Below are 461373 nucleotides of genomic sequence, written 5' to 3'. Positions count from 1 at the left end.
CAATCTAACCATTCCTGCTTTAATGGTAATGGGGATGCCAGCCGACATCGCCAACGCAACCAACCGAGTTGGTGTGATCTTGCAGGGTATCGTCGGCGTAAAGGGGTTTCATAAGGCAGGAAAGGTAGAAAAAGCGGATATCGTACCTGTTTTAATGCCAACGCTTTTAGGGGGCTTACTCGGCGCTCTATTAGCATCTTATGCGCCAGAGTCCATTTTAAAACCATTACTCCTGACAACGATGATATCCATGACTGTTGTCATGCTTGTTAGACCCAGCGTCATTGCCGCACCTGAGGGCACCATTCCTTTTAAAGTGTCAGAAAAACCGAGTGCTTGGCTTGCATTGTTTGTTGCTGGCATCTATGGCGGATTTGTTCAGGCGGGGGTCGGATTTGTCTTAATCGCCGCTCTTGCAGGAACACTTAGATATGACTTAGTCAGAACCAATGCTCTAAAAATGGTATGCACGATTGGTTTTACCGCGCTCGCCTTAGCGGTATTTATATGGAATGACCAGGTTTGGTGGGTACCTGGACTCATACTAGCCTCGGGCACAATGGTTGGTTCTATCATTGCGGTTCGATTTGCCATCAAAGCAAAAGCCGAACATCTAAAATGGTTCTTATTCTTTATGACAGTCATTGGAAGTATAGCGGCGTATTTCAGCTGACACCTACTGCACGACAAACGAAAAAAGGCAGCCTTAGGGCTGCCTTCTCAGAAACGATATACTCTAAAATTATAGAGGTTTAACGTTTTGAGCTTCTGGGCCTTTTTTGCCTTGAGCTACTTGAAACTCAACTTTTTGACCTTCAGCAAGCGTTTTGAAGCCAGCAACGTCAATTGCAGAGAAGTGAACAAACACATCTGGGCCTGATTCTTGAGTAATGAAGCCAAAACCTTTAGTTTCGTTGAAAAATTTAACTGTACCAGTAACTGAGTCTGACATGATGTATTCCTGTTTGAAATAAGTTTATTAAAGCCACATTGCTGTAGCCGGTAGTGCTTAAAAAACTCGGTATTACTTATGACAAAACAGGACAAAACCGTATTCGGTCGCAAGCGACACTGTACATAAATAGCGCCAATTATTTAAACACCTCGATTGTAAGATTGTTTTATAAACTTGGTCAACGAAATACGCAGATTTTTTTGTAACAGCTTCTTCAGGTAAATTACGTCGAACTAGGTTAATAATTGAGATAAATCAATAACCTACAAATCACTTATACCATTTCCAGTAAATCAAACTATATTACTAGCTCCATACGCTCCCTAGGAGGGCCTTATGAAAGTCGCTGTTTTCTCTTGCAAACCTTACGATAAACGCACCTTAGAAGCAGCCTCCGAGACGGCTGCAGACATTGAATTAGTCTATTTTGAAAGCCGCTTAAGCCCTGAAACAGTCTCTCTCACAAAAGGCTATGACGCGGTTTCTTGCTTTGTGAATGACGACTTAAGCCGCCCTGTTCTAGAGCAACTAGCAAGCTTTGGCATTAAGGCCATCGCCATGCGCTGTGCTGGCTACAATAATGTAGATTTATACTGTGCAAAGGCTTGTGACATTTCTGTCTTTCATGTGCCTGATTATAGCCCTACATCCGTAGCAGAACACGCGCTAGCATTAATCATGGCCCTTAATAGAAAAACCCATCGCGCTTACCATCGGGTAAAAGAGGGTAACTTTGCATTAGAGGGATTAATGGGGTTCAACCTAGAAGGTAAAACGGTTGGCTGTATTGGCACAGGAAGAATCGGACAAGCATTTTGCCGCATTATGAACGGGTTCGGCTGTCGAGTATTATGCTACGACTTAGTCCCCAACGAACCATTAGTATCACAGGGTGCCGAATACGTTGACCTAGAAACGCTGTATGCCAAAAGCGACATTATCAGTCTGCACTGCCCTTTAAATGCCTCCACTCATCACTTAATAAATAAGTCTTCGATTGAAAAAATGAAAAAAGGCGTGATGATCATCAATACAAGTCGTGGCGCATTGGTTAATGCTCAAGAAGCAATTGATGGATTATACAGTGAAAAAATTGGCTATTTAGGCCTAGATGTCTATGAACAGGAAGGCAAAATCTTCTTTGAAGACATGTCTGATCACATTATTTATGACAGTGTTTTTCAGCTGTTACTGACCTTTCCAAACGTCGTCGTCACTGGGCATCAAGGTTACTTTACCGACATCGCTTTACATCATATCGCTGATACAACGCTCGCAAACCTTATCCAGTTAAAAAGCTCACCTGAAGACTACCAACGAGAACTCACCGCAATACACTAACGAAACATATAGCACTAACACTTAATCGTCAGACCCCTTTCTTGGACGCTACCGCATTGAGAAAGGGGTTGTACTTTATGAATACAAGCCTACAATTAATCACCATTGATTATTAAAAACTTGGCCTTCATAACACTAATGAATATCAATAAAATTGATCTAAACTTGCTTATCTACTTAGATGTTTTACTAAGAGAATGCAACGTGACGCGCTCGGCTAATAAGCTAAATATTACCCAGCCGGCGATGAGTAATGGCCTGAAACGCTTACGCGATTTATTAGGCGACCCTTTACTTGTTCGTACCAGTGAAGGTATGAAACCGACTGAGAAAGCCCTGCGTTTACAGCCGATTGTTCGAAAGGTGTTGCTTGAGCTAGAAGAAGCGCTGCAGCCCGAAGCCGATTTTAATGAGAAAACCTCAACTCGGGTCTTTCGTATTATGGCCAGCGATTACGCCGCCTCTACAGTCATTCCGCGCCTTCTTACAAGGCTTCGCGAAAATGCGCCAGGCATCACCATTGATATTATGACCCCTAGTGATGTCACTTTCCATGATGTTGAAGCGGGAAAAATAGATATGGCAATCAACCGCTTTGAAGAACTCCCACAGTCATTCCACGAAAAAAGTGTCTGGCTTGATACGTTTGTGTGCATGATGGCTGCAGATAATCCGATCGCTAAAAACTTCGCACTTGAAACGTATCTAGAAGCGCAACATATTTGGGTCAGCAAAACTGGGTTTGGTGTCGGTGTGGGTATGGATCCTACCGATGTTCAGAAGCTAGGCTGGGTAGACGAAGCGCTGCAAAGACAAGGCCGTAAACGCACCATTCGAGTATTCACACGCAGTTACCATACCGCTATGCACTTAGCGCTGGAGCAAGACCTAATTGCAACACTACCTCGTAAAGTGGCTTTGATTAACCGAAACAACCCAAACCTTGTCATCCTAGAACCTCCATTTGCCATTCCGCCTATTGAGCTAAAAATGATTTGGAGTCCTCTGTTACATCATGATGCCAGCCATATTTGGTTCCGAAAGCAGGTCATAGAGCTCGCTAATGAACTCAAGTCACAGAGTTACAGTTAATATCAATCCGCGACTGCGGTTATATGTTGACATAAAAAAACGCGCTTTATCAGCGCGTTTTTTTACAACACAATCACAAAAGTAAAACTTACTCTTCTTCTTGAGGCGCCGCTTCTTTGATAAGTGTTTGAAGCTCGCCATTTGTTGCCATTTCAACAACGATATCACAACCACCAACAAGCTCGCCTTTCACCCACAACTGAGGGAAAGTAGGCCAGTTTGCAAACTTGGGTAATTCAGCGCGAATATCAGGATTTTCAAGGATATTAACAAACGCAAAACGCTCGCCACATGCCATCAACGCCTGCACAGTCTGTGCTGAAAAACCACACTGAGGCATACGAGGCGTGCCTTTCATGTAAAGCAAAATTGGATTGCCGTTTATTTGCTCTTGGATTTTTTCAATTGTACTACTCACGATCGCTAACCTCACTTATCTGTCGCTATGATCTGCGACTTTGTAATTAGATGCATTTGCAGTGAAGTATGGGGATGTTTACTTTTTTTACAACCCTATTTATAGCAAAAGCTTTGATAAAAGCCCCTTTACTCCACGCGATCAGTGTATTAAATTGGCGGATTCCCTAATTATTGGTTGAATTTTGACAGGAGCAACGTCGTGTCGCCGAGACATTTTTTGACTCTAAAAGACTTGTCGTCTGAAGAGCTAAAGCAACTACTTTCACGTGCTATAGAACTTAAAAAGATGCACCATGAAGGTACGCAATACCAACCTTTGAAGAACAAGGTTCTAGCGATGATTTTTGAAAAATCATCGACGCGAACCCGAGTCTCTTTTGAAGCAGGTATGGCGCAGTTTGGCGGGCATGCTTTGTTCTTATCGCCACGAGATACCCAACTTGGTCGTGGTGAGCCAGTTGAAGACAGCGCACGCGTTATTTCAAGTATGGTTGATGCAATCATGATCCGTACTTTTGATCACGCTATGGTAGAAACTTTTGCTGCAAACTCTCGAGTCCCTGTCATCAATGCATTGACTGACGATTACCACCCCTGTCAGCTCTTAGCAGATATGCAAACTTACTTAGAGCATCGAGGCTCCATTGAAGGTAAGAAGGTTGTCTGGGTTGGCGATGGCAATAACATGTGTCATTCCTACATGAACGCAGCCGATTTGCTTGGCTTCCAGTTAGTCGTTGCGTGCCCTAAAGGCTACGAGCCAAACGAACAAATACTGACTGAAAATAAACACTGCGTCTCGGTGACGAATATCGTGCAAGATGCCGTACAAGACGCTGACTTAGTGGTAACAGACGTGTTTGCGTCAATGGGTCAAGAAGACGAACAAGAACAACGTATGCGTGATTTTGACGGCTTCCAAGTCAATCAAGAACTTATGGCCTTGGCTAAGTCAGATGCCCTGTTTATGCACTGCTTACCTGCTCATCGTGGCGAAGAAGTAACCACCGAAGTCATTGATCATCCTGACTCAGTTGTTTGGGATGAAGCGGAAAACCGCCTGCACGCTCAGAAAGCTCTACTTGAATTTTTGATCCGTAACTAAGACAATCTCGTAAGGCTCGTGGTTAGAAAGATCTGACACGAGCCTTTTTTATACGTTACAAGCTGAATAAAACTCAAAAACTCGAGATTACTATGAGCATTATTGAAGTTAGGCATCTAAAAACTCTGACAGCATTAAGAGAAACCGGAAGCCTTGTAGAAGCGGCTGAACGCGTACATCTGACACAGTCTGCCCTGTCTCACCAACTTAAAGACCTAGAAGAAAAACTAGGCTGCCCCCTATTCATCCGTAAAACCAAGCCTGTGCGATTCACTAGCGCTGGCTTACGCTTATTACAACTCGCAGATGATGTGCTGTTAGCCTTTCGATCTGCACAACGTGATATTCAACGTTTCGCCGAAGGTGAAAGTGGTCGTTTGCACATCGCAATCGAGTGTCATAGCTGCTATGAATGGCTGATGCCCACGATTGATCATTTCCGTGAACATTGGCCAGATGTTGAATTAGATCTATCTACTGCCTTTAGCTTTATGCCGCTACCCGCTTTGGCGCGCGGCGATTTAGATCTAGTTGTGACATCCGATCCTCAAGAACTGCCCAATATCGAATACATCCCATTATTTCAATACGAGTCTCAGGTGGCTTTGTCACGACACCACCCTTTGGCAAAGAAAGAGTTCTTGGTGCCAGAAGACTTTAAAAATGAAACGCTGATTACTTACCCTGTAGAATCGGAGCGTCTAGACATTTTTAAGCACTTCTTAACGCCTGCCGGAGTAGCGCCCGCAAAAATACGCCACAGCGAACTGACATTAATGATGATGCAATTGGTGGCAAGTGGTCGAGGGGTGTGCTGTTTGCCCAATTGGGCTTTAACGGAGTACACAAACAGGCAATATGCGATCACTAAGTCTCTAGGGGAAGAAGGCGTTTGGTGTAAACTGTATCTGGCGATACGCAAGGATCAGCGCGAAAATGCCTATATGGATGACTTAATAACGACCGCATCTAAAACGTGTTTCAAAAATCTTCGTGGTATTTTATCACCCGATCTATAAAGGCAAGCAACACACCCAGCCAGACCTAACTTAAACTATTTTGGTGCTGGCTGCGTGACCAAATCAGACTGAACTTAGCACCGCCTAGCGTTTCCGACTCCTCAACTAACACGGCGCCACCATGCCAGAAGGCGATACGCTGAACGATTGCTAAACCTAAGCCATAGCCACCGGATGCACGAGTACGGGAATTATCCAATCGTTGAAACGGAATAAAAACCTTATCTCGATCTTCAACAGGAATCCCAGGGCCATCGTCTTCAATATCAACCTGCCAACGTTCAGTATCTTCCGTAAAAGTAATCGCTATACTTGAATTCGCATATTTCGATGCGTTTAAGATTAAGTTTTGTAACGCTCGGTGTAAATGATGAGAATCTGCATTGACGATGTCATCGCCAATCACGTTTACATTGACATCAAGTTTTTGTAGCAATGCTTGGTTGTGATCAACAATACCTTCGAGAATTTGCTTGATACTGATCTTTTCAAAGTTCAGTGCTAACGTACCCTCTTCAAGCTTGCCATACGTTAAAACTTCATCAACCAATGTATTAAGCTCTTCTACATCAAATTCTAGCGCACTGATAGATTGCTCAAGTTGATCATCTACATCGTCCTTGAGAACCTCCAAGCCAAAGCGCAATCGCGCTATAGGCGTTCTGAGCTCATGGGAAATAGCATTAATCATCTCGCGCTGAACTTTAAGCAACCGCTGAATATGCGTTGACATAGAATCAAAAGAGTACGCCAATTCTTTAAGCGTCCCAGAACTGTCGACAACACCTTGGGGCAGCGTACCGCGCCCGCGTGCAATCTGGCGCATCACCGTTTCAAAATGGGCTCGTTTACGATCTAGATGCAAAAACTCAATCCACACTATCACCAATAAAGCCGCAATAGATGCGACAATCAGTAATAGCACGGCAAAACTTAACGGTATGGTTTCAGCTTCTTCAATGGCAATGCGCCAGCGCGTTTCACTTTCTGGAGGTTGCCATAAAACACCGAGTTCAGAACCCACTTCAAATTCAATAGATGTTGGCATCCAGACAGACTCAGAAGTTTGCTCAAGCTCAATGCCTGAAAGGCTTCTTAAAATGGTCAGTTTATCAGTCACCGAAAGCGAAGACATCGCCAGAAAGTTACGAAGAATATACAGCAATGGATACGTACGGGAGTCTTGTAAAACGCCAGTTATTAACGTGTTGTTACTACTGAAGGTGACTTGAGTTAAATCATCGTGAGTGAAAGAAATATTCAGGTTTGTGCTTACATGGGGAGACACTTCGGATTGCCATAAAAAGGCTGAGCGCTCATTAATTTGCTCAATTGTCAGTAAGCTTTGATCAAACAGTTGTGCAGATAACTCTGCGTCTAGCAGTAAGAAGTGCTCTTGCTGATGCTCATGATAACGGTGTTCAAGCCACTCAATAACGCCGTAACAAAGCAGCGATATTATGATGCCTCCGATCAAAATATGTCGATAGAGACGCCACATATCGCTTCGCATAACGCTTATACCTCTTTAACGAATAGGTAGCCTTTACTACGAATCGTTTTAATTCGACGCGGGTGAATTGGATCATCACCAATTTTCGAGCGGATACGGGAAATACGTACGTCGACAGAACGATCCTGACCATCGTACTCAATACCACGAAGCTCACTGAAAATTTCTTCACGGCTCAAAATTCGACCAGCGTTACTAGCAAGTAGCCATAACAGGTCAAACTCAGCACTCGTTAACTCTATCTCTTCGCCTTCTCGCCATGCTTCACGTCGAGAGTTATCGATCACTAGCCTACCAAATTCTAAGGTTTGCTCAACGTCAGAGCTCCCAGCTGACAAGTCAATGTCTTGCGTACTACGACGTAATAACGATTGTACTCGAGCCAGTAAAACGCGTGGCTTAGCAGGCTTTGAAACATAATCGTCTGCACCAATTTCTAAGCCAAGTATTTGATCAACATCGTCACTGCGTGCTGTCAACATTAGGATTGGACCGTGGTACTCGTTGCGAACACTACGACATACAGTAAAACCATCGGCACCTGGAAGCATCAAGTCAAGAATGACCAAAGAAGGTTGTTCATCAACGATACGAGCGATGGCATTTCGACCATCAGGCTCTACATCTACATTGAAGCCATTCTTTTGTAGATATTCTTGGGTAAGCGTAGCAAGGCGCTCATCATCTTCAACAATCAAAATTGATTGGGGTTCATTCGCGCTCATAGTCTATCCTCGTCCATTTGATATTAAATAAAGCCTTCTAGATCAATCTACTAAAAGATCTCGAATTTGTCTAACACGTTCACGATTAACATTTAGGTCATCATAACCAACGCGTGAAGCTGATCGTATGTGCATAACACTATCTGCTTCAGGAAAATACACTTCAAGGTCATCTTTGAAACCAAAGAAATCACTAGAGACCTCAAAGTGTGAATAACCAAGACGACTCTCAATCAAACGCGCACGACCATCTTCTAACAACGATTTCTCAATCGTAAGCTGGGCATCTTTGACATTTGAACGGTAAATAATTGGCTCAACAAAATGTTGAGCATCATCTACTGAGGCTTGAGAAGAAACACAATTGGGCATGTCTGGGCATGGCGCTAACAGTCCGTCATTAACCCCCAAGTTTTCGGGTACTCCATTGTTCATGTCTACATAAACAAAAAATCCGATTAGCATTGCAATGACAACGACTAAAATCCATCGCACCATGCTCATAACATCCTACCTTCTTTTATCTAAACGACCGCTGCCCTGGGCGACGCGGTTTAAATTCTGGCTGCTTTTTCTCAGAAGCTTGCCAATCAAAGCCTTTATCTCGAGCTTTGGCTTTAGCAACACTTCCCGTAACACGAGCACCACTTTGACGACGACGATCGTGTTTCTCTTGCTGACTCTTAAGACCCGTAAGCTTATGTTCTAAGCCAACGATTTCGCATAATGCGCTGACATCAGTTTCGTCCATTTCTACCCAACGACCTACTTTTGCTTTCGAGGGTAAGAAAACAGGGCCAAAGCGAACGCGTTTCAAGCGGTTTACCTTAACACCTTGCGATTCCCATAGACGGCGCACTTCACGGTTACGGCCTTCCATTAAACAAACATAGAACCAATGGTTAATACCTTCACCACCGCCATCTACGACGTCGGTAAACTGAGCTATACCATCTTCAAGCAAGACCCCCTTCTTAAGGTTGGAGATATGCTCTTCCGTTACCGTTCCCATCACTCGAACCAAATACTCGCGATCGACTTCGGTCGATGGGTGCATCAAGCGATTAGCCAATTCGCCATCGGTCGTGAACAACAACAAACCAGAGGTATTGATGTCTAGACGGCCTACGGCAATCCAACGGCTACCGCGTAACTTCGGCAACCGATCGAAAACAGTTGGGCGACCTTCAGGGTCTTTACGCGTACATACTTCACCTTCAGGCTTGTTGTAAATAATGACACGGCGATCAACATCACTTGACGCGCTGGTCTTTACTTCAAAGCCATTCAGCTCAATAGTATCAGTAGGGCGAACACGGTCACCGAGTTTTGCAACAGTGCCATTGACAGTCACTCGACCTTCGCGAATACGGTTTTCCATTTCACGACGAGATCCTGTACCTGCCCTCGCCAACACTTTCTGTAATTTTTCGTCCATTACGACCTCTTTCGGGAATGCTTCGCAGCAACCCTTTTATGTTGAATTCTTAAATGCGCCAAGGCTTTTAGTGCTTGACAAACGCTACTTGCATTATAGTCACATCAAGTCTCAGTTGATAGCATGCAAACAACTGTTTTTACTCAAATGGTGTAGGGTCACCTGCACCGACTCGAAGCACTTCAACAGCCTCGGTAATCATCGCAATGACCGTGGTTGGCTGCATACCGCAGAAGCCACCGTCGATCACTAGATCTAACTGATGCTGTAGCGTGTCACGAATATCATAAGGATCCATCATAGGATCCGTTTCACCAGGAAGAATCAAGGATGCACTCATTATCGGCTCACCCAATTCTTCCAATAAAGCCTGAACGATTTTATTGTCTGGCACACGAATGCCAATCGTTTTACGTTTAGGGTGCATTAAGCGACGAGGCACTTCTGACGTCGCGTTAAAGATAAACGTGTATGGACCAGGTGTATGGTGCTTTAGCAGTCGATATAACGAATTATCAAAACGCGCGTATGTCGATATTTCAGATAAATCTCGACAAACCAACGTGAAATTATGCTTATCGTCTAAACGGCGAATTGTACGAATTTTCTCTAATGCGGCTTTATCACCAATATGACAACCTAGGGAATAGCCGCAATCGGTTGGATAGGCAATCACACCACCGTCACGAATGACTTGCGCGGCCTGTTTAACTAAGCGCGCCTGAGGGTTTTCTGGGTGAATCTGAAAAAATTGACTCAAGATACTTTCTCCATTTCTCCTCTTGTAGAGGCTTACTCATCAAAACATGGTAAAACTTGGTAAGCCTACCACTGATACCAAAGGGGGTTTACTTCTTGCTCATGTACTTGAGTATAGCGTCCAACTTGAGTCCATGGGCCAAAAGGACCATGAAAATCACTGCCGACCGATGCTTTAAACTCAAACTCACGCGAGAGCCGCTCTAAAAAACGAACATAATCGGGGCGTTCATTACCGGATGCAATTTCAATGCTTGTGCCCCCAAAGGCTTTAAAATCTTTGATAACGGCCTTAAGCTTCGTGACCGACAAGGGGTATCGCTTGGGATGAGCAAGTACTAGCTCACACCCCGTTTCAGCTAAATCAGGAATAATGTCTTCTAGCTGGGGCCACACATCGCGAATTTGACCGAGCTTTTTATTGCCCAAATAATGGTCAAACGCTTTATTTATGTCTTTTACTAACCCTTCTCGCACCATCACTTTGGCAAAATGAGGACGGCCTAGCTGACTTTCGCCAGCCTCTTCAATCGCTTTGTCAAACAGGTCCGGTAACCCTTTTTTACGAAGCAAATCGGCGATCTGTTGACCACGTTCTAACCTGACTTTTTGATTACGCAACGTCCAAGCTGCGATGCGCTCACATTGCTCATCAAAACCAAGCGCCACCATATGCAACGGAATTTTTTTCCACGACACAGATAATTCACAGCCATTAATTAATCTCATGCCCACTGAATCTGCGACCTGTCGTGCCTCAACTAAACCATCAATGGTGTCATGATCTGTTAAAGCGAGCATTTCTACATTTTCTTGATGGGCTAAATTGACGAGCTCCGTCGGCGTCAGCTTGCCATCCGAGGCAGTAGAATGAGTATGTAAGTCTACTCGTTGATAGGCTTGATCAGACATTAAAGGGGTATTCTTTCCGGCAGTTGCTAGGTATTATCGTTCGAGCATACATAAACTGGCTTGACTATGAAATTACTATTCGACTTTTTACCGATTCTTGTATTTTTCTTGGTATACAAATCGACCGACGACATTATCCTCGCGACCGCAGTACTGATACCAGCAACGCTTATTCAAGTAGGCTTTACTTGGTTTAAGAACCGACAAGTAGAAAAGATGCACATCATTTCCTTAGCACTCGTTGTGTTATTAGGGGGTGCTACAGTGCTACTTGGCGATGGCGACTTTATTAAATGGAAGCCAACTATTGTTAACTGGCTCTTTGCAATCGCATTTTTTGGCAGCCAATTTATTGGTCAACGAAACATCATTGAGCGCATGATGGGCGATAAAATTGAGCTGCCTCATAAAACGTGGCGTACATTAAACCTAGCATGGGTTGGCTTTTTCATCCTATCTGGGTCAGTCAACTTGTACGTTGCCTTTAACTTCAGTGAAGACTTCTGGGTAGACTTCAAACTGTTCGGTCTGCTTGGAATGACTATCGTCTTTATTATTCTGCAGGGAATCTACTTGTCTTCCCATTTACAAAATAAGGAATAACCGCATGCTTTATTCTATTGTTGGACACGACGTTGATAACAGCCTTGAAAGCCGCCTCTCAGCTCGCCCCGCACATTTAGAGCGATTACAAGCGCTCCGAGATCAAGGCCGTTTAGTGCTTGCCGGGCCCAATCCAGCGATTGACTCCAATGACCCAGGTAATGCTGGCTTCTCGGGCAGTGTCGTCATTGCTCAGTTCGAGTCCTTGGAAGAAGCCAAAGCTTGGGCAAATGCTGACCCTTATGTTGCCGCAGGCGTGTACGCTAACGTTGACGTAAAACCGTTTAAGCAAGTTTTCTAGAAACGAAATTAATACCCCAAAGCGGCTTTAGCCGCTTTTTTTATATCTTCCATCGTCACAGATCTATGTCGATTTCTTCACATCCGAGTGTCCTAAATCGCGCTCAGGGTCAATCACATCACGCATGCGCTGCTTTAACACCTTAGCTTCTGGAAACCCATCTTCGGTTTTACGACACCATATCTCTTCGCCATTGACTCGCACTTTGAAAATACCGCCTTGTGTTGGAATCAAGGTCACACTTTTAATATCATCGTCAAATGTCGTCAGTAATTCTTGCGATAGCCAAGCAGCGCGTAACATCCAACGACATAACGTACAATATTCAATTTCAACCACTGCAGTTCTCATGTTTAGTCCTCTAAACTCAATTTCATCTTGGCGTACCGATACGAACCCCCTAGTATTATGGGCAAATTGCTTATAAGGAAGACTCCCATGAAAAAAAGTTTATTCGCTGGCTTACTCTTAACGACCCTAAGCCTACCTAGCTTCGCTACCGAAGTGGATATCCAAACTAATCTTGGCACCATCCGCGTCGATCTGAAAGAACAGGAAGCTCCGCAAACTGTGAAAAACTTTTTACGCTATGTCGATGAAGGCTTTTACGAAGGTCTGATTTTTCATCGCGTCATCAAAGGCTTTATGGTGCAAGGCGGAGGCTTTGATAAAGACCTAGATCGTCAAACAACACATCGTGCAATCGCCTACGAAGGTGATAACGGCCTATACAATTACCGTGGCACACTTGCTATGGCTCGTACCAATGATCCAAACAGTGCAACGTCCCAATTCTTTATTAACCTAGTTGATAATGAATTCTTAAATCATGGTGCTCAAGGCCGGGCTGGGTACGCTGTATTTGGTGACGTCATTTCTGGCTTAGACGTAGTCGATGACATTGCCAAAGTACCAACGCGTACGGTTGGACCTTATCAGAACGTTCCCACCACTCCTGTGACTATTGAGAAAATTACGCGTGTTAACTAGTTATCGACTTGAACTGCCTGCCCTAAACTTCGGCGACGATGGCGTACCTCGATCTAGCACATTTGATGATGTCTATTTCGACAAGGATGCAGGCCTTGAAGAAACACGTTACGTGTTTCTTCAGCACAACCATCTCGCCTCTCGCTGGCAACCACTACAGAAACACCAGTGTTTCACGATTGCCGAAACAGGGTTTGGTACTGGTCTTAACTTCTTGTGTGCTTGGCAACAATTTCTGGAGTCAAGCAATGAAGGGTGGCTACACTTTGTCTCGGTTGAAAAGTTTCCTTTGGATAAAGACAAACTTGCCCAATCACTGGTTATGTGGCCTAGTTTAAGTCATCTTGCTGAGCTACTTTGCGAGCGTTACCCGACGCTTTGTCATGGCCTTCATATGGTTGAGTTCCCCGAATACAGAACCACTTTAACACTTTGGTTTGGTGAGGCCAGCGCAGGCTTTCAAGCGCTTAATGGTTGCGTTGATGCTTGGTTTCTAGACGGGTTCGCCCCCAGCAAAAATCCTGAGATGTGGAGTGAAGAGCTGTTTCAAAACATCCAGCGTTTGAGTCACACAGGGACAACATTCGCAACGTTTACCGCAGCAGGCATTGTCCGCCGCGGGCTTAAATCCCATGGTTTTGACGTTCAAAAAGTCAAAGGATTTGGCCACAAACGTGAAATGATGGTCGGCACGTTCGTATCAGAACAAGAATCCTACTCCGCATTAGGCAAACCTTGGTTTAATGTCCGCCACTCAACGCCCCTTTCAAAAGTATTAGTCATCGGCTCTGGGATCGCCGGTGCCACAACCGCCTCTGCGCTTGCCCATAAAGGCATAGAAGTGGATGTCTGGGAACAAGACTGTGAGATCGCTAACGGCGGGTCAGGTAATGAACAAGGTATGCTATATCCGAAGCTAAGTGCATCGGATAAGCCTTTAAATCGTTTCTATTTAAGTGCGTATTTATTTGCTCAACGTTTTTATCAACAACAAAAAACAATCGAACCCGCTTGGCAACAGTGTGGTTTACTGCAATTGCCTAAAGACGCAACCGAACACGTCAAATTCGAAAAGATTTTAGCGGATAAACTTTATCCTGAAAGCGTGTTAGCAAACCATCCAGAAGGACTTCATTTACCATTATCTGGCTGGGTTCGCCCTAAAGTGATGTGCGAACACCTGTTAACACATCACAAGATAACCGTATCACTGAATAAACCATTGATTAAACTTGAGCGCACCCAAAATGGTTTTATAGCAAGCAGCGAAGAAGAGCAAACACACTATTCCCACGTCGTGTTTTGTACAGCGAACCATTTAGCAGGCTTATCTGATTGGCAAACTTGGCCAACCAAACCGATTCGTGGACAAGTGACGCAATTACCAACTCATGCTTTAGCAGATAATGATCGAACCAAGGCTCGGCAATTGCAGCACGTATTGTGTGCCGATGGTTATGTATCGCCAGAGCTCGATAACCATTTAAATTTTGGCGCTACCTATGATTTAGGCAGTGAGAATATTGAAGTCTCTGCGCAAAGCCATCAGGAAAATTTACAAAAATTGCAGGCACTACTATCAATTGATATACAGAACGTAACCTTAGAAGCGTGCTCTGGTCGCGTAGGAATGCGCTGTACGGTAACAGACTACACACCAATAGTTGGGCCGGTTAGCTCACATCAAAGTCTAATTGAGCGTTACGCGCCCCTTAGAAAGAATGCTAAATGGCAAACGGACGCCAAATCCGAAGCGATCACAGGTTTATATATCAATACAGGACATGGTTCACGAGGACTAGTCAGTGCACCATTGAGTGCTCAATACATCAGCAGTTTAATTTTTGATGAAATGGCACCACTTGAACAAAGTATTATTGAAGCGTTACACCCTAATCGATTTTCCATCCGACAATTAAAAAGAGGAGAAGCCTAGGCTTCTCTTCTTATGCGATTAGATTTCAAATAAATTACAAGCATTTGGAATTAAATCGTCTAAATTACGATACGTCTTTGGTCGCAAAACAATCGACCCCATTAAGGGATGAAGGTCTCGTAACTTATCACTTAACTGTCCTACGCCAGGATTAATTGGCTCATAGGGATAGATATGATCTTGGATACTCAGCTTGTGTAGTTCATCAAGCTCGTCCTGAAGCATGGATTTCATTGCGAAAAATAAATCCTTGCTGTTTATATCATTTGTTTCCCAATATGCATCAGACAAAGCGCTATTTAGTTCGTAAAATATATGTAACGCATCAGATACGGTTTTTTGACTCATAGTGTCTCCATAAAACGAGCATTCTGTTTACATTCACCCTTGTATTGGTAGATGCTACCCCCATAACCACACTCTAGCCACGAAAAAATGCAGGTAAATTGATTTTGAGTACTACAATCCAATCTGACGTGACATCTGACAACTTGTGGCCATCGTTACAAGCTGAAGCTGAAAAACTAGCACAAGATGAACCTATTTTGGCAAGTTATTTTAATACAACAATACTTCGTCATGATTCTCTTAGTTCTGCTTTAAGTTTTTTACTGGCCAGCAAGCTTGATAGTATTTCCATTCCCGCAATGGTTTTGCGAGAGGTTTTTGAAGAAGCAATGTCCGACAACCATTCAAACATTGTCGACTGTATTAAGCAGGATATCTTATCCATCAAAGAACGTGATGCAGCCTGCGACTGCTTAACGACGCCGTTGCTTTTCTTCAAAGGTTTCCATGCACTGCAAACCTACCGCGTTGCTAACTGGCTATGGAAACAAGGCCGGGAAAGTTTAGCGCTGTACCTTCAAGGACAAATGTCTATGGTGTTTGGGGTGGATATACACCCTGCTGCACGCATTGGCTGTGGCGTCATGCTCGACCACGCGTCAGGTTTAGTGGTCGGTGAAACCTGCGTGATTGAGGATAATGTCTCGATTCTACAATCTGTTACCTTAGGTGGTACCGGTAAAGAAACCGGTGACCGTCACCCGAAAATCCGCTCAGGCGTATTGATCGGTGCTGGTGCCAAGATTTTAGGCAACATCGAAGTGGGTGAAGGTGCGAAAGTAGGTGCCAACAGCGTGGTCTTAGACCAAGTAGAACCACATACGACTGTGGCAGGTGTCCCTGCGAAAGTGGTTGGTCGCAATAAAGAGAAAGAACCTTCCCGCGAAATGGATCACACCATCGGTGGCTGTATCAAAGAATAGCTTTTGGTTACAACATTAAAAAAGGGCCTAAATAGCCCTTTTTTAATGTCTGATCTTATTAACTGAGCTAATAGCGTTGCTGCACAGCCTGTTTCGGCACCAATTGTATCGTTTCGCTTTCCGTATCAAACAGTAATACCGCTTCACCACTTTTTAATGAGCGAAGCGCTTGTTCGCGTTTTTGTTCGGTTGATAAATCATATTCCCCATAATCTGTGCCATCACGGGAAACAATGTCGTTGAGCACATTATTTAGAGTGTCGGAATCTAAAGAATCAAACGGGATCAACGTATCCATTATACCGCTCCTAACGTTATCAACATTTCATGTAAGGCTTCTTCATCCATTACAGGCACCTCAAGCGACTGCGCCTTAGTCAGTTTAGAGCCAGCTTTTTCGCCAGCCACCAAACAATCAGTCTTACCCGACACAGAGCCGCTGACTTTCGCACCTAACTTAATCAGCATGTCTTTGACTTGGTCCCGCGAATAACGCGTTAAAGTTCCGGTGACAACGTAGGTTTTACCTTCTAAAGGCTGCTCGCCAACCTCATCAGCGTCTTCTGATTGCCATGTAATACCTTGCTCTAATAGCCCTTGTACTGTTGCAACGTTGTCTTCCTGATCAAAGAACATGCGAATGTGCTGAGCAACAATTGGTCCAACATCTTCCACTTCAATCAAGTCTTCTTCCGTTGCCGTCATCAGTTTTTCAAGAGTGCCGAAATACTGTGTGACGGTGCGTGCCGTTGCTTCACCTACTTCGCGAATACCAAGGGAATAGACAAAGCGATTGAACAAGGTTTGTTTTGAAGCTTCGATGGCATCAAGTAGCTTCTCAACCGACTTGTCCCCCATACGCTCCATAGCTAATAGACGCGCAGGCTTATCTTTGAGCAAATAGATATCCACGGGCGTTGCCACCAACTTTGCTTCGACCAACTGTTCAATCAGCTTATCACCCAGACCGTCTATATCCATGGCCTTACGCGATACGAAGTGCTTTAGACGCTCCTTCAACTGAGCACCACATACTAAGCCGCCGGTACAGCGCTGAACAGCTTCGCCTGTGACACGTTCAATGTCTGATTCACATACCGGGCATTGGGTTGGGAACTGAATCTCTTGCGCATCATCAGGACGACGCTCTTCAATCACTTGCACGACTTGTGGGATAACATCACCAGCACGACGAATGACCACCCAATCATTCACCTTGACACCTAGACGGTCCATCTCATCTTGATTATGCAGTGTTGCATTAGACACCGTAACACCACCCACAAAAGTAGGCTGTAAGCGCGCGACTGGCGTAATGGCGCCCGTTCGACCGACTTGAAAATCAACGCCTAAGATCTGTGTCACTTCTTCTTGAGCAGGAAATTTACGAGCAATCGCCCAACGCGGCGCCCGCGCAACAAAACCAAGCTGTTTTTGTTGCGCAATGCTGTCGACCTTATAGACAATCCCATCGATATCATAACTTAGGCCATCACGTTGCTCTGAAAGCTGAGCAAAGTAATCCAAGCAACCTTGAACCCCTTCTACGCGAGACATTAAATCGTTCACTTTAAAGCCCCACTTCGATAACTGTAGCAGCCCGTCGTAATGACTGTCTGGCTGCGACCAGCCTTCCGCATAACCAATACTGTATGCACAGAGCACCAGAGGACGCGCAGCTGTCACTTTAGGATCTAGCTGACGTAAGCTACCTGCCGCCGCATTACGCGGATTAACAAACGCCTTCTCGCCTTTTTCAGCCGCTATTTGATTGAGCTTTTCAAAACCAGCTTTTGGCATGTAAATCTCACCACGAACCTCAAGTACAGGAGGGGGTGTTTCAGTCCGCAGTTTTAAAGGTACTGAATAGATCGTTTTAATATTCGAGGTGATATCTTCGCCCGTCAACCCATCGCCACGGGTAAGGCCGCGTACCAAATGCCCATCTTCATAACGTAAACTGATGGCCAATCCGTCTAATTTAGGTTCACAGCAATAAGTAATCGATGCTTTGCCCGACAGCTTCTGAATACGCTCATCAAAGTCCACCATACTGTCATTATCAAAGGCATTGTCCAGCGAGAGCATAGGCACAGTATGAAGGACAGAAGAGAAACCATTATCAGGCTTCTCACCAACTCTCTGAGTGGGTGAATCGGGTTGTATCCATTCTGGATGTTTCGCTTCAATTTGCTGTAACTCCCGATAGCAGCGGTCATATTCTGCATCCGGTACTAATGGTTCATCCTTTACATGATAAGCGTAGCTATAGTCATTTAGTTGATTGGTCAACGCTTTTAGGTTTTCTAAGGTAAAGGCTTGATGGTCGCTCATAGTGTTCTCAAACAGGTACTGATAGAAAGAATAAAGGCCCCTATAGGGGCCTTATGAAAATAGATGGGCTAAGAGTTACGTATTTTCTTAGTCAACTGCCTGCGCTCAAAATCTTTGATACGCTGGCGACAATGAGCAATGGTTTGATCGCTCATAGGTTCGCGACGCTCGTCACGTAACTCTCCCCCTAGATTTCGCACTAGGGTTTGTGCTGTTTCCAACATAAAGTCGTAGGCTTTCATGCTGTTCTTCGGCCCAGGTAGGCCCATGAAGAAACTCACGCCAGGGCAATCGGTTTCACCCATGGTATCCAGATCAAACGTGCCAGGCTCGATGGCATTGGCCATAGAAAACTGAATTTTGCCTTTATCAAAACCTTCTTCGTGTCGATGGAAAATATCCATATCTCCGTAGCGCATACCACAGTTTAGAACCAGCTGTAGCAGTTCCATACCAGCAAACGGTTCATCTTCTGGAGAAAAGACATTAATTACGATGACTTCTTCGATTTCTGCCTCTTCATCGTCGTCTTCAGTAGGCTCAGACAACGGTGCGAGATTAGAGGATTGATCTAAATCGACACTTGAATAATCACGCTCAAAGTCTACATCAGCTTCTTCTTGCTCTGAATAAGATTCGTGACCGACATCCAGCTCATCATAGCCATCGTAAAGCACATTACCGTAGTCGTGTTCGGTATTAATATCTTGGTTGGATTGTTCGTCAAATCGGTTCGGAACTAATGAAGCTAATTCATCTAATTCAAACTGATCATTTCGATCAAGCTCTGGGCCTGCATCTACTTTATGAGGCAAATCCGTCAAAGGACTACGAGCTGTTTTACGAGCATTCTCAAAAGCATTCATTACAGGGTCAGCATGCTCCTCTTGATGGCCCACAGGACGGGCACCACCATTCGGAAGCTCACGACGTAATGACGCTTCTTTTTTACGTTCTTCAGGGTCATCATAAGGAGAATCATCAAAAGTCCTTACCGCTTGTGATTTGCGATAACGACGATACCCATCGACTAATATGCCGATGATAATGATGACACCAATTACAATTAGCCACTCACGCAAGCTAAAATCCATTATAAAAAATCCGCTTCAGATCAATACATTTGCCCGTATTATCAGCCTAAGCGAAGAGGAGTTCAATTATAAGGACACATTGACCTTAAAAATCTTGCTGCTATTGCTTGGTACGGACGATAAATAACCAACTATTTGTCCCTGAGTGAGGTCTTGAGCATCATTTCGAGAACGTTTTACAACAACATCGACTTGCTCAACCTCAGACAGTGTTTGACTTGGCATCAAATTATCAATATTTGTCAGCACTATCGGTACACTAAATTGCGTTGCTGTGATGCGTTGAATCGCAACAGGCATTGGCTGATCCGCCAATTTTGCATACACCAAGAATACATCGTCTTCTGATAAAGCACCTTTATTCAACACCAATTGTAACTGTAACCGATGAGTGATCAGCGCAGGAACTTGCTCCTCACTAATTCCGCCTTGTTTACGTGCTGCTGCAATTCCAGATAACAAATCAAACCTTTCTTGACGGTCTTGCCCCAAACGAATAGCTTTTTGCCAGACCAAAATAGCGTTTTCATACTGACCCGCATCAAAATCTACAATGCCCTGCAAACCAAGTGCTTTGACATTCTCTGGATCTGTTGCCAAGACACTTTCTACTTGATGGCGCATTTCTGAAGACACGGTATTGTTGTTAGCATAAAACATAGCTTGCGCCAGCTCTACTTGAACATTAATACGCTCTTCAGAATCTGGCTCCAATTTTTTTAGTACTTGGCGGTATGACGCAATGGCTTCTATGTAATTTTGCGCCAGCACTTGTTCACTGGCTAAGTAATACCAATCTTCTGCTCGGTCGTAGCGTGCCACTCGATAATTTAGAAATTCTGAAATGTCTTTTTCATCCGCAGTATCACTGACCATTTTTTGCGTAAATGTGACATCCGGTGCAAAGCCTAAATGATGATACAAAGCCGCCGAGCCGACTAATACGACCGCCACCGTTGCGGCCAACCAACTACGCGCTAAACCTGTCTCTTTGTGTAACGTTAGCTTACCATGATTATTTATATAATTGGCTTCACTAACAATATCGTCATGCAGTTGTTCAGCCTCACTGTCCGTTAACCGTCCAGCATTACGCTCTTCTTCTACTTCGCTTTTACGAATCGCTAGAAACGTTTGCCCTGCATCTTCATTCGAAGATGCTCCACGATGACGCAAAATGAAGCGCACGAGATACAATAAACTCACTATGGTCAGAGAGACCATCACCAACCATGCCATCATCATGACTCAATATCCTTTTTCGATTGATGCCGTTTGTTTCTGACAATCACCACAACAAAGATCAATGCACCAATGGCCACTAAAGCAAATGGCCCATACCACAATAAAGCAGTACTCGCGTTATGTACTGGACGATACAAAACAAACTCGCCGTAACGCGCTACCATGTAGTCAATAATCTGCTCATTAGACTGACCATCATTGATCATTTTGTAGACTTGTTTACGCAAATCGATGGCGATACCAGCGTTAGAATCTTCAAGGTTTTGATTCTGACATTTTGGGCAACGTAGCTCTTCTATCAATATACGATAACGTTGCTGCTGTTCAGGCGTATCAAATGCTAAAGCGTCATTTGCAATGGACGTACTACTCCAAGTGGCCAGCACTAACAGCAAGGATGCTAGGCAGCGTCCAATCATTGCATGTATTCCTTTAAGGTTTGCCAAACCTCTTCATTAACGACACCTTGATGGCGATAGAGAATTTCCCCCGTAGCGCTGACAACAAAGGTTTCAGGCGCGCCTGTAATCCCCATGTCGACGCCAAACTTACCCATTTCATCCAATAGAACCAATGAATATGGGTTGCCACGTTCGACAAGCCACTGCTTTGCTGCAGGTGTTTCATCTTTATAATCAATACCCACAATATTTACGCCTTGCTCTGCAAGCTCACCTAGATAGGCATGTTCAGCACTGCATGAAGGACACCAAGTAGCCCAAAAATTCAGTAAGTAAGGTTCATCCGGCATTGCCTCATTGGAAACCACTGAATCAGAAGCCATATCGACGAGTTTAAACTCTGGCATAGGTTGACCAACTAATGCAGAAGGCATGTACCCAGTGTCTTTGCCCAATTGCTGATAAAACACTACACCTAAAGCAATAAAGGCAATAAGAGGAATAAAGAACAATAATTTTTTCATGTTAAGCTCCTGTTTTGCGACGGTAACGCTTATCCCAAGCAGCCAATAAACCACCTGCCATCATTAAAATACCGCCCAGCCAAATCCAACGTACAAAGGATTTAATATAAATTCGAACGCCCCAAGCACCATTGTCTAGAGGCTCACCTAGAGATATGTAAAGATCGCGGGTAAAACCTGGATTCAACGCAGCCTCTGTCATCATTTGACGACGAGCTTGGTATAAGCGTTTCTGCGGTTGCATTTGCGCCACAGATTGTCCGTCTTGGTACACATTAATTACAGCGGTATCCGCTGTATAGTTGGGTCCTTCGACATGCCGCGTCCCCAAAAATTCAAATTCATAATCACCCACCATAACCCGCTCACCGGGAGCCATACGTACAACTGCTTCGGTACTGTTCAAACTCACAAAGATCACGCCAACTAAGCTCACAGCGACCCCAAGGTGTGCTAACTGCATCCCGTAATAATGTCGCGGCAACTTGCGGGCACGAGTCCAGATCGATTGACGCTTAGATAACACTTTATCCAACCAATCGCGAACACACATAAAGAATAGCCACAATGCAATCGCAAAACTTAGCCACATGTACCAGTCAAAACTATGGAACGTAAACACAAAGGCTGATAAGGACACGGCTAAAACGGCAGGAAGAGCCGATGCACGCCACAGTAACGCACCTTTCGTATTATGCCACTTAGACAATGGCGCTATTCCCATAAACACAATAAGTAGCAGGGCTATAGGACTAAACACCGCATTAAAATACGGCGCACCTACCGATATTTTACCTAAATTTAAGGCATCGAATATCAACGGGTACAAGGTGCCAAGCAACACCGTCAGTGTGAGTATTGTCAATAGAATATTATTAATCAGTAACCATGACTCTCGCCCAGTTAAGCCAAAACTAACCTGAGATTTCACCTGCGAAGCGCGCAACGCGTACAGTAATAAGCTGCTGCCAATAATAAGCACCAACAAAGCTAAAATGAATACACCACGAGTCGGATCGGCGGCAAACGCATGCACCGACGTTAGCACACCAGAACGAACCAGAAATGTACCGAGCAAAGACAAACTAAACGTAAAGATCGCCAGTAATACCGTCCAGCTTTTGAAAACCCCTCGCTTTTCCGTCACCGCTAAAGAATGGATCAACGCGGTACCCGCTAGCCAAGGCATAAGCGACGCATTTTCAACCGGATCCCAAAACCACCAACCGCCCCAACCTAATTCGTAGTATGCCCACCAGCTTCCTAAAGCAATACCAAGGGTTAAAAATGCCCAAGAAACATTGGTCCACGGTCGTGCCCAACGTGCCCATGAGGCGTTTAAATTACCCGTAATCAAAGCTGCAATAGCAAACGCAAACGCCACTGAGAAACCTACATAACCCATATACAACATGGGTGGATGAACAATTAAACCTATGTCTTGCAGCAGAGGGTTAAGGTCAACACCATCAGCCGGCGTATCAGGTAACAAACGAATAAAGGGCGAGGAAGTAAACAGAATAAACGCCAGAAACCCCGTTGCTACAATGCCTAAAACACTCAGAACCACAGGACCTGTGCTGTTTGGTAACGAGTCACTTTTATACGCTAAGGTGGCCGCCCAGATGCATAGAATTGTAATCCATAGTAACAACGACCCTTCATGCCCTCCCCAAACGGCACTGATTTTGTACCAAATTGGTAATAAGCTATTAGAATGCTGGCTGACATACAAAATAGAAAAGTCATCTTGAGCAAACGCAATGGCTAAAATAACAAAGCTGGTGCATGTCAGTGTTGCCATCAAATACGTCAAAGGCTTTGCTGTGACCAGTAAAATAGCGTTTCTCTGAAGGTAACCAACCATTGGCAGTACCGCCAATGCCAAAGCAAACATCATTGCGAGGATCAAAGCATAATGCCCGATCTCTGGAAGCATCATCATGTCAATTTCCTATTGCGCCTTGGATTGTTCTAGAGCCGCCGACACTTCTGGTGGCATGTATTCTTCATCATGCTTTGCAAGCACTTCACTGGCAATCAACACACCACGCTCATCAAGCTTACCTTGTGCCACAATGCCCTGCCCTTCTCGAAACAAATCGGGCAGGATGCCCTTATATTCAATGCGCAGTGAATGTTTGTAGTCTGTTACCAGAAACGCAACATTCAAGCTATCAGACGCGCGCTCAACACTGTTTTCTACGACCATACCACCTGCCCGCAGCGTCACGCCTTGTGGCGCTTCCCCAGCTTCAACCTGAGTCGGTGAATAAAACAGGTTTATATTTTGCGACAGTGCATACATCACCAATCCAATAGCCGTGGCTAACACAACTAGAATAACACTGATGGTCACTATGCGTTTCTTTCGAACTGGATGCATTTAACGGCTCTGCTCCCTCTGGTAACGTTTTTTTAACTGCTTTTTCAACAGCTTATTGTGATGGCGAGTTGAGAAAAATAACCCAACTAACGCCAAGGCACTAATGCCATAGGTAGACCATACGTAAAGCCCATGGGTTCCCATTTGTAAAAATGCTGAAATGGACTCAAATGCCATGTTCCAATACCTCTTTTTTCACCCAATTGGCTTTACGCTCGCGCATTAACACTTCGGTCTGCATACGCCACATCGAAACACCTGCCGCAAACAAATACAGACCTATCGCAGAAAACAACAATGGCAACCACATTTCCATCGGCATAGAGGGTTTCTCAGTCAGCTTAAACGTAGCGGGCTGATGAAGGGTATTCCACCATTCCACTGAATACTTAATAATTGGCAAATTAATCACCCCAACGAGGCTTACAACTGCCACAGCTTTATCGGCAAACACTTGATCGTCTAATGCGTTTTGAATCGCCATAACGCCCATGTAAAGTAAAAACAGTACGAGAACAGACGTAAGACGCGCATCCCATACCCACCATGTTCCCCAAGTTGGTTTGCCCCAAATTGCCCCTGACACCAATGCAATCAGCGCCATAATGGCGCCGACAGGCGCAACAGATTTGATAAACACTGGCGCCAACTTCATTTGCCACACCAATGAGACAAAGCCTGCGACGCCCATCGCTAGATAGCAGCTTTGTGCCAAAACAGCGACAGGAACATGAATATAAATAATACGAAAACTATTGCCCTGCTGGTAATCCTGCGGCGCAAAGCCTAGTCCCCAAACAACGCCAACTAACAATAATGCCAGTCCCACATAGACACATCGGCCACCCCAGTTGCTGGCCCACTGGTAAAACCATTTTGGTGAGCCAAGTTTATGAAACCATGTCCAATTCATTAATTTACACTCGCTCTAATTGAAACCGCCGCCATAATTGGCGACAAAGCCAAAGCGACTAACGATATGGCCCCTAAAATAGCTAGCTGACCGCTGTAAGCCATTTCCATTTGTGCTGCGCGTACCGCACCAGTCGCAAAAACAATCACGGGGATGTATAAAGGTAAGATCAACAACAGCATCAACACAGCGCCACGGCGAAGAGAAACTGTCAACGCGGCACCAATTGATCCAATGAAAAAGAGCGCTGGCGTGCCAAGCAGAATCGAGCACATCACCACACCCAGTGCAGAGGCAGGAAGAAACAACATCTGAGCCAATAAAGGTAACACCAACAATAGCGGTACCACGACCATGACCCACTGAGCAAATACCTTTAAAAACACCAAAATAGAAACCGATAAACCGCTCGCCAGCCATTGTTCTAAAGAGCCGTCGTTATAGTCTTCTTTGTACATTCCTTCTACCGCCATCAGAATGGCTAAAGCCGTCGCACACCAAATAATGCCGCCAGCCGCAGGTGAAAGAAATTCAGAGCTAGGGTCAACACCTAAAGGAAACAACGTAATGACCATGACAAAAAACAACAGCGCATTAAGCGTATCTTGTTTTCTACGCAATAAGGACAGCCACTCTGATTTAAAGTAGGAACGATAATTCATACCGATAACTCAATAACCTTAGGAGATAGGTGCAATAACGGTTGATGGGTAGTGATCACCACAGCCCCTCCTTCTGATAAATGCGCTGCCATTTTTTCTTCTAATACAGAAACCCCTTTAACATCGAGGGCCGTAAATGGTTCGTCCAAAAACCACAAGGATTTATCTGTTAGCCAAAGGCGAGCTAAGGCAATCCGACGCTTTTGACCTGCCGATAGTTGTGCAGCAGGGGTGTCAGAAAACGCAAGAAGTTGAACCTCTTCGAGGGCTTGTTCAAGTTGTCGATCGCTTTTATCAGGGCAGTACAACTTTAAATTTTCCAATGCCGTAAATACATTTTTTATGCCTGGCGTATGACCGAGATACAATTGATCCTGAAGCAACATATCACGATGTTGTGTGACATCTTCGCCGTTATAAATTAATTCACCGTCTTCAATTGGCACCCAACCTAAAATGGCTTTCATCAAAGAACTTTTGCCTGCGCCATTTTCACCGGCGATTCTAATCAAATCACCACTTTGCACTGAAAACGATAATTCACAGCATAAATCTCGTTCACCACGCTCGATTGACAGGTTTTTTATGTCTAATTTCACTGTTTTTCGCAAAAGAAATACTCGTACAGGCCGATAAATGAGTTAGAGCACGTCTCTAAATTAGCGCCTATTATAAAATATATTTCTAGGTTTTCAGAAAGAAAGGGTGGTGAAAGCATGATCACGGACATAAATTCGCTTGTTTCTGGGGCAGGAAAACCCGCCTCTAGCCAATCGTCCGCAACTTCGTCTATTGGAACGATCGCCAAACTAAACAGCGAATTGAAATTGATCGAAGGCATGCAATCCGTTCAAATAACTTCGGTGAAGAATGCTCAGACCTCTTCCGGTAATAGCCAACTTATCGGTGTGACACGCAACAACCAACAACAACTCACCTTAATCAACGATAAGCCTTCGCCTAATTTACACGCTGGAGATAAAGGCACCATCAATGTTACGGGCAATCAGGTTACATTGACGGTAAACATAGCAACCAAAGATTCATCAACGCACACTCAAACCCCCACTTCAAACGCGCCACATTCGACTCAAACATCAGCATCAAGTTCAACACCTACTAGCAGTAGTACACAATCAAATACAGCGCCTACACAGCAAACGTTGACAGCAAAACCCTCACCATCGGCAGCGACCTACCAAGCAGCGAACTCGCCAGCCATCCAACAAGCTAAAACCGTCGCTCAAGTGGCCATTGCGAGTCGTCCAATTACGCTCACCGTAATAAGCAGTAATGCAGAGCTCGCGCGACCTAGTGGAGCTAATAATGCTGTAACCGATAAAGCGCCCTCAATGTCGGTTCAAAGTGTGCCTACTGCCATACCAACTAGCAAAACCACGACATCAGCAAATACGATAGCGCCTCCGACACAAACAACAGCTACTTTAACGAATACAACTTCAACGCCAACACACACGGAAAAAAACACAGCGACTTCATCAATGAACTCGACTATGTCCGCAAGCTTGCAAAACGCGACGACCAATCCATCTAATAACGCTAAAAGCGCTGCCGCACCACTGCAAACGTCATCCATTACGCAAACACAAGTCAATTACTCCGCAGTAGTCAGTGATGGGGAGGAGCAGTTTACATTAACGACCAAACACCCTCTTAAACCTGGCGATACGCTCAACGTCATCGTTGATAAGCAAGGGCAATTACAGCTTTACCCCACAGAACGCACTAACACAACAGCCACAACCCTAACGGAAGGTCTTAAACAAACTCTGCCTAAACAAGTAACACCCCAAGAGTTTATCTCGCTTATCCGACAATTAAGTACCTTGTCGCAAGCTCAGAACGCCACTGCACTTCCTGAGAAGCTATCGGCTGCAATTGATCAGCTGGTTAAGCAACTACCAAATATCCAAAGTTTGACCCAATCAAGCGATAGCATAAAGCAAGCGATTCAAAATTCTGGCTTGTTTAGCGAAAACAACCTCGCTAACAAAGCGAATTTGGTCTCTGATTTGAAGCTCAACCTTTCCCGTTTAGAAGGCGTAAATAATGAATTATCGAAACAAGCGCCCGTGACAAATAACCTTTCTGCCAATAGCTCACAACAAGCGCTTAATATGGTGGCTGGAGCGATTGAGCGCATTACAACAAGCCAAGTAAGGCACTTAATAGAAAGCGCTCAACAAGACGGCTCTATCTTACCGTTAACCGTTGAAATACCGATTAAAGACGGACAATCGACCTCCATCGTCAATTTACGCATTGATAAAGATGACTCTGATAACGAAACCCAAGAACCTCATAAACGCCGCTGGCTCGTTCAATTAAAGTTCGAATTTGAAGAAACAGGAAGATTTGAAGCACGTGCCAGTGTGCAGGATAAAAAAGTGGGGGTTCTTTTTGCGGTAGAAGATGCCAGTACTGAACAAATGATTCGTGAACGATTAGATGATCTAAGGGCAAACCTAAGAGCAAGAGATGTCGAGATTGAAACTTTGGACTGTTTCAGAGCAAAGTTAAACCCTCAGCCTAATCAATACCAAGAAACATCGAACAAACGACTTATTGATGTGAGAACTTAAATGCATCCTAAAAAAGCAGTTGCTTTAAAATACGATTTTCAAAGTGCCCCAACTATTACAGCGAAAGGTAGCGGCTATTTAGCTGAGCAGATTATGCGCGTTGCAGAAGAGAACAATGTGTTACTTCACAAAAGTCCAGAGCTGGTCGAAGTCTTATCAACACTTGAATTGGGTGATGAAATACCGGAGACACTGTATCTTGCCGTCGCCGAAATTATCGCCTTTTCCCATTCGCTTAAAGGATCGGGCGACTATGGCATCAATTAATTACTAATAGGATTGGCTAGAGCTAGGCGCTTTACGAGACTCTTTTTTTAACAAACTGATGAGCTCTGCTTCTGCTCGTATCAGGCCGCATTTGGATACTAAGTCGTCCACCGAGGCGCCCATTTCAAGCAACTCCATGGCACGGTTGTAAGATACACTGCTGCCTTCTTTTGAAATCAGTTCGGACTGTCTCTCGACGGCCATATTCAAACGCTTCTCAATGGCAACAAGACGACGTCCCATGCCAATTGAGCCAGATGCCAATACCTGAACTTGCTTCTTTTGCGCTTGTTCAGCTTCTTGCGCTGAGCGTTCAAACCTCTTCAGCTTTCGAGAAAGGCGAAATGCCCACACTGCTAACGCTACAAGCAATAAAAATTGTAGCACCAGCAAAAAGTTAAAAACCCATTGAGATTCCATTAATCGCCTTTTGAAACTCTCTTCATTCTAAATAGAAGCGATTTCGCTCCACTCATCTTCAGAAAGCATTTTATCTAAATCTACAAGAATCAACAAAGTATCATTTTTATGACAGACACCTTGAATAAATTTAGACGATTCATCATTCCCCACACTTGGCGATACTTCAATTTCAGACTGTCGTAGGTAAACAACTTCGGACACGGCATCCACTAAGATACCGATCACATGGCCGCCTACCTCAAGAATCATAATACGCGTTGCGTCTGAGATTTCACCTGAGGCTAAGTCGAAACGCTGGCAGGTATCAATCACGGTAACAACGGTACCACGAAGATGGATAATACCTAACACAAAGGAAGGTGCACCTGGAACAGGCGCTATTTCTAAATAACGCAACACTTCTTTCACTTGCATTACATTGACGCCATAAGTCTCGTTTTCAAGGCGGAATGTTACCCATTGAAGCATTGGATCATCGTTTTCTTTAACTTCATTTTTTAAAGCGATACCTGTCGACATCACGACCTCCACAAGCTTAATCTTTCAAATGTTTACGAAAACCGTTATCTGGGTCTTCCAGTAACTCGATAAAACCCTGTACATCTAATATAGCGCACATATGATCAATTACCGTACCGGCTAACCATGGACGTCGACTTCGATCCGAGCGCCACTTCACTTGAGACGGTTCCAGCGAGATTGCTTCAGCAACTTTCTCACAGGCTAACCCCCAATCCGAGCGGTCTAGTTGAATCACAAATTTAAAGTGTTCTTTGAGCTCACCTTCATAGTGATTCGGCATTACCCATCGTGCTGTATCAACCGTACGAATGTTATGCTCACCCACATTGGCCATGCCCATAAACCATTTAGGCTGACCAAATATTTCTGTGAGTTTTTCATCGCTTGATTGATAGATACCACCTAACTCAACCAATGGCACAGCAATTTTTAAAGCACCAACATAAAATAATAGGCATTCAAAACGACTTTGAGACCAAGGTAGCGGCTCTGTTTTCGCTATATATTTAGAAGGCTCTGGCTCTGGCTCTGGCTCTGGCTCTGGCTCTGGCTCTGGCTCTGGCTCCTCTGGCTCTGGCTCTGGCTCTGGCTCTGGCTCTGGCTCTGGCTCTGGCTCTGGCTCTGGCTCTGGCTCTGGCTCTGGCTCAACAGTATCTTCCATTAGAGTCTCATCTAACAACTCTGTTTCAGAGGCGACATCCTCTACGAAAGCATCTTCGTCTTGAGTGACCTCAACATTTTCTAAAAGAGCTTCTTGCTCTTGCTCTACTTCTTCAAATGAATCATTAGCAAGTGCAGCAAGATCAGATTCAATATCCCAAGTTTGGATCTCGGCTTCTTGTAATAAAGGGGCTTCATATTCCGCTTGGATCGTTTGAATCGCGGTTTCAAAGTCAGCAAATGATGCATCCAACGCTTGGTAATCTAATCCCGCTGAATCGTGTGACTCGACTTCAACCCCATCGCTTTCAGGCTTATCAAAGCTTTTCTCAGAAATTTCTTCAACAGAGCTAATATCTTCAATAGTGCTTTCGGTATTTTCTAACATTGCTTCTTGTTCAGCTGGTTCAGTCTGCTCAGCAAGAAGCTCAGGCTCCGAGAACGTCGATTCCTGTAATAAGTCGTTTAAATAGCTCTGCAGCGCTTGTTGTGGGCCATTTAATGTATAGTCTTTCGTTTTAGTATCTTTCATTCTTTTTAACCAGATGGATTTAGTAAAGTATCCATCAAACTGGCGTAAGCTTTCACACCTCGAGCATTAGCATCCAATGCAGAGGGAGCTACCCCTGCTGTACTCGCATCTCGTAGTTTGGTATCTACTGGAATGACAGAATGCCATACGGCGTCTTCATATAAATCTTTCAAACTACGTAAGCTTTTATTAGATGCTTGAGTCCTACGATCAAATAGTGTTGGCACAATCGTATAAGGAACAGGTCTTTTTCTAGCTCTATTGATCATGGTCAAGGTGCGTATCATTCGCTCTAAGCCTTTAATTGCTAGAAACTCCGTTTGCACAGGAATCACCAGCTGCTGACAAGCCGCTAACGCATTGATCATCAACACCCCCAACACTGGAGGACTATCGATTAAAACATAATCGTAATCGTCCCATAGTATGGCAAGCGTTTTTGAAATAACTAACCCCATGCCACCTTGTGCTTGGGCATGTCTCTCTAAAGTCGCAAGCGCGGTTGATGCCGGAATTAAAGATAAATTAGGATGCCCTGTTTCTAGAATAACAGAACGCGGTAACTCTTCTGGGATCTTGCCACTTACTTGAAATAAATCATAACCACTGTGCTCAATGGAATCAGGATCAAAGCGAAAATAACTAGTCAATGAACCATGGGGATCAAGATCGATCATTAATACTCGATGGCCAGCATCCGCTAGTAAGCCGGATAAACTAACAACTGTTGTGGTTTTCCCCACGCCACCCTTTTGATTTGCCACCGCCCAAATGTGCACACCGACCCCTTAGATGTTATGCAAGAAATTTACGTAATTATTGCAACACAATCATATACATTAACTCGCTAGTTAAACAAGTAATCATACAAGTTATCCGCCTGACGCTTACTGATTTTTAACGTTACCCGGCGATTTTGTGCTCTAGCAAAGTCATTGCTATTACGAACCTGCGGGTTTTCACTCGAAAAGCCTATAGGTGCTAACAACTTAGGGTCCATACCGCGATACGTCAACTCATCAACAACAGAAGCTGCACGTAAACTTGAAAGGTGCCAGTTAGAAGGAATTCTAGTCGAATTTGTAGGTAAGTCATCCGTATTGCCAAGCACCAAGATTGGCGCTGGATAAGATCGTAATATACTGGAAACTACGATCATCAAAGCAACGGCTTCATTGGTTAACTCAAAGTCCCCTTGGTCAAATACAAGTGATGACTTCATATCTAAGGTAATCCAATTAGCATCTTCCGTGATAGATACTTGGCCAGATGATTGTAGAACCGGAAATTGAGAATTAATCGACTTATTGAGTGCGTCGTATAGCGGACTCTTGCCCTCAACTTCACCAGGAGGATTTTCAGCTTCAGATTGCTCGGCAGGAGCAACCTCTAATAATCGCTCACTCTCTGGCTGAGTAGCCACTGGTTGACCAATATTAATTGGCTTTATCGACTTTTGAACTGCATCAAACACACCGTTCAATGTTTCACTTAATACCTTTTCATTGCCTGCCTCTTTTAAGGAAATCGAATAAAGAGCAACAAAGAAGGCAAAAAGAAGTGTTATAAAGTCTGCATAGGAAAGGATCCAGCGGTCTTGGTGAGGAGCATCTTGTCCACGGTTACGAGACTTTCGGCGGCGACCATCACTCATAACCGCTTAATTCCAAATCAAGCCGTTGTGGATGCTTACCAATTGCTATTCCATGGATACCATCAATAAACATTTGGTTGTTTAGTAGTTCAAGATCAGCATAGCGATAAAGTTTACGACAAATAGGAAAAATCACTAGATTCGCAAACCCCTGACCATACAATGTTGAAACAAAAGCCACCGCGATACCATGCCCTAAGGCCTCGGGACTGTCTAGATTTGCCATGGCTTGTATCAAGCCTAATACAGACCCCATAATACCAAGCGTTGGTGCATAACCACCAATTGACTCGAGAAAGCTGATATAGCTACCGCGGCGGTCTCGAATACGCTCAGCTTCGTCATGTAATCGATCAGAAAGAAGCTCTGGATCTGCCCCATCAACAGCCATTTGCATCGCTCGAATTGCAAATTCATTATTTAGCGATTGAACATCGTCTTCCAAAGCGATAATAGAAAAACGTCTGGCTTTGTGAGCCAATTGATTCAGCGTACGACGATTACCACTGAGATCAAAAACAGGAGGGAATAACGACCAAGAAAGCATACGTAACGCGGCAATAGCTTCATGCAGACTACTCTGCGCTAACGCGGCGCCTAGACTTCCGACAACAACGATAATGGCCGAAGGAAGGTTCAGCAGTAAAACAACTTCCCCTCCTCCTAGCCAATTCGCTAGAAATACCGACGCAAAGGCAACAATCAACCCACCTAGCGTTAGAAAATCCACTAGCCAACCTCTTTAACAATTCGCTCGCCAATATGATCTAAATGAATCACATCGTCTGCCAAATCGGCTTTCTCGACGGCTTGAGGCATACCGTAAATAACGCAAGAGTCTTCACTCTGAATCCAAACTCGAGAACCAGAATTCTTCAACATACGAGCACCTTCACGACCATCTGCCCCCATCCCTGTCATAACAACTGACAATACTTTTCCTGGATAACACTTAGATGCCGATCCAAAAGTGACATCAACAGAAGGTTTATAGTTCAACCGCTCATCACCTTCAAGAATACGAACGCACCCACCGTTACGAGGATCCACCATCATTTGTTTTCCACCAGGAGCAAGCAGAGCCACACCAGGTTTAAGCTTATCGCCATCTTCGGCTTCTTTAACGGTAATCTGACAAATATTATTTAACCGCTCAGCAAACGCATGAGTAAAGGCTGCAGGCATATGCTGGACCAATACTAAAGGCGCAGGAAAGTCCTTAGGCAACTTTGACAGGACAGCTTGCAGTGCCATAGGGCCACCAGTAGATGTACCAATAGCAACCAAACTTACTTTCTTGCGGGCGCGTGGAATAATGACGCCTCGATCACCGCTCACAACAATCGGTCGCGGTGCAACTTTGGTTGCAGCTCTTGCAATCGGCTTAGAAATACCACCGGTCCTAGTTCTAGCAACCGTTAGAACTCGCTCCACTAAGGTATGCTTAACGACAGCCGAGTCTCGAGAAATATCCTCGAAGTTTTTCGGCATAAAGTCGACAGCCCCCGCCTCGAGTGCATCAAGTGTAACTCGAGCACCTTCATGGGTCAGCGAAGAAAACATAAGCACAGGCGTTGGCTTACTCTTCATAATTTCTGTAACAGCCGAAATGCCATCCAAAACAGGCATTTCATAATCCATCGTCACAACATCAGGAGACAGTGCTTTGACCTTATCAACAGCTTCCTTGCCATTATTGGCTGTCCCGACCACTTGCAAGCGAGGATCAGCACTAAAGATTTCTACTAGACGACGTCGGAAGAATCCCGAGTCATCAACGACCAGCACCTTCACTGGCATAATACAGCTCCTGTAACTTGTCTAGCGTGAAGCATAGCTCTTCAGCATACTTGGCACATCAAGAATGATTGCAATACGACCATCACCAGTGATAGTGGCACCCGCCATACCAGGCGTACCCTGCAGCATTCTGCCTAGTGGTTTGATAACCACCTCTTCTTGCCCCACTAATTGGTCAACCACAAAACCGACTTCGTTCATGCCAACTTGAACCACGACAACATGTGCTTCCGCCGGTTTCTCGTCGAATGCAGCGCCTTTAATCAGCCAGTTTTTCAGATGGAAGATTGGCAAGGTTTTACCGCGAATAACCACAACCTGCTGACCATCTACAATATTTGTTTTGTTAAGATTTAAATGGAAAATCTCATTAACGCTGACAAGAGGGAAGGCAAATGCCTGATCATTCAGCATAACCATCAAGGTTGGCATGATGGCTAGAGTCAATGGAACTTTGATGCTGAAACGAGAACCCTGACCTAAAACGGATTTAATCTCTAACGTACCGTTCAACTGTGAGATCTTCGTTTTCACAACGTCCATACCAACACCACGACCCGATACATCGGTGATCTCAACCTTGGTTGAGAAACCTGGCGCAAATATCAAGTTAAACGCTTCATCGTCAGAAAGTCGTTCTGCGGCATCTGTGTCCATCAAGCCTTTTTCTACCGCTTTACGACGCAATACATCCGCATCCATACCTGCACCATCATCATCAATAGACAGTAAGATATGATCGCCTTCTTGCTCAGCAGATAGAATAACGTGACCTACACGCGGTTTACCCTTGGCTTCCCGCACGTCTGGCGCTTCTACACCATGGTCTACAGAGTTTCGCACTAAGTGGACCAAAGGATCAGCTAGGGCCTCAACTAAGTTTTTATCTAAATCGGTATCTTCACCCCGAAGCTCTAAATTCACTTCTTTTTTCAGATTACGCGCCAAATCACGAACAACTCGAGGGAAGCGGCCAAACACTTTCTTGATTGGCTGCATCCGTGTTTTCATGACAGCATTTTGTAAATCGCCCGTCACTACATCTAAGTTAGCAACGGCTTTACTCATAGACTCGTCGTCACTCTGAAGACCTAAGCGAACTAGGCGGTTACGAACCAATACAAGCTCACCTACCATGTTCATAATGTCATCGAGACGTTTAGTATCAACTCGTACCGTTGTCTCTTGAACAACTGGCGCATGCTGAGATTTTTCTTTGGCTTCTACATCAGCTGTTTCGGGTTTTGCTGCAGGCGCAGCTGGCTTTTTAGGAGCAGCTTTAGGTTTCGCAGCTTTCTTCTCAGGCTCTGGCTTAGTAGCTTTCGGTTTCTCTTCCGTTTTAGGCTTAGGAGCACTTTTGTCCTCTGCTTTTGACGCTGCAGCTACATCTTCTTTAGGGCTTTGCCCCTTACCATGTAAGCTATCAAGAAGTTGCTCAAATTCGTCTTCTGTGATGAGGTCCGATTCAGAAGAACTCGCCCCAGCATCACCTTTTGGTGCATCTGAGACCGCTTCTTCAGCTGCTTTGGCTTCCCCTTCTTCCGCTATACCAGGAGCACTTCCACCATGCAGTTGATCTAACAGCGCCTCAAACTCATCTTCCGTAATTTCATCGGCATCAGAGCTGGCTGCCGTCGCAGCGGCTGGCGCTGCATCAGATTCAGTCGAATCAATGCCAGGGGCACTGCCACCATGTAACTGATCTAATAACGCGTCAAATTCGTCTTCCGTAATTTCATCTGAATCCGGTTCAGTATTATTAGCCTTCGGTGATTCAGAAGGCTTGTCTGATGAACCTAATGCACTTAGCAAAGACTCAAATTCATCATCTGAAATATCTTCATGAACAGAATCTGCTGCTGGCTCGTCGTTTGCTTCGGGCTCGTCGCTTGCTTCAGGCTCAACCTCTTCTTCAACAACGTCTTCTTCAACATCGTCTTCATCTGAATCACTATTCAATTCATCTTCAGAAGGTGGCTTAGCATAGAAACTTAAAGACTCAATGATATGAGGGTCTGCTGGTTCAGGCTCACCACCTGCACGAACAGTTTCAAACATTTCATTCACAGCATCTAGAGCTTGCAGTACCACGTCCATTAACTCTGAATCGACTTTACGTTGGTGGTTACGTAATATGTCAAAGACGTTTTCCGCATAGTGACAACAGTTAACCAGCGCAGTCAGCTGTAAAAAACCAGCGCCGCCTTTAACTGTATGGAAACCACGGAAGATTGCATTCAACAATCCAGTATCTTCCGGATTTTGTTCCAAATCCACTAATTGCTCTGAGAGCTGTTCCAGGATTTCTCCAGCTTCTACTAAAAAATCCTGTAGAATTTCTTCATCAACCTCGAAACTCATCCGCAGCAGCTCCTATTAAAAACCAAGACTCGAAAGCAAATCGTCGACTTCGTCTTGGTTATTCAGTACTTCAGGGTTATCATTCTTATTAATCGCTGGCCCGTGGCCTCGATCGTCGTCACGTTCCTTGTTCTCTGCCTCATGCTCCATACCAGAGATACTGTCAACTCTACCCGCAACAGATACAAGATGGACTAAACGTTCCTCTACGTCACGTATCAGTTCGTTAACTCGTGTAATTACTTGTCCTGTTAAGTCTTGGTAACCTTGTTCTAACAGTATGGTATTAAGGTTGTCATGCAAGGTTGTGGCACTTTCATCGGTAAGCTTCAAGAATGCATCAATTCGCTTATACAAATCGCGAAACTCTTGTGGCGTAAGATCTCGCTGTATCAATCGGCTCCAATCTTTATGTAACGCTTTAGCTTGGGTTTGCAGTTCACTTGCAACAGGTACACTACTGTCGACCATATCCATGGTTTTATTCGCAGCAGAACTGGTCATTTCGATCACGTAATTCAAGCGATCTGACGCATCCGTTATACGCGTCGGAGAATCCTTATCAGCACCCGCTGGGGCCGCACCGCTTTGCACCATCATTTCCACTGAATCGAGCTGGAAATCACGAATCGCATCGTGCAAGCTGCGTGTCAGATAACCAACCTCATTGTAAAAGCTATTATGCCGAGCCTCGCTTAACTCTTGGATAATCTTGATCGCACCACTAAAGTCACCGACTTCAATTTTGTTGAGCAAGTCTACGGCACCATCTTTTACAACAGTTTCGAACTCTCCAAGTTTTGACTCGTTTTCACTAGACATTTACAGCCCCTATTTTGCGGAATCAATACGTTCGAAAATCTTTTCAATCTTTTCCTTTAAGGCCACTGCGGTAAAAGGCTTAACAACATAGCCATTCACCCCAGCCTGAGCAGCTGCGATAATCTGATCGCGTTTCGCTTCCGCAGTTACCATTAAGACAGGAGTAGTTTTTAGTTTTTCGTCAGCACGAACAGCGCGAAGCAACTCAATACCTGTCATTCCAGGCATATTCCAGTCAGTCACAAGAAAATCAATTGTGCCTGTTTGGAGAATAGGCAGTGCAGTCGTTCCATCATCCGCTTCGACTGTATTGGTAAATCCTAAATCCCTCAGTAGATTTTTGATGATTCGTCTCATCGTTGAGAAATCATCAACAATCAGGATTTTCATATTTTTATCCAATGCAACCTCCACAACCCTTAGGTAAAGTCATTTCTATCATAGTAATTAATCCTGCCAATCCGTGAGTCGAGAGCGTAAACGCATCGCCGCTTGACTGTGTATTTGACTGACACGCGATTCACTAACGCCCAATACGGCACCAATTTCTTTTAAATTCAATTCATCATTATAGTAGAGCGAAAGAACCAATTTTTCACGCTCTGGTAATCGCTCTATCTCTTGAGCAAGATGTATTTGGAAGCCAGCTTCTTCTACTAAGTGATCAGGCTGGCTGGTATGACCATCTACTTTAATATCAAGCTCATGGCTACCTGTTTCACTATCCAACATTTCTTCATAACTAAACAACTGGGTCGACATAGACGAATGCAAAATATCATGATATTCGTCAATACTAATGTCCATGTGAGATGCAACTTCAAGGTCTGTTGCTTCACGACCACTGAACGACTCTACTTCGCGAATGGCACTCGCCACGGCTCTACTGTTTCGTCTTACCGAACGCGGTGCCCAATCACTTTTACGCACTTCATCCATCATGGAGCCACGAATACGAATGCCTGCGTAGGTTTCAAATGAAGCACCTTTAGTCGATTCAAATCGCTTGTAGGCTTCAATAAGTCCCATCATCCCAGCTTGAATCAAATCATCGATATCAACACTGCTTGGTAATCTAGCCAACAGATGATAAGCGATTTTTTTCACTAGAGAATCATATTTCAGCACAATCGCATCAATCGATAACGTCGCCTTCTTTGTGTACATGCTACATCCATCTTCGCGTCTTGATATGCTACAACTCTAAATTTATTATCCGAGAGCGTACAAACTTAAATGTACTATATAGTTCGCTGTAGTGCTCTGCCAAATAACATATTTTTACTAACTCCCATACTTCAGTGACCCATAGAGCTGTCCAAACTGCTCAGCAGTATACACCGCACGACTGACTAAGTTGTGCGCTCGTGCAGGTTCTATATCGTCGGGAATTCGCTGACCATATGCAACATACATAACCGGCAAGCCTTCTTCAATAACAACACTAATCGCTTCACCTAGGGAAGCTGATTCGTCAATTTTACTTAAAACACAACCGTCTAACTGTATCTGAGAATAGACATCTACAACAGTCTTTAACACCTGACGCTGACTTGTACAGGGTAAAACCAACAATTTCTTTAAATACCCACGCGCTCTTTTCATCATAGCAAGCTGTCGCTCAAGGTTTTGATCCCTTGGATTCATACCCGCTGTATCAACAAGCACTAGCGAGTAATCTGAATACTTATCTAACACTTCATTCAAATCAGTGTACTCATTCACGACCTCAACAGGGACATTTAAAATCCGTCCGAACGTACGAAGCTGTTCATGGGCGGCTATACGATAGGTGTCCGTAGTAATTAATACCACATTATTAGAGCCGTATTTTAAAACATACTGAGCAGCAATTTTGCCTATTGTCGTGGTTTTCCCCACCCCTGTCGGCCCCATAAATGCAATGCAACCACTGAAGGCCTCTGCTGTAGAACGTATAGGAATACTGTCGGCCAAATGAGAAAGCGCTTTTTTCCAGTCTTCCTCTCTTCCGGTCAAAGACAAATCCGACATGATTTTATCAATGACTTTCTCTGATAATCCTAACGTTGTTAATTGTTCTTGAAGCCGCTGATCGTAGGTTTGTCTTTTGGCTGCAGAAGCTTGAGCCACAACTTGCTGATTATCTTGTTGAGTCTGCTCTAATAGCCGACGAACTTGCTCGAGCTCTTTTTCCATAGCTCGAAGCTTCTCTTCGTCAGGTGACGGGCGCTCCCGAACATGACTCCTTAAAGATAGATCTTCTTGAATAGAAGGCTCAGGATCAGATTCATAGTTGTTTGATGTGGGGGCGTAATCATCAACGTAATGATTTTTCGCAGGTTTTTGTTTAGGCGGAGCGACATCATCAAAGACTTCATACACGTCCCCCTTAGGCTTTGAAGATTGCGGAGCCATACCACGTGCCTGCTCTAGACGCTCTTTGTAATGCGCACTAGGCTCTGGCGTTGTCGGCTGCTGGGGAGCTTTGCGCTGTACTGGGTCTGGTTTGTGGTTTGTACTAGGCGTCATCGAACCGTCATAATCGATTGCAATGACGATTTCAACTTCACCACTTGGCAGACGCTTATTGGACATAATGACAGCATCAGGCCCGACGGCTTCACGTATCTTACGTATCGCCTTTTGCATATCGGGAGCTCTAAACCGCCTATACTGCATTTAATACCAGTCCTTTAAGTCTATTTATGCATACAAATCCATAGCTTACCCGAAAGGTTTTCATAAATATAGCTAGAAAATCAATGCTTTTCCTTAATTCACTGGCCAATGACAGCGACCACCGTCACTCGCTTGTTATCAGGCACCTCTTGATAGGAAAGCACAGACATTCCAACGCCACCATAACGCATAAAACGAGCTAACATAGGTCTTATGGGAGCCGATACAATGAGTATGGGCGCATTTCCCATTGCTTCTTGTTGCTCTGCATGTTCACGGAAAGACTTTTGTAACTGCTCTGCCATTTGAGGCTCAAGAATAAGCGCTTCTTCATTTTTAATTCCAGATTGCTGGCTTTGCTGAACCGTTTGCATAAGCATTTTTTCAAGCTGAGGATCCAGTGTCATAACCGGCACTTCTTCGACACCTTCAGCCAATGATTGCATAATCATGCGTGACAACGCTGTACGTACGGCTGACGTTAAGATCATCGGATCTTGTGATTTTGGCTGTACACCCATAATTGCTTCGGCAATAGTACGCATATCTCTAAGCGGAACATTTTCTTGTAACAGGTTTTGCAGCACTTTTAGCAACACACTTAAAGGCACAGCATTGGGCACTAACTCTTCTGCTAATTTAGGGTTATGTTGTTTAAGCAAACCAAGCAATTGCTGAACTTCATCATGGCCGATCAACTCAAATGCATGCTTCTGCATCACTTGGTTAATATGCGTCGCCACAACCGTACTCACATCCACCACGGTATAACCATAGGTTTGCGCTTGGTCGCGCTTCTTTGTATCAATCCAGATAGCATCCAAACCAAATGATGGGTCTTTACCAGGAATACCATCTACCTTACCAAACACTTGACCTGGATCGATCGCCAATTCTTTATCGGGGTGCACTTCTGCCTCCGCAAGACTCACGCCCATTAAGGTAATTCGGTATGCATTAGGCATCAAATCTAAATTGTCTCGTATGTGCACACTAGGCACTAAAAAACCCAGTTCTTGGGACAACTTTCGACGAACACCTTTGATTCGCGAAAGCAGCTCCCCACCTTGGCTTTTGTCGACAAGAGGTATCAGACGATAGCCGACCTCTAAGCCAAGCATATCCACTGGCGCAACATCGTCCCAGCTCAAGTCTTTGCTTTCCGCGGGGGGCTGAGCCCCACTAGAATCGCCTTTGCTAGCCCCTTTGGAGGCTGTTTTTGTTTGGGCTTTTATCTTCTTGCGGTATTCAATATAGTAAGCACCACCTGCAACACACGCGGCCAATGATAGAAACGAAAAATGAGGCATGCCAGGTACGACGCCCATTATCGTTAAAATGCCCGCTGCCACATAAAGCGCTTTAGATGAGGCAAACATCTGACCAAAAATTTGCTGCCCCATATCACCCGCTTCATTAACACGAGTAACCATGATCGCAGCCGCGGTCGATAACATTAAAGAAGGCAACTGAGCAACAAGTCCATCACCAATAGTCAGAAGAGAGTAGACCTGAACAGCTTCCACAAATGACAGGCCATGCTGCGCCATACCAATGGCCAGACCACCAATAATATTAATACCTAAAATCATCAGGCCGGCGACGGCATCACCTTTCACAAACTTCGACGCACCATCCATCGAACCGTAAAATTCCGCTTCAGCCGCTATTTCATCGCGGCGCTGCTTAGCTTGATCAGAGTCAATCATGCCAGCATTCAAATCCGCATCAATCGCCATTTGCTTACCAGGCATAGCGTCCAGCGTAAATCGGGCACTTACTTCCGAGATACGCCCTGCACCTTTCGTCACCACGGCAAAGTTAATGATCATCAAGATGGCAAAAACCACAAAACCCACAACGTAGTCACCACCAATCACCACTTCGCCAAAGGCTTGAATAACCTTTCCGGCGGCATCGCCACCCTCATGGCCATTCAACAGCACAACCCGGGTCGATGCGACATTCAACGCCAGTCGCATCAAGGTTGAAATCAGCAAAATCGTTGGAAAAACAGCAAAATCTAATGGTCGCATGGAATATACAGCCACCAATAGAACCACTATCGCTAACGCAATATTAAAGGTAAATAGAACATCAAGTAGAAAAGGTGGCAGTGGCAATATCATCATGGCAAGCAGTGCCAAGAGAATAAAAGGAACACCTAAGTTACCACTTAGAATGCCTTTCATTTGCCCACCTAATCGCTGGCGATCAAATTCCACTCATACCTCGGTTCATCAAATTAGCGCTCCCCGTTCCATTGAAATTCTTCTGGTACTTCTAATTGCGGCATACGCTCAGGAGGCTTCTCTCCCGTTCGGGCCATTCTAATTTGATAGACATAAGCCAGCAACTGAGCAATCACTTGAAACAACCCCTCTGGAATTTCATCCCCAATTTCAGTATGCCTGTAAACCGCACGGGTTAATTCTGGCGATTGTATCACAGGGATATCGTAGTAATTGCCTATCTCTCGAATCTTCAAGGCAATGAAGTCATTCCCCTTCGCCAGCAGGACCGGCGCCTTACCATTTGCTTGATCGTATTTTAACGCTACAGAATAATGTGTCGGGTTAGTAATAATAACATCGGCTTGGGGTACATCTGACATCATACGGCGCATCGCAGCCTGTCGCTGTAACTGGCGTATGCGGCCTTTTACTTGAGGGTCACCCTCCGCATTTTTATACTCGTCTTTAACTTCCTGCTTGGTCATCTTCAGTTTATCTTTGTGTTGCCAAGCTTGGAAAGGCACATCAACAGCGGCGATAATAATAAGAGAGGAGGACACCAAGATAAACGCCCAAATCAATACCTCAATCGCATGATTTAATGCCGTTCCAGTTGTCTCAAAAGTCAGTCCGGTTAACGTAGGAATATAGTAACGCAACACGAAATAGGCTGCGGTCCCTACCAGTGCCACTTTCAAAATAGACTTACCAAGTTCTACCAGCGACTGGACAGAGAACATTCGTTTGATACCCGTAATAGGGTTCATTTTTGATAGTTTTGGAGTGATTGCCTCAAACGAAAAGTTAAAACCACCCAAAGCAACGCTACCAATGACCCCTGCCACCGCAACAATCACCATGAAAACAGTAATAGAGTCCATTGCAGCCATGATCGACACATACAAATGGTGAATCATCATAGCCTTATCAAATAAATCTTCACGCGCCAAAGAAAAATTAAAAGCATAAAGTCGCGTCAAATCATCCACAATCAACATTCCGATCATGTACATTGAAAATGCCGCCACAACCAATAAAACAGCACTACTTAGGTCTTTAGAGCGGGCGACATTGCCCTTTTCTCTCGCCTGTTCGAGTTTTTTGGCACTGGCGTCTTCGGTTTTTTCTGTACCGTCTTCGTTCTCAGCCATTACTGCTGATCCCCCACGTCTCTTGTAACCAAGTCGTCATTTCCTGAAAAAACAACCGGTAGATATCCAAAAAGTCTTCCAGCATAATCCAAATAAAGACAAGCGAGAACAGCATAATAATTGGGAAGCCAAGTGCGAAGACATTCAATTGAGCCGATGCTTTTGCTACAACACCAAATGAAACGTTCATAATAAGAGTCGCCACAGCAAGCGGAAGAACCATCAACAACCCTTTCTCAAATAGCCAGCTACCCAACTGCAACACATCCCAATAACGCTGGCTGTCAAAGCCACTACCAATCGGCCAATAATCAAAGCTGCTCACCAAATACTCGATCATCACAAGATGACCGTTTGTTCCCAAAAAAGCCAGCCCCGCCATCGTCATATAATATTGGCCTACTGTAGCAACAGTAATGCCGTTTGCGGGATCATTCGACATGGCAAAACCAAGCCCCGCTTTCATTGCTGCTAATTGACCTGCTAAAGAAAATATCTGAAATAAAACCGTTACAACGAAACCCAAGACAATACCAACAATAAGCTGTTCAGCAATCAGTAAGATAAAGGCAGGTGAGATTGGGTCATAGCTAGGCACTGTGACTATAGGCGTCACAATGATAGAAATAACGAAGGCAAAAAGCAGACGAACACGGATACTCACAAGTTTACTGCCAAATAATGGCAACGCCATTAAAAAAGCCCCAATTCTAAAAAAAGGCAATAAGAAGCTGACAGCTAATGCCATTAATTGATCAGGGTTTAATTCCAGCATTAGCCAATCATCATGGGAATATCAATAAACAACTGCGTAAAAAAGTCTGTCAGGCTTGTTAAAACCCACGGCCCAAGATGCATAATGGCAAAAATAGTGACGATAAAACGAGGTAAAAAAGTCAATGTCTGCTCGTTAATTTGAGTTGCCGCCTGAAAGATACTCACGATTAAGCCAACAACCAAACTAGGGACCATTAATGCCGATACAATAATGACGATCAAATAAAAGCCTTGCCCATACAAATCCAGAACAATTTGAGGATCCATGACTAAATTCCAAAACTAGCGGCTAACGTTCCCATAATCATAGACCAGCCATCTACCATTACAAACAGCATAATTTTAAAGGGTAACGAAATGATCACTGGAGAAAGCATCATCATGCCCATCGCCATCAATACACTGGCAACGACCATATCAACGATCAAAAATGGGATAAATAACATAAAACCAATTTGGAACGCCGTTTTTAACTCACTAGTGACAAAGGCGGGCATCAATATGGTGAATGGTAGCGTATCTAACGAATCAATTTGACCTTCTTTACCTGCTAACTTGACGTATAACGCCACGTCATCCTCACGGGTTTGCGCCAACATGAACTCGCGCACAGGCTTAGAAGCTGCCTCTACTGCTTGAAGGGAGGTCATTTCATTATTTAAGTAAGGCTGTAGAGCCACCGCATTAATTTCATCAAGCGTGGGTGTCATAATAAACAGCGTTAGGAATAAGGCCATACCTAACATTATTTGGTTCGACGGTGACTGCTGTAAACCTATTGCTTGACGAAGAATCGACAAGACTATAATGATACGAGTAAATGATGTCATCATAATTAACGCTGAAGGCAGCAGCGTTAATGCTGTCATGATGAACAGAATTTGCAAAGTTACCGAATATTCTTGGCTACCATCTGGATTGGTAATGACAGAGACCGCTGGCAACCCTTGATCAGCCCAAACAAAAAGAGGCAGCAAAGAAAGCGTAATCAACAACCATCTTAGCAGCATTAAAATCTTACTTCTCATTGGTTAGCTGCTCATTCATCATTTCGGCGAACTGGTTGCCAGTCGAATCAAACTCACTTAAACAGGTAATGCTATTAGCCGTCGCGCCGAGCAGCATTCGCTTACCCTGAACTTCAACCAAAATAAGCTTCTCTTTTGTACCAATTGACTGCGATGCCAGTATTTGAATTTCAGATTTCGACAGTTTAAGTTGCAGCCCTTGTAAACGCTTTAACCCCCAAATGACCAACGGGATCAGCGCTATTAAAAAAGCTAAAGCAAAAAAAAGACGCCAAATAGAGGACGTATCAGCCATTTTCATCCCTCCAGAAAAAGGCTCCGCGAGCACTCCTGTCGAGATAAAAAACGAACATAATAGAATAAGATATCGCGTCATTTAGAAGTTTATTTCAACCGTTTAATACGTTCACTAGGGCTTACAACATCGGTTAAACGGATGCCATATCTATCATTGACCACTACCACTTCACCGTGAGCAATCAAAGTGCCGTTTACGAGCACATCTAATGGCTCACCAGCAAAACGGTCTAACTCCACAACAGATCCTTGTGTTAACTGCAGCAAGTTACGAATAGCTATTTCCGTACTGCCCAGCTCCATCGACAAGGTGACGGGGATATCCATAATAAGCTCCATATCAGAGCTTAAAGCAGGCATTCCAGACGCACCACCTAATTCTTCTAATTGAACAGGTTTAACCTCCTGCTCAGACATCGCGGCTGCCCATTCATCATCAACGTCACCGCCCTCACCTTCGTCATCACCCGCTTCAGACATTGCTGCCGCCCATTCGTCGGCCAAATCAGCGTCCATTCCTTCCGCATCTGGGTTTGTTTCTTCTGCCATTTTTTTAGACCTAACTAATTCTTAGAGTTCTTACAGCTTTCAATCATTTCAACGGCGTAATATCCGTTACTCACACCAAGCTTACCTTTAAAAGTAGGTACGTTATTAGCACGAACTGTTACTAATTCCGGCATCTCGATAGGTATGACATCCCCTTTTTTAAACTTCATGACTTCACCCAGTTTAACTTTTTTGTTAACGACATTAACCTGGATACTCACATCAAGTTCTTGTACATCTTGCTCTAGCGATTTTCCCCAGCGTTCATCTTTCTCATCGACGTCACTCTGAACACCTGCATCAAGCAACTCTCGCACTGGCTCAATCATTGAATAGGGCAAGGTAATATGAAGCTCGCCACCACCACCATCCAGTTCGATATGAAAAGTCGAGACGACAACGACCTCACTCGGACTTACAATATTCGCCATCGCTGGATTCACTTCCGAGCTAATGTATTCAAGGTCAACTTTTAAAACAGGCGCCCAAGCTTCAGTCAAATCTACAAATACTTGCTCAAGCATCAACTGAACGATTCGAATCTCAGTCGGTGTAAATTCTCGACCTTCAATTTTAGCGTGACGGCCGTCACCACCAAAGAAGTTATCTACCAACTTAAACACCAGCTTAGCATCTAAAATAAATAACGCCGTGCTTCGTAGTGGTCGAAACTTAACAAGATTCAAACTGGTTGGGACATACAAAGTGTGAACGTACTCACCAAACTTCATTATTTGAAGCCCACCCGATGACACATCGGCCGTACGGCGTAGCAAGTTAAATAGGCTTATACGTGTATAGCGAGCAAAACGCTCATTGATCATTTCAAGCGTGGGCATTCGCCCACGCACAATTCGCTCTTGGCTGGTAATATCATAGGATGAGACACCGCCTGCATCGGCGTTATCATCCGCTTCAGGCTTTTCATCTGCACCATGTAAGAGTGCATCAATCTCATCTTGGGATAATAAATCTTGCGCAGCCATTTATCGTCCTTATTGCATCACAAAGTTTGTGAACAATACATCTTCAATGCCACCTAAACCCGTCTCTTGGGTCAGTATGCTGTTGATCGTTTCAACAGAAGCTTCTTTCAAAGCCTGCTTACCATCAAGGGTTTGCAGCTCTTCAAAGGATTGACTCGAGAAAAGTAATACAAGACTGTTTCTAATTAATGGCATATGCAACTTAACAGCATCGATTTGCCCTTGATCACGGGACTTAAGGGTCATATTCAATTGTAGGTAACGCTGCTTACCAGATACCATAAAATCAACGACAAACGCTTGATCAAGGTCTAAATAGATCGCAGGGCCATCCAACTGAACCATCTCTTCTGCTGAAGCCGCCTCACCATCGGCGGCTTCTTCTGTATCGTCGCCACTGAATAAAAAGAAATACGCGGCGGCACCACCACCACCACCTAGTACCAACAACGCCACAACAATAATGATGATCAGTTTTTTCTTGCCGCCTTTTTTCCCTTCTTCAGCGCCAACGTCTAATTCATCGTCTGCCATATACAACCCTTGTTCATGCAAATTAGCTAATACATTCTACGAATGTGCAAGACCACTATTCTACAAAGATTATAGTGAATCACCATGGTTTTCTACGCGTAATAATCAATCCCTTGTTCTGCAGGCGATACATAACTCACATTTTCCAAGCCATCCATATCACCTACATCGTCATTGCCAAGGTTTCCGCCCCCTTTTCCTTGTCCATTTTGACCATCAGATGCATCTGAGCCGTAAGCTTGTCCGTTATCTTGTGAGACTTCCACATCAACTGAGTCTAAGTCCATGCCTTGTTGCTGTAACATATCTCGAAGGCGCTGCATCTGCCCCTCAAGGGCTTCTTTCGCGTGTGCCGAGCTGGCAATAAAGCTCACGTGTGTATTGGAATCTTGATCGATACTGACTTTTACCGTCAAACTCCCTAACTCAGGCGGATCTAATTGTATATGTGCGGTTTTGAACCCTTCTTTAACCACCCATGACACCTTAGATGTCATCTCTGAAGACCAAGCTTGCGTATCAGGCGATGCATGCATTGTTAACTGGGCAGCAGCACCTTCAGGGCGGGCGTTAGCGGTCGCCGCTCCCATAAGGGCATTGGCTGAAGTCAGGCTATTAAGACCCTGACTGGTAGGCTGCAATGGACTGCTAAATCCAGTCACCGCTTGCTCAAGCGCTTTTTTAGCACCCATTAACTCGCTTAAGTCTTTAGGAAGTTCAATCAAGTCCTTATCCATTAGCACGGATAAATCGCCATCCTGAAGCGCAGCAGCTAAAGACTCTCCCGATAAAGCGTTTTTAGATACATTCATCGCATTGGGGGCCGTATTTAAACCGCTTGTTGCTTGCTCAGCTTTTTTCGACAGTTGCTCCATCATCCAACGTAGGTTTTCGTTAGGTCGAAGAGCGTCTAACTCAACGTCATTGTCTACGCTATTTTCGGACGAAGAAGCACTCACATTCAATGGTGCAATGTTTTCATTAGCAGCTTCGCTTTGATTTATTGCTACAGCCTCGGCATCAAGAGGAGCCGTATTACCGCTTTGCAGTACACTCTCACTTCCTGTTTGTGTTTTTCCTTGTAGATGAATGACATCATCAACAACCGCTGCTGTAGTTTCGGTTGCCACCTCTGATGGTAACCCTTCTTGAAAGGTTGCATCAGAGATAACACCGCTGTTAGAGGAAGCAACTGAGCCATCTAACTCTAATTGGTTTTCTTCAGAGACTTTCTTTTGAACATCATTGCTAGAATGGGCATTATCATTTGCTTGATTGATTGGATTACTTAACGTGTTTTCCCCATCCTCAACATTAGATGACCCCGTATCCAACCGAGAAGTCTTGCCGCCTTCCGATTCAGAGGAATCTTCAGATAGTTGAGTATTTTTTATTTCAGTGGAAGTGTCGTACTCTTGTGGAAGAGTAGATGTATCTTCGCCTTCTGACGAAGCATTCATCTCATCTACACTATTTTGGTCAGCATTGTCCTCTTGCGATAGCTGTTCGTCACTTGTTTGAGGTGACGGCTGGATAACACCTGAAGCAGTATCCAAACGTGAGCTTTGGGTGGAGTCTCCCATCACAGAGCCATCTACTGCAACGGCTTGCCCATCCGTTTGCCGCTCTTTGCCGTCCTTATCGATAGGCGAAAGCTCAGATGAATCTGCCCCGACCTTATCTTGATCAACAGATTCCCCCCCATCAGTCTTAACTGGCTGCTCAATCTCTTTTGCTTCCTTGTCTTGCGGCTTAGATTGAACGCTATGAGGTTCTGCTTCCCCAGTTTTCTGCGTACCATCTACCGCCACACTAGAATCCGTAGAGCTTTGAATTTGCTGGTTTTTATCGGACACTACTGAACTTGATTTAGATGTTCTATCAGCACTATATGGCCGATTCGTTGCATCAAGAACAGAGCCAAAGTCACTGCCAGCGTTACCTTGAGATGACGAAGACGTTTTTGCAACCTTGGGAGTCGTCGATACGACGGATAAAGATGGGCTATTAATCATGGGCAACCTCCACTATTCGCAATATTACTGCAAATAGGAGGCCAAGTTTACCAAGTATAAATAATAGAAATTTTAGTGCCATCGTCCGACAGCTCGACTTTATTACAAAGCTGATTAATCAAACTTAATCCTCTATTAAAAGGTCGATCATGATCAAAATCGTTCAATTGCAAATTAGAGGTATCAAAACCTTTACCACTGTCCGACATTGTTAAACATAAACAGCCTTCCCCTTGCTCTGCAGTCACCTTCACATCAATAACAACCTTGCCTTCTAGTAACTGCTCGAGTTTAGATTCTCTTAAGGAGTAATACTCAGCAAACCCTTCTACAGTCGATTTTAGCTTTGAATCTAGATTAAGAATGCCATGCTCCAAAGCATTAGAGTACATCTCAGAAAGGATCATAAACACCTCGCTAGAGCGTTTATTAAGCTCAGGAACGGTTGTTAATATCTGCAATAAGTAAGGCAAAGGGTCGGTATTCTTTAACGAGTCCGCATGCAGTTCATAACAAAATGCGAAACTAGCGGGGGCATTAAAACTTCGTCCTTGAGCTAAGGACTGAGATTGTGGACTATTATCCAATGCCAGAGACAAATCTATTCCGAGCACAGAAATATCATCGTGGGGATTTTCAAGAATGCCTTCATCATGCAGCATTTTTTCCAACCATTCAAAAGGACTACCTTTCACTTGGCCTTCATATAGAGGATTTAAAGCGCTATTGTAATGGATCTTATTATCTTTGCTTCTGGCCTCGTAAACCCCATCTGTAAAAGCGATAAAGTAATCCCCTGGCTCGTAGGAAAACATATCGATATTGGCTTCAAATTCATGCTCATTTAGTATTCCTAGAGGCAATGAGTCAGAGCTAATCAATTTTGGTAGGGTTTCATCTGCAGAAAAGTACAGCAAATCGGGTAAGCCTGCATTCCACACAGCAACAGTACGATTGTGCGTATTAATATCAATAAAGGCCGCTGCACAAAACATGTTTGGCGGCAATATCGTATGTAATCGCTTATTGATTTCAGGAAGGATCTGACGCATAACAAAACCTTTCTCCGTCCAGTCGAAGAAAATGTCTGCTAATGGCAAAGCGCCTATCGCGGCAGATAAGCCATGCCCAGTAAAATCCCCAAGCAATAGATGCATGCCCCCATTGGGCTTATAAGCTGCCAAAATAACATCGCCATTAAAAATATGGCTACCATGATGAAGCGTGGAAAGTGCTCTGTCAGATAAACAATTTGAATGAGTAATGCGCTCATAAACCATTTTTGCCACTTCTTGGTCATGAACCATTTGCTGGTTTAACAGTGACAATTCATCGCGCTGCTCAGACAAGGCATTTTGCAATACCAACAATCGTGCAATAGCATTTAATTTAGCGGAAACCAAAGTGGGGTTGTAAGGCTTAGATATGAAGTCAGTAGCACCAACATCTAAGCAATTTTGCAGCACAGCAGGATCAGAAATGCCCGATAAGAAGACAATTGGAACAAGTCTTTCTTGAGCTTTTTCTTGAATTTCAATGGCTGCCTCCCAACCGTCTTTACGAGGCATTTTAATGTCTAGACATACCAGTTGGATTTTATCCGGGTCAAAGCAATCGACAGCGTCTTGGCCGTCTTCAGCCGTCACAACCACATGCCCCAGCTGGCTTAGCATGGTTTCGAGTAACATTCTATCAGAGGGGTTGTCATCCGCGACAAGTATAGTTAGCTTTTGTTCCTTCATAGCCGCTCCGAAAATCATTACGCAAATGAAAACAGACGTTCAAACCTTGCCATTTTTAAAGCACTACCCACAAAGTCAGACGCGCCTTTTAATTCTATCGTTGCGCCGTCACCTCCTGCATGGTCACGCAGTAATAACAACATGCCTAAAGCAGAACTATCAATATAGCTTACATCTTTCAAATCTACGATAAAATCAGTGCCTTTCGGATGACGACTAAAGCCATCTCGAAACGCTTGCTGGCAGGCGTAGTCAAAACGTCCCTTTATGACTAAGGTCGCCGTATTTGCCTTTTCATCAAATTGACTAATAATCATACATCACGCCTCACAAACTTTGGGCCAAAAAATGATTTTAAGTTATTGATGAGAGAGGAGTTTTTTCTTACTCGCTAAATCCGAAACATAATCTAACTTTGACTGCACATCGTTTAGGCGGCGCATTAAGTCTGATTCAGTACTCTTAATATGCTCCAGCTTCAAGTCACCAGGAGCAGGCTTTGAGTCTAGGATTTCAGTTAACACAGTATCTATATCGTGGGCTAAATCAATGACGCTGTGTTCTATAACACTCGCACTTGAAGGCTCTGTATGCACTATGCTCAGCAAGTTTAAAATCGCTTCTTTAGTGTTTATTAGACCTTCATTTACCACTGCAACCCACGTATTTTGAGACGCCTGCCACCCAGCTAATTGCTGTAAATAGGCTTCGTATAACTCAAAGCGATATTCTATATGCTCTCTCACCAGCAAAAAATCTTGCTTACTTACTTCTATTTCTGAAGCGAGCATATTTTGACTTTCAAGGCTCTCATTCGTCTCGACTTCATTGCTATTGAGTTTAGCAACGAGCCACTCTGACAACTGTTGCAGTTTGGTAATCTTGGGATATTCTTTGTCACAGTTATTTACCAAGACATTAGAACGCGTAAGAAAATCGATCACTTGCTTACGATTTGCTTCCAATTTATTGGAAAAGCTAAAGTACGGCGAGGAGTCATCCAAAATTCTAACCGGGGCATCCCAAACGTCATTAGCCATTAAACTCAACGTTGCCTCCAGCACTCTAAGCTCTGCATGAGACTCAAGTTGAACCAGTTCGACTAAATAACCATACTGCTTACAGGTTGTAATTTTTGTACAGCGCACCTCATAGTTTCTCTTTCCTACTCGCTTAGGCGCTATAGTATTACTTTCAATCAAATCCTTAGAAAGCACTTCGCCTTCCAAATTGGAAAGATGGACATCGACCCCTAAAAAGTCCGATAAGGATTCAGATTCAAGCACCCACAACTCTGACATCCCCTCACTGACACTAAGAATTTCTCCACTCTCACTAACCAACAATTTAAGCGATAAAGAAGACGACATAGCCGATTGATAAAGCTGAGCAAAAGCTTTTTGGGTCAAAAAATCAGAATTAACACCGTTTAAAAAACTATCAAAATAGCGAGCAAAGTCACCAAATTCATCACTGCGCAAAACAGGCACAGAAATGGGAACTCCCGACTGCGCGCGATCAATCTGCGAGTGAAAAAAGCTTAATGCTACGCGTCTATCTAGCAGCACTCGACGCCATCCCCAAATCAGGTATATCAGCAACAAACACCACCCAGCAGAAAGAAGCATGACATAAGGGTGATGCAACAAGTCTATGTTTCCTAGTCGTGAGCTACGCTCCGCTGCAATTTGCTTAATTTGAGACAATCGACTCAATGCTAATTGGATTTGCTCTGCTACCGTAAATTGAGAAATCGTAACGGGTGCACTGGGTAAGCTAACAATCTCAGAACTGTATTCACGTAATCGCTGCCCTAGAGATCGCTCTCGCTGTAACAACTCAGGAATATAAACGGAACCTTGATCTGTGGATATTGCTCGCCACCGCGCCATCAACTCTAAGGTTTGGTAGGTAATGTCATGCAGCTCATTTGCAGAACGCTGAGATTCCTGTAAGCGTTCATTTGCAGCGAAATATGTTCCTACAAGCAAACCTGTAAATAACAGAATAAACAGCACCGCATACTGAACTATCCAGTCTGAAAAGCGCACTCGACGTTTATCAAATGCAGCATGAGTTGAAGTGGTTGCGTCCATCTTATTCAAGCATCTCTAACAGCTGTTTAAGAAAAAAGTAGGTATGGCGCTGGTCAAGCAAAAACCATCCATCCTCTCTTAGGGTGATACGAATTCGTTCTTCTTGCCAATTTAGCATAACCGCATCAGCGTCTACTAATTTATGAACCACGCTCTTATCTGCACTGCTGTATTGCCCCCTGAAGGCGAAGTTAATTCCCTTCGACTCAATAAAAATAACCAGATCATCCGCACTACACCACTTTTCATCCGGCTCAATTAAAGGCAATACATGACCGCTATGATAGACAAAACCAGGCACCAAGTGCACAACAGAGCGATACGGAGTAATTCCTATCACCATATCGCCATACAGCTCCATCCCATGAGAAGAAGATAACTGGATCATCACAGGAGAGTGGTTCTTACAGCGCCCATTCGCAGTACCACCGCGCCTTAACGTTAACGACTGATGAAATACTTCTTCTGGTAGCATAGGTTCATTATAAAAAGTCCCTCTAACGTTCCAAATATTATGCGTAGTTTTGGGTAAAAAATTGGCTCGTAAAACAACACCATAGTCTCGATCAAATGAATTTGGCTGTAGATAGTACGTGTGCCCATCTATCTCAATGGCCAACAATGGATTCCGCTCATGTAACGTTGCGACTGAGCTCCATCCGCTGTCTCCGTAATGCCAAACGTGTGTATCCAACGCAAGCGGAGGATTTTGACTCTCTCCATTGATCACTTTCACTCGAAATGCAGGCAATACAAGTGTCTGGCTTTCCCAGCGCAAACAATAAACTGGAATAACCGATTCCGACAAAGGCACTACTTGCGTCGCGCGCGACTGATCGTCCAGAAAAAAAACACGCCCTCCATAAAGATTTATCCCATGAGCAGTTTCTAGACTGGTACTCTGAGACATCACCCTTAGATTGCTCCTATTAGCAACCTGAATGACATCATCAACACTAACGGAAAACTGCTCTCGAACCTGATCATGGAGTGACTTATAAAAACTTAGAAAAGAAGGGCTTCTACGCCACACCTCACGCTCTGATGCCAATAAATGAAGCCAATCAACCCAGTAATTTTGGCTTTCTTCGGGCAACATCAAAGCTTGGCTTGAGCCTTGCTCCAACGCTTCCCAGTGCCAACTAGGCAATGTTAAGACTAATTGCTCTAAGTCTAAGCCTGTTTCCAGCACCACTTGCACGCGCACGTTGTCGAAACTATCGCTCTGAACACTAGACCGATTTTCTGCATGATCAATAACCCAATAGCCCAAGTCCGACAAACTTGAGAAGTCTTCAAACCCTTGAGTTACTTGACCTTGATATTCACCTCTATAAGAACGTACCGAATTGCGTTGAGTCTGCACTAAAGTAGTTTGCAAACCTCGCTGAATATTCTCGATCAAGCTAGTATCAACCGCCGTCGAAAAAGCCAGCTCAGCCACGTAAAGCGACCGGAACTCACTCGTCCATGCCAGCCAGCCAGCCATTTGCGAATCATTAAAAAACGCGCCATGATCAATCACTGCAGCAAAATCATTGATCAACAAATCAAGATAACTGTGAAGTTGGCTTTGTTCGGGTAGGTGGCACTTTAGATCTGCTAACAGTGACTGAATTGTCAAATAAGACTTTAGCGGTGCCAGTTGAGAATCAAAGATAGAAGACTCAATGTTAAACAGAGTCATTACAATAGAGGCTTGCGAGGCGGCTTGAACCTCGCTCATTAGGAACGCATCCGTTGAAAAAAAGCGCGGTTAGCAAATTCGTCTATCTGTTTTTGTTCCTGCTTTTCAGCCAACGCATTTTCTTCACCAACACTTTTTCCTTTTAGCCAGTCCATGCCTTTCGTTTTAGCCCGCGCATCCTGCCAACGCTTCATAACCATATTGACCTGCTGCTCCGAACGCTTCACCTGCTGTTCCTGCTGTTTCACGGCCTGATGTAAGCGCGTAACAAAGTGCTGGTAATTGGTCGTTAAATAGGGAGATAAGCCAAGTAGGTTGCGCTGCTGTTCATATTGCTCAGCATACTCTTTCAACTCTTGCAGTTTCTGTTGATCATGCTGTAGACGAGCTTGCTCTTTCGCCACAGCTTTCGCCACGTCATCTTCTTTGCGTTTCGAAATATCAACCAGTACCTGCATGCGCTCAGATTTTTTCATGCGTCTCCCTCGGAATTAGTTTGATATTAGCGGCTTAGGGTATAGGCGTCTACTGGGACGGTGTTGAAGTCATCGCAGCGACGAGCGCTTCTAGACTTTGATCAATACTAAAGCTTTCGCCGAGTGATTGACGTAAAAAGTCGTTAATAGCAGGCATCAAGGTAATTGCCTGATCCAATTCAGGATCGGAACCTTTTGTGTAAGCCCCGACAGCAATCAAGTCTCTATTCTGCTGATAGCGAGAATACAGTTGTTTTACTCGCATAGCACCTTGCATGTGAGCATCAGAAACAATATGAGGCATAGCACGGGAAATGGAAGCTTCTATATCAATCGCAGGGTAATGTCCCTCTTCCGCTAAACGACGAGACAGTACAATATGACCATCCAGAATCGCTCGAGAAGCATCTGCAATCGGATCTTGCTGATCATCCCCCTCTGTTAACACGGTATAGAAAGCCGTCACAGAGCCACCACCCTCTTTACCATTTCCAGCACGCTCCACCAGCCAGGGTAGTTTAGAAAAAACCGAAGGGGGATAACCTTTGGTTGCTGGCGGCTCACCTACTGACAAGGCTATTTCACGCTGTGCTTGCGCATAACGCGTCAAAGAATCCATCAATAATAGTACGTTTTTGCCTTGATCACGGTAATATTCCGCGATTCTCGACGTGAGAACCGCTGCGCGCAAACGCATTAAAGCGGAATCATCTGCAGGTGACGCCACCACAACAGAACGCGCTAAGCCCTCTTCACCAAGAATTTGCTCTATAAACTCTTTTACTTCTCGACCACGCTCGCCAATCAATCCAACGACGGTTATATCTGCTTCGGTAAAGCGTGTCATCATACCAAGTAGCATACTTTTACCCACACCACTGCCGGCAAATAAACCTAGACGCTGACCTTTACCCACCGTCAGTAGTGAATTAATCGCTTTAATACCAACATCTAACGGCTCACTGATTGGTTTTCTCTGCAGCGGGTTTATGATTTCCCCCTGCAAACTAATACTCTCGTCGGCAATAATGGGCCCTTTACCATCCAGCGGTCGGCCAAGACCATTGACGACACGCCCTAATAATCCTGGGCCTACCGGCATTTGGCTGTCTTCACGTAATGGACGCACACGCGCACCTGGAGAAATGCCATCGATCGCTTCCGTTGGCATCAAGTAGGTCAAATCTCCGGTAAAACCGACGACTTCAGACTCAACCCAACGATTTTTACCAATTTGGACCGCACACCGATCGCCCAAGGAAGCAGCGCATCCTACAGCCTCCATCGTCAGACCGACCATGCGTGTTACCTTACCTTCGATATCAATGGAATAATCTGGCAAAGACTGTTGCTGCAGCTTGCTTAATCGATCAAGGAGTGTCGTCATAAAAGTGCTTTATTGAGGCTTATCGAGAGAGTTTAAAACGTCTTTTAAACGAGATTCAACGGTACCGTCGACATAAAAGCTATTTGACTCAAGAACAAACCCTCCCTCAATCAGAGACGGATCTGTTTTTACTTTTATCGTGAGGCGTTGCTCCGCAGCCAGTGCTTCAATCGCTTCGACACAGCTTGGATGAACGGTTAGCGAGGCACGCCCCTCATGCTCACCTAACGTAGCCAGCACTTTACTTAATTCAGAGCGAATCATTTCCTCACTGTCTTCGCCTAACTCACGACGAACGACATGCTCGACGATACGCTTCGTGGCACTCTGTAACAGCTCTTCTAAACGTTCGCGGGTACTTTCTAGAGGTTGTTCGAATTCTTTTAGGACGTTATTGAGAAGCATTTCTAGCTCACCAACCTGCGACTGTGCAAGCTCAACACCTTGCGCTAACGCTTCCGCCTTACCTTCTTCTAGACCTTGTTCAAAACCCTGTTGATGACCTTCTTCTTGGCCTTTAGCTAAGCCTTCTTTATGACCCGCTTCTTGGCCCTCTTCTTGACCTTGCGCAAAACCTTCTTCATACGCCGCTAGGCGTATCTCTTCAAGTTGTTGTGCCGTTAATGGCTCATAGACCAGAGAGTCTTCATCAATCTCCTCTGTAATCTCAACCGCTTCTTCGTCAGACTTAATCGCAATACCTGAAGGCGTTTTACGCGGCGCTTCACCAGAACCTAAATTTGGTAATTCCCAGCGTTCATAAGCGGTCAGCTTTCTCTCGTTATCAGGCATTCACTAAACCATCTGCTCACCACCGCCACCAAGGACGATTTCACCGTTATCAGCCAAACGACGGGCAATCGCAAGAATCTCTTTCTGCGACACCTCCACTTCACTCACTCGCACAGGACCTTTGGCCTCTAAATCATCCTTAAGCATGTCCGCTGCACGAGATGACATGTTCTTGTAGACTTTTTCTTGCATGTCTGGATCCGCACCTTTTAGTGCCAAAATCAGTGTCTCAGACTCAACTTCACGTAAAATAGCTTGAATACCACGATCATCTACTTCAAGCAGATTATCAAAGACAAACATCAGATCCTGAATGCCGCTTGCTAAATCTTCATCAACATCCCGAATAGACTCCATCAATTCAGCCTCAACCGAGCTGTCAATAAAGTTCATAATATTAGCTGCTGTACGAATACCGCCAATCGAGGTGGATTTAGTAGAATTATTACCAGAGAACTGACGCTCAAGAATATTATTCAACTCCTGCAATGCCGCAGGTTGAACAGTTTCTAAAGAAGCGACTCGTAAAACGATATCCAATCGCACGCGTTCATCAAAGTTCGATAGGATGTCCGCTGCTTGATCTGGATCTAGATATGAAATAACAATGGCTTGAATTTGGGGGTGCTCATAGCGAATCACATCCGCAACAGCTCTTGATTCCATCCATTTAAGCGTATCTAACCCTGTGGTATTTCCACCTAATAGAATTCGGTCAACTAAACTGCCCGCTTTCTCTTCACCCAGAGCCTCTTTAAGCATATTTCGAATGTAGCCATCCGCGCCCAACCCAAGGCCAGTTTGATCGCCAACTAGAATCAAAAACTCATCAAGAACTGTTTCTACTTGATGTCGTTGAATATTCGCCAACTGAGCCATGGCTTGGCCAATACGCTGAACCTCTTTAGGCCCCATGTGTTTCAAGACCTGAGCCGCATCGGACTCCCCTAACGACATCAGCAAAACCGCCGCTTTATCCAGCGAGCTCATGTTCGCAGCATCTTGGTCACTCATACTAGCCTTCCATTACCCACTGTTTCACTACCTGCGCTACTCGTTCTGGCTCTTCGGCAATCAGACCGCGTATTGCGTTAAGTTGTCGCTCAATTTTCTCTGGTGATCCAGGTACGGAAACGTCTTCCGCACTGACTAGAGACACCTGATCATCAGAAATCTCATCCGTCTCATCGGCAAAAATAGCCGCCTCTGTATCTTCCGCCACCGCAATTTTGTTCTGGTCACCCAATGTTTTCAAAATTGGACGCACAACCATCAATAAAAGCAGTAAGATAAACACACCGACAAGTACGGGCTGTAATAACTCTAAGAACCAACTTTGCTTATAGAACGGAACCTCTTCCGGTGCTTCCGGCGGTTCTGGAACAGCAAACGGCGAGTTAATCACACTGACACTGTCACCGCGAGAAGGGTCGTAACCCACCGCATCACGCACTAAGAGCGTCAAACGACTCAACTCTTCATCGCTCCAAGGCGTTCTAATAACGGCAGAGGTATCTGGATCTAGCGACACAATATCATCAACAACCACCGCGACTGAAAGCCTTCGAACGGTGCCTTGTTGTCGCTTGGTGTAGCTAATACTTCGATCTAACTCAAAGTTTCGTGTTGTTTCTTCACGTGACTGACCATTTGCCCCATTTGCACCGCCGCCAATCGCAGCGCCATTTTCATCCGCGGCTTCGGGTATATTCACCGCACCGGGAGGCTGATTGGTTAACGAGCCAGGTACGCCATTATTACCACCGTTCGCAGATCGACGTTCACGTAAGGTTTGTTCACTGCGAAGTGCCAACAAGTCTGGGTTATATTGCTCGTCTGTTTGCTCTACCGCGGTAAAATCGATATCGGTAGAAACCTCTGCCTTGAACCTTCCACTTCCCACGACCGGCGACAAGATATTATTCACTCGTTGTAACATGACGTCTTCAACACGACGTGAGTATTCGAACTGCTTGCCCGCAACGGATAGTTCGGAATTAGTATCTTTCTCGGTCAACAAAGTACCGCGCTGATCCACGATCGTAACGTCTTGATCACTTAATTGGGAAATACTTGAAGCAACAAGATTTACAATGGCATCCACTTGACTACGGTCCAAACGACGACCGGGGTAAAGCTCAAGAAATACAGAAGCACTCGGCTTACGGGTATCTCGAACAAACACAGACTCTTTAGGGATAGCAAGGTGTACACGGGCAGATTTGACGCTTTGTAAACTGGTGATCGTTCGACTCAATTCACCTTCAAGTCCACGACGGTATCGCGTCGTTTCAACAAATTGCGAGGTGCCGAGGGATTGATCTTGGTCCATAATTTCAAGACCAACAATATTGTCTGACACAATGCCTGAGCCTGCCAGCTTGAGCCGTGCCTGATGATAAAACTCCGACTCAACCAATAATGCGCCAGTGTTTTCATCGAGCTTGAAAGGGATACTATTAATATTTAGGATTTCAACAATCTGATCGGCATTGTAGTCCGTAATACTACTGAGTACGGGCTTGTAATCTGGGCCAGACGTCCACAGTACAGCTGCCAGAGCGATAGCAATAGACGCAGCAAGACCGACCATCAACGAAAGCTGACGAATTACTGTCAGTTTGTTGAAGCCAGTCAATAACTCCATATAGAGCTTTTGCTCAGATCGATCTGCTGGGACATTATCCATTCAGTACTGCCGCGTCTAACCCACTGTTAAATGGGCATATTCATTATTTTCTCGTAGGCGTCTACCAGCTTGTTCCTGACCTGGGTCATCGCTTCAAAGGATACGCTCGATTTTTGCAAACCAATCATTACTTGAGGCAAGTCTACCCCTTCTTCGCCACGCTCATAGGCTTGAGCGAGTACTTTAGATTCTTTCTGTAATGAATTTACGTTATCGACAGCAGTTTTCAGCATATCGGAAAAGTCAGGACGCTCTACTCCTTGCGGGGCTTGTTGACCAACCTGCTGAATACCCGTTTGAATATTCGAGCTCGGAGATTGAATCTGACTTCGCAAGTCACGCATTTGAGAAAGCACCTGATTAATGTCAGGTCTGTCTGTCACCATTTTACTCGCACCCAAAAAATCATTAAGTCATAGTAGCTTAGCACACTGTCATTAAAAACTAGACTTTAATATCAATCAACTTCTATGCCACATTCTCGCATTTTTGCGATTTTGTAGCGCAGCGTTCGAGGGCTAATGCCCAACTTCTCCGCCACTTCTTTACGCTTGCCTTTAGCATCGACCAAGGCTTGCGCAATAATACGAAATTCGTGCTGCTGAACGCCACGCCCAAGTATCGATGCGGCTTCATTCGCATCTTCATCTTCTGGCTCTTCTACTTTTGGCGCGGAAACCATATCGAACACGATATGATCTTCGCTCACCCTGCCTTGACCACACAATATTAGAGCACGCTGAATAACATTCTCTAATTCACGTACGTTGCCAGGCCAACCATGAGATTCAAGCTTGCTTAACGCGGATGGCGCTAGAAAAGCGTCATCAATGCGCATCTTTTGTGCATGCTTTAACAATAAAGCTTCTGCCAGCGGTTGTATATCGCCTTTACGCTCGCGAATAGGAGACCATCGTAAAGGAAACACATTTAAACGGTAATATAAGTCTTCCCGAAAACCGCCTTCTCGAACATATTCAGCCAAATCACGGTTTGTTGTGGCAATAATTCTAACATCTAATTTAACCGCTTTTTTGCCCCCCAATCGCTCGACCTCGTGTTCTTGCAATACACGCAATAACTTTGCCTGCAGCCCGACATCCATTTCAGTCACTTCATCTAATAACAAAGTACCGCCATTGGCTTGTTCGAATTTACCCGCTTGAGAAGAAACAGCTCCCGTATAGGCCCCTTTCTCGTAACCAAAAAGCATGGCTTCGAGCATATTTTCAGGGATCGCAGCGCAATTAATAGCAATAAAAGGACGTCCATTGCGATCTGATACAGAATGAATGTACTGCGCTAAAACTTCTTTACCTGTGCCACTTTCACCACAAATTAAAACCGTTGAATCCGTTACCGCCACACGTTTTGCCAGCTCCAATAAAGCCACGCTGGTTGGATCTTTAGCGATCGGGGTATAGCTTTTAACTTTTGCGACACGAGACGTATGTTTAGCGATAATATCGAGCAGTTCATTTTCTTTGAAGGGTTTAAGCAAGTAGTCTACTGCGCCATTACGCATCGCCTCAACCGCATGGGCAATATCACCATAGGCGGTCATCAGCATCATCGGTAATTCAGAAAAATGCTCCATAACATGCTGAAGCAAACCGTAGCCATCCATTCCGGGCAAATTGACATCCGATACCACCATATCAAAGTTCTGACGCTTTAATGCCACAATGGCATCTTCAGAACTTTCCACCATAAAACATTTATAACCCGCCAGTAACAGCGTATCTTCTAATGCTTCAGCTAATCCTCGGTCATCTTCTACGACCAACAAACTCACTTCAGACATACTCACTCCCTAAAATTGGCAATGTGATGGTCGCCTTTGTGCCAACCTCAGGCTGACTCTCGATTGTAAAGGTACCATGATGGGCACGAATAATCGCTTTCACTACCATCAGCCCCAACCCAGTTCCATGTTGTTTTGTGGTAACAAAACCTTCTTGTACTTTATTGAGCTGTTCGTCGCTCATTCCTCGTCCGTGATCTTCAACCGTGATACGTAATACCTGCTCATGAGCCGTGACCCACAGGTCTATTTCTGCACCGCGCTCAGAAGCTTCGATACCATTGTTCACCAAATTCAGTATCGATCCAATCAATACCTCTTGATGACACTGTATTTGTCCAGTTGGCAAACCGTCAACATGAACATTAAGCACAGCATGATTCAGTTCTGTTTGTTCCTGCGCACGCTCTGATAGTTTATCAACCAATACTGTCAACGATAACTTTTCGTCTAATTTAATATCTGACTTTGAGAAAATTAGCATATCTCGAATTTGGCGCTCAATATTATTCAATCGGTCAGACAATTTTCCCGAAAAACGAACGCGCATATCCTCAGACAAAGATTCTTTCTGTAAGTGCCCAGCGTATAACATGGCGGAAGACAATGGCGTGCGTATTTGATGAGCCAACGCCGCCACCATTTTCCCCATGGTGGAAAGGCGTTCATGATGCGCCAATTGACGCTGCAGCGAATGAGTTTCGGTTAGGTCGACAAGAATAATCAATTGCCCAGGCACATCGCCCAGTGACGATGTTTCAACGCGAACACGCCGCCCAGTGACCATCGTAATTTCATGGCCGTCATCTTTTTGAGGCCGAAAGCTTTTAGGCACAATATCTGACCATACACCACCTAAAATAGTCTCACCAAATAACCGATCCACAATTGGATTAGTCATCACTACTCGACCTTCCGAGTTGAGTAGCATCACACCAACAGGCATGGACCAAAAAAGCTGCTGAAATTGCTTCAACAGCACTTTGTTTTTCGTCTCTTCTTCTTGTTTAGCGCACTCTGCCTGTTCCAGCTTTGCGGTTAACAAGCGAACTTCATTTTGCAGTTCTTCATAAGCGCTTTCTAAAGAACGTGAAGTCTCTTCAAATAGAGTGAATGCTTCTTTTAAACGGGCAATTTCTTCGTCCTTGTTCACTTAGAACTCCGACTTATCTATACGGTAACGACGCATCTTTTCAATCAATGTCGTACGTTGAATTTGCAGTAAGCTGGCCGCTTTAGAAACCACACCATTTGAAGACGTTAACGCATGACGAATCAACACCGACTCAAGATGTCGAATATAAACATTAAGATTCACAGCTTGCGTACGTGGCATGTTAGGAGACTCTGCCAAGCGATTTAAAATAGGCAAAATCTGTTCTTGGCGCCATGGGATAGGACAACACCATACAGTGCCTTCTGACACCACTTCTTCGTGTTCTTGCAGCCAAATAGAAGGTAAGGGTAAAGACAGCTTGGTCACATCAACCAAACTTCCGACGACAAAGAAATCAACAAGTTCATTCTGTTGCGGATCCATGACAATCTCAATACCGAGAAAATGTAGGATCGGCGCGACGGCTTGAGTCTCTTCTTGACTGACACCAATGATACAGGCTTTCATGATTCTCTATTAATGACTGTAATAACTCCAAACTTTAGCACAGTGTCACCAAAGAGGCATGCTGTCAGCTCAGTGAAATGACAATAATTTCTTTATAAGGCAATGGTTTAACTGCTGAGATTTTTGAACAGTAAATCAAATTCCGCCTCAGCTGTTTGTCTATCTTGATGCCAAGATAGGCTCCCCAATAACGGTGCAGATAGCATGTTATTCAACGTTGCCAGATTCTCTTCATAGCAACTCATATCTTCTTGTCCGCCATTTGCTACCCAACCTGCGATTTTCAAGCCATCACGACGAATCGCTTCCATGGTCAAGAACGCATGGTTTAAGCAACCTAATCGCATATTGACAACAACGATCACCGGCATGGCCAAACGCTTCGCTAAATCAGACAACAATTCACGATCGTTCACTGGTACACGCCAACCGCCCGCCCCTTCTACCAAGGCAAAATCATGGGGCGTTAATAAACTGCCTCGAACAAAGCCTTCTAAGCGAGTTACCGTGATGATTTTATTTTCTTTTGCGGCCGCGATATGTGGCGCAATAGCAGGTTCAAATACAACTGGGTTTACTTGTTCATAATGCAGTGACACCGAACTCGCCGCTTGAATTTTCATGGCATCATCATTTCGCAACTTACCGTCAATCATTTCCGCCCCAGCAGAAATGGGTTTTACCCCCATTGAGCGTAAATCTTGACGCGCCGCCGCCGCCAATAACCCCACACATACATGGGTTTTGCCTGCATCTGTATCGGTGCCGGTAATAAAGTACTGTTGCTTAGCCATGATCTACCTTTGTCAATTGAATAAACGCCACCTCATAAGACAATGGAATGCCAAGCTGAGTTTGCAGCTGCTTGTATTGTAATTCAAAGGCTTTCCACTTAGAGGGCGATATAACACTGGAGTCTTCCATTACAATCGAAGCTCCTACTTTTTTTAGTGAGTAAACGGCTTCTTTTACCGTAGGATAATGCACCGTCATGGTATGCTGTTGCGCTTTCTGGATAAAAAAACCAGCAGCTTTACAGTCGGCTAGAACCTTAGTCATGCTCGGGTAATGGTTATGATGCGAACGGCCGTCTACCCCCTGCCAAGCTTTACTAAGTTCAGGCATCGAGCCAGACACTAAAGTAGATACAAGAACTTGGCCTTGATCACTCAACACTCTAAACAGCTCACTAAAAAGCTGCGATGGCGTTAAACACCACTGAATTGCCAAGCTGGACATCACGCCATCAAAAACACTATTGGCAAAAGGCAAGGCTTCTGCATCTGCACACACGAATGCTGCACTGGGTACTCTTTGGCGTGCTTTGTGAATCATCGAGAAGGACAAATCCAGCCCGACCACCTGCTGACCTTTTAACACCGAAAGCGCTCGACCAGTCCCTGTGCCCAAATCAAGCCAACGTTGATCCATGACAGGGGAATACCACTCTACCAGTTGCGTAAAGACCTGCTCTTGGAACACCGCATATTGATCATAACTGTGCGCAGCTCGTGAGAAACTGCTCGCCACTTTTTGTTTGTAAACAATGTCTGAGTTAGTTATACGTGTTGTCATTAATGTACTGGGTTACCGTCGCCACAAACTGTGACGGGTCTTCTAAGAAAGGTTGATGGGCCTGATTTGGTAAAGCCAACACCGTTTGCTGGTAGTTCTTTGGCAGCCACTGAATCACTTTTTCTGTATCAACCAATGCATCTTGAGCACCAAACATATGTAAATTTGGTACATCCAGCAGTTCAATTTCGCGCCGCACATCTAATGTTTCCAGCAAAGCCAAACCACGAATTAATGCTTCTGGGTCGATCAACTCTTTAGGCTGCAGACTGGACAAGGTTTTGGTTAAACCTTTCACGTCTGAGGCCCCCTGAGTCTGTAAAGTAAGAAAGCGGCGAAAGCCTTTCTCTGGCGTTTGTTTCACTAGGTCGAAAAAGTGTGTGAACGTATCCGGCTCCATGCCAATTGGCCACTCATCGATAGCGGTAAAACACGGCGCACTTGCTACCGATATTACCCCTTTTACGCAACTAGAACGTCGCGCAGCAACATAGTTTGCAATCATCCCGCCTAACGACCATCCGATCCACCAACAAGGCTTTGGCGCAGCGCGGAGCAACTGCTCAGCAAGTGCATCGATATCGTAGTTTGGCCCGAAGCGATTACGTTTATGCCAATTTGGATCCACGGAAACACCCGGTAAATTAGCTAATACCACATAAAAATGCTTACTCAGCTTAGTCGCCGTTTCATGAAAAACTTCTTTTGGCATAGCCCATCCAGGCACCAAAAAAATTGCGGGAAGGTTAGGGTCACCAAAGGTTTCGGTTTCAATCGGAGTTCGCATTTTTAATCACTCAGACACATCGTTAAAGATGGCATCTAGGGTATCACACAAATGCACGACTTCCCCATGAGTGTGTTCAGCACTCAACGTAATACGAAGCCTAGCAGTATTTGGTGGAACGGTCGGAGGTCGAATCGCTTTACACAAAATTCCTGCCTCTGCCAACGCAGCACTGATGTGCAGTGCATCATCACTTTGACCAATTAACATAGGCTGAATAGCGCTATCCGATGGCATCATCGGATACGGCCATGCTGCTGATCGCTGTCGTAACAGCTGAATATGATTCGCTAGCTGCTCTCTACGCTGCTGACCTTCATCCGATCGAATCAGCTCTAGACTGGCTAAAACCGTTGCCGCAATCGCAGGCGACATCGCTGTAGTGTAGATGTAGGGGCGCGCAAATTGGGTTAAATAATCGGCCATATCTTGAGAGCAAGCAACAAAAGCTCCGGCAACACCAAATGCTTTACCAAACGTCCCCATTAAAAACGGTACATCTTCAGCACCTAAGCCATCTAAATCTATTGCACCTTTACCTTCATGCCCCATACAACCTAAACCATGAGCGTCATCTACCACCAACAACCATTCATGCTCGCGAGCAAGTGAGGCCAATGACGCGAGCGGCGCTCTATCACCGTCCATACTGAAAATACCATCTGTTGCCAGCACACCCGGCTGATCAAGAGATTGAAGGTGTTTTTGAGCACTGCTCACATCGTTATGTAAATAACGTTTAAAGGTTGCACCGCTGAGTCGAGCACCATCAATGAGCGACGCATGATTCAACTTATCCATCAAGACAGGGTGTCGTTTGCTCGCAAGCGCAGAAATAACCGCGAGGTTTGCCATGTAGCCGGTACTAAATAGCAACACACGCTCATACCCTAACCAACCTGATAATGCTTGCTCTAAGCGCTCATGTATATCCAAATGACCGCAGACAAGATGAGAAGCACCACTGCCGACACCATATTGGTGTGCGGCGTCGGATAAGGTTTGTTTTAAATGAGGATGATTGGCTAAACCTAGATAGTCATTTGAGCAAAACGATAAATAACGTCGATCGCCTTGCCTCATCCACGTGGTTTGCGGACTCGAAACAACTTGTGTAGAGCGAAATAAGTGCTGCTCTCGGCGCTCATCGAGCGCCTCGAGCATCCAAGCTGGTGTTTTAAACGGTGGCATCGTAGAAAAACTTGGCTTCGTTTTGTGCTTTAGCCTGAGCCGCAATCGCTTCCGTTACCGCTTCATCAGACACATCGTGACGTCGTTCAGGTTGAATGCCCAACTTCTCGAATAACATACGATCTTTGTCTGCTTCAGGGTTGCCAGTTGTCAGCAGCTTTTCGCCGTAGAAAATAGAGTTAGCGCCCGCCATAAAACACAAGGCTTGAGTTTGTTCACTCATACCTTGACGACCTGCAGATAAACGCACGTGAGACGTTGGCATAATAATACGCGCTACAGCGATGGTTCGAATAAATTCAAATTCATCTAAATCATCAACATTTTCTAGCGGCGTCCCTTCTACTTTTACCAGCATATTAATTGGCACACTTTCTGGATGCGGTGTCATCAAAGCCAATTGACGTAATAAGCCCACACGATCTTTTTGCTCTTCTCCCAACCCCATAATACCGCCACAACACAGCTTCACACCGGTATCACGAACATTAGATAACGTATCCAACCGCTCTTGATACGATCGCGTAGTGATAATACTGTCGTAAAACTCAGGAGAGGTATCTAAGTTGTGGTTATAATAATCTAGGCCTACATCAGCTAACTGCTTCGCTTGCGCTTTATTCAGCGTCCCTAGCGTCACGCACGACTCTAGGCCCAGTTGTTTAACGCCTTTGATCATCTCTAACACATAAGGGAAGTCTTTTTCTGAAGGATGCTTCCACGCCGCGCCCATACAGAAACGCGTCGCACCTTCCTTCTTTGCAAGTGTCGCTTCTTCCAACACTTTCTGCACTTCCATTAACTTTTCTTTTTCCAATTCGGTATTGTAATGGCCACTTTGCGGACAGTATTTACAGTCTTCTGGACACGCGCCGGTTTTGATGGACAATAGAGTACTGACTTGCACTTCATTGGGTGCAAAGTTTGCACGGTGAACGGTTTGCGCATGGAAGAGCAAATCCATAAAAGGCATATCAAACAATGCTTGAACTTCTTGGCTAGTCCAGTCGTATCGAGGTTGAGTCGAAATATTCACCGCTATGGCTCCATCATTTTATTGTTGCAAGGAACGCAATACTAATGAACCACCCCCATCTGTCAACTACATTGATAAATAAGGTTTACAAGAGGCTATTTTTAAATCAATGCTATGTTTGTGGCTTCAAGCAAGAAGGTTGCCTCTGCTCCAGCTGCACTACTTTTTTAAAACGAAACGACCACTGCTGTGATCGTTGCGCAAGCCCCACTCTGTCTCCTTTAGCACTATGTGGAGAATGCCAAAAAGAACCCCCCAGTTTCTCAAAAGCCATCGCGCCTTTTGAATACGAAGGTCTCTGTCGCGCTCTGATCACTAAGGCAAAATTTGAAAACCAACCCCACCTACTGCGCCCTTTAATTAGTCAGCTTGCGGATCACATATTGCAACAGAACCAGCCTATTCCTAAACTCTGGAGTCATGTACCAACCGCCACCAGTTCACTAATTGAACGTGGTTTTTGTCAAACCGAGTTTATGAGCCAACTGTTATTGAAACATTTGCGCCACTATCATCCCGATCTTAAAATCGAGCTAATAACAATAGAGCGAATAAAAGCAAACCAAGCGCAACACACACTAGCAAAACGTGAGCGTCATAAACTCACCTATAAGCACTTTTATGTGCCACAGACACCTTACGAACCTGTTTTACTGATCGACGATGTCATCACGACAGGCAGTACTGTCAAAGCTTGTGCCGAAGCTCTAACACTATCCGGAGCGCCAAATGTGACAGTCTGGGCATTAGCAAGAACGCCATAACAGTGAGCGCCATAGATATAGCGCCCCCTATAAAATTTCGATAGTATGCCGTTCAATTTGTTCACTCGTTGTATAGGCCAAACACCATGAACCAAGAAGAGCACCAGCATCTAACTGAGTTAGATAAACAACTGTTGTGGCACCCATACACCTCTATGAGCCACCCAACTCCCCATTACTTAGTAGAAAGCGCATCTGGCTGCGAATTCCATTTGGCCGATGGCCGCAGTCTAATTGACGGCATGTCTTCTTGGTGGAGCGTCATTCACGGTTACAATCATCCACAGATTAATCAAGCCTTACACCAACAAGTGGATCGGTTCTCACACGTTATGTTTGGCGGCCTTACTCACAAACCAGCGATTGAACTCGGGCAAAAGCTGGTGGCAATGACACCTGAATCATTAACACGGGTTTTCTTTTCCGATTCAGGCTCAGTCTCAGTTGAAGTCGCACTTAAAATGGCGATTCAATACTGGCACACACAAGGTCACCCCAATAAACAGCATTTTGCGACCCCTCGTTCTGGATATCATGGTGATACCTTTGCTGCTATGTCCGTCTGCGATCCAGTGAATGGTATGCACAGCATGTTCAACCAAGCACTGACGCCGCAATGTTTTGTCTCCCCGCCGCCAACGGGAATCGATACGCCACTTGATAAAAAATACTTACATGAAATTCGTGAGTTATTTGCTGAACAACAAGAGCATTTAGCGGGATTCATCATCGAACCTGTCGTTCAAAATGCCGGCGGTATGCGTTTTTACAACCCCGCCTATCTTGATGAAATCAGAGCACTGTGCGACGAGTTTAACATTTTGTTGATCTTTGATGAGATAGCGACGGGCTTTGGTCGAACAGGCAAACTGTTCGCGACAGAGCATACCAATATCGAGCCTGACATCATGTGTCTTGGCAAAGCACTCACTGGTGGCTACATCACGCTTGCAGCGACACTTACCAATGATAAAGTCGCTCTAGGAATCAGTGACCAAGATGGCGTATTTATGCACGGTCCGACCTTTATGGGGAATGCACTAGCCTGTGCGGCAGCCAATGCAAGTTTAGACCTAGTGAACAGTTATCATATCGAGGACAAAGTCCACCAAATTCAAGTATGGCTAGAAAGTGCGTTAAGCCCCTGTTTAGATTTAGAGATGGTGACCGATGTTCGATGTCTTGGCGCTATCGGTGTCGTAGAACTGTCACACCCCGTAGATCTCCACAAAATTCAGCCACTGTTTGTCGAGCAAGGCGTTTGGGTTCGTCCCTTTGGCAAACTTATCTACCTAATGCCTCCTTATGTTATTACTCAAGAGCAAGTCACTAAGCTGGGCCGCGCAATTCAGACAGTGATACAACAACATTTTTAATCCATCAGACAGACATAAAAAAACGAGCCATTGGCTCGTTTTTTTCGCATATCTAACGTTACTGCTTCATGCGCTCAGCTAAGTTACCTTGCTCGTAAGCTTCTTCTTCAATATGAGCAATATTCGAAACAATATTTTCCGCCCGCTCGATACTTTCAATGCTCAGCTGATCCACTTCCATCATTTGTTGACTGAGTGAACTGGCCACATCCGCTTGCTCTGCGGTCGCAGAATTAATCTGAGCCGTTGTCTCCACAATATGATGAATCGCTGCTTCTATGGCGTTCATACTTTCAGCAACCTCATTCACACCTTGAACACCTTCATCAGCAACCGTCGCGCCTTTCACAATAGCCTCAAGGACAGCTTGAGTATTGCGTTTTAACTCTTCCGTTGTCGAGTGGATACTTTGAGTAGCATCTTGCGTTCGAATGGCAAGTGCTCGTACCTCATCCGCTACCACAGCAAAACCACGACCCGCTTCACCAGCTCGCGCTGACTCAATGGCAGCATTCAACGCCAACAAGTTAGTTTGCTCCGCGATGTCACTGATCGACTTAACCAAACCGTTAATAAGATCGCTTTGTTTCGCTAAATCTTCTACTACATCTTTTGCAGAATTTACTTCAGCGTATACTTTCTGCATGGTTTCACCAGTATGCTTGGCCATCGCTCGGCTAGCTTTCGCTTTATCTTCCACCGACGCTGTATCTTCGGCAGCAATGCGAACATGGTCTGCAATTTGATTCACACTGGCTTGAAGTTGTGTACTCGCCGACACCACCGTTTGGAAACTTTCACGCTGCTTATTAAAGTTTATTAAGTTAGATGTGACACTCTCTTTAGCATGCTCCGCTCGCTGCTGTAGCTGTTTCGAGCCCTCAACCAAACGATGTCTAAATGTAAATGCAGCGGCATTTTTATGTAACTGAGAAAAACTGAGTGCCACATTGGGGCCAACCGCTTTAAAGTACAAATACTGACCGATTGGGTTGTGTGCTTCTGGAGGCAGCTTGGCAATCGTTGAACGCAAAGAGTGGCGCTGAGTTAGATTAAGTGACGCTCCAACAACCGCTAAAATGGGCGATAGAATTTGCCACCATAACCAGGGTGAAAACAGTCCCATGATACCGAACACAACAAAAAATATTGCGTTTAACCATGTTTGACGCCACATCCATCCTTTAAAACGAGGCATACCTGGAACAGGGTGCTTACCCGCATTGACCCGCTCATACACCATTTGTGCATGGGCTTTTTGATCGTTGGTCACTTTTTGACGAACCGACTCGTAGCCAACCACCTTACCGTTATCAATAAGCGGGCTAACGTGCGCACTTACCCAGTAGTGGTCACCACTTTTACAGCGGTTTTTTACAATCCCCATCCAGCTTCTACCGGCTTTTAAGTTTTCCCACATATCGGCAAACACAGCAGGCGGAACATCAGGATGACGAATCAGGTTGTGCGGTTGACCGACTAGCTCTTCACGCTCGTAACCAGCCACCTTACAGAAATCATCGTTTACGAAGGTAATACGACCCTTAGTATCCGTACTGGAAACTAAAGTATAGTTGGCAGGAAAATCATTTTCCCTGTTTGTAACAGACATCTTTCGCATAACTTCTCTCGATAAATATATCTAATCACTGACACAACCATAAGATTTACATACCGTTTTAGCAACTAAAAGGCATCACTTTTTGCACTATTCATCCGCAAAATCACGGTAGGCATCCGGTGCCAAATCTTCAAAACGCGTGAATTTGCCAATGAAGGCCAAGCGACAAGTACCGATTGGACCATTACGCTGCTTACCAATGATAATTTCGGCAATACCTTTATGCGGCGTGTCTTCATGATAAACCTCATCACGATAAACAAATGAGATGACGTCCGCATCCTGCTCAATCGCACCTGATTCACGCAAATCCGAGTTGACTGGGCGCTTATTTGGACGCTGCTCCAAACTTCGGTTAAGCTGCGAAAGCGCAATAACAGGACACTCCATTTCTTTCGCAATGGCTTTTAATGATCGCGAAATTTCTGAGATCTCATTGGTTCGACCCTCACTGTAGCCAGGAATTTGCATCAACTGCAGATAGTCGATCATGATCATTGCCACACCACCATGCTCGCGTGCAATACGACGCACACGTGAGCGCATTTCTGTTGGGCTAATCCCCGCGGTATCATCGATGAAGAGCTTACGATCTTTTAGCATTTTCACCGCTGACATAAGTTTATCCCAATCCTCTTGAACCAATTGTCCAGAACGCATTCGAGTTTGGTCTATTCGCCCCAAAGACGACAGCATACGCATCATCAACTGCTCAGCCGGCATCTCTAAACTAAACACAACCACTGGAATCTCACTGATCATGGTCGCATTTTCGACCAAGTTCATGGCGAATGTTGTTTTACCCATCGATGGACGGCCTGCAACGATAATCAGATCCGAAGGCTGTAACCCCGATGTCATCGCATCAAGATCAGTAAAGCCCGTACTCAAACCGGTGATCGAGCCCTCTTGATGGTACAACTCATCAATTTTATCTACGGTCTTACTGAGAATGTCGGCAACGATACGAGGGCCGCCTTTCTTATCTCCACCTTCTGCAAGCTGAAAGATTTGACGTTCGGCATCTTCCAGCACTTCCGCAGCCGTCATGCCTTCTGGCTGATAAGCTCGGCTATTGATGTCATTGGTGGTTGAAATAAGCCGACGCAATATGGAGCGCTCACGCACAATCTCAGCGTAAGAAGCAATATTAGAGGCACTAGGCGTCCCTTCTACAACCTCTATAAGATAGGTCACGCCGCCAATGTCTTCCAACTCTCCACGCTTATCAAGCCTTTCACTGATGGTAACCACATCGGCAGGTTCGGAGTCATCCGCAAGACGAGCAATCACAGCAAAAATTGCACGATGTTCTGGACGGTAAAAATCATCCGCCATCACCAGCTCAGATACTTTTTCCCAAGCTTCCGGGTCAAGCATTAAACCACCAATAACAGAGCGCTCTGCCTCTATCGAATAAGGTGGTAGTTTAATAGAGGAGACTTCTGAATCTTCAAACTGCACGTAACACTCTCTCGCAAATTGGATTGAAAAAAGGCATCAAAGCTTACCATTAAGCCTACTAAACATCAGCTAACGATCATGCTTAGGAAAGAAAAAAGACAGGCATAAAAAAAGGCATCCCACTTACGTGAAATGCCTTTCTTTGAAGCTATAATTCCGAAGGATTATAGAGCTACAACGTCTAGAGTAACTGTAGCAGTTACTTCAGAGTGTACCTGAACGTCGATCTCGTAAGAGCCTACGTTACGTAGAGCACCTTCTGGAAGACGTACTTCAGATTTAGATACTTCAGAACCCGCAGCAACAATCGCTTCAGCGATGTCACGAGTACCGATAGAACCAAATAGTTTACCTTCGTCACCAGCGTTAGCTGTGATAGTGAAAGTTTTGCCATTTAGTGTCTCAGCACGTGCTTCTGCAGAAGCTTTACGCTCAGCAGCTTGAGCTTCAAGCTCAGCACGACGCTCTTCAAAAGTAGCCAAGTTAGCTTTGTTAGCCATCACAGCTTTTTTGTTTGGAATCAAAAAGTTACGCGCGAAACCTGGTTTAACAGTAACAACGTCACCGATACCGCCTAGTTTGCCGACTTTGTCGAGTAGAATCACATTCATCTCGATCACCTCTAAAATAAAATATCTAGCTTTTAATTGACGTCAGAAGGTTTTGATTGCATTCGTCCACGAATGTCTACAAAGCTATCGACCACCGCAAGGAAGATCAAAATATTCGCAAAATAAACACTCAGTACCAAAATACCAATCAGATAAAAAACAACCAGTCCAACAATCCCAATTTTTTTCAATGCCAGAATACCGTGAACCAATGCAAGACCAGGAATCACTAATGCTGGAACAGCCGCTCGAGATAAAATCTCAAAACCGCCACCTAGGCTTTCACCAACCAACACCATTGCTCCTAATACCAGAGCAATAATAAGAGGGAGTCTAAATTCATGAAACTCCTTCTTTAGCCCACCTGGGTTGTACAAGCGCGATTGCCACCGGCGTGCTAAAAATAGCGCACCTACAGCAATATAAGCTTGAACCACTGACATGGCGATCACCGCTTGACGAACAATCATTTCCTTAGAAGGTATGTCTGTTTCGCCCTCATTGCTTAATACTTGTTGAATCAGTTCTGCAACTATATCCAACAAATTTGCCATGAGTAGTGGCTGAACCAAAGACGATATAGCGGCAAGTAAACTCGCCCCTAGCATCACCCAAGCCCAAGATACTTTTTCTCTTAGCACGAAAGCCAAAATAAAGGTATCGATCAACACCATGAGTGCTGTTGCATCACCTTGAATACCCCACAGCACAAGTGCTGGTAGGCCACCCCAAGCAATAACAGGTATTCCGTCCTTTACACCTTTTCGAAGTACTACCAGTCCAAGGACCGCAGCGCTCAGCCAAAACATCATTGGGATGATGCTACATAACGCTACCACAAGGATAGCATTCATGCGTTTTTTCATTACCCAGTTAGCTAAACCGCCCATGAGATACTTCTTATATCACCTATTAATTAAAGTGACCGTCAGTGTATGGAAGCAAAGCAATGTAGCGAGCGCGTTTGATAGCAGTCGCTAGCTGACGCTGGTAACGTGCACGTGTGCCAGTAATACGGCTAGGTACAATTTTACCAGTTTCAGTGATGTAACCTTTTAGAGTTTCTAGATCTTTGTAATCGATCTCTTTAACGCCTTCTGCAGTGAAACGGCAGAATTTACGACGACGGAAAAAACGAGCCATAATGTATCTCCTAATTAATCAATTATTCAGCAGAGTCGTCTGCAGCTTTGTCAGCAGCAGCTTCTGTTGGTTTTTGCTCTTCACGCTGTGGAGCACGACGCTCTTCACGGCTTTCAGACGCTTTGATTGGAGACACTTCAGTTACCGCATCTTTACGACGGATAACTAGGTTACGGATGATTGCATCGTTGTAACGGAATGTGTCGTTTAGCTCAGCCAAAACACCTTCAGACGCTTCAATGTTCATAAGAACATAATGCGCTTTGTGAATTTTGTTGATTGGGTATGCAAGTTGGCGACGGCCCCAGTCTTCAAGACGGTGTACTTGACCGCCATCTTCAGTGATCAAGTTAGTGTAACGCTCGATCATTGCTGGTACTTGTTCGCTCTGATCTGGATGAACCAGAAACACGATTTCATAATGACGCATGATTGCTCCTTATGGGTTCTTAGTCTCCACGCTTTCCCCGTTAAAAAGCTGTGAGACAAGGAGTAGAATGTACGGGGATGCGCATTATATACTCACCCAGCCAAGATAAAAAGGCCATGCGAGTATTTTTTAACCTTTTAAAAGCAATGCGTCGCTCGCACCCGTCCCTTTATCTGATATGAGAAAAGGGAGCGATGCTCGACAGAATGCTTTTTACTCGCTATGTTGACCGAAGCTCACTCTGATTCAACTTCTTCAAAGCAAGGATCCGCTATGCCAGCATTCGTATATTTACTGCTGCCTATTCTATTTTGGTCTGGTAATTATGTATTAGGTCGACTTACTGTATCGGGCGGTATTGACCCCTATACGATCTCTTTTTTTAGATGGGGTTTTGCGTGTTTACTCATTATGCCTTTTGCTTTGCCAAAGATCCGTAAAGACTGGCCACTTGTTATCAAACATTGGCCTATGCTGCTCTTTTTTGCCTTTCTAGGCATCTGTAATTACAACCTATTTTTGTACATTGGTTTGACGTCTACTACCGTGACTAATGCGGTGCTGCTTAATTCCATCATGCCTGTGATGATATTGATTACCGCGCGCTTACTGTTAGGCAGTAAAACTAGCCAGCTACAAAATGTAGGGATCATCATTTCAACCATCGGCGCAATCGTCATTGTCAGCCGAGGCAGCATGGATACCCTATTACATTTGACCGTTTCTAAGGGAGACCTTTGGATTATCACAGCCGCAGTGAGCTGGGCAGTCTATTCCGTATTACTCATTCGACGTCCTGGCATGCATCTCTTAAGCTTCTTTGCTGTCACCGCCATAATGGGGACCTGCATCCAATTCCCGCTCTATGTTTTATTTTCACACACCGAAATTAGCACCCTCACGACCGCTAACTGGGGAGCCATTCTATATATGGCCATCTTTGCCTCTATCGGCGCTTTTATCTGCTGGAACGTCGGCATCCAACAACTGGGTGCTGCAACCGCTGGCCACTTTGTACATTTATTACCGGTATTCAGCATTTTTCTCTCAATCATCTTTCTCGAAGAAACAATTCAGAGCTTTCACGGTATTGGTATCATGTTGATATTTTCAGGAATCGGCATTGCCACGATACTGAATCAACGTGTCAAAAAACACGCTCTTACTAAGTCTTTTGGCGATTAAGTCGCGCACTTAATAGCACACTTATAAAAATCAGAACCGTCCCAGATATGGCCAGCCAATCTGGGACATGCCCCCAAATTACCCATCCCCAAAATCCGGCAAACACAATTCCAATGTAACTTACTGGAGACACAACACTTGCCGGGGCATAGGTATAGGCCAATGTATATAAATGCATGCCAACGTACAACGTCACCGCGACCACCAATACCCATAGCCACGTATCCGCCGGCAACGCCAAACTTTCGCCTTGGACCAACGCAAGAGGCAATGACAATAAGGCAGAAAACGCAAAATACACAATCATCGTTTCTTGGCTAGACACATGGGAACTCAATACTCGTGTTGTCACCATAGAAAACGCCAAGCCAACCGCCGATAGCAAACCGATAATATGCCATGGATTAAAGTGCTCTGGGGTCGGATTAATGACCAAGGCCACACCAATAAAGCCAATAATGAGGGGCAACCAGCGCGACTTAGGAATAAAGACTCGATGCATCAGCAGCACGACAAAAGGCACACATAACGGCGCACAAGAGCGTAACAATGAGGCTTCAACTATCGGAATATGATTTAAAGCCCAGTAATAAAATAAGAACCCAAGAAAGCCACCAAGACTGCGCAGAAAGTGCGCTTTAACAATATGCAGCGGACGACGCTGCCACTTCCCCCACATTTGCGGAATCAGAATCACAATACAAAACAAGCTCTGCCAGAAAACTAAAACAGGGACGGCAATTTGCGTCTGAACCTGCTTTGCGGCCACTGCCGTTACAGACATAATCAGAGCATACGCCAAGGTGGCATAAATCCCCTTTTTAACCAAATATAGATCACTCACCGAGTGCGTCCTTAATAATGTAACGACTTATCGAAATAACTGGGTACAAACACATATAACCAAACGTTGCTGTCAGTCACTGTGCTTATAGACCAAGATACTGAGCAAAAAGCGAGCCTGACTCTGGTGCAGATAACGCTTGCACATCAACCAATGCCTGTACCTGACCATGCTCCACTAGCATAACTTGACCACCTAACGTTTTCGCATCGTTTGGAGCGTGCGTCACCATCACCGTCGTCCAGTTAAATTGATGCGTCAGTGAACGCACTAACTGCAGCATTTCATCACGTAATCGGGGATCTAATGCACTGAACGGCTCATCTAACAACAGCACTGGCTTGTCACGCACCAACACCCTTGCAATCGCTACACGCTGCGCTTGGCCACCCGACAATTGCTCAGGAAATTTTTGCGCAAAACCCAATAGCTGGGTCTGCTCTAATGCCCACTTTAGTTTACTATTTTGCTCATTTGTTAAGCGCCTTGTTGGCGACATACCAATAGCCACATTATCCCAAACATTTAACTGCGGAAACAAATTATCACTTTGAAATAACATCGAAACAGGACGCTCATAGGGAGCCAAATGATCCAGCTTTTCCCCTGAGAACTCTATTATCCCTTGCCCAGATAAGTAACCACCTAATAAAGACAACAAGGTACTCTTACCACCGCCACTGGGCCCTAAAATACTGGTAATGCCAGCAGGCAACTGAGCTTGATAATCGGCCTGAAAGTCTTGCCAATGGTATTGAATATCAAATGACAGCACGACGCCCTCCCACTAAACGGGTAATACCATAAAATAATGCAAGACACAGCAAAATTAGCACAACGGCAACACAGCCACCCTGTTCCACTCGATACGAGCCAATCAACTGGAACAAATACATAGGTAATGTCTCAAGCCCTTTTGAACCGAATAATGCCACCACACCCAGATCTCCTAAGCTTAACAGCACCGCATAAGCCAACCCCTGTGCCATAGCAGTACGTATCTGCTGCCACTCAAGTCGTAAACGCGACCAGCCAAAAACTTGCAGCTGCTCATAAAGATGACGATAACGTTTTTCTTGCTGATACAGGGTTGGCATGATGGCACGAAGTACGAACGGTAGCGCCATAACCGCATTCACCCACACAACAATCCAATAGGCATGCCGAAGACTGATACCAAGATGACGTAATAACAGAAACAACCCTGTTGCTAATACGAGCCCCGGCACCATCAACACCAAATTGCCCGATTGCTCTAACTTATCCGCTAACCAGTCCCCTCTACTACGCCAGCGTACGCTGCGCGCTAACGCAGCAATACTAAGCCCAATAACAAGCGCCAATAGCCCAGAAGGCAAAGCAATGCGCACGGAATGCCAAACCGACCACCATAAATCGTTTGCCTGCAGTGTGTGCCAGAAAAGCGGGCTCACTATGGGCGATAATATGGCAATAAAAGGCGGTAACACCCACAACAAAACGACACTGAGTGACAAGCCATCAATAACGTTAGGTAGCACACCTGAGCGTAATGGTAAACGCTGACCTTGGTACACACTCACATCTTGACGCACAGCGGGAGCAAACTTATACACAGCAAGAGCAACCGTACTGCATATAGCCACCTGCAGCAGAGACAAATAGCTCGCTTTATTCAAATTAAACTCAAAACGAAGTGCTTGGTAAATGGCCACTTCCAGCGTACTGGAGCGTGGTCCACCGCCTAGGCTTAATACCACAGCAAAACTTGAAAAACACAACATAAAGACCAGCAAAAACAACCCTGGTAGTGTCTTTTTCAAATAGCTCCACTCAATTAGATGAAACGCCTGCCAGCGTGAAAGCCCCAGCTGACTTGCCAAGCGCCATTGTGAATCCGGTATCAATCCATAAGCCTGTAAAATAACCCGCACGGCAAGAGGCATATTGAAAAACACATGTGCGAGCAGGATCCCACCCAGGCCATACAGCGGGAACGCAAAACCAAACACACTGGTAAACCAGCCATGACGACCATAGACCACAACAATGCCAAGAATCGCAACAATGGTGGGCACCACCATCGAAACAGCAAACAGGTTTAGTAAAGTTTGCCGTCCAGCAAAACGACGATGATACAGGCACGACGCTACAGGAATCGCCAACGCCATACTGAGCAAAGCACTGAGGCTCGCCTGTAAAAAGGAGAACCTTACTAATCGCCAGATATAAGGATCCTCTATAAAACGCCCCCAATCACTTGGGGACGCATAAGAGAGCAAGGCCACAAAAGCGGCCATTGCGACAATGAAATACAGCGCTACACCCAGCCAAGCTGGACGTAAATGAGAGGAAAGTATCAAAACTTAGCGAGTCGTCGCCTCAAGCCATTCATTCACCCAAGCTTGACGCTGCTTAGCCACTTGTTCTGCAGGTAACGTCAACACTTTTGTTGCCTCAGGCAACGTTGAAAAAGCTTCAGGTAATGGCTCGATATTGTTCATCACAGGATACATCCAGTTGCCCGTCGCGACGACACTCTGAAACTCTGGCGCCAAAATAAACTGCATAAACTCTTCAGCCAGTGCTTTGTTTGGTGCGCTGTTCATCATTGCAGCCACTTCAATTTGAGGGTAAAAGCCCTCACTGGCTTCGGCCGCTTTGTACTTATTCTCACCTTCGGCCACCATATGATACGCGGGTGACGTGGTGTAGCTCAGCACAACATCCGCCTCGCCTTTTAAAAATAAACTGTAACCGTCATACCAACCTTTGGTCACAGTCACCGTGTGCTCAGACAACTGCGCCCAAGCATCCGCCGCTTGCTCACCGTACACCGACTTCATCCAGAGCAACAAACCTAAACCTGGTGTACTGGTGCGTGGGTCTTGGTAAATCACTTTAAGGTCTTGATTCTCAACCACGTCTTTTAACGATGTGGGCGGTGTTTCAAGCTTCTCACTGTCATAGATAAACGCAAAATAGCCTTGATCAAACGGAACAAAATACTCATCACTCCATCCATTAGGTGTCTGTACGTCAGTCGTATCCACATTATGCTTAGCTAACAAATCGGTCTGCTTTGCCGACTGCATTAGATTAAGATCTAACCCCAATAACACATCGGCCTCAGAGGCCTCGCCCTCTAACTGGACGCGCGACAAAATACCTACCGATGAATCCAGCGCCACGAAGTTCACTTCACAGTCGCACTGCGCTTCAAAACGGGTTTTGATTTTAGGGCCTGGGCCCCATTCGGATGCAAACGAATCGTAGGTATACACATTCAGCGTATTCGCTGCTGCTATAGACGACGCCAACAGCGCTGCCGCTGTCACCGCAAAAGATTTAAAAGACATAGTCGCTCCATAAATGAGCGGCGTATAACTGGATGGGCAAGGTATGAAGGGCTTGCTATCTCAATTCCTACGCCAGCATGATCTGGTTCAGGTTCAATGGGTTAGCCGGAAAAGCTTCTCAGTGGCTACATCGCCACACCCCATGAGATAAAACGTCGCTATTCTAACAGACCCTTAAGAGATGTCTAAGTATTGTAAAACACGCTCTAAAGCACCTTGATTCGATCGAGCGTTGCTAAGGGCTTTTTGCCCCATGGCTTGTCGCTTCGTGAGGTCTTGCAGTAAAAGCAGTTGGTCCACCAATTCGCCCTCTGATCGAACTCTCACTGCGCCACCATCGTGTATCAGTGATTCAGTAATGTCGGCAAAGTTAAAGGTATGCGCACCAACGATCACTGGTTTGGATAAGATCGCCGGTTCAATCGGGTTGTGCCCTCCCCGCTCGATCATGCTTCCCGCGACAAAGACCACATCAGAGATAGCGAAGTAGCGCATCATTTCGCCCATACTATCACCGAGCAGCACGTTTGCCTGAGCCCAAGTATCCAGCGGATCATCCGAGCGTCGAACGGTCTGAAAGCCTTGCTGTTGACTGAGTTTATAAACTGCTTCAAAGCGCTCAGGGTGACGTGGCACAAGGATTAACTTAGCATCGGGGACTTGCTGTAAAAGGGCTTGATGCGCTGCTAAAAATTGTAGATCTTCCCCTTCATGGGTGCTGGCGGCAATCCAAACAAATTCATTCTTCGGTGCAATGGCTTGACGCCAAACGGGTACCTCACTGTCTTCTGTAGGGGAGATATCAAATTTGATATTGCCCACTACGGAGACATCTGTTGCACCAAGCGCTTTAAAACGTTCAGCATCGGTTGCCGCGTGGGCTAAGAAACGATCAGGCAACGCCATTAAAGGCCTAGAGAAAAATCCAAACTTCTCGTAACGCTTAGCGGAACGTTCACTGAGGCGAGCATTGATAACTTGAATCGTCATGCCCTTGGCTTTTGCCGCTTTTAATAGGTTTGGCCAAAGTTCCGTTTCTATGATTGCCAATTGCGGGCAGGTCAGTTGCTTCAAGGCGCGCTGTACGCATACCGTATGGTCTAGAGGTAAGTAGCGATGCTGGACGCGTCCAGCAAACCACTTTTGTACTTGCGCTTCACCAGTAGGCGTTACGGTTGTTACCAATAACGTTTTATTGGGGTGCTGGGTTAGCCATTGCGTAATTAAGGTTTTGGCTGCCAAGACCTCACCGACCGACGCACAATGCAACCAAAGATCGGCTTTCATTGGCCCCCATTTACCGAGCGCTTCCGCAACGCGGTAATTGTCATAGCGTTTATGGAAGCGCCAGATACGTCGTGCAATAAAAGGCGTTGCAACAACCAATAAGAAACGGTACAGCCACATACGCTTATTCTTCGTTGAACTGATTTTGATGCAATTTGGCGTACGCACCGCCTTGCTCAATCAATTCTTTGTGGGAGCCAACCTCAATAATTTGACCGTGATCCACCACCGCTATTATATCGGCGTTTTCTATGGTTGATAATCGGTGAGCAATGGCGATGGTTGTACGATTCTTCATTAAGCTATCTAAGGCTTGCTGGATAGCACGTTCGGACTCTGAATCCAATGCTGAAGTTGCTTCGTCTAAAATCAAGATTGGGGCGTTTTTCAAAATAGCTCGCGCAATGGCGATACGTTGACGTTGGCCACCCGACATCAATACACCATTCTCACCGACCATGGTGTCTAAACCGTGCTCGAAGCCCTGAATAAACTCCCACGCATTGGCGGCTTTTGCAGCGTTAATGACATCTTCATCTTGAGCATCGCGCAGATAGCCATAGGCTATATTGTCACGAATTGAACCATTAAATAACACGACATTTTGATTCACTAAAGCAATTTGGCTACGTAAACTTTTAAGGGAGTATTCACGGCTATCTTGCCCGTCTAATAACAACTCTCCGCCTTCCACATCGTACAAACGCGGCACTAAGTTCGCTAACGTTGACTTACCACCACCCGATCGCCCTACCAAGGCCAATGTTTTTCCGGCTGGCAACAGTAAATTGATATTTTCCAACGTCAAACGATCACTGCTTGGGTATTTGAAACTTAAGTTGCGCCACTCAACCGACCCTTTTGCGTTGGATAGTTCTTGCTTACCTGCGTCCACCTCTTCGGTCATATCAATGAACTCGAAAATGCTTTGCGCTGCTGCAATACCCTTTTGCAAAATACTGTTTACATCGGTTAGCTGGCGCGCCGGTTTGCTGAGCATACCGGCAGCGCCAATAAAAGCAACAAAATCACCAGCTGACATGTTCTGACTAAGACTTGGATCTAACGCTAGCCATATCAATAAGGCTAACGAAATCGCTACCAGAAATTGTACAACCGGAATATTCAGCGCTTTCGTAAGCTCCATTTTGAGCTGAGAACGCTTGTTATCACCAGCCGCTTGGCGAAAACGATCCCGCTCATACTCAAAACCGCCAAAAATTTTAACGACTTCATGCCCCTTAATTGACTCAGAAGCGACATCTGATACGCCACCCATGGCATTCTGAATGTGTTTACTAAGCTTACGAAAACGCTTTGATGCATAAGAAACCACAAAGCCTATGATGGGAATAATCAATATAAACAGTAGCGATAGACGCCAGTTGGTGTAAAGCATATAACTCAATAAACCAACGACGGTTAAGCCTTCGCGTAGCAGTGTTTTAACGGCTGAAGTCACCGCGCCAATCACCTGTTCGGTGTCATAGGTCAATTTAGACAGTAAGCGCCCTGAGGGCATTTCGCTGTAGTAGCTCGTCGGTAGCAAAACCAGTTTATCAAACATGGTGGTACGTAAGTCATAGACGACTTTGTTGGCAATTTTCGCCATGAAGTAACTACCAAAAAAGGTACCGATACCACGCAACAGGAATATCGCCAAAATAGAAGCAGGTATTATAAACCGGTTTTCCTCTATTGAGCCTGAAGAGACTACATCAACAATGTATTTTAACTGTGCAGCCAGAGCAGGTTCCATCGCGCCATAGAGCATGTAGCCCATGACACTGACTAAAAAAATGGGCCATTGAGATTTAACGTACCCCAATAGACGCAAATAGATCTTAACGCCAGACTGAGGCTCTGGAGTTTGCTGATCAGGTGACGTCATTAATTATTCGCCTTTTCAATAATCGAAGTCGTAGAATATCCGTCAACAAAAGAAAGTACTTTCACTTCTCCGCCATGTTCTAACACATGTTCGGCACCCACGATGGATTCAATCGTGTAATCACCACCTTTTACCAACACATCAGGTGTTAACGTCTGAATAATTTCTAATGGTGTATCTTCATCAAACCATGTGACCCAATCGATCGAGCCAACGCCTTCGAGCACGGCCATACGATGTGTTAAATCGTTCACAGGACGCTTCTCCCCTTTAAGACGTTTGACCGAGGCATCTGTATTTACGGCTACGACTAAACGGTCGCCTAATGCTTTAGCTTGCTTCATATAGGCCACATGGCCCGGATGCAATATATCGAAGCAACCATTGGTAAATACGATTTTCTCACCATTTAACTGAGCCAGTTTAATTTGCTCTTGCAGAGATTCAGGTGACAGCACACCAAAATTGGTCGAATGAGACCGCGCAAACATGATCGCTTCTAGCGTATCGGCATCTATTGAGGCGGTACCCAGCTTTCCTACCACATAGCCAGCTGCTTGGTTTGCGTAATCGACCGCGTCGGAAAAGCGTTTGCTCGTCGTATAAATAGCGGTTAACACCGCAACGACCGTGTCACCTGCGCCGGTGACATCAAAGACTTCTTTCGCAGCGGTTGCTAGGGAAAATGAGTTTTTGCCCTCTTCAAGCAAGACTAAGCCATCTTCACCGCGTGTCACTAACAGAGATTGCCAACCGAAGCGTTCACGAAGCTCAAGTCCCTTTTGCTCGATCTCTTTAAGATCGGCACATTTGCCAACGATTGCCTCAAACTCAACCATATTAGGCTTAACTAGCGTGGCCCCTTGGTAAATAGAGAAGTCGTCACCTTTCGGATCAACAAAACTCGGAACGCCCGCTTCGTTCGACAGACCAATCAAGGTGCTCACGTCGGCTAAACAGCCTTTGGCATAATCAGAGTAAATAACTGCGTTTGCATCAGGCAATAAAGCAGCGACTTTATCGGCTACCGCTTGGTTTTGGCTTAACGTGTCTTCACGTTCTTCAAAATCTAAGCGAATCAATTGTTGATGGCGACTGATAACACGCAGTTTGGTGATCGTCGGTAAACTGTCTGTTGTGACAAAATGACACTCAACACCAGACTGAGTCAGAGCATTCTCTAAAGCCGTCGCATTCTCATCCTGTCCCACTACACCGACTAGAGAAACGCGAACGCCTAGCTTCGCGAGACCTAATGCAACGTTTGCAGCACCACCAGGACGGTCTTCAACGCTTGAAACTTTGACAACCTGTACCGGAGCTTCAGGAGAAATACGTGAAGTGCCACCATGCCAATAGCGATCTAGCATAACGTCACCAACGACAAGGATATGTTTATTCTTAAAGTTTAAATGTGAGGATATCATGGCGCTTTTCATCGATTTTTGAGGGCAAACATCTTATCATAACCGCCTTTCAATTTGGACTCATGTGAAATTGATCAACATGGAAATGCCTAAAACCTTGCACAAACGCATACAAAGCTGTGCAGACCACGTCTTTCAAGGTCTGATCCCAAACTGGGTAAACTACGGTTTTACTCCTCAGGGTTACAGTTACGAAAGTCTAGCGCTTAACTGGGAACATAATCCAGTTGGGCGCATTCGGCTATTGACCCAATGTCGTCAACTTTACACACTCAGTCACGCATCAGAACTGGGCTACCTTAACGGTTTTGAAGCACAAATCCGATCCTTATTTACGTTTACTGTCGAGCAATACTTTATTGATGGTCGGTGGATTTTCTCTCGTGATGACGAGTTAAATACCCTCGACCAAAAAAGTGATGCCTATGCGCTCGCTTTTGTAATGCTAGCTTTCAGCCATTACTACCAGCTAACAGGCGACCAAACGGCACTGCAATACATCGAGCTAACCGAGCAGTTTTTAGAACAAAATATGCGCCACCCCAATGGCGGGTTTTACGAAGCGTATCCTATTGAAACGCATATTACTCGCCGTCAGAATCCACATATGCATTTACTGGAAGGCTTTGTTGCGGCGTATCATGCAACCAAGCAAGCAAAGTACATCACACATATAGAACAGATCTGTGAACTGGCACATCAGCATTTTGTCGAGCCACACACACACACCTTGCGAGAATTTTTTAAGGCCGATCTAACACTAGATGATGAAACGGGGCACTTGGTAGAACCAGGACACCATTTCGAATGGGCATGGCTACTGCACCAAACGCATAACATCACCAATCGCCAACAGGATTTAGATTTAGCAAATCGGCTGTGGCAATCAGCCATTCAATTTGGCCAACCAAGTAATGGCGGCATCATTAACAGTTTTGATGGCAATACTGGTGAAACAGTCGATGCCGAAAAACGCATCTGGCCAATTACCGAATATCTTAAAGCTTGCTGTGTAATACCTATGTCATCAGATGAGCGCTTTGCACGTATAGAGACAGCCTTAGCGTTTATTCAAGAACAATACTTCCTTGATAATGGTCGCTGGATTGAATATCTAGATGCTCAAAATCGCAGCAAAGGCTTTCCTCTCCCGGGTACAACGGGTTATCACATATTTCTTGGCCTAGCAGAAGTGCTAAAATGGCAGGATTCATAAGCATGACAGGATACGGACTATGTACATTGTAACTGGCGGCGCCGGCTTCATCGGCAGCAATATAATTAAAGCGTTAAACGACCGTGGCATTCGTGACATTTTGCTGGTTGATGATCTAACGGATGGCAAGAAGTGCCTTAATTTGTCCGATTTAGACATTGCAGACTACATGGACATGTACGACTTCCTAGATCTAATCAAAAAAGATGCCCTGAACATCCAAGCGACAGCGGTCTTCCATGAAGGCGCATGCTCTGCGACCACTGAATGGAATGGTAAGTATGTAATGGACGTCAATTACCAATATTCAAAAGCGGTTTTGAAATGGTGCCTGGATCATAAAGTGCCATTTTCTTATGCGTCATCGGCTTCAGTATATGGCCCAGGCCCTGTATTCCAAGAATCGCGAGAACATGAACAGCCATTAAACATGTACGCATTCTCTAAATTCCAGTTCGATCAATATGTACGTGAGATCTCTCCAAAAGCCACATCCCAAATTGTTGGCTTCCGCTATTTTAATGTCTATGGTCCGCGTGAAAACCATAAAGGCAACATGGCAAGCGTTGCCTTCCACCTAAGAAATCAAGTACTGGCTGACGAAAACCCTAAACTGTTTGGTGCCTACGATGGCTATGAAGCCGGCGGCCAAAGTCGTGACTTTATCTATGTAGAAGACTTGGTAAACACGAAACTTTGGTTCTTGGATAACCCTGAAAAATCAGGCATTTTCAACCTCGGCACGGGCAATGCAGAACCTTTCAAAACCATTGCTGAGACTGTTATTGGACATTATGGCAAAGGGGAAATTGAATTTATTCCGTTTCCTGAACACTTAAAAGGCGTTTACCAAAGCTTCACGCAAGCTGACATCACTAAGCTGCGCGAGGCTGGATACAATGGTTCGTTCCGCGGTCTTGCTCAAGGCGTGAAAGATTACATGATGTGGCTAGACCAACGTGGCTAAATATCTCATTGTAGGCCCTTCTTGGGTCGGCGACATGGTCATGGCGCAGAGCCTCTTTAAAAAAATTAAAGAGCAAGATGTGGACGCCATCATTGATGTCATCGGCCCCGCTTGGTCAAGCCCTATTCTAGAGCGTATGGAAGAGGTGCGCCAAGCGATCACCCTAAAAACAGGGCATGGCGAATGGGGTATTAGCACTCGTAGAAAATTGGGGAAATCACTTCGTAACGAGCAGTACGATGAAGCCATCGTGCTGCCCCGCTCATGGAAGTCTGCATTAGTTCCCTTCTTTGCAAAGATCCCAAAGCGGGTTGGCTATCATGGCGAGCAGCGCTTTGTCCTGCTGACTGAACGTCGCAAGTTAAATAAGAAAGTACTTAACCAGACAGTGAAGCGCTTCACTTCCCTTGGGGTCGCTAAGAAAAATGCCTACCCACCAGAGTCATTGCCAAACCCCGTGTTATCCATCAATACAAAAAACCAAGCAGCACTCTATAAAACGCTAGGATTAGACACCCAACGACCCGCCATTGCCATGATGGCAGGGGCTGAATACGGTCCCGCGAAACAATGGCCTATTGCTCACTTCCATGATCTTGCAGAAACGTTGATAAAGTCAGGCCATCAAATATGGGTGCTTGGAGGTCCGAAAGATATTGAAGATGCGCAAGCCATCATTAAAGGTCTTGGACAACACGCTCATAATCTTTGCGGCAAAACCAAGCTCGTTGACGCCATTGATTTATTGGCCGCCGCCAAAGAAGCGGTCAGCAATGATTCTGGACTGATGCACGTTGCAGCAGCGGTTGGCACTCGAGTACACGGTATTTATGGCTCCACCAGTGAGCTCTTTACACCGCCGCTCACAGACAACAAGGTAATTCACAACTTACATTTGGACTGCGCACCCTGTTTTAAACGCACTTGCCCACTTGGTCATACCAATTGCTTGAAGCAGCTGGAGCCTAAGCAAATTATCCAGTCCATTGAACAAGCCTGCTAGGACGCGTATTTATGACCAGTAATTCAAAGCGAGCAACGGTTACAGCAGCGCTCATCGTTAAAAATGAAGAGAAAAATCTAGCCAGTTGCTTAAACAGCTTAGCCGATTGGGCAGATGAAATCGTCATTTTAGATTCAGGCAGTAGTGACAAAACACAAGATATTGCACTGAGCTATACACGCCATTTTTATGTAAAAGACAACTGGGAAGGCTTTGGCAAGCAACGCCAAGCTGCACAAGAATACATTACCACTGATTATGTCTTTTGGATTGATGCGGATGAAATCGTCACGCCAGAGTTAAAACAAAGCATTTTGACAGCCCTTGAACAAGGAACCAGCAACACAGCGTATAACGTGAATCGTAAAAGCTGGGTCTTTGGACGTTTCATCACTCATTCAGGCTGGTACCCTGATCGTGTCACACGACTCTATCGCGTAGCAGAAGGCAACTACTCGGATAACTTAGTTCACGAAAAAGTCTTGCTTAAAGACGGCGTCGTAACTGAAAATCTTAAAGGGGATATGACACATTACACCTATGAAAACTTGCATCATTACCTAGTAAAGTCCGCCTCATACGCAAAGCTGTCCGCAGACCAAAAACAAAAACGAGGAAAAACGACCTCGTTAAGCTCTGCCAGTCTGCATGCTTTTGCTTGCTTCGTGAAAATGTATTTACTCAAACGCGGTTTCCTAGATGGCAAACAAGGCTTTTTGCTTGCCATTCTGTCAGCTCACTCTACTTTTGTTAAATATGCTGATCTTTGGGTGCGTTCACAGCCCAATAAACCTAAGGATCACGTTTAATCAAGCGCCTGATAGATTTTAAGCAACTTGCTAACATGTACGTCTTGATCGAAGTGTTGTTTTGCCCTATCTCTTGCAGACAGGGCAAGTGACTGCCTTTTCGAAGTGTTTTCACAGAGCTCTGTTACGGCCTTTGCTAAGGCGTCTGAGTCAAATGGATCGACCAATATCCCCGTGTTTTCTAAGATTTCTGGGATAGCGCCTGCATTTGAACCAATAATAGCTTTCCCTTGGGCCATCGATTCGATCACCGTTAAGCCAAACGCTTCCAAATGCGAAGGAATAACCACCACATCAATAGAGGGTAGTAACGTTTCAGGCTCTGGAGTAAAGCCGTAAAAAGTGATGCGTTTGTCTAGCTTATGCTCACTAACGTACTGCTTCAGCTTGTCAATATACCCATCGTCGCCACCCTGTTTAGCGTTTAAACCACCAATAATAACTAAATGAAAGCGTTCCTCTTCCAGCTTTGCCATCGCTTTGATGAGCTCTAAATGCCCTTTACCTGGCGATAAACGGCCGACAATGCCTACAACAGATACATCATCACAAAGCTTTAGTTGTGACTTTAAATCGACACCCGCTTGGATACGTTCTGGTATCGATGTGCCAAGCCAAAGCGCTTGAATCCGGGCATCAGCAATCGGCAAGGCCTTTTTATTAAACGCTAATGTAAAGTTACTGATCGACAACAGCTGATCAACATTACGATAAATAAAACGATGAAAAATGTCTTTTTTAGGCTTCTTAACACCCATGTGGTCTGTATAAATCAACTTGAAACCACACAGTTTCTTTAGTAATACAGCTAAAAATAGGTCTGACGATTTATGACAGTGCACATATTGAATATTGTGTTGCTTGATCCATTTAGCCAATGAAAAAAGATTGCGATATCCATGCCCTCGGCTGGAAATTGCCAAACAGTCATCAAACTCCCCTGACATTGCTTCATCAATGGAAGATTGAGCTAACGCAATACCATAAACCTTGTGGCCGACCTGCTTCATTTGCTTACCCACACGCAATGGATACATTTCAAGCCCACCAAAACCATAGGACAAACACATATGAAGAACATTCACGTCTACTATTTCCCTATTTGCTGTGTATACCAGTTTTGAATATCCGAGAATCGATCTTTCACAATCAACTGAGACAGGTCGTCTTGCTCTTCATTAGGCATAAAGGGCAACCAACGCCCAGCACTATTCAAGGTCTGCCATCTCAGTGGCGTAGAGGAACGTTTTTTGGGGTAAAAACCAATGGTCGGTACGTCTAAGGCACCGGCGATATGCAGTGGCCCTGTAGAGCCTGCAATGAATAAATCTGCTACCGCTATCGACCGCATAAAATCTTTTACACCGTCGTTTTTGTCATAAAGAGTAATTGAGGCCACTTTGCCGATGAGACTATCGACTAATGCCTTGGACACCTCTCCCTCACCAGGTCCTGCTGTGACTACAAAATGAAAACGGTCTATATCGTCTAAAAAACAAATAAGTGACTGCCATTCGGTTTGAGATAACGTGTTCGATGACCCGCCAGTAACTGGGTGAACAAAGCAAGTTTTTCGATCAAACTGGATGCCTATTTGCATCAATTTAGCTTTTTGTTGCTCAAGCTCAACTTGAGAGAATTCAAGTAAACGATGAGGTTCAATCACCCTAGATGAACCTTTCAGGACGTCAATAAAATAATAAGCAAGATCGAGGTTATATTGGAATTCCGCTTTTTCAGACTTTGAACGACGCTGACGTAACGTATGAGTATATAAGAATTGTACCCATTTGGTCGCAGGTGCAACACGAACAGGGATGCGAGCTTTACGTAGCAAGGTCGCGTTATAAGCATTGGAAAAAAGACAAAGTGCTGCGTCAAAATGTAACGTACTGATGGTTTGAGCAAAGTCACTTTTGGCTTCATTGTCTTTCGGATCAATAAGTACGTCATCAATCCATTCACATGCCTCAGCTATTTCTTTTGTGTAGGAAGGAACAAGCGCGGTAACAGTGGCCTGAGGAAACGCTTCCTTGATTGCTTTGAAGGCGGGCAATGCAAGTACAAAGTCCCCAATTTTATCATTCCGAACCACTAATATTTTCATCAAAAAAACCACAACCGCTAACATTGAAGACCTTGCCGTCGCCAAGACTCGCTCATATTAAAAGTGCGAAATTGATTGGGCGAACGATCAGAAATAGCTTGTAATTCTAAAGCTATTTCTGTCGCAAGTAGAGTAATTTAGCTAATTTAAACTCATCTCACACATGCTGAATTGGGAAAATTTACCCACAATGTCTAGGCGTCCACACCAAATAAGTCACGAGTAAAGACTTTATCTAATACATCATCAAGGTTATCAGTGACTCGATTGGCAATGATCACATCGGCTTCATGTTTAAAACGAGCCAAGTCATTCACGATACGCGAATTAAAAAAGCTACTCTCTTGCATCACCGGCTCATAAACAATCACCTCAATGCCTTTTGCCTTAATTCGCTTCATTACTCCCTGAATAGCTGACGCACGAAAATTATCGGAGCCAGACTTCATGACCAGACGATAGATTCCGACCACCTTTGGCTGGCGCTTGATCACTTCATTTGCAATGAAGTCTTTACGTGTGACGTTGGCATCGACAATGGCTCGAATTAAGTTATTCGGCACTTGATCGTAGTTAGCTAATAATTGTTTAGTGTCCTTAGGTAAACAGTAGCCGCCATATCCAAAGGATGGATTATTGTAATGACTGCCGATACGAGGGTCTAAACACACACCTTCAATAATCTGACGCGTATCCAAGCCGTACATAGAAGCATAAGAATCCAGTTCATTAAAATACGCTACGCGCATAGCCAGATACGTATTCGCAAAAAGCTTAATCGCTTCCGCTTCCGTCGAGCCTGTAAGAAGAATATCAATGTCTTGCTTCTCTGCACCTTGAGCCAGTAAATTTGCAAAGAATTCAGCACGCTCAGAACGCTCCCCCACAATAATACGTGATGGGTGTAAGTTATCGTACAATGCTTTTCCCTCGCGTAAAAACTCGGGAGAAAAGATTAAATTTGATGTCTTAAATCTCTCTCGAGCTTCGCGCGTAAAGCCTACCGGCGTTGTCGACTTAATCACCATAGTGGCATTAGGGTTAAAACGGACAACGTCTTTAATCACTGACTCGACGTGCTCAGTATTAAAGTAGTTTGTTTCCGGATCATAGTCCGTCGGCGTTGCAATGATAACGAACTCAGCGCCTTCATAAGCCTCTATAGGATCTAATGTCGCTCTAAAGTTTAGCGTTTCATTCGCTAAATAGCTCTCCACTTCATTATCTTGAATGGGTGAGGTGCCTTGATTTAATAATTCAACTTTTTCACGAATAACATCCAATGCAACCACTTCATTATGCTTCGCCAACAATAAAGCATTTGAGATACCTACGTACCCTGTTCCCACTACTGCAATTTTCATTTACTGTCCTCAACCAGTGAACTCTTTTGCGTAGTGTGCGGGAGAAAGATAACAACCCTGTGACGGTCTAAGCGTTTAAGGCATTTAGTTGTTTGAGCATGCGCTTAGCCCATTGGCTCCACGAACCAACATAAACATGCTTAGCTTCCAGTCCGGCATAGTTCATGGCTAAGACGTTGTGGCAAGCGGTGACACCTGAGCCGCAATAATAAACGATCGGTTGCTCAACATGCTCAAGCAGTCGAGTCCATTCCTCCAGTAACAGGCTCGGAGTTTTCATTTCGCCTTTTTCATTAAGATTACGGCTAAACGGGCGGTTCATGGCACCTGGTATATGGCCCGCTACTGGGTCCATCGTTTCATTTTCGCCTTGAAAACGATCCTCGGCACGAGCATCCAATAATTGAAAACGATCTGCTTCGAAATTAGCTGCGACATCGTCCTCTGATACCAACCATGGGTAGCTAACCTCTACACGCTGATCACTTTTAGTTGCTTCATTAACTCCTGCCTCGATCATGAAACCAGCCGCTTGCCATGCTGGCAAACCACCATCAAGAACACGCACTTCAATGCCCTGTTGCACCAACATCCACCAAGCACGAGATGCGATCGCTCCGCCCATATCATCGTAGACAATCACTTGGGTATTTGGTCCAATTCCCAGCTGAGACAACGTAGTACTAAACGTCTCAGGACTTGGTAATGGGTGTCGTCCGCTTAATGCTGTTTCCGGCCCCGCGAGTTGGTGATGCAAGTCGACAAATAGCGCACTGGGAATATGCCCGACTTCGTACAACTCACGTCCCTTATCATGATCGGTCAGGTAAAAGCGGCTATCCAGAATGACTAAATCAGGCTGATCTATCATGGCCTGTAGTTGTGTGGCTGAAATCATCGTTGGCAGAGCCATAGAACACCTCTTAAATCGGCTTTTTAAAGGAACTAAAAACAATAGCCTACTGCGATTAGCGTGCGTTTGCTATGATGCTTGCGCATGGACTTTAGAAAATATGACAATGAAACGAATTGACCAACTACTCACCGAAAAACAGCTTTGTAAATCACGTTCTCAGGCACAAACTTTTATCAGCCAAGGAAAAGTCTTGATACACGATAAAGGTCAATGGCAAACCGTTGCCAAGCCTAGCTTAAAAGTTACTGAAGACATCGATATAAAGCTGGAGCTCGACGAAGAAGACCGCTACGTATCACGTGGCGCGCTCAAGCTTGCAGGTGCACTGTCTAGCTCAAAATTAAGCTTGGATGGGTTCACTGTATTGGATGTTGGGCAATCTACGGGAGGCTTTACAGACTGTGCTCTGCAGCACGGAGCCAGTAAAGTAGTCGGCGTTGAAGTCGGTCATGACCAGTTAGATGCTCGCCTGCGCAATCGAACAGATGTGATTTGTTTGGAGGGCCTCAATGCCCGAAACCTAACGCTAACAGATTTGGGAGAGCATTTTCCTGAATCGGGGTTTGACGCCGCCGTCATGGACGTGTCGTTCATTTCGCAGACAAAAATTTTGCCACAACTGCCTGCACTAATACGCCCAGGTGGCTATTTAATCACACTGGTCAAACCGCAGTTTGAGTTAGGCAAAGACGCGATAGGCAAAGGTGGCATTGTCAAAGACCAGCACCTAGTACAGCGACTTGAAAAAGACATGAAAGTCCTAATCGAACAACTTGGTTTTGACACCCTCGGCTATGAGAAAAGTGTCATTAAAGGCGGTGATGGCAATCAAGAGTTTGTGCTATTCGCTCGACGCCACTAAGGAATTATGGGTTACTTGAATACAATGGAGTAGACGTTACTTCTGGTTTACGAAGTGCGTCTTTCTGCTCCAGTTTATTAAGATAACGGCGAGCCATAACGAAGCCGACACAACCAAAAATAACAGAGCTCATCGCCTGCCCCAGAATAATGCCCTCAGCCCCCATCAACCAGCCAAATATAATGATCAAAGGCCAAGTTCCGAGGATGGCTCGGCCAAAATTCAATAATGTGCTACTAAGTGGTCGACCTAAGTTATTAAACACGGCAATCGCGATAAAAAGCAGACTTTGGAAGAAAAAACTGAATGATCCATAGGTTGCAAAAAAACGGATAACACTAGCCGTTTCACCCGTAGCATGAAAAATATTAATCAGAAAATCTTGTGATATATAAAGTATAGAACATAATACAAGACAGTAGATAAAGGCATAAACCACGGCACTACTCACGGCATTATGCATCCGCTGAAAATAACCAGCACCATAGTTTTGCGCTAAAATAGGTCCAACTGCACCTGATAGCGCAAATAAGCCGCCAAATACCACGGGGACAATACGACCAACAATCGCAATTCCTGCCACTGCATGATCTCCGAACTGAGCAGCGTAGCCCATAACAATGGCGTTTGCTAACGGTGACGACATGTTGGTCAGCATCGCTGGCACAGCAATCTTGGCAATGGGTTTTAAGTCTTTAACACTCTCAAGTAAATCAAATTGACCCAGCATTTTATGCACAGTCACGACACCATAGTAGCTCACTGCCACCATGGAAAAACGCGCCAATAAAGAAGCGATTGCGGCGCCATCAACACCTAGGCCAAAAACAAAAATCAGAATGGGATCTAACACAGCGTTTACAACACTGCATATCAACGTAGCGTACATCGCTCGCCGGGCATCACCCAGCGCTCGCATAATACCTGAAGCGATCATGCCAACCATAACGGCAGGCATACCTAATAACAGTATCTGAAGGTAGCTGGTGGCTAAATCTAGGGTACGAAAGTTAGCCCCAAGAAATACCAATAAATCGGGAATTCTTGGCCAAAGGAACCATACGACCATACTGGAAAAAATAATGCCCATTCCGAGGACATTAGTGGCGCGACGCTTCGCTAGTTGATAGTCACCCTCACCAATCGCCTTAGCAACCAGTGCAGTCGCAGCAACGGCTATGGCAATGCTGATGGACACCGTAAAGAACATGATGGTACTGGCAAAACCTACCGCTGCCACGGCTTCACGTTCGTCAAGCATCGACAGAAACAGCATGTCGACTAAGTCCACCATAAACATCGCCATCAAACCTAACGCGCCTGTAAACGACATGATGGAGACATGTTTCAAGGTAGAGCCTTGAGTCAGTTTTGCCTGTTTCGGCATGAATACCCTCGAACAAATAAGCGCGACGCGCAGATAGAAAAAAGGCCGAACGAAGTCTCGCTCGGCCTTGCTATTGTCGCACCTTTTACAAGGTGATAGAACGTTGGAATGTGGAGTTTTTAGTGAATACCACGGTCAGACTTAGCGAAGACAATTTTTTCAACGTCGGCAAAGCGCTCAGCGAAATGCACCGTCATATTCTCTTTCACCGAATCGGGTAACTCTTCGAAATCACGACGGTTGGCTTCCGGTAGAATCACTTCGGTGATTTTGCTGCGTTTTGCCGCAATAAGTTTCTCGCGAATGCCTCCGACAGGAAGAACTTGGCCAGTAAGCGTTAACTCACCTGTCATAGCAAGCGGTCTCTGGATAGGCTCTCCTTTGGCAAGAGACATCAATGCCGTTGCCATGGTAATCCCCGCACTAGGCCCATCTTTAGGCGTCGCCCCTTCCGGTACATGTAAATGCACCATACATTTATCAAAGAATTCTGCATTCTTCTGATAGCTCTTGGTGTGGGACAATACATAAGAGTAAGCAATTTCAGCCGACTCTTTCATCACATCGCCAAGCTTACCCGTCAGTTTTAGGCCTCGGCTTAAGTCGTGCACTTTATTGGCTTCAACAGGGAGCGTCGCGCCTCCCATAGACGTCCATGCTAATCCCGTCACCACACCAACACCGCGTAATGTTTTCTCATTACGGAAATACGGCATTCCGAGGAACGTTTCTACATCTTTAACACCTACACTGATACTGTCTTTTTCACCTGTCATCAGCTGAACCACACTTTTACGTAGAATCTTTTGCAAGAGCTTATCTAACCCACGTACGCCCGCTTCACGTGCATAGGATTCAATGATGTATTTCAATGCCGCATCCGTGATGTTGAGTTGTTTCTTAAGCAGCTTATTTCGCTTCAAGAGCTTCGGCCACAGGTGCTGTTTGGCGATCGCCAGTTTCTCTTCACCAATGTAGCCAGACAAACGAATCACGTCCATTCGGTCCAACAGGGGAGCTGGAATGGTATCCAGCTGGTTTGCCGTACACACAAACAATGTTTTTGACAAATCCACGCGCATATCAAGATAGTGATCTAAGAACTCGACATTTTGTTCAGGATCAAGTGCCTCCAGCAACGCTGACGCAGGGTCACCATGGAAAGACGAACCGATTTTGTCAATCTCATCCAGCATGATGACAGGGTTTTCGACTTGAACGTCTTTCAGCGCTTGAACAAACTTACCAGGTAATGCACCGATATACGTTCGGCGATGGCCTTTAATTTCAGACTCGTCGCGCATACCACCCAAACTAAAACGGTAGAATTCACGGTTGAGTGACTCCGCAATGGATTTACCAATCGAGGTTTTACCAACACCCGGCGGACCAACGAGCAACATAATTGAGCCGCCCATTTCTTGGCGATGAGCGCCCAAGGCTAAAAACTCAATAATGCGGTCTTTTACATCGCCTAATCCGGCATGATGCTCTTCAAGTACCTCACGCGCTTTGTTTATGTCTAAATTATCCTCTGAATGTACGCCCCAAGGAATAGACGTTGCCCAATCAAGGTAGTTTCGGGTAACACCGTATTCTGGGGAGCCCGATTCCAAAATGCTCAACTTATGCAATTCTTCGTCGATTTTCTTCTTCGCCGCATCAGGAACCGTTTTATCAGCCAAGCGCTCTTCAAACATCTCCACGTCTGACGTACGATCATCCTTGGAAATACCAAGCTCTTTCTGAATCACTTTAAGCTGTTCTTTTAAGAAAAACTCACGTTGATGCTTGCTGATTTTGTCATTCACTTCAGCACTGATTTCATTTTGCAGGCGCGCAATTTCGAGTTCTTTTCGAAGTAACGTTAGTGAGGTATTTAAACGCGGCAAGATCGGTAACGTTGCCAATACATCGTACAACTCTTGCGGCTCAGCGGAAGTAATAGACGCGGCAAAGTCAGCTAGTAGCCCAGGCTCGTTAAATGAGAAACGACCTAGATACTGGCGTAGATCTTCACTGAAAAGAGGATTTAAACGAATCAATTCTTTGATCGCATCTAGAATGGCAATCGAATAAGCCTTAGATTGATCATCACGCACTTTAGAATCACTGATGTAACGCACTCTAGCGCGATAAGGTGCTTCAGTACTAAGCCACTCCACCACTTCAATACGCTTTAAACCTTGCGCTAAGAAGGTAATCTTGTCGTTCGTTTTTTCAGCACGATGCGTCTTGGCAACACAGCCTATCTCGGAAAAGGTTTCCACTTTAGGCGCGCCTTCAGCTTGACGCTCCGCATAAATTAAGCCAACGACAGCTTGTGGTTGATCTGCGATGTACTCAAGGGTTTCTTCCCAAGGTTCAGCGTCGACCATGACAGGTTGTACTTGAGCCGGAAAAAAGGGGCGGCTCGATACCGGTAAGATATATAAAATTTCAGGAAGGACATCATCTGGTAACGCGAGTGCGCGAGGATCACTGATGGACACTTCATCGTTTTCAACAAGATTACTTTCTGATGGGTCAAAATACTTTTCGTCGTCACTCATAAGTTTCTATCTCTATAGGAATTGACTCTTTCGAGTCATTCTAGGAACAATAAAACTTATGTAGTGACGTTTAGAAAAATTACAATCCAAGAATGTCAGCTACGCAATTCATCCTTTATCTTTGCAAGCGTTTTTGGACTAGCCTCGTAATGCTAAAAATGCACCCGCCCCTGCCATTAGGCCACCTGCGCCACGGTTCAAACGTTTTACAGCGTGAGCAGATTTCATCAAACGACGCGCTTGCGAGGCACCAAATGAAATCATCGTCAAACCTAACATGAGTGCTACAAATGCCAAACCTGAAGCCAGCAAAATATCTTGGCTATTAAGCAGCGTAACATCCATAAAGGTCGGTAAAAAGGCAATGTAGAACAGCACCACTTTAGGGTTAGAGGATGAGATCAAGAAACCTTGCAGCGCAGCGCCCCAACCTTGTTTACGAGAGCTTTCTTGCGTCTCCGAAGCCCCTATCTCAATTGGTGCCGTCCACATTTTCCATCCCAAAAATAGCAAATAAGCCGCACCAATATAACGAATCGCAGTAAATACAACTTCCCACTGCTGCGCGATTGCCGCCAAACCAAAACAAGCCAACACTAAATAAAGAATATCACCACAGGCCATACCTGCAGATAACGGTAACGTTTTAACAACCCCGTGAGTCAAACTCTTCGCTAGAATGGCAAATACTCCTGGGCCTGGAGTGATGCTAAAAATGAAAATCGCAATAAAAAATGTCAGTGCACTTTCAAGACTCATGTTCTTGCCTCCTCAATACCGCAACTTAACAACACCATTCGAGTGACAAACTGCTTTGCTTGCATAAAATCTTCCTCTTCAAGTGTTTCTTTCTGCAATAAGATTTTTACCTGCGCATCGAAGTCTGCATACGTTTGCGTCATGGCCCAAATATTAATAAACAGATGCTCAACAGAAACAGGCTTCATCAAACCTTGTTCAACCCATGTATTAATGGTCGACTTTTCTTTTTGCAGCTCTTCTACGAAATAACGACGTAAGTAATCAAGCACGAACGGCTCTTCGCCAATCAGGGCCATTGCAAATACTTTTGACGCATTAGGATTCAACCGTGATTGCTCTAATTTCTCGCTGATGTAGCGCGTCAAATTATGACATGGCCCTAACTCAACATTAAACTGGCTTACTGAGTCTAGCCATAGCTGCAAAATACGTTCTAAAACCGCCTCTAATAGATCTTTTTTAGATCGATAATAATAGTGAATATTCGCTTTCGGCAAACCCGCTTCATCAGCAATCATCTGGGTAGTCGTTTTAGCCAACCCTTGTCGAGCGAAAACTCGTTCGGCAGTACAGAGAATTAATTCTTGGTTTTGCGCACGAATATGGCTTTTCAGCTGATTTTTTGGGCGTTTGGAGGAATCAGACATAGTCGCCTCAATAGCATTCTAAAAGATTTAGGGGATAGGCGAATTATAGGGGCAAACGTTGGGAGTTAACATTAAAAAAGGGGAGCAAAGCTCCCCGTTCCCCTCACAACAGTCAGGTGCTAGGCGACACCCTTTGTGCTGTTGTACCACGTTGGCTCAGTTTGCAGAGTAAGCCTCGACAAGCCGATCTTGTTGCGCAAGACACAACAAAACTTGAATATTTGGTCAGAATACACAAAACCATTTGACCCTGCAATAAAAAACCTAACCGATCGTTCAGTTTTATTAGCTAGCGAGAATTACTTTATTACGGCCTTTACGTTTAGCTTGATACAACGCTTGATCTGCTCGCTTCAATACGTCATTTGGCGCTTCACCCGTATTCACAAATGCCAATCCCATACTGACCGATACAGACACCTCTTTGTGTTTAGTTTCAGTAGAAACATCCAGACGCTGTAGATGGATTTCTTCGCGAATTTGCTCAAGCACCACTTCAGCATGCTCAATTCCGCGACCTTTAAAAAGCAATGTAAACTCTTCACCACCGTAGCGATAAACCGATGCTGAGCCAGAGTATCGTTGCATCACTCTGGCAACCTGCTTCAACACATCGTCGCCTTTATCATGCCCATAGGAATCGTTAAATTTTTTAAAATGATCAACGTCCAACATGGCCAACGCATAATGCCTTGGCAAAGCGAGCATTGCCTCATTCAATGCTCTACGACTCGGTAGTTGTGTTAATTCATCACGATAAGCCATGCGATGACTCTCCGACACCACAAACCACACCCAAACTAAAATTTGCGCGCTGCGTACTGCGGCATCTTGATGGGCTGTAAAAGACATGCATTCAATCAACAGCAGTGACACCAAGCTGATCAAGACCGCCGTAGAAAAGCCATCCGCATGGCGCCACCAAAAAATAAGACTGGTCATGACCGTGAGTCCGATCATCAACCAGCAAAGCAAAGAAGACAAAGTAATGTTTACAACGGGAACAAGAACCGCTAAGAAATTAAAATTAATGACGCCCTTCTCGTAGCTCATACTCCAAGCCACCAGCATCCCTAAAAACAAAATACGATTAAAGCCATAACGATTGAAAAAACCACGTTCGCGAAGTAACAATAAAAGCCCTAATCCTATGGCTGCAATCGTCGTAAAGCTATTTGGTAAATCATGATTCGAGACGTATGGATAAAACGTTGGCAATAGCAGCAATCCGCCAGCCAACAACACTTTGCCGCGATTAAAATGCCATGCCATAAACACCATAACAACGGAAAGCACATAAGGAAGCCATGGCAACAGATCCAATGCCAAAGCAGGGAATTGTGTTGTGTAAACACTGGCAAAAAGACCCGCCAACAAAATGAAAAGAGGAATTAACAGAGAACCTGTTCTTTGAGGCATTATCGAACCTATCGAACCTATCGATCAAACTAAATCAATATCTTGCCCCGAAAGTGGGACATTTTCATTAATAATTAAACAAAACTACCAATGAGAGAATTTTATGGGTTTATTAATTGACGGAAAATGGCATGACCAATGGTACGACACCGAGGCAACACAAGGTAAATTCGTACGTTCACAATCACAATTTCGCAACTGGATCGTTGCTCCAGAAGCATTTGATGCAAACGATGACAGCCATTTTCCAGCTGAATCAGGCCGCTATCATTTATATGTGTCACTTGCGTGTCCTTGGGCACATCGTACTCTGATTTTTCGTCACCTGAAACAGCTTGAGTCTCATATCAGTGTCAGCTGTGTCCACCCGCACATGCTAGAAAATGGTTGGGAGCTCAAAAGTGAAGCTCGCTTCCAAGACTCGCTAGTTCCTGCGGGGGATCCTTTGCATGAATTCCAGTATGCTTATCAACTATACACCCACGCTAACAACGAATACTCGGGGCGTGTTACAGTCCCGATTTTATGGGATAAGAAAAACCACACGATTGTCTCAAACGAGTCCGCTGACATCATCCGTATGTTTAATACAGCATTTAACCATCTAACTGGAGATGAACAAGATTTTTACCCTGAAGCTCTTAGAAATGACATCGATCAGTTGAATGCTCGTATCTACGATACGGTCAATAACGGCGTCTACAAATCAGGCTTCGCCACCACGCAAACCGCTTACGAAGAGGCCGTTTACCCATTATTTGAATCATTAGAGTTTTTAGAAAGTCGACTTAAAAACAATCGTTACCTCACAGGAAATACGGTTACCGAAGCGGATTGGCGCCTTTTTACAACATTAATTCGCTTTGACCCCGTCTATCACGGGCACTTCAAATGTAATTTTAAACGTATCATCGACTTCCCAAACCTCAATGATTACCTTGAACGTTTGTATAAAACTCAAGAAGTATCGAAAACCGTTAATTTTGAGCATATTAAGCAACACTACTACTACAGTCACGACACGATCAACCCAACTCGCGTTGTACCCGCAGGTCCAATGCTATTGTTTCGGTCTGAACTTTAAGGACAAATTTAGGGAAACTTGAGTACTTTTTGACAATATTCAAACTACTGACTATTAAATTATTTGTTTTTTTCAGATAATGTCTTGCTCATATATTGAACGCTAGAGACGAGCAGCAGCGAAAACTGTTGCTCGTTTTTTATATTAACGCTCTAGAAAATGATGGTTGGATATGGAACGTAAGTTACTTTGGGTTATCTCGAGTATCGTGATCTTAATTCTGTGGTTCAAAATTGAACCGCAAGAAACACAGCAGTCTGATTCAAAGGCTGAGATCACGAAACAAGTCCAAACGAAAAAAGAAAAGGAAGCCGCAGAGCCGAGCAAGAGTGCTCGTGATGCCACCGTCACCAAAGAAGAGGAAGAATATTTCCAAAGCCACCCGCTTGATAGTAACAAACCAAATTTTGCTGCCATGAGCGATATTCAAGAGCGTAAAGCGGCATTCTTCGACTACTTATTACCTTTCGTTGAAGAGAAGAATACATTGCTATTGCAAGATCGAGCTCGTATTCAAGCCATTCTTGAGAACGAAGAACCGCCTACTCGTGAAGATAAAACTTGGCTAGCGGCCCTACGCAAGATACATAAGCTTAGCAAAGTAGGTGTTTATACACATCAAGATATTGCGATTATGCTGCGCTATGTCGATGTCATTCCTGCTTCGTTAGTTCTTGCTCAAGCCGCCAATGAATCGGCATGGGGAACCTCTCGTTTTGCTGTACAAGGTAATAACTATTTTGGCCAATGGTGCTTTACCCGCGGCTGTGGTTTAGTCCCTAATGCTCGAGGTGAAGACAAAGATCATGAAGTGCGTAAATTTAGCGATGCACGAGAATCTGTCTTTGCTTACATCGACAATCTAAACAGTAATTCTGCTTATAAAGAATTACGCAGCATCCGTGCTCAACTTCGCAAGAACGGCAATACTATTACCGGTCTAGCACTGGTTCATGGGTTAGAGAAATACTCTCAGCGTGGCCAAGATTATATTGACGAAATTGAAAGTCTTATTGACTACAACGAGCTATGGCGGTTTAACGTTCACACCGACTCTGCGACCTATAACAACGAGTAAATAAATGATGAAAAGAGTGATTTACACTCTTTTTCTGCTTTAAGCACAGTGTTTTACAAGAAATTTCACCTGCGCTAGGGTGGCGGTCAAACACCCCCATCCTTTACAATAGCACTCGTTAATATCCAAAATTATAAATCGAGGACATTCCTTTGGCCCGTTTACCTGTTATTGTTGGCTTTGGCGGAATCAATTCGGCTGGACGTACATCCTTCCATCAGGCGTATTGCCGAATCATTTTTGATCTACTCCCCCAAACCATTCAGCAGGAGGTTTTACTAGACCTCGCAACCATCACTAACATTGCTGAATATCAAAATGGGGCTTGGCTAACGCATGATGGTGAAGCCCTTGATGCAGAAACTCTCATCGACACATTTGGTGAAGAAATTCTGGCGCGCACGCTTATTCGTCGCATTCACCCCAGCCTATTCGACGTAGACAACGTTACTGTTCATAAAAGCTCTGCCCTCTCAGCCGTTGTTGAGGGAGAAAAGCTTAGTTTTAGTGTTAAAACTCGCTCCCTACCCGACAACATACCGGCGAACTGGCAAGTTAAAGAGCTTTCTAAAACACACAGTGAAATCACGGTTGACGGCACCTTAGAAACCTTTATCAAGGATTCTAAATCTCTATCAGTAAAAGCGGCTGGGCAATTACCCACAGGATTTGATCCGTCCAAGCTTTACCAGAGCCGAAATCACCCTCGTGGTTTACAGATGACGGTTTACGGCGCTTCCGATGCTATTTTGAGCAGCGGTTTAGACTGGGATAAAGTTCGCAACTTAGTCGCACCGGATCAAATTGCTGTTTATGCCGCAAACTCGATCGGCCAAATGGATGACTTAGGCTTTGGTGGTATGCTGAAATCCGCGCTTATGGGTAAGCGTACTACGTCCAAGCACTTGCCATTAGGTTACGCACAAATGCCGGCGGACTTTGTTAATGCCTATATTTTAGGCTCCGTTGGTAATGTCGGCACATCGATCGGTGCCTGTGCAACGTACTTCTTCAACTTAGAACGTGCCATTGAGCAAATCAAAGTCGGGAAAGTACGTATTGCTATGGTGGGTGGCAGTGATGCTCCAATCACTCCAGAAATCATCGAAGGTTTCCGTACCATGGGCGCCTTAGCAGAAGACACCGCTCTACTTGCTTTGGACCAACTAGAAAACCAGAAAGAACCAGACCATACACGCAGTTGCCGTCCATTCGCTCAAAACTGTGGCTTTACCATCGGCGAATCCAGCCAATGGACACTGCTGATGGATGACGAGCTCGCTCTAGAAATTGGCGCAACTATACATGGTGCGATTCCTGCGGTATACGCCTATGCTGACGGCTATAAAAAATCCATTTCTGCGCCGGGTGTCGGTAATTATCTCACCATGAGCAAAGCCATGGCGTATCTAAAAAACATCATTGGCTCGGAAGGTCTTACGGATCGTACTTTCATTCAAGCGCATGGTACCAGCACACCTCAAAACCGAGTGACTGAATCGCATGTTCTAAGCAAAGCCGCCACAAGCTTTGGTGCAACAGCCATGCCTGTAACCGCAATGAAAGCCTATTTAGGCCATTCTCAAGGCACAGCTGGCGGCGACCAACTTCACCTTTCGTTAGGTGTATGGCAGCACGGTATTTTACCTGGCATCGTGACATCAAATGCCGTCGCTGACGATGTTTATACTGGCGGCTTAAAATTCCAGCTGAAACATGAAGAGTATGGGAAAGAGCACTTTGATGCTGCGCTATTAAACTCTAAGGGATTCGGCGGAAATAACGCCACAGCCGTCTTACTTGCCCCCCATAAAGTGATGGAAATGCTGTCGAAGCGCTACTCTAGCGAGCAAATTGCTGCTTACCTAGAGAAAAATGCTGATATCAAAGAGGCCGCCAATGCTTATAATGACGCCATGATCCGTGGTGAAGTTGAGCCTATTTATCGCTTTGGTTTCAATGTTTTAGGCGGCGAAGAACTGGATATCACTGATAAAGAAATCAATCTACCGGGCTACCATATGCCTGTAGATTTAAACATTCCAAACGAATTTGACGACCTCGTTTAGCGTGCTTTTACTGCAATCCCTTACGTAGGGGATTGCAGTTTTTCGACTAGAAAATCAATCAACAAACGCACTTTTTTGGGTAACAGTTTACGCCCCGCAAAGACCGCATAAAACTGCCCCGAGTAGGTTTCGTACTGCGTTAACAACGGGACAAGCTGTCCACTTTCAATGTATTTATCCACTAAGAAGCCCGGTTGAATAATTATCCCGGTACCGGCCACAGCTAAACGCGTTAATGCACCACCATTATTTGCCATTATCGACCCTCTGATAGGCAAATCAAACTCTTCATGATGGTTCTTAAAATACCAGCGCCCTGAATTTGGCGCATTAGTGTACTGTAAACAATTATGCGTCTTTAAATCCGCTGGATGCTCTGGCGCGCCATTCCGCTCAATATACTCTGGCGATGCACACACATAACCACGTAACGTACACAAAGGACGTGCAATGAAATGATCTCCTCCTAAGTCCCCTCCTCGCACAGCTAAATCAATCCCCGACTCCGTTAGATCAACACGCTTATCATTGAAATCTACCTCGAGCGTTATCTCTGGATACAAAGCCGAAAATTCACTGAGTATGGGCACCATATGCGTTAACCCAAAATCCATCGGAACACTGATTCTAAGGTGCCCTTTTGGCTTATGGGATAAATCCCCCAACTCCCCTTCTGCCTCTTCGATCGCTTCTAATATGGTGACGCAGTGCTGATAATAGAGCTTACCAGCATGAGTAACACTGATGTTTCGAGTATTACGATGCAGGAGTTTTGCCCCCAAATCTTCTTCAAGAGCATTAATGTAGCGAGTCACCATTGGGCGTGAAATGTCTAGCGACTCACTCGCCAGTTTAAAACTTTCCGCCTCATACACGCGGCAATAGACTTTCATCGCTTGTAACTTATCCATTTAACTTCCTCCTATGACAAAAAGTTCCAGATGAATTATTCCGTTTTATGAAACAGTGAATTGTTTTTACATGTAATTATGTATTCCTAGAACATGATTATACTAAGAGCCATTATTAATCGCAGACCCTTTTTTTGGAGGCATCAATGAAAGCTTTACTACTTACGTCAGCAGCCGTACTTGTTTCAACTAGTGCATTGGCGACAGACTATCAAGTCGACCCAGCTCATTCTTTCGTAACATTTGAAGTAGGCCATTTAGGTGTGAGCACCACCGTTGGCCGTTTTAATGAGTTCGAAGGTACATTTACACTAGCGGATAACGGCAAATCAGGCAGCTCAGAATTCACCATTCAAGCAGCCAGTGTTGATACAAACCATGCAGCACGTGACAAACACCTACGTAGCCCTGACTTTTTGGACGTTAAGCAGTTCCCAACCATCACCTTTAAAAGTACGTCATTTGATGGTGAAGAACTTAAAGGCGATCTAACACTTCACGGTGTCACTAAACCAGTAACATTTGAAGTTGAAAAAATTGGCGAAGGTGATGACCCATGGGGTGGCTACCGTGCAGGCTTCGAAGCAAGCACAACCCTAAAACGCAGTGAATTTGGCGTATCGTATTTCATCCCAGGTGTAACAGATGAAACAGAATTAGACATCTTCATCGAAGGCATTCGTCAGTAATTAGGAGTTACTATGTACGAGGAAGCGAGTAACTCAAACCTACTCATGCTGCTCAATACTGCGGTATACCCATTTCTGGTGGCCGCAGTCATTACGTTACTTGGCAAATTCAGCAGACACCTTAGCCTTTTAGGCTTAGCTGCTGGCTTTCTCGTTGCATTAAGCCTGATTCATTCAGGCTTAAATCTCCCACCGAGTAAAGCATTGGACTTCCTAACAATCAGCGTATTATTAGGCTTATTGATTAGCTACTTTCGCCAAGCGAAGATCGGCTTCAAAGCCCGAAACAGCATCACTTTTGTTGCCTTGTTTGTCAGTTTTTACTGTTTGTTAAACCCCGTATTAAAGCATCAAGGTCAACTATTAAGCTTCGCTTGGGCCGCTATCAGCGCGCTGCTTGTGCTGTTTGTATTCGGACTGCAAAAGCACACGTCTGACGCAAAACATTCTCATGCCGCCATGACGTCTCTTGCTATCATTGCAGGCACAACGGCACCAGTTGTTTCGATTGGTGGCAGCCTATTGATTGGTCAGCTGGTAGGAGGCTTTGCGGCCAGTGTAGTGGGCTATGTACTGATTCAGAAGTTTATCGTTAAGCAGTCTAGCTTACCGGGATTACTGCTTGGCTCGTTCATTTTGTCAGGCTTATTAGCTCAAGCTCATGTCTTAGCTGACTTGCCACTGTGGACGATGTTGATTGCCTATTTTGCTTTATTAACCAACATACTCAGTAACTTACTAATAAAAGAAGACGGCTCAGTATGGTCGACTGTCCTATCTATTATTCCGCAAACTGTGATCAGCGTCGCTATTGCTGGCCTGTCACTTTGGTCAATTTGGCCTGAAAGTAGCCTATATTAGGCTACTTTTTTCACTCTATTTCTTTTCCTTTAGCCTTTAAAAATAGAACGGTTTGAACGCCAAAACGACAAAATAAAGGCTGCGATCAAGCAACTAATAAAACCAAATGACATCAGATAACCCACACTCATATGAGTGAAGTCGACAAACATCCCGACAAAAAAGACGTTAGGTAACACGATAAATAACCAGCTACTGATCGTTAAAACCAATCTCTCAAAGCTGGAACGTAGATTTGTTTTAGCCAATAACCACGCGCTAAAACAAGTATAAAAAAACAGTGCAACACAAAAACCGATCACGGTTTCTGTAGATATGCCTCCCAGCGCACTGCCCTCGATCTGCTGCGTAATATTTGCTGGTGCAGCTGAATACCATATTGCGCCCACCAACAACTGCAGAACGTACACTAACAAAATTGCCTTGAAGTTCACTATATACGCGCCCCGATCTTTCTAAACCTACTCCATCAAGCTGATGGAAAACGGTGAAGTTCTTTGATTAATGCTCTTAGCACTGGACGCCAAGAGCGCTGCTTTATACCGTAATGACCAAAAATTTTACGACACGACAATGATTGACGCTTAATATCCGTCGCCATCTCTAAAGCACTTGCCGTGTCCCCCATATTTTCAAGTGCTGAATGGGCGGTATCATCAAACTGGCTCGCGGTTGTCAGAACTGCTTCAACTAAGCCCATCCAGCTGATTTCTTCAGAACAGCAATAGTGATACACACCTGTATTCAGAGCTCCATAATGACGCTGCTTGACGACTGAAAGCAGCACTCGCGCGACATCCGACACAGGTGTTGGACAACCAATCGCAGTATCATGGAACTCGATAGGGGCACCGGAGCGTACTAAATTGATCGTATTTGCAATAAAGTCATCTTGAGCGCCGCTAAAGAGCCACCCCGTCCGTATAATGATATGACGCTCTGACGTTAACACTTTTTGTTCAGCGGCCATCAATCTCTTTGCAAAACGACTGCGCGCATCAGGCTCATCCGTTTCTAAATAAGATGACTCTTTCTCTCCCAAGAACACCTGAACGCCACTTAACATGTAAAACAAAGGGCAAGACTCATTACCAAGCAACATATCCAGCCGCTCTAAATATTCATCGTAATCGTTCTGTGATGCACTGCGTAATGAATAGGCGTCAATGATGGCGTCACAGAACTTGTCATCCAATACACTAGAAGAAGACAATCGACTGATCACCTCATGACAAGGTATCTCTAACCAATCAAAGTCGAAATCATTATCATAGTATTCACGAATCGCTCGGCCTAGCTCTGTATCGCTACCAAGCAACACCACACGCATGGGCGCATTAATATTCTCTGGAGTTGTCAATTTGTTATACCTTATGCCAATTTGGCAAAACTCGTTGTAGGTTTGCACTGGTATAGCGAGCAACATCAGCCACACTTTGCTGACGCAGATCAGCAACGACTCGCGCGATATCCACGACCCTCAGCGGTGTATTCACTTGCCCTTGATAGCCACTAACAGGCATATCTGGAGAGTCGGTCTCCAACACGAAATCTTCATCTGCTAACGCTTGCAGAACCCTCTGAGCTTTCTTAGCTCTTGGATAGGTTACTGTCCCACCAATACCCAGTACAAAACCCAGCTTTTTAAATCGCTTGGCTTGCTCTAAGCTACCATTAAAAGCATGTACAATGCCTCCTCGACTAAATCGAGCCTGGCGTATCACTTTTAATAGATCATCTTCACTTTTTCGAGCATGCAAAATAACAGGGAGATGATGCTTCTGGGCTATCTTAAGCTGAGCTAACAACACTTCTTGCTGTAACTCATAATCCGGCATTCTAGGCCATTTATCTAAACCAATTTCACCCACAGCCACCACATCATTGGTCAATAAAGCCGCTTCAAGCTGCTCTAAATGATGATGTTTAAAACTGTCTAAAAAATAAGGGTGTAAACCCAATGCCACGCTAATTTCAGAATGCTGTTTTTGTAACGCTACAACACCAGGCCATGATTCAGCCGTAGTACTCGGTACTATAAAATGAGCGACGCCGACGGATCGACTGGCCACTAACAGCGCAGACAAATCCTTAAAAACAGAAAAATCAAGGTGGCAATGTGTATCGATCAACATGCACAAAGATTACATGAACCGGTCACAAGTCTCTAGCAGGAAGAGCAGTAGGATTGTAAAAAAGCCGCGCAAATTGCGCGGCCTTTTCGTAAAGCTAAAGTAAGATGAGATTTTACAGTTTTGGACCTGCGTTAATGATCTCTTCTGATACCGTTTCAAACTTCTTAAAGTTTTCTACAAACTGAGAGATAAGGCCTTTGGCATGCTCATCATAAGCGGCTTTATCTTCCCAAGTATCACGAGGGTTCAGCAATACAGAATCAACACCTTCAACATGGGTTGGAATGTCGACGTTCAACTGATCCAGATGCACTGTTTCCACATCGGCTAAAGCACCTGACTGGATAGCTGCAATCACAGCACGAGTCGTAGGAATACTGAAACGCTTACCGCCTTTACCGTGTGCACCGCCAGTCCAACCAGTATTTACCAAGTAAACTTTACTGCCGAATTGCTCAATACGCTTCATCAAAAGGTCCGCGTAAACATCTGCGGAACGAGGGAAGAATGGCGCACCAAAACACGTCGAGAACGTTGACTTGATACCACTGCCCGCGCCCATTTCTGTTGAACCTACTAACGCTGTATAACCACTTAAAAAGTGGTAAGCCGCCGCTTGCTTGCTCAATACTGACACTGGAGGTAGTACACCCGTTAAATCACACGTTAGGAAGATCACCGCATTCGGCTCGCCTGCACGATTATGCTCAGAGCGCTTATCAACACTTGTCAGCGGGTAACCAGCACGGCCATTTTGAGTAAGTGAGGTATCCGTATAATCTGCCTCACGAGACTCATTCATCACAACGTTTTCTAGAATCGTTCCAAACTTAATCGCTTTCCAGATAACGGGTTCGTTCTTCTCAGAAAGATCGATTGTTTTCGCGTAACAACCACCTTCAATATTGAAAACCGTACCTTCGCCCCAGCCATGCTCATCATCACCAATAAGGAAACGTGATTCATCAGCAGACAATGTCGTTTTACCTGTACCAGACAAACCGAAGAACAATGTGACATCACCATCAGAGCCAACGTTCGCCGCACAATGCATTGGCAGTACGTCGTGTGCTGGCAACAGATAATTCTGTACAGAGAACATCGCTTTCTTCATTTCACCGGCGTAACGCATACCAGCAATTAGAACTTTACGCTCTTTGAAGTTAAGAATGACACAACCATCGGAATTCGTGCCATCGCGCTCTGGCTGACACTCGAACGTTGGCACGTTCAAAACTTGCCATTCACCCTTATTGGATGGATTGTAAGATTCAGGATTAATAAACAGGTTACGACCAAATAGATGCTGCCAAGCGGTTTCAGTGCGCATTTGAACAGGGATGTAATAATCATCCCCCGCTCCAACATGAACATCAGATAGGTATGATTTTTTAGCGTCTAAATACGCCTCAACGCGGTTCCACAATGGCGCAAATTTATCTTCAGGAAATGGGCGGTTAACCGGCCCCCAGTGAATAGTGCCTTTAGTCGTGTCTTCCTCTACGATGAAGCGATCCATCGGAGAACGACCGGTACGCGCACCGGTCTCTACTACTAGAGCACCGGTATCTGCCAGAACACCTTCACCATCCGCAAGCGCATTTTCAACAAGCTGTGCGGTATTCAAATTACGCAGAATTATTTGGTCGTCAGTTCTGTTGTTCATGTTGCTATAGTCCTCTGAACAAAACGGTTACATTATGTTTTAAAATTATTATTTGGGGTAAATCTATAGTAACAAATGAATCTAAAAAAAAATATTGATATAACAAAGTGTTATTTTATTTCACACTGACAAGCACTCCAACCTTACCAAGCCACTGATTAATAAGGTTTAAATCAAGAAAAATCTGAATTTCGAGTATTTTTTAAACTGTAACAATCCTATATTTATGAAAAAAAAATACACTAATGTTCTTTTATTACGAGACACTATAGCCGGAAACTATAACCCAGTAGCTCTTGCCGCTTTTTTGTACTAACCACTATTTCGTCATTATTGCTCGAAATTGCACGTATTCTCGACTAAAATGCCCGCCAGAATTATTAACTTCCACAATAATTCAACTTTTAACCTGCCCGTAAATCGGCTTGATAGCCCCAGTTCATGGTAGGATTCTTTCTAACCTTCCCCGTTCGAAACAAAGGTAGACCTAAAGCTATGCAAAACGTGAATCAGAGCTGCAACATCGGATTCGTTGGCCTAGGAGTCATGGGCAAAAACTTAGCCCTAAATCTGGCCGACCACGGTTATCGCGTTGCGGGTTTTGATCTCGACACAGATAAAGTGAAAGACGTTTTAGACACTGAAGCAAAAGAACGTCCGAGCTCCGTCGATGAAGCGAGAATCATTGGTTGTGACAACATTAAGCAAATGCTCGACATGCTGGTCAGCCCACGCGTGATCGTGGTTTTAGTCCCTGCAGGTGATCCTGTTGACGCCGTTTGTCAAAGTTTAATTGAAGCAGGTCTTAACCCTGAAGACATCGTTGTCGATTGTGGCAACAGCCAATGGACTGACACCATTCGTCGAGAAAGCGACTATAAAGACCAATTCAAATTCTTTGGCACAGCGGTATCCGGTGGGGAAGTAGGCGCTCGATTTGGCCCTTCTCTAATGCCAGGTGGCGATGCGGACTCATGGAAATACCTACAACCAATGTGGGAAGCCGTTGCAGCTAAAGTTGACGAGAACGGTAAGCCAATTGAATCACGCACACCAGGTCAGCCAGTCAAAGAAGGCGAGCCATGTACCGCTTATCTCGGCCCAAATGGTGCTGGCCACTTCGTAAAAATGGTTCACAACGGTATCGAATATGCTGATATGCAGCTTATTTGTGAAGCGTACCATTTGCTACGCTCACTTTTAGGCTATGAGCCTGCTGAAATCGGTAAACTGTTTGAGAAATGGAACCAAGGCATTCTTAATAGCTACCTTGTCGAAATTTCTGCCGATATTTTGCAACAGTATGATGACAAAACAGGCGCACCGCTTGTCGATATGATCCTAGACAGTGCCGGTCAAAAAGGTACAGGTCGCTGGACATCGATTAGCGCTACGCAAATGGGCGTTCCTGCCGGCATTATTAGCGAATCAGTGTATGCGCGAGCGTTAAGCACACTAACTGCTGAACGTGAAAAAGCAGCGGGCTTCTTAATTGCCGATGTCGAAACGTCTGAGATTGACGCTGAAGCTGTTGAAGATGCGATTGAAAATGCTCTGTACTGCGCGAAAATCTGTGCTTATGCGCAGGGTTTCCAAATCATGCGTGCAGCACAAACAGAATACGACTGGACACTCAACTTCACCGGTATCGCCAAGATCTGGCGTGGCGGCTGTATCATCCGTGCATCTTTCCTACAAAAGATTGCCGACGCGTTTGATAAGAACCACGACCTAGAAAACTTATTGCTAGATGACTATTTCGCAGATGCGATGGCAGAAAAGCAAAAAGGATTACGTGATGCCGTTGTACTGGCTGCTCAATCCGGCATTCCGACGCCTTCGTTCTACTCTGCATTAGCGTACTTTGATGGTTACCGCTCAGAAGTGTTACCAGCCAACTTACTGCAAGCACAACGCGACTACTTTGGTGCTCACACTTACGAGCGCATTGACGCCGCCCCTGGTGAGAAATTCCATACTCATTGGCAGCAAGAAGGCCGCCCAGAGACCAAAGTTAAGTAAGCAAATACACAACCTATAAACAAAAAGCCCGCTTAGTGAAAACTAAACGGGCTTTTTAGTCACTCTAAGCCAATCTTAAAAAATTATGCTATAAACGATTACTCGCTTTTAGCGCCCTGCTTTTCAACTGCGGTTAGCATGCCGCGCAGCATGCCCACTTCTTGCTGATCAAGCTGCGATCGTTGATATAAGCGTCGGAATCGTGTCATAACTTGTCGCGGGGCTTTGGGGTCTAAAAACTCGATATCCCCCAGCACTTTTTCTAAATGCGTTAGCATATGGTCTAACTGCTCTGAAGTCGCTGCTGGCACATCCCACTTGCTTTCAACGATCGGTCCACCTTGTAAGCTTAGTGCTTTCATACGAAGTTCATAGGCTATCACCTGAACCGCGGCACCTAAATTAAGAGAGCTAAATTCTTCTACCGAAGGGATATGGACATGGTAGTGACAACGCTGCAGCTCTTCATTCGTCAAGCCGCGGTCTTCTCGACCAAAAACAAACGCTGTTTTTAACGTATCGCCGTAGACCAACTCCGCCGCTTGACGAGGATCCACCAACGTTACCGGAATATGACGTTCACGAGCGCTCGTACCAATGACTAACTGACTGTCCGCTAACGCTTCTTCTAAAGTGGCAACAACCTTGGCGTTATCTAAAATATCAGACGCGCCCGACGCTCGGCTAAACGCTTCATCATGGGGAAACAACTTAGGTTCCACTAAGACTAATTCGCTGAGTCCCATATTTTTCATTGCGCGCGCCGCGCCACCAATATTACCGGGGTGAGAAGTGTTCACGAGAACAATTTTAATGTTTTGCTGCATATCTAAGTTATACCAATGGTCAGTGGAGCAATAAGGCTTTAATGGTATCAGAGAATTCACCACAACCCAGCATTTGAACAGAATTTAACCATTATTTAACTAGATTAGTGCGGGCAATTGGGCTAGAATTCGCGCCCACAGAAACGCTGCACGAACAGTATTTAGCATCGTTCACGCTCTTTAAAACTTTAACCGCAACGAACTGTCCAAAAGACAGTTGCTGCCCTATTGATTCAATCATTGGTATCCCATGCAACCACGAATTAATGTCGCTCTTAAAGCGGCTCGCGCTGCCGCAGACTTCATCATCCACGCGCAAGAAAAGCTATTGTTCGATAAAGAACAAGGCTCAAACGCGACAGAAGTGTACAGCAATGTCTGTACTGGCGCTGAAAAAACCATCATCCATCATTTAGCAAAAGCTTACCCTGAAGACACGATCAGCACACGCCTTCAAGGCACAGTGCAAGAAGGTAAAGAAGGTGAGTGGGTCATTGATGCAATTCAAGGTCAGCACTTGTTCACACGTAGCCTTTCAGGCTTTGCAATGACAGTTAGTTACCTAGTTGCGGGTAAAGTTGAGCATGCACTGCTAATCAATCCTTCTACGCGTGACGAGTTCTACGCGAGTAAAGGCCGTGGTGCTTACCTAAACAATTCTCGTATGCGTACAGGCGTTTCACGTTCCCTTGAAAACACAACGCTTGGCACTCAATTCCCTAGCACAGAAACCACTATTGCTTTTGCTGCTGGCCAATTCAAAGTACTTGAAGAAATGGCTGGCAAAGGCGCGCGTGTTGTTATGCAAGACTGCCCTGCATTAATGCTAGCAAACGTAGCGGCAGGTCGCTTAGACGCCGCTTGGGGACTTGATCTACGTGACTGGGAAGTACAAGCACCACTGTTTATCGCTAAAGAAGCAGGCTGTCTATTCGCAGGTTTTGACGGTTCTCCAAGCTATGAATCTGGTCACGTATTGTGTGCTAACCCACGCCTATTCAAATACCTACTGCCAACACTGAACAAGCAGCTAGGCTCGTAACCACCGCCGTTTGGTCACTAAAAAGCCAGCTCAATGAGCTGGCTTTTTTATAGGTAAAATAAACGCAGTTTATTTCGCTTTATAGATATTTTCGTAGCAGTAATTAGTCGCTTCCACGAAGCCATCGACACTACCACAGTCAAAACGACGACCTTTGAATTTATACGCTAAAACACAGCCTTCTTGAGCTTGGCGTAAAATCGCATCCGTTATTTGCACTTCTCCGTTTGCACCCGGTGGTGTTTCTCGAATCTTATCAAAGATATCCGGTGTTAAAATATAGCGACCAATAATCGCTAAATTCGATGGCGCTTCTTCTTTGCTTGGCTTTTCCACCATGTCTGTCACGCGAAATAAGCCTTCGCTCATCGATTCACCAGCAATCACACCATACTTGTGTACCTCGTCTTCTGGCACTTCTTGAATGGCAACGATTGAGCAACGGAACTGCTTATGCAGCTTAACCATTTGCGCCATCACGCCGTCGTATTCGCCGCCAAAACATAAGTCATCCGCCAACACGACACCAAAAGCCTCGTCACCAACTAACGACTCTCCGGTAAGGATCGCATGACCCAAGCCTTTCATCTCATGCTGACGAATAAAAGAAAAGTTTACTGTGTCGATTAAATGCCTAATCCCCGTTAAGTATTCCTCTTTTGCCGTCCCTGCAATTTGATGCTCAACCTCATAGCTGATGTCAAAATGATCGGCAATCGCACGCTTACCACGGCCTGTGACAAACGTAATGTTTTCCAATCCAGCTTCTACCGCTTCTTCTACGCCATACTGCACAAGTGGCTTATTGACGATCGGTAGCATCTCCTTTGGCATCGATTTAGTTGCTGGTAAGAAGCGTGTGCCATAGCCTGCAACTGGAAACAAACATTTACGAATCATAATTAGTCCTTATATAACAAACAGGTAGGCAGCCGAAATCAAACCACTTGGCTAACCTCATTAAAGTAATACTGTTCGAGTGACACTTTGAACAACCTTTGTTAAACGCTCTAACACAGGATTACCTAACTCATACCAATGCCAAAATAACGGCACTTCTAGTCGTTGGTTAGGAAAAAGAGAAATAAGCTGGCCACTCGAAAGCTCCTCTTTAATTTGTACACTAGGTATCAAAGCACAGACTGTGCCAGACTTCACTAACGCAACAAAACCGTGGGACGAAGGGTACCAATGACTCTTTCTCGTATCCGCTTCAATCCACAAGCATTCCTGCTGATAACGACGCCAAAGCGCGATGTCGTGCTCATCATAAATCAACGATGGCAACTTAGTCACGGCCGTTTCGTCTATTCCGTTAGGGAAGTGCTTGTTCACAAACTCTGGCGTCGCCACTAGTTCATACGTCATATTTCCCAAAGACACTGACCGTCCACCGCTCACAGGGGCGCCGACGTCACAAACACAGGCCATGACGTCTCCACGCTGCAATAGCTCTCGCGTCTTAGATTGATCCTGAGATTTCACCTGCAGAATCGTAGAATCGACATCAGAGAACTGGCTCAATACGTCAACAAACCAAGTGGCTAGCACATCATTATTTACCGCGATAGACAGAGGCTCTTCACTGCCCGATCCATGAAACAACTCTAATAACCCATCCTCAAGTAACAGTACCTTTTGAATGTGTGTTACCAAATGCTCACCAAGACTCGTCAACCGTATAGGTCGCTCACGAATCAACAGTGGCGCACCAAAAGAGTGCTCCAATCGCTTAACCTTTTGCGATACCGCGGATTGAGTCAAGGATAAAGCCTGTGCTGCCGCTTCAAAACTCTGCAATTTAGCGACTTGATAGAAGCAGTATGCTGCTTGATAATCCAACATTAAAATAATTAATCCAGATAAAGTTTAATTAACTCAACTAAACATATTATTCATCATACACTTTAATTCAATTTGATTAACAGTGAAGACATACAATGTTCATTAGCTTTACAACTGGTTTACTTACAGGTGGAAGTTTGATTATTGCGGTAGGGGCCCAAAATGCGTTCCTATTTGAACAAGCTATTAAACGACACTATGGCTGGCTAATGGCTAGCATCTTTATTATTAGCGATGCTCTGTCCATGAGTTTAGGAGCGTTTGGGTTTGGTTATTTGGTACAAAGCCAACCATGGATACTGACAGCTTCAAAATGGGCGGGAGTGGCTTTTCTGCTGTGGTACGCATACACCAAATGGCAAGCAAGCCGGCATGACGAGAGCATTATATTATCGCAATCAAGACAACTAGCGCCGCTGAAAACAGTTTTACTCATGGGGCTTGCTGTAACATGGCTTAATCCACATTTTTATCTAGACACCATGGTACTAATGGGGAGCTTGTCACTCGCATGGCAAAATTCTCAGTGGAATTTTATCGCCGGGGGGATCTGCGCTTCCATCATCTGGTTCTTCGGGCTTACATTGATCGGCCGCAGCATGACTCGCTGGGTAGGCAATATCGAGTTTTGGCGTTGGTTCAACCGTCTCAACGCCCTCATTATGATTGTCATCGCGTTTCAAATTGCGACAATCTAAAGATTTGTTTTCACTACATTAAAGCACTGATTAGTGTGTATCAATGCTACTTAAAGACCACACTCTTTGCCAAACTGTATTAGTTTATCCCCTTAATCTTAACATTCACATAATCGGCAAAGCGTAATAGCTGGATCGGCGGGTAAAGCTGCATTCTACGGGCTACAGACACATTAATAGCCATTGAGTAACCACTCAGGTCAGCAATAGGCAGACTGCCTGGCTGCGCATTATCCAACAGAATTTTATTGGCCTGATTGGCCGCTAACACCCCCACTCTATAGTACTTATTGGAAACGGAAATCAACGCTGAAGAGTTCGTCACCATCGAGTTGTAAGCACTGGCCACGGGCAAACCATAACGTATAGCCGCTTCCGTAAAGGCATCTTGATTCGCTAGGTTGTAAGAGCTGGAACCAACGTACACAACGTCAATATCTTGTGCGGCCAAAGCAGCCATTTTACGATCGAACTGATTCGGAATAGGTTTACCTTGAGCATCTAATTCATAGGTTTCTTCAACTAAAGAAAACCCCATTTCTAAGGATAGTTCACGCAGTTTTTCTGTGTTCAATACTGAGTTAAGCTCGGCAGATGAATACAGTACTCCTACTCTATAAACTGGAAAATACTCTCGCATGGCATTGATCTGCACCTTTTCACTAATGCGGTTGCGGACCCCTGTCACCGTAGGTCGTCCACTTTCTTCTTTAGACGCAATAATATCGGCACCCAATGGGTCAGAAACGAGCATAAACAGCACGGGAATATTCCCCAATTTAGTAGCGCTACCATATTCTTTATAAGTTCCAATCATGGCTTTGCTGACGCTAGTTCCCCACGTAACAACCAAGTCAGGCTCTATTCGTTTAGCTTCTGCAAGAAATTCCGGCAATTTAGACTTATCACGGTTGGCATCACGCACAATGATATTGACCGGCGTCCCCCTGTTTTCCATATAGTCTTTAAAGCCCAGACATGCTTCCTCACATCCTCGCCACACAGCCATATAAACCGTTTTCTGATCCTCAGCAGACGCATTACCAACCATCGCAAAAATAAAACTAATGCTCACACTTACAATATAGAAAACCTGTCTCACGTTTGGATACCTTCTGCACTTTCACAACAACTTTTCGGACTCGCTTAGTAAGCGCAATAAAATCAGCCAAACGGTGGTCACTAACCTTAAAAGCCCCTCAAAAAATGCCTTCATTTCTTAAGTTTCGAACAAAAATCTAACTCACCTCTTACTAAAAGAATTATATTAAACCAAACACATTAAAACCATTTTATTTACACTAAAGACAACAATGAGCACAAAAATGACACTCCTGTTTATCTAAAACTGTCTGCTAAGAAATCCCCAACTAACGGCTAAACATGATTCGGATTCTAGGCTCGGACTTTAATAGTGTAGACGTCCTAGAACTCAAGCCACCATTCCAGTACGACAAACGATTATTACTTGTATAATGAGCAGTGCAAGTTAGCTCAGCTTAAGATTTAAAAGGCAACATTGAGTGTTTAAGGACAAGCAAAATGATTCCAAATTACCAACAAATCATGCAACCACTATTGCAACAGCTTGCCTCGCAGCAAGGCCAAGACGTTCGCGTTCGAGACCTCGTCACAGCGATTGCCGATCACTTTCAGCTCTCTGATGAAGAACGCAATGCGCTTTTACCAAGTGGTAAGCAGCGAATCATAGATAACCGTGTCGGCTGGGCTCGCACTTATTTGCTCAAGGCAGGTCTAGTAGACAGCCCTAAACGTGCCCATCTCATGATTACAGAGCGCGGCCTTGAAGCCCTCGCAGCCAACTTCGAGATCAACAATGACTACTTGAAGCAGTTCGACGAATTCCAAGCATTCAAGAACAAGAGTAATGAGATTGAGAGCACGGATAGCAGAGATTGCATTTCTACAATCCAACAGAGCGACGAAGACATCACACCCGATGAAGCGTTACTCAAGGCTTACCACCGTATTAACCAAGCCCTTGAAGAAGAGCTGTTAACACGAACCAGAAACGTCTCGCCGGCGTTTTTTGAGCAACTGCTAATCGACCTTCTACTTGCAATGGGCTACGGCGGCACAGGCGAAAGCACCGCCCATGCCCTCGGTCAGACCGGTGATAACGGTGTCGATGGCGTGATCAACCAAGACCCGCTAGGCGTCGATCAGATCTACATCCAGGCCAAACGCTATGCCGCAGGCAACAACGTCGGCTCGGGTGACATACGAGACTTCTTTGGTGCGCTAAACTTAAAGAGAGCCCAGAAAGGCTTATTCATCACTACATCGGACTTCACGGCCTCCGCGATCAAAACTGCCAATGACCTTGGATCGCGCATCGTGTTAATCAACGGACAACAACTTGCGAAGCTTATGCTGCGCTACAATATCGGCAGCAGAAACGAACAAGTGCTTCATCTTAAAAAGATTGATGAAGAATTTTTTGATGGGTAAAAAATGTTTAAAACTATTATTGAGCAACTAAAACTGTGTTCTGACTTCTCGTTCAAAGTAGTCGACTTGCAGCATGCGCTCAGTGATCTCCTCGAAAATAGCCTCTTTATCCAGACTTAACACTGGCTTTTTGAAAACGGACATTGAGCCGCTTTTCTCTGGCCATTTATCTAACACACCAGATGTTTCTATCGCTTTTCTTGCTTCACTATGTTGCTCTTCAGAGACGAGATGATCGATATATGTCTGTGTAACATAGTTATTCGCACCACCAAAGAATATGACAACTTCTGTTTCTCCAACCCAATCTGCTACTTTAAAACGCAAAACAGGGGAAAGGCCCCAATGATGGAGGTTCGCACGTATCTCTCGCTCAGGGAGTGCTTCTTGCAAAACTGCCGCGCACTCACTAAAGAGTTCTTTGATAACGGTATCTTTCAGCTTTTGAGCACTCTCAATTTCTTCTAAATGGCTAAGAACATATCTATAAGTCTCTGCTGGCACTCTTGTTCCTTCTGTCATTAATTGCTCCATATGCACGATAAATTCACGTAATAAAACCACCCACTTATTCATAGGTTGTGAGATAAAATGAGCTGCCAAACCGCTTTTTAATGTACCAATCAAAGAAGTATAACTAACGCCATACCAACCGTGAGGTGCTTGCCCTGAAGGAGATAAGACAACATGTACACGCTTTTTCTCGGCAAACTTCTGTTCAGCAAACTTCTCATAATCATCAAAAGGGTTTATTTGCTCGTGAAAAATTTTATTCTCTAACACTAGAACCCAATCATCAGACTCCAGAAGCAAGTCTATGCGGTTACGGCCATCAGTTAGCACTTCTCTTTTTGGAGCATTAATTAGGCTAGCACTTAACTGATCAGAAAGACCGTCGCCTATTGAAATGAGTAGCGCTTCAAGGGCAAGTTCACCTAGGTTATGTTCTGCATTATTGTCGAGAAAGAAAGCTAAAACATCTGTTGCTGGATTCTCAAAATGACCACGAGCACCGATGCTAAAAATAGTCGCTTCGCGCTCAGGTATGCCCGAAAGCTCTGAGATTTCGGTAAGCAAACACTTTAATTCGTTTAGTTCCATTAACGATATTTCCTAATTGAAGAGTTAACACACAAGTGCATCACCCGATGTAATTGCGAATCTACAAATCGAATAGCGAATCTTTTATGTGAGACCTGCGGCATCTCTACGAGGCGATGCTAGCAGATATGACGTAAACATAAGTGTTTAGCGGTTAAATTGCACGGCTGGCAATACCAACCTAGGAAGACGTAGGCGTTCACACTGTGAGCTTAGGAATTCACGCCAGTAAGGCCAAACATGGAAACTTGCGTTTTTTAACGAGAACTCATCAACCGCTTCGGTTTCCAACAACTCAGCCATGGCATATTCTGCAATAAAATCCGCTTCTACAAAGGCTTTTATTTCAGGATCCTGACCCTCTACAGGCAGCACCCATCGTGTCCCCATGCGCACATAGACTTTTAAAATTAGCTCGTCTTCATTCGATTGAATGACTTCACTTCTACGCACAGCATGCATTTGCTGCACAAGTAATTCCGTATGCTCTGTACGCTTGGGGTCAAAACCTTCACTGCATTCTGCCTGAGACGATTTTAGATAGACATCTTGAATAGATAAGTTATCAATCGCCTTTTGCAATGTCTTGCTAATCTTAGCCATACGCTTGCATCTCCTCGATAGGATACTCACGGACAACAGTAGCTTTTTTACTTTCCACAACTTTTAACGTAAATCGAGCCCTTGATATTTCTTCCCAGCTATCAGACTGCACACCTGCTTCATACATTAGCTTCTCTAGCATCATTGGAAACGCTTCCGCCATACGCAGCAGCTTATCCATTGAATCCGATTGCATCACGTCATCGCTTTCATACTTCGAAAAAGCGACCGGACCACCACCGAAAACTTTTGCGGCTTGCTCTTGGTTTAAACCCCATGCTTTGCGTAAAACACGGACTTGTTCACCCGTTAGTAAGCCTTGCACCTCTTTCTTAAACGCGATCATAGCACGCTTATTTAAACGCGCTTCGGTCGTACCGGCTTGCTCACTGCCACACACATCACATTCCGCATAATGGCTTTTAATCTTGCCTGTGTGACCAAGGTGCTCAACATCAATCCATTCAGTCTTAGCTTGCAACTGCCCCATTTCACAAATTGGACATACCTTGCTTTTCATATCTCACCCCTACTGCGATAGATGACAGGAAACCAGTAACAACAGTTTGCCTGCTTTGTTTATCGCGAATTTCACATAATACTCATAGTGCATGTCTTTATACGCATGGTCATTCCACTCTGCACGAACTAAGCAGTAGCTATCGCATGCCGCCCATGGGCCTGTTGAATTTTGCACACACCACTCAGAGTTAACATAACGACCATTGAGTAAAGCTTGTTTCAACAAAGCCCGCACATCCTCGATGTCAAACTCTAACCGCTGAACATCTTGAATACACTTTTTCGTCCAAAGCTTTGTATGCTCATCACCCTTATCGAGTAAGGCCAGTACGGTGGAGTTATCATAAAGTGGCCCGCTGTCGATATGGACTCGACCTTCTTCCCTAGAAGTAGGTGGCGCTCCATGGTATGCACTAATATTGATTGCATTATTTACCATAATGGTAAGTTTATCCATGAAGAATATGTAAATTTACATGCAAGCATTTTGTACCTCCTTGTACATAGGCTGTCTTATAAAATCTACACCGCCTGCGCCACTAGGGCGTCGGTTAGGTTTAGCTGGGTAGTTTTGCTATCGGCGAGTTTGGCTTTTAGCTGGTCGCAGAGGCTCATTAGCTGATCGACTATAGTAATTACCCTCTTTTGCTCTTCCTTTGGCGGTAAAGGAACCACCAAACTTCTTATCTGCTCACGAGAGACATTTTTCATTGAACTACTCGTACCACCGGCAACACGCTGATAGTAGGCACGAGAAAAATAGCTGTTGTTTACCAAATTGAGAAAGTGACCGACAACTTCACTATGAAATTTGAATCTGATAATTTTGTCACTCATCATTAATTTCTCAGGAACATTTTCAGGCACAACAACCGCTTTAGCGACTAAATCCGCTGTATTAGCCCTAGAGATAAGAAAATCACCGCTTTTAACTTCATGCTCATCTCTAGCTTCTAAATGATCTGGTAAAGCTTTGTTTTCAAGTGGATTGAATACATCCCAAGTAACAGCGCTTACTTTGAGAACTCCCCAATTTTCGCCCTCCCGAGGAGTGGCTAAACATTGCGGGCTCCAACCAGCGCCAGAGGTAAGAGAAGTACAATCAAACCTACACCATTCCCATCCCTTGGGCAGCTGGAATGGTTTTTCATCATCGCTGATCGGTGGCAGTGGTTTCTGCTTTTTGATTTTCTTTTGCTTAACCAGTTCTTCTTTTTCAGCGACGATGCGTTTGAGTAGTTCGGACGCAGGTTCGTCGTTGGGGTCTTGGGGCACCAGTTTGCCCATCACGGCGAGTTGCAGGATGGTTTGTTTGAGCTGGTCGATGCTTTGCTCGGTGGTAAACAGCAGATCAAAGTGGGCGCTGAGACGTTGCCAGTTTTGCTCTGGTTCTTCAGCGTCAGCGCTTTGTAGCAGGGTATCCAGTAGGATTTGCACCAAGGTTTGGTGGGCATCAAGACTAGATTCGGTTTGCTGTTCTAACTGATCGCACAGTGCCATTAGCTCATCGACTTTAGCGACGATACGGTGTTGCTCTTCTATAGAAGCCACTGGCACCAGTAGCGACTTTAATGCTGTAGCATTTACATTAGGTTGTCCTGTGCCCGCAGAGTTCGCATAGAGCTGCTTCCAATACAACTTACTACCTAGATAAACTTTTATGAATGACGCATACATCGATTCGATTTTACGAACACGAATTAAATATGATGCGAAAACAGCATTTACATTAATATTTTCAACGAGGTAAGACTTGCCAATGGTTCCACCTGTACGAGCTAGCAAAATATCATTATTTTCAAGCAGATAACCTTCTGCTTTCTCAAGGGTTATTTCACAAGCAGGAACAGTGGACCAGTTTACTTTGTCATCTTGAATATCAGTTATTCTAAGGAGTCTGATACCATCGGAATTAGGTAACGCGGACGCTGTATAACCATAATGAATCTCGCTAGATAGGTCGCCTAATCTAGTCCACTCCCACCCTTTGGGCAATTCAAAGGGCTTTTCCTCTTGGCTGATCTCTGGCAGTTTTTTGGGCTTTTTGATTTTGCCTTGTTTGACCAGTTCCACTTTCTCAGCGGCAATACGCTCTAGCAATACTGATGCAGGCTCATCATTTGGGTCTTGGGCGACCAACTTGCCGCGTACCGCCAATTCTAAAATCAACTCACGCAGTTTTTTAATGCCGTAAAGCTCACGCTTACTGCTACCGCCACGACCGGCGCTGGATTTGTCTTTGACTGCGCCTGTCCAAAGATCAATATGTTCGGTGATAAGCTGTTGCAGCTTGTGTTGCTCTGCCATTAGCCACGCTCCTCTTCCGAGTCGTTCTGCTGGCTGTTTGCCGTGCTCATTAGGGCATCGCCTAGGATATTTTTCAGCTGTAGGCGCAGTTCGCTGATTTCGGTTTGTTGCTGTTGGTAGGTGGCCAGTAGCTCTTCTGGATCGTGCACTTCGACCGCTTCTTGGTACGGGTTTTTAATATCCAAGTTGAAGTTACGGGCAATGATGTCCTCAATGGAGACTTTCCACGCTTGGTTGGTTTCAACGCGGCTGGTAAAACCATCGGCTTCGTCGCCCCACCAGTCGATTTCCGTTTGAAACTCTTCAAACTTCATCGGTTTGGATTTGTTGTAGTTCTTCACACCTTCTGGGTACGGATGCTCGTAGAACCACACCTCTTTGGTTGGCTGGCCTTTGGTAAAGAACAGAATATTGGTCTTGATGCCGGTGTACGGGTTAAACACGCCATTGGGCAAACGCACGATGGTGTGCAGGTTACACTCTTCGGTCAGTAGCTTTTTGATCTTGGTTTTCACACCTTCGCCAAACAGTGTGCCGTCTGGCAGTACCACGCCCGCACGTCCTTTGTCTCGCAAAACTTCGATAATCAGCTGTAAGAACAAATCTGCCGTTTCACGGGTTTGCATTTCTGCTGGGAAGTTCTTTTCAATACCGTCTTCTTCTGTGCCACCAAACGGTGGGTTGGTGGCGATCACGTCAATATTGCTGTCCCAGCTTGATAGGGGTTTGTTCAGAGTATTGCCGTGGCGAATTTGTACTGGCACCTCGATACCGTGCAGCATCATATTGGTGATACAGAGCAAATGCGGCAGCTGTTTCTTCTCTACCCCATGGATTTGCTGTTGCAGGGTTTGATGGTCTTCGGTGGTTTTGACGTAGTTCTCTTTCACATGGTCAAAACTACAGGCAAGGAAGCCACCCGTACCCGCAGCGGGGTCCATAATATTATCGCCCAACTTAGGATCAAGACGGTTCACAATAAACTTTGTGACAGCGCGTGGCGTGTAGAACTCACCGGCATTACCGGCGCTTTGTAGATCACGTAAGATTTGTTCGTATATATCGCCAAATAGATGACGCTCATTGGAGTCAGTGAAGTCGATCTCATTGAGCTTGTTGATCACCTGACGCAACAAGGTGCCGTTTTTCATGTAGTTGTAGGCATCGCTAAAGGCTTCTTTCACCACAAAGCCGCGCGGGTTTAAATCTCGCGGAGCATTCAGCGCCTTCATATCAGGAAAGAGATCATCATTAACGAACTCTAAAAGCTCTTCACCGGTAATGCCCTCAGGATCGGCTGCCCAGTTACGCCACAGATAATTCTCTGGAATCGGGGCTTTGTAGTCGTCTAATTCAAATTCTAGCTCTTCTTCTTGGGCGTCAAAGACTTTCAAGAATAGCAGCCAAGACATTTGACCAAGGCGCTGGGCATCGCCGTCTACACCGGCGTCTTTGCGCATAATGTCTTGGATGGATTTGATTACGGTACTGATGGACATAAGATTCTCTATTAACTGAATTCTGAAGTGACGTAGATGTCATGTCGCCTCAACAAGCACATTAGACGTCGCTGAGGCGTTGTTGATTAGGCAATGTGCGGTTGGTATAACTCGTCTTCCAAGGCTTTTACTGCGTCGTAGTATTGTTCTTTATCATCATTAAAGCCTTTCTTGATGATCTCTCTCATACGACCTATTTGGTCAAATGGTGCGACTTTCAACACTTGAATGTTTTCGATTTCTGAGACGCCTTCGTCGGCGTATTTATCCAGTAGGCGACTGAGCACTTCTTGGGCCACTCCGTCGTACTTGGTGAAGTAATTACGCTTTTTGACGTTGTTGGCGCGCTCTTTACGCGTTAGCGGCGGCTGATCATAAACGATATGGCAAATCATATCGAACGGATCGAGCTCTTTACCGACTTCTTGCTCTAGCAGACTCCAAATAACACCCTGCTCTTCTAACTCATCGATAATGGCTTGCTTTTTATCAGCATCTTGCCATTTCTTAACAAATTCATCGAGACTGGCAAACTGTTTCGACACGGTTTTACGGGTGTAGTCTTTGAACGATTCGGTGACCAATTTGCCATCTGAGCCATAGTACTGAACACGCTTTGCGAAAATCTCAACGCTGACGCCTTGGACATGAAATTTTTGTATCTTATCTGGGTCATGGTTGTCTTCGTTGTTAAGATTAAAATCGCTGGTATGCCATGCCTCTGCGCCGTCATGTTGATAGCCTGAGTCCGGCTCTTGGATAGTATCGGGATCGATCATATCAGCGTCGGTAAACCCTGACGCCTCATCACCCTCAATGACGTTATCAAGGCTGGTGTCGTCTTCAAAGTCCAGCGCCGAGACGACTTTTACTTGTTCAGGGTCACCATCAAATCGCGGATCAGCAAACAGTTCAGTGGCTTTTTTGAAGTCCAAAATAGTAAACCACAGCTTGCCGAATTTATCGTCGATGCGTGTACCACGACCAATGATCTGCTTAAACTTGGTCATCGACTGAATGGTCTGATCTAGGACGATCAACTTACAGGTTTTGGCGTCTACACCCGTAGTCATCAACTCTGATGTAGTGGCGATCACTGGATATGGCTTTTTAGGATTGGTGAAATTGCCCAGTTGATCTTTACCTTCTTTTTCATCGCCGGTGATACGCATGATGTATTTATCGTTTTTTGCCATTTGCTCAGGGTTGAGCTTCACCAATGCGTCACGCATACGACGAGCATGATCAATGTCATTACAAAAGACGATGGTCTTTGCCATCGGGTCAGTGCGTTTTAGGTAGTTGGTGATGGTTTTCGCCACCAGTTCGGTACGCTCATCAATCACCAATGTTCGATCAAAGTCTTTCTGGTTATAAATGCGGTCTTCGATGAGGTTGCCGTGCTTATCAACTTGATTCTTCTCTGGTCGCCAACCTTGAACATCTTTATCAATATCAACACGAATCACCTTGTAAGGCGCAAGAAAACCGTCTTCGATGCCTTGTTTCAATGAGTAGGTGTAAATCGGCTCGCCAAAGTACTCAATGTTGGAAACCTCTTCGGTTTCTTTTGGCGTGGCGGTAAGACCAATCTGAGTCGCCCCGGAGAAGTGATCGAGAATTTCTCGCCAAGCGCTATTTTCATCAGCACTACCACGATGACACTCGTCGATCACGATCAAATCAAAAAAGTCTTCCGAGACATTTTTGTAGGCTTTCTGAATCTCTTCTTTGCCAGTGATTCCTTGGTATAAACCGAGATAGATCTGATAAGCAGGGTCGATTTTATGCCCTTTGATGATCGTCATATTGGTGTCAAATGGCTGAAAGTCGCCAATATGGGTCTGTTCAATAAGAGCCGTGCGATCTGCTAAAAACAAAATACGTTTCTTGGCTTTGGCTTTCCATAAACGCCAAATAATTTGAAAAGCGGTATAGGTTTTTCCGGTGCCCGTCGCCATGACTAATAATAGTCGGTTTTGTCCTTTGGAAACGGCCTCGATGGTTTGGTTAATGGCCTGCATCTGGTAATAACGCGGCGCTTTACCTTCGCCATCATTATGATAACTCTGGGTCACCAATGGCAGCTGGTGTGCTTGGTACCCTTTCCAACCAACGTATTTTTGCCAAAGCTGCTCACAGCTAGGGAAATCCTCTAGCTCTATTTGTGTTTCGATTTGATGAGGGTTGGTTTTGTCATGGAACAGAAAGCCATCACCATTGGTAGAAAATACAAACGGCACACTTAACATTTCTGCATAGCTTAGCGCTTGTTGGATGCCATGGCCTATTGGGTATTTATTGGCCTTGGCTTCAATCACCGCCAATGGCATACCGTCCTTATAGAACAGTACAATATCCGCTCGCCTCGCCTTCAGTCGCGCCGCCATTTGACCACGTACTACAACTTTACCATCCGTGATGGGGAGTTCTTGGCGAATCTGGGTCATGTCATCCCAACCAACGCTTTTTACAGCGGGCAACACAAGCTTGGTAATAATGTCAGTTTCGGTGAGATTGGCTTTGTTGATTCCGTGAGACATAGAGGCATCCATAACGATCAATATTGATCCGATAATAACGCACTTCTTGAGCCTTTCCGATACGAAATACTATGCGACCTTGGATTCCAAGAAAAAGCCCTTAGCACATGTGTGCTAAGGGCTTCAGTTTGTTTCAACTTGTGTGATGCTTAATAACGTTGGGGCTCGTTAAGAATAAGTGGATCCATCAAGACAAAGAAATACCCCTTCCCCTACAGAATTCAGTCGAATAAAGCGTCACGTTTGCTTTATTCGACTAGATACTCTTTGTCCTGATTTCACCAAAACCGTTTTGATTTCACGAATACACAACTAAGACGCTCGGCTGAAGTGTTTACCAAGCAGTGCATGATAGAACTGATGATCACCCAACACTCCGACACACTGACCATTATCTTGCAAAACGATCGGTTGCTTGGTTTGGTAGCGAATTTCAACGGCATCGCGCATGGAAATATCGACAGGTGCAACAACGATTGTATTTTCAGGCATATTCTCGATGTCCATGCTGTCATCCCATTTACTCAGCGCAATGTTCTGACCATGAGACAAGGCTTCTTTTAGGACGCCTGCTTGAATATTAAGGGATAGATGCTCACTCACTCGATACAAATCATCTAACTGCGCCACTTGATCCAGCGGCGTCATCAATGCTGTACCACGCAAGACATTAAGTGGGTTCGTGTGTGCTACAAACTTTTCTACGTATTCCGTAGCGGGGTTCAAAACAATCTGTTCTGGCACATCTTCTTGAATGATTCGAGCTGATTCCATGATGGCAATTTTAGAACCGATTTTTAATGCTTCATCCAGATCATGACTCACGAAGATGATGGTTTTCTTTAAGCGCTTTTGTAGCTCAATCAATTCATCTTGCAATTGCGAGCGAATCAATGGATCCAGTGCCGAGAATGGCTCATCCATTAGCAGGATGTCAGAATCCATAACGAACGCTCGGGCCAAGCCGACTCGCTGACGCATACCACCGGACAGTTCATCTGGCTTCTTATCGCGCCAGTCGTACAGACCTACCATCTTCAGCTGTTTGTTAGCACGCTCTTCACGCTCTTTCTTGCCCATGCCCTGCATTTCTAAGCCAAATGCCACGTTTTCAAGCACGGTCATCCAAGGCATTAAAGCGAAGCTTTGGAATACCATTGAAACTCGATTGGTACGCATATGACGCAGTGTGTTTTCATCACATTTAGCCATATCAACCATACGCTCACCGTCTTTCACCAAGCAGCGACCACGCGCCACTTTATTCAAGCCGTTTACAGCACGCAGCAGTGTCGATTTGCCCGACCCAGACAGCCCCATCAGGACACAAATTTCGCCTTCTTCTACTGAAATCGTCGCATCTTGAACCCCGACGACATCGCCCGTTCGCGCTAAAATTTCAGAGCGGCTCATTCCTTTATCAAGCAGTCGTAATGATTCAAGTTTCTGGTTACCAAAAACGATGTCTAAATTTTCAATTTGAACCATTGGCATAACTTAGCCCTCCGCTTTTGAAGATGGTGTTTTACAGATACGATCAAGCATGATGGCAACCAATACAATGGCCACACCCGCTTCAAAGCCTTGCGAAATGTTTACCGTATTCAATGCACGTATAACCGGTTTACCAAGACCGTCAGCGCCTACTAATGCTGCGATGACCACCATAGACAAAGACAGCATAATACATTGAGTGACCCCGGCCATGATGCTTGGCATCGCCGCTGGTAATTCAACTTTGTACAACAGTTTTGCTTTCGTACAACCAAAAGCTAGACCGGCTTCGCGTAGCTCGTTAGGTACTTTGCTGATACCAAGATAGGTCAGACGAATTGGCGCAGCGATGGCAAATATAATGGTTGAAATCAGACCCGGCACATAACCTAGTCCAAATAGAATCAAGGTTGGAATCAGGTAAACAAACGTCGGGATCGTCTGCATCAAGTCCAAAACCGGACGCAATACGGTGTACAACATTGGACGGTGTGCGGCAGCAATACCAATCGGTACACCGACCAAGACACTAATAGTCGTGGCTGTGATTACCAACACTAGCGTTTGTAAGGTTTCTTGCCAGTAGCCTAGATTCATAATCAACATGAACGATGCGGCAACGAATATCATGATGCCAAGACTACGATGTAACCACCAAACTAGGGCTAACACACAGGCCACGACGGCGAATGGATTCATCCATTCTAGGCCATCCACCATGCTAAAAATCAGGGTTTCTAAAGTAATGGAAATAAAATCGAAAAAGAACGAAGCAACATCAATCAACCAATTTACAAAGGTCTCCATGGTATCGCCGAGTGGAATTTTGTGCTCTGTTAGCCAATTCATATGAGGGTCTCCAAACAACTTACATCTTGCAGTAAGCGCCGCTTAATACGGCGCTTACTTGATCATTTAAAACGAAGGTTGCTTCGTTATAGACCCAGAGAGCTTTTTACAGCTGCGACGCCATTGTCACCAGACGTTGTTTGCACACCGTCTAACCAGGTATCCAAGACCGCTGGATTGGCTTTTAGCCATTTCTGAGCAGCGATTTCTGGCTTATCACCATCATCGAGAATCGCACCCATCACCTCATTCTCCATTTGTAGGGAGAAATTTAGATTGGTTAGTAGCTTACCTACATTTGGACATTCTTGAAGGTAGCCTTTACGGACGTTGGTATGTACGTTAGCGCCACCATAGTTAGGACCGAAGAAGTCATCACCACCTTCTAGATACGCCATGTCGAAGTTAGCGTTCATTGGATGTGGTTCCCAACCTAGGAAGACAATCCATTTATCACGACGAGCATTACGACTCACCTGAGACAGCATGCCAGCCTCGCTTGACTCGACAAGCTGGAAGTCGCCCATGCCGAAAGCATTTTGGTCAATCATATCTTGGATTAGGCGGTTACCATCATTGCCTGGCTCAATACCGTAAATACGGCCGCTGAACTCACGTGCGTGTTTCGCGATATCAGCAAAGCTTTTAACGCCACCATCATAAGCGGCTTGGCTCACTGCTAGCGTGTATTTCGCACCGGTTAAGTTTGGCCCTAAATCTTCAACCGTACCCGCTTTGAGGTACGGTGCGATATCCGCTTCCATCGTTGGCATCCAGTTGCCTAGGAAGATGTCGATATCGTCATTGGCAAGAGATGTGTACGTAACCGGAACAGATAGAAGCTGTGTTTTAGTTGAGTAACCTAAACCTTCTAATACCGTCGACGTGATCGCAGTCGTGGCGGTGATATCTGTCCAACCTACATCAGAGAAACGAACGGTAGAACAATCTGCAGCAGCAAATGTGGATGCACCCGCGATGCATACAGCAAGTGTAGTGTGTTTCAAATTCAACATAATCTATCTCCTATGGATACATTGTTAGAGTGCAACAAAGGCCTCTCTAAATTTAAAAATCGATTCACACCCTACCAAGCTCCCCATCCTTGGGGGCTTGCTCGTTACGGTTGTTTCAACACGAATGAAATGTATTCATTAATCATGTTTGCTGCATGCTGACTGTCTATGCCACCGGCTAGGGAGCCGCGCAACCACATACCATCAATCATCGCAGCGACCGTGAAGGCAACCTCTCGTGCACGCTCTTTCTCAAAGCGTTCACGAAACACAACCACCAAGCAGCTCAGTAAGCGACGTGAATATACATTTTGTAATCTATACAGCGCTGGCTTATGCATAGCCGATGCCCAAAACCCCATCCACGTTTTAACCACTTGTGGTCGTGTCTGAGATTGGCTAATACTGGCTCTTACAATCGCCATCGCCTTTTCGAAAATATCACCATCACGAGTTAGATATAACTCGCTGTGTAACACTTCAAAAAACTCTTTAATCAGGCTACGCATCGTTTCTTCGAGCAAACCATCTTTACCACCGAAGTAGTGATTGATGATGGCGGGTGAAACACCTGCCTTTTTGCTGATTACGCTCACCGTCGCGCCAGGAAAACCGTGTTCATCAATAGCTGATATGGTTGCTTCAATAAGTTGCGGTTTTCTGATTTCTGGCATTCCAACTTTTGGCATTTGGATCCCTTTTTGTTAAACAACCATTTAATAAAAACTATAGTAGTCACTTTGCTCAGGGATGGTCAACCCTTAATAGCTCTAAATAGTTCATGTTACGCTTGCACAATAGCTGCTAAGTCTTGAGCGACAAGGCATTGCGGCCTAAAAAAAATTTTAAAATTTTTCCTTGACCCTTATCAGGGTCAACGCAACGCTTGAACTTCAACAACATAATTTATCCAAAAGCGTCATACACAACGAATTTAGTGTTTCTACTTCTTTAGGTTGTGGCAGTATGAAAATTGACACTGGATGAACAACACAACTACCACACAAGGAGTTTATATGAGTCAGGCGCCTCAGTTCGATGAAATTATCGACAGAAGCAACCATAACAGTGACAAATGGAGCAAATATCCTTCTGATGTCATCCCTATGTGGATTGCTGATATGGACTTCGATGCACCTAGCTGTGTAAAGGATGCATTAACAGATCGAGTTCAAGAAGGTGTCTTCGGCTATACCCATACGCCAACATCACTGGTCAAAGCCATTCAAGAGCACTGCCTTAAGCACTACAACTGGCAACCAGCTACTGCCCACTTAATACACTTACCAGGCCTCGTATGCGCACTGCATTTGTGCGTTAGAGCCTTGACCGAGGAAGGTGATCGCATCATTGTGCCCAGCCCAGTGTATTATCACCTCACCAAAGCACCTGAAATGTCTGAACGATCGCTAGACAAAATACCTTTCGTACTCAAAGGAAATCGCTGGTCTGTCGATTTGGGGAGTTTGGAAGAATCATGCAAAAAAGCAGACGCAAAGATGCTGCTTTTATGTAACCCGCATAATCCTGGGGCCACGGTATACACTCAAGAAGAACTGCTTGCGATTCACTCAATCGCTCAACGCCATGATTTATTAGTCGTTTCTGACGAAATTCATTGTGATTTAATCTTATCAGATGCGAAACACATCCCGTTCGCCAGCTTGAACGAAGACGCAGCACAGCGCAGTGTTATCTTAATGGCTCCGTCAAAAACGTTTAACATTGCAGGGCTTTGCTATGCCTTCGCTGTTATTGCTAATCCCACTCTGCGTCAATGCTTCAAAAAAGCGCGTGAAGCCCTCATTCCTGCACCAAACTTGTTAGCCTTGGTTGCAGCCGAAGCCGCCTATAAGGACGGCGCAGCTTGGCACGAAGCCTTATTAAGCTATTTAAAAGGTAATCGCGACTATCTGCGAGAAAGGATTCAAGGTAGCCAAATCAAAATGGCTGATCATGATGCGACCTATTTAGCATGGCTTGACGTACGCGAATATGACCTTGAAGACCCACATAATTTCTTTTTAAAAGCTGGTGTTGGTATTTCTGATGGATCAGGCTTTGGCGCACCTGGGTTTATTCGCCTAAACTTTGGTTGTTCAAGATCACAATTAGAACAAGCCATGAACCGTATTTTGATTGCTTTGGAATCTGTGTCGTAACTTTTATTAGTAAGTCGTCAACGTACGCCATGACCTTTATCTTGTAGGAGGTTCGTATGTTGACGACCTTAAAGGAACGCGCACTAGAAAGTCTTAGCCAAACCCCGTCACTTGAAGTAAGCACGCACTTAGACACACTAAGTGAATTGATTTTTGCGATTGCACCGACCGCGACAACACTCTCAGAGAAGGGCTTTGAAGTCTTTTACCTGTTGGAAGACTGGGCTTTTGCTCTGGTTCCTCACCAACATAATCTCAGCCTTTACCATGCCAGCGACTTAGACATATCGAGCTTTTGTGAACGCTTAAAGAACGTCCACCTTGGTGATCATTGCATCTTGTTTGATGATTTAGACAGCGTAAACTTGAATGTGCTGGTGGAACTTTTAGCACTATTAAAAGTCGATATGGTGAGAAAACATCAACTAGATCAAGCACTCCATTAATAAAAGTAGTGTAGACTAGCCCTATCGACCGTTTTGACGGATAGGCATGATTGATTATCAACTGCGTATATTGTTATTTCTACTGTTTGTCTCAGCACTGCTGTGCTGGCAGTATTTTGTACCTCGTAAAGCCTTATCACTCTGGCGAATACGCTGGCGACACAACCTAGGGCTGCTGCTTATAGACGCCCTACTTGTTCGTTTTCTACAGCCATTGCTTTTAGTCGGTATTGCACTTTTACCTACTGCTTCTTTCGCCCCTCTTCAATACCTTCCTAGTAGCCTTAGTTTTATCGCATCACTTGTTCTGTTAGACCTTTTAATTTATTGGCAACATCGTTTGTTCCATTATGTACCTTGGTTATGGTGTTTGCATCGAGTGCATCACAGCGACCCTGAACTGGACACAACGTCCGCGGTTCGCTTCCATCCATTAGAAATAGCGCTTTCGTTAGTCATTAAAGCACTCGCGATTTGGATGTTGGGTATTTCTGCTGCCGCCATACTGGTGTTTGATATTCTTCTAAACAGCTTGGCGATGTTCAATCATACCAATGTTCGCCTAGGTAAAAGACTGGAACCGCTGGTAAGAAGCCTTGTTGTGACCCCTGATATGCACCGTATTCATCACTCTCGGACCCCCTTAGAAGCCAACAGCAACTTCGGTTTTTGTTTAAGTATTTGGGACCGTTTGTTTAAAAGTTATATTGCACGCAGCCAATCCGGAGACCATCACCTCAACATTGGATTACCTCAAACTGCACGCTACGCTCCTGCCAGCTTTATAGAATTGCTTAAAATGCCCTTTTCCTTAAACCTTAAAGGGAAGGACAATCCGCCATAGGAGATTGACATGTCGTATTACACATTAACCGCTAAGGAAGCTCGTATCATTGGTTGTTTGATCGAAAAATCGATTGTTACACCCGATCACTACCCCATGAGTATTAATGCGCTAACAAATGCCTGCAATCAAAAGTCCAGCCGTGACCCTGTTCTGGAATACACCGACTTTGAAGTGCAAGATGGTATTGATGAGCTCGTCGCAAGAAGCTTAGTCACAGAAATATTTCATCACGGTAGTCGCGTTGCAAAGTACCAACATCGATTCTGTAACACGGAGTTTTCTGATTTACAATTTGATGCTGGGGAAACAGCCGTCATTTGTTTGCTGTTGCTACGCGGGCCCCAAACACCTGGAGAACTTCGTTCTCGAAGTGGACGCTTACATACGTTTAAAGGTGTACCAGAAGTAGAGCACGCTTTAGCAAACCTTAAAGAGAAAACTGGTGGCCCTTTTGTTGCGCTGTTACCTCGAGAGCCTGGTAAACGAGATGCTCGCTACCAAGAGCTATTCTGCAGTGAAAGTAACATCACTGAAACTCATGCTGCAGCAAACACTTCCGAATTGAACGCGCCATCAAGTGACTTACAAGATAGAATAGATGCGTTAGAACAAACTGTCGCCGATTTATCCGAGCGACTCGCTGCGTTAGAAGCTCAGACTGGACTATAATGCACTATTACTTTTCACTTACTTATCCACTTAGGAGCCTCCCATGAATGAAGTACGCTGGGGAATTATCGGAACCGGAGTCATTGCACAGTCTTTTGCAGCAGACTTTGAGTACGCTAAAACAGGTACCCTGCGCGCCGTTGCTTCGCGCTCGAAAGAGGCCGCTGACGCGTTTTCGGAGCGCTATAACATTGAGCTGTCCATGGTGGATTACTACTCTTTGATTAATAGCCATGAAGTCGATGTTATTTACATCGGAGTGCCTAATCACCTGCATTATGAACTCACCAAAGCGTGTATCCTAGCAGGCAAACATGTTTTGTGTGAAAAGCCATTTGCTCTTAACCAAACACAAGCGGCTGAGCTGTTTGAACTGGCTAAAAAGCATGATGTCTTTGTGATGGAAGCCATGTGGACACGTTTTAACCCGACCATTGATCAAGCGCTAGAATGGGTTGAAGAAGGCGAAATTGGCCCACTACAAAGCATTCAAGCCAGCTTCTGTTTTGTTGGCTCTAAAGATCCTGAAAACCGATTGCTGAATCGTGAATTAGGCGGTGGTGCGTTATTGGATGTGGGGATTTACCCTATCTTTCTGGCGCAACTGTTCTTTGGTAAGCCTGATTTTATTCAGAACCAAGCGTTGGTTGGAGACACAGATGTGGATGTGTTTGAGCAATTATTACTCGGTTGGGATTCTGGTCAGCTAGCGTCATTAGAAGCCTCTATTATTAGTCAGCAGCCAAACCGTGCCGTGTTATCGGGAAGTAACGGCTACATTGAATTTGGCAATAACTGGTATGAAACAAAATCGCTGACGTTGGTAAAACATGAGGGTGCCGAGCGCTCTGTAGAGTTCGACTTTCCAGGGATGGGGTATCAATTTGAAATAGAAGAGGTGAACCGCTGTATTGAAGAGGGATTAAACCAAAGCCCAAATCACAGCTGGCAGGACACCCTTAATTTACTTGCGAGCATGGACGAAATTCGTGAAGACATTGGCGTCTTCTACCCAAATGAGCCAGAGCCATGTGACTGTGGCCATGATCACGACATCGAAGAGCATCATCATGAACATGGCCACCACAAACACTGATCTTCAGTGTGTTTGTTAACCCTTGCCTTAGCCCAACAAACGATGGGCTAAGGCAATACTTAATGGCACTGTTACTAATGACATGGCCGTTTGCAGAGTAATAAAGGCGGCCATTCTGTCTGCATCCCCCCCCAATTGTTTTGCTAACGCATAAGCAGACGTCGCCGTTGGCACGATGCCAAATAACAATGCGACATAGGCTGGTAAGCCGCTGATCCCAAGCCACCCACACATCACTAATACCACCCCAGGAAAGATTAAGAAACGGCCAAATGCTGACACCCAAAACGTCGCACCAACCGCTCTAATAGTCGTTAAACTAACGCCCGCTCCCACTGCCAGTAGAACTAATGGAAGTGTCGCCTGAGCCAGCATTTGCGCCATATCTGATGCAATAGGAATCGGAGTAAGCCCCATAGCATTTAAACCAAGCCCTAATACAATGGCCATAATGAGAGGGTTCTTAAGCAACTCCTTCGAAATGAGTTTAAGCAGTGACTGCTGACGTTGACCATGCATAGACACCATAGTGACAACTAAAAACACATTTACGGATGGAATCAACACGGCAGCACCTAATGCCGCGTACACTAAGCCTTCAGCACCATAGACCCTTTCTGCTAATGCTAACGTGATAAACGTATTGAAGCGCACCGACGCTTGTAGCATGGATGTCGCTGTTGGATTAGGCACGTGTAAAAATCGGGCCAATAGCATGATGATCGCCGCCGTTACCAGCAGCGCACTGACCAGCACCAGTCCGTAACGCCCCAACATAGGGTTCGAAAAATCGATAACGCTGGTTTTAGAAAACAATAAGGCCGGAAACAAACACCAATACACTAACTTATCAACACCCTGCCAAAAACCATCAAATGGAAAGCGTCGACGCTGAAGTAATACGCCCATCACTAACAATAAGAAAACAGGCAAAATTGCCTCAAATAACGCCATCACTACCTCTTAACATCTATTAAACTGATGAATATTCTCTAAATATTGCGTTTTAAATTTATTTTTTCGATAGATAAACTACCGCTATACGCTCTCATGAGCTTCAAAATTAGGAGTCTATTATGATCACTGTACGCCCTGCTAGTGAACGAGGCCAAGCAGACTTTGGTTGGCTGAACAGTTTCCACACCTTCTCTTTTGGTCACTATTATGATCCAAGCCATATGGGGTTTTCATCGTTGAGGGTCATTAACGATGATACAGTTCAACCTAATATGGGCTTTGAAAGACATGGACACAAGGATATGGAAATCATCAGTTTAGTCACTCAAGGTACGATTGCTCACAAAGACAGTACCGGCAATATTCGGGAGCTACCTGCTGGAGAGTTTCAGTTAATGTCTGCGGGATCAGGTATCTTCCACAGTGAGTTTAACGCTTCCCACACCGAAGATCTGAAATTTCTTCAAATTTGGATTCAACCCAATACGTTTGGAGGCAAGCCAAGCTATCAGCAAAAAGGCTTTGGTGAGTCAGAGGGCTTTACCGCCATTATCTCGCCAGATGGCGATCATGGTACCTTACAAATCAAGCAAGATATGTCACTGGTTCAATTGGTACTGGATACATCAGAAGAAGCACATTGGCCAACCGTCAAAGGCCGCCGATACTATATTCATGTTGTGGAAGGTCAGGCACGCATTAATAATGACCTACTGCTACATCAAGGGGACGGCGCTAAAATCGAAGAGCTTGATGAGATTCGCTTCCATAAGCACTCTGATCGGTTCAAAGCGATTATATTTGATCTTCCATAGCGCAGACTTAAGTAAACAGCCGAAACATCTTCATTGGCAAAAAAATCAAATGATACCTTCGCTCTAAAGAGTTTTGCTTGTCGTTCGAAAAATATGAGAAGATGAAAAATCGACTTTTTGAGTCTACTTTTAAGATTATCACGGGGATTTAATGACCTCTGCTCTGCCTCCTCGTTTAACATGATAAGAATAATGACACACAGACTCTAAAACATCATTGATGACTTGTTTCACATCACTTGTAATAAATGGCATAAAATATATGCTTCGACATACCATAAAAGGGAAAAGAGTCCATGCAACCAATTGATTTCAAAGACTTAGGGTGCAAAGAATGCGCTAGAGGCTGTGATTTAGGCTTTGATTTCAGCATGGCGTTACAACCTATTATTGATGTTGAATCGCGCACCATCTTCGCACAAGAAGCCCTCGCTCGAGGCCTGAATGGAGAAAGTGCAGGGGAAGTCTTTAAGCATGTCAATGAGACTAACCTTTATCGCTTTGATCAAAGTTGTCGAGTCAAAGCCATTCGTTTGGCTGCAGAACTTAATGTTGACTCCTATTTAAGTATTAACTTTTTACCTAATGCTATTTATCGTCCAGAGCTTTGTATTCGCACCACCTTGGCTGCGGCTGAAACGTATGCTTTTGATAAGACTAAAATTATTTTTGAGTTCACTGAAAATGAGCGCATTGTGGACCAAAAGCACCTAATTAATATTATCAGCCACTACGAGAAAGTTGGCTTTCAAACAGCCATCGATGACTTTGGCTCAGGCTATAACGGCTTAGCCCAACTCGCGGACTTGAAGACCCAAATAACCAAAATCGATATGGAGTTGATTCGTAATATTGATAAAGATCCTGCTCGGGAAATTATTGTGCGAAATATGGTCAAGATGCTGACAGAGTTAGGTCAAAGAGTCATTGCAGAAGGGATTGAAACAGACGCAGAATACCGTACTCTTCGCGATATGGGCATCACCTTGTATCAAGGATTTTACTTCGCTAAACCCGCTTTTGAGTCTTTGGCTGATGTCCACTGGCCAGACTAAAACGCCTGTATTCGGTTAACGAAACAGGCGCTTTTAAATTATAATAAAAAGGGACTCTATCAGCTGTTTAGTTTGTAAATGCCTTCACGCTGACACTCACCAGACAGCTGCCACATCATATGTTCATCTGTAATTTGGCGTAAGTTTTCCGACTTGCAGTTCTCAACATTTGCCTCAAATGCGTTGCCAGAATCAGGTGATAGAATAACTAAAAATGCAACCGCTAACACGCCTGCCATATATACGTACTTCATAACTCCATTCCCTTTACATACAGCGATTTATAAACAGTACACTACTTCGTTAACCAGCTAAATCGTTAACAAAACTGATTTATCATTCACTTATTTATAATCTACTCTTTCTAGATCGAAATCAATAAATGAAAACTGTTTTTATTTAAAAAGTACGTAAGCAACTTTACGTAACATTTAAAGAGACGCACACACCAAAAGGTTTCTAGGTGTCAGTGCTTTATCACAGAAGCTTTCTATGGTGACATGGTAGCCTGTCTCTTGCAGTCTAAGCGCCCTGTCTAGTACCAACCACAACTCTAATGGGCGACGAAAATACTGACTGATAGACTCCACTTTTTGCACGTGCTCACTGCGTAAATAGCCTAATGCTTCAAAGCCATCAAAGGGTATCTCTGATGCATACGTTTGCAGTGCTTTCTGTTCTGCAGCCCACAACGAAAATACCTCAAACCCTTGAGTTAATAACGATTTAGGACACGAAGGAATAGTAAGATAACCGTCATTTCCGGTGACCTTTCTTTGCCAGCTATCAAACCCTAAGCGGTAGGCCAGCTCCACTCTCTTCAGACGTTGCTCACGCTGTCCCGCAGTAGCGACTTCTTTCACGGCTAACTTTAAATTCTCTTGGCTAAGCTGTATCCGAGCCTGCTGCCCATGCTTTGATAAAGGCTGGTACAGCGCATGCTGAGTCAAGTGGTAACAACAAGGAGAAATAGCCAAATAGGAAACACCCGCATCAATCGCTTGCTCTATTAGTGTCGTGTGCAAATCGCCGCAAGCATGGAGTGCAACAGCGCTCTTGACGCTTTTAAGCGCTGTTTTCCCCTCCCCTTTTAATACGTCTACTTGAGTAAAATGCTGCGATAATTGTCGTTGTTCTGCTTCTTTCTGACCCGCTTCACAGAGTTCAGCCTGCCACTCTACACTGTGTATCGACACATCATGCTGATAAGCCAGCAACTTACCTAAATGGCCTTTTCCGGCACACCACTCCAAGACTGGAGAAATTGGCTCAATTCGGTTAGAAAAAGCGGTTATTTGTTGCCATTTACGGCCTTTAATACCAGCGCTGAAATAGTTGGGCGGCAAAGATAAATCCGCATAAGACAACGCCTCCCATTCAAATAGAAAGGGTTTAAAGCCTTTTATATGATCGAATAAAGCTTGCTCAACGGTTGATTCAGTTGGGCAAGCTTTCAACTGACTGAGCCAATCACATAGATCAGGCTCGATCGTCTGCCAAGGCCAACCTACAGAGTGGAAGCTGGATACATCCCATAGATGCTTATGTTGCAACAGCCATAAATCAAGCGCTTGAAACAGCTCGCTATAACGGGAAGGGTGAGAAAGCAATTTTGAAGTGTTCAATATTTTGTACAGTTTACCAAGCGTTCGCATTAATTAGCACATAAGTGAATTGTATTTTATCGTCAAATGGGCAGAATATGGCAATCATTTCAGTCCCTAATAACGTGAACTTTACGCAACCAGTAAGGAAAGCACCTACTATGTTTAAACACCTAAAAGCCGTTCCAGGCGACCCATTATTGGCGTTGATCGTTGCGCATCAACAAGATACAAATCCTAAAAAAGTCGATTTAGGTGTGGGCGTATACAAAGATGATGTGGGTCGAACGCCTATCTTGGAATCTGTGAAAAAAGCAGAAGCTCTAATGCTGGCTAACGAGCAAACCAAATCCTATTTAGGTGTTTATGGCGATGCAAACTTCGCGCCTCTCATTCAAACACTATTGCTTGGTAATGATAGCGATATCATCAAGCAAAAGCGCATTCAGTCTTCTCAAACACCGGGTGGTACAGGCGCGCTAAAAGTCGCAGCTGACTTCATTAGCGCAAACCTTGAAGGTGCGCGACTGTTTGTGAGCGATCCAACATGGGGCAACCATGTCTCTATCTTTAATTCTGCTGGTGTAGAGGTCATCGATTACCCGTACTACGATGCACACACCAATGACGTGCGCTTTGATGACATGATGGCATTTTTGAACGCTGAAATGAAAGAAGGCGATGTGCTGTTGCTACATGCTTGCTGTCACAACCCTACGGGCGTGGATCTTAAGATTGAGCATTGGCACGCACTCACAGACTTCGTCAATGCACGCAATGTCTTACCGCTCGTTGATGCGGCTTATCAAGGTTTCGGTGACGGCCTAGATGAAGATATGGCAGGCTTACGCCATATGGCTGAACGCGTTCCAAGTATGTTGATTGCCAACTCGTTCTCTAAAAACTTCGGTATCTATCGCGATCGCTGTGGTGGCCTAAGCGTTATTGCTGAAAATAGCGATGAAGCCAGCAATGCTTTCTCTATCATCGGTCAAGCCATTCGTGCCAACTATTCTATGCCGCCTGCGCACGGTGCGACGGTTGTTTACACGATTATGAACAACCCTGAATTGCATGCTTTATGGGAGCAAGAAGTAACGCAAATGCGCAACCGCATTAATGGCTTACGTAGCCAACTTGTTGAAAAACTAGCGGCATCGGGCGTCAGTAAAGACTTCAGCTTTATTGCCAAACAACGTGGCATGTTCTCTTACTCGGGCTTAACCCTTGAACAAGTTCGTAAACTGCGTTCAGACTACTCAATTTATATTGCTGATACTGGCCGCATGAGTGTCGCGGGTGTGAGCGATAGCAATATTGACTACCTATGCGAATCGATTGCTAAAGTCGTTGGCTAAAATTGTCCGTGCAATTCGCTATAAAAAAGGGCCCTAACATAGCGGCCCTTTTTTCGTTAATGAACGATTCGAGAGGAGCCATCGCCGGCTTGAGCGATTTGTATCTCGGGATGATTGTGTTGTGCCAATCTCATGATAGAAGGCTCTAAACTCTCGCGCCAGAAAGTTACTTCAGCATCACTCATTGCATTTAATTTTTCCCAGCCTCGGGGCGTACCGAATAAGCGCACACTCGCCAACACATCATCGAGGAAATCACGTTCGCCAGACTGATTAATGCCCGTCAAACGTGCCCCTCGTATAAATCCAGCACACCAATCATCGATGATCACCGTCACATGCCCTTGCTGATCATCATGCTCTAAATAGACAGGGCTTAGCGTGTTGTTAAACAGGCCATCAATGGCTTCTAAATGCAGTAGCATGACCAGTCCATAAAACTCGTCCTCTTCGTCTTGCTCATTCCATTTAGGTTGATCTTCTTGGGTTCCCCAGATCGCTGGAAACCAATCTGCTGGCGCCAATAGATCTTTGCTACAGCCAATGGCGGTCACAAATCCATCCAACTCAGAGACCGTGACAATCGCACGCTCCGAGCCATAATTTTGCAGGTAGTAATCTAAGCGCTCGTACATTGCCTCAACCGGCAAGGAATCATCTTGCATGGTACATCTCTATTTTTGGGGTTCAGGCCTAAGTGTAATCGTTTTTAACGGATTTCGCAGGGGAAGCGGCTATGTCAGCCGCTAGATATGCGGCTGACATAGGGAAATAAAGGTCGATTAGTTGCCTTTTGGATAGATACTGATCTCAACACGACGGTTACATTGACGGCCTTGGCTCGTCGAGTTATCACAGATTGGTGAGCTTTCGCCCATTCCCATCGTTGATAAACGATTTGAAGCAACATTTTGTCCCATCAAATAACTGCGTACTGAGTCCGCACGTTTAAGAGAAAGCGTTTGGTTGTGTTCTTCACTACCGGTACTGTCCGTGTGGCCTGTGATCATTAGCACCGTCTCAGGGTATTCAACCAATATACGCGCTACGCCATTTAAGGTGTTATAGATTGACGAATCTAACATGTAAGAATCCGTTCCGAAGCCAATACCATTCTCCATCACCAATACCAATTGATCTTTTCCAACTCGACGTACCTGTACACCGGAGTTACGCAGCTCTTCACGAAGCGCAGCTTCTTGACGGTCAAAGTAATTACCTACACCCGCGCCTACAGCACCACCCGCAACGGCACCAGCCAACGCGCGGTTACGACGCTCTTTCGCATTATCACCTGTTGCTAGACCGACCAGTACACCGGATACCGCACCAATGATGGCACCTTTAGACGTTGAATTCATTTCTGTTTCGCCAGTCGTCGCGTTCTCACGCTGAGTGGTCGTTTGACAACCCCCTAACACGGCTGCGATCGATAAAATAGCGATGGAGCTTTTAAGTTTTGACATGGTAAATCCTACCTTGTTGTTGTGAACGTCCACAGAGGTTTAAATAGTTAACCTGCTAGTATAGATTTTGCGATACAGAACAAAAGCTTTCTGATTCAGATTGACGGTTATTTTTTATATCACATAAAAATCTTTACACATTTAGCATATTTTATCAGCACAAAAGCGAGAAAATATGACAGTACAAAAAATGCAGTAAGGGGTTATACCTGACACTGTTTTTTTATGACTCAAAAAAAAGCAGCGCCTTAAGCGCTGCGTTTTAAATTAATCTACGATAGCGAGATTGCCGTAGGTTTCTAGCCAAGATTTTCGGTCGCCAGCACGCTTTTTCGACAATAACTTGTCTAACACCTCATCGGTTGACAACGGGTCTTCCATCGTCAGCTGAATTAAGCGACGAGTATCCGGTGCCATGGTCGTTTCACGCAGCTGAGAAGGGTTCATCTCACCCAAGCCTTTGAATCGCTGTACATTAGGCGTGCCACGCTTATTCTCAGCTTCAAGCTTATGAATAATGATGTCTTTTTCTTCATCGTCTAAGGCATAGTGTACTTCTTTGCCCATGTCGATACGATACAATGGAGGCATCGCTACAAACACATGACCCTGTTTGACTAAGGCTGGGAAATGCTTCACAAATAAGGCGCACAACAGCGTCGCAATATGCAAACCGTCCGAGTCGGCATCGGCTAAGATGCAAACTTTACCGTAGCGCAATCCAGATAGATCATCATCCGCTGGATCCACACCAAGCGCCACAGAGATATCGTGGATTTCCTGAGACGCTAATACTTGGCTTGAATCCACTTCCCAAGAATTCAAGATCTTACCTCGTAACGGCATAATCGCCTGAAAATCTTTATCACGAGCTTGTTTTGCAGAACCGCCCGCCGAGTCACCCTCTACTAAAAAAAGCTCACTGGTTCGACCATCTTGTCCGGCACAATCGGCCAATTTACCAGGTAAAGCAGGCCCTTGCGTGACTTTTTTACGTACTACTTTTTTGCTCGCTCGCAAACGTTTCTGCGCACTGGAAATAATCAGCTCAGCGATTTTCGTACCGTCTTCCACATGCTTATTAAGCCACAAGCTAAAGGCATCTTTTACCGTGGCAGAGATAAACGCAACGATTTGTCGCGAAGACAAGCGCTCTTTGGTTTGACCGGAAAATTGAGGCTCCTGTAATTTGGCTGACAGGACATAGCTGCAGCGGTCCCAGACATCTTCCGCCGTCAGCTTAACGCCACGCGGCAACAGACTGTGAAAATCACAAAACTCACGAATCCCTTCTAACAGCCCTGTGCGCAGACCATTTACATGAGTACCGCCTTGCGCTGTAGGAATCAAGTTCACATAGCTTTCTGTGACTAGCTCGCCACCTTCTGGCAGCCATTGAACGGCCCAATCAACCCCTTGCGTAATTTCGGTTTGTCCGCCCATGAAAGGCTCTTCTGGTAATAAATCAAAGCCAGCGTTAGCTTGCAGCAAGTAGTCGTTTAAACCGTCTTCAAAAAACCACTCTTCACGCTCTTCGCCACTGCCACTCTGATCAATAAAAATGACGTGCAAACCCGAGCACAAAACGGCTTTGGCTTTTAAAAGATGTTTAAGACGAGACAACGAATATTTACCGCTGTCGAAATATTTTGGGTCTGCAGAAAACTTAACGGTGGTACCCGAGTTTTTCTTGCCTACTGTGCCTACTTCAGCCAACTCAGAGACTTTATGCCCATCAGCAAAGCCAATATGATATTGCACACCCGCGCGTTTAACCCATACTTCGAGCGATGTCGACAGTGCGTTTACAACGCTCACACCAACGCCGTGAAGCCCCCCTGAAAACTGGTAGTTATCGCCCGAAAACTTACCACCTGCGTGAAGCTTCGTTAGGATCAACTCAACACCCGATACCCCTTCTTCAGGATGAATATCCACCGGCATACCACGGCCGTTGTCTTCGACGCTAACAGAGTTGTCTTTATGCAATGTTACGGTGATGCGGTCAGCATGACCTGCAATCGCTTCATCGACAGAGTTGTCGATGACTTCTTGAGCCAAGTGATTGGGACGTGTGGTTTCGGTATACATCCCAGGGCGCTTCTGTACAGGCTCTAGCCCGCTGAGAACTTCAATGGATCCAGCATTATATTCTTTTGCAGACATGGGTACTTCCAAGTTTCGGGGCGGCAAGCCGCCAAATAAAGCAATGTTGGGGAGAGTCTATAACGAGGGAGAAATCGAGGCAAATGCCTTAAAAAACCATACGTTAAAATTCGTTTCGAAACCCTACAAAGCGCAAGATATCATCAATAAAGCGTTCGAATCCGATAAAGCTGTGATCACCACCCGTTTCACAAGTAACTCGCTGCACATTGGCAAATCGCTCCAAAGCAGCCTTGTAGTTCAGTACTTCATCTTGCTCTTGCACCATGAGCCATACTTTTTGGGGGTCATAGTCTGAGCAAACTAGGCGTTCCAACTCTTCCATATGGACTTCTGCCAACTCATAGATCTCGTTGGTATAAGGGTTAATTTGCTCACCAAGGTAATGGCGCAGTAATACAGGGGCCTCCACGGCAGGATTGACGAGCACCGCATGAAGATCGTACTTAATACTCAGGTAGGTACTGTAAAATCCCCCTAAAGAACTTCCCACCAATGCCACCTTATGGCCCTTTTCATGGTGCTCTTCAATGATGTCTTCCAATAACTGGATCGCCTTTGCGGGCTGCCAAGGTAAGCGAGGACAGAGAAAGTATTTCTCTAGTCCTAGATGCTGCATACGCGCTTTTAATTGTTGCGATTTAAACGATAACTCGGAACTGTTAAAACCGTGTACGTAGAGTAAAGTAATCATAAAATAGCGTTAGGCAAACTGAAAATCTGGTAGGTCGTAGAAACGGTGGCCGTGCTTAAGGCACAGCTCTAGAAAATCCGCTAACTGTTGATTTAAACGAAATTTCTCATCACGGTGGTGCATATCATCGTTAGGATAAGGATAAGCGCCTTTGTAGTGTCGATGCCCATCGGTAATTTCTGCAATGCCGACATCGTGATACAAACGAACCGTCATCACAAGCTCACTGCTAAAAGGCAGTTTAATCGTAATTTCAGGAGCAAAGGTTAATGTTAACTGAGCGGTATAGCGGCTCTCTTCTACTAATTCAAGGGACAAACGGCTTTGCTGCCCAGCAGTATGAATAGTGAAGTGCCAAGCGGTATCGTCTTCATAACCACGCACCAGCTTGCCTAAGCGACGGTAATTTAACTCGCCTAGCATTTGCAGCTCTACTAAATTTGGAACGTATGGTTGTGGCATGATGTTTTCTCGAATTAACCGTTTTAGTAATTTTGCAGACCATTTTCCTTCTTAATGGGTTCTTTTTCCTGAATTTCAACATTAGACCAGTGTAGTACATCCGTCGACATGGATCGATCTTTGTCACGCCAATACTGGTTAAACCAATCGTAGAAGGCTTGCTTTTCTACCTGATCACTCATAGTTTTAAATGAATCTGGCAGTTTAACTGAACGAACCTTTACCTGTACCGCCGAAACTTGACCACACAACAAATCCCAGAATGAGTTGCGATCGTCACCATAAACGATATTCAAGTCTGTGACTTCATGAAAGCACCCCGGCATTGCTTTCAATACTCGATACATACCGCCCGCTTTAGGGCGTAATAGGTGTTTATAAGGTGAGGCTTGCTGGCGATGTTTACGAGCACTGAACCTTGTCCCTTCAGCAAAGGTCATGATCGTACTTGGCTGCAACGTTAATGGCTGACAGACCTCTTCTGTCGCACGAACATCATGTAATGCTAAATCAGGGTGCTTTGCAATTTTTGCTTTGCTGTACCGCTTCACTTGTGGAAAGCCCATTATTTTGGTCGCCGAGCCGACTAAAGGCAACCATGCCAAACTATCTTTCATAAAAATACGCGGCATCGGCATGCGCCCTTGCACCTGTATCAAAACAACAAATGCGTCCACCCAAGAACGATGATTGGCAATCACTAAATGCCAAGTATCTGGACGTTTCACAAGCTGTTGGTCCAATTGCCAATGCATCCCTAGCATACACTGGAACCACCACTCACATCCTTTCACCCAAGCTCGATAACAGCTTTCACAGGCTACTTTCGTTCGCTCTGATGGACCATTTAGGACCGTTTGCAACAGCGCAATAATATGGATGAGCACACCCCAAAGGAGAATATTCAAACATAAGAATATAAATGACAGCAGCCCAATTAAGGGCTGTGTAAACGTCCAAGGAAGTAATTTCGTTAACACGCGTCTAGTTACCGTTTAACCAAGTTTGTTTTAGCTTGTGTCCATTCAGCGCAAACCATTGAAGTCCCAAAATGGCACTCGCATTGACAATCTCTTGCTCCAGCAGAGGTAATACATCGTCCACATCAAACAAGTGCAACTTGATGTCTTCGTGCTCTTCGTCAAGCCCTTGCGTCGTTTCAAGGTCTACCTTCGATGCATCTATCTCACCTGCGTACATACGCAAATGCTCAACCAGCCCCCCAGGAGACGGCACAAAGCGCATCATATATTCTAATCGCTTGACTTCCACGCCCGCCTCTTCAAAGGATTCACGGCGCGCAACCTCTTCATCAGACTCACCCGGCTCAACCATCCCCGCAACAAGCTCCAGTAGCCACGGCGACTCATGCTCAGGCAAACAGGGTCGAAATTGCTCAATTAGCAATAACTTATCCAGTTTAGGGTCAAACAACAGCACACAGATGGCATCGGCACGCACCATCATTTCTCGGGTCATTGTCTCGGACCATTCCCCATTGAATTTACGGTGACGCAACACTCGCTTGTGCATCTTAAAAAAGCCATCGTAGACAACTTCATCTTTCTCAATGTCCACATCACTTTGTTGATACGTAGGAATATATTTCATGGCTCTTTGTCCTTGTCATACCACTCTTTTGGTGGTCGATAACGGCTGTCATCTTGTTCTTCAGGCGCTTCTGTTTGATCTAAGTCGAGCGCAGGTTCTATGTATTCATCTAATATCATGTCACGTTTAGACTCTTTGAAATAGCGAGCCTCATTAAACGTAGTCACCACATGGGGGTACAGTATGGTCGTGGCGGAAATAAACATACCATTCACAACGGCTTCGGGAAAAACAAAAATGGGTAAGTAACCTAAGTACTCTTCGGCGCTTAGTTTTAATTCAAATTCACCAAACAGCTTTAACGCTACAACCGCTACCAGTGATGATACCGTCGTACTAACAACACAGCCAAAGAACCCCGCCCCTAAGATAAACACAAATGGATTGGACGGTTTGAAACGCTCAATAAAGCAATGCATCCTCCACGTAAGCGCCACGGGGATGATTACATTGAACATAAGGTTTACGCCGTAAACTGGCCATTGGTTCAGTGCCCAAAACAAGTCGACGCTTTGCGCCACAATACCCGCGACAATGGCTAACGGCCAACCAAAAAACAAGGTTATCGTTGTCATCCCAATAAAGTGGATGATCACGCCCACGTTTAAATCAACGCTCATTTGCCACAGCAAAACTAAAGCAACGACAGACCCTAAAAAACGGTTCTGCAACCTACCATCATGAAGCAATATTGACCATGGAACCGAGACAAACGCTCGCCCTACTATTAAGATGACAAACAACCAACACACCCATTCAAAACCTTGGCTAAACAGCTGACTAGTGAAGTTCATTTGCACTCCCTCGTAATTGGTAATAAAGTCGTATCTAAATGGAAAAGGCGAATAAAATCATGGCTGAACAGCGTTGCGACTGGTGTCTGGGCTCTGCTGAATACGTAACCTATCATGATCAAGAATGGGGCAAACCTGTCTTTGATGATCAAACCTTATTTGAGTTCATTGTACTGGAAAGTGCGCAAGCGGGTTTAAGCTGGATCACGATTTTGCGAAAACGTGAAGGCTATCGGCAAGCGTTTCACGACTTCGATCCTATTAAAGTGGCAGCCATGAATGCCGATGATATAGAAAGGCTGGTACAAGACCCAAGCATTGTCAGACACCGAGGCAAAATCGCTGCGACCATTTCTAACGCTCAGTGCTTTTTAAAGATCGCCGCCGAATATGGTTCGTTTTCAGACTATTACTGGTCCTTTGTGAATCATCAGCCAATAATTAATCAGCCAACTACCCTAGCCGACGTCCCTGCAGTGACGCCGTTAGCAGAGCAGATCTCAAAAGATATGAAAAAACGCGGTTTTAAATTCTTTGGACCGACGATTTGCTATGCCTACCTACAAGCAGTGGGGGTAGTAGATGATCATTTGGTTGGGTGCGTAGCGAAGTGAGTACACTTTTAAAGTTTTAACAAATACGGTCGATGACGTTATCAAACGACTGAATAATATTGAGAATTCCTATGTTCAATAATGCAAGCATCTTAATCACTGGCGGTACCGGCTCCTTCGGTAAGAAATACGTACAGACGCTTTTAGAACGCTATCAGCCGAAGCGCTTGATTATTTACTCTCGTGATGAACTCAAACAATACGAGATGGAACAGGAATTCAATGCACCCTGTATGCGTTATTTTATCGGCGATGTACGCGATAAAGACCGCCTGACTCAAGCGATGCGCGACGTGGATTATGTGATCCATGCAGCAGCGCTAAAGCAAGTGCCAGCAGCGGAATACAATCCCATGGAATGTATTAAAACCAATATTCACGGTGCTGAAAACGTCATCGCAGCGGCCATCGCTAATAACGTCAAAAGAGTCATTGCCCTATCAACTGATAAAGCGGCTGCGCCGATCAACTTATACGGCGCCACTAAGCTAGCTTCTGACAAACTGTTTGTCGCGGCCAACAACACGGTCGGCAAAGGCGATACGCGTTTTGCGGTGGTGCGTTATGGCAATGTTGTCGGTTCACGTGGATCAGTGGTGCCATTATTTAAGAAAAAAGTCGCCGAGGGAGCGACCAGTATTCCCGTCACGCACCCTGATATGACACGCTTTTGGATTACGCTGCAAATGGGCGTCGATTTTGTCTTAAAAAACTTTGCCCGCATGCAGGGTGGAGAAATTTTTGTACCGAAAATCCCGTCGGTGCGCATCAAAGATTTAGCAGAAGCCTATGCGCCAGGCCTTCCGGTTGAAGACATCGGTATCCGCCCAGGCGAGAAGTTGCACGAAGTGATGTGTCCGACGGACGACTCGTACCACACCTATGAATTCGAGGATCACTACGTCATCTCCCCAAGCATCAAGTTTTACCATCAGACCATGAGCTTTGATAGCAATGCCATTGGTGAGAAGGGTCATTTGGTGGAGCTAGGCTTCGAGTATCAGTCTGGTAGCAACCCAGAATTTTTATCCGTTGATGAAATCTTGGCGTTTGAAAATGAGTGATGACTTTATCCCCTACGGCCGCCAGTCGATTACGGCAGCAGACGTGGAAGCGGTATGTGAGGCACTGACCTCCGACTTTTTAACACAAGGGCCTTTGGTGGGTCAGTTTGAACGCGCTATTGCTGAGCTTAGCCAGTGTAAATACGCTGTAGCGGCCAACAGCGCCACCTCGGCGCTACATGTGGCCTGCTTGGCATTAGGTGTGGGCGCAGGTGATATTGTTTGGACCACGCCCAACACGTTTATTGCCAGCGCCAACTGCGCGCTCTATTGCGGTGCTGACGTCGACTTTGTCGATATTGACCCGCAAACGTACAACCTTTGCCCCGTCCAATTGGCACAAAAACTAGACCAAGCCCAGTCGGCTGGTCGCCTCCCCAAAGTCTTGATCGCGGTGCATTTTGGCGGTCACCCTTGTGACATGCGTGCCCTCTATGAGCTCGCTAAGGCCTACGGCGTTCATATCATTGAAGACGCCTCTCACGCCATTGGTGCGAAATACAAAGGTACTCCGGTAGGCCAGCGTTATTCCGATATTTGTATTTTTAGCTTTCACCCGGTCAAAGTCATGACCAGTGCCGAAGGCGGTATGGCCGTCACGCAACATGAACATTTAGCCGAGCGAATGCACACCTTAGTTCATCAAGGGGTGACCAAAAATAAACTAGAGCTTGAAACCATCTCACCTGGGGATTGGTATTATGAGCAGCAAGTGCTGGGCTTTAATTACCGTATGACCGAGCTTCAGGCGGCATTAGGTCTCTCTCAGTTGGAACGTCTAGCGCATTTTATCGAGCGTCGTCGTTCGCTGGTTCAGCGTTACTACCAACTGTTGAGTGGCTTACCGATTCAACTCCCTGGTGAAGCCGATTATGCGTTTTCCAGCTGGCATTTATTCCCGATTGTCTTAAACGAAGTACTGACGGAACAGCGAGCGCCGATTTTCAAATACTTACGTGACCATCAAATTGGCACGCAGGTGCATTACATTCCGGTGCATACCCAACCTTTTTATCAACAACGTGGTTTTGATTGGGGGATGTTTCCAGTCGCAGAGGATTACTATAAGCGCACCTTAAGTTTGCCTTTGTACCCTGATTTAACCGAATCACAGCAACAGCGCGTGGTTGCAGTATTGAGAGAGGCACTTGATCAGGCGGTCATACTATGAATATTGCGGTCATTCCTGCCCGTGGCGGCTCTAAGCGTATTCCAAGAAAAAACATTAAACTGTTTCATAGTAAACCCATCATTGCCTATTCGATTGAATGCGCACTAGCATCCGGTTGCTTTGATCGCATCATCGTCTCAACCGACGACGCAGAAATTGCAGACATAGCGCGGCAGTACGGTGCCGAAGTGCCCTTTATGCGCCCTGCAGAGCTCGCTGATGACTACTGCGGCACGCTCGATGTAATGGCCCATGCTGTTTCGACTTTTGAGACAATGGATATGGCGACCGCACATATCTGCTGTATTTATCCGACCGCGCCATTGTTGCTGCCAGAAGATTTACAGCGCGGTGAACAGATTTTACGAAGCCATGCGCAGATTCAATATGTATTTAGCGCTGTAGCGTTTGGCTTTCCCGTACAACGTGCCATTTACTTGAATAACGAGCAAGAAGTGTCCATGTTTCAGCCAGAACACGCTAAAACCCGCTCGCAAGATTTGCTCGAGTCCTACCATGATGCGGGACAATTCTATTGGGGCAGAGGGCAGGCCTTTTTAGAGAAACAACCTTTTTTTGCGCCACACTCGCGTATTGTAGAGCTTCCCGCACTTCGGGTGAGAGATATTGATACCCCAATTGACTGGGAGATTGCGGAGTTTTTTTATGAAAGACTGCACCCCCGTCATGACTAATCCCCATGCGCCATTACATATCTTATTTCTCGGCTATGACCAAAGCCAGACACGCCTGATCGACCTGCTTATCTCACATCAATGTCGCGTGGATCATACACAAGAGCCCGTTGCTCAGCTCAAAGGGTACGATTTGGTGGTGTCATTCGGTTACCGTCATCTGCTCAGCGCAGAGGTAATCGAACAAGCTGATTGCCCTATTATCAATCTGCACATCGCTTACTTACCCTTTAATAAAGGCGCACACCCTAACTTCTGGTCTTTCTATGAAGGAACACCGTCGGGGGTCAGCATTCATTTAATTGATCAATCAATCGATACTGGACAGCTTCTATATCAGCAAAAGCTGCATTTTGACACGAGTAACGAAAGCTTTGCGTCGACTTATGAAGCCCTAAGCGATGCTATCGAGTCATTGTTTGAAACGCATATTCATGACATCTTAATGCATCGTTTTCCCGTCACAACCCAGCGGCCCTATGGTACCTTTCACAACCAAGGTGAATTACCCGAGGGGGTAAACTGGTCGCACAACATTGAACAAACAATCCAAGCATTGAAGGCGCGATCATCCAAAAAAGCGGTCTTAGTACTTTCTAATCTCATGGACGATGATGAAATCATTAACCATGAAACACAACAACGCTGCTTAGAAGCCATCCGACTCTTCCGCCAAGAGCGTTTAGACTACATGATCACCAGTGGCTGGATCTATGATGCACGGTTTTCGATCAGTTTGTCTGAAGCCACCGCACGCTTTTTGCGGGTCAACGGGGTCAAATCAAACTGCATTTTACAGAATCGAGCCTCACGAGACACTGTGGGCGATGCACTCTTTACGCGACTGCACCTTTTGGCGCGTCACAACATTCAAGAGTTAACCGTTGTCACCAGCGACTATCACCTGCATCGTACTCGCATCATCTTCCAACAATTACTACCAAGCAATGTCACACTCCATTTTATCGGCTGCACCACCCCTCATGCCGACTACCAGGCAAAAGAAAAAGCCTCTTTGAATCGTTTTTTAGAGACTTTTTCTGGCGTCGATCAAGATGACTTAGACGCATTGTTATCGTCGCTCGTGACAAAGCACGCACTTTATAAGGAAACTGCGCAATGACCCACACTCTTAGTATCGATGGCCGCATCATAGCCGCTGACGCTCCGCCCTATATCATTGCTGAGCTTTCTGCCAACCACAACGGCAGCCTTGAAAACGCGCTTAGACTGATCGAAGTGGCCAAAGAATCGGGGGCTGATGCGGTAAAATTGCAAACCTATACGCCAGACACCATTACGATTGATTGCGACAAAGAAGACTTCCAGATACGCGGCGGGCTTTGGGACGGTAGCTCACTCTATGAGCTGTATCAGCAAGCGCATACCCCATGGGAATGGCACCAAGCCTTGTTTGCCAAAGCAAAAGAATTGGAATTGACCATCTTTAGCTCTCCCTTTGATAGCACCGCCATCGAGCTACTTGAGGAGCTCGGAGCGCCAGCGTACAAAATCGCTTCGTTTGAAGCCATCGACCTTGCACTGATCGAAGCGGCTGCTCGAACGGGTAAGCCCTTAATTATCTCTACTGGCATGGCCAACGAGGAAGAAATTCAACAAGCCATCGATACGGCTCGTGCAGCTGGCTGCCAAGAATTGGCGATCTTACATTGTGTCAGTGGTTACCCAACGCCAGCCAAGCAATATAATCTTCGAACAATTAACGATATGCATACGCGCTTTGATTGCGTTGTCGGATTATCAGACCACACCCTTGATAATGTCACGGCGATCACCTCCGTAGCGATGGGTGCCGCGATCATTGAGAAGCATTTCACACTGGATCGTAACGGCGGCGGTCCTGATGATTCCTTTTCACTAGAGCCTGATGAGCTAACCGCTTTATGTCGAGATAGCAAAACAGCTTGGCAAGCGCTTGGGCATGTTAATTACAACCTCACCGAAGTAGAAAAAAGTAACCAAGTGTTTCGCCGTTCTTTATATGTGATTAAAGACATCAAAAAAGGTGACAAGCTAACTGAAGATAATGTGAGAAGTATTCGCCCTGGATTCGGACTACCTCCAAAGCATCTACCAGAGGTTTTGGGACAAATAGCCAAACAAGATATAATTCGTGGCACCGCCCTCACTTGGCATTTAATAAACCATAAAAAAGGCGCTTAAAGCGCCTTTTTTATGCATTATACTTACCATCCAGCAACCCTCTACCGGGATCAACAGCGCCTAAAGGGTTTTCAAGTAATGTCGGCATTTCCTCAACAAATTCAACAAATATATCCACCATTTCTCTAGCCCAGACTAATGTCTCATCAGGCGTTGAAAGCACTAAATCAAGTATCTCATTGGCAAAGTATGTAAATGATCCAATCATCAACTCACAATTATAAGGCTTCCCCTTAAAATACTGCTGCATCAATAAAGAATTATACTCGGATAGCATATTTAAAACTTCGGATTTTTCATTAAAACCTTTATTTAATATGCGCAAGCATTCATGAGTGAACTCTTTATACTCTTCGTATACATCACCAATAGATCTTTCGCCATAGCTATCATTTTCCTCAGCAGAAAAATTTTCAATGACATATTTTTTTAACTTGCACTTTTTATCTTTTGAGCCTTTTGAAATAAGGATATCCTCTTGAAGGATAGGCTCTGCACCCTCAATTCTTACGCCATCAGATAAATTATAACATTTAAAAATTTTATTGGATTTTTTTGCTAACCGAATAGAAAGTTCAATCTGAACTCTAGATGTATCCATTATGGATGTCGTAAATACACTTCCATGAAAATTTGCATCTCTTCGTTTCAAACCACTCTTGAATTCTGTTAACCCCGTACTTGAACCATCATTTTTATAATAACCACTAGCCTTTGAATGATGGTTATCAGGATCTTTAAAACCACAATCTACTCCAGCTAAATAAATATCAGAAAAACCCATACTTGTCATATAAGACATCGCTAGATTCGCAACAATCGGGCTAGAGTAATGCATCATTGCAAGGTTATTTCTATTGTCAGGAGAGACTAATTCATGACTTAACTTCATAATTGAAGAGATTGGTTCACTAGGCTTCAATCCAATAAAATTGATATCGAAGTAATTATAGAAATCTGGGTGCATCACATTAACAGTTAATGAAGTGATACCGGTCAAAAACTCTTCATCTATAAATTCTAGCTTTTCGGCTGTATGCCGTAAACGTTCGACATCAACATGATAGTCTGGCTTTATACCATACTTATATAATGTGTTTATTGTTGTTCCACAAGAAACAAGCACCATATCATCAATATGTTCTTTTATAAAATCTATATTATTATCTAACGAGGGACCGTTGCCGATAATTATGACAGGTAAATCAATATCTCTTGAAAAACGAACTTCTTTCTTATGTTCCGGATTAACCGCCAAATACGTCTTTTTCTTACGCGCTAGATATTGACTAATACCAATCACACCATCGTCAAAAAAACCCCAGCCCATAATTTGTCGTACATATTGATTTGAAAACTCAGTAGTAACTTTTGTAACATGCTCTAGGTTGTAGGACATATAAAAATAGGTATGCCCGGCCATATAAAGGCCATTATAACGCAAGTCCTTCATATAATTGGCCAAAAACTCTTTTTCATCAACACCAATATAGAAATGCAGCGTTGAATCACGTGCCATCATTTCTTCGACAATCCAAACCCAATCAATTGCGAACAAGGAATAGTAAAAGAAATCAACATTTTCTTCGTAAATATAGATATGCTTAGCAAAGTGATCGTCAAGAATTCGTACAAGTTGATAACCAAACTCAAAACCAAATAAAACGATCCCACCAACCATGTCTGGTAAAGTATGATACTGTTCCGTCTGAGACTTTCTATTCATTCGCACAGTACCAATTCTTTCCATATATCGTTCATGCATAGAATTAGATACGTTAGAAACACCAACACTTACAAAAGCTCGACTAGGGTTTACTCTAAATTCTTTATATCTATTATCTATATCTGAAAAGGCATTTTCAGGATAAACAGTACAACCGGTACTAGGAAAGATAAGATTCAATGAGCCATCTTTTTGCAAAAAAATATTTTTATTTTCGGGAGAATAATCTTTAATTACCTCATAAAGACCTGGGAAATTCTCCTTAATTACCTTAATATTTCTCTTATAGCGTTCAGAAAAAATATCATCATTAATTTTTAGCCTATCTCGACCAGAGCCAAGCTTTTTAATTAAATTATCAATATTATTTTCATAACTCATTATAACTTCCCAACATCAGAATATTTTTTGGATATTTTCCGCTTTTTCACTAGCTCAGTTTGAATTTCTTTAACATCCTTTTTCAAGGATTCGATCATATCTTCTGATTTCCTTATAAGCTCATAGAGCTCTTCAAATTCGGAAGAATGATTCTCTAAATACTCTAAAGAAATACCATCCGTTTTTATGACATCAGTCAGAATATCATTGATATACAGAATAGCATCTAGATTCTCTTCGGCAACCGCTTGTCGAAAAGTGGGAATGAGCTCTATTAGATCACTTGCAGTTAATTTATCGGCCATGTGTAGCCACTTACTTATGCCTGCTCTCTTGCTGCTTCTTTTTTCGAAGCATCACTTATTTGATCCCATGCACCTTTTATTTCAAGCATCAGGGCAATAACATGATCAATTTTTATAGTGTCCATTTTAAGACTTGCTTCATGAATTTGGTCGATCATGTAAAGGTATAAGCTTTCTAGGTTATCAACCAACTCCGGACTTGCATCACGGTCTAATGAATCTCGCAGTGCATTAATAATTTCGACTACTCGCGTAAGTGTTGAAGACTTGGCCTCTAGGTCCTTACGCTCAATAAAACCTTTGCTCAAAGCCAGTCGCTCAAGAGCACCTTGCATCAATAGCTGTATGACACGATGAGGATCAGCACCGGCTAAATCGGATTTTAACGATTCTTTTTTGTAAGCATTAATGCCTTTATTCGCGTACATAATAACCTCTATTTCTATTGAGAATTGGTGTTCATGGAACCCAACTGATTCAACAAGTAATTCCCATTTGATTTCATGCTTGCCAAACTAACGTCTAATTGAGTAAATCGAGCACGTAGACGCTCTTCATATTGAACCATACGATATTCATAATTTTCTAACTGTTTCTCAGTCGCTTTAACTGAACTTTGCGAAGAATCAACTAGATCTTTTAACATACCGCCAGAACCTGTATAGCTTCCTACAAATTCCTCCATAACCGAGGCAAGACCGTTATCTCCTGAAAATAGAGTCGTTAAGTCATCATAACTATTATCCATCGCATCAGAGAATTTTGTGTCATCCAACGAAAGTTTGCCGTCATTATCCATTTCGATTCCGATATCAAAAATGGTTGATAAATCACCAGCATTATCAAACGTTGTCATAAGGTCACTATTAAGTGCCCCTTCAAGGCCTCGAATCAGGCTGCTGCCATTTAAAGGTCCGCCGATTTTGGTTTGACTCTCAAACAGAGTCTGCAAATTATTATAGGACTCAATAAAACTATTCAACGTTTCTTTAACTGTTTCGGTGTCATAATTGACGGATGTCTTTGCCTTCTCTGGCACACCTGAGTCACTCACAGCTGAAATATTTAAAGCTTTAATAGTAAGACCTGATATAGCACCTTCAAAGGTGTTGGTATCGCTACGAATATCAATACCATCCACATTAATAATCGCATCTTTCGCTGCATCGTCCGCTGAAATACTAAGATCGGACGACACGCTTGCCAGAGCGGCATCACCACTAACATTTTCGACCACTAGGTCATTACCAGCTCCGCTTTTATCAGAGGTCAATGCCAAAAATACATTGCCAGTACCATCGTCTACAAGGTTGGCTGAGATACCAAAGTTATCGTCCGCACCATTGATCTGTTCACGTAACTCTTTTAACGTTGTGCCAGCGGCAACATCAATCGTGAACTCCTCATCACCGGAAGTATATTTAAGCTGTCCACCATTGGCTGATACGACGTCATCAGGGCTACTAAAGGCACCCGCAGCAGAAAGACTGCGGCTTCCTTGAGCCAGTTGACTGACCGAAATATTATAAGAACCATTTGATGAAGTTTTATCTGCTTCGACCGATATGATATCGCCCGATGTTGGCTGTGTTGTTTCCGCGGTACGTCCCGTAAACAACTTACTATCACTTAGTTTTTCAACTGACTCCTCGAAAGCCTCCAAAGTGGACTTTAATTTGCCATACGCTGAAACCTCAGATTTATAATCACTAATGCTCTCATTATAGGAAGATACACGTGCATCGCGCTGAACCTTGACCATATTCGAAACCAATGACTCAAGGTCGATTCCGGAGCCAACACCTAACGATGTAACTGACATACTATCCTCTCTTCCGGCTTTGCCCGGGATTACTTATGCTTCGCTATTAATTAAACTACCTTTGAAATCTTTAAGCTCGCCAAAAATCTCATCTAATCGCTTAGACATTTCTATGAACTCTTCCGAAGGAATTTGGCGAACCAGCTCGCCAGTATCTTGATCAATGACTTTTACAACGCTCTCTTCACCGTCTTCACTTTTTTCAAACGATAACCCAACGCTCAATTGACGCATTTTGATATTTACATCTTCAACGTTCGCTTCGTTAGTCGATTCTTGAGTTACTTCTAGTCTAGCAATATCTTTGCCATGTTCTTTCAGACTGCCCGAGCTACTATTTGTATCGACAACTGGAACAACAACTTTAGCATCATTCTGACGAGCCTGGATTGATTCTTGTTGAACAGCTTGGCTAGATGGCACTGCGATTAAAGTAGATGTAGATAAATCAGAACTAATAGACATGAGCTATCTCCCAAAATAAAAAAGCTGGAGCAATACTCCAGCTTTTTAGTATTACTCTATTAACCTAGTAAGGATAGCGCAGTTTGTGGACGTTGGTTAGCCTGAGCAAGAATTGATGAGCTCGCCTGCTGTAGAATCTGAGCACTTGTCAATTTTGCAGTTTCTTGTGCAAAATCAGCATCACGAATACGAGAGCGCGAAGCCGATACGTTTTCAGAAATGTTGCTCAAGTTGCTAATCGTTGAACTAAAACGGTTTTGTACCGCACCCAACTCCGCACGCTTCCCGTCTACTGCCGCAATCATACCATCAATAATTGAGATCATTGACTGCGCATTAGAAGCCGTTGATATGGATAATGCAGTTGCAGCTAAGCCAGCCGTATTCATGCCCGACACATTAAAGCCAGCACCAGCTTCACCAGCGCTATTAGATGAACTTAGAGAGAAGGAAATAGTTTGGTTGGCATCCGCACCCACTTGGAACTTACCATCGTAACTTCCGTTCAAAAGCTTTTGCCCACCAAATGTAGTCGTGTCGGCAATTCGGTTCATTTCTTTACCCAATTGAGCGATCTCTTGCTGAAGTGCATCACGATCTTCATCAGTATTTGAACCGTTTGCAGACTGAATCGCTAGAGTACGCATACGCTGGAGCATATTTGTAGTTTCATCTAGCGCACCTTCAGCAGTCTGTGCTAACGAAATGCCATCGTTTGCATTTCGAACTGCTTGATTCAAACCATTCACCTGAGACGTCAAACGGTTAGAAATCTGCATGCCTGCTGCATCATCTTTGGCGCTGTTAATACGCATGCCTGAAGACAAACGCTCATAAGCAGTATCCAAGGTATTACCAGATTTCATCATCTGATTCTGAGCATTCAGTGATGATGTATTAGTATTTACATATAAAGCCATAATAGCCTCCTAGTTTCGCCATTTAGGCCTGCTGCCAAGCAGAACCTTTAATCGGTGAAGTGATCGCCAAATCAACTAACACCTTAAACCTCTTGTAATCGTTAACGGCATACTCAAACATAGCTTTAGCATTTTTTTGATTTTTTTTTCCGCTTTCGGCAAAAATGGACCGCAATATCGGCAAGCCACTGATCTATTTATGTTTTTATTCTTCTTAAATTCATAAAAAAACGACTAAATTCATACATAAGCTGCACCCTCTTAAGCAAGCATCACTTGGCACAACCTTTGCTAAACATATTATGGAAGCTCGCCAAGCTTCCATAAAAAAAGCCAAGTGCGCTAACACTTGGCTTAAAATTACTTCTAGAAGATAGAATCGAAAAAAGCATCAGATACCTTCGCCAAACCTCTTGCCTCCGGTATTTGATTGCTACTTTCGCGTAAGCGAGCGGCCTGATCAGCCGCTCTTTTTTTAATTCTAATTAGCCTCCAAGCAATGACAAAGCAGACTGTGGACGTTGGTTAGCCTGCGCAAGAATCGTAGAGCTTGCTTGCTGCAATATCTGTGCGCTGGTCAATGTTGCTGTCTCTTGCGCAAAGTCTGCATCACGAATTCGTGAGCGCGACGCCGATACGTTTTCAGAAATGTTGCTCAAGTTACTAATAGTTGAACTAAAACGGTTCTGTACCGCACCCAACTCCGCACGTTTCCCATCTACTGCCGCGATCATGCTATCAATAATGGAGATCATTGACTGCGCGTTAGAAGCCGTTGATATGGATAATGCAGTCGCAGCTAAACCAGCCGTATTCATCCCCGACACATTGAAACCAGCACCAGCTGTACCAGCAGTGTTAGATGTACTAAGAGAGAAAGATATCGTTTGGTTGGCATCCGCACCCACTTGAAAAGTACCGTCGTAGCTGCCATTTAGCAACTTCTGACCACCAAATGTTGTCGTATCAGCGACACGATTAATTTCTGCTCCTAACTGTGCAATTTCTCGCTGCAGAGCAACACGGTCTTCATCCGTGTTTGAACCGTTGGCAGACTGAATCGATAGCGTACGCATGCGCTGAAGCATATTGGTCGTTTCGTCTAATGCTCCTTCCGCTGTCTGCGCCAGAGAAATACCATCATTAGCATTACGTACCGCTTGGTTCAGACCATTGATCTGCGAAGTTAAGCGGTTTGATATTTGTAAGCCCGCTGCATCATCTTTGGCGCTGTTGATACGCATACCTGAAGACAGACGCTCATAAGCAGTATCAAGCGTGTTACCAGATTTCATCATCTGGTTTTGAGCATTAATTGATGAAACGTTAGTATTTACATATAAAGCCATGATAAGTTCTCCTAGAAACGTAATTTTTCAACTGCAACCATTTGATTTAATTGGTTATTTGGCTGCATCTTGCATACTCTTGTTATCGTCACTATTGAAAAAACCTTTAACTCTTTTTTGATTTTTTTTTAGTTTTGATAAACGATTAAAATATGCGTTGCTGTCACTACATTTACGGTCAGAAAAACAAAACCTTTAGAAAAATTAGCCAATATGATCAATAAAACGCAACCCGTAAGATGAAGGAGATACTGTTCTTGCAATAAGAACATCTTCTCCCTTATCAATAGGTAAATCTGTCGGAGGAATAAATGTCTTTGAGGTCAAGCTATACACCTGCCTTATCAATGATGGCTCAAGCGCATTGTTTAGGGTTAAAACAAAAGCTAAACGCCCATTACTTAGCTCGACACAGGAGCCTACAGGCACACTTCCAAGGCTATTCACAAAGATAGACATAAGCTTTGGATCAAACGCTAAACCTGATTCGATCTGCATTTTATCCAGCGCTTCAACGGGTGTCAGTGCTTGACGATGAGACTGCTCAGATGTCAAAGAGTCGTAGGCATCAACAATAGCGCCAATTTTGCCATACACTGATATTTCATGATCGATTTTACCTTGAGGATAACCTGAGCCATCCATACGTTCATGGTGCTCCCACAGCATCTGATAAATCACTTTAGGAACATTATCATTAGAGTTTAGTAACACCTCACCAAAGTTTAAATGCCTACGAACCAGCTGAAACTCCGCTTCAGTGAGTTTGCCTGTTTTTTTGGTAATGAGTTCAGGTAGCTTGAAGCGCCCCAAATCGAACAGCAGAGCGCCTAGTGTCATCACGTGAACAAAACGTTCGTCTAGCTGCAGAGCCCTGCCCATATGGCACGCTAAAATAGCACAGGCAACGCCATGCTGAGCAATATAGTCATCTGTATCTTGTATATGTCGCACTGCAAGCAATGCATTAGGATTACGCTCATAAGAGAGATTCAGCTTATGACAGTACTTATGAAAAGCATCCAAGTCTAATTGCCGTCCTGCAAAGACAGCTTTAACTTGCTTAGTAATGAGCTCCACACCTTGCGACATCAAACCTAAGGCAGTTTGGATCTCCTTCGCAAACGTTACGGGCTCTATAACAGGCTTAGCAAGCGCTTGAGATTGCTCTACTGCATTAGTGAAAGGTAAAGGTAACGCTATCTCAGAAGGCTCAAGTGAATCCACTTTCCCTTCTTTATAACTCAACACGTAATCTCGCGTATTATCATTAAGCAGTTGTCGAAAGTATTGATAAAGGCTGTGTTTTTTTGAGAGAAGCTCGCGAGGCAACTTTGAAAATTGTGCCCCCTCCAAACGACGAACACCCACAACAGATTTTCCAAAAGCCAAAGAGAAGCACAATAAAATCAACTTGTCTTCGGCCTCATAACGGCGCTCATACTCAGTAATGGCAGTGGGATGCTCGTAAAAGGATGGATCGTGTGGGAGCATGCGATTTTCTAAGGCGCCCTTTAACTCTGAAAGCGCCACCTGACGAATAGCAATACTGACTATATGATGTTTTTCGCCATGCTTTTCAATCAAGTTACCAACACGAGCAGTACCTAGAACTTGGCCATATAGACCTAACGTATCGACCAATTCAAACGCATTAAAATAATCAAAATCGATATTTACGCCAAATAAGCTTAAAACATCGAACGTTGTCATGGTGTTTCCTCAGACCATTACAATGAGTTAAACAATGATAAGGAGCTGATGCGTTGGAACAATAACTGAGATGCTTCCAACGCCGTCTCGCTAAGCTCAAGCTCAGTCGTTGCTTTGTAAACATTTAGCCCACCAATGTTCTCTTGAGCAATTTGGTTGAAAGCCTTCTTAGACACACCGTACTCTGTTCGGTTATCAATCGTGTTGATACGCGAACCAACAGATGACGAAGCGGTGGCAATATTTGACTGCGTATTCTCAATACTCGTGAATGCATTTAAGCGCGCCTCATTCTTTTGTTGAGGCGTTAAATTTGGATCACGCAACGCATCAATAGCCGATTGAACTTGGTTTATGACGTTGTCACGTGTAGGCTGATCCAAGCTAAAATTCACCGTACTGCCGACGGCACCTGTTAACGTGAACTCCATGCCATTAAATGTAACAGGCTCACCTGATACAAAATCACCTGATGCAAGAACGTTACCGGAACTGTCTTGAAATGAAAATTGATCCGGAGCACCTGCTGTCGTAGTGAGCGTAAAGTCATTGGGAGACGGTACAACACCTAGTGACGGATTCACATACTGACTGTTGATAAAATCATCGTAGGCGCCTTGATCTTCAACTCGATAGGAAAGCGATGCCGTTCCAGCGGAGGAAGCAGCAGAAAACGTATTTCGCGTCCAAGCGTCTTGAAAGACTTTCTTACCCGAATCATTTGTCGCGACAGAAACATTATCACCAATTTGAGCGTTTTTTTGCGCCTCATTGCCAGCATATTGAAAGGCACCACTAGCGTCTTTTACAAAAGCAGGCGAATTAGCATTTGTCCCAGCAAAAATGTATTTACCATTTGAATCTTGGGAATTCATCAAATCAGCCACGGAAGCCAGCAAGTTTTCCATTTCACCCGCCAAGGTATCCAGATCAACTTGGGAATTGGCACTATTATTACTTTGGATCATTCGTTTATTGATTTCATCTAGTGTGCTATTCAAGCTTTCTAGAGCAACTGACTCGTACTCCAAAGCATTGGTAGCCGAGGTCATATTTTTTTCGTATTGCTCCAGTAACTTTGTATCAGCGCCATAGCGCAACAACTGCCCTGCACCATTAGGATCATCACTTGGGCGAACTATGTCCGATTGCGCAGCAATTTTTTCCTGAACCTTTAGGTAGCGCTCATTTGCCTTAGACATGGACAGTTCAGATTGATTAAAAATCAGGTTTGTAGTGACTCGCATAATTTACCTACCTCAGCGCACTAATAAGCGTTGAAAATGTACTTTGGGCGGCCGTCAACACCTGAGCAGAAGCCGTATAGGACTGCTGGAATCGTATTAAATTGACAGCTTCTTCATCTAAACTCACTGCTGATACTTGATCTCGTGCCGCAACCGATTGATTCATGACCACTTCACTCGAGCTGGAGTTCGTTTTTAGCGAAGCAGTTAAACTACCTACTTCTGTGACTAACGACGAAAAAGCGGCTGAATAAGATCGCGTTCCACCAACTGTCGACTCATTCTGCAAGTTGGCTAATATTAAGCCATTAAAGTTATCTGACTCGCCATCCGCATTAAAGCCGATTGAAAAGCTATCGCCTGGTTTGGGAGGACCGTCTAGATTGATATCAAATCCGGCTCCCGCTGCTAACCCTAATTCCTCTAAAATATCAGTATAGTCGGTCAATGTTTGAGGGCCAGCAAGGATGTTCGCTGGAGCATTACCGTCGTATACGGTCACATCACCGTTGGCGTCAAATGACAGTGATTGAGGCGCATAATTATATAAACCACCACTTTGAGTAAAAGCCGAAGCAGATGGATCAGTACTCGTAATAGAAGAAATACTAATCGATGCTTCGGATAAATTCTGATCACCGCGGGATACGGAAATTGGTGCCGCCAAAGCAAAATCATCGCCACTACGAGCACTTAAACGCAGTGATGACGCCGCATTTTTCGTTGGCAAAAATTGGAATCGATCATCAGACGAATAATTCGTAGGCGAATTAATTTGAATATCTACACCAAATTCCGGAACCGTAAAATAATCACCTGACGCTGCGCCAGAGATATCAATTGCGCCTGACTCTCTTGAAATACGGCCTTGATCGTCGTAGGTGACCACCTTAAATTCCGTAGGAGAATTCATTACGACTTCATAAGTGTCCGTCGTGATCTCACTCGAAGCACCTGGCGTGACTCGAGCTGCAATATTAGCCGAAGCATCATTATTATTTGGGTTGTTTACAGTGTTGATCGGGGCCGTTGAAAACAAGTTAATGCCGTATTCACCATTGAAATCTAGGCCTAACTGGTTTTGCTGATTCATTGTGTCAGTTAACACTAACGCTTGCTGACCCAACATACGTTCAGCGGTGGTAACAAATTCATTTCTAAAAGCTATTAATCCCCCCATAGAACCGCCAAGCTCATCAGTGGGAATATTGACTTCGTAACGACCAAAGCTTAACTCGATTCCTATTGGTGCATCAGGATTCTTGGGATTGCTCGTTAACGCTAGTTCATTATTACCATCTTGCAGAACCAAAGGCTGCCCAGAGGTCAAATTCACTGTCATCAGCTTATTGTCATCGTATTTTACTTTCACTTCGAGAAAGCTAGAGAGCTCTTTAACCAGCTGCTCCTGCTGATCACGTAACTCATTCGCTGAGTTTTGTGTCGTCGACTCAAGTTTAAATATTTGCTTATTTAACGATGCAATTTGCTCGGTAATATTATTGATGCTATCGACATTCGTAGAAATCTCATCGCTCGCCAACTCGCGCTGGTTAGACACATAACCTGACAATTCGTTGTACTGAGCAACCATTTCACGGAAACTAGAATATGCATGAGCTCGGGAAGCACTATCGGTTGGATCACTGTTTGCTTTCTGCAAAGAGCTAAAGGCATTGTCTAAGTAGCTACTAATCGAGACACTTTCCTCTCCCACAATGGAGTCAAATGACGACATCATTGAATGGTAGCTCTCATAATAACTATGGTTAGAAGTATCACTCCACACTTGCTGGTTAAGGTACTGATTCACAATCCGATCGGTATTTTGAACCAGCACTCCGCCACCGGAGCGACTGACCGTCGCGGTATTTTGACGACTGTATCCTTCCGTATCCACGTTTGCGGTGTTTTGACCTGTCGTCGTAATACGTGCTGTACTCGACTGCAAACCGGACAAACCAATGGAATATAGACTAGACATGCTATCAACCTCTTAGATACAAAAACGCGAGTGCGTATACTTCTATATCGACAGTTGATGCAATTACTTTACCAGAATTGAATTTAATCTAAAAATAAACCAAACGCTCTAAAATGAAACGCTCAAGCTATTGTTATAAAAGAGATTTAAACCACTTACTTGATAAGATATTGGAAATCTTATCGGCATAGTTTGGGTCTGTAGCATAACCGCCTTTCTGCAAATAAGCGGCAAACATTGCCGCATCATCCCCTGCTTGCAGGGCATTTTGGTACCGTTCACTGGTTTGTAGAAAATTGGCATAATCATCAAAACTATGCTCGAAAGAATCATAGGCACGAAACGCTGCTTTTTCTTTCTGGGCTACGCCATCGCGAAACTCAAGCGTATTTACTGTTGCTCGATCCCCCGACCAACGCTGATCTGCTTTAATCCCAAACAGGTTATAACTAGGGCTACCATCAAATTTAGCAATTGGATGTTTCCCCCAGCCTGTCTCTAACGCAGCCTGAGCCAATATTGCTTTTGGATCAACACCTAGCTTTTCACCGGCTTTCTGAGCATGAGGCCAAAGCGTCTCGACAAAGCGATCTGGCGAATCAAATGCGACATCTTTAGCGGATACTGATGATGACGAAATTGGCGTTTGAACTGCACCCGTAAAATCTTCCGCGGCTTTTTTGGCAACCGCTCGTATGCGTTCCGCATCGAGCGTAGGCAAGCTACGCAAGAAGTGAGTCTCTGAATCTGAGGCGTCATTCAGGTCAGGGCTAGAAACACCTGATCCTTGCCCCTGTAACTGTCGAATCAAAGACTCTGATATACCAATGCCTCCAGCATTCGCTAAGGACTGGGCCATCTGAGTATCCATCATCTCGGTATATTGTTTGGTTTGCGTGCTATCGAATAACCCCCCACCAATATTCTCATTGGCTTCACGCATATTCTTAAACATCATATTAATAAAGATGGCTTCGAATTCTTGAGCAACCTTTTTAAGCGCTGCATCCGGGTCTTGTTGCGCTTGACGCTTTAAACTAGCAAGAGAGTTAAAGTCCGCAAAGAATGCATTATTATCGATTCTGCTCATCATTCCCCCTAAATCACAACCAAGTCTGCGTTGAGCGCACCAGCCTGCTTTAGCCCTTCCAAAATGGCCATCACATCACCCGGTGCTGCCCCCACTTGATTAACGGCTCGAACAATATCATTTAACGAAGCACCTTGTGTGAAGACAAACATATGGCCACTTTCTTCGTCTGTCTCAATCTCTTGTCGAGGGGCCAGCTCTTGACCGGCACCAGGCAGGATACCAGGCTGCCCTATTTCAGGATTTGACTTGATTGTAACAGTGAGACTGCCGTGGGTAACCGCTGCAGGTGAAACCGTTACATCTTGCCCAATAATAATGGTGCCAGTACGTGAGTTGACGACAATTTTCGCCCGTTCACGACCAAGCTCAACCTCGAGATTTTCTAGGATAGATAAAAAAGTAACTCGCTGGGAGGGGTCACGCGGCGCGGTCACACGAACGGAGGTCGCGTCTAAAGATTGAGCGACACCAGGGCCTAGCAAACCATTGATTTTATCAGCCACTTGCTTCGCCGTTGTAAAGTCTGGGCGATTTAAATTAAACGTTAACGTATCGCCACGATTAAAACTGTTGGCGACCGCTTTCTCTACACTCGCACCATTCGGAATACGCGCCACTGTTGGCGTCGTAATTGACTGACGAGATCCATCAGCTCCGCCGGTCCCAAGACCGCCAACGACAAGATTACCTTGAGCAATCGCATAAACTTGGCCATCGGCACCTTTCAAAGCAGACAACAGTAGTGTTCCACCTCGTAATGAGCTGGCGTTACCTAAGGAAGACACCGTGACATCAATCGACTGCCCTGGCTTAGAAAATGGCGGCAAAGTCGCCGTCAATGATACCGCGGCAACATTATCAGAGTCGGTATTCGCTCCATCCGGTAGATTAATACCAAACTGATTTAACATACTAATGAAGCTTTGATTGGTAAAATCGGTATCGTCGCCCGTGCCATTCAAACCAATCACCAACCCATAGCCAAACAATTGGTTTTCGCGCACTCCTGCCACACTTGCAATGTCTTTAAGACGCTCGGCCACCGCCTCACTCGTAAAGATCATCAATATTAGTGTTAAGCAAAAGGTCTTCATGTTCACGTTCTCTTTATAATTAGAAAGGCCACCAGCTTGTATTAATCGCTCGTGTTAACCAACCCTGTTCACTACCAGATGCCAGCTCACCCGTACCAGAGTAGGCGATTCGTGCGTCGGCTAACCGAGTAGATTCTACCGTGTTGTCAGAGCTTATATCTTCCTCTCGAACAAGACCAGATAAACGAATGTATTCCTGACCACGATTCAAGGTAATCCACTTCTCACCTCTTACCGCTAGCAACCCATTTGGATACACTTCATAAACTGTTACGGTAATACTACCAGACAGACTGTTACTTTGATTGGCATTCGCGTTACCCGAGAAATCACTGTTCATACCAGGCAAGCTTGTATCTAAGCCAATCGGCAACCCTAAAATCGTAGGGTTTTGAATCGTTGCAGAAGAAGATTTTGAAACCGATGCCGCATTCGTTTTCGTAGAGCTGGTACTTTCAGACAAACTCACCGTCAGAATATCTCCTACTTGACGCGCTTTTTTGTCACCAAAAAATACGTCACCCATGCCCGCTTGGTAAATCCCACCGTCGCTGGTTTGTGTGTACTGAATGGATGGCTGAATGACAGGCGCGTAATAAGGATCATCCGAAACCGGCGCAGGTTCCACCGCCGCACATCCCACCAACACCAATGGAAATAACGCAAACAAGTAACGCATCGGATTAAACCTCTACAACTGTTGATTAACGAAACTGAGCATACCATCTGCAGCGGAAATCACTTTCGAGTTCATTTCGTAAGCACGCTGTGTGGTAATCATATTGACCAGCTCTTCAATCGAGTTCACGTTAGACGATTCAAGCATCCCTTGACTTAATGAGCCCAAACCATCCAACCCAGGCACTCCAACAATCGGCGCACCGCTTGCTGTGGTTTCACCATAAAGGTTACTGCCTAGAAAATTTAGACCCGTAGGGTTAATAAAGTTAGCGATATTAAGAGCGCCCACTTCTTCCATGTCTGTTTGCCCAGCTCTGAGCACAGATACTATCCCATCTTCGGCAATATTGATTTCAACCACATCAGAATCGATCGATATACCAGGCTCAATCAATAAACCACTTGAATCCACCAAATCACCGTTACTGTTTAATTGAAACTGGCCATCACGGGTATAAGCCATCGTGCCGTCCGGCTGAACCACTTGAAAAAAGCCTGCACCTTGTATCGCCACATCAAGCTGACGGTCCGTGATGTTGTAATCACCTTCTTCAAAGTTCTTTTGCGTTCCGGTCACACGCACACCCGCCCCCATCTGCAATCCTGATGGCAGCTCTGTGTTTTGCGAAGACAACCCACCAGGCGCTCTCAGTGTTTGATACATGAGGTTTTCAAATACCGCACGGTCCTTTTTAAACGCCGTTGTCGATACGTTAGCTAGATTGTTGGAAATCGTGGACAATTGTTTGTCCATCGCAGACAAACCGGTTTTGGCAACCCATAGTGCTGAATGCATTGTGTGCTCCTTATCTTTTTAGAATCGCTAGCTTATTAGCTACGTTCAAGAATTCGTGCCGATGCGTTTTCATTCTCACGCACAGTATTCATAACTTTGATGTTCATTTCGAAGCGGCGTGACAACTCCATGATGCTGGTCATCTCTTCAACGGCGTTAACATTACTGCCTTCTAAAAAACCGGAAATCACTTGAACGCTGTTATCCGCAAGCAGCATCTCGCCGCTTTTAGTACGCACCAAACCATCCTCACCCTTCGTTAGCATTTCAGGGTCCGCAGAAACAAGTTTCAAACGGTTTAATGCTGTCATCTGAGTACCGTCACCGCCCTGAGGAATAATCGAAATGGTGCCATCCTCACTGACAGCAATCTCGTCGAGTGGTGGTAAAAAAATAGGGCCAGCCGCTCCAACTACGGGCAACCCTGTCCCAGTGACCAACTGACCTGAAACGGTAAGCTGCAAATCTCCTGAGCGGGTATACACTTCTTGTCCTGTTGCATCCAGAGCCGCAATAAAGCCTTTTCCTTGAACAGCTACATCCATCGCCCTGCCAGTTTGTTGCATAGGCCCAGTGTCGAAATTTGTTCCAGGGTTTTCAGTCATGGCATAAACCCTTGAAGGGTGAAAATCACCATTTACCTGCATAGAGCGCGCTTGTTCAAAATCAGAACGAAAGCCAGTTGTAGAGACGTTTGCTAAGTTGTTGGCATGAATGGCTTGAGCATTCATTACTTGGGTGCCACCACTCATTGCTAAATACAGTGCTCTGTCCATATCCTAATTCACTCTTCAAACTGCGTTTAAATTCGCTTATAGGGAATGTGTAACAAATTACGTGCCAAGTTCACAAACAAAAGTGACAGACACAAAAAAGCCCAGCATAGGCTGGGCTTTCGCGTCACTAAAATTGATTAACGTAAGTTGATAATCGTCTGTGTCACGGTATTTTCGGTCTCTAACGTCTTAGAGTTCGCCTGATAGTTACGCTGCGCTTCAATCAAGGCAACCAGCTCCTCAGTGATATCTACGTTAGACTCTTCTAACGCGCCACCTTGGATACTGCCGAAGGTACCAGTCCCAGGCTTGCCAACATTTGCCGCTCCAGAGTCAGAACTTGCCACCCATGAGGTATCCCCCGCTGGCGTCAGCCCATCTACGTTATCAAAATTCGCTAACGCAATTTGACCTAATACAGCCGTTTGCTGATTGGTATAACTTGCAATCAGCATCCCATCTTCATCAAAGCTAACGCCTTGTAGTTCACCTGCTGCATAACCATCTTGTGAAAAGGTATCTGAACTAGAAAGTGCATATTGAGTAGATTTCCCCAAATCGATCTCTAGCTCGGCGTTGGCATTGGTTGGATCCCAACCCGTAATACTCAACTGCGCTGGACTTGGCACAGCATACGGAGCATAGCCAGTGTAAGCACCAATAATCTTACCTTCACTGTCAAATTGGACATTCGTATCTTCTGGCAAATAGGGAACCGTCTCGAACAGCGGATCGCCTGTAACAGGGTCTGTTTGCTGTAAGCCTGTTACAGGATCAAGAACTGGCTGCGGCACTGGATTATTCACCTCCCCATCTACTGTCACTTTCATTTCCCAAGTATTATTCTCACCTTGCTTAATAAAGTAGTAACCAATGGTATGTTCCTCACCTAAGGCATCATAAATGGTATTGGAATTGCCGTAAGTGTAAGTACTGTTATCCGCTGGATCAAAAGCCTCTCGTGCAAAATTATCAGGCGTTGATATGTCAGGCTGAGTACCATCAAAATCAAACGTCAAACCAGCCACTGCAATCCCTAACACAGCAGCAGGATCTCCTAAGTCACCCGTATTTGGTTGTGTAGTACCCGTATATATCGGCGCAAAAGGAATTGCTGTACCACCACCCGCTGCCGTGGCACTAAAAGATCCCTCAGCATCATCAAACGTAACATAGGTTTCAGATAAGTACGCCGTACCTGTAACCGGATCTATTTCTTCGCCATCTACAGTCGCATGCACTTGGTATGTATTCGGAGCCTCAGCTTTAGAGTAGTAAAGCGTTACAGCTTGAGGCGTCGCAGGAGGAGCAGGTGCTGTGTTTGCCGTTTGCGTATAGGTATATGTCTCAGGGTCACCCGGATCAAAAGAAGCCGCAATATAAGGAGGCTCATCTTCTGAGCTATTATCTAAGTTAAATTCTAAATTAACTTCTGTTGTGGCTTCAGGCGCAATTCGCTCTGTTGGCACTTGCAGATCTTCGAGCGCACCACCCACAATACCATTGTTAGCGTTATAGCCCTGCACATTGGCACCATCATTCGTCACCAAGTAGCCTTCTTCATTTAGCTTGAAGTCACCTGCACGAGTGTACGCTTGCGTACCACCTATATCCAAAACAAAGAAGCCTGTACCATCAACTGCTAGGTCTAGGTTGTTATCCGTATAAGAGATATTGCCCGATGAAAACTCTTGCGCAATATTATTTACGGCCACACCGCTACCAATTGTATTGCTGCTACCAGCACCAATCACATTGGTATTGTATAAATCACCAAACTCTACACGTGATTTTTTAAAGCCCGTTGTATCCGAGTTGGCAATATTGTTACCCGTAGTGCTGAGAAAGTCAGCGGACGCTTTGATACCTGAAAGTGCTGTATTAAAACCCATAATTAACTCCTCAGCTAACCGATAATCTCAAGTTCGGAGCTCAGTTTAAGACTGCCGACACCTTGAACATTAAGTGTAGTACCTTGTTCGCCATTAATCGTAACGCTGTTAATGCGAGCAGGTAATTCTGTATCTAACTCTGTTACTTCACCATCTGCATTGCGCGAAGTCACTTTAAAGTTGTATTCACCACTTGGCACTGCTTCTCCAGCGTCGTTCGTACCATCCCAAGCAAACTCTTCCTTGAGCAAATCAATGGTCTTTACGGTTTGCCCTGCTGAGTCAGTCACTTCCAGTTTATTTGTCAACGCATCATCCGGAAAAGAAGTGCGAATCTGAACCGCACTACCCTCTGTAATAGTAGCCGAACTTTGAGGTGCAAACACAGATTTCCCAACCAGTGTAGAAGCCGTTAACGCTTGGTTCGACATCAACGCTTCAGTCATATTGGACATTTCTGAGGCCATACTGGTTAAACGTTCTAACGAGCTAAACTCGGCCATCTGCGAGACCATATCCCCAGTTTCTTGAGGCTGGGTCGGATCTTGGTTTTTTAGCTGCTCAATGTACAGCTGCAAAAAGACATCTTGATTACCAATGCCTTCAGAGCTTTCGGTGCTCGTCGTACTGGTAATACCGTTTTTTGCTTTTGCTTCATCGGTGCCATATTTAGAAATAAGACCCGACAAAGCTGAATTTGTATTGATATCAGACATCATTCACCCCCTTAGGACTGACCTAAGGTCAACATTCTCTGCATCATGCTTTTTGCAGAGTTCATAATTTCAACGTTGGTTTGAAACGAGCGCGATGCAGACATCATATCGGCCATTTCTTCTACTGGATTCACATTTGGGTAGAACACATAACCTTCTTCGTTCGCCATTGGGCTATTAGGCTCATAACGAGGCTGAAGAGGGGCATCCGATTCCACGATTCCAGATACGTTCACCCCCATACCTGAAGCACCTTCCATCACATCATCCGAAGCATTCCAGCCACGATTTCGCATTTCTTGTGTCATCATTTGCTCGAACACAGGTTTGCGCGCACGATAGGTTTGATCAGCAGAGCTTGCCACACTATCAGCATTGGCAATATTCGACGCAACAGTATTCAGACGAATCGTTTGGGCACTCATCGCCGAACCGGAAATGGCAAAAATATTATTCAATGACATTATTATTGTCCTCCAGTCAGCGCTTTCTTCATGCCGCTGATTTTTCTATCTAAAAACATAAAGCTTGTGTCAAATTGCAACGAATTCTGAGTGAACTCTGCTTGCTCGCGCTGCATATCCACTGTGTTGCCATCTAGTGAGGGCTGACTTGGATTGCGATACAAGAGTTCGTCACTGCCGGCTAGAGAACTCTGACCAGCAATGTGCTGATCGTCACTGCCTGACAATGAAATGCGGTTTCTTTCAGTAGACAACATCGATTCAAACGACATATCACGCGCTTTGTAATTTGGCGTGTCTGAGTTTGCAATGTTGTTTGCTAGCACAGACGCACGTGCGGTACGAAACAACAACATTTGATCGTGCCCAGCAAACGCTTCTTTGAAAGAAATCGACATATAAACTCCGTAAAAGACAACTCAACATTCTTTATGCTTAAATACAAAGCAAATAAGATGCCAATAAAAAATAACCTTTATTTTCAACAAGATAAGAAACAAAAAGATCAAAGGTGGCAATAGGCGGCAAACAAAAAAACGGCAACTTAATATAAGTTGCCGTTTTCTGAAAACAGATGTAAACGAAGACTATTTCGCGCGGTAAACGATACCAGGATGACACTGAACAATTTCAAACATAGAGGACAAGCCACTTAACGCTTCAGAACCTCCTAGGAAAAGGTACCCTCCAGGATTCAGTGCCGAATGCATACGCTTTAAAATATCCAGCTTTGTATCAGCAGTGAAGTAAATAAGTACGTTACGACAAAAAATCACATCAAACTTACCTAACGACGAAAAGGAGTCAATCAAGTTAAGGTGACGAAAATCTACTCGTGAAGCAATGTTTGGCTTTACCTTCCACGTCGTATCACTCAATTTATCAAAGTAGCGCTTTTGGTTTTCAGGGCTCAAACCACGAGCAATCGCTAAACTATCGTACTCAGCCTGCTTAGCATGCTTGAGGATATTGGTACAAATATCCGTCGCCACAATACGTTCCCCAGCCTTAAGCAAACCAGGTTTGGACTGTTTAAGCTCTTCTAATATCATGCTGATAGAATACGGTTCTTGACCCGTAGAAGAAGCCGCAGACCAAATTTTTACTGGGCGCTTATCAAATTGAGGCAGAATAACGTCTTTTAAGATCTTGAAAGGATGCGCATCTCGAAACCATAACGTCTCGTTAGTGGTCATCGCATTGATCACTTCTTCCCGAAGTTTAGACGTACGACCACCTCGCGATAACGCATCGACCAACTCTTCAATTTTAGAGAATTTTTCGCGCTCCAATAGCTTACCCAAGCGACTGGCAACTAAATATTGCTTGTTATCGCTTAACGATATGCCACTCTCTTTCTCTAGGTATGTACGAAAGCGATCGTACCCTTGAGGCGAGATAGTATTCGAACTACTCAGCATTCATGCTCCTTAACAGCAAGTCACCAAATTTTACCGCTGCTTTTGTTTAAGCTTCTTCTTTTGCTGCAACGGTTTCAATGGCGATACGCGCAAGTTCATCAGGTTGGAATTTAGCCAAGAAGCCATCTGCTCCTACCTTTTTAACCATTGCTTCGTTAAACACACCACTTAATGAGGTATGCAATAGAATAAACAAGTCCTGTAGACGACTATCATTTCGAATCGCAGTCGTCAGCGTGTAACCGTCCATTTCTGGCATTTCGATATCCGAAATAACCATTGAGAAGTGATCTGTTACATCAACACCATCGCCCACTAAGTTTTTCAGGTAATCCAACGCTTCTTTACCATCACAAAGAACCGTCGTTGCAAAACCGACTTGCTCCATACAGCGCTTAATTTGCTTACGCGCTACAGAAGAGTCATCAACGATTAAGATATGATGTTCTTTGGCATTCAGTTGAACATCGTCGGTGACGATGCCGGTTGAAATATCTTGGCGCGTTGGCGCGACCTCAGAAAGGATCTGTTCGACATCAATGATCTCAACCATCTCTTTATCGACTTGACAAACAGCCGTCAGATAGTTGTCGTTAGACAGCCCTTTCGGCGGCGGCTGAATATCACTCCAATTCATGTTCACAATACGCTCAACACCACGCACCAAGAAACCTTGAATTCGACGATTGTACTCAGTAATGATCACAAAACAGTTTTCGATATTCTCAATTGGGCTGGCACCTGTTGCTAAACCTAAATCAAGGATCGGAATGGTGCCGCCACGAATATGCGCAACGCCTCTAACAACAGGACTGCTGTGCGGCATCGTTGTTAGCTTTGGACACTGTAGCACTTCCTTCACTTTAAAAACGTTAATACCGTAAATCTGCTTACCGTTCAGTCGGAAAAGCAAAAGTTCTAGACGGTTTTCTCCGACGAGTTGGGTACGCTGATTTACGCTCTCGAGAACTCCGGCCATAAAGCCTCCTAAAATATACGCTCAAATATGAAGGGAGAAACCCTATTGTTATGAAAACCCTTCATCAAATGATAGAGTGATTTTGTAATTTTTACTAACCCTTGTCGACATCCTTGGAGATTAACGATGGGTCGCGTCAAGCTTTTGACCATATTACTCTTTTTTCTATCTACTGGGAGTAGTGCGTCACAAATAGAAACTCAAATAGAACAATTCATCGCACAGGTTGAACACAAAAGGTTACAAAACACCTATCCCGATGCTCGAATTCATATTCAGGTTCAGAATAAAGTCGCATTAAATTACCTACCTGAGTGCAGTCACGATATACATATAGAGAACCAACGACCTGATGCAGTAAACCGTACGACCTATTCCATCAGTTGTGACGCTCCAACGTGGAAGTCCTATGTGCCTGTCGAGCAAAATATTCTTATAGAAGGCATCAAAGCCACGTCTCCTATTGGCCGCGGGGACCGCATTAATGAACAAAACACAGGCATCGGTGAAGTTGACTTATCATCACTTCGGGGCCACTTATATACCAGCTCTAATCCACCTTACGGATTGATTGCCTCGCGTAACATCCGTATTAATAGCTTCATAACAGATCATGTGACAGAGCGCCCAAATTTGGTAAAAAAAGGCAGTAACGTGTTAATAACGGCACAAAGCAACAGTATTGTTGTAAAAATGAATGGCGTGGCGTTAGAAGATGGCGTAAAAGGTCAGCAAATACGTGTAAAAAACACCAGTTCTGGTCGAATTATATACGGAAAAGTTGTCAGTGATGCTGAGGTTTTAGTAAACTACTGAGTAATAGCGACTTGCTATCTTCGGTTGGAAAATAGTTCAAACAAATATCTAAAGTTTGAACGCGCATGACCGATAACTGAGTTAGCGGACTAAATCTGGAGGCAAGCAACATGGCAATTAATATTTCTGGCGTAGGTACACAACCTGCCCTATCGACCAACAAAAATGAGCGTCTTCAAAAAGAAGAAGCAACCAACTCATCTCAGACTTCTAACGTAAACAGTAAAGAAGGTTTATCTGATGATACGGTTCAGCTAAGTAATGTAGCGCAATCTCTACAAGTCAAAGGCTCTGATTCAGAGGCAAATGTAGACATGGATAAGGTTGAGCAAATCAAGCAAGCCATTGCGGCCGGCGAATACAAGATCGATACAGAAAAACTAGCCAGCAACATGCTGTCTATGGATGCATTATTTAGCTCATAACGCGCTAAATTTTTATTATGATCCCGCTTGCCCCACTGCTTACCCAGATCAAAGAGAACCTCGAACAATTGTCCGAGGTTTTGTTGCGTGAACGTTCCGCGCTAGCGACCGCTACGCCAGATGATATTCTTCAACTTGCTTCCGAAAAGAAAACTTTGCTCGACAACATCGATACTGCGAATGCAAAACGTCACAGCATGTTAATCAAGTTTGGCATTCTTGATCACAAAAACCCTTCCGATGCACAGTTCCTAGTATGGCTAGATGAACAACCTAACATGAGCGATATAAAAGCCTTGGTAGAACAATGTAATACGCTACTCGACCAATGCAAACGCGAAAATAATACCAATGCTCGGATCTTAGCGACATTACAGAAACGCAATAAAACCTTGTTTGAGATGCTGCAAGGCCATAACCGCAAAAACAAAGTCTATACCTCAAACGGCAACACGCGCCCTATCAGCAGCAAGCATACAATTGGCCGAGCTTAGTAAGCGCCCGTTCCTCCTATTATTAAAATCTATATAAAACAATAAGCTAGATAGCAATATTCAGTATTGGTATATTCACATCAAATTGATATACTGCGCAGCATGTCCTCATAGGTAAACGGGATATACCTGCCGCCTCCTAAGCGGCTATTCCAGGTTCGAGTCCTGGTGAGGACACCATTCTCAGTTTTTCGTTAAGGACGCATTGCTTCGACCATCTGTACAAATTGCTCTACACCATCTTTGACTTCTTCAAGCCCTTTTGAGACATGAGCGATGCTTTCTTCACCATGCATAGCGATCCCTGATACAGAGGTTAATGCGCTATCAATACGTTGAATCAATTGATGATTGAGCTCAACAACTTTAGAAATCTCAGAAGTGGCATCAGAAGTATTACTGGCAAGCTGGCGCACTTCATCTGCTACCACGGAAAACCCTCGACCAGCCTCCCCCGCTCGAGCAGCTTCAATCGCAGCATTTAATGCTAATAAGTTAGTCTGATCTGCAATAGATCGAATCGTCACAACAATATCAGCGATGTTTTTAAACTGAGTCATTAACTGGTTGCCTACATTAGTCGCATCAGTCACTTGTGCAGCAATGTTTTGAGAGGTTTGCACAGCCTCACTTAATACTTGAACCGCATTGGTTGTAATTTGACTGGTTTGCTCTGAGGTCGCAGCAGCCATATCTACCGCGTTTAATGCAATGGACACCCGCTGAGTGATGTCTGAAGCAAATTTAATGACTTGGACAACGTTACCGTCTTCATCAAGAATCGGGTTATACGTAGCTTCCACCCATACTACGTCACCATTTTTATTAAATCTTTTAAAGCGGCCAATTTTGGACTCACCGCTCGACAGTGACTTCCAAAAGTTTGGATTATGTCGATAAAACTCATCATCGCAGAATATACGATGATGCTGCCCCTGAATCTCAAACATTGAATAGCCCATTACTTCTAAAAAGTTTTGATTCGCTTCAATAATGGTGCCATCCGGTTCAAATTTTATGACCGCTTGAGAACGATCTAACGCTTCAAGAATAGCTTCCTTGTCATCTAATTCATTTTGAGTTTCGGTCACATTATTACAGATTTTAATAACTTCTATGACCTGACCAGTTTCATTTTTAACAGGGAAATAGTTTGCTTCAAGGTATAAGGTTTTACCGTTTTTATGAAGGCGAGGGAACTTACCTGAAATGGTTTTACCTGATGCTAAATCGGACCAGAAATGTCGATACTCCTCAGAATTCACATACTTAGATGAACAAAATATTTTATGATGCTTTCCGACAATTTCCTCTAGAGAATAACCCACAGTCTCAAGAAAAATGTCATTCGCGTTGATTATATTGCCAGCTGAGTCAAAATTTATAAAAGCAGTATTCTCTCGAATCGCTTTCAACTCATTACGACAACGCTCTAGTTCCGTGCGTTGCTCTATGGCCATTTTCTCCACTGTCTTTTTTCGCTCTTTAGTAAAGAACATATTCCCCCCTTGTTTAACGCTGTTATCCCTGTTTCAGTCTGCTGATTTCCATAGAGCGAATGTCACCTATAGCTCAGTCTTTTTCATAAAAATATGCAAACTATCTGCACATTACAATGTATTTAAAAGCACTATTTGGATAAATTGCTGAAGCCGTTACCCAAAACACCAATCTATAGCCGTCACTTAACTTATCTTAAGCGACCCAGAGGGTGGCAGTTTCGGCGAAATTCGCTATTATGCCGCCTTTGATTTTTAAGATAGAGATCACTCAGTGAAGCAAGTCATCATCATTGGCGCAGGCCCAGCAGGTTTAATGGCAGCGGAAGTTATCCAAGCCGCAGGCCACCAAGTACATATTTACGATGCCATGCCCAGTGCCTGCCGTAAGTTTTTACTTGCTGGCATTGGTGGCATGAACATTACCCATTCTGAGCCTTTTGAAGATTTTATTACGCGCTACTATGAGAAATCACAGTGGCTAGAACCCTCTATCAAAGCCTTTAATGCCGACACACTACGACAATGGATTCATGACCTTGGTATTGAGACATTTGTCGGTACATCTGGGCGCGTCTTTCCTGAAAAAATGAAAGCGGCTCCACTCCTTCGCAATTGGCTAAAACGCCTAAAAGATGCAGGAGTAGAATTTCATATGCGCCATAAATTGATCGAATTAGATGGTCTCAATGCTACGTTCAATTATGAAGGCCTTGATAAGACCAAAAGTGCAGATGCGATACTATTGGCCATGGGGGGCGCCAGCTGGCCAAAGTTAGGATCTGACGGCAAATGGGCGAGCGTTTTGTCTCGTCAAGGTGTAGATATTACGCCATTAGAAAGTACTAATTGTGGTTTCTATAGCCGCTGGAGTGAGCACTTACAAACAAACTTAGCAGGCGCTCCGCTCAAAGGTGTTAGTTTTACGATGGCATTGCCAAACGGCCAAACTATGACTCAAAAGGGTGAGTGCATCGTCACACGCGATGGTATGGAAGGCAGCTTAATCTATGCGTTTTCAAAGTATCTACGTGACGCCATCAATCTACGCGGCGAAGGTCATCTGAGTATCAACTTATTGCCAGATTTGACCCATGAACAACTTGAACAAAAACTCAGCAATACCAAGCCCAAAGAGTCGCTAGCAAAATATTTGAAGCGGACGATTAAGCTCGACAGCATTAAATCGGCTCTGCTTTATGAAACCTACAAAAAAGAAGACTTCGATACCCCAGTAAAATTAGCACGTTGCTTACAAGCTATTCCGGTCTCATTTTATAAAACCAAACCCATCGATGAAGTCATTTCGACTGCCGGTGGCGTCAGCCAAACTAGCGTCAATCAATATTTCATGATCAAACGCTTACCCGGCGTATTTTGCGCCGGAGAAATGCTCGATTGGGAAGCGCCAACAGGCGGCTATCTACTGACAGCGTGCTTTGCAACAGGACGCCGTGCCGGCGAAGGGGTTTGTCGATTATTCGCTGAGTAAGCTCTAGCTTGTACTACAGCGATTGGTTGATTAACGATTGCCAAAATTGCGTCAAATTAGGGTTGTGGTTTGCACGCGCGCGATACAACCGAATCTCTAATGGCACATTCCAATTCACCGTCCCTGCCAACGCCAACGAACCGTAGTTAAGAGAGTCCGCTACCAAACGTTTTGGTAGCCAACCAATGCCAAAGCCCTCTTTCACCATCGCCTTAATACTGGCAGCATGAATGTTACTCGCCAATATCTGCAACTGCGGCACGTCATGCTGTCGCTGAAGATGATGCTGAACGGCGGGCGCTAAAAACGTCATATCATCATAAGCAATGTAAGGAATTGGCTGTTTTCGCGCTCCTGGCAATTCAAAAATAGGTCGCTTTTGCTTATCTGTCGCCACACATGGGACTAAAATCTCTCGGTCAATGGTGATGTATTCAAAGCGTTCTTCGTCCAATTCCTTTAAAAAACCAATCGCGGGATGCCAAAAGCACAGCATCACATCGCTCTCATTCGCCGTCATCGAGTTAATAAAGTCAGCACCAGCCCATGCACTCGACTTCATATTCACATCAATACTGATCCCTAAGGATTCACCTAACGGCTCTACAAATTCTCGGTAATAACCCAGAAATAACGACTGTGTAGTAACAAACCGTATTTGTGATTTTTCTTGCTCTTTGATTTCAAGACAGCGAGTTTTCGTATCCCTAAGCTGTCGAGTAATCAGTTCAGCACTTTGTAAGAATATTTCGCCTGCTGGCGTTAACGATAAAGGTAAGGTGTTACGATCCACCAATGTGACCTTCATTTCCTCTTCAAGCAACTTAATGCGACGGCTAAAGGTAGGCTGGGTAACATTCTGTTCATCTGCGGCACGGGAAAAGTGGCGCGTTCTTGCCAAGGCGATAAAGTCTTCAAGCCATCTTATTTCCATGCACGCCCCTCCTCTACCGCATGACACGCCACTTGGCTGCCATCCGTTTGTACTTGCATTAGAGGAATTTGTTCATAGCAGCGTTGGTTTACCAAAGGGCAGCGGCCACAGAAACTACAACCAGTCGGCTTTTCCAACGGTGTCGGCACTTCACCAGAAAGATGAATCGGCTCTAAGGCTAAATTATCTAAGCGCGGAATCGAAGACAACAGCGCTTGAGTGTAAGGATGCTTGGGAGAATTAAACAGCTGTTGGCGCGAGGCAACTTCACACACACGCCCTAAATACATGACCGCGACACGCGTCGCGAAATGCTCGACTACGGCTAAATCATGAGTAATAAACACATACGTCAAGCCCAGCGCTTGCTGTTTATCCATCATAAGGTTTAACACTTGCGCTTGAACGGACACATCCAACGCAGCTAAAGGCTCATCTGCAACGATCAGATCCGGCTCCACAGACAATGCACGTGCGATCGAAATACGCTGCCGCTGTCCTCCAGAAAATTCATGAGGATAGCGATCTTCTGCGTCACTGCTTAGCCCTACCGATATCAAAAGCTCTTCAATGAAAGCATCCACTTGCTGGCGATTCCAACCTGTGTGGTGCAACACAATCGCTTCGCGAAGAATTTGATACACCGTCATCCTAGGATTTAGCGAGGCATACGGGTTTTGAAACACCATTTGAATTTTTTGCCGATACGGCATGCGCTGCCGATCACTGAGATCATCAATACGTTCGCCTAAATACGCAATCTGTCCATGATCAGGACGCTCTAAGCCCATTAGCAAACGCGCTAAGGTCGACTTTCCGCAACCTGTTTCACCGACAACACACAAGGTTTCTCCCCGTTCAATGGTCAAATCAACCCCATTGATGGCAAAAACTTGATCCGATTTAACCGTTTGCGTTCGACCACTTAACCAACTCGCCCAGCGCCACCCATTGCGACTCCGAAACGCCTTTTCTACGCCTTGTATCGACATCAAAGGCTTAGTCATCAGCGTCCTCCTCACTGAGGGGTTCAAACGCTTGCAGCATGTCTTCAATCGCATAGCATGCAACCGTCGACACACCGCTAAAAATAAAGTTAGGCGGCTGTTGTCGACATTTATCCTCAGCGTACGGGCAGCGAGGATGAAAAGCACAGCCACTAGGCTGATCATTCAGCGGCGGCATATTGCCTTGTATCTGGTTTAAACGCTGACCAGGCAAAGCCATTTGCGGTAAGGCATTGAGCAACCCCTGCGTATAAGGATGCTGCGGATCATTAATAATTTCCAACGTAGGCCCTTGCTCCACAATACGGCCTGCATACATCACTAACGTGCGCTCAGCAATGCGTGACACCACACCAAAATCATGGGTAATTAAGATCAACGCAACACCATTGTCGGCACAAATCTGTTTTAACAACTGCAGGATTTCCGCTTGAATGGTCACGTCTAAAGCCGTAGTCGGTTCGTCCGCAATAATGATTTCAGGGGCAAGTAACAACGCAATCGCAATGATCACACGTTGCCGCATTCCTCCTGATAATTCATGGGGATACTGATCAAAACGCTGCGCAGGAGCCGCTATACGAACATGAGCGAGTTTTTCAATGGCCAGTTTTTTCGCATCGCTGTAGTTTATCCGCGTGTGGCTACGAATCGCTTCCACCATTTGATCACCCACGCTTAACACAGGGTTCAGGGTCACCATAGGGTCCTGAAAAATCATCGCAATTCTCTTGCCACGAATCTCTTGCCATTGCTTAGAGCTCAGTCTTGTCAGTTCTCGATCATCTAACTTAATACTGCCCTCAGCAATGAAACCAGGCTTCATAAGTAAGTTGACGATAGCGTAGCCTAAAAGGGATTTTCCCGCCCCTGACTCTCCGACAATGGCCAATCGTTCACCGCGCTCTAAACTCAAGCTGACATCATGCAACGCAACTAAGTCTTCACGACGCTGTTTGAATTTCACAGACAATCCATTGACCGATAACAAGCTCATCTCTAGCCCCTCGTGACTTGTGGGTTAAGATGATCTCGCAACCAGTCGCCTAATAAATTCATCACAAAAATCATTAGGATAAGCGTCACACTCGGAAACACTGAAATCCACCAAGCGCCCGAGAATAAGTAATTGAAACCAGATGAAATCAGCGCGCCCAAAGACGGCTGGTTAGGTGGCATCCCCAAACCAAGAAAAGACAACGCGGCTTCTGCCACAATCGCATTGGCAATCTGAATGGTTAAAATAACTAAAATCGGAGACACGGTATTCGGTAGAAGATGACGCAGCATAATGCGTGCTTTGCTTACGCCTAAAATACGCGCAGCATCGATGTACTCTTTTTCTTTTTCCGCAAACACACAGGCACGCACAGTCCGAGCAAAGATCGGCCATTCCGCCACCCCTAACACGATAATTAGCATTAGCATCGCCAATTGCTGGTACGCGGCATGACCAAACAACGTTTGAAAAACGGCCAATACAACAATCGCCACCATCATAGTAGAGAAGGACAACTGAATATCCGCTACACGCATTAGAAAAGCGTCTAAGCGCCCGCCTATATAGCCTGATAACAAACCTATTCCAACACCCAGGAAGACTTGAATCAACACCGCACATACACCAATGGTGAGCGATAAACGCGTGCCATGTAAAATGACCGACAACAAGTCTCTACCTTGCGTGTCAGTCCCCAATAAAAAGCGTGTATCCCCCGTTTGCCAAGCAGGTGCTAACTCCGCATTCTCCAAATTCATAAACTCAGTGCTGTTCACATCATAGGGGGCAAGCAACGGTGCCAATAACGCCACTAAGCAATAGAATGCAAAAATCAGTAAGGCAAACAGAGCCAACTTGTCTCCACGCATGGCAACTAAGACGTGACGCATCCGAGTAACTCGTTCACTGTTGCCTTGAACAGGAGGCCGATGTAAGACATTCATTAGCTGTACCCCGGAATACGAACACGAGGATTCACAAGACTGTATACAACATCAACCAAGGTATTGGTTACCACAAAGATTACACCTACAAAAATCAGGTACGTTGAAATAAGCGGCACATCGACTCGTGTTACTGCATCCATAAACAAAAGTCCCATCCCCGGCCATTGAAAAATACTTTCTGTCAAAATGGTGTACGCCACTAAGGTACCTAATTGAATGCCACCGACTGTGATCACGGGCAACATGGTATTTTTCAGCGCATGAATAAAATAGATCCGCGGCGCGGAAATGCCCTTAGCCCACGCATAGCGGATGTAATCACTTTGCAGAACATCCATCATTTCAGCGCGAATCAAACGAATAAAAATAGGCGTCAGTACAAACGCTAAAGACAAACTGGGTAATAGCAGATGCCGCAAACCATCACGATTGAACAGACCTGATTGCCACAGACCAAACACCGACGTGGTTTCACCACGTCCAAAACTTGGCAGTATCCCCCACTCTATGGCAAAAAAGTACATCAAAAAAACCGCAACGATGAAAATCGGCACAGAAAGACCTAACGTGCTAAACAGTAAAACCGCTCGCGATAAGAGGTTTTTGGGATGAATGGCAGCAAATACGCCTAAAGGAATCGCTAACAAAATGACCAGCACCAAGGCAGCAAAAGACAGTTCTAATGTCGCGGGTAAGCGGCTAGCAATAACATCAATGGTGGGTTCTTTATAATAATAGGAAGTCCCCAAATCCCCTTGAATCGCCCGCCCTAGAAAACGCCCATACTGGATCAACATCGGATCGTTCAGTCCCAGCTCTTGTTGCAAGGCTTCGCGCTGCTCCAATGTGACGGACTGACCAACCATCTGACGCACAGGGTCGCCCATTTTGTCTTGGATCATAAAGCTAACAAAACTAATGATCAGCAAGACAAACATGGCCTGCAATAGTCGCCGCCCGATAAAACTCAACATTCCGTAATTGCTCTCTTTTTATAACCCGCTGTCACACTACCGCCCCTAGGGCACGCTCACATGCAAATCGCCCCAATAAGGGAAGTTTAAAAAGTTTACCACGCTATCAAGATCTACATGCTGTTTTGACGCCCAAATAATCGGCTGCCAATACAGTGGAATCACCCAAGCCTGATCAACAGCTCGCATTTCAATACCACGAAGTAATGCAACGCGCTGTGCGACATCCATTTCTTGATTTGCCAACACAATGGCGTCATCAAGCTTACGATCACACACTCTTCCCGCGTTATAAGCCCCCATACCGGTGTCTGTATCACGACAGGCGAGAACGAATTCATAAATATTGTTGGAATCAAAGGTATCCGACTGCCAGCCCAGCATCATGATGTCAGCGGCTTGTTGATCAAAAAACTGAAAATATTGCGCTTTAGGGAAGGTTTTCAAATCCACTTGAATGTTGATCTTGGCTAACATTGCTGAGGCCGCCAATGCCACTCGTTCATCGCTCATATAACGATTGTTAGGCGCCATCATGGTGACACGAAAGCCGTCTTGATAGCCGGCTTCTTTCATTAATTCACGTGCCCGCTCTAAATCACTTTGAGGCACTAAATCACTGACATGCCCCAAGAATGCAGCCGAACTCAACTGACCTGCTGGCTCGCCATAGCCTCGAAGGATTTTCTCCACGATCAACGCTTGATTAACCGCCAGATTCATCGCTCGACGCACGCGAATATCTTGAAATTCTACTCGTCTCGCTTGATTCATCTGCAGCATCACAATACGTGTACCAGTGAGTGCCAGTAACTTAACGTTTGGTGTACGCTGAACACGTACGATATCAATCGGTGCCACCGGCGAAATAACATCGACGCCACCCGTCAATAACGCAGCCAGCCTAGTCGAGTCCGAACGAATCGGTAGCAGCTCAAGCTGTTCAACATTTCCCACTGACTGTGTGTCCCAATAATCAGGGTTTCGAACCAATGTTAACCGTTGCCCCACAACACGATCGCGGACAGTAAAGGGACCACTGCCAGACACATTGGTTGAAGCAAATGTTTGCCCAAACTTCACGATCTCCGAGCGCCCTTCGTAAAACGTTTTATCGACGACAAACACGTAGGCCAAAATATTCAATAACAGGGGATAAGCATGGTTTGTGTGAATATCAACGGTATAATCGTCGATTTTGTCCACATCTTGCACAACATTAAATAAAGCTTTGAAGTCTATCGAACTTTTTAAGCGCTCAATTGTGAATAAAACATCCTCTGCTGTAAGGGGATTACCGGAATGGAAACGCACGTCTTGACGTAAATGAAGACGTAACGTCCGCTCATCTTGTACTTCCCAAGACGTAGCCAGTCTAGGTTCAAAGGTACCATCTTGACGCCATCTGACAAGTGGATCAAATACCGCATGGGAGTATTGAATCCCCCCTTCTGAGAGCTGTTCATGAGGGTCTAAAGAGATGGGGTCAGCATCCAATGCAACACGTAGATCCACGGCCAAGCACATCATTGAGCTTAGCCCCAGACATAATATTATGAGTAGGCGTCGTAACATTCGTGTTCCTATCGTATGGGCGGCTTGCTAATCGTGCGTATCAGAATAGCGCTCACCTCTTATTAATCGTAAAACCTTGACCACTTGGTCATTGAAACAGTATAGGTAAGAGACCGCTCTGCGCCTAGTAAGGAATCAAGCGAAGACTTGATCAATATCGCTTGATTCCTACCGCTTTACGCTGCACCGGAGAAACTTTCTAGGCGCTCTTCCTCTACCGCATGACAGGCAATCAAATGCGCGTCGGCATGACTGCGGAGCACAGGAGTTTCTTTACGACAACGCTCATTTGCGTATTGGCAACGACCATGAAAGGCACAACCACTCGGTGGGTTCAAGGGTGAGGGTAACTCTCCTTGCAGCTTGATACGTTGACGGCGTTTATCACTAGAAAGCTGTGGCGTACTGGACAACAGCGCTTGAGTATAAGGGTGTTTAGGCTGCGTAAAGACGTCTTCACTTTTACCGTGTTCGACGACTTTACCAAGATACATCACCATCACTTCATCGGCGATGTGCTCGACGACTGACAGATCATGGGAAATAAACACATAACTCAAACCAAACTCTTGCTGTAGATCCATCATCAAATTCAGCACCTGCGCTTGCACCGACACATCCAAAGCCGAAACCGGTTCGTCTGCAACAATGATTTCTGGATCCAGCATTAAACCACGGGCAATCGCAATACGCTGACGCTGCCCGCCGGAAAACATATGAGGGTAGCGATCATAATGCTCGGTTTTCAAGCCCACTTTTGCCATCATGGCCAAGGCTTTGGCTTTGCGCTCGGCTTTATTTAATTGGGTGTTGATCACCAATGGCTCTTCTAAGATCGCCCCAATTTTCTTGCGTGGATTCAACGAGCCATACGGGTTTTGAAAGATGATTTGAATTTTCTGACGCAGCTCTTTTTGCTGTTCTTTGGAGAGTGACAGAAGATCTTCCCCAAGAAAATTCAACTGACCTTCAGTCGGTGTTTCAATCATGGTCAACATTCGTCCTAGAGTAGACTTCCCGCAGCCTGACTCCCCCACAACAGCTAGGGTTTTACCTCTGTCCAAGGTAAAGCTTACGCCATCTACTGCTTTGACCGTCGCCTCGGGCTTAAATAAGCCTTGTTTGACGTGATAATGCTGCTTCAGATTATGGGCATTCAACACTAATTCTTGGCTCATGCGGCAGGTCTCCCCAGTGTGTCTAACGGTGTATGGCATTTCACTTGACGCTCCAGCGGGCCTTGGTTGTCCGGCACCACATTTCGACAATGGTCTGTCGCGTAAGGACAACGAGGACTCAACAAACAGCCTTTTGGTCGGTCATATTGCCCAGGCACTACACCTGGTAGTGCTTCCAGACGCGCTTTGCCAGCGGCCGACTCAGGTAAAGACGCCAGCAAGGCCTGCGTATAAGGGTGCTTAGGTGTCGAAAACACCTCATTGGCGGGACCACTTTCTACAATCTGACCGGCATACATCACAATGACCCGATGAGCCACCTCAGCGACCAGTGCTAAGTCATGTGTAATCAGCACTAATCCCATCTGTTTTTGCTTTTGTAAATCAATCAACAAATCAATAATTTGCGCTTGAATGGTCACGTCTAATGCTGTGGTTGGCTCGTCGGCAATCAATAATTTAGGGTTACAACCAATGGCGATGGCAATCATTACGCGCTGACTCATACCGCCCGACAGCTGATGCGGATACGCACTGAGTCGGGACTCAGGCGCAGGAATCCCCACCAAATTGAGCAGCTCAATAGCACGCGTTTTAAGCTCTTTTTTAGTACCGCCTTGATGAGTTTTTAACGCTTCAATAATCTGGTAACCCACGGTGTAGCAAGGATTTAAACTGGTCATTGGGTCTTGGAAAATCATCGCGATATCCGAGCCGGTAATCTTACGGCGCTGGGCTTCTGGCATAGACAGTAAATCTTGGTCCATAAAGCTCAGCTCATCGGCCGACACTTTACCGGGATAATCAATCAACCCCATCAAAGACAATGAACTGACACTTTTACCAGAGCCGGATTCACCAACAATGCCCAGAACCTCACCTTCGTTCACGGTATAACTGATCTGATCCACTGCACGAAACTGACCAAACGTGACTGATAAATTTTCTAACTTAAGTAATGACATTTGAGCTCCTACTGCTTCAATTTCGGATCAAGGGCATCACGCAGGCCGTCGCCCATGAGATTAAACGCCAGCACCGTCAACAAGATCATCAGACCAGGAAAGGTCACGACCCACCAAGCACGCTGTACGAATTGCAAAGCATCCGCCAGCATACTGCCCCACTCAGGCGTCGGGGGTTGTGCACCTAAACCAAGGAAGCCTAAAGCAGCCATATCCAAAATAGCCGTCGAGAAGCCCAGTGTCGCTTGCACGATCAACGGCGCAACACAGTTAGGTAAAATACAAACAAACATTAGACGCAATGGGCTCGCGCCAATGACTCTTGATGAGGTCACATAATCGCGCGACATTTCTGCCATGGTTGCCGCACGTGTGAGGCGGACATAATGCGGTAGTGAGACAATTGAAATGGCTAACGCCGCATTGACGATACTGGGACCTAAAATCGCCACAATCGCAATCGCCAATAACAGGCTCGGCATCGCCAGCATGATGTCTACGATGCGCATGATGATGGTATCGACTACGCCCTTACAGTAGCCCGCAACCAATCCCATCAAAATCCCCATCATCAAAGACGCGGTCACGGCGACTAAACCAACCGACAGCGACAAGCGTGCGCCATGAATAATCCGAGACAGAATATCGCGCCCAACATCGTCCGTACCGAGGAAGTACGCCCAATTGCCACCGTCCATCCAAGCCGGTGGTAACAACAATGCATCACGGGCTTGGTCTGACGGAGAATGCGGCGCCACAATGTCCGCAAACAGCGCCATAAAACATACGATTAGAATAAATACGAGGCCTGTAACAGCGCCTTTATTGCCTTTAAAATAATGCCAAAACTCTTGCAGTGGTGTTCTTGGCGCAGGCGCCTGTAACGTTTCAGTCGTCATAATTGCACCCTCCTTATCGGCTGTGTCGTATACGTGGATTAACGATACCGTAGGCAACATCGACCAAGAGGTTGACCACGATAATGATGCTCGCGACGATCAAAATACCGCCTTGTACCACTGGGTAATCACGGCGTCCAATCGACTCGATTAGCCACTTACCAATGCCCGGCCAAGCAAACACGGTTTCCGTTAAGATCGCGCCTGATAACAAAATACCGACCTGTAAACCGATTACGGTAATCACTGGGATGAGCGCATTACGTAACGCATGAATGATGATCACTCGCCAAGGTGCAATGCCTTTGGCGCGCGCGGTGCGGATATAGTCCTCACTCAATACTTCCAGCATTGAAGAGCGTGTCATTCGAGCAATCACCGCCATGGGAATGGTACCCAATACAATACTTGGCAAAATCAGATGTGAAATAGCGGAAGACAAGGCTCCTTCTTCGCCCGATAAAATAGAATCGATTAACATAAAGCCAGTCACATCATCGATCCAATACACCACATCAATGCGTCCAGATACTGGCGTCCACCCTAAGTTCACCGAGAAAATCAGCATCAATAACAACGCCCACCAAAAAATGGGCATCGAATAACCGGTTAGGGAAAACGTCATGACCGAGTGATCAAACAAGGTGCCGCGTTTTACGGCGGCGATGATGCCTGCCGGTAGGCCGATAAAAATGGCAAACATAGCGGCACAAAACGCCAACTCAATGGTGGCTGGGAAGAGCGTCAAAAACTCACTAAGAACGGGCTCTTTCGTGACGAGTGAACGACCGAGGTCACCCTGTAAGACGCCGCTTACATAATTAAAATACTGCACGTAAAGTGGCTGATCAAAGCCAAGTTGTGCGCTGAGTTCAGCATGACGCTCGGCACTGACACCGCGCTCACCAGCCATGACCTCAATTGGGTCACCGGGAATCAAACGGATCAGTGTAAACGTCAGCAAGGTAATCCCGATAAACGTCGGGATGACTAAACTTAATCGTCGAAAAATAAACTGGAACATAATGACTGGCTCTTGTTAGGTCATTGAGCGATTCACACTCAGGCTGAGCCGTTTAAAGCACAGCATGCTTCCACGCATACTGTGCTTTGTGAGCCGTGCAGCTCGGTGCTCAAACGGTGTGTTGGGGCAAATTACTTCTCAAGACTCACGTTGTAGAAGTAGTGACCGCCAAGTGGGTCGATTTTGTAGCCTTTGACTTCTTCACGAATCGGTTCGTAGACCACCGAGTGGGCCACCGTCATCCATGGCGCTTCGCGTTTAAAGACCAGCTGCGCTTCTTCATAAAGCTTGGTACGCTTGCTTTTATCAGAGGTTTGCTTCGCTGCTTTCAGCAGTCCATCAAACTCTTCATTACACCATTGGGCACGGTTTGAGCCACCGACACCATCACAGCCAAGCAATACATACATGAAGTTATCTGGGTCACCGTTATCACCTGTCCAGCCGAGTAACACAGAGTCATGCTCCCCTTTGGTCGAGCGTTTTAGGTACTCACCCCATTCATACGACACAATCTCTGCATCGACACCGACCTGCTTCCAGTCTTCTTGGATAATTTCGGCCATGCGGCGGGCATTCGGGTTGTAAGGACGCTGTACTGGCATGGCCCAAATATTGGTTTTAAAGCCGTCTTCATAGCCCGCTTCTTTTAAAAGCGCTTTGGCTTTTACTGGATCATATGAGTAGTCTTTGACGTTGTCGTTGTAAGACCACATCGTCGGTGGAATCGGGTTTTTAGCTACTTTGCCTGCGCCTTGGAACACCGCATCAATGATGGCGTTTTTATTGGTGGCGTAGTTCAAGGCTTGGCGTACCTTGGTGTCATTAAACGGTGCTTTTTGCGTGTTAAACGCTAGGTAACCTACGTTTAGACCTTCTTGATGCATCAGGTTGATGTCACTGTCTGCTTCCATTTGCTCAAGGTCGGCAGGATTCGGGTACGGCATCACATGACATTCACCGGCTTTCAGTTTGGCATAACGCACCGAGGCATCTGGGGTAATCGAGAACACAAGACGATCAATCTCGGCACGGCCTTTCCAGTAATCATCAAACGCGGTGTAACGAATCAAAGAGTCTTTTTGGTATTGAACCTTCTGGAACGGCCCGGTTCCCACAGGGTTGATGTCCAATTGCTCAGGTGTCCCTTTGTCCATCAAGTAATCGGCCTGCTCTGCCGAGAAGATGGAAGCAAAGTCCATGGCTAGGTTGGCCACAAACGGCGCTTCCGGTTTGTTGAGCACAAACTTCACCGTGTAATCGTCCACTTTTACAATGTCTTTGATTAAGTCCGGCATCCCCATACCGTTGAAGTATTCGTAAGAACCACCGGAAACATTATGATAAGGGTGGCTGTCATCCCACTGACGAGCGAACGTAAAAATCACATCGTCGGCATTGAAATCACGCGTCGGTTTAAAGTCTTTAGCGCTATGGAATTTCACGCCTTTACGCAAATGGAAAGTGTATTCAAGCCCATCCTCAGATACTTCGTAGCTCTCCGCTAAGCCTGGTTCGGTTTCCGTTGTCCCCAATTTGAACTCGACCAGACGGTTGAACATATTCTTAGAGCTGGCATCAAATGTGGTCCCAGTGGTGTAAAAAGCCGGGTTAAAACCTTCTGGACTGCCTTCGGAGCAGTACACTAACGTTGAAGCGGCGTTTGCAGACGTGGCGATCGCACTGGCTGCCATGATGGCAAGAGGTAAAGCGGCTAACCGTAATTTCATTTTAACTCTCCATTTTGCGTAATTATTGTTTGCTCTGAATGAGCCACACAGCAACTGTTTCTGGCCATCTGCTGTGCCGTTCTTTTGTGATGCAAGACTGTGCGCAACGACGCGTCAAAGCCCTAAGTGTTACCCCGCTCAGACAGGGTCAAGCTGGCTCAACACTTGCTACGCGTTTCGCACACTCTGTAAGAAGTGCGTAAAAACAGCGTACTTGAAGAGTACTCAACGGTGTTTAATTGACCAATCGAAATAACGACATGCTCTATACGTATGCTGTATAGAGAAATTAAAAGAAATATAAAAACCATAATTATCAATATCTTATAATTTCAAAACTGCCTAAAAAGTGTTTTTTATTTTTTTAAAGAACGAAATTTTCAATCAGCGCCCTGACCATTAGCGCGCCAAATAGCCCGTCTATGTTCTTCTTATTAAAAAAATCAACAGGATGGATAAGCAATGAAATTAAAGCTGTTTTTTTGACCTAGAGCGGTGTTTGTCCAACTTTCGTGCTAATTTGGTTTCGACAAAAAACAGGGCTGGTTATACTGCGCCACTGAAACATCTCAACTGGCCTATTTTGGATCGAGGAAAATCATAGTGAGTTCGCTGATCAAAACTTTTAGTCGCAAACTGTTCACTCTAATGAGTATCGCTGGTGTTGCCGCGTTGATGAGTTCAACAGTGAGCGCGATCGGACAAAGCCCTGAAGACATTGCGGCTCGCGTTGCCCCTATTGGAAATGTGTGTATCTCTGGCGAAGAGTGTGAAGTGTCATCTGCCGCCGCGGTTGCCGCAAATGATGGTCCACGTTCTGGAGAAGCGATTTACAATCAATTCTGTACCGCGTGTCATTCCGTGGGCGTGGCGGGTGCACCGAAGTTTGGCAACGCTGGTGATTGGGCACCTCGTGTCGCAAAAGGCTTTGATTCAATGATGAGTAATGCCATCAATGGTATCAATGCAATGCCACCTCGAGGTACATGTACGACATGTTCGGATGATGAGATCAAAGGGGCAATTGAGTACATGGTCGACAACAGCCAATAAGTCTGCGGTTTAGTACGAAAAATGGAGGCCGCGGCCTCCATTTTTTATGTCATCGTATTATTCGTTTCTATGAATTAAGCATGGCTTTTAGTGCTGACAACGAGGCCTTACCCTGCTCTTTCTTTTGGGCGGCACTCTCATCGCCTCGACCTTCCCAGACTAAGTCTTCCTCTGGTAGCTCATCCAAAAAACGGCTAGGTAAACAATCTATTTCTTCACCATATTGACGACGTTTAGATGCCATAGTGATACACAAGGTACTTTTGGCACGCGTGATTCCCACATACGCTAAACGACGCTCTTCTTCAATATCATCGCTCTCTATGCTGTTGCGGTGTGGCAGCAGTTCCTCTTCGCAACCAATCAAAAATACGTGTGGGTACTCCAAGCCTTTAGAAGCATGCAGTGTCAGCAGCTGAACTTTGTCTTCGTCTTCTTCTTCCTCTTGACGTTCCAGCATATCAATCAGCAGTAGCTTGGAAATGGCATGATCCAGCCCGGCATCTTCGTCTTCTTCCCATGCAGATTCCATCATGCGCTGAATCGATTCAATTAAGAAACGTACGTTTTCAATACGGCGCTCTGCGGCTTTCGGCGAACCCGCTTGTTCTTGTAACCAACCAAAGTAATCCATGTCATGAATCATTTGCTCTATGACAGGGACTGGCGAGCCTTTATGCAAACTCTGACGTAAGCGTTGAATCCAAGACTCAAACTCCCTTAAGCTGCGCAGTGGATTCCCAGTCACTGTTTCATCTAGTGCTTTATCGCCCGCCGCCTCAAACAAACTCACATGCAATTGATTGGCAAGATTCCCCACTTTCTCGAGCGTGGCAGGTCCGATTTCTCGGCGTGGCAAATTGATCACACGTAAAAACGCATTGTCATCGGCAGGGTTCACCAACAAACGCAAATAGCCCATTAAATCTTTAATCTCTGCACGGGAGAAAAACGACGTGCCACCGTTCATTTTGTAAGGAATACGATACGCCTGCAGTTTGATTTCCAGAAGGCGAGCTTGATGGTTACCGCGATAGAGAATGGCAAAATCTTTGTAGGGAATATTGTGGCGTAAATGACGCGACTGTATTTCCGCGGCCACACGCTCAGATTCCGAGTCTTCATTACGCGTTACCATCACCCGAATGGGATCTCCAATCCCCAGGTCGGACCAAAGAGCCTTGTCATACACGTGGGGATTATTGGCGATCAAGGTATTGGCCGCTTTCAAGATGGTTCGGGTAGAGCGGTAGTTCTGCTCCAGCTTAACCAGTTTCAAGTTCGGATAATCGACTGATAATTGCTCTAGATTTTCTGGACGAGCACCACGCCATGCATAGATCGACTGGTCATCATCCCCTACAAGGGTAAAACAGCGCCGAAAACCCGCCAACTGACGAATCATTTCATATTGGCTGGCGTTGGTATCTTGGCACTCGTCGACCAGCAAATAGCGCACTTTCTTCTGCCATTTATCACGCAAAGGCTCGTCTGAAATCAGCAGACTGACCGGCAACAAAATCAGATCATCAAAGTCCACCGCATTGTAAGCGCGAATGTAGCGTTGGTACTGACCATACACTTGGGCCGCCAATTGAAGCTCTTCGGTGTCGGCTTGAGTAAGGGCTTCTTGCGGTGGGATCAGATCATTCTTCCAATTGGAAATCGTATGCTGACAATAGTTTGCCGCATCCATTTGACCGTTGAACTCTTTATCCAGAATTTCTTTGACCAGTGCCAAGGCATCTTGTGCATCAAACAGTGTAAAACCTTCTTTAAGTCCTGCCTTTCGATACTCCTTGCGCAGAATATTCAGACCTAAGTTATGGAACGTAGAAATGCTGAGGCCACGACTTTCTTCTTTACTCAACATACTCACAACACGCTCTTTCATTTCGCGTGCGGCTTTATTGGTAAAGGTCACGGCCACAATGCTGTTGGCTTTGAAGCCACACGTCTGAATCAAATAGGCGATTTTGGTGGTGATTACGCTGGTTTTACCTGAGCCAGCCCCGGCTAACACCAACAGTGGCCCATCAATTTGCTTAACCGCCTCGAGCTGGCGCTCATTTAAGGTTCGCATGCGTTGGCTGATTGAAGGAAGAGACTGACTCATGAGTGGACACCAGTAATTCGTAAATAGGTGGCTATTCTACACCAGTCAGTTCTTTCGCATCATACTATCTGTTAATCGATCCGGTTAATTCGTATCAAAGTGACCTGCTAGGCTACGATGACTCAAGCGAGAGCATTCGAATAATATTCGTCCCGAAGGTGAATCAAAATCTTGATTGCAGCTCAACTTTTGTTGGTGAACGAAGTCGTTCAGTTCCTCTTTTTTACCGATCAAATAAAAGTGTGATAGATCTGCTAACACCTCATTATCGGTAAGAATCTTAGCCTGCCCATGACTGTAAAATTGTCCCGAGAAAGGTCTTTCTTTCAAATAGTAAACAGGGTCTTCATCGTTGATCTGATCAAACACAATCCGATCGCTACGCGTATCGGCTTTACCCATGTTTAAAACCAACATCATAATCATCAGTAACACAGGTAAAATCATGGCTACGCCAGAAAACCACTTTGTATCACGCTTCTTAATGAACAATGCAATCAGTAGTGCCAAAGCGGGCACGCCGGGTAAAACATAAGCAGGTAAAATATTCCCCGCCATGGTGAACAGCAACAATGGCGAGAGCAACCATAACAATAAAAAGCTTAACAACCCTTTATGCTGATACTCAAAGGTGCTTATTTGCGCACGACGGCGCCACGCCAACACAGGAAGCACAATTGACCAAGGGAATGCGGCTTGCAGCCAATATAACCAAATCATCCCACGTGGACGGTCGTGCGCAGAACCGTATAGGTCCCCTTGCCAACCACTGACGACAAAGCGTTTAAAATGCTCACCAATTAGGAAATAATCTAAGAATCCTGGTGTCGCGGCTTCCGCCATCAAGTACCATGGCAAAGCGATCGCCAGCATCAATATACAGCCTGTTACAATAGGAAAGCGCTGCCAAAGTTCTTTCCAAGCACTGATCACACCATGTTGCCACATCAACCAAGGCATCACCGTCATACCCATTAAGACCAACACCAAAGGCCCCTTCGCCAGCAAACCACACGCGAGCCCGATAAAACTGACATAGCCCCACCAGCGACTGTTCGGACTGTCTTGCAACCACGCTAAATAAAAACCAATCATGGCAATCGTGAGCGATAAAGTCAGCGCCATGTCCGTCATCACAGCGCCTGCTGCAATGGAAAAAATGCCACAGGTAGCCAACACGACGGCCGCAATAAGTGCATTAATGCCTAAGCGACGAGCGACCCAAGCGATCAGCAAAATCGTTGCCACACCCGCTAACCAATGTGGGGCACGTACAGCAAACTCATTCAAGCCAAACAGTTTAATACCGTAGGCGCTCATCCAAGTGAATAACGGCGGTTTTCCCCAGAATGGCACACCGTAATCAAATTGCGGGGTTAACCAGTTGCCCGTTTCAACCATGAGCCGTGCCATTTCGCCATAGCGCGCTTCTGTTGTGTCCATTAATGGATACGTCGCAAGAGAAATCAAACGCAGCAATAATGCAAAGATCAGTAACAACCATAAATGGTTTCGACGTAGGCTCATCATGATACTTTCTCCATTAAGGAGACAGACGCGTCTTCTACAACCTTAGTCGCCGCAACAGGCTGTTTTTCATGTATGGACTGAATCAGATACAAAGGTCTTTGCTTTACCTCCACAAAGATGCGACCTACGTACTCGCCCAGTAAGCCGATCGATAAAAGCTGCACGCCAGCTAGACCAAGCATCACCACCATCATTGAGGGATAACCGCTGACCGGTTCGCCAAACATCAGTGTTTTAACGATAATCCACAGACCAAAGCCGAACGACAGCAGTGCGCAGCCGGCGCCGACAAACGTGGCAAGACGAAGGGGTCTGACTGAAAAAGAAGTCAGTCCGTCCATTGCTAATCCCAGCAGTTTAAAATAGTTCCATTTTGTTTCACCGCAAAAGCGCGCATCACGCTCAAACATCAGCGTTGTTTGCGTAAACCCTGGCCAACTGAATAACCCTTTCATGTAACGATTACGTTCAGGCAAGGCATTGATATGGCCCACAACCCGAGCGCTTAACAGTCGAAAATCTCCCACGTTTTCCGGAATGTCGAGCGCTGCTAAACGATTCAGAAGCTTATAAAACGTCGCCGCAGAAAAACGCTTAAGCCAGCTTTCACCCTGTCGCGAACTGCGCTTCATATTCACCACATCAGCGCCATCACGCCACGCCTGTAGCATATCGGGTATCAACTCTGGCGGGTCTTGTAGATCAGCGTCGATTAAAATAACGGCTTGGCCTTTGGCGTGCTCTAACCCTGCGCACATAGCAAACTCTTTACCAAAGTTACGGCTTAAAGCAATGCAACGTATAGAGCTAGTGGTTGATGGGAAACTCTGTGCCACCATCAAGCTAGTATCACTGCTGCCATCGTCCACATATAAAACTTCGCAGTGCTCAGGCAAAGCATCCAATACCTGCGTTAAACGGCGATGAAACTCGGGCAATACCTGCTGCTCATTATAAAACGGTACAATGACCGATAAAATTGGAGCAAAATGACGTATTGGGTGTGATGAACGCTCGCCTTCACTAACGTAATTCACCGTCTTTTTAATCACTGACATGGGCTTAGCCTGCTTTACTATTGGATAATGCCTGCAGTGTATGTGGGGCGCTGTGAAGAACTTGTCATTGACGTTTTTTTCACGCTTTTTCAGCGATAATGATGCAATGGCATGCGCATAAATGAGGTTACTACTGTGCAACGAGCACTACTGATCGAAGACAATCGAGACATAGCAGGTATGCTGTTTGATTTCTTTGAATGCAATAATATGGAACTCGATTACGCCGACAATGGCGAGCTGGGCCTGAAGCTTGCTTTAGAAAATACCTTTGACATCATTTTACTCGACCTAATGCTACCAAGGCTTGATGGCGTGACAGTTTGCCAAAGACTGCGTGATGCAGGTATTAGTACCCCTATTTTGATGCTAACAGCGCTCGATAGCCGCGAAGATGAACTGCGCGGGCTCGATGTCGGCGCGGATGATTATCTAACCAAACCATTCGATTTAGATATTTTGTACGCGCGCGTGCAAGCATTAATCAGACGCCATTCAGGACATGTCTCGACCAGTGTTCTTCGCTATGGCGATATCAGTATCCATTTGAAAAGCGGTAAGGCTTACCGGCAAGAGAAGCTGCTTGCACTCACCCCATCAACCTTTACCATTTTAAAAATCCTCGTGTCTCAAGCGCCAAATTTGGTGACGAAAGAAGACATTGCCTATCAATTATGGCAAGACGAAAAGCCCAATAATGATGTTTTACGCAGTCACATTTATCAACTTCGTAGCCAGCTAGATAAGCCTTTTGAAAGCAACATCTTGAAAACGCAGCCAAAAATTGGCTTCTACCTAGAGGTCAACTCTGATGACAGCACTGTTTCGTAACGCAAAAAGTATGACTTCCCGTCTGGCACTTTTTTTTACCATGGTGGCCATCATCATCGGGATTTTTTGTTTGATATTAATCAGCGCAGTATTGGCTTGGTCTGAAGATCGTGTGGGAGAGCGACGCATCATGGTTGATAAACGAGAAGCCATTCAGTTTTTCATTTCTCACCCCAATGCAACATCCATTCAATTAGACCCGCTCACTATTGCTTACAACGGTTTGCAGGCAGCGCCTAAGGCTATCCAAGCTTACCTTTCAGAACACACCTCTTTTCTCGGAGAAGTCGGATACGGTGAAGAATCAAGAATGCTGTACATGTCAAATTACATCCAAAATGGCGAGGATAAACGCTTGGTATTAGTGTCTCGCATTGACGAGATTGAGATTACTCATCAGGAATATATCAATGTCATGGCGATCGTTCTCGGCTTAGTGGCGGTACTCATTGGTTGCTTTACTGCTTTGTTAACGCGACTGTCTAAAAGCCTAATCACACCGATCAATCAGCTCTGTTCTCAACTTGAACAACATCAGGGAGATACAAAACGGGTTTTCAAGGTAACCAAAGAATCGGCGCAAGAGTTCCAAACACTGGCAGAGACATTGAATCAATATCGTTCAGATATCGATTCCCTAGTAAAGCGAGAGCAGGCCTTTGCACGCTACGCGAGCCATGAATTGCGCACGCCGTTAACTATTATGAAAGGTTCGAGCAGCTTACTTGCGCGAGAAACCAATAGCCCTTTTTCAAAACGTCAATTGACTCGTATTCAAAGTGCTACCGAAGACATGCTCACTATGGTTGATGCGTTGCTCAGCTTAGTACGCTATGAGAAAAGCGCTCAAAACACGCCCTTGAATTCTGTTTCAGAAACCGACCTACAAACCATTATTGATAAAAACAAAGCACAGGCCGAGGCCAAACAGCTGCGTTTAGAAACTGACGTGACTGGGTCCCCAGTGATTAAAGCCTCTCATGCGGTATTAGATATTGTCGTCGGCAACCTTATCCGCAACAGCATCGCTGCATCCAATACCGGCAGCATTCATATTTATATGACCGAACACTGCATCAAGGTATGCGACGAAGGAGAAGGCTTTAACCCTTTAAAAGAAAGTACCGGGCACGGTTTAGGGCTGTTGATCGTACAAGATCTATGTCGCCGCTATGATTGGCAATTCTCGATTAAAAATCAGAACAAGGTTGGCTGTGAAGCAACCGTCATATTTAATGAGCCTGCAAAATAAGCGAAATTCTCCGCCTACTTTACAGGACATTCAAAGCGATTTACTCAGTCGCCTCTTTGATCGGTTTTTTGCTCCAATAACTGGCCAATAGCGATCCTGATATATTATGCCACACACTGAATATGGAGCCAGGCAAGGCCGCCGCAGGTGTAAAGAATTTAACCGCCAGCGCTGATGCTAAGCCTGAATTTTGTAAACCGACTTCAAAAGCGATGGTTCGACAAACTTTTTTGTCAAACCCTAACCATGCAGTGACCCAATAGCCCAAAATTAGACCCGTTGCATTATGCAATATCACCGCGACAGCAACCAATGCGCCCACAGAGGCAATTTTGCCAGCACTCAACGCCACCACAATGGCAATAATAAAGACGATGGCAAACATAGAAACATACTTGAGTGCAGGTTCAATTCGACGTACTAAGCCATGGGCTAACGTATTAAGTAATACTCCAATGGCAACCGGTACCAGCACAATTTTCACAAAACTAAGCAGCATTGAACTGACCGGGACATCCACAGAGGTACCGATCATCCAAGCCACCAGTAAGGGTGTGAACACAACCCCTAGAAGGGTTGAAATAGCCGTCATGGAAATCGATAAAGCCGTATCCCCTTTCGCTAAATAACACATCACATTGGATGATGTGCCACCCGCTACACTGCCTACCAGTAGCATGCCTACCGTCAGCTCACTATCAAAACCAAACAGTGTTGCGATCAGCAAAGCCGTAATCGGCATCACCAAAAACTGTAGCAGCACGCCCACGCCCACTGCTTTAGCGTTTTTACCTACGGCTTTGAAGTCTTTTGGGCTCAGCGTTAATCCCATGGCTAACATGATGACCATCAGCAACGGCAAAATATAACCTTTAAAATCGACAAACAATGTTGGCTGCAAATAAGCCATCACCGATAACAACAGCGCCCACAATGGGAAAAGCTGAATAATCATGAATACACTCCTATGTATTTTTATTAGGTTCGTAGCGTTTTTAGGCCACTCAACATGACTCCGTGATGCGATAGAAGCATCATTTCAGTAGAGAGCCACAATGCCCAGAATGTATAGAGCCAATCTTTCAATGTCTATGCCTTAATAACCACACATTGCCCTTTTGTATGACAGCTTGCACCGGTAAGAACAGGCTTTTGACATTTTTCTACTCTGACCGATAAAAATTGAAATAAGATTGCCTTTCAAATAATTTTGATAAGCATTATCATTATCTAATACTTTATTAAAGACTCATTTACCATGCTTTTATCTGTTATTAAACGCCTAACCACCACTCTGTGTACGTTGATGTTCATGTCGTCTGCTTATGCTGTGACTGTCCAAGACAGTAAAGGCACGTTCACTCTAGACCATACCCCTCAACGTATTGTCGTTTTAGAGTTTTCTTTTGCTGATGCGCTGGCATCGGTCGGCGTGGCTCCCATCGGGATTGCCGACGATAAAGATAAAAGTCGCGTTTTACCTGCCGTTCAACAGGTCATTGGTGACTGGCAGTCGGTTGGTACTCGTTCTCAGCCCAGTCTTGAAGTCATCGCTTCTTTAAAACCTGATCTCATCATCGCCGATATTTCCCGCCATGAATCTGTTTATGACGATTTACAAAAAATCGCGCCGACACTGATTTTACCCTCTCGTCGCGAAACCTATTCTGACAATTTAAAAGCCGCCAGCATCATTGCCAAAGTCGTGGGTAAAGAGCAGGAAATGACGGATCGTTTGGTCCAACATCAGCAATTTATGGCCCACATAGCGCAGCAGTTACCCGATCATGCCATATTACAATTTGGCGTTGCACGAGCGGATGCACTGTTCCTTCATACGGACGATTCCTATACCGGTGGTGTCATTCAGGCATTAGGGATGCAAACCCCCGTCTCTGATCGCGACGACTCTGCGTATCGTCAAACCAGCTTAGAGCAGCTGGTCGCTTTAAATCCTGAATATTTAATTGTCGGACACTATGCCAACCCCAGTATTGTCGATAACTGGAGCAACGAGCCACTTTGGACCGTTCTAACGGCCGTTCAAAATGATCATGTCTATCGCGTCGATCCTAATATCTGGTCTCGCTGCCGTGGCATTTTAGCCGCCGAACACATAGCAAACGATCTACTTCAAATCTTCTCTGAGCAATAGCCCTAAACATGTCTCGCCTCTTTCGGTCAGTCAGCCTTGGCCTGTTTCTGTGTCTAGGATTGCTGCTAATCAGCTGTTGGAATCTATTTGCTTGGTCGGTTGTTCCCGTCAGTGGCGCAGATGTTTTGCATGCGTTCACAAGCTTTAATGACCAGAGCATAGCCCATCGTATTGTGCTGGATTTACGTTTACCGCGTCTGCTTACTGCGTTGTTAGTGGGCGCTTGCTTGGCCTCTGCTGGAACGATTATGCAGGGGCTCACACGTAATCCGCTGGCAGCGCCATCGGTATTAGGCGTTAACGCAGGTGCCGCGCTGGGCATGGCGCTGGTGTCGACACTGCCTTTTTTATATGGAGCACTCAGTACCTCTATTGCCGCCATGTTGGGTGGCGGCGTTGCTTGGCTGCTGGTAATGCTTCTAGGCAGTGCCTGGCGTGTCGGTGCGAATGAACACGGTCGTTTGGTGTTAGCTGGCGTAGCCATTTCAGCCTTGTGCGCCGCGTTAACAAAAGCCGTTGTTATCATGGAAGAAGATCAAGCCGCAGGAGTGATGACTTGGTTAGCAGGCAGTCTTGCCGACGCTCGCTGGCAAACGTGGCAAACGTTTTGGCCCGTCGCATCCATCAGCCTTATCGGCGCTCTAGGCCTTGCACCATCGTTGAATGTATTGCAACTCGGCGAAGATAATGCACGTAATCTCGGCATCAATTTGTTGCGCAGCAAATTGTTCGGCAGCGTACTGGTGCTGATGTTAGTCGGCGCTGCCATCAGTGCCGTCGGCAGTATCGGCTTTGTCGGATTGATCGTGCCTCATATTGCGCGATTAATGTTTGGCCAAGATTTTCGTTTGTGCCTACCTGTTGCCATGATCATCGGTGCGCTCTTAGTGACGCTGGCAGACACCTTAAGCCGTGCTGTTACTTATCCTATGGAAACCCCTGCGGGTGCCATTTTGGCATTGATTGGGGCGCCTTTCTTTATTTATCTGGTTCGAAAACGCACCCTATGACTGCGCAACGTTTTTTCCCATTCGCTCTGATTATGTTGTTTGCTTTAAGCCTCGCCAACCTTCTGTTTGGTGCCGTTTCGCTCTCTCTTCACGATATTTGGCAAGGCTTGTTTGTCGGCTCTGAACAGCATTTCACTGTGTACGAATACCGTTTACCGCGCCTCTTTTTAGCAATTTTGGTCGGAGCAGGACTGGCGCTGTCCGGCGCATTAGTACAAGGCGTGATTCGCAATCCGCTGGCTTCCCCCGATGTGCTTGGCGTCAGCCACGGCGCAGGTCTAGCGGCGGTCTTTTACATGACCTATTTCAACGGTGCATCGACTGAATGGTTACCAGAAGTGGCCTTAAGTGGCGGTCTCTGCGCGGCATTGATCTTGTGGTACTTATGCGGTGCCCACAGCAGTGCCATCAAACTTGCGATCACCGGTGTGGCACTCGCCGCTTTTTGGGCCAGCTGTATCGACTTTTTGATGCTGACAAAGCCGCTGGAAATTAACAATGCCTTGCTTTGGTTAACGGGCAGTTTATGGGGGCGCAGCTGGCCTCAACTACAAGCCTTACTCCCTTGGTTTGTACTCATGCCGTTCGCCCTAGGCCTAAGTAAGTATTTAAATGTGCTCGATCTGGGTGATGACAGCGCCAACAGTCTAGGCGTGTCGCCACAATCTGTGCGTTTGTTGTCGTTGGCGATCGCCGTCGCATTAACCGCCGCTTGTGTCTCAGTATGCGGACCAATTGGCTTTTTAGGTTTAGTAGCTCCCCATTTAACCCGCAAACTCGTGGGCGGTCGTCACCAATCATTGTTACCTGCCACTATGCTAACAGGCGCCTGCTTACTTTTAGCCGCAGACCTAGCTGCGCGTACGCTAGCCCCACCGATTGAATTACCGGCCGGCATCTTAACCGCCATTATTGGCGCTCCGTATTTCCTATGGCTATTGTTGAGGATGAAATAACGATGTCCCTAAGCGCTCACCAACTGAGTGTTGGCTATCATGGTCACACCATTGTGAAAAAGATGGACCTAACCCTACCCGATGGCCGTTTTATTGCTTTATTAGGTCCCAATGGCTGCGGCAAGTCGACCTTATTGAAGTGCTTTGCACGCATCTTACCGGCGATGTCTGGAGAAGTGCATTGGCAAGGACAAAACCTGCACCATTATCCATCTAAACAACTCGCCAAAGCGCTCGCGTTGTTGCCACAAACACAACCGATCCCCGAAGGCATTAAAGTAAAAGATCTCGTGGCGTATGGCCGCAGTCCCTATACTGGTTTTTGGGGCAAACTCAGCACTCAAGATCATCAGATTGTTGAGCAAATGATGCAGCAAACTGGAACCTACGAGCTGCGCGACCAACTGGTCAGCGAATTATCCGGCGGCCAGCGTCAACGTGTATGGCTTGCAATGGTATTGGCGCAAGACACGCCCTACCTACTGTTAGATGAACCCACGACGTATATGGACATTAACCACCAAGTGGAATTGATGCATCAGCTGCAAGCGCTCAACAATCAAGGCAAAACCATCATTACGGTGCTGCACGATATCAATCAAGCAGCACGTTATTGCGATCATCTCGTGGTGATGAAAGCCGGTGAGCTGAAATACCAAGGCTCCCCTGAGGAAGTACTCACTTCCGCCATGCTCAAAGACGTGTTTAGCCTCAGTGCGCAAATCCACCAAGATCCCGTTTCCGGCACCCCCATGTGTGTCGTGGAAGACTAATATTTCGCCCTTTAATCCCATTTTATTAAATAAAAAGGTCTTATGAACTATCCGATCATTTCCTCTAGCCTATTGTTACTCTCTTTACCGCTCATCGCCGCGCCCAATAACAGTAACAATACAAGCCAAAATCAGCCATTGGATACGCTGATTGTGACAGGGCGCGCCCTGTCACATTATAAAGAAGACGCTGTCAGCATTGGCACACGTACGGATACGGACATTGATAGAACACCACAGTCGGTACAAGTACTGACAAATACATTGATTGAGGATCAAGCGGCTCATCAAGTAACTGACCTGTATCGCTCTATTTCAGGGGTATCACAAGATAACGTCTCCACAGTGACGTTCCGTGGTTTTCACCAAGATGAGCAACTCTACGATGGCATGCGCGGTAACCCTTACAAAGGGTTCTTCACTGTTCCTCAACTCGTCAATGTCGAAGAAGTGCAAGCCATTAAAGGTCCTGCTGGTGCCTTGTACGGTGCCGGTGAACCCGGTGGCGTGATCAATTATGTCTCCAAGAAACCCACTTACGAACAAGAAAACTTTGTAAAGCTTGGCGCGGGCAACAAAGACTATCACTCAGAGCAACTGTCTAGTTCAGGCCCAATCAACGCTGATGCCAGCCAGCGTTACCGTCTCTCTTTATATCAAGATGAAAGTGGCTCTTATCGCAACAATGTCGACCAAGACAATCAAAACATCGATCTTGGTTATGCTTGGGATATTTCCGACGATTCATTGCTCACTTTGCAATACACGAATATTGATCAAACACTCCATGGTGCTCGCCTACGTGGCATCCCTACAGACGATGACGGCAACTTCTTAGCGGACGATTCATGGAATGCCAATGAACCTGGTGATCACCAAGCATTAGATGCCGAGACGTTCCAAGCTAAGCTTGAACAATATTTAACGCAGGATGTTTCTTGGGACTTGGGGCTGCGCTACTTTAAAGGTGAAGAGACTCAGAAGTACCATGAGTCACGTGGTTTAACCGATACTGATAACGACGGTGTAGACGATGCTATCCGTCGCCAATATCGTGACCAGCTGCGTACCAATGAAGGTGTCACACTATCGAGTAACCTAGTGTTTGATTTGAACGATCATACGATCTTAGTCGGAACCGATTACACTCGTAATACCTATGATTACCTGTACTACCGCACTAATGATCCGGACACTCTGAGCCTTGCAACCCCTGTTTATAACGCTGATGTGAGTCAATATGATCTGGCATTGCGCACTGATAGCCAGACGGTTTCACAACAGTTAGGGCTACTCCTTCAAGACCAATGGGCGGCTACTGATCGCTTGGACTTGGTGGCTGGGGTACGCTTAAATCATTTTGAAGAAGACTTTACCGATCATCGTAATGCATCCAACGATGCCAATTACTCAGACCAAGGTGTGGATACGCGCTTAGGTGCTACTTACCAATGGTCAGACAATATTAAGCCTTATACATCGTTCTCGACTGGCTATCAGCCGCAAAGCGCTAGTGACCAGCAAGCCTCTGTAGGCGGCCCGTTTGATCCTGAACAAAGCCAACAAATGGAAGCCGGTGTGCGCACCTACTGGCTCAACAACCGTTTAAACGTAAATCTGGCGGTTTACCATATCGAGCATGAAAACGTCCTTCAGGAAGACCCAAATGACAGCGACATGAAAATCGCATTGGGCAAAGTACGCAGCCAAGGTGCAGAAATCGATGTATTGGCGGACATTACCGATCGTTGGGTGGCGAACTTGAGCTACGCTTACAACGATACCGTCATCAAACAAGATAACGAAGACGGCATTCAATTTGCCGCAGGCGACTCGCGTCGGTTCTCAAACTCCCCGCTGCATCAGCTAGGTCTTTGGACTCGTTACGATCTTCCTAGCCTATCCTCATCTGTGTCGGTAGGCGCTGAGTACGTTAGCGAACAGTACAACCGTGATCATCAAAAAGTGAAGCCTTACACCGTTTACGATGCTACATGGCAAACTCAAATTGACGCCTGGACATTACAAGCCACCCTTAAAAATCTAACTGATGAAGTCTACGCAACCTCCGGTTTTAACCGTAATATCGGTTCGAACTTAGGTGAGCGTCGTCGTGTTTACCTAAGTGCACAGTACGATTTTTAATCTTTATCTTCATTCGCAGCGCGGGATGTAAGTCCCGTGTTGCGGTTTATTCAACTCATCCGCTTTTTAGCTTTAATAGGGACTAACTCTCTATATTTAAATAGATATACACAATATCAGCTCAGTGTTTCATCTACATCTGATTTTTTAAATTGATACGACATTACATTTACTTATTATTTCATCAACAGCAGCAATCATTAAATCTTCAGACACTAAACTTTTGTCATTGGCAACTCTAAAACCGTTAAAGAAAATTACAAACAACTCTTCATCGCTTGCGACTGACCAAAAACCAATCATACTGCGATTCTCTTTTAACTCTGCTCTCCAAAGCGATATTTTTGAAGGGTTTCCCTCCCATATTCTATTTTCAGAATGCAACAAGGTAACTTTATGAAAAAGCTCTTCCACCCACATTTTTTCATATTCGTTGTGAGAACTTTCAACTACCTCTTTCTTAGAGGTTTCTTGAGCAGAGTTTTGGAACAAAATAGAGTGATGTTCTAACCTAATAACGCCTATAGTGATCGATATTATATTTTCATCATCTATAATCTGAAAATCATATTTGATGTCATTACCATACTTGGTTTCATTAACACTGACTGTTTTATCGCTAACTGTTGATATTTCACAAAGCATAGTCGATTGTGCATGCACCAAAAGACTTGATGATAGAAGAAGAAAAATGCAGCTGAATTTTAAAATACGGTATAACACCAAATTATCCTATTAGAAGATTGATAGAAATAAACCAAAACTTAAATTATATTAATTATCGCAATAACCACTATTAATTAACACCAATTTCAATCACCCCTCCATCTACTCTATATAAAAAATCTCAATATTTAATGCTTGGAAGCATGTGAATAAATCAGCCAAGTCCTTTCGAATGCGCGAATAGAAAATCAAACGGCACATCGAATAGAAAATTGTACTTTCTCTATTTTTAGTGTTTCGTAAGACACTATATCAACCGTTATCTCTAGGAGTAATATGCGGCTTATACCGCACGCTACTCCTAATGAAATCATGCCCCACCGACGACCGTCGCCAGCATTTTTTCCATTTTGCGGTAACTTAAAGACTCCATAAGATGCTTTCGTGCAACATCAACACTCTCCAAATCCGCTAACGTCAAGGCGACTCGCAATACTCGATGATAAGCCCTTGCTGAAAGCTTTAAGCGCTCTAACGCTTGTTGCATAAACAGCTTATCCGATTCACTCAAGGCACAAATACGCTCCAGTTCGCGGCCACTTAATTGTGCATTTTGCACGCCTTGCCGCGCTCGTTGACGTGCAACGGCGGCTTCAACCCGTTGGCGTACCGCTGAGCTCGCCTCACCCATTTCACTTTGGTTCACCAAGACATCTGTTGGTAACGGCGGCACTTCGACGTGTAAATCAATGCGATCTAAAAAAGGGGCGGAGAGTTTACGCAGGTATTTCTGACTGGCACTGGATTGGTAATAGTCTTGTCCACCACTATAGGCTTCATTGCTCGCATTCATAGCGGCCACCAGCTGAAAGCGCGCGGGGCAACTGACTTGGCCACGAGCACGTGATAAGTGAATTTCACCGTTTTCTAATGGCTCACGCAGCACCTCTAACACCTTACGGTCGAATTCCGGTAGCTCGTCTAAGAACAATACACCCCGATGACTTAACGAGGCTTCTCCCGGTTTCGGAATGGACCCTCCGCCAACCAACGCCGCGGCTGAACTCGAATGGTGCGGACTGCGAAAAGGACGCTCTGACCAATGCCAATCCGTGCCCATTTTACGGCCTGAGACAGACTGTACCGCAGCGACTTCAAGCGCTTCAGGTTCCGTCATACGCGGCATAATCCCAGGCAAACGAGAAGCCAGCATGGTTTTACCCGTACCAGGTGGTCCAACGAATAACAAATTGTGCCCGCCCGCCGCCGCTACCTCTAACGCTCTTCGAGCTTGATACTGCCCTTTTACATCCGCCATGTCGCGATGGCCGATGACGTCTTCTACAAACACCTCTTCGACTTCACAGCGTTGTAGAGTGGACAGTTTCATCAGCGCCGCGGTCACTTGCGTCAGATGATGAGCAAAAAAGATCTCATGATCTACTAATCCTGCTTCATTACGGTTATCTGCAGGCACAATCATTTTTCGTTGCGCCTCTTTGGCTGCCATCGCCGAGGGCAAGACACCGGGGATACCACGTAAATCACCCGATAGAGCCAGTTCTCCGACAAACTCGGTATCACGTAGCTCTATTTCTCCGAGTTGTCCCGATGCCAATAAGATGCTGATAGCTATCGCCAAATCATAACGACCACCCTCTTTTGGCAAATCGGCAGGTGCCAAATTTATGGTAATACGGCGCAAAGGGAATTCGAATTTGCTGTTAATGATCGCACTACGCACTCGATCTTTGGCTTCTCGCACGGCGGCTTCCGGCAATCCGACGATATTTAACGATGGCAGACCATTAGAAATGTGCGTTTCTACGGTCACAAGCGGAGCCGATACACCCACACGGGCACGGCTATAGATTGTTGCTAGGCTCATAATCACTCCTTGATATGCCCAGTACATCCAACTTCTAATCTCACACGTATCTATATGAGGAGGTACTTATGACCAAAAAGTTGAACCCTAATAAATTGTTGCTCTCAAAATGGACATCCACTGTTCCAAAAAATAAAGAAAAGCATTTTATCGTTACCCGCCTCGATCGGGATGAAGACGAGGTGGTAATCGATATCGTCCTTGAGGCAGTGTACACCAAGAATACTTACCAACTACCTTGGCAAGCATTGCTTGATGATCTCTGGCAACAAGGCTGGCACTAAATTTCTGACAGACTACTTGTCCTCAGTTTGCTCTAACTCGGCGAGGCGCGCTTCCAGTTGCGCCAGTTTCTCACGATACTTTTGTAACATTGCTGCTTGTACTTCGAACTCTTCACGGGTGACTAAATCCATTTTAGTCAAAGTGTCTTTTGCTACTTGCTGAAGTTGAAGTTGAATCTCTTCAGCAGGAAGCTTACCCAGTGTACCTGCCGCTTGTTCTAGGCCAGAACCCAACTGTTTAATAAATTGATCAATCATGACGCTCTCTCTCATTTAGAGTATTTCCATTATTATAAAATGCCGCCCCCCCTTCTGTCTTTACACAATTCCGTCAATTACCAGATCTATCATTTGCGTTGTTAGGGTGCACTTGATACGGCGATCGAACAGTTTCTGTTCGCCATTTTATTAACCGTGCCCAGCATTAGGGCAGTTAAATTGGCTGACTTTCCAAGCAAAACAATCAAATAGTTCTATAAGAGCGCTAAAAAAAACCGTCCCATAAGGAATTACGCACCACCATAACGCACAGCTATGTATTTACTGTCTTGCTCACTAAGCGGTGCAAATGAGTACGTTCTTGCACGTTTCCCCTCTACCCCTTACCAGACAAGGCTTTACGAGGTTTTCTTCGCGTAATTTTAAAGCTGGCACACATATTGAATATACCCAGTTACCTGCGATACGACATCAGACTTAACTAAGGAGACTGTGGGTATGAAGCTTATCACTGCCATCATCAAGCCATTCAAACTGGATGATGTTCGCGAAGCACTTTCTGAAATCGGTGTACAAGGTATCACCGTGACAGAAGTTAAAGGTTTCGGACGTCAAAAAGGTCACACAGAACTTTACCGCGGTGCGGAATACGTTGTGGACTTTCTTCCAAAAGTAAAAATTGAGCTAGCCATTGCTAAAGACATGGCCGACCAAGTAGTAGAAGCCATCTCCAATGCTGCCAACACAGGCAAAATCGGTGACGGTAAAATCTTCATCGTTAACCTTGAGCAAGCGGTTCGTATTCGTACCGGCGAGACTGGGGAAGACGCAGTGTAATCACTGCCAGAATCTTACAAGCCTTTAGGGGGGCGAAACATGCAAGATCAAATTTTTCACTTACAATATGCCATGGACACCTTTTACTTCTTGGTGTGTGGCGCACTGGTTATGTGGATGGCAGCGGGTTTCGCGATGCTAGAAGCAGGCCTAGTCCGTTCGAAAAACACCACGGAAATCCTTACTAAGAACGTCGCGCTGTTCGCGATCTCTTGTATCATGTACTTGGTTTGCGGTTACGCGATCATGTACGGCGGCACATGGTTCTTATCGGGTATTCAAGACGTAGACGTAGCGTCTACATTGACTGACTTCGCTGGCCGTGAAGGTGGCTTTGAAGGTGGTGCTATCTACTCTGGTGCATCGGATTTCTTCTTCCAAGTCGTCTTCGTTGCAACGGCAATGTCTATTGTTTCCGGTGCTGTCGCTGAGCGCATGAAGCTATGGGCTTTCCTAACGTTCGCAGTGGTCATGACAGGTGTTATCTACCCACTGGAAGGTTCTTGGACTTGGGGCGGCGCTGATGTCTTCGGCATGTTCAACCTAGGTGACATGGGCTTCTCTGATTTTGCCGGTTCAGGCATTGTACACATGGCCGGCGCATCCGCTGCACTAGCAGGTGTTCTGGTATTGGGTGCTCGTAAAGGCAAATATGGTCCAAACGGTGAAGTGCGTGCGATTCCAGGCGCTAACCTCCCACTAGCAACATTGGGTACTTTTATCCTTTGGTTGGGCTGGTTCGGTTTTAATGGCGGTTCGGTACTGAAACTTGGCGACATCGCTAACGCTAACTCTGTTGCCATGGTGTTCCTAAACACCAATGCGGCCGCTGCCGGTGGCGCCGTTGGTGCCCTTATCCTAGCGCGTATTCTGTTCGGCAAAGCCGATCTTACGATGCTTCTAAACGGTGCGCTTGCAGGTCTGGTTGCGATTACAGCGGAACCTTCTACACCTTCCGCTTTAGGTGCAACACTGATCGGCGTTGTGGGTGGTCTGATTGTTGTGGTATCAATCCTAATGCTAGATAAGCTAAAAATTGATGATCCAGTCGGTGCTATCTCTGTTCACGGTGTGGTGGGACTTTGGGGTCTACTGGCTGTGCCACTTACCAATGACGGCGCTTCATTCGGCGGTCAAATTGCAGGTGCACTGACGATCTTCGTATGGGTATTCTCTACAAGCCTAGTGGTTTGGTTAGTCATCAAAGCCATCATGGGTATTCGTGTTACCGAAGAAGAAGAGTACGAAGGCGTTGATATCTCAGAATGCGGTATGGAAGCGTATCCAGAGTTTAAAAAATAATCCCTCACGATTATGACTTCTCCTTGGAAAACCCTCGCTTAGGCGGGGGTTTTTCATCTCTGGCATTTAACTATTCCTGCAATTTTGTTATCAAAGTCGTTATAGTCGTAGTATCGATAGAACCTATTTTGGAGACTGTATGCTAGAAGATCTACATTTGAAGATCCGCAACTTAACCTTGGACGATTACCCTCAAGTCAAAGCACTCATGGATCGTGTCTACCATGATATTGGTGGCTCATGGCCAATGCATACTATTAGTAAGCTTATCAAGGACTTACCGGATGGTCAGATTTGTCTCGTTGACCACGATAAAATTGTGGGCATGGCTCTATCCGTAAAAGTAAATTATCAGCGCTTTAGTAACCCACATACTTATGATGACTTAGTCGATCAGCGCGAGCGTATTCATCATGATAATGAAGGCGATGCGTTGTATGGCTTAGACGTTTTGATCGACCCAGACTACCGTGGATACCGATTAGGTCGCCGCTTATACGAAGCGCGTAAAGAGCTGTGCCGCCAAGAAAACTTAATTGCCATTCTTGCCGGTGGACGTATTCCGAATTATTACCAACATTCGGATGAAATGACGCCAGCGGAATATTTAGAAGCCGTGGACAAACGCAAAATCTACGACCCTATTTTGACGTTCCAACTTTCCAACGACTTCCAAGTCACACGCCTATTAACCAAATATCTTCCTGAAGACGAAAAGTCTCGCGGCTACGCCACCTTGCTTGAGTGGAAAAACATCTTCTACGAGCCAGAAAAAAACACCGTGCTGGAGTATCGCAAAACTCAGGTACGTATCGGTGCAGTACAGTGGCAAATGCGTGAAGTCGAAAGTGTCGAAGAGCTACTTAAACAGGTTGAGTATTTCATTGATGCCTTGTCGAGCTACAAAAGCGACTTTGCCCTATTCCCTGAGTTCTTCAACGCGCCATTAATGGGCTTGGCGCCAGACCAAACCAACCAAATGGAAGCCATTCGTTTCTTAGCGTCTTTCACAGAACGCTTTGTCAGCGAAATGTCTCAGTTAGCCATCAGTTATAATATCAACGTCATCACTGGCTCTATGCCATTGGTGGAAGACGATATTATGTACAACATCAGTTACTTATGCCGTCGTGACGGTACCATTGAAGAGCAACGAAAGATTCATATTACGCCGCATGAGCGCCGTGACTGGGTTATTGAAGGTGGTTACGAAGTCCGTACCTTTGACACGGATGCAGGCCGTATCGGCATCTTGATTTGCTATGATGTCGAGTTCCCAGAGTTGGCACGTCACCTTGCTTCGCAAGATATGGACATTCTGTTTGTACCGTTCTGGACAGATACCAAAAATGGCTACTTACGCGTACGTAGCTGTGCTCAAGCGCGCGCCATTGAAAACGAGTGTTATGTTGTCATCTGTGGTAGCTGTGGCAACTTGCCTCAAGTAGAAAACTTAGACGTGCAGTATTCTCAAGCCGCGGTGTTCTCGCCATCAGATTTCTCATTCCCGCACGATGCCGTGATGGCAGAGACGACGCCAAACACTGAAATGCTGATGTTCTCAGATTTGGACTTAGACAAGCTAAAACTGGTTCGCAGCGAAGGCTCAGTGAATAACTTAAAAGACCGTCGTCTAGACCTATACAACATCGAATGGAAAACCAATACACCTAGCACAGTATGATAATATGCTAGCTATTAAGTGAACTTTCAAACGGCCGTTGAAGCAATTCACGGCCGTTTTTATGGATAGGAAAACAAACATGGCCAAAGCGAAAACCGCGTTTGTCTGCAATGAATGTGGTGCGGACTATTCTAAATGGCAAGGACAATGCCAAGCCTGCGGTGCCTGGAACAGCCTGCAAGAATTCAAAGTCAGTGCCAGCAAAACCCCTGCCCGCATCGCCGCGGGTCAAGATTCTGGACGCAAAGGCTACGCCGGTGCCACAACAGGTATCCAAGACCTATCCGAAGTTGACCTTGGCGATGTGCCGCGCTTTAGCTCTGGTGCTAGTGAATTTGATCGTGTACTGGGCGGCGGTTTAGTCCCCGGTGGGGTCGTGTTAATTGGTGGTCACCCTGGTGCAGGTAAAAGTACCCTGCTACTGCAAACTATGTGTTGGTTAGCGCAACAACAAAGCGCCATGTACGTCACCGGTGAAGAATCCTTACAACAGGTAGCCATGCGCGCCCAGCGTTTAGGACTGCCCACTAAAAACCTAAAAATGCTGTCTGAAACCAACGTCGAAGGCATTCTGTCCGTCGCTGATCAAGTGAAACCAAGAGTCATGGTGATTGACTCCATTCAAGTCATGCATCTAGACGGTATCGAATCGGCCCCTGGTAGTGTTTCTCAAGTTCGTGAAAGTGCGGCGGTTTTAACCCGTTTCGCCAAACAAACGCAAACCTGTGTCTTGCTGGTGGGCCACGTTACCAAGGACGGCACTTTAGCGGGACCAAAAGTACTGGAGCATATGGTGGACTGCTCAGTGTTATTAGAGGGTACCGAAGACTCCCGCTTTCGTACATTACGCGGCATGAAGAACCGTTTTGGTGCCGTCAATGAGCTGGGGGTTTTCGCCATGTTAGAAAACGGCTTACGGGAAGTAAAAAACCCAAGTTCGATTTTCTTAAACCGCTCCAACCATCCGGCTGCTGGCAGCTTAGTGATGGTGGTTTGGGAAGGCACACGCCCCCTTCTGGTCGAATTGCAAGCCTTAGTCGATGACTCTGCATTAGGTAATCCTCGACGTGTGACAGTAGGTTTCGACCACAATCGCTTATCGATGTTGTTGGCGGTACTGCATAAACACGGTGGTTTAATGACGGCCGATCAAGATGTGTATTTAAACGTTGTTGGCGGTGTCAAAGTACTGGAGACCTCTGCCGACCTAGCGGCAATCGCCGCTGTCGTGTCCAGCTTTCGAGATCAGGTACTACCACATGATTTGGTCGTGCTTGGCGAGGTCGGATTGTCGGGAGAGATTCGTCCTGTTCCATCCGGGCAAGAGCGTATTAGCGAGGCGGCTAAGCACGGTTTTAAACGGGCCATTGTGCCTAAATCAAACTGTCCCAAAAAACCAATCGAGGGTATGACAGTTATCGGTGTGGAACGTTTGTCGGAAGCTTTAGAAGCGATTTTTGGTTAGTTCTGTGGGCTAACAGGGGTGGCGAAGAGGTCTTGTATGTCTTCGCCCTCCATGCCATAAGGCAAGTCTTTATCATTCATACTGTTTAAGCGCTCTTGCTTAGCCTTAATAATCCGCTGCCAACGACTACGACATAATTGAATAACCTGCCGCTTTTGCACATCATTGAATTCATGCCAATGAAAGCGTTCTTCACGACTGCGCAGGCACCCTTTACAGTACCCTTTAGAGCTACTTTGGCAGATTCCGCGACACGGGCTTTCGATATAAAATAGCTCTATCTGCTCCATCCTCACTCCTCTGCTAAGTTACTCAGTTTAATCGGTTAATAAACGATAATCGTAGATTTCTTCCGGTGATAAGTAGTAAATCCGCTCGGCTGGCGCGGCGTCCAGCGTAAACCAATAAAAACGTTCCGGCACACCCATTTCAAGGTAAAAGTTAACATAACTCGCATGCACCGGGTCGGATAAATCAATTTCATCGCCCCAATTCTGAGTATCACGCCACGAATGTACGCCGACACCGGCGCCCGCACCGATGGTTCGTTGTACACCGCCCAGAAATAGATCGACCCCGCCGGACAACACATAGCCAGTCTGGGCGATATGTGTATTTAACCCTAGATGACGAATGAACCTAGCGGCTTCCATCGTCGCAGCTTGATCCGTTGAGCCAGGCACATCAACCAAGACTAAATCCGTCACATTAGGGTGTTCACTTAACGCAGACTTTAGCTGGCTGGGTAATGTACCGGTCAATACCCCTGACAAATAAGCAACATCTTCTTCAACAAAGATAGACATCGCTTCTGTAGACGATGCGTTGATTCTGCTGTTCGACGTCGGTGCGGAGCTGCACCCTGCTAACGTTAGCAGCACTAACCAAACCCCATAGAAAGACCGTCTATCCACTCTTGTCATGATCGCCTCATATTTAAAACGCTATAATTTTAAGATTACTGTCTGCTGTGTATCTGTTGCTGTATCTATCTTTACACAATCGCACATAAGTCATGCCATTCTATTCAATTCTGCCACAGTGATTCTGTCAGCAAACTGCTAAGGTCTATACTTAGTTAAGTAAAGCTTAACCTTCCTTGAAAGAATGGATCTATGGCTGATTTATTTATTATTACAAAGGCATTTAAAGACTTGTACAACAACAGTCAACGGCTTGTAGATAATGAGTCTTCGACGTTACAGCTTATTAATATTAACGGTTTAATCGCTCATTTATGCTTCATTTTACTGTTTATTCTGATCGATATTAATTGGTTAGCAATACTGAATATCATTAGCGTTATAGTATGGTGCGTATCTATTGTTTGTACAATAAAAGGCCGACATCGCATAAGCGTCTTTTTAATTGCCATCGAGATCTCGACTCACGCAACAGTCACCACCTTGACCATGGGGTTAGCGGCTGGTTTCCAGTTATATCTGTGGCCTGCAGTATTGCTTATGTGTGTCTTACCTGCTGCCCATCAAAAAAGCTCATTTTGGTGTTTGAGCTTAATTATTGCCCCACTACTATTACTCAATCTATTTGCCCCTTTAGAGAAAGAAGCCTATCGGTCAATCTACAACGGGGTCTATTTATTTAATTTAGTCAGTGCCAGTTTGCCATTTATTTTAACAGCCATAATGGTTCGCATGATCTTTATGCATAACTTTCAGCATATGGAACAGCGAGCCTATAACGATGAGTTAACTGGCTTGGTGAACCGACGCAGAGGCTATGAAATACTGCATGCCGCCGTCAAAAAACATCAATACATTAGTCTTGCACTGGGAGATATTGATCACTTCAAGCGCATTAATGACTCTTTGGGTCATCTAAAAGGAGACGAAGCCTTACAGAAAATAGCCGACTACTGCAGTAAACAACTCGATGACATGGGGACTTGCTGTCGTTGGGGCGGTGAGGAGTTCTTGTTTATTTTTATCGACCAGCCCTATTCTCATGTACGATACAAAATGCAAACGCTGTGCGAGAAAATGCCATTAAAGGTTAAAATGGAGGGGTTAGACTCGCCTATTACCTGTAGCTTTGGTCTCGTAAGTCTAGACATGCATGAAACACTCGAGCAAGCCTTATCTGAAGCCGATAAGAAGCTGTACCAAGCCAAGGGCGCTGGACGTTTTAGAGTCGTTCATGAAAAACAACCAATCGTTTAGAACACAGTCAAGAAGTGCTTTCAATACTTCCACCTTCCTCCTACAAGTATAATCACATTCACTATCAGAAACACCGAGATATCACATTAAAGCATATCTACCATAGCAAACTGTAAATTTATAACTGCGCTGGTTAGATATAGAATTGAGTTATTCTTTTTTCTAATATCCATTCTCATGGAGGATTCATGGTTCATCCATTTAAGGGTTTAAAGCCACTTATCATCGCCATTGCCGCAACAGCCGTACTCTCAGGCTGTTCATCAGAAGAAGCAACTGATACGAAAGAAACCATCATTCGTCCAGTGAAACTCTTCACCGTCGATGCAACTAATATGATCAGTATTCGTCACTTCCCAGCGGAGTTGAAAGCCAGTGATGAAGCCAATCTAGCGTTTCGTGTCGGGGGGCAAGTCACCAAGTTAGATGTTAAAGAAGGCCAGCGTGTCAAGCGTGGTCAGCTGTTAGCGTCATTAGACCCAACCGATTATGAGCTTCAAGTTGAGCTATCAGAAGCCAATTACAAGCTCGCCAAAGCGCAATTTGACCGTATCAAAACCATGCTTTCGAGTAACGCGACAACTCAGGCCCAATTTGACGAAGCAAAAGCCACGCTAGATCAAACCGAAAATGCGCTTGAAAGCGCCAAAAACCAGCTAAGCTACAGCGTTCTAAAAGCGCCTTATGACGGAGTCATCGCCTCGTTAAGCATTGATAACTATGAATATGTCGGCGCTACTCAGACCATTCTACACATTCAGAATATCGAGCAAATGGATGTCGAATTCCAGATTCCTGAACGACTGGTGGCCAATATCCAAAAAGTCGCCTTACAGTATCATCCTAAGGTCACTATCGATGCGGTGCCTAGCGAAGTTTTTGAAGGTGTTTACAAAGAACACCGCACCACGCCTGATGTGACGACTAAATCCTACGATGCAACGATCTCATTGCTCGATACCGAACACACAGGCATTAACTTATTGCCAGGTATGACCGCCACGGTTGATTTAGACATCAGTCAAATCAGTGGTAAGCCAACACACATAACTGTACCCATTGAAGCGGTAATGCGCCGACTCAAAGACAATGGTGACAGTGAAAGTATTGTTTGGATTTATGACACCAAGCAAGGCACTGTCACTCCGCGCGCTGTTCAGTTGGGCAACATGACCAATAACAGTATTGAAATTACCGATGGTTTAAAACCTGGAGAGCAAGTCGTTGCGGCCGGTGTGCACGACCTAACGCCTGATCTTAAAGTTCGCCCTTGGACACGAGAGGGAGGAATCTAAATTGAATATTGCCGGCTATTTTATTGAACGAAAAGTCTCAAGTTGGCTAGTCACGCTGATTCTACTCATCGGCGGTGCCATGGCTTTCACGAATCTTGGGCAATTGGAAGATCCAGAATTCACCATTAAAGATGCCTTGGTGATTACGCAATATCCGGGCGCCAGCCCTGAACAGGTCGAAGAAGAAGTGACCTACCCGATCGAGCTGCAACTACAGAACCTATCCTATGTAGACGAGATACGTTCTACCTCAAAAGACGGCTACTCGAAGGTACAAGTGACGATCAAGGACACTTACCGTGCCCAAGAGTTAAAGCAAATCTGGGACGAGTTGCGTAAGAAAATCCGTGACATGCAGGGGCAATTCCCAGCCGGTGTTTCATCACCGATCGTAGTCGATGACTTCGGTGACGTGTATGGCATCATGCTCGCCGTTCACGGTGAAGGCTACCCTTACAAAGACCTTGAGAACTACGTTGACTATGTAAAACGTGAACTTGTATTAGTCGATGGTGTCGCCAAAGTAGAAGTTGCTGCAGAGCAGGCTGAGCAAGTGACCATTGAAATTTCTCGCTCTAAACTCGCGACTATGGGCGTCTCCCCTACTCAATTACAAAGCTTACTGACTAACCAGAATGTCGTCTCAAACGCAGGTAAAGTACAGGTAGGCTCGGATTACATCCGCATTAGTCCGACGGGCGAATTCAATGATATTTCAGAATTAGAAAACCTCACTATTGGTACCCCTGGTGACGGCAACCTAATTCGTTTAAGTGACGTGGCATCCGTCAAACGCGAATACCAAGATCCGCAAACACATTTGGTGAATTTTAACGGAGCCAGCTCCCTACTTTTGGGCATTTCATTCGCTAATAACGTCAATGTTGTGGACGTTGGTGAACGCATTGAAAATCGCTTAACAGAGATCCAGTATCAACAGCCTGTCGGCATCAACATGGATACGGTTTACTTTCAATCCAAAGAAGTCGCCAACTCTGTTACCAACTTTTTATCAAACTTAGCGGCCGCAGTCGGCATTGTTATTTTGGTATTACTGGTCTTCATGGGCGTTCGCTCAGGTATTTTGATCGGCTTGATCCTACTGTTGACAATCCTTGGCACCTTTATTGTCATGGATTACTTCGATATCAACTTGCAACGTATCTCCCTCGGGGGGTTAATCATTGCCTTAGGCATGCTGGTTGATAACGCCATCGTAGTAACGGAAGGCATATTGATTGGCCTACATCGTGGTCAAAGTAAATTCGAAGCCGCCTCTAGTGTCGTAAAACAAACCAAATGGCCATTATTGGGTGCAACCGTCATTGCCGTCACCGCCTTTGCGCCCATTGGCTTGTCTCCAGACTCTGTGGGTGAATTTGTCGGCTCTTTATTCTTTGTATTGCTGATATCCCTAATGCTTAGCTGGGTTACAGCGATTACATTGACGCCCTTCTTCTGTGACTTATTTTTTAAAGAAAGCAAACAAAGCGACAGCTCCGAAGAAGAACAAGACCCATACAAAGGCTTTCTATTTGTTTGGTACAAATGGTTACTTGATAAAGCCATGCATTTCCGTTGGATGACGGTCATCAGTTTAGTGGGCGCTTTAGTGGTGTCTGGTTGGGCTTTCCAGTTTGTGAAACAGGCGTTCTTTCCGCCGTCTACCACACCGATGTTCTACCTTGATATTAATATGCCAGAAGGCACACATATCAATGCCACCTATGACAAGGTGAATGAGATTGAACAAGAGCTGTTGGGTGATGATCGTATCGAATTTGTGACCAGCACGACCGGCCAAGGTGCACTGCGCTTTATGCTGACGTATGAAGCCAAACAAACCGATACCAGCTATGCCCAGTTTATTGTCCGAACTAAAACCAGTGACGATATTCCACCCTTGATGGAAGAAATTTATCAGATGATGTCTGAGAAATATCCAGACGTGGAATTTAAGTTGCAGCGCCTCCAATTGGGGCCATCGACCGGTGCTAAAATCGAAGCGCGCTTTAGCGGTCCCGATCCGCAAGTGTTACGCCAACTCAGCCAGAAAGTACAAGCTATCTATCGTGCTGACGGGGGCTTAGAGAACATCAAAGACGACTGGCGCCAACCCGTTAAAGTTCTACGCCCAATTTTTAACGATGCGCAAGCACGTCGCTTAGGCATCAATAAGAGTGATTTGGACGAAGTCTTGCTGACGAACTTCACAGGTTCTAAAATCGGCACCTATCGCGATGGCACAGACTTATTGCCCATCATTCAGACCGTGCCTGAGAATGAGCGCGTGTCGATTGATCAAGTTCGTGATTTACAAATCTATAGCCCAGCCAGTGGTGCATACATTTCTGTTTCAAACTTAGTCGATGGCTTTGAAACCGTTTGGGAAAACCCAATCATTGAGCGCCGAGACCGTAAACGTACGATTACCGTAAAAGCAGACCCTTTAATTTTAGGCGATGAAACGGCAATGGCGGTGTTCAGCCGTATCCGTGAAAGTGTCGAAAACATCGCACTTCCACCCGGATATAGCATGGAATGGGGGGGAGAATATGAAAGTAGTACGGATGCTCAAGCAAACATCTTTACTTCGCTTCCCATGGGCTACCTATTCATGTTTATCATTACTATATTGTTATTTAATTCTGTGCGCGTGCCATTAGTCATTTGGTTTTGCGTACCGTTAGCCCTTATCGGTGTGTCTTCTGGACTGCTGATAATGAATGCTGCATTTAGCTTCATGGCCTTGCTTGGCTTCCTAAGTTTATCCGGCATGATTGTGAAAAACGGTATCGTTTTGGCAGACCAAATCAACTACGAGCTCGCACAAGGAACGGAAACCTACGAAGCGATCTTCAAATCAGCGGTCAGTCGTGTACGCCCAGTGTGCATGGCAGCCATTACCACAATCCTTGGTATGGTGCCGCTGTTGTACGATGCATTTTTCGAAGGTATGGCAGTTGTTATTGCGTTTGGCTTAGGCTTTGCGACGATTCTGACTTTGATTGCCGTACCTGTCTTTTATGTCATTTTGCACCGTGTGAAGTATCGTAAAATGAGCGATTTTGACTCATAAATCGCGCACAAATACCTCGACCCAATTTGGGTCGAGGTAAAATGGATAGAACTATGCAAATAGATGATTTACTGAAACTCGACATCAAACTGCTGGTGTCTTTTGAAATCATATTGGAAGAATGCAGCGTTTCGCGTGCAGCGGAACGTTTAGGGGTCACTCAACCGGCCCTGAGCAAATCATTGCAGCGCCTACGTGATCTCTTTAAAGACCCACTTTTTACACGCCAAGCTTATGGCCTGAGCCCTACGTCACGTGCCTACGAATTACATGAGCAAATAACGCCGATTCTTGGCTCTATGTCGAATTTACTTCAGCCAAGCCATTTCGACCAAAGTACGTTAAAGCGCCGCTTTAGTATCAAAGCAGATGAAGAATTACTGCTGACATTTATCGAGCCTCTGCTGGCGTTGTTGCATTATCAAGCGCCTAATATTCGCCTAACCAGCAGCAGCTGGAGTGACAATGGCTACGATGACCTAATGAATGGCGTTGACCTAGGTATCGTTAACGCCGAATCTACGCCCAATAATATTCGCAGTAAAATGATCGGCAGTATGGACGCCTGCGTTATTTTAAGTGAAGCGCATCCGCTTTACTTCCAAGACGAAGTCACCCTCAAAGAACTGCTCGCTCACAAAACAGTGGTCTTCAATATCCATAATTTCCAAAGCGCGACCACCAGCGTTACGATTGAAAAGCTGGAGCAGCTCGGCTATGTGATTGAACCGAAAATTGAGACCGACAGTATTGCAGTTACCATAGAAGCGGTAAAACGTGGCATGGCTTTGATTGGCTCGGCACAACTGGGGGAATTGTTTAGCAACATCTCTTCCTGTCGACAAAATTATACGTCAATAAAAGTGTTACCTTTACCGGCTGATGCCGTGGCCGCTGACCCTTATAACGGTCGTCACCCGGTGCAGATTTGTTGGCATGAACGCTATGATAAAGATCCCGCTCATCGTTGGTTTCGTGAGCAAATTATCAATTTTATGCAGTCTTCACCGTGGGTGTACGAAAGCTAAGTTCACCATCGAATAGCTGCACATACTGTTTCATTTACCAATGCCATAGAGCAAGTAGGCTCTGTGGCATTGCTTTATGTATACCAACCTTTCAGAGAAATACGTTCATCAAGTCGACACCCCTACTTTCTCTATTTCGTAAATGCGACCAAAACTAACGAAATCAGTCCTACATATTGGCAACCAAATTGCCATCAAGGTTCGAAAAGCTAGTATAGCGCGACAAATAAGAAAAATGACATTTAAGGAAAAGGACAAGATTCATGCCTAACCAAGCTCATTCCATCGATCAAGGGGCGCAAACGAGCCGACGCAGTCTTTGGAAATTTATAGTGCCGTCTATTTTAGGCCTACTTTTATTTATGACGCCTGTCGCCTACAAAGATGGCGTCACCATCCCAATAGCTGTGCTCGCAGGGGAATTTAAAGCGCTATTAGGCAATGAAGCCCCGTTGATTGTCACAATACTGATATGCATTACTGCTGTACTGTCGTTTATAACCACGCTGTATAAACCACTACACAATAAGCCCCTTCTAACGACCCTATTTTTGACCAGCTACCCTTGGTTGTTGCTGCGTATTTTAGGTGCAGTGTTTGCCATCATGACACTGAATGCCGTTGGGCCGGCCATGATTTGGCACGAATATACTGGCGGTTTAGTACTACAAGAACTCATGCCAACACTACTGTCTGTATTTTTATTCGCTGGGTTACTGCTGCCACTTTTATTAGATTTCGGATTGTTAGAGTTAACCGGTAGTCTGATGAGTAAGATCATGCGGCCATTGTTTAATTTACCCGGACGCTCCTCTATCGACTGTACTACGTCGTGGCTCGGAGACGGCACCGTTGGCGTCATGTTGACCAGCCAACAATATGAAAAGAACCTATACACCCAACGTGAAGCGGCCGTAATTGCGACTACATTTTCAGCGGTATCAATCAGTTTTGCGCTTGTTGTGATTGCACAAGTGGAATTGGAGCATTTATTCATTCCGTTTTACTTTGCCGTTTCACTGGCAGGTTTTGTGGCAGCCCTAATTATTCCCCGTTTGCCACCTTTACGCTGGAAAACCAATCAATATCATAATGGCACCACCGCAGAGCCTTGTGAATTGTCTAGCAAGCCACTGAAAGAGTTGTTCTCTCTGGGGATCAAACAAGCCATTCAGCGAGCGGAAAGCAGCCGTGGTGCAAAAGCCGTGTTAGCGGACGGCGCGAAAAATGCTGCTGAGATGGTGTTCTGTGTATTGCCCGTAGTGATGGCCATCGGAACACTTGCTTTAGTCGTCGCTGAAAACACCAGCCTCTTCAGTATCCTTGGTCAGCCTTTTGTACCACTGCTAGAATTACTGGCCGTGCCAGAAGCCGTCAAAGCCTCAGAAACCTTAGTGGTGGGTTTTGCTGATATGTTTATTCCTTCGATCATGGCGGCCTCCATCGAAAGCGAGATGACACGCTTTATCATCGCTGCGGTGTCAATTACCCAGCTGATCTATTTGTCCGAAATCGGGGCGCTGATTCTTGGCAGTAAAATTCCAGTCAACCTTATTGAGATGTTCTTTATCTTTATTATGCGCACTGTCATCACCTTGCCAATCATTGCGGGTGTCGCCCATCTGATTTTCTAACGTTTGCTACGTGCTTATCTCATAACAAAGGGCCACATGATGTGGCCCTTTGTTATGGTCATTTCTCAATTTTAGCTCTGATCCAATCGAATCGTGGTATTGTTTCACCTTCAATTTCAACACTTTCTAAAAACATGCTTTTCGGTCGCACCCACCAACCATGATCCCCATAAAGAGCTTGATACACCACAAGCTCCTCATCTGTTTCACTGTGTCGCGCCACACGCTCTACCCAATATTCAGCCCCTTTGTAATGACGGTACACACCCGATTTGATCGTTGCTTTTTTCATGATTTACCTAAATTCGACTCGAAATGTCTCAGTTTTTGAATGCTAGGTCGCAATTACGAAACTTCGTATCTGTTACCTTTGAACACCTTTAACGATAATAAATCTATTGTCCGCTTATACAAAAGGAGCGTCTAGTGTATTTAGTTCGACCAGCAGATTTTCCAGATTTACCGGCGCTAGAACGCTTAGCCCGCGATGCAGGTATCGGTATCACCAACTTTCCTGCCAATCGCGAACGTCTCAACGATAAAATTGCAACGTCACGTCGCTCGTTTAATACTGACGTCGTTCAACCTGGCAGCGAGTTTTATCTGTTTGTTATGGAGCAACAAGACACTCATGAAATCGTAGGAACGTGTTCCATCGATGCCATGGTTGGCGTAGACGCGCCCTTCTACAGTTATCGCATTGATGAAGTCGTACATGCCTCGCCACAATTACAGATCCATAACCGCGTCCCCGCGTTACATTTATGTCACGATTACAGCGGCACGACGCGTTTAAATTCTTTAGTGCTAGACCGTAAGCATCAAACCGATGAAAACTTCGCCTTACTTTCACGTGCGCGCTTACTGTTTATTGCTCAACATCCAGATCGCTTTACCCCCAAGCTTTTCGCCGAGATTCGCGGTGAAAGCGACCACAAGGGCTACTCGCCTTTTTGGGAAGCACTGGGACGTCATTTTTTTAGTATGGATTTTAAAAAAGCCGACTACTTATCGGGCATTAGCAACAAACATTTTATCGCCGAGCTTATGCCCCGTTATCCGATCTATGTCCCTACGTTGCCCGAAGATGCGCAGGATTGTATTGGTGTCATCCATGAAGGATCTGAAAAAATCGCCAATATTCTGTTAGACGAAGGTTTTGCCTTTCGTGATTACGTCGACATATTCGATGCAGGGCCCAGCATTGAGGCCAGAGCACAAGATATTCGTACCATCGCCAATCAACGCCATGGTAAAGCGCTCTTCGATGCTCAATTAGAGCAGACTGAAGCCTACCTTATTGCCGCAGGCCATTTGGAAGATTTTCGTGTTGCCTGCGCACCAGGTCAAGCTCAAGTAGCGGGCCTGGTACTCCACAATGACCTACAAGAACGTCTAAGAATTCATTCCGGTAGTCTCATTCAGTGGTCTAAACTTTAAATGATAGAGGCGTGACAGCGCCCTGTAAGCAGTATTAAGAGGAACATCGCTTATGATGGTTATTCGAACAATTAAGCCCGACGATTTAGAAGAACTCTACCGCTTAGCCGCTCTCACGGGTGTTGGCTTCACATCGCTGGTCGCCGATGAAGACGTGCTCAAGCGTAAAATTGATCTATCAGTGCGCTCTTTTGAAAAAGAAACCATTGAGGCGCCTACCGAAGAATCGTACTTGTTTGTACTGGAAGATACCGACACTGGCACTATCGTTGGTACATCGGGGTTGTTGGCTGCGGTGGGACTAGACGAACCTTTCTACAGTTATCACTTAGGCACCATTACGCACTCCTCTCGCGAGCTGGGCATTCATAACATGCACCCAACGTTAATTTTAAATAACGACTATACTGGCTTCAGTGAGGTATGTACCTTGTTCTTGCAAGACGACTACCGCCACTCGCGTAATGGACAACTATTGTCTAAATGCCGTTTTATGTTTCTGGCACAATTTCCAGAACGCTTCACGGAAAAAATCTTTGCAGAAATGCGTGGCGTGTGCGACGAAAACGGCCGCTCTCCATTATGGGAAAGCTTGGGGCGTCAATTCTTTTCCATCGATTTTGAACGCGCAGACGAATTGACCGCACAAGGCAATAAACAATTTATCGCCGAGCTGATGCCCAACAACCCTGTTTACGTGAACTTGCTGCCACCTGATGCACGTGAAGTACTGGGACAAGTACATACCAGTACGGCACCTGCACGCCGACTGCTAGAGCAAGAAGGTTTTCGCTTTGAAAATTACGTCGATATTTTCGACGGTGGCCCAACACTAGAAGCACGTGTAGAAGACCTGCGGGCCGTACGTGATAGCCGTTTAGTCTTAGCCACCATTGGTCAGCCTAAAAATAGCGGCGAAGGCCTTCACTATTTAGTTTCCAATGCCAAGCTGGATAACTTTCGCTGCATTCTGATTCAACGCGCAACACCGCCAGGAAGCGGCTTAGTGCTTAGCCAAGAAGAAGCCGATGCACTGCTCATTTCTCACAAAGAGCCGATTCGTTTAGTCGAATTGCTGCCCCATACACGCCATTGAACGAAGGAGTTTTTATGAAACAACAACTGTATATTAATCAAGCATGGCTTGAGGGAAGCGGCCCAACGTTTCAATCCATCGACCCTGCTGATGGCAGCATTGTATGGCACGGCAACAGCGCATCGTCTGAACAAGTTGATCAGGCCATTGAAAGTGCTCGCGTAGCGTTTCCGGCATGGGCGAATCGTCCACTAGAGGAACGTTTAGCCATTATTGATCGCTTCGCAGAACTGGTAAAAGAGAATACTGAAGACATTGCCACACTGATCAGTCGTGAAACGGGTAAGCCTATTTGGGAGACTCGTACAGAAGTTGCCGCCATGATTGGCAAAGTCGGTATATCCAAACAAGCTTACAATGAACGGACAGGCACAAAGTCGAATGATATGCCCGGTGCCAAAGCCGTATTACGCCATCGACCACACGGCGTTGTCGCCGTATTCGGCCCCTATAATTTTCCAGCGCACTTACCCAACGGCCACATTGTGCCTGCCCTAATTGCAGGCAATACGCTGGTCTTTAAGCCCAGTGAACTGGCCCCTGCCGTCTCTGATTTCGTGTTTCAACTTTGGCAACAAGCAGGCATTCCTGCAGGCGTTTTAAACCTTGTCCAAGGCGAGCGTGACACCGGTGTTGCATTGGCGAATCACGATGGCATTGATGGCTTATTCTTTACTGGCAGCCCAGATGTAGGGCATGTTTTACACAAACAATTCTCAGGCCACCCAGGGAAAATATTAGCCCTAGAAATGGGCGGCAATAACCCTCTATTGGTGTCTGACAAAACTCAAGATGTTCGTGCTGTTGTCTATGAAATCATCCAATCTGCTTTCTTATCGGCGGGCCAACGTTGTACCTGTGCACGTCGCTTATTACTGCCAACCGGCGCCCATGGGGACGCTATTTTAAACGTACTAACAGAGGCTACGCTGGCGCTTAACGTCGATCGTTTTGATGCGAACCCTCAGCCATTCATGGGCCCAGTGGTATCCGCCAAAGCAGCAGACACTTTGTTTGAAAACTATCTCAAGTTGACGACGCTGGGCGCTAAACCACTGGTACCTATGACACGTGGCGACAGCCATACCGGCTTTGTCACACCAGCGATTATTGATGCTACTGAAATACTCGAACAACTGCCTGACCTTGAATACTTTGGCCCGCTGTTGACGGTCATTCGTTATGACGATTTAGAACAAGCAATGACGATTGCCAACCATACCCGTTTTGGTCTGTCAGCTGGCATTTTGTCTGACGATCGCAGCGAATATGAGTGGTTTTTACAACATTCCCGTGCTGGCATTATTAATTGGAACCGTCAAACAACAGGCGCATCCAGTGCCGCCCCCTTTGGTGGCACCGGAGCAAGCGGTAATCACAGAGCAAGCGCTTACTACGCGGCAGACTACTGCGCTTACCCTGTCGCAAGTATTGAAGTGGACGCTTTGCAGGTGCCGGAAACATTGCCTAACGGTCTCACTCTGTAATCCTATTTTCCAGTCACTCTGAGGTGTCATAATGCATTCTGCTATTGAAGCAAATTTTGATGGTCTGGTCGGCCCAACCCACAATTACAGCGGTTTATCGTTCGGCAATGTCGCATCACAAGTTAATACCGCAAAACCCTCTAATCCGAAAGCCGCGGCCAAGCAAGGCTTAGTAAAAATGAAAGCGTTGGCCGATATGGGATTTGTACAAGGCGTACTGGCTCCCCACGAGCGTCCACACATTCCGACGCTTCGCTCATTAGGTTTTAGTGGAACGGATCAGCAAGTGTTAACCGCTGCGGCAAAGCATGTCCCTAAACTGCTAGCCGCCGTTAGCTCAGCGTCTTGTATGTGGACGGCCAATGCCGCCACGGTATCGCCCAGCGCCGATACAAAAGATGGCCGAGTACATTTCACACCCGCTAACTTAGTGAACAAGTTTCACCGTTCAATCGAACACGTCACAACCGGCGAGATTTTAAAAGCAACGTTTCCTGATCAGCGTTACTTTGCACATCATCCAGCTTTGCCAAGTGTCGAGCACTTCGGCGATGAAGGTGCGGCTAACCATACTCGTTTCTGCTCAAGCTATAATGAGGCCGGTGTCGAATTATTTGTCTATGGTATGTCCGCGTTTAATACCGCCATGCCAAGGCCTCAGCAATTTCCTGCTCGACATACATTAGAAGCGTCTCAAGCGGTCGCTCGGCGTCATGGGTTATCGGAGCAAGGGGCTGTCTTTGTGCAACAAAACCCAGAGGCTATTGATGCGGGGGTGTTCCACAACGATGTGATTGCAGTGGGTAATGGCAACGTTCATTTTTACCATGAACACGCGTTTCTAGACCCGGAGCAGATGAAAGCAGATTTACAGCTTGCTTGGGGTGATCGAACGACTCCGCTCTATTTTGTAGAAGTGCCTAACAGTGCGGTATCGGTGGCAGACTGCGTACAGTCGTATTTATTTAATAGCCAACTGCTCAGCCAACCAAACGGTGATATGACCTTGGTGGTGCCGGGGGAATGCCAAGAGAACGAGAACGTTTGGGCTTATTTAACGGATTTGCTAACGCACAATACGCCCATCAAAGATGTGAAAGTATTCGATTTAAAACAGAGCATGAGTAACGGTGGCGGTCCCGCCTGCCTGCGTTTACGTGTTGCATTAAGCCAACAGGAGCTGGCCGCGGTAAACCCTGCCACGATCATGAATGATCAGCTGTTCGCAACGCTCAACACGTGGGTCGATCAGCATTATCGTGATCAACTAATCGAAGCAGATCTGGCTGACCCAAATCTATTATTAGAGTCTCGCCAAGCACTGGATGAGCTGACTCAGATCCTAAAACTCGGCAGTCTCTATGACTTTCAAAAAGCTTAACGTTGATAACGCCTAAACTTGCGCCACTAAAAAGCCCGCTGGTTTCATTGTGAAATCAGCGGGCTTTCGTTTTAAAGTATGATAAGCCGTTTAGAAATGCTCACCATTCTCGAAATAGTCACTGCCTTTAAGGTCTTGGAACAAGGTGGTGATGTCTTGTCCAGCCTCTATCAGAGGTCGCACTAGGTCATCAATGGCCTGCGCTACTTTGGCTTTCACTTCTGGGCCCCGGTCAAACCAAAGAACCTCAATAAACGGATAGGCTGGCGATGCGCCACCTACGGCCAAATACAACGTTGACTGATATTCTAGTGTGAAGTGTGAATTAGGGGTGTCCGTTAAGTCAGCCAGTGTTTCGACTAACGTATCTGAAATAGACTCTAACTCTTCAAAAGGTAAACCGCGTACGCGAATGTGAGGCATCTGAATCAACCTATCGATATGAATGAATTTTCAGAATGTTACCACTCATCCACATACTCAAACGAGCGGCTTTCAAGGACAACGCCATCTTGCACGATATCAACGCTCCACGTGCCGTCGAATCCGGGCATCAAACGTTTGCTCGACCATACTCGCCAGCGGTCACCACCAATGTCGAATGGCACCTCAGCTTGCACTTCGCCATCAAGTTTCCACAGATGAATCACTTGGCTGCCTTGCATATCACGTAAGTCGGTATAAAAGTAAACCCGCTGAATTTCACCATACTCAACGTTAATAACATCCGCCAATTCATCAATCGGCTCTCTATCCAAAACTTCAGACGCAAATTGCGCACGCGCAACCGTACCTTCAGCCAACGCAGCGGTTGAAAATAACGTAAAGCACAGCAGTAAGCTGCGGAAAAAAGTATGGTGCATAATGATTCCTACACTATCTTGGTAATAGAAACCCTTTATCGTTAGGGCAACCTTTCAAGCTCTATTAATTTAGCTCAAATTTCGCACAAACACGCACTTTTTTCTGTAGCAAATTGCAACGTATTGAACGGGGCAGCAAGTGTATACAAGCTTCCCCCTTCAACTCAAAGCAATTTACACAACTTAGCCTTTTTGACGGTCGGCCAAAGGTGTCGAAAAAGTATACTCCATGTCCCAAGGAAAACGAATCCACGTGTCTTGGCTAACTTCTGTCACAAACGTATCCACTAAAGGCTTGCCCGCTGGCTTGGCATAGACCGTAGCAAAATGAGCTTTCGGCAATAACTTACGAATTTCACGGGCCGTTTTACCGGTATCAACAAGGTCATCGATCAGAATATAACCTTCACCGTCGCCTTCAACACCTTTCAAAATTCGCAAATCACCTTGTACGTTGGCAGTGCCACCTTCATCATTTGAATCATAGCTGACCACACAAATGGTATCGATCAGGCGTATGTCCATTTCTCGACATAGAATGGCCGCAGGCACTAAGCCGCCTCGGGTAATCGCAATGATCCCTTTCCAAGGGCCTTGCTCCAGTAAGCGCCAAGACAACGCGCGCGCATCACGATGCAGTTCGTGCCAAGAGACCGGAAAGTCTTTTGAATAAGGGTTCATTTTTTGCTCCTAAGCTTGTTATTCCAGTTACATACCCCTTAAAAAGGAGATCCAGCAACCACCAGACAGTTATAAGTCGCGCATTTTAGACCAAACGGTTAAAGTTTTTCTATAAAAAGTGTCAGTTATTAACCAGAGCACTCAAACTAATTGGCTTTCAATGTCATTGGCAATCCTGCTGTCACTAACGTGACGTTATCGCATAGCTTGGCCAATTTTTGATTTAACACTCCTATTTCATCACCATAACGACGCGCCAGAGCATTCATTGGCATAATGCCTAATCCTACTTCGGCACTGACTAAAATGATGGGTAAAGGATAGCGAGCCAAGGTTTCTAAAAACTTCTCTCGCTCTTTCGTCAATTGCATTTCATCTTCTGCACACAACAAATTTGTCAGCCAAAGCGAGCAACACTCTACAATGACGGCCGCATCAGGCTGTCGCTTAGCGATATTTTCAAGTGTCGCTGCAAGCTGGATCGGCTCTTCGACGGTTAACCAATGCTGAGGCCGATAGTCACGATGCTGAGCAACACGTTGCGCCATGCCGTCATCCCACACCTGAGAAGTAGCAACATAAACTATCTGTGAACGCTGCTCAGCGATCCAGCGTTCAGCAAACTGACTTTTGCCGCTGCGTACGCCACCTAAGACTAAGTGCTTCATCCCAGCTCCTTTAATTGATGGCCTTGCAATAATCTCACCAACCCAGCGTTTAAATGCTGCATTTCATGCCCTGCTGGTAACGATATTCTGACCCAACCTTGCCCTAATCGAATGTGGATACCAACGCTATGAAGCGCCAAAAATGCTTTATCTGCCTGCGCTTCGTCTAACATCCATGTGTAGAAAAGTGGCGTGTATTGAATCGCTTGCGAATCAAACAGGGTATTAAGCTTAGGTACAATGGTTGCCATAAAGTAGTCATGACGCTCTGCTAACGATTCAAGCGCTTCTGCCTGCCAAGCCTTATCATTGAGCGCTGCGGCAACTAAATGCACCGCTGGGGTCGCGACCGGCCATGGCCCGATAAGAGAACGCGCCGCGGCTTTATATTGGGACTCGCCAAATAACAACCCCACGCGTGCTCCCGCAAGACCAAAGAACTTGCCCACTGAACGCAAGACAAAACACCCTCTAGGCAACGGCTGATTCAACCAGCTGCGCGCCGGTGTGGCATCTAAAAAGGCTTCATCCAGCACTAGGTAACGCTGCGAGTTGATTAACAACGTTTTAAGCTGTTGAGACTCATCATCGCCGAGATACTCCGCGGTCGGGTTATTCGGCTGTACCACCACCGCAATGTCCCAAGCCGTCGACAACAACTCTCCGACCGTATGGTATTCAAGCACGTCATAACCCCACTTACGCCAGCAATACGCATGCTCTTGATAACCCATTTTAGGCACCATTACGGTGCTACCAGCACGTTTTTTTTGTAACAGTGGCGGTAAAATTTCAATGAACTGCTGTGTGCCCGCACCAATAGCAAGAGGAGCCTGACCAAAGTACTCAGTCGCCGCTTCTTCAAGTACAAATTGATCCGGTAACTCATACCATAATTTGCTGCTCAGCGCTGGAATCGGCCAAGGTTCACGATTACAGGCCGACGATAAATCCAACCAATGCTGCGCACCATGTTCTAAACGTTGCCATGCTTCTAAATCCCCGCCGTGTTTGGGCGGCGTTAAATCAAAATTCATAAAATCACATCACTAATACAATCAATAAGGCCCACAACAAGACCCCCTTGTCGACTAAGCGCACCGCCTGATCCAAATCGTTTACAACAGGTTCAGGCCCCTCGCCTAAGACCGGACGCACTTGAATGGCCCCAAAATACACCGCCGAGCCACCCAGCGATACTTGCAGCGCTCCAGCACCTGCGGCCATAACAGGGCCTGCATTTGGGCTTTTCCAGCCACGGCCTTGATGCCAAGCACAATACAGCGCACATTTTACATTGCCCAGAACGGCATAGGTCAGCACCACACATCGCGCAGGTACGTAATTCAAGACGTCATCAACACGTGCTGCACACCAACCAAAATGCAACAGCTGCGGTGTTTTATAACCCCACATAGCATCTAAGGTATTGGATAAGCGATACAACAACGCACCAAACGGACCGAGCAGCACAAACCAAAAAATCGGCGCAAAAATCGCATCGCTGCCATTTTCTAACACTGATTCCATACTCGCCTTGGCTATTTGTGTTTCATTCAGTTCAGAGGTATCTCGGCTTACAATTCGTCCAACAGCTTGGCGCGCAGCGGGTAAATCTTGCTCATGTAATGGCTCTGCGATCGCGATCGCATGTTCACGCAAACTTTGCCAACCAATAGTGAAATACAGCAATACCGTGCCAGCGATCCACTCCAACCAATTAGGAAGCATCCATAAAAGTAACGTTAGTACCATTAACCACGGCAGAACGACAATACTCCACGCAAGCACGCCATGTAGGCGCTGTAACGATTTGCTGGCACCAATAGGCAACTGCCAAGCTAAGCGACAGCGATCAACCCATTGACCAAACCAAATCAGAGGGTGCCAAGATTGGGGTTCACCCAACCAGCGATCCAACAGTAATGCGGCAACCACCGCCAATGCCGTACTGGAGAACATATTTAATACAGCATTAAAAAGAAAATCCATCAGGTTATCCGCCACAGTATTCAATTAACTTTCATTCAGTAAAAGCAACGCTAATGCGTTAAAATCCCCTCCATTGTAATCAATCAAGCGGACAAACCCACATGCGTTTTTTTAATCTTATGGTGCAGGGCACTACTTCAGATGCAGGAAAAAGCACCTTAGTCACCGCCCTATGCCGACTTATGAAAGAGCGCGGCCTGAATGTGGCACCGTTTAAACCGCAAAATATGGCTCTCAACAGCGCTGTGACCGCCGATGGCAAAGAAATTGGCCGTGCACAAGCCGTACAAGCTTACGCCGCCGGCCTCGAACCAAATGTGCACATGAATCCGATTTTGCTTAAACCTAATACCGATATCGGCGCTCAGGTCATTGTGCAAGGTCATTCGGTGGGCAATATGAATGCGGTTGGTTACCATGAGTACAAAACCATCGCCATGAACGCAGCGTTGGACTCTTATCAACACTTAGCCAAGCAATACGACTGCGTCCTAATCGAAGGCGCAGGTAGCCCCGCCGAGATCAACCTACGCGCCCGCGATATTGCCAACATGGGCTTTGCCGAAAGCATCGATTGTCCAGTGATTATCATTGCCGACATCGACAAAGGCGGCGTCTTTGCTCATCTAGTCGGCACATTAGACTTGCTGTCTCAGAGCGAACAAGACCGTGTCATTGGCTTTGTCATTAACCGTTTTCGAGGCGACATTGCTTTGCTGCAATCGGGCCTTGATTGGCTCGAAGAGCGCACGGGTAAACCCGTACTGGGTGTACTACCTTATCTAATGGGGTTTCACTTAGAATCAGAAGACGCGGTTGCTACCAGTCCAGTCAAAGCAACCGCAGACACAAAGCTGAAAGTTGTGATTCCCATTTTGCCTCGCACCAGTAACCATACGGATTGGGACGCGCTACGCTTACACCCCAATGTTCAAGTCACATTAGTAGGCAAAAACATGGCGATCCCCCCAGCGGATCTCGTCATTCTTCCAGGCAGTAAAAGTGTTCAAAGCGACCTCGAGTTTTTACGGCAGCAAGGCTGGGAAGACTATCTAGCGCGACATTTACGCTATGGTGGAAAGCTGCTGGGCATCTGCGGTGGCTTCCAAATGCTGGGCGACACCTTAGAAGACCCACTCGGCATGGAAAACGCCGAACCCAGAAATACCTCAGGACTCGGCTACATTCCCATGCGCACCGAACTGAAAGAAGGCAAACAGCTAAAACAACGCACTGGCTACCTCACATTTGCCAAGAGCGCGACAGTCAAAGGCTATGAGATCCACAGTGGTATTTCGGAATTCAACCAGCCAATACAACACTTCGCTGACCTAGAAAATGGTGAGAAAGAAGGCTATCTATCAAAAGATAGCCTAATAATCGGAACGTACTTACACGGACTGTTCGATGATAAAAATGCACTCAAAGCCCTACTCGACTGGGCCGGTGCGATAGACAGCCAAGACTTCGACTATGAAGCTTACCGCGAGCAAGAAGTCGCGCGACTGGCGAAAAGCTGCGATGAGCACATGGACATAAACCAACTGATAGAACACTGCCGAGCCTTTCAACTCGCTAGCAAGTAGATTATATGTGTGTTTAGTCGCAGATTTTATCTGCGATCTCAGTGTCTAGAAGCGTTAAGCCACTTCCTCAGGATGTAACAGTTTCTTGTTGCGAAATTTCTTCAGCGTCAGGCGATAACGTGCGGTTAAAATAGCTGCCAAGATTAGCAGACCAAAACCCAGTCCTACATACAGTCCGCGGACATGCAGCGTCTCGGCCCACGGGCTATAATGAGATAGCCAATAACCTAATGGAATACTCAAACCAAACAATGAAATAGCCATGGCGATCATGCTTGAGCGGGTATCACGGAAACCGCGCAGCGCTCCTGTAAACACGGTTTGCACCATGTCGGGTAGTTGATACGAAGATGAGATTAACAAAATGCCCGCAGCCATCGCAGCCACCACTTCGTTAGAGCTAAACAGTAAAGGAATCTGTTCATGTAACGCTTGGGTCAGCGTAAAGCAAATGGCCACATAACCCGCCCCCAATGACAAAATAATACGAATGCGGCGCTGCACTTCCTCGATGCCATCCGTTGCCATGGCTTTTGCAACCACAATGGCGGTAACGGCACTCATGGCCATCAATGGGGTAAACAAAATCGTCGAGTAAGACATCACGATTTGTCCTGCGCCCAGCGCTAAGTCTCCAAACGCTGAAATCAGCCACGTTAAAGAAGAGAATAAGCCGATCTCAAACGCAAAGGCAAAACCCGCTGGCATACCAACGCCAAACAAGATGCCGAAGTGACGCACGTAATACCAATCAATGCGATTGAACAATGTATCTGGATTAACTTTAAGGTCGTAGAGTACAAATACGATCAGAGAGAGCCAAACTGAAGACGCCGAAGCAATCGCTGCACCACTAGCCCCCATTTCAGGAAAGCCAAGTTTTCCGTAAATAAGCACATAATTGAAGACGATGTTTAGGATCAAACTTAATGTTGCCACCAATAATGGCACTCTCGGCTTACCGGCCGCTTCGAATAAGTTTTTGTAAGAGGTCATCAAGGCCAACGCCATAAACGTGGGCGAAAAAAGATACAAATACTGCGCCGCAACGCGCTGGGTTTCAGGCTCGCTGGCCATCATTTTGGCCGCCATTGGCAGCACGGTAATGCTCATTATCGCGCCAATCAGTCCAAGTATGATCGACAAGCCAAATGCTTGAGACATATAAACATTGACCAGTAAACGCTGGCGCCCATGCAAGTGACGCGTGATCAACGGTGTTAAGCCAAACGTCACGCCGATCATAAAGCAGGCTACGGGACTCCAAAGGCTAGAGGCTAAGCCAACCGCCGCTAAATGCAGCGAATCATAGTGTCCTAGCATCATTGTATCCACAATACTGATGGACAATTCCAAAGTCATCGTCAGGATCATAGGAAAGAGTAAATGTAGAATTTCACTCAAGGACGGATAACGTTTAGTAAAGCGTTTAAACATGGTGTTAGCTACTGTGAAAAGTATTCAAATTTAGGTGCGGCGAATTTATCACCAAGTGGTCAAATTTGCACGGTAACAGGCTATAATTGCACCGCTTATGTGCTTTTCAGTCTCTGTATTAGCGTTTATCACCTTACGTATACATTCTCATCAAAGTCTTTAGGATCAATGGATTATGACCATTTTATCAACGCTTGGGCCACTCCTAGCCGCTCTCTTAGCCGGTTATTGGATCAACCTTCGACCTGTCACGCCTGAACGGGTTGCAAAAGGCCTTTCTCAGCTTACTTATGTGATCCTAGGCTTGATTGGTTACAGTATCGGTGCGCTGGATAATCTAGCCAGTAAAATTGTCATCGCAGGCTATCAAGCCATTGTTTTATTCATCGCTATTTCAGTGTTGCCTTTATTAGCCTTGTGGATAAGCGGCCGAGTTTTCCACGCTGGCGCAAGTAAAGTCGAACATGTGGATAAAAACTCATCAACGAAGCACGCTCTGGTGGATGCCGCCAAAACACTGGGCTGGGTTTTAGTCGGTGTGCTCGCTGGCTGGAGTTTAAAAAGCTGGATTCCAAATGTTGATGAGTTAGTCACTTGGTTGCTGTATTTACTGCTATTTTTGGTTGGTTGCCAATTACGTCAAGGTAACTTCCGCCTGCGTAAACTGTTTCTAAATACTCAAGGGGTCGCTATTGCTTTGACCACCGTAGCGGCCACTTTGATCGCAGGTTTGCTAGCAGGCTCTTTTTTAGGTTTAGAATGGAATAAAAGCTTAGCGGTTGTTTCTGGATTTGGCTGGTACAGCTTGTCAGGCATTCTGATCAGTGGCTTAGGCGATCCCGTCCTAGGTACGACGGCTTTCTTACTCGACCTTGGCCGTGAAATCGTTGCCTTGATGCTGATCCCGATGTTCGCACGACTCAATAGCCATTTATCCGTTGGCTATTCGGGCGCGACCGCCATGGATTTCACCCTGCCACTACTTGGTAAAATACATGGCGCTGAAATCGTCCCTGTGTGTATTGCCAGCGGTTTTATTATGAGTGTGTTAGTGCCGATATTGATCCCCCTATTTATGGGAATGTAGCTTGATAAATAGGCTTCCCAACGCGTTGAATATGATCAATAAGTGCATCGTTTTCGATATGAGACAATATTGAAAGGTCAATCTGATAAGGTAACATCAAGTCATCCAATTCAGTTTCTATACGATTAAATAATGTCCAATCAACGTTATCTAGAATCGTCATATCAATATCGGAGGAAGATCGAAAGTTACCTTTCACTCGCGAACCATAGACTAAGACTTGGGTAACTTCTGGGAAACGCTCAAAAACGGAACGAAGCAACTCAATATCAGAGGGTGCCAAGCCAAATTACTCAGACATTGAAACCTTCCAGTTCTTCGTCAGCTTTAGCCTGGAAGGTCACAACAAACTCGGCAAGCAAAAGCGCATAGCTCAATCGTAAGTTTTCAATAATTTGATTCGCGGTTGCTTCGTTATAAGTATGCACAGTTCTATAGCGGTCTTGCAGCATTGCAAGCCAAGTATGGCCATCAGAGATCAACTCACGCTTGAATCCTTCTCGAATAGCATCACGAGAACCGGAAATAGTTTCAGCGCCTTGCCATACAAGGTAATCACGCAACACATTCCAAGCAAGCTCATAAGTAAACTCAAACGCTTGTATCGATCCCTGCTTTTCAATGTTACTGAGTTCACGTTCAGCCATAAGCTGAAGTGCTTCTTGTAATTGAGTATACGCTTTTTTGAAATGCTCAAAGCGCTGTAACCAACGAATATCATGGGTCATAGAAAACTCACACGAAAAAAGGCATAAAAAGAGTCTATCGAATAAACCGCTTTCGTTCGAGCGTATTATGAAAGCACGATTAATACAATCTGCTCTTACGGGCGTACTGCCTGAGCGATATTAGCTTTTACTGGATCTGCTGCCATAGCGATAGAATATTCGCTTGATCGTGCTCTGATACACTTTCCGCATCTAACGTGGCCTTCAGTTCTTGCTCAAAGTAAGTATCAAATGCCGCTTCACCATCGCCTTCTACAGCACTGTGTAAGCCTAATAAGCCTAATAAATACGCGCAATAAAAAAGCTGGTCGCCGTCGTTAGCTTGATGTTCAATCTCACGTAGTTGATCACACAACGCATCAGAGCGCTCTGCATAAGTCGTCATAGTATTTACCTCTGGCTTATTATAAGAAAAGCCGAGCTCACTGACGTGAGGTCGGCTTTACTATTTTCTGTGGTTAAGATTAAGGCTTTAGCTTAAGCGTCTCAAGTGTGCGCGCACGAATGTCCAACAATAGGTCCGTATTTTCCACCAAAGATTGCCCGTATGACGGTACCATTTCTTTCAGCTTCGCTTGCCACTCTGGCGACTTGACGCGCTCATAGAAGCTGCGCTCTAGAATATTTATCATGGTGTGAACCGTTGTTGAAGCACCTGGCGAAGCCCCCAACAAAGCAGCAATGGAACCATCTTCCGATACGATTGCTTCAGTACCGAACTCCAGTTTACCTGCGCCATCAGGACCTTTCTTAATGATCTGTACGCGTTGTCCAGCGTAAGCCAACGACCAATCTTTGTCTTGCGCATCTGGGAAGAAGTTACGCAATGAATCACAACGGTCTTTATGGGACTGACGCACTTCACTGATCAGATACTTGGTCAAGTCCATGTTGTTCTTGCCGACGCTTAGCATGTTGCAAAGGTTGTCCGCACGCACACTTTTTACCAAGTCCAACACTGAGCCTTTCTTCAAAAACTTAGTCGTGAAGCCAGCAAAAGGGCCAAATAGAATGGCTTTCTTACCGTCGATAATACGAGTATCTAGATGCGGAACAGACATCGGCGGCGCACCAATTGGCGCAGCACCGTACACTTTGGCATGATGTTGTTTAACCAGTTCAGGTTTATCACATACCAACCACTGTCCACTCACAGGGAAGCCACCGTAACCTTTACCTTCTTTGATGTCAGCTTTCTGTAGTAAAGGCAATGCCCCACCACCCGCACCAAGAAAGACAAATTTCGCATGAATGTCTTGGCGATGACCTTTTTGATCGATAGACACTTTCCATGTGCCATCTGGCTGCTGAGTCAAGTCTTCAACCTCAGCGCCTAGCTCTAGGTTAAAGCCTTCTTGTTGTTCAAGAAACGTCACCATGTTGCGTGCAATAGCGCCAAAGTTCACATCCGAACCATGCTCAATACGTGTCGCGGCAAGCGGCTCGCTATCATCACGGTTTTGCATGATCAATGGCATCCATTCTGCCAAGGTTGCGCGATCTTCTGTGTATTGCATTTCACGAAAGGCGGGATGAGCACTCATGGCTTCATAACGCGCTTTAAGCATTTTAACGTTGTCCGCTCCCCACACAAAACTCTTGTGCGGAACGCGATTAATAAATTCAGTAGGCTGTGGTAACAGGCCTTGTTCAACTAGGTAAGACCAAAACTGTAAGCTCACTTCAAATGCAGCATTAATATTGACAGCTTTGTCGATATTAACCGTGCCATCGTCATTCTCTGAAGTGTAATTCAGCTCGCAGTAAGCCGCATGGCCAGTACCTGCGTTATTCCAACCATCGGTACTTTCCTGTGCCACTTTATCTAAACGCTCGACCATTGTCATTGAAAGTGAAGGGTCTAGCTGTTTTAGAATCATTCCAAGGGTGGTGCTCATGGCACCGCCACCAACGAGTAGTACGTCTACAATGTTTGAGGTCATATGAGTTCGCCGTGTCATAGCCAGTTGTAGTTTGAGAGTAATTCAGGAAAAGGGCTCTTGACCTTAAATAAGGGAAGGTGCGAATACGAATTAAAGCAGACGCATTCGGACTCTCCCTCTGCAATCTGGGTAAAGATTATAGCACTTCCTAAATACTCCCCTAAGAACGCCGTTCATCTCAAATGTAGTTTGATAGAACCAAAGCGATCGACCTTGCAAGGGTTTTGAGCAGGTGTGTCGCAGATTATACGGATTTTGACGCTAATGTCTTGATACCTTGGTATTAGTTTAGCAATCCCTAGTATGAAAATTCACAATGATTCGTCAACTAGTGTGATAATTTAAGCCTTTGTTTTTATTGACGATTACAACTAAATATTGAATCTCATGTATTACCAAAGGGATACAAACCCAATAGCTTTATAAACTTACGAAATAACCGCTATCAGTGATGGTCACGGCACAAACCCCGAGCATTCGCTCGACAAACTAAAAAGCCCTTTTTGAGAATCATCAAAAAGGGCTTTCGAGTCATGCTATTTCAGGTTACTTAAAGGTAAAAATATAACCAGACACTGCCAAGTAATCGGCTTCACGCTGTAAATTGGCAACCGTCAGGGGACGGCCATCCAACCAGCCGGGTAAAAACTCTGCATGCAACGATTTGTCTTGCGCTTTAAGCGTAAAGATCGGCATATCACCCTCTTTACGATCAATGTGAAGCAAAATAGCCAAGCGCAGTAAAATTGCCAAACGATCCAAATCTTGCTGATCACTTTTCGTAAAACGGTAGTCCAGCGCTTGCGTGAACTTACGACGGTGGCGCAGCACCAGTGAAGCCAAAGCTTTTTGCTCCTGCTGAGAAAACCCCGGCATATCGGATTCACTGATAATGTAAGCGCCATGCTTATGGTAACGACTGTGGGAGATCCCCATGCCACATTCGTGTAATAAGCTCGCCCATCGTAAAATATCTTCATTGGATAACGAGTCTAGCGTCCAGTCACTTTTAACCTGCTCAAGCATGGACAGTGAAGTATGAGTGACTAACTTCGATTGCTCCATATCAATATGATACTGATTGAGCATGTAATTGACGGTACGTTCACGGATATCTGTATCCGCGTAACGTCCCATAATGTCGTACAGGACACCTTCTCGCAATGCGCCAACTGAGAAGTCCATTTGCTTAATGCCAAAACATTCGAACACCGCTGTCAATATGGCAATCCCGGCCGCAATGGTTGTTTTGCGCTCTGGCTTTAAGCCTAATAAATCAACATTGTCCGCATGGCCGGCTTCAAACAATGCTTTCTGAATTTGTTTGAGTACCTTAGGGGTAATGCCTTTTTTGCTCCAGCCATTTTCAACAGCAATGTTGTAAGCCGCTTTAATCGTGCCGGAAGAGCCAATGGCAACGTCCCAGTTTTCTTCTAAATAATCATCTTGGATACTTAACAACTCAAGGCGCGCCGCGGTAACCGCTTTTTGGAAGTTCGATTTGGTGATGGAGCCATCGGGGAAAAAGCGTTGGCGATAACTCACACAGCCCATGTGCAAACTTTCCGTTAAAATAGGCTCTTGTTGCTTACCGATAATAAACTCCGTTGAGCCACCACCAATGTCGACCACAATACGCTTCTGCTCGCCATGATCCATGGTGCGTGCCACCCCCATATAAATCAGGCGGGCTTCTTCTCGTCCAGCGATGATTTCAACCGGATGACTGATCACATCCATCGCTTTGGAAATAAAGTCATAACGGTTTTTCGCAGCACGTAAAGCGTTAGTGCCCACAATACGTACGGATCCCAGCGGTAAGTCATCGATAACTTGTGCAAATTGCGCAATACAATCGATGCCTCGTTGCTGAGAAACGTCATCTAGTGTGTCGTCGTCTTGGAGGCCAGCGGCCAGCTGCACCTTATCACCGTACTGACCCGTAATACGCAGTTGCCCATGTGTCACCTGCGCAACAACCATGTGAAAACTGTTTGATCCCAGATCTATTGCTGCAATTTTTTCGAATGGAAAATCATGCGATTGTTGCACTAAAAGTGATTGCATCCATCAACGCCTTTTCGAGATTACAAATTGTGAGCGAAGGTTAACTCGTTTACACCCTGCTGTCATGGTCAAATTCCAAGGACTTTTTTGATCTTGTGTGAGCCTTAAAACATAAATTTTACTGTAATCGGTCAAAAAACTCACAAAAAAGGCGTTATTAAGCCTTTTTGACTATAGACCTATGGAATTACTCGCACTATAGTAAAGCTGTCTTATGAATTGTGCGGTTATCTATAACCAATTGACCAATTCTGGACTCCAATCAAGTAATACACGCTGTTCGACCTCGCCCATCGCGATATGATTGAACTCAAGCCATGGTTATGCCCGTAGCCGGTATTCTGTGTCGAAAAGCATTTTTACATTAAAACTTCCGACATTGATTTATAGCTGTATTTGTACATTACTATGGTCCCGTCATTTATTCTCTTAATGAGCTAACAACTTTATTCGTTTATGAACCTTACCGAACTAAAAAAGAAATCAGTCCCTGAACTATTAGATATCGCCGCGGAAATGGGGTTAGACAACCTTGCCCGCTCCCGAAAACAAGATGTTATCTTCGCGATTCTGAAACGCCATGCGAAAAGTGGCGAAGATATCTACGGCGATGGCATCCTTGAGATTCTGCAAGACGGCTTTGGCTTCTTACGCTCTCCTGATAGCTCATACCTAGCGGGTCCCGACGACATCTACGTATCTCCCAGTCAGATTCGTCGTTTTAACCTTCGCACAGGCGACACCGTCGCTGGCAAGATTCGTCCACCAAAAGATGGCGAGCGTTACTTTGCTCTGCTGAAAGTGAACGAAATCAACTTTGATAAGCCAGACAGTGTTCGCAACAAGATTTTGTTTGAGAACTTAACACCGCTATTCCCTGATGACCGCTTACTTATGGAAGCGGGCAACGGTTCGACCGAAGACGTCACGTCTCGTATCATCGACCTTGTTGCACCAATGGGTAAAGGTCAGCGCGCGCTTATCGTATCACCGCCGAAAGCCGGTAAAACGTTTATGTTGCAAAACATCGCAAACGCGATCACACGCAACAACCCAGAATGTCACATGATCGTACTGTTGATCGATGAACGTCCTGAGGAAGTCACTGAAATGTCGCGTACTGTTCGCGGCGAAGTGGTTGCTTCAACGTTTGACGAGCCACCAGCACGTCACGTACAAGTGGCAGAAATGGTGATTGAAAAAGCCAAGCGCCTCGTTGAACACAAGAAAGACGTCGTGATCCTATTGGACTCTATTACGCGTCTTGCGCGTGCTTATAACACAGTCGTACCTTCATCGGGTAAAGTCTTGACTGGTGGTGTTGATGCAAACGCGCTAGAACGCCCTAAGCGTTTCTTTGGTGCTGCACGTAACATCGAAGAAGGCGGCAGCTTGACGATTATCGCAACAGCGTTAGTCGATACGGGCTCTAAGATGGACGAAGTTATCTTCGAAGAGTTTAAAGGTACAGGTAACTGTGAATTACACCTTGACCGTAAGATCGCTGAGAAACGTACGTTCCCTGCGATCAATATTCGTCGTTCTGGTACCCGTCGTGAAGACTTACTGACAACGGAAGACGAACTACAACGTATGTGGATCCTGCGTAAGCTTCTAAATCCTATGGAAGATGTGTCAGCCACTGAGTTCCTAATCGATCGTCTAAAAGTCACTAAGACCAACGATGACTTCTTCGAGTCTATGAAAGGCAAGAATAAGTAACGGTTGTAGACTATCATTCTACAAAGAAGCCACTTCCTCACTTTATATGTGAAAGTGGCTTTTTTTTATGTGGAAAGCATCGATATAATGGCGCGACACGCCACGCTATTTAAGCGATATATTAAAAATAGCTGCTTCAAGCAGCAGGCACGAGAACACAACGGAGTCATCTAGGTGAAAGACGTCAACGCTAAAGTTATTCGAGTCGAATCACTTAATAGCACAGTATTTAAAGTGGATTTGGAAGTCCGTAACACGACATTCATTGCTGGCCAGTATCTAATGATCGCGTTGCCAAGCGGTGAGAAAGTGCCCTATTCTATTGGCAGTGCGCCATATGAGCTTCCAGCCTTAACGCTGTATATATTAGTGTCAGACGAAGCCTCTTTGGCTTCTAAAGTGATCGAACACATTCAGCACAGCGAATCCATCGATCTTATTCTACCAGGTGGCGATGCTCATATTGAGCAACCCCCAAGCGACCTTACCGATCCACTACTGCTGATTGCGGGTGGTACTGGGTTCGCTCAGATGAAAAGCATCTTTGATGATTTAGTCCATAAAGGCTACTCAAACCCAGTACATTTTTACTGGGGTCTGCGTACCTCTGCCGACACATTTGTGATGGATTGGATCAATAACCATCAGTCGCCAGAAAACTTCCATGTTCACGTCGTTGTTAATGAAGGCAGTAACGATTGGAATGGGCGTACTGGCTGGCTGTATGAAGCGGTTATAGAAGACCACTTAGACCTAACTAATAGCCATGCCTTCATTAGCGGTTCCGTTGGTATGGTCTACGGCACGCTGGATCAACTGGAAGCGAAAGGCATCCAAGCAGACAACTGTCATTCCGATGTGTTTGCTTATGCGCCAAGACCTAAGAGCTAATAGATACTAAACCTTACCTAAAAAGCATGCCGAGGCATGCTTTTTTATTGGTCGGATACGTTACGCGATCGATTCGCTAGTATCCGAGTACTGAACCGTTTCCACACCAATTAAAGTAGCGGCAAAGTTATCCCCGACAATATGATAGCCGTTGTTATCAACATACCGTTCAATACTTTTATAGGCTTCCGCTATGAATACCGTATCATTGCCCACACCACCATCGATCTGATCATAACCGCCTGCACCAAGGTAAATCGCATCGTCTCCGGCGCCTGAATAAATCAGATTATCAACCTCGTTGTCGATAATCACATCGTCACCCGCGCCTGCTACGACGTTTTCGATCACCACACCAAAGGCAATGCCTAGATTATTCTGATTTAAAAAAGCTTCTTCACCTAACGATACAATGAAGTCTTCAATAAAAGACACTTCATCAAACGACCCTAAACCTGCTGCGGCAGCCACTTCCAAGGCTTCCTCATAGGTCGTACGTTCGGAAACAGAAGACAACGTGTAATCGTTCAGATTTACCACACTACCAAATGAAGCATCGCTTACATCAATAGTATCCACACCACCAGCATCCCAAATTGTCAGGTAATGCTCTGAAGAGGTTTCAAAAGAACGACTCTCTTCGTTGTATACATAGACATCATCATCGCTATTCGTCGACATATCTGCGCCATAGGCATATTGCAAGGCAGCCACATCAATAATGCCTAATTCGCTACGATAATTGTCAATCGCCATTACAGAATAATCGTACTCTGAAGCTTGCGCTTCCACCTCGAGAAAACCCGTTTCCGTATAAGTCATGATACTGAAATAAGTATTGTCAAACTCAGCAGGTAACACAGAATCCCCTTCAAAGGTATGTTCGCCCCCCATAGCATGTCCCAATTCGTGTGCCATTGTACTAATGCCGTATCCGCCAAATGAATAATAATTTGGGTCATTTACCATGCCGTCAGCATTGAGAAAAATGTCGCCACCAATTCCAAAATCAGGCAGATAAGCAAATGCCTCTGCACTGAGCTGAGTTACTGCAACTACCTGAATATCTGCCTGGTAAAAATCTGAGATTTGTTCTAATTCAACTACAATGTATTGGTTCAGACGATTAGCCGTATCAATAAAGGAAGCTTTTTCAACATCGTTCAATGGCCGCCAGCCAAACGACGTTTCATAGTCTTCTTTGTGGGAATCAGGAATACTGGTAGGAAAATTATACGTCACAGTCGACCAGTCCCAATCTTCTTGTGTCAATACCGACTCAATATGAGGTGTCGTTCGGTCAGAAAAAGCTGAAACTGAGGTCTTCGTTACGCTCTTAACGTCAAGCACTGAGTTCATGTTGGGAAAGAAAGCGGTTACATCAGATTGTGGGATTGAATCTGAAGTATCGAAGCCAAGCTGACTAAAAAATTGTTTTACTTGAATCTCATTGACGTCTTGCCCATACAGTTCTGCCAACATAGAAAAACTAATATCATAGCGGCCAGCGGTATCGTAAATAACGTGAGGTGACGCAAAATTAGAGTAAACAAAAGTACGGGCCTCATTGAACGAGATTCCATACTGATCTAGTAGTGTATTAAGTTTTGTCATATACATTCCTTGTAAAAAGCCTCAGCAGCGTATTACAGCCGAAAAAGTAAAAAACGGTCATAGTATACATCCTTTATAGCTCATGACCGTAATTTGCATTAACGAGAGTTATCCGCTAAATCATTCATCAACGCACGTTGTGCTGTGCGGTACTCTCCTTTACGCGGCTTAGCCAGCTGGTAAGACCCATCGCTTTGTAACAACCAACTTTGCGTGTTGTCTTTCAAATAATATTCCAGCTCTTTTTTCACTCGACGCGACAGTTTAAAGTCTTGAATTGGGAATGCGACTTCAACACGGTTATTCAGGTTACGATCCATGCCGTCGGCACTGGATAGATACACCATGGGCACGCGATTATTATAGAAGTAGTAAACACGTGTATGTTCAAGAAAACGTCCGATAATGCTGCGTACACGAATATTAGACGATACGCCTTTAATACCCGGGCGTAGCGTACAAATACCGCGAATAATCAAATCGATCTTCACGCCTGCCTGAGAAGCTTTATAAAGTGCTTGCACTAAACGCTGCTCGGTTAAAGAGTTTACCTTAATGATAATCCGCGCTGGATCGCCATTACGCGCGTTTTCCGCTTCTTTATTGATCATATCCAGCAAGCGATCGCGCAATGTAAACGGTGCATGCAACAGCTTCTTCACTTTCAGCTCTTTACTCATGCCAGTTAGCTGCTGGAAGACTCGGTGTACATCGTCGCCAATTTCTTTATCACAGGTTAAGAAGCTGTAGTCTGTATACAAGCGCGCGTTACCCGCGTGATAGTTACCAGTACCTAGATGCACGTAACGCGTCAGATCTGGCCCCTCACGACGCACAATCAAGATCATCTTCGCGTGGGTTTTATGACGCACGACACCGTATACGACGATTGCACCAGCATCTTGCAAACGACTGGCTAACGCTAAGTTTTCCGCTTCATCGAAACGCGCACGTAACTCAATAACAACGGTTACCTCCTTACCATTGCGTGCAGCCTCCACCAACGCATTGGCAATCGGTGAACGGGCTCCAGTGCGGTAAAGAGTTTGACGAATGGCAATCACATGCGGGTCTTTAGCCGCTTCACTGAGCATATCAACGACTGGTGAGAAACTCTCAAACGGGTGCATCAACAGGTAATCTCGTTGACGTACAGCCTCGAAGATACCACCAGACTTAGCCAGTTTATTCGGTAAGCCAGGAGAAAACGGTGGATACATCAAATCAGATCGATCCACTAACTCCAACACAGCCATTAATCGGCTCAAGTTTACTGGCCCATCGATGCAATATAAATCTTGTTCCGCTAAATCAAACTGCGCTAATAGGGCATCCACAATGTGCGCAGGACAGTTATCCGCAATTTCCAAACGCACGGAGCTACCGTAATGACGACTTTGTAATTCTGTACGCAAGGCACCGGCCAAATCCAAACCAATGTCATCAGAATCCACTTCTAAATCGGCGTTACGAGTCAGGCGGAATTGGAAACAGCCTTTAACGGTCATACCAGGGAATAACTGATCAGCATGAGCGTGAATGATGGAAGATAGGAAGACCATGTTATCGCCACCTTCACAAACATCGTCAGGTAGCTTGACCAAGCGAGGTAAAGAACTTGGTGCAGGCACAATCGCCAAACCGTTTTCACGACCAAACGCATCACGGCCCTCTAACTCAACCACAAAGTTAAAGGTCTTGTTCGCCAAGCGCGGGAATGGGTGAGCAGGATCAAGCCCTACCGGACTAATGATGGGTAACACATTGTCACGAAAGTAACGCTTTACCCAAGCCGCTTGCTTTTCAGTCCACACCGAGCGTCGAATAAAGCGAATATTTTCTTCCGCCAGTTTTGGGAAAATAATGTCATTTAAGATACGGTATTGACGACGCACAAGTTTGTGAGCGTGGTCGCTAATCAACTGCAACACCTTACGTGGGTGCATGCCATCTGGGCCGTTTTTCTCGCGACCGTATTCAATCTGACTTTTTAGGCCTGCCACACGTATTTCAAAGAACTCATCCATGTTTGAGCTGAAAATACACAGGAACATCAAACGGTTCAAAACCGGATGATTTTCGTCCATAGCCTGCTCAAGTACACGTGCATTGAACTGTAGATGACTAAGCTCACGGTTAAAGAACAGCTCTGGATCCGACAAATCGATGTCTTCAGGTAAGCGCTCTTCAATGGCTAAACGGCTTGGATCAATAGGCTGCTCTGGGATCGGTTCTAGTACCAGTTCCTCAGCAATCTCTTCGATCGTCTTGGCTTCGTTCTGTGCAGTATCCTCGTTTGTATTAGCTGAGGATTGAGCCACTTCATTTTCTTTTTCAGGCTGTTCAGACATTGCGTGTCAGCTCCAATAGCGTGCCATCATTATGTTCCATGTTGACCTAACTAAGCAGTCTGGCCAACTTTAAAATTACACTAACGCAGCCCTAGGGTCACGGCTTCCTCGATGATTAATCAACATCTCAACACGAAAATAATGGAGCCGTTTTAGCCCTTTAATAAACGGGCAGCGTCTTTTGCAAAGTAAGTCAAAATACCATCCGCACCAGCGCGCTTAAATGCCAACAAAGATTCCATCATCACTTGATCTTTATCGAGCCAGCCGTTTTCAAAGGCTGCCATCTGCATCGCGTATTCACCACTCACTTGGTACGCATAGGTCGGTACACCCAATTCTGACTTTACACGACGTACAACGTCTAGATAAGGCATACCAGGTTTCACCATCACCATATCCGCCCCCTCTTCCAAATCCAGCAAGACTTCACGAATTGCTTCATCGGTATTAGCCGGGTCCATTTGATAGGTGAATTTATTGCCTTTCCCTAGATTGCCTGATGAACCTACCGCATCACGGAAAGGGCCATAATAAGCCGACGCATATTTCGCCGAATAAGCCATAATGCGAGTATTGATAAAGCCCTCTAACTCCAAAGCTTCACGAATCGCACCAATACGGCCGTCCATCATGTCAGACGGCGCAATAACCTGAGCACCCGCTTGTGCATGAGACAGAGCTTGCTTCACCAACACATCGACCGTGATGTCATTCAACACGTAGCCGTCATCATCGATGATGCCGTCTTGCCCATGAGTGGTAAACGGATCCAACGCCACATCGGTCATCACACCCAACTCAGGGAAGTTTTCTCGCAACATACGAATAGCACGTTGAGCTAGGCCGTCTGGGTTATAAGCCTCCTCAGCCATCAGTGACTTGTTGTCACTTGCCAACACCGGAAATAGCGCCACCATAGGAATGCCCAATGCAACTAGCTCGGCCGCTTCTTCTTTAAGCAAGTCTAATGTCACACGAGCGACCCCCGGCATAGAAGGTACGGCTTCACGCGTATTCTGCCCTTCGATCACAAACATAGGGTATATAAGATCGTCAGCGCTTAGACGATGCTCGCGCATTAAACGGCGAGAAAAATCATCTTTACGCATACGGCGCATACGAGCGAACGGAAAGGTCATGTACCAACTCCTTACTTTATGAGTGTAAACTATAAATAAATTGTGACAATTACATTACAGAGACGCAAATTGTCCGATAAAACAAGGGAAGCACGTTAGTAAAGACTTTCCTTTTCTACGAACAAACCCATTCTAGAACAAAACCAAAGAGTAGGTATTGATATCATTCAGCAAATTTTTAGAAAATCCTTAGACTGAAATCAATCAAGAAAACAAAGCCGCTCTTAGCTCTGTAACGTAGCAAAATCAAACGTAAGAGCGGCTATAAACATTACCAGTACCTACCGACTATCAATGGCTTGTTGACGATACACTTGAATAAGTAAAGCGTAGCTAAGACCAAACTTAACTCAAAAATCAGAGCTACTCTGAAACCTGAAGCGTAAACAGTTGGTGAAAAACCAAGCATTAATATGCTAAGAACGCCAAAAAATAAACTAAGTAAAGCTGGCCATACAGTGCTATGCTTCCTTGCCAAACCAAGCATCAAAGTAATTGCAGCAGACAACACCAGTAAGAACACTAGGTAGCCTTTATACATATTGGCACCTATAATACTATTGGATGTTACAGTGCCAGAATATTTAAAACCCATTAAACTCTCATCTGTAAATGCATATTTTTGTTGCTGTAGACAAAAAATCAAAAGATAGAAAAAAACTATCACCAAACTAATTTTTTCAAAAATTCCTTTCTCATTATTATGATATCCAACAAAAGCAAGCAGACTAAGGAAAACAAACAAAGGCCAATTATCACTCATCATAAAAGCTTGATACATCTTATCCATACCTAAGTATGCTTTTTCAACGAAACCAAAATCCGAATAATTAGAAAAATAGAGTCTAACAGATGAATTATAGCGCAATATATTCCCTGGGGCAGAGAACAAAACAACAGCATTAAACAAACTTAAAGCAACAAAAAATAGCTTATTTAAAGCAAAAACTCTATATAAAGAAACAACGGAAGCAAGAACAAAAACAATCACTACCTGCTCTTGATAGGAAAATATAAAAACCGAAACAAACGCCAAAAAAATGACTGCTTTATTACTTATTCGTTCATGAATAACATAAAAACAAAACAAACCTAAACTACAAGGCAATAAATAATTATAAAAACCAGTCACCCAGTAAAATGATTCTGATGTGATATCACTCGGTATTAAGTTAACAAGAACTGTTACAACAATGAAATATATTGGTGAAATCTTATACTTTGAAAGTTTTAAAAAGCAGTAGATAATTAAAATAATACTCAAAGGAATGGTAAGCTTCCAAAAGAAACTCCATGCAATGGTATATGCTAGAAGCAACTCAATACCAAGACGACCACTCCATTGATGGTAACGAGACCAAACCTGCTCAAAAATGCTACCTGATTCATTCAGAACCTGAAAATATTGATCGTCTCCCCAGCCATGTGTATCCATAGATAAACCTAGCAATAAAAAATATGCTATAAGCAAAAAGACTAAAGTTATACTTTTATCCTTTACAGCGGTACTGAACACTGTATGCTCTCCCATCATCATAATTACTTTCTGCTTGAATCGAGATAAGACCAGTATAATCTGAGTCAAACCCTCTATAGCTTGCTTCAAACCCACTTACTTGGTGATCTTTTAATTTTAAAATAGTTTGAATATCTTTTCTTTCTTCTGAGAATGTTTCAAGTTTTATGAAGCCACCATTAATCTTCTCAACAAAAACACTATATCTTGCGTAAGAAAAATCAGGTGTATATGCCCAACCAGATACGACAACCTTGTTTTTTAGATAACACTCATCTACATGAAAACGTTCAAACCCTGTAAATTTTTTAGCATCATATTCAAAAGGGTCATTCCAAGTAAAAAATGCACCAACCACTAAAGAAACTGAGAAAAAAACCAAAAATATAAAAACAAAACCTATTAACCTACGAGAAATCATTGTTTTTTTCCTTCAGCAGATACCTAGGTCTGTTCTTAGTCTCTATATAAGCTCGCCCGACATATTCACCAAGCACCCCAATTCCAATTAGTTGAATCCCCCCTAAAAATAGAATTGAAACTAATAAAGATGGATAGCCAGGAACATCATTCCCCCAGAAAATTTTATCTACAACTAGCCAGATACCGTACAAAAAAGCAATAAAAGCAATACTAAAGCCTATATAAGTCCAAATACGTAATGGAAAAGTGGAAAAACTAGTAATCCCATCCAAGGCAAGATTCCAAAGTTTCCAACCATTGAATTTGGTATCGCCTACTGAACGCTCAGGTCGAACGTACTCTACGATTGCAGTTTTTCCTCCAACCCAAGAAAGAATACCTTTCATAAAGAGATTATTTTCGCCTAAACGTTTCACATCCTCGATAGTTTTACGAGACATCAGCCGAAAGTCACCAACATTTTCTTCAATCTTAGTTTTGCTGATTAAATTATGTAACCGATAAAACCACGCCGCAAAATTTCGCTTTAGCAAGCTATCGGACTTACGATCAATACGTTTTGCTAACACTACATCAGCACCGGCCAGCCACTTTTCAATTAGTTGTGGAACAACTTCAATTGGGTCTTGTAAGTCAACATCTAAAGGAATAACAGCGTCACCTGAACAATGCTCTATACCAGCCATTAATGCGGCTTCTTTCCCGAAGTTTCGAGTAAAGCTCAACACCTTAATACGATCATCCTGGGATGCTAAACCCAAAGCGATGAGCTCAGTATTATCACTACTTCCATCGTCAACAAAGACAACCTCTAGATCATAGTTACTGAGCTTAGACGTAACCTCTTTATAAAATATAGAAATGGAACTTTCTTCGTTATAAACAGGCACAACAAGCGAAATTTTCAAGTTAAATCCCTCTAAGCTAAATAAAATATTATTGACATTTTAAAATAAGGCTTTCTTATATGACCAGTAGAAATTCACATTATATAGATAATTCGCTATCAATTTGAAATAAAAACGAACACATTAATTAAGAATCATAACTTTTACTACCTAACATAACCTTCTTATGAAAATTAAGCCTTTATACTCCAAAGGTTTCATATTTATAATTAGTCCTTGTTATATAATGCTAAATTTAAAGGAATTATATCATGCTAGAGAAAAGAGGTAGAGTCTCAGCCTCCCTGCTCTGTTACGGCACGATAATTACGTTATATGTCGTTTACTTAAGTCAATATCCTTTTTATAACTGGGATATTATTCCTTATGTTGGAAGTGTATTAAGCATTGATATAAACGATAAAAACACATTGCAAACAACCACTTACCAAATCCTAAGTAACAATATCCCAGCTTCATTCTTCGACCAACTCGTAACTGGGTCATATCACGAAGCCGTATATCAGTCCTCCGATGTATTTATAGAGCAACTAAATTTCTATTTAATTAAGCCTTTTTACATTGGCTTAATTTATCTGATAAGCTTTTTAGGTCTTCCTATCACTGGCGCGATCGCTTGGATTTCCTTGATAGCCACGCTCTTTTCAGGATGCTTGGTACTATATTGGCTGACTCGCCATACCAACTCTCATCTATCATTTATCCTTACTTTTCTTATTGGCTTTCAATCACGATTATTTGACTTAGGCCGCATTGCAACCCCTGATGCGTTGTCGGTTAGCGTCATGTTACTTGCATTATTTCTTTTATTTGAACGGAAGAAACTCAAAACAGCTTGCTCACTTATCACTTTTGCCGTTCTAATTCGATCAAACAACGTTATTTTTGCAACACTATTTTTAAGCTACATAACAGTCTTTTCATTTAAGATGGGGAGATTTTCAGATACCAAATTTAGTGTGGGGTTGCTGATATTAACGGTATTACTCTACTTTACAACGACTTACCTACAGCACGGCTACAGTTGGTGGACTTTGTTCTACCATTCCTTTGTGTCTAAGTTAAACTATCCAAGCCAGTTTGATACACCGTTTTCGCTAGACATATATATAAGCGTCATTCAAAAACAACTTCGAGCACTCTTGATGCCTGGAATAAGCTCACCGTCTACAATACTAATTTTCATTGCACTACTTGGCTTGTCTGGAATAATTACATTGAAGAAAGGATGTAACTCACTAGCTATGACTCCTTGCTTGGCAGTCAGCGCTATGATCATTATAAATTACGGCGCACACTTCGTCTTGTTTCCAGGCATAATTCAATGGGACCGTTTTTTTACAAGCTTCTATGTTTTCAGCACCATCATGCTGGTAGCAAAAATCAACGCCCCCAGCAGTTTCAATATATATGAGAGGGATGCGATCCAATAGGAGCAATGCTCCTATATCTTAAGCCAGCTCAGGCTCTATGTGTTTTCATTCATATTTGTTCTAAAAGTACACAACTATGAACCCACTAGCGCCTTCTTCAATTTTGCTTCGCAAGAATATTACGGTCTAGCTTGCAACTATTGACAGTTAGTCTAATTATTTTTGGATAGGTAATTAAAACCTAAACCTTAAACTGACTGGTTAGCTTACTAAGAGACTCCGCCAGTTGTGCAAGTTCTTGACTTGATTGGCTGCTTTTATTCGCTGCTTCAGCGGTTGCGTTCGCAAGATCGCTAATAGCAACCAGCCCTTCATCTACGGTATTGGAGACGATAGCCTGCTCCTCAGCGGCGGATGCTATGGTCGTATTTTGCTCATTAATTTTTGCGACTGAGGTTCGAATAGCTTCCAGCGCGTCCCCAGCGCGATGAGCAATGTCCAGAGTTTCTTTCGCTTTTTCATAACTTGTACGAATAGAACTAACAGTGCTGCCAGTGTCTTTTTGCACGGAACCAATCATGCTTTCAATTTCTATGGTCGACTCATGAGTCCGGTGAGCCAAACCACGCACCTCATCTGCTACCACAGCAAAACCACGACCACTCTCTCCCGCACGGGCAGCCTCAATTGCGGCATTCAGAGCCAATAAATTAGTTTGCTCTGCAATATCACGAATCACATCTAACACTTTACCAATATTAGAAACTTGCTGCTCTAGGGACGTAACACCTGACATTGTGCCATCAAGCTCGGACAATAAACCGTTAATCGTATCAATGGTATTTGATACTTCTTGGTTACCCACCTCTGAACGCTCATTCGCGTTTTGAGATTCTTCTGACGTCGCAACAGCATTACGAGCGACTTCATCAACAGCGGATGATAGCTGCGTCACAGATGATACAGCTTGCTCTAGCTGCACGTTCTGATCGTAAATTGCTTTAGTTGAAAGCTCCGTGACACTACTCAAATCTTCAGATGTCGAAGCGAGCTGGCGGGCTGAGGCCTGAATATCATAGATTGTCTTCCTCAGATTAGACTGCATGGCCGCTAACGCTTGTATCATCTGCGCCGCCTCGTCTTTCCATTTATCCGAAAACTCATGACGCAAGTCGCCATTGGCGATGGCCTTTGCTGCCCCAATGGCAACTCGAAGAGGTCGAACAAGACTTCGAGTAAATAGATAAGAAAACAGTGCTACCAACATCAATGCACAAGCAATGACGGAGTACATAATTACCATGGTATCCGTTTCAGCTTGATCAACTCTATGATCGCTGTCTATGATGCGCTGATTCTGAAATTTCTCTAATAATTCAATTGAGTTGACAAGCTCACTCCCCGCCACTTTTGCTTGTTCCTGCACGGGTAAACTCGCGGCGACATTGCCCGCCACTACTAAATCGAGTATGCGTTTTTGTAATGCTTGATAATCTGAAAACTGCTGCGTCACTTTTGCCACAAGCCGAACGGCCTCTTCAGCTCGCGCTACATTACGCATTTTTTCCAGTTCCGCTTTAAAGCGCTCTTCCGCGGCCGTCACACGACGTCGGCCTTGGTCAGAGGTTTCAGGCGATAGAATCGTTTTCACCACCTCAAAACGTAACTCATACAGTGCTGCAACCATATTCTTTGAATACACCAGCGCAGGCACTCGATGCTCTGTCACGACATCAAATTCATCGGACAGATTAGAAACACGATTAATAGAAAAAAGTCCTATTCCCAACACAATTAGACCCACAACCGCGAACGCAATCGTAGAACGTACTCCAATGGATACTAAGCGAATATTCACGGCTGTTATCACTCCTTAATAACAAACGATGACGATAAAAATACCATTTTAATAAAGTAAAAAAGCACCAAATAAGAATAAATACTATTATCAAAAACCAACAAATATTAAAAGTCTAAGCTGGCGAGCATTCGCCATATAAAACATATAAAAAAATTTTATATCAGGTGTGTTTTCAGCATTTATAAACGCTAAGGCTTAGAAACAATGTTGATATAAACTATTTAAGCCAGTTCAATCTCAACCTGCTCTAGTTCATCTTGAGCCTCAAACCACGCCTCTTCTGCGTCTTCTAGCGTCTTCTTCCATTGCGCTTCATCGGCTAACAGACGTTGCAGTTTGTCTTTATTGGCAATGTCGTACAGATCGTTATCAGACATAGCTTCACTGATGCTCGAAAGGTGCGCCTGGGCGGTTTGCATGGTTTTCTCATGTTTCTCGATCAACTTACGCAGAGGACGTAATTTTTCACGTTGCTCAGCGGCTTTGCGACGTTCTTCTTTACGGTCTACTTTTTCAACTTTTACGTCATTACCACCAGCTGCACGTTCTGCTTGATTAGCCTGCTGCTGTCTGGCTTGCAACCATTGATGATAAGCATGCAGATCCCCATCAAATGCTTCAATTTGATGATCAGCCACTAAGAAAAACTCATCGACAGTACTGTTTAATAAGTGACGATCATGGGATACCACAAGGATCGCTCCCTCAAACTCTTGCAAAGCCTCCGTCAATGCTTGACGCATGTCTAAGTCCAAATGGTTAGTCGGCTCATCGAGTACCAGCAAGTTCGGTTTGCGCCATGCAATCAAAGACAAAGCCAAACGGGCTTTTTCCCCGCCGGAAAAACCTTTCACCGCTCGAAGCGCATCATCACCAATAAAACCAAAACCGCCAAGATACTTACGCACATCTGCTTCCAGTGCCGTCGGAGTAATGCGCTGAATGTGTAAGACAGGCGACGCTTCTAAATCCAATGCGCTCAACTGATGCTGAGAGAAATAACCAACCTTGGTGTTTTCACCATAGACACGCTCCCCTGATAACAAATCCAATTCTTCTACCAAGGATTTAATCAGCGTCGATTTACCCGCGCCATTAGGGCCCAATAGACCAATACGCTGACCGTCACGTACAGAGAAATTCGACTCGCCCAACTGCACTCTCGGCGTGCCATCTTCCATCACATAACCCAAGTCCGCTTGAATCAAACTGACCAATTGGGGCGAGGTTTTATCCGCCATCGGTATAGAAAATTGAAATTGAGAATCAATGTGCGCAGGTCCAATACTCTCCATTTTTTCCAGCATTTTAAGTCGGCTTTGGGCTTGCTTTGCCTTTGTCGCTTTGTAGCGGAAGCGATCTACATACTCTTGTAAATGAGCACGCTTACGTTGCTGCTGTTCAAACATGGATTGCTGCTGTGCTAAATGCTCAGCGCGCTGACGCTCATAATTACTGTAGTTACCTTTATACAGATTCAGCTTCTTCTGGTAGAGATGAACGATATGGCTACAAATACCATCGAGAAAATCCCGGTCGTGAGAGATCAATAACAACGTACCCGCGTAAGAGCGCAACCAGTTTTCAAGCCACATTACCGCATCCAAATCCAAGTGGTTGGTCGGTTCGTCCAACAGCAAAATATCAGATGGACACATCAACGCCCGTGCAAGGTTTAAACGAATGCGCCAACCACCTGAGAAATCCGCCACTTTTTTACTCATGTCGGCCATTTTGAAACCTAGACCTTGGAGCAGCATTTCACCGCGCGCCTGTGCAGTATAACCCTGTACGTTTTCGTATTCGCTTAACCAGTGAGCATGGGCATGATCATCGCCACTGCTTTGCGCCACTTCAATTTTCGCTTCGATCACACGCAACTGATCGTCACCATCAAGACAATATTCCAACGCCGTACGGTCAACGTCTTCTACCTCTTGTGCCATAAACGCGATACGACGCTGGCCCGGTAGAATGACCTCTCCTGTATCCGCATGCAACAAACCACGCACTAACGCAAACAAAGACGATTTACCCGCGCCATTTGCCCCGATCAAACCCACCTTTTGACCTTCAAAAATGGTCATATCGGCCTGTTCAAGCAAAAACTGCGTACCGCGTTGCAAACTGACTTGGGAAAACTGGATCATGAATACGTCTCTGAGTGATTTAGCAAAGCACGCATTTTAGAGGATTATAAAAGACCAAGCGAGCCTCTTTGAGATTGCCCCTTTAAACCTCATTTAGCGCCCTCACATAAGGTGCAAAATCGGCCATTGCGATTTAAAATGTACGCATACTTAATTTAACGGTGATTCTTGTGAACAACATCAATGAAATCCAACGCTTCTCCTTCGATAACACCAATGTTCGAGGCGAGCGCGTACTGCTAACCGATGCTTACCAAAACATCATTTCTCGTAAAAGTTACCCGAAATCCCTTGAAAAACTTTTAGGCGAGTTTGTTGCCGCCATTGCGCTATTGCGCGACATCGTCAAAATTGACGGCGTGCTATCAATCCAGTGTAAAGGCGAAGGTCAGTTAAAAACGTTAATGGCTGAGTGTGACGAACAGCAAAACTTGCGTGCCATTGCCCAATGGGATGAAGCACAAGCGTTTCCAGAACAGGCGTCATTGAAAGAGCTGCTTGCTAACGGTTATTTGGTAATCACCATCGAGCCACGTCAAGGTAATCGCTACCAAGGCATCGTCGAGATCGTCGGTGATAGCTTGGCCCAGTGCCTAGAGCAATACTTCTTCCAATCAGAGCAGTTACCAAGCCGCGTATGGTTAGCCGCCGACGGCACACAAGCAGCCGGGCTTTTCTTACAACGCCTACCCGCAGAACAAGCAAAAGATGGCGATGAAGATGCATGGGAACGTTTCGTTCACTTAGCGACCACAGTAAAAGATGAAGAGTTGCTAACCTTAGACACAACAGAGCTATTACACCGCCTGTACCACGAAGAAGAGCTGCGCATGTACGATTCTAAAACCATGCAATTTGGTTGTTCATGCTCACGCCAACGTACATTTGATGCCATCGCGTCTATGGGGGCAGAAGAAATTCGCCAAATCATTAGCGAAGAAGGCTCAATCAAAGCTGAATGCCAGTTCTGCGCGGAAGTCTACCAGTTTAACAAAGAAGATTTAGACCACGCGTTAGGCGACCAAGCACAAACACATTAATAGCAAAGGGTGGGCATCCGTAGATAGGCGCCCATCCTACTTTAGACTTATTTCTACCGGGGCGGGCTTTCGCGCCGCCAGTGCTTTCTTCAAGGTCGTGGGCTCAGAAAACAAAAAACCTTGGAAACAGTGACAGCCCAACGTACGCAAGTAGTCCAACTGCTCCAACGTTTCAACCCCCTCCGCAACCAATTTATAATCCAGTGCTTGTGCAATGTTCACCATTGACTCGACGACGACACGCGCTTTGGGGTCATTCAGACGATTCACAAAGCTACGATCTATTTTAATCTCATCGACAGACAAACGCTGTAAATGCGCAAACGACGTATAGCCTGTACCAAAGTCGTCTAATGACACAAGACACCCCAGCGCGCGCAGCTGATCCAGCACCTCTACTTTCGCCTCATCCATGTGTACAAAAAAGGTTTCTGTCACTTCGAGGCAAATACTCGAGGCCGACACGCCGGCACTGCGTAAAGCCGCATCAATACGCTGCGCGAATTCACTGTCGAGCAGTTCTTGCGCCGAGATATTAATTGATAAAACAAAGCCTTCAGGTAACTCGTGTTGCTTGATCGCCGCCAGCGCTTTGCGCAGCACTAGCATATCGATTTCTTGAATCAGGTTAGCCTTTTCGGCTACAGGAATGTACACCTCTGGTGACAGCTGCCTTAAGCTTTCAGAATTAGAGCGCAGTAACGCCTCAGCCCCCATCACGCGGTCACGTCGGGCATCGTACAACGGCATAAATACCAGATAGAAGTCGTCTTCCGCAATACAACGACGTACAGCTTGCTCGACAGAGGCTTTACGCTGTAATGGCTCATCCAATTCCGACGTATAACGCTTCGCAAATACTGTTCTATCTTTCGGCTGGTCCAAAACGAAACGACCTTTTTCCAGCACAGCATCCAGTTTCTTGGGGATCGACGACTCCACCACCACACTTGCGATCACATCCAGTTTGAGGTGTCCAACCCCTTCCATCTCGACACCTTCCTTGAAAATCCGCTCAAGTAGCTGCTCACGCGCCAATATCCCCGTAGGACAAAACAAAGCAAACTCTGTCTCACTAAGACGAACTAAGGTCACTGACTGAGACTGAAACACGGACAACAAACGCTGTTTGGTTTTAATCAACAGCTGATTAAAAACTTTTTCACCAAAGTGACGCTCTAAAATGGCGGCATTATCAAAGCGTAAGATATATAAGGCACCATCCGCTTCTGGAGCTAAACCGCGCAGGTAATCCCTAAGACCCTGCTCATTCAACAGTTCAGTAGCATGATCATACAATGCGACACGACGCATACGTTGTAACGTGCCATGCCCGCGCCATGAGAAGTGAAGCAGACTGCCCACACCTAGCATTAGCCAAAATGTAATCAGCCAATTATTCAACGACAACGGATCCACGAGGTAGCCATCGACTTTTAATTCAGACACCGTGAATTGATACTCGCCCTCGTATTTGAGCGGTCTATCATTCAGCAATATGTACACACTCTCAACTTGGCTAAAGTCTTTCTTGGCGTCTTCAAAACTGATGTTGTAAGCATCCTGCCACCAACTGGCAACATCAAAACGATCCAGCGGGATTTCAAACGTGCCGCTGCCAATCCGTGTCGAGTGAAACTTTAAATTGGAATCGGTCAGTGCTTGATCGTCCCTGCCTTTAAACATACTCACAATATTGACTTGTAATCGACCATCAAAACGCTCAGGAGCAGTCAGCACTTGCGTCGCAATCTCCATACGATCGATTTTATCAAATGAAAATAAATTACCTTGCGCATCCTTGGGTAAATGCACCTGAACACCACAAGTAAAGGAAGACGACACTTGGGGCAAACGACAGCGCATCGACAACAAGCCATCATCCTTTTCAGACAGCAGCTCCGTAGCTTGAATAGGCTGTAGATTGATCCCCTCTAAATCAAATAAATCCACTTGATAATGATTAAACGAGGTACGCGCCCATAGAAATACTAACGCACTGATAATACCGATCGTGATAAACAACTGACGGTAAGTTGAAGTACCCTGCGATGATCCGTTTCGAGACATAATATCCTGACAGCGCTATTAGCATAATTGACTCTTCATATTAGCCTTAAAAAGCCATTTTAACTTACCCTAATCCGACAGAATCGACCGTTTTTTGACTTAGATTTCTTTAAAATAAATCCCTTTCATGATTAAAGCCACCCGACTTACAAGCCATAGCAACGCATGCTTATATAGACAAATCACAGATTTCACAAAAAGTGTCAACCATTTGTAAAGGGGCTTGTTGCCGCCAATATCGAGGCATACATTTATTTAACGCTTTGTGCTTCGCGTATCTTTTCGAGTATTAACTAGGTGTACAGGTGAAGGGGTCACTTTAGTGAAGTGTTATACATAATTGGTGCTGGACAGCCCTCTTATGTTAAAAACGAACGCTTGAATCGATTTGCGAAGCACAAAGCGTTTTATCAAATACCTGAAAAATTCTGCTCACGTGCTTGAAAATCTTATATCCACCCCAACCAAGTTCTTTATTAGAACCTTAACTAACGGAACATTTTCACATGAAAAAAACATTAGTCGCAGCGCTGGTTGTCTCTTCAGTTTCACTAGCAAACGCTGCAGACGTCGAGCTTGATAGCAAAGAACAGAAACTGGGTTACTCAATCGGTACAATGTTTGGTAGCCGCATGGCAAATGACTTCGAAGGCATGGACTTAGAAGCCTTTAAAGCGGGTTTCGACGACTCTTTCAACGATGTAGAACCGCAAATGTCGATAGAAGATGTGCAAGCAACCGTACAAGCTTTCCAGCAAGAACAAATGGAAAAAGCACAGCGTGAGCAAGCAAAAATGGCAGAAGAAGCGCAATCAAAGTCGCAAGCTTGGCTCGATGAAAAAGCGGAACAAGACGGCGTCATGACAACAGACTCCGGTCTAATGTACAAAGTCATCGAACAAGGCGACGGTGCGAAACCTGCCGAAACCGACACCGTTAAAGTGAACTACGAAGGCAAATTGGTTGATGGCACGGTATTTGATAGCTCTTACGAACGCGGCGAGCCTATTTCTTTCCCACTCAATCAAGTGATTCCAGGTTGGACAGAAGGTGTACAGCTGATGCCGGTTGGCTCTAAATACGAATTCTACATTCCTTCTGATTTAGCGTACGGCCCAGGCGGAACAGGCCCTATCCCACCGCATTCGGCACTTCAGTTCACAGTAGAACTGCTGGACATCGAAAGCGCTGAGTAAATCACGCGAACGTCGTACGACCCAATTATATCGGGGATGACTCATCCTTATCGCGAATACAATTCGCTCGTACGACCTAGTTTTACCGAAGAAAATTCATCCTCTTAGCGAATACAACTCCTTTGTACGACCCGATTGTATCGGGGCAACTCATTCTTATCGCGAACACACATACATAACGAATAATGCTAGTTAACATATCTCATTTCCTGCCAGCGTAATGCCGCCCAGAAAAAGATAATCGGAAAAACATACATCATCACACCAATATTGTGACTGAACATAGACTGGGTCAAGGCAAAGTCCATGTAGCACATAGGCACTAATGCCCCAGCAATGGCATAAGGCTTAATATCCCAGTTATCTCGGTATCGTTTAACAGACGCCATAAAGAGCCTTAATGGCACTAGATAGGCAAGCATTAGACATATCAGCCCGACCACGCCATGAAAGCCAAGCGCCGTTAGATATTCGTTGTGTAAGTGATCAAACTTAGCGGCTTGTGGATGAATCAACCCTTGATTCGCCAGCTCATTACGTATCTCACGACTGCCGTATTGCCCTTCACCAAATATTGGCGACTCGGCTGCCAAATAGAACGATGAACGCCACATATCAAAGCGCAATCCAACCGAAGTATAACTATCCCCAGATTGATATTTTTTAATATCAGTCAGCGCTGCGCCAATCCGCTGCTGAATCCCTGTTTGCGGAGTAGCAACAACACCAACTAAAAATACACTCGCACCAAGTAAACCAGCCAACATCAACTTTTTATTAAACAGATCGCGACTTTGCCATAACAAGAGCCCGCCAATCAAAGGGGCAGCTACCCAGCCACCTCGCGAGCCAGACAAAAAAGACGCCGCAATGCCCGAGAATATCGCGAGTGCACTGATCAGCGCCCAGGGCCACTGTTTTTTATGGTAGAAATACATCAACGCTGCACAGCTCATAAAGCCCAGCATCATAGCCGTATCGCCAAACATGATCGCGTTCTCACTGCCTTGAGCGCGCGACAAGCCTAAATAGAAGCGATCGTAGAGAGCAACCCCTAAGCTTGAAATTGCACCAGCAGTAACACCATAAAACAATAGCGGTAGTTTCGGAGGCATCAGCCTCAGAAACATAAACAGAACAGGTAAGCATAATAGGAATCGAGACGGCCGATCTAATTCACGCGTATGCCAACCGTCTAAATAAACGAAAAAGCACATCGCTAATGCATAGCCCGAAAAGACAACGGCTAACAGATAATCTTTTTTAGTGAGCTTCAAAGCACCTACTCTCTGCTTTAGAAAAACTAAAAAAGACATCAAAAACAACACAGCTGCAGGAATTGAGTAGCCACCAGCCACACTTAAATTAAGCGCTAAAAACCCACACGCTAAACACCAAGCCATCACGCTTATGACTAACACATCTACATCCTACTTGAACAACAATCAAAGGTGTTACTAATGGCCTTTTCTGCCTAGCACTACAACCACAGTACGTAAAATCGTTTCAAGCTCTAACCAAACACTCCAATGCTTTATATAATACAGGTCATACATGAGTTTCTGACGAGCGTCTTCTAAATTCGCACCATAGGGGTAGCACACCTGCGCCCACCCTGAGATCCCTGGACGCACAAGGTGACGTTCATGGTAGTAAGGGATTTCTTTTTCATAACCTTCTACCAAAATATCCCACTCCGTACGAGGACCAACCAAATGCATTTCACCTCGCAATACATTCCATAATTGCGGTAATTCATCAATTCGAAACTTACGCATCACATTACCAAAAGGAAAAATACGAGGGTCTTCCTTTTGAGTATAGGGGTCAAAATGTGCGTCTTCATGCATGCTGCGAAACTTAAGCGCAACAAAGTTTTTACCGCCCAGCCCAACTCGACATTGGCGAAACAAGATAGAACCTGGAGATTGTGAGCGTATTTTGAGGACGGCATAAACGATAAGTGGTGAGCATAAAAGACCTATACCTACAACGGCCAACCAATCGATTGAACGTTTGAACAGATAATTTTTGGTATTATAAGAACGAATTTTCTCCAAATAGCTCAGGTCTTCACCGTCATAAGGAATGTAACATTTACGCAAAAATGCTTCCATGAAGCGATGTAAGACAATTAAGCGAATACCTTTAAGATCAAGATGAGTAAGTTCTTTAATCAACTTCCCAGTGGCAGGGGCCTCTAAATTAAGCAATAAGTAATCGGGGGATAATTTCAGAATACTACGCTCAATATCATCACTGTCATTCAAGCTAAAATACGTTAATTCAACGCCTTGGAATTCTAACATGGCGTACTCTAGTTCATTGAATTCGTAATGCCGCCCCAACACGGCCACTTGGATTTTTGCTTGAGAGAAGCCACGAGAATAACGCTGAATCATTACTTTCGTGAACATCACAAAAAAAGGCGTAATAATAACCCAAGCCGATACAACCCAACGATCAAATTGAAGGTTTGATAGATAGAAAAACAGCAACACTAACAAAAAGAACACGTTTAAAAACCAAGTCTTAAACGTCACTTCTAGTTTCTTAGCAAACGCTCTTTCATTATAACGGCTGTAGCCTCCCTGAATACCAATGCACGTAGCGAAAAACACTCCACTTAGCGCAGCCATCCAGTGATATTCACTTTCCCAATCACCAAACCCAAACATGGCGAACAGCATCGACAGCAAAGTACCTGGCAATAACAGATCCACAAAAGCATAGGAGAATGGCACTCTACGATCTTGATAGCGTTTTACAGAACTCTTTCTCATCAACAACCTAAGCACCCACTAAAAATGATATTGCCTACTTCAATAAAACCAATTAATAAATACACAATAAAAACATGACCAGCAATGCAAAACGGTCTCTAGACCGACGCCGACACTGTAAAACATTGGTCAACCGAAACCAAAACGATTGTAATTTAGGCATCAATTCAGGCGCGACTAACCGGCTGATTAGCTCAACCTGACCTCGGTAGTATTTGCTCGCTACTTGCTTTAGCCGCTTTTTATACGCTGTAATACCTTGATTAACCCCCACCTGATTGCCTGCATGCTGTCGATAATGCATGGTGCTTTGGTCATCAATATACCAAGCAACACCTTGCTGACGACAATAGGCGTAGATCAACCAGTCGTGTAACGCGACCTTGCTCAAATACTCACGCTGCTCACACAGAAATATCTGCAATGACTGTGCCACAGATTGATCAAGCACATAAGTACAGCCGGGGCCTGCCGCTTCAAAAAAATGATCGTAGCGTCTCTGAGGATAGGATTTTTTAATCAATTGTTGATGGCCATCCGGCCAAAAAGCCGTCACATTCGAAGAATACACCTGACATAGCCCGTCACGAATGCATTCACACGCATACTCTAACTTCGTAGGGAGCCAAACATCATCTTGATCAGCAAGCGAAATAGCATCAAACGCTGAAAAATTGACGTCTTTCAGCAAGCGAAAAAAATTTGCCCCAGCACCACCAAAGCGTTCGCCATAGGGCAAAAGGTGTACATTCTTACGGATACTGGCTAAGTTCTGACACCAAGCAAGTGTGCCATCATCTACAGAATTTTCCGGGCAGGCATCGACACTGATAAAAAGCGTTACAGACACATTGCGCTGCGACAAGATGCTGTCTACCTGCTCTGCAATCCAACGAATACCTTGGTATGCAGCAAGTAACACCGCCACCTTAGGCAGCATTGCAGTCATTCTTGAGTATCTCTTTTGAGTGTTTCAAGTACTCTATCCAGCGCCACCAACCAAGGTGAACAAGACACATCTAAGTTAGTCAGTGTCGCCATATCCAATACCGAATACTCTGGACGCTTAGCTGGTGTCGGGTACTGTGCAGAACTGATCGCCGTCAACTGAGGCTTACTCTGAATTAAACCGACCTGCTCGGCTTTAGCAAAAATGGTACGAGCAAAACCGTGCCAGCTAGTCGGTAGATCACCACAGTAATGGTGCGTCCCCCATGCCAGCTCACCAGTTTGTTGATATTGATCGCAAAGCTGCAAAATTGCCTGCGCCAAATCACCGGCATAGGTCGGACAACCATATTGATCTGCCACAACACTGAGTGAATCACGCTGGTTAGCTAACCGGATCATGGTTTTAACGAAATTATTGCCGTATTCGCTAAACACCCACGCCGTTCTTAATACAATATATTGGGTGCAAATTTGCGCAAGACGCTTTTCTCCAGCTAACTTGGATGCGCCGTAAACCCCTTGTGGCGTAGTTGGATCACTAGGTTTATAAGGCTCAACACCATAACCATCAAAGACATAATCAGTCGAAACATGAATAACTGGAATACCGAGCTGTTGCGCAGCTTGAGCAAGGTTTTTAACCCCCAATTCATTGACAGCATACGCTTTGTCAGACTCATCCTCTGCCTTATCCACCGCCGTATACGCAGCCGCATTCACAATAATATCAGGCTTAACCTCTGCGACCGCAGATAACACCTGATCCGTCTGTGAAATGTCTAACTCATCCGAGCCGTAACTCATTAACTCATGCTTCGAGGGTGAACAGATGTCTTGAAAACAACGTCCTAGCTGACCATTTTTTCCAGTTAACAAAATTCGCATCAATTAACGCCCAAGCTGTTCAAGAGTCAGTCCTAGCTCATCCTTGGCGGACAAAATCGGCTCGATACCTTCCGGCCATTCGATTCCGACACTGGCATCGTTCCATATTAAGCAGCCTTCATCACTCGGGTCATAATAGTCGGTACACTTGTACTCAAAATCTGCGATGTCCGATAACACAACAAAGCCATGCGCCAGACCGGGCGGCACCCAAAACTGACGTTTATTCTCTTCACTCAACAACACGCCAGCCCATTGTCCATAGGTTGGCGAGTCAGGACGAATATCGACGGCTACATCAAATACCTCACCACGAACAACACGCACCAACTTACCTTGCGGCTTACTTTTCTGAAAATGTAAACCGCGTAAAACATTCTTACCTGAGCGGGAATGGTTATCTTGTACAAAGGGCAGATCGATACCCGCCATTTCCTGATAACGCTCGGCTTGGAAAGTTTCTAGAAAAAAACCACGTTCGTCGCCAAAGACCTTCGGCTCGATAATCACAACATCTGCGATATTTGTTTCAATGACATTCATACTTTATTGGGTCCTAGCAGAGTTTACTGATAGCCATCAGCGACTTTAAGCAGATACTGGCCGTATCCTGTTTTCTTTAACGCATTACCAGCATGAATCAAATGCGCTTGGCTAATCCAATTCTGCCGAAAAGCAATTTCTTCCAGACACGCGATTTTAAGCCCTTGGCGATGTTCAACGGTTTGCACAAACTGACCAGCCTCCAGCAAAGAATCATGCGTCCCTGTATCCAGCCACGCAAAACCACGTCCCAATAGCGAAGTATGCAAATCTCCGCGTTTTAAATACGCCAAATTCACATCGGTAATTTCCAACTCACCGCGCTCGGAAGGCTGAATGCTCTTCGCAATGCTAACCACATCATTGTCGTAAAAGTACAAGCCCGTTACTGCATAATTAGAGCGCGGATTTTCCGGCTTTTCTTCTATGCTAATGGCTTTACCGTGTTCATCAAATTCCACGACACCAAAGCGTTCAGGGTCCATCACGTGATAGCCAAACACGGTTGCACCGGATGTTTGCGCAGCCGACTGTTTTAGCTTGTCTGAGAAATGCTGACCAAAGAAAATATTGTCGCCCAATACCAGCGCCACATTGTCGTCACCGATAAACTCTTCACCAATAATAAACGCTTGAGCTAAGCCATCAGGCGATGGCTGAACAGCATAGGTCAGCTCAACACCAAAGTAGCTACCGTCACCTAATAGCTTTTGAAAACTCTCTTGATCTTCAGGTGTGGTGATAATTAAGATTTCACGAATACCCGCTAACATCAAAACCGACAGCGGGTAATAAATCATTGGTTTATCGTAAATCGGCATCAGCTGCTTTGACATGCCTAACGTCAACGGGTGCAAACGCGTACCACTGCCGCCGGCTAAAATAATACCTTTACGCTTTGCCATGCTGTCCATCCTATTTGCCTAAGCGATCAAGTTTGTAATCGCCATTCAGCACACGTTGCCACCAAGATTCGTTTGCTAAATACCACTGTACCGTTTTACGCATGCCTGATGTAAACGTTTCCTCAGGCTTCCAGCCTAATTCATCGGCAATTTTACTGGCATCAATGGCGTAGCGCACATCATGACCCGGACGGTCTTTAACATAGGTAATCAGATCACGATAAGCAGCAACGCCGTTAGGCTTGTTGGGCACTAACTCTTCTAGTAAATCACAAAGCGTATGAACGACTTCAATATTACGCTTTTCATTATGGCCACCGATGTTATAGGTTTGCCCTACTTCACCTTCCGTCACTACCTTCACCAAAGCACGTGCATGATCCTCCACATACAGCCAATCACGTATTTGTGAGCCATCACCATACACAGGTAAAGCTTTACCTGATAATGCATTCAAAATCATGTGCGGAATCAATTTTTCAGGAAAATGATAAGGACCATAATTATTAGAGCAATTTGTCACAATTGTGGGGAAACCATAGGTGCGCAGCCACGCACGAACAAGATGATCAGAACTGGCTTTACTCGCCGAATAGGGTGAACTTGGTGCGTAAGATGTTGTTTCCGTGAACATCGGCAAGTCACCGTCTACCTCATCAGGGTGAGGCAGGTCACCATACACTTCATCGGTTGAAATATGATGAAAACGAAACGCTTGCTGCTTGTCTTTGCTTAAATCCGACCAATAACGTCGAGCCACTTCAAGCAGCGTATAAGTACCAACAATATTGGTTTGGATAAAGTCACCAGGGCCATCAATAGAACGGTCAACGTGACTTTCAGCCGCCAAGTGCATCACGGCATCAGGTTGATGCTGATTAAACACTTTTGCTAATGCTGCGCCATCGCAGATATCAACTTGCTCAAACACATAACGAGTCTGAGTAAGTTCAACTGGAATCGAGTCTAGATTACCTGCATAAGTCAGTTTATCCAGGTTAACTACTTCATGATCCATCTCTTGTAGTACATGACGCACCACCGCACTGCCGATAAAGCCAGCGCCACCTGTGATTAATAGTTTCATAGATATCTCTGTAGGAATTTGCCAAAGTGATTTATGAAAAGCCGTTTTTTAGTGTAAAAACGCCGTATTACTAGGCAAATCCTCCTCAATTAGAGGCAACCATTCAGGCCAATGACAAGACCAGTCGGCATTTTTAATGGAATCCCTAAGAACGATCAAAAAATGACTGGCTTCTATAGAAGTCATGGAAAATATATAGGAGTCCGTTGAAGCTTCAGACTCCCATTTCATGCGTATGCGTTGTTTATCAAAAGATAAATTAGCTTTAGTACACACCCAAGTGACCGCATCTTTCTGTCTTAATTCCCTTTGCGTTTCAATCCTATCTAAAGCATTGTCATGACTCTGAGCGGACGCTGTTCCGGCATCAGCAGAGCCATCTACTTTTGACTTTACTGCAGAATTTTGCTGTGAACTTTTCAGCGAGGACGCCATAAAACTCTTAGTTTGAGACGTACCAAAACCCGCATCAACAAGCCATTTAGTTAAAGCAGGGAGTAATTGATGCAGCATTCTTTGCGTCAGCCAAAGCTGGTGTGTTGATTCTTCAGTCACACACTTAAGACCAACTCTATCTTCAACAGGCGAATAATTGAACGCCACATTTTTAACAATAAACTCAGTCATAACTTTCGTAATCTGCTGCTAATTATAAAATAACGGAAGAAATCGTACTTCTAAGCCCGTATCGGGCCAATCAAAATAGAAGTGAAGCTTATTCAGAAACCGATTCCGTTGCTTTGGTTTTTGCAGGTGCTCGCTTACGAGTTGGGGCTTTCTTAGGCTCGGTAGAGCTTGTTGCCGTTTTACGGGACGTCGTACTTTTCTTCGCAGGTGAAGCCTTTGTTGCCGTCGTCGTGCGCTTGCGAGTCGTTTTCTTTGGCTGTTCGACTTCTGGTTGCGGCAATTCATTAACCAGCTGGCTAACAAAACCATTACGAGCCATTTTCACCATTGTTAATTCGGCTTCTAACTGATTAATTTTGCTATCACAAAATGCTACTGAGTTCGCCATATTCTTAGCATTATCAGACAATTCGTTCATGTCGTACTGTTTACCTTCTACAGTCAAAGTCGCCATTTTTTCTCCTAAAATTTATTCAAAAGGGCACACAATTTAGCATATATTACAGCACAAAACAGGCCGTTCTCGTAACAAGAACTAACATCTGATTGTGATACAAATTTACAAGTTGGTAGAATAGCCAAAGCAAATGCAAACAGAAGTGAGTTCGGTCACACATAGCGGAACAGACTTTGATATTGTTGCTCGCCATTGTGGGGGTTGCAATCGACAAAAACGTCCACATCTATCAGGCACACGATAACTTTCGTTTCATAACCGTAAACATACATAAGACAGAATTCTTTATGAAAAACTCAAATGCAGTCGATGATCTAGGGAGTGCCCTCAAGGCGAGTAAGCGAGGCTTCATCGCCGCAGGCTTCTTCAGTCTCTTCATCAATATACTAATGCTTACCGCTCCATTCTATATGCTTCAAGTATATGATCGAGTTGTCACGTCGCGAAGCTTAGAAACCTTACTGTTTTTAACCATTATCATGGTATTCCTATTCGGTGTGCTCGGGGTTTTGGAATGGGTGCGATCTCGTATTTTAGTAAGGGTTTCTAACCAGATCGACCAATTCCTAAGCCATCGTGTATACACCGCCATGTTTAATGCGGGTGTTAAAATTCCAAATCAACGTACATCGCAACCACTAAATGACTTGACCAGCATTCGTCAGTTTCTAACCGGCAATGGTCTTTTTGCGTTTTTCGATGCCCCTTGGTTCCCTATCTACATTGCTTTGCTATTTATGTTCCACACAGCATTTGGCTGGTTCGCACTGGGTGCTGGTGCAGTTCTATTGATCATTGCTGTTTTGAACGAAAGATTCACTAAAAAGATGTTGACCGAAGCCAATGGAGAAAACATCAAAGCGCAGAACCTAGCATCTAGTAACTTACGTAACGCAGAAGTTTTACACGCTATGGGGATGTTGCCAGGAATCATGGGGCGCTGGAGTGATCAGCATAAGACATTTCTAGGAAAACAAACCATCGCAAGCGATCGCGCTGGTGTGTTTTCGAATTTGTCTAAAGTACTGCGCATGATTTTCCAGTCTTCTATTCTAGGCTTAGGTGCTTACTACGTAGTTATCAATGAAATGTCTCCAGGCATGATGATCGCAGGTTCAATCCTACTAGGCCGCGCATTGGCACCTCTAGACTTGCTCATTAACAGCTGGTCTGGCTTCAACAATGCGCGTAGCGCACGCACGCGCTTACAAGAATTGCTAACGGCTTTCCCCGAAGAAGATCGCAACATGAGCTTGCCTGAGCCGACAGGACAAGTAGATGCTATTAATCTTTTTGTGGGCCCAGCAGGCTCTCGTACTCCAACCCTTAAAGGTGTGAATTTCGAGGTCTACCCTGGTGATCTTGTTGGCATCATTGGCCCAAGCGCAGCAGGTAAATCCTCTTTAGCCAAAGCAATTCTAGGGATTTGGCCGACCCTAAACGGAACGCTTCGTATTGATGGTGCTGAAGTACAACACTATAACCGTGACGAAATCGGCCCTCATATTGGCTACTTACCCCAAGACATTGAACTGTTTAACGGGACTGTCAGTGAAAACATTGCCAGATTCGGTGAAGTAAACTCTGATCTTGTTGTTGCCGCTGCGAAAAAGGCAGGTGTTCACGAAATGATCTTGCAACTACCTGATGCCTACGATACGCGCATCGGTGTTGATTCAGGCGCACTGTCTGGTGGTCAGCGCCAGCGCGTAGGCCTTGCTCGTGCGCTATACGGTAAACCAAAAGTCGTTGTCTTAGACGAGCCAAACTCTAACCTTGATGAACTAGGTGAGAAGGCACTGAGTGAGACGATGCAAATTCTGAAACAGGAAGGTGTCACCACATTTGTCATCAGTCACCGTACATCGATTCTTAAGAGTATTGATAAGCTCATGGTACTTAAAGAAGGTCAGATGCAAATGTTCGGACCAAAAGAAGAAGTTATGCAGAAACTGATGTCGCAAAAAGCATCAGAACAGACAGCACTTAGAGCCTAACCTCTTTTATAAGCAAAGAATTTGAGACCGTAAAAATGACGAAACACACAGACAAAGATACTGAGCTAAGCCAAGAAAGTTCTGGTCAACCGCTTGCAAAAATAGAAACTGCTAAGGTACCGGCTTCTGAGGCTAAATCGGGAAGTTACGTAGAAAAATCTTCTGCACAACCAGCCAAAACAAGTGAAGACGAAGTCCCTACTGATGATCGCCGCTATGTTAGATTCGGCATCATCTTTCTAATACTAACACTTGGCCTATTCACGCTTTGGGGCACTACTGCACCGTTAAACAGTGCATTAATCGCCCCAGGTGAAGTAGTGGTCGATAGTTACCGTAAAACCATACAGCACTACGAAGGTGGCATCATCGAAAAAATCTTCGTGCGCAATGGCGACTCAGTTAAAGCTGGAGACCCTCTGATTCAGCTTGAGAATGCCCAGTTTCGAGCTCAGCTTAATAACAGCAACAAACAGCTACAAATCGCCCGAGCAGAGCTTGAGCGTCTAAACGCCGAGCAAAATTTTGAGACAACCATCCGTTTCTCTGAGTCACTTCGAGAAGCAGCCAAGCAAGATGATGACATAGCCAATGCTCTCAAACAGCAAAGCAACCTTTTGAACGCGCGTATCTCTGCTTATCAGCAAGAAGCCAACTCATTAGAAACACGCTTAGAACAAACGGATGAGCAAGTAAGTGGTATGGAGGCACAAATTGATGGTCTAAACCAACAGCTTGTTTTACTCCGTGAAGAAGAAGAAGCCTATACCACACTGTATAAAGAAGGCCTAGGTGACAACAACCGTGCGCGAGAACTGAACCGCTCTATTATCTCAACTCAAAATGAGATCAATAAGCTGAAGTCAAATATGGCGCAGCTAAAGATACAAAACACGGAAACGGAACTGCAAATTGCAACACGTAAACAAGACTACCTTAAAGACGTTGGTGATCGTTTAAAGCAAACCCAAACAATGTACTTCGACCTACAAGAAAAGTACCAAGTGGCACGAGATCGAGTTGAGCGTTCGATTGTACGTGCGCCAGAAGATGGCACCATTGTTGATATGCAAGTGCATACGATTGGCAGCGTAGCCAACTCTGGCCAAGCTTTAATGGACCTAGTACCTTATGAAGACAGTTTTGTCGTTGAAAGTCGTGTTATGACCAATGACATTAACGATATTCACATCGGCCAATTAGCCGACATTCGTTTCTCTGCCTTCAATGCAAGCATTACTCAAGTCATCCAAGGGGAAGTGATCAATGTCTCCGCTGACCGCCTGCAACAGCGGGAAGATCAAGCGCCCTATTACTTAGCACGTATCAAAGTAACGGATAAAGGTCGTGATGATATGAATGCTGATCAGATGAAGTTGATCCCTGGTATGCCAGCTGAAGTCATGATTCGTCGCGGTGAGCGAACCCTATTTAGCTATATTATCAAACCAATCAAAGACAGCTTCGCGCGAAGCTTGAAGGAGAAGTAAATGCCCATTCCATTCAAGCCCCAGCTTATAGCCTTGATAGTAAGCTCTACCCTTTCCTCAGCCGCGATAGCCGAGGAAATTCAAACAGTTAACTCAACGGTTCAGACAACAGGCTTTGTTTCCGCGTTTAAACTGGCTAAAGAGCATGACCCTCAGTTGAAATACGCTTTTTACAACTATCAAGCAGAGCAAGAGCAAGACGACATAGCGCTGTCTCAACTGCTGCCTAATGCTAAGCTAAGCGCAAGTTATGTTAAACAAAATGTTGACGATGACTACACTCGAAATAAAGCAGATGTACCAATAGATCCGAGTACCGGTGAACGGGCAAATGCGGCCCGTTATACAGCGACACAAGATTACTCCGTCTATCAACTAAATATTCAGCAAAGTCTAATAAACGTCTCAGCTTGGCAAGCTTATGGCAGTGCGAAAGATGCAGTAAAACAGTCGCAGTTCACCTATACCCGAGCTGAACAAGAGCTTATATATCGGTTAAGCCAAGCCTATTTAGAGGCCCTTACTGCAGCGCAACAAGTTTATATTTATCAAGATAAGCTTGAATCCTTACAATTGAAGCTTGATCAAACCGATCGAATGAATGAGCTAGGAGTTGGAGGTCGTCTAAACGTACTACGTGCTACCTCTAGCCGTGATGTGGCGCGTAGCGATTTACTGCAAGCAAAAAGTCGCTACGAAGACGCAAAAACCAATCTAGAAAACTTAACAGGTAGTAAGGTATCCATTCCGAAAGGCTGGGTTGAAAACGGCTACAAAGTATTCCCTCGCTTAGTAGGTGGCACCGAACAAGAATGGCTTTCTAAAGTACAAAATAACGCGGAAATTCTTGCAGAACTATCAAATGTTCGTAGCAAAGAAGGGGAAGCAAGTTCCAGTCAATCAAAGCATCTACCAACACTGGACTTGTCACTGTCTTACGCTGACCGTAACAGTCCGGATAGATATGAGTACAGCGAAAACTACACGGCCTCTATTGACCTAACGATCCCTATTTATTCTGGTGGACGTACGTCAGCGCAATCACGCCAAGCGGAAGCGGCCTATAACGCAGCGCAAGCACGTTATGAGCAAGCTATTTCTGAAAAAACTCAAGCGGTAAAACTTGCCTTTACCCAGTTAAGCTCATTCCGTGAACGCTTACAAGCACTTGAAGAATCACGTAAATCCAGCCAAGCTTTTCTTGAAGCGGCAGAACGCGAAGCCGATCTTAGTTTAGGCAGTCAAGTCGATGTTTTAGAAGCTAGAACAGAGCTTTATGATGTGCGCTTAGAGTTTGCAAACACTCTTTCTGACTATTTAATGTCGAATCTAAACATTCAACTTGAAACAGGTCAGCTGAGTGAATCGACTCTACAAGAGTTCGATACTCTTTTTGATTCGAAATCCCATCTATGAGATATCAGAATTGATAATACGCCCTACTCTGTCATTATCAGTCTTTAAGCTAAGGCAACTGCCTTAGCTTTTTTTTGTCTAAAAACCACAATACCACTTCAAACATATTAAGCCGGCGCTATAATACTGATCACTATTCGTTCTTTTTCACAGATAAAAAGGAGTTCACCATGTCTGCATCAGAATTACTGGCCCAATACGGCGTTACCTTTCAACAAGCTCGGGAGTTTATTCACAACAATCTAAACTTTCCAAGTATTATTTACAGCACTGCTGCCCAATACGGTATTACCTACGATATGCTAGGTGAACTATATGCAGACGGCGTTTCTGGCGCAGACGTAAAAAGCTTTTTCTCATCGAAAGGATATTCAACCGAAAGCAACATGCCTATCAACATGATGATCACTCCTATTGAACCTGATGATGTTGTAGTGGATGACATTGACTTAACACTAGACAGCGTGCTTAACCTTTCCGGTGAAGAGATCCAAAACTCTGACTGGGACAGTTTGATTACCGATTATCAAACAGCGCTGGCAAATATTGATTGGAGCGCGTGGAACACAACCTTAGAAAGCACGCTGGCAAACTTTGACTGGGAGGCATGGGCCGCTGAGCTGCAAGAGTACGCGAACGCCCTAGCCAGCGATGGCAGCTGGATTGCACAACTTGAGTCGTCCTTCAATAATATTGATTTTGATGACTTATTTGATGACTCTGCATGGGAAGATGTGTCCAGCAATCTTGACGATATCGACTGGAGTAGCTACACAGCCTACTTACAGCAGTTTGGTATGACAGCAGAGGAAGCCAGCAGCATTATTGAGCAATCAATGGGATCGATTGATTGGGATCAAATTGAACAGCAGTTAAACAATTTTGACTGGACGGCTTATAGTGAGCTTTTGGCTAACTTTGATTGGTCGGGCTATGCAGATCTTTTTGCTAACCTAGACTGGACGGAGTACATGCAAAGCATGGAAAACCTTTACAGCAACCTTGATTATTCTGCGCTTGCGGATATATCATCACTGATTGGCGTATCATCTAACGAAATGACTCACCAAGACACTATCGCTTAAGGCTTTCTTTATAGCCAAAAGAATAGGCCTCTTCCTTACTCAAAGGAAGAGGCCTAAAATTATCTAGCGTTTCACTTTGTGTGACTTAGTCATTAAAAAGAAAACACATCGTTACCGTCATCGCCATCAAATAACTTATCAAGATCAACTTCAGCAACTTCAGGCTTTTTAGTTTGCTGCAGATATTGAAGATAGCGTGTCTGCAGGTCTTTCACTCTTGCCATACTAAATAATTGCGCATAAGCGATACCAAGCGCTCCTGACTTAGCTAACTCACTAAGCGACTCTGGTGCTAATTCTTGTAATGCTTTTTCATTAATGCGTGACAACCCAAGTAACTTACGCACATCACTCTCTTCAGGGCCAAAACGTACATCAATCGACCACGGCTCAATGAGATTCAAATCTGCCAACTGCTTTACCAACGTATCCGTTTGAATCTTCTGAGACAAACGCTGTTGCATAAAGGTAATCAACGGTTTCATTGATTCATTCGGCTCACCATCATCGGTCAGGATTCGCTGACTGGGTGAGACGGCTTCTTCTAAGAAGAAATCAGACTCTACATCAAGTGCTAAAATATGGCCACCGGAGCCATTACTCATCATTTGAAATGGGTAACTTCTAAAGGCGGCAGGAATGTAAGGTACCATCCACTGATTCGCAGAGTTGATAAACAGATTGGTATTACTTTCTAACGAAAGCATCGCATTAAGATGGTAGCTGTCCTTACCATCGGAAACAAAAGCCAAAGGATAATAAGGCAGGACTTGCCCCAGCTCCGCCGCTAAAACAGAAGCAATACTATCTTGCTTGGCTTGCGGGTAGCCACTCGGTGCTACCCAACCTGACTTTGCGTGTTTTTCTTTGCTAAGCGCTTGCCAATTCGGCATTACAAATACTCCCAAAAACTCTACAAATGTATTAGGACGTCTTAACCTAACACAGCACTTTTGACGGCTTGTCCATAACCCATTAGAGCGGTTTCAGCGATGGCTAAATCCACATCCAAACGTTGAATATGTTTATCACACTCTTTCACAGAGCTAAAATGATTCAAGGCATCTTGCGATAAAGACGCTATTGGATAAGCACGGTTGTTGACGCGAATGACTTTGGCTTCGCTTAATTGAGCCTCATCTACCGGCTCAGGTAACAGTGCTGAGAGTCTAACGACATAGGCGTTACGAGCGGTACTAAACATGCCAATGCGGCGCTTTAGCCGACCGACTTCTTTCTCTGTATAGCGGTAAGCGACTGTTGTACTTAGATCCACTTCCGACAAATCGTCAGTATTGAAACGCTGACCTTCTAAAATAAACTCAGACATAACTGCCTCATAAAAATAAATCGCAACCCACAAAGCAAGCTGCGATTTTAAAAAAGGGTTATTATTCGCTGTCTAGAGCGCCTTTAAGCGCGACAGCGTAAGCATTGCGAGCGGTTTTGATAATCGCGACTTCAGACTGCAACTGCGTAAGTTTTTGATCTGTTAATTGCAAAGACGCAAGTTCCGCTTTCGCTTTATCAGAAAAATCTGCTATACGATATGGACGCTCATTAATAAGCACGACCCCTTCGTCAGACTCTTTTGCATCGACTGATGCTGGAAGCGCAGCTTCCAACCCTTTGCCGTAAGCATTGCGTGCTGTTTGCGTCATGGCCAAACGCGCATTCAACAAACCGATTTCTTGGTCCGCCACTTGGAGTGACGAAAGCTGAGCACGTGCGTGATCGCTCAAGTTATCCAATTCGTAATCCGTGCCATCAATTGTAATATTAGCCATGAAAAAAAATCCTATATAAAGTATTCACTGGTTTATTCGATTAAAGCCTCATCGTTTGGATGAGGTTTTAAAATTTGATAAGTACTTTATAGTTATGGATTGTTTTTTTTCAACCCAAGCGGTATCCAAAACACGCAAATATCAAACTGAAGCCTTAACCTGTTGACAATACAAAAACGAATTACACGATGGTGAAGTACGCTGACTCAGACTCTTGCACAACTTGACCGCCCACAATGCTGACTGAACTGGTTGAAGCCCCCACTGCTGATACATTTAAGCTCGAATAGGCATCCAAGCTCTCAATAACGGACGCTTGATTATTGGTGGCCTGCAAATAATCTTTAATGTCGTCACTATCAACCGAAAACACCAGCTGATCATTCATAACATCAATACTAGCCTGCACCGCATTTTGTTTTACTGCCTCAGTAATCGCCAAAGTGTGCGACTCTGACGTTAAGCTAAACACCACACTCGAATCACTCATCACACTAAAATTAAACGCCATATCTCTTTGAGCATCATTGTTAAAATCAAACAAGATCGAGTAAGTGACGGTCTCACTGACATCTAAATTAGCAATATCAAAACGCCCTTCGATCTCACCCACCTGAAAATCAATCATAGCTTGCTCAATGTACAGGTGGTCCGGCACGACTTGCAGATCGCCCACGACTATCGCATCACTGCGTTCAAAGCCATAAAAGTACATTCCATGGGACAAAGCACTCTCAGGGTCTGTTTCAAGAATGGTGCTATCGATCCCTTGGGAGCGGAAAAAATCCACGACCTGATACTTGCTGGCACCGCCATAAATATCACCCAGCATTTCATTCGTAATACCAAATGATTGTGCCGTAGAGAAAATAAAATCGGGGCGATTGAGATTGAGCAAAATAAAGTTCTTCGCCGCTGCGATGGAAACCCCATATTGAGCGAGATGCTGTTCAGTAGACATGAGACACTCCTTTCCCTTTGTAAAGATCCCCTTAATATAGCGTCAATAATGAAAACATAGTAGATATTAATACCTTTATCGCAGATGAAACCTGCTCGTACGAGCGCATTGTATGCGCGATAGGCTTTTGGCTGCTGAGTCACTTTTGATCGCAGGTGGAACCTACTCGTACGAGCGCATTATATGCGCGATGGGCCTCATTGGAGGCCTAACCGCTTGATCGCAGATGAAACCTACTCGTACGAGCGCATTATATGCACGATGGGCCTTATTGGAGGCCTAACCGCTTGATCGCAGGTGAAACCTGCTCGTACGAGCGCATTGCATGCGCGATGGGCTTTTGGCTGCTGAGTCACTTTTGATCGCAGGTAAAACCTGCTCGTACGAGCGCATTGCATCCGCGATAGGCTTTTGGCTGCTGAGTCAGTTTGATCACAGGTGGAACCTACTCGTACGAGCGCATTGTATGCGCGATAGGCTTTTGGCTGCTGAGTCAGTTTTGATCGCAGGTGAAACCTGCTCGTACGAGCGCATTGCATGCGCGATGGGCTTTTGGCTGCTGAGTCACTTTTGATCGCAGGTGGAACCTACTCGTACGAGCGCATTGTATGCGCGATGGGCCTCATTGGAGGCCTAACCGCTTGATCGCAGGTAAAACCTGCTCGTACGAGCGCATTATATGCACGATGGGCCTTATTGGAGGCCTACCGCTTGATCGCAGATGAAACCTGCTCGTACGAGCGCATTGTATGCGCGATAGGCTTTTGGCTGCTGAGTCACTTTTGATCGCAGGTAAAACCTGCTCGTACGAGCGCATTGCATGCGCGATAGGCCTCATTGGAGGCCTATCGCTTGATCGCAGATGAAACCTACTCGTACGAGCGCATTGTATGCGCGATAGGCTTTTGGCTGCTGAGTCACTTTTGATCGCAGGTAAAACCTGCTCGTACGAGCGCATTGCATGCGCGATGGCGCTTTTAGGCTTAGATTGCAAGTATCATGGATTAATATAAATACAGTCCCAATGTGGATACATCCCCACTTCTGTTACTAAAAATGCTCTTTTAGGGTTCGCTATAATATAGCGCGCTATATGGAGCAACTGCCTTTCATCTCGTATAAAGCTGTCGTAATAACCTCTGTTCCAAAACACTTTAGGGATTGAGTTTTTTGAAACATGGCGTTTAATAGAAGACACCAATTTATCAGGTGTCTTTGAAACCGATTGCGCCAACCAATGCACGTGATCAGGCATGACCACAAACGCTATAGTGGAAGACCACCCTTGCTCATCGGAATAACTCAAAGCCTTGATCACCTGCCTTGCTGATAGAAAATCCTGAAAATATGGGACGTTATTTTCTGTTGAAAACACAAGATGATAAGTGCCCCCTAGATCATATATACGACCCCGCCTTAACGATGAATACCCTTTCTCTAACCGCATCCGTTCATTCCTTGAACTATTGAATTTAAAACATAAAAGGATTAAAACAAACGATCTCAATCCATTCAACTTCATTGACTCTTTGACCTAAATAAGCACTAAATAGCAGATGAAACCTACTCGTACGAGCGCATTGCATGCGCGATTTTAGTGCTTAGTGGTAACACCAGCCCAAAGCGGGCTTTTGCAACATCGCCGCGGGTTGATAAGGCTGCTTTGCCATGCGCTTAAACACGCTGCGGTGCCACAAAGGATGCGTTTTTTGACAAGGTGTATTCCCCCGTAAAACATGGCATTTTCGCGGGGATAATGTTGCTCGAGCAAAATGGCCGAAGCGCTGTTGGTAATGCACAGTTGCGGTGACTGAGGGCGTCATTTCTAATAACTTAGACCAGTGTTCAAGACGGTAGGGGTTGTTACGAAAGAGCGGCAGTTGCTCCGCCGAATGGTAAAGCGCTTGTCGGTCGAGACGCAGGGTGCGCGTTAACCAACGCGCCATCACACCAAAACTCAGATCCGCAAGGCCATCACGACGAAACCCGCCGCCGACATCACTATGAACACCAGGCATCCAAAGCTCTGCAATACGGTCATCATGATTCATCAAGGTGGGGCGAAACGCTAAACGCTGTTCATCTAACGCCACTAAATGCAGGGCAGATTTAACACAGCGGGGTAACGTGCAGCCGTATTCAAATACGACATCGCGCGTTGGACGTTGAGTCTTATCTAAATTGGGCCAGCCAATCGATGCCACGGTATCCATGACCGCTTCGATCACAATAGGCTGTTTAACAAAGGGATTAATCAATGCCGCAAATCGTCGTGCCAGAGCCGCCCCGCGACTGAAGCCAATCAACACCACCGCTTTGATATTGGGGTGGTAGTGGCTTTGAAAGTCGAGCAACGCTTGGTTGAGAATATTGGCTACATCGGCATTTTCGAACGCAAAGCCCGTGTTTAACCAACGCTCAAGCACACTGCCATAGGTGCCAACGCCCGCATAATAAAAAGACCGATTCGACGACAACACTCCCAAGCGTCCATCGCAGGGGCTCAAACCGCCTCCCATTAACACATGAGATTTTAAAACATTCGAAATGCTCTCATCTTCATAGGACGCGGCATACGCATCGCTGGGATCATTACAGGTACCATCAAAATGAAAAAAAAGAAAAGACATAGCCACTCCCTGTTTCGCTTATCTTAGAAACAGGGAATCATAAAAGACGCTATTAAAATTTACGTTGAGACAGAGCAGCGTTTTGAATCACAAGTGCAATCTGCTCATACGAGCAGATTGCATGCGCAATTACACGGTGTAGGTTTGATCGGTGTATTCAATCGTTTCGATGCCGATGAGTTGGGCGCCGAAGTTATTTGCGGCGATATAGTAGCCGGTTTCGTCTTCGAACGTTTCCACCTCCGTCGAGGCGATAGACAAGCGTACGGTATCGTTGCCACTGCCGCCATTGACGGTATCGAACCCGCCGTTCCCGAGAATAATCAGATCATTCCCCGCGCCAGTGCTGATGCTGTTATCCACCTGATTATCCGTCACAGTGTCGTTACCTTGACCAGTAATGACGTTCTCAATAACAGCACCTTTAGCAATGCCTAAATTATGTTGATTTAAAAACGCGCCTTCCCCTTGCGACACAATAAAGTTTTCTAAAGTGTCATAAGTGTTGGCACCTAATCCTGCCGCCTGAGCCACCAAAACCGCTTCTTGAGCGGTTGTACGCTCTGAAATAGATGATAAGGTGTAGTCGGATAGATCAATCGTACTCGCAAATGCGGCATCGCTGGCATCAATAGTATCCTCACCGTCCGCGTCCCAAATCGTTAGGTAATGACTGTTTGTAGAGTCAAACGAGCGCGTGCTTTCATCATAGCGATACACAGTATTGTCTGTATTGGTAGACAGATCGGCACCGTACGCCACTTGTAACGCCGCCACATCGAAAATACCTAAATCCGTACGAAAGCCATTCACAGTATAAAAATTATACCCACCGCCACCAGTTTGTTGCGCTTCGGTCGTCCACATACCCACTTGAGTATACGTCATCACAGTGTAATTTGAATTGTCGACCGCTGTTGGCATTGCAGGGGAACCTTCAAAGGAATGATCCATTCCCATCGCGTGACCTAGCTCATGTAAGATGAGCAATACACCGTATTTGTCATTTAAAAAATAATCAGCCTCTTCAGTATTTTGACTGTTGGCGTCTAAGAAAACATCACCGCCCGCGCCACTCCCTGGGTAGTAAGCATAAGCCGCCGTATTGGCATCTTGATTCACCGCTGACACTCGCACATCTGCACTGACCCCAGAACTGGTTTTAATTAAATCTAGATTAATGTATTGGTTTTGAGTGGCTGCAACACGTTCAAATGCCAACTGCTCAAGCGAAGTAAGCGCACGCCAACCGCCGCTGTCACCACTGTTAACATGATCGCTTGGAATACTGCTCGGAAAACCGTAGGTAAGGCTGGCCTTATCCCAGAGTGACGACTCCTCTAATAAGGTATTTACATGCTGAGTCTGCGAGGTCGGTAAGCCATCGACACTGTTCACTTGGTAACTACGAGAGTGGGCAACGGTTTTCGCATTACTCACGGGCTCTTCTGGCTGCACCTCATTTTGCTCTAATGCAACGGTGTAAGTATTGTCATTAAAACCTGAATTCGCATCACTATGGTACACCTCGATAAAATACTGACCGGCTTCTTCAACCGTAAACGTATGATCAAACGACATATCTTCCACGGCTATGCTGAATATTGGCGCATCCATGACATTATTTGCCAAGTACAAATCTGCGATAATCGGCGTAGTCGATGTCACACCGTCAACAAGATCATTGATGCTATAAGTGTACTGTCCAGGATCTAGCGTCATTTTGAAAACATCAACATCCCCCGCCTCTTCGAGCACCCCACTCAATGTCATAAAGCCAAGCGCTGTGGCCGTGTCATCTTGTTGATTAGCATGATCATCAACAACAGGTTCTTCATCTATCGGCGTATCAGGCTCGTCTGTCGGAAACGCTACAAGCGTATCGCTTACAATACTGGAAATTGTTAACAGTGTATTACTACCTGTCGGTACATTCGCACTGATACTAGGATTTGAAGCCAATACGACGGACAACTGAACAGAACTGTCCGTACCCGCATCGATCGCTTGCTGAAGACGCGCAGAAAGCACTGAACGCGCGATAAGCGATAAATTGGCGCCCAAACCATTCGCCACCCCATCTAAAATTTGCTCACCCGTTGCCATAATTTAACTCCATACTGTTGAATCTATGAATTACTTTATTATTGCTAGGTTGTCTGGCATTGCCACAACTTGTTCAAGTTTTTACAAAACACAAACAAAAAGAACTGATTTAGTAACAAAGCCATGTAAAATATGGTGGTATTACCTCTTATTAACATGGATTAAAAGGAATTCGTTATGGCAAATGAGCTACACGCTACTTCAATCGTGGTTTTGGAAAACAACGCTTTGAATTATTTGGCGCCAAATGGCATTTCAGGGATGCAGCTAGTCAATGGCAGCTTGAACTTCACTGGTTCTAGCGAAGCCGTATCGGTTTTTGACTCGCTTGATTTTGGTTCAGGGCTGACCATAGACAATCCCGGCATTTTGCTAACTTCTGGTGACGCCACGCTACCACGATACAACGGTGTATCAAATTATGGACCGAGTCACTCTTTACCTGGAGACACGGATCTGGATGAAGTAGTTCAAACCGCTTTTGACAGCGTGAATGGTGGCTTTAGTACCACCACCAACGATGCCGCTGTACTTGAATTTACGCTAAACCGAACCAACGACACGGCTAAAACGCTCGCTGTTGACATCATGTTCGGTTCAGAAGAATACCCAAACTACATTGATAGCTTCGTTGATGCCGGCGGCGTATTTATAAATGGCGTAAACTACGCCTTCTTTAAAGCAGACCCAACCCTTCCATTAAGTGTCACGTCTAAAAATGTAGAGTCTGGTTCTTTTATAGACAATACCAATGATACTCACAGCATTGAGTACAATGCGATCAGTCGTACGCTAACCCTGTTCATCCCCTTAGCCGATGACCAAGACACGTTTGATATCAAACTGGCGATCGCGGACTCAGGTGATCACATTTTGGACAGTGGTTTATTTGTGTCTGACATTCGCACAACCACCAATGCCATTGATGGCTTCTATACTTCCGTCAAGCCACTTGGCACGAGCGATGACGTGGTGTCTGTTGGTGACGATACAGCGACGTACTTTACCTCTTCTGCAGGCTTACACTCGTATACTGGCAGCACCCAAGCCGATGTATTCGACTTTACCGGTGGCGGGTTTAATACCATTAAAGGCACGTTAGAACAGATAAACGGTGACCAAGTCTTTAACTTTACTAACAGCTCGCAATTGGCAGTCCAAGATAACCTCACGGCTGACATGATCACGGCGGAGCAAGGATCCGCGATCATCACCATTGATAAAGGTGACGGCAATGCCTCTACTATCACCTTTAAAGGTGATTACCAAAACCAATCCTTGTTGCTGTCAAATAACGGACAGGAATCCGTGATTACCTTGTACCAAGCAAGCGGCGCGGATATTGGTCAAGGTATGGAATTGTTAGTGGGTGCGAACTTTAATCCGCTAGTCGATAAAGTCATCGAGACACGCCTGCAAACGGCGCTGGACGCAGGTGCTAGCAGCATGCAAATCGCAACCGTCTTAGCCTACTACGAAGAAATCTCACAAAATGAGATGTTCGAAGGCGGCTTAAACCCTATCTTTGCGATTCGCGACGCGGTGCAAACCTTAATTGATAACCCCGTAATGCCAGAAGGCAGCGCCATCATCGACATTGTTGGGACATCAGTGGGCGAGTAAGCTGGAGCGGCATCGCCAGCCACTTAGTAAACGAAAAGCGCTTCTATAAACATAGAAGCGCTTACTTGAGAGCCGTCCAACAACTGTATCAAGCTATATAAGCGTGACCAGAGAAGTCCAAATCTCCCACACCAATTAACTGAGCGTCAGAGTCCGACGTAACACTTGGCGACTCAGGTACGGTAAGGCCTGCTTTTGCTGCGCTAGCTTGCATGTCGCTCACAATACTGGAAATGGACAAAATAGCATTACTGTCGGTCGGTAAAGCCGAGCTAATCATAGGGTTCGATGCCAGAACTACGGATATCTGCATTGAGCTACTCATACCAGCCTCCGCAATCTGCTGCAATCGAGCGGAAAGAAGCGTATGCACCAGCGATGATAAGCTCACACTGAACGCTTCCATCACCCCATCTATAATCTGATTCGAGTTGTCTTGGTTAGCATTGTCTTGTTGGCCTAGCGAAATAGTGGTGTCTGAAAATTCTAAATATTCGATCCCAGTAAAACGATAAGACCCTGACGAAAAAGAGAGATAAGAAATCTCATCCAAGTCATTCAGCGTGTGCGTATATTGATCACTGGCTGCGTTAAACACTAACGTGTCGTCACCAGAACCACCGATTAACAGAGCATTGGTAGTGGCGATAATGCGATCGTCCCCCGCGCCACCGTAGACAAAGTCATAGTTTGAGCTGCTGCCGTTTAGCACATCGTCCTGAGACGCCACAATGTAATCGCCGTCCTGCTGCTGCCCTGCTAAATACACACCTGTGGTGGAATAGTTTGATACTTCATCCAAAATCCGCGACCAAGCTTCCTCTTCTAAAGCATGAGCGATAGCTTGATAGTAATCCATGGCATGATTGGCATCACGATAATAGTAAAATGGTAAGTGATAATCTGGTGTATTGAGCGTTTGATCACCATAAAAACGAACCACCTGACCGGGGCGGTTGTTGTCTAGAAAAACATCCCAAGATTCGCTGACCGGATCTTTCGCAATCTCAATTTGGGTAATGCGACTATCGTCATAATAGTCTTTACGCCACACCGTACCCAAAAAGAATGAGCGATCCTCAATAAAAGGCGCGGCCGCAAACACAACCGATTCAAGATTCGCCCCAAGGCTATAATTAGAATGTTTCGACATGTATTCGAGCGCCATGGAGCCCCCCATACTGTGCCCCGTCACATAAACATTCTTTACCTCAGAGTGATCGTCCAAGTACTCATTTAAACCATTAAATAAGCGTGAAAAATAACCATAATGCTTATTCATGGTATCTGAGGAGAAGAAGTCAATCGGTTCCCAGTGATCTTTATCAGGATGGTATTTATCGCTTAGGTCATTTGGATTCTTACCCAAGCCTTTATCATCGGAGTCATTAGTACCACGAAACGACACCACTAACGAATCACCTGATCGAGCCACAAACGCCGCCGCATTGGCATGGGTGTAGTAACCATTTTCCATGGTGTTGGTTGTGGTAAAGCGGGTGCTGCTTGAGGTGTACTCAGACTGGTAAGTGGATAGATTAAAATCCACCGGCTGCCAGCCATTCTCCAGCAAGCTAGAATACGCTTCCTGCGCTCCGGGGCTAGGGTCGTTAATCGCCTTATTTTCCCAATATTGCACGGCATACGCCGCTTTTGAGAAATCCGCCAAGGTTTGAATCTTACTCGTGTCCGTATTAAACATTGTCATCCATAACATCCTGATTAGTTAAGGCGCTATTTTATACAACTATCAATCTTTACAAAATCCTTAATGTTGTAAATACCGAATTTTTGAAGATAAAACCTGATCGGCGAGCGTATTGTCTGCGCAATTAATTTATAGGTGCGAAAGGCCTTTGATCGCAGATGAAATCTGCTCGTACGAGCGCATTGTAGGTGCGAAAGGCCTTTGGTCGCAGATGAAATCTGCTCGTACGAGCGCATTGTATGCGCGATAGGACTTTGGATCGCAGATGAAATCTGCTCGTACGAGCGCATTGTATGCGCGATAGGACTTTGGATCGCAGATGAAATCTGCTCGTACGAGCGCATTGTATGCGCGAAAGGCCTTTGATCGCAGATGAAATCTGACCGTACGAGTGCATTGTATGCGCGATAGGCCTTTGATCGCAGATGAAATCTGCTCGTACGAGTGCATTGTATGCGCGAAAGGCCTTTGATCGCAGATGAAATCTGCTCGTACGAGTGCATTGTATGCGCGATAGGCCTTTGATCGCAGATGAAATCTGCTCGTACGAGCGCATTGTATGCGCGATAGGACTTTGATCGCAGATGAAATCTGACCGTACGAGTGCATTGTATGCGCGATAGGCCTTTGATCGCAGATGAAATCTGCTCGTACGAGCGCATTGTATGCGCGATAGGACTTTGGATCGCAGATGAAATCTGCTCGTACGAGTGCATTGTATGCGCGATAGGCCTTTGATCGCAGATGAAATCTGCTCGTACGAGTGCATTGTATGCGCGATAGGCCTTTGGATCGCAGATGAAATCTGCTCGTACAAGCGCATTGTATGCGCGAAAGGCCTTTGATCGCAGATAAAACCTGCTCGTACGAGTGCATTGTATGCACGATAGGCCTTTGATCGCAGATGAAATCTGCTCGTACGAGCGCATTGTATGCGCGATAGGACTTTGATCGCAGGTGAAACCTGCTCGTACGAGCGCATTGTATGCGCGAAAGGACTTTGACTTGTTGTGTACGTGGGGCTGGCATTGAAAAACCATGTTATTTCATAAAGCAATTCTTGAACAATATTTACTAAAACAAACCTTGCAAACACGTATCATTCTCTTTAGCCTCCCAAACTAATAACCATAACTCATGGATGGAGCTTATGCGCGGTATTGCCTCGTCAACATATCTACCCCAATATTCCCATCCAGACTAAACTTTTTTCAATAAACGCATCCTGCGTTGCACATAACGAAAACACATGCCATTTCAAGGAAGCAAAATGAGTATAGAAGCGACAAAACAATACCAACTATTAGATACTGGATCCTATCTCGTATTTGCATCGAAGCCAATCACCGAGCTAAGTGAAGGTGAGCAAGTTACCTTTACCATTGAAAGAACGAGCAACCTGAGTACAAGCGAGACGGTGCACTGGGAAGTCACCGAAGCAGGTGATGCACTACAGCAAATTCTGCAAATCCAAGGCACCTTAAGCGATACCTATATCAATGGCGATCGAAGCACTGCTCTACTCAGTAGTTTTGCCTCCGATATGGCGGGTGACTTGGTATTCTCAGCTGGACAGAAAAGCGCCAGCATGACCGTTGCGACACACGACGACCCAAGCATTTCAAGCAATCCTTACCGCTCCTTTCCTCTGGTGTTAACACCTGAGGATAGCGAGTCATTTTCAGTTAACTATGGGATCGCAGATCAACAAAGCCGGACCATTGAATTGATACCGAATCAAGCCGCAAAATTCATGACCGAAGGCGGTCAAGCCGTCGAAATCCAAATAGCGCTTGAAACAGATACACCCTACACTTTAACCCTGAATGAATTGCATGAGGGCGGCGATGTCACAGCAAACGAGTCCCCCTTTACATTAGAGTCGTTTGAGACATTTGCTATTTACAGCCCAACCGGCGTGCTTGTTACACCCACCTTAGCAAAAGATGCCACCACGATTACTTTTACACCGACAGAGTCAGGTCAATACCGCATCATCTTTGTCGGTGACCGTGCTACGCATGATGTGTCCATTACTGAAAAAGACAGCGATGCGCTAATCACCTATGTCAATTTCGCCAACGATGACAGCCAAGTGACCACAACGGATACGTCCTATGATCTGGAAATATTCACTGATACACTACATCGCGAGCTCTCTTTGTACTCTTCGCTAGACCCAACACACATCGAAGAAGGTGAAGAAACCATCATCACCCTAGAGCGCTCAAGCAATCTGGATGTTGATGAAACCTTTGTCTGGGCCATCAACCTTAATAGTCTATACAATTCCGACTATGGTCAAATAGATTGGGAGAGTTTGGAAAATCAATGGCCAAAGCCAGAGTTACCGGAGTATTACCTTCCATCTTATCAACAGGCCGATTGGGCCGATGTTAACTCACCATTAACGGGGCTGTTGCATTTTGCCGCAGGTGAATCACAAGCGTCGTTTGCCTTTTCAGCCACAGATGACAACGTTCTAGAGTTTAATGCGGAGGGCATTACCTTGGCGTTAAGCCCAATCTCAGAGCTGCCCAACATCGCTGGACGTACGTATACAGTGAATTATATGGAAGAAGTAAGCGAGGGTGTTTTTGAACAACGTACAAAAGTAATCACCGAAACCGTCACGCCTGACTTCGTTCTCGCCAATGACGGTATCAATACCACATTAATCATCGCTGATAATGAAAGTCCGCAACAAACCATGTCCGTCGACGATCACCTTACCTTTGTTCAGAGCGAAGCAACCCCGGTTGAAATCAGCATCGAATTCGACACACCAGGGCAATATGTCTTCGACTTAGCTTTAGTGCAAGACGGTAACTACCAAGGTGAAAACCGAGCCGAAATCACTATTTTTGACAGTCAAGGCAATCAAATTGATACCTTATACACTGACCATGAGGTACTTGTAAGCTTTAACCTCACGGCACAAGACACGGGACAGTATTCATTTGTATTCGACAGCGAAAAAGGGGCGGAGAAGTTTTCTTTAGACGTCTACAAAGATTACACAAACGACGCCTTACAGTTCTTTAACAACGATGAAGAAGCACTCGCGCAAGCCGCTGAATTAGTGTTTGATGCGGTAGCAGATAATTATATTGCAGGACTCCACCAGCACGCGCAAAACCTTGGCATAGATGCTGCCCTATTTTCAGGAATCGTAAATTCGGCAGGATTGAACGGTGTCAGCATCCACGACGTAAACCAATACTTCTTAGACGCAGGCTTAAGCCCACTTTAGTTAAACTGCACCACGCGCGATTGGCCTTTTATCGCGGGTGAAACCTGCTCGTACGAGCGCATTGCATCCGCGAAAGGCCTTTGATCGCAGATAAAATCTGCTCGTACGAGCGCATTGTATGCGCGATCAGGCCTTGGGTGGCTGAACGACTTTGGATCGCAGATGAAATCTGCTCGTACGAGCGCATTGTATGCGCGATGATCTTTTGAAGGAACCTTGCTGTACGAGGGAAACATACTCACATCCCCAGCCACTTTCCCGCGGAGATACCAGTTTTTTAAGCCTAGCTCTTCTTGCTAATTATCTAGACACATCATCACCTGCTCGATCTCTTCCGCCGTCAATAGAATACGTGCACCGAATATATCGTTCAGCCAATTATTGACAGGGTATTGATCCTCTCTCGAAGCATTTCGCTCTATTTTATCATCAATACTTTCTCGAGTTTTCACTCTATAGAAGAACTTTAATGCAATCTCTGCCGACATAAGATAATCATTAATGCACTCGTGCAGCGTTAAACGATAGGTGTAAATGTGCTGTACGGGGACTCTGGCAATCGTTCTTAAAAGGTTCACTTTCTCTATCTTGCCCGATTCAAAATAGTCATTGGAAAAATCAGAATGCAGTTGGTTAATCGCGCAGATTAGCTGCTTAACCTGATTGACTTTATCCATACCCCTCTCCGCAACCATTGATGTATTTCAGCGAGTTTAGGGACTGTTTGCCAAAATCACAGGATGAACCTAACGAAAGATAAATCGCTCTACGCCGCAAACATCTTTCGATAGCAGCCAATCCCCGCACGGCGCTTACGCTGGCGCTTTTGACAATAAACCGTTAGCACTTCTTCCCCTCCCACAGCTGAGTAAGTATGCGCTTCAAAGCCATTGGCAATCGTTAACCAACTCTCTGCCGAGATATTCAAACGCGCTAAAATGGGGGCTTGGGACAGATCTATACGGCCCCGTTTATTGGGATGCAACGCCCTACCCGTCAGATCCACTAAGGCCAGATAATCCACTAATTCAAACGGCAGGCCATCCGGCTGATCCGCCCTTGGGTTCCCCACAAACGGTTGCAAGTTAGTCGGCTGCTTACCATGTTGAGCGATACGCGCCCGTTGCTTGATACTGGTGTAATCCGACTGTTCTGGGGTATCCGCCATGCACGCTCTGACTGGGTTTAGATCCACATAGGCCATGCACGCCATCAACGCCGCCTCATCTAACAGTGCTTGAGACTTAAAACGCCCTTCCCAAAACCGACCAGTGCAGCCATCCTCTTGATTGGCACGACGGGCAATTGGCTCATTTAGCTCCCGCATAAACCAACTAATATCCAATAACCGCTCGCGATATTGTGCCACCGTTGCCTCTAACAGAGGTTGCAAATACTCCGGCACGCCACCCTCTTTGATAAACTGCTGCGTCACCATCGTGCCCTTATGTAACTGATGCCAACGCTCGATCACCTCACGATCCGACCAACTGTGCGCTTTGCTTTCATTCACATGCAATATTACATGGGTGTGATTGCTCATGATTGCATAGGCGCACACCTCTACCGCAAAAATTTGAGCAAGAAACATCAACCGTTCTTCGACCCAATATCGACGATGTTCGTAGCTTTTGCCGCTCTGTTTATCGTCACCGCACAAAAATGCGCGACGTACACAACGGGAAACACAATGGTAATACGGGGTATCAGCAAGACTGACCTGCTGCTTGCGGGCTTGGGGCATTGTTATCCTCCTTGTCGTATAACATCCTGATTACTTAACTGAACTGACTAACCTAAATCAGCATGGAAACAGAAATCGTCATATCAGGATCATGTTGGAAGAGTAACGAAACGAATACGATCAACCACTTCAGCAAACCAAACCACAGCGACCGATCACGTTTATGGGACTGGCAACTTTTTACCAAATGACACGGGCTCGCATCCGCACAGCGCTGACGACATGGTGCCAGTGACGTTTTCTTGCTCTTCTGTTTAGACATATCGACTCTACTCCATGAATATCGAAACCACTGTTTAAGCATACAGTAGATAATGGAAAAGGCGAGTAAAGCGGATTGAGGGAGATCAAATTTTGATCACTTAGAATGGGTGTCTTGATTATTTATAAAATTGGGTACTAAAGTAAACCCTTAGAATGGGTGTCTCCGCTATTTCTGCTGCTTAACCTGATTGACTTTATCCATCCCCCTCTCCGCAACCATTGATGTATTTCAGCGAATTTAGGGACTGTTTGCCAAAATCACAGGGTGAACCTAACGAAAGATAAATCGCTCTACGCCGCAAACATCTTTCGATAGCAGCCAATCCCCGTACGCCGCTTACGCTGGTGCTTTTGACAATAAACCGTTAGCACTTCTTCCCCTCCCACAGCCGAGTAAGTATGCGCTTCAAAGCCATTGGCAATCGTTAACCAATTCTCTGTCGAGATATTCAAACGGCAGGCCATCCGGCTGATCCGCCCGCGGATTACCCACAAACGCCCGTAAGTGCGTCGGCTGTTTACCATGCTGAGCGGTACGCGCTCACTGCTTGACACGGGTATCGTCTGACGAGGCACACACCTCTACCGTAAAAATTTGGGCCAGAAACATTAGCCGTTCTTCGACCCAATATCGACGATGTTCGTAGCTTTTGCCGCTCTGTTTATCGTCACCGCACAAAAAAGCACGACGAACACAGCGGGACACGCAATGGTAATACAGAGTATCAGGGGAGACTGATTATTTGTTTACGCGGGGCTGGCATTGGGTTCCTCCATCCATGAAAGATACTGTTTAAGTATACAGCTGATTGAGGAGGCGTCAACTTAGCATGGGTGTCCATACTGTCTGCTTTGTTTGAGATGGGTGTCTTAGTTAATTTTAGTTAATTTGTGGGTGTCTTAGTTAATTTTCAGGGAGATCAAATTTTGATCACTTAGAATGGGTGTCTTGATTATTGCCTGTCTTAGTTAATTGTGTTTTTAGTTATTTTTAGATTGAGGGAGATCAATTTTCGATCAGTTAGAATGGGGGTCTAAGTTAATTTTCTCTTGATTAATTACAGACATAAAAAAACCCCAACTCAATGAGCTGGGGTTTTGATGGTTTCAACCGAAACGATCTTTAGAAAGCTAAATTCTTAAAGGAATTAAGCGATTTCTAGAGTATCAGATGTAGTGTTGAACGTTGCAGTAGATAGATCTACTAGACCAGTGATCATAATAGCTAAATCTTCACCATCTGCAAAAGAGTTATTACTTACAGCACCGTCATCCATTGCAATGTAAGTGTTTCCATTGTATTGGAACCAACCTAGTTCACCAGCAGCTAGAGTTGTCATAGCTTGATCAAGGTATGCTTGAGTAGACTCTGTCGCACCTTGAGCAAGAGTAATTTGAGCTGCATTGAAATCAGTTGCCACTAAACCAGCAAAGTCAAATACATCACCAGTATTAACACCGCCATTAATTACAACATAGTTGCTCTTGTTTGTAGATACACCGTCGAAATCGAACGTATCGTTACCTGTACCACCGTTGATAGTAACAAGGTCAGCACCTGTTGAAATTACGAACGTATCATTGCCCGCACCACCGCTGAAAGTAGAGCTATCGGCAGTACCGTTGATAGTGATTGTGTCGTTACCCGCACCACCAGTAACAGTCATGTTTGCACTGTCAGCTGTGAACGTTAGACCACCAGCTGTTAGGCCAGATGCATCAACTGCTTTCAACGTAGTAGTGTTGCTTGAAGTCAGGTCGACACCAGCATTACCAGAAACGTTGATAGTAGTAACAGCATCACCGTTAGCCGTGATTACGTTTGTTGCCCCATCAGCATCCGCTGCAGACGAAGTAATGTTGAAAGTTTCAACGGCGTCAGCAGTCACTGTACCAGCATTGTTCGCAGTACCTGCTGCTTGATCGGCAACATCCACACCATTTACAACGTTTGTTTGGTTAGTAGACGCAAGAACAAAGTTCAAAGCATCTGCAGTACCAGTAGCATCAGCAAGAGCAACAGTTGTTAAGCTGTTCGCTGTAGATGTAGTACGGAAAGCAACAGTGGAATTCGCAGCTGCATTTGTTAATGCAAGAGTATCTACAGTGTTAACACCGTTATCAGAACCACTAACTGTAACGTAATCGTAAGTTAGGTTTCCAAGGTTTACTGTGTGAGTATCTGCACTACCATCAGCATTGTTTGCAAAGTTATTGATCGTCAAACGTTCAAAGTCAGTCACTTCTGCATCAAAGTCAGTGTTTGCAGATACTGCAACAGCATCAGTGTAACCCATTGACAATGTATCAGTACCAGCACCGCCTGTAACAGTAGCGTTGATAGTTGAAGCATTTGTACCAGTAGCAATTACAAGCGTGTCATCACCAGCACCTAGATCGATGTTATCACCAGAAGCGATAGCAGCAGCACCTAGAGTTAGAGAGTCATTGCCAGCACCACCAGTGAAAGCAACCGCATTTGTACCACCAAGAACAGCTGTTACACCGCCAGCGTTACCTGATGCATCAATTGTTTCAAGCGTTACAGCATTTGTTGTAGCGCCTGTTAGGTCTACAGATGCTGAACCGTTAACATCAATCAATGTTGCAGCAGTGTAAGTTGAAGCACCTGAAAGCGCTGCTTCAGCGTTGATAGTAACAGTTTCAGCTGCTGCTGCAGTGATAGCACCTGTAGATGCTGTACCTGAAGTATTGATTGTCAAGTTAGCAATGGTCGCAGCACCTGAATCTAGGCTAACTGTATGATCAACATTATCTAGGTTAACAGTCAATGTAGTCGCAGCTGTATCAAGCGTTGTCGCACCGTTGCTGTTTGTTAGACTAAGAGTCTCTAGCACATCAAAACCATTTGTAGTGCCTAGAGTAGCCGTTCCAAATGTGCTTACTGTGATGTCTTTAACACTCGCTGTAGCATTGTCGTTAAGAACAACATTACCCGCTGTCACAGTGTTAGAAGATGTATCTGCAGCTGTAGCAGCAGTACCAGATGTAGCAACAGCAGTAGGAAGCGACGTTGGATTAGCTGAAGATGCTAGGTTCAACGTTGGAGCAGCTGTACTAGAAGTGTTAGTGAAAACAACAACTGATCCATTAGCAGCGCCAGAAGTAATGTTCGCATCTACATCATTCGTATAGATACCTTGTGCAGTTGTACCATTACTTTGCGTGTCAACAGCTGTTAGATCAGCAAATGCACTTGCAACTTCCGCTGCAGTCAATGCTTTAGCTGCTGTAAACGTAAGACCTGCAACCGTAACAGATTGACCAGAAGCAAGGGCTTTGAATGTAACAGTTTGAGTACCGCCAACAAGAGACGTTGCAGCCTCTGTTTGAGCCGTAGCAGTATTGTTTTGAACAACACTGATTGACTCAGTTGCGTTACCAGCTGTAGCTGTTACTGTGCCGTTAGTGATGTCGCCATCAGCAGTTGCAGCCGCTGCAGTGCTAGTAGAATCTACCGTGATATCGATAGAAGTACCGCCCTGAACATTGATCGCGCCTGCGTTAACGTCGGCGAATGAAATGGGTACTGCTGCAGCACCTGGAGTGAGGGTTGCGGACACACCTGCCAGACTATTAGTTGTTCCACCAGCAACTGCCGTAGGCTCAATCGAATCTCCAGCAACCGTCTGATTGATGGTAATGACAGCTCCACTGGCGGAGGCATTAACAGTTGGATCGGCATCGATAAGGGCGGCGGCGGCACTTGCTACAGCGGAGGCATCAGTAAAGTCGATGTTAGCGTCATTGACTACTACTTGACCATCCAGTATTTGGTTACCGTTGGTATCGTAATTGATGGTGAGACTTTCATCTCCATCATCACTGCCATCAGCGGTAATGGTAAGAGTATGAACTTCAGGCGTCCCAGCTGTGCCGGCGATTGACGAGCCCGTGTTAGTGTTAGTCTGAGTAACCTTGATCGTGCCAGTAGGCTGATCAGTGTTATTACCAACGTTGATCGTGCCGCCAGTAACATCAGCAGTTGTCCCTGCAACTGTTGCATTTACAGTGACATCAGTACCACCTTCAACAACAATGTTACCTGTACCTTGGTTAGTATCAGTAACCGTTACTGTACCAGCACTTTCAGTTGTATCGCCAACAGAGATATTATTGTTAGCTGCTGAGTCAGTTACTACAACATCTTTACCACCGTTTACAACGATAGCGCCTGTTGCGCCTGATACAGAAATATCAGTTGTTGCCGCTGCAGTTAGAGTAGAATCAATAGATTTCGTTGAAGCTAGTGTCTCTACACCAGAGAATGTTGAACCAGACACATTAGCTACTACATCATCAGAACCTTGGATAGAGATCGTTTCAACATTTGAAACAGATGCAGCAGCTAGTGTGTATGTGTTAGTGCCGTTATCAGATGTGATGTTTAGAACATCTTCACCTGCACCGCCATCAATTGCATCCAATGTGCTTAGCGTATGAGCGCCTGCACCAGCACCTGCTTCTAGATCATAATTTGCACGGAATGTATCATTACCCGCACCACCTGTGAACTCATCAACGTTAGATGTCAACACAAATGATTGACCCGCATTCGTTGGATCTTTGATCAAGATGTTACCAGACTCTTGAGCGGCTTCGTTGTTCTCGTCAAGCAGAACCACTTTGAATGCTTCAAAGCCTTCAGTGATGCCGTCAGCTGCTGGTGTTAGAGTAAACGTACCCGTTGTCTCACCCGCTAGGATAGTGACAGTACCGTTAAGTACACCTAGGTCATCAACTGGTGTTGCTGCTGCAGCAACAGACGTTGTTACGCCTTGTACTTGGTAAGTGAACGTAGTGTCTACTTCCACTGCTTTGTTCATTGTTACCGTGAAGTCAACACCGTTGCCTTCAACAACAGAGTTTTCTGCTGCAGCAAAGCTTTCAACGGCTAGAGGCAGACCAGAGTTGTCCGCTTCAATTTCAGTTTGAACAGTTGTTACTGTAGAGCTGATAGACGTTAGAGGAGTTTCGCCAGCAGGAACTGATGCAGCGATTGTTGGGTTGCTTGCTAGAACAGCAGCTACTTGGATAGAGCTTGCTGTGCCCGCGTCAATTGCAGATTGCAGACGTGCTGCAAGGGCTGATTGTAGAGTAGCAGAAAGCGTTACGCCTAGGTCAGCTAAAACGCCGTCTAACAAATTGGTACCTGTAACAGTAGCCATATATTTATCTCCTAATACTTACGTAAGTAAGGGGCAGGCTGCATCATGCAGCCTGCTTATATTATCTAACAGTTAGATTGCTTGGCAGAGATTATACTGCTAACCAATCAGAACCGTATGCAGCGTCAACCACACCTACTTTCGCAGCGAAGTCAGCTTCAGCTTGAACGTCTGTTACTAGCTGAGCATCTTGCTCGCCTAGTGTTACAGCCCAAGCGTTAGTGAATGTTGTTACATCACCGTATACGAAGTCTAGAGACGTAGCAGAAGAGCTATCAATCACGCCTTCCGCACCCGCTGGAGCGTTTTCAACTGTGATTGTATCGTCATCGCCTAGACCGTTGATTGTCGCAAGCTTAACGCCAGCTGTTGCAAAGTCTAGTACGTAGTTGAATGCACCTGTAGACGCATCGTAAGTCTGAAGGTCAGCAACTGTTACGTCAGTTTGATCAGCAGGATCTGTTGGATCTGTTGGATCTGTTGGATCTGTTGGATCTGTTGGATCTGTTGGATCTGTTGGATCTGTTGGATCTGTAGTGAAGTCACCGTCGATCAAGTTAGCACGTAGTGCTTCGTACTCAGCTGTATCAGTGATCTGTAGGTTAACAGATGCACCGAAGTCTAGCGTACCTAGGTAGTTAGACGTAGCGAAGTCACCGTCCGTTACAGTAGTGCCATCAGCGTTTACTGTAGACGTTAGAGAGAACACTTTGTATTCACCTTCGTTTAGGTCGTTTTCAACCATAACGATGTGCTGTTGAGTGCTGCCTACTAGGTCTGCAGAAGCGTTGTTGTAGTTAGAAGCGCTTAGTAGAGCGTCGTCTAGGTTACCGTAGTCGTTTGCTAGGTCGCCGTTTAGAGCGCTACGTAGAGTCGCTGCGTCTAGGTTATCCCAAGACTCGCCAGTTTGCTCTTGGAAACGGATTACGTTTACAGAGTTCGCTACTGCTAGGTTAGAACCTGCAGCAGAGTCAGCGAATGCTTCAGCACCGTTAACGATGTTTACAGTTGTTACAACATCACGAACTGATTGGCTGTTACCGTTGTTCTGAGATGGATCTTCATCGTTCGTTAGGAAAGATGAGAAGTCTAGAGCGTGGTTGCCAACTTCAGTAGCAGAATCTACAGAGTCAGTAGAAACATCGTGGAAGTTCACAACGCTTGCTTTACCGAATGCACCAGAGATCTTAAGGATGTTAGAGCTGTTCTCGTTAGAGTGAAGCACTACAAGGTCGTTAGAACCTGTACCTAGATCGATCGTAGAGAAGTTGATGCCAACTGTGTCATCAGAAGAACCACCGTTAGAGTAATCTTGGTACAACGTAGAAGAAGCATCTAGGATGTCAACTTGGTCATCACCAGCGATTTGGCCAACTGTGTCATGGTTAACTTGATCATTTGTGTAAAGCTGATCGTCAGCTACACCGTCACGACCTACTGAACCGAACCAATCGATGTTGCTAGTTTCAGTTTCGATTTCAGAAGCTGTTTCTAGATCTTCTGATAGTAGGTTAGTTGTGTTGATCAAACCTTGACGTAGTGCAGTTAGATCGTTACCGATGTTAACTTGGCCGTCAGTTGCGTTGTTCGCTACTAGTTGTGGTTGGTAGATCGCCACTGCTAGCGTGTTGTCACCGCCGATTAGAGATTCAACGTGTAGTTGCTCTTTACCAGATGTCATTTCGTAAGAAAGTAGACGAGATAGCTCTGGGTTCGCTTCGATCGCTTCGATGATTGCATCGTTGATCAGCATTTGGTTTGCAACGAAGTTGCCTTGAGAGTTTGTTTGGATAGAAACAGTCTCTTCAAAACCAGCGAAAGACAGTGTTAGCTCTGCGCTGTAAAGAACACGCTCACCAAACTGCTGTGCACCAGTAGGCTCACCGAAGAACCACTCACCAGACGTTGCGTTGCCGTTTTCGTCCATTGAGTTGATGCGTACGTAGTCGCTGTCAGCACCAGTATCGATGTTGAAGTTACCGTATGCGTCGATTTCAACGTAGTCTTCACCGCCAGCTGTTGTGATGTCTAGGTTGTCTAGAATTTCCATTGTTTCTTGAGAAACGCCGTCTACTAGATCCATTTCAACAACAACAGAGTCGTCGCCAGCACCAGTGCTAACTGCGAAAGATTCACCGATTAGATCAACAGCGTCGCCGTGTAGATCGAATGTTAGGCTGTCTTCGCCAGCGCCAGTTGTGTAAGTGTATACACCGTTGTCTGCTACTAGGGCACCGTTTGCATCGAAAGATTCAACGATTTCAGCGTTAACAGTGATGTCGCCGCCGCCAGTTGCATTCAATGTGTTTAGGTTGTGAACTGGAGAGTCCGCACCTAGGTAAAGATCACCTTGGAAGCCAGCAGCATTGAACATGTCAAGCGTACCACCGAATGGTGCTTCATCGTCAACACCGTTGATAGACTTAAGATCTGTTGGTGCACCACGAACTGTTAGAGACGCGTAATCACCAGAATCAAGCTGTGCAGCTTCAGTCGTTAGGTTGATTGTACGTAGAGCACCGTCAGTAGAAACGATTGCACCTAGGTTAGAGTGACGTGCTTCACCACCGATCATTTCGATGTTGAATACTTCGATACCGTCACGCGTGTCAACGTTCGTGTCAGTACCGCTTAGGCTCTGCCAGTCGCTACCACCGATTACAAGGTTACCACCTTCACCGTCGTTACCCACTTTATCAAGTTCAACGTCGATAGTGATTGGGTTTAGCGTTTGCTCAGATTCTACGTTGTCGAAACGACCGTAGATGTTGAACGCGCCGGTTGCATCAGCAGGTGTGATGAAGCCAGTTGGTACGATGTCACGACCTTGAGAGTCAGTGATTGTGATCGCAGGGATCGTTACACGCTCACCCGCATCGTTGAATGTGAAGTCAGTGTTTGTTTCATCAACAGCTACTGTTAGGCCTTCAAGTTCAGTTGTGCCATTAGCAACAGCGTTGTCAAGAACAGTTTGGATCGCTGCTGCAAACGCTTCCCAAGTGTCCGCTGCTTGTGCAACAGATTGCTCAATGATTACGTCGTATGGTGTTTCATCAAGAGTGAAACGAACACCTACACGCTCGATGTTCAAAAGAGGCGCGTTTACGTAGTCTGGAGAGTCTTGGTCAAGTAACCAGTAGTTTGCTTGAGAAGTACCAGTAGACTGACCTGCTAGTAGGTAATCTTCGTCGAAGTAAACAGACATGTCTGATGCATCCATGTCCGAACCGAAGTCATCAGTCTTAACCATTTTGATAGTCAGATCTTCAGTGTTGCGATCATCACCGTTAGTCTGCTTAGTCGTTAGGTTCTCAATTACTAGGTCACCGTCAGACTCGTTAGATACGATCATGTCAACGTCAAACATGTTTTTAGCATTGATTGTTACAGTGTTAGCGCCACTGCCTAGCAATTGCTGTTCAACATAAACTTTGATGTTTTCAACGTTGTTAGTATCAGGTGTGATTTCTGTACGGTTTTCTGCGTCAGCGTCAACACCAACGTATTGTACTGTTACGCGAGCATCTAGAGTATCGATGCCGCCTTGACCGTCGATGGTATCACCTGACGCTAGAGTGTTCGCAACACCGCCAAAGTTATCATTTTGAACAACGAATGCTTTGAACACATCATCCGCAGACGTACCTACTTTGTTATCCCATCCGTGAGATAGGAATTGAACATTACCTACTGAAGTGTCGCCACCGAACAACGTACCGTCGTCAATCGATGCTTTCTTCTCAGCAACGGTTGCATCGTCCGCTGTTACGCCGTCTGTTACAGAAGACATTTCAGCCAATGTCAAGCCCGTTTTGTTGCTGTTTAGAGCAAAGTATTCAGCCACTTCAACTTTGTTGTTTAGCTCAGCAACTGCTGCGCCCCAAGTTGCATCGTCTTCAGATACAGAGCTTAGTGCCATTACAGCTTGGTAGATTGCACCACTGAAAGAGCCACCAGCGTTCACAGCATTAACAACAAATGCTTCAGCTTCCGCTGTTGTGTCTGCAGAAACGTTGTCACCTAGTAGGTTAGCAACAAAACGACCAGCAAAATCTTCTGCTGTTAGGTAAGCAGGGTACATTGCAGTGAACTCTGCAGTGTTACCTAGATTGTGTGCGTACTGTTCTAGTGTCGCGCCGTTTTCTAGGCCTGCTGCAAGATCTTGAAGTAGGTCAGATGTTGGTGCTGCATCAAACATACCAACGACAAGTGTTAGTAGTTCCGTGCGCTGTTCTTGACTAATAGCCATTTATAAAACTCCTTGATCAAAGGTTATTTACTAAACTTCACGCCTGTCACGCTTAATCCATAATGACAGAACATGAGAAAGTTTTAGTGTTTACTTGCGCTCATGCGCGAGTTTGGTTTGCCAGCTCATAAAACACTACGCAGGATAAACCTGTTGTATAAGTGTGCAATGTTTTTATGACGCTTTGGTGACAGAGCAAATTCTCCTTAGTTAGGAAGACATTTTTTGCCGTTGTTACCTAGCATGTGTTGCAGAGTAATCTAGCAACCGTCAAAAGGATGTGACGGGCATCACACGATGCAATTTTTTTAGATTATCTGGTTATTTTTTGTTTTCGCAGTCAAAAATACTCAACCAAAACAAAGAATTTTTACATAACGGCCAAGACTGACATAAAAATACAATTCAAATCAATGGTTATGGGGCCTTATTCTTTGCTTTTTTACAGTATCATGACATCAGAGCTTTGCGCGTAACCATCTAAGGGGTTTTGTGAGACGCCAAGCAAGAGAGTTCTTGATGGCGTCAAGCTCATGCGTCAGCACATTTAGGCGTGCTTGTTGTTCTGTCATTTGCTGTCGCAACTGGTTATTTTCATTTTGTTGTTGCATCAGACTTTGTTCACAGCGCTGCTGTTGCTGCTCTGCTTCACGTATTACCAAAGAGATTTGCTCGGCTTGCAGCGTTAAAAAAGCAGGCAACTTTTCTAAAGGGACACAGTGAAACGCCTCCGCCGCGCTGACCTCTAACCCCAAGGTATAGCTTCGATAGGTATTTAAACCTTGAATATGATCTGCGTAACGCTGCGTTTTCAGCTGCGATGTGAAGCACTGCATGGCTTGCCATTTGCGCGCTTGATAAGCACTGATGTCTTCCAAAGCATTTACTTTAAGCGGCACACCAATTTCATAGCAGACAACGCTTTCTAATGACGCAATGTGCGACGCAAGGCGTAACCCCATTTCTGCTGCTGCTCGATGATCACGATGCATCTCCCAAACGGACGGTATAACAAGGCACGTAGGCTGATACGTTTGCAGCTGCGTTAATAAGTCGTTTTCTATCGTTGTGTCTGACCACAGCGCGCCATCTTGACCTGTTAGAAAGATAGGCTCGGGTAAATTCAACACTGCCGCGGCGGCTATAGACTCGTTTTTGCGCTGTTGAATTTGCTTGGCGCAATCTTGCTGCGCTTCAGCACTCTCTCCAAACTCACCTTGGACGACCCCTTGCGTCAAGATAAAGGCCTGTACCTGTCTGCCCTGCTCTGCCCATTTGCAGGCACTGGCGCCACAGCCAAATATTTCGTCATCTGGGTGCGGCGCTAAAATGGCAATGCGCTGACCTGTTACAACGCTGGTGGTTTCATAGGGGGTAAAATAGCGTTCAAGCAAGACAATCATCCACTGTTAATAATGCAGCCTATTGTGACGCGCCACTATTAATAGAACAAGTGATCGCAGGTAAAACCTGCTCGTACGAGGGCATTGGATGCGCGATGGCTTTGAAACGCAGGTAAAACCTGCTCGTACGAGGGCACTGGATGCGCGATGGCTTTGAGTCGCAGGTAAAACCTGCTCGTACGAGGGCATTGGATGCGCGATGGCTTTGAGTCGCAGGTAAAACCTGCTCGTACGAGGGCACTGGATGCGCGATGGCTTTGAATCGCAGGTAAAACCTGCTCGTACGAGGGCACTGGATGCGCGATTGCTTTGAGTCGCAGGTAAAACCTGCTCGTACGAGTGGGTTGTTAACGGAAGTCGCTGTCTCCGCCCATGAGCCACCAACTGTCTTTTGAGATGGCTAGGTGGTCAGGATCGTCGAGTGCGTTGCCTGGCACAAAGACTTCCGTTGGGGTGACTGTCGCATGGGTACTTTCGTACCAAGCGTACACGTTGGCGGTTAGCCATGCTTTTACGCTGTTTCGTCCTAAGCGGCTGGCTATTTGTTGCGCAGCGGCTAAATTGGCGAGGCCGTTTTCCGGTGTGGTGATGACGTCAAGCAATTCAATATGAGCTGAGTCCGGGTAGTCTTTTAATACGATAACGCCGATGTAGTTTTGGCTCTGCTGTGTGTCTTGGACGAGGTGTATTTGGTAGTGATCCATGGGTTTTTCTAGGAAACGAAAACGCATCCAATCCTGGTCCCGTACTCCGACAAGATAGTTGTTTAAATGCGGTTTCATTTGCTGCCAAAGTTGGTCAATATTGGCGCCCAGGTCAGAATCTCCTTGCCATTCAGTTAGGCTATATTGCGCCTCTTTGGCTGGCCACTCAGCTTCTAAGATACGATCCATCGGTGCGTATAAGTTTTGTCGCTGACCTACTCGTAGATGCCGACGATTTGGAAAACCAAACCCAAATGGAAACTCTCTATCTTTGCCGATTTTTTCGGTTAGAAAACCGTATACGCTGCGATAGAATGGGCCTGTTTTGGTCAATACACCACGCTGTCGCTTGTCTACCATGACGTCACCAAGTTGAGCCAATGTCGCTGGCTCCCCTTTAACCAATCCTCGACGTGGTGCCCCACCACAGAAACCGGCAATCTCTTGCCCTTCTGAGACTAGGTAGCCTGAGCTGTCTGCAAATTTGTATTTCCAGTTCCATACATCTTCATGTAAGGGTTGCTCAAACGTATCTTGGAACAGTTGTTTTATGTGTTCAAAATCTTGGTCGGTTGCTTCGCGTACATTCCATCGGTCACTTGGCTGTCGTGTGGTGACAATCGCGTTTTCTTTGATACGTTTGCTGTTTTTTGTCTGCCAAGTATGCGGCAGCATGAATAAGCCGCGTTCTTGATTGGGTTGAGTCACATTAAGTGTGACCACTGGATCGGCTTCGTCGTGTAAAAACAGGCCTCTTTCACAGAACAACAATACACCGACGTAGTAGGTACCTTTTAATAACGGCAGTTTTGGCAGGTCAATGCTGATTGAGCCAATGTCATCCAGCCCCATTACAGGCTGGACGCCTGACGCCCACGCGCCACAACTGCTGATCAATTGACCGGCTGCATTGTGTATTGTCAATGCGACCTGTGGTATTTCATTTTGCAGGGTCGATTTAAAGAGGATGTCGAGTGTTAAATCGGTTTCACAACTGACGATGTCTAAGACGTCACCTTGTGCTTGAGGCGTTTTCGCAATCACTTTTTCAATGCGTGCAAACTGGCCTGCTTTACCTGTCACTTTAGGTGACGATGTCGAATCAGACACCACTCTTTTATGTACGTCTTCTGGGGTGGCCTCTGGGTCACTTGCCAAGCGGTCTAAGAAAGCTTGGTAGGCCGGCAGCACTTCTGCAGGTTTGCCGATTTTGACCATCTGGCCTTTTTCAAGCCAGATGGCTTGCGAACACAGCACTTCAATTTGGTACAAAGAGTGCGAGCAAAACAGTATTGTCGCACCGCGCTCTTTCATGGCCATGATACGCTCAAAAGATCGACGAGCGAAGTCACCATCGCCAACGGATAAGGCTTCGTCGATGATGAGTATGTCTGGCTCTATGGTGGTGGCGACAGAAAACGCCAAGCGCACAAACATACCACTGGAGTAAGTTGAAACGGGTTGGTCAATAAAATTACGAACGCCTGCAAAGTCTATAATGTCGTCAAGCTTTTGCTCGATTACGCTCTTTTCAACACCCATAATTGACGCCGATAAGAAGATGTTTTCGCGTCCGGTAAACTGAGGATTAAAACCCGCGCCAAGTTCTAACAGTGCAGCAATGCGGCCTTGTATATGTACATGACCGGTCGTTGGCGTTAATGTGCCACAGATCATTTGTAATAATGTGGATTTACCTGCGCCATTGCGCCCGACGATGCCCAGTACCTCTCCCTTTGGCAGAGAAAAAGACAATGCTTTGAGTGCTTGGTATTCACGATAATATTGTCTTCGACCACGAAACAAAATTTGCTTCAGTCGGTCTTTCGGAGCATCGTATAAATGGTAGGTTTTCGATACTTGTTCGACTTGCAACGCGGCGTCAAAGGACATCTGCAAACCCCTTTTTCAATTTATGAAAACCTGCTGCGCCCATCACCATAATCATTAGTGACACTAAGGTATACGCAATAATCGCCAGCCATGAAGGCCATTGACCTGTCAATACGGCTTCTCGTAGTACTTCTATTGGTAACACAAGCGGATTTAACACCATTACCTTTTGTATCAATGCTGGTAGCGCTGTAATGGGATAAAAAATCGGCGACAGAAACATTAATGGCGTTAGAATTAACGTGATGATTTGAGTTAAATCTCTAAGGTAGACCCCTAGCGCAGCCAACCCCCAACTTAATCCCAACAATAGCGGCGTACAGGCCATGCATAACGCCGCAATACTGACGAAATGAATGCTGAGCTCATGACGCATTATAAGCGCCCCCACGATCAGTACCATCAAATTGACGGCCGCGAAGAATAAAGCACAAAGCACATTGACCCAAGCCAAGATTGGCAGTGGAAAAATGACCTTCTTTACCATATTAGGTTGATCTGTGATCAAGGTTGCAGCGCGGCTGAGCACTTCCGCGAATAGTCCAAACACTAACAATCCTGAGAAAATTTGTAAGGCAAACTCAATATTATTGGCGTCTTCGTTACCAGGCCATTTGGCTTTTAGGACAGACTTAAATACGAAGGTATACACCGCCAACATAAGTATAGGTGTGATCAAGACCCATGCTGCACCAAGGATTGAGCCTTTGAAGCGCTGTTGAATTTGGCGTTTGGTCAGCTGCAATATCAGCTGGGTATGTTGTTTTGGCAATAGGTATTGCCACATCCATTGAGTGGGTAACATGTGATTAACAAAATCCTAAGGATTGCAAAATGGAGGCTAAGATACCACCAAGACCAACATCGCGCAAAATCAAGGCCCGCCAATACTAACCAGCATCTGGCAAGTTACCTTGGAAAACGATAGTATTTCTTGTTCGGTGTTAACTTTGTACCATAACAACTGTTTGGAAGTGGTTGTCTAAGAACACCTTTTATCTGGCTTTAATAGGTAGACAATGTCCCTCTCATCTACGCCCGTTAGCGTTATCATTAGAACAAAAGATCGTTCTGACTATTTAGCGTTGGCCGTACAATCTGTACTCCAGCAGACCTATCGCCCTCTAGAGTTAGTTGTTATTAATGATGGTGGCTGCGACGTACACCCTGTGCTTCATGACCTCTTAGACACAGAACAACATATTGAATTGCGGTATGTGCATCATAACTCTTCTGTGGGTCGAGCGAATGCGGCAAATTCAGGCTTACAACATGCGACCAGCCCATGGTCTATGTTCTTAGATGACGACGATTATCTTGACCCCCAGCATATTGAACTCTTAGTCACACGACGCTCAGAGCTAAATTTAGCGGTGGACGACTTAGCCGTGACACATTCGCAGGCTCGGGCGGTACACATTGAGGGCGTTAATGGCGCTGAGCAGTGTTTGTCTATTCACGGCGCGCAACTCGAACAGCACCAACTTTTTTATCAAAATCAGTTGCCTATTCTCACCGTGTTACTACCTACTCGTGTGCGCGAGATGGGCATCGCATTCGATGCTGATTTTGATTTGTTTGAAGATTGGGATTTTTGGTTACAGGTGTATACTGTCTGTCATTTTGAATTTATAGAGCAGGTCACTTGTGCTTATCGTATCCATCAACAAGGTTCTGGGGTTCGGGATCGCTCACAACAACAGTGCGCATTTCGCCAAGTGTACGAAAAATGGCTCCCGAAACTTAGTTTGCCGGCATTGTATTCGCTGTTAGCGAAAAGTCACGAGTGGCAGGATAATGCAATTGGCGCTTTGCAACAGCAAAACCAAGCATCGCTTAATCACATAGGTGCACTACATTCCCATGCTTTGCAGGTCATTGACTCTAAAGATAAAGACATCGCGCATTTGACGACTATTTACCAAAAAATGGAGCAGGACCTGCAAGCAGTACAAGCGCAAAAATTAGCGCTTGAGCATACGCTTAACGACTATCAAAAAGACCATCGGATTGTATTAAGAACCAGCCTTTTTTATCTATTAAAGAGCGCATACAAATATTCAAAGGCAATTTTACGAAAACTCGTTGCCCGATAACTTTGAGGAATACATGAACAACCTTATCGATGTCATCATACCTGTCTACCGAGGCTTACAGGATGTGATTGATTGCCTTGACAGTGTTAAGTCTTCTTTTAATCAGTCTCAATACGAATTAATTGTGATTGATGATTGCTCTCCTGATCCTGCAGTCAGTGCATTGCTTCAAGAGCGATTCAATCAGGGCGAATTCACGTTATTAGTCAATCAAGAGAATTTGGGCTTTGTTGCGACCGTTAACCGAGGTATGCAGCTCCATCCAGAGCGAGATGTCTTACTTCTTAACAGCGACACCTTGGTGGTAAATGATTGGTTGGATCGTATTGCTAACGCTGCTTATACCGCTCCTAACATCGCTACGGTAACGCCTTTTTCTAATAATGCGACCATTTGTAGTTACCCAAAATTTTGCCAAGATAATAACCTCCCTTCTAATACATCGCTTAAATCTCTCGATGCTTTATGTGCTGCGACTAATGCGGGTGATGCTGTTGATGTGCCCACCGGCGTTGGCTTCTGTATGTATATTCGTAGAGCGATCTTAGACAAGATTGGTTACTTTGATGTAGAGACGTTTGGCAAGGGCTACGGTGAGGAGAACGATTTTTGTCAACGCGCTATTCAGGCGGGTTGGGTTAATCGCTTTGCTTTAGATGTGTTTGTACAGCATACCGGAAATGTTAGCTTTGGTGACGAGCACAATGAACTAAAGCATACTGCATTGGCTAAGTTGTTAGAACATCACCCTCATTACGAGTATGAAGTACAGCAACACATCGCTCAAGACCCTGCACATCAAGCGCGCATCAAAATCTGGCTAGCGTCTTTAATACAAGGCGAGTTGCCTATCGTCGTCCATGTGACACACAACCGAGGCGGCGGCACATTACGTTTTATTAATGAGTTGAGCGAAGACATTCGTACTCAGTGCTTCCCATTAATGTTGATGCCCAGTATTAAAAAGCCTGGTCAGCTGGTTTTAACTCAGCTAACACCCAGTGAAGATGGTCTATCATCGGAAGAGTCGGACTATTCTTTGTATGTGGCTGAAGCTGAGACATTATTGGCTATTTTAAAATATATTCCTGTTGCCGGCTTTCACTTTCATCATATGTTGGACATTCCCCATTGGGTAATGTCTGTCCCTAAGCAGTTGACGCTACCTTGGTTAGTAAGCCTGCATGACTATTACTATATCTGCGATTCAATTTCTTTAACCAACGAAGCGGGCGAGTTTAGCCAAGCAGAACGATTAAACATTGATGAATCTTGGACACAGTCTTTTTCATCACTGCTTCAAGAAGCCAAAGCTTGTATTGCGCCCAGCGATTCGTGTAAAGCTTTTTATCAACAGGCTTTTCCATCAGCGAACCTAGTTACGATTTATCATGAGCAAGGCCGCTACCTTAAACATGATCAATTTAAAGTATCCGGCATAGAGCCCAAACGTAATCAACCACTGCATGTTGTCGTCATTGGCGCGCTAGGAAAAATCAAAGGTGCGGATCTATTGGAAGAGTCTGCTTTGTTATGTGCGCAGAAAAATTTGGATATCCAGTTTAATCTAATTGGTTATGCCTATCGAGATTTAGTGACGACGCCGAAAAGTACTCTGACTATGTCTGGTCGCTATTATGATCATGAATTGTTAGATCGCTTAGCGTCACTCAAACAGGCAGGTAAGGTAGATGTCATTTGGTTTACTTCCCGCTGCCCTGAAACCTATAGTTATACACTCAGTAGCGCTATTGATGCAGGACTGCCTATTATAGCGCCTAATATAGGCGCTTTTCCTGAACGATTATTTGGACGCTGCAACAGCTGGGTCATTCCATGGGATGCAGATGCGGAATTTGTGGTTAAACAATTCTTCGATCTAGCAACTTATGGCGACTCGTCGCCAGCACTTTCAAACTTCACCAGTAAAACGGTGCCCTCAAACGCTTGCAATGCCTACCAATATTCAACAGATTATTGGTCACTGTTAGAGCCAAAAGCTGGCATAAGCCAAACCACCGATATTGATAAGACTCAACTAACAGAGTGGCTAGCATTTGCCTTACCTCACACCAGTGATGCGCCTTCTGTTAATCAAGCAACGAGAAAACGTTTGCTAACGATTCTGTACTACCTTCGTGGTTTACCAGTATTGAGGCAGCTTGTGAAACGCATTCCACTGTCTTTTCAAAGACGTGTACGTAACTTTTTTACACGCTAGGAGAGGGCTTATACATGATGGTGGCAGCTGATTTTAGCCGTCACCAGTTTCGAACAACGCTCTTAAAGCGGTTTCGTCTAATATCAATAATCGCGTGGTGCCATCGCGTTTGACAATAGATTCAGATTGCAGCGTTTGAAACACTCGCGTCACAGTTTCGCGACTCAAGTTAAGCATGATACCGAGTTCTTGATGGGTAGGAGGGTTAAGAATGACCCCTTCTCGGCGGTTTATATTGTCCTGCTCCTGCAGCATCATCCAAAGCTGACCACACACTCGTGCAATGGTACTGGATAACCCTAATAACGCTCTCTGCGCAGACAATTTTCGTACACGAGCAGACATGCGCGTGAAGAGCCCTTCCACTAATTGTTGGTTGGTCAACACTGCACTGCGAAAAGCCGCCGCCGGTATTAAAATTATTTGGGATTTAGCAAGCGCAATGACACTTTCCGGCTGCCCTTCACCATCAAATAAACCCAACTCACCACAAAAGTCACCTGGCTCAATAAAATAAAGACCTACTTCTCGACCATCTAAAGTAAAGTCGACACCTTGCAGACGCCCTTCAAACAAAAAGCAAAGATTTTCAGACGCACTGCCACCATTCACAACCACCGCCCTGCGGCTGACACTTTTCAAATTAGCTTGAAGTGCAAGTTGATCTAATGATGAATCTGATAATCCAGATAACATTGGGAAGCGCTTTAATAGCTCAGTGGTTACAGCCATTGTTGCACTCGTTTGTTCAATTTAAATATGCGGATATACTCACTAGCTGCAATGTTCAATCGATGTATTACGAAAAGACGCCTATTTAACATTAATTCTTATCCACAATCCACAGGTCAGCGGCAGGTTTTTGCCCACAGGTGTAAACCAACTACCGCCTTGGGGATAACTTTATTACCCCATTCATTGTAACGGATACATAGGCTCTTATCTTGCCAGATGTGACGACAGTCACTTCTATTTATATTTTCCCGCGTATTATTTACGCTAACTTTAAACCTAATACTTTTGAAGCACGGTTCTTTTGAGTACTTCAGAGGCGGATAATTCAATGAATTTTCTACGATCAATCAAATTTTATGCCAACCTTGGTCTAACCTGTTTTGCGCTAATAGTGACGCAAGCTTTTGGTTCGCCTACGGAAGGTGCTGGAGAAGTGACTTTTGCTCTCGGCAAGGCGTATTTAAATGGCAAAGATCTGATTAAGACTGGCCAACACATTAGTGAAGGTGATGTCATCGAGACACTTGGCAATGGTCACGTACACATACGTTTTGTTGATAACGGTTTAGTCAGTGTGCGTCCTGACAGCCGCTTATCTATCGAGCATTACAGTTATGATGCCGAACACCCTAATGAGTCTATTATCAAATTCAACTTGAATGAGGGTGTGATGCGCTCTATTTCAGGGACCGGTGCTAAAGCGGCACGTGACAAGTTTCGCTTAAATACGCCTATCGCCGCCATCGGTGTTCGCGGTACAGACTTTGTTGTCAAAGCATCGAATGATTTAGTACAAGCAATTGTCAATGAAGGCGCTATTGTTGTGGCGCCTTTTTCGACTGATTGTAATGCTAGCTCTACAGGACCCTGCTCTGGCTCTATCGAGCTTAGTAGTACTGCAAAGCAATTATTGGAGCTAAGCTCATTGTATGATGCTCCCCGCTTAATACCTCTTTCGGCTGCTTTTGCGCCAAATTTAATTGATCAGAGCACTCAAGTAGAAACATCAGATAACGTAGAGAAGTCTAACAAGTATTCTGACGATACAGCCGATCAAAACGAACAGGATGAAAATAACACTGAACCTTCTGAGGCGCCAACTGAGTCATCAAGTGAAGCTGACGACATATCTTCTAAAGAAACGATCAATAAATCAGCTGAGGATGAAAACACAATTTCGAAGGATTCTGACATAGGCTCTAGTGATTCATCCGATAGTACTGATAACCAAACTTCTGAAGATAGCGCTGGCCCGCAGACCAATAGTCAGTCTCTGCCGAGCGATAAAACCTCTTCCTCTGACAAAGTAAAACGAGAAAATAGATATAATGATTTATTTTCAAATGACATGTCAGACGATGAAGTCCGATCTATCATTGCAGATATCACAGCCGAAAATAGTTTCAATGAGTCTAACCCAACTAGTAAGCTAGCATGGGGCCGATTTGGGGGGTTTACAAACGGTGTCGCTGAAAATGACGTCATTATAGATAGCTATTTTACCATTATCGAAAGCGGCCCTTATGATGCCGCGACTGTTGTACGTAAAGATATGAATGGACTCCCACTTTTCACCATACTACTCCGTGCAGACTCTGATGACCGAGCCATTCTTGATAGAAGTTTAGGTAGAGTAGATTTTGACCTAAAGGATAGCCAAGCCAATCTATATTTAAAAAATGGTGGCACGGAAAGTATGACGGTGAGTAATGACTTTCTATCTATCGATTTCACAAAAGGTAGTTTTGAAACAGGTTTGACACTAGACAGTCAATCCGCCTCTACTGTGGACTTTAAAGCTAACGGAAAAATTTCAGGTGAAGGTGAGTTACAGCTCGACGATACAAGCCCATTTTCGGGTAAATTTGGTGGCGCAACAACACTAGAAGGTGATGAAGCCGGTTATATATTTTACAAGGATGTGAATGCAGGGAAGATTGAAGGCGCCACTATCTGGCATAAGCAATAAACATCATGATAAAACGTTTCAATGTAGCCACGAGCTCACCTTACACACCATCAAGCAATAGGAGCGTGTCCTTCCTAATAGGTTTGCTCGCTCTGTCTTTTGCTTTAACGCTATTGTTCAGTTTTGTATTTTCCGATTTGAAGTACGAATATGAAGAAAAAGGCGGCTCATTATTGTGGAGCCTTTTTCCTGAACAAGCACAAGAAGAGCGTATTACCGTCGTCGCTATTGACGAAAAAAGCCTATCAGAAGTCGGTGCTTGGCCGTGGTCACGTAGCACAATGGCGGATTTATCAAATAAACTTGCTGACTACGGCGTTTCCTTACAGCTTTACGATGTCGTTTTTCCAGAGGCAAAGCTTGGTGATGCATTATTCCTTGAGGCTTTGACCAACAATAATGGCGTGCTTGCTCAGGTGCCTATTTTTAATGGTCAATCTGCACTACGTGGAGGTCAACTTAATGGTGCACTAGATAATACACGTTGCCAATACCCAGCGCCTAAGGCAACCAGTTATCTTGCAAATACCCCTACTTTAGCTGCTCAACAAGTCGGTCACATTACCCCTGTTGTAGATCGTGATGGTATGGTTCGAAAACAGCCGCCACTAGTCTGTGTAGACGGCCAAGTGTACCCTTCTTTAGCGTTACAAGGGCTACTAAGTAGTCTTAGTAAAGTATCTCCGAGCGTATCTGTACATCAAGATGAAGGTCTCTTTTCATCTAAGTGGAAAGTCTCCATAGACTCGTATTTTGGTTTATCTGTACCAATTGATAAGCAAGGTAATATGCGCCTATCTTATCGTCAGAGCCCAGATAGCTTCCAAGTCGTATCCGCAGCGGATGTTTTGAATGGCTCGGCACCGTCTTCGCTATTGGAAAATACTTGGGTTTTAGTAGGCGCTACGGCATTTGGTTTAGGTGATGTTGTGCCAACACCGCACAGCGGTACTACCCCAGGTGTAGAGCTACAAGCACGTCTATTGAGCAGTTTATTAGATGGTAGAACACCTTACACACCAGATTATGCGACGTATCTTTTAGTTCTTTTTGGTGTCCTTGTGAGTGCGATTTTAATTACTTTGGCTCGTACGCAAAATAAGATTTCAGCTTACGCACTTCCTCTTGCTGGGTTAATACTGCCTATTTCTGCATTAGTATTACACGCCTACCTACTACGCTATGATATTTGGCTAGGTTGGTTTAATGGAGCCCTATTTAGCTTTTTAGCGGGTACTTTGTTCGTCTTGGCAGATCATCAAGTAGTTAGACACCAACATCTTAGAGTTTTTAGTCACCTAAGTAGCTACCTACCGAAATCCGTAGCCCAAGGTCTGTTAACTCGTAGCCCATCTGGCGCAATTGAAGCAAGTCGTCATGATTTAGTATTAATGTGTGCTGACTTACGTAATTTCTCAGCATTTGAAGAAAGTCGTCCTCCAGAAGAGGCTGCTGCATTACTGCACTGTTTTTTTGTCAATGCGACTCAAATTATCGAGGCATTTGACGGCCAAATTGAAGAGTATAAAGGCGATTCATTATTAGCAAGCTGGCCAAGCACTCATTCTAATAGCGCAACAAATGACGCACTTAACGCAGCTGATGCGTTACAAAAAATGATCATCCGTATTTTACCTCAGCAGCCACCTAAAGGTTTAGAGCCTCTTGCATTAGGTATTTCAATTGAGCGAGGACCAACTTTAGTAGGCTCAATTGGTCCAATGCATCGTCGTCATCATACTTTACTAGGGGATACAGTAACCATTGTTTTACGTATGCAAGAGATGACGCAAGACTTGGCACAGCCCGTTCTTGTAGGGGAATGCGCTGCGCGTGACTTGCAAGGTGATGCTTTAGAGTCGCAAGGCTCTTTCTTACTTGATGGTTTAACAACTCCTCATGTATTATTCGCTCCTAAATCTCATCATATAGATCCCATAGTAGGCATCGATAGCAAAGTCCTTAGAATGGTTCGCAGCCATTAAATAAGGAACGCCTCTTAGAATGAGGGACGTATAAATGTACACAAGGACGCTGGCACAGCTAATAATACATGAATCATCACTTTACTTTTTTGGCCGCGTTAACATCGGTAATCACTCTGAGCGCAAGCCCGTCAGAGGCTTCTACGGCAGAGGTCTGCCAAATTCCCGACAATATACCTCTAAGCCCATCCCTTAATGTATGGCAGGAAACGCGCGACCTTCTATCACCTCGGTTGGAAAACTGCTTAGATAATAGCGACTACTTTGCTCTTTATGGGGCCTCTTTGCTCTATACAGGTAACATTAGTACAGCCATTGAAATGCTAGAAAGAGCCTTATTAATTAACCCTGATAATGGTTCTGCACGAATCGATTATGCTCTTGCACTTTATCAAAATGGTCAGTTACTAGGAGCACTACAAGTTAACTCTGAGCTCCTTAAAGAAGAAAACGTTCCACCTTTTTTACGAGCTTCTTTAGAACAACGGCAAAAAACATGGAGTAAAGAAAAACATCTTTGGCGTAGCCAATTTTCATACTTATACGGACACAGTAGCAACTTAAATAACGCCACATACATCGATAATTATGACATTAAGACTCGTTTTGGAATTATTAACGTAACAAATACTTCACCTCAACAGTCAGGTGATTACCATCATAGTCGGCTGATGTCGCAATATTACAGTTTGAATGATCAAGGAGTTTCCCGACTGACTATAGCGGCACAAATACGAGAAAGTAACTCTAAGAGTAACGACACTGATCAGCTCTCAATTAGTTACGAACAGGATAGTGAAAGCCTATATTTTAATCAAAGCTGGAGCGTAGGAATTAACCATATAAGGCTAGGCGATGATGGACTCTATTCTGCTTTAGAAGGAAATTATTGGATTAAACCTCGGAATTCTCTTAGCTATCTCAATATTAATACAAGCTACACCTACTTTAATGATGAAGACTTACCCGGAGAGGCAAGCTTAATGTTTGAGCCAGGTGTTCTATATACTATAGATCATCATCACTTTGGCTTTAATATTGGATTAGGGGTTAATAAAGCTCTAAATGATGAGCGTAGTAGCGGCGATCGTAGCATATATGAAGCCTCTATATTTTATGGTTTACCAATAGGCAAAGGGCATTTTACATCTCGCGCTAGCATCACCGGAACTGCAGACAATAAGGGTTATAGTCCTGCGCTAAATAATAACGAAGAACGCATCACTAAGTCATGGAGTGTATCTCTACAGTACCTATATCCGATTAACAGTAACCTCACGCTCCAATCAAGCTATTATTACAACAATCAAGACAGCAATATAGATATCTTCAAAATGAAGAGTGAAAGCATTGACCTTGGCTTTAGTTACCAGTTTTAGTATGTAATCTACTTTTCGCTTCATAAGGTCCTTTTTTAATTACTATATAGAGTTTTAATAAATAAGTTTAAAAACTCTATTTAGTCGTCCCTGAATAATGGCGTTTTTAGTCTAAAATGCCATTTCATTTTCTAGTCTTCGCGGCAATAAGGCTTGTATCAACTCCATCCCGCTATAAAAGCAACCCCAGACTAAGGCAAAATTAAGCCACTTCAGCAGCTTACGAAGGTTTTGACCACAGGCACTTAAGATCACGTTCATCGCATCGCCCAGTATTCCTTTGAGGAAGCATCGTCTGAGTTTTCCATCTGATTTGAGATGCCCGATGATGGGCTCCACGCTATTTCTTCTCCCCATCCAGTTCTTCTCTTTCTTGGGGACTCCGCGTTTTTGCCCTGCAATCAAGACTTTAATGTCTTCCACGCCTGATCCTTTATATCCTCGGTCGACAAAACAGATTTCAGGTTTTCGCCCAATCAAGGTTTCTACTTGTTGCAGTTGATCTTTCAGGGTATGTCCATCATACGGATTACCTGGATAGCTTCTTGCACCTACAATGAAGGATTCTTTAGCCGTCACGGCTATGCTGGCTTTCACTCCAAACTCATAACGTTTATGGGCTTTACCTTTGGAGATGCAGTCCACATTGGGTTCATGCAAGCTGTACAGCTTATTTTTGCTCTGGCGAGTTTGCTTCAGCAATCGATAGGCTTGGTTAAGTGTGTCTTCCTGTTTTTGGGTGAGCGCTAACCCTTGTCGTTTTACTTGCCGATCAATGTCCCGCAGCACTCTCCCTAAAAAACCTTTGACTTGTTTAATGGCTTTTCCCATGCGCTTGTATTGCTTGGCATGACCATAGCGGCCAATTTTTGGCATGAGCTCATGACAAGCTTTGTCGTAGGTTTGTCTTAACGTGATGTTTTGTTCTTTGGCGATTTGAGTGAGCTGCTGTCGAGCCTTGTTGTAGAGTTTGGCATCCGTTGGGAAGGTGATATTTTTTTCTTGTACCGTGGTGTCGACCACCACACGCTTTAGACTCGCTGGCTTGATGACTTTTAGTTTGAGTCCTGCTTCTATCGTCTGAGTTAGCAGCCATTCACAGCCTTCTTCTCCTAACCGTTTTCGCCATTTTACAAGACTGGTTGGATGACACGGAAAGTCGTGTTGGAAAAAGGTTTCGCCGCAAAAGTATTGGTAGTAAGGCGATTCAAGCCATTGCTCTAATACCATTTCGTCAGACAAATTATGCAAGTGTTGCAAATACAGCAATCCCGCCATAAGACGAGTGGGTAACGCGGCGGTACCCACCGTTGAGAAGTGACCTCCCAATTCGCTGTCTAACTGGTTCCAATCAATGACCTTAGCCAGTCGAACTAAAGGATGGTTGGGGTTAATGATGTCAACGAGCTGTGGTTGGAATAAATCCTTTTGCGGTACGGTCTTTGTCTGACGAGGCTTCATAAAACTCCCCCATTTCTGCAACTTTTTAGGCCTTATGGCGTATTTATAGCGAGATCTAGGTATTAACTATCTTATAAAAACACTTTTTATTCAATGGGTTTAGAATTATTCAGGGACGACTATTTAGTCGAAAGATAAATCCTACATATCATTTAGAAAAAGTGAAAATTATGTCCATTAATAATAAATTAACTTTTATTTTATCGAGAGATAAAATAATTTACTTTTCATTTGGATTTATAATTTCATTATATTTATTTTACTCAATTACCATTAAAAAAGAATTAGATATACCTTAAATATATTTTTCAACTATATATAAAGCCTTAGCAATCACTATTTTAGCTTCCTCTTTTTCTTATTTTATCTACTTGATCATCAAAAGAGAAAGAAGTCCTCTTAAAAAATTCTCCGTCATAGCTTTAAAGCCGCTAAAGCATTGGGAAGAAACCATAAAATTCTTAATTATCATCACTCTTATATCTCTTGTTTTCTCTATCTATACTGATATTAAAATTTCAATACCAAAAAATATGGGGTTTTATTTGGATCCAGTTTTATCAAAGTTAGATAACTATATCCACTTTGACATCCCTCCTTGGAAAATGACACATTATTTTTTTCTTCCCCTTTATCAAGCGCAATACTAAATCTTTTTTATAACCTCTGGTTTTTCATAAGCTGGATTTTTCTTATAGTTTTTACTTGCTTATACAAAAATATAGTGATGAGAGAGGCTACGCTAATTTCTTTTTTGCTTTGCTGGATAATTAATGGCAGTGTTTCAGCCACTTTGCTTGCCTCTGTTGGCCCCTGCTTTTATGATCTTCTTTATCAAGGCGGAAATCAATTTAATGACTTAATGTCGATACTAAAGCAGCAGAACACGTACCTTGAAAATGAAGGCTACTTTTTGGGTATTTGGTCTCTTAATACTCAAGATATGCTTTGGCAAAGCTACGCCTTGATATCAAGTGAATTTGCATCTGGCATTTCTGCGATGCCAAGCATGCATGTATCTATGGCTACTCTTATGGCACTTGCGACTTATTCATTGAAAAAATGGGTAGGCTTAATCTTTTGGCTATATATGGTTGTAATTATGGTTGGTTCTGTGCATCTAGGCTGGCACTATGCTCTCGATGGGTATGTTGGGGCACTCATGACAATAGCTATATGGATTATGGTTAATAAACTACTACCAAAAAAATCGAAACAATATAAATCATTATCTTTTATATACTCCCTTATTATGTATAAAACTCTAAGAAAGTTGAACCCATTAGGACTTGTTAATTTTGATTTATTTTATTAAAAAAGCACTGCAACCTATTAAGAGAGACACAGCTCTTTACATATTTGCAATCTTAGCAGTTCTTTTACATTTTTTATTGTATTTTAGCTACAAAGACATTGATATAAATATAAGCCTATATTTATAGGCTTTCGTTTTCGGAATAATCTCTAGTTTTTTTATTTTTTCAATATATTTTCCTCATCATTAAAAAATAAAAATCACCATTAAAAGAATTTTTAAGACTCTACACCTTGCCTTTTAAGCATTGGAATGAAAGCACAAACTTTATTTTTTTGTCGATAGCAATATCAGTCGTTTTTTCAGTTTATACTAGCATTAAATATGCAATACCAAATATAGTACCTTTTTATCTTGATCCATATTTAGTGGAAATCGATAAGGCCTTATCTTTTGGGATTCACCCTTGGCAAGTAACGCATTATATATTCTCTACTCCACTTACGACTGGCGTGATAAACTTTTTTTACAATATATGGTTCTTCATAATATGGATATTCTTGATATCTTTTATGTGCTACGTAAAGAATCCCAAAGCAAGAAAGCAAGCTATTCTGAGTTTTCTTTTATGCTGGATAATAAATGGAAATATTGCTGCATTGCTCCTCTCTTCAGTTGGGCCGTGCTTTTATAATGAATACTATGGAGGATCTGACCCATATTTCGAACTAATGCAACGTTTAAACTATCAAAACTCAGTGCTTATAAACCAAAGCAGCTTCTTTGAAGTTTGGGCATTGGCGCTACAAGACACGCTATGGGAAAGTTATAGTAATCGTCTGAGCGGACTTGGAATGGGAATTTCTGCTCTTCCAAGTATGCATGTATCAACGACTTCCATAATCGCTATGTCTATATACAGTTTAAATAAGAGATTTGGAGTAATTGCTTGGATCTACGTGCTTTTGATTATGATAGGCTCTGTTCATCTAGGGTGGCATTATGCAGTTGATAGTTACCTAGCGCTTTTTTTAACTTCTTTAATCTGGTTCTCAGTTAAAAAATACATAAGAAGAACAGAAACTATACATTAATCTCTAAAAATAAATATCAACGATTTTACATATTAAATTCAAATATGTAATTTGGAAGTCATTTTTAGGCTATTTTATATCCACTCGTCGGTTTAGGTATCGACCTTTTTCGGTACTATTATCAGCAACGGGGGCAGTCTCACCTTTGGAGATCTTAACTAAGTTGTACGGTGTATTAGGGTGCTGCTGCATGTAGTTCGATACAGCCACGGCTCGATTCGCACCTAAGGTAAAGTTATATTGCTTGTCGCCTAGGTTGTCTGTGTGTCCTTCCAGTACGACTTTGTTTGAGTACTGTATGCGGTCTAGTAACTGATCTAAAATGTAACGTGACTGTTCTGTGAGCTCACTGCTGTCAAAGGCAAAATGTACACGCGCCATCACACCATCAGCAGACAATGCTTGATCACCTTTGGTCATTAGAAATTCCGCACATTCAGAGCTGACACCACCAACCGAAACTAACTGCTGTTGAATAAAGTCGTAAGAAGGTTCAATCGGCATAGGATCAATGACATATGAGTAACTGCCTTGATTTAAATGAACGCGAGTCCCCTGCCCTACACTGACTGATTGCTGAAACTCTATACCATCACCGTTGCAATAGTAATTGAGTGCATTTGAGTCATTGGCGGCATGCAAACCGGAGCCAACAATGGAACTTAACGCAAGCACCATACATAACCTTGTGGATCTCATAAAATTACTCCGTCTTTGATGGCATTAACGTACTAAATTGCCAACTTCTTCCGAAATTAAGCTGAGGATTTTATTCTTAATATCTTCGGTATCTGTTGCAGAGTACACTCGATCTTGCCCTACGCAAGCAGCCATCTGTGGGTTGCTTGATACACTGTAATCAAAACCAATCGCGGCCAGCTCAGCACGGACATTCTTACCGTCAATCACATCTTCACTTAGTTTATTAACAATAGTTGAGCATAAGCCTGCTCCAATCAATTTATTCGTAACACTAACCTTTGAATCCACGCCATCTGAAAGGATTATAATTAAACGTCTCGGATTCGTGCCTGTTTTAGCAATCTGAGCCGCGCGAATTAAACCGGCATAGGAAGCCGTACCGCTGCCATCATTACCAGGTATGTCAAAACGGCTTGAGTCGTTTACAATATCTTTAACATTCTGGAAGTCGCTGCTTAACGGTATGGTCTCAAATACCGAAATATTCGTCACTACATTATTATCATCAGGTAAGTTATGCTGATGCGATGGGTGATTCAGGTTAAAGATATTAGCGACTGTTGCAGTAGCATTAATATCACTTGCGTTAAATATAGCATCCTGATAAAAATTTCCATAGTATCTACAATCACTCGTTAAATTGTAATACCCTGGATTACACACCAGATGATGAGCAAAGAAGCGTTCAGTTACATCTACCATCTGTTTCTTCCAAACGTCTTTACACTTATAACGACCTTTCCAGTCATATCCACACTCTTCAACAGGCACATATTCTTCTTTTTGATAAGTCTTATTCTCAGAAGTGTAATAATCAAAACCCACAACTGATATGGTATTAACAAATGAAGGGTTTTGGTCATTGTAATGCTTTAACTCATCAGCAATTTCATCAACGATATTGTTTAAGTTTTTAAACTTGCGCTGCCCCCCCCAATAATTATACATTGAAGCGGAATAGTCGGAGACAAGCACCACATCCACAGCTTCTGACAACCCTTTGCGCGCAACCGCTGTACGACCCATTGTAAAGTTATCACCATAACTTAAAGAGGAGCTTTGACTGCTAGGAAAGATGGTATCTCTTTCTACTGAGACAGTTAGGCTGTATTCAAAAAAGCGTTTTTCATCACTGCCCGTACCTTCTATTTTTGGTTGTTTGCTGGATGTAACAGTAACGTTTTTGGCATCACTAAAGTACTGTTTAATAAAACGCTCCGCAGTAACTGTGCGGTCACTGTTCTGATCTGATGCCTGTGCGGCAACAGCCAATACAGCTACTTCCATAGCATCGGTAAGGCGTGCATCACTTTGCAACATTCGCGCGCCATCTATTGCCCAGACAAATAAGCCAAACAGCGCTGGAAAAATCAAAATAAACATCAATCCGGCAAGTCCAGACTGTCGTTTTGCTGAATGGTAATATTTCATTCTGTAGCCTATTGGAACGCATGAGAGCGATGCGGTTAGTTAGTTTCAAATTGCCTAGATCTTAACTATACGACCTGATCGTATTTTCTACAAAAAAAGATCTCATTTACAAGCATGGTAGCTATATCACTACGGCCTGACATTAATCTTACTTATCGGCCAATCATCAGTGCAGCACTTTCAATGACACTTTGCCCTTGATCAAACCAAGTAGGCACTTTGTAGCAGGCGGTTAAGCGATACAGCGACGCTCGTCGTCCCCATGACGTCATAACCGACATGTCTCCTGTTAAAGGATCTTTAGCCGAACATGTTAAAGCACCACCAGTTGTTGTGGCTGGGCCAGAAACGGGGTCCCATGTTTCCAGTCTTAAACCATATTTGCTAGCCTCAAAATTTCCTATCATTCGATTGAGTGAGCTCTGCATGATGCTATCCAATTGATTAAATTCCGCTGCGCTAACCGTTAAGGTGTTAGGGTCAAACAACGCAGTACGCTCTTTGAGTAAACTTACGCCCGAGTAAACCAAGCGATCTAATTTGCCTTTTGTTGCAATGGTAAGGACGGCATCGCTACAGAATGCTAATGCCGCAGCAAAAAAAACTCCCACGATGGCAAATTCGACCATGAATGTACCAGTTTGCCGAGTAATCGATAATGAAGATTTACGATTATTGTGCCGCTTCACCTTTAGCATATTAGCCTCGCTGATACTCTTGAATGACGATCATTTCTCGAGCAAATATATCCGTACCACTTCCAAAGAGTCCGGAAAATATTGGCTGGTACGCATAATTAATACGATAAATTGCAATTGGAGCCCCTATCGCTGTACCACATTGGTTGCCAGACTTGGTTGTCGGGCATACGGTATTAAGCGCTGCAAGATCACTGTAATTTTGAACGAATTGAATGCTGGTTTTAAACCCTTCCGGTGTTACTAATGCACTCCACACGCTGTCTTGCTGCCCAATAATACTCTGAAAGTCTTGATTGAAGTTTTTTTGACTCTGATTACTTAGATCATTGGGGTTCAGTTTTGCATAGTGACTTGCATTGGATATCAACACATCTCCTAACGCTGACACATATGACATATAGCTCATTTCAGCCCATAGCAAACACATTGCCCAGAAAGCACCAAAACCCAATGCAAACTCTATAGCCACAACACCTCGTTTAGAGGATCGATTAAATTTGCGCTGTTTAAAATGACTGGAAATTTTAAGCAAACTCATGTTTGGCCTCTACTATTCAACGGCAATAACCGTTGCCTCTGAATCCAATGTGATATCAATTAAATTACCATGATGTCGAAACTGCGCCACGGGGATGTCCAAGCCTCGTTCGCTCTTTAAAGAGTAGCGCCCTAACTTAACAAAGTCCCATTTATTTGTATTATCAGGTATGCGCGCCTTTCCTGATTCACCTGCAGACTCGTCCATTGAACGAGCCTTAGCACTCTGAACGTCGAGTACCAATGGCTGCGAAATTTGCTGATCGGAAACTAAACCCTTAGACGAAGAATATTGTCGTTTTACCCCCACTAAATCAGCAAAATTATTTTCTTTGGTGACAACAGTAGCGTTCGTTTTCAACTCATCTTTTGGCTGTTGCCGTTTATTTTCCAATTCGGGCGCTGTGACGACTCTATTACTATCGTAACGCCTTTCTATGCCCGTTAATTCTGAAAAGTTAGTCCGCTCTGCCTCGGCATCGACAAAACCCTTTTGCGCTCCTAACGGTATTTCAGGATTACCCACCTGCTCTGATAAATACACGCTTTTGGGTATATCGAAGTCAGCACCGTTCGAAGGTTTTATTCTATGCTCTGTCGATTCGTTTATTACTGACTTCTGTATAACAGGCTTGGCATTGTAAGCCATAGTCTCAGAGGCTACCGGCTTAACTCGTTGAGAGGATTCTTTTGTTAGCGAGTGCGATTCCGCTGTAAGCACTGTTTCAAGTGGCTTAACAGCTTTTGGTTCAGTTTTTTTACTCGCGATAGCGTTTGCATTGTCGTTTACAAGGGCACTCTGTTTATGGGATGAGCTAGGTTGAACAGAATGGAGCGAGCTTACTCTGGACTCATCTCTAATTGGTTGCGTGATGGCTTTTTGAGAAGTTCGAGTTGCCGGCTCACTGGCTCTTAAACCATGAAAAATATCGAACAACTGCGCTTCGCTGTATTTACCTGAATAAAGCGATTTCAAGGTTTCAAAACTACCGAGTTTTGATACGATAATCGCAAGATTAGCTTTCACTTTAGCGTCTGCTTTAGAGGGAGTATTAACGTATATTGGCATCAATCGAGCTGCCGCTTGTTTAAAATCACCCTCGATCATATCCAGCAGCGCTAAGTTATTTTTAATCGCTACATCGTCGTACATCAGCTCACGCGCTCTGTTGAATGATCCCCGAGCATCAGATAATTGACCTAACTCGGCTTGAGTAACGCCCAACATATTAATAACACGAGCATCATCAGTGGATTTTTTAACGGCTATTTCCAATGAATGCAGCGCCTGTGGCAGCATACCAAGGTTGTACTGTGCTACACCTTGTAAATAAAAGGTTTTAGCATTTGCATGAGTGCTAGTTATAAGAGGCACAAGGGTAAATAAAGCCGATTCATTGTCACCAGTATCGACATACACTTGCGCTAATTTTAAACGCGTATCCGAGCTTTCTTTTTGTTTTAACTGAGTTTTATAGAGTTCAATTAAGCGCGGATAATTTTGCGACTGCTCTAAAAAAGTCTCATCCCACTTGGAAGCATTAAAATCAGCACTAGAATCGGATTTCGATCCTGCAGCACATCCAGCCAGTAACAGAGCACTGATACTTATTAGCCATAATTTAGCCATTATCCCATCATCCTCATAATGCCTGGCGCCGCAATTAGAATCACGACAGGAAACATAATAAATAAAATTAGAGGAACCGACATTTTGGCAGACAATTTGCCGATTTTCTCCTCTAACCCCAACATTTGGACTTCACGAATTTCTGATGATAATGTCGTCAAAACTGTGTAGATAGACGTGCCGTATTGTAGACTTTGGTTTAACGTCATCACAAAACTGCGCATTTCATTGGTTGGCACCCTTTCATATAATTCGGCTAACGCCTGTTCAATACCTATAATCTGAATTCTGTCATTTGTTCTATTGAGCATATGCCCTAAATCTTTATCGAACGACGCCATCTCTTTACTTAGATAGGCCATAGACGCTTCAATCGTCATACCTGTTTGTACACACACTGCTAATAGATCAATCATATACGGTAATTTATTAGAGATTTTAACACTCAGGCTTTTTGCTCTCGCTGCAAGATAAGCATCAGGTAAGATTAAGATACACACTAACCAAACTAAAGCGATGATAAATAAATTGGCCGTTTCCCAATCATTTTGACTGGATAGCCAATAAAAGACGCCACCACCAACTAGCAAAACCAAATATTTCAGCGGCATATAATACAAAGCAACCTGCTTATTATAAAAACCTGCTGCAGCAAACTTTTTCTGTATATCGGCTTCGGTTGCTGAAAAGGCTAGCCTTACAGAGTTTGCAACTGAACGAAGTATACGCCAGTGTTTTTTCTGCCCCAATGACTGATGATATTGCATTAGCCACTGCATCCCCTGACTTTTCTGTTTGCGGTAGCCCATGATAGACACCACCAATAAAATGTAGAAAATAAGCAGCAGAGAGACAAACACTTTGTCTGAAAACAGTTCAACGAACACTTTTCATTAACCCCCATATGATAGCTATGCCAAGTGCTTCACTGGCCAACATATAGTAGAGTAACAAGCGACCATTTGGGTCTTCCATGACGAACTCAAAATTTTCAGGACTCAAAAAACGCATCATAATTAAGAAAATAAAGGGTATGGCACCAACAATCTTAGCGGAGACACGAGCCTCTGAGGTCAGTGCATTCTTCTTTTTCTCAATCGCTCGGATATTAAACATCAAACGATTAAGACGCTGAATAATATCTTTTAGTTGTCCACCACGCTCCATGTTGGCCTGAATCGTAATAACAAAGAAATAGAAGGTAGGGTAAGGAAAGCGCACACAAGACTTGCGGAAGACTTCTTCAGGTGCTTCACCTAATTGCAGACGCTTACCCATGGTACTGAATTCCTCTGCAACTCGACCTTCTAATGCCTCGCCAACATAGCTGATTGCGTGAGTAATACTTTCACCCGCCGATACAGCGCTGGTGAGCATGTTAAGTGCCACAGGGAAAGCTTCTTCAAAGGCTTTTTTCTGTCTGGACTGCAACCATGAATAACCGACAAAACTGCCCAACAACAGAAAGATTATCGCAATATAATGAAATTTCGTTTGCACAAAATTATCATTGAAAAACTTAGCCAAAAATAACAAAACAGCAAAAAAGATGATTATTTTAAGTGAGCCGTTTTTACCCAGCAAGCTAAGTAAATTGTTCCATTTATTAATGATACGATCTACAAATGTGCGACCGGATAAACTCTTCATATCAACGAGTTGTTGACGAGCATTGGATATCTTAGGCTGTTCGGCCCGAGCATATTCATTAAGATAATCAGTAACTTTCGCTCGCTTAGCTAAGCTGCGTGAATACATGAAGCCAAACAAGCCCAGCACTACTAAAAAAGTGAAAAAGCCAAGCATTACTTTTTCTCCTTTTGCTCCAAATTTTTAAAAGCACCAATCAATCGTTCTTCTAAGCCAAAGAATCGGGCTTTTTCGTAGAGCACTGAACGTTTCATCAAACCAGTTGTTTCAAAGCTCCCCTCTAGTTTACCTTGTTCACTTTGCTGGTAACTGGGCTGAAAGCGAAAAATCTCTTCTAGAATAACGCTATTTCCTTCTAAGCCAACAACTTCAGTGATGCTCATTACTTTACGTGAGCCATCATGCAATCGACTTATTTGAATAATTAAATCTACCGCACTAACGATGGTGCGACGAATGGCTTCAAGCGGTAAGTTGCTTGTTGCCATCATTACCATAGATTCTACACGAGCAAGTGCATCACGAGGCGTATTAGCATGGAGCGTTGACATTGATCCGTCATGGCCTGTATTCATTGCTTGTAGCATTTCAAACGCCTCAGCTCCACGACACTCGCCCACGATGATACGGTCTGGACGCATCCTCAATGAGTTAATGACTAGATCCCTTTGAGATACAATACCGGTATTTTCTATGCCTGCGGTTCTTGTTTCCAGTCGAACGACATGCGGTTGCTGTAATCTTAACTCTGCTGCGTCCTCTATCGTAACAATACGTTCATTTTCAGAAATATATTGAGATAAAGCATTTAGCATGGTGGTTTTACCTGAGCCCGTACCACCTGATATAAGAATATTAAGACGACAACGAGCCGCGACCATCATTACTTGAGCCATTTCAATACTCATGGCACCAAATTCACACAGTTTTTCAAAGTCGATGCTTTGTTTTTTGAATTTACGAATAGAAATGGAAGTGCCATCAATAGCAATAGGCGGTATAACAATGTTTACTCGGCTACCATCTGCCAAGCGGGCATCACAAGTAGGCGATGATTCATCTACTCGACGACCTACACGAGAAGCAATACGCTTGGCGATTTCTAATAGCTGCCTTTCATCAATGAAGTCTACATGGGTTCTCTCGACTAGGCCGTTACGTTCGATAAATACATGTTCGTGACCATTGATCATAATGTCGCTAATGGATTCGTCTTCCATTAGAGTTTGCAATGGACCAAGACCAACAAGCTCATTGACAAGATTCCTTACGAAATCTTGGCGAATCGCTTTAGGGACAGACAAACTTTCTCGGTTAATGAGTAAATCGATCGCACCCGTGAGCTGTTTGCCTAGCTGTTCTTTGTCAAGATTGGAAATTACCTCTGGGTCAAGCGCATCAAATATTTGCTTACGCAAACCCACATATATAGCTTTTGCTCCAATCATAATGACTCCTATCTGCTACTCTGAGAACCAAATGAAAACAAAGAACGCTTGGGCTTTTTCTCTTCTTTTGTTTCACCTAATACAACAGATGTCAGCTCTTTTAAGGATTTAGCAGGCTTGAGTGTGGTCTTCGCAATACGTTTATCATCTAAAATAAAGAAAGAAAGCTGTTCACAGTAAGGAATTTCAATGTCTATTTTCTGCTTTAAAAAGGTTTCAGCATCTTCTAATGACAATGTTTGAGCTTTTTTAGGTAATGAGTTATTCATCACCAGTATTAACCGCAAAGAATCGCTCGGGTTAATTTTCTGGATTTTTTCACGCATACGCGCGGTATCGCGAACAGCTGAAACGGTCGGAGCCATCACTAAAACAATGCAATCGCATTGACTAATAAAGCGGTCAGATTCGATACTAAAGCCAACAGAGGAAGAGCAATCTTCAAGCACAAAGTTAACGTCACTTGCCAGCAAATCTACCACAGCATTGGAGTAATCTAATAAAGACGTACTATCTAAATTATCTGATGTCAGAGATAACACAGACAATAAGCTGTTTTGCCTAAATGTAAGCGACTGAGCAAACGCTTCATCCAATGATGCCAAATCCCCTTGCTGCACTCTTCGACGCTCGTAATCACGAATCCCCATCATGATATCTAAATCGCCCGTGTTGTAATTTTGATCAACCACTAGGCAAGAGGATTTTTTATGAGCACTCAATAAATACGCTAACTCTGCACAAATAAATGTGGCACCAACGCCACCTTTGGCGCCAATAACGCTAATGTACTTAGCGCGACGATTTTGCCCAGGCCCACGATTGCTGTTTCGTTTACGGTTATCATTAACGCTTCGAACAAAATCGATCAACTCTTGTTTGGTTATCGGCCAAAATAGATAGTAAAAACCCATAGCTTTCAAATTTCGTATGGTTGAAATTGCGTCTTCACTGCCTATCACGATCACTGATGCATGGTTAGGTAATAAGTGACTAATAAACTCAGCTTCTTTACTGACATCTGAGCTATTATTTAACTCGACGATCACTATTTCGATTTCTGATTTTCGAACGTATTCAGTGATATCGTCTTTCGTGTTTTTGCTCACAGTTGGTGGCGCAATTCCTTCAAAACGATACGCTTCTTCAACTAATTTTTTACACTCATCCGTCTGATAAAAAAGAACTGTACCGATCTTTTCTTGTTCGACTTGGATCTCTGACTTTTTGCTCTTTTTTAAAGAATCAACTAAATCAAACATGAAAACTCACTCCTGCAACTGCTTATGGTTTGACAGCATTCGCTCAGGTGCAATCATGCTTCTCCAGCGTGCATTCTCTGTATAACAGCCATCACCAAACGAGTCGTAACTATTGATCTTAGAAACGCCACAGTTTTCTGTGCTAACCCTGTACTGAATAACTTTCATTTCGAAATCAAAGAATGCTTCTGTGCCAAGCTCATTTGAAGTCATTATAATGTGATCGGGAGCAACACCCATGGACAAGAGTCGCTGTTCGGTAAACTTAGCTAATTTCTCACTTGCTTCATTTGTCCAGCTTAATGCAACGCTATGGGATACTAACAACGAGTCATATTCTTTTAATTTTTCTACAAGTTGCGTTTTTAAATGCTCAAATGAGTTATCTTTTGCACTAAGAGATAGAGTATGAATCACAGGAAAAACATCAATCACTGGTCCATTTCTTTGCGATTTTATAGAAGTACAAGCCATCAGAGATAAGCTTACTAATGCAATAAAAAACACTTTTAGGGCGCTCAATGAAGTCATTGCTTAAACCCTCCTGAAGCCAAAATATCTTCACTAATCTGTGTACTCTTGGGCTTGCTTGTACTTTTTAAATATTCAGGTATCACAAAGAAACGATCGGCATTCGTCGTTCTCTGAAATGAGGGAAGTTGAATATCGTCAGATGATATAGGTTTGACTAAATTAACTGTGGCTATAATCAATAATTCTGTTTTATTACGCTCGGTCTCGGTATAACGAAATAAAGACCCCAATATAGGAATATCACCGATATAAGGTATTTTACGTAGTAATTCACGTTCTTCGTTGTTGAGCAAACCACCTAATACAAAGCTTTGGCCATCCCCTAATTCAACTGTAGTGCGCGCACGTCGCGTTTTAAAGGCAGGTATATTAAAGGTCGAATCCCCATACTGAGTATCGATGGAACTTACTTCGGGCTGCAAAGAAACACGTATTTTATCGTCTCGCATCACCTTCGCCATCATCTCAAGACGAATACCAAATTCTTTATAAGTGATCTCTACTTCGTCATCATTTCTGATTGCAATAGGCAACTCCCCCCCAACAAGGAAGCTAGCTGTTTCTCCTGATATCACTGATAAATTTGGTTCAGCGAGCACTTGACCGACTTCATCATCATTTATGGCGGTGATAGCACGAATAATACTATCACTTGAAAAATTGCCTAGTGCATTGACAAACACACCAGAACTTTGTCCCCCAGAACCAAACTCTAAGCCAAAGTTTTGCATCAGACTATGAGACACTTCAGCAACCGAGATCTTTACATTAATCTGTTTAGTGCTCGCGACATCAATATTATTAACCACACCAACAAACGTTCGTTTACGCATAAAGTCCATGGTCAAGGTCTGATCATTACCTAGTTTCCACTCAACATCTTGGTTTTCAGACTCTTTGCCCAACAACTCACCAACTAGAATATAAATGCCATCTCTTTCTTCCTCAGAAGAAACCGTGCCACTGAGTACAACTTTATCACCTAGGTTATAAACCGTAACTTCCGCGTTGGGGTAGCGCATTTCAATATTTTGCTGAATATGCACCATGCTCTGATTAACAACTAATTGACGCTGGAGTAAGGTTTCGCCATCGTCATTAAACAATAGCAAAGTTGCTTTGCCCACTTCCCGCCCAAACACAATAACCTTGTGTTTATCGATTACCTGATAATCCGCAATGGCTGGATCGGTTATAAATACAGAGCCTATCTCTTGCTCTGTACTCAAAGTCGTTGCATCGCCTTCAGAAAGGTTAATTAAATTTTGCGCCCATGTGACTGAACTGATGAATAACAAAAGTGCAGTTGTAAATACTTGCCTAGTCATAATGAGGAATTCCCTATTGAACGATTTCATTACGGGCCCTAAGTTCACGAACAGACTTATAGTCAGAAAGAATATCGCCAGAATCTGCTGACAATTCAGAAGCAGCAAACTCGCCAGTGGAAAGATGCACTTCTATTTGCGCAATATTTCGCGCTATCGTTAATTTTGCTACCTGCTTACGCGTAAGTTGCAAGATCAAAGTAACGCTTTCATCGCTAGAACTTTCATCTGATGACGGTGAAATATTTTCAGCGATGCTATCGGTGTTTTTTGAATCATTTACCTGCAATACTTTCACACCAATGAAAAGTGGGGCGAGAGAAATACTGTCTAAATCCCTTATCTGGGGTCGGCCAACAAGATTTTGAGTAGAAGACGTAAGCACAAGAACGTCTACAAGCGAGCCTGAAGAAATGACTCCGCTCACACTCGACAGTTTAGGTACTGAAAGAGGAACAGGCACATAACCCGGCTCAATTAGAAAATTGAAGTAACCATCTTGATCTGGATAAATGATTTTTTCGGACAATATAGGCGAGCCAACAGGTAATTCCTCTGTTGCCACCATGCCATCAACAAAACTAATATCAATGTCTTGCTTTATGCCGTATTCAAACGCTTCAGCTTGGGGGATTTTTTCAATGCGAAGGTCATCTCTGGAGATTTGATCACCCATCGATATTTGATGCTTAGCTGTCCATATTGTGTAAAAAACTTCAGGCGGTGTTTCGCTAGTAGCATCGACAGCTGGTGATGACTGAGACGTATTCGATGAGGTCGCTTTGATGTACAGAATTCCAAGCAAACCAATACCTAATACAATAAGCGACACTATCATTAAAAATCTTGACCGCATTTTCACTCAACCTTAAGAAACAACACCAAACCAATCTATATATGAAAGAAAGATAAAAAAACCTCCAGAGATAGAGATTGGAACAGCATATGGAATGCCTTTCGCGCGAGTCCGCTGTAAATCTGTTAACAAGCCATAGCATAGGGTAAGTACAGCTAGCACACCGCCAAGAGCGATTGCACCAAACAACATCAAACTAATGTAATCCGGCATGACACCGAGAGAAATGACTGCAACTAATTTTGAATCACCAGCCCCGAGAACACCTAATACATGCAGGATAAAGCCGACGACTAAAATACAGCCAGTGTAGGGCAACACCTTATAGTTCGGACTCACAAACCAAGAACACATAAAAAGGACTATTAAGATAGTTAAATATCTATGCTTAACAGTCCTTTTCGTTATGTCGTCGAATGAAATCTTCGCCAGCAAAATTAGGATTACCAATAGAGCCGCCAAACAAACTTCATTTAACAAAATGATTATCCAGGGATAAATCCTTTAAGCTTGGTCATAGCAGCTGTAATAGATGCTTGAATACCACCATCAGTGCCGAAGGCAGCAGCAGCAATACCTGCAATAGCAACAGCAACAATTGCGTATTCGATCGCAGTTACACCCTTACGGTCTGCCATAAACATATGCGTTTGTACGAATAGTTTAGTCAACATTTTTCTTACTCCTTTATATGATTTTAGTTACAGAAGCTATCTAAGAGCCTGCCACCATAACTACAATTTATTACAACCTATCGTTTATTGGAAATAGTTAGATCAACGCTTTAAGTATTTCACATAAATCCAAGAAGCCACTTGGCTATTGACTTCCTTATCGTCAAAATTTCTAAATCCGATAACAATCAATTGAGTAGATGATACCTATATTTTAACACCCGTCAATGTACACAAAACATGCAATTTAATCTCTATTGTAAACATACGTAAACAATCAGTAATTAAACGTAACCGAGAGCACTGACACATTCAATACACACCTTACCACTTAATGACATATAGCATAGTTAGAAACAAAAAAGCCAGCTCATATACATAAGGCTGGCTTTCAGAAATCACGCAATGAGTTGCTCGCTAGTTATGACGAACGCCCAAAGCATCCAATGATTCAAAAGTAATCGCACCAACTGCTAAACCACTCTCACCCTGAAACGCTTGCAACGCATTGATGGTTTTCTCGCCCAGCATGCCATCTACAGGCCCAGGGTTATAACCATTTCTGTTAAGTTTGTCTTGCAGAGTCATAATCAGAGTCGCGTTTAAATCACCATTACAAACCGCCTGACGCATCACCATTTTTGGTTTTCCTTGGTAGGATTTCATCTGCATTTGACGAGTTTGAGCAGGGACTTGTCGAGGGTTAGCGCTGGCAGGTTTAACCACTTCATCAACAGGTACGTCTTCCAGCTTCGGTGCTAGAGAAACCTCTACGACACGAGCGGGTTGATCAATCACCCATTTGGTGACGGTTTCGTATTTTGCTGGCACCACCTCAACTTTACTTTGTTCAGGCTGGACAAGTACTTGTACGTTAACCCATTCTTCTTTTGCAGGCACTTCTTTGGCGCAAAACGCAGCGGTTCCACCGAAGGAATTACATTGCTCGATCACGGTACGCGCTTCTTCAATAACCACACGTTTTTGACGCTGCTCATAAACAGCAGGTACTTTCACAAATCGAGTGGTTTCAGGTCGAACAAGCACTTGCTCAGACACGCGCTTATAAGTCGCCGGTTGTAAGCGATACGTCACTGTCCCCTCACGCGTCACAACACGCTTGTAACCACGTTTAATCTCTGCAGGGGTTACTTCAATGGTTGTGTGAGAATCTTTTACGGTTACAGCCACTGTTTTCTCGACAGCGCGAGGTTTGATTTGACCGTAAACCCAACATTCCCCAGCGTTTACCTCTAAGTCTGTTGGCGAAGGCACTTGAATTGGCTGCTCCATAGCCAAATCAGCTTGAGCATAAGAAAATGGCATGTACAGGGCTAAAGCTGTTAGCACTGAGCCTAATAACAAGCGGTTTTTATTCGTACTCACAGGCGTTTCCTACTATTTTCAAGTGCGTGCGTCGGAAGCAATTTTTTATATCCACCTAATCACTTTTTAACGGAGTCATTGATTAATTGGTTTTAACAAATCTAAACAATACATGTAAAGAAATCATAAACTGTCGCTATTATGGACAGCCTCGTATGAGAACTCAAGATGCATTAGGCGTTTCGTAAACCTCTATCTCAACACGTCGATTAGGCGCTAGGCAATTGATCAACGCTTTATCCTTTTGCTCACCTTCACAAACAACAATGGGACGAGTTTGGCCGACCCCTTTCACTAATACATTGCCTTTTTCAATGCCTTTAAGAAGGAAGCGCTTAGCAACTTCTCTCGCTCTAAGCTTAGACAGTGACACATTCGCTTCGGCATCACCAATCACATCCGTATGCCCCGTTACAGTGATGACTGGCGAATCATAACGTGCAAGCAAGTTGTCGATAAAACGGTCTAACGCTTGAATGCCATTTGGGCTTAAATGGTATTGGTTAAAACTAAACAACACATCACTCAACAAAGTAAATACTTCCGCTTTTTGCTGGTGTGCAGAATCTAAGCCATTCGTGCTTTGTTGGTATAATAAGTCACATACGCTTTTACGCCAATCCGACGAACGAACTCTGTTCGATTCGTCGAACTCAATGCGATATTGACACCCCATAAAGGCATTCGACGATGTAGGGATGCTGACGTTGTACTCCCAACGATACCCATCATTTAGATGCTCAACACTGTAAGGTGTGCCTAATAGCGCATCGACATCTTGTTTAGAAAGACCCTGTTCAATGGTCGATAAAAACATCACGATGTCTTGCGCGCCTTGATCTTGAACCAATTGCTGATCGAACTGCGCGGCCGATGTAATCGCATCGTCATAGTCCGTAGACTCGGCCAAAGCGCTAGCTACATATGCACCAATCAACATTATAAACGGCAACACGCCAAGTTTTTTCAACATTGCATCCCTCTCACTCATAGCGCTACGCGTATAAAATATTTTGCAAGCCTACTAAACCTAATGCCTTAATGCATCAATAACTCTTTCAAAAGCATTGGTTTATTGATTTTAGCAATTCTCGCCTTAACGTTTAGTAAGAGTATTGACCGCATAAAAAAATGGGAAGCCAAGGCTTCCCATGTGGATTATTCGACCGTGACGCTCTTGGCTAAATTCCTAGGCTGATCGACATCGGTGCCTTTCACTACGGCGACATGGTACGACAACAGTTGCAACGGGATGGTGTGTACGATTGGCTCAAGCACTTCTTCCACCCAAGGAATTTCATTGTAATGAATGCCTTCGGCTTGCGCGAAGCCTGTTTCTTTGGCGCCAAATACAAACAGTTCGCCACCACGGGCACGCACTTCTTGTAGGTTCGACTTCAGTTTGTCGAGCATCTGGTTGTTCGGTGCAACGGTGATGATCGGCATGGTTTCGTCCACCAGCGCTAATGGGCCATGCTTCAATTCACCAGCGGGGTAAGCCTCGGCGTGAATGTAACTGATTTCTTTCAGTTTTAATGCCCCTTCTAGTGCAATCGGGAACATCGGGCCACGACCTAGGAACAAAGCGTTATGCTTATTGGCAAAGTGTTCAGACACCAATTTAATCGCGCTGTCTTGTTTGATCGCTGCATCGACATAGGAAGGTAACGAGCGCAGCGCATGCACTAATGCCGTGTGTTTATCATCGCTTAATTCGCCCTTCTCCGCGGCAATAGCTATTGATGTAATCAATAGCGCCGTCAACTGAGTAGTGAAGGCCTTGGTTGAAGCAACGCCGATTTCCGTACCGGCGCGTGTTAACAGTGTCAGATCTGATTCGCGTACTAATGTGGAAGACGGCACATTACAAATGGCCAACGTTGTCAGATAACCCAGTCCCTTAGCCATACGCATGGCCGCCAAAGTGTCGGCCGTTTCACCGGACTGTGACAGCGTCAGGAACAAGGATTGTTTCGGTACCGCCACTTTGCGATAACGGTACTCGCTCGCTACTTCTACCGAACAAGGAATATTGGCCAGCTCCTCAATCCAGTATTTAGCCACCATGCCGGCGTGATAACTGGTACCACAGGCGACGATATGTATATTTTCCACATCTTTCAAAAACGCCGAATCGGCACCAAAACTACTGGTTAATACGCGATCTTCGCTAATGCGACCCTCTAAACAGGCCGCAATCACTTTCGGTTGTTCGTAGATTTCTTTAAGCATGTAGTGGCGGAATTCGCCTTTGTCTGACGCATCTACGTGATGATTAAACACACTAATAGGGCGCTCTTGTACTTGATCATTGGCGTCGAAAACCGTGATTTGATCACGCGTCAGTTCCACCACATCGCCTTCTTCAAGGAAGATGAATTGGTCTGTCACATGCAACAGCGCTAGCTGGTCCGATGCGACGAAGTTTTCTTCAATACCGACACCCACCACCAGCGGGCTGCCTTTACGAGCCGCAATCAGGCGGTCATTCTCATGATTCAGAGTCACGGCAATGGCAAAGGCGCCATGCAAGTGTTTTAGCGCATTTTTAACTGCTTGCAGTAAATCCGGCTCAGTTTTCAGGGCATTGTGGATTAAGTGAACAATCACTTCAGTATCCGTTTGCGAACGAAATTCGTAGCCCAGTTCAATCAAGTTACGGCGTAGGGTCTCATGGTTTTCAATGATGCCATTGTGCACCAAGGCCAAATCGTCACCTGAAAAATGAGGATGTGCGTTCTCTTCCGTCGGTTTACCATGTGTTGCCCAACGAGTGTGAGCGATGCCCATCTTGCCGTCTAATGGCGCACTTTCAAACTTGTCTTTTAGTGCTTGCACTTTACCTACAGCACGATGCGCACGTACGCCAACTTCATTATTGATGGCCACACCAGAGGAGTCATAACCGCGATATTCTAGGCGTGACAAACCTTCTAATAAAATTTTCGCAACATTACGCTGGGCAATAGCGCCGACGATACCACACATATTATTTCTCCTGCTTAGTCGGACGCGCCCAACCATCTTTGTTTGTTTGTTTTGCTCGGGCAAAGGCCAATTGATTTTCCGCCACAGCTTTGGTGATGGTGGAACCTGCGGCAATGGTTGCACCTGCTTGAATTTCAACGGGCGCGACTAACGCTGAGTTTGAACCAACAAACACACCGTCGCCGATGATCGTTTGGAATTTGTTCACACCATCATAGTTGCAAGTAATGGTGCCTGCGCCAACATTTACATCCGTCCCCATTTGCGTGTCACCGACGTAGCTTAAATGATTAACCTTACTGCCTTCGCCGATAAACGCTTTTTTTGTTTCAACGAAGTTGCCTATTTTGGCTTTATTGGACAGCACTGTGCCTGGGCGCAAACGCGCGAATGGCCCCAGATCACAGTGTGCACCAACTTGGCTGTCTTCAATCATGGTATTGGCTTTAATGACGGTGTTGTCCGCTACTGTGCAGTTTTTCAACACACAGTTAGGGCCCACTTCTACGTTTTTACCCAATGTCACGACACCTTCAAAAACACAGTTCACATCAATAATACAGTCTTGCCCAGTGGTTAGCTTTCCACGAATATCGATACGCTGCGGGTCCATTAGGGTTGCGCCAGAACGCATCAATTGTTCCGCTTGTTGCTGTTGCCAAACACGCTCTAAGGTTGCCAATTGCACACGATCGTTAACACCACTGACTTCCGACGCTTGCTCTGGGTGAACCGTTACGATTTCAACACCTTGCTCTGCCGCCATGGCAATAATATCGGTTAAATAATACTCGCCTTGGGCGTTGTCGTTGGTCAGTGCATTCAACCAGTGCTGCAACTTCGCATTCGGCGCCAATAAAATACCGGTGTTTACTTCGTTGATTAAAAGCTGCTCTGGTGACGCGTCTTTTTGTTCGACAATGGCGGTCACAGCACCTTGTGTATTACGCACGATACGCCCGTAGCCAACGGGGTTGTCCAGCTTAATGGTCAGCAGCACCAGAGTGTTGTCGTTAGATAGAGACAACATACGCTCCAGCGTAGAACGCTGAATCAAAGGAACATCACCGTATAAGGTTAACGTGGTACCGTTTTCGCTCAGGAACGGCGCTGCTCGACGTAGCGCATCGCCGGTACCTTGAGGATTGTCTTGCCATACGATATTGGCAGAAAAATCCTGACAAGCTTGTTCAACCTGCTCACCTTGATGGCCAACCACTAAATGTAACTGGGCATTGCTTAAGCCTGTTGCCGTAGCCAGTACGCGACGCACCATCGCCTCACCACCAATTTTATGAAGCACCTTAGAATAGGCTGATTTCATTCGGCTTCCCTTGCCTGCAGCAAGGATCACAATATCCTGTGTCATAGAGCGCTTACCCACTATTTAATCGTCATCTTTAATTGAGCCGTATTAGACCTTTTGTTCAACTTTGTCGCAATTCGTTTTGTCATAAATTTTTTGACAAGTAAGCGTCATAATCTTGTCCATTGCATGTGCGCTGGATCATAGAGCCCGCTAAAAAAACTATGCTAGCATCACGTTCTTTAAACCTACTTCTTGGCATCATAAGGACAGTGTATGTACGAGATTATTCATCACGGCGCAAAAAGTGGCGTCACAGGGTCGTGTCATGAGCTGGTCTTCGACGAACATAACAGCTTGCTGGTAGATTGCGGATTATTCCAAGGAGCGGAAACGTCTGATAATGGCGCCAACGCGCATACTCTCAGTATTGAATTTGATGCATCACGTATTCAAGGACTGATCGTCACTCATGTACACATAGACCATGTTGGACGCATCCCTTATTTATTGGCGGCAGGGTTTAATGGCCCGATCTTTTGCTCCATTCCAAGCGCGAAGTTACTCCCTCTGGTGATTGAAGATGCATTAAAAGTGGGTGTCACTCGTAACCGGAGCATTATCGAGGCTTGCTTAACAAGACTCAGATCACAGGTTGTGCCGCTCGATTACGAAACTTGGCATGATGCACCGCTGCTCACTTCATTTCAGGGGCACTGTCAGCTTAAGCTATCGCCCGCTGGGCATATTTTAGGCTCAGCTTACGCCACGGTTCGCATACAGCAAGATAAACCATGGGACATCGTCTTTTCAGGGGACCTCGGCGCACCTTATGCACCTCTGTTAGACGCTCCTAAATCGCCATGCCGAGCAGACCAGCTGGTACTGGAAAGCACTTACGGTGATCGTCACCATGAAGACCGACATCACCGTCGTCAGCGGCTACAAGACTCAATGGAACGCGCACTCGCTGATGGTGGTGTGGTGTTGATTCCGGCTTTTTCCATCGGGCGTACACAAGAGTTGCTCTATGAAATAGAAAGCATCATCCATGATCATGCCGAGCAATGTGTGAGCCACACTACGACAGGAAAAGCCATACATTGGCACGAGCTAGATATTATTGTTGACTCACCATTGGCTAGCCAATTCACTGACGTCTATCGAGAATTAAAGCCCTATTGGGACCAAGAAGCTCAGCAGCGCTTACATCAAGGTAGGCACCCTCTCGATTTTGAACAGCTGACGACCATTGACGATCATGCGCTGCATGAGCAAACGGTTGCCTACTTAGCACTACAAAAGCGCCCTGCTGTTGTTATTGCCGCGTCTGGCATGTGTGCGGGTGGGCGCATTGTCAATTATCTTAAAGCTCTATTAGGCGACGCACGTAACGATGTTGTGTTCGTTGGCTATCAAGCTCAAGGCACTCCAGGAAGAGACCTATTGACGTACCATAATCGAGACGATGGATACGTCATGTTAGATGGCCAACGCTACCCGATTCGAGCAAAGGTTTGGCAAATTGGAGGTTATTCGGCCCATGCCGGGCAACAAGATTTGGTACGCTTTGCCAGTGGAATGCGTCAGCCTCCAAAAAAGATCCATTTAGTGCACGGCGAACATGATGCAAAGTTGGCACTGCAACAGGCACTGCAAGCCAAGCTTGATCATGTTGAGGTGGTACACTAAGCAAAAAGCCCCTGTATGGCAGCATACAGGAGCTTTATATCATTTATACCGATCGCGTTTGCTGGATACTAAACGGCCTCGACAATGCGCCCTTTTGCTGAAGCAAACGCTTTGTTACCTTCTTCCCCCATCGCTTGACCGCCTGCTACAAAAGCATCTCTAACATTCAAACCTAGGAAGTTAAGGAAGGTCTTAACGTACGGTAGTTGATGATCGTATGGTGTATTTTCTAGGAAGCTACCACTTGCAGAGAAGATGTATGCGTCTTTATTCACCAAGCCAACTGGGCCTTCTTCTGTGTATTTAAACGTACGGCCAGCACGGGCGATGTAATCAAAATACGATTTTAGCGTAGATGGAATGCTGAAGTTATAGATCGGAGCGCTGACGGCAACAACATCGGCCGCTTCTAACTCTTCAATTAATTCATCACCGATGGCAACGATCGCTTTCTGCTCGGCGCTGCGATCTTCTTCAGGTGTAAACAGTGCCGCCAATGTTTCACTGGTAAAATGTGGCAGTGGCTTCGCATTAACATCGCGAATGACAACTGTGCCATTAGGATTTTGCGCTTGCCACTGTGCCACAAAAGCATCCGCTAGTTGGCGTGATTTTGAGTTGTCACCGGATGCACTTGAATCAATTCGTAGTAACGTTGCCATGAGTAATCTCCTAATATATTTGCTGAAGCTTTGCTTCAAATTTGTTCGATGCGCCCATATTAGAACCAGTTTTTCTGATATAAAAGCGTAAGTTTTTGACGATTTACATCGAAAAATACGATATAAAAGAAGGTAAATACGAACTACGTGGAAGATTCTCTATGAAAGCTCCAAGAGTGACGTTAGAACAATGGCGCGTTTTACAGGCCGTTGTTGATAAAGGGGGCTTTGCTCAAGCCGCCGAAGCATTACACAAAAGCCAGTCCTCAATCAGCTACACCGTTGCTAAATTACAGGAGCAGCTAGGTTATCCGCTGCTTACGATTGATGGTCGTAAAGCCAAGTTAACCGAGCGTGGCGAAGTATTATTACGACGTTCACGTCATTTAATTAGAGAAGCCATCGATTTAGAAGAACTGGCTCACACGCTCGGGCAAGGCTGGGAACCTGAAATCGAGCTGGTAGTAGATGAGGCCTTTCCGACGCCTGCGTTACTCAGAGCCTTAAAGGCTTTTGAACCTCAGAGCCAAGGCACGTTGGTTCAGCTAAAAGAAGTCGTACTCAGTGGTGCTCTGGATACGCTTTCACAAGGCTCACCGGATTTAGTATTAAGTGGCATGGTGCCAAAAGGTTATTTGGCGGACCCTATTGTTGAAGTCGAAATGATCGCGGTAGCGGCACCTGATCACGCTTTATGTGCCGAAGAGGGCGTCATCAGTAACGAACGCCTGAAAAAAGAACTACAAGTCGTTATTCGCGATTCTGGCCAAGAAAGTTCTATTGACCAAGGATGGCTAGGTGCTGATCGCCGCTGGACGGTTTCCAGCGTGCAATCTGCTTATGAAGTCGTGGCTTCAGGCGTCGGCTTCGCTTGGTTGCCGATGGCCGATTTGCGCGACGCATTAGAATCCGGCCGTTTAAAAAAATTAGAATTAGAATCCGGTGGCGAGCGTAATTTCCACATGTACGCAATCTTTGGCAAAGGCGAGCGCACCGGCCCAGCCACACGTCTGTTTGTGGAGCTGTTACAACAGTCCTGTGCGCAATGCACGGATCTTCGCCGTTAACGGCGATCATTACATACGTGGGTAAGGCAATGCCTTACCCACCATTTCCAATTATTTTAAACGCTTTAACGCAATGCGTTTACGCTGCACATCCACTTCGATCACCTGCACTTTCAGCACTTCGCCGATTCGTACTTCGTCACGCGGATCTTTGACGAAGCGATCTGCCAATTGCGAAATATGAATCAGACCATCTTGATGAACACCTAAGTCCACAAAGGCACCAAACGCCGCAACATTAGTCACAACGCCTTCGAGACGCATCCCCTCTTGCAAATCTTCGATCTTGTTCACCGCTTCATCAAAGCTTGCGTACTGAAACTCAGGACGTGGATCGCGCCCCGGCTTGGCAAGTTCTTGCAGGATGTCTTGGAAGGTATATTGGCCTTGCTCAGCGGCGGCAGGGGCCGTCTTTAAACGCGCTATGCCCTCTGGATTACCGACCAAGGCATTAAGCTCAAGATCAATCGATCGAGCGAGACTCTTGATAACGCTATAGGACTCTGGGTGCACAGCGGAGGCATCAAGTGGCTCACTGCCGCCACGAATACGTAAAAAGCCCGCACATTGCTCAAACGCTTTTTCTCCAATGCCTTTGACCTTTTTCAACTGCATACGGCTACTAAAGCCGCCAACTTGCTCGCGAAACTCAACAATATTTTGCGCCATACGTTGTGTTAAACCCGATACATACGTGAGCAATGATACCGAGGCTAGGTTTAAATCCACCCCTACTGCGTTCACACAATCCTCCACCACGACACTTAGCGCATCGCCTAGCCGATTGGCTTTTACATCGTGTTGGTACTGACCAACGCCTATCGCTTGCGGGTCAATTTTCACCAGTTCAGCAAGCGGGTCTTGGAAGCGTCGCGCAATGGAGATTGCCCCTCGAATCGTAACATCCAATTCTGGGAATTCTTCAATGGCGACAGGCGATGCCGAATAAACGGAAGCGCCCGCTTCTGATACGATGACGCAGCGGCAGTTTAACGATCTTTGCTGAATCATGTCTTCGGCCAAGGTTTGTGTTTCCCGAGACGCCGTACCATTACCGATCACGAGCCACTCGATATTATGTGCTTGGATAACCTGCGCGAGCTTTGCTTGTGCTTCGGTTGCCTTGTTTTGAGGTGGATGCGGGTACACCACACCGTAGTCTAATAATTGGCCATATTCATCGACCGCGGCCCATTTCACACCATTACGAAACCCAGGGTCTAATGCTAACGTTCGCTTCGCTCCAGCTGGCGCAGCCATAAGCAAATCTTTTAAATTGTTTTGAAATACTTCAATCGCACCCGCTTCCGCTAACTCTTTTAGCTCTGCAAGTAAGTCCGATTCCAATTTAGGCTGTATTTTTTCAAGCCACGCTTTTTCTAACCAGGCAAGTTTTTCTTTACTCGGTGTACGTTCTTTAAGTTCTGGAAAACCCAGTGGAATCGTATTGACTGTGTTATTTAGGGGGTAAGGCAACGCTTCACCGGATTCAATTGCTAGCTTTAATATACTTTCTTTTTTCCCCCGAAATAATGCCAGCAATCGATGAGGCGGGCATTTTTTAAGCGCTTCACGATAATCAAAGTAGTCACGAAACTTTTCCCCTACTTCTTTTTTACCACGCATCACTTTACTGACTAACACACCTTCTTTTTGAAGAAATAACTTACCTTGCTGCAAGGTGTGAATATTCTGGGATAATTTCTCAACAATAATATCCGAAGCGCCTGCTTTCGCCTCCGCTAATGAAAGCGGCTGTTTAAAGCTCGCTTTGGTTTGCTCATAGTGCTGTTGCGCTAACGCTGCACCATCACGCCATAGTGCAATGGAGAACGGCAGCAAACCTAGCTCAATGGCGCTATCGGCTTTGGTTTTACGAGTCTTTTTAAACGGCGCGTAAATATCTTCTAACTCGGTTTTACTGCTCGCTTTTTCGACAGCACTAAAAACTGAAGCAGGAATATCAGGCAGCTCTTTTAATAACTCTACAATTGCTATGCGACGTTTCTCTAACTCCACTAAGTACAGCCAACGGCCATGGAACTCGCGTAATGTCTCATCCGTCATAGCACCCGTTACCTCTTTACGGTAGCGTGCAATAAACGGTACGGTCGCCCCCTCTTCAAATAATGAAAGGATGTTTTTAACCGTTTTTTCTGGGGTCGAATATTCTTTTGCTAAGGTCTTTAACAAGATATTAATCAATGTGGTCATATTATTTACTTAAAAATGAAGAGAGTTAGCATATTAAGGAATTTTTTATTAAACTAGTCGGTCAGTATTGATACGAATACTCTATTTAATGCTATTCTTAGCAAGACAAATTCTTGTAAGTTGGATTTAAGCTTACCTGTTTATAAAACCAAAGAAAAACACAGTTTTGGATGGATTTCTGTTCTGTGTTCGCGTTGATTAATGCGTTTCAGATTATTAGGGGAAACCATGAGCTTATTAGCAGAGCTAGCCGGAAACAAAGCCAAAGCACGTGCAGCGGCAAAAGAGTTAACCATTCCACAGTTAGAGAACCTAATCGAAGGGTTCAATAATGCGTTGGTTAAAATGCAAGAAGACGAGCAAGCACGTCAAGCTGAAGTCGAAGAAAAATCACGCCAAGCGGCCGATATCGCTAAGCTAATTGAAGCAAGCGGCTTAACACTTGAAGAGATCGCTGCGCTAAGCGGTGCTCGCAGCAACCCAACCAAAGGCAAAACGGTAAAACCTAAATACCGTATTGAATGGAATGGCGAAACCATCGAGTGGAGTGGCCGTGGTCGCACACCGAAGGCATTCCAAGAGTATTTGGATGCGGGCAACTCTCGCGAGTCTGCAGAGATCAAATAACGCTGCACAGTTAAATAAAAAAACCGACGCGTGCGTCGGTTTTTTTTATGTCTCACAATGACCAATTAGTCAGTGATTTTGGTATAGATCAAATCCCAGACACCATGGCCTAAACGCTCACCACGCTGCTCGAATTTCGTCAATGGACGCCATTCTGGACGTGGGTGATATTGGTTTTTACCGGCTGCGTTTTCATAGTTCTTTTGCTCTTCCATCACTTCCAGCATGTGTTCAGCGTAAGCCTCCCAATCTGTCGCCATATGGAAAGCACCACCTACTTTCAATACATTGGCCACTTGCTGTGCAAATAACGGCTGTACGATGCGGCGTTTGTTATGCTTCTTTTTGTGCCATGGATCGGGGAAGAATAACTGAAAAGTCGACGCTTGACCTTGTGGTAAGCAATCAGCCATCACTTCGATGGCATCGTGACAGTACACTCGAATGTTATTGACGCCTGCTTCGGCTGCCAACATCATCAATTTTGCCACACCTGGCGGGTGCACTTCGATACCAATAAAATCTTTTTCAGGGGCGTTTTTGGCCATTTCAACCAACGATGCGCCCATACCAAAGCCTACTTCAAGCACGACGTCGGATGTACGACCGAACACATCTTCGTAAGCGATACAACCATTGACAACGTCCAAACCATAGACTTCCCAATTGGCGTCATATGCTTTTTGCTGCCCATCTGTCATACGACCACCGCGTACAACAAAACTGCGTATTCTGCGTTGTTTTACTTCTGTATCTGTTGGGTTTTGTTCGTCTTGCATGGAGTTGCCAATCTCAAATTCTAAATTAGGCGCGTATGGTACTAAAATCGAATAAAAATGTCTGTTAATTCACCACATTCTTATGTGGCTTTAAGAAACCAATTAGCAGCACGAACCAACCGCTTAAGTACAGCACACCGCCAATCGGCGTGACGGCGCCCAGCAGACGAATATCTGTTAGCGTCATAACGAAGAGCGAGCCTGAAAACAATAGATTACCCAAGGTAAAAAGTTTCACAGACCATAGAAATCGCGCACTGACGGCCATCAACACAACAGCTAAAATACCACCTAAGCTGTGGTACATCATATATTGGCTAGCGGTTTGCCACCAAGCTAGGTTCTGCTCGGCAACGATCTGCTTTAAACCATGAGCTCCGAAAGCCCCGGCGGCAACAGAAATAAAGGCTTGAAGCGTAGCGATCGCACCCCAACGCTGCTGAACACGGGAAAGCTGCATGTTGAACCTTGTTGCTTGATCTAACAAACGTCAGAATTATTGAAATACATTCAGGTAACCGTTACTGCCAATGGCGTAGTAGGTATTACCCGCACCAAACGCCAACGCAATGACTGCGGCTCCGGTTGGACGCATTGTGTCTTTTAGATGCATATCCCAAGACTGAGCCACCTCACCTGTCATGACATTGACTAGATTTACACGACGGTTTTGTTGTCCCAGCAGTAGGTTTCGGTTGTTGTTTGAAAACACGGCTTGGCTGATGGTGACATTACGAGATTGTAGTTTGCCGGTATCGATTTGACTGACTTCTGCACCGGTCAATGTCGACCACACTTTAGCATCCCCCAATTGCGCGGCTGCGAACACATAAGCACCGTCGCCAGACAGCTTTACTGTTGCGATATTGTTATCTAATTGCCAACGCTGTTTGACTTCACCGGTTGTTAGATCCCACAAAATGACCTGGTAAAGATCATCGCCTGTAACACCATATCTGCCGTCAGGCGTCACATCAACAGAACGCACAATGGCGCCAGTACGAAGGGTTTGTCGGATGCCCCCGTTCTTAACATCAAAGTAACGAGCTGTTTGATCATCCATACCGACCAACGCGAAATCACCATTACGCGTAAGCTTGAGCGTTTTCACGTCACCCGGCGTATTCCAAAAGCCCAGCGATTGCCCTGTTACGGTACTCCATAGCACCATCGTACGTGCGCTACCCGTAGCGGCAAAATCGCCACTGGGATCAATGTCTACACTGATTAATGGCGTCGCCTCACCTGCAGCATGGTTCCAATTATATACTCGCCGAGAAGGATTGTTTTCCCAGTAGCTGCCGCCATGCTGAATGGAGCCAATCAAAGACGCACTACCGTTGTCACTCAGCGCAGCAGAATACAGACCTTGTACCGCCATCGAACTGGTTGTCACAGGGTCCTCTGCTGAACATGCCCCTAGCAGGGCTAACGTAGCACCTGCTAATACAACATGTTTAAGCGCTTTCGCTGTGCGCCTCATGCAATTCCTCAATGAGTTGATCCTCATAGGCAAATCGTTCGTCTATTAAAAGCCCTAGCGTTTGCAATGCAAAAGGTAGGTCGACTAAATGACTATTACAGTGCTCTTTGGTGTCAAACTTATCGTTAAACTCTAAAACGATAGACGTATTAGTAGACAATTCTGGCAGGATTTTATGTAAGCACTCTAATGCGGCCTCATCATGAAACTCTTTGGCTTCAAGCGCCAACTGTTCGTACACTTCAAAGTGTCCAGTTGACACATAATCCACAAGCAGCTCACAAAACGCCAACACTTTTGGCGTATCTGTTGGTGTGTACTCACCGATTTCTCTCAGGCCAACATAAGATTCAACCAAGACCTTACGACTTTTCAACCAACGATCGATGATCTCATGTACGCCACCCCATCGCTCTTGCGCAGTTTTGCAACGTTCTAACATAACTTGCCTCCCAACTACGTTCTTATTTTGATGGCTTCGACAAGCTTACTCCAAGCATGTCGTTACAATCCTTATCAACTGTGACTCATATTTCTGGTTTTAGCATATTCTGATCTCAAAGCCCCTGCAAGACACAGGCAACAGGCTTTTGTTAACAACTGCTAAGTTTGTGTAACCAACTTCGTATATGACAATTTATTTTGCTTTGATGGCAATCCATAAATTTATCAATGCCATCGTGGCAAATGCAACCAATGTCCAACCTGGAATACTCAAACCTAAGAATGTCCACACCACATCACCACACTCACCAGTACCCATGATCATGGCTTGCATGATTTCTTGCCATGGAAACACTTCGAACATATAACTTAAGCCTGGCAAACAGGCAGGCAATTCTTCCATCGGCAAACTCTGTAAGTACAGATGACGAACGGCTAAGCCAGCCCCTAGTAATGATAATACAACAATTGGCCACGCTAATTTACGCTGCCATGAGACATTTTGCCCCAACGCGGAGATCAGTGAAAACACACCAATCATAAAAAACGCTATACGTTGCAACATACATAAAGGACAGGGCTCAAGCCCCATTTGGTATTCCATATAAAATGCCACGCCTAGCAGGGAAAACGACGCCAATGCAACCAAACCGTGAAAACGACGAGCAGACAACAACGCAACCATAGAAGAAAGATCCTTTTATCGATAGATAACAATAAACATTGAAAAACTAGACAGTAAAATAGTTAGAAAGTGCAACGAACCACTGCCATCTGTTCATTTTGAAGGGTAGTATAACGAGTAATGCCGTGAATTCGAGAGAGGAACTATGAAGCACATCACGCTGTTAGGGAAAAAGCGCTTATTAATCGCTTTAACTTGCCTATTGGCCTTTTTGGCCACACCTGCGTTCGCCGAGGATGAAGAGGCTGCACCTGTTACACCAAGTTATATCGAGCTGACACCCGATTTTATTGTCAACTACAACGCCTCAGGCTCCCGTCTGCACTACATTAAAACCAAAATAAGCTTACGTACCGACAGTGCACGCGAAGGTATTATTCTAGCGAATATGCCCTTAATTCGTGATTCGTTGGTAATGTTTTTAAGCTCTCGTAACACTGAGCAAGTTACAGGCGCCATAGCCAGAGAACAGACTCGTACTGAAGCAAAAGTCGCGATCAATGAAACACTAAAAGAAGAAACGGGCACAGAGCCCGTTATGGACGTTCTATTTTTTAGTTTTGTGACACAATAAAAAAACCTCCTTTGTCGAACACAAAAAAGCCGCTGCCATTGAACTGGCCGCGGCTTTTTAAATATCTCTAACCCAAGTAAAACCTATAACTCCTGAATATCACCTGGATCAACGTACCCTTGAAGACGATCCGTTTCTTCATTATTGAAGAACTTGTCCATTTGATCTAATAAATACTTACGTGTATCAGGCTGCATCAAATTAAGATGCTTTTCATTAATGATCATGGTTTGCAATGATTGCCACTCAAGCCACGCTTGCTTAGAGACATTTTCAAGCACGTCTTGACCTTTCGCGCCGGGTAGTGGTGCACGTTCCAAGCCTTCTAATTCTTTTTGATACTTTTTACAAAAAACGGTATTCGCCATAATGGACTCTCAATCTTTATTCGCTGTGTGCCAAACTGTCTATCAGTAATAATGGCGCTAACTTTGTCACTTTCAAGTCACCTAGAATAAAGCACTGACCATGCCGCCCACAACAAAAGCACTGACCAATTGCCAAATTGCAGGTTGACGTGTTCGTAGCCACAGCAAAGCCAGTAGAACAACTGTTGCCTGCCAAACGCTTGAAACACTGCTTGGAATAATTGGGAAGATCAACGTGGCTAGCAACAACCCAACTACGGCCGCATTAATGGCTTTTACAGCCCCCTGTACCCGTGGTTTATGCGACACGAATTGCCAACACTTCTGCCCAACCAGCATCAGCATTAGACCGGGTAAAAAGACCCCCACGGTCGCCAATAACGCCCAAGCAATCATAGCGCCTTCCGGTGCTGTTACGGCGCCTAAATAACTGGCCAGAGTAAACATAGGCCCAGGTACCGCCTGCGCGGCGGCATAACCGGTCAGCAAATGCTCCGTAGAAATAAAGCCAGCCAATTGCTCCGACATCAACGGCAACACAACATGACCACCGCCGAATACCAAGCTGCCAGCTTGAAACAGCTGAGCAAACAACGCCAACCAACCGGTACCGTGAATATAACTGGTTAACACAAATAACCCGCAAAATATGGCTAGAGTTATGTAAGCAACGCGCGAGGAAATATGTGTTTTGATCTGCGTTGGCTGACTGTCTGTAAACCAATACGCCCCTATGATTCCTGCTAAAAGTACCAGCAGCAAGCTGCTTAAAGCAAAAGGCCACAATAGAATAAAAACGGCGCCAAGCAAGGCTACCAGACGAGTGCTATTCGTTTTGCAAAAGGTGTTGGCCATGCTCCAAATTGCATCGGTCACCACTACGACGGCCATCAGCTTTAGCGCGCTTAACACCCCAAGAAACACAGCGCTGTTCGCAAACTGCATCCCCAAAGCGGCAAAGGCACACATAAGCACAACAGACGGTAGCGTAAACCCCAAAAATGCAGCGATAGCGCCCACTAAGCCAGCGCGATGATAGCCAACAGCAAAACCAACTTGGCTCGATCCCGGTCCTGGCATTATTTGGCTCAATGCTACCCATTGACCGTACTCTTCTTCTGTTGCCCAGCTTAAGCGCTCAACAAACTCTTTACGAAAATAGCCAATATGCGCAGCAGGGCCACCGAAGCTAGTACACCCCAAAAGCAGAAACTTGCAAAAAATCGAGAAAAACATAAGCACTTTGCCCTTTTGAAACCGTGTTCTACCTCTCGGAGAATGACGCTATATCAGCTGGCGCATAGCTTGATGTGAGTCCAACAGAGTTCTGACCGGGGCTGGTAATCCAAGCGACAACGCGTCACTGATTGCAAACCATTGGTACTTACCACCTTCTTGTATCTCTGCCGATGACGCCACCGTCAACTCCGACGGAATAATGTCTAAATGATAGTGACTAAAGGTATGACGAAAAGGTGACAGACTTGTGACATCGTGTACGACCACTGGCAAACGCTGTTCCGCTGCCTGAGCCACATCATCGTCCAAATCTACCTCTGGCAAGCTCCATAAACCGCCCCAGATGCCCGACGCGGGACGCTTTTCTAATAACACTTGGTCGGCTTGGCGTAGCACCAACATTTGCGTACTGCGTATTGGTTTAGCGGCTTTTTTAGGCTTAGATTTAGGAAAATCCGTCGGTGAGCCTGTGGCAAGTGCATCACAATCCGCTTGTAAAGGGCATTCATTACAGCGTGGCTTTGAACGGGTGCACAAGGTCGCCCCCAGATCCATCATCGCTTGGGTATAGTCTCCACAGCGACCATTGGGAGCATAGGCTTCTGCAAGCTCCCACATAGCCACTTCGGTTTTGCGCTCCCCCGGCCATGTCGGTACGGCATGAAAACGCGCCAAGACACGTTTAACATTACCATCCAGTATGGCTAACGGTTCATTACGGGAAATTGATAAAATTGCCGCGGCGGTAGAACGCCCTATTCCAGGTAATTCGCACACGCCTTCTTGAGTCATTGGAAATTCCCCTTGCCAATGTTCTACCAGCTGTTGCGCCGCTTTGTGCATGTTACGCGCACGAGCGTAGTATCCCAACCCACTCCAATGCGCTAAGACATCGTCTTGCGGCGCGCTTGCTAGTGCGAACACATCGGGAAAAGAGGTCATGAAACGCTCGTAGTAAGGGATCACTGTGGTCACTTGCGTTTGCTGCAACATGATCTCAGAAATCCATACACGATAAGGGGTTTTGTTGTGTTGCCAAGGTAAGTGTTTGCGCCCGTGCTGGTCAAACCAAGCCAGTACACGGGGCGCAAAGTTATGTTTCGGAATCATTCATTACCGCAATTAGAATAAATCTTTAAGTTTGCTTTTCAGTTTATCTTCAAGCTCTTGTTTTGCTTCGTCCTTTTTCTCGTCTAAACGCGCTTTTTCAGCGTCTAACTTTTCCTTAGCTCGCGCTTTTTCAGCATCAAGTTTTTCTTGAGCACGGGCCTTTTCAGCGTCCAATTTCACTTTGGCCGCGGCTTTGGCTTCGGCAATTTCTTTACCAGCAATTGCTGAAATAAAGCCTTTCACATCAGGACGACATAGGCTGGCCGCATCATCCATGAAATTACCTTTACAGACAATCGGAAACTCAATATTAGCAACATCTTGGTTTACGGCACAGCTACCATCAAGCTTACTACCAACAAGCGCCACCCGCGTTTCGTAGTTCAAGCTATTCGTTGGCAGTGAAATAACACCGTCACCAGTGACGCCAAGTGTTAAGGATTGCATACGTAAGCCCGGTGTTGAGACTTCACCATTTACAATCTTGGCAGGGATGCGCATGGTTTCAAACGGTGTATCTGCTTGAAAAGCACTTTCGTTTAACGTCTCAGTGCGAGCCAAGGCGATGCCCTTACAGACCATTTTTGTGTAGTTAGTACCAAGCAGAGCACCGTCGGTTATATTGACTAATAAGTCACCGTTTAGATTCGAAATCAAATCCTCAATACGGTTACCGCGGGTACTAAGATCCCCTGCTAAGTTGGTTGTCCCACGAATTTTCTCAAGCGCCATAAAGTCTTTCAATAAAGGCAAAATTTCAACACTTTCAATACTCGGAGTCACTGTCATTTCTGGCGTTTTCCCAGTCACATCCAGCTGTGCTTTTAGTTGCGCAACGCCATCATATAGATGCACTTGAGCTGGTGAAATGCGCACTTTGCCATTGGTTTGCGTGGTATCCAGCTCAATTTTGTCCAGCTGTAGATTTTTTACTTTGACGTTGTCAAAGGCAATGCCTACATGGCCATTTAGAGAGCGAACCAATTCCACTGGGATGAGATCTTGCTCTGATGCCGCACCTTGGCTTGCAGGCATGTCTGGACCGCCTTCACTAACGGCTTCAGCTTCTTTTACCGGAGGCAAATAACGGTCCACATCTAAATTACTACCGGCAATCGCAATGTCCCAATTTAATGGAGAGAGGTTTAACAAAGCATTCGCTTCGATTGTCGTATCATCCACGTTAATCGAGATCGGTTGGGCTTTGATGCTGTCTGTTGAACCCTGCGCGGTAATGCTCATGCTGGCTTTCTCCAGCACGTTATCATCGGCCATTTCTGGCAACTCAATATTCAGCTGGCTCAACACACTTTTCGGAGAGAACTCGGCAATGTCTAGCACAGCGTCGAATTCTGGTGCACTTAATACTTGGTAAGCATTTACTTGCCCCGTAATGTCCATGCCTAACGTATTGATTTTCAGACCTTCCAGCGAAGCGTTTTCCTGAGGTAAATCAAAATCCAGCTGGGCAACATTCAACGTGGCTTTTAGTGGTGAAGCAGGAAGGCTGTCACCTGCAATACGAGTATTCAGTTCAACATTGGCAAATGACACACTTTGACGCTCTGCAAACAAAGTAAAATCGGCCGCAAAATCCATATTGGCGGTCATGGCATTGCTGCCATCTAAGTTGGACTGCGTCACAGCGGCATCCATTTTCATAGGCCATGCTTCGTCTAGACGAACATTTGTAAACGTGACATTCGAGACCACATCTGAACGCATCCCAGTTCGTTCGTCTTCATATATAACATGCGCGTTTACCAGTGCCAGTTCGTCTAAAGCGATGTCAGGAATGGTAAAACTCTTGTTAGCTGATTCCGTCGATGTGTCGTTGGCAGGTGAGGACTCTGAAGATGCATTACCAGCCGCTTCGACTTGCCAGTTTGGGTTGCCATCTTTATCGACTTTGAGGTTGGCCGTTAAGTTCTCTAATCGAACCGAGTCCACTTCGATGCGCTGTTGAAACAATGGCATCAGCTGCACACCAAACTCAGCTTTTGAAAAGCTCATAAGCTCTGGATCGTTCGCCAAAGCAATACCAAAGTTTTCCAGACTTAGGCCAATGCGTGGGTAAATCGACCAACCAATATCGCCGTCCATTCTTAGTGTTACATTGGCTTTTTCTTTTGCCAGCTTTTGCAGCTCCCCTTTGAATTGGTTGGGATCGACAAACACGACAACATAGATAACAGCGGCTATGATCAGAGCAATCAAAGCAACCAGCAATAATCCTAAACGTTTGACCCAAACCATATCGTTTACCACCTCGGTTACATGCGTTTTTAATACCTTATCAAATCATAGCATCATAATTGTCTTTTTCGATCCACCTAATAGGCGTGAAAAGCATAGAAGCAAAGCTCTGCACGTTTTATAATGGCGTTCAAATATCATTTACAGGGTTAAAAACCTGATTTCTAAAGCGGAGAGCTCCTTACATGTCTAACCGGATTGCAACCGTCGAACGCAATACGCTCGAAACGCAAATTAAAGTGACTGTTAACCTAGATGGTACAGGCAAATTTAACTGTGAAACTGGCGTCCCTTTTCTTGATCACATGCTTGACCAAGTCGCACGTCATGGGCTGATAGACCTTGATATCCATGCGGTTGGCGACCTTCACATCGATGCGCACCATACGGTTGAAGACTTAGGAATCACACTGGGCCAAGCGTTTGACCAAGCGGTCGGCGATAAGAAAGGCATTCGCCGTTACGGCCACGCTTATGTGCCTCTTGATGAAGCGCTTTCACGTGTTGTTATCGACTTCTCTGGACGTCCAGGATTAGAGATGCATGTACCTTTCACACGCGGTTCTGTAGGTGGTTTTGATGTGGACTTATTTTCAGAGTTTTTCCACGGTTTCATCAACCATGCAAAGGTAACTTTACACTTAGACAACCTGCGCGGGAAAAACACACATCACCAAGCAGAAACGATTTTCAAAGCTTTTGGCCGTGCACTGCGTATGGCATTAGAAGTAGATGAACGTATGGCGGGTCAAATGCCATCGACTAAAGGCTGCTTGTAATAGGATCGACCTAAACATGAGTACAGAAAAGAAAGCGACGGTTGCCGTCATTGATTATGGCATGGGCAACCTCCATTCGGTTGCCAAAGCACTAGAGCACGTTGCCGATGCGAATACTCAAATTGTGGTGACCAGTGATCCTGCTGTGATTGATGCGGCGGATCGTGTTTTGTTACCCGGAGTAGGCGCAATCCGCGACTGTATTGCTGAAATGAAAAAGCAGGGATTGGTGCCAGCGATTCAAAAAGCCATGGCTGAAAAGCCGTTTTTAGCGATCTGTGTTGGCATTCAATCTTTGATGGCCCACAGTGAAGAAAACGGTGGGGTGGACTGCTTGAACCATTTTGAGGGCAATGCTCTGTTTTTTGGCAACGACCATAAAGACGTGGACGGCACCAAACTTAAAGTACCACACATGGGCTGGAACCAAGTAAAACACACAATGGATCACCCTCTTTGGGAAGGTATCGAAGACGGTGCGCGTTTCTATTTTGTTCACAGCTACTATGTTGTAGCAGGTAATAAGGACGAAGTAGCGGGAACATGCCACTACGGCCACGACTTTTGCGTAGCCTTAGCGCGCGATAACGTGTTTGCGGTGCAGTTCCACCCAGAGAAGAGCCATAAAGACGGTTTGCAATTGTACAAAAACTTCATCCATTGGGATGGCAAGCCTTAGTCCACTGCATAGGAAAGTAAAATGGGATTAGCTAAACGTATTATTCCGTGCCTAGACGTGGACAATGGCCGCGTTGTAAAAGGTGTTCAGTTCGTTGATATCCGTGACGCTGGTGACCCAGTTGAAGTAGCAAAACGCTACAACGAGCAAGGCGCTGACGAAATCACCTTCTTGGACATCACAGCAAGCTCTGATGACCGCGAAACTACTGTTCATATGGTAGAAGCCATTGCTGCTGAGGTATTTATCCCTCTTACAGTAGGGGGTGGTATTCGTACCTGTGATGATATTCGTCGCATGCTGAACGCTGGTGCGGATAAAGTCGGCATTAACACCGCGGCGGTATTCAACCCTGAGTTCGTACGCGAAGCGGCTGAACGTTTTGGTTCTCAGTGTATCGTCGTGGCGATTGATGCGAAAAAAGTCAGCGCTGAAGGCGAGCCAGACAAGTGGGAAATCTTTACCCATGGTGGCCGTAAACCAACGGGGCTAGACGCTGTCGAGTGGGCCAAGAAGATGGTCGATTTGGGGGCCGGTGAAATCCTGCTGACCAGTATGGATCGCGACGGCACGAAAAACGGCTTCGATCTGGGCGTGACGCGCGCCATAAGTGAAGCGGTTCATGTTCCTGTGATCGCATCCGGTGGTGTCGGCAACCTACAGCACTTGGTAGATGGCGTTATTGAAGGCAAAGCGGACGCGGTATTGGCAGCGAGTATTTTCCACTTCGGCGAACACTCGATCCAAGAAGCCAAAGAAACCATGCAAGCTGCCGGTATTGAAATGCGTCTATAGAGTCGCAGTTACCACGGGATCTTCTCGTCCCCGATGCTTTTCGCTCGGGGACCGAGTTCTTACAAACCAAATACCTGCAATGACGCTTCTTATGTAGAACCGCGGTTTCCGCGGGATATTTTCGCTCGGGAACCGAGCTCTTACAAACCAAATGTCTACAATGGCACTTCTTCTGTAGGACCGCGGTTTCCGCGGGATATTTTCGCTCGGGAACCGAGCTCCTACAAACCAAATGTCTACAATAGCACTTCTTCTGTAGGACCGCGGTTTCCGCGGGATATCTTCGCTCGGGAACCGAGCTCTTACAAACCAAATGTCTACAATGGCACTTCTTCTGTAGGACCGCGGTTTCCTCGGGATATTTTCGCTCGGGAACCGAGCTCCTACAAAACAGAGCTACCGCGGAATCCCCTACTCTACATAAGCTGTTTCTTAATCGCTGCTGCGATCTCTTCTGATGTAGAGTCGTGATACAAATATTGCTTAATCTGGTTGTCTTTACCAATTAAGTAAACACGTGCGCTGTGGCTGACTGTATAGCTCTTTTCATCACCTTTTTCGATGCGATAAAAAGCGCCATATTGGCGAACCACTTTATCAATTTCGTCTTTTGTACCGGTTAAACCAACAAAGTTCGGATCAAAGAAGTGAACGTATTCACTTAGATGATCAGGCGTATCACGCTCTGGATCAACACTTATGAAGACAGTTTGCACTTGATTGCGCATGGCTTGCGGTAATTGTTTCAGTCCTACTTTTACATTCGCCATGGTTAACGGGCAAACATCGGGGCAGTGCGTGTAGCCGAAGAACAACAGTTTCAACTTACCGTCAAAATCACTTAATGACACAGGTCCCTCGGCACCGGACAAGGTAAAGTCTCCGCCTATTTTGCCGTTTTTTTGAGTATCGGTTGCTGCGTTTTTCTGCATCGCCAGCAAAGTGCCTGTAATAGCCAGCACGACTAACATGGCAAAGATATAAATCGGTTTTAACTTCATTGGGTTACCCTAGGGTTGAGTCATAGAAAAATGGTAAATAAGCGGTTCAACATCTGAGCCATCTGCAACGGAAATAGCCAAACGCCAATCCATGGTTTCTGTGGTGCAAACCGGAATACGTATCTCGCCAACATAGCGATTACCTTGTTGTAGCAAAGTGGCTTCGGTAATCCCCATGTACATGTCTTGCCCTGTCAACGTCGCCTTCAACTTAGAGACGGGTTGTTTCGCCCCCTCAGGTAGCGTTAACGTCAACTGCAAAGGAACATTCACTTTAATTGGCTCAGAAAAGCTGAGTGCAATCCCAGAGATGCTTTTACATAGACCCGTTTTCGCATCACATTCAGCAGCAAACGCATCATTTTCAGTGGCAAAATGGCGATAATTAAACGCAAGTAACACAGCGATGGCAAAGCCAATCACAAATAATTTTATAAATGGATGGCGCATTAGCGTTTTAGTTCCTCATTATATGCGCCACTATCATGCCATATGTAAGGAAATCTGTAATCTTTGCGCATCTGTATTGTGCTTTTCTTGCTGTCCTTCTAAATTGCCTAGTACAATCCGATTATCTCTTTTCCTGATTTAGGATGACTCTCCTTGTTGCGCAATATACATGACGCTCTGACAAAACTTGATCAGTGCATGAATCAAAGTGGCGATGTGTCCGCTATTACCTTTCATCGTGGTGTAGAACGCGAAGCGCTACGTGTTTCACGTACCGATGGAAAAATTTCTCAAGCGGCTCATCCAAGTGCCTTGGGGTCTGCATTAACTCACCCTTCAATTACCACGGATTATTCTGAATCTCTGATGGAGTTTATTACAGGAGTGCATGACTCGGTTGAAGGCGTCATCGATGAGCTGAATGATATTCACCTGTATACAAACCGTGTATTGGATAGCATGAACGAATGCCTATGGCCGGGTAGCATGCCGTGTGCCCTATCGAGCAATGAAGAAGTCCCTATTGCGTATTTTGGGGAGTCTAATTCAGGTAAGTTGAAGCGCATTTACCGTGAAGGGCTGTCAAACCGTTATGGCCGCATTATGCAATGCATTGCAGGCATGCATTATAACTTCTCATTCAGTGATGAGTTTTGGCGTTTTTTAGCCGATCTTCGTGGTGTCAATATCGATACCCCTGACGCGTTACAAGCATTTAAGTCACAGCAGTATTTCGCTCTGATTCGTAACTTCCGTCGTAAATCGTGGATGTTGTCTTTGTTATTCGGTGCCTCACCTGCAATTGATGCCAGCTTCCTAGAACAAAAGCCATCAAAACTTGCGCAATTAGACGAGCGAACGTGGGGCGGCCAGAGCGCAACGTCCCTTCGCATGAGTGATATTGGCTACCAAAACAAAGCGCAAGACGGATTGTTTGTTTGTTATAACGAAGTCGATACCTATATTAATACCATTAAAGGCGCATTACGTACGCCTTACCCTGCTTATGAGCAGATTGGCGTTAAAGTAGACGGCGACTACAAACAGCTAAGCCATAATATTCTGCAGATCGAAAATGAGTATTACAGCGATATTCGACCAAAACGTGTAACGCAATCCGGTGAACACCCAAGTGCTGCCCTGCAAAAGCGTGGCGTAGAATACATAGAAGTTCGTATTATGGATCTAGATCCAACTTCACCGATTGGTATGCAACCTGAAACACTCTACTTTTTAGATACGTTCTTGATGTGCTGTATGTTGCACGGAGACACGCCTCTTGATGCCGATGAGTGCCAACAACTACGTAAAACCCAGCAGGAAATTGCCACTCACGGACGTGAGCTTGATAGTCATTTCGATTTCGGTTTTGGCCCTGTCGCACTGCGCGACAAAGCATCCGAGCTGTTGGCTCATATGCAAGAAATCGCTCAATTTCTATCGGAACGCACCGGCAACCAAGCCTATGTTGAAAGTTTAGCAATTCAGCAAAACAAACTGACGCATTTAGAGACTCTGCCTTCTGCGCACGTCCTTCAACTGTGTGAGCAATTTGGTAGTTATCAAGCAGCGATGCTCTCAATCGGCAAAGCTCAGCAGACAGCATGGCTGGAGCAAAGTATGTCGCCGGAGCTTGAGCAGAAGTTTAAGCAATGGGCACAAGAATCGATTACGCAACAAGCAAACATTGAAGCCAGCGACGACGTTGACTTTGATACGTTCTTAAAGCATTACATGCAGCCTCAGTAAGCTCATGGTTGCGTAACAAAAACCAAAAAGGGCTTCATTGTGAAGCCCTTTTTTAGTTAACTCGCTAGACACTACAAGTTAACCGGAATTTCGCTGGTGTTTTCAAGCTGTAGCCACTGCGCTAATTTTTCACGTAGCTGATCTACACCATCACCATTCAAACCAGAGAAAGTTTGCGCGGAAGCTTCAACGCCACGCGCTTTCATCTCTTTCATGATTTTCAACATGGTCGCTTGAGCCGGTCCACGTTTTAGTTTGTCGGACTTGGTCAGCAACGCATGCACTTTAACATTGTTGTTGGCCGCCCATTCCAGCATCATCTCATCAAACTCTTTCATTGGGTGACGAATATCCATCACCAATACCACACCCACAAGGGAGCGACGGTTCATGAGGTAGTCTTGCATGTGTGCTTGCCAGTTTTCTTTCATGGCAATCGGCACTTTGGCAAAGCCATAACCCGGCAAATCGACAAGACGTCGATCTTCCACATTTAGGCCAAAACAGTTGATAAGCTGAGTTCGGCCAGGTGTCTTAGAAGTACGAGCCAGCTTGCGCTGGTTGGCGAGCGTATTCAAAGAAGTAGACTTACCAGCGTTTGAGCGTCCTGCAAAAGCCACTTCAAGGCCTTGGTCTAAAGGACACTGAGAAAGTTTTTCTGCACTTTTAATGAAGTGAGCGGATTGAAAGATCGAGTCGAAAGGCGTCATAGATTGATATCAGTCAAAGGGAAATTGTATCGCGTTATAAGTTTTTGCACAGTTGTATATAATGCAAGCCATCCTGCTTACTGGCTTAATGTGGCTGTGCCCTAATTCATACTGGTAAGCATAACAGAAAACGAAGCATCTTGATGCCAGAAAAAGATGTTGATTATCTTCGGTTCAACGCACACCAGAGGCAGCGAATGAAAAAAGTTCTTATCAGTTTGTTAGTAACAGTCGGAGCAACCTCCGTTGCCATCGCTGAAGGAAACCCTGAAGCAGGCAAAGCGCTAACAGCAGTATGTGGTGCATGTCATGGTGCAGATGGTAACAGCCTTGCACCGACATTCCCTAAACTTGCAGGCCAAAATGAGTCTTACCTGCTTAAACAAATGACAGACATCAAGTCTGGTGCACGCCCTATTGCACAAATGACCGGATTATTAGACGGTATGTCAGAGCAAAACCTTGCCGACATCTCGGCTTACTTTGCCAACCAAAACGTTGTTGTCGGCCAAGCGGACCCAGCGTTAGTTGAGGCTGGAAAAAATATTTACCGTGACGGCAACCCTGCAACCGGTGTACCCGCTTGTATGGCTTGTCATGGGCCTGCGGGGAAAGGCTTGAACTCGGCCGGTTTCCCTCAACTTAGTGGTCAACATGCTAGTTATACGGCCTCTCAACTGAAGATGTTCCAGTTTGGCGATCGTAATAACGATGCGGCGAAAATCATGCAGAACATTGCCTTTAAGATGAATGAACGCGAAATTCAAGCAGTTTCTAGCTATATCCAAGGCCTATACTAAAGTCTGAGATTTGCTTCTTCTCGATATAAAATCCTCCTTCAAGGAGGATTTTTATTGTATAGCCGATGTAAACTTGCTCGAATATACGAACTTTCTGTAAGTTTATGCATCCTAACAAGATCCACCTCACTTGGATGCTATTGAGCCAACACATTCTAGGAGCATTACATGAAAAAGCTTTTTACAGCATTGATCGTTGCCTTACTAATCCCTTTCAGCGCTTGGGCGCAGGATTACAGCGACGGCAATGGCTATACCACCATCAAAAACCCTGTTCGCACCGCTGACCCAAGTAAAATCGAAGTCGTTGAGATATTTTGGTACGGCTGCCCGCACTGTTACCAATTAGAGCCTTTGACTCAAGCGTGGAAAAAGAACCTTGCTGAAGACGTCGACTTTAAATACATGCCCGCCGTGTTTGGCCGTAATTGGCTGGCTCATGCGAAAGCATTTCATGTAGCAGACATTTTAGGTGTGGAAGATAAACTACATTCTGATATGTTTAATGCCATTCACCAAGATGGTAAACGCATGAATTCTGAAGACCAATTAGCACAGTTCTTTACAAACTATGGTATTTCAGAAGATGAGTTTCGAAAACAGTACAATTCTTTCGCGGTAAATAGTCGTTTGTCTCAAGCAGATGCTAAAATTAGAGCGTACGGCGCACGAGGTGTACCGGGGCTAATCGTCAATGGCAAATACTTGGTAACAGCCGCAACCGCAGGCGGCAACAATAATATTTACTCTGTAGTGGACTTCTTGATAGAACAAGAGCGCCAAGCGAGTAATCAATAATGAATTAAGGCGTATTCATGGATCCAACTCAGGATAAAGTCATTGAAAGCTTATTAAAAGCGGTCTCTCGTACCAGTATGCTGGCCGAGGGTTCCGATCCTGAGTTGGATGCGACATTGCAAAACATCCGCACAAACCTTAGCAAGTCACAAAGCCCCGAAGTGTTACAAAAAACACTGCAAACGCTAGAACCTCTCGTGTTGAGATATGATGAACAGCGTCTTGCTAGAGCACAAACGTTTCGCGCTCAATTACTTGAATTGATTGATTCGATTGATAACTTACCCGACACACAAATGTCGACAAAAGCCAAAAAGCAGCTTGAGGCTGATATTCGTAAGCATTGGCAATCTGTGTCAAGCTGGCCAGAACTGCTCGCACAGAGCATTCAGCTTGTTACAAATACACTCAAACAACCGCCCCGAGACACTAAAAATGCTTCTTTATTAGGCCGTTTCTTTCGGCGTAAAAGCGACCACAACCTTGCGCCGAAAAGTGATTCTGAAATTATGTCTCATGTTAGCCATACTTTGGCGGCTCTGCTTGCTAACATCACTCTACCGGACATGTATCGCGATCAATTGATGGATATTAAAAATGCCCTCACCGGCAGTAAAGACATCAACCATTTACCGGCCTTACTCGATGAAGTGATTAACCTTATCATGGTGGCCGTGGGTAAAACCCAAGAAGACCTAACGCTGTATTTGAGCCAGTTAAATGAGCAATTGGCCAGCATTAATGCGTCCATTCTTGCAAACTACAAAGCTCAGCGCTCGATGAGTTCGACGCGAAAAGATCTTGGAGAAACCTTTCAGAAACATGTCGATAGCACTCAGACAGAGGTTCGTAATGCCACCGATTTAAATGATTTAAAGTCATTAATCGACGAACGTATGCAGACGATTACTGAGGCCATGTCTCAGTTTCAGGACAAAATGCAAAACCAAGAAAAACATGCGGCGCAGTCTATTACTCAGCTTAAAAATAAGGTCAGCCGCATGGAGCAAGATGCGACTCAGTTGCGTACCAATATGCAGCAAAAAATCGCACAAGCACTTTCTGATGCTTTAACCGGCCTACCCAATCGGGCAGCCTACCAAGAAGCGATCTTTCCATTGCTTACCTCTGCGGCCCAGGTAAAACAGCCACTTTGTGTCGCTGTGTGCGACGTGGATCACTTTAAACGCATCAACGACACATGGGGGCATTTAGCGGGTGACAAAGTACTGCGAATCATTCCTCGTCAAATGCAAAATGCACTGAACAAAGAGTCACTAATTTTCCGCTATGGTGGTGAAGAATTTATTATTATTTTTCCGATGACCTCCATTGATAACGCATACCAATATTGTGAAAAAGTACGCCAAGCGGTGGAAAACACGCCATTCAATATGAATGGCGATCCGGTCTCAGTGAGCATCTCAATTGGCATCGCACAATTTGATGGCAAAGAGTCTCATGATGAGCTCTTTGGCCGAGCCGACAAAAACTTATACAAAGCAAAAGAACAAGGACGCAACAAAGTAATTCACGACAATTAACCTGCTTTATCGTGCAACAAGTCCTCGGACACGGTTACAATAGGTTCACTTAAGATTTTTATTATTCGCCTCCCTAAAGGTCGTATTAGGAACGAGATTTTATGCAAGACAAAGAGAACACAACGCATTTCGGTTTTAAAGAAATTCCTACAGACAAAAAAGTAGACGCCGTAGCGGAAGTATTTCACTCCGTGGCTGCTAAGTACGACATCATGAATGATCTGATGTCCGGCGGTATTCACCGCTTATGGAAACGCCATACCATCAGCCAATCCGGCGTTCGTGCGGGCCAAAAAGTGCTTGATATCGCAGGAGGTACAGGTGACTTAACGGCAAAGTTTTCTCGCTTAGTAGGCCAATCTGGTCAAGTCGTGTTAGCAGACATCAACGACTCCATGCTAAAAGTTGGCCGAGACAAGCTGGCAAACCTAGGTATCGTTGGCAATGTTCAATACGTACAAGCGAACGCTGAAGAGCTGCCGTTTCCAGATAACACGTTTGACTGCATTACGATTGCTTTTGGCTTGCGTAACGTTACGGATAAGTCTAAAGCCTTGGCGTCTATGCAGCGTGTATTGAAACCTGGTGGTCGCTTATTAGTTTTAGAATTTTCCAAGCCTGAAACCGAATGCGTCAGTCAAATTTACGATCAGTACTCGTTCCGCTTATTACCGTTTATGGGCAAAGTCATTGCGAACGATGCTGAAAGCTACCGTTATTTAGCGGAATCGATCCGTATGCATCCAGACCAAGAGACACTTAAAGGCATGATGCAGGAAGTCGGCTTTGAGCGTGTCACTTATCAAAATATGACGGGCGGTATTGTCGCCCTTCACAAGGGATTTAAGTTTTAATCATGTGGAACAGCGCCACTCGTTTTTTACGTATCGTACTCACCGTTTTACGGTACCGACTAGACACCTTCATTCCGATCAAGTTGTTACCTTGGTACTTAAAATACACCTTAGGTATCGTACTGACTATTGGCCGCAAAGGTGCCGAGCGCAATCGGGGTGAACGTTTACGTTTAGCACTTGAATCCTTAGGCCCAATTTTTGTTAAATTTGGTCAGATTTTATCCACCCGCCGGGACTTACTGCCCGATGACGTTGCCGATGAACTGGCGCGTTTACAAGATCGCGTACCACCTTTTTCTGGCGACTTGGCTGTGGCGATTATTGAAAAAGACCTAAACGCTAAGATCGATGATATTTTTGACGAGTTTGATCGAACCCCTTTAGCGTCTGCTTCCATCGCTCAAGTGCATACTGCTAAGTTGAAAACAGGCGAGCACGTTGTCGCTAAGGTCATTCGACCGAAGATCGAGAAAACCATTCGTCAAGATATTCAGTTACTGTACATGTTGGCTCGTTTTGTCGCTAAAACGAGCACAGATGGCCGACGTTTACGACCTGTCGAAGTGGTTCAAGATTATGAATACACGATTCTTGATGAGCTGGATTTAGCGAAAGAAGCCGCCAACACTGGATTGCTGCAACGTAATTTCACCGACTCTGATTTGCTGTATGTACCCAATATTTACTGGGACTATAGCCGACGCAACGTGATGGTAATGGAGCGTATTTCAGGCATTCCCGTTGCTGACATTCCTGCTCTACGCGAACACAATGTCAATATGAAAGTACTGGCTGAACGCGGCGTAGAGATCTTCTTTACTCAAGTGTTCTCTCATAGTTTCTTCCATGCAGACATGCATCCCGGCAATATTTTTGTTGACCCTTCCAATCCAGAGCGACCGAAATACATCGCAATCGATTGTGCCATTATGGGCAGCCTTGACGACGCCGATAAGAACTACTTAGCACGTAACCTACTGGCTTTCTTTAAACGCGATTATCGCATGGTTGCGGAGTTGCATGTAGAAAGTGGCTGGGTCCCTAAGGGCACACCAGTACATGCGTTTGAATCTGCCATTCGTAGCGTCTGTGAACCTATGTTTGCCAAGCCGCTGAAAGAGATTTCATTTGGCCAAGTATTACTCGGATTGTTCCAAACGGCACGTCGCTTCAATATGGAAGTTCAACCGCAGCTCGTGCTACTGGAAAAAACACTGTTGAATATCGAAGGCCTTGGTCGTCAGCTCTACCCAGACTTAGATCTATGGGTTACCGCTAAGCCTTTCCTAGAACGCTGGATGAGCGAACAGGTGGGACCTAGACGTTTACTGGATGAAGTGAAAAAACAAGCACCGGACTGGGCTGGACAGCTGCCACAAATTCCTAACCTTGTCTTTTCAACGCTGACCCACTTATCGCATCAAGAAGCGCGAATCGCAGAACAAACTGAAGCCTTAGAGAATATACGTAAGGAAATGCGCCGCTCACGCCGCAATCAGCCATTCAAATTACTGGGTCTGTTAGCACTGGGTGGGGCTTGGATTACTACCGACAACATTGCTCTAGGACACCTTGCGCAAGCGGATATGTTGAGCTTAGCGCTGTTTTTAGGCGGCATTTACCTGCTAGTATTAAAACCGTAACATTTGAGAGACTATAATGAATATTGATGTTTTGGCTGAATTGGCCACTACGTTAGAAGAACGTAAATCTGCTGCCGCTGACTCATCTTATGTCGCTAGCTTACATGCTAAAGGCTTAAATAAGATCCTTGAGAAAATCGGTGAAGAAAGCGTCGAAACTATCATCGCAGCCAAAGATTCGGTTATTTCTGGTGATAAAAAAGACGTGATCTATGAAACAGCAGATCTTTGGTTTCACACGCTTGTGATGCTATCTCATTTAGATCTTGCTCCGCAGGACATATTGGATGAGCTGGCACGCCGTTTTAATTTGTCTGGCTTAGAAGAAAAAGCCAACCGTAAAAAGTAGGAGTACCACAAATGGGTGGCATTAGTATTTGGCAACTGTTGATCGTCTTAGCGATTCTTATCCTAATTTTCGGCACTAAGAAGTTGAAGAACCTTGGTTCTGATTTAGGTGGCGCAGTAAAGGGCTTTAAAGAAGCTGTAGATAAAGACGAAGAGCAAAAGGATGGCGAAGGCCAAGCCAAAGCTATCCAGGAAGAAAAGAAAGACGATAAGAGCGCCTAACCTGTGTTCGATATCGGCTTCTCTGAATTACTGGTTGTTTCTGTCGTAGGACTCATTATTTTGGGTCCTGAACGTCTGCCTATGGCGGCGAAAACAGCCGGTTTATGGATTCGAAAAATTCGTCGTAGCATTCAATCTGTGCAGCGAGAAATCAACTCGCAACTCGATCAAGAAGAAATGCAACGTTCCATCAAAGAAACCAATGAACGCATCATGCGTGAGTCGGCAAACTTTGAACGGGAAATGCATACTACAAAGCCTTCTCCTAAGCCTCAGGCCGATCCAGAGCCTCAAGCTGAGTCGGTTTCAACTTCTCAAGACACACAGACGGATACTGCGCAGGCAACTGCAAACAAAGCACCTGACGAAACACAGTCTCGTGCTTAACTTTCATTGGGAACCCCCAAATGAGCCATGAAGAACCGTCTCAAGCACCGTTGGTAACGCACCTAATTGAGCTGCGTAACCGACTTCTTAAATCTGTACTCATCGTCTTACTGATATTTGCCGGCCTTTATTCATTTGCCAATGAGCTGTATCTGTTTGTTTCTGAGCCATTGCGAGCCTTACTTCCAGAAGGCAGCTCGCTGATTGCAACAGAAGTCGCCTCTCCTTTCATGGCGCCTTTAAAGCTTACTTTTGCCTTAGCGGTATTGATTGCTGTACCTTATATTCTGTACCAAGCATGGTCATTTATCGCACCCGCGTTGTATAGAGAAGAAAAAACCGTCGCGATTCCGCTGCTAATTTCGAGCGTCTTGCTATTTTACTGTGGCATATCTTTTGCCTACTTTATTGTACTGCCATTAATCTTTGGCTTCTTCACCTCGGTAGGCCCGGGTGAAGTAACCGTAATGACCGACATTAACAACTACCTAGACTTCGTACTAAAGCTGTTCTTCGCGTTTGGTGTGACGTTTGAAATCCCTGTTGCCACGTACTTGTTAATTAAGGCTGGTGTGACGACAGTGAAAAGTCTATCGAAAAAGCGCCCTTACGTATTTTTAGGCTGCTTTGTAGTAGGCATGTTGATTACTCCTCCGGATATTTTCTCGCAAACGTTACTGGCCATTCCCATGTGGCTGCTGTTTGAACTCGGCTTGCTCGCCGGCCGAACCGTCAAACAAGAGGATGAAGACGAAGAGGAAACCGAGACAAGTAAAGCTTAGAAAAAGTCTTACCATACGGCTAGAGTGGCTTTGTGGAGACTTCACTATGCGAAGGAAAGCCCTTGCGATTAAAGGCTTCCATTCCTCACCGCGCACTGTCTTTTCCCGCGAAAACCGCAGTCCTACATGACGGCAAAGTGGCTTTGTAGGACTTCGCTGTGCGAAGGAAAGCCCTTGCGATTAAAGGCTTCCATTCCTCACCGCACACTGTCTTTTCTCACGGAAATCGCGATCCTACAAACTAATAGGATTTAATCCAGCATAAAAGTAACAGGACCATCGTTGGTAAACTGTACTTTCATGTCCGCGCCAAACTGTCCTGTTTCCACTTTATCGTATTGCGCACGCACTTTCGCGACAAAGTCATTAAACAAGCGCTCGCCCTCTTCCGGCACTGCCGCACTAGAAAAACCTGGACGTAGCCCTTTTTTAGTCTCGGCTGCTAAGGTAAATTGCGAAACTAACAGTACCCCGCCACCTACCTGTTGAACATTCAAGTTCATTTTGCCGTCATCATCACCGAACATACGGTACTTTAAAAGTTTATCAGCCAAACGCTGTGTGTCCGCTTCGGTGTCCCCGCGTTCAATTCCGACCAATACCAGCTGCCCATGATCAATGGCTCCAATGGTTTCACCATCAACAATGACTTTCGCTTCAAGGGATCGCTGTACCAAGACTTTCATCTGTGCTCCTTTTGCTATCTCTAACCATCACAAATTTTAGACAAAATAAAAGCGCCCTAAGGCGCTTTCATTCCGCTCAAGACCTTGCGGTCTATTTGCTGCTGCTCTATTACTTACGGCCAGCGCGTTTACGCTCGTTTTCAGTCAATAGTTTCTTACGAATACGGATGCTTTCTGGCGTTACTTCTACCAGCTCATCGTCTTCGATAAACTCAAGTGCTTGCTCAAGAGTATGACGAATTGGTGGCGTTAGTGTTAGTGCTTCATCAGTACCTGATGCACGAACGTTTGTTAACTGCTTACCTTTAACAGGGTTAATAGTTAAGTCGTTATCACGCGAGTGAATACCAATTACCTGACCTTCGTATACTTCTACGGCATGGCCTAGGAACATGCGGCCGCGGCTTTGTAGGTTAAACAGTGCGTAAGCTGCTGTTTTACCCGTCAACATACTGATCAATACACCGTTTTGACGCCCATGAGTATCGCCGTCTTTCACTGGGCCGTAATGATCAAATACGCTGGTCATGATACCTGAACCAGATGTCAACGTCAGGAACAATCCACGGAAACCGATCAAACCGCGAGAAGGCGTCATGAATTCAAGACGAACACGGCCTTTACCATCCGGTTCCATGTTAGTCAGTTCAGCTTTACGCAAACCAAGCTCTTCCATGATCGAACCTTGATGCTGTTCTTCAACGTCAATAACGACCAATTCGAATGGTTCGTGAATTTTTCCATCAACTTCTTTCTGTACTACTTCAGGACGAGAAACCCCCATCTCAAAGCCTTCACGACGCATGTTTTCGATCAATACCGAAAGGTGAAGCTCACCACGGCCTGATACGATGAATTTATCAGGTGTTTCGCCTTGCTTCACACGCAAAGCCACGTTATGGATAAGCTCTTGGTCTAGACGGTCTTTAATGTTACGCGTCGTAATGTATTTGCCTTCTTTACCAGCAAACGGTGAGTCGTTAACCATGAAGGTCATGCTTACGGTTGGCTCGTCAACTGTCAATGCAGGCAACGCTTCAACACACTCAGGGTTACATAGCGTGTCAGAAATACTTAGGCCGTCGATACCAGTGATACATACGATATCACCAGCAGCCGCTTGTTCAGTATCAACTCGCTGTAGACCATGGTAGCCCTTAACGTTTAGGACTTTACCTTTACGCTCTTTGCCGTCAGCCGATTTAACAATCACTTGCTGATTAGGAGACAACAGACCACGCGTGATACGGCCGATACCGATTACACCAACGTAGGCATCGTAATCCAATGCAGACACCTGCATTTGGAACATACCTTCTGGATCAACATCAGGAACAGGCACGCTGTCGACGATCATTTGATACAGCGGTTCCATTGTTTCTGACATTGCTTCTGGATCAAGCCCTGCGATACCGTTGATCGCTGACGCGTAGATCACAGGGAAATCAAGCTGCTCTTCTGTCGCACCAAGAGAGTCAAATAGATCAAATACTTGGTCCATTACCCAGTCAGGACGTGCGCCTGGACGGTCGATTTTGTTGATTACAACGATCGGACGTAGGCCACGTTCAAAGGCTTTAGACGTTACGAAACGCGTTTGTGGCATCGGGCCATCTACCGCGTCAACCAATAGTAGTACAGAGTCCACCATCGATAGTACACGCTCTACTTCGCCACCGAAATCGGCGTGTCCAGGTGTGTCTACGATGTTGATGCGGTAGTCATTCCACTTAATTGAAGTGTTTTTCGCAAGAATGGTAATACCACGCTCTTTTTCTTGGTCATTCGAGTCCATAATACGCTCTGAACCCATTTCTTTACGGTCCAGTGTACCTGACTGACTTAGAAGCTGGTCTACCAGCGTTGTTTTACCATGGTCAACGTGGGCAATGATTGCAACGTTGCGTAACTTACTGATATCAATAGACATTAATATTTCTCTGTATTTAGCGACAGGGAATGAGATATAACAAGATTAAGCGGGAATCGGTACGCTTAAAAGCAATCTTGTGTTGTCATTCGGAGTAAAATTCGCGCAATTGTACCCTTATCTTTATGAACTTCCTATTAAGTTCCCGAAAAAAGACAAAAAAAGTCCATCGCGCAAACCTCACGTAAGCTTCTTGGCGTTAGCTCTTAGGTACCGTGACCTGATGCCAGAACTGTTGGGCTATGCCTTCCATCTTTTCTGATAATACAAACAGCTCATCACAGGCACCAGAATTGTCTCGGCATTTTTCAACAATTCCGGCCGTCACGGTCACTGCATTCGCAATGCGTTGGTTAATTTGCATAGCCGTTTCACTTTGCTGATTCATCGCTACTGCTGTTTGCAATGCGTTTTGATGAATTTGATCCAAACCTTCACGAACCCTAGTTACTGCGATATCAACATTAATTGACTCTTCATGAGTTCGCTCCACGGCCATCACAGCAGACTCCATTTTTGCACACGCTGCATTTGAGCCTAACTGCACTCTCTCGATGGCACTGACAATATCTTCGGTAGATTTATACGTTCGAGTGGCTAAACTACGGACTTCATCTGCAACCACAGCAAAGCCACGTCCTTGTTCGCCTGCCCGTGCAGCTTCAATCGCAGCATTAAGTGCAAGAAGATTAGTTTGTTCAGCTACTTCTTGAATGACCTCTACAACCGAACTGATGGCTTCACTATCACTGCGCAAACGAGCAAGCTCATCATTCGCTTGGCTGATATGGATACGAACAGTATCCATTGCATCACGTGCCGTAATAATCGCTTTTTGGCCATCAGACATGGTATCAAATGCAGCTTCCGTAACACGGGTACCGTCTTGCGTAGCCTGAGCAACTTCCTCTACCGCGGCTACCATTTCATCAGTCGCTCGTTCAATCGAGCTAAAATCTTTTGATAATTCATCTAACGCACGCTCACTGGACTGTACACTGGCGCATACTTGAGTCTGTTTATCGCGCAACATTAACGAGAAACTACTGATACGACCCGCCACAGCGGCAGTTTCTCCGCGCAGCTTCGTCAGAGCCAGTCGAATACTACCCGCTTCATCCGTTCGTCCTGTATATATATACGCAGCAAGCTCTGAATCACACACTTGGCGGGATTTTTTAATTGCGGTCGCTAACGGTTGGTAAACCAGCCACAATAAACCTAGCATTACTAAAAACAAGGCAGTGTTAGCCAGCCAAGCACTGCTCGTATCGAATTCTTGAGCGATCAGGTTTGACAGTAAAAAGTAACTAACCAAAATCATCAAGCAACGAACAGGAAACGACAAGAAAGGTTTTCTAGGTAATTTTTTCTCGGGATGAGAGACAGAGTTTAGACTAGAATACAGTTTTTCGGCACGTTGCTTCACCTCGACTTCCGGCGCTCGACGAACAGATTGATACTCAACTACTCGCCCATCTGCCATAACAGGACTCGCGTAAGCATCTACCCAGTAATAACTGCCATCTTTACAACGGTTTTTAACAATCCCCATCCACGATTGCTTTTGCTGTAAATGTTGCCACATGTCAGCAAATGCCGCTTTGGGCATATCAGGATGGCGAATAATATTATGATGATGGTCAAGCAAATCCTGAGAATTGAACCCGCTGATGTGTTCGAATTCTTCATTAATGTAGGTAATCGTACTATCGAGTTTTGTCAGTGACAGTATATTGGAGCTCTTATCCAATATACGCTCCTGCCCCTGTTGCGTATAAGTCATTTGTATCCCTACTAATTTAGTAAAAAATAAGGATAGGAGTATATCGCGCTAATGAATCCTCATTTTGACAAAAATCATAGTAAGCACATTTTATCTATTCACTTAACCGATCTGTCACGCACAAAATACCCATTTTCATGCGCAATACATTCAACCAATGATTACATTTAATGAAAATTAACGTACAAAAAAGCGCACCATAAAGGTGCGTTTTTAAATATCATAGGAATCACTGTTCTACGGGAGGTAAACCCCAACATTCTCGTATCCCTTAGACATAAGGTGAGAAGCATGGATTCGACTCATGACACCTTTACCACAATAAAGAAGATACGTGGTGTCTTGATCTAACGTTGGCCACTTATTTCCCAATGTAAAGAACGGAACATTTAACATTTGACGACCCGATGCTTTGATTGGGTTACGTTCAGCTTCGTCTGGATGGCGAATATCAATAATCACTTCATCACCAACCGGCATACGCACCACCGGCACATCGCCTTGATACTGTTGATCTACATCGGCCATTACATCTTGGATCGACATAACACGAGCGTTATTGACGGCACTGTCTAGTACGTCGAAATTGAACTTCGCCTCTTCGCGTTCGACACGGTGCATTTTGGCACGTGTCGTCGGCTTAACAGAAATGACGCCGCAAAACTCAGGCATACTGGCCGCAAACGGCGCTGTGCCAATGTCTTTCGCTTTATCAATGATTTCCTGTTTGTTCATCGTCACCAGCGGGCGCAGTACCAGTTCATCCGTAACATTGTCGATGACTTTTAAATTGACTAGGGTTTGACTTGATACTTGGGCAACACTTTCTCCGGTTACCAAGGCTTTTGCACTCACCCCCTCCATTACGCGAGACGCGGCACGCAGCATCATACGTTTCAAGATAACGCCCATCTCGGCATTATCAACATTATTGAGAATTTCCCCAACAACATCTTCAAACGGAATCGTAATGAATTTCACACCCAATTTTGAGCCGTATTTGTCCCATAAAAAATGAGACACTTGCTTCACCCCAATCTCATGGGCATCGCCCCCCAAATTGAAGAAACAAAAATGCGTTTTCAAGCCACGACTCATCGTCAAATAAGAGCTCACAGTGGAATCAAAACCACCAGAGATCAGAGACAGCACGGCATCTTGTGAACCCAATGGGTAGCCACCTAGACCCTCAATACGCTGCTCAATCATCCATACGCGATTATCACGGATATCAATAGGTACCAACACGTCAGGGTCTTTTAAACGAACGGCCAATGCACCGCAGCGCGCTTTTAGCGTACCGCCAATATGCCGCTCAGCATCGACAGACGAAAAGTCATGATTCCCTACACGCTTAACACGTACAGCAAACACGGCATCTTTTAATTCATCACCATAAGATTTAATGGCTTCTTCAACAATGCCGTCCAAGTCGGTAAACGGGAACTCTCGGACGTATTGAAAGTGCGCAATACCCGCAATATGTCGTAATGACTCAATAAATGCGTCACGCTGGTCATCTTGTTCTGAGAGAATTTCAATAAAATCCCAGTTTCCGGCAACCGTCACATTATCATCATGATCACGCAAAACGAGACGGATATTATGGCGGAGCTGTTTTACGAAGGCTTTTCGTACTGGGCGGCTCTTGATAGTGATTTCTGGAAAGAATTTAACAATAAATTTCATTGGGTGTGTATTTTTCGTACAGTCGAATTTGAAGGGCGCACAGTATAAAGCATACAGCGCTGAAGCCAACCCCAAATAAATGCACCAAAAGCGCTCACTGCACCATAAACGCGCACCCAATTGGTTCACAACCAATCAAGAATGGATTCAATAACGTGCAGATCGCTTTGCAAGAAAGCCAAAAAATAGCTTAACTCCTTGAAATTAAAGTTTTTTTAATGGCGCCCGAAATTCTGGCACAGGATATGCTTTACATTTTGGAAAATACGCTTCATCGTGAAGCAAAACTGAATTCCGAAAGAAATTTGATTAAACAACATTGGAGAACAAACATGTCAAACATCACTCTTGGTTTGATCGCAGAACATGACGTAAAGTGGGTTGACCTACGCTTTACAGATTTCAAAGGCAAAGAGCATCACGTGACTATTCCAGCAGCTAGCGTGGATGAAGAATTCTTCGAAAATGGTCAAATGTTTGACGGTTCTTCTATCGCTGGTTGGAAAGGCATCAACGAATCTGACATGATCATGATGCCTCAAGATGAGACAGCACTTCTTGACGTATTCACTGAAGATGCAACCATTATTCTTCGTTGTAACATTATCGAGCCAGCAACAATGCAAGGCTACGATCGTGACCCTCGCTCTGTTGCACTGCGTGCAGAAGAGTTTCTTAAGTCTACAGGCATGGGCGATACTGCATTCTTCGGTCCTGAGCCAGAATTCTTCATCTTTGACGACGTAAAATGGCATGCAGACATGTCAGGTTGTAGTGTAGAAATCAACTCAGAAGAAGCCGCTTGGTCAACGAACAAGTCTTTTGAAGGCGGCAACACGGGTCACCGTCCACGTGTTAAAGGCGGTTACTTCCCAGTACCACCTGTTGATTCTCATCACGAAATCCGTGCTGCAATGTGTCACGCGATCGAAGCAATGGGTCAAGAAGTTGAAGTACACCACCACGAAGTAGCGACGGCTGGTCAAAACGAAATCGGTGTTAAGTTCAACACACTTGTTAAGAAAGCTGACGAAGTACAAGTCATGAAGTACTGTGTACACAACGTTGCACACGCATACGGCAAAACAGCGACTTTCATGCCTAAGCCAATCGTTGGTGACAATGGTTCTGGTATGCACGTACACCAATCTTTCTGGAAAGACGGCGAAAACCAATTTGCTGGTGATCAGTACGCTGGTCTTTCTGATATGGCCCTTTACTATATCGGCGGTATCATCAAGCACGCTCGCGCTATCAACGCGTTTGCAAACGCTTCTACTAACTCATACAAGCGTCTTGTGCCAGGCTTCGAAGCACCTGTTATGCTAGCTTACTCAGCTCGTAACCGTTCCGCTTCTATCCGTATTCCTTACGTTTCAAGCCCTAAAGGCAAGCGTATCGAAGCACGTTTCGCTGATCCGACCGCTAACCCATACCTATGTTTCGCAGCCATGTTGATGGCAGGTATCGACGGTATTAAGAACAAGATTCACCCAGGCGATGCAGCAGACAAAGACCTTTACGATCTTCCACCAGAAGAAGGTAAATTGATCCCAACAGTTGCTAGCAGCCTTGAAGAAGCACTTAAGTGCCTAGACGAAGACCGTGCTTTCCTAACTGAAGGCGGCGTTTTCTCTGATGACATGATCGATGCTTACATCGCTCTTAAGTCTGAAGAAGTTACCCTTGTAAACATGACAACTCACCCAATCGAGTTTGACCTTTACTACAGCGTTTAATACCGCTTCTAGCTCTTAGAGTAATATTAAAAGCCCCGACCTGTGTTGGGGCTTTTTTTTGCCCTACAAAAATACATCAGAATAGTGGCGCACCATTTAAGTGCACAAATAAGCACTATATTATTAATAAGCCTAGAAAAATAAAGGCATCGAACTCTGCCCAATGTTGGTTCGTATTTTGCAGTAATAGACATTAATAAAGTGATCTTGCTCTAATCCAGTTCCTTTTTAGCGCATGAATGACATCACACAATAAAATATTCTATCGAGGCACTTCCGGTGTATAGCTTACTGATCGACCATTTATCCACTGCGGTACTGCAGCTAAACCGAGAACTCTGCATTGAGTATCTCAACCCTTCAGCAGAAATGATGCTAGAGGTCAGTCGACGTCGTATCTATGGTCAAGACCTAGCCGCCGCATTTAACGAAGATGATGAGAGTCGTCGCGCTTTATTGTCCGCCATTCAATCAGGCCACGCTTTTACAAAACGTGAAGCCGAGATAACGCTCACAACCGGTAAAATGATTTTATGTGACTACAATGTCACTCCTGTCATGGGCGCTCTTAATAATACCGACAGTCTACTGATTGAATTGCATCCTAGGGACCGTATGAAGCGCATCTCTCAAGAAGATGAGCTCATTGCCAACCATCAAACTAGCAAAGAACTGATTCGTGGCCTAGCGCACGAAATCAAAAACCCATTAGGTGGTATTCGCGGCGCAGCGCAGCTCATTAGTCGTGTTTTCAACGATGAAGGCTTAAAAGATTACACTCAAGTCATTATTGAAGAATCCGACCGCTTACGTGATCTGGTCGACCGTTTATTAGGGCCGCGCCAACTCCCTCAATATAAACCGCTCAATATTCACCGTGTCATTGAACGCGTTAATCAACTGATTTCTGTGGAATCAGAAGATCAGATTAAGCTCATTCGCGATTATGACCCCAGTATTCCCGACATCATTGGGGATGAAGCACAGCTTATTCAGGCGGTATTAAATGTTATGCGCAATGCGATGCAGGCGCTGATCCAGCAACCGGATAATCCGCAAAAACAAATAACCGTTTCCACACGTACCTTGCGCCAGTTCACCATCGGTGCAAAGCGACATCGTCTCGTATGTCGACTCAGCATCGTCGATAACGGCCCAGGTATACCCGAAAATATTTTAAAAACGCTGTTTTACCCTATGGTCAGCGGCCGTGCCGATGGCACTGGCTTAGGGCTGTCGATTGCTCAATCCGTGATTCACCAACACAACGGTATTATCGAATGCAACAGTCAGCCACAGCGTACCGAATTTAACATCCTAATCCCGATTGAAAACTCGGCAGTAGGCTAGGAGAAATACATGTCACAACAAGAAACCGTTTGGATCGTCGATGATGATCGCTCAATTCGTTGGGTGTTAGAGAAAACACTTGAACAAGAAGGCATTCAATGCCGTTTGTTCGAGTCCGCTGAAGCGCTGGCCAATATGATCGGCAAAGAACAACCGACTGTCATCATCAGCGATATCCGTATGCCAGGCATGGATGGTCTTACGCTGTTGAATCAGCTACAGAAAGAACACCCGTATATTCCAGTTATTATCATGACCGCGCATTCTGATTTAGAAAGTGCTGTGGCCTCTTATCAGGGTGGCGCTTTTGAATACTTACCAAAACCCTTTGATGTAGAAGAAGCCGTCAGTCTGATCAAACGCGCTATTTTGCATCACAACAAATCTAAACCAGAATCGATTGCAGCAGCCGTGGAAGCAGAGCAACTTGCCGAAAAAGAAATTATTGGTGAAGCGCCTGCTATGCAAGAAGTGTTTCGTGCGATCGGACGCTTAGCAAACTCCAACATTACGGTACTAATCAATGGAGAGTCTGGCACAGGTAAAGAACTCGTTGCGCAAGCCTTACACCGTCACAGCCCGCGTGCCTCAAGCCCATTTATCGCGCTCAACATGGCAGCAATCCCACATGACCTGATTGAATCGGAGCTGTTCGGGCATGAAAAAGGCGCCTTCACTGGAGCCAACACGCAACGTCGCGGTCGTTTTGAACAAGCCAATGGCGGTACATTGTTCCTAGATGAAATCGGTGACATGCCGGCCGAAACACAAACACGCTTACTACGTGTACTAGCCGATGGGGAATTTTACCGAGTAGGTGGCCATACACCGGTAAAAGTGGATGTGCGAATCATTGCCGCAACCCACCAAGATTTAGAAGGGCTGGTCACGAAAGGCTCTTTCCGTGAAGACTTGTTCCACCGTTTGAATGTGATCCGCGTTCACCTGCCTAAATTGGCAGAGCGTCGTGAAGACATTCCAAAACTAGCGCGCCACTTTTTAAGCCGTGCTGCAGAAGAGTTGCACGTTGAGCCGAAAGTATTAACAAAAGACACCGAAAACTACATGAGTCGTTTAGATTGGCCTGGAAACGTGCGTCAATTGGAAAACACCTGTCGCTGGTTGATTGTGATGGCATCCGGTCGAGAAGTACTGATCGAAGACCTGCCGCCAGAGCTACTCAATACGCCACCTTCAGAAAGACCTTATGGCTCTTGGGAAGACGCATTAAAAAACTGGGTGGACAGCGCATTAGCCAGCGGTCAAAAAGGCATCTTAGAACAAACCGTGCCTAAGTTTGAACGGATCATGATTGAAACGGCTTTAACCCATACCGCAGGCCGCCGCCGCGACGCTTCATTACTCTTAGGTTGGGGGCGAAACACCTTGACCCGTAAAATCAAAGAACTGGGCATTGACCACTCTGATGGCGAAGAGGAATAGCCTTTCCACTTACGCGGATAAAACGACACCTAGATCAGACTCAATCAAGGTGTCGTTTTTAGTCATTTAATCTTGGTTTTTCTTGCTTTTTTGATAACAATCCCCTTTCATAAAGAGATCAAACAAAAGCGCATTTACAAGGATTTCTTTATGTACCCAACTCTCGAATCGATGGGCGTCAACAGCTTCGAAAACATTGAAAAATACACCTTACGCTACGAAGGTGGTTTTGATGTTTTGAAAATCTATTACCGTCGTGAAAAAGGCTCTTTACTTCCAAAAAGTAAGAAGTTCAAATTTGGTCGTGCGACCCGAACCGTATTGGCAGACGGCGGCCAACAACAATACCGTGAAATCAGCGAGCCTTCTTTAGTCGTTCTGCGTGCAGTTGACGAACTAGGTCGCTTACTAGGTCAAGAATTTGAAGACAAACAAACCAAAGAAGACCTTCTCAAAGAGCTGGATCACTTAGAACGTGTTGTCGCGAATAAAATCGTCGAAATTAAAGCAAAAATCGAGAAATTGTCTTAACCTTTGCAGCAGCGGCCGTAGATTCTATGGCCGTTTTTTGGCGAAAGTTTTACACTCCGTACATTATAAAATAACGGAGAACCGCTATGCTGATTACGTCTGATGCGACACAAGTCGCAGAGATCTTACGTAACGGTGGGGTCGTTGCTTATCCAACAGAGGCAGTTTGGGGTCTAGGTTGTGACCCATTTAATCAACATGCTGTGCAACGTATCCTTACCTTGAAGTCTCGTCCAGTCGAAAAAGGTTTGATTCTAATCGCTGGCGCTGCGCAACATTTAGATCCTTGGCAAGAAATCCTCGAACACGCCATGTTTACGCGTTTAATAGAAGTCACTGATCGCCCAACCTCATGGGTTGTCCCCGACACACTCATCACGCCAGATTGGGTTCGTGGACAACATCCAGGTGTTGCCATTCGACTGAGCCAGCATGAGCCCGTTCAAAACCTGTGTTCTGCGTACCAAGGGGTACTCGTGTCTACTTCCGCAAACCCTGCTGGACTCGATCCTGCGCGTTCGAAAGAAGAGGTCATGAACTATTTTGGTGACACACTTGATGCGATTTTCGATGCACCACTCGGCAACGCAGCCCAACCCTCTCAAGTGCTTGACCTTATTACAGGTAAGCAATTTAGAGCCTAACGAAAAGAGCCAAGCATGAAGCTTGGCTCTTTGCTTTACAATTAAGCTCGTTCTAATGACCGCCTAAGTAGGCATCGCGGACCTCTGGATTCACCAGTAAGTCATCACCAGACCCGGTTAACCTGATTTCACCATTGACTAAAACATAGCCTCGGTCAGCAAGCTTTAAAGCATGATTGGCGTTTTGTTCCACTAAGAATATCGTCATTCCAGTACTCGCAACATCCGCCAAAATTTGGAAAATTTGCTTCACGATAATCGGCGCTAATCCTAAGCTAGGCTCATCCAACAACAATAGCTTTGGCCGACTCATCAACGCGCGGGCGATCGCCAGCATTTGCTGCTCTCCCCCTGACATAGTCGATGCTCGCTGATTACGCCGCTCTTTTAGCCTTGGAAATAGCTCAAACATGCGCTGCATGTCTTCATCACAATGCTCCATACCAATGGGAATGGTCCCCATCAGTAGGTTTTCCTCTACAGACATCCCAGGGAAAATTCGACGGCCTTCGGGCGATTGTGCCAAACCATTCGAGGCCACGTAGTGAGCAGACTTTTGAGAGATATCCTCACCTTGGTAAATAATTTGGCCATCACTGATACGAGGCTGACCAAAGATAGACATCAACAAGGTGGATTTACCGGCACCGTTTGAGCCGATCATGGTGACAATTTCCCCTTGATTGACTTCAAGGCAGACCTTTTTCAGTGCTTGGATCGGCCCATAATGAACGTCCACATCCTTGAATTGAAGTAATGCACTCATAGTGTAACGTCCTCCCCTTCTTCTGCACCTAAATAGGCAGCAATGACTTTCGGGTTCGACTTAATGTCTTCAGGCCCACCTTTGGCGATCACTTCACCATGATCCAACACCACAATGTAGTCGGAGATATTCATCACCATCCCCATGTCGTGCTCAATCAAAAGCACAGTTGTATTGTGCTCGTCACGCAATACACGAATCATGGAGGCTAACGCTTCAGTTTCAGAAGGGTTAAGTCCCGCTGCAGGCTCATCTAGACAGATAATTTCAGGATTCGTACACATCGCTCGCGCAATCTCTAAACGGCGCTGTTGCCCATACGACAACTCTCCCGCTAAACGATTGGCAAACTCTGTTAAATGCACCACTTCAAGCCAATAAAAAGCGCGTTGCAGTGCTTCTTCTTCCGTCTTTTTGTAACTTTCAGTGTTTAAAATACCGGCCAACATACTTCGATTAACGATCATATGCTGCGCCACGAGTAGATTTTCTACTACGGACATCTCTTTGAATAAACGAATATTCTGAAACGTCCGAGCAAGGCCTGCGCGGTTGACCAAATGAGAGCCACCAAACATTTTGTATTTAACCCGCTCAAAAAATGCGGCAGGCGACACGAGGTCAGAGCCTTTGAATTTCTCACCTAGGACTTTGATCACGCTGGTTGGCTTATCGCCAGCGTTCAACATAATGCCGCCGCCCGTCGCTTTATAGAACCCTGTTAAACAGTTAAATACGGTTGTTTTGCCTGCCCCGTTTGGCCCGATTAAAGCCGATACCGAGCCACGTTTTATATCGAAGGTCACATCATTCAGGGCTTTAATACCACCAAAATGCATCACCAAGTTTTCAATTTCTAAGATGTTTTCTTGGCTCATTTCATCACCCCTTTTCGTGTCGCAAACCCTTTACGAGTGACTCGCACCAAACCGCGAGGCTTCCAAATCATCATCACGACCATCAAGATACCGAACATCAATACACGGTAGTCGGCAAATTCTCGTAACATTTCTGGTGCAACCGTTAGAACGAAGGCCGCAATCACGACACCTAAGGTCGATCCCATGCCACCCAAGACAACAATCGCTAGGATGAGCGCGGACTCGAAGAAGGTAAATGAAGAAGGGTTAACAAACCCTTGATACGTAGCAAAAAATACCCCGGCAATCCCGCCTGTCGACGCCCCTAAGGTAAAGGCAGACAGTTTAACCAATACATGATTCAAACCTAATGAGCGACACGCAATTTCATCTTCGCGCAAGGCTTCCCAAGCTCGACCAATAGGCATCCGCGTAAGCCGATGTTTAACATATAAAACAGCTAATACGACGAGGAACAGTACTAAGTAAATAAAAATGTATTTGAACGCTGAGTCGTAAGACAAACCAAAAAACTCATGGAACGGTGTGCCATCACTGGAGCGCCGCTTAAACTCCAACCCAAACAATGTTGGCAGCGGTGCGGACACACCGTTTGGCCCATGGGTAAATTCAGTCCAGTTCGTCAATACGAGACGAATAATTTCCCCAAAACCTAATGTCACAATGGCCAAGTAATCACCATGCATCCGTAGTACAGGGAACCCTAAAATCGCTCCGGCGACCCCCGCCATGATGGCGGCAAGCGGCAACATAGACCAGAATCCAAGCCCCAAGTACTCATACCCTAATGCGAGGCCATAAGCACCAATGGCATAGAAGCCAACAAAGCCCAAGTCTAAAAGACCCGCAAGACCCACAACTATGTTCAAGCCCAAGCCTAGTAACACATAAATTAAACCGAGGATTACCACCGTTAGCACGTATTTCGAGGCGATAAAAGGCGCGATCAAACCAATCACAATTACAATCGGAATGATGTAACGCATTTTGCTTTTATAGTCTGGCGCCGTAACCGAAACGCCATCCTCTTTGATCAATTGACGATAGATAAACTTTTTGCCTGCCTCAGTTTGCACGAAAACAGAGATGGCAAAACGACCTGCCATAACAATGGCTACTATCCAAGCGACATCGTCAAAACGTGTCTCAAATCCGTAGCCATCTAACAATATGCCGACAACAGGTCCAAACACAATGAGTGCCAACAAGCCTGCAATAATAGTGTCTTTGATGCTGGAGGCTATGTTAATTCCAGTTTCTTGACTCATTAGACTTTCTCCACTTCAGGTTTACCCAGAAGACCACTTGGACGAAAAATCAAGATGATCACCAATAATGAGAAAGAGAACACATCCTTGTAATCTGAAGAGATCAAACCAGCAAACAAAGCTTCAGATAAACCAAGGATTACACCACCTAGCATGGCCCCTGGTAATGAACCGATGCCACCCAATACGGCAGCAGTAAATGCTTTGATACCGATAATGAACCCTACATAGAAATCGAAGGCACCGTAATCCAACGTTACCAACACGCCCGCAAGCGCAGCCATAGCAGCACCGATGACAAATACAGATGAAATCACGCGGTCGGTATTAATACCAAGGATCGAGGCCATTTTTCGATCTTGTTGAGTTGCACGACACATGCGGCCGAGTTTCGTTTTTTGGATGATATAAGTCAGTACGCCCATCCCCAAAAATGCAGCGAATAGAATAAACAACTTCATATAGGTGATTTGTACAAAACCATCCCCAATATCAAAGCGAATAGCGCCACTGAGCATAGTGGGAATCCCCTGTTGACGAGCACCTTGGGAAATTTGCACATAGTTTTGCAGAATCAGCGACATACCAATCGCCGAGATTAATACGGAAAGACGGCTGGAATTACGCAGTGGTCGATAAGCCACTCGTTCGATCACCCACCCATAAGCACCGGTTACAATAATAGTAAAAATAAGTGTCCCGAAAATAATAATTGGGAACGAATCCAGACCAAAAAAAGAAAATAATGCAATCGCGATGGCGGTTAAATAACTCGATACCATATAGACATCACCGTGGGCGAAGTTAATCATCCCAATAATGCCGTAAACCATGGTGTATCCGATTGCGATTAGCCCGTAAACAGAGCCAAGAGTCAGGCCGTTCACTAACTGCTGTAGAACGATATCCATCGAAGTAACCTCTAGCGAGTTGTAACAAGGAGAGTAAGAGGCGCAAGAACTGCGCCTCTAATCAACAACCACAGAGGTTAGTTGTTGAGCATGGTGTAATTACCTTTATCATCCCACTCGTACATAACGTAGTCGGATATGGTCAAGTCACCCTTATCATCAAATTTCTTAGTCCCCATTACGGTTTCAATAGAGTTCTCATGTAGCCAATCCGAAGCGGCGATAGGATCCAATTCCGTTGCATCTAATGCAGCCGCAACAACTTGCATTGCTGTGTACGAGTACATCACATAACCTTCTGGCTCAATGCCAGATGCACGGAACTCATCAACGACAACTTTACCAGCGGCGTAAGAGGTTGGATCTGCGCCAAACGTCATCAACACACCATCAACATATTCCGGCGAACCTGCTACCGAAACAAACTCATCCGATACAATGCCATCCCCTGAAATGAAGGTCGCGGTCAAACCTTGCTCACGCATTTGTCGTACTAATGGACCGGCTTCTGAATGCAAACCACCGAAATATACGACATCGGCATCGACTGAGCGGATCTTGGTGACAACCGCGTTGAAGTCTTTTTCACCACGTGTCAAACCTTCGTACAGCACTTCTTCAACACCGTATGCGTTCATCGTGTCTTTCATTGCATCCGCTAAACCTTTGCCGTAGGTATCTTTGTCATGCAGGATGGCAACGCGTTTAGCACCTAGATCACCTACGATGTAACTCGCAGCCACATCCCCTTGTTGATCATCACGACCACAAACACGGAAAACGTTCGGTAAACCGCGTTCGGTTAAAGCCGGGTTGGTCGATGCCGGCGTGACCATAAGAACACCCGCTTCTTCGTAGATGGTCGAAGCAGGGATAGAAGAGGAAGAACAAAAGTGTCCAACAACAGCAACCGCTTCATCGGAATCTACTAATCGGTTAGCGATCGACACAGCCTGCTTTGGCTCACAGGCATCGTCGGCTTTCACGAGCTTAATCATCTCACCATTGATCCCGCCTTTAGCATTGATGTCCATCGCTGCTTTTTCAGCACCTCGCCAAAGCTGTTCACCAAATGCGGCATACGCACCGGTATGAGGGCCAGCAACACCGATGACAACATCAGCTTGGGCAGTAAACGCTGCGCCAGCAACCGCCAAAGCAATAAGTGTTTTTCTTACAACTGTGTTCGACATGAAGATCTCCTACTCATTTTGGTTTTATCATTATTTTTAAAGCAAGAAGCATTCCAGAAAATTACAACCCATCAAAGCACTTACAAATGGGAAGAATAACGGAAATATTTTTTAAAATGTGCACTACCAGTGAACACAAACAATAGCGCTTGGCTAATAAATGGTCAAACAGAGTGCAGGTTTATTTTTGCAATAGCATCTAGAAAAACGACAAAATGGAGAGAAAAAACCTAATAAGTAGCGCTCACATGACATTTTCAACTGACATCAGTCCAAAAAAGCAGCTGAAAATAACAGGATCCGAAAACGAACTCCTGTTATTTTCTTTAAACGCTTTATTTAAGAAGGGTATCAATGGTCACTAATTGTGCGGACAGAGGCTGAGTGAGGCGGCGCTTTAAATAGCGTGTTGTTTCGGGGTAAGGGTGGCCAATAGCGATGGCACTCCCCTGTTTATGAGCACGCTTTAACAAGCGTTCAAACTGTTTATCTATGGCTACTTCTGAGCGCACATTGTCGAGAAAAATATCTCGCGTCACCGTACGAATACCTCTTTCGACCGCCGTTGCATGCGCCACACTCTGTGGACTGGTTAAGCTATCAATAAAAAACAATGAGCGCTCTGCCATGATATCCATGACCCAGCCCATATGCTCTGAGTGTGTCGTTAACAAACTGCCCATATGATTATTTACCCCAGTGACATACGGCGTACTGTCCAAGTCGGCATTTAAGGTTTGCTTAAACGTCTGCTCATCCATATTGACGTATAAACCGCCAGGGCCAAGCTTCAGCTCACGCTCATTCTCCATTGGCGCATGAAGGATAGTAATGCGCTCTTGCAGATGCGCTCGTTGGGCGGCTCTAGCACCGTAGGGCGTTTCAGGCAATATCGCTAACACAACAGGTAAGGGAAGCGCTAAGCTTTCTTCCATTCCGCGTCGGTTGTAGCCCACATCATCAATGACAATTGCAATTTTAGGGGGCTCAGGTAAAGCATCCATAGAAGATATGTCTGACGGTAGCTTGTTCCTAGACGTCACACTTGGCGACGACATATTCGGCTTTTTAAACAACGGAGGCCAATCAGGTTTTCGGTCTGACAGAGGCGCTAAGTAAGGAATTTGCCCCATGGTTTGCGGTGTACTTCGATCTAATACCGGAAATGGTATTGTGGCGGGGTCTGCTGCTTGATCGGCAAACACAACACTGCTAGCGCTGGCAGCGATAATACTTGCCAGCGCCCAGTTAGATAAATTTCTTCGCATTACTTAACCAAAAATTGCTGTGCACTTTGCAACATTGAAAGTGCTTGGAATAGCTGAAAATCACTCACAGCCAAATCGTTTAACTTGTTGTCCACATCCGAACTGGTCCGCTCTTTTCCGCCAGTACCATTACCCAAATGCCCCTTTAGCTCAGCTTCTTTGATAAAGAAACGGCCCTTCTCTACTTCCACTTTCGCTTGCGGAATGACCATATCAGGCATAATGCCTTGTGCTTGGATAGAGCGACCATTAGGCGTGTAATACAAGGCTGTCGTCAACTTCACTGCACCGCCGGTACTCAAAGGCACTACCGTTTGTACAGAACCTTTACCGAACGTTTCCGTTCCAAGAACAAGACCACGTCGATGATCTTGAATGGCACCCGCTAGCACTTCCGATGCGGAAGCCGAGCCTTCATTAACCAACACAACTAACGGTGCTTTGGGTAACAACGTTGCCTCTGTCGTCGCCTTGAATTCGGTTTTGGAATACTCGTGACGACCGTCGGTATAAACAATCAAGCCATCATCCACCATAGCATCGACAATGCCGACCGCACTTTGCAATACGCCACCAGGATTGTTACGAAGATCGAGGATTAAGCCCTTGATAGGCTGTTGTTTCTGTAACGCTTGTAGCTTCTCACGAAACTCTTTCGATGAATTGCCTAAAAACTGACTGATACGAATGTAAGCAATGTTATTGCCTAACCATTCACTGGAAATGCTGCTATCTTCAATTTCCGCTCGGGCAATGGAATATTGTTTAATTTGACCATCACGATCAATATCCAGCAACACTTCACTGCCCTGCTCTCCGCGCATCAGGGTAATGACTTCCTGTAAGCTCATACCTGACACGAGCTGGTCATCAATACGGATAATAACATCGCCCGCCTTCAGCCCCGCTTTAGCTGCTGGGGAGTCATCAATTGGCGAGATAATGGTCAGCTTGTTATCAACCATTTCTACTTCAATACCAATACCGGCGTAATTGCCCGATGTTTGTTCATCGAATTCCGCCATTTCATCCTTGGTTAAATACTCCGAGTGAGGGTCAAGAGAAGACACCATACCTTTCAGTGCTTTGTTAAGAATTGCCTCATCATCCAGCGCCTCAACATAACCCGCACTGATGGTTTCAAAGGTTTCGACAAATGTGCGAATTTGCGTCAGCGGTACTGCCTGAGCGGATTCGCTAGTCTCAGGCTCAGGTGCAGCCCATGCTTGGTTCAGCAATAGAGCACTGACCCCTATAACAAGGTAACGCTTGATACCAACCATATTTTATTCCTTCTCGTTAACTCTGCTGCTAACCTTTGCCAAACCAACTCACTGGTTTCACTGGCGCACCATTGTGTCGTATCGCGAAAAATAAGCCCGTTTCTGAACGCCCACCCGAACTGCCTGCCGTAGCAATGACGTCATTGGCATTGACCCATTCTCCGACATCTTTTAACAGGCTTTGGTTGTAGCCATACAAAGACATGTAGCCACCGCCGTGATCTAAGATAATCAGAAACCCAAAACCACGCATCCAGTCGGAAAACACAACTCTGCCGTGATGCACAGCATGTACTTGGTCACCCGTCTTCGCGGCGAAGGTCACGCCACCTAAATTGATTTGTGAATTATCCGGCAATTGTTTAATCACGTTAAGAGGCGGAATCAACTTTCCTTTTTGTGCGCCAAAAGGCGTATCTTGGTCAGGAATTTGTATGTCTGCCAACGCTAGCGCTTCTTCTAACTGTTTTAACAGTGCCTGCATTTGCGCTTGATTTTTTTGTATGCGTTTCGCTTTTTGATCACCGGAATTCAAATCGGTTTCAATTTTGGCTAATAACTTTTGTCGCTGGGCGTATTCGTCTTTGACTCGACTCTGTTGCTTTTCAAGATCGCTTTGTTCTTGCGCCATTTGTGCACGCTGACTTCGAATGCTTTTTTCAACTAGATTTAAGTCTTCAGCCTCAGCAGAAAAGCCATTGATAAGGGATTGGCGGGCAGTGGAAAAGTAGCGGTTATAATGAATCAAGCGCATGGATTCATCCGCTGGAATGTCTTCGAGCAGGAACTTTAAACCTTCTTCACCACCAGAACGATAAACCGCCCGAAGTTGGGCGGCGATCTGCTGGTATTGCTGCTGAATGCTTTGTTGCAAGCTTCGTTGTTGGGTCTGCAAATTCTCTAACTGCTTAGCCCCTTTTTCTAAACTCTGCTGCAACTCCAGAATACGTTTCGACAAATCCTGTATCGATTGTTCTTTACTTTGAAGCTGTTGCTCTACGCTTGAGCGCTCGCCTTTCAGATCTTTTAGCCAATTGTTTAGTTTACTAAGATCCTGCTGCAAAGCTTGGATTTGTTGGCGCGCTTCTTCTGGTGTTTGTGGCTCTGCGGCCCAGCTTATGCTGGACCACAAAACTGTGAGCATCAACAAACAGGCTTTTAAACCCATAAGGATTCCCTTTATTAAGCACGGACAAGTAAACTGTAACCAGTCATTTCTGCTGGTACATCCATGCCCATCATTTCAAGAATAGTCGGAGCAATGTCACACAAAGCGCCTTCTTTTAGCGACCAATTCGCTTGTGGCGTCACCATGACTAATGGCACTGGCTCAAGCGTATGAGACGTGAGTGGCTGAGAACCATCATCGCTCAACATTTGTTCCACGTTACCATGGTCTGCAGTAATCAAACACTGGCCTTCGTTTTTTTCCAAGGCAACCAGAATACGGCCTAAACACAGATCAACGGTTTCTACCGCTTTGACCGCCGCATCAAAGATACCACTGTGACCCACCATGTCACCGTTGGCAAAGTTACAGATAATAGTATCGTATTTGCCAGCTTCGATTACCTCAACCAATTTATCGGTCACCTCTGGGGCGCTCATTTCTGGTTTAAGGTCGTACGTTGCTACATTCGGAGAAGGAATCAACTCCCGCTCTTCGCCTTCAAAAACGGCTTCTTCACCGCCATTAAAGAAGAAAGTAACGTGAGCGTACTTTTCTGTTTCAGCAATGCGAAGTTGTTTTTTACCGGTGTTCGACAGTACTTCACCTAGAGTGTTACTCAGCGCTACAGGTGGAAAAGCAACGTCAGCTTTAATGTCAGAGGCAAACTCAGTAAAGGTCACAAATGCGGACAATTCCGGTGTTGCCTTACGTTCGAACCCAGAGAAATCAGCATCCGTAAAAGCACGTGTTAATTGACGAGCACGATCGGGTCTAAAGTTAGCGAATACAATGGCATCACCGTCTTCCACTTTGACCGATTCACCCACCACAGTTGCTTTCACAAATTCATCGTTTTCATCACGATCATAGGCCTCGTCAATGGCATCAAACGCACGGTCTGCTTGGTATTCACTTTCGCCTAGCACAATAGCATCGTACGCTTGCTGTACGCGATCCCAACGGTTATCACGGTCCATGGCATAATAGCGTCCCGTTAACGTTGCGATACGACCAACACCAAGGTCCTTCAGTTTGTTCTCGATTTGCGCAACTGGCGTATGCGCCGAACGCGGAGGTGTGTCACGTCCATCGGTGAAGCCATGCACGTAGATCGCTTTCGCGCCACGTTTTGCAGCCAATTCACACATCGACATAATTTGTTCGTGATGAGAATGAACACCACCTGCGGAAACTAAGCCCAGCACGTGTACAGCTTTGTCGGCTGCGACCGCTTTATCGACGGCGTTTACCAATGCTTGGTTTTCAAAGAAACTTCCGTCTTCGATCGCTTTACCAATGCGCGTGAAGTTTTGATAAACCACTCGGCCTGCGCCTAGGTTCATATGACCGACTTCCGAGTTACCCATCTGACCTTCCGGTAAACCAACCGCTAAACCAGATGTTTTAATCAAGCTATGAGGACGTTCGCTCCAGAGCTTATCCCAGTTTGGTGTATTCGCTGCAGCAATTGCATTGGAAGTGGACGTTTCGCTGTATCCCCATCCATCTAAAATAAACAGTGCCGTGGTTTTCTTGTTCATAAGTGCTCATCCCGATCTGTAACTAAGCAATAAATTCGATACTACCATAGCCTTAGTAAGCGGCACAGCAAGACAACCACTCGGAGCGATGAAATCTATTTCGTTACACTGGCTTTATTCAACAACCAGTCACGAAAGGTAACCACTTGTTCTAAATCGGCCTTATCGGCGGGATAAGACAACAAATACTCATGCGGTGTGTCCAGCGCTTGACTAAAAGGTGCGACCAACTCACCACTCGCAAGACTTTGCTTGGCAATAATAGACGGTAGAATCGCCACCCCCATACCATGTTTGGCGGCTTCTAACAGCATATGGAAGTGTGCGAAGGCAGGCCCCGCTAACGAATCACTTTCTAAGTTATGAGCGGCTAGCCAATCAGGCCAAGCATTGATGCGCGATGTTAAATGTAACAGCGGAAAGTCGAGCACATTACTGGGGGTCAATTCATCGCCCTTTAGAGGCTCTAAAATAGCGGGAGCACACACCGCCACAACAGACTCGCCAAGCAAATGATGACTGACCGCACGGGGCCAATGATCGCCACCATAATGCAAAATGATATCAATCGCTTCAGGATCAAACTTAGCCGCATCATCGAGCGAACGGACTTTGATTTGGAACTGGGGGTGTGTTTTAGAAAATTCGGCCAATTTTGGCATTAACCAGTAAGATGCGAAGGTCGGCAATGCCGAGATGGTCAGAGTGGTCTTTTCATCCTCACGATGCAGCATGCGTAAACTGGCATTTTCCATGCAGTCGAGCAATGGAACAATCTCTTTGTAATAAGCTGCACCAGTATTCGTCAGAACCAGTCGTTTGTTTAAACGAATGAATAAGTCCCTTGATAGGAACTCCTCCAGATTGCGAATCTGACGACTTACCGCACTTTGGGTAAGGTGTAACTCTTGTGCTGCACGCGTAAAACTTAAGTGTCGAACAGACGCTTCAAAGCACTTGAGCGCCGTAGAGGATGGAATGTATCTGCGCATCGGGCGACCGTTTTTAGAATAATGGGGGAGTGACTTTACATTAACTTTTAAAACTCGGCCATTGTGACGCGAAAGGAAGCCGTTGTCATTGCGGCTTCCTCGTTTTTTATGTCAAAAATCTCCGAACTTTCGTTCATCATTCTGCACTACTTTAAAACATGCGCACTTTGACCATAATGATAGCCGTGTGCACCGACCTCGTAGAACATACGCTTCACCTCGCGTAATGGTATGTCACGCAAAGTTGTCATCGGTACAGATAAACTGTCGCGCTGCCCAGCAAACCATTCTGCTAGCTCTTTACCTACAACCGTTCCAGGACCAATACCTCGACCACTGTAACCAGCAATACTAAATAGGCCGCGCTGAAGTTGCTGGCAGTGTGGCAAATGATCCTCGCTATAAGCAATTTTGCCGGTCCAAGAAAAATCCCACTCGACTTTTTCAAGAATCGGCCAAAGCTCTTTTACACGTTGCGATGCCCAACTTGCATGATAATGCGACTCCCCACCCATACCACCAAAGACTAAGCGCCCGTGTTGATCCATACGGAACGAACTCATGACCGTACAAGTATCCCAACAGCCTTCTTTATTAGGTAGAACGTCGTTCAATTGCTGGTCGGTTAACGGTTTCGTCGCCAGCTGACTGTAAAAAATAGGAACAAATTTACGCGCTTGGTCTTTAACACCGTATTCGCCATAAGCGTTCGTCGCGAGTATCACTCGCTCTGCTTTGAGGTGACCTTGAGCCGTTTTAACGCTCCATAAATCCCCTTCTGGTACAATATTTTCAACTGGCGAGTGATCAAATAGCTGCGCGCCTTCTTTCAATGCTGCGCGTGCTAAGCCTCGAGCATAAGCAAGCGGCTGAATCGTCCCAGCTCTAGGGTCAAACAATGCGGCATTAAATTTCTCTGAACCAATACGTTCTTGAGCCTCTGCAGCGGATAATAATTCTACTGGCGCTCCACGACGTTGCATTTGCTCACAGCGACGCTGAAGTTGTGTAAGTCCAGATTTGCCGACGCCACAATGCAATGTGCCATGCCGTGTTGCTTCGCATTCAATGCTGTACTCTTCGATAAGGCCATAGACATAATCGGGCGCAACAGCCAACGCATCATACAAAACACGTCCCGCCTCAGCGCCTAGCTGTCGATCCAACTCATCAGGCTCTAGCCACAATCCGGCATTGGCTAAGCCGACATTACGTCCAGATCCACCAAAGCCAATTTCCTCGGCCTCGACCAACGCGACATTGATACCCAATTTTGCTAAATGCAACGCCGCAGATAATCCAGTGAACCCACCGCCTACGATGGCAACATCTACCGTCAGTTCTTGATCAAGCATCGGTAACTCTGGCGCTGCTGGGGCGCTGGCACGCCATAAAGAATCACAAGGCTGCATCAACATAGGGACAAACTCCTATAACGCAAAAAGATAAAAAGACTTATACGAGAATCAAAAAAGGCGAGCAAAGGCTCGCCTTTTTACAGGGCTAGGAACGCTTCGATTATTCGAAAACAATGCCTTGAGCCAGTGGCAAATCACCACCGTAGTTGACCGTATTGGTGGTACGGCGCATGTAGTTACGCCATGCATCGGAGCCCGATTCACGACCACCACCTGTTTCTTTCTCACCGCCAAACGCGCCACCAATTTCAGCACCGGAGGTACCGATGTTGACATTGGCAATACCACAATCAGAACCATCCGGAGACATAAACATTTCAGCTTCACGCATGCTTTCGGTGAATACCGCAGAAGACAACCCTTGAGGTACTTCGTTTTGAATGTTGATCGCCTCTTCGAAAGTTTTGTACGTCAACACATACATAATAGGCGCAAAGGTTTCTTCGTGAACAATCGGCGCATCATGTGCGATACGAACAATCGCAGGCTTCACATAGAAACCGCCTGCTGGTACGCCTTCAGTCACACGCTCGCCACCGCAAATAACTTCGCCGCCCTGTGCTTTGGCCGTCTCTAATGCTTGCTGCATACGATTGTAGCTGTCTTCGTCAATCAAAGGCCCGACTAGATTCCCATCTTCTAATGGGTTACCAATGCGCAATGTTCCGTAAGATTTTGCAACTCGTTCAACTAAGCCATCTACGACAGATTCATGAGTAATCAGTCGGCGTAATGTCGTACAACGTTGACCCGCTGTGCCCGCTGCCGAAAATACGATTGCACGTAATGCAAGATCTAGATCCGCCGTATCGGATACGATCATGGCATTGTTGCCACCTAGCTCTAATAAAGAACGACCAAGACGACCGGCCACTGTTTTCGCAACTGCTACGCCCATTGCAGTAGAACCTGTTGCAGAAACAAGTGGGAACACAGGACTCGCTGAAATCGCTTCACCTAAATCACGACCACCGATCATTACACTGACCGAAGCTTTTGGAATATCTGGCATATCAGCAATCACGTTTTGCGCAATTTTATACATTGCCAATGCACATAACGGCGCTTTTTCAGAAGGTTTAAGCAGAATAGGATCGCCACACACTAGACCTAACATAGCGTTCCACGCCCATACTGCCATCGGGAAGTTAAAAGCGGTAATTACTGCGACTGGGCCAAGTGGGTGCCATTGCTCCATCATTCGGTGACCAGGACGTTCAGAGACGATAGACAAACCATGCAACATGCGTGATTGGCCAACCGCAAAGTCACATACGTCAATCCACTCTTGAACTTCTCCCAATGCCTCTGGAAGAATTTTGCCAGCTTCTAATGAGATCACCTGCGCCAGCTCTGTCTTGTATTTACGTGCCTCTTCACCAATACGACGCACTAGCTCACCGCGTCGTGGTGCTGGAATGGATCGCAATGTCTTAAAGGCTTCTTGCAGCTGAGCGTTAACGCTTTCCAGCTGCGCTGGGGTTGCATTATTAAAAGTAGACAGTGTCGCACCATCGATTGGGCTGTGCGCAGAAAAAGCACTGCCTTCACCCAAAGCAACAGCATTACCTGTTAATACGCTGTAAAACGTATCACCTTGTTTTAAGCTGTTTATACCCAGTGTGTCTAAGCATGCTAATGTCATGGTTTATCCCCATCAGTTTTCATTAAGTAAGTTTGATTCCACTGTACTCACTCTACATATTGATGAGAAATATTGATTTTATTGCTCTGGTATAGGCTTGCCCTATAGCCAGATCAAGCTATATTAAAAGCGACCCAATAAAAAGGAGGCTCATGTGGACATTCGCTCACTGCGATATTTTATAGCGGTTTTTGAAGAACGCAGTTTAAGTGCAGCAGCAAAGCGTTGTTTTGTCGCTCAGCCGTCCATTTCCACAACACTTGCGCAGCTGGAAAATGACTTAGGTACGCAGCTTTTTGTCCGTCACTCAAAAGGTGTCACACCCACCGACAGTGGCGCGCAACTCTATCCACATGCCTGTCGCATGGTGAATGACATGAACACCATGCGCAGTCTGTTCGTCGATTCCCATGCGCCTCTAGATGTCTCAATTTCCTTGACGCCGTTTTTATCCGGCGCCCTAGTTAGCCAAGTGCTCAAGCGCTTATTAGATGAAATCCCAGGGCTCACATTTAGTTTGGTCGATGCTTCAGAAGACGCAGATTTACGTTTTACCTGTAGTAGTTACATCACGGACAGCGATGTGTTCTATCAACTGTGGGAAGATAATTACGTAATTGCCATGGCGAATGATCACTGGCTCACTGAGTTCGCATCACTGTCAATTAAACAGATCGACAAACTGGCGTTTATTTCTCGCCGTCCCTGTGACATCCAAGAATCTTGGAATTATTTGGTACAAAAGCAGGGCATCAACATGGACATAAGAGCCCAAGTAAAAACCGAAGAATACGCGCTGGATCTGGTCGCTGCGGGACTGGGCATCTCATTGATCCCAGAGCATTCGCTAAGAGGAAGACAGGACGTCACCATTCGTCCCCTTAATGATGTGGCGTTAAAACGCGTTGTCGGTATTGCGCACAATAAAGGCATTAATCTACCCGCACATTTAATCAATACGATTTTGTCTGTAAAGCCACTAATGAATAACAAAAATACAACAATACCGGCTAGCTCATGAGTTTTATGCATTACCAGATGTCATTTTACCTTTTGTATTGCTGAATCAGCCCCCTTACATTGAGATCTATCATGCCGATTTCACAGGAGTAAGACATGCAAGTTGATCAATTTTTCGCGTCGCTATGGGACGTTTATACTCAAGTCGCTCCCCAAGCGCAGCGCATTCAAACACTGTTCACCCAGCAAGGTGAGCAGGTCATCAATGACCACATTGCGTTTCGCACCTTTGCCCACTCGCCTATTGCTCTTGAAAAACTGGAGCCAGTCTTAGAAAGCCTTGGTTATCATGCTTATGGGGCGTTTCGCTTTGAGGGTAAGCACTTGAAGGCACGTTGCTATAAGCATGAGAGCCAAATCGATGCCCCAAAAATATTCTTATCCGAACTGCTTACAGAGGAACTACCAGAGCCGTGCCAAGCGATCATTGGCCAACTAGTAGCGCAAATCCCAAATGATGCCGTAACTGGACCAGAAATCTTCTGGTCTAAATGTCTCTGGCAACCTATTTCAGAGCAGGATTACGTCACGCTGCTCGAGCACAGTGAATATGCTGCATGGTTAAGTACGATGGGGATGCAGGCTAACCACTTTACCGTCAGCATTAACAATCTGAGTAAAACCCCGACCATTGAGCAAGTTAACCAGCTCCTTATGGACGAGGGCTACACGTTGAATCAAACTGGTGGATTGGTAAAAGGCTCACCAGAATTGTATTTAGAACAGTCTTCGACCATGGCAGACAAAGTGAGTGTCACCTTTGCTGGAGGCGAGACACGCGTCATCCCTAGCTGCTTCTATGAGTTTGCATTACGCCACAAGCAACCTAACGGCGAATTATTCGATAGTTTTATCGAAGGCAACGCCGATAAAATTTTTGACTCAACGAACACCGCAAGCTAACTCCGTAAAAAGTACTGCGTTAGCCTAAACGCGGTACTTTTGCTTGCAGCTCCAAGGTCAGTGAGGCCTGCGCTAAGACTTTTCCAGCGTAGTAAAACACTTGTAGCGTGATGGGCGTATCAGGGCTACTTGGGCTTAAATCCATTGTATCTTGGCCTTCAATGTACAAGTTGCCCTCTTCGTTCCAAACCACGCTAAGAGAAATTTCTTGTCCAGCTGCATTCATCAACCGCCACTGGGTTTTCTCTGAACGGAACAATGTTAATGGCTCAGCATGGTAAGTTTGTTGCTTCGCATCGCGGATATTCACCGCCGTCAACACAGCGAGATCTCCAGTAGAAGGCTGTTGCTTACGCTCAACTAATGCTTGATCGAGCTTAGAAAGCGCTGCTTTAGCCACCCTAATATTGTGCTGATTTTGTTCCGCTATCGCTTTCTGGCCAGCCTTGGCCGTGCTAATTAACGGCGCGCCCTGCTGCAAGGTTGGAATAATATGTGCTCGCTGCCAAAGCCGATCAAGCAAGGTGGCCAATTCGATCTGCTGCTGCTCACGTGTCTGCTCAACCGCTGACTTAGTTTTGGTACCACTGCAGGCAATTAGGCTGCTGATAAAAAGAATGCAACATAATGCCTTTAAACTGTTATAAAACACTGCTTTCACTCCATTTTTGCTCCACTGGTTTGCTAGTATGTACCCTTTACCCTCACCGTGTATAATGCTTCGCAGTTTTTTGACAGGCTTGAAACGAAATGATGAACCAACTAATTGAATTTTCTTTGAACCATTGGGAAATGGTAGCGGTCTTTATTGCCATCGCTGCTACTGTGATTTTTATAGAAACCCGAGGGGGTGCTCGCACCGTGACTGCGGCCGCAGCGACCAACTTAATCAACGATAAAGAAGCGGTTGTCGTCGACATTCGTCCAGCAAACGAATTTCGTACAGGCCACTTAACTGGCTCAATCAACATTCCTTCTGCAAAACTAAAAGATTCATCGAACACCCTAGAAAAATACAAATCATCCCCCATCATCTTAGTATGTAAAAATGGGATGACGGCTGGCTCAAGTGCCAAAGAGCTGATCAAGTCAGGATTTGATGTCTACAAACTACAAGGTGGCGTCACTGAGTGGCAGAGCGCTGGTCTACCACTTGTTAAAAAATAATTGAGAGGTCCGCAATGGCAAATGTCACTATTTATTCGAGCAACTATTGCCCATTTTGCTTTCGTGCAAAACAACTGTTGCAACACAAGCAAGCGGACTTCAGTGAAATCTGTGTCGATGGCGACCATGCTTCACGTCAACAAATGATGGAAAAAAGCGGTCGCCACACTGTACCGCAAATCTGGATTGGCGAGCGTCATGTAGGGGGTTGCGACGACCTATTTGCTCTCGACAATGCTGGCGAGCTTGATGCTCTGCTTGCTTCTAACTAAATAAACCAAGGAACTATCATGGCTGAAGAAAACCAAGCTCAACCACAACTGCAAATTCAACGTATCTTCCTAAAAGATGTATCGTTTGAATCTCCTCGCTCACCACTTGTATTCCAAGAAGAGTGGAAGCCAGAAGTAGGCCTTGAGCTAAACACTAAAAGCCGTCAAGTAGGTGAGAACCTGTACGAAGTCGTTCTAGACATCACAGTGAACGTTAAAAACAACGATGAACCAGCCTACCTAGTACAAGTTTTACAAGGTGGATTGTTCACCATTGCTGGTTTTGAAGAGCGCCAACTACATCACGCTCTTGGCGCATTCTGCCCAGGTACACTGTTTCCTTACGCACGTGAAGCGATTGACTCTGTTATCACGAAAGGCAGTTTCAACCCAGTGATGCTTGCGCCAATTAACTTTGATGCACTGTACCTAGAAAACCTACAGCAACAACAAAAAGAAACGGCTGAAGCGACTCAATAATCGCCACCGCCAACGTTTCAAATAAAAAATCCGATTAAGGCGACTTAATCGGATTTTTTTATGGGATTTTGTTTTTGCATCCTGTACAACCCGACTCCGTTCGGGGAATCGATCTATCGGGCTTGGAGGCCATTCATTAAAAAATGCAAAACTAGAAGCCACTCTCTTTTATCTTGATTTTCATGTTTTTTAGAAATTTTCGGTGTTTAGATCGATACCAAACAAAATTTTTATAGCTTTTAGTTTGCACTAACAATACAGCTGAAATTGAACATAGCATTGCAACTATTTCTGGCCATAGTTGACTCGCTTCATTTTTAAGTAAGAGCAAAAAAGAAAATATTAAAAATAAATGTTGCCCCATAATCATTTTTTTCGAAACGCCAACACCATTGAATGAGAGAGCACTTATTATAAAGAGAATAAGAGTAAGTAAAAATATAAGAACAAAAGCTCGCTCAATATCTAGATACCCACATGAAAGTAGTACTATAGGAAATATTCCAACAGCGCCAATACCTAAAAAAAACACTATATTAAAAAGAAAAAACTGTACCCAGCTTGGAAAAGGCGCGCTAAAACCTTGATCATCCATCACTAACCATTACTCCTATAGCCAAACTATTAACCCAACCCCAATCATGACTTACATCTAACACACCTGTTTTAGCACTTTCAGCGGCAAATGAGTTAGGCTTATATAGGTAATTCATTTAAAATAAAAAACTAGAAGCCACTTTCTTTTATCTTAATTTTCATGTTTTTTAGAAATCTTCGGTGTTTAGATCGATACCAAACAAAATTTTTATAGCTTTTAGTTTGCACTAAAAATATAGCAATAAATGAAGAGGCTATAATAAATAAATCAAGAAAAAAACTCTCACTTCCTGAAACCATCTGAAAAACGCAAAGACATATAAAAACAAAATGAACTGTTATAATTATATAATTAGATAATTTAATTCCATTAAATGATAAAGCACTTATAAAAAATAAAGGCAAAACAAACAAGCTTGACATTATTATTGTTTTCTCTATACCAATAAAACCATTAGAAAAAAGAGATATAAAATATAAACTTAAAGAAGATAACCCTAAAAAAAATATTATATTAAAAAGAAAAAACTGGCCCCAACTTGGAAAAGGCGCGCTAAAATCTTGATCATTCATCACCAACCATTACCCCTATCGCTAGGCTATTGACCCAACTCCAATTATGATTTACGTTCAACACGCCTGATTTAGCACTCCCTGTAACCGCTAAAGCAGTAGATACTGCGTCTTTAATTTTTACAATACACTCAGCGCGAAACACATCATTATTAAACCTTCTAGGATATGCACCAGATTTGATCAGGTTTTTAACCTCTGCATTAGAAGCTTTAGGGTACTTGGCATGAATCGCGCTTCTTGTCCCCCTTGCTCTTTCTGGGCGGCTCAATCCTTTCAAAATTCTCTTATAGCTGATATCAGGACTTTTCATTAACTTGGAATGTTTATACATATTTTTCGATAAAGCAGCTGTACCTCCTATAAGCGCCGTGGCCTCTAGAGTATCTTTTGCACCATTATACCAATCTTGGTGATCCAAATACTCAAGTGCATCATCTTTGTCCATTGCTGCTGCTCCCGTTCTGACAAGGCTATTCGCACATAAGATAGCGCCTGATACAGTTGCTGTATAGGACGCCACAGCAACCACCCCAGATAGCCCCCCTGTTAACGGCATCGCCGCTGCAGAAGCTCCTACTACGAACCAGCCAAGAATAACAGGCGTACAACTGAAAAATAAATCAGACAACTCTTGGGCAAGCCTGCTTTCTTTTGGTTTTTCTTGTGCTTGCTTCAGATATGAAGCGAAATGACTTTGAGTCAAGGACTCTGGTGGTTCACGAAGAACGATATAGATAGGTTGTTTATTACTACGAGGTTCGGCTGTTCGGAATTCAGTAATTTCCCCATTACCATTCACATAACAAACTCCCGCACCTTTTACTTCAGGGATTTTATCAATTTCACTAAATAATAAATTTAGTATTGATGAAATGTAGCTTTTTACATCTTGCTGGTGCTTCAGTAGTGATGCTTGACTACGAATAGAATTGACTTGATAGCTGTTCAGCCCCAAAAAATTATAATCCATGTATTGTTAATCCCATCTATGTCCATGATTTTAGATGGATATACTAACGCCCCATAGCATCAAAAATCCCTCTGGAAACCCAGGGCGCGAGCATACTTTGAAGAACTAGCTTCAAGCCTGCCAAAACCTGTATTGTAGCGCTTGTAGTTCATCAAACAGGCTTCATTCCGTGACTCTTATCGAACATCTATCTGTTATTAAAGAAACTCGCTCTGATATTAACCAAAAACATGATTTAGTGGATGTCATGTTTCTCGTTATCACCGCCATTATGGCTGGCGCCGAAGGTTGGCAAGATATCGAAACGTATGGGAATGGGAAGTCTGAATGGCTGAAACAGTATAGAGCATTTAAACATGGTATCCCAAGACGCCACACTATTGCTCGCATTCTAAAGGGCCTGGTGCCAGAAACCTTACTGGAAGCATTAATCAATTGGGTTAATGAGAACCGGAAATCACAAGGAAAACCCTTGATCGCATTGGATGGAAAAGTGCTACGAGGAGCTTATAGAGGGAACCCGCAATCAGCTCTTCAACTTGTCACAGCTTACGATACTGAAAATGGCTTAGTTTTAAGTCAGAAAGCTACGGCCACGAAAACAAGCGAAATCACGACAGTACGAGATATGTTGAGTGTGTTAAATATTCAAGGGGCTGTGGTGACGGTTGATGCACTGCATTGCCAGAGAGAAACGCTAGAGCAAATTAGGGAGCAAAAAGGTCATGTTGTGGTTCAGGTTAAAGGCAATCAAGGGCAGCTAAAAAAAGCGATTGAACAGCAATTTGAGGCGTACTTTAAAAAGCCGAAAGCCACGCCTGTTATAGAGTTGAAAGAAAAAGGACATGGGCGAACAGAAGAGCGAAATGTCTTTCAACTGAAAGCGAAATTCCCGCCGGAGTTGTCTGAGAAGTGGCCCACTGTACGCAGTATCATCGCTGTAGAGAGGCTTAGAACGGTCAAAGGAAAAACAACGATAGACACGTCGTTTTATGTGAGCTCTTTATCGCCTAAACATAAGTCATTGCATCATTACATACGCCAACACTGGCGTATTGAAAACAGTCAGCACTATGTTCTGGATGTCGTGTTTAATGAAGATAAGTCAAGAATCGTGATGGATGATGCGGTAGAGCATATGGCTCTATTCAAACGTTTTGTGATGAACATACTTAGGCAATGTAATGATGATTCACCGAGCCAACGGCAGAAGCTAAAAAGAGCTACTTGGAGCGATGATTATCGTGCTCAATTATTGTTTGGTTAAAAAAGAACAAAGTATGCTCGAGCCCTGTCTGGAAACCGTCAAGAAGTTGCAAAACTTAGTTTCTTGGAGACTTAAATTTCGCTGTAGCCTTCCTTGAAAGCTATGCTCCAACTTATCGCTGTATTCGCCTTTTTAGCTTTTTCATATTTGCCGCTAATGGATACAGTAAATGACCGATCACCGATGCAGGTAAGCGTACAGTCGTACCAAACTGCGCAGGCCAATGCTTTCCAGGCATATGCATCGTTTTAAACATCACATCAAATAAAATCGTGTGCGCGGAATAATTCGTATCAAGTGCTGGCTTTTCGGAGCTATGATGCCAATGGTGGAACTGAGGCGTGACAAAGATGTATTTTAGCGGCCCAAACGGAATAGATAAATTCGAATGGATTAAAATGGCTTGTAATGCCGCAAAGGCAACATAAGCATTCAACGCGGCTTCATCTGGGCCTAGCAAATACAAAGGCACCATGACCATCGCACGCTCTGAAAATACTTGAATAAAATGCGCTCGGGACCCTGCCAGCCAATCCATGTGTTCTACTGAATGGTGTACCGCATGGATGTGCCAGAGCGACGTCACCTCATGATACAAACGATGCTCCCAGTACAAGACAAAATCTGCACACAGCACGATCACTATAAATTGCATCCACACAGGAACGGATTGAATGGTGTCTTGGAAGGAAGAGCTCACGGCCCAGCTAAAGTGGCTAGTGTGATAGTTCGCGAACAACAAAATCGCAGAAATAGCCAAGTGGTTAAAACAGAAGTAGAACATATCCATGTCCCATTCAGGTCGCATAATGAGTTGATCGCGATACTGAGGGAATAACTTTTCCAGAATCAAAAAGATAAAGACGGACCCCATAAACGCCAGAATTAACCAATCGACTCCGAGAGAAAGCGCCTTTGGCTCTACCAGCCCAACTGGAACATTGTAGCCGCCCAATGTAAACGCCAATAGTGTGAGTCCAATACCACACATTCCGAGTGCTTTATATTTCGCCTTATTTAGCAAAAAGGTTAATACACCTAAGAACAGCGAAAAATACATGCCGTACTTCAGCACAATCTGTAATTGCTCGGCGTCGTATATCTGACGTAATTCTGTCGTGGTAAGGTGGGAAGGATATAAATACGCTAGAACAGCTAAAAGACTCAATATCCCCAGTGCAAGCGACGCGACTCCGCTGATTCGCCCCTCGCCAAAACGAAACTCTTTTGACAAATCTTTTTCGACTTGTCGTACTTTATATTCGTACTTCTCATCCATGAAACATTCTATCCTTCTAGCGGGTCAAAAATTTGGCCGTATTGAAGCATAAATTGTTGGAGATGATAACTCATCGAAAGTAGCACGACATAAGAGCAAAGTATTACACATCATCTTGCGACAGCATTTTGTTAGCGCATTCATGCCAAAACAGTCTGCAAGTAATCATCACAGACTTCTAGTTTGTAAACCGTTTTCGTCTGTACGAGGCAGCGACGCATGCCATTACGAGCCTTTGCGTATAACGCATCTGTCAGCTCATGATCTTTTTCCCACTGCTCACGACTTGGCCATTGGGCATAGCCGATAAGAATATTGGGGGTCTCTGATGTATGAAGCCTAGAACCAAAACTGCCGCAATTCTGGTAAATTGATTTGGTAACCTCAAGCCATGCCTCTCGAAAAAGCAATTCCATATTGTCTTTTATCTGAAACTCATAAACAGCTATAAACACTTTCGCTCCTTGAGTGGTAATGTCCTCCATAAGCGGCCGAATGAAACGACCTTGCGGCACTGTTTTCGACCTTCTGACTTTCTTTTTACTGCTAATATTCGTGATTGGCAAGCCTAGCCCCTCAGTCTATGCCAGCTCATATACACCCTATCCCCGATACAATCGGGTCGTAAAAAAGAGGATTCAGTCCTGATAAGGGAGCTTCATGCTTTGGATTCGCGCTGACGGTCGCGAAGCGACATTGCGCAAACGAATACACTGTATGAATTATCCCTTTCACGAAGATAGAGACGGAGCGGGGTTTGGTTGCTGATAAGCTGACATCTGGTTTGATGCCCTATCCCCGATACAATCGGGTCGTAAAAAAGAGGATTCAGTCCTGATAAGGGAGCTTCATGCTTTGGATTCGCGCTGACGGTCGCGAAGCGACATTGCGCAAGCGAATGCAATGCATGAACTCTCCCTTCCACAAAGATTGAAACAGAGCGGGATTGGTTGCTGCTGAGATTGCGATATCGCTTCCCCAAACGGTGTCGGGTCGTACTGGAGGGGAATAATTGCTACCATCATCAGGTAATATCATTATCGAGGCGTTTGTTTGGCCTCAGCAGGAACGCTTATGGCTAAGAAAAAACGTAAACCTTGCCCCTACTGCATGAAGATGCGCTGGATGCTGTTGTATTTAGTTTGTATGGGCATGATTGGCATGCTGTTTCTACAGGAATTTCTGAATAAAAACTGAGCATGACCAACCATGACTATGCTTGTTGAAAAGCCAACAAGTTATGCACATTCCATCGCAACCGTTTGACGATGACCGGCTTCTTTAATCGCTACCTTCCGGCTACATCACTACTTGATTTCTTCATACGGTAAACCAACGTATTGCATGGCAATCACGCGACGACCTTCTTCATTATCTGTGTAGAAGTTCAATTCAGACTCCATAAAGCGTGAGAAGGTCTGAGAGTCTGTCCCGTTGACTTCCACATCGCCAAAGTCGTGCATCATATTGGTCATCCACCAAGAAAAACGCTCTCCATGCCACACACGACGCAAGCAGACTTCTGAATATTGATTAATACAGTCTCGGTCACCGTCTTGGTACACTCGTGTCAAGATTTTGTAGAGTGTCGCCACGTCGGACGCCGCTAGGTTTAAGCCTTTCGCACCGGTAGGCGGTACGATGTGCGCGGCATCTCCGACTAAAAACATATTGCCATATTGCATGGGTTCACAGACAAAGGAACGCAGGGGCGCAATGCTTTTTTCAATGCTTGGCCCGGTTTCCATGGAGGCGGCCACATCCGTCGGTAATCGACGTTTTAATTCGGTCCAAAACGCGTCATCGCTCCACTGTTCTATTTTATCCGTCAGAGGCACTTGGAGGTAGTAGCGTGAACGAGTCGCCGAACGCATGCTTGCTAAGGCAAAACCTCGATCGGTTTTACAGTAGATCAACTCATCGTGGGCAGGCTTGGTATCGGATAGTAAACCTAACCAACCAAATGGATACACTCGCTCGTGCTCGGTTTTGACGTCATCAGGAATGGTTTTACGTGACACACCATGGAAGCCATCACAGCCTGCAATAAACTCGCAATCAAGACGTACCGATTCACCGTCTTTTTCAAATGTGACATACGGCGCATCGGTTTTCACATCATTCAACTGTACATTGCTGGCTTCATAGACTGTGGTTTGACCTGACGCTTGACGAGCCTCCATAAGGTCACGCGTCACTTCTGTTTGACCATACACCATGACGGTATCACCCCCGGTCAGTTCATCTAGAGCGATGCGTACACGCTTGTCGTTGAATGCCAATTCCACCCCCGTGTGCACCTCACCTTCACGGTCCATTCGTTCAGACACACCGGCTTCGCGGAGTAGATCGACCATACCTTGCTCCAGTACGCCAGCGCGGATACGCCCTAACACGTATTCACCACTGACGCGCTCCACAATAATATTGTCGATGCCTTGCTTCGCCAGTAATTGCCCCAGTAATAAACCTGAAGGTCCCGCGCCAATTATCGCTACTTGTGTTTTCATGACTTTTTACCTGTATTATTTTTGTTCGTTATCATTTCTCAATAACTTAATAATGGACAAGTAAGAACAAAATAATCAGGAACTTTCAGGACAATAAATTGTACTTTTCGGACAGACAGAGCTTTAATAAAAAGTATAAAAATAGCGTAATTTAAAGACATAAAAACCAAAAAAAGCGCTTTTTAGAGGTTTTTAGGTGCATTATTGGTTTTTGGTAATGACATTAATTTTTCAGTAGAAACATTATGAATCAGACAATTCCGCAGTTCGGTTTATACGGTGAGGGACGCTGGATCGATCATCCAGACTTTGTTCACATAGAAGATATTGCCGCACGCAGTAGCCATTTGGGTTGGCATATAAAAGCACATCAACACACTCAATTAGTGCAACTGCTGTTACTGAAAAGTGGCTCGGTGCAACTACAACTAGATACCCAAACACGTTCCCTAGAAGGCTGCTGGGGGATCATTATTCCTCCTGGTACCGTGCATAGCTTTCGGTTTGCCCCTCAAACAGATGGACGTGTGCTATCTATCTCAGATGCGCTATTAGGAGATGAATATGCCAATAGTGCCTTTGTGACTACGTCGGGTTGCCTTAATTTCAATGGGGACGCTGAAGAGTTTAGTCACTTGTGGCAACTGATTACGTTACTGGAACATGAATTTCATCATGTGAAAGATCATAAAAATACGCTTATTGAGCATTTACTAAAAGCCATACTGATATTTGTCGAGCGACACCACACAGTCAACGTTGCCCAACGACAAACCCAAGACGAATTCACGTTGCAGCGCTTGAAAAGTCTCGTGAATAATCATCTTACGGATCATTGGAAATTAGCGGACTATGCAACACAGCTCAATGTGTCGGATAAAAAGCTCAACCGGCTCACCCAACACGCTTTTGGCAAGACCGTTATACAGCTCACACACGAGCATTTATTAATGGAGGCCAAACGTCATCTAATCTATACCCAGAAATCGGTTGAACAAATTGCGTACGATTTAGGCTTCAAAGACCCCGGATATTTCTCACGATTTTTTAAACGCTGTGAAAACATCACACCTGGGCAGTACAGACAGCAACTCTAGCACTCCAAAAAACCTAAGAAATTGAGTATTAAAACAAAAAAACAAATGGTTAGTTTTTTTCATCTATCTACTGAAAATTGATCGTTTGTTTATTAAGTGGCCAGTGATTACTATTTAATCATCTTAAAGCCAATACTTTTCTGGAGAAAACTATGAACAACTCATTCGATCACTTAGATACAGAATACTATGTAGAACGTGCTTACCAACTGCGTAGTGAATACGTTGCCGCCGCTGTAAAGTCTCTTGTTGCCCGCATCAAATCTGCTCTAACTTCTGGCAAACGTTCAACTTCTGCACCCCTACAAGGTAACCCAGCTCACTAAGTTTGGCGTCCTTGATTGGCATTTTTGCCAATATTCGTTACTGATCGCAACAGTAAAAACAAAAATACGATCAGCATAACGAAGCACATCCTCTGCTCTTCTTTCCCGTTTTCTTGATCAACATCAGCCCTCTCAATTCTTACACTCAGTTTTTGAATCAATCCCTGCCTTACAACTAATTGTCATATATCTGTCATCATTCGTTCATATCATAGCGACTTACTCTTGGCACACGGTAGCGGCACGGACATGCAACTAGACAGCACATCACTACTCAATAGGATTCTAGAGGAAGGTCTTATCACGCCTCTATTTCAGCCAATTTATGACCTGACGTCAGGCCATGTCTACGGCTATGAAGCGCTGTCTCGAGGACCAAAAGACACCGAGCTTTTCGCTCCGGATGTGTTGTTCCCATTTGCTCAAGCACAAGGACGATTACACGAGCTTGAGTTATTGTGCCGAGAGCGCGCTATCTCACGTTTTGTCGAACTGCAACTTCCGGGACAACTGTTTCTAAATGTCAGCGCCTCTCTGCTTAGCTCACCTGACCACCAGAAAGGTATGACCTTATCCATTTTGAAAGACCTTGGATTGAAGCAACACAACATTGTCATCGAGCTGTCTGAGAAGCACCCTTATGATCAGAATGGCCTGACTCATCAAAGTGTTGAGCATTATCGCGAAATGGGGTTTCAGGTCGCCATAGACGATCTGGGTGCCGGCTACTCTGGACTTCGCCTCTGGTCAGAAGTACGGCCTGATATCGTAAAGCTTGATAAGCATTTTATTGAAGGGGTTCATCAGGACGCCATAAAACGTGAATTCGTTCGCTCAATCATCAATATTTCTCAGCGTTTACGCTGCGCGCTGGTGGCTGAAGGCATTGAGCATAAAGAAGAATTAGATCAGCTTCTTGAAATGGGGGTTAAATATGGACAAGGCTTCTTTTTACAACACCCTAGCCCATTACCGAATACAGAGCCGCATGAATACTTGCTTAACCATGTGACGAAGCGCATGAAACAGCATGCCCAGCAAGAGGAAACCGTTCAATCGTTGAGCCGCGAATCTGTTTTTGTGGAAAGCACTCGTCCTCTGAGCGAGGTTGCAAAGCTATTCAAAGAAAATAAAGGCATTTTCGCGCTGCCGGTTGTGGAAAATGGTAAACCGTTAGGCATTATTCGCCGACATGCGCTGCATGAGCTGTTCTCCACCCCTTACGGCCGCGCACTGTATGAAAACAAATCTGCATTAGCGGTTACATCAACCGATGTGCTGATTGTCGAAAGCAATGTCTCCTTAGCCAGTGTTTCGACGATGTTTACTGATCAAGATACTGACTTGGTCAATAATGAAATCGTGATCGTACATGAAGGCCTATACTTTGGATTGGGGCACTTAAAAGACTTACTTAAACGTATTACAGAGCTCAAAATCCAAAATGCAACCTACTCAAATCCTCTCACACTTTTGCCAGGTAATGTGCCGATTAACCGTGAGATTGACCGGCGTTTATTATCCGAGCACGATTTCTATGTGGCGTATTTTGATTTAAACAACTTTAAACCGTTTAATGATTATTATGGCTACGCTAAAGGTGATGCCATCATCCAATTGGTCGGTAGTATTTTACGGAGCGTTGTAACCTCAGAAGAGAACTTCATTGGACACGTTGGCGGCGATGATTTTGTCGTGATCTTTCATGATGAAGATTGGTGTGATCAATGCCACACTATTCTTAAACGATTTGCAGCGGAAGTGGTTAAATTCTACAACCCTAATGACCTTGATGAAGGTGGTATTTGGACTAAAAGCCGTGATGGCGATCATGCTTTTTTTGACGTTCTCAGTTTGGCCATTGGCGTTGTGAACCCAAACCCTAAGGTGTGCGATAGCCATCATTTCGTTGCTGAGTTAGCGGCTCAAGCTAAGAAATCAGCCAAGCAACGAGGCGGTAATCAAATCTATCAACAGCCTTATCAATATCATTTTGAAGAAGACATTCCTGCAGAACTTAGCCGCTGCTGCAGCTAGTCTCATCAATTCGACATCTAGGCTTCACGAAAGCGTCACGTAACCTCTCTAGCCTAAAGCTATTAGCTAGAGAGGTTAGCCTATGAAAACTCAATTCCGCGCGGTGTTTATTTCAGATGTCCACCTTGGCACGAAAGCCTGCCAAGCGGAACATTTACTCGATTTTCTCTATAAAATAGAGACCGAAAATCTCTATTTGGTTGGAGACATCATCGACCTAATCGAAATGCGCAAACGCGCTTATTTTAACGATACGCAACAGCACGTCGTACAACGAATTTTAGAGTTGGCGAAGCAAGGCACCAAGGTAACCTACATCCCAGGGAACCATGATGCGTTCTTTCGTCAGTTTTGTGGTCAGACACTCTCAGGCGTCGCATTGGAGCAACAAGCCATCCACACCACAGCGGATGGCCGTCGCTTTCTGGTTAGCCATGGGGATGAGTTCGATCAGATGGTAAAAGTCAGCCCTATCATGCTAGCGATTGGTGACAAAGCCCATGGCTTAATGCTGTCTTTAAACCGCCATATCAATCGTATTAGGCGCGCCTTTGGTCGCCCCTACTGGTCTTTTGCAGGCTATCTCAAACAGCACGTAAGTAAAGCACAAGAGTTCATCACGCGCTTTGAAACCGCGGCGATCAAAACTGCACGAAATAAAAAACTAGACGGGTATATTGGTGGGCACATCCATTTTGCACGCTTTCAGCGTCAAGGAGATGTGTTGTACTGCAACGATGGGGATTGGGTAGAGCACTGTACCGCACTAGTAGAACATGAGGATGGCGAATTACAGCTATTACATTGGTCAGAACAACCTTGCTTCCTTGCCAGTGAACCCAGCCACGAAACACTCGAAACAACGCCTTCCTTGGCTTAATCAATAAGAGCGTGTGGCCTGTGTTTAAGACGTCTTATTATTGGACGATAACCGAGCGCGACCACCGCCGATCCGAACTAATTCCTGTAAGCTAGGCTCGTGATCATTGAAATATGCCACTTGCGCTAACAACAGTTCCGCGGTTGCCATGGCATCAGTGAGCGCATCGTGTCCGGGGTAGTCAGGTAAACCATAACGCTCACGGCAAGCAGGCAAGCGGTAGCCACCGTCACCAATAATTTCTTGAGCACGGCTGCGGCGTTGCATTTCCACCTGCATGGTATCGATCCAATCAAATGCCAACGCTGGCATGGGCTGCGTCTGCCAGAGGGATTTTAGAAACCCCAATTCTAATGGTGAGTAATGCACCACCAGCACTTTATCTTTCATAATCTGTCGCAAGTAACGCAGCACACTCTCGTGACGACGCCCCTGCTCCATCACATCAGAATCGGTAATCATATGAATCCCCACACTGACGTCATCAATCTCAGCAGAGTCTAATAATAAATGCTGAGCCGTATCCAGTTGAACCGCGCCATTCTCAATCAACACCCAGCCTAAACTAACCACCTGATGCTGCTTTGGGTCGAGCCCTGTGGTTTCCATATCTAACACAAAATAAGAATGCTCATGCCAAGGTTTCGTTTGCTCTTCACGCCGCTCACGCCAACTGTCAATGGCTTGAAAAATACGTTTTGGCATCTTAAGCATAACCTCTGGCAAAACGCTGCAGAGCGGCAGATTGCCCATCCGCGATGATGGCAAAGGTCGATTTCAAGTGTTTGCGCTCAAGCGAACTTAGTTCAGTAGGATCTAAATAAGCACTCGGCTCACCAGTGGTTTGCCAATGTTGACGTTGCGCCTGAAGACGCAGCTCATTCAGCCCATCCCACGCGTCCATCAAGTTTCGGGCGATGTCTAAGCCCATCAATTTTTCTCGGGCGGCCTGTTCTAGGCGATCTTTTGTCGCCACATGATAGCGTTTACAACCTAGCCCATAAATTCGGGCCAAATCGTTAATCAGTGCTAAGCCCTGATGCTTTAGATCTAATTGATGCTTGTGCTCACCTGAGGACTCCAGCAAAAAATTGCGGAAGAAACCAATCGGAGGTTTAGAGGCCGTGGCGGTGCGAGTTAGGGTCGCTAAAAACAACGAGGTTTTGGCAACACGTGATTGCATATCTTGAATCAATTCTGTTACGCCGTTTTCATCACCATAGACACAGCGAATGTCGAAGAAAATACTGGCGTTCAGTAAGGACGAAGGTGAACTGGCCTCAACCCAATTGGAAAATGCTTTCTTCCAACCGTCTTGGGTTAAGCGCCACTTCTTATTCGACGCCATGATATCCCCAGGGCAGCTGCGTATACCGCATTGCGCTAATCCATCACAGATAAACTGAGCCAGTTTTGCAAAATACTCGGCCTGTTCCGGTGTCGGCTCTTGGGACAACATCATGCCATTATCTTGATCACTGCCAAGCGATTGATCTTTACGCGCTTGCGAACCAAATACTAGAAACTGAAAAGCAAAAGGCGCTGTACCATACCGCTCGATGCCGAGTTCAATAATTCGACGCGTCAAGCTGTCACTGATTGCCGCAATAACGCTACCAATGTCTGTGGTTTTCATATCGGTCAGAATCAGGTTAACAATCAAATTAGTTAACTGCTGACACACTTCTCGAAGACTGGTTATATCTGTCTGACGGTTGATCTGATTGATCAGAAGTAATGGGCTAAGCTCTTGATGTCTCAATAAATCTGCCGCTGTGATCATACCTACAGGCGTATGATCAGACTCGACAACAGGTAAGTGATGAATGTTTTTTTCACTCATTAAGGTCTGCGCGTGCATGACCAAACTTCTTGGATCAATCGAGGCCGGAGCATGCGTCATCACATCGCAAAGAGGCAAGTCGGCTGATGCTCCGACAGCCAACACTCGTGAACGTAAATCTCGATCTGTGACAATGCCCACCAGCCGATCCTTCTCCAACACTAGAATCGAACTGACTCGAGCGTCAGTCATGACTGACGCGGCTTGCTGCACGGTATCGGTAACACTTGCAGTGATTAGGTTACGCGCCATAATCTGGCTAATGGAGGTGGACAGCTGCAATACTGGAGTGGCTAAATCTGTTGCGTGAGCTCGGGATAATTTGCGCAGTCGACTGCTACGCGTATGGGCAAAAAACAAAGCAAATTCTTCATTTTCTTGAAGTAGTGTTTGAAAGCCCTCTTTTTGAAAACGATAGATAAGGCTGTCTTCTAGCACGACGACTTGCAACCCATCTGGATTCTGCTCCAATACACTGGAAACACCAAAACAATCGCCATCGGCCAGCTTATCCACTAGCCCACCTTTCGCTGAACGGATTTCACAGGCACCGCGTCGGATCAAATGCAGCGTAGCGCGTGTACCTTCTAGGTTAAGCTTTTCGCCTTGACGCACATACGTCAGTTCAACGCCACCCAGTAACTGTTTTTGCTGTACTGACGTTAGGCCTGAAAACGGTGGCGTGCTGTCTATAAATTTTAGGACTTCTGGGATATCTATTGCTGCCATAAACCAAATACCTAGTGTTATTTTTATTGGTTTAAAGATACGTCGAGATACCCACAGTTACCACCACGGATAAAGAATTAATACCAAGGTATAAGGATTCAAGACAAGAACGCGGTAAATTTAGTCGCGCTTTGACAATTTAGCCAAACACAACTTGATTACGGCCTCTGTTTTTAGCGCGATAAAGTGCATCATCAGCACGTGTGATCAGAGTATCGGCTGAGTCGCCGGCTTGATAATGAGAGACACCAATGCTGATCGTAGTACGAATTTTAGCGTGATCACCACTTTCAAAATGCGTTTCTCGGATGGTGTTCGCTAGCTGTTTCAAACAAGCTTCAATCTCTGCCTGATCCGGTTGCGAGAAGATCACGAGAAACTCTTCGCCTCCCCAGCGCGAAATATGCCCCAATTCACCCACCGTAAGTTCAATCAGATTACCAACAGACACTAAAACGTCGTCACCAATTAAGTGGCCAAACTCATCATTAATGCGTTTAAAATAATCAATATCGATCATTGCAAGACGAACCGATTCGGGGCGCATATCAAATTCTGCTTTTAAGCGGCGCAGCATTTTACGACGATTAGGTAGCCCAGTTAGTGCGTCCACGTAAGACGCTTGTTCAAGTTCAAGGTTCGCTTCACGCAAAGCGGTTTGATAACGGTCTGAAATACGGGTAATTTTATCTAATTGACGAAGGTGCTTATCAAAGCGCTCGCTCAAGGTTTTCTCGCGCTGAATCATCATGTCCTGATAAGAATCAGACACTCGAATCAAATGCTCCATACGTGACCATTGGTCTTGATTGTATTGCCATAGGGCCTCCAATACCTCATGTAATGGATGCCCTTGGTTGGTCTCGTCTTCGAGAGCCGCGACGACACGTTGCTCAAGCGCTTTAATATTGTGTTTCATTCTTGGCCTATAATATTAAACGCAAAGCTGCAGTCTTCCTTAAACTCTTCTGCCAGCTCTGCAACACGCTCATTATCCACGTCGTAACGCCAGTTAACCGTGATATCACGGCCTTTTTGATGATGCTCTTCCAGCTCATCAAAAATATCCATCATCACTTTGATACTACTGGTATTTAAGTAGAGCAGCGCTAACTCGACCGTCATTGGTCGCTCGTTGTCTTTAAGGTAGCTTGTGACCCACGCCACCAATTCGGAATAAAACTCAAACGAATTCTCGGGGTACGAATCACCTTCCATATACACCACACCGCGATGACTGTCGGTTTCAATTAGAGGTGTTGACTGGGTGGAAACAATTTTTAAATCTTTCATGCTTTATTACTCAAATTTGCACACTCAAACTAAAATAGCCGGTGCCGTTGTCTAGTAATTTTAGAGATGGAACAACTGGCGCAGAGGCCTTTCGGGCAATGTCGATTAACCCCAATCCTGCACCACTTGTGGCCTCCGCTTCTCTTGGTTTACGCAACTGTTCTTTATAGACTTTTTTCAGTTCCACTTTATCCAAAGCCGCTAGTGCAACGACTTTATCCATCAATATTTGGCCATCTTCCTGACGCACGATATTGCCTGCAGATACGTGATAATGGCCATCCCGATAGCTTACAACGACCGTAGCGGTATCGGCATCCAACAATTTTGATGCAACGGCATAATGGCGAATGTTCTGCGTCAGCTCGATGTACACAGCAAACACGTCTAATGCTGCGGCTGGCGATGCCTGCTCAGACTTCATGTAGTTGCGCAGCGCGTTGCCGATCTCTTCAATCAAGCTGCGTGAGATAGGGCCATTGAAACACAAAAGAATTTTTTCATTATCAAAGCGTTCACGTAAGTCGAACAGATCTGGCGCTGACATACTACTCTCCTCCTTCACTTGAATTATGCTCAAAGCGGAAAGACAACAAGGTGACATCATCACGCTGTGGCAAATCCCCCATGTAGTCGTCCAATGCTTGGGCAAAACGTGCGGTTTGCTCATGCAAAGGAGCTTGCGCATTCTCAACTAACAATCGCTCAAAACGTTTATTACCAAAACCAAAGCTCTTCTCTCCACCGGCTTGGTCAAGGTAGCCATCTGTGGTCATGTAATAGGTCCAACCTGTCAGTGGTAAATCGACATTCTCATATTGACCGAGTTTACGATCGCCTAAGGCGCGCTTGCTGGCCGCATGCTTGACGACTGATATGCCGTCGCTTGCATACAAGGCAATTTTAGCACCACTAAAACGTAGCTGGTCACCCTGATGGCGAATAAATACCAATCCGACATCCGCATTGGTGGCAACTTGGTTGCCAGTCCCCTCTTCATGCAACATTGACCGAACAGTCTGATCTATAGCATATAGCAGTTTAGCGGGATCAGCGATGCCTAATTCATTGATCGCCTTGTCTATCGCAGCACGCATTAACATGGTCATCAGTGCGCCAGGAACCCCATGTCCGGCACAGTCCACAATGCCTAACAAGCAGCCTTCATCATTGGTATGAAACACATAAAAATCGCCACCAACGATATCGCGTGGACGCCACACAACACTATGATGAGCGCCTAAGAATTGCTGCATTTGCCGGTCTGGTAATATGGCTCGTTGGATTAGACTGGCGTAATCAATCGAGTCACCGATTTTGCGGTTTGCCGCTTTAATTTGAGCATTACTTTGCTCAAGTTCATAAGTCCGCTCTTTTACACGAGATTCTAACTCAGCAGTGTGACTCTCTACCTGCTGCGCCATCAAATTAAAAGTACGGCTTAGGTCACCAATTTCGTCATCGTATTTAACTGGTAAGCGAACTTCGTAAGAGCCTTGAGAGATCGCTTTCGCAGACATTTGTAAATGACGCAGAGGCTGTAATACTAAGCGATCCACCGCAAAGCCAAATAACAAAAGAACAATGGCGAGTAACAGTGCAAAGACCACCCCGACACCCATAATCAAGTCGGTATTCAGCAAGCGAACTTCATCGAGATTAACACTGGTCGCGACCAGCCAATTCAGATCCGGCATATAGCGTATGGATAAGATAAAATCCTCCCCACCCATACGCAGTTTTAATGTTTCAACTTGTCTATTCTGCTTCGCTTGAATAATGCTTTTTTGCAACGCTTTAATATCGTTATCACTATCGACCAAACTGTATAAGTTTTGTTCACCTGCTGCACCAGCTATACCGTCGATAGCAATTAAATCGGTGTTCGAGTGGGCTTCAATTTGGAGCGTATCTGCATTGATGACAAACGGCTGCACTCCTGGCTGCGGTGACGAAGCAAAACTTTCAATAAAACGTCCCAACTCAAACCCTGTCCCAGCGATACCTAGAAATGTCTCTTCATCTCGCACTAGGACGTTAATCCAAATTTTCGTTTTATTTAGATACTCGTTTAAATCGATGTTTATGTAATAAGGCTTAGTCTGTTCTCGGGTTAAAAAATACCATTTATTAGCTTCCACCTGCTCGTCAAGGTGGTATTGAGGGTCTCCGTCTATCGGTAACTGATCATCATAGTAGTAATACGCTAAGCTTTTATCAGAAACAAAGAAGACGGCACCGTCTTCAAAAGCAGACTGGAAGTGTGCTACATCTTGAAGCGCTTGTGCTTTACGAGCTGCGTTTTCAGGCTCTTTAAACCACTGCTGCAGTGTACTCAGTTCGGCAAAACGACGTGCTAAGGCTAACTCACGAGCCATGGGCGTCAGTATTTTTTGGTAGTTAAGCTCGGTAAAATTTTCCGCATACGCTTTAGCTGAGTACTGACGTCCCTCGGCGACAACATACCAGCCCAACGATAGCGCCAATACAGATGCCACAGCGCCTGCTAATAACAGCACTACCAGTGATTTCCACCTTAATCCCCAACGAGCCACTCTACACCCTTCTAAGTAATGACGTTTAATCCGCGCTACGATAGAGCAAGATCAAGTCTTCTATTGTCATTGGTCTAGCCAAACCAAAACCTTGAAATAAGTCACACCCTTGCTGTTTCAACCAATCAAACTGGGCAGAGGTTTCTACGCCTTCGGCAATCACTTCCATCCCTAAGTTATGCCCAAGGCTGATGATCGACTCTGCAAGTGAAGCATTTTTCGTGCCTTTTTCAATATTCGCCACAAAAGACTGATCTATCTTCAACTGATCAATTGGCAACCGATGCAAATAACTCAGCGATGAGTACCCAGTACCAAAGTCATCAAGTGATATCAGTAGACCTAACGCTTTTAAGGCTTCCATTTTGCTAATGATATCTTGTTGGTCATGCGCCAACATGCTTTCTGTCAATTCAAGCTGTAATGCTGAAGGCGGCGTTTGATATTCATTGAGTATACTCTCTACTTGTTGCACAAATCCTTCCTGCGCAAACTGTACGGCACTCACATTAACGGACAACACAAAACCCGCCATTTGCTGTTCTTTGTGCCATTTTGACAACCACCTGCAAGCTTGCCTCAATACCCAGTCACCAATCGGTAATATAAGGCGAGACTCTTCCGCCAACGGAATGAAAACGCCTGGCGATACCATGCCACGTTCTGGGTGTAGCCAACGTAACAGGCCTTCCGCTCCTATCATACGCTTCTGCGCATCCCACTGGGGCTGTACATACACCACAAGCTCTTCATTCTCCAATGCATGCCTTAGGTCACTCTCCAACTGCACGCGTTCTAACACGCGCTCTTGCATACCTTGCTGGTAAAAACAGAAACTGGATCGCCCCGCGGATTTTGCTTCATACATTGCCAACTCAGCTTGCTTAATGACATCCAGCGGGTCATTACATTGGTCATCAAACAAAGCAATCCCGAAACTGGCTGCCATTTGATAATCCACAGAGTTTATCGTGAATGGCCGCTCAAGCGATCGAAGCAATTTACCCGCCACTTGGCTCGCGCGATAAGCCATACGATCGGGGTTAGCCGACACATCTGCTGGCTCCAACATTACAAGAAATTCATCGCCACCAAATCGAGCGACAATGTCTTTTGTACGTGTGGTATCCGATAAACGCGTGGCTACTTTTTGCAGTAGCTGGTCGCCTATGCTGTGTCCCCAAACATCATTTATGTCTTTAAAGTGGTCCAGATCAATAAACAAAATGGCGGCTTGAGACTGTTGCAAGCCATTGTTTTGTAATAGGTCATTCATTTCTTCGAGCAAGAGCGTTCGATTCGCAAGGCGAGTTAAACTGTCATAGTAATGCAACTGTTGAATCTTGCGCTCAGAGGCTTTACGTTCCGAAATATCTTTAAACGTTGCAACAAAATGACTCACCTGCCCCTGAAGATCGTGAACCGTAGAAATACTCAGCCACTCTGGATAGATTTCACCATCTTTGCGGCGGTTCCAAACCTCTCCTTCCCAAGCGCCTTTCTGTCTGAGATCGGCAAACATGTCTTGATAAAACTCAGGACTATGTTTTCCTGACTGTAAAATCGCCGGCGTTTGCCCTAATACTTCATTTTCGGAATACCCCGTGAGCTTCTGAAACGCTTTATTAACCCGAATGATTCTGTTTTGGCGATCACTGATCAAAATCCCATCTTGAGTTTCAAACGCTGTAGCAGCAATGCGCTGCTGTTGCTCGGCTTCCTGACGCTGGGAGATATCCCGTAGCAGAACAATAAAATGCCCTGTACTTACTTCTTCGGAAAAAGGACGGTAGACTGCGGAAACTTCAAACCAAAGCGTCCTTCCTTCGGACAACAGTAAACTAAACAATGCACCACGATAACTGTTCGTCTGGCTTTGCCCTGCTTCACTAAACACTAGCTCTAAAATTTGGGCCGCAGACTCTGGTAAATGAGTACTGAAGTGCTCGCCGCTAACAAAAAACGCTTGGAGATCCGTTTCATCATTTGGCAAACGGACCTCTAATACAACGCCATCAGCATCTAGCTCTATCAATGGATCGGGGATCGCCTGCAGCGTACTGCTCAGTCGATAATCAGACTGGTTGGCATATTTAGTTTTTTCGGACAACAAATATGTCAGCATCTGCTTTTGTTCACGCAAGCGTAACGCCATGAATGCAAACCGAGCCACTAACAATGCCAATACAAAACTTGCTAGCAAATAAGTAACTAACATATAGGTCGGTATCCAGCCATCCGCGGGGGCAATGTCTAACCGCCATTTAACACCTGGAAAACTAAGATTGATTGAGACAGGGTCGTTTATCTGCTCAGCTTTATCTTCCACAATTAGCAAAGGTTCGTTTGTGTCGACCCGTTGCAGACTGTAGGCAAAACCTTGTTCAGAAAGCCCAATTTGGTGAGTACTTTTAAGTAATGAGTCAATCCGTATCACAACACTGCTAAAACCCCAAAACTGTTCCGGTCCTTCGTCTCGGTCTTCTAACATAATAGGGTAACGCGCAATGAGCCCTTTACCTCCTTGAACCAAGTCTAGCGGCCCCGACAGGATCGTTTTCTGCTGCTTCATGGCTAACCATGCTTCAGTACCTTGTTCAATATCCATTAATTGGTTAAAACCAATTGCGCGCTCATTACCTTTTGTTGGGTACACTTGCTTAACGATACCGCCAGGTGACAACGCAAAATTGTTCACTTCGGGATAAATACGGTGTAGTGACTGAGCGACAGGAGGAAACCAACGTGTAAACCCGCCAAACTCATGAACGAGCGCCGCTAAGGTGTAATTCGCAGACAAGTTATGATCCAACACTTGCTTTAATTGATAGGCATAAGATTGAGCTACCGAAACCGCATGCGTACGCTTCACCTTAGTCTGTTGTAATTGCCAAGCATAAGATGCACTTAGACCCAGAGCAAAAACAATTAGGAAAACAATAATACTGAAACTATAGAAACGTCGACTGGCCTTATTCGGGACAGAATCACTCATAAATATGTAGTCACTTATCATTAAAAAATTAAGCCTTCCATGGACTACAGCATGACAACATAGTGCTTACTTTCCAGCAAAACACTTCATGCTCTTGCTCTCTCATGCTTTAGCATAGCAATGAAATGTCTATTCGAACAAAACCTATTCTTCGAATCGGCTAAATTGATAAACCGTCTATGCTTCTACCTCTCAAGTTTGACCTTTTACTAAGACTGGCTTTTGATCTATTTTTTCAAGAAATACTCGTGCAGGGGTTACACGTAATAAAGGCGCCTAGGAAGCGCCTTTTAGACTAAGTTACTGTCGCGGTGGTTTCGACGAAATCGTTGGCGTTACCAACCACTCATGTCCTTTCAACATGCCTTGCCAATATACCCATGGTAAACTTTTCTCTTTCAACAGCCAAGCTAGATACGACGGCTGAGTACCGTCAATAAACCATTTTGGGAACGACGGTTTTACCTTGCCGCCATAGGCGAATTCCGCCAAAACAATTTTGCCTCGCTCGACAGTAAGCGGGCAAGAGCCGTAGCCATCGTATATTGCACGAGGCGGCTGATTAACCAAAGCGGACAAAACATTCTCTGCCACGACGGGGGCTTGAGCACGCACAGCAGCGGCTGTTTTTGCATTAGGGGTATTGGTACCGTCTCCCAAACCAAACACGTCCTTATATTGCTTATGTTGCAGCGTATCTGGGTGCACATCAAACCAACCCGCATCGTCTGACAATGGGCTATCTTTAATAACATCTAGAGGCCCTTGGGGAGGGCAAACATGCAACATGTCAAATTCTTTTTCGATACGAACTTTTTCGCCCTGCTCTGATACCGTTTCAAAGGTTGCGATCTTATTTTCCCCATCGACCGCCACTAGGTTTTGGCCTAAATTCAGATCAATCCCATACTTTTTTATATAGCTTTCCAACGCTGGCACGTAATCCGCAACCCCAAATAATACGCCGCCAGCATTACAGAACTCGACCTCGATGTCGGGTAAAACACCTTTCGACAGCCACTCACTGCAAGCGAGGTACATCGCCTTTTGTGGCGCGCCAGCACATTTAATAGGCATCGGTGGCTGTGTAAAAATGGCTTTGCCTTTTTTCAATTGCTGAACGTTTTGCCACGTATAAGGTGCATAGTCCCATGCATAATTCGACGCAACACCATTTTTGCCTAATGTTTCTTGCAAACCCGGAATCGCGTCCCAATTAAGCTTCAGCCCAGGAGCAACAACTAAAACACCGTAATGTAGATGCTCGCCACAGTCCATTTCGATGGTATGTAAATCTGGCTGAAAGGCAACAACCGCTTGTTGATAGTGCTTCACTTTAGAAGGCACCACTGAGGCCATTGGTCGACGAGTTTGCTCGCGTTTAAAGACACCTCCGCCTACTAATGTCCAGCCAGGCTGATAAGAATGCTCCATGGATGGATCAACTACGGCAATATTTAAACCAGGCTGTCGCTTCAAGAGACTGGCTGCGACAGCTAAGCCGCCGGCCCCTGCACCGACAATGACTACTTCATGGTGATTATTCTGCATTGTTGAATTCATTTTCAGCCCTCTACGTCTGCCACACGCTCAATTAAACCTGACATGTTGTAGCCCGCCTGCTCCGCCAATAACAATAAGTCGCCTCGCGATTTACTCTCTGGGTTTGCCAGAGTCCATAACGACAAACTGCGCGTCCCAGTTCGACAGTAGGCAAGCGTTTTCCCCTCTAACTGTCCTACTAGATCGCCAAATTGCGACACTAAACTCGAATCAAACTGCCCCGGCTCCGTTGCTAGATAATGGAAACTCATCCCATGTCGTTCAGCCGCTTGCTGTATTACTTCACTATTTGCTTGATTCTCTCCTTCGTTATCTGGGCGGTTGCAGATGATGTGCTGAACCCCCTCTTTGGCTAGTTCAGGAATCTGCTCAAGCGTCAGTTGCTCGGCAACATAGAATTTAGGTGTGATATGTCTCATATTGGCTCCAAGGTGCTCTCTGATGCCTATTCAAATAGGTAAACCAAAAACAAATAACCAAAAAGAATAAGCTTATAATATATTAGATATTTATAATAAGACATCTCTCTCTAAATTGACAGTTCGACAAACAGAAAACCATCAACATTCTGTTTCATTCGTGCGCAATACAAGACAATGTGTCAGAAATAAAAAACTCAAGTGAAGCAAGCGTGCAGTCTCGCAACTTCGCTTGAATCTTTTCGCCTTTACGCCAATCCTAGTTACCAACACGTTGCGAAACGCCTACTCGACCGAAAGATTGGATGAAACGAAGGAGAGTAAGATGAATAACTCAACACAAGCGATTGAAACAAAGCACGTAGCAGACATCATTAAAGTAATGAACGGTGGCATCGATTTTTATGAAAAGGCGAAACAGGAAGTAGACAGCCCTAGAATCCAGCGTATGTTTGATAAAATGATCGACGCTAAAGAATCTGCTGTTACAGAGCTACAACCGTTTGCAATCGCTGAAAATGGCGAGCCAGAAAACGATTCAAGCTTTGAGGTCAGTGCTCGTCAGGCGTACACCAAAGTACTTGATAAAGTGAGCCGAGATTCAACTGAGCACACCTACGTTGATCAATTAGAAGAAGTGGAAGACAAGGTACTCGAAGAACTTGATGAAGCGCTTAAGCTAGATCAGCCTGCAGGTTGTGAGCGAGCACTGCGCGCAGTACAGGCACGCATGAAAGAGTGCCATGATGAAATGAAAGCGCTGCAGATCACAACTCATTGATTACGTTTTAAATATCTTTCAAAACGGCCCTTTCAAGGGTCGTTTTTTGTTTCTATCAAAACATAACATTCATTCTAGATTGCACCTATATCACGCCAAAACTCAGCAAATGTGAGTATAAAGTACATTTTTCGCGCTAGTCACGTGATGCCCTTTCTACTAGAATACCGCCTTTTCACATTTTGAGGCTGACGGCCATGTTACAGACACCTTATTACCTCATTGATAAAGCCAAACTTCTCAAAAACCTTGAGAAAATTGCTTACGTGCGCGAACAGTCTGGCGCGAAGTCTTTGTTGGCGTTGAAATGTTTTGCAACATGGTCCGTATTTGACCTGATGCAAGAGTACATGGACGGCACGACCTCCTCTTCCTTATACGAAGTGAAGCTCGGCAAACAAAAGTTCGCTGGCGAAACTCACGCTTACAGTGTCGCTTATGCTGATAATGAAATCGCCGAAGTATTAGCACACAGCGATAAAATTATTTTTAATACTATCGGGCAATTCGAGCGTTTCAAAGAGGCCAGCCAAGATAAAACTCGTGGGCTTCGAGTCAACCCACAGGTCAGCACCTCTGAATTCATTATTGCCGATCCTGCTCGCCCGTTTAGCCGCTTAGGTGAGTGGGATCCAAAGCGTATAGAAACTGTGATCGACGACATTTCTGGCTTCATGTTCCACAATAATTGTGAGAACAATAACTTCGACCGCTTCGATGAAATGCTGACACTGATCGAAGAGCGCTTTGGCTATTTAATCGAGAAAATGCACTGGATCAGTCTGGGTGGCGGTATTCATTTTACCGGTGACGATTACCCAATTGATCGCTTCTGCGCTCGCCTGAAGGCATTCTCTGACAAATACGGTGTGCAGGTTTATCTGGAGCCTGGCGAAGCATCCATCACGAAAAGCACGACATTAGAAGTCACGGTTTTGGATACGCTTTACAACGGTAAACACTTAGCCATTGTCGACAGCTCCATCGAAGCCCACATGCTCGACCTATTAATCTATCGTGAAAACGCGCGCATGACACCATGCGACGGCGAACACGAATATATGATCTGCGGTAAGTCTTGCCTAGCGGGCGATATTTTCGGCGAATTTAAGTTTAATCAAGCGCTCAACGTAGGCGATCGCATTTCCATCGAGGATGCGGCCGGTTATACCATGGTGAAAAAGAACTGGTTTAACGGTGTCAAAATGCCATCCATCGCGGTGAAACAATTAGACGGCACAATAGAACTGGTTCGTGAATTTGATTACGACGACTTTATGCACAACCTTTCCTAAGGCTGCATCATTTCTAAACTGGAGATAGCACTATTATGAAAAAGAACGTACTGATTATCGGTGCCGGAGGGGTAGCCCGTGTTGTGGCACATAAATGCGCCCAACACAATGACACACTGGGCGATATCGCCATTGCCTCACGCAGCGTTGCCAAATGCGAAGAGATCGTTGCCAGTGTGAAAGAAAAAGGAGCCATGAAAGTTGAGGGCCGCATCGAGGCATATTCCCTAAACGCATTGGACATCCCAGCAACAGTTAAGCTAATCAAAGAAACCAACTCTGAAATCGTAATTAACGTAGGTTCTGCGTTCATTAATATGTCAGTGCTTGAAGCGTGTATGGAAACAGGCGTAGCCTACCTAGACACAGCGATTCACGAAGAGCCAAACAAAATCTGTGAAACCCCACCATGGTACGCAAACTACGAATGGAAGCGCCGTGAAGCCTGTAAAGAAAAAGGTGTAACCGCTATTCTTGGTGTAGGTTTTGATCCAGGTGTGGTAAACGCTTATGCATCGCTTGCTTACAACCATTACTTCGATAAAGTCACAGACATCGACATCATTGATGTAAACGCGGGCAGCCATGGCAAGTACTTCGCGACCAACTTCGACCCAGAGATCAACTTCCGTGAATTTACCGGCGTTGTCTACTCTTGGCAGAATCGCGAATGGAACGTCAACAAAATGTTTGAAGTCAGCCGTACGGACGACTTGCCTGTAGTAGGCAAGCAAACGACGTACATGAGCGGCCATGATGAAGTTCATTCGATTTCGCAAAACCTAGACGTACCTAACGTACGTTTTTGGATGGGCTTTGGTGAGCATTACATCAATGTCTTCACTGTTCTACAGAATCTCGGGTTACTGTCTGAGCAACCAGTGAAAACCGCAGAAGGTCTAGAAGTAGTCCCACTTAAAGTAGTTAAAGCAGTGCTGCCTGACCCTTCTTCTTTAGCACCAGACTACACAGGCAACACCTGTATCGGCGATGTTGTGAAAGGCATGAAAGACGGCAAAGAAAAAGAAGTCTTCATCTACAACGTAGCCGATCACAAAGACGCCTATAACGAGGTGGGTAGCCAAGGTATTTCTTACACGGCGGGCGTACCACCGGTTGCGGCGGCGATTCTTGTGGCGAACGGCACTTGGGACTGTGCTGAGATGCGTAACGTAGAACAATTGGATTCACGTCCGTTCCTAGCGCTATTGAATACCATGGGACTGCCAACTCGTATTAAAGACGAAGATGGCGACCGTCCATTCGAGTACAACGCTTAAATTTCGTACTGAATCAATGCTTAAAAGCCCAGCTTATGCTGGGCTTTTTTTTGCTTTTTTACGCTTCGAATAGCGCTTTTAAACGCGCTAAATGTGGAGCCTGTTCCGCCTTTGTTAACCAGCTCCCAGTAAACGCGTTGCATGCCAAGCGATATAATTCTTCCTTGGTCAACTGTGTTTCTTGAACTAAGGCTGCGTAATTATCATTCATATAACCGCCAAAGTAGGCAGGATCATCAGAATTCACGGTAGCATTCAGACCTAAGCGCAACATGCTTCGAATCGGGTGTTCTTCTAAAGTCTCCACGACACATAGTTTTAGATTTGATAGAGGGCATACTGTCAATGTCAGGCCTTTATGTTTAATCGTGGCAATCAAATCCTCATCTTCAAGTGCACGATTACCGTGATCGATGCGATCCACGCCAATCACATCCAGCGCCTGCCAAACATACTCAGGAGGGCCCTCTTCACCCGCGTGCGCCGTAATAAGCAAGCCAAGTGCTTTGCACTCGCGGAATACATTTTCAAATTTAACCGGTGGGTGACCGACTTCAGAGCTGTCTAACCCTACTCCGTCGATCATCTCCAAATAAGGCTTGGCTAACGCTAACGCTTCAAACGCACTGGCTTCGTCTAAATGACGTAGAAATGACATGATTAACTTAAACGTCATACCAAAGTCACGCTCAGCGTCTTTCAGGGCGCCATAGATACCTTTGATTTGCGTGTCAAAGCTTACTCCGCGACTGAGGTGCCCTTGCGGATCAAAAAAGATCTCCACATGCACTACGTTGTCTTCGTGGACACGCTTAAGATACGCCATCGTCAGATCATAGAAGTCTTGCTCATTGAGCAACACAGACATGCCTTGATAATACAGATCTAAAAAATCCTGTAGATTTTCGAATTGATAAGCGGCTTTTAACTCTTCCACTGAGTTGTATTTAAGTGCCACGTGATTACGCTGGGCGATGGCGAACATTTGCTCAGGCTCAAACGTGCCTTCAATATGCAAATGCAGCTCCGCCTTTGGCATTTTCATTGCCAAATCTAATAATGCTTCAGAGCTGGTCATGACTCTCCCCTTACTTAATGCTTTCTCGATGGAATGTATTGTTGTCTTTATGGCTCTCTAAAAGTTAGCAAGGGTTTGCCATTTTAGAAAACTTAACTATTTGGTTAGTTTGTATTTTAAAGCAAAAAACAGGCTAAAGAGAGAAAAAACCGCCCCCTTATAAATCCTGTACTAACATTTGTCAGACACCATTCTAAAGAGGCAAAGTGATGGAAACACGTATTCAATTTCGTGTGGATGAAGAAACTAAGCGTTTAGCTCAGATGATGGCAGAAAGCCAAGGCACCACGTTAAGTGGCGCATGTCGAGCGCTTGCAGAGCAACTGGCCGAGCAACAACGAAAACGCTTGTCTCATGATCAGTGGCTCGCTGAGCAAGTGGAGCGAGCGTTTGAGAAGCTTGAGTCGGAACAGTCCGAATTCATCGAAGCAGCACAAGCAGACGCTGAAATGAATGCTTTCAAAGCCGCACTTAAGGCTAAGGTGTAAGTATGATTTTATGGGAAAAGGACGTCCTAAAGGATCGTAAGCGGCTCTACGAATTCTTATACGAGTTTAACCCCATCGCCGCAGATAAAACCGATGATCTACTGGTTGAGAAAATCAAACTACTTATCGATGAACCCCATATGGGCGTAGTGAAACCAAATCAAAAAGGTAGAATGCTGATTATTCCTGATGTGTCACTGTCAGTGCTGTATCACCTTGATCAAAGCAACATCAAGATTCTGCGTATCTTACATATGAAGCAGAAGTTTCCAGCATAAGCAAAGCCCAGCTTTAGAGCTGGGCTTTAGTCGTATCACATTAGCTGTCTACATTTACTTTTCACATCTGAAACAAGAAGTTCTTGATCAAGTCTCGACCACCTTCGGTCGCAAAGGACTCAGGGTGGAATTGAATGCCCTGAATGGGATATTCCTTATGACGCACGCCCATAACCTCATAGTCACCACCTTGGTGAATCACAGCATGGTTAGCAAAGTCTTCGACTTTTAGATCGCCGACGACCGCGCTCACTTCCAAGCATTCAGGCAAGCTTTCTGGCTCAGCCATCAAAGAGTGGTAGCGCATAATCTCTAATTGATCCGGAATATCGTGGAAGATTCCTTCGGCATTATGGCTGATCGGGCTGACTTTGCCGTGCATTGGCACATGGGCTTTGACCACCTTGCCACCAAATACGTGACAAATACCCTGCATACCCAAGCAAACCCCCATCAATGGAATGGTTTTGCCCAACTCGCGAATCACCTCAGCACAGACACCGAAGTAGGCTTCATCGTCTGGCGACCCGGGGCCTGGAGAAATAATAATACGATCTGGATGGAGCGCTTCAACATCCGCCAAGCTCACTTCGTTATTACGCTTCACCACCACATCAAAACGATCCAACTTACCTTGGCTTTGCGCAGCCATTAGGACTTCGCCAATGTATTGGTAAAGGTTATAGGTAAATGAATCATAGTTATCAATAATTAACACTTTCATCTGCTAAGCCCTTACTGCACGGGAGCGAATTGATCTAGCACACGCTTGGTGCCAGCAAATTTACGTTGAATTTCTTCGTACTCTCCGGCGGCGTTGGAGTCATATACATTGCCACCACACGTTTGTACGTAAGCTTTATTACCCCTAGCGAATACCGTACGAATCGGAATCGCGAAATGACAATCACCATTGAAGGAAAACTGTCCAACCGCACCGCCATAAGGACCGCGGCCATCACTTTCCATGTCATCAATAATTTTCATCGACTCGATCTTCGGAGCGCCGGTCAGAGTCCCCGCTGGAAAATTGCTTGCTAGGGCAGAGAACATATCTTGATCGTCGGCGATAATGCCGACAATTTCACTGGAAATATGCTGAACGTGACTAAAGCGCTTGATGTCCATTAAAGAACGTACTTTGACCGTACCAAAGCGCGCCACACGTCCGATATCGTTACGATGCAGATCCACAATCATATTGTGTTCAGCAATCTCTTTTGGATCATTCAACAAGGCACGGGCCAAGGCGACGTCTTCTTTTTCATCCGCACCCCGTTTTGCCGTGCCCGCTAATGGGAAGGTTTCCATCTCACCTTGACGCAGACGGAACAGCAGCTCAGGACTGGCGCCAATCACTTTTTGCTCACCGAATTTCAGGTAATACATCTGCGGCGATGGATTAACAATGCGCATTTGCTCGTAGATAGCGATGGTATCGCCCTCTAGGTCGAACCACTTTTTAAAGCCCACTTCGGTTTGGAATATCTTACCGTCGATAATGTCTTGCTTTACTTTCGCGACGGCTTGCGCATGCTCTTCACGAGTCATTGATTCCCCAGCTGGCGTCACGACCAACGAACCATTGACAGGAACCGGCGCATCCAATAAAGACTGCACTAACTCTGATCGGTCTTGATCGTAGTAGAAGTAGAAAACTTGCCCCGTCATCTTGTCCAAGATCAAGCCATCTTTGTACAAACCAAAACGGAAGCCGTCGAACATATCGCTGGTTTGCAGATTCAGCGTTGGCTCAAAGTAGTTCATGGCATCGTAGCCAATGTAGCCAGTTAACCCTCCCGCATAACCGCGCGAGATAATATTCTGCGGCACAATGCTGCGCAGTAAGTAATAAGGGTTATCGGATTCATAAGATTGTGTCGCACCATCGCGCTCTTGGATAAAAAGCTTATTACCTTCAGCCCAAAGTAATTTTTCTGGATCAAAACCAATGATCGAATGACGAGAGATGTAGCTCTCTTCACCTAAGGATTCCAACATAAAGCAGTTAGAAAATTGCTTTTCGACTTTCTTAAACATGCCGAAAAAATCACAATCAGAGCTGATCGTCACGTACTTAGGCTTACGTGGCAACTCGATGCGTGGTGGAAGGTTACTCATGATCTTTTAATTCCTTTAAGGCGCGCGAACCACGCGTTACCGTCGCAATCCCCACACCTAGCTGTTTGGCAATTTCGCGTTGTGACACACCTTGTTCTAACAATTCAAAAATCTGCAAACGACGCTGCATTTCGCTGATTTCAGTCGGCGTCAGCAAAGCATTCAGCTTCTTTTTCATCGCTTCAGAATGAGGTGTGTCTAAAAAGTAATGAATCAAATTCTGCACAAAGGCGTACCTTGATGTATCAATGTACTAGTACGTTATATTTTTTCATTCCTAGACGCAATACTACACACTTATTTTTCAAAATATTTTTTCGACGTACACTTCTTGCAGGCAAAAAAACAATGGGCTTTTGTTTTGCATTCACCAAGACCCGGAGAAGATGTCAAAAAGGAAGAAAATCTTTCGAAGTCACCCCATGATCGAAAAGTAAGCGTGCTCTTAAAGAAACAACCCAGTCTCTTAATCTAATGTTTTGAGATCATCTAGACTCGATGGTGCCAACTAGATGATTATAATCGACGACAAAATAGCCAAACTGAGAATGGGCCGCGTCGATGCTGACTAAGACAGGCGCTTGAGGCAAATAGAAATACTCTTCATGACTAATACAGTGCATAAAGTGCTGTGATGACCCTTTACCTCTGATGAACCATTTGCAGCCACGGGTGGTGGTTCGAGTGGACTTTTCAGCCACAACGAGCGTTTCTTTAATCGTATTCGTGCTCAAGGTAAACAGCATTGGACCTGTAGAGGACAGGCAAGGCCAAATAATACAAAATAGACTTAATCCATAACCAAGCAGCTTTACGCTTTTCCATAGCGCTGAATCACTTGAGAAGTTTGGCTTAGGATAAAGTAAATTAAGACTTGCTAAGGCGTAAAATAAACAGAGTGCAGCGAGTGTAACTAAGGCAGAAATCCAAAAGGCCACATCAAGAACCTCTTTTTCTGTCACGAAGTTATTCCCTAAAATCACTTTGATCGCAATGCTTAGAAACGGTAGAAAAAATGCAAGATTCTTGAGTAGAGGATAGTTAATAGCATAGGGTTGTTTCGGCGGAGTGGCTTTTTTACGGTTCCCGACGCGTTTGCCTTTATGTTTTACCACGGTTTATTCCTAGCCTGAATGGATAATACCCACCTAATCAATGTTTCAAACAGCCCGAATTTCAAAGGAATGCCATTCAAGCAGTGTACTGTAATCGAATATCTGATCGCCTCTCAATAAACTTTACCACGCTCTTACAAGGGTGAGATTAACCAAAACAAAGAAAGCCTCTTCCACTGTCAGTAGAAGAGGCTGAAAACGTGAACCGATAGAGTTAGCCGTTAAAATTTAAACTGTCGCATCATGTCCGATAATGAACGTGTTTGACCGCTTAGCTCCTCAGCAGCGGCAGCACCTTCTACAGAAGCCGATGCATTCGTTTGGACGACGCCATCTACTTCCGTGACTCCACGGGACACCTCATCAACGGCTTGTGCTTGCTCGTTGCTAGCCGATGATATGGTTGCGACTAAGCTAGAGGTTTGGTTGATGCTATCAAAAATGGAGTTCAGTGCTTTAGCGGTGTTTTCGGCGATTTCAGCACCTTTCTTTGTTTTGCTTTCAGATAGGTGTATCAGTTTCGATGTTTCTTCAGCCGCTTGTGTACTACGGGAAGCCAAGCTGCGTACTTCATCGGCCACCACGGCAAAACCTCGTCCTTGCTCCCCTGCTCGAGCGGCTTCAATGGCCGCATTGAGTGCTAGCAAATTGGTTTGCTCTGCGATTTCATCAATCGTTTTAATGAAATCACTGATTTGATCACCCGCATCTTTGATCTCATTCATGGAAAGCATCATCTCTTCCATATGCGATTGCCCTTGAGAGACCGACTTCTGCGCTTCTTCAGCAAGGCTATTGGCTTCTGAAGCACTGTCTGCATTTTGTCGTGTTTGTGATGACAACTGTTCCAAAGCTGATGCAATCGATTCTAGGCTATCTTTTTGATGCGTCGCTCCTTCCGCTAAAGATTGACTGAACGTCGATACCTGTGAACTGCCTGCGGCAATTTGCTCCCCTGCCAATTGCACTTCAGACAACACGTGTCGTAACCGCTCCACCATTACTTGCAGAGCCTGCCCTAACACGTCTTTGTCAGAGGCAAGGCTCACTTGAACCGTTAAATCTCCATCAGCAATTTTCTGTGCGAGATTGGCTTTGGTTTGCAAAGACGAGACCATCTGACGAATATTCGCATACAAGCTATCAGGTGATGCCGTTGATGGCGGTAAGTCAATGCTCAAATCGCCTTCTGCCACGGTCTTCGCAATACCAGAAACATAGGCTGGATCACCACCTAATTGCTTTTGTGTAGAACGCAGAATCGCCCATGCGGTCCCTATACCGATAGCGATTGAGACCAACACACAGGCAAGAATCGCCATGACTATCAGATGATTTTTTTGCTCGACTTGCGGTCCAAGAGCATCTTGTAACATGGCCTCCTGCTCAATCAGATCATTCAGCTCTGCTGCGATCTGAGGCCCTAGTACATCTAGCTGCTGATCCACGACTTCCTGACGCGAACTCCCCGCTTGTATTAAAGCAGCGACCCCTTCTATGTAGTCATTCAACAGCCCATCGGCTGTTTGCAAATCCTGTTTCAACTCGCTATCTGAAGCGTCTTGAATCAAAGTCGTCAGCAATTTATCAGCGTAGGCAAACTCCTCGTTCACCCGCGCCGCATCATTGGTGCTGATCGAGTCAACATATTTCAGCACATACAAACGCCCTAGTAGGACATTACGCATAGCCATCGACAACTGATAGACCGCCACTTCGTCACCCTTGTCACGCTCTGATTGCAGCAGCTTAGTGAGAAGCTTCTCAAGCTCAGCTCCTTTCACCGATAGGACATTGTCTAAGACTTGATCAAACGTACTGGTATCCTTCACCACTTTATCGAAGCCTTGTGAGTACTGGTTCAAAGTGGCCATTTGGCGATCTAAAATTTGCACAAAAACAGGCTCCGCTATTGCTTCTTTGGCGCGCAATAAATCCTTCCGTGTTTCTTCCAGATAACTAGCAAAGCCTTGCTGATCGGATAACTCCGAGGTGATTAAATAATCTTTGACATGCATACGCATCATCAGCAGATTGCCTTGCACCTCATTCGCAGCTTTCGTAGAACGCGCTAGCTGACGGTAATGATCAAAATCTTTGGATGAGCTAGAGATACCACTAAAGGCAATGAGGCCAACAATAACCAGTAGGGCAACTAGGACCCCAAAGCCAAGTAATAACTTTCGTTTAAATGTGAGCATATTTGTCGTCCTTACAGTAATTATTAGATATGACGCTCTTAAGTCCATTACATTAATTCAAAGTAAAACAAATAACTCTGATACTGAGTATGCAGGATATAATCTTAGCCAACTTTCAAGATGACTACGCCTATTAATAATTAGCATAAAATAGGAGATACACAATGTGTTTTATCGAAGGCGCCTATATAAGACTAACGAAGGAGTTGATTGCTTTAGAATAAACGCATTAAAAATAGAGTAAGTGAAACTATGAACAATTAAATTGATCCATTCATAGAAAATGCCCTCTAAAGAAACTTATTTGGAAAACGGTAACTTATATTAGATTTTTATGCCCCATTATCCAGAACTTCTATTTTGACGTCTATTACACCCTGACGTGTATTGCCAATATGGCGGAAAGCGGATTTACTCAGATCGATGACTCGTCCACTGACAAACGGCCCTCGATCGTTAATACGGACGACTGTGCTTTTATTGTTAGCAATGTTGGTTACACGTACTTTAGCGCCAAAAGGCAAGCGTTTATGGGCTGCGGTTTGGGCTCGTTGATTAAACCGTTCACCATTGGCGGTAAGACGACCTTGAAATTTATCTGCATAAAAACTGGCTTTGCCTTGTTGAGAAAATCCTTTGGCATCATCGCGACTAAGAAGCCCCCCAGAACAGGCTGTAAGACCAACGCAGACGCAGGCCATTATTAGTGTTTTTTTTATGCTCATGGGACTCCTAGCCAATCCTTCAGAAAAAGAGTGAGGTTAGCTAACCTTCACTACTTCTAGAAATATTAGCACAGTGCATATCGATCAATGATTCAAAACAGACTGCTATAGCCAGCCAGCCACAATTTCTTCATTGGCCAATATGCAGCGAGGATCTATAATTATTTTTAATAGTTAAAGATAGACACTTTACACAATATCAACACTTTCGTTTCAAATAGCTGGAAAGGTACGCCTCGACATGGCCTGATAACTCATCTATAAATCTATACACATGGAATTAGAGAAAGGACACTCATATGGAAATCACCGTAGAAACACATATAAAAGCATCGCTCGAAACTGTCTGGGAAGCGTGGACAACGCCTGCGATACTGCAAGACTGGAACGGTGCCTCAATCGATTGGTACTGCCCTAAAGCTGAGGTAGATCTTCATGAAGGCGGCAAGTTTTTCTACCGCATAGAAAGGGTAGATGGCAGTGAAGTCGTTGATTTTGAGGGTGTCTTTAAGCGTTTAAAGCTACTTAGGCTGATTGAATACAGATTTAAGGATGGCCGGAAAGTAAGTATTCACTTCAAAGAAAGCCTAGAGGGCACCGAAGTGATCGAAACCATCGAGCTCGATCCTAAAGCGCCAGAAATAGAACAAACTGCTCAGCATGGCCACATCATGACTTACTTTAAAAAGATCGTCGAAACGAACCGTTTGCTTAGCTAACGCTTTCAAGCCCACAAAACGATAGCAAAAGTAATGACTGTTAAAATGATAACTTTCGCAGCGATCAATACAATAAGCTTTTGCGGTGTCATACAGTTTCCTATAACTAAAAACTGACTGTAACGGATCTTTCTCTCGAAATGAGTATTAATTATCCCTAAACCGACTTAAATCAGTGTCTGTGATCGGATTACTTTTAAAAACTCTGCTTAACAGCGCCATTTCCTCAGCAAACCAAATCTCTGCCATCAAAGTAAAACGCCGATGCTTAATCGATAAACACCGGCGCTTCGTCATTAACGAGCTAAATGATAAGGCACATAAAGCGCCAAATCAGGCCAGAACCACAAGAGAATTGCGGTTAATAACATAATAATGGCAAAGGGAAGCGCACCTTTGGATACATCGGCTAACGATGCCTTGGCAACGCCTTGAATAATGAACAAGTTCATCCCCACGGGCGGCGTAATCAAAGCCGTTTCGATCAAGACAACAAAGAAAATACCAAACCAAATTGGATCAATGTTCATATTCAACACAGCAGGTAGTAAAACCGGCACCATAATTAGCAGCATCGATAGGCTTTCTAGGAAGAAACCAATCAAAAACAACACTAAGCCAACTGCCAATATGAAGAGCCCAGGCGTAGAAATATTCTGCGTCAATATCATACTGATGGTTTGTGGCAGCATATACAGTGTAATGGCGTAAGAAAACACCTTTGCTCCAGCGACTATCAGCATCACCATTACAGTCGTTTTAAGTGTATTTTCCACACTTTCTTTCAACAGTGCCCAATTCATTCGCCCCATGGCAAAAGTCATCAGCAGCGCTAACACAAAGCCAAGCCCAGCACTTTCCGATGGTGTAGCAATGCCTGCATAAATGGAACCAATAATACAAACAGCTAATAGAACGGTTGGCAGAGCTTTTAATGAAGCCTGAATACGTTCAGGCCAATCCACTTTTGGCATGGCTTGATATTGACTAGAAAAACGCGAGAACAACACACCATAGATAATAAAAGCCGTTGCTAAAAACAGACCTGGACCGACACCTGCTAAGAACAGCGTTTTGATAGAGGATTCCGAGACGATCCCGTAAATAATCAATGGGATCGATGGTGGGATCAAGATGCCTAATGTGCCGCCTGCTGCGAGCATCCCAAACACAAACTTACGATCGTAACCACGCTTAATCATCTCAGGAATAGCGATCGTACCAATTGTTGCGGCCGTGGCAACAGACGACCCAGAAATCGCTGAAAATAGCGTACAAGACAAAATCGTCGCCACACCGAGACCTCCGGGTAAATGCCCTACCCAAGATTGCACCCCAGCGAACAGGTCTTTGCCAACACCACCACGCAGCAACACATTCGACATCAACAGGAACATCGGCACAGCCAGCAATTCAAAACTGTCCATTGCACCGTATAAGCGCTGAGGCACACCGACCATTGGCAACCCCTTGAGGGCCAGCAAAATAATGCCCAAGCCGCCCAATGCAAACGCTACAGGCGTACGCAATACCAACAGAGCTAGTAAGGCAATTAAAATAAATAACGGTTCCATTAGTGCGCAGCTCCTGGTTTCACTGAATCATCGGGTGTTTCAGTCCAAACACGAACGAGATCCGCCATGCCTTGGCACACTAATAATCCTGAGCCCAACCACACCGGCGCGTGAGTGAACCATTTAGGTAACGCCAGATATGTGTCTGTAGTATGACCGGCTAAAGTAGATTTAAGCCACAACTCGAAACCGTAGAAACACGCAACGATTGCGAAGACAAACATAAACAGCAATGCAAAACTGTCACATAATTTGCGCCCTAATGTTCCGGGCTTACGAAAGGCCAAATCAATGACCACCATCTCTTTATGCTTTAACGCAAAAGCCGCCGCTAAGTACACCGACCAAACCATCAATACACGACTGATTTCATCAACCCATATCGTGGGAGCATTAAACACATAACGCATTACCACCTCATACGTTATAAAACAGCCCACTGCGAATAAACTCCAAGCACTCAGCTTTCCAGTCCATTCAGACAGCGCATCAATAAAGCGCAACAACATGTGTTACTCCTAATAGAGAACGTTATTTTTGCGCCGCTTGACTCTCTCAGCGACGCAAAAACAAGCATCATTACTGAACTGAACGAATAGCAGACACTGCTTCAGCGCCCGTCTCACCGGTTTCTTCAATAAAGCGATCAACCACTGTTTGTGTCGCTTTCTGCCAAGCGTTACGTTGCTCAGGGGTGAGCTCAATAACATTCATGTGCTGTTTCATTTCTTCAACCGTTTGCGCTTCTGCTGCATAGATTTGATCACGCAATTGCTGCTCTACCGTTTTCGCAGCGTCTTGCATAATCGCCTGCTCTTCCGCAGAAAGACTTTCATATACATCGTTGTTAATGACCGCTACAAACTCAATTGCACTGTCGAATGTCAACGTCATGTTGTCCATAACCTCGTACAACTTACGTGATTTCACTGCCGAGACCCCTGTCATGCCTACATCCACAGCGCCCTGTTGATAGGCAAGGAATTGCTTCGAGCCAGACAATAATGTCGGTGCCCCCTGCAGTGCTTCAGCTGTCCAACCATGAACTTTGCCGTAGGTGCGAACTTTCTTGTTCGTAATATCTGTAGGTTCGGTAATAGGATCACCATTACTAAGATATACATTACGACCATAGGCTTGCCACCAAAGTACGCGCGCCCCAGTTTCTTCTAAAATTTTAGTGTCAATGGCTTTACGTAGATCCGAACCAGGTGCCACCGCCGCACGAATATTGTCTTCATCGTTAAAGATAAAGGGCACAGCAATCACATCCACCGCTGGCACAGAACCCGCAAATCGGCCAATAAACGTAGTGCCAGCATCAATCGCACCAGACCCGACGGCTTCAGGTACTTCTTTATCTTTAAACAGTTGCGCCGATGGGAATAGCTGAATGTTGAGCTCACCGTTAGATTTTTGCTCAATAATTTTACCGAACTCAATCCAGTTTTGACTGACTGGGTGTGTATCAGGAAGCTGTGATGTCACACGAATGGTCGTGTCTGCTACAGCACTTAATGAGAGACCGGCTAAAGAAAGTGTCAGAATGGAACTGCTAATTATTTTATTCATGATTGCCTCATTATTATTGCTCTGCCAAGCATTTGAATTGCGCCACAGTGAGCTGAAAAATAATTTTTAGCCCACGCAAATCTTTAGGAAATTTATGCAGGAGGCTTAGTTAACTTAATCAACTTACAAATGCAAAAGCGAGTACAAAGGCGACAAAGATTTCCACATTTTATGCACGGTATTACTTGGTATGTGGGTTAAAGCGCATTTGTAACCGACATTTTTCACGGTAAGCCACGCTCGATAATGAAGATAAATGAAATTTATTTCTTTATTCCAAAATCTTCCATTTTTTGTCATTGTAATAACCAAATCTTTTAAATAAGCTACTGATCAACAATCAACCATTACAAGCGCGTTAGAGGCTTCCCATGAAATCAAAATTGAAACTGATTAAATCTGTAGCAGGTGCTCTGTTGCTTGGTACGGCAGTTAATGCATCCGCTGCGGATCAAACCATCCTAAATACGTCTTATGACATTGCGCGCGAATTGTTTGCAACCTATAACCCAGTATTCCAAAAACACTGGGAAGAAAAAACAGGGCAAACCGTTGAGATCAAACAATCTCATGCTGGTTCGTCGAAACAAGCTCGTTCCATCCTTCAAGGCTTGCCTGCCGATGTCGTCACCTTTAACCAAGTTACCGATGTGCAAATCTTAGCGGATCGAGGCAAATTGGTGGCCGAAGACTGGAAGAGCAAGCTGCCAAACAATAGCTCACCCTATTACTCCACAACGGCGTTTCTTGTCCGAAAAGGCAACCCTAAAAACATCCATGACTGGGGCGATTTAGTCAAAGACGATGTGGCTTTGGTGTTCCCGAACCCTAAAACATCAGGCAATGGTCGTTATACGTATCTTGCGGCCTATGGTTACGCACAAGATCAGTTCGGTAAAAATGCAACAGAACAACAAAACAGCTTCTTAAAAACCTTTTTAGGCAATGTTTCAGTGTTTGATACGGGCGGCCGTGGCGCGACGACTACATTTGTTGAGCGCGGTATCGGCGATGTATTGATTACATTTGAGTCAGAGGTTAACAACATTCGCCAACAATACGGTGCGGATGATTACGAAGTGGTGGTACCAAAAACATCAATTCTAGCCGAGTTTCCAGTAGCGGTTGTAGAGCGTAATGCTAAGAAGAACGGTACCTTAGACGTATCGACTGAATACTTGAGCTATCTATACAGTGAAGAGTCTCAGCGTCTATTGGCAAGCTTTAATTACCGTGTCCACAATGACACAGTTAAAGCCGAAGTAGCGGATCGTTTTCCAGAAGTAAAACTGCTAACTGTTGAAGAGATTGCAGGCGGTTGGCCGAATGCCATGAAAGATATCTTTGCTAATGGTAAGCAGCTAGACCAACTACAGCGTCGCTAATTCACTGCTTTTATTCGCTGTTTTCGCCGGGCGCATTGCGTCCGGCGTTTGTGTTTTTATTATAGGAGCGTGACAACAATGCCCTCTTCTCTTAGCGTTGCCAGCGCTAAACCTCGTCATAAGCGAGTACTTCCCGGTTTTGGGTTAAGTCTTGGCAGCTCTTTATTTTTTATCAGTTTGATTTTGCTGCTACCGATGACCGGTCTAGTGATGCAAACCGCTGACATGGGATGGTCAGAATACTGGTACGTCATTACCGACGAGCGTGTGGTCGCCAGTTACAAAGTGACTATTTGGGCCGCGCTTATCGCCTCGGTATTTAATGGCGTATTTGGCTTATTGCTGGCATGGGTGCTGGTGCGTTACGAGTTTCCCGGTAAGCGTATTCTCGATGCGTTAGTGGACTTGCCATTTGCTTTACCGACAGCGGTGGCAGGCATCACTCTCGCGACTTTATATGCAGAAAATGGCTGGTATGGGGAGCTGTTAGCACAATGGGGCATTAAAGTGGCGTACACACCACTGGGCATTATTGTCGCCATGTCATTTACCAGCATTCCCTTTGTGGTCCGTACAGTGCAGCCCGTACTAGAAGAACTTTCCCCAGAAGAAGAGGAAGCAGGTATTACCTTGGGAGCCTCTGACTGGTCGGTGTTTCAACGTATTATTATGCCGTCCCTATGGCCGGCGCTGGTCACGGGTGTCGCGCTGTCGTTCACCCGTAGTTTAGGGGAATTTGGTGCGGTGATTTTCATTGCTGGCAACATGCCTTACGTCAGTGAGATTACCTCTCTTATGATTTTCGTTAGACTGCAAGAGTTCGATTTCCCTGCCGCTAGCGCCATTGCTTCAGTGGTACTCATCGCCTCTTTGGTTTTACTGTTTGCAATCAATATTTGGCAAGGGCGTTACCTAAAACGCCTTCACGGACGTTAATTCGGAGGAATCTATATGGCATCTGGACAGCGTCATCAACAACGCGTGGGCGACCGCCCAGCGGTAAAATACACGCTGATTGGCATCACATTGGTGCTAACAGCATTACTCTTGGTCGTGCCATTAATCAGTATCTTCGAACAAGCATTTGTCGATGGGCTGGCCGTGTATTGGGACAGCCTTGGCGATCCTGATACCTTACACGCCATTGGTTTAACGCTGTTTGTCGCGTTACTTACTGTGCCAATTAATTTATTTTTTGGCGTACTACTGGCGTGGTCCGTAACACGTTTTGAGTTCCCAGGCCGAAAACTGATGATGACCTTGATGGACATTCCTTTTGCAGTATCACCCGTCGTGGCAGGCCTGCTGTATTTATTGCTTTACGGCAATAATGGTTGGATCGGCGAGTGGCTCTACGAGCATGATTTGCAACTTATGTTCGCATGGCCTGGCATTGTCATGGTAACTGTTTTTGTCACCTGTCCTTTTGTCGCTCGGGAATTAATTCCATTGATGCAACAACAAGGCCGAGAAGACGAAGAAGCGGCGGTGATCTTAGGTGCCTCCGGCTGGCAGTTATTCCGTCGCGTCACATTGCCGAATATCAAATGGGCACTGCTCTACGGTGTGATTTTAACCAATGCCCGTGCGGTGGGTGAGTTTGGCGCGGTGTCGGTTGTATCGGGGAATATTCGTGGGGAAACCAATACCCTACCGCTGCATATTCAACTGTTATACGAGGATTACCAAGCCACAGCCGCCTTCGCGAGCGCCTCTCTACTGGCGTTGATTGCTTTGATCACATTGATTTTTAAAGCCTTTATCGAATGGCGCCAAGAACGCGCCGAGCAACTGCATTAATTAGGTGACACTATGAGTATTCGCTTAGAAAATATTTCTAAAACATTCGGCCAATTCCAAGCGTTGTCGCCTATGTCGTTGAACATCGACGAAGGCGAAATGATTGGTCTTTTAGGGCCTTCGGGCTCTGGCAAAACGACCCTCCTGCGTATTATTGCAGGTCTAGAAGGCGCCAACTCAGGACGTATTCAGTTCGGTGATCGCGACGTGACCAATCTGCATGTACGTGATCGCCATGTGGGGTTTGTGTTCCAAAACTACGCGCTATTTCGTCATATGACAGTGGCCGATAATGTCGCCTTCGGTCTAGAAGTTATGGACGCCAAACAACGCCCAAACAAAACAGAGATCCAGCATCGCGTAAAACACTTGTTGGAAATGGTTCAACTGGGGCATTTAGCCAACCGCTACCCATCACAACTGTCAGGTGGACAAAAGCAACGTATCGCATTGGCGCGCGCGTTGGCGACCAAGCCTGACGTTTTACTGTTGGACGAACCATTCGGTGCCCTCGATGCCAAAGTGCGTAAAGAGTTACGCCGATGGTTGCGCAGTCTACATGATGAAATTGGCTTCACCAGTGTCTTCGTGACACACGATCAAGAGGAAGCTCTTGAACTATCAGATCGTGTCGTGGTAATGAGTAATGGCCATATTGAACAAATCGACGAGCCGGCACAATTGTACGCGCAACCAAACAGTCGCTTTGTCTTCGACTTTCTCGGCAATGTGAATGTCTTTGAAGGCAAACTTACACAAAGCCGTTTGCATAATCACAACGCCTGGATCACTGCGCCAAGCAGTGATGTGCCTATGAATAGTGGCCAGCTCTATATTCGCTCCCACGAACTGTCTTTACATACTGAAGCCAGTAAAATTGCCAACCTCCCTTTGAAAGTGGTGGCGGTAAACCCTATTGGTGCGGAAGTTCGTGTCGAGCTGGCCCCTCATGAGTGGCAATCTGAGCAAATCTGGGAAGCCGATTTGACACATTCTGAGTACGATCGCAATCCCGTCAAGCGTGGTGAGATTGTTTATGCCGAACCTCGTAACGGCTACTTCTTCCGTGAAAACAGCCACCAAGCACCTGAGCAAGTATCTTGGCAGTCTCGCTCATTAGATGAAACGGTAAAATAACGTACGTCGCGTGTTCCCTATCTAGCGGATATGAGGAACACGCGCCAATTGCTGTTCATCTATTGTATGCTGTGATCAGTCGCGCATTAGATAGGCTTTTTTATGACCCTAAAAACCAGCAAGAGAATCGTGTGGATCGGCATTACATGGTGCTTTGCATCGATTTTCATTGGCTTTGGTGTGGGGCAATTAACTCAAGATGTAGGCTACCAAACTCTCCACGATGAAGCCTCCGATAGACTACTGTCTTCTATTCATAGAGTACGCGGAGAACTAAATGCCTATCACTACCTACCTTTTTTATTAACGCAAAATGAAGATGTTATTCAACAACTCACATCGCCTCATCACTCGATAGACGAAAATTTAGCCGCAAAAGTTTCCCGCTACTTAGAGCAGACGAACCTTGTCGCTGGGGCATCGGGACTGTTCATTGTCAACCGTGCAGGCCTGACTGTGGCCTACAGTAATTGGCGCGACCAGCAACACTTAGCGCCGGATGAGTTCGCTGACTTACCTCTTTTTCAACTCGCAGAAAAAGGAGAGGAAGGACGTTTTTACGAAAACAGTCCAGATAAACGAGCGTATTATTATTTATCAGCCCCTATATATAACCGCTCAGATTTTGTGGGTGCGGCTATCGTACGTATTGAGTTGAGCTCGCTGTTGTCCGAGTCTGATACGTTACCTGATGAACTGTTTACCGTCAGCGATGATACACAGCATATTTTTATGGCATCAAATGAACAATGGTTAGAGCGTTCTCTTGATCGGATTGCAGAACCATCGTACCTGTCTCTAACAAACGGCGTTCAAGCACAACTTTGGACCCTTAATCAACAGCGCTACATTGCTCACCAAGTTCGCTTAGATGATTTAGGCTGGACCTTTACCACGCTAATTTCAGCTCGATTGAATGAGCGCTTTGCCAGTTTAATCGGTGCAATCACAATGGCAGGTTTATGGATTCTTGGTGTGATTTTACTGTTCTTACGAGAGCGACGTTTGAAGCACCTTTCGCAGCGAGAAACGCGTGCGGTATTGGCACGAAATGAAGAACAACAGCGCTCTATTATCGGCAATACAGAAGTAGGACTGCTGACATTAAATACACGAGGTGAAATCGGCTTCTTAAACTCCAAAGCCGCACAACAGTTTAACCTGCCTTTGTCGCAAGCCATAGGACAAAAGCTCAACGACTTACTGCTGGACGTCGAACCTGACAGTGCCTTAGGCAAAGGTCTAATGCAACTTCATCGGCCTCAATTTTCACCGATTATTGGTGCCGAAGCGAAGGGCGTAAGCCATGGTCAAACACCTTTCCCTGCGCTCATTTCTCTACGCGACATGCATCATTCTGAAGACAATGCTTTCTTGGTGACTGTGGTAGACATCAGCCGTCGAAAACAATTAGAACAGGCCTTACTGGATGCTAATGAGTCACTGGAGCACAAAGTAAAAGAGCGTACTCAAGCGCTCGAAATGGCGCAACAAGAGCTAATTCAAACCAGTAAAATGGCGGCACTTGGTCGTATGTCTACCGCCATTGTCCATGAATTAAATCAGCCATTAACGGCTATGCGTACTTACATTGCCATCAGTAAACAGTTGCTTCACGACCCAGAACTCGTCAAAGAGAACTTAACGCTTTTGGACGATTTAACCCAACGTATGGCCATCATTACGTCTCAATTGAAGACATTTGCCTATAAAAAGCCCGAACAGCTACAAGCGGTCAACTTGCAAACAGCCATCAATCAATGTGCTATTGTTTGGCGTGCTCGGCTTGAAGAGGACAACATTTCGCTGACAGCCACCGGTTTACAGTCCAATCATAACGTTTTGGCAGACAACGCACGGATGGAACAGATACTGGTGAATCTAATCGGTAATGCTTGTGACGCACTACAAGATCAATCCAATAAACAGATCTATGTTCACAGTGAGCAAAATGATTTAAAAAGCCTTACTATTACGATTGAAGACAATGGACCCGGCATTCCAGAGTCTCAGCGAGAGCATTTATTCGAACCCTTTTATACCACCAAACCCATGGGCCAAGGATTAGGGTTAGGCTTATCCATTGTGGCGGCCATTGTGCGTGACTTACAGGGGTCTATACACGTAGACGCCAGCCCCTACGGTGGCGCACGTTTTATCCTCACGTTACCCAGTACTGATACTAACTAATCCATTACACGATCAATAAGAGGCATCATGAACACAGGGATACGCGGCACCGTTTTACTTGTCGATGACGAACCAATGATTCGTACTGCAACCGAGAAATGGTTGCAAATGGCGGGCCTTAACGTCATCAGCACCCGTAATGCGGAAGAAGCTCTGCCATATTTACAAGAAGACTTTCACGGTATTTTGCTGACCGATGTAAAAATGCCGGGCATGAGTGGTTTAGAGTTGATGAAGGCCACTCATGAACGTATTCCAGATCTCCCTGTTATTTTGATTACTGGCCATGGCGACATCGATATGGCTATTCAGGCCATGCGCGATGGCGCTTACGACTTCATTGAAAAGCCTTTTGTTCCTGAACGTTTAGTAGAAACGCTCTTGAGAGCCTGCGATAAACGTCGCCTAATGATGGAAAATCATCGTCTACAAACCGATATCGCTGCACGTTCAGGCCTTGATGCAAAAATCATCGGCATATCGCCAGCCATACAACGCATGAAGCGTGAGCTACTCGCAGCGGCTGATATGGACACCAATGTCATCATCTATGGTGAGACAGGCAGTGGTAAAGAGCTGGTCGCACAAAGTTTGCACGAGTTCAGTGAACGCAAACAGAAACGCTTTGTCCCAATTAACTGCGGCGCCATTCCTGAGCATTTGATCGAAAGCGAGCTATTTGGTCATGAAGCAGGGGCATTCACGGGAGCGGCGAAACGCCGCATCGGTAAGTTTGAACACGCCGATGGCGGCACGTTGTTTCTCGATGAAATCGAAAGTACGCCGGCACATCTGCAAATCAAGATATTAAGAGCGCTACAAGAAGGACGTATCGAGCGACTAGGTTCAAACCAAAGCATCGCCGTTGATATTCGTGTCATTGCGGCGTCTAAAGCTGACCTAAGAGAAGATGAGCACTTTCGCCAAGATTTGTACTATCGCTTAAATGTATCTCAGCTCTTTTTACCGCCTTTAAGGGAACGGCCCGAAGACATAGCCTTATTGTTCATGCACTACGTCAATCAAGCCGCCAGTGAGCGAGACAAAGCCAGTCGTCAGTTAAGCCAACACGATGAGCGCATTTTACAAAGCCATCAATGGCCTGGGAATGTTCGAGAGCTGAAAAACATTGCCATCCGCTTTGCGTTGGACAATCGTGTCAGTCTAGCGGATTTGATTCATGGCCAATCATCAAACATAGGCTTTGATGATTTAGAGTACAAGCCCTTGCCGCTTGCGATTCAGGTCGCCGCCTTTGAAGAAGAGATCATAAAGCGATCACTTGAACGCCATCAAGGCAATATCAAAGCGGTTATGGATGAGCTGGATTTACCTCGCCGCACTCTGAATCAAAAGATGGCAAAATTTGGTGTGAATCGCTCAGATTACATTGAATAGTCACGATTTCCATTCAGTTTTAGCCATCGGCAACTTTTTGCTTATGGCTGTTTTTTTACTCTTAATCTTTATTTATTTCACTTTCCAACCTTCAATTGACGTCTATTTCTGAGCTTTATGAGCTATTTTTTGCTTATGAATGTCCTAGCTAATAAGCAATATTTTGCTCATCACATCAACAGACTTACTCTACTCATTTTAAAAACCTCAATAAAATCAGCCTTCTACTAATTTCCTATAGCATTGGCACCATGCTTGCTATTACTGTTGGTATGACGAGCAGGATTGCTCTCAGTTCTCTTTTAAATAAAAACAAGACAGATAGGAAACCGACCATGAAGATGACCAAGCGTACGTTAATCAAAGCAATGAGCGCCGCTCTAGTAATGGGAACCGCCGTTGGTTCGATTGGCTTAGCACAAGCAGCCGATGAAAAGCGTTCTTATATACTCGCTACAGCCTCTACAGGTGGCACGTATTATCCAGTGGGTGTGGCTTTAGCCACGCTAGCGAAAGTTAAATTAGAGCCGACACTCGGTCTCTCCATCTCAGCCATTAACTCGGCGGGCTCTGGTGAAAACGTTAAGCTGATGCGCGAAAATGAAGCGCAAATGGCCATCTTACAAGGTTTGTACGGTGCGTGGGCTTGGGACGGCGAGGGCCGTCTCGCTAATGATGGACCACAAAAGCATCTACGCTCTGTCACCATGCTTTGGCAAAACGTTGAGCAATTTGTCGTCAAAGCAGATCACGCTGATTCAGGCACCATTGCTGATATGAACCATTTAGCCGGTGAAAAATTCTCTATTGGTAAGAAAAACTCTGGCACAGAAGGCTCAGGCTTAACCATTCTGAATAATATGAAAGTACCAGTGGATGAGCTCAATATGGCATATATGGGCTACGCCGCATCAGCGGATGCGCTGCAAAATGGTACCGTTGAAGGCATGAATATTCCTTCTGGTGTACCGACCAGCGCCATTACACGTGCATACGCGGCTCTTGGCGATGACATTACCATCCTGAATTTTACCGACGAGCAAATCAAACAAGCCAATGGTAATTATCAGCTTTGGACACGCTTTGAAATCCCTGCGAATACCTACCCAGGACAGACGGAAACCATTAACACCATTGCTCAGCCAAACTTTTTGGCTATTCGTGATGACGTATCTGAAGAAGATGTTTATCAGTTGACGAAAACCATCTACGAGAATCTTCCTTTCCTAAACGGTATCCACAAAGCAACGAAAGCCATGGCTCTTGAAAAAGCCATTGCTGGCATGCCTGTACCATTGCATCCAGGTGCGGTGCGTTACTACAAAGAAGCAGGCCTCACTATTCCGGCACATTTGATCGCCGAGTAACGACTGCTGGGCGGCTTTTGCCGCCCTCTTTTACCGTTTTAATCCGTAATTCCTTTTCTTTATCGAGATGCGTACTCACCGTGCGCGCTAGTATTTTATAACAGGCCCGTCATTATGTCAGAGACGCAGGTTAGCCAAGACCAAGAATTACAAGATAAGCTAAAAAGCTTAGAGCTTGAGCAACGGGATGAGTCGTCACCCGTTGGCCGTGTGATTTACTGGGTAGGCGTATTGTTTGCCCTTGCTCATATTTACTTTAACACCTTAGGGACGTTTTCTGAGCTGTATGTATCCGCCATTCACTTTAGTGGCTTTGCCTTACTTTGCGCCCTAATGGTACCCGCCTATAAAGCCTCTTCGGCAAAAGGACAACGTTGGGTATTGGGCCTCGATATCGCTATCGGTGTGATCGCCATTGCCTGTACGGTCTATCTGATTCTATTTGAAGACGCGCTTTATGATCGTGGCGTGACGTTTATCACCAGCGATTGGATCGTTTCGTTTGTGGCCATCGGGATTGCTTTGGAACTGGCTCGCCGAACAACCGGCTGGTTTATACCAACGTTAATTCTGATCGCGCTCACCTATGTTTTTTGGTGGGGGCCTTACATTGATGGTATTTTTGGCTTTGCTGGATTGAGCCTTGAAACCGTAATGTTCCGCTCTTATTTTTCATCCGAAGGCATGTTTGGTTCCATTGCTCGTATCTCGTGGACATACGTATTTATGTTCATCTTGTTCGGTGCCTTCTTAGTCAAATCAGGCGCTGGCGATTTCATTATCGAACTTTCACGCTGCGCAGCAGGACGCTTTATCGGTGGCCCAGGGTTCGTAGCAGTACTTGGCTCAGGTCTGATGGGCTCGGTTTCTGGTTCGTCTGTGGCAAACACGGTTTCCACCGGTGTGATCACCATTCCGATGATGCGTAAAGCGGGATTCCCAGCCCGTTTCTCAGCAGGGGTAGAAGCCGCGGCGTCTACGGGTGGACAGCTGATGCCCCCTGTTATGGGGGCAGGTGCTTTCATCATGGCATCCTACACGCAAATTCCTTACGTCGAAATCATTGCCGTCTCGACATTGCCTGCGTTGCTGTACTTTATGTCAGTCGGTTTTTATGTCCGCGTCGAAGCCATGCGCTCACATGCCCATGCGGTTGAATTTGAAACCCGAAAAGTGGGCGAGGTATTTAAAGAAGGCTGGCACTTTTTACTACCGCTCGCTGTATTAGTGGCACTGCTGATTTACGGCTTCACACCCACCTACGCAGCCGGTATTTCTATTATTGCTGTCGTGGTCGCCTCCTGGTTATCAAAGAACCCGATGAAACCACGCGATATCTTAGACGCCTTGGCTCAGGGTTCACGCAATATGGCCACGACCGCAATTTTGCTGGTCGCAGTAGGGTTGGTCGTCAACGTGGTGGCCATGACAGGGATTGGTAACACCTTCTCATTAATGATTGCTGAATGGTCCAATGGGAGCTTGTTCATCATGCTGGCCTTGGTCGCTCTAGCCTCTTTGATCTTAGGCATGGGGCTGCCGGTGACAGCCGCTTACATTGTGTTGGCTACCTTATCTGCACCAGCACTGTACAGTTTGATCGCTGAATCGCAACTGATTGATATGGTCATGGCTGGCAACTTGCCAGAGCAAGCCAAAGTGATCTTTATGTTGATTGATCCAGATAAGTACGCCTTGCTGTCTGCGCCAATGAGTCAAGCTGACGCTACCGCATTGATTGCTCAAGTACCGGCCGACTTTAAAACGCAGCTGTTAGAACAGGCGCTTGATCCAGCGGTTCTAAGCGCCACACTGCTGACTGCACACATGATCATTTTCTGGTTATCACAAGATTCCAACGTTACACCACCGGTGTGTTTAACGGCGTTTGCCGCTGCAGCTATCGCTAAAACACCGCCAATGGCGACCGGATTTACCGCTTGGAAAATCGCAAAAGGCTTGTATATCGTGCCGTTGATCTTGGCTTACACCAACTTTATCGGTGGCGAGCCTCAAGACGTACTGCGAATATTTGTCTTTGCGCTGTTTGGTATTTATGCGTTTGTCGGCTTGATGGAAGGGTATTTAGAAGGGCCTTTGCCTATCTTGTTGCGTCTTTTTTCTGGCGTTGCGGCACTTCTGATGCTGTGGCCACATAATAGCGTATTAATAGATACGGCGGGCTTGGCTTTGTTCCTTGCGCTGTTCATTTACAGCCGAAAGAAACGTGCTCAGATAGCCTAGTGCAACGTAGAGTCATAGCGACATCGCTATGACTCTTCTTCCAAGATACTGGCAATTAAATCACGAACATCTTTCACGATTGCGATCGCATCATCAGGAGTGTAACTGAGTGGCGAGAATTTTTCAGATCCCGTACGACGACGAATGAGATCTCTCATCACCGCGTTATCTTGCAGATATCCCATATTCCAGCCATCAAAGTCACGTTGTGTCGTATAGTCATAACCGATAATTTGGACATTCTCGTGCCGAGGATCGCTCAGAATACGAGCATAGGTCTGACAAACTTGATCTCGTGGCCCTTCTAAGCATTGTAAAAACCAATGCTGATTAAAGCATAAGAGCCCCGTCAGTGAATTCCGCTGATTATTAAAACGGGCAGATTTAAGAATGGATTCAATTGATGATGGCTTAAATTCGGCCGTTGCTCGACTTGCATAAATTAAGCGTACAAGACTCATGCTTCCCTCCAGTAACATTCATCATTGGAAATACATGAGATTATCAAGCAATCACATCCCTCAGTAGCGCATTACTGTGAGAAAAGTTTACTAAAGGTTACCACCTGTAATGTTCTGAAAATGCGTCTATAACTTCATAATGGTTTTTAAGTGGCTGAATACTGCACGTCCTAATGCATCGGTATTGTACCCGCCTTCAAGCACTGAAATTACACGCCCTTCACAATGTCGATCTGCTACGTCCATTAACTTCTCGGTAACCCATACAATATCGTCTTCACGCAATCGCAACTGTCCCATTGGGTCTTCTGCGAGCGCATCGAAACCGGCTGAAATCATCAATAGCTGCGGTTTAAAAATCTCTAACGCCGGAAACAGCTCGGACTCATAAGCGGCACGGAAGTCCTCACCTTTCGAGCCCTTTTCCAAAGGCATGTGTACGATATTGTCGTGGGAGGCTCCAGGATCTGGATACGGAAACAAAGGGTATTGATAGCTAGAGGCGTACAGCACTTTGGCATCAGCTTCGAAAATACTTTCCGTACCGTTACCGTGATGGACATCAAAATCGACAATGGCGATACGTTCTATACCATACTCATTCAGAGCATGGCGCGCGCCAACAGCGATATTATTGAATAAGCAAAAACCCATCGCTTTGTCGTACTCTGCATGATGCCCCGGTGGACGCACGGCACAAAACGCATTTTGCACTTCCCCACTCATGATCATATTCACTGCTTGCACTACGGATCCAGAGGCACGTAAAGCCGCCTCGAGTGTGCTGGGCATCATTAAGGTTTCTTTGTCTAACTCAACGTGTCCTTCTTCTGGTGCTTGAGCAAATATCGACGCAACATAATCAGGATCATGTGTCGCATTTAGCTGCGCTACAGTGGCCTTTTCAGCTTCTCGCCATCGTAAGAAGTCCATCAATTGCCCGGCAATGAGGCGATTCTGAATCGCTTCAAGGCGTTGAGGAGATTCTGGGTGATCGTCTCCAAGCTGATGTTCTTCACACGTAGGGTGAGTCAAGTAGGCGGTCGTCATATCGGTATCCGTTAAAATCTGCACCCAAATCAAGGGTCACTATTATTGTTATTCATCGTCGTAGCCAGTAAGGCTACTATAAGGCGATATTCGGTTAACTGCGTTATATCAAGCCATAGTTAGCACTAGGCAGCCTATCCGACATTGGTCTAGACTGCTATAAATACAATGCATTCTCTGTCGTTGAGCGAGGGCATTTGCCAAGACGTTCGCCACAGGCTATTCAGGGAGACTTTTGCATGTCAAAACACGCGCTGCAGCCATTATTAGCCCCTTCTTCTATTTTAGTGTTTACAGGAGAAGATCGCCTTAACCCCATTCTTCATGCAGTGCTTAGAGCCCTTTCTTTTGGTGGCCGTCGAGGCAAAGTATTCTTATATGGCACCCAGCCAGATGACAGTATCGGCGTACTTCCATTCGATCAACTGAGTTCACTCGAAAGCTTAGCAAACACACCTGATCTAGCCATTTTGGCCGGTGAAGACCCGCGTCCATTAACTCAAATTATCGAGCAGTGTGGGTCGTTATCAATCCCAGCTCTCTTAGTATTCACTGGCTCTGATGAAAACCCTGATGAAATACTAAAAGCGGCACGGCAGCATGGCGTGCGACTTATTGGTCCCAATAGCTTTGGCATGTGTCGCCCTAAGCAAGGCTTTTCAGCATGGTTAGGGTTAACTCAACCTATTCCTGGACGCTTAGCATTGTTGTCTCAATCCGGCACGGTTGCCAGTGCTTTGGTTGACTGGGCGACTTGGCAGGGCATTGGCTTTTCTCAAGTCGTATCAATGGGCAGTCCTATCGACGTTATGCCTTCGCAAATCCTAGACTATTTGTCGAATGATTTTGAAAGCCAGTCCATTCTGATGTACCTACAAAAGATTGGTTCAACCACACGTTTCCTCAGTAGCTTACGTGCCGCCAGCCGCTCTAAGCCCGTTGCCGTCGTGACAGAACACAACATTGGCGCGGATCCTAGAGTTCTTGATGCCGCGTTAAGCCGAACTGGCGCGGTACGTGGCCGTCGACTGAACGACCTGGTAGCAGCGGCATCCGTGATGACCAATGCACGTCGAGTCAAACAAGGGTCATTAATGATCATTGGTAATGGATCTGGTCCAGGTGAACTGGCTGCGCAGCGTGCAGAAGAAGTGAATGTTAACTTACTGTCCCCTAGTGAAGAATTACATACTAAGCTTGAAGGCATTATGGACGGACGAGGCAGCATTGGCAGCGTGACCACGGCATGGGCGAGCTGTAACGCTGATCTGTTTGTTGATCTCGCTGAAACCGCTTTAGCTGATAAAGAATGTGGCGCTGTACTTTTGATGTTAAGCCCGACCGCATTGATTAATATGGTGTCCTTGTACGATCAAGTATTACAGCTGCATAAGAAGCAAAAGAAGCTGGTGATGGTCTGTATGCTAGGTGGTGGGCACATGGTGGCATTGCGTACTCGTATCAATGAAGCTGGTATACCAACCTTTCGCACCCCCGAAGCCGCCATCGAAGGCTTTCAGTTTTTAGTCCAGTTCCACCGTAACCAATTACTCGCTAAACAAACGCCTGATAGCCATGCGTTTCGCTTCAATATTGATGTCGCTGCGGCACGCGCTAAGCTAAAAGAAATGATTAAAGCTGGCAACAAAACACCGACAGCTGATGATCTCAAAGAAGTCTTTGAACTCTTTAACTTCCGTTTAATTGCTCGGCGACAGTCCCATTTTTTACTAAAAAAACCCATCCATTTACGCTCTTTTCGAGACCCAGTGTTCGGCCCTGCGATAGGCTTATCTTTGGAAGGTGCGAATCAATGGCACCACCAAACTGAGGCGGTAGCGTTACCGCCTCTGAATACGATTTTGTCTAAGGATTTGATCCAGCGGGCTTTTCCGAATGTTGAGTCCTTTGAGTTAGAGGACTTATTACGCAGTTTTTCAACCATGATTTGCGAACTGCCTGAGCTAGAATATGTTGAGCTGGCGGACGTACGTATACATGAAAGTGGCAGTATTTTTGCGAACGTCAAAGCCAAACTAAAAAGTAGCGGTAAATTAAGACGCTATGAACACCTAGCGATTCAGCCTTATCCTCGACAGTGGGTCAAACAAGTCACCCTTCGTGATGGGCAAGACATTACGCTGCGACCAATTTTGCCTCGTGATGCCTACATGATGGCAGAGTTCGTCAAAAACCTATCCCACGAAAGCCGCTATTTCCGATTCATTGCTAACATCCAAGAACTGACGCCTAAGATGATCGCCAGTTTATCTCATATCGATTATGACCGAGAAATGGCATTAATTGCCGTGGGAGATAAAGAAGGCGAACAAGTGCTTATGGGCGCTGCTCGCTTTAGTGACAACTTCGATGATAAGAGCTGTGAGTTCGCGGTGGTCATTGGTGATGAGTATCAAGGCCATGGCTTAGCAGCACTCTTAATGAGGCGCTTATTTTTAGTCGCACACTTCAAAGGGATTAAGGAGATGAAAGGTACCGTATTAGCGGAAAACAAACGCATGATCGACTTCTGCCGGCGTATTGGCTTCACTATCAAGCGTGACCCCGATGATATAGGGTTAGTAATGGCTTACTTACGCTTAACCCCCAAATTTATTGAAGGTGTAAAGGAAAAGCTAGGTATTGAGACAACATCAAAGAAAGACATATAAAAGGGCTAATGGCTTTCATTGGCCCTTTTATATCACTTTTCTGAAGTTCTCTACTTAGGTTTATTTACGCAGTTCTTCTAATACCATTTGGAAGAACGTCCGTACTTGATGCCATTTCACCGGTGACCACTCTTCCCCTAGCTCAATACTTTCCACTTCCTCATGCTGTTGATCATTATCGCGTAACTCTAATTCCGACCGAATATCGTGAATCTGCTGTTCAGTTTCATTTAGAATCGTGTGTAACTCTTCTTTTGTCATACGTTGAAAATCAGACATACTCTTCATCCTTTAGGTTACGCGCGATTAGAAAACCATACTTACGGCAATCATTAATAATGGCAATGCAATGAATACACCCAGCACCCAAACCGCAGCAAAGACTTTCTTTTCAGCGGCAACTGCCGCTAACCATTCGGCCCCTTTGATCGGCAAACCTCGCAGAAATGGCAAACCGAAAATGACCACCACAGCGAATACGTTAAATAAGAAATGCACTAACGCAATCTCCAAAGCCGATACCGCTAGAGCCCCTGAAATCGCTGTAGCAGCAAGCAAAGCGGTAACAGTCGTACCAATATTGGCACCTAGCATGAAAGGATAGATCTGCTTTAAACTAAAGGAACCTGAGCCTGCCAGAGGCACCATTAAACTCGTTGTCGTTGAAGAAGACTGTACAAACGTCGTCACCAGTGCACCGGATGCGATGCCCGTTAAGGGGCCGCGTCCTATAGCAGAATGCAAAATTTCTTTTGCTTTTCCGACCATCAAAACTTTCAATAATTTACCAATGTAGGTGATCGCTAAGAAGATGAAAGCCAAGCCTGCTAAGATCAATGCTACGCTAGCGAATGTACCTGGCAAAATGCTCGTCACATTATCAACCGCCCCGACAAAGGGCTTGGTCAACGCCTTAATCACGTTTAGATCAGACATAGAGTAACTGTCGGCTCCGATCAAGAATGTCGACAACCAAAGCGCTACATGCTCTAAAAAACCAAACATGATTTCTAATGGTAAAAAAATCGCCACCGCCATCAAGTTAAAAAAATCATGTACGGTTGCTGCAGCAAACGCTCGACGAAACTCGGCTTTATCCCGAACATGCCCAAGGCTTACCAGTGTATTCGTAACCGTCGTTCCGATGTTCGACCCCATAATCATAGGAATGGCAATCTCAACCGGTAATCCGCCCGCCACCATACCGACAATCAAAGAGGTGACTGTTGAAGAAGACTGTATCAAAGCCGTCGCGACAATCCCAATCACAAGGCCTATATACGGGTTGGAAGCAAACTCAAATAGCTCTTTTGCTTGGCCACCCGTTGCCGCTTTAAAACCTGAACCAATCATGCCAACAGCACTGATTAACACATAGACCAGCACTAACACTGCCAGCCACTGCGGCCAACGACTTCCACTTGATACTTGTGGTGCTTGTAACGCTTCTGAACTATTCATGACATCACCCCCATTAGGAAAATGTCATCCTAGTCCGCCGTGATGACAGAAACGTGACTACCTCACAGATATTTCTTATTACAATTAGTAGAGCCTTAAGGAAGACAAGTGCCCCTACACAAATAAACCCCGATGCAAATAGGCTTGGTGCTATACTGGCATTGCAAACACCCTCGTTGCGTCATTTATCTTCGATAGCTGGCCTAGCGCCTACTTCTTTCTGAGAAATCTATGACGACCCTTCGACTGCGTTATCAAACCATCGAGTTTGACAAAACTGATATACACTTATGTACGCTACGCGATAATCAAGAGTTCTACGATCCTGATGGCATTGCAGAAAAGCTTGGCATTTCATCTGCCACATGGCCCCTCTTTGGCATTGTCTGGCCCTCAAGCTTAGTCTTGGCTCATCATATTTGTAATTACGAAACTGGTACGAAAAGGGTCCTAGAGATTGGCTGCGGTATGGCTCTATCGAGCTTACTTCTAAATAAAAGAGACGTTAATATTACAGCAACGGATTACCACCCAGAGTCAGGACTCTTCCTCAATCGCAATACTGAACTTAATGGGGATAAAATCATCCCTTATCTGCAAGCAGACTGGGCTGAGAAAGACGATACCTTAGGGCTATTTGACTTAATTATTGGTAGTGACGTGCTTTACGAGGATAGCCATATAGAACTGTTGGCGAACTTTATTCAAGAGCATGCTTCCCCTGACTGCAAAGTTATTTTGGTCGATCCAGGCCGAGGCCGTAAAAACAAAATGACTCATAAAATGGCAAGTTTTGGCTTCGATTGCGTTCAGACAAAACCTATTCACACAGATTATCTGCCAAATCAGTTTAAAGGCCATATTTTAAGTTTTAGCCGCTTAAGCTAATCAACACCAGCTCTTTATATTTGGGCTTTGAATACTGTCTGGGTTAGAACCTTAATCTCAGTAGCAAAAAGCCCTGACAGCGTTTGCTATCAGGACTTCCTTTGTAGGATGCTTGACGATATCTATACCCTTGCGGGACTCCCACACTACCATCGGCGATGGTGAGCGCCTGCGGCGTGTTGAGAGCCACTTCTGAGTTCGGGATGGGATCAGGTGGTGCGATGTCTCTGTTTTTCTGAACGCCTTCTCTAATCGATGTCATAAGGTACAGTCTTTTGAGGTCACCCGCTGAAGCGTCGAAGCATGAGACAGGCGCAAGCGGGGCATAAAAGGGATGCGCAATCTAGCTGTTTTGAGGTGTTGAGATGCAGAAAACCGCAGACACAAAAAAGCCCTGACAGCATCGCTATCAGGGCTTCCTTTGTATGATGCTTGACGACGACCTACTCTCACATGGGATCTCCCACACTACCATCGGCGATGGCGCCTTTCACTTCTGAGTTCGGGATGGGATCAGGTGGTTCAACGCCTCTATGATCGTCAAGCAAACGGGTTTGCGATCGTTTTGGGTGGCTTCTGTTTGCCTTAGCCAAAACACGCAAGTTCGTGAACTTGAGTCTTTAACAATAAAACTTTTGAAATAGTGATAACCAAGTATCAAACCAGTACCTCCAAGGATGGAGGCAATACTGAAAATTGTCTGGAACAATTTCAGTAGTGTCGTAATCTGTAGTACAGCGAGTATGTTTTCTTCACACTCTCAAAACCATTTTGGTGTTATATGGTCAAGCCTCACGAGCAATTAGTATTGGTTAGCTCAATGCCTCACAGCACTTACACACCCAACCTATCAACGTCCTAGTCTCGAACGGCTCTTTAGGGCACTTTAAGTGCCAGTGAGATCTTATCTTGAAGGAGGCTTCCCGCTTAGATGCTTTCAGCGGTTATCCCGTCCGAACATAGCTACCCGGCAATGCCACTGGCGTGACAACCGGAACACCAGAGGTTCGTTCACTCCGGTCCTCTCGTACTAGGAGCAACTCTTCTCAAATCTCAAACGTCCACGGCAGATAGGGACCGAACTGTCTCACGACGTTCTAAACCCAGCTCGCGTACCACTTTAAATGGCGAACAGCCATACCCTTGGGACCGGCTTCAGCCCCAGGATGTGATGAGCCGACATCGAGGTGCCAAACACCGCCGTCGATGTGAACTCTTGGGCGGTATCAGCCTGTTATCCCCGGAGTACCTTTTATCCGTTGAGCGATGGCCCTTCCATACAGAACCACCGGATCACTAAGACCTACTTTCGTACCTGCTCGACGTGTCTGTCTCGCAGTTAAGCGCGCTTTTGCCTTTACACTCTATGCATGATTTCCGACCATGCTGAGCGCACCTTCGTGCTCCTCCGTTACTCTTTGGGAGGAGACCGCCCCAGTCAAACTACCCACCACACAGTGTCCTCGATCCGGATAACGGATCTGAGTTAGAACCTCAAACATACCAGGGTGGTATTTCAAGATTGGCTCCATGAGAACTGGCGTCCTCACTTCAAAGCCTCCCACCTATCCTACACAAGTAGGTTCAAAGTTCACTGTGAAGCTATAGTAAAGGTTCACGGGGTCTTTCCGTCTAGCCGCGGATACACAGCATCTTCACTGCGATTTCAATTTCACTGAGTCTCGGGTGGAGACAGTGTGGCCATCGTTACGCCATTCGTGCAGGTCGGAACTTACCCGACAAGGAATTTCGCTACCTTAGGACCGTTATAGTTACGGCCGCCGTTTACTTGGGCTTCGATCAAGAGCTTCGCTTGCGCTAACCCCATCAATTAACCTTCAAGCACCGGGCAGGCGTCACACCCTATACGTCCACTTTCGTGTTTGCAGAGTGCTGTGTTTTTAATAAACAGTCGCAGCCACCTGGTATCTTCGACCGACTGATGCTTACGGAGCAAGTCCTTCACATCGGCCGGCGCACCTTCTCCCGAAGTTACGGTGCCATTTTGCCTAGTTCCTTCACCCGAGTTCTCTCAAGCGCCTTGGTATTCTCTACCTGACCACCTGTGTCGGTTTGGGGTACGGTTCGATCATATCTGAAGCTTAGAAGTTTTTCCTGGAAGCATGGCATCAACCACTTCGCCCAAAAGAGGGCTCGTCGTCAGTTCTCAGTCTTAAAGGGACCCGGATTTGCCTAAGTCCCAAACCTACCGCCTTAAACACAGACAACCATCGCTGTGCTGGCCTAGCCTTCTCCGTCTCTCCATCGCAATATGTACGAGTACAGGAATATTAACCTGTTTCCCATCGACTACGCATTTCTGCCTCGCCTTAGGGGCCGACTCACCCTGCCCTGATTAACATGGGACAGGAAACCTTGGTCTTCCGGCGGGGGAGTTTTTCACTCCCCTTATCGTTACTCATGTCAACATTCGCACTTCTGATACCTCCAGCCTGCTTTACAGCTTGACCTTCAACGGCTTACAGAACGCTCCTCTACCATACTAGTAAACTAGTATCCGTAGCTTCGGTGTACAGTTTGAGCCCCGTTATATCTTCCGCGCAGGCCGACTCGACTAGTGAGCTATTACGCTTTCTTTAAAGGATGGCTGCTTCTAAGCCAACCTCCTAGCTGTCTAAGCCTTCCCACATCGTTTCCCACTTAACTGTAACTTTGGGACCTTAGCTGACGGTCTGGGTTGTTTCCCTTTCCACGACGGACGTTAGCACCCGCCGTGTGTCTCCCGCGCTCATACTCATTGGTATTCGGAGTTTGC

At 45.1% G+C, this 461373-nt stretch carries 422 protein-coding genes, 1 tRNA gene, 2 rRNA genes, 3 pseudogenes and 1 riboswitch (2 of these 429 running past the window's edge); of the genes and pseudogenes, 139 read left to right on the top strand and 289 right to left on the bottom strand.

Annotation, left to right across the window (positions count from 1 at the left end; all coding sequences use genetic code 11):
* Positions 1-673, top strand: the 3' portion of a protein-coding gene (locus tag ACPUEK_RS07220) for a sulfite exporter TauE/SafE family protein (protein ID WP_417504630.1). It extends 86 nt beyond the left edge of the window; only the last 673 of its 759 coding nucleotides appear in the window; the start codon falls outside the window, past its left edge; the stop codon is at positions 671-673.
* Positions 674-742: 69 nt separating this feature from the next.
* Here ACPUEK_RS07220 and ACPUEK_RS07215 read toward each other — a convergent pair whose 3' ends face one another.
* Entirely contained in the window at positions 743-952 is a 210-nt protein-coding gene (locus ACPUEK_RS07215) for a cold-shock protein (protein ID WP_067030652.1), read from the bottom strand.
* A 339-nt stretch (positions 953-1291) separates the two neighbouring features.
* On the opposite strand from ACPUEK_RS07215, the gene ACPUEK_RS07210 reads away from it, so the two are divergent.
* Both ACPUEK_RS07210 and ACPUEK_RS07205 read left to right on the top strand, forming a co-directional pair.
* Complete coding sequence (locus tag ACPUEK_RS07210) at positions 1292-2296, top strand: 2-hydroxyacid dehydrogenase (protein ID WP_067223807.1); 1005 nt, start codon at positions 1292-1294, stop codon at positions 2294-2296.
* Between the two features lie 138 nt (positions 2297-2434).
* The gene (locus tag ACPUEK_RS07205) at positions 2435-3388 is read left to right on the top strand and encodes a LysR family transcriptional regulator (RefSeq protein WP_067030658.1); all 954 of its coding nucleotides are present in this window, start codon (positions 2435-2437) and stop codon (positions 3386-3388) included.
* Positions 3389-3476: 88 nt separating this feature from the next.
* Here the strand turns inward: ACPUEK_RS07205 and grxD are convergent, their stop codons facing one another.
* Positions 3477-3806 carry a Grx4 family monothiol glutaredoxin gene (grxD, locus tag ACPUEK_RS07200; protein WP_067031427.1) on the bottom strand — a complete coding sequence of 110 codons (330 nt, stop codon included), beginning with the start codon at positions 3804-3806 and terminating at the stop codon, positions 3477-3479.
* 201 nt (positions 3807-4007) lie between these two features.
* On the opposite strand from grxD, the gene argF reads away from it, so the two are divergent.
* Complete coding sequence (gene argF / locus ACPUEK_RS07195; protein ID WP_067030661.1) at positions 4008-4913, top strand: ornithine carbamoyltransferase; 906 nt, start codon at positions 4008-4010, stop codon at positions 4911-4913.
* A gap of 92 nt (positions 4914-5005) precedes the next feature.
* Complete coding sequence (locus ACPUEK_RS07190) at positions 5006-5932, top strand: LysR family transcriptional regulator (protein ID WP_269448114.1); 927 nt, start codon at positions 5006-5008, stop codon at positions 5930-5932.
* Between the two features lie 25 nt (positions 5933-5957).
* Here ACPUEK_RS07190 and ACPUEK_RS07185 read toward each other — a convergent pair whose 3' ends face one another.
* The 6 genes from ACPUEK_RS07185 to ACPUEK_RS07160 form a co-directional block, all read right to left on the bottom strand.
* Entirely contained in the window at positions 5958-7445 is a 1488-nt protein-coding gene (locus ACPUEK_RS07185; protein WP_425642789.1) for an ATP-binding protein, read from the bottom strand.
* A 5-nt stretch (positions 7446-7450) separates the two neighbouring features.
* Positions 7451-8170, bottom strand: a complete 720-nt coding sequence (locus ACPUEK_RS07180) for a response regulator (RefSeq protein ID WP_067030664.1) — start codon at positions 8168-8170, stop codon at positions 7451-7453.
* Between the two features lie 42 nt (positions 8171-8212).
* Positions 8213-8674, bottom strand: a complete 462-nt coding sequence (locus ACPUEK_RS07175; protein ID WP_083202951.1) for a DUF1499 domain-containing protein — start codon at positions 8672-8674, stop codon at positions 8213-8215.
* A 16-nt stretch (positions 8675-8690) separates the two neighbouring features.
* A complete protein-coding gene (gene rluB, locus ACPUEK_RS07170) occupies positions 8691-9608 on the bottom strand; it encodes a 23S rRNA pseudouridine(2605) synthase RluB (protein ID WP_067030670.1) in 918 nt (305 codons plus the stop codon).
* Between the two features lie 139 nt (positions 9609-9747).
* Entirely contained in the window at positions 9748-10368 is a 621-nt protein-coding gene (locus tag ACPUEK_RS07165; RefSeq protein WP_067099674.1) for an L-threonylcarbamoyladenylate synthase, read from the bottom strand.
* Positions 10369-10433: 65 nt separating this feature from the next.
* On the bottom strand, positions 10434-11279 hold the full coding sequence (locus ACPUEK_RS07160; protein ID WP_425642788.1) for a PHP domain-containing protein: 846 nt from the start codon (positions 11277-11279) through the stop codon (positions 10434-10436).
* A 66-nt stretch (positions 11280-11345) separates the two neighbouring features.
* Between ACPUEK_RS07160 and ACPUEK_RS07155 the strand changes: the two genes are divergently transcribed.
* Positions 11346-11882 (top strand): septation protein A, encoded by a 537-nt coding sequence (locus ACPUEK_RS07155; protein WP_067030679.1) that lies wholly within the window; start codon positions 11346-11348, stop codon positions 11880-11882.
* A 4-nt stretch (positions 11883-11886) separates the two neighbouring features.
* Positions 11887-12183: a YciI family protein gene (locus ACPUEK_RS07150; protein WP_067223795.1), complete on the top strand. Its 297-nt coding sequence runs from the start codon at positions 11887-11889 to the stop codon at positions 12181-12183.
* Between the two features lie 63 nt (positions 12184-12246).
* Here ACPUEK_RS07150 and ACPUEK_RS07145 read toward each other — a convergent pair whose 3' ends face one another.
* On the bottom strand, positions 12247-12534 hold the full coding sequence (locus ACPUEK_RS07145) for a SelT/SelW/SelH family protein (protein WP_067030685.1): 288 nt from the start codon (positions 12532-12534) through the stop codon (positions 12247-12249).
* Between the two features lie 87 nt (positions 12535-12621).
* Here ACPUEK_RS07145 and ACPUEK_RS07140 point away from each other — a divergent pair, with 87 nt between their 5' ends.
* Positions 12622-13173 (top strand): peptidylprolyl isomerase, encoded by a 552-nt coding sequence (locus tag ACPUEK_RS07140; protein ID WP_067030688.1) that lies wholly within the window; start codon positions 12622-12624, stop codon positions 13171-13173.
* Entirely contained in the window at positions 13163-15109 is a 1947-nt protein-coding gene (mnmC, locus tag ACPUEK_RS07135) for a bifunctional tRNA (5-methylaminomethyl-2-thiouridine)(34)-methyltransferase MnmD/FAD-dependent 5-carboxymethylaminomethyl-2-thiouridine(34) oxidoreductase MnmC (RefSeq protein ID WP_425642787.1), read from the top strand. The genes ACPUEK_RS07140 and mnmC overlap by 11 nt, the downstream gene beginning before the upstream one ends.
* Before the next feature lie 18 nt (positions 15110-15127).
* On the opposite strand, the gene ACPUEK_RS07130 is transcribed toward mnmC, so the two are convergent.
* Complete coding sequence (locus tag ACPUEK_RS07130; protein WP_067030694.1) at positions 15128-15457, bottom strand: hypothetical protein; 330 nt, start codon at positions 15455-15457, stop codon at positions 15128-15130.
* 116 nt (positions 15458-15573) lie between these two features.
* Here ACPUEK_RS07130 and cysE point away from each other — a divergent pair, with 116 nt between their 5' ends.
* The gene (cysE, locus tag ACPUEK_RS07125) at positions 15574-16380 is read left to right on the top strand and encodes a serine O-acetyltransferase (RefSeq protein ID WP_139084472.1); all 807 of its coding nucleotides are present in this window, start codon (positions 15574-15576) and stop codon (positions 16378-16380) included.
* 67 nt (positions 16381-16447) lie between these two features.
* Here the strand turns inward: cysE and ACPUEK_RS07120 are convergent, their stop codons facing one another.
* The 12 genes from ACPUEK_RS07120 to ccmA all read right to left on the bottom strand — a co-directional run bounded on the left by ACPUEK_RS07120 (position 16448) and on the right by ccmA (position 26538).
* Complete coding sequence (locus ACPUEK_RS07120; RefSeq protein WP_067222505.1) at positions 16448-16678, bottom strand: YheU family protein; 231 nt, start codon at positions 16676-16678, stop codon at positions 16448-16450.
* A complete protein-coding gene (ligA, locus tag ACPUEK_RS07115) occupies positions 16678-18714 on the bottom strand; it encodes an NAD-dependent DNA ligase LigA (RefSeq protein WP_425642786.1) in 2037 nt (678 codons plus the stop codon). Before ligA ends, ACPUEK_RS07120 begins: the two co-directional genes overlap by 1 nt.
* A 68-nt stretch (positions 18715-18782) precedes the next feature.
* Positions 18783-19808, bottom strand: coding sequence for a cell division protein ZipA (zipA, locus tag ACPUEK_RS07110; protein ID WP_067222511.1), 1026 nt, complete (start codon positions 19806-19808; stop codon positions 18783-18785).
* Positions 19809-19874: 66 nt separating this feature from the next.
* Positions 19875-21053, bottom strand: coding sequence for a c-type cytochrome biogenesis protein CcmI (gene ccmI / locus ACPUEK_RS07105; protein ID WP_425642785.1), 1179 nt, complete (start codon positions 21051-21053; stop codon positions 19875-19877).
* On the bottom strand, positions 21050-21472 hold the full coding sequence (locus tag ACPUEK_RS07100; protein ID WP_425642784.1) for a cytochrome c-type biogenesis protein: 423 nt from the start codon (positions 21470-21472) through the stop codon (positions 21050-21052). The genes ccmI and ACPUEK_RS07100 overlap by 4 nt, the downstream gene beginning before the upstream one ends.
* Positions 21469-21978: a DsbE family thiol:disulfide interchange protein gene (locus ACPUEK_RS07095; protein ID WP_425642783.1), complete on the bottom strand. Its 510-nt coding sequence runs from the start codon at positions 21976-21978 to the stop codon at positions 21469-21471. The genes ACPUEK_RS07100 and ACPUEK_RS07095 overlap by 4 nt, the downstream gene beginning before the upstream one ends.
* 1 nt (position 21979) lies before the next feature.
* Entirely contained in the window at positions 21980-23917 is a 1938-nt protein-coding gene (locus ACPUEK_RS07090) for a heme lyase CcmF/NrfE family subunit (RefSeq protein WP_425643021.1), read from the bottom strand.
* Positions 23918-23932: 15 nt separating this feature from the next.
* Entirely contained in the window at positions 23933-24364 is a 432-nt protein-coding gene (ccmE, locus tag ACPUEK_RS07085; RefSeq protein ID WP_067222513.1) for a cytochrome c maturation protein CcmE, read from the bottom strand.
* Positions 24365-24541 (bottom strand): heme exporter protein CcmD, encoded by a 177-nt coding sequence (gene ccmD / locus ACPUEK_RS07080; RefSeq protein ID WP_067099700.1) that lies wholly within the window; start codon positions 24539-24541, stop codon positions 24365-24367.
* Positions 24531-25277: a heme ABC transporter permease gene (locus tag ACPUEK_RS07075; RefSeq protein WP_067222516.1), complete on the bottom strand. Its 747-nt coding sequence runs from the start codon at positions 25275-25277 to the stop codon at positions 24531-24533. The genes ccmD and ACPUEK_RS07075 overlap by 11 nt, the downstream gene beginning before the upstream one ends.
* Entirely contained in the window at positions 25277-25939 is a 663-nt protein-coding gene (gene ccmB, locus ACPUEK_RS07070) for a heme exporter protein CcmB (protein ID WP_425642782.1), read from the bottom strand. Before ccmB ends, ACPUEK_RS07075 begins: the two co-directional genes overlap by 1 nt.
* Positions 25936-26538, bottom strand: coding sequence for a cytochrome c biogenesis heme-transporting ATPase CcmA (gene ccmA / locus ACPUEK_RS07065; protein ID WP_231872627.1), 603 nt, complete (start codon positions 26536-26538; stop codon positions 25936-25938). The genes ccmB and ccmA overlap by 4 nt, the downstream gene beginning before the upstream one ends.
* Before the next feature lie 117 nt (positions 26539-26655).
* Here ccmA and ACPUEK_RS07060 point away from each other — a divergent pair, with 117 nt between their 5' ends.
* Both ACPUEK_RS07060 and ACPUEK_RS07055 read left to right on the top strand, forming a co-directional pair.
* Positions 26656-28542: a flagellar hook-length control protein FliK gene (locus tag ACPUEK_RS07060; protein WP_425642781.1), complete on the top strand. Its 1887-nt coding sequence runs from the start codon at positions 26656-26658 to the stop codon at positions 28540-28542.
* Entirely contained in the window at positions 28543-28809 is a 267-nt protein-coding gene (locus ACPUEK_RS07055; RefSeq protein WP_425642780.1) for an EscU/YscU/HrcU family type III secretion system export apparatus switch protein, read from the top strand.
* A gap of 3 nt (positions 28810-28812) precedes the next feature.
* On the opposite strand, the gene ACPUEK_RS07050 is transcribed toward ACPUEK_RS07055, so the two are convergent.
* The 40 genes from ACPUEK_RS07050 to bioB all read right to left on the bottom strand — a co-directional run bounded on the left by ACPUEK_RS07050 (position 28813) and on the right by bioB (position 68638).
* Positions 28813-29229, bottom strand: a complete 417-nt coding sequence (locus tag ACPUEK_RS07050) for a DUF2802 domain-containing protein (protein ID WP_067222532.1) — start codon at positions 29227-29229, stop codon at positions 28813-28815.
* A gap of 27 nt (positions 29230-29256) precedes the next feature.
* A complete protein-coding gene (locus ACPUEK_RS07045) occupies positions 29257-29751 on the bottom strand; it encodes a chemotaxis protein CheW (RefSeq protein ID WP_067222536.1) in 495 nt (164 codons plus the stop codon).
* A 16-nt stretch (positions 29752-29767) separates the two neighbouring features.
* Positions 29768-30946, bottom strand: a complete 1179-nt coding sequence (locus tag ACPUEK_RS07040; RefSeq protein WP_425642779.1) for a chemotaxis protein CheW — start codon at positions 30944-30946, stop codon at positions 29768-29770.
* Between the two features lie 5 nt (positions 30947-30951).
* Positions 30952-31725, bottom strand: a complete 774-nt coding sequence (locus ACPUEK_RS07035) for a ParA family protein (protein WP_067099718.1) — start codon at positions 31723-31725, stop codon at positions 30952-30954.
* A 68-nt stretch (positions 31726-31793) separates the two neighbouring features.
* The gene (locus ACPUEK_RS07030) at positions 31794-32600 is read right to left on the bottom strand and encodes a flagellar motor protein MotB (protein WP_425642778.1); all 807 of its coding nucleotides are present in this window, start codon (positions 32598-32600) and stop codon (positions 31794-31796) included.
* Positions 32593-33330: a motility protein A gene (locus ACPUEK_RS07025; protein ID WP_067222543.1), complete on the bottom strand. Its 738-nt coding sequence runs from the start codon at positions 33328-33330 to the stop codon at positions 32593-32595. The genes ACPUEK_RS07030 and ACPUEK_RS07025 overlap by 8 nt, the downstream gene beginning before the upstream one ends.
* A complete protein-coding gene (locus ACPUEK_RS07020; protein ID WP_067222547.1) occupies positions 33330-34400 on the bottom strand; it encodes a protein-glutamate methylesterase/protein-glutamine glutaminase in 1071 nt (356 codons plus the stop codon). Before ACPUEK_RS07020 ends, ACPUEK_RS07025 begins: the two co-directional genes overlap by 1 nt.
* A gap of 21 nt (positions 34401-34421) precedes the next feature.
* Positions 34422-36761, bottom strand: coding sequence for a chemotaxis protein CheA (locus ACPUEK_RS07015; protein WP_425642777.1), 2340 nt, complete (start codon positions 36759-36761; stop codon positions 34422-34424).
* Positions 36762-36776: 15 nt separating this feature from the next.
* Complete coding sequence (locus ACPUEK_RS07010; RefSeq protein WP_067222552.1) at positions 36777-37583, bottom strand: protein phosphatase CheZ; 807 nt, start codon at positions 37581-37583, stop codon at positions 36777-36779.
* A gap of 9 nt (positions 37584-37592) precedes the next feature.
* A complete protein-coding gene (locus ACPUEK_RS07005) occupies positions 37593-37973 on the bottom strand; it encodes a chemotaxis response regulator CheY (RefSeq protein WP_425643020.1) in 381 nt (126 codons plus the stop codon).
* Positions 37974-38030: 57 nt separating this feature from the next.
* The gene (locus tag ACPUEK_RS07000; protein WP_425642776.1) at positions 38031-38750 is read right to left on the bottom strand and encodes an RNA polymerase sigma factor FliA; all 720 of its coding nucleotides are present in this window, start codon (positions 38748-38750) and stop codon (positions 38031-38033) included.
* Positions 38751-38867: 117 nt separating this feature from the next.
* Positions 38868-40214: a flagellar biosynthesis protein FlhF gene (gene flhF, locus ACPUEK_RS06995; protein ID WP_425642775.1), complete on the bottom strand. Its 1347-nt coding sequence runs from the start codon at positions 40212-40214 to the stop codon at positions 38868-38870.
* A gap of 128 nt (positions 40215-40342) precedes the next feature.
* Positions 40343-42436 (bottom strand): flagellar biosynthesis protein FlhA, encoded by a 2094-nt coding sequence (flhA, locus tag ACPUEK_RS06990; protein WP_067222562.1) that lies wholly within the window; start codon positions 42434-42436, stop codon positions 40343-40345.
* A 53-nt stretch (positions 42437-42489) separates the two neighbouring features.
* Positions 42490-43629: a flagellar biosynthesis protein FlhB gene (gene flhB / locus ACPUEK_RS06985; RefSeq protein WP_067222565.1), complete on the bottom strand. Its 1140-nt coding sequence runs from the start codon at positions 43627-43629 to the stop codon at positions 42490-42492.
* Positions 43622-44404, bottom strand: coding sequence for a flagellar biosynthetic protein FliR (gene fliR / locus ACPUEK_RS06980; protein WP_067222569.1), 783 nt, complete (start codon positions 44402-44404; stop codon positions 43622-43624). The genes flhB and fliR overlap by 8 nt, the downstream gene beginning before the upstream one ends.
* The gene (fliQ, locus tag ACPUEK_RS06975) at positions 44404-44673 is read right to left on the bottom strand and encodes a flagellar biosynthesis protein FliQ (RefSeq protein ID WP_067222572.1); all 270 of its coding nucleotides are present in this window, start codon (positions 44671-44673) and stop codon (positions 44404-44406) included. Before fliQ ends, fliR begins: the two co-directional genes overlap by 1 nt.
* A gap of 2 nt (positions 44674-44675) precedes the next feature.
* Positions 44676-45434: a flagellar type III secretion system pore protein FliP gene (gene fliP / locus ACPUEK_RS06970; protein WP_197467839.1), complete on the bottom strand. Its 759-nt coding sequence runs from the start codon at positions 45432-45434 to the stop codon at positions 44676-44678.
* Complete coding sequence (gene fliO, locus ACPUEK_RS06965) at positions 45424-45729, bottom strand: flagellar biosynthetic protein FliO (protein ID WP_231872630.1); 306 nt, start codon at positions 45727-45729, stop codon at positions 45424-45426. Before fliO ends, fliP begins: the two co-directional genes overlap by 11 nt.
* Positions 45730-45818: 89 nt before the next feature.
* Positions 45819-46280 (bottom strand): flagellar motor switch protein FliN, encoded by a 462-nt coding sequence (gene fliN, locus ACPUEK_RS06960; protein ID WP_067030774.1) that lies wholly within the window; start codon positions 46278-46280, stop codon positions 45819-45821.
* Positions 46281-46294: 14 nt separating this feature from the next.
* On the bottom strand, positions 46295-47266 hold the full coding sequence (gene fliM / locus ACPUEK_RS06955) for a flagellar motor switch protein FliM (RefSeq protein WP_067030777.1): 972 nt from the start codon (positions 47264-47266) through the stop codon (positions 46295-46297).
* Between the two features lie 9 nt (positions 47267-47275).
* Positions 47276-47800, bottom strand: a complete 525-nt coding sequence (locus tag ACPUEK_RS06950) for a flagellar basal body-associated FliL family protein (protein WP_425642774.1) — start codon at positions 47798-47800, stop codon at positions 47276-47278.
* 92 nt (positions 47801-47892) lie between these two features.
* Positions 47893-49815: a flagellar hook-length control protein FliK gene (locus tag ACPUEK_RS06945; protein WP_425642773.1), complete on the bottom strand. Its 1923-nt coding sequence runs from the start codon at positions 49813-49815 to the stop codon at positions 47893-47895.
* 47 nt (positions 49816-49862) lie between these two features.
* Positions 49863-51557, bottom strand: a complete 1695-nt coding sequence (locus tag ACPUEK_RS06940) for a SpoIIE family protein phosphatase (protein WP_425642772.1) — start codon at positions 51555-51557, stop codon at positions 49863-49865.
* A 17-nt stretch (positions 51558-51574) separates the two neighbouring features.
* Entirely contained in the window at positions 51575-51874 is a 300-nt protein-coding gene (locus ACPUEK_RS06935; protein WP_067222587.1) for an STAS domain-containing protein, read from the bottom strand.
* A 42-nt stretch (positions 51875-51916) separates the two neighbouring features.
* Positions 51917-53653 carry a hypothetical protein gene (locus ACPUEK_RS06930; RefSeq protein ID WP_425642771.1) on the bottom strand — a complete coding sequence of 579 codons (1737 nt, stop codon included), beginning with the start codon at positions 53651-53653 and terminating at the stop codon, positions 51917-51919.
* A 1-nt stretch (position 53654) separates the two neighbouring features.
* Complete coding sequence (locus ACPUEK_RS06925) at positions 53655-55379, bottom strand: hypothetical protein (RefSeq protein ID WP_425642770.1); 1725 nt, start codon at positions 55377-55379, stop codon at positions 53655-53657.
* Positions 55379-55816 carry a flagellar export protein FliJ gene (gene fliJ / locus ACPUEK_RS06920; RefSeq protein WP_417504562.1) on the bottom strand — a complete coding sequence of 146 codons (438 nt, stop codon included), beginning with the start codon at positions 55814-55816 and terminating at the stop codon, positions 55379-55381. Before fliJ ends, ACPUEK_RS06925 begins: the two co-directional genes overlap by 1 nt.
* A 49-nt stretch (positions 55817-55865) precedes the next feature.
* Positions 55866-57203, bottom strand: a complete 1338-nt coding sequence (gene fliI, locus ACPUEK_RS06915) for a flagellar protein export ATPase FliI (protein ID WP_067030801.1) — start codon at positions 57201-57203, stop codon at positions 55866-55868.
* 9 nt (positions 57204-57212) lie between these two features.
* Positions 57213-57995 carry a FliH/SctL family protein gene (locus ACPUEK_RS06910; RefSeq protein ID WP_067222601.1) on the bottom strand — a complete coding sequence of 261 codons (783 nt, stop codon included), beginning with the start codon at positions 57993-57995 and terminating at the stop codon, positions 57213-57215.
* A 3-nt stretch (positions 57996-57998) separates the two neighbouring features.
* A complete protein-coding gene (gene fliG / locus ACPUEK_RS06905; RefSeq protein ID WP_067030808.1) occupies positions 57999-59009 on the bottom strand; it encodes a flagellar motor switch protein FliG in 1011 nt (336 codons plus the stop codon).
* A gap of 1 nt (position 59010) precedes the next feature.
* On the bottom strand, positions 59011-60684 hold the full coding sequence (gene fliF / locus ACPUEK_RS06900) for a flagellar basal-body MS-ring/collar protein FliF (protein ID WP_425642769.1): 1674 nt from the start codon (positions 60682-60684) through the stop codon (positions 59011-59013).
* Between the two features lie 26 nt (positions 60685-60710).
* The gene (fliE, locus tag ACPUEK_RS06895; RefSeq protein WP_067222607.1) at positions 60711-61070 is read right to left on the bottom strand and encodes a flagellar hook-basal body complex protein FliE; all 360 of its coding nucleotides are present in this window, start codon (positions 61068-61070) and stop codon (positions 60711-60713) included.
* A 71-nt stretch (positions 61071-61141) separates the two neighbouring features.
* A complete protein-coding gene (locus tag ACPUEK_RS06890; RefSeq protein WP_425642768.1) occupies positions 61142-62488 on the bottom strand; it encodes a sigma-54-dependent transcriptional regulator in 1347 nt (448 codons plus the stop codon).
* On the bottom strand, positions 62481-63641 hold the full coding sequence (locus tag ACPUEK_RS06885) for a sensor histidine kinase (RefSeq protein WP_425642767.1): 1161 nt from the start codon (positions 63639-63641) through the stop codon (positions 62481-62483). Before ACPUEK_RS06885 ends, ACPUEK_RS06890 begins: the two co-directional genes overlap by 8 nt.
* On the bottom strand, positions 63642-64112 hold the full coding sequence (locus ACPUEK_RS06880; RefSeq protein ID WP_067222617.1) for a helix-turn-helix domain-containing protein: 471 nt from the start codon (positions 64110-64112) through the stop codon (positions 63642-63644). It abuts the gene before it with no gap.
* Positions 64113-64219: 107 nt separating this feature from the next.
* Positions 64220-64906: a dethiobiotin synthase gene (gene bioD, locus ACPUEK_RS06875; RefSeq protein ID WP_067222619.1), complete on the bottom strand. Its 687-nt coding sequence runs from the start codon at positions 64904-64906 to the stop codon at positions 64220-64222.
* A complete protein-coding gene (bioC, locus tag ACPUEK_RS06870) occupies positions 64899-65687 on the bottom strand; it encodes a malonyl-ACP O-methyltransferase BioC (RefSeq protein WP_425642766.1) in 789 nt (262 codons plus the stop codon). The genes bioD and bioC overlap by 8 nt, the downstream gene beginning before the upstream one ends.
* Complete coding sequence (locus ACPUEK_RS06865; RefSeq protein ID WP_425642765.1) at positions 65668-66474, bottom strand: alpha/beta fold hydrolase; 807 nt, start codon at positions 66472-66474, stop codon at positions 65668-65670. The genes bioC and ACPUEK_RS06865 overlap by 20 nt, the downstream gene beginning before the upstream one ends.
* Positions 66475-66480: 6 nt before the next feature.
* On the bottom strand, positions 66481-67665 hold the full coding sequence (gene bioF / locus ACPUEK_RS06860) for an 8-amino-7-oxononanoate synthase (protein WP_425642764.1): 1185 nt from the start codon (positions 67663-67665) through the stop codon (positions 66481-66483).
* Entirely contained in the window at positions 67652-68638 is a 987-nt protein-coding gene (gene bioB, locus ACPUEK_RS06855; RefSeq protein ID WP_067031439.1) for a biotin synthase BioB, read from the bottom strand. The genes bioF and bioB overlap by 14 nt, the downstream gene beginning before the upstream one ends.
* A 446-nt stretch (positions 68639-69084) precedes the next feature.
* On the opposite strand from bioB, the gene ACPUEK_RS06850 reads away from it, so the two are divergent.
* Both ACPUEK_RS06850 and bioA read left to right on the top strand, forming a co-directional pair.
* Positions 69085-69465, top strand: coding sequence for a ComF family protein (locus tag ACPUEK_RS06850; RefSeq protein WP_425642763.1), 381 nt, complete (start codon positions 69085-69087; stop codon positions 69463-69465).
* Positions 69466-69551: 86 nt separating this feature from the next.
* Positions 69552-70841 (top strand): adenosylmethionine--8-amino-7-oxononanoate transaminase, encoded by a 1290-nt coding sequence (gene bioA / locus ACPUEK_RS06845; RefSeq protein ID WP_425642762.1) that lies wholly within the window; start codon positions 69552-69554, stop codon positions 70839-70841.
* Between the two features lie 58 nt (positions 70842-70899).
* Here bioA and ACPUEK_RS06840 read toward each other — a convergent pair whose 3' ends face one another.
* From ACPUEK_RS06840 to rpsF, 6 genes are all read right to left on the bottom strand, one after another.
* Entirely contained in the window at positions 70900-72453 is a 1554-nt protein-coding gene (locus tag ACPUEK_RS06840; RefSeq protein WP_425642761.1) for a methyl-accepting chemotaxis protein, read from the bottom strand.
* A gap of 96 nt (positions 72454-72549) precedes the next feature.
* Positions 72550-73926 (bottom strand): replicative DNA helicase, encoded by a 1377-nt coding sequence (dnaB, locus tag ACPUEK_RS06835; protein WP_067222639.1) that lies wholly within the window; start codon positions 73924-73926, stop codon positions 72550-72552.
* 164 nt (positions 73927-74090) lie between these two features.
* Entirely contained in the window at positions 74091-74537 is a 447-nt protein-coding gene (gene rplI, locus ACPUEK_RS06830; protein WP_067030847.1) for a 50S ribosomal protein L9, read from the bottom strand.
* A gap of 32 nt (positions 74538-74569) precedes the next feature.
* Complete coding sequence (locus ACPUEK_RS06825) at positions 74570-75427, bottom strand: hypothetical protein (RefSeq protein ID WP_067222643.1); 858 nt, start codon at positions 75425-75427, stop codon at positions 74570-74572.
* 22 nt (positions 75428-75449) lie between these two features.
* Positions 75450-75680 carry a 30S ribosomal protein S18 gene (gene rpsR / locus ACPUEK_RS06820; protein WP_067030853.1) on the bottom strand — a complete coding sequence of 77 codons (231 nt, stop codon included), beginning with the start codon at positions 75678-75680 and terminating at the stop codon, positions 75450-75452.
* 22 nt (positions 75681-75702) lie between these two features.
* Positions 75703-76110: a 30S ribosomal protein S6 gene (gene rpsF, locus ACPUEK_RS06815; RefSeq protein ID WP_067030857.1), complete on the bottom strand. Its 408-nt coding sequence runs from the start codon at positions 76108-76110 to the stop codon at positions 75703-75705.
* Positions 76111-76383: 273 nt separating this feature from the next.
* Here rpsF and ACPUEK_RS06810 point away from each other — a divergent pair, with 273 nt between their 5' ends.
* Positions 76384-77295 (top strand): DMT family transporter, encoded by a 912-nt coding sequence (locus ACPUEK_RS06810; RefSeq protein ID WP_425642760.1) that lies wholly within the window; start codon positions 76384-76386, stop codon positions 77293-77295.
* Here ACPUEK_RS06810 and ACPUEK_RS06805 read toward each other — a convergent pair.
* The 7 genes from ACPUEK_RS06805 to hldE all read right to left on the bottom strand — a co-directional run bounded on the left by ACPUEK_RS06805 (position 77276) and on the right by hldE (position 86082).
* Positions 77276-78139, bottom strand: coding sequence for a DMT family transporter (locus ACPUEK_RS06805; RefSeq protein WP_067030863.1), 864 nt, complete (start codon positions 78137-78139; stop codon positions 77276-77278). The two genes, ACPUEK_RS06810 and ACPUEK_RS06805, sit on opposite strands and share 20 nt — an antisense overlap.
* Before the next feature lie 85 nt (positions 78140-78224).
* Complete coding sequence (locus ACPUEK_RS06800) at positions 78225-78914, bottom strand: ATP-binding cassette domain-containing protein (protein ID WP_417504539.1); 690 nt, start codon at positions 78912-78914, stop codon at positions 78225-78227.
* Positions 78901-80481 carry a thiamine/thiamine pyrophosphate ABC transporter permease gene (gene thiP / locus ACPUEK_RS06795; protein ID WP_425642759.1) on the bottom strand — a complete coding sequence of 527 codons (1581 nt, stop codon included), beginning with the start codon at positions 80479-80481 and terminating at the stop codon, positions 78901-78903. Before thiP ends, ACPUEK_RS06800 begins: the two co-directional genes overlap by 14 nt.
* A 3-nt stretch (positions 80482-80484) precedes the next feature.
* Positions 80485-81477 (bottom strand): thiamine ABC transporter substrate binding subunit, encoded by a 993-nt coding sequence (gene thiB, locus ACPUEK_RS06790; RefSeq protein WP_425642758.1) that lies wholly within the window; start codon positions 81475-81477, stop codon positions 80485-80487.
* Positions 81478-81523: 46 nt separating this feature from the next.
* Positions 81524-81630: riboswitch (TPP riboswitch) on the bottom strand.
* A gap of 21 nt (positions 81631-81651) precedes the next feature.
* Positions 81652-82884: a 3-deoxy-D-manno-octulosonic acid transferase gene (locus ACPUEK_RS06785; protein ID WP_425642757.1), complete on the bottom strand. Its 1233-nt coding sequence runs from the start codon at positions 82882-82884 to the stop codon at positions 81652-81654.
* A gap of 4 nt (positions 82885-82888) precedes the next feature.
* The gene (msbA, locus tag ACPUEK_RS06780; protein ID WP_425642756.1) at positions 82889-84655 is read right to left on the bottom strand and encodes a lipid A export permease/ATP-binding protein MsbA; all 1767 of its coding nucleotides are present in this window, start codon (positions 84653-84655) and stop codon (positions 82889-82891) included.
* On the bottom strand, positions 84655-86082 hold the full coding sequence (gene hldE / locus ACPUEK_RS06775) for a bifunctional D-glycero-beta-D-manno-heptose-7-phosphate kinase/D-glycero-beta-D-manno-heptose 1-phosphate adenylyltransferase HldE (RefSeq protein WP_425642755.1): 1428 nt from the start codon (positions 86080-86082) through the stop codon (positions 84655-84657). Before hldE ends, msbA begins: the two co-directional genes overlap by 1 nt.
* Before the next feature lie 64 nt (positions 86083-86146).
* Between hldE and ACPUEK_RS06770 the strand changes: the two genes are divergently transcribed.
* Genes ACPUEK_RS06770 through ACPUEK_RS06755 form a run of 4 tightly spaced genes read left to right on the top strand, consistent with a single transcriptional unit; the run spans position 86147 to position 90077 of the window.
* Positions 86147-87298 carry an AGE family epimerase/isomerase gene (locus ACPUEK_RS06770; RefSeq protein WP_425642754.1) on the top strand — a complete coding sequence of 384 codons (1152 nt, stop codon included), beginning with the start codon at positions 86147-86149 and terminating at the stop codon, positions 87296-87298.
* A 19-nt stretch (positions 87299-87317) separates the two neighbouring features.
* Positions 87318-88265 carry an ADP-glyceromanno-heptose 6-epimerase gene (gene rfaD / locus ACPUEK_RS06765; RefSeq protein ID WP_425642753.1) on the top strand — a complete coding sequence of 316 codons (948 nt, stop codon included), beginning with the start codon at positions 87318-87320 and terminating at the stop codon, positions 88263-88265.
* Positions 88258-89268 carry a lipopolysaccharide heptosyltransferase II gene (gene waaF, locus ACPUEK_RS06760; RefSeq protein ID WP_067217383.1) on the top strand — a complete coding sequence of 337 codons (1011 nt, stop codon included), beginning with the start codon at positions 88258-88260 and terminating at the stop codon, positions 89266-89268. The genes rfaD and waaF overlap by 8 nt, the downstream gene beginning before the upstream one ends.
* 11 nt (positions 89269-89279) lie before the next feature.
* Positions 89280-90077: a glycosyltransferase family 2 protein gene (locus tag ACPUEK_RS06755; RefSeq protein ID WP_425642752.1), complete on the top strand. Its 798-nt coding sequence runs from the start codon at positions 89280-89282 to the stop codon at positions 90075-90077.
* Here ACPUEK_RS06755 and ACPUEK_RS06750 read toward each other — a convergent pair.
* The 4 genes from ACPUEK_RS06750 to ACPUEK_RS06735 all read right to left on the bottom strand — a co-directional run bounded on the left by ACPUEK_RS06750 (position 90074) and on the right by ACPUEK_RS06735 (position 94461).
* Positions 90074-91162 (bottom strand): glycosyltransferase family 4 protein, encoded by a 1089-nt coding sequence (locus ACPUEK_RS06750; RefSeq protein WP_425642751.1) that lies wholly within the window; start codon positions 91160-91162, stop codon positions 90074-90076. The two genes, ACPUEK_RS06755 and ACPUEK_RS06750, sit on opposite strands and share 4 nt — an antisense overlap.
* Before the next feature lie 5 nt (positions 91163-91167).
* The gene (locus tag ACPUEK_RS06745; RefSeq protein ID WP_425642750.1) at positions 91168-92184 is read right to left on the bottom strand and encodes a glycosyltransferase family 9 protein; all 1017 of its coding nucleotides are present in this window, start codon (positions 92182-92184) and stop codon (positions 91168-91170) included.
* A 194-nt stretch (positions 92185-92378) separates the two neighbouring features.
* Positions 92379-93548 carry a nucleotide sugar dehydrogenase gene (locus tag ACPUEK_RS06740; RefSeq protein ID WP_425642749.1) on the bottom strand — a complete coding sequence of 390 codons (1170 nt, stop codon included), beginning with the start codon at positions 93546-93548 and terminating at the stop codon, positions 92379-92381.
* Between the two features lie 67 nt (positions 93549-93615).
* Positions 93616-94461 carry a sulfurtransferase gene (locus ACPUEK_RS06735; protein ID WP_067217369.1) on the bottom strand — a complete coding sequence of 282 codons (846 nt, stop codon included), beginning with the start codon at positions 94459-94461 and terminating at the stop codon, positions 93616-93618.
* Between the two features lie 106 nt (positions 94462-94567).
* On the opposite strand from ACPUEK_RS06735, the gene ACPUEK_RS06730 reads away from it, so the two are divergent.
* Positions 94568-95326 (top strand): TlyA family RNA methyltransferase, encoded by a 759-nt coding sequence (locus ACPUEK_RS06730; protein WP_425642748.1) that lies wholly within the window; start codon positions 94568-94570, stop codon positions 95324-95326.
* 4 nt (positions 95327-95330) lie between these two features.
* Here ACPUEK_RS06730 and ACPUEK_RS06725 read toward each other — a convergent pair whose 3' ends face one another.
* The 5 genes from ACPUEK_RS06725 to ACPUEK_RS06705 form a co-directional block, all read right to left on the bottom strand.
* Positions 95331-96713: an MATE family efflux transporter gene (locus ACPUEK_RS06725; protein ID WP_425642747.1), complete on the bottom strand. Its 1383-nt coding sequence runs from the start codon at positions 96711-96713 to the stop codon at positions 95331-95333.
* 119 nt (positions 96714-96832) lie between these two features.
* The gene (gene lon / locus ACPUEK_RS06720; RefSeq protein ID WP_067030908.1) at positions 96833-99265 is read right to left on the bottom strand and encodes an endopeptidase La; all 2433 of its coding nucleotides are present in this window, start codon (positions 99263-99265) and stop codon (positions 96833-96835) included.
* A 138-nt stretch (positions 99266-99403) separates the two neighbouring features.
* Complete coding sequence (locus ACPUEK_RS06715; protein ID WP_067217362.1) at positions 99404-100024, bottom strand: LysE family translocator; 621 nt, start codon at positions 100022-100024, stop codon at positions 99404-99406.
* On the bottom strand, positions 100021-100674 hold the full coding sequence (locus ACPUEK_RS06710; protein WP_425642746.1) for a TetR/AcrR family transcriptional regulator: 654 nt from the start codon (positions 100672-100674) through the stop codon (positions 100021-100023). The genes ACPUEK_RS06715 and ACPUEK_RS06710 overlap by 4 nt, the downstream gene beginning before the upstream one ends.
* Before the next feature lie 285 nt (positions 100675-100959).
* Entirely contained in the window at positions 100960-102093 is a 1134-nt protein-coding gene (locus ACPUEK_RS06705) for a GGDEF domain-containing protein (RefSeq protein WP_425642745.1), read from the bottom strand.
* A gap of 103 nt (positions 102094-102196) precedes the next feature.
* Between ACPUEK_RS06705 and ACPUEK_RS06700 the strand changes: the two genes are divergently transcribed.
* The 3 genes from ACPUEK_RS06700 to ACPUEK_RS06690 all read left to right on the top strand — a co-directional run bounded on the left by ACPUEK_RS06700 (position 102197) and on the right by ACPUEK_RS06690 (position 106324).
* Positions 102197-103177, top strand: coding sequence for a glutathione S-transferase family protein (locus tag ACPUEK_RS06700; RefSeq protein ID WP_425642744.1), 981 nt, complete (start codon positions 102197-102199; stop codon positions 103175-103177).
* A 172-nt stretch (positions 103178-103349) separates the two neighbouring features.
* Positions 103350-104255: a glucosaminidase domain-containing protein gene (locus ACPUEK_RS06695; RefSeq protein WP_067217353.1), complete on the top strand. Its 906-nt coding sequence runs from the start codon at positions 103350-103352 to the stop codon at positions 104253-104255.
* Between the two features lie 152 nt (positions 104256-104407).
* Positions 104408-106324, top strand: coding sequence for a beta-ketoacyl synthase (locus tag ACPUEK_RS06690; protein WP_067030926.1), 1917 nt, complete (start codon positions 104408-104410; stop codon positions 106322-106324).
* Positions 106325-106344: 20 nt separating this feature from the next.
* On the opposite strand, the gene ACPUEK_RS06685 is transcribed toward ACPUEK_RS06690, so the two are convergent.
* A complete protein-coding gene (locus tag ACPUEK_RS06685; protein WP_425642743.1) occupies positions 106345-107235 on the bottom strand; it encodes a LysR substrate-binding domain-containing protein in 891 nt (296 codons plus the stop codon).
* Positions 107236-107381: 146 nt separating this feature from the next.
* Between ACPUEK_RS06685 and ACPUEK_RS06680 the strand changes: the two genes are divergently transcribed.
* Both ACPUEK_RS06680 and ACPUEK_RS06675 read left to right on the top strand, forming a co-directional pair.
* On the top strand, positions 107382-107924 hold the full coding sequence (locus tag ACPUEK_RS06680; RefSeq protein WP_425642742.1) for a YceI family protein: 543 nt from the start codon (positions 107382-107384) through the stop codon (positions 107922-107924).
* Positions 107925-107936: 12 nt separating this feature from the next.
* Positions 107937-108785, top strand: coding sequence for a hypothetical protein (locus ACPUEK_RS06675; RefSeq protein WP_425642741.1), 849 nt, complete (start codon positions 107937-107939; stop codon positions 108783-108785).
* A 29-nt stretch (positions 108786-108814) separates the two neighbouring features.
* On the opposite strand, the gene ACPUEK_RS06670 is transcribed toward ACPUEK_RS06675, so the two are convergent.
* From ACPUEK_RS06670 to ACPUEK_RS06655, 4 genes are all read right to left on the bottom strand, one after another.
* The gene (locus ACPUEK_RS06670) at positions 108815-109219 is read right to left on the bottom strand and encodes a hypothetical protein (RefSeq protein WP_083202956.1); all 405 of its coding nucleotides are present in this window, start codon (positions 109217-109219) and stop codon (positions 108815-108817) included.
* A gap of 35 nt (positions 109220-109254) precedes the next feature.
* Complete coding sequence (locus ACPUEK_RS06665; RefSeq protein WP_425642740.1) at positions 109255-110145, bottom strand: sugar nucleotide-binding protein; 891 nt, start codon at positions 110143-110145, stop codon at positions 109255-109257.
* A gap of 4 nt (positions 110146-110149) precedes the next feature.
* On the bottom strand, positions 110150-110920 hold the full coding sequence (locus ACPUEK_RS06660) for a TatD family hydrolase (RefSeq protein WP_425642739.1): 771 nt from the start codon (positions 110918-110920) through the stop codon (positions 110150-110152).
* Between the two features lie 112 nt (positions 110921-111032).
* On the bottom strand, positions 111033-112586 hold the full coding sequence (locus ACPUEK_RS06655; protein WP_425642738.1) for a phosphoenolpyruvate carboxykinase: 1554 nt from the start codon (positions 112584-112586) through the stop codon (positions 111033-111035).
* A 495-nt stretch (positions 112587-113081) separates the two neighbouring features.
* Here ACPUEK_RS06655 and gndA point away from each other — a divergent pair, with 495 nt between their 5' ends.
* A complete protein-coding gene (gene gndA, locus ACPUEK_RS06650) occupies positions 113082-114608 on the top strand; it encodes an NADP-dependent phosphogluconate dehydrogenase (protein ID WP_425642737.1) in 1527 nt (508 codons plus the stop codon).
* Positions 114609-114706: 98 nt separating this feature from the next.
* Here gndA and ACPUEK_RS06645 read toward each other — a convergent pair whose 3' ends face one another.
* Positions 114707-115435 (bottom strand): RNA methyltransferase, encoded by a 729-nt coding sequence (locus tag ACPUEK_RS06645; protein WP_067030950.1) that lies wholly within the window; start codon positions 115433-115435, stop codon positions 114707-114709.
* 250 nt (positions 115436-115685) lie between these two features.
* Between ACPUEK_RS06645 and ACPUEK_RS06640 the strand changes: the two genes are divergently transcribed.
* Positions 115686-116477, top strand: coding sequence for an inositol monophosphatase family protein (locus ACPUEK_RS06640; RefSeq protein WP_067030952.1), 792 nt, complete (start codon positions 115686-115688; stop codon positions 116475-116477).
* 69 nt (positions 116478-116546) lie between these two features.
* Here the strand turns inward: ACPUEK_RS06640 and galU are convergent, their stop codons facing one another.
* Together galU and ACPUEK_RS06630 are read right to left on the bottom strand one after the other, a co-directional pair.
* Entirely contained in the window at positions 116547-117377 is an 831-nt protein-coding gene (gene galU / locus ACPUEK_RS06635; RefSeq protein WP_067217326.1) for a UTP--glucose-1-phosphate uridylyltransferase GalU, read from the bottom strand.
* A gap of 60 nt (positions 117378-117437) precedes the next feature.
* Positions 117438-118322, bottom strand: coding sequence for an ArgP/LysG family DNA-binding transcriptional regulator (locus tag ACPUEK_RS06630; RefSeq protein ID WP_417504486.1), 885 nt, complete (start codon positions 118320-118322; stop codon positions 117438-117440).
* 95 nt (positions 118323-118417) lie between these two features.
* Here ACPUEK_RS06630 and ACPUEK_RS06625 point away from each other — a divergent pair, with 95 nt between their 5' ends.
* Positions 118418-119020, top strand: coding sequence for a LysE/ArgO family amino acid transporter (locus tag ACPUEK_RS06625; protein WP_425642736.1), 603 nt, complete (start codon positions 118418-118420; stop codon positions 119018-119020).
* Between the two features lie 79 nt (positions 119021-119099).
* Here the strand turns inward: ACPUEK_RS06625 and ACPUEK_RS06620 are convergent, their stop codons facing one another.
* Positions 119100-120122, bottom strand: coding sequence for an ABC transporter substrate-binding protein (locus ACPUEK_RS06620; RefSeq protein WP_425642735.1), 1023 nt, complete (start codon positions 120120-120122; stop codon positions 119100-119102).
* Between the two features lie 440 nt (positions 120123-120562).
* On the opposite strand from ACPUEK_RS06620, the gene ACPUEK_RS06615 reads away from it, so the two are divergent.
* Entirely contained in the window at positions 120563-121492 is a 930-nt protein-coding gene (locus ACPUEK_RS06615) for a restriction endonuclease (protein WP_425642734.1), read from the top strand.
* 27 nt (positions 121493-121519) lie between these two features.
* Here the strand turns inward: ACPUEK_RS06615 and ACPUEK_RS06610 are convergent, their stop codons facing one another.
* From ACPUEK_RS06610 to betI, 11 genes are all read right to left on the bottom strand, one after another.
* Positions 121520-122593 carry a PD-(D/E)XK nuclease family protein gene (locus ACPUEK_RS06610; RefSeq protein ID WP_425642733.1) on the bottom strand — a complete coding sequence of 358 codons (1074 nt, stop codon included), beginning with the start codon at positions 122591-122593 and terminating at the stop codon, positions 121520-121522.
* Between the two features lie 147 nt (positions 122594-122740).
* Complete coding sequence (locus tag ACPUEK_RS06605) at positions 122741-123196, bottom strand: hypothetical protein (RefSeq protein WP_425642732.1); 456 nt, start codon at positions 123194-123196, stop codon at positions 122741-122743.
* Complete coding sequence (locus ACPUEK_RS06600) at positions 123189-123716, bottom strand: type II toxin-antitoxin system MqsA family antitoxin (protein ID WP_425642731.1); 528 nt, start codon at positions 123714-123716, stop codon at positions 123189-123191. The genes ACPUEK_RS06605 and ACPUEK_RS06600 overlap by 8 nt, the downstream gene beginning before the upstream one ends.
* A 9-nt stretch (positions 123717-123725) precedes the next feature.
* Positions 123726-124157 carry a hypothetical protein gene (locus tag ACPUEK_RS06595; RefSeq protein ID WP_425642730.1) on the bottom strand — a complete coding sequence of 144 codons (432 nt, stop codon included), beginning with the start codon at positions 124155-124157 and terminating at the stop codon, positions 123726-123728.
* An 83-nt stretch (positions 124158-124240) separates the two neighbouring features.
* Positions 124241-126025, bottom strand: a complete 1785-nt coding sequence (locus ACPUEK_RS06590) for a restriction endonuclease subunit S (protein ID WP_425642729.1) — start codon at positions 126023-126025, stop codon at positions 124241-124243.
* Positions 126025-127524, bottom strand: coding sequence for an N-6 DNA methylase (locus ACPUEK_RS06585; protein WP_425642728.1), 1500 nt, complete (start codon positions 127522-127524; stop codon positions 126025-126027). The genes ACPUEK_RS06590 and ACPUEK_RS06585 overlap by 1 nt, the downstream gene beginning before the upstream one ends.
* An 86-nt stretch (positions 127525-127610) precedes the next feature.
* On the bottom strand, positions 127611-130067 hold the full coding sequence (hsdR, locus tag ACPUEK_RS06580) for an EcoAI/FtnUII family type I restriction enzme subunit R (RefSeq protein ID WP_425642727.1): 2457 nt from the start codon (positions 130065-130067) through the stop codon (positions 127611-127613).
* Between the two features lie 312 nt (positions 130068-130379).
* On the bottom strand, positions 130380-131561 hold the full coding sequence (gene choV, locus ACPUEK_RS06575; RefSeq protein WP_067030964.1) for a choline ABC transporter ATP-binding protein: 1182 nt from the start codon (positions 131559-131561) through the stop codon (positions 130380-130382).
* 3 nt (positions 131562-131564) lie between these two features.
* Entirely contained in the window at positions 131565-132410 is an 846-nt protein-coding gene (gene choW, locus ACPUEK_RS06570; protein ID WP_425642726.1) for a choline ABC transporter permease subunit, read from the bottom strand.
* 86 nt (positions 132411-132496) lie between these two features.
* Positions 132497-133426, bottom strand: a complete 930-nt coding sequence (locus tag ACPUEK_RS06565) for a choline ABC transporter substrate-binding protein (protein WP_067217317.1) — start codon at positions 133424-133426, stop codon at positions 132497-132499.
* A gap of 104 nt (positions 133427-133530) precedes the next feature.
* Positions 133531-134115, bottom strand: a complete 585-nt coding sequence (gene betI / locus ACPUEK_RS06560) for a transcriptional regulator BetI (RefSeq protein WP_425642725.1) — start codon at positions 134113-134115, stop codon at positions 133531-133533.
* Positions 134116-134442: 327 nt separating this feature from the next.
* On the opposite strand from betI, the gene ACPUEK_RS06555 reads away from it, so the two are divergent.
* The 5 genes from ACPUEK_RS06555 to ACPUEK_RS06535 are packed head-to-tail and all read left to right on the top strand — an operon-like array spanning position 134443 to position 138646.
* On the top strand, positions 134443-135588 hold the full coding sequence (locus ACPUEK_RS06555) for a MalY/PatB family protein (RefSeq protein ID WP_425642724.1): 1146 nt from the start codon (positions 134443-134445) through the stop codon (positions 135586-135588).
* 56 nt (positions 135589-135644) lie between these two features.
* On the top strand, positions 135645-136034 hold the full coding sequence (locus tag ACPUEK_RS06550; RefSeq protein WP_067217306.1) for a hypothetical protein: 390 nt from the start codon (positions 135645-135647) through the stop codon (positions 136032-136034).
* Between the two features lie 46 nt (positions 136035-136080).
* The gene (locus tag ACPUEK_RS06545) at positions 136081-136878 is read left to right on the top strand and encodes a sterol desaturase family protein (protein ID WP_425642723.1); all 798 of its coding nucleotides are present in this window, start codon (positions 136081-136083) and stop codon (positions 136876-136878) included.
* A 9-nt stretch (positions 136879-136887) separates the two neighbouring features.
* Positions 136888-137550, top strand: a complete 663-nt coding sequence (locus ACPUEK_RS06540; RefSeq protein WP_425642722.1) for a YceH family protein — start codon at positions 136888-136890, stop codon at positions 137548-137550.
* Positions 137551-137593: 43 nt separating this feature from the next.
* Positions 137594-138646: a Gfo/Idh/MocA family protein gene (locus ACPUEK_RS06535; protein WP_067217297.1), complete on the top strand. Its 1053-nt coding sequence runs from the start codon at positions 137594-137596 to the stop codon at positions 138644-138646.
* A 27-nt stretch (positions 138647-138673) separates the two neighbouring features.
* Here the strand turns inward: ACPUEK_RS06535 and ACPUEK_RS06530 are convergent, their stop codons facing one another.
* Positions 138674-139600 (bottom strand): AEC family transporter, encoded by a 927-nt coding sequence (locus ACPUEK_RS06530; RefSeq protein WP_425642721.1) that lies wholly within the window; start codon positions 139598-139600, stop codon positions 138674-138676.
* Between the two features lie 122 nt (positions 139601-139722).
* Here ACPUEK_RS06530 and ACPUEK_RS06525 point away from each other — a divergent pair, with 122 nt between their 5' ends.
* Complete coding sequence (locus ACPUEK_RS06525; RefSeq protein ID WP_425642720.1) at positions 139723-140418, top strand: pirin family protein; 696 nt, start codon at positions 139723-139725, stop codon at positions 140416-140418.
* A 296-nt stretch (positions 140419-140714) separates the two neighbouring features.
* Positions 140715-141473 (top strand): EAL domain-containing protein, encoded by a 759-nt coding sequence (locus ACPUEK_RS06520; protein ID WP_425642719.1) that lies wholly within the window; start codon positions 140715-140717, stop codon positions 141471-141473.
* A gap of 59 nt (positions 141474-141532) precedes the next feature.
* Here ACPUEK_RS06520 and trbK read toward each other — a convergent pair whose 3' ends face one another.
* On the bottom strand, positions 141533-141727 hold the full coding sequence (gene trbK, locus ACPUEK_RS06515) for an entry exclusion lipoprotein TrbK (RefSeq protein ID WP_139084466.1): 195 nt from the start codon (positions 141725-141727) through the stop codon (positions 141533-141535).
* A 177-nt stretch (positions 141728-141904) separates the two neighbouring features.
* Positions 141905-143128, bottom strand: coding sequence for a methyltransferase (locus ACPUEK_RS06510; RefSeq protein ID WP_425642718.1), 1224 nt, complete (start codon positions 143126-143128; stop codon positions 141905-141907).
* Between the two features lie 110 nt (positions 143129-143238).
* On the opposite strand from ACPUEK_RS06510, the gene ACPUEK_RS06505 reads away from it, so the two are divergent.
* Positions 143239-144435, top strand: coding sequence for an aromatic amino acid transaminase (locus ACPUEK_RS06505; protein WP_067217285.1), 1197 nt, complete (start codon positions 143239-143241; stop codon positions 144433-144435).
* A 56-nt stretch (positions 144436-144491) separates the two neighbouring features.
* Here the strand turns inward: ACPUEK_RS06505 and ACPUEK_RS06500 are convergent, their stop codons facing one another.
* The 8 genes from ACPUEK_RS06500 to ACPUEK_RS06465 all read right to left on the bottom strand — a co-directional run bounded on the left by ACPUEK_RS06500 (position 144492) and on the right by ACPUEK_RS06465 (position 151628).
* A complete protein-coding gene (locus tag ACPUEK_RS06500; RefSeq protein ID WP_425642717.1) occupies positions 144492-145100 on the bottom strand; it encodes a UPF0149 family protein in 609 nt (202 codons plus the stop codon).
* 117 nt (positions 145101-145217) lie between these two features.
* Positions 145218-145901, bottom strand: coding sequence for an OmpA family protein (locus tag ACPUEK_RS06495; protein WP_067031010.1), 684 nt, complete (start codon positions 145899-145901; stop codon positions 145218-145220).
* A gap of 267 nt (positions 145902-146168) precedes the next feature.
* The gene (parE, locus tag ACPUEK_RS06490) at positions 146169-148067 is read right to left on the bottom strand and encodes a DNA topoisomerase IV subunit B (protein ID WP_425642716.1); all 1899 of its coding nucleotides are present in this window, start codon (positions 148065-148067) and stop codon (positions 146169-146171) included.
* A gap of 103 nt (positions 148068-148170) precedes the next feature.
* Positions 148171-148761, bottom strand: a complete 591-nt coding sequence (locus ACPUEK_RS06485; RefSeq protein WP_425642715.1) for a YqiA/YcfP family alpha/beta fold hydrolase — start codon at positions 148759-148761, stop codon at positions 148171-148173.
* Positions 148762-148770: 9 nt separating this feature from the next.
* Complete coding sequence (locus tag ACPUEK_RS06480) at positions 148771-149223, bottom strand: DUF1249 domain-containing protein (protein WP_067217276.1); 453 nt, start codon at positions 149221-149223, stop codon at positions 148771-148773.
* Between the two features lie 23 nt (positions 149224-149246).
* Positions 149247-150203: an acetyltransferase gene (locus ACPUEK_RS06475; RefSeq protein WP_425642714.1), complete on the bottom strand. Its 957-nt coding sequence runs from the start codon at positions 150201-150203 to the stop codon at positions 149247-149249.
* 4 nt (positions 150204-150207) lie between these two features.
* On the bottom strand, positions 150208-150834 hold the full coding sequence (locus tag ACPUEK_RS06470) for an NUDIX domain-containing protein (RefSeq protein ID WP_067031025.1): 627 nt from the start codon (positions 150832-150834) through the stop codon (positions 150208-150210).
* The gene (locus tag ACPUEK_RS06465) at positions 150831-151628 is read right to left on the bottom strand and encodes an energy-coupling factor ABC transporter permease (RefSeq protein WP_425642713.1); all 798 of its coding nucleotides are present in this window, start codon (positions 151626-151628) and stop codon (positions 150831-150833) included. The genes ACPUEK_RS06470 and ACPUEK_RS06465 overlap by 4 nt, the downstream gene beginning before the upstream one ends.
* A 59-nt stretch (positions 151629-151687) precedes the next feature.
* On the opposite strand from ACPUEK_RS06465, the gene ACPUEK_RS06460 reads away from it, so the two are divergent.
* The 6 genes from ACPUEK_RS06460 to pseI all read left to right on the top strand — a co-directional run bounded on the left by ACPUEK_RS06460 (position 151688) and on the right by pseI (position 157356).
* On the top strand, positions 151688-152242 hold the full coding sequence (locus tag ACPUEK_RS06460) for a DNA-3-methyladenine glycosylase I (RefSeq protein WP_425642712.1): 555 nt from the start codon (positions 151688-151690) through the stop codon (positions 152240-152242).
* A 71-nt stretch (positions 152243-152313) separates the two neighbouring features.
* Entirely contained in the window at positions 152314-153306 is a 993-nt protein-coding gene (gene pseB, locus ACPUEK_RS06455) for a UDP-N-acetylglucosamine 4,6-dehydratase (inverting) (protein ID WP_425642711.1), read from the top strand.
* Positions 153299-154477 (top strand): UDP-4-amino-4,6-dideoxy-N-acetyl-beta-L-altrosamine transaminase, encoded by a 1179-nt coding sequence (gene pseC / locus ACPUEK_RS06450; protein WP_425642710.1) that lies wholly within the window; start codon positions 153299-153301, stop codon positions 154475-154477. The genes pseB and pseC overlap by 8 nt, the downstream gene beginning before the upstream one ends.
* Positions 154474-155172, top strand: coding sequence for a pseudaminic acid cytidylyltransferase (gene pseF / locus ACPUEK_RS06445; RefSeq protein ID WP_425642709.1), 699 nt, complete (start codon positions 154474-154476; stop codon positions 155170-155172). The genes pseC and pseF overlap by 4 nt, the downstream gene beginning before the upstream one ends.
* Entirely contained in the window at positions 155144-156295 is a 1152-nt protein-coding gene (locus ACPUEK_RS06440) for an ElyC/SanA/YdcF family protein (RefSeq protein WP_425642708.1), read from the top strand. The genes pseF and ACPUEK_RS06440 overlap by 29 nt, the downstream gene beginning before the upstream one ends.
* Positions 156292-157356 carry a pseudaminic acid synthase gene (gene pseI / locus ACPUEK_RS06435; protein ID WP_425642707.1) on the top strand — a complete coding sequence of 355 codons (1065 nt, stop codon included), beginning with the start codon at positions 156292-156294 and terminating at the stop codon, positions 157354-157356. The genes ACPUEK_RS06440 and pseI overlap by 4 nt, the downstream gene beginning before the upstream one ends.
* A 10-nt stretch (positions 157357-157366) precedes the next feature.
* On the opposite strand, the gene ACPUEK_RS06430 is transcribed toward pseI, so the two are convergent.
* From ACPUEK_RS06430 to ACPUEK_RS06330, 21 genes are all read right to left on the bottom strand, one after another.
* The gene (locus ACPUEK_RS06430; RefSeq protein WP_425642706.1) at positions 157367-159463 is read right to left on the bottom strand and encodes a 6-hydroxymethylpterin diphosphokinase MptE-like protein; all 2097 of its coding nucleotides are present in this window, start codon (positions 159461-159463) and stop codon (positions 157367-157369) included.
* Positions 159463-159768: a hypothetical protein gene (locus ACPUEK_RS06425; protein ID WP_425642705.1), complete on the bottom strand. Its 306-nt coding sequence runs from the start codon at positions 159766-159768 to the stop codon at positions 159463-159465. Before ACPUEK_RS06425 ends, ACPUEK_RS06430 begins: the two co-directional genes overlap by 1 nt.
* Positions 159769-159782: 14 nt before the next feature.
* Positions 159783-160196: a flagellar export chaperone FliS gene (gene fliS / locus ACPUEK_RS06420; protein ID WP_425642704.1), complete on the bottom strand. Its 414-nt coding sequence runs from the start codon at positions 160194-160196 to the stop codon at positions 159783-159785.
* 14 nt (positions 160197-160210) lie between these two features.
* Positions 160211-161590, bottom strand: coding sequence for a flagellar filament capping protein FliD (gene fliD / locus ACPUEK_RS06415; protein ID WP_425642703.1), 1380 nt, complete (start codon positions 161588-161590; stop codon positions 160211-160213).
* Positions 161591-161623: 33 nt separating this feature from the next.
* Positions 161624-162055 carry a flagellar protein FlaG gene (locus ACPUEK_RS06410; protein ID WP_425642702.1) on the bottom strand — a complete coding sequence of 144 codons (432 nt, stop codon included), beginning with the start codon at positions 162053-162055 and terminating at the stop codon, positions 161624-161626.
* A 59-nt stretch (positions 162056-162114) separates the two neighbouring features.
* Positions 162115-162975 (bottom strand): flagellin, encoded by an 861-nt coding sequence (locus ACPUEK_RS06405; RefSeq protein WP_425642701.1) that lies wholly within the window; start codon positions 162973-162975, stop codon positions 162115-162117.
* A gap of 485 nt (positions 162976-163460) precedes the next feature.
* Positions 163461-164324, bottom strand: coding sequence for a flagellin (locus ACPUEK_RS06400; RefSeq protein ID WP_425642700.1), 864 nt, complete (start codon positions 164322-164324; stop codon positions 163461-163463).
* 204 nt (positions 164325-164528) lie between these two features.
* Positions 164529-166037, bottom strand: coding sequence for an HD-GYP domain-containing protein (locus tag ACPUEK_RS06395; RefSeq protein WP_425642699.1), 1509 nt, complete (start codon positions 166035-166037; stop codon positions 164529-164531).
* Between the two features lie 17 nt (positions 166038-166054).
* Positions 166055-167284, bottom strand: coding sequence for a flagellar hook-associated protein FlgL (flgL, locus tag ACPUEK_RS06390; protein WP_425642698.1), 1230 nt, complete (start codon positions 167282-167284; stop codon positions 166055-166057).
* 7 nt (positions 167285-167291) lie between these two features.
* A complete protein-coding gene (gene flgK, locus ACPUEK_RS06385) occupies positions 167292-169268 on the bottom strand; it encodes a flagellar hook-associated protein FlgK (protein ID WP_425642697.1) in 1977 nt (658 codons plus the stop codon).
* Positions 169269-169401: 133 nt separating this feature from the next.
* Complete coding sequence (gene flgJ, locus ACPUEK_RS06380; protein ID WP_156489036.1) at positions 169402-170358, bottom strand: flagellar assembly peptidoglycan hydrolase FlgJ; 957 nt, start codon at positions 170356-170358, stop codon at positions 169402-169404.
* A gap of 8 nt (positions 170359-170366) precedes the next feature.
* Complete coding sequence (locus ACPUEK_RS06375; RefSeq protein ID WP_067217163.1) at positions 170367-171455, bottom strand: flagellar basal body P-ring protein FlgI; 1089 nt, start codon at positions 171453-171455, stop codon at positions 170367-170369.
* A 19-nt stretch (positions 171456-171474) separates the two neighbouring features.
* The gene (gene flgH / locus ACPUEK_RS06370; RefSeq protein ID WP_067031140.1) at positions 171475-172134 is read right to left on the bottom strand and encodes a flagellar basal body L-ring protein FlgH; all 660 of its coding nucleotides are present in this window, start codon (positions 172132-172134) and stop codon (positions 171475-171477) included.
* Between the two features lie 12 nt (positions 172135-172146).
* Positions 172147-172932, bottom strand: a complete 786-nt coding sequence (flgG, locus tag ACPUEK_RS06365; RefSeq protein ID WP_067031143.1) for a flagellar basal-body rod protein FlgG — start codon at positions 172930-172932, stop codon at positions 172147-172149.
* A 35-nt stretch (positions 172933-172967) separates the two neighbouring features.
* On the bottom strand, positions 172968-173708 hold the full coding sequence (flgF, locus tag ACPUEK_RS06360; RefSeq protein WP_425642696.1) for a flagellar basal-body rod protein FlgF: 741 nt from the start codon (positions 173706-173708) through the stop codon (positions 172968-172970).
* Positions 173709-173845: 137 nt separating this feature from the next.
* The gene (locus tag ACPUEK_RS06355; RefSeq protein WP_425642695.1) at positions 173846-175600 is read right to left on the bottom strand and encodes a flagellar hook protein FlgE; all 1755 of its coding nucleotides are present in this window, start codon (positions 175598-175600) and stop codon (positions 173846-173848) included.
* A 14-nt stretch (positions 175601-175614) separates the two neighbouring features.
* The gene (locus ACPUEK_RS06350; protein WP_082866131.1) at positions 175615-176319 is read right to left on the bottom strand and encodes a flagellar hook capping FlgD N-terminal domain-containing protein; all 705 of its coding nucleotides are present in this window, start codon (positions 176317-176319) and stop codon (positions 175615-175617) included.
* A gap of 8 nt (positions 176320-176327) precedes the next feature.
* Positions 176328-176780, bottom strand: coding sequence for a flagellar basal body rod protein FlgC (gene flgC, locus ACPUEK_RS06345; RefSeq protein WP_067031155.1), 453 nt, complete (start codon positions 176778-176780; stop codon positions 176328-176330).
* Between the two features lie 2 nt (positions 176781-176782).
* Positions 176783-177178: a flagellar basal body rod protein FlgB gene (gene flgB, locus ACPUEK_RS06340; RefSeq protein WP_425642694.1), complete on the bottom strand. Its 396-nt coding sequence runs from the start codon at positions 177176-177178 to the stop codon at positions 176783-176785.
* A 189-nt stretch (positions 177179-177367) separates the two neighbouring features.
* A complete protein-coding gene (locus tag ACPUEK_RS06335; RefSeq protein ID WP_067217150.1) occupies positions 177368-178201 on the bottom strand; it encodes a CheR family methyltransferase in 834 nt (277 codons plus the stop codon).
* Positions 178202-178247: 46 nt separating this feature from the next.
* The gene (locus ACPUEK_RS06330) at positions 178248-179180 is read right to left on the bottom strand and encodes a chemotaxis protein CheV (protein WP_067031164.1); all 933 of its coding nucleotides are present in this window, start codon (positions 179178-179180) and stop codon (positions 178248-178250) included.
* Between the two features lie 126 nt (positions 179181-179306).
* On the opposite strand from ACPUEK_RS06330, the gene flgA reads away from it, so the two are divergent.
* The 4 genes from flgA (at position 179307) to ACPUEK_RS06310 (ending at position 181095) form a co-directional block, all read left to right on the top strand.
* The gene (flgA, locus tag ACPUEK_RS06325) at positions 179307-179996 is read left to right on the top strand and encodes a flagellar basal body P-ring formation chaperone FlgA (RefSeq protein WP_067217147.1); all 690 of its coding nucleotides are present in this window, start codon (positions 179307-179309) and stop codon (positions 179994-179996) included.
* 110 nt (positions 179997-180106) lie between these two features.
* Positions 180107-180421 (top strand): flagellar biosynthesis anti-sigma factor FlgM, encoded by a 315-nt coding sequence (gene flgM, locus ACPUEK_RS06320; RefSeq protein WP_067031170.1) that lies wholly within the window; start codon positions 180107-180109, stop codon positions 180419-180421.
* A 17-nt stretch (positions 180422-180438) separates the two neighbouring features.
* On the top strand, positions 180439-180915 hold the full coding sequence (locus ACPUEK_RS06315; RefSeq protein ID WP_425642693.1) for a flagella synthesis protein FlgN: 477 nt from the start codon (positions 180439-180441) through the stop codon (positions 180913-180915).
* A 104-nt stretch (positions 180916-181019) separates the two neighbouring features.
* Positions 181020-181095: transfer RNA gene (locus tag ACPUEK_RS06310), tRNA-Arg, on the top strand.
* 14 nt (positions 181096-181109) lie between these two features.
* Here the strand turns inward: ACPUEK_RS06310 and ACPUEK_RS06305 are convergent.
* Together ACPUEK_RS06305 and ACPUEK_RS06300 are read right to left on the bottom strand one after the other, a co-directional pair.
* A complete protein-coding gene (locus ACPUEK_RS06305) occupies positions 181110-181607 on the bottom strand; it encodes a methyl-accepting chemotaxis protein (RefSeq protein ID WP_231872565.1) in 498 nt (165 codons plus the stop codon).
* 33 nt (positions 181608-181640) lie between these two features.
* Positions 181641-182375, bottom strand: a pseudogene (locus ACPUEK_RS06300) (PAS domain-containing protein); the annotation flags it as partial.
* Between the two features lie 313 nt (positions 182376-182688).
* Between ACPUEK_RS06300 and ACPUEK_RS06295 the strand changes: the two are divergent.
* Positions 182689-183906 (top strand): TIGR03862 family flavoprotein, encoded by a 1218-nt coding sequence (locus ACPUEK_RS06295; RefSeq protein WP_139084470.1) that lies wholly within the window; start codon positions 182689-182691, stop codon positions 183904-183906.
* A gap of 13 nt (positions 183907-183919) precedes the next feature.
* Here the strand turns inward: ACPUEK_RS06295 and ACPUEK_RS06290 are convergent, their stop codons facing one another.
* The 11 genes from ACPUEK_RS06290 to ACPUEK_RS06240 form a co-directional block, all read right to left on the bottom strand.
* Positions 183920-184840, bottom strand: a complete 921-nt coding sequence (locus ACPUEK_RS06290) for a LysR family transcriptional regulator (RefSeq protein ID WP_425642692.1) — start codon at positions 184838-184840, stop codon at positions 183920-183922.
* The gene (locus ACPUEK_RS06285; protein ID WP_425642691.1) at positions 184831-185847 is read right to left on the bottom strand and encodes an ABC transporter ATP-binding protein; all 1017 of its coding nucleotides are present in this window, start codon (positions 185845-185847) and stop codon (positions 184831-184833) included. Before ACPUEK_RS06285 ends, ACPUEK_RS06290 begins: the two co-directional genes overlap by 10 nt.
* Positions 185840-186844: an ABC transporter ATP-binding protein gene (locus ACPUEK_RS06280; protein WP_425642690.1), complete on the bottom strand. Its 1005-nt coding sequence runs from the start codon at positions 186842-186844 to the stop codon at positions 185840-185842. Before ACPUEK_RS06280 ends, ACPUEK_RS06285 begins: the two co-directional genes overlap by 8 nt.
* A gap of 2 nt (positions 186845-186846) precedes the next feature.
* Complete coding sequence (locus ACPUEK_RS06275) at positions 186847-187737, bottom strand: ABC transporter permease (protein ID WP_425642689.1); 891 nt, start codon at positions 187735-187737, stop codon at positions 186847-186849.
* A 53-nt stretch (positions 187738-187790) separates the two neighbouring features.
* Entirely contained in the window at positions 187791-188768 is a 978-nt protein-coding gene (locus ACPUEK_RS06270; RefSeq protein WP_425642688.1) for an ABC transporter permease, read from the bottom strand.
* Positions 188769-188813: 45 nt separating this feature from the next.
* A complete protein-coding gene (locus ACPUEK_RS06265) occupies positions 188814-190298 on the bottom strand; it encodes an ABC transporter substrate-binding protein (RefSeq protein ID WP_425642687.1) in 1485 nt (494 codons plus the stop codon).
* Between the two features lie 221 nt (positions 190299-190519).
* Positions 190520-191521, bottom strand: a complete 1002-nt coding sequence (locus ACPUEK_RS06260; protein WP_425642686.1) for a peptide ABC transporter ATP-binding protein — start codon at positions 191519-191521, stop codon at positions 190520-190522.
* Positions 191518-192486, bottom strand: a complete 969-nt coding sequence (gene dppD, locus ACPUEK_RS06255) for a dipeptide ABC transporter ATP-binding protein (protein ID WP_425642685.1) — start codon at positions 192484-192486, stop codon at positions 191518-191520. Before dppD ends, ACPUEK_RS06260 begins: the two co-directional genes overlap by 4 nt.
* Positions 192487-192494: 8 nt before the next feature.
* On the bottom strand, positions 192495-193385 hold the full coding sequence (gene dppC, locus ACPUEK_RS06250) for a dipeptide ABC transporter permease DppC (protein ID WP_067217117.1): 891 nt from the start codon (positions 193383-193385) through the stop codon (positions 192495-192497).
* Between the two features lie 13 nt (positions 193386-193398).
* Positions 193399-194409, bottom strand: coding sequence for an ABC transporter permease subunit (locus ACPUEK_RS06245; RefSeq protein WP_425642684.1), 1011 nt, complete (start codon positions 194407-194409; stop codon positions 193399-193401).
* A gap of 131 nt (positions 194410-194540) precedes the next feature.
* Entirely contained in the window at positions 194541-196139 is a 1599-nt protein-coding gene (locus tag ACPUEK_RS06240; protein WP_425642683.1) for an ABC transporter substrate-binding protein, read from the bottom strand.
* Positions 196140-196742: 603 nt separating this feature from the next.
* Between ACPUEK_RS06240 and ACPUEK_RS06235 the strand changes: the two genes are divergently transcribed.
* Positions 196743-197192: a c-type cytochrome gene (locus tag ACPUEK_RS06235; RefSeq protein ID WP_231872558.1), complete on the top strand. Its 450-nt coding sequence runs from the start codon at positions 196743-196745 to the stop codon at positions 197190-197192.
* 67 nt (positions 197193-197259) lie between these two features.
* Here ACPUEK_RS06235 and rep read toward each other — a convergent pair whose 3' ends face one another.
* The 3 genes from rep to ACPUEK_RS06220 form a co-directional block, all read right to left on the bottom strand.
* Positions 197260-199308, bottom strand: coding sequence for a DNA helicase Rep (gene rep / locus ACPUEK_RS06230; RefSeq protein WP_067031221.1), 2049 nt, complete (start codon positions 199306-199308; stop codon positions 197260-197262).
* Between the two features lie 84 nt (positions 199309-199392).
* Positions 199393-200838, bottom strand: a complete 1446-nt coding sequence (locus tag ACPUEK_RS06225) for an ArnT family glycosyltransferase (RefSeq protein ID WP_425642682.1) — start codon at positions 200836-200838, stop codon at positions 199393-199395.
* Positions 200835-201896 carry a glycosyltransferase family 2 protein gene (locus ACPUEK_RS06220; protein ID WP_425642681.1) on the bottom strand — a complete coding sequence of 354 codons (1062 nt, stop codon included), beginning with the start codon at positions 201894-201896 and terminating at the stop codon, positions 200835-200837. The genes ACPUEK_RS06225 and ACPUEK_RS06220 overlap by 4 nt, the downstream gene beginning before the upstream one ends.
* Positions 201897-202031: 135 nt before the next feature.
* Here ACPUEK_RS06220 and ACPUEK_RS06215 point away from each other — a divergent pair, with 135 nt between their 5' ends.
* Both ACPUEK_RS06215 and ACPUEK_RS06210 read left to right on the top strand, forming a co-directional pair.
* Positions 202032-202727, top strand: a complete 696-nt coding sequence (locus ACPUEK_RS06215) for a response regulator transcription factor (protein ID WP_425642680.1) — start codon at positions 202032-202034, stop codon at positions 202725-202727.
* Positions 202708-203979 (top strand): sensor histidine kinase, encoded by a 1272-nt coding sequence (locus ACPUEK_RS06210; protein ID WP_425642679.1) that lies wholly within the window; start codon positions 202708-202710, stop codon positions 203977-203979. Before ACPUEK_RS06215 ends, ACPUEK_RS06210 begins: the two co-directional genes overlap by 20 nt.
* A gap of 40 nt (positions 203980-204019) precedes the next feature.
* Here the strand turns inward: ACPUEK_RS06210 and ACPUEK_RS06205 are convergent, their stop codons facing one another.
* Positions 204020-204934, bottom strand: coding sequence for a bile acid:sodium symporter family protein (locus ACPUEK_RS06205; RefSeq protein WP_425642678.1), 915 nt, complete (start codon positions 204932-204934; stop codon positions 204020-204022).
* A 303-nt stretch (positions 204935-205237) separates the two neighbouring features.
* Between ACPUEK_RS06205 and ACPUEK_RS06200 the strand changes: the two genes are divergently transcribed.
* The 5 genes from ACPUEK_RS06200 to ACPUEK_RS06180 are packed head-to-tail and all read left to right on the top strand — an operon-like array spanning position 205238 to position 211018.
* Positions 205238-206134, top strand: a complete 897-nt coding sequence (locus ACPUEK_RS06200) for a Fe(3+) dicitrate ABC transporter substrate-binding protein (RefSeq protein ID WP_067217091.1) — start codon at positions 205238-205240, stop codon at positions 206132-206134.
* A gap of 8 nt (positions 206135-206142) precedes the next feature.
* The gene (locus ACPUEK_RS06195) at positions 206143-207144 is read left to right on the top strand and encodes an iron chelate uptake ABC transporter family permease subunit (protein ID WP_425642677.1); all 1002 of its coding nucleotides are present in this window, start codon (positions 206143-206145) and stop codon (positions 207142-207144) included.
* On the top strand, positions 207141-208100 hold the full coding sequence (gene fecD, locus ACPUEK_RS06190) for a Fe(3+) dicitrate ABC transporter permease subunit FecD (RefSeq protein ID WP_425642676.1): 960 nt from the start codon (positions 207141-207143) through the stop codon (positions 208098-208100). The genes ACPUEK_RS06195 and fecD overlap by 4 nt, the downstream gene beginning before the upstream one ends.
* A gap of 2 nt (positions 208101-208102) precedes the next feature.
* On the top strand, positions 208103-208873 hold the full coding sequence (gene fecE / locus ACPUEK_RS06185) for a Fe(3+) dicitrate ABC transporter ATP-binding protein FecE (protein ID WP_425642675.1): 771 nt from the start codon (positions 208103-208105) through the stop codon (positions 208871-208873).
* Between the two features lie 42 nt (positions 208874-208915).
* Positions 208916-211018: a TonB-dependent siderophore receptor gene (locus tag ACPUEK_RS06180; protein ID WP_425642674.1), complete on the top strand. Its 2103-nt coding sequence runs from the start codon at positions 208916-208918 to the stop codon at positions 211016-211018.
* A gap of 147 nt (positions 211019-211165) precedes the next feature.
* Here ACPUEK_RS06180 and ACPUEK_RS06175 read toward each other — a convergent pair whose 3' ends face one another.
* A complete protein-coding gene (locus ACPUEK_RS06175; protein WP_425642673.1) occupies positions 211166-211741 on the bottom strand; it encodes a hypothetical protein in 576 nt (191 codons plus the stop codon).
* 313 nt (positions 211742-212054) lie between these two features.
* Complete coding sequence (locus ACPUEK_RS06170; protein WP_425642672.1) at positions 212055-213572, bottom strand: YifB family Mg chelatase-like AAA ATPase; 1518 nt, start codon at positions 213570-213572, stop codon at positions 212055-212057.
* A gap of 68 nt (positions 213573-213640) precedes the next feature.
* On the opposite strand from ACPUEK_RS06170, the gene ACPUEK_RS06165 reads away from it, so the two are divergent.
* A complete protein-coding gene (locus ACPUEK_RS06165; RefSeq protein ID WP_067031255.1) occupies positions 213641-213856 on the top strand; it encodes a TIGR02450 family Trp-rich protein in 216 nt (71 codons plus the stop codon).
* A gap of 12 nt (positions 213857-213868) precedes the next feature.
* Here the strand turns inward: ACPUEK_RS06165 and ACPUEK_RS06160 are convergent, their stop codons facing one another.
* Positions 213869-214114 carry an accessory factor UbiK family protein gene (locus ACPUEK_RS06160; RefSeq protein ID WP_082866139.1) on the bottom strand — a complete coding sequence of 82 codons (246 nt, stop codon included), beginning with the start codon at positions 214112-214114 and terminating at the stop codon, positions 213869-213871.
* 459 nt (positions 214115-214573) lie between these two features.
* On the opposite strand from ACPUEK_RS06160, the gene glnK reads away from it, so the two are divergent.
* From glnK to radA, 4 genes are all read left to right on the top strand, one after another.
* Positions 214574-214912, top strand: a complete 339-nt coding sequence (gene glnK / locus ACPUEK_RS06155) for a P-II family nitrogen regulator (protein ID WP_067031261.1) — start codon at positions 214574-214576, stop codon at positions 214910-214912.
* A gap of 39 nt (positions 214913-214951) precedes the next feature.
* A complete protein-coding gene (locus ACPUEK_RS06150) occupies positions 214952-216214 on the top strand; it encodes an ammonium transporter (protein ID WP_067217070.1) in 1263 nt (420 codons plus the stop codon).
* 139 nt (positions 216215-216353) lie between these two features.
* Complete coding sequence (locus tag ACPUEK_RS06145) at positions 216354-217898, top strand: carbon-nitrogen hydrolase family protein (RefSeq protein WP_067031267.1); 1545 nt, start codon at positions 216354-216356, stop codon at positions 217896-217898.
* 79 nt (positions 217899-217977) lie between these two features.
* Complete coding sequence (radA, locus tag ACPUEK_RS06140; protein WP_067031270.1) at positions 217978-219363, top strand: DNA repair protein RadA; 1386 nt, start codon at positions 217978-217980, stop codon at positions 219361-219363.
* Here radA and ACPUEK_RS06135 read toward each other — a convergent pair.
* A complete protein-coding gene (locus ACPUEK_RS06135; RefSeq protein ID WP_067217068.1) occupies positions 219360-219653 on the bottom strand; it encodes a DUF1289 domain-containing protein in 294 nt (97 codons plus the stop codon). The two genes, radA and ACPUEK_RS06135, sit on opposite strands and share 4 nt — an antisense overlap.
* Before the next feature lie 27 nt (positions 219654-219680).
* Positions 219681-220286, bottom strand: a complete 606-nt coding sequence (locus ACPUEK_RS06130; protein ID WP_425642671.1) for an alpha/beta hydrolase — start codon at positions 220284-220286, stop codon at positions 219681-219683.
* Between the two features lie 192 nt (positions 220287-220478).
* Here ACPUEK_RS06130 and ACPUEK_RS06125 point away from each other — a divergent pair, with 192 nt between their 5' ends.
* The 5 genes from ACPUEK_RS06125 (at position 220479) to ACPUEK_RS06105 (ending at position 228579) form a co-directional block, all read left to right on the top strand.
* Entirely contained in the window at positions 220479-221543 is a 1065-nt protein-coding gene (locus ACPUEK_RS06125; protein ID WP_425642670.1) for a GGDEF domain-containing protein, read from the top strand.
* Positions 221544-221731: 188 nt separating this feature from the next.
* Positions 221732-222838: an efflux RND transporter periplasmic adaptor subunit gene (locus ACPUEK_RS06120; protein ID WP_067217062.1), complete on the top strand. Its 1107-nt coding sequence runs from the start codon at positions 221732-221734 to the stop codon at positions 222836-222838.
* Position 222839: 1 nt separating this feature from the next.
* Complete coding sequence (locus ACPUEK_RS06115; RefSeq protein ID WP_425642669.1) at positions 222840-225917, top strand: efflux RND transporter permease subunit; 3078 nt, start codon at positions 222840-222842, stop codon at positions 225915-225917.
* A 53-nt stretch (positions 225918-225970) separates the two neighbouring features.
* A complete protein-coding gene (locus tag ACPUEK_RS06110) occupies positions 225971-226945 on the top strand; it encodes a LysR family transcriptional regulator (protein WP_425642668.1) in 975 nt (324 codons plus the stop codon).
* 263 nt (positions 226946-227208) lie between these two features.
* Entirely contained in the window at positions 227209-228579 is a 1371-nt protein-coding gene (locus ACPUEK_RS06105; RefSeq protein ID WP_425642667.1) for a YjiH family protein, read from the top strand.
* A 58-nt stretch (positions 228580-228637) separates the two neighbouring features.
* Here ACPUEK_RS06105 and ACPUEK_RS06100 read toward each other — a convergent pair whose 3' ends face one another.
* Positions 228638-228871 carry a DUF1653 domain-containing protein gene (locus ACPUEK_RS06100; RefSeq protein WP_067217050.1) on the bottom strand — a complete coding sequence of 78 codons (234 nt, stop codon included), beginning with the start codon at positions 228869-228871 and terminating at the stop codon, positions 228638-228640.
* Positions 228872-229005: 134 nt separating this feature from the next.
* On the opposite strand from ACPUEK_RS06100, the gene ACPUEK_RS06095 reads away from it, so the two are divergent.
* From ACPUEK_RS06095 to astB, 4 genes are read left to right on the top strand one after another with little or no spacing between them, the layout of a single operon-like run.
* Positions 229006-230019, top strand: coding sequence for an arginine N-succinyltransferase (locus ACPUEK_RS06095; RefSeq protein ID WP_425642666.1), 1014 nt, complete (start codon positions 229006-229008; stop codon positions 230017-230019).
* 52 nt (positions 230020-230071) lie between these two features.
* Positions 230072-231115 carry an arginine N-succinyltransferase gene (gene astA / locus ACPUEK_RS06090; protein ID WP_067031301.1) on the top strand — a complete coding sequence of 348 codons (1044 nt, stop codon included), beginning with the start codon at positions 230072-230074 and terminating at the stop codon, positions 231113-231115.
* Positions 231116-231129: 14 nt separating this feature from the next.
* The gene (gene astD, locus ACPUEK_RS06085) at positions 231130-232602 is read left to right on the top strand and encodes a succinylglutamate-semialdehyde dehydrogenase (protein ID WP_425642665.1); all 1473 of its coding nucleotides are present in this window, start codon (positions 231130-231132) and stop codon (positions 232600-232602) included.
* A gap of 31 nt (positions 232603-232633) precedes the next feature.
* A complete protein-coding gene (astB, locus tag ACPUEK_RS06080; RefSeq protein ID WP_425642664.1) occupies positions 232634-233983 on the top strand; it encodes an N-succinylarginine dihydrolase in 1350 nt (449 codons plus the stop codon).
* Between the two features lie 90 nt (positions 233984-234073).
* On the opposite strand, the gene ACPUEK_RS06075 is transcribed toward astB, so the two are convergent.
* The 6 genes from ACPUEK_RS06075 to cbiB all read right to left on the bottom strand — a co-directional run bounded on the left by ACPUEK_RS06075 (position 234074) and on the right by cbiB (position 238187).
* Positions 234074-234406 carry a DUF1904 family protein gene (locus tag ACPUEK_RS06075; protein ID WP_425642663.1) on the bottom strand — a complete coding sequence of 111 codons (333 nt, stop codon included), beginning with the start codon at positions 234404-234406 and terminating at the stop codon, positions 234074-234076.
* Between the two features lie 38 nt (positions 234407-234444).
* Complete coding sequence (locus ACPUEK_RS06070) at positions 234445-234846, bottom strand: DUF2914 domain-containing protein (RefSeq protein WP_425642662.1); 402 nt, start codon at positions 234844-234846, stop codon at positions 234445-234447.
* A 183-nt stretch (positions 234847-235029) separates the two neighbouring features.
* Positions 235030-235527 carry a xanthine phosphoribosyltransferase gene (gene gpt / locus ACPUEK_RS06065; RefSeq protein ID WP_067031315.1) on the bottom strand — a complete coding sequence of 166 codons (498 nt, stop codon included), beginning with the start codon at positions 235525-235527 and terminating at the stop codon, positions 235030-235032.
* 146 nt (positions 235528-235673) lie between these two features.
* Positions 235674-236195 carry a bifunctional adenosylcobinamide kinase/adenosylcobinamide-phosphate guanylyltransferase gene (gene cobU, locus ACPUEK_RS06060; protein ID WP_067217034.1) on the bottom strand — a complete coding sequence of 174 codons (522 nt, stop codon included), beginning with the start codon at positions 236193-236195 and terminating at the stop codon, positions 235674-235676.
* Complete coding sequence (locus tag ACPUEK_RS06055; protein ID WP_425642661.1) at positions 236192-237232, bottom strand: aminotransferase class I/II-fold pyridoxal phosphate-dependent enzyme; 1041 nt, start codon at positions 237230-237232, stop codon at positions 236192-236194. The genes cobU and ACPUEK_RS06055 overlap by 4 nt, the downstream gene beginning before the upstream one ends.
* A 4-nt stretch (positions 237233-237236) precedes the next feature.
* The gene (cbiB, locus tag ACPUEK_RS06050; protein ID WP_425642660.1) at positions 237237-238187 is read right to left on the bottom strand and encodes an adenosylcobinamide-phosphate synthase CbiB; all 951 of its coding nucleotides are present in this window, start codon (positions 238185-238187) and stop codon (positions 237237-237239) included.
* 101 nt (positions 238188-238288) lie between these two features.
* Here cbiB and ACPUEK_RS06045 point away from each other — a divergent pair, with 101 nt between their 5' ends.
* Positions 238289-239773, top strand: coding sequence for a cobyric acid synthase (locus tag ACPUEK_RS06045; RefSeq protein ID WP_425642659.1), 1485 nt, complete (start codon positions 238289-238291; stop codon positions 239771-239773).
* A gap of 54 nt (positions 239774-239827) precedes the next feature.
* Here ACPUEK_RS06045 and ACPUEK_RS06040 read toward each other — a convergent pair whose 3' ends face one another.
* Positions 239828-241147 carry an MATE family efflux transporter gene (locus ACPUEK_RS06040; RefSeq protein ID WP_425643019.1) on the bottom strand — a complete coding sequence of 440 codons (1320 nt, stop codon included), beginning with the start codon at positions 241145-241147 and terminating at the stop codon, positions 239828-239830.
* Positions 241148-241385: 238 nt separating this feature from the next.
* Between ACPUEK_RS06040 and ACPUEK_RS06035 the strand changes: the two genes are divergently transcribed.
* A complete protein-coding gene (locus ACPUEK_RS06035) occupies positions 241386-242297 on the top strand; it encodes a lysine exporter LysO family protein (protein WP_425642658.1) in 912 nt (303 codons plus the stop codon).
* Here ACPUEK_RS06035 and ACPUEK_RS06030 read toward each other — a convergent pair.
* From ACPUEK_RS06030 to ACPUEK_RS06010, 5 genes are all read right to left on the bottom strand, one after another.
* Positions 242284-242580 carry a nucleotidyltransferase domain-containing protein gene (locus tag ACPUEK_RS06030; RefSeq protein WP_425642657.1) on the bottom strand — a complete coding sequence of 99 codons (297 nt, stop codon included), beginning with the start codon at positions 242578-242580 and terminating at the stop codon, positions 242284-242286. The two genes, ACPUEK_RS06035 and ACPUEK_RS06030, sit on opposite strands and share 14 nt — an antisense overlap.
* A gap of 10 nt (positions 242581-242590) precedes the next feature.
* A complete protein-coding gene (locus ACPUEK_RS06025; RefSeq protein WP_425642656.1) occupies positions 242591-243025 on the bottom strand; it encodes a nucleotidyltransferase substrate binding protein in 435 nt (144 codons plus the stop codon).
* Positions 243026-243152: 127 nt separating this feature from the next.
* Complete coding sequence (locus ACPUEK_RS06020; protein WP_067216998.1) at positions 243153-243410, bottom strand: YfcL family protein; 258 nt, start codon at positions 243408-243410, stop codon at positions 243153-243155.
* A gap of 79 nt (positions 243411-243489) precedes the next feature.
* Positions 243490-244986, bottom strand: a complete 1497-nt coding sequence (gene mqo / locus ACPUEK_RS06015; protein ID WP_269448094.1) for a malate dehydrogenase (quinone) — start codon at positions 244984-244986, stop codon at positions 243490-243492.
* A gap of 528 nt (positions 244987-245514) precedes the next feature.
* On the bottom strand, positions 245515-247035 hold the full coding sequence (locus ACPUEK_RS06010) for an exopolyphosphatase (protein WP_425642655.1): 1521 nt from the start codon (positions 247033-247035) through the stop codon (positions 245515-245517).
* Between the two features lie 456 nt (positions 247036-247491).
* On the opposite strand from ACPUEK_RS06010, the gene rho reads away from it, so the two are divergent.
* Entirely contained in the window at positions 247492-248757 is a 1266-nt protein-coding gene (gene rho / locus ACPUEK_RS06005) for a transcription termination factor Rho (RefSeq protein ID WP_067031356.1), read from the top strand.
* Positions 248758-248931: 174 nt separating this feature from the next.
* Positions 248932-249648, top strand: a complete 717-nt coding sequence (locus tag ACPUEK_RS06000) for an NAD(P)H-flavin reductase (protein WP_425642654.1) — start codon at positions 248932-248934, stop codon at positions 249646-249648.
* Between the two features lie 60 nt (positions 249649-249708).
* On the opposite strand, the gene ACPUEK_RS05995 is transcribed toward ACPUEK_RS06000, so the two are convergent.
* The 6 genes from ACPUEK_RS05995 to ACPUEK_RS05970 form a co-directional block, all read right to left on the bottom strand.
* A complete protein-coding gene (locus ACPUEK_RS05995; RefSeq protein ID WP_425642653.1) occupies positions 249709-251262 on the bottom strand; it encodes a M10 family metallopeptidase C-terminal domain-containing protein in 1554 nt (517 codons plus the stop codon).
* Positions 251263-251360: 98 nt separating this feature from the next.
* The gene (gene ppk1, locus ACPUEK_RS05990; RefSeq protein WP_197467772.1) at positions 251361-253613 is read right to left on the bottom strand and encodes a polyphosphate kinase 1; all 2253 of its coding nucleotides are present in this window, start codon (positions 253611-253613) and stop codon (positions 251361-251363) included.
* Positions 253614-253765: 152 nt separating this feature from the next.
* A complete protein-coding gene (hemB, locus tag ACPUEK_RS05985; RefSeq protein WP_067216984.1) occupies positions 253766-254755 on the bottom strand; it encodes a porphobilinogen synthase in 990 nt (329 codons plus the stop codon).
* 271 nt (positions 254756-255026) lie between these two features.
* The gene (locus ACPUEK_RS05980; RefSeq protein ID WP_425642652.1) at positions 255027-256271 is read right to left on the bottom strand and encodes a hypothetical protein; all 1245 of its coding nucleotides are present in this window, start codon (positions 256269-256271) and stop codon (positions 255027-255029) included.
* On the bottom strand, positions 256246-256692 hold the full coding sequence (locus tag ACPUEK_RS05975; protein WP_425642651.1) for a hypothetical protein: 447 nt from the start codon (positions 256690-256692) through the stop codon (positions 256246-256248). The genes ACPUEK_RS05980 and ACPUEK_RS05975 overlap by 26 nt, the downstream gene beginning before the upstream one ends.
* Complete coding sequence (locus tag ACPUEK_RS05970; protein ID WP_425642650.1) at positions 256679-257602, bottom strand: glycosyltransferase family 2 protein; 924 nt, start codon at positions 257600-257602, stop codon at positions 256679-256681. The genes ACPUEK_RS05975 and ACPUEK_RS05970 overlap by 14 nt, the downstream gene beginning before the upstream one ends.
* Positions 257603-257853: 251 nt before the next feature.
* Here ACPUEK_RS05970 and ACPUEK_RS05965 point away from each other — a divergent pair, with 251 nt between their 5' ends.
* Entirely contained in the window at positions 257854-259035 is a 1182-nt protein-coding gene (locus ACPUEK_RS05965; RefSeq protein ID WP_425642649.1) for a hypothetical protein, read from the top strand.
* Between the two features lie 181 nt (positions 259036-259216).
* Here ACPUEK_RS05965 and ACPUEK_RS05960 read toward each other — a convergent pair whose 3' ends face one another.
* Entirely contained in the window at positions 259217-260833 is a 1617-nt protein-coding gene (locus tag ACPUEK_RS05960; RefSeq protein ID WP_425642648.1) for a methyl-accepting chemotaxis protein, read from the bottom strand.
* A gap of 224 nt (positions 260834-261057) precedes the next feature.
* Positions 261058-262986, bottom strand: a complete 1929-nt coding sequence (locus ACPUEK_RS05955; RefSeq protein WP_067216980.1) for an ATP-binding cassette domain-containing protein — start codon at positions 262984-262986, stop codon at positions 261058-261060.
* Positions 262987-263156: 170 nt separating this feature from the next.
* On the opposite strand from ACPUEK_RS05955, the gene hslO reads away from it, so the two are divergent.
* Complete coding sequence (gene hslO / locus ACPUEK_RS05950) at positions 263157-264026, top strand: Hsp33 family molecular chaperone HslO (protein WP_082866126.1); 870 nt, start codon at positions 263157-263159, stop codon at positions 264024-264026.
* Positions 264027-264062: 36 nt separating this feature from the next.
* Here the strand turns inward: hslO and ACPUEK_RS05945 are convergent, their stop codons facing one another.
* Entirely contained in the window at positions 264063-266096 is a 2034-nt protein-coding gene (locus tag ACPUEK_RS05945) for an EAL domain-containing protein (protein ID WP_425642647.1), read from the bottom strand.
* A 506-nt stretch (positions 266097-266602) separates the two neighbouring features.
* Between ACPUEK_RS05945 and ACPUEK_RS05940 the strand changes: the two genes are divergently transcribed.
* Positions 266603-267292 carry an FKBP-type peptidyl-prolyl cis-trans isomerase gene (locus tag ACPUEK_RS05940; RefSeq protein ID WP_067216975.1) on the top strand — a complete coding sequence of 230 codons (690 nt, stop codon included), beginning with the start codon at positions 266603-266605 and terminating at the stop codon, positions 267290-267292.
* Between the two features lie 188 nt (positions 267293-267480).
* Here the strand turns inward: ACPUEK_RS05940 and ACPUEK_RS05935 are convergent, their stop codons facing one another.
* The 9 genes from ACPUEK_RS05935 to ACPUEK_RS05895 all read right to left on the bottom strand — a co-directional run bounded on the left by ACPUEK_RS05935 (position 267481) and on the right by ACPUEK_RS05895 (position 275527).
* Entirely contained in the window at positions 267481-268713 is a 1233-nt protein-coding gene (locus tag ACPUEK_RS05935) for an O-antigen ligase family protein (RefSeq protein ID WP_425642646.1), read from the bottom strand.
* Positions 268714-268749: 36 nt separating this feature from the next.
* Positions 268750-270075 carry an exopolysaccharide biosynthesis polyprenyl glycosylphosphotransferase gene (locus tag ACPUEK_RS05930; protein WP_425642645.1) on the bottom strand — a complete coding sequence of 442 codons (1326 nt, stop codon included), beginning with the start codon at positions 270073-270075 and terminating at the stop codon, positions 268750-268752.
* A gap of 52 nt (positions 270076-270127) precedes the next feature.
* Positions 270128-271024, bottom strand: a complete 897-nt coding sequence (locus ACPUEK_RS05925; RefSeq protein ID WP_425642644.1) for a glycosyltransferase — start codon at positions 271022-271024, stop codon at positions 270128-270130.
* Positions 271021-271911, bottom strand: coding sequence for a dTDP-4-dehydrorhamnose reductase (rfbD, locus tag ACPUEK_RS05920; RefSeq protein ID WP_425642643.1), 891 nt, complete (start codon positions 271909-271911; stop codon positions 271021-271023). Before rfbD ends, ACPUEK_RS05925 begins: the two co-directional genes overlap by 4 nt.
* Positions 271912-271914: 3 nt before the next feature.
* Entirely contained in the window at positions 271915-272454 is a 540-nt protein-coding gene (gene rfbC / locus ACPUEK_RS05915) for a dTDP-4-dehydrorhamnose 3,5-epimerase (RefSeq protein ID WP_425642642.1), read from the bottom strand.
* Between the two features lie 23 nt (positions 272455-272477).
* Positions 272478-273359 carry a glucose-1-phosphate thymidylyltransferase RfbA gene (gene rfbA, locus ACPUEK_RS05910; RefSeq protein WP_425642641.1) on the bottom strand — a complete coding sequence of 294 codons (882 nt, stop codon included), beginning with the start codon at positions 273357-273359 and terminating at the stop codon, positions 272478-272480.
* 10 nt (positions 273360-273369) lie between these two features.
* The gene (rfbB, locus tag ACPUEK_RS05905; RefSeq protein WP_425642640.1) at positions 273370-274446 is read right to left on the bottom strand and encodes a dTDP-glucose 4,6-dehydratase; all 1077 of its coding nucleotides are present in this window, start codon (positions 274444-274446) and stop codon (positions 273370-273372) included.
* A gap of 48 nt (positions 274447-274494) precedes the next feature.
* Complete coding sequence (locus ACPUEK_RS05900) at positions 274495-275073, bottom strand: hypothetical protein (protein ID WP_425642639.1); 579 nt, start codon at positions 275071-275073, stop codon at positions 274495-274497.
* 88 nt (positions 275074-275161) lie between these two features.
* Positions 275162-275527, bottom strand: coding sequence for a DUF6447 family protein (locus tag ACPUEK_RS05895; RefSeq protein WP_425642638.1), 366 nt, complete (start codon positions 275525-275527; stop codon positions 275162-275164).
* Positions 275528-275817: 290 nt separating this feature from the next.
* Between ACPUEK_RS05895 and ACPUEK_RS05890 the strand changes: the two genes are divergently transcribed.
* From ACPUEK_RS05890 to ACPUEK_RS05875, 4 genes are all read left to right on the top strand, one after another.
* Positions 275818-277527: a type I secretion system permease/ATPase gene (locus ACPUEK_RS05890; RefSeq protein ID WP_425642637.1), complete on the top strand. Its 1710-nt coding sequence runs from the start codon at positions 275818-275820 to the stop codon at positions 277525-277527.
* Positions 277528-277562: 35 nt separating this feature from the next.
* Positions 277563-279017, top strand: a complete 1455-nt coding sequence (locus ACPUEK_RS05885; protein WP_425642636.1) for an HlyD family type I secretion periplasmic adaptor subunit — start codon at positions 277563-277565, stop codon at positions 279015-279017.
* Positions 279018-280433, top strand: a complete 1416-nt coding sequence (locus tag ACPUEK_RS05880) for a TolC family protein (RefSeq protein ID WP_425642635.1) — start codon at positions 279018-279020, stop codon at positions 280431-280433.
* Positions 280434-280603: 170 nt separating this feature from the next.
* A complete protein-coding gene (locus ACPUEK_RS05875; RefSeq protein ID WP_425642634.1) occupies positions 280604-281518 on the top strand; it encodes a hypothetical protein in 915 nt (304 codons plus the stop codon).
* Positions 281519-281610: 92 nt separating this feature from the next.
* Here ACPUEK_RS05875 and ACPUEK_RS05870 read toward each other — a convergent pair whose 3' ends face one another.
* From ACPUEK_RS05870 to ACPUEK_RS05840, 7 genes are all read right to left on the bottom strand, one after another.
* Positions 281611-282411: a SapC family protein gene (locus ACPUEK_RS05870; RefSeq protein WP_425642633.1), complete on the bottom strand. Its 801-nt coding sequence runs from the start codon at positions 282409-282411 to the stop codon at positions 281611-281613.
* A gap of 41 nt (positions 282412-282452) precedes the next feature.
* Positions 282453-282848 carry a hypothetical protein gene (locus tag ACPUEK_RS05865; protein ID WP_425642632.1) on the bottom strand — a complete coding sequence of 132 codons (396 nt, stop codon included), beginning with the start codon at positions 282846-282848 and terminating at the stop codon, positions 282453-282455.
* Between the two features lie 61 nt (positions 282849-282909).
* A complete protein-coding gene (locus ACPUEK_RS05860; RefSeq protein WP_425642631.1) occupies positions 282910-283305 on the bottom strand; it encodes a hypothetical protein in 396 nt (131 codons plus the stop codon).
* A gap of 181 nt (positions 283306-283486) precedes the next feature.
* Positions 283487-284266, bottom strand: a complete 780-nt coding sequence (locus ACPUEK_RS05855) for a hypothetical protein (RefSeq protein ID WP_425642630.1) — start codon at positions 284264-284266, stop codon at positions 283487-283489.
* Positions 284267-285263: 997 nt separating this feature from the next.
* Complete coding sequence (locus tag ACPUEK_RS05850) at positions 285264-285713, bottom strand: REP-associated tyrosine transposase (RefSeq protein WP_425642629.1); 450 nt, start codon at positions 285711-285713, stop codon at positions 285264-285266.
* 154 nt (positions 285714-285867) lie between these two features.
* Positions 285868-286896 carry a phospholipase effector Tle1 domain-containing protein gene (locus tag ACPUEK_RS05845; RefSeq protein WP_425642628.1) on the bottom strand — a complete coding sequence of 343 codons (1029 nt, stop codon included), beginning with the start codon at positions 286894-286896 and terminating at the stop codon, positions 285868-285870.
* A gap of 129 nt (positions 286897-287025) precedes the next feature.
* Positions 287026-289002, bottom strand: a complete 1977-nt coding sequence (locus ACPUEK_RS05840; protein WP_425642627.1) for a matrixin family metalloprotease — start codon at positions 289000-289002, stop codon at positions 287026-287028.
* 177 nt (positions 289003-289179) lie between these two features.
* Between ACPUEK_RS05840 and ACPUEK_RS05835 the strand changes: the two genes are divergently transcribed.
* The gene (locus ACPUEK_RS05835) at positions 289180-290625 is read left to right on the top strand and encodes a choice-of-anchor L domain-containing protein (protein WP_425642626.1); all 1446 of its coding nucleotides are present in this window, start codon (positions 289180-289182) and stop codon (positions 290623-290625) included.
* A gap of 88 nt (positions 290626-290713) precedes the next feature.
* On the opposite strand, the gene ACPUEK_RS05830 is transcribed toward ACPUEK_RS05835, so the two are convergent.
* Positions 290714-292333, bottom strand: a complete 1620-nt coding sequence (locus ACPUEK_RS05830; RefSeq protein WP_425642625.1) for a lipase family protein — start codon at positions 292331-292333, stop codon at positions 290714-290716.
* 1270 nt (positions 292334-293603) lie between these two features.
* Between ACPUEK_RS05830 and ACPUEK_RS05825 the strand changes: the two genes are divergently transcribed.
* Positions 293604-295586 (top strand): hypothetical protein, encoded by a 1983-nt coding sequence (locus ACPUEK_RS05825; protein ID WP_425642624.1) that lies wholly within the window; start codon positions 293604-293606, stop codon positions 295584-295586.
* 296 nt (positions 295587-295882) lie between these two features.
* Here the strand turns inward: ACPUEK_RS05825 and ACPUEK_RS05820 are convergent, their stop codons facing one another.
* From ACPUEK_RS05820 to ACPUEK_RS05775, 10 genes and pseudogenes are all read right to left on the bottom strand, one after another.
* Complete coding sequence (locus tag ACPUEK_RS05820) at positions 295883-296263, bottom strand: hypothetical protein (RefSeq protein WP_425642623.1); 381 nt, start codon at positions 296261-296263, stop codon at positions 295883-295885.
* 89 nt (positions 296264-296352) lie between these two features.
* On the bottom strand, positions 296353-297330 hold the full coding sequence (locus ACPUEK_RS05815; protein ID WP_425642622.1) for a transposase: 978 nt from the start codon (positions 297328-297330) through the stop codon (positions 296353-296355).
* Positions 297331-297382: 52 nt separating this feature from the next.
* On the bottom strand, positions 297383-297592 hold the full coding sequence (locus ACPUEK_RS05810; RefSeq protein ID WP_425642621.1) for a hypothetical protein: 210 nt from the start codon (positions 297590-297592) through the stop codon (positions 297383-297385).
* 293 nt (positions 297593-297885) lie between these two features.
* On the bottom strand, positions 297886-298170 hold the full coding sequence (locus tag ACPUEK_RS05805; RefSeq protein WP_425643051.1) for a hypothetical protein: 285 nt from the start codon (positions 298168-298170) through the stop codon (positions 297886-297888).
* Positions 298166-298358, bottom strand: a pseudogene (locus ACPUEK_RS05800) (transposase); the annotation flags it as partial. The pseudogene ACPUEK_RS05800 and the gene ACPUEK_RS05805, both read right to left, overlap by 5 nt.
* Before the next feature lie 384 nt (positions 298359-298742).
* Entirely contained in the window at positions 298743-302783 is a 4041-nt protein-coding gene (locus ACPUEK_RS05795; RefSeq protein ID WP_425642620.1) for a beta strand repeat-containing protein, read from the bottom strand.
* A gap of 91 nt (positions 302784-302874) precedes the next feature.
* Positions 302875-307032: a hypothetical protein gene (locus ACPUEK_RS05790; protein WP_425642619.1), complete on the bottom strand. Its 4158-nt coding sequence runs from the start codon at positions 307030-307032 to the stop codon at positions 302875-302877.
* Positions 307033-307490: 458 nt separating this feature from the next.
* Positions 307491-308426: a PIG-L deacetylase family protein gene (locus ACPUEK_RS05785; RefSeq protein WP_425642618.1), complete on the bottom strand. Its 936-nt coding sequence runs from the start codon at positions 308424-308426 to the stop codon at positions 307491-307493.
* 356 nt (positions 308427-308782) lie between these two features.
* Positions 308783-311032, bottom strand: coding sequence for a GNAT family N-acetyltransferase (locus ACPUEK_RS05780; RefSeq protein WP_425642617.1), 2250 nt, complete (start codon positions 311030-311032; stop codon positions 308783-308785).
* Complete coding sequence (locus ACPUEK_RS05775) at positions 311022-311837, bottom strand: ABC transporter permease (RefSeq protein WP_425642616.1); 816 nt, start codon at positions 311835-311837, stop codon at positions 311022-311024. The genes ACPUEK_RS05780 and ACPUEK_RS05775 overlap by 11 nt, the downstream gene beginning before the upstream one ends.
* 214 nt (positions 311838-312051) lie before the next feature.
* Between ACPUEK_RS05775 and ACPUEK_RS05770 the strand changes: the two genes are divergently transcribed.
* Both ACPUEK_RS05770 and ACPUEK_RS05765 read left to right on the top strand, forming a co-directional pair.
* Positions 312052-313128, top strand: coding sequence for a glycosyltransferase family 2 protein (locus tag ACPUEK_RS05770; protein WP_425642615.1), 1077 nt, complete (start codon positions 312052-312054; stop codon positions 313126-313128).
* 13 nt (positions 313129-313141) lie between these two features.
* Positions 313142-315349 (top strand): glycosyltransferase, encoded by a 2208-nt coding sequence (locus ACPUEK_RS05765; protein ID WP_425642614.1) that lies wholly within the window; start codon positions 313142-313144, stop codon positions 315347-315349.
* Positions 315350-315382: 33 nt separating this feature from the next.
* Here the strand turns inward: ACPUEK_RS05765 and ACPUEK_RS05760 are convergent, their stop codons facing one another.
* Positions 315383-316081 carry a Crp/Fnr family transcriptional regulator gene (locus tag ACPUEK_RS05760; RefSeq protein ID WP_425642613.1) on the bottom strand — a complete coding sequence of 233 codons (699 nt, stop codon included), beginning with the start codon at positions 316079-316081 and terminating at the stop codon, positions 315383-315385.
* Positions 316082-316412: 331 nt separating this feature from the next.
* On the opposite strand from ACPUEK_RS05760, the gene ACPUEK_RS05755 reads away from it, so the two are divergent.
* From ACPUEK_RS05755 to ACPUEK_RS05745, 3 genes are all read left to right on the top strand, one after another.
* Complete coding sequence (locus ACPUEK_RS05755; RefSeq protein ID WP_425642612.1) at positions 316413-318053, top strand: FecR family protein; 1641 nt, start codon at positions 316413-316415, stop codon at positions 318051-318053.
* A gap of 65 nt (positions 318054-318118) precedes the next feature.
* A complete protein-coding gene (locus ACPUEK_RS05750) occupies positions 318119-320038 on the top strand; it encodes a CHASE2 domain-containing protein (protein ID WP_425642611.1) in 1920 nt (639 codons plus the stop codon).
* Positions 320039-320106: 68 nt separating this feature from the next.
* Complete coding sequence (locus ACPUEK_RS05745; protein WP_425642610.1) at positions 320107-321417, top strand: tetratricopeptide repeat protein; 1311 nt, start codon at positions 320107-320109, stop codon at positions 321415-321417.
* Positions 321418-321594: 177 nt separating this feature from the next.
* On the opposite strand, the pseudogene ACPUEK_RS05740 reads toward ACPUEK_RS05745, so the two are convergent.
* Positions 321595-322878: pseudogene (locus ACPUEK_RS05740) on the bottom strand (IS5 family transposase); the annotation flags it as partial.
* A 598-nt stretch (positions 322879-323476) separates the two neighbouring features.
* Between ACPUEK_RS05740 and ACPUEK_RS05735 the strand changes: the two are divergent.
* Together ACPUEK_RS05735 and ACPUEK_RS05730 are read left to right on the top strand one after the other, a co-directional pair.
* Positions 323477-324193: a phosphatase PAP2 family protein gene (locus tag ACPUEK_RS05735; RefSeq protein ID WP_425642609.1), complete on the top strand. Its 717-nt coding sequence runs from the start codon at positions 323477-323479 to the stop codon at positions 324191-324193.
* A 233-nt stretch (positions 324194-324426) separates the two neighbouring features.
* Positions 324427-325227, top strand: coding sequence for a phosphatase PAP2 family protein (locus tag ACPUEK_RS05730; protein ID WP_425642608.1), 801 nt, complete (start codon positions 324427-324429; stop codon positions 325225-325227).
* 69 nt (positions 325228-325296) lie between these two features.
* Here ACPUEK_RS05730 and ACPUEK_RS05725 read toward each other — a convergent pair whose 3' ends face one another.
* The 18 genes from ACPUEK_RS05725 to glmU form a co-directional block, all read right to left on the bottom strand.
* Positions 325297-325926 (bottom strand): OmpA family protein, encoded by a 630-nt coding sequence (locus ACPUEK_RS05725; protein ID WP_425642607.1) that lies wholly within the window; start codon positions 325924-325926, stop codon positions 325297-325299.
* A gap of 24 nt (positions 325927-325950) precedes the next feature.
* Positions 325951-327360: a hypothetical protein gene (locus ACPUEK_RS05720; protein WP_425642606.1), complete on the bottom strand. Its 1410-nt coding sequence runs from the start codon at positions 327358-327360 to the stop codon at positions 325951-325953.
* Between the two features lie 152 nt (positions 327361-327512).
* Positions 327513-328058 (bottom strand): tight adherence pilus pseudopilin TadF, encoded by a 546-nt coding sequence (tadF, locus tag ACPUEK_RS05715; protein WP_425642605.1) that lies wholly within the window; start codon positions 328056-328058, stop codon positions 327513-327515.
* A 1-nt stretch (position 328059) separates the two neighbouring features.
* Positions 328060-328599, bottom strand: a complete 540-nt coding sequence (locus ACPUEK_RS05710; RefSeq protein WP_425642604.1) for a hypothetical protein — start codon at positions 328597-328599, stop codon at positions 328060-328062.
* A gap of 12 nt (positions 328600-328611) precedes the next feature.
* Positions 328612-330228 carry a tetratricopeptide repeat protein gene (locus tag ACPUEK_RS05705; protein WP_425642603.1) on the bottom strand — a complete coding sequence of 539 codons (1617 nt, stop codon included), beginning with the start codon at positions 330226-330228 and terminating at the stop codon, positions 328612-328614.
* Complete coding sequence (locus ACPUEK_RS05700) at positions 330228-331115, bottom strand: type II secretion system F family protein (RefSeq protein ID WP_425642602.1); 888 nt, start codon at positions 331113-331115, stop codon at positions 330228-330230. The genes ACPUEK_RS05705 and ACPUEK_RS05700 overlap by 1 nt, the downstream gene beginning before the upstream one ends.
* Complete coding sequence (locus tag ACPUEK_RS05695; RefSeq protein WP_425642601.1) at positions 331105-332034, bottom strand: type II secretion system F family protein; 930 nt, start codon at positions 332032-332034, stop codon at positions 331105-331107. The genes ACPUEK_RS05700 and ACPUEK_RS05695 overlap by 11 nt, the downstream gene beginning before the upstream one ends.
* On the bottom strand, positions 332034-333326 hold the full coding sequence (locus ACPUEK_RS05690) for a CpaF family protein (RefSeq protein ID WP_425642600.1): 1293 nt from the start codon (positions 333324-333326) through the stop codon (positions 332034-332036). Before ACPUEK_RS05690 ends, ACPUEK_RS05695 begins: the two co-directional genes overlap by 1 nt.
* Before the next feature lie 8 nt (positions 333327-333334).
* Positions 333335-334588 (bottom strand): AAA family ATPase, encoded by a 1254-nt coding sequence (locus ACPUEK_RS05685; protein WP_425642599.1) that lies wholly within the window; start codon positions 334586-334588, stop codon positions 333335-333337.
* 6 nt (positions 334589-334594) lie between these two features.
* Positions 334595-335119: a hypothetical protein gene (locus ACPUEK_RS05680; RefSeq protein WP_425642598.1), complete on the bottom strand. Its 525-nt coding sequence runs from the start codon at positions 335117-335119 to the stop codon at positions 334595-334597.
* Positions 335116-336480 carry a type II and III secretion system protein family protein gene (locus ACPUEK_RS05675; protein ID WP_425642597.1) on the bottom strand — a complete coding sequence of 455 codons (1365 nt, stop codon included), beginning with the start codon at positions 336478-336480 and terminating at the stop codon, positions 335116-335118. The genes ACPUEK_RS05680 and ACPUEK_RS05675 overlap by 4 nt, the downstream gene beginning before the upstream one ends.
* Positions 336464-337288, bottom strand: coding sequence for a Flp pilus assembly protein CpaB (cpaB, locus tag ACPUEK_RS05670; protein WP_425642596.1), 825 nt, complete (start codon positions 337286-337288; stop codon positions 336464-336466). Before cpaB ends, ACPUEK_RS05675 begins: the two co-directional genes overlap by 17 nt.
* Positions 337289-337318: 30 nt before the next feature.
* Complete coding sequence (locus ACPUEK_RS05665; RefSeq protein WP_425643018.1) at positions 337319-337756, bottom strand: prepilin peptidase; 438 nt, start codon at positions 337754-337756, stop codon at positions 337319-337321.
* Positions 337757-337791: 35 nt separating this feature from the next.
* Positions 337792-337980, bottom strand: a complete 189-nt coding sequence (locus tag ACPUEK_RS05660; protein WP_425642595.1) for a Flp family type IVb pilin — start codon at positions 337978-337980, stop codon at positions 337792-337794.
* Between the two features lie 417 nt (positions 337981-338397).
* Positions 338398-339366, bottom strand: coding sequence for a peptidoglycan-binding domain-containing protein (locus ACPUEK_RS05655; RefSeq protein WP_425642594.1), 969 nt, complete (start codon positions 339364-339366; stop codon positions 338398-338400).
* Positions 339367-339529: 163 nt separating this feature from the next.
* A complete protein-coding gene (locus tag ACPUEK_RS05650) occupies positions 339530-340339 on the bottom strand; it encodes an OmpA family protein (RefSeq protein WP_425642593.1) in 810 nt (269 codons plus the stop codon).
* A 185-nt stretch (positions 340340-340524) separates the two neighbouring features.
* Positions 340525-342354 carry a glutamine--fructose-6-phosphate transaminase (isomerizing) gene (gene glmS, locus ACPUEK_RS05645; RefSeq protein ID WP_425642592.1) on the bottom strand — a complete coding sequence of 610 codons (1830 nt, stop codon included), beginning with the start codon at positions 342352-342354 and terminating at the stop codon, positions 340525-340527.
* 1 nt (position 342355) lies between these two features.
* Positions 342356-343723: a bifunctional UDP-N-acetylglucosamine diphosphorylase/glucosamine-1-phosphate N-acetyltransferase GlmU gene (gene glmU, locus ACPUEK_RS05640; protein WP_425642591.1), complete on the bottom strand. Its 1368-nt coding sequence runs from the start codon at positions 343721-343723 to the stop codon at positions 342356-342358.
* A 213-nt stretch (positions 343724-343936) separates the two neighbouring features.
* Between glmU and ACPUEK_RS05635 the strand changes: the two genes are divergently transcribed.
* The gene (locus tag ACPUEK_RS05635) at positions 343937-345352 is read left to right on the top strand and encodes an MBL fold metallo-hydrolase RNA specificity domain-containing protein (RefSeq protein WP_425642590.1); all 1416 of its coding nucleotides are present in this window, start codon (positions 343937-343939) and stop codon (positions 345350-345352) included.
* A 68-nt stretch (positions 345353-345420) separates the two neighbouring features.
* On the opposite strand, the gene ACPUEK_RS05630 is transcribed toward ACPUEK_RS05635, so the two are convergent.
* Positions 345421-346014 carry an FMN-dependent NADH-azoreductase gene (locus ACPUEK_RS05630; RefSeq protein WP_425642589.1) on the bottom strand — a complete coding sequence of 198 codons (594 nt, stop codon included), beginning with the start codon at positions 346012-346014 and terminating at the stop codon, positions 345421-345423.
* A 161-nt stretch (positions 346015-346175) separates the two neighbouring features.
* Here ACPUEK_RS05630 and ACPUEK_RS05625 point away from each other — a divergent pair, with 161 nt between their 5' ends.
* Positions 346176-347081, top strand: a complete 906-nt coding sequence (locus ACPUEK_RS05625) for a LysR family transcriptional regulator (RefSeq protein ID WP_067038511.1) — start codon at positions 346176-346178, stop codon at positions 347079-347081.
* Between the two features lie 51 nt (positions 347082-347132).
* Here ACPUEK_RS05625 and ACPUEK_RS05620 read toward each other — a convergent pair whose 3' ends face one another.
* Entirely contained in the window at positions 347133-349295 is a 2163-nt protein-coding gene (locus ACPUEK_RS05620; RefSeq protein WP_425642588.1) for a Tex family protein, read from the bottom strand.
* Positions 349296-349523: 228 nt separating this feature from the next.
* Between ACPUEK_RS05620 and ACPUEK_RS05615 the strand changes: the two genes are divergently transcribed.
* Positions 349524-349922, top strand: coding sequence for an H-NS family nucleoid-associated regulatory protein (locus ACPUEK_RS05615; RefSeq protein WP_067038509.1), 399 nt, complete (start codon positions 349524-349526; stop codon positions 349920-349922).
* Positions 349923-349987: 65 nt separating this feature from the next.
* On the opposite strand, the gene trmB is transcribed toward ACPUEK_RS05615, so the two are convergent.
* From trmB to ACPUEK_RS05590, 5 genes are all read right to left on the bottom strand, one after another.
* Positions 349988-350701, bottom strand: a complete 714-nt coding sequence (gene trmB / locus ACPUEK_RS05610; protein ID WP_425642587.1) for a tRNA (guanosine(46)-N7)-methyltransferase TrmB — start codon at positions 350699-350701, stop codon at positions 349988-349990.
* A gap of 64 nt (positions 350702-350765) precedes the next feature.
* Positions 350766-351161 carry a DUF423 domain-containing protein gene (locus ACPUEK_RS05605; protein WP_425642586.1) on the bottom strand — a complete coding sequence of 132 codons (396 nt, stop codon included), beginning with the start codon at positions 351159-351161 and terminating at the stop codon, positions 350766-350768.
* 36 nt (positions 351162-351197) lie between these two features.
* A complete protein-coding gene (locus tag ACPUEK_RS05600) occupies positions 351198-352184 on the bottom strand; it encodes a WD40 repeat domain-containing protein (protein ID WP_425642585.1) in 987 nt (328 codons plus the stop codon).
* Complete coding sequence (locus ACPUEK_RS05595; RefSeq protein WP_067038505.1) at positions 352159-352626, bottom strand: Rsd/AlgQ family anti-sigma factor; 468 nt, start codon at positions 352624-352626, stop codon at positions 352159-352161. The genes ACPUEK_RS05600 and ACPUEK_RS05595 overlap by 26 nt, the downstream gene beginning before the upstream one ends.
* A 195-nt stretch (positions 352627-352821) precedes the next feature.
* On the bottom strand, positions 352822-353313 hold the full coding sequence (locus tag ACPUEK_RS05590; RefSeq protein WP_067222397.1) for a disulfide bond formation protein B: 492 nt from the start codon (positions 353311-353313) through the stop codon (positions 352822-352824).
* Between the two features lie 145 nt (positions 353314-353458).
* Between ACPUEK_RS05590 and ACPUEK_RS05585 the strand changes: the two genes are divergently transcribed.
* Positions 353459-353887, top strand: a complete 429-nt coding sequence (locus ACPUEK_RS05585; protein ID WP_067038503.1) for a flagellar basal body-associated FliL family protein — start codon at positions 353459-353461, stop codon at positions 353885-353887.
* Positions 353888-353970: 83 nt separating this feature from the next.
* On the opposite strand, the gene ACPUEK_RS05580 is transcribed toward ACPUEK_RS05585, so the two are convergent.
* From ACPUEK_RS05580 to ACPUEK_RS05565, 4 genes are all read right to left on the bottom strand, one after another.
* Positions 353971-354255: an oxidative damage protection protein gene (locus ACPUEK_RS05580; protein ID WP_067038502.1), complete on the bottom strand. Its 285-nt coding sequence runs from the start codon at positions 354253-354255 to the stop codon at positions 353971-353973.
* 81 nt (positions 354256-354336) lie between these two features.
* A complete protein-coding gene (gene chrA, locus ACPUEK_RS05575) occupies positions 354337-355491 on the bottom strand; it encodes a chromate efflux transporter (RefSeq protein WP_425642584.1) in 1155 nt (384 codons plus the stop codon).
* Positions 355492-355539: 48 nt separating this feature from the next.
* Complete coding sequence (gene mutY, locus ACPUEK_RS05570) at positions 355540-356604, bottom strand: A/G-specific adenine glycosylase (protein ID WP_425642583.1); 1065 nt, start codon at positions 356602-356604, stop codon at positions 355540-355542.
* Between the two features lie 12 nt (positions 356605-356616).
* Positions 356617-358860: an AsmA family protein gene (locus tag ACPUEK_RS05565; protein ID WP_425642582.1), complete on the bottom strand. Its 2244-nt coding sequence runs from the start codon at positions 358858-358860 to the stop codon at positions 356617-356619.
* A gap of 185 nt (positions 358861-359045) precedes the next feature.
* On the opposite strand from ACPUEK_RS05565, the gene hisB reads away from it, so the two are divergent.
* The 3 genes from hisB to hisF are packed head-to-tail and all read left to right on the top strand — an operon-like array spanning position 359046 to position 361113.
* Positions 359046-359639 carry an imidazoleglycerol-phosphate dehydratase HisB gene (hisB, locus tag ACPUEK_RS05560; RefSeq protein ID WP_067038498.1) on the top strand — a complete coding sequence of 198 codons (594 nt, stop codon included), beginning with the start codon at positions 359046-359048 and terminating at the stop codon, positions 359637-359639.
* A 16-nt stretch (positions 359640-359655) separates the two neighbouring features.
* A complete protein-coding gene (hisH, locus tag ACPUEK_RS05555; protein ID WP_425642581.1) occupies positions 359656-360318 on the top strand; it encodes an imidazole glycerol phosphate synthase subunit HisH in 663 nt (220 codons plus the stop codon).
* Between the two features lie 21 nt (positions 360319-360339).
* Positions 360340-361113 (top strand): imidazole glycerol phosphate synthase subunit HisF, encoded by a 774-nt coding sequence (hisF, locus tag ACPUEK_RS05550; protein ID WP_067222384.1) that lies wholly within the window; start codon positions 360340-360342, stop codon positions 361111-361113.
* A gap of 416 nt (positions 361114-361529) precedes the next feature.
* Here the strand turns inward: hisF and ACPUEK_RS05545 are convergent, their stop codons facing one another.
* Both ACPUEK_RS05545 and ACPUEK_RS05540 read right to left on the bottom strand, forming a co-directional pair.
* Entirely contained in the window at positions 361530-362114 is a 585-nt protein-coding gene (locus ACPUEK_RS05545) for an SCO family protein (RefSeq protein WP_425642580.1), read from the bottom strand.
* Between the two features lie 9 nt (positions 362115-362123).
* The gene (locus ACPUEK_RS05540; protein ID WP_425642579.1) at positions 362124-362564 is read right to left on the bottom strand and encodes a hypothetical protein; all 441 of its coding nucleotides are present in this window, start codon (positions 362562-362564) and stop codon (positions 362124-362126) included.
* A 153-nt stretch (positions 362565-362717) separates the two neighbouring features.
* Here ACPUEK_RS05540 and gshA point away from each other — a divergent pair, with 153 nt between their 5' ends.
* Positions 362718-364313, top strand: a complete 1596-nt coding sequence (gene gshA, locus ACPUEK_RS05535) for a glutamate--cysteine ligase (RefSeq protein WP_425642578.1) — start codon at positions 362718-362720, stop codon at positions 364311-364313.
* Between the two features lie 71 nt (positions 364314-364384).
* Here gshA and yihA read toward each other — a convergent pair whose 3' ends face one another.
* On the bottom strand, positions 364385-365023 hold the full coding sequence (gene yihA / locus ACPUEK_RS05530; protein WP_067038493.1) for a ribosome biogenesis GTP-binding protein YihA/YsxC: 639 nt from the start codon (positions 365021-365023) through the stop codon (positions 364385-364387).
* A gap of 197 nt (positions 365024-365220) precedes the next feature.
* On the opposite strand from yihA, the gene ACPUEK_RS05525 reads away from it, so the two are divergent.
* The 9 genes from ACPUEK_RS05525 (at position 365221) to tatC (ending at position 372404) form a co-directional block, all read left to right on the top strand.
* A complete protein-coding gene (locus ACPUEK_RS05525; protein ID WP_067038492.1) occupies positions 365221-365823 on the top strand; it encodes a c-type cytochrome in 603 nt (200 codons plus the stop codon).
* 168 nt (positions 365824-365991) lie between these two features.
* Positions 365992-366621 (top strand): thiol:disulfide interchange protein DsbA/DsbL, encoded by a 630-nt coding sequence (locus ACPUEK_RS05520; RefSeq protein ID WP_067038491.1) that lies wholly within the window; start codon positions 365992-365994, stop codon positions 366619-366621.
* A 17-nt stretch (positions 366622-366638) separates the two neighbouring features.
* Positions 366639-368165 carry a GGDEF domain-containing protein gene (locus tag ACPUEK_RS05515; protein WP_067222377.1) on the top strand — a complete coding sequence of 509 codons (1527 nt, stop codon included), beginning with the start codon at positions 366639-366641 and terminating at the stop codon, positions 368163-368165.
* A 101-nt stretch (positions 368166-368266) separates the two neighbouring features.
* The gene (gene ubiE, locus ACPUEK_RS05510) at positions 368267-369019 is read left to right on the top strand and encodes a bifunctional demethylmenaquinone methyltransferase/2-methoxy-6-polyprenyl-1,4-benzoquinol methylase UbiE (protein ID WP_067222374.1); all 753 of its coding nucleotides are present in this window, start codon (positions 368267-368269) and stop codon (positions 369017-369019) included.
* Positions 369020-369021: 2 nt separating this feature from the next.
* Positions 369022-370665 carry a ubiquinone biosynthesis regulatory protein kinase UbiB gene (gene ubiB / locus ACPUEK_RS05505; RefSeq protein WP_067222371.1) on the top strand — a complete coding sequence of 548 codons (1644 nt, stop codon included), beginning with the start codon at positions 369022-369024 and terminating at the stop codon, positions 370663-370665.
* 16 nt (positions 370666-370681) lie between these two features.
* A complete protein-coding gene (locus ACPUEK_RS05500; RefSeq protein WP_067038487.1) occupies positions 370682-371014 on the top strand; it encodes a phosphoribosyl-ATP diphosphatase in 333 nt (110 codons plus the stop codon).
* A gap of 11 nt (positions 371015-371025) precedes the next feature.
* Entirely contained in the window at positions 371026-371235 is a 210-nt protein-coding gene (gene tatA, locus ACPUEK_RS05495; protein WP_067038486.1) for a Sec-independent protein translocase subunit TatA, read from the top strand.
* Positions 371236-371238: 3 nt separating this feature from the next.
* A complete protein-coding gene (tatB, locus tag ACPUEK_RS05490; RefSeq protein WP_425642577.1) occupies positions 371239-371622 on the top strand; it encodes a Sec-independent protein translocase protein TatB in 384 nt (127 codons plus the stop codon).
* 20 nt (positions 371623-371642) lie between these two features.
* Entirely contained in the window at positions 371643-372404 is a 762-nt protein-coding gene (gene tatC / locus ACPUEK_RS05485) for a twin-arginine translocase subunit TatC (protein ID WP_067038484.1), read from the top strand.
* Positions 372405-372655: 251 nt separating this feature from the next.
* Here tatC and dtd read toward each other — a convergent pair whose 3' ends face one another.
* From dtd to thiI, 4 genes are all read right to left on the bottom strand, one after another.
* The gene (dtd, locus tag ACPUEK_RS05480) at positions 372656-373090 is read right to left on the bottom strand and encodes a D-aminoacyl-tRNA deacylase (protein WP_067221430.1); all 435 of its coding nucleotides are present in this window, start codon (positions 373088-373090) and stop codon (positions 372656-372658) included.
* A gap of 109 nt (positions 373091-373199) precedes the next feature.
* Positions 373200-375020: a translational GTPase TypA gene (gene typA, locus ACPUEK_RS05475; RefSeq protein WP_425642576.1), complete on the bottom strand. Its 1821-nt coding sequence runs from the start codon at positions 375018-375020 to the stop codon at positions 373200-373202.
* A gap of 199 nt (positions 375021-375219) precedes the next feature.
* On the bottom strand, positions 375220-376806 hold the full coding sequence (locus tag ACPUEK_RS05470; RefSeq protein WP_425642575.1) for a methyl-accepting chemotaxis protein: 1587 nt from the start codon (positions 376804-376806) through the stop codon (positions 375220-375222).
* Positions 376807-377043: 237 nt separating this feature from the next.
* Positions 377044-378495, bottom strand: coding sequence for a tRNA uracil 4-sulfurtransferase ThiI (thiI, locus tag ACPUEK_RS05465; protein WP_067221441.1), 1452 nt, complete (start codon positions 378493-378495; stop codon positions 377044-377046).
* Between the two features lie 332 nt (positions 378496-378827).
* Between thiI and glnA the strand changes: the two genes are divergently transcribed.
* The 5 genes from glnA to ACPUEK_RS05440 all read left to right on the top strand — a co-directional run bounded on the left by glnA (position 378828) and on the right by ACPUEK_RS05440 (position 384202).
* The gene (glnA, locus tag ACPUEK_RS05460) at positions 378828-380234 is read left to right on the top strand and encodes a glutamate--ammonia ligase (protein WP_067221437.1); all 1407 of its coding nucleotides are present in this window, start codon (positions 378828-378830) and stop codon (positions 380232-380234) included.
* Positions 380235-380513: 279 nt separating this feature from the next.
* Complete coding sequence (glnL, locus tag ACPUEK_RS05455; RefSeq protein ID WP_082866239.1) at positions 380514-381584, top strand: nitrogen regulation protein NR(II); 1071 nt, start codon at positions 380514-380516, stop codon at positions 381582-381584.
* A 9-nt stretch (positions 381585-381593) separates the two neighbouring features.
* Positions 381594-383027, top strand: coding sequence for a nitrogen regulation protein NR(I) (ntrC, locus tag ACPUEK_RS05450; RefSeq protein ID WP_067221418.1), 1434 nt, complete (start codon positions 381594-381596; stop codon positions 383025-383027).
* Positions 383028-383177: 150 nt separating this feature from the next.
* Positions 383178-383558 carry a DUF3461 family protein gene (locus ACPUEK_RS05445; RefSeq protein WP_067221416.1) on the top strand — a complete coding sequence of 127 codons (381 nt, stop codon included), beginning with the start codon at positions 383178-383180 and terminating at the stop codon, positions 383556-383558.
* A gap of 86 nt (positions 383559-383644) precedes the next feature.
* Complete coding sequence (locus ACPUEK_RS05440) at positions 383645-384202, top strand: L-threonylcarbamoyladenylate synthase (protein ID WP_425642574.1); 558 nt, start codon at positions 383645-383647, stop codon at positions 384200-384202.
* Between the two features lie 52 nt (positions 384203-384254).
* Here ACPUEK_RS05440 and ACPUEK_RS05435 read toward each other — a convergent pair whose 3' ends face one another.
* From ACPUEK_RS05435 to ACPUEK_RS05380, 12 genes are all read right to left on the bottom strand, one after another.
* Positions 384255-384968: an ABC transporter ATP-binding protein gene (locus ACPUEK_RS05435; protein WP_067221413.1), complete on the bottom strand. Its 714-nt coding sequence runs from the start codon at positions 384966-384968 to the stop codon at positions 384255-384257.
* Positions 384965-385846: an ABC transporter ATP-binding protein gene (locus ACPUEK_RS05430; RefSeq protein ID WP_067038474.1), complete on the bottom strand. Its 882-nt coding sequence runs from the start codon at positions 385844-385846 to the stop codon at positions 384965-384967. The genes ACPUEK_RS05435 and ACPUEK_RS05430 overlap by 4 nt, the downstream gene beginning before the upstream one ends.
* Entirely contained in the window at positions 385843-387117 is a 1275-nt protein-coding gene (gene livM, locus ACPUEK_RS05425; protein ID WP_425642573.1) for a high-affinity branched-chain amino acid ABC transporter permease LivM, read from the bottom strand. Before livM ends, ACPUEK_RS05430 begins: the two co-directional genes overlap by 4 nt.
* Positions 387117-388028 (bottom strand): ABC transporter permease subunit, encoded by a 912-nt coding sequence (locus ACPUEK_RS05420; protein ID WP_067038472.1) that lies wholly within the window; start codon positions 388026-388028, stop codon positions 387117-387119. The genes livM and ACPUEK_RS05420 overlap by 1 nt, the downstream gene beginning before the upstream one ends.
* A gap of 77 nt (positions 388029-388105) precedes the next feature.
* The gene (locus tag ACPUEK_RS05415) at positions 388106-389221 is read right to left on the bottom strand and encodes a branched-chain amino acid ABC transporter substrate-binding protein (protein ID WP_067038471.1); all 1116 of its coding nucleotides are present in this window, start codon (positions 389219-389221) and stop codon (positions 388106-388108) included.
* A gap of 335 nt (positions 389222-389556) precedes the next feature.
* Positions 389557-390489 (bottom strand): divergent polysaccharide deacetylase family protein, encoded by a 933-nt coding sequence (locus ACPUEK_RS05410; protein ID WP_425642572.1) that lies wholly within the window; start codon positions 390487-390489, stop codon positions 389557-389559.
* Positions 390489-391772, bottom strand: coding sequence for a S41 family peptidase (locus ACPUEK_RS05405; RefSeq protein ID WP_425642571.1), 1284 nt, complete (start codon positions 391770-391772; stop codon positions 390489-390491). The genes ACPUEK_RS05410 and ACPUEK_RS05405 overlap by 1 nt, the downstream gene beginning before the upstream one ends.
* A gap of 28 nt (positions 391773-391800) precedes the next feature.
* Complete coding sequence (locus ACPUEK_RS05400) at positions 391801-392940, bottom strand: murein hydrolase activator EnvC family protein (RefSeq protein ID WP_425642570.1); 1140 nt, start codon at positions 392938-392940, stop codon at positions 391801-391803.
* Between the two features lie 14 nt (positions 392941-392954).
* Positions 392955-394484: a 2,3-bisphosphoglycerate-independent phosphoglycerate mutase gene (gene gpmI, locus ACPUEK_RS05395; RefSeq protein WP_425642569.1), complete on the bottom strand. Its 1530-nt coding sequence runs from the start codon at positions 394482-394484 to the stop codon at positions 392955-392957.
* A gap of 95 nt (positions 394485-394579) precedes the next feature.
* On the bottom strand, positions 394580-395476 hold the full coding sequence (locus ACPUEK_RS05390) for a LysR substrate-binding domain-containing protein (protein ID WP_425642568.1): 897 nt from the start codon (positions 395474-395476) through the stop codon (positions 394580-394582).
* Positions 395477-395622: 146 nt separating this feature from the next.
* Positions 395623-396894 carry an NAD(P)/FAD-dependent oxidoreductase gene (locus ACPUEK_RS05385; protein WP_425642567.1) on the bottom strand — a complete coding sequence of 424 codons (1272 nt, stop codon included), beginning with the start codon at positions 396892-396894 and terminating at the stop codon, positions 395623-395625.
* 100 nt (positions 396895-396994) lie between these two features.
* Positions 396995-398539, bottom strand: coding sequence for an aldehyde dehydrogenase family protein (locus ACPUEK_RS05380; RefSeq protein ID WP_425642566.1), 1545 nt, complete (start codon positions 398537-398539; stop codon positions 396995-396997).
* Between the two features lie 154 nt (positions 398540-398693).
* On the opposite strand from ACPUEK_RS05380, the gene ACPUEK_RS05375 reads away from it, so the two are divergent.
* Complete coding sequence (locus tag ACPUEK_RS05375) at positions 398694-399560, top strand: LysR family transcriptional regulator (protein WP_067221380.1); 867 nt, start codon at positions 398694-398696, stop codon at positions 399558-399560.
* Positions 399561-399655: 95 nt separating this feature from the next.
* A complete protein-coding gene (locus ACPUEK_RS05370) occupies positions 399656-400462 on the top strand; it encodes a DUF1338 domain-containing protein (RefSeq protein ID WP_425642565.1) in 807 nt (268 codons plus the stop codon).
* 19 nt (positions 400463-400481) lie between these two features.
* On the opposite strand, the gene ACPUEK_RS05365 is transcribed toward ACPUEK_RS05370, so the two are convergent.
* A complete protein-coding gene (locus tag ACPUEK_RS05365; RefSeq protein ID WP_425642564.1) occupies positions 400482-401123 on the bottom strand; it encodes a hypothetical protein in 642 nt (213 codons plus the stop codon).
* Between the two features lie 89 nt (positions 401124-401212).
* Between ACPUEK_RS05365 and ACPUEK_RS05360 the strand changes: the two genes are divergently transcribed.
* From ACPUEK_RS05360 to secB, 3 genes are read left to right on the top strand one after another with little or no spacing between them, the layout of a single operon-like run.
* Positions 401213-401629: a rhodanese-like domain-containing protein gene (locus tag ACPUEK_RS05360; protein WP_067221371.1), complete on the top strand. Its 417-nt coding sequence runs from the start codon at positions 401213-401215 to the stop codon at positions 401627-401629.
* 14 nt (positions 401630-401643) lie between these two features.
* Complete coding sequence (gene grxC, locus ACPUEK_RS05355; RefSeq protein WP_067038460.1) at positions 401644-401901, top strand: glutaredoxin 3; 258 nt, start codon at positions 401644-401646, stop codon at positions 401899-401901.
* A gap of 18 nt (positions 401902-401919) precedes the next feature.
* Positions 401920-402381, top strand: a complete 462-nt coding sequence (gene secB, locus ACPUEK_RS05350) for a protein-export chaperone SecB (RefSeq protein ID WP_067038459.1) — start codon at positions 401920-401922, stop codon at positions 402379-402381.
* A gap of 151 nt (positions 402382-402532) precedes the next feature.
* Here the strand turns inward: secB and ACPUEK_RS05345 are convergent, their stop codons facing one another.
* The 3 genes from ACPUEK_RS05345 to ACPUEK_RS05335 all read right to left on the bottom strand — a co-directional run bounded on the left by ACPUEK_RS05345 (position 402533) and on the right by ACPUEK_RS05335 (position 404524).
* On the bottom strand, positions 402533-402979 hold the full coding sequence (locus tag ACPUEK_RS05345; RefSeq protein WP_425642563.1) for a hypothetical protein: 447 nt from the start codon (positions 402977-402979) through the stop codon (positions 402533-402535).
* Positions 402980-403107: 128 nt separating this feature from the next.
* Positions 403108-403551 (bottom strand): hypothetical protein, encoded by a 444-nt coding sequence (locus ACPUEK_RS05340; RefSeq protein WP_425642562.1) that lies wholly within the window; start codon positions 403549-403551, stop codon positions 403108-403110.
* Complete coding sequence (locus ACPUEK_RS05335; protein WP_425642561.1) at positions 403544-404524, bottom strand: hypothetical protein; 981 nt, start codon at positions 404522-404524, stop codon at positions 403544-403546. Before ACPUEK_RS05335 ends, ACPUEK_RS05340 begins: the two co-directional genes overlap by 8 nt.
* A 169-nt stretch (positions 404525-404693) precedes the next feature.
* On the opposite strand from ACPUEK_RS05335, the gene ACPUEK_RS05330 reads away from it, so the two are divergent.
* Complete coding sequence (locus ACPUEK_RS05330; protein ID WP_425641831.1) at positions 404694-405791, top strand: ISAs1 family transposase; 1098 nt, start codon at positions 404694-404696, stop codon at positions 405789-405791.
* 112 nt (positions 405792-405903) lie between these two features.
* Here ACPUEK_RS05330 and ACPUEK_RS05325 read toward each other — a convergent pair whose 3' ends face one another.
* Both ACPUEK_RS05325 and ACPUEK_RS05320 read right to left on the bottom strand, forming a co-directional pair.
* Positions 405904-407070 carry a sterol desaturase family protein gene (locus ACPUEK_RS05325; protein ID WP_425642560.1) on the bottom strand — a complete coding sequence of 389 codons (1167 nt, stop codon included), beginning with the start codon at positions 407068-407070 and terminating at the stop codon, positions 405904-405906.
* 140 nt (positions 407071-407210) lie between these two features.
* On the bottom strand, positions 407211-407636 hold the full coding sequence (locus tag ACPUEK_RS05320; RefSeq protein ID WP_425642559.1) for an antibiotic biosynthesis monooxygenase: 426 nt from the start codon (positions 407634-407636) through the stop codon (positions 407211-407213).
* A 508-nt stretch (positions 407637-408144) separates the two neighbouring features.
* Between ACPUEK_RS05320 and ACPUEK_RS05315 the strand changes: the two genes are divergently transcribed.
* Positions 408145-408267, top strand: a complete 123-nt coding sequence (locus tag ACPUEK_RS05315) for a hypothetical protein (RefSeq protein ID WP_269447795.1) — start codon at positions 408145-408147, stop codon at positions 408265-408267.
* A gap of 110 nt (positions 408268-408377) precedes the next feature.
* Here ACPUEK_RS05315 and pobA read toward each other — a convergent pair whose 3' ends face one another.
* Positions 408378-409580, bottom strand: coding sequence for a 4-hydroxybenzoate 3-monooxygenase (gene pobA / locus ACPUEK_RS05310; RefSeq protein WP_425642558.1), 1203 nt, complete (start codon positions 409578-409580; stop codon positions 408378-408380).
* A 245-nt stretch (positions 409581-409825) separates the two neighbouring features.
* On the opposite strand from pobA, the gene ACPUEK_RS05305 reads away from it, so the two are divergent.
* From ACPUEK_RS05305 to ACPUEK_RS05290, 4 genes are all read left to right on the top strand, one after another.
* Entirely contained in the window at positions 409826-410677 is an 852-nt protein-coding gene (locus ACPUEK_RS05305) for a helix-turn-helix domain-containing protein (RefSeq protein ID WP_425642557.1), read from the top strand.
* A 152-nt stretch (positions 410678-410829) separates the two neighbouring features.
* Positions 410830-411003: an RSP_7527 family protein gene (locus tag ACPUEK_RS05300; RefSeq protein WP_156489081.1), complete on the top strand. Its 174-nt coding sequence runs from the start codon at positions 410830-410832 to the stop codon at positions 411001-411003.
* 225 nt (positions 411004-411228) lie between these two features.
* Complete coding sequence (locus ACPUEK_RS05295) at positions 411229-413040, top strand: GGDEF domain-containing protein (RefSeq protein WP_231872618.1); 1812 nt, start codon at positions 411229-411231, stop codon at positions 413038-413040.
* Between the two features lie 82 nt (positions 413041-413122).
* Positions 413123-413920, top strand: coding sequence for a UDP-2,3-diacylglucosamine diphosphatase (locus tag ACPUEK_RS05290; protein ID WP_417504106.1), 798 nt, complete (start codon positions 413123-413125; stop codon positions 413918-413920).
* 24 nt (positions 413921-413944) lie between these two features.
* On the opposite strand, the gene ACPUEK_RS05285 is transcribed toward ACPUEK_RS05290, so the two are convergent.
* The 9 genes from ACPUEK_RS05285 to ACPUEK_RS05245 all read right to left on the bottom strand — a co-directional run bounded on the left by ACPUEK_RS05285 (position 413945) and on the right by ACPUEK_RS05245 (position 425317).
* Positions 413945-414625, bottom strand: coding sequence for an exonuclease domain-containing protein (locus ACPUEK_RS05285; RefSeq protein ID WP_067221352.1), 681 nt, complete (start codon positions 414623-414625; stop codon positions 413945-413947).
* Position 414626: 1 nt separating this feature from the next.
* Complete coding sequence (locus ACPUEK_RS05280; RefSeq protein ID WP_425642556.1) at positions 414627-416492, bottom strand: DUF294 nucleotidyltransferase-like domain-containing protein; 1866 nt, start codon at positions 416490-416492, stop codon at positions 414627-414629.
* A gap of 139 nt (positions 416493-416631) precedes the next feature.
* On the bottom strand, positions 416632-417411 hold the full coding sequence (locus tag ACPUEK_RS05275) for a diguanylate cyclase domain-containing protein (RefSeq protein WP_067221347.1): 780 nt from the start codon (positions 417409-417411) through the stop codon (positions 416632-416634).
* On the bottom strand, positions 417408-417785 hold the full coding sequence (siaC, locus tag ACPUEK_RS05270; RefSeq protein WP_067038450.1) for a biofilm regulation phosphoprotein SiaC: 378 nt from the start codon (positions 417783-417785) through the stop codon (positions 417408-417410). Before siaC ends, ACPUEK_RS05275 begins: the two co-directional genes overlap by 4 nt.
* Before the next feature lie 10 nt (positions 417786-417795).
* A complete protein-coding gene (gene siaB, locus ACPUEK_RS05265) occupies positions 417796-418332 on the bottom strand; it encodes a biofilm regulation protein kinase SiaB (protein WP_067038449.1) in 537 nt (178 codons plus the stop codon).
* 1 nt (position 418333) lies between these two features.
* Positions 418334-420340, bottom strand: coding sequence for a biofilm regulation protein phosphatase SiaA (gene siaA / locus ACPUEK_RS05260; protein ID WP_425642555.1), 2007 nt, complete (start codon positions 420338-420340; stop codon positions 418334-418336).
* 25 nt (positions 420341-420365) lie between these two features.
* Positions 420366-423335 carry a bifunctional diguanylate cyclase/phosphodiesterase gene (locus ACPUEK_RS05255; RefSeq protein ID WP_425642554.1) on the bottom strand — a complete coding sequence of 990 codons (2970 nt, stop codon included), beginning with the start codon at positions 423333-423335 and terminating at the stop codon, positions 420366-420368.
* A gap of 300 nt (positions 423336-423635) precedes the next feature.
* Positions 423636-424898 carry an NAD(P)/FAD-dependent oxidoreductase gene (locus ACPUEK_RS05250; RefSeq protein ID WP_417504095.1) on the bottom strand — a complete coding sequence of 421 codons (1263 nt, stop codon included), beginning with the start codon at positions 424896-424898 and terminating at the stop codon, positions 423636-423638.
* A gap of 2 nt (positions 424899-424900) precedes the next feature.
* On the bottom strand, positions 424901-425317 hold the full coding sequence (locus ACPUEK_RS05245) for a TIGR01244 family sulfur transferase (RefSeq protein ID WP_425642553.1): 417 nt from the start codon (positions 425315-425317) through the stop codon (positions 424901-424903).
* A gap of 325 nt (positions 425318-425642) precedes the next feature.
* Between ACPUEK_RS05245 and ACPUEK_RS05240 the strand changes: the two genes are divergently transcribed.
* The 3 genes from ACPUEK_RS05240 (at position 425643) to ACPUEK_RS05230 (ending at position 428673) form a co-directional block, all read left to right on the top strand.
* Positions 425643-426098, top strand: coding sequence for a PA2169 family four-helix-bundle protein (locus ACPUEK_RS05240; protein ID WP_067038444.1), 456 nt, complete (start codon positions 425643-425645; stop codon positions 426096-426098).
* 197 nt (positions 426099-426295) lie between these two features.
* Positions 426296-427393 (top strand): carboxynorspermidine decarboxylase, encoded by a 1098-nt coding sequence (nspC, locus tag ACPUEK_RS05235; protein ID WP_067038443.1) that lies wholly within the window; start codon positions 426296-426298, stop codon positions 427391-427393.
* Positions 427394-427428: 35 nt separating this feature from the next.
* A complete protein-coding gene (locus ACPUEK_RS05230) occupies positions 427429-428673 on the top strand; it encodes a saccharopine dehydrogenase family protein (RefSeq protein ID WP_067221331.1) in 1245 nt (414 codons plus the stop codon).
* A 58-nt stretch (positions 428674-428731) separates the two neighbouring features.
* Here the strand turns inward: ACPUEK_RS05230 and ACPUEK_RS05225 are convergent, their stop codons facing one another.
* Positions 428732-429751 (bottom strand): adenosine deaminase, encoded by a 1020-nt coding sequence (locus tag ACPUEK_RS05225; RefSeq protein WP_425642552.1) that lies wholly within the window; start codon positions 429749-429751, stop codon positions 428732-428734.
* 209 nt (positions 429752-429960) lie between these two features.
* Here ACPUEK_RS05225 and ACPUEK_RS05220 point away from each other — a divergent pair, with 209 nt between their 5' ends.
* Positions 429961-430239 carry a damage-inducible protein J gene (locus ACPUEK_RS05220; protein WP_425642551.1) on the top strand — a complete coding sequence of 93 codons (279 nt, stop codon included), beginning with the start codon at positions 429961-429963 and terminating at the stop codon, positions 430237-430239.
* Positions 430240-430241: 2 nt separating this feature from the next.
* Complete coding sequence (locus ACPUEK_RS05215) at positions 430242-430517, top strand: type II toxin-antitoxin system RelE/ParE family toxin (RefSeq protein ID WP_425642550.1); 276 nt, start codon at positions 430242-430244, stop codon at positions 430515-430517.
* Positions 430518-430578: 61 nt separating this feature from the next.
* On the opposite strand, the gene ACPUEK_RS05210 is transcribed toward ACPUEK_RS05215, so the two are convergent.
* From ACPUEK_RS05210 to ACPUEK_RS05185, 6 genes are all read right to left on the bottom strand, one after another.
* A complete protein-coding gene (locus ACPUEK_RS05210) occupies positions 430579-431241 on the bottom strand; it encodes an anthranilate synthase component II (RefSeq protein ID WP_425642549.1) in 663 nt (220 codons plus the stop codon).
* Positions 431242-431252: 11 nt separating this feature from the next.
* Positions 431253-432638, bottom strand: a complete 1386-nt coding sequence (locus tag ACPUEK_RS05205) for an anthranilate synthase component I family protein (protein WP_425642548.1) — start codon at positions 432636-432638, stop codon at positions 431253-431255.
* Positions 432631-432816, bottom strand: coding sequence for a Trp family transcriptional regulator (locus ACPUEK_RS05200; protein WP_156489083.1), 186 nt, complete (start codon positions 432814-432816; stop codon positions 432631-432633). Before ACPUEK_RS05200 ends, ACPUEK_RS05205 begins: the two co-directional genes overlap by 8 nt.
* 307 nt (positions 432817-433123) lie before the next feature.
* On the bottom strand, positions 433124-433753 hold the full coding sequence (locus tag ACPUEK_RS05195) for a hypothetical protein (RefSeq protein ID WP_425642547.1): 630 nt from the start codon (positions 433751-433753) through the stop codon (positions 433124-433126).
* A 221-nt stretch (positions 433754-433974) separates the two neighbouring features.
* Positions 433975-435954 (bottom strand): HAMP domain-containing methyl-accepting chemotaxis protein, encoded by a 1980-nt coding sequence (locus ACPUEK_RS05190; RefSeq protein ID WP_425642546.1) that lies wholly within the window; start codon positions 435952-435954, stop codon positions 433975-433977.
* Positions 435955-436286: 332 nt separating this feature from the next.
* Positions 436287-436679 (bottom strand): septal ring lytic transglycosylase RlpA family protein, encoded by a 393-nt coding sequence (locus ACPUEK_RS05185; protein WP_425642545.1) that lies wholly within the window; start codon positions 436677-436679, stop codon positions 436287-436289.
* Between the two features lie 299 nt (positions 436680-436978).
* On the opposite strand from ACPUEK_RS05185, the gene ACPUEK_RS05180 reads away from it, so the two are divergent.
* A complete protein-coding gene (locus tag ACPUEK_RS05180) occupies positions 436979-437398 on the top strand; it encodes an SRPBCC domain-containing protein (RefSeq protein ID WP_425642544.1) in 420 nt (139 codons plus the stop codon).
* A gap of 296 nt (positions 437399-437694) precedes the next feature.
* Here ACPUEK_RS05180 and ACPUEK_RS05175 read toward each other — a convergent pair whose 3' ends face one another.
* From ACPUEK_RS05175 to dctP, 3 genes are all read right to left on the bottom strand, one after another.
* Positions 437695-438972, bottom strand: coding sequence for a TRAP transporter large permease (locus ACPUEK_RS05175; RefSeq protein ID WP_425642543.1), 1278 nt, complete (start codon positions 438970-438972; stop codon positions 437695-437697).
* Positions 438972-439481, bottom strand: coding sequence for a TRAP transporter small permease (locus tag ACPUEK_RS05170; RefSeq protein ID WP_170756306.1), 510 nt, complete (start codon positions 439479-439481; stop codon positions 438972-438974). Before ACPUEK_RS05170 ends, ACPUEK_RS05175 begins: the two co-directional genes overlap by 1 nt.
* 70 nt (positions 439482-439551) lie before the next feature.
* Positions 439552-440544, bottom strand: coding sequence for a TRAP transporter substrate-binding protein DctP (gene dctP / locus ACPUEK_RS05165; RefSeq protein WP_425642542.1), 993 nt, complete (start codon positions 440542-440544; stop codon positions 439552-439554).
* Positions 440545-440915: 371 nt separating this feature from the next.
* Here dctP and cysP point away from each other — a divergent pair, with 371 nt between their 5' ends.
* The 8 genes from cysP (at position 440916) to ACPUEK_RS05125 (ending at position 452065) form a co-directional block, all read left to right on the top strand.
* A complete protein-coding gene (cysP, locus tag ACPUEK_RS05160) occupies positions 440916-441929 on the top strand; it encodes a thiosulfate ABC transporter substrate-binding protein CysP (protein WP_425642541.1) in 1014 nt (337 codons plus the stop codon).
* A gap of 78 nt (positions 441930-442007) precedes the next feature.
* A complete protein-coding gene (gene cysT / locus ACPUEK_RS05155; RefSeq protein ID WP_067038428.1) occupies positions 442008-442865 on the top strand; it encodes a sulfate/thiosulfate ABC transporter permease CysT in 858 nt (285 codons plus the stop codon).
* Between the two features lie 15 nt (positions 442866-442880).
* Positions 442881-443729, top strand: coding sequence for a sulfate ABC transporter permease subunit CysW (gene cysW, locus ACPUEK_RS05150; protein WP_067038427.1), 849 nt, complete (start codon positions 442881-442883; stop codon positions 443727-443729).
* 12 nt (positions 443730-443741) lie between these two features.
* Positions 443742-444866 carry a sulfate/molybdate ABC transporter ATP-binding protein gene (locus tag ACPUEK_RS05145; RefSeq protein ID WP_067221295.1) on the top strand — a complete coding sequence of 375 codons (1125 nt, stop codon included), beginning with the start codon at positions 443742-443744 and terminating at the stop codon, positions 444864-444866.
* A gap of 102 nt (positions 444867-444968) precedes the next feature.
* Positions 444969-447056 carry a PAS domain-containing sensor histidine kinase gene (locus ACPUEK_RS05140; RefSeq protein WP_425642540.1) on the top strand — a complete coding sequence of 696 codons (2088 nt, stop codon included), beginning with the start codon at positions 444969-444971 and terminating at the stop codon, positions 447054-447056.
* Positions 447057-447083: 27 nt separating this feature from the next.
* On the top strand, positions 447084-448454 hold the full coding sequence (locus tag ACPUEK_RS05135; RefSeq protein ID WP_067221291.1) for a sigma-54-dependent transcriptional regulator: 1371 nt from the start codon (positions 447084-447086) through the stop codon (positions 448452-448454).
* A 335-nt stretch (positions 448455-448789) separates the two neighbouring features.
* Positions 448790-449821, top strand: a complete 1032-nt coding sequence (locus tag ACPUEK_RS05130; protein ID WP_067038423.1) for a TAXI family TRAP transporter solute-binding subunit — start codon at positions 448790-448792, stop codon at positions 449819-449821.
* 114 nt (positions 449822-449935) lie between these two features.
* Positions 449936-452065, top strand: a complete 2130-nt coding sequence (locus ACPUEK_RS05125; RefSeq protein ID WP_425642539.1) for a TRAP transporter permease — start codon at positions 449936-449938, stop codon at positions 452063-452065.
* Between the two features lie 26 nt (positions 452066-452091).
* Here the strand turns inward: ACPUEK_RS05125 and ACPUEK_RS05120 are convergent, their stop codons facing one another.
* Entirely contained in the window at positions 452092-452526 is a 435-nt protein-coding gene (locus tag ACPUEK_RS05120; protein WP_425642538.1) for a BLUF domain-containing protein, read from the bottom strand.
* A 126-nt stretch (positions 452527-452652) separates the two neighbouring features.
* Positions 452653-453576 carry a histone deacetylase family protein gene (locus tag ACPUEK_RS05115; RefSeq protein ID WP_425642537.1) on the bottom strand — a complete coding sequence of 308 codons (924 nt, stop codon included), beginning with the start codon at positions 453574-453576 and terminating at the stop codon, positions 452653-452655.
* Between the two features lie 239 nt (positions 453577-453815).
* Here ACPUEK_RS05115 and ACPUEK_RS05110 point away from each other — a divergent pair, with 239 nt between their 5' ends.
* The gene (locus ACPUEK_RS05110; protein WP_425642536.1) at positions 453816-456248 is read left to right on the top strand and encodes a GNAT family N-acetyltransferase; all 2433 of its coding nucleotides are present in this window, start codon (positions 453816-453818) and stop codon (positions 456246-456248) included.
* 60 nt (positions 456249-456308) lie between these two features.
* Here the strand turns inward: ACPUEK_RS05110 and ACPUEK_RS05105 are convergent, their stop codons facing one another.
* Both ACPUEK_RS05105 and ACPUEK_RS05100 read right to left on the bottom strand, forming a co-directional pair.
* Positions 456309-456527, bottom strand: coding sequence for a hypothetical protein (locus ACPUEK_RS05105; protein ID WP_067038418.1), 219 nt, complete (start codon positions 456525-456527; stop codon positions 456309-456311).
* 27 nt (positions 456528-456554) lie between these two features.
* A complete protein-coding gene (locus tag ACPUEK_RS05100) occupies positions 456555-457709 on the bottom strand; it encodes a Na/Pi symporter (protein ID WP_067038417.1) in 1155 nt (384 codons plus the stop codon).
* A gap of 231 nt (positions 457710-457940) precedes the next feature.
* Here ACPUEK_RS05100 and ACPUEK_RS05095 point away from each other — a divergent pair, with 231 nt between their 5' ends.
* Positions 457941-458597, top strand: coding sequence for a class I SAM-dependent methyltransferase (locus tag ACPUEK_RS05095; protein ID WP_067221277.1), 657 nt, complete (start codon positions 457941-457943; stop codon positions 458595-458597).
* Positions 458598-459027: 430 nt separating this feature from the next.
* Here the strand turns inward: ACPUEK_RS05095 and rrf are convergent.
* Together rrf and ACPUEK_RS05085 are read right to left on the bottom strand one after the other, a co-directional pair.
* Positions 459028-459142 (bottom strand): 5S ribosomal RNA (gene rrf, locus ACPUEK_RS05090).
* A gap of 236 nt (positions 459143-459378) precedes the next feature.
* Positions 459379-461373, bottom strand: a 23S ribosomal RNA gene (locus ACPUEK_RS05085); it runs 892 nt beyond the window's last position.

It is taken from the genome of Marinomonas gallaica, assembly GCF_049821165.1.
In the GTDB taxonomy this organism is placed as follows: Bacteria; Pseudomonadota; Gammaproteobacteria; order Pseudomonadales; family Marinomonadaceae; genus Marinomonas; species Marinomonas gallaica.
This window is presented reverse-complemented; position numbering and strand designations above follow the sequence as displayed.

Coding starts and splice junctions, on each gene's coding strand:
- ACPUEK_RS05225 (WP_425642552.1), bottom strand. CDS start 429,751: ATGACCAGCTCTGAAGCATTATTAGATTTGGCAATGAAAATGCCAAAG.
- ccmB (WP_425642782.1), bottom strand. CDS start 25,939: ATGAATTATCGTTCCTACTTTAAATCAGAGTGGCTGTCCTTATTGCGT.
- ACPUEK_RS06040 (WP_425643019.1), bottom strand. CDS start 241,147: ATGATCCTGACGATGACTTTGGAATTGTCCATCAGTATTGTGGATACA.
- ACPUEK_RS05500 (WP_067038487.1), top strand. CDS start 370,682: ATGAATATTGATGTTTTGGCTGAATTGGCCACTACGTTAGAAGAACGT.
- ACPUEK_RS05580 (WP_067038502.1), bottom strand. CDS start 354,255: ATGGCGAATACCGTTTTTTGTAAAAAGTATCAAAAAGAATTAGAAGGC.
- ACPUEK_RS05415 (WP_067038471.1), bottom strand. CDS start 389,221: ATGTCGAACACAGTTGTAAGAAAAACACTTATTGCTTTGGCGGTTGCT.
- ACPUEK_RS05220 (WP_425642551.1), top strand. CDS start 429,961: ATGGAAACACGTATTCAATTTCGTGTGGATGAAGAAACTAAGCGTTTA.
- ACPUEK_RS05545 (WP_425642580.1), bottom strand. CDS start 362,114: ATGAAGTTAAAACCGATTTATATCTTTGCCATGTTAGTCGTGCTGGCT.
- yihA (WP_067038493.1), bottom strand. CDS start 365,023: ATGACGCCTTTCGACTCGATCTTTCAATCCGCTCACTTCATTAAAAGT.
- ACPUEK_RS07150 (WP_067223795.1), top strand. CDS start 11,887: ATGCTTTATTCTATTGTTGGACACGACGTTGATAACAGCCTTGAAAGC.
- fliJ (WP_417504562.1), bottom strand. CDS start 55,816: ATGAAAAAATCTGAGCGCATGCAGGTACTGGTTGATATTTCGAAACGC.
- ACPUEK_RS05815 (WP_425642622.1), bottom strand. CDS start 297,330: ATGCCCCAAGCCCGCAAGCAGCAGGTCAGTCTTGCTGATACCCCGTAT.
- ACPUEK_RS06910 (WP_067222601.1), bottom strand. CDS start 57,995: ATGCCTGATAACGAGAGAAAGCTGACCGCTTATGAACGCTGGGAATTA.
- ACPUEK_RS06950 (WP_425642774.1), bottom strand. CDS start 47,800: ATGGCAGACGATGAATTAGACGTTGGCGCTGAAGAAGGGAAAAAAGGC.
- ACPUEK_RS06840 (WP_425642761.1), bottom strand. CDS start 72,453: ATGTCTGTTACAAACAGGGAAAATGATTTTCCTGCCAACTATACTTTA.
- tadF (WP_425642605.1), bottom strand. CDS start 328,058: ATGCTAAAGGTGAAGCGGCACAATAATCGTAAATCTTCATTATCGATT.
- fliI (WP_067030801.1), bottom strand. CDS start 57,203: ATGACGACACTCCTTGATCGATTAAGCAAGCTGCAGCAACAGTCTTTG.
- ACPUEK_RS05315 (WP_269447795.1), top strand. CDS start 408,145: ATGGCTAAGAAAAAACGTAAACCTTGCCCCTACTGCATGAAGATGCGC.
- ACPUEK_RS05880 (WP_425642635.1), top strand. CDS start 279,018: ATGCCCATTCCATTCAAGCCCCAGCTTATAGCCTTGATAGTAAGCTCT.
- flhB (WP_067222565.1), bottom strand. CDS start 43,629: ATGGCTGAGAACGAAGACGGTACAGAAAAAACCGAAGACGCCAGTGCC.
- dppC (WP_067217117.1), bottom strand. CDS start 193,385: ATGACGACTGAAACGTTACAGGCGCCTGCGCCAAGAACACCACTGCAA.
- ACPUEK_RS06160 (WP_082866139.1), bottom strand. CDS start 214,114: ATGATTGATCAATTTATTAAACAGTTGGGTTCTGGCCTAGAACAAGCG.
- ACPUEK_RS05760 (WP_425642613.1), bottom strand. CDS start 316,081: ATGGCTGTAACCACTGAGCTATTAAAGCGCTTCCCAATGTTATCTGGA.
- flhA (WP_067222562.1), bottom strand. CDS start 42,436: ATGAAAGGCATTCTAAGTGGTAACTTAGGTGTTCCTTTTATTCTCTTG.
- ACPUEK_RS05675 (WP_425642597.1), bottom strand. CDS start 336,480: ATGAAATCGTTCAATAGGGAATTCCTCATTATGACTAGGCAAGTATTT.
- ACPUEK_RS05995 (WP_425642653.1), bottom strand. CDS start 251,262: ATGACAAAACTTAATACACTACTAGATCAGTATGGAATCTCGTTCAAT.
- fliD (WP_425642703.1), bottom strand. CDS start 161,590: ATGTCAGTTACATCGTTAGGTGTTGGCTCCGGAATCGACCTTGAGTCA.
- ACPUEK_RS06925 (WP_425642770.1), bottom strand. CDS start 55,379: ATGAGCGAGGTTCAAGCCGCCTCGCAAGCCTCTATTGTAATGACTCTG.
- ACPUEK_RS05870 (WP_425642633.1), bottom strand. CDS start 282,411: ATGCCGAATTGGCAAGCGCTTAGCAAAGAAAAACACGCAAAGTCAGGT.
- ACPUEK_RS06395 (WP_425642699.1), bottom strand. CDS start 166,037: ATGACAACGTTCGATGTTTTAAGCTTATTTGGCGTAAATATCGATTTT.
- ACPUEK_RS05300 (WP_156489081.1), top strand. CDS start 410,830: ATGAACAACTCATTCGATCACTTAGATACAGAATACTATGTAGAACGT.
- ACPUEK_RS05285 (WP_067221352.1), bottom strand. CDS start 414,625: ATGCCAAAACGTATTTTTCAAGCCATTGACAGTTGGCGTGAGCGGCGT.
- hldE (WP_425642755.1), bottom strand. CDS start 86,082: ATGATATCCTCACATTTAAACTTTAAGAATAAACATATCCTTGTCGTT.
- hisH (WP_425642581.1), top strand. CDS start 359,656: ATGAGTACAGAAAAGAAAGCGACGGTTGCCGTCATTGATTATGGCATG.
- ACPUEK_RS05680 (WP_425642598.1), bottom strand. CDS start 335,119: ATGACTTCATTGAGCGCCCTAAAAGTGTTTTTTATTGCATTAGTAAGC.
- ACPUEK_RS05115 (WP_425642537.1), bottom strand. CDS start 453,576: ATGACGACCGCCTACTTGACTCACCCTACGTGTGAAGAACATCAGCTT.
- rluB (WP_067030670.1), bottom strand. CDS start 9,608: ATGGACGAAAAATTACAGAAAGTGTTGGCGAGGGCAGGTACAGGATCT.
- livM (WP_425642573.1), bottom strand. CDS start 387,117: ATGAGTCAAGAAACTGGAATTAACATAGCCTCCAGCATCAAAGACACT.
- ACPUEK_RS05755 (WP_425642612.1), top strand. CDS start 316,413: ATGAATTTTCTACGATCAATCAAATTTTATGCCAACCTTGGTCTAACC.
- ACPUEK_RS06660 (WP_425642739.1), bottom strand. CDS start 110,920: ATGTTGATCGATACACATTGCCACCTTGATTTTTCTGTTTTTAAGGAT.
- hisB (WP_067038498.1), top strand. CDS start 359,046: ATGTCTAACCGGATTGCAACCGTCGAACGCAATACGCTCGAAACGCAA.
- ACPUEK_RS05430 (WP_067038474.1), bottom strand. CDS start 385,846: ATGAGCCAAGAAAACATCTTAGAAATTGAAAACTTGGTGATGCATTTT.
- ACPUEK_RS07140 (WP_067030688.1), top strand. CDS start 12,622: ATGAAAAAAAGTTTATTCGCTGGCTTACTCTTAACGACCCTAAGCCTA.
- ACPUEK_RS06630 (WP_417504486.1), bottom strand. CDS start 118,322: ATGTTGGATTATCAAGCAGCATACTGCTTCTATCAAGTCGCTAAATTG.
- fliP (WP_197467839.1), bottom strand. CDS start 45,434: ATGAGAAGTAAGATTTTAATGCTGCTAAGATGGTTGTTGATTACGCTT.
- ACPUEK_RS05125 (WP_425642539.1), top strand. CDS start 449,936: ATGTCAGAGACGCAGGTTAGCCAAGACCAAGAATTACAAGATAAGCTA.
- ACPUEK_RS05095 (WP_067221277.1), top strand. CDS start 457,941: ATGACGACCCTTCGACTGCGTTATCAAACCATCGAGTTTGACAAAACT.
- flgG (WP_067031143.1), bottom strand. CDS start 172,932: ATGCATTCAGCACTATGGGTTGCCAAAACCGGTTTGTCTGCGATGGAC.
- ACPUEK_RS06245 (WP_425642684.1), bottom strand. CDS start 194,409: ATGTTCCAGTTTATTTTTCGACGATTAAGTTTAGTCATCCCGACGTTT.
- ccmE (WP_067222513.1), bottom strand. CDS start 24,364: ATGCATCCAGTTCGAAAGAAACGCATAGTGACCATCAGTGTTATTCTA.
- ACPUEK_RS05390 (WP_425642568.1), bottom strand. CDS start 395,476: ATGCGCAGATACATTCCATCCTCTACGGCGCTCAAGTGCTTTGAAGCG.
- ACPUEK_RS06010 (WP_425642655.1), bottom strand. CDS start 247,035: ATGCAATCACTTTTAGTGCAACAATCGCATGATTTTCCATTCGAAAAA.
- astB (WP_425642664.1), top strand. CDS start 232,634: ATGCATTCTGCTATTGAAGCAAATTTTGATGGTCTGGTCGGCCCAACC.
- ACPUEK_RS07000 (WP_425642776.1), bottom strand. CDS start 38,750: ATGTACACAAAGAAGGCGACGTTATCGATTGATGCGATTGTGCTGAAA.
- gndA (WP_425642737.1), top strand. CDS start 113,082: ATGCAAAACGTGAATCAGAGCTGCAACATCGGATTCGTTGGCCTAGGA.
- ACPUEK_RS06890 (WP_425642768.1), bottom strand. CDS start 62,488: ATGTCTGAAGTGAGTTTGTTGGTCGTAGAAGATGACCGAGGATTAGCT.
- ACPUEK_RS05400 (WP_425642570.1), bottom strand. CDS start 392,940: ATGGGTTTAAAAGCCTGTTTGTTGATGCTCACAGTTTTGTGGTCCAGC.
- ACPUEK_RS06695 (WP_067217353.1), top strand. CDS start 103,350: ATGGAACGTAAGTTACTTTGGGTTATCTCGAGTATCGTGATCTTAATT.
- parE (WP_425642716.1), bottom strand. CDS start 148,067: ATGTCTGCAAAAGAATATAATGCTGGATCCATTGAAGTTCTCAGCGGG.
- ACPUEK_RS06170 (WP_425642672.1), bottom strand. CDS start 213,572: ATGAGCCTAGCAACAATCTATAGCCGTGCCCGTGTGGGTGTATCGGCT.
- bioB (WP_067031439.1), bottom strand. CDS start 68,638: ATGCCTTTTATGGATTTGCTCTTCCATGCGCAAACCGTTCACCGTGCA.
- ACPUEK_RS06930 (WP_425642771.1), bottom strand. CDS start 53,653: ATGGACGCAACCACTTCAACTCATGCTGCATTTGATAAACGTCGAGTG.
- ACPUEK_RS06025 (WP_425642656.1), bottom strand. CDS start 243,025: ATGACCCATGATATTCGTTGGTTACAGCGCTTTGAGCATTTCAAAAAA.
- ACPUEK_RS06500 (WP_425642717.1), bottom strand. CDS start 145,100: ATGCAAGATGATTCCTTGCCGGTTGAGGCAATGTACGAGCGCTTAGAT.
- bioC (WP_425642766.1), bottom strand. CDS start 65,687: ATGACAACACGTATAACTAACTCAGACATTGTTTACAAACAAAAAGTG.
- ACPUEK_RS06740 (WP_425642749.1), bottom strand. CDS start 93,548: ATGAAAATTGCAGTAGTGGGAACAGGGTACGTAGGTATCTCAAATGCT.
- tatA (WP_067038486.1), top strand. CDS start 371,026: ATGGGTGGCATTAGTATTTGGCAACTGTTGATCGTCTTAGCGATTCTT.
- ACPUEK_RS05370 (WP_425642565.1), top strand. CDS start 399,656: ATGCAAGTTGATCAATTTTTCGCGTCGCTATGGGACGTTTATACTCAA.
- ACPUEK_RS07190 (WP_269448114.1), top strand. CDS start 5,006: ATGAGCATTATTGAAGTTAGGCATCTAAAAACTCTGACAGCATTAAGA.
- ACPUEK_RS06520 (WP_425642719.1), top strand. CDS start 140,715: ATGCAACCAATTGATTTCAAAGACTTAGGGTGCAAAGAATGCGCTAGA.
- ppk1 (WP_197467772.1), bottom strand. CDS start 253,613: ATGTCTGAACAGCCTGAAAAAGAAAATGAAGTGGCTCAATCCTCAGCT.
- fecD (WP_425642676.1), top strand. CDS start 207,141: ATGACTGCGCAACGTTTTTTCCCATTCGCTCTGATTATGTTGTTTGCT.
- ACPUEK_RS05635 (WP_425642590.1), top strand. CDS start 343,937: ATGTACGAGATTATTCATCACGGCGCAAAAAGTGGCGTCACAGGGTCG.
- ligA (WP_425642786.1), bottom strand. CDS start 18,714: ATGAGCGACCATCAAGCCTTTACCTTAGAAAACCTAAAAGCGTTGACC.
- ACPUEK_RS05325 (WP_425642560.1), bottom strand. CDS start 407,070: ATGGATGAGAAGTACGAATATAAAGTACGACAAGTCGAAAAAGATTTG.
- ACPUEK_RS06480 (WP_067217276.1), bottom strand. CDS start 149,223: ATGCCACAACCATACGTTCCAAATTTAGTAGAGCTGCAAATGCTAGGC.
- cysP (WP_425642541.1), top strand. CDS start 440,916: ATGAAATCAAAATTGAAACTGATTAAATCTGTAGCAGGTGCTCTGTTG.
- ACPUEK_RS05625 (WP_067038511.1), top strand. CDS start 346,176: ATGAAAGCTCCAAGAGTGACGTTAGAACAATGGCGCGTTTTACAGGCC.
- galU (WP_067217326.1), bottom strand. CDS start 117,377: ATGATTCGTAAATGTTTGTTTCCAGTTGCAGGCTATGGCACACGCTTC.
- ACPUEK_RS05885 (WP_425642636.1), top strand. CDS start 277,563: ATGACGAAACACACAGACAAAGATACTGAGCTAAGCCAAGAAAGTTCT.
- ACPUEK_RS05335 (WP_425642561.1), bottom strand. CDS start 404,524: ATGGATTATAATTTTTTGGGGCTGAACAGCTATCAAGTCAATTCTATT.
- hemB (WP_067216984.1), bottom strand. CDS start 254,755: ATGACCTTTCCGTTCGCTCGTATGCGCCGTATGCGTAAAGATGATTTT.
- siaC (WP_067038450.1), bottom strand. CDS start 417,785: ATGAAAGATTTAAAAATTGTTTCCACCCAGTCAACACCTCTAATTGAA.
- ACPUEK_RS06105 (WP_425642667.1), top strand. CDS start 227,209: ATGCCTAACCAAGCTCATTCCATCGATCAAGGGGCGCAAACGAGCCGA.
- thiI (WP_067221441.1), bottom strand. CDS start 378,495: ATGAAATTTATTGTTAAATTCTTTCCAGAAATCACTATCAAGAGCCGC.
- ACPUEK_RS06335 (WP_067217150.1), bottom strand. CDS start 178,201: ATGCTGAGTAGTTCGAATACTATCTCGCCTCAAGGGTACGATCGCTTT.
- ACPUEK_RS05810 (WP_425642621.1), bottom strand. CDS start 297,592: ATGTCTAAACAGAAGAGCAAGAAAACGTCACTGGCACCATGTCGTCAG.
- ACPUEK_RS05240 (WP_067038444.1), top strand. CDS start 425,643: ATGAATAACTCAACACAAGCGATTGAAACAAAGCACGTAGCAGACATC.
- ACPUEK_RS06530 (WP_425642721.1), bottom strand. CDS start 139,600: ATGGCGTTATTTGAGGCAATTTTGCCTGTTTTCTTATTGTTAGTGATG.
- ACPUEK_RS05190 (WP_425642546.1), bottom strand. CDS start 435,954: ATGCTCACATTTAAACGAAAGTTATTACTTGGCTTTGGGGTCCTAGTT.
- ACPUEK_RS05965 (WP_425642649.1), top strand. CDS start 257,854: ATGCTAGAGAAAAGAGGTAGAGTCTCAGCCTCCCTGCTCTGTTACGGC.
- ACPUEK_RS06525 (WP_425642720.1), top strand. CDS start 139,723: ATGATCACTGTACGCCCTGCTAGTGAACGAGGCCAAGCAGACTTTGGT.
- ACPUEK_RS06075 (WP_425642663.1), bottom strand. CDS start 234,406: ATGCCTCACATTCGCGTACGCGGTTTACCTTTTGAAGAGTTAGAGTCT.
- ACPUEK_RS05690 (WP_425642600.1), bottom strand. CDS start 333,326: ATGATTGGAGCAAAAGCTATATATGTGGGTTTGCGTAAGCAAATATTT.
- bioF (WP_425642764.1), bottom strand. CDS start 67,665: ATGCCACCGTTTAAAACACCAGCTTGGATGCTCGAGGCGCTCGATGAG.
- ubiB (WP_067222371.1), top strand. CDS start 369,022: ATGTGGAACAGCGCCACTCGTTTTTTACGTATCGTACTCACCGTTTTA.
- rfaD (WP_425642753.1), top strand. CDS start 87,318: ATGTACATTGTAACTGGCGGCGCCGGCTTCATCGGCAGCAATATAATT.
- ACPUEK_RS05200 (WP_156489083.1), bottom strand. CDS start 432,816: ATGAAAAAGAAGCTGAATGCTTTGCTGACGCCGACTGAAATCAGCGAA.
- ACPUEK_RS05650 (WP_425642593.1), bottom strand. CDS start 340,339: ATGTTGAAAAAACTTGGCGTGTTGCCGTTTATAATGTTGATTGGTGCA.
- trbK (WP_139084466.1), bottom strand. CDS start 141,727: ATGAAGTACGTATATATGGCAGGCGTGTTAGCGGTTGCATTTTTAGTT.
- flgB (WP_425642694.1), bottom strand. CDS start 177,178: ATGTCGATTTCTTTCAAAGAAGCGTTTGCTGGGCACGATCAAATGTTG.
- ACPUEK_RS06605 (WP_425642732.1), bottom strand. CDS start 123,196: ATGGCTAAGATTAGCAAGACATTGCAAAAGGCGATTGATAACTTATCT.
- ACPUEK_RS05130 (WP_067038423.1), top strand. CDS start 448,790: ATGAAGATGACCAAGCGTACGTTAATCAAAGCAATGAGCGCCGCTCTA.
- ACPUEK_RS06100 (WP_067217050.1), bottom strand. CDS start 228,871: ATGAAAAAAGCAACGATCAAATCGGGTGTGTACCGTCATTACAAAGGG.
- ACPUEK_RS05440 (WP_425642574.1), top strand. CDS start 383,645: ATGCTGATTACGTCTGATGCGACACAAGTCGCAGAGATCTTACGTAAC.
- ACPUEK_RS06350 (WP_082866131.1), bottom strand. CDS start 176,319: ATGATGTCTGATATCAATACAAATTCAGCTTTGTCGGGTCTTATTTCT.
- ACPUEK_RS05290 (WP_417504106.1), top strand. CDS start 413,123: ATGAAAACTCAATTCCGCGCGGTGTTTATTTCAGATGTCCACCTTGGC.
- gpt (WP_067031315.1), bottom strand. CDS start 235,527: ATGAACCCTTATTCAAAAGACTTTCCGGTCTCTTGGCACGAACTGCAT.
- ACPUEK_RS05175 (WP_425642543.1), bottom strand. CDS start 438,972: ATGGAACCGTTATTTATTTTAATTGCCTTACTAGCTCTGTTGGTATTG.
- ACPUEK_RS05930 (WP_425642645.1), bottom strand. CDS start 270,075: ATGAGAAAGAGTTCTGTAAAACGCTATCAAGATCGTAGAGTGCCATTC.
- ACPUEK_RS07155 (WP_067030679.1), top strand. CDS start 11,346: ATGAAATTACTATTCGACTTTTTACCGATTCTTGTATTTTTCTTGGTA.
- ACPUEK_RS06700 (WP_425642744.1), top strand. CDS start 102,197: ATGGGTTTATTAATTGACGGAAAATGGCATGACCAATGGTACGACACC.
- ACPUEK_RS05420 (WP_067038472.1), bottom strand. CDS start 388,028: ATGGATATCGTTCTACAGCAGTTAGTGAACGGCCTGACTCTTGGCTCT.
- ACPUEK_RS06410 (WP_425642702.1), bottom strand. CDS start 162,055: ATGTCTATTAGTTCTGATTTATCTACATCTACTTTAATCGCAGTGCCA.
- ACPUEK_RS06330 (WP_067031164.1), bottom strand. CDS start 179,180: ATGGCCGGAGTTCTCGAGAGCGTAAATCAGCGTACCCAACTCGTCGGA.
- glmU (WP_425642591.1), bottom strand. CDS start 343,723: ATGACACAGGATATTGTGATCCTTGCTGCAGGCAAGGGAAGCCGAATG.
- ACPUEK_RS05205 (WP_425642548.1), bottom strand. CDS start 432,638: ATGAGTAACCTTCCACCACGCATCGAGTTGCCACGTAAGCCTAAGTAC.
- ACPUEK_RS05945 (WP_425642647.1), bottom strand. CDS start 266,096: ATGTCTCGAAACGGATCATCGCAGGGTACTTCAACTTACCGTCAGTTG.
- ACPUEK_RS07145 (WP_067030685.1), bottom strand. CDS start 12,534: ATGAGAACTGCAGTGGTTGAAATTGAATATTGTACGTTATGTCGTTGG.
- dtd (WP_067221430.1), bottom strand. CDS start 373,090: ATGAAAGTCTTGGTACAGCGATCCCTTGAAGCGAAAGTCATTGTTGAT.
- ACPUEK_RS05955 (WP_067216980.1), bottom strand. CDS start 262,986: ATGATCCAGTTTTCCCAAGTCAGTTTGCAACGCGGTACGCAGTTTTTG.
- hsdR (WP_425642727.1), bottom strand. CDS start 130,067: ATGTCTCACGGAATCAACAAAGCCAATCTCACCGAAACTGACATTATT.
- ACPUEK_RS07205 (WP_067030658.1), top strand. CDS start 2,435: ATGAATATCAATAAAATTGATCTAAACTTGCTTATCTACTTAGATGTT.
- ACPUEK_RS06200 (WP_067217091.1), top strand. CDS start 205,238: ATGCTTTTATCTGTTATTAAACGCCTAACCACCACTCTGTGTACGTTG.
- ACPUEK_RS06610 (WP_425642733.1), bottom strand. CDS start 122,593: ATGGAACTAAACGAATTAAAGTGTTTGCTTACCGAAATCTCAGAGCTT.
- tatC (WP_067038484.1), top strand. CDS start 371,643: ATGAGCCATGAAGAACCGTCTCAAGCACCGTTGGTAACGCACCTAATT.
- ACPUEK_RS05790 (WP_425642619.1), bottom strand. CDS start 307,032: ATGGCTATTAGTCAAGAACAGCGCACGGAACTACTAACACTTGTCGTT.
- ACPUEK_RS05585 (WP_067038503.1), top strand. CDS start 353,459: ATGAAGCACATCACGCTGTTAGGGAAAAAGCGCTTATTAATCGCTTTA.
- ACPUEK_RS06145 (WP_067031267.1), top strand. CDS start 216,354: ATGCTAGAAGATCTACATTTGAAGATCCGCAACTTAACCTTGGACGAT.
- fliQ (WP_067222572.1), bottom strand. CDS start 44,673: ATGGATCCTCAAATTGTTCTGGATTTGTATGGGCAAGGCTTTTATTTG.
- bioD (WP_067222619.1), bottom strand. CDS start 64,906: ATGGCTAAGCAACAGTACTTTATTACCGGCACCGATACAGATGCAGGC.
- ACPUEK_RS06440 (WP_425642708.1), top strand. CDS start 155,144: ATGAAAGACTGCACCCCCGTCATGACTAATCCCCATGCGCCATTACAT.
- ACPUEK_RS06705 (WP_425642745.1), bottom strand. CDS start 102,093: ATGCCTCAAAGAACAGGTTCTCTGTTAATTCCTCTTTTCATTTTGTTG.
- ACPUEK_RS06375 (WP_067217163.1), bottom strand. CDS start 171,455: ATGAAGACCTTTTGCTTAACACTAATATTGATGATCTTTACGAGTGAG.
- ACPUEK_RS06265 (WP_425642687.1), bottom strand. CDS start 190,298: ATGATGTGCTTGGCCGTGGATCTACGTGTTGCATTGGATGCTGACCCC.
- ACPUEK_RS06180 (WP_425642674.1), top strand. CDS start 208,916: ATGAACTATCCGATCATTTCCTCTAGCCTATTGTTACTCTCTTTACCG.
- ACPUEK_RS05540 (WP_425642579.1), bottom strand. CDS start 362,564: ATGCGCCATCCATTTATAAAATTATTTGTGATTGGCTTTGCCATCGCT.
- ACPUEK_RS06045 (WP_425642659.1), top strand. CDS start 238,289: ATGCGTTTTTTTAATCTTATGGTGCAGGGCACTACTTCAGATGCAGGA.
- secB (WP_067038459.1), top strand. CDS start 401,920: ATGGCTGAAGAAAACCAAGCTCAACCACAACTGCAAATTCAACGTATC.
- rpsR (WP_067030853.1), bottom strand. CDS start 75,680: ATGGCTCGTTTTTTCCGTCGTCGTAAATTCTGCCGTTTCACTGCAGAA.
- astA (WP_067031301.1), top strand. CDS start 230,072: ATGATGGTTATTCGAACAATTAAGCCCGACGATTTAGAAGAACTCTAC.
- ACPUEK_RS05135 (WP_067221291.1), top strand. CDS start 447,084: ATGAACACAGGGATACGCGGCACCGTTTTACTTGTCGATGACGAACCA.
- ACPUEK_RS05615 (WP_067038509.1), top strand. CDS start 349,524: ATGAGCTTATTAGCAGAGCTAGCCGGAAACAAAGCCAAAGCACGTGCA.
- ACPUEK_RS07100 (WP_425642784.1), bottom strand. CDS start 21,472: ATGATTGGACGCTGCCTAGCATCCTTGCTGTTAGTGCTGGCCACTTGG.
- ACPUEK_RS06150 (WP_067217070.1), top strand. CDS start 214,952: ATGCAAGATCAAATTTTTCACTTACAATATGCCATGGACACCTTTTAC.
- mutY (WP_425642583.1), bottom strand. CDS start 356,604: ATGATTCCGAAACATAACTTTGCGCCCCGTGTACTGGCTTGGTTTGAC.
- choW (WP_425642726.1), bottom strand. CDS start 132,410: ATGAATTGGCTAACAGAGCACAAAATTCCACTCGGCGATACCATGGAG.
- ACPUEK_RS07120 (WP_067222505.1), bottom strand. CDS start 16,678: ATGGATACGTTGATCCCGTTTGATTCTTTAGATTCCGACACTCTAAAT.
- rho (WP_067031356.1), top strand. CDS start 247,492: ATGAACCTTACCGAACTAAAAAAGAAATCAGTCCCTGAACTATTAGAT.
- ACPUEK_RS05600 (WP_425642585.1), bottom strand. CDS start 352,184: ATGAGGCGCACAGCGAAAGCGCTTAAACATGTTGTATTAGCAGGTGCT.
- nspC (WP_067038443.1), top strand. CDS start 426,296: ATGTTACAGACACCTTATTACCTCATTGATAAAGCCAAACTTCTCAAA.
- ACPUEK_RS05775 (WP_425642616.1), bottom strand. CDS start 311,837: ATGTTACCCACTCAATGGATGTGGCAATACCTATTGCCAAAACAACAT.
- ACPUEK_RS06425 (WP_425642705.1), bottom strand. CDS start 159,768: ATGGCCGATAAATTAACTGCAAGTGATCTAATAGAGCTCATTCCCACT.
- flgF (WP_425642696.1), bottom strand. CDS start 173,708: ATGGACAGAGCACTGTATTTAGCAATGAGTGGTGGCACCCAAGTAATG.
- fliM (WP_067030777.1), bottom strand. CDS start 47,266: ATGGCTGCGCAAGATTTATTATCCCAAGATGAGATTGATGCACTCTTA.
- ACPUEK_RS07030 (WP_425642778.1), bottom strand. CDS start 32,600: ATGAGTGATGGTCGCCGCCGAAAGTCTCGTAACCGTGGACAAGATGCT.
- rfbC (WP_425642642.1), bottom strand. CDS start 272,454: ATGAATGTCATTGAAACAAATATCGCAGATGTTGTGATTATCGAGCCG.
- ACPUEK_RS07180 (WP_067030664.1), bottom strand. CDS start 8,170: ATGAGCGCGAATGAACCCCAATCAATTTTGATTGTTGAAGATGATGAG.
- fliO (WP_231872630.1), bottom strand. CDS start 45,729: ATGGCTGATACGTCCTCTATTTGGCGTCTTTTTTTTGCTTTAGCTTTT.
- ACPUEK_RS05710 (WP_425642604.1), bottom strand. CDS start 328,599: ATGAGTTTGCTTAAAATTTCCAGTCATTTTAAACAGCGCAAATTTAAT.
- ACPUEK_RS06730 (WP_425642748.1), top strand. CDS start 94,568: ATGAAACGAATTGACCAACTACTCACCGAAAAACAGCTTTGTAAATCA.
- ACPUEK_RS06585 (WP_425642728.1), bottom strand. CDS start 127,524: ATGTCCATCAGTACCGTAATCAAATCCATCCAAGACATTATGCGCAAA.
- ACPUEK_RS07210 (WP_067223807.1), top strand. CDS start 1,292: ATGAAAGTCGCTGTTTTCTCTTGCAAACCTTACGATAAACGCACCTTA.
- fliN (WP_067030774.1), bottom strand. CDS start 46,280: ATGGCAGAAGAAACAAACCCAGATGCGGAAGGAATGGACGCTGATTTG.
- pseF (WP_425642709.1), top strand. CDS start 154,474: ATGAATATTGCGGTCATTCCTGCCCGTGGCGGCTCTAAGCGTATTCCA.
- ACPUEK_RS06550 (WP_067217306.1), top strand. CDS start 135,645: ATGTTGACGACCTTAAAGGAACGCGCACTAGAAAGTCTTAGCCAAACC.
- flhF (WP_425642775.1), bottom strand. CDS start 40,214: ATGCAAAAGGCGATACGTAAGATACGTGAAGCCGTCGGGCCTGATGCT.
- ACPUEK_RS06555 (WP_425642724.1), top strand. CDS start 134,443: ATGAGTCAGGCGCCTCAGTTCGATGAAATTATCGACAGAAGCAACCAT.
- choV (WP_067030964.1), bottom strand. CDS start 131,561: ATGCCAATGGTTCAAATTGAAAATTTAGACATCGTTTTTGGTAACCAG.
- ACPUEK_RS06195 (WP_425642677.1), top strand. CDS start 206,143: ATGTCTCGCCTCTTTCGGTCAGTCAGCCTTGGCCTGTTTCTGTGTCTA.
- ACPUEK_RS07130 (WP_067030694.1), bottom strand. CDS start 15,457: ATGAGTCAAAAAACCGTATCTGATGCGTTACATATATTTTACGAACTA.
- fecE (WP_425642675.1), top strand. CDS start 208,103: ATGTCCCTAAGCGCTCACCAACTGAGTGTTGGCTATCATGGTCACACC.
- pseI (WP_425642707.1), top strand. CDS start 156,292: ATGACCCACACTCTTAGTATCGATGGCCGCATCATAGCCGCTGACGCT.
- ACPUEK_RS05865 (WP_425642632.1), bottom strand. CDS start 282,848: ATGTCTGAGTTTATTTTAGAAGGTCAGCGTTTCAATACTGACGATTTG.
- ACPUEK_RS06240 (WP_425642683.1), bottom strand. CDS start 196,139: ATGAAATTACGGTTAGCCGCTTTACCTCTTGCCATCATGGCAGCCAGT.
- ACPUEK_RS07185 (WP_425642789.1), bottom strand. CDS start 7,445: ATGCGAAGCGATATGTGGCGTCTCTATCGACATATTTTGATCGGAGGC.
- flgC (WP_067031155.1), bottom strand. CDS start 176,780: ATGTCATTGAATAATATTTTTGCCATTTCCGGTTCGGCGATGAGTGCC.
- ACPUEK_RS05360 (WP_067221371.1), top strand. CDS start 401,213: ATGATGAACCAACTAATTGAATTTTCTTTGAACCATTGGGAAATGGTA.
- ACPUEK_RS06465 (WP_425642713.1), bottom strand. CDS start 151,628: ATGAACTTCACTAGTCAGCTGTTTAGCCAAGGTTTTGAATGGGTGTGT.
- ACPUEK_RS05835 (WP_425642626.1), top strand. CDS start 289,180: ATGGCAAATGAGCTACACGCTACTTCAATCGTGGTTTTGGAAAACAAC.
- ACPUEK_RS06865 (WP_425642765.1), bottom strand. CDS start 66,474: ATGCGAACTCCGATTGAAACCGAAACCTTTGGTGACCCTAACCTTCCC.
- ACPUEK_RS05520 (WP_067038491.1), top strand. CDS start 365,992: ATGAAAAAGCTTTTTACAGCATTGATCGTTGCCTTACTAATCCCTTTC.
- ACPUEK_RS05435 (WP_067221413.1), bottom strand. CDS start 384,968: ATGAGTGCATTACTTCAATTCAAGGATGTGGACGTTCATTATGGGCCG.
- ACPUEK_RS06485 (WP_425642715.1), bottom strand. CDS start 148,761: ATGATTACTTTACTCTACGTACACGGTTTTAACAGTTCCGAGTTATCG.
- flgA (WP_067217147.1), top strand. CDS start 179,307: ATGGGTCGCGTCAAGCTTTTGACCATATTACTCTTTTTTCTATCTACT.
- ACPUEK_RS06130 (WP_425642671.1), bottom strand. CDS start 220,286: ATGACAAGAGTGGATAGACGGTCTTTCTATGGGGTTTGGTTAGTGCTG.
- ACPUEK_RS05840 (WP_425642627.1), bottom strand. CDS start 289,002: ATGGCAACGGGTGAGCAAATTTTAGATGGGGTGGCGAATGGTTTGGGC.
- ACPUEK_RS06355 (WP_425642695.1), bottom strand. CDS start 175,600: ATGGGTTTTAATACAGCACTTTCAGGTATCAAAGCGTCCGCTGACTTT.
- ACPUEK_RS07015 (WP_425642777.1), bottom strand. CDS start 36,761: ATGAGTTTCGAGGTTGATGAAGAAATTCTACAGGATTTTTTAGTAGAA.
- fliE (WP_067222607.1), bottom strand. CDS start 61,070: ATGGTGACAGACAGACCTGACATTAATCAGGTGCTTTCTCAAATGCGT.
- ACPUEK_RS06680 (WP_425642742.1), top strand. CDS start 107,382: ATGAAAGCTTTACTACTTACGTCAGCAGCCGTACTTGTTTCAACTAGT.
- ACPUEK_RS06945 (WP_425642773.1), bottom strand. CDS start 49,815: ATGATTAATAGCCCATCTTTATCCGTCGTATCGACGACTCCCAAGGTT.
- ACPUEK_RS06675 (WP_425642741.1), top strand. CDS start 107,937: ATGTACGAGGAAGCGAGTAACTCAAACCTACTCATGCTGCTCAATACT.
- chrA (WP_425642584.1), bottom strand. CDS start 355,491: ATGTTTTTCTCGATTTTTTGCAAGTTTCTGCTTTTGGGGTGTACTAGC.
- ACPUEK_RS05110 (WP_425642536.1), top strand. CDS start 453,816: ATGTCAAAACACGCGCTGCAGCCATTATTAGCCCCTTCTTCTATTTTA.
- ubiE (WP_067222374.1), top strand. CDS start 368,267: ATGCAAGACAAAGAGAACACAACGCATTTCGGTTTTAAAGAAATTCCT.
- ACPUEK_RS06545 (WP_425642723.1), top strand. CDS start 136,081: ATGATTGATTATCAACTGCGTATATTGTTATTTCTACTGTTTGTCTCA.
- ACPUEK_RS05940 (WP_067216975.1), top strand. CDS start 266,603: ATGAAAAAAACATTAGTCGCAGCGCTGGTTGTCTCTTCAGTTTCACTA.
- zipA (WP_067222511.1), bottom strand. CDS start 19,808: ATGGATTTTAGCTTGCGTGAGTGGCTAATTGTAATTGGTGTCATCATT.
- ACPUEK_RS05230 (WP_067221331.1), top strand. CDS start 427,429: ATGAAAAAGAACGTACTGATTATCGGTGCCGGAGGGGTAGCCCGTGTT.
- ACPUEK_RS05780 (WP_425642617.1), bottom strand. CDS start 311,032: ATGTCCTTTGACGCCGCGTTGCAAGTCGAACAAGTATCGAAAACCTAC.
- ACPUEK_RS06035 (WP_425642658.1), top strand. CDS start 241,386: ATGACCATTTTATCAACGCTTGGGCCACTCCTAGCCGCTCTCTTAGCC.
- ACPUEK_RS05385 (WP_425642567.1), bottom strand. CDS start 396,894: ATGTTGATGCAGCCTTGTGATTCTTTATGGCGTGCCAGCGCCCCAGCA.
- gpmI (WP_425642569.1), bottom strand. CDS start 394,484: ATGAACAAGAAAACCACGGCACTGTTTATTTTAGATGGATGGGGATAC.
- rplI (WP_067030847.1), bottom strand. CDS start 74,537: ATGAATGTGATTCTACTCGACAAAGTCGGCAAACTAGGCGGTATCGGT.
- ACPUEK_RS06260 (WP_425642686.1), bottom strand. CDS start 191,521: ATGAGCCAAGAATTAGTGTTGAATGCCCATAATCTGAAGCAGCATTAT.
- ACPUEK_RS07095 (WP_425642783.1), bottom strand. CDS start 21,978: ATGAAAAAATTATTGTTCTTTATTCCTCTTATTGCCTTTATTGCTTTA.
- cysT (WP_067038428.1), top strand. CDS start 442,008: ATGCCCTCTTCTCTTAGCGTTGCCAGCGCTAAACCTCGTCATAAGCGA.
- ACPUEK_RS05410 (WP_425642572.1), bottom strand. CDS start 390,489: ATGCGAAGAAATTTATCTAACTGGGCGCTGGCAAGTATTATCGCTGCC.
- ACPUEK_RS05975 (WP_425642651.1), bottom strand. CDS start 256,692: ATGATTTCTCGTAGGTTAATAGGTTTTGTTTTTATATTTTTGGTTTTT.
- ACPUEK_RS05705 (WP_425642603.1), bottom strand. CDS start 330,228: ATGGCTAAATTATGGCTAATAAGTATCAGTGCTCTGTTACTGGCTGGA.
- bioA (WP_425642762.1), top strand. CDS start 69,552: ATGAACCAAGAAGAGCACCAGCATCTAACTGAGTTAGATAAACAACTG.
- ACPUEK_RS06715 (WP_067217362.1), bottom strand. CDS start 100,024: ATGAGTCTTGAAAGTGCACTGACATTTTTTATTGCGATTTTCATTTTT.
- ACPUEK_RS05250 (WP_417504095.1), bottom strand. CDS start 424,898: ATGAATTCAACAATGCAGAATAATCACCATGAAGTAGTCATTGTCGGT.
- pseB (WP_425642711.1), top strand. CDS start 152,314: ATGTTCAATAATGCAAGCATCTTAATCACTGGCGGTACCGGCTCCTTC.
- ACPUEK_RS06600 (WP_425642731.1), bottom strand. CDS start 123,716: ATGAAAAGCAAGGTATGTCCAATTTGTGAAATGGGGCAGTTGCAAGCT.
- cysW (WP_067038427.1), top strand. CDS start 442,881: ATGGCATCTGGACAGCGTCATCAACAACGCGTGGGCGACCGCCCAGCG.
- fliS (WP_425642704.1), bottom strand. CDS start 160,196: ATGTACGCGAATAAAGGCATTAATGCTTACAAAAAAGAATCGTTAAAA.
- ACPUEK_RS05170 (WP_170756306.1), bottom strand. CDS start 439,481: ATGTTGTTGCGCTTTATTGATGCGCTGTCTGAATGGACTGGAAAGCTG.
- ACPUEK_RS05525 (WP_067038492.1), top strand. CDS start 365,221: ATGAAAAAAGTTCTTATCAGTTTGTTAGTAACAGTCGGAGCAACCTCC.
- ACPUEK_RS05630 (WP_425642589.1), bottom strand. CDS start 346,014: ATGGCAACGTTACTACGAATTGATTCAAGTGCATCCGGTGACAACTCA.
- ACPUEK_RS06120 (WP_067217062.1), top strand. CDS start 221,732: ATGGTTCATCCATTTAAGGGTTTAAAGCCACTTATCATCGCCATTGCC.
- ACPUEK_RS06940 (WP_425642772.1), bottom strand. CDS start 51,557: ATGAAGGAACAAAAGCTAACTATACTTGTCGCGGATGACAACCCCTCT.
- ACPUEK_RS05850 (WP_425642629.1), bottom strand. CDS start 285,713: ATGCGGTTAGAGAAAGGGTATTCATCGTTAAGGCGGGGTCGTATATAT.
- ACPUEK_RS06125 (WP_425642670.1), top strand. CDS start 220,479: ATGGCTGATTTATTTATTATTACAAAGGCATTTAAAGACTTGTACAAC.
- ACPUEK_RS06315 (WP_425642693.1), top strand. CDS start 180,439: ATGATCCCGCTTGCCCCACTGCTTACCCAGATCAAAGAGAACCTCGAA.
- rfbB (WP_425642640.1), bottom strand. CDS start 274,446: ATGAAACTATTAATCACAGGTGGCGCTGGCTTTATCGGCAGTGCGGTG.
- ACPUEK_RS07020 (WP_067222547.1), bottom strand. CDS start 34,400: ATGCCAGTGAAGGTGCTGGTCGTTGATGACTCGGGATTCTTCCGACGT.
- cobU (WP_067217034.1), bottom strand. CDS start 236,195: ATGAAGCACTTAGTCTTAGGTGGCGTACGCAGCGGCAAAAGTCAGTTT.
- cpaB (WP_425642596.1), bottom strand. CDS start 337,288: ATGATAGTGTCGCTTATTGTATTAGGTATTGGTTTGCTTGGAATTCTG.
- ACPUEK_RS05100 (WP_067038417.1), bottom strand. CDS start 457,709: ATGAATAGTTCAGAAGCGTTACAAGCACCACAAGTATCAAGTGGAAGT.
- radA (WP_067031270.1), top strand. CDS start 217,978: ATGGCCAAAGCGAAAACCGCGTTTGTCTGCAATGAATGTGGTGCGGAC.
- ACPUEK_RS05280 (WP_425642556.1), bottom strand. CDS start 416,492: ATGGCAGCAATAGATATCCCAGAAGTCCTAAAATTTATAGACAGCACG.
- ACPUEK_RS05770 (WP_425642615.1), top strand. CDS start 312,052: ATGTCCCTCTCATCTACGCCCGTTAGCGTTATCATTAGAACAAAAGAT.
- ACPUEK_RS06625 (WP_425642736.1), top strand. CDS start 118,418: ATGTTCATTAGCTTTACAACTGGTTTACTTACAGGTGGAAGTTTGATT.
- ACPUEK_RS06595 (WP_425642730.1), bottom strand. CDS start 124,157: ATGGTAAATAATGCAATCAATATTAGTGCATACCATGGAGCGCCACCT.
- ACPUEK_RS05595 (WP_067038505.1), bottom strand. CDS start 352,626: ATGTTAGAACGTTGCAAAACTGCGCAAGAGCGATGGGGTGGCGTACAT.
- ACPUEK_RS06535 (WP_067217297.1), top strand. CDS start 137,594: ATGAATGAAGTACGCTGGGGAATTATCGGAACCGGAGTCATTGCACAG.
- ACPUEK_RS07215 (WP_067030652.1), bottom strand. CDS start 952: ATGTCAGACTCAGTTACTGGTACAGTTAAATTTTTCAACGAAACTAAA.
- fliG (WP_067030808.1), bottom strand. CDS start 59,009: ATGAGTGACCAAGATGCTGCGAACATGAGCTCGCTGGATAAAGCGGCG.
- ACPUEK_RS06785 (WP_425642757.1), bottom strand. CDS start 82,884: ATGTGGCTGTACCGTTTCTTATTGGTTGTTGCAACGCCTTTTATTGCA.
- ACPUEK_RS05590 (WP_067222397.1), bottom strand. CDS start 353,313: ATGGTTGCGTTGTTGTCTGCTCGTCGTTTTCACGGTTTGGTTGCATTG.
- flgM (WP_067031170.1), top strand. CDS start 180,107: ATGGCAATTAATATTTCTGGCGTAGGTACACAACCTGCCCTATCGACC.
- ACPUEK_RS06735 (WP_067217369.1), bottom strand. CDS start 94,461: ATGGCTCTGCCAACGATGATTTCAGCCACACAACTACAGGCCATGATA.
- ACPUEK_RS06405 (WP_425642701.1), bottom strand. CDS start 162,975: ATGGCTTTATATGTAAATACTAATACATCATCACTGAATGCTCAGAAT.
- ACPUEK_RS07005 (WP_425643020.1), bottom strand. CDS start 37,973: ATGAAAATCCTGATTGTTGATGATTTCTCAACGATGAGACGAATCATC.
- ACPUEK_RS05245 (WP_425642553.1), bottom strand. CDS start 425,317: ATGAGACATATCACACCTAAATTCTATGTTGCCGAGCAACTGACGCTT.
- rfbA (WP_425642641.1), bottom strand. CDS start 273,359: ATGGCAAAGCGTAAAGGTATTATTTTAGCCGGCGGCAGTGGTACGCGT.
- siaB (WP_067038449.1), bottom strand. CDS start 418,332: ATGTCAGCGCCAGATCTGTTCGACTTACGTGAACGCTTTGATAATGAA.
- ACPUEK_RS06935 (WP_067222587.1), bottom strand. CDS start 51,874: ATGATTATTAGTCAATTTGATGAAAAGGCAAATACGGCGACCTTAGTC.
- ACPUEK_RS06825 (WP_067222643.1), bottom strand. CDS start 75,427: ATGGGCGGTTTAGCTAACTGGGTAATGAAAAAACGCATGAATGCTATC.
- ACPUEK_RS07160 (WP_425642788.1), bottom strand. CDS start 11,279: ATGTCTGATCAAGCCTATCAACGAGTAGACTTACATACTCATTCTACT.
- ACPUEK_RS05685 (WP_425642599.1), bottom strand. CDS start 334,588: ATGTTTGATTTAGTTGATTCTTTAAAAAAGAGCAAAAAGTCAGAGATC.
- ACPUEK_RS05275 (WP_067221347.1), bottom strand. CDS start 417,411: ATGAAACACAATATTAAAGCGCTTGAGCAACGTGTCGTCGCGGCTCTC.
- ACPUEK_RS05105 (WP_067038418.1), bottom strand. CDS start 456,527: ATGTCTGATTTTCAACGTATGACAAAAGAAGAGTTACACACGATTCTA.
- ACPUEK_RS06225 (WP_425642682.1), bottom strand. CDS start 200,838: ATGATGAGCCTACGTCGAAACCATTTATGGTTGTTACTGATCTTTGCA.
- ACPUEK_RS06305 (WP_231872565.1), bottom strand. CDS start 181,607: ATGGCTGCTGCGACCTCAGAGCAAACCAGTCAAATTACAACCAATGCG.
- ACPUEK_RS05605 (WP_425642586.1), bottom strand. CDS start 351,161: ATGCAGCTTTCCCGTGTTCAGCAGCGTTGGGGTGCGATCGCTACGCTT.
- ccmI (WP_425642785.1), bottom strand. CDS start 21,053: ATGATGATGGCATGGTTGGTGATGGTCTCTCTGACCATAGTGAGTTTA.
- flgL (WP_425642698.1), bottom strand. CDS start 167,284: ATGCGAGTCACTACAAACCTGATTTTTAATCAATCTGAACTGTCCATG.
- betI (WP_425642725.1), bottom strand. CDS start 134,115: ATGCCAAAAGTTGGAATGCCAGAAATCAGAAAACCGCAACTTATTGAA.
- ACPUEK_RS05825 (WP_425642624.1), top strand. CDS start 293,604: ATGAGTATAGAAGCGACAAAACAATACCAACTATTAGATACTGGATCC.
- ACPUEK_RS07040 (WP_425642779.1), bottom strand. CDS start 30,946: ATGAAAGATACTAAAACGAAAGACTATACATTAAATGGCCCACAACAA.
- ACPUEK_RS06020 (WP_067216998.1), bottom strand. CDS start 243,410: ATGACGACTTATGCAGAGCGCTCTGATGCGTTGTGTGATCAACTACGT.
- ACPUEK_RS06275 (WP_425642689.1), bottom strand. CDS start 187,737: ATGCGTCACGTCTTAGTTGCCATGCGTGGAGACAAGTTGGCTCTGTTT.
- ACPUEK_RS07010 (WP_067222552.1), bottom strand. CDS start 37,583: ATGTCTAGTGAAAACGAGTCAAAACTTGGAGAGTTCGAAACTGTTGTA.
- ACPUEK_RS05895 (WP_425642638.1), bottom strand. CDS start 275,527: ATGGCGACTTTGACTGTAGAAGGTAAACAGTACGACATGAACGAATTG.
- ACPUEK_RS06290 (WP_425642692.1), bottom strand. CDS start 184,840: ATGGAAATAAGATGGCTTGAAGACTTTATCGCCTTGGCAAGAACGCGC.
- ACPUEK_RS06565 (WP_067217317.1), bottom strand. CDS start 133,426: ATGTTGAATTTGAAACACACTACACTTGCTGTATGCATCGCGGGTGCA.
- typA (WP_425642576.1), bottom strand. CDS start 375,020: ATGTCTATTGATATCAGTAAGTTACGCAACGTTGCAATCATTGCCCAC.
- ACPUEK_RS05795 (WP_425642620.1), bottom strand. CDS start 302,783: ATGGCTACTGTTACAGGTACCAATTTGTTAGACGGCGTTTTAGCTGAC.
- flgJ (WP_156489036.1), bottom strand. CDS start 170,358: ATGAGCAGAATCGATAATAATGCATTCTTTGCGGACTTTAACTCTCTT.
- ACPUEK_RS06505 (WP_067217285.1), top strand. CDS start 143,239: ATGTTTAAACACCTAAAAGCCGTTCCAGGCGACCCATTATTGGCGTTG.
- ACPUEK_RS06055 (WP_425642661.1), bottom strand. CDS start 237,232: ATGAATTTTGATTTAACGCCGCCCAAACACGGCGGGGATTTAGAAGCA.
- ACPUEK_RS06220 (WP_425642681.1), bottom strand. CDS start 201,896: ATGTCAGTGATTAAAAAGACGGTGAATTACGTTAGTGAAGGCGAGCGT.
- ACPUEK_RS05900 (WP_425642639.1), bottom strand. CDS start 275,073: ATGACTGAGTTTATTGTTAAAAATGTGGCGTTCAATTATTCGCCTGTT.
- ACPUEK_RS06165 (WP_067031255.1), top strand. CDS start 213,641: ATGACCAAAAAGTTGAACCCTAATAAATTGTTGCTCTCAAAATGGACA.
- ACPUEK_RS06070 (WP_425642662.1), bottom strand. CDS start 234,846: ATGCACCATACTTTTTTCCGCAGCTTACTGCTGTGCTTTACGTTATTT.
- ACPUEK_RS05140 (WP_425642540.1), top strand. CDS start 444,969: ATGACCCTAAAAACCAGCAAGAGAATCGTGTGGATCGGCATTACATGG.
- ACPUEK_RS06725 (WP_425642747.1), bottom strand. CDS start 96,713: ATGCCGAAACAGGCAAAACTGACTCAAGGCTCTACCTTGAAACATGTC.
- glnK (WP_067031261.1), top strand. CDS start 214,574: ATGAAGCTTATCACTGCCATCATCAAGCCATTCAAACTGGATGATGTT.
- ACPUEK_RS05855 (WP_425642630.1), bottom strand. CDS start 284,266: ATGTCTACTGAACAGCATCTCGCTCAATATGGGGTTTCCATCGCAGCG.
- dctP (WP_425642542.1), bottom strand. CDS start 440,544: ATGAATAAAATAATTAGCAGTTCCATTCTGACACTTTCTTTAGCCGGT.
- ACPUEK_RS06470 (WP_067031025.1), bottom strand. CDS start 150,834: ATGAAATATATTCCTACGTATCAACAAAGTGATGTGGACATTGAGAAA.
- ACPUEK_RS06285 (WP_425642691.1), bottom strand. CDS start 185,847: ATGACTAAGCCTTTGATGTCGATACAAGGCGTAGAAAAGGCGTTTCGG.
- ACPUEK_RS05305 (WP_425642557.1), top strand. CDS start 409,826: ATGAATCAGACAATTCCGCAGTTCGGTTTATACGGTGAGGGACGCTGG.
- ACPUEK_RS07045 (WP_067222536.1), bottom strand. CDS start 29,751: ATGTCGACAGGTATCGCTTTAAAAAATGAAGTTAAAGAAAACGATGAT.
- mqo (WP_269448094.1), bottom strand. CDS start 244,986: ATGACACGGCGAACTCATATGACCTCAAACATTGTAGACGTACTACTC.
- lon (WP_067030908.1), bottom strand. CDS start 99,265: ATGAGTGACGACGAAAAGTATTTTGACCCATCAGAAAGTAATCTTGTT.
- ACPUEK_RS05745 (WP_425642610.1), top strand. CDS start 320,107: ATGAATCATCACTTTACTTTTTTGGCCGCGTTAACATCGGTAATCACT.
- cbiB (WP_425642660.1), bottom strand. CDS start 238,187: ATGGATTTTCTTTTTAATGCTGTATTAAATATGTTCTCCAGTACGGCA.
- ccmD (WP_067099700.1), bottom strand. CDS start 24,541: ATGGCATTTGAGTCCATTTCAGCATTTTTACAAATGGGAACCCATGGG.
- ACPUEK_RS06590 (WP_425642729.1), bottom strand. CDS start 126,025: ATGGCAGAGCAACACAAGCTGCAACAGCTTATCACCGAACATATTGAT.
- ACPUEK_RS05470 (WP_425642575.1), bottom strand. CDS start 376,806: ATGACTTATACGCAACAGGGGCAGGAGCGTATATTGGATAAGAGCTCC.
- ACPUEK_RS07060 (WP_425642781.1), top strand. CDS start 26,656: ATGATCACGGACATAAATTCGCTTGTTTCTGGGGCAGGAAAACCCGCC.
- msbA (WP_425642756.1), bottom strand. CDS start 84,655: ATGACGTCACCTGATCAGCAAACTCCAGAGCCTCAGTCTGGCGTTAAG.
- ACPUEK_RS06510 (WP_425642718.1), bottom strand. CDS start 143,128: ATGCGAACGCTTGGTAAACTGTACAAAATATTGAACACTTCAAAATTG.
- ACPUEK_RS05720 (WP_425642606.1), bottom strand. CDS start 327,360: ATGAAATATTACCATTCAGCAAAACGACAGTCTGGACTTGCCGGATTG.
- astD (WP_425642665.1), top strand. CDS start 231,130: ATGAAACAACAACTGTATATTAATCAAGCATGGCTTGAGGGAAGCGGC.
- ACPUEK_RS05380 (WP_425642566.1), bottom strand. CDS start 398,539: ATGACATTAGCATGCTTAGACACACTGGGTATAAACAGCTTAAAACAA.
- glnA (WP_067221437.1), top strand. CDS start 378,828: ATGTCAAACATCACTCTTGGTTTGATCGCAGAACATGACGTAAAGTGG.
- ACPUEK_RS06400 (WP_425642700.1), bottom strand. CDS start 164,324: ATGGCTTTATATGTAAATACTAACGTTTCATCAATTAATGCTCAAAAC.
- ACPUEK_RS05925 (WP_425642644.1), bottom strand. CDS start 271,024: ATGACTGCAATGCTGCCTAAGGTGGCGGTGTTACTTGCTGCATACCAA.
- ACPUEK_RS05820 (WP_425642623.1), bottom strand. CDS start 296,263: ATGGATAAAGTCAATCAGGTTAAGCAGCTAATCTGCGCGATTAACCAA.
- rep (WP_067031221.1), bottom strand. CDS start 199,308: ATGAGTCAGTCTCTTCCTTCAATCAGCCAACGCATGCGAACCTTAAAT.
- ACPUEK_RS05210 (WP_425642549.1), bottom strand. CDS start 431,241: ATGAAAGTGTTAATTATTGATAACTATGATTCATTTACCTATAACCTT.
- ACPUEK_RS05215 (WP_425642550.1), top strand. CDS start 430,242: ATGATTTTATGGGAAAAGGACGTCCTAAAGGATCGTAAGCGGCTCTAC.
- ACPUEK_RS05620 (WP_425642588.1), bottom strand. CDS start 349,295: ATGACCACATTGATTAATATCTTGTTAAAGACCTTAGCAAAAGAATAT.
- ACPUEK_RS06135 (WP_067217068.1), bottom strand. CDS start 219,653: ATGGAGCAGATAGAGCTATTTTATATCGAAAGCCCGTGTCGCGGAATC.
- ACPUEK_RS06540 (WP_425642722.1), top strand. CDS start 136,888: ATGTCGTATTACACATTAACCGCTAAGGAAGCTCGTATCATTGGTTGT.
- ACPUEK_RS07050 (WP_067222532.1), bottom strand. CDS start 29,229: ATGGAATCTCAATGGGTTTTTAACTTTTTGCTGGTGCTACAATTTTTA.
- ACPUEK_RS05340 (WP_425642562.1), bottom strand. CDS start 403,551: ATGAATGATCAAGATTTTAGCGCGCCTTTTCCAAGTTGGGGCCAGTTT.
- ACPUEK_RS06280 (WP_425642690.1), bottom strand. CDS start 186,844: ATGAGCTTGTTATCGGTCAATGGATTGTCTGTGAAATTCAAACAGCGT.
- dppD (WP_425642685.1), bottom strand. CDS start 192,486: ATGTCATTACTTAAGTTAGAAAATTTATCAGTCACGTTTGGTCAGTTT.
- ACPUEK_RS05405 (WP_425642571.1), bottom strand. CDS start 391,772: ATGGTTGGTATCAAGCGTTACCTTGTTATAGGGGTCAGTGCTCTATTG.
- rpsF (WP_067030857.1), bottom strand. CDS start 76,110: ATGCGTCATTATGAAATCGTGTTTCTGGTTCATCCAGATCAGAGCGAA.
- ACPUEK_RS07075 (WP_067222516.1), bottom strand. CDS start 25,277: ATGAATTGGACATGGTTTCATAAACTTGGCTCACCAAAATGGTTTTAC.
- thiB (WP_425642758.1), bottom strand. CDS start 81,477: ATGTCTTTTAAATCTTTTGCGGTGACAGCGGCAGCGCTGTTGGCGTCG.
- ACPUEK_RS05695 (WP_425642601.1), bottom strand. CDS start 332,034: ATGCTTGGCTTTTTCACTTTTTTAGTAGTGCTGGGCTTGTTTGGCTTC.
- ACPUEK_RS05725 (WP_425642607.1), bottom strand. CDS start 325,926: ATGAGATCCACAAGGTTATGTATGGTGCTTGCGTTAAGTTCCATTGTT.
- ntrC (WP_067221418.1), top strand. CDS start 381,594: ATGTCACAACAAGAAACCGTTTGGATCGTCGATGATGATCGCTCAATT.
- ACPUEK_RS05515 (WP_067222377.1), top strand. CDS start 366,639: ATGGATCCAACTCAGGATAAAGTCATTGAAAGCTTATTAAAAGCGGTC.
- ACPUEK_RS05185 (WP_425642545.1), bottom strand. CDS start 436,679: ATGAGCATAAAAAAAACACTAATAATGGCCTGCGTCTGCGTTGGTCTT.
- ACPUEK_RS06685 (WP_425642743.1), bottom strand. CDS start 107,235: ATGGATAAGTTACAAGCGATGAAAGTCTATTGCCGCGTGTATGAGGCG.
- ACPUEK_RS06755 (WP_425642752.1), top strand. CDS start 89,280: ATGACCAGTAATTCAAAGCGAGCAACGGTTACAGCAGCGCTCATCGTT.
- ACPUEK_RS06210 (WP_425642679.1), top strand. CDS start 202,708: ATGACAGCACTGTTTCGTAACGCAAAAAGTATGACTTCCCGTCTGGCA.
- ACPUEK_RS06110 (WP_425642668.1), top strand. CDS start 225,971: ATGCAAATAGATGATTTACTGAAACTCGACATCAAACTGCTGGTGTCT.
- ACPUEK_RS06460 (WP_425642712.1), top strand. CDS start 151,688: ATGGCTGAACAGCGTTGCGACTGGTGTCTGGGCTCTGCTGAATACGTA.
- trmB (WP_425642587.1), bottom strand. CDS start 350,701: ATGCAAGACGAACAAAACCCAACAGATACAGAAGTAAAACAACGCAGA.
- ACPUEK_RS06615 (WP_425642734.1), top strand. CDS start 120,563: ATGATTCCAAATTACCAACAAATCATGCAACCACTATTGCAACAGCTT.
- hisF (WP_067222384.1), top strand. CDS start 360,340: ATGGGATTAGCTAAACGTATTATTCCGTGCCTAGACGTGGACAATGGC.
- ACPUEK_RS05890 (WP_425642637.1), top strand. CDS start 275,818: ATGAAAAACTCAAATGCAGTCGATGATCTAGGGAGTGCCCTCAAGGCG.
- ACPUEK_RS05845 (WP_425642628.1), bottom strand. CDS start 286,896: ATGTCTTTTCTTTTTTTTCATTTTGATGGTACCTGTAATGATCCCAGC.
- ACPUEK_RS06710 (WP_425642746.1), bottom strand. CDS start 100,674: ATGTCTGATTCCTCCAAACGCCCAAAAAATCAGCTGAAAAGCCATATT.
- ACPUEK_RS05875 (WP_425642634.1), top strand. CDS start 280,604: ATGTCTGCATCAGAATTACTGGCCCAATACGGCGTTACCTTTCAACAA.
- fliR (WP_067222569.1), bottom strand. CDS start 44,404: ATGCTGGAATTAAACCCTGATCAATTAATGGCATTAGCTGTCAGCTTC.
- ACPUEK_RS06495 (WP_067031010.1), bottom strand. CDS start 145,901: ATGTCAAAACTTAAAAGCTCCATCGCTATTTTATCGATCGCAGCCGTG.
- ACPUEK_RS05830 (WP_425642625.1), bottom strand. CDS start 292,333: ATGACAATGTTTAATACGGACACGAGTAAGATTCAAACCTTGGCGGAT.
- ACPUEK_RS05120 (WP_425642538.1), bottom strand. CDS start 452,526: ATGAGTCTTGTACGCTTAATTTATGCAAGTCGAGCAACGGCCGAATTT.
- ACPUEK_RS05860 (WP_425642631.1), bottom strand. CDS start 283,305: ATGGCTAATATTACAATTGATGGCACGGATTACGAATTGGATAACTTG.
- glmS (WP_425642592.1), bottom strand. CDS start 342,354: ATGTGTGGTATCGTCGGCGCTATTGCCCAGCGTAATGTTGCGAAAATT.
- ACPUEK_RS05565 (WP_425642582.1), bottom strand. CDS start 358,860: ATGGTTTGGGTCAAACGTTTAGGATTATTGCTGGTTGCTTTGATTGCT.
- ACPUEK_RS07090 (WP_425643021.1), bottom strand. CDS start 23,917: ATGCTTCCAGAGATCGGGCATTATGCTTTGATCCTCGCAATGATGTTT.
- flgK (WP_425642697.1), bottom strand. CDS start 169,268: ATGTCTAGTCTATATTCCATTGGTTTGTCCGGTTTGCAGTCGAGTACA.
- ACPUEK_RS05180 (WP_425642544.1), top strand. CDS start 436,979: ATGGAAATCACCGTAGAAACACATATAAAAGCATCGCTCGAAACTGTC.
- ACPUEK_RS06880 (WP_067222617.1), bottom strand. CDS start 64,112: ATGAAAGCCTGTATCATTGGTGTCAGTCAAGAAGAGACTCAAGCCGTC.
- ACPUEK_RS05660 (WP_425642595.1), bottom strand. CDS start 337,980: ATGTTGACTAAACTATTCGTACAAACGCATATGTTTATGGCAGACCGT.
- ACPUEK_RS07055 (WP_425642780.1), top strand. CDS start 28,543: ATGCATCCTAAAAAAGCAGTTGCTTTAAAATACGATTTTCAAAGTGCC.
- ACPUEK_RS06655 (WP_425642738.1), bottom strand. CDS start 112,586: ATGAACAACAGAACTGACGACCAAATAATTCTGCGTAATTTGAATACC.
- ACPUEK_RS07175 (WP_083202951.1), bottom strand. CDS start 8,674: ATGAGCATGGTGCGATGGATTTTAGTCGTTGTCATTGCAATGCTAATC.
- pseC (WP_425642710.1), top strand. CDS start 153,299: ATGAGTGATGACTTTATCCCCTACGGCCGCCAGTCGATTACGGCAGCA.
- ACPUEK_RS05445 (WP_067221416.1), top strand. CDS start 383,178: ATGTACCCAACTCTCGAATCGATGGGCGTCAACAGCTTCGAAAACATT.
- ACPUEK_RS05255 (WP_425642554.1), bottom strand. CDS start 423,335: ATGAGTGATTCTGTCCCGAATAAGGCCAGTCGACGTTTCTATAGTTTC.
- ACPUEK_RS06430 (WP_425642706.1), bottom strand. CDS start 159,463: ATGAGTTATGAAAATAATATTGATAATTTAATTAAAAAGCTTGGCTCT.
- flgH (WP_067031140.1), bottom strand. CDS start 172,134: ATGCGTTACTTGTTTGCGTTATTTCCATTGGTGTTGGTGGGATGTGCG.
- ACPUEK_RS05145 (WP_067221295.1), top strand. CDS start 443,742: ATGAGTATTCGCTTAGAAAATATTTCTAAAACATTCGGCCAATTCCAA.
- ACPUEK_RS06645 (WP_067030950.1), bottom strand. CDS start 115,435: ATGCAGCAAAACATTAAAATTGTTCTCGTGAACACTTCTCACCCCGGT.
- ACPUEK_RS06270 (WP_425642688.1), bottom strand. CDS start 188,768: ATGTTGAGTTTTATCGGGCGGCGACTATTGCAGGCCATGTTTGTCTTG.
- rfbD (WP_425642643.1), bottom strand. CDS start 271,911: ATGCGAATTTTGTTAACTGGAAAAAATGGTCAGCTAGGACGTTGTTTT.
- ACPUEK_RS06205 (WP_425642678.1), bottom strand. CDS start 204,934: ATGATTATTCAGCTTTTCCCATTGTGGGCGCTGTTGTTATCGGTGATG.
- ACPUEK_RS06810 (WP_425642760.1), top strand. CDS start 76,384: ATGCCAGCATTCGTATATTTACTGCTGCCTATTCTATTTTGGTCTGGT.
- ACPUEK_RS06745 (WP_425642750.1), bottom strand. CDS start 92,184: ATGAAAATATTAGTGGTTCGGAATGATAAAATTGGGGACTTTGTACTT.
- ACPUEK_RS06640 (WP_067030952.1), top strand. CDS start 115,686: ATGCAACCACGAATTAATGTCGCTCTTAAAGCGGCTCGCGCTGCCGCA.
- fliF (WP_425642769.1), bottom strand. CDS start 60,684: ATGGATAATGTCCCAGCAGATCGATCTGAGCAAAAGCTCTATATGGAG.
- grxC (WP_067038460.1), top strand. CDS start 401,644: ATGGCAAATGTCACTATTTATTCGAGCAACTATTGCCCATTTTGCTTT.
- pobA (WP_425642558.1), bottom strand. CDS start 409,580: ATGAAAACACAAGTAGCGATAATTGGCGCGGGACCTTCAGGTTTATTA.
- ACPUEK_RS05765 (WP_425642614.1), top strand. CDS start 313,142: ATGAACAACCTTATCGATGTCATCATACCTGTCTACCGAGGCTTACAG.